Below are 459,127 nucleotides of genomic sequence, written 5' to 3' on the forward strand. Positions count from 1 at the left end.
CTCGTCGGCATTGAAAAAGCCGTGGTGCTGCCACGCGCGCACGTCGAAATCGGCGCCGATCAGCCCGTTCACGTGGCGCAGCATGTTCAGATTGAAGGCGGCCGTGACGCCCAGCGCGTCGTCATAGGCGGCGTCGAGGATGGCGTCGTCCTTGATCAGGTCGACGCCGATCAGCAGGCCGCCATCGCCATCCGCATTCGCGCGCAGGCGGCGCAGGAAGGCGGTCGCTTGCTCTGGAGCAAAATTGCCGATCGACGAACCGGGATAGAAGAACAGGCGCCGCGCCTCGCGCACGCTGTCGGGCAAGTCCAGGCGGCTGGAGAAATCCAGGCCCAGGCCCGTCATCTCGATGTGCGGAAAGCGCTGCTGCAGCCGGCTCAGCGATTCGCTGAGGAAATCGTAGGAAATATCCACGGCCACGTACTGGGCCGGATGCAGCAGCGGGAACAGGCTGGCGGCCTTGGCGCAATTGCCCGCGCCCAGGTCGATCAGGGTGCTGCCCGGCCCCACGGCATGCGCGATCTCGGCGCCGTGGCGGGCGAAGATGGCCGCTTCCGTGCGCGTCGGATAGTACTCGGGCAAGGCGCAGATGGCTTCGAACAGTTTCGAACCGAGCGCGTCGTACAGGTACTTGGGCGAGGTCCAGGCCTGGCGCGCCAGCAGGCCGCTGCTGATCTCGGCTATCGTGGCAGGAGTGGCGCTGGCCGCGGCGGCGTGGCTGGCGGGGCGGAAATCGGACTGCTGTTGCGCAAGTGGCATGGTCATGGGCTGGCGTCGTCAATGTTAGGTTCACTAGTTTCACGAAAGGCTTGCACGGTCGGCCACCGGGCGCGCCGCCCCTGCCGTAGTGCTTGGCGGGCGCCTTGCCGATGACTTTTTTCCATCATAACGGAATCCGCGCAAGCCAGCCGTGCGGCAGGTAACTTAGGGTCCATATCGGCGGCGTGCACGCAAAAGTGGTATTGCCAAGCAAAAAGCATAAGCCTGTCGTATACTACACATTGCCGGCCAAACAATCCGCGCCCCTTTGCAGTTCCCAGGCCCCCCTCTCCCCCGCGTGCCTCCCTTTACGATAGCCGTTAACACCATGCTCGAATTGCGCCATCTGTCGAAATCCTATGCCAATGCCCGTCCCGTGCTGGCCAATATTTCCTGCCGTTTCAAGGCGGGGGAATTCATCGCCATCATGGGCGACTCGGGCGTGGGCAAGTCGACCTTGCTGAACCTGATCGCCGGCCTCGATACGCCCGACGCGGGTGCCGAAGCGCACCCTATCCTGGTGGACGGCATTGCCATGTCCAGCCTCGATGACGCCGCCGCCACCCGGCTGCGTCGCGCCCGCATGGGCTTTATTTTCCAGGCTTTCCACGTCTTGCCGCACCTGACCCTGCTGCAAAACGTGGCCCTGCCGCTGCTGCTCAACGGACTGCCCCAGGAGCGTGCCGCCAGCATGCTCGAGGCGGTCGGCCTGGGCGGACGCGGCGGCGACTTCCCGCAGCAATTGTCCGGCGGCGAAATGCAGCGCGTGGCCATTGCCCGCGCGCTCGTGCACAAGCCGGCGCTGGTGCTGGCCGACGAGCCTACCGGCAACCTCGACCCGGACACGGCGCACAGCATCCTGCAATTGCTGCGCGCCGAAATCAAGGCCAACGGCAGTTGCGCGATCATGGTCACGCATTCGCTGGCCGCCGCCGAAATGGCGGACAGAACCATGATATTGACCAAAAGCGGACTACAAAATACAACAATCGTCAACCAAATTGATCAAACAATCAGTTAATTTAACTGACCATCTGTCACAAGTTTTGTTATCGTAGTATTATTGAAAACACTTGCCTGGTTATCAATGTTTTAACGCGAATGTTGTACTACGTCACCCAGACAGCCGTACTGCGATGACGAACTATAGCCGGGACCACCCAAAGTGGTCTCGTCCCTTGCATAACCTGAAGGAGGAGTAAATGAACGTTCGGCAAAAGAAGCTGGAAATGATTGAAGCGATGAACCGGGCGCGTGCGCTCGAACCATCGAGTTTTGTGCCCAACAAGCTGCTCGACACCCTGATCGAGAAGATGAACCTGAAAAATGATGCGGAACTGTGCCGTGTACTGGAAGTACAGCCTCCCATCATCAGCAAGATTCGTCACGGCAAACTGTCGGTCGGTGCAACGATTTTATTGCGCATGCATGAAAAATCGGACATCACCATCCGCGAACTGAAGGAACTGTCCGCCACGCCAGTCCATTGAGTTACCCGCTGTTGTAATGCCATGCCAGGCACCCAGGTTCCCGGCGCCATGAACTTTTGCCATACAATTCGCGTAGTTCGTTCACCGCACCGCATCCGGACACGATAGCGAAGAGACCCAGCCCAAACCATGCTGACCGTTTCTCTGCCTTCCAGCGCCCTCCCCGCTTCTCCCCTGCATTTCCACTCAAACTTGATCTGACACAACACGCATGGTCCGCGCAGGCATCAAGGTCAGCTTTTAACCAGCGATCCCAACCGCATGTCCAGCGATCCCCTTGCGCCGCCCGTGCTGCGCCTGACGCTCACGCGCGATCCCCTCGCCAGCGCCGGCGATTGCCCCGCCGCGCCCGGCTGGCATAGCCAGACCCACGTGCTGTCCGGCGCGCGCGGCATCGGCAGTTGCCGCATCGCCCTCGATATCGGCCCGGACGACGTCGTGCAACTGCTGCTGTGCGACGGCAGTTCGCTGCTCGCCGGCAGCCTGGACCTGCCACGCTACCTGGGGCCGGCCACGCTGGGGCGCGACGGCGCGCCCGCCAGCATCGAAGTGGGACTGGCCTTGCGCCCGCAGGCGGCGCGTCCGCCGCCCGGCGCCAGCCGCGACGGCCTGGGCGCCTGGATGCTGCGCGCCGTGCGCGTGTACCGCTGCGGCGGCGCCGCCATGACGGCGCTGGCGGCGGCGGGCGCCTTCCAGGACCGCCAGCTGGAACAACGCCTGGGCCTGTACCGCTGCGGCATCGAGGCGGGCAGCATGACGGCCGTCGCCAGCCTGACCGCCGGGCCGGAACCGCTGCTGCTGCTGTTGCACGGCACGGCTTCGTCGACTCAGCGCAGCTTTGCCGGCCTGTGGCGCAACGGCCTGGCGCCGCAACTGGCGGCGCAGTACGGCAACCGCATCTATGGCTATGAGCACCGCAGCCTCAGCGACAGCCCCATCGAGAACGCGCTGGCCCTCGTGCGCCAGTTGCCGCACGGCGCCGTGCTGCACCTGCTGAGCCATTCGCGCGGCGGCCTGGTGGGCGAATTGCTGGCGCGGGCGCAGCGCATCGACAGCCGCGGCGCCGTCGACCTGGCAGGCGACGGCCTGGAGCGGCTGAGCGAAAACACGGTGGGCGGCGAAGCGTTCAACAGCCACGATATCGACCACTTCACGGCGCAGGCGCGGCTGGGCGAACGCGGCGGCTACGACGGGGATGCGGCGCGCCTGCGCGACTTGAGCATGGAGCTGAAGACGCGCGCCATCCGCATCGCCCGCTTCGTGCGCGTGGCTTGCCCGGCGCGCGGCACCACCTTGATGTCGGGCCGCCTCGACCGCTGGGCCAGCGCGATGTTCAACCTGCTGCTCCACGGCGGCCTGCCCGACGGCGCCATGGCCTTCCTGCTGGCCGTGGTGCAGCAGCGCTGCGACGCGCGCATCCTGCCGGGCCTGGAAGCGATGATGCCCGACTCGCCCCTGGTGGCGCTGCTCAATGCGCCCGACGTGCGCGTGGCCAGCCCGCTGCATGTGCTGGCCGGCGCGTGCAGCGGCGATGGCCTGCTGGGCTGGCTGGGCGACTGCCTCGACGACCAGCTGTATGGCGGGCAGAACGACCTGGTGGTCAATTGCGCCTCGATGGCCGGCGGCGCCACGCGCAGCACGCCCGTGCGGCAACTGCTGCTGCGCGGGCCGCACGCGCACCACCTCAACTATTTCGAGCGCGCGCCGTCCGGCCTGGCCGCCGTGCAGGTGCTCACCGGCGACGAGACCGCCTACCTGCCGCTGCCCGGCATCGAGCACGGCCCCCTGGCGCGCGGCGGCGAAGTGCCGAAACGGCGCGCGCACGCGCCCATCGTGCTGCTGCTGCCCGACATCATGGGCAGCCACCTGCAAGTGGGCAGCAACCGCATCTGGTTCGACCCCGTCAACCTGGTCGAAGGGCGCATCGAACGCCTGGCCGTGGGCCAGCCGCACATCGTCAGCGCCGGCTGGGTCGAGTCCTGCTATGAACCGTTTGCCCGCTTTCTCGCGCAAAGCCAGGAAGTGCGGCCCTTTGCCTATGACTGGCGCTTGTCGCTGCAGCACTCCGGCAACGCCTTCCTGCCCGTGCTCGACGAGGCCATGCGCGACGCCGAGCAGCGCGGCCAGCCGCTGCGCATCGTTGCCCACGGCATGGGCGGGCTGGTGGCGCGCCTGGCCCTGAAAGACCGCTGGCAGCGCTTCGGCGCCCTGCCCGGCAGCCGCCTGCTGCAGGTGGGCACGGCCAACCGCGGCACGCAGGCGATGGTGCAAGTGCTGCTGGGGCGCGACCGGCTGGTGCAGATGCTTGCGTGCTGGATAGGCTGGAAGCACACGCGGCGCCAGTTTCTCGGCTTCGTGCGCGCCTTTCCCGGCGTGCTGGACATGCTGCCGTGGCCACAGCCGGGCGGCATCGATTATTTCGACGCCGGCGCGTGGGCGCAGCTGGCCGCCGGCGACGCGCAGGCGGGCCTGCCCGGCGGCTGGCAGGCGCCCGAGGCCCAGGCGCTGGCCGCGGCGCGCGCCACCGTGGCCCTGCTGGAAGCGGCACCGCCCGACGCCCGCCATTGCAGCTACCTGGCCGGCTGCGCCGACACGCCGGTGGCCCTGCGCCTGCGCGACGGCGGCATCGAGACAGCCTGGTCGCCGGACGGCGATGGCCGCACGGCCTGGCAAGGCGCGGTGCCGGACGGCGTGGCGGCCTGCTACCTGCCGGTGGCGCATGGCGACCTGCTGCTGCAAAAGGAGTACTACCCGGCCATCGCGCAACTGCTCGACAGCGGCCAAGGCACGGGCCTGCCGCGGCACCCGCCGCACGCGCCTGGCGGCGCACCGCCCCGCTTCCATCCGTACGCCCCCGACGCCACGCCGCTGTACCCGCAGCCGCAGGAACTGCTCGACGCCGCCCTCGGCGCCGCCGGCCCCGCCATCGCGCCGGAGAGCCTCGCGCCGCAGCTGAGCCTATCCATCATCCACGGCAGCATGGCCTCTGCCGACGCGCCCGTCATGAGCGGCTGCTACGCCGCCGAATCGCTGCGCGGCAGCATGAGTTTTCTCGACCGCCTGCTGGCGGGCAAGCTGCAGGAAATCCACGCGCTGGGACGCTTTCCGCAGCGCCCCGACTCCGCCCTGGTGGTGCTGCAGCCCGATGCGGCGCGCCGGCCCGGCGGCGCCATCGTCATCGGACTGGGCGCGCTGGGCGAGCTGACGCCGGGCGAACTGGCGCGCGCCTTTGCCGGCGGCCTGCTCGAATACGCGTGCGTCTGCCTGCAGGTGCGCGCCGCCGGCCATGCGGCCGTGCCGCCGATGGGCGAGCACGGCTTGCGCGTGGCCAGCCTGCTGTCCGGTTCCGGCTATGGCGGCTTGAGCATCGCCCTGTGCGCGCGGGCCCTGCTCGACGGCGCGCGCAGCGCCAACCGGCGCCTGGAAGACGCGGGCATGGCTTGCCGCATCGGCCATATCGCCATCTACGAACAGTCGGAGGCGCGCGCCATCGCCGCCGCCATGGCCATCGAGCAGATCATGGCCGAGGCGCGCTACCAGGGCAGCTTCACGTTCGAGCAGCGCATCCGCCACAGCCCCGGCGGCTACCGGCGCATCTTGCCCAGCCTGAGCGGCGACAATGGCTGGCGCCGCGTGCAGATCGTCGCCGCCGACCTGTCCGGCGCCCTGCGCTTCACCGTGCTGACGGACCGCGCCCACAACAGCGTCGACGAAGAGCCGAACCAGCGGCAAGCCGTCGATGGCCTGATCATGGACGCCACCGACAACACCACCGACCAGCCGGGCCTGTCGCGCGCGCTGTATGAACTGATGCTGCCCAATGGCCTGAAGGCGGCCATCCCCGAAATGCGCGGCCTGATCCTGGCCGTCGACCAGAGCGCCGCCATCTATCCGTGGGAGCTGATGCGCGACGAGGCGGGCAGCGAGGAAAGCCCGCTGTCGACGCGCATCGGCATGGTGCGCCAGCTGGCCAGCCTGCGCGAGCAGCCATCGGCCGTCAGCCCGCCCAGCAACAGCGTGCTGGTGATCGGCGACACCGATTCCGGCCTGCCCGAGCTGCCCGCCGCGCAGGCCGAGGCGCAGGACGTGGCGCGCATGTTCGGCGCGTACGGCTACCAGGTGCGCGAGCTGCTGCGCCCGCAGGCGCAGCGCGTGCTGGTGCACCTGTTCGACGAGCGCTATTTCGCCATCCACCTGGCCGGCCATGGCGAAGTGGCCGGCCCCGGCATCGCCCATACGGGCCTGGTGCTGGGGCCGAAGACGCGGCTGACGGCGGCGCAGGTGGGTAAATTGAAGCGCGTGCCGCAATTCGTCTTCATCAATTGCTGCCACCTGGGCGACATGCGCCCGGACGCCATCGCGCCGTGGTCGAAACTGGCCGCCAGCCTGGCCACGGCCTTCATTGAAATGGGTTCGCAGGCGGTGATCGCGGCCGGCTGGCGCATCGACGACCAGGCGGCCAGCATCTTCGCGCACAGCTTTTATCACGCCATGCTGAGCGGCGAATATTTCGGCGACGCCGTGCGCCTGGCGCGCGAGGCGGCGTACCTGCAGTTCCCGGCCTCAAACACCTGGGGCGCCTACCAGGCATATGGCGACGACCGCTACCGCTTCCCGAACACGCAGAGCCGGCCCTGGCAAGCGCCCGACTACCACTACCACGGCCACCTGCTGGCCGACCTGGAAACCCTGCACGCGCGCCTGGCGGGCGCCGATGCGGCGCGGCGCGCGGCCATCGAGGAAAAGCTGGGCAGCATCGAGGAAGCCGTGTGCGCCCGCTTCTTCGGCTGCGCCGACATCCGCGAAAACATGGCCGCCACGCGGGCCGGCCTCGGCGGCCTGGAGAACACCCTGCGCGCCATCGAACACTACCGGGCGGCGCACAGCGCGGCCGACGGCAAGGTGGGCTTGCGCGCGCTGGCGCACTGGGCGGAACTGGAAATACGCCAGGGCGCGGCCCTGTGCGGCCTCGATGCGGGCGCCGGCATCGAGGTGCCGGCCGTGCCTGATATGCCACAGGGCCGGCAGTTGCTGCAGGATGGAAAACAGCATATCGACCTGCTGGTGGCGCTGGCGCCCACGGCGCAGCGCCTGGCCCTGCTGGGCCGCTACTGGGCCTTGCAGGCGCGCCTGGCCTGCCGCGCTGGAAGCTCCGGCGCGCCGGCCCTGCGCGCCATGACGGACGCCTGCCTGGCCGCGCTGGAGGAAGCGCGGCGGCGCAGCGGCGTGGCCGACTGCGACCTGATTTTCCAGGTGCTAGCGGGCGCCCTGCTGTTGAAAGCCCATGGCGACAGCGGCGCCTGGCGCGCGCTCGATCCGCAGCTGGGCGACCTGCTGCACGACGCCATCGCCTATGCGCGCCAGCGCCACGCGGACGAACACCGCGCCATCGACGCCGGCGCCCCCGTGCGCGCCGCCCTGCTGGCGGCCCTGTGGCAGGCGCCGGACGGCCAGCCTTTCGACGCGGCCGCGCGCACCGCATTCCTGGCCCTGTACCACGACGCCGTGCGGCGCCACGGCAGCATCGGCGAACCCGAGGCGATCACGGCGCCGCTGCGCTTCCTGCTAGAACTGCTGCCGCCCGACGGCGCGGACACCGGCTTGCGCAGCGCCGTGCAGGCGCTGGCCAGCCAGCTGCAGTCCTCACTTCCCGCTCTTAGCCAGGCACCACGCCATAGTGGCGCGCATAGCGCTCGTCCAGATTCGCCAGCGGCATCATCATGAACATGTCGGCGCTTTCGAAATCAGGGTCCCACGCCGGTTCGCCGCAAATCCAGGCGCCCGAGCGCAGATAGCCCTTGATCAGCGGCGGCACCTGCGGCTTGTGCGCCGCTTCCACCTGGTGGATGGGGAAAGGCAGGTGCGGCGTGACGCGGTATTCGCTTGGGGCCATGTGCTTTTCGGCCAGCGCCTGGTACACGGCGACGGCGTTATGGCCGCCATCGGCCAGGCTGATGCTGGCGCAGCCGACCAGGTAGTCGCAGCGCTCGCGGCGCATGTACTCGGCCAGGCCGGACCACAGCAGCATGATCACGCTGCCGCCCCGGTATTTCGGGTGAATGCAGGCGCGGCCCGCTTCGACCATGCGTCCGCGCAGGTTCTTCAGGCGGCTCAGGTCGAACTCGTTTTCCGAATACAGGCGGCCGATCTTGGCTGCCTTTGCCGCGCTCAGCACGCGGTAGGTGCCCACCACTTTCAGGGTATCGGCGTCGCGCACGATCAGATGATCGCAGTGCGCATCGAATTCATCGCTGTCGAGGCCATCGGCGTTGGCCAGCGACGTCAAGCCCATGGTCTCGATAAACACCTTGTAACGCAAACGTTGGACTTCGCGCAATTCCGCAGCGGTCGTGGCCTGGCTCAGCACCAGTTGGACCGGCCGGGCCTTGGCTTCGTTTGATGCGACTATGTTCTGCATGGTTTCATCCCCTGTGATCAAGACGACTCCAGCGTACTTGTCTAATATGTCAGGAAAATGACAGCCGAATGTCATTTCCATGACGCAAGTCAATGTCATCCGGGGATCGTGCATAATTACCACACTCGCCCAGCCGAAAGAGCCCATGAAAGACCAGGACGCACCGCACATCACGCCCTACACCAGGCCGGCCGCCGGCTGGGACGCCTTGAAACACGTGGCCATCAGCCTGCGCCAGGAGCGCGTCGCGCCCGGCAACCTGAAGGCGCTGCTGGCGCAAAACCAGCCGGACGGCTTCGATTGCCCCGGCTGCGCCTGGCCCGACCGCGACCACGCTTCCACGTTTGCCTTTTGCGAAAACGGCGCCAAGGCCGTCGCCGCCGAAGCGACCAGCCGCCGCGCCGGCCCGGAACTGTTCGCCAGCCATACCGTCACGCAGCTGCTGGCACAGTCGGACTACGCGCTCGAGCAGCACGGCCGTTTGACGGAGCCGATGGTGTACGACGCCGCCAGCGACCGCTACGTACCGATCTCCTGGGATGACGCCTGCGCCCTCGTGGGGCGCCACCTGCGCGCCCTGGCCGACCCGAACCAGGCCGCGTTCTATACGTCGGGCCGCGCCAGCAACGAAGCGGCCTTCCTGTACCAGCTGATGGCGCGCCTGTACGGCACCAACAACTTCCCCGACTGCTCCAACATGTGCCACGAGGCGACCAGCCGCGGCTTGCCGGCCACCGTGGGCATCGGCAAGGGCACGGTGACCCTGGCCGACTTCGAGCTGGCCGACACCATCCTCATCTTCGGCCAGAATCCCGCCACCAACCACCCGCGCATGCTGGGCGAATTGCGCGACTGCGCGCGCCGCGGCGGCAGCATCGTTTCCATCAATCCCCTGCGCGAGCGGGGTTTGCAGCGCTTCATGGCCCCGCAAAGCGCGCTGGAAATGGCAACCCTGGGCAGCACGCGCCTGGCCGGCCTGTTCGTGCAGCCGACCCTGGGCGGCGACTTCGCCCTGATCAAGGCCGTCGCCAAGCGCGTCGTCGAACATGACGACGCAGCGCAGGCGGCGGGCGCGCCCGCCGTCATCGACCACGCCTTCATCCTGGAACACTGCAGCGGCTTCGAGGCGTTTTGCGACGACCTGCGCGCAGAAAGCTGGGAACTGCTGGAGCGGGAATCGGGCGTGGCGCGCGTGCAGATCGAGGCATTGACGGACATCTTCGTCAAGGGCCAGCGCATCATCGCCACCTGGGGCATGGGCTTGACGCAGCACAAGCACAGCGTGGCGGCCATCCGCATGCTGTCGAACCTGATGATGCTGCGCGGGCAGATCGGCAAGCCGGGCGCCGGCCTGTGCCCCGTGCGCGGCCACTCGAACGTGCAAGGCGACCGCACGGTGGGCATCGAGGAAAAGCCGGCCAGGGCCTTCCTCGACCGCCTGGGCCAGGTGTATGGATTCGAGCCGCCGCGCGCGCATGGCCACGACGTGGTGGCCACCATCGCAGCGATGCAGTGCGGCGAGGTAAAAGTGTTCATCGCGCTGGGCGGCAATTTCGCCGCCGCCACGCCGGACACGCCGCTGACCTTTGCCGCCCTGCGCCAGTGCGCGCTGACGGTCCAGGTGGCCACCAAGCTCAATCGCAGCCATCTCGTCATCGGCAAGGAAGCCTTGCTGCTGCCCACCCTGGGACGTACGGAAATCGACTTGCAGGGCGGCGTGGCGCAGGGCGTGACGGTGGAAGACTCGATGAGCATGGTGCATATCTCGTACGGCCGCAATGCGCCCGCTTCGCCGCAGCTGCGCTCGGAAGTGGCCATCGTGGCCGGCATGGCCGAAGCGACGGTGGGGAGCAGTCTGGTGGACTGGCGCGCCTATGCGGCCGACTATGCGCGCATCCGCGACGACATCGAAAAGGTGTTCGACGATTTCCACGACTACAACGCCAGGGTGGCGCAACCGGGCGGCTTTCACCTGACGGTGGCGTCGCGCGAGCGCGTGTGGAAGACGGCCAGCGGCAAGGCCAGCTTCCTCGTCGCCCCGCTGGACCTCGATACGCCGCTGCACCGCGCGAAACAGCGCCATGGCGAGCGCCTGATGATCCTGATGAGCACCCGCTCGCACGACCAGTACAACACCACCATCTACGGCATGGATGACCGCTACCGCGGCGTGTACGGCACGCGCAAGGTGGTCTTCGCCAACGAGGAAGATATCGCCATGCTGGGATTTGCCGATGGCGAGCTGGTGGACCTGATCGGCGCCTGGGACGATGGCGTGGCGCGCCGCGCCGACGGCTTCCGTCTCGTCGCCTACGACATCCCGCGCGGCTGCCTGGGCGCGTATTATCCGGAAACGAATGCGCTGGTGCCGCTGGCCAGCACGGCGGACGGCGCCGGCACGCCCACGTCGAAGTCCGTGCCAGTTTTGCTGGAGCGCAGCGGAAGCTACAAGGTGATACCGGGCGTGTAATCGACGTACGCATCCTGGCGGCAGAAACCCACCAGCTTCATGCCCGCCTGCGTGGCGATGGAAATGGCCAGCGAACTGGGGGCGGAAATCGTCGCCAGCAGCGGAATCTGCATGCGCGCCGCCTTGCGCGCCAGCTCGTAGCTGCCGCGGCTGGACAGGAAGACGAAGCCGCGCCGCATGTCCGCCCCGCTCAGTGCCAAATGGCCGATCAGTTTATCCAGGCCATTGTGGCGGCCGACATCCTCGAAGACGTGCACGATATCGCCATCGGGCGTGCACCACGCGGCCGCATGCACGCCGCCCGTTTCGCGCATCAGCGCCTGGTGCGCGCGCAAGCCGGCGGAGGCACGCGCCAGCGCGGCCGGCAGGTCGACATGGATCAGGGCCGGCGGCAGCGCCTGCGGCTGCAAGTCCAGCATCTCGATGCTGTCGATGCCGCACACGCCGCAGCCCGTGCGGCCCGTCAGCTGGCGCCGCCGGTCCTTCAGGCGCACGAAATCCTCCTGGGCGATGCTCAAAGCCACTTCGGCGGAGTCGGGACGCAGGAACACTTCGCAATCGAAGATGGCGCCGGCGGAAGCGACCACGCCTTCCGTCAGCGCGAAGCCGTAGGCAAACGCTTCCAGGTCGCGCGGGGTGGCCATCATGACGACGTGGGAAATGCCATTGAAGACCAGCGCGACGGGGACTTCCTCGGCGACGTGGTCGATGGCTGGGGTAGAGACGCCCGCCTGGTGGCGGACGATGGCGCGCTCGACGAAGCCGGCGCGTTCGATATCTGTATCTTCTGACATGGTAACCATGGGGGAACTATCACAGGCCCCATGGTAAACCAGAATGGACAGGCAGGGGCGGCCCCTGCCCGCGCCATCAATCCTTCTTCGGGCGGCCCGTTTTCAGCTGCGGCAGGCCAGCCAGCACGTTTTGCAGGGTCGCCAGGTCGATCTGGCTGATCAGCGCCACGCCGATGCGCAGCAATTCGCTTTTCTTGATCTCGAAACCGGCCTTCAGGCAGGCTTTCTTGACCTGGCCCAGGACTTCGTATTCCGCTTCCGGCATGGTGAAGCTGTCGCGCACCAGTTTCGGCTTGCGGGCTTTTTCCTTGACGGCGGCGACCTTGGCAACCGGCGCCTTTTTCGCTGGCGCAGGCTTGGCGGCCGCCTTGGCTACCGGTTTGACGGCGGCTTTCGCGGCCGGCTTGGCGACGGTTTTCACTGCAGGCTTGGCCGCCGGCTTGGCGACAGCTTTCACGGCTGGCTTGGCTGCCGGTTTGACGGCGGCTTTGACGACGGCTTTGGCCGCAGGCTTGGCAACGGCGGCCTTCGCTGCCGGCTTGGCGGCTGGCGCCTTGGCCGCCGCTGGTTTGGCTGCCGCCGGCTTGGCGACTGCCGGCTTGACGGCGGCTTTTGCCACAGGCTTGGCGGCTGGTTTAGCGGCGGGCTTGGCAGCCGGGGCGGCCTTGGCCGCTGCCGCATTGATCGAAGCGCTGGTAGGGAACATCGATACGGGCGCGCTGTCGGCTTTTTTCGCTGGGACGGTTTTGGTCATGGATTTTCCAATCTGGTAATTAATATAAACAATATATACTGTTTTTTGAAATCTTGCTTGCTGCACATCAAGTCATGCGCAAGGCATGACCTTCTAGGCGCTGGCGCGGATGGTGAAATCGACCCCGACCTCATCCCAGAATTCCTGCTCCTTCTCGATCCAGAACGACACGGTGGGATGGTGCGCCACCCAGCCGCGCTTGATATCGAGTTCGATGCGGTTCTTCATGCGCAGGCGCAGTTCGCTGAAATCGGCTTCGATGCGCGCATGCATGAGCAGGATCGACAGGCGCAGCGCCAGCACGGCCTTGGCAAAATCGGGGTCGGACAGCACTTCGCCGATCTTGCGCAAGTTGCCCTTCTGCGCCAGGATCAGCCGGCTCATGGTCTTCTGTTCGCGCGTGGTAAAACCGGGCAAATCCGCGTTCTCCACGATGTAGGAAGCGTGCTTGTGGTAGCCCGTCTGCGACACGGCCAGTCCCACTTCGTGCAGCAGGCTGCTCCAGCGCAGGGATTTCACCAGGGCGTCGGACGTGGGCTTGAGCTGCGCATACATGGCCAGCGCCTGCTCGGCAACCCGGCCGGCGCGCTGCTGGTCGATATGGAATTTCTCCATGCAGCCCTGCACCGACTGTTCGCGGCGGTCGCGCTTGGTCGAGCGCAGGTACAAATCCCACATCACGCCCATGCGCAGACCCGCCTCGATCGGCGTCATGACGGGAATCGCCAGTTCGCGGAACAGGCCGATCAAGATGGCCAGGCCGCCGACGATGGTGCTGGCGCGGTCGGGGCGCAAGCCGGGCATGTCGATGCGGCTGGTGTGGCCGAGTTCAATGAAACGGCGCGCCAGCGCATCGAGGCTGGCGCTCGTGAGCAGGCCGTCGCCCAGCTTGTTGCGGGCGATGATGTCGGCGATGGTGCGGATGGTGCCGGAAGAGCCGTAGGCCGTTTTCCAGTGCTGCGGACGGTACGGCGGCGCGGCATCCTCGAAATGGCTGCGCGCCGACAGGATGGCCGCCTCGAACGACGGCGCGTCGATGCGCCCGCCGATGAAGAACGACAGGCTTTGCTTGACCGTGCCCAGGCTGAACGACTCAACCCGTTCGATATCGTTGCCGCGCCCCAGTATCAGTTCGGTCGAGCCGCCGCCGATATCCATCACCAGCCGGCGTTCGCCGGGAATGGCCAGCGCATTGGCCACGCCCATGTAGATCAAGCGCCCCTCTTCCTCGCCCGAGATGATCTCGATCGGATGGCCGATGGCTTGTTCGGCCAGCGGCAGGAAGACGGCGCCGTTGCGCGCCACGCGCATGGCCGACGTGGCCACCACACGCACGGCATCGAGCTCGAAGCCGGCGAGAATGGCGCGAAAGCGCTGCAGGCAAGCCAGGGCGCCCTGCATGGCCGCCTCGGTCAGGTCGCCATTGGCGTCCAGGCCGGCGGCCAGACGTATCGGGTCGCGCACGCTCTTGACCACGCGGATCGTGTCGCCATCATGCTTGCCGACGTGTAAACGAAAACTGTTGGACCCCAGGTCCACCGCTGCATACATACTGGCCTCTTGTCTTGTCATTACTGTGCCGACTGAAAAAGTTGGCAAACTCAGTTGCTAAACTATATAAATCATTTAAACGATTTAAAAATCCTACCACACTACCCTCATCGTATGACAGCGGCGTGACAGGATTGTGACAAAACGGCGACCAGCCGCGGTGCTTATGGGACGATAGTGGTAAACAGATAGACCGCGAAAATCACCAGGTGCACCGTGCCCTGCATGACCGTGGTGCGGCCCGTGCCCAGCGACAGGGTGGCCACCATCAGCGACAGCAGCAGCAGCACCGTCGACTTGATGTCGAGTCCCAGGGTAATCGTCAGGCCCGTGGCCAGCGACACCACCACCACGGCGGGAATCGTCAGGCCGATGCTGGCCAGCGCGGAACCGAGCGCCAGGTTCAAGCTCGTTTGCAGGCGATTCGCGCGCGCGGCGCGCACGGCGGCCAGGCCTTCGGGCAGCAGCACGATGGCGGCGATGACGATGCCGACCAGGGTTTTCGGCGCGCCCATGGCGGCGATCGCCGTCTCCAGCGCGGGCGCCAGCGACTTGGCCAGCAGCACCACGGCGCCCAGGCACACCAGCAGCGCGCCGGCGCTGACCCAGGCGACGGTGGCCGTGGGCGGCGCCGCATGCACCTCTTCATCGCCAACGGCTTCCTTGGGCAGGAAGTAATCGCGGTGGCGCACCGTCTGCACCAGCACGAAGGTGCCGTACAGGACCAGGGAAATGACGGCGATGAAGATCAGCTGGCTGGAATTGTAGAAGGGACCGGCGGCGCTCGAGGTGTAGTTCGGCAGCACCAGGGTCAGAACGGCGATGGCCGCCAGCGTGGCCAGCGAGGCGCTCACGCCCAGCAGGCCGAAGGTCTGCTCCTTGTGGCGCCCGGCGCCCAGCAGCAGGCAGATGCCGACGATGCCGTTCAGGATGATCATGATGGCGGCAAACACGGTGTCGCGCGCCAGCCCTGTCGTTTCCGGTCCGCCGGCCAGCATCAGCGAGACGATCAGCGCCACCTCGATCAGGGTCACGGCCAGCGCCAGCACCAGCGTGCCGTACGGTTCGCCGATGCGGTGGGCCACCACTTCCGCGTGGTACACGGCGGCCAGCACGCTGCCGATCAGGCCCGCCACCAGCAGTATCTGGTAGGCGCCGCCGACATTGAAGGTGGAACCGAACAGGAACAGCCAGCCGGCAACGGGGGCGGCAAGCGGCCATACAGGCAGGGATTTGAGCATTTTCATTATGGGCCTGGCAAGAGTAAGAAAGAGGAACTGCGGTGCGGACGGCACAGGGCAGCCTGGCGTGCGCTCGATAGCATAACTTGCTTAGCTTAAATGAAAGTTAGGGAATGCACACGTTCGGGCAGCGGCGACCCGCGCCTTGCTCACCATTCGAGCGCCTTGCTGTGATGCACCTGCTTGCTACCAGTAACTATAGTCCCTTTGGTAACATGCCGTTGCAATTTTCTTGTGTTTTTGCTTCCGGCTGGCATCATAATGCCAGGTCCGCCCTCGCGGCACCGACCAAGGACAGACTATGATTTCCGTAAACAGCGCCGCCATGCGTGCGTTCATCCTCGCGGGCAGCTTGCTGAGCGCCGCCGCACACGCGGACACACCGCCAGCGCAGGTCGACGCGAACTGGGCAACCGCGCCCGCGCCCGCCGCACAGCCAAGGTGGCAAGACAGCCTGCCACCCGCGCCGCCCGTGGAACCACGCGAAGAAAAGATCCTGCCCAGGAGCGAATGGCTGACCGTCGAACCGATGAAGGCGCCTGACCATCGCTGCGATCCCGGCCTCGATGCCTTGTTCTTGCCCAAGGAATGCGGCAAGGAACCCAGCTGGCTCGGCTCGCGCAAGAAGTAAGCGGGCTTACACGTCCAGCGTACTGGCGCCTTGCGCCTCGACGACGCGATTGCGGCCCGCCTGCTTGGCCGCCTGCAGCGCCTCGTCGGCCCGCTTGAACAGGCTGACGGTGCTGTCTTCGGCACGGATGGTGGTTACGCCCAGGCTGGCCGTCAGTTGCAGCACGGCGCGCTCCGTCTTGACGGGCAGCACTTCGACGGCGGCGCGGATGCGCTCGGCCACCATCAGCGCATCGGCCAGGGTCGTGCGCGGCAGCTGGATGGCGAATTCGGCGCCGCCCAGGCGGCCCATCAGGTCGCTGTCGCGCAGCTGCTGGCGGCAGGTGTCGACGATGGTTTTCAGCACCGCGTCACCCACCGGATGACCGTAGCTGTCGTTGACTCTCTTAAAGTGGTCGATATTGAGCACCACCAGCGCCGTCGGCAAGCCGGGCCGGCGCGCCAGCGCCATCCACGGCGCCAGCGCCTGGTAAAAGCCGCGCCGGTTCGGCACGCCCGTGGCCGCGTCGAGCACTTCCAGGCGCGCCAGTTCGCCGCCCAGCTTTTCACGCGACAGCAGCAGATAGCCGAAAGCGTTCGTCAGCATCATCAGGTACAGGGCGCCGAAGCCGGCCAGCTGCATCAATTCCGCATCGAAACCGGGCACGGCGGCGGCCAGCACGCCGCGCGCGGCGATCAGCAGCGACAAAATACCCATGCTGACGACGAGGAAGCGGCGCAGCATGCTTGCCTCGCGCCATTTCAGGCACAAGGCCGCCACGCCGGCGAGGAAAAAGCCGGCCACGATCAGCGAACCGCCGGCGCTGCGCAGCAGCGGCGCCACGTCGAACAGATAGCAGGCGGCGAACAACGCCACCGACAGCCCCAGCGCCGGCAGCACGGTGCGGCGCCAGCCGCTGCGCCCGGCCGCCTGCCACAGTGCGCCCGCATCGAGCGCCATGCCGGCAAACAGCAGGCTATTGCCCAGCAAGATGGAGAGAAAATCGGGCAGCACGCCGCGGAAATACAGCAGGCACCAGGCCACGGCCTGGCATTGCTTGGCCACCGCCCAGGTGGACATGCTGAGCGACTTCTTGCGCTCATACTCGAAGAAGAACAGGGCCGCGCACAGGCTCAGGTTGCCGAGCGCCAGGGCCAGTACCAGGGTCTTGATATCCATGGGTTACGCCGTCGCCGCGCAGGCGCGGCAGGCCAGGTCAGATTTCGTGTTCGACATTGGTGCTGCCGTCGCCGATCTTGCTGGCCCACGCCTGCACGAAATACTGTTTTTCCACCTCGCTGGGCGCCTCGTGCCAGAAGACGATGAGGGTGCCCTTGTGGTCGTGGATTTGCGCCACTTTTTCAATAAAGCCGACGTTGGCGGCCTGGTCGGCCAGCGCCGCCGCGTAGCCGTACACGCGCGTCAAGCGCTCGATGCGGTCGGGCTCCGTAAAACTGTTCGTCGCCGTAATGATGGGGTGATCCAAAAACATGCTTGTCTCCATGGTGCCCGACTGCGCGGCCGTGCCGCCGCGCGCCAATATACGCATGCTCGGCGCGGATTAATCGGGTATGCTCACGGGAGCTTATCAGATTTCTCTGAATGCAACAAAGCATCTCCCCCAGTCCACTCAGCGAAGTCGTCCCATGCCGGAAAACAGAAGCACCACCCCGCTTGCCCCGCAGGTGCATACCTGTGGCGACCGGCGCCGCCTGGAATTCCAGCCCGGCATGATCCAGAGCGAAATGCTGCTGTCGCGCCCCGACCATCTGCTGCTGCGCTATGCGCGCGCCATGATGTGCTTTACCCTGTTCGTACCCCGTCCCCGCCACATCCTGATGGTGGGACTGGGCGGCGGTTCGCTGCTGAAATTCTGCCACCGCCACCTGCCCGACACCCGCATCACGGTGCTGGAACTGCGCGCCGACGTGATCGCCCTGCGCGAGCAATTCATGCTGCCGCCCGACGACGCGCGCCTGCGCGTCATCGAGACGGACGCCGTCAGCTATATCCGCCAGCATCCGGGCTGCGCCGACGTGCTGCTGCTCGACGGCTATGACGAAACGGGCTTGCCGCCGGCACTGGGCAGCGCGCGCTTCTATGCGGACTGCCTGCGCGCCCTGCTGCCCGGCGGTGTGCTGGTGGCCAACCTGTTCAGTTATGACGAACACTACCCCGCCATGCTGGCGCGCCTGATGCTCACCTTCCGCGGCGCCGTGTGCCACTTCGACGGCATCGCCGGCAATAACCGCATCGTCTTCGCCGCCAAACCCGGGCAAGGCGCCGACGGCCGCGCCGTGCGCGTGGTGCGCCTGGTGCGCTGGCGGCGGATAGCCGGCCTGGCGTTCCTGAACCGCTGGCTGCCGGCATGGCAGTTGTGGCGCTTGCGCCGCCAGTCAGGCGCGGGCAGCGACTGAAAGTCGTCTTCCCCGGTCATAGATATTGTTGCTTATTAGCAGTAATTTGGTGCAAAATCCGCATGATGGATGTGGTTTATGACAAACTACCGCCTGCGTGGGGCCGGCAGGCGCCGCCGAACCCAAGTGTCCATGAAGTGAGATAGGAAAAACCATGCTGCGTGGCCGCCTGCCATTGTCGATTTCCGCCGCGGCCGCGCTGACCTTTGCCTGCGGCGTCAGCGTGACGGCCGTGCTGTTTGCCGCCATCAGCCAGCTCGAATACGACAAGATGGGCCTGAGCCTGCAGCAGCGCGCCGGCGCCAGGGTGGCCGCCATCGAGCAGGGGCTCGACGACGCGGTCGAGGTGCTGACGACAACGAACCAGCTGTTTGCCGCCGTCGTGCCCGTCACCCGGGAACAGTTCCACGACTTCACCACACCGCTGCTGCAACGCCATCCGTTCATCCAGGCCTTCAATTTCCACCGCATCGTGCCGCATGCACAGCGCGCCGCCTTCGAGACGGAACTGCGGCGCATCGTGCCCGACTACGCCATGACGGAAATGCGCGACGGCGTCGTCGTGCCGGCGACGACGCGCGCCAGCTACCTGGTGGTCGACTATCTCGAACCCCTGCAGGGCAACCGCCCCGCCTTCGGCCTGAACGTCAGCCCGAGCGGCGTGCTGGCGCGCGCGCTGGAACAGGCGATCGTCAGCGGCCAGACCACCGCCACCGGCCTGCTGGCCCTGGCGCAAGGGCCGCAACGGGGCTTCGTCATCGTGCGCCCCGTCTATCGCCACGGCGTGCCCCTGCAAACGATACAGCAGCGGCGTGCGGCGCTGATCGGCGATACGGCCGTCATCGTGCGCGCCGGGGAACTGGTGCAGAAAATCCTCGCCGGCGCCGACCTGCTGGGCGACTCGCAGCTTGAACTCAGCGTCTACGCGGACGCCGGCGCCGACCCGCACCAATTGATCTTCCGGCATGGCCAGGCGCCTGCCGACGAACCGGGCGGCGCCTGGGAGTCGCTGCCCCGCTGGCTGCACTTTGCCTACCATAACCATTATGACCGGGCTTTCACTTCCGCCGGCCGGCCCTGGCATGTGCGCGTGGTGGTCCATCCGCGCCCCTTCCTGGCCGACCATCTGGGCTCCCTGTTTACCCTGATCACGGGTTTGCTGTTCAGCGTACTGACGGCCGCCTTCGTGCAGTCGCTGACGCAGCGCTCGCGCCGCGTGCAATTGCTGGTGGAGCAGCGCACGGCCGACCTGAAACGCAGCAATGAACTGCTCAGCGCCGACGTGCGGGCGCGCCAGCGCACGGAGCGCGCCTTGCAGGAAAGCGAAAAGCGCTTCCGCCGTCTGCTGGCCCTGTCCTCGGACTGGTACTGGGAACAGGACGCCAACTTCTGCTTCACCCACATCACCAGCGGTTTCACGGACAAGTCGAACATGCCGCTGGAACGCTTCATCGGCATGACGCGCTGGGACAACAACCCGGAAATGCGCAATTCGCGCTGGGGCAAGCAGCATATCGCCAACCTGGAAGCCCACCTGCCCTTTTCCAACCTCGAATATGCGATGCACGACCGCGATGGCCAGCTGCGCTGGTTCAGCATCAATGGCGAGCCGCTGTTCAACGAACTGGGCGACTTTCGCGGCTACCGGGGCACGGGGTCCGAAATCACGGAACGCAAGCTGGCCGAGCAGCAAATCCAGCACATCGCCCACCACGACGTGCTGACGGGCTTGCCCAACCGCGCCCTGCTGCGCGACCGCCTGGCGCAAGCGATGGCCCTGTCGCGCCGCAAGAACCGCGCATTATGGGTGCTGTTGATCGACCTGGACCGGTTCAAGTTCGTCAATGACAGCCTCGGTCACAAGGCGGGCGACCTGCTGCTGAAAACCATCGCCACGCGCTTGCAGTCCAGCCTGCGCGAAAGCGACACGGTGGCGCGCCTGTCCGGCGATGAATTCGTCGCCATCCTGTGCGAGCAGGCCGACGAAGTGCTCAGCGGCGCCATCGTGCAGCGCGTGATGGATGCCGTGGCGCAGCCGGTATTACTGGACGGCAAGGAATTCTTCGTCACCTGCAGCATCGGCGTGGCCGTCTACGACATGTCGCGCTACGACGCGCCCGGCGACGTTACCCTGAATGGCGAGACGCAGAACCTGATCGAGCAGGCCGACATCGCCATGTACTGCGCCAAGAAACAGGGCCGCAACAACATCAAGTTCTACACGACGGCCATGAACCAGGCCACCCTGGAGCGTCTGCGTATCGAGACGGCGCTGCGCAACGCCCTGGAACGCGAGCAGTTCGTGCTGCATTACCAGCCGCAGGTGGACCTGGCCAGCGGGCGCATCGTCGGCGTGGAAGCGCTGCTGCGCTGGCAGCATCCGGACCTGGGCATGGTGGCGCCGCAGCGCTTCATCGCGCTGGCCGAGGATACGGGCCTGATCGTGCCGATCGGCGCCTGGGTCATGCGCGAAGCGTGCGCGCAGGTGAAACGCTGGCATGCGGCGGGACTGGACACCTTGCGCCTGGCCGTGAACCTGTCGGCGCGCCAGTTCAACGAGCCGAACCTGGTCGCGTCGATCGCCGACGTGCTGCTGGAAACAGGCTTGCCGCCCGCCTGCCTGGAACTGGAACTGACGGAAAGCCTGTTCATGCACGACGTGGCGCTGGCCGTCAGCCAGCTGCACGACATGAAGGCGCTGGGGGTGCAGCTGTCGATCGACGACTTCGGCACCGGCTATTCCAGCTTCGCCTACCTGCGCACCTTCCCCATCGATGTGCTGAAGATCGACCGCAGTTTCGTCGGCGACGTGGCGCGCGACGCGGACGACGCGGCCATCGTCGTCTCCATCATCGCCCTGGCGCACAATTTGAAGCTGCGCGTGGTGGCCGAAGGCGTGGAAACGGCGGAGCAGCTCGATTACCTGCGCCGCCATGGCTGCGACGAGGCGCAGGGCTATTATTTCAGCCGGCCGCTGCCCGCCCATGAGGTGGAAGCCCTGCTGCGGGCGGAAGAATCGCACGTCATGCTGTAGGCGACGGCGGCACCCTTGCCCCGAGTTCGAGCTCGTCCCAGTCGTCGTCCAGGCCGGATTGCGCCAGCAGGGAAGCCACATCCGTGGCATGCGCCGGATCAATGTCCTGCTCCGGATGCGGCCACACGAAATCGCATTCCGTGCAGACGATCACCTGCTGGCCCGTCTGGCGGACCGTGGCGTGCACCAGGTCGCCATATTCGTCGCAGGTGGGGCATTGCATGCCATGTGCGCTCATGTCCGGGCCTTACAGTTTCTGTTGCAGGAATTCGAGGAAGCAGCTGATGCGCTGCGCCAGCTGCGTGTTGCGGTAGTAGACGGCGTGGATCTGCTGGCGGTAGCCCGTGTAAAACGGCTGCAGCACCCGCACCAGCCGGCCGGCCGCGATGTCGTCCTTCGTCATGAAGTCGGACAGGCAGACGATGCCCTGGTCGTGCAACGCCAGCTGGCGCAGGGTTTCGCCGCTGGACGCGGCCAGCGCCGGCACGATCTGCAGGCTGTTGCCCGCTTCGTGGCGCAGCGGCCAGTTATTCCCCAGCTCATATTGCGCAAAACCCAGCAACGCATGGCCGGACAGCGCTTCCGGCGTGGCGGGTTCGCCGTGGCGCGCCAGGTAGGCGGGCGTGGCCAGCACATGCAGCGGACTGGCGCTGAGCGGGCGCGCATGCAGGGTCGAATCGACCAGGGCGCCGATGCGGATGGCGATATCGGTGCGGTGCTCGAGCAGGTCGGCGATCTGGTCGTTGCTGGTCAGCTCCAGGCGGATGTCCGGGTACATGGCGCGAAATTCCGCCACGTGGGGCACAACGCAATGGAGCATGAAGGGCGAGGCGGCATCGACGGACAGCCGCCCGGCCGGCTTCTGGCGGCGGATGCGGATCGATTCCTCCACGTCTTCCATCGACGCGAGGATGGCGCGCGCCTTGTCCAGGAACAGCTGCCCCTCTTCCGTCAGCTCCATGCGCCGCGTGGTGCGCGTCAGCAGCGAGGTGGCCAGCTTGTCTTCCAGGCGCGACAGGGCGCGGCTGACGCCCGAAGTGGTTTGTCCCAGGTGCACGGCGGCCGCGCTCAGGGTGCCGCTGTCGATGACGGTGACGAAGATTTTCAGGTCGTCCGAATTGATATCCATTGTTGCCTTATTATTGCCGCATTGTTGCGCTATTTTCACATATCGCGCCATTATAATGGAATCATGGCAACAGTGATGGCAAGGGATAACGTCAGGCAACGTAGAACAAAATGGCGATAAAATGACAGCTACTGCCGGCCAGCACGAACAGGTGCCAGATGCCGTGGCCATGGCGCAGCTTGTGGTCGGTGGCATAGAAAGCGATGCCGCCCGTGTAGCACAGCCCGCCTGCCACCAGCCACAGGAAGCCGTTCCACTCGAGCGCCGCCAGCAGCGGCTTGATGCCGATGACGATCAGCCAGCCCATGGCCACGTAAATCACCAGCGACAGGATGCGCGCGCCTTTCGCGTACACGTATTCCTGCACGATGCCAAGCAAGGCCAGGCCCCAGACGACGCCGAACAGCGACCAGCCCCACGGCCCGCGCAGGGTCACCAGCATGAAGGGCGTGTAGGTGCCCGCGATGAGCAGGTAGATGGCGCAGTGGTCGAGCCGCTGCAGCATGGCCTTGGCCTTGCCGCGCACGCTGTGGTACAGGGTGGAAGTGAGGTAGAGCGTGAGCAGCATGGCCGCATACACGCTGCAGCTGACGATTTTCCAGGGATCGCCCGTGCGGGCCGCCGCGACGATCAGGATGACGCCGCCGATGGCCGCCAGCGCGGCGCCCACCGTATGGGAAATGCTGTTGAACCGTTCACCGTAATACATGCTTGACCGCCCGCCGCGTTAAAAACAGGCTCATCGTACACGCTTGGGGGAATGGCGGTGGTGCGCATGCACCGAACGTATTGATACGCAGCAAAGTTCAGGGGTCAGACACGACGGGGCTCGGCGTCCCCGTCTGACCCCAGTTCTTGCTTTGGGGCGTCAATCAATCAACTTCCGCCTTCTTGCGCGCAGGACGGCGCGCCGGCGTCTTGCGCGGCGCCTTGGCCGGCTTGTCTTCCGCCACGGCAGCCACTTCCACCGGCGCCGCTTCAACGACAGGCGCAGCTTCCACCACAGCTTCTGCCGCCTTCTTGGCCGGTTTCTTCGCCGCAGCCGCCTTGCGGGCCGGCGTGCGCGGCTTGGCCTTCGGCTTGGCTTCGGCGGCGGCTTCCACCGGCACTTCGGCTACCGGCTCAGGCGCAGGCGCAGGCGCAGGCGCAGGCACGGCTTCCGCCACCGGCGCCACCTCGACGGCGACAACTTCGGCGCGCGCTTCGCGGGCGCCATCGCCATTCTTGCGGCCACCGCGGCCATTGCGGCGCGAACCGCGCTTGGCGTTGCCCTCGTCTGCAACCACCTCGGCCACCGCTTCGGCGGCGGCTTCGGCCACTTCGTGCTGCACTTCCGGCTGCGGCGCCGGCGCATACTGCTCGATGACGACGGCTTCGGCGTCGGCCACCGGCACGAAGGCCTGTGGCGCGGACTCGCCGCGGCGTTGCTCGTTCTGCTTGCGGCCGCCACGGCCATTGCGGCGCGAATCGCGGCGGCTGCCGCCTTCGCGGTGATTGCCCTCTTCCGCCGCCACGCCGGTCTCGCCGCCGGCCTCGCTGGCTGTATCCGCGTTCACGGCGGCCGGCACGGCCACCAGGCCGCTGCTGCGGTAGACATAGGCGCCCGATTTTTCATCGCGGCCAAATTCCAGCAAGCCGCGCGTCTGCGCTTCTTCCAGCAGGTTGCCGAAGGTGCGGAAACCGTAGTAGGACTCGCTGAAGTCCGGCTTGCGGCGCTTGATCGCTTCCTTCAGCATCGAGGCCCAGATCTTGCCGCTGTCGCCGCGCTCGGACACCAGCGCGTCGAAGGTCTCGACAGCCATTTCGATCGCTTCCGTCTTGCGCGACTCGTATTTTTCCTTGCGGCGCACTTCCTCGTCCGGCGAGCGCTTGGCGGCAGGCGTGTCGCGCGCGTCGCGCTTGGCGGCCGTGCGGCGGCTTTCGCGCACCAGGTCATCGTAGAAAATGAATTCGTCGCAGTTGGCCACCAGCAGGTCCGACGTCGACTGCTTGACGCCCACGCCGATCACCTGCTTGGCGTTTTCGCGCAATTTCGACACGAGCGGCGAAAAATCGGAATCACCGCTGATGATGACGAAGGTGTTGACGTGGGCCTTGGTGTAGCACAGGTCCAGCGCATCGACCACCAGGCGGATGTCGGCCGAATTCTTGCCCGACTGGCGCACGTGGGGAATTTCGATCAGTTCGAAGTTCGCTTCATGCATGGTGCCCTTGAAACTTTTATAACGGTCCCAGTCGCAATATGCCTTCTTGACAACAATACTGCCCTTGAGCAGCAAGCGTTCCAGGATGGGCTTGATATCGAATTTTTCGTAATTTGCATCTCGCACGCCGAGCGCGACGTTCTCGAAGTCGCAAAACACGGCCATGCTGAGGTTTTCTGGGGATGACGCCATAAGGGTGAATTCTCGCTGATGATAAGGGCGGACGGGAAGCGCAACGCCTCCCTTTTCGCCTAGTATATTCGCCCATCCCCCGTTTCGGCGACAACTATCGTGCGCGGCGGCCTATTGCGCGCCGCCGGCGGCGCTTGCGCTGGCGCCGGCGAGCGGCCAAACGACGCTTTCATCGACCGAATACAGCTGGCACGGCAGGCTGCTGCGCCGCTGGCACGAGGCCAGCGCGCGCACATCGGGGCTTTCACCCTCCTCGGCCCAGCCCCAGGCGCCGCTGGCCGACAGGGCAAAGGCGCGCGGCGCGGTTTTCTCCAGGAAGACGCGGTAGGCGGCGCGCCCCTGCTCTTCCAGGTAGGGCACGGCGGCGATATCGTCCTGCAGCGCGAAATGCGTGGCGGGCGGAGACGGCGCATCGGCCACGCGGTAGACCTGCCGCACCGGCATGCCGATTTTCTGCAGGAAGCGCTCGGTGGCGGGCAACCACACGGCCACGCCGTCGCGGCTGCCCAGGGTCAGGTGCGCGTCGCGCTTGAACGGGCCATAGGCGAGCAATTGCGCCCGGCCGCCCGAACCGGTAAAGGAATTGAACAGCCGCCGCACCAGCGCCGGCGAAAAATACGAGTCATTCGCGCCATACAGCCACAGGCTGGGGATGTGGTTGTAGGCGCCCAGGGTGGCGAAGGACTTGGCCAGCGCCCCTTGCCAGTCGCAGCCCGGCATGTCGACGCGCAGGCCGCCGGAAAAATTGAGCACGCCCCGCACGCCGGGCAGCACCCGGGTGGCCAGCGCCAGCGCCGCCATGCCGCCATACGACTGGCCCGCGACGACGATGCGTTCCGGGTCGACCCAGCTCTGGCGGCGCGCATACGCGAGCGCGGCCAGCATGTCGCGCGCCTGGCCCTGGGCGTTGCCCAGCATGTCGCAGCCAAAATCGCGGTAGGCGCCCGTGGAACGCGCAAAGCCGGCGCGCATGGGCAGCATCACCGCATAGCCGCGGCGCACGAATTCGGTCGCCATATAGATGAAGCGCTCGCGCGCCTGCAGCCGGGCCGGGCCGGCCTGCTTGCCATGATTCATCAGCAGCAGGGGAAACGGGCCGGGACCGGCTGGACGGAACACCGTCGTTTCCAGCATCTCGCGCAAGCCATCGCCGGCCGGCACCATGATGACCTGCTCGTTCAGGCGCACATCGAGCGGCAACTGGGAGAGAGCAAGCTGGGCTTTCAGGGGCAGGCAAGGCAGGCTGAGCAGAAAACCCAGGAAAAGAGGACGAAACAGGTGAAAAATGGCGGACTCCGTGGATGACTTCCCTGCCAGTCTAGGCAGCGAAATGCCACAGAACAATATAAAAAAATTACGTGATGCACCTATTTTTTGCGGCAACCACCCGCGTGAAAAAATGTTGCCTTGCACCAACCACTTTTCCCGCTGGCGGGAGTAAACTGGGTGCATTCTGAAGGAGTTGCCATGTCCATATCCGCCCTCACCACCGGTACCTCGGGGCTGACCGCCAACCAGCGCGCGCTGGATGTGGCCGCCAACAATATCGCCAATGCGAATACCCAGGGCTTCCAGCCGCAGCAAGCCGAGTTCCAGGAAGCCAGCCCGGCCGGCACGGGCGTTACCCTGTCTGTCGAAGGACGCAAGCTGGCCGCCAGCGAAAGCGTCAGCGGCGCCAACGCGAATGCCGCCAAGGCGGCGGAAAGCCGGCCGAACGGCGTGGGCCTGGCGTCCGAGCTGACGGATAACCTCGTCTACAAGGCCGGTTTTAATTTATCGGCGAATGTCGTCAAGGCAGCCGACCAGGCTTTGGGCAGCCTGATCGACGTCAAGACCTGAGGCAGCAAACATCCACGGCAACTATCGACACGCTAGTCTGGTTTTTGCATTTCCAGCACCAAAGGCGCCATCGCCGGCGCAATCAGCGCCAGCAGCCGTTCGGCCGGAATGCCGTCGCGCGCCTGCACCGACAGGCCATGCAGCAAGGCCGCATAGTAGTCGCCCAAGGCCTGCACGTCCGCCTCCCCTTTTAATTCTCCCGCCAGCTGCGCCGCGCGCAGGCGTTCGATGACGGCTTGCGTGCGTGCGCGGCGGTGCTGCGCCAGCCAGTCGGCGATGCCCGCGTTTTCCGCGCTCGTATTCGTGGCGGCCGTGACCACCATGCAGCCTTGCGGCTGGCCGCTGCGCGTGTACAGCAGCACCGCTTCTTCCAGCATGCGCGCCACGGCGTCGCGCACATTCAGGCTGGCAGCCAGCGCATGCACGGCAAAGGCGCCCTCGCCCGTTTCATACAATTCCACGGCTTCGCGGAACAACTGCTCCTTCGAGCCGAACGCCGCATAGATGCGCGCCGAGGCGATGCCCAGCGCCGCCACCAGGTCAGCCATCGATACACCCTCGTAGCCGCGCGTCCAGAACGCGTCGCGCGCTTTTGCCAGCGCCAGCGCGCGGTCAAATTCCCTCGGTCTTCCTGCCATCTTGATCCTCTGCTTGCGAAGTGGCGGCCAGTATAACGCCTGGCGCCCACGGCGCGTTCCCGATTTATTTTGCATCACGGGCTTGACCGAAGGGAAAATTTCGCCTATTCTTTGTCGATCGACAAACAATAGGAGCCGATATGAAAACCATCCAAGGACCAAGCCTGCACCTGGCACAATTCGCCGCCGACACGGCGCCCTTCAACACCCTGCCCGCCATCGCCGAGTGGGCGGCCGGCATGGGCTTCAAGGCCCTGCAGATTCCCGCCTGGGATGCGCGCCTGTTCGACGTGGCGCAAGCGGCGCACAGCCAGCAATACTGCGACGACCTCGTTGCCATGCTGGCCAGCCATGGCCTCGTCATCAGCGAACTGACGACGCACATCCTCGGCCAGCTGGTGGCCGTGCACCCGGCCTACGACGCGCTGTGCGACAGCTTTGCGCCGGCCCACCTGCACGGCCAGCCGGCGGCGCGCACCGAGTGGGCCATCGAGCAAGTGAAACTGGCGGCCATGGCCTCGAAGCGCCTGGGCCTGACCGACATGGGCACGTTCTCCGGCTCGTTCGCCTGGCCCTACCTGTTCCCGTTCCCGCAGCGCCCGCCCGGCCTGATCGAGGCGGCCTTCGACGAACTGGCGCGCCGCTGGCTGCCCATCCTCGACGTGTGCGAAGAACAGGGCATCAACCTGTGCTACGAAATCCACCCGAGCGAAGACCTGCATGACGGCATCAGCTTCGAGATGTTCTACGAGCGCGTGGGCCGCCACCCGCGCTGCAAGATGCTGTTCGACCCCAGCCACTTCGTGCTGCAGCAGCTGAACTACCTGGAATTCATCGACATCTACAAGGACCATATCCGCATGTTCCATGTGAAGGATGCGGAGTTCAATCCGACGGGGCGGCAAGGCATCTACGGCGGCTACCAGTCGTGGGAAAACCGCGCCGGGCGCTTCCGTTCGCTGGGCGATGGCCAGGTCGACTTCAAGGCCATCTTCTCGAAGATGGCGCAAAACGACTACGCGGGCTGGGCCACGCTGGAATGGGAATGCTGCCTGAAGGACCAGGAAGTGGGCGCGCGCGAAGGCGTGGCCTTCATCAATGCCCACATCATTCCCGTGACCGACAAGATCTTCGACGACTTCGCCGGCGCCCCCGTCAGCGCGCAGCAGATCAATACCCTGCTCGGCATCGAGCACAACTAACAAGGAAACACCATGCATCAGAATCAAGACAGCTACACCCACGACTACGTCCGCATCGACGGCCAGCGCCTGCATTGCGTCATCGCCGGCGAAGGCAAACCCGTGCTGCTGATCCCCGGCTGGCCGCAAACCTGGTACGCCTGGCGCCATGTGATGGCGGCGCTGGCCGCCCAGGGCTACCAGGCGATCGCCATCGATCCGCCCGGCAGCGGCCACTCGGAACGCCCGGCCGGCGGCTACGACACGGGCGCCGTTGCCGCCACCCTTCACCGCGCCATGCTGGCTCTGGGCCATGCGCAGTACGATGTCGTCGGCCACGACATCGGCATGTGGGTCGGCTATGCGCTGGCCAGCGATTTCCCGCAGGCCGTGACGAAACTGGCGCTGACGGAAGCCGTCATTCCAGGCCTGGCGCCGGCGCCGCCGATTTTTGTCGCGCCGTCCGACAACATCTTCCTGTGGCACTTCATGTTCAACCAGGTGCTCGATTTGCCGGAGATGCTCACGGCCGGCAAGGAACGCGAATACATCCGCTTCATCCTGGACCGCTGGTCGTACCGCCGCGACAAGGTGGCCGTCGATGTGTATGCGGACGCCTATGCCACGCCGGGCGCCCTGCGCGCCGGTTTCGCCTACTACCGCGCCATTCCGGAAACCATCCGGCAAAACCTGGAGCGGGCGAAAAAGAGCCTGGCCATGCCCGTGCTGGCCATCGGCGCCGACCATGCGACGAATGACGCGCCCCTGCTGACCATGCAGGGCAAGGCCGATATTTTGCAGGGCGCCATCGTCGCCGAATGCGGCCACTTCATCATGGAAGAACAGCCGGAAGCGTTCATCGCCCACCTGCTGCCCTTCCTGGCCGGAGCACCCGCATGAGCCTCGACCCGCTGATCGCCGCCTGGCTGGACGAGGGCAAGGATGCGCCGCAGCCCGCCTCGCTGGCGGACTTGCGCGCCGCCACGGAAACGGGCTTGCGCCAGCTGCACGGACCATTGGAAGACGTCGCGTCGATCAAGGACTACGTGCTGCCCGGCGAGCATGCGCTGACCGTGCGCGCCTATGTGCCTGCCGGCGCGGACACGGGCCAGCCCTTGCCCGCCATCGTCTTTGCGCATGGGGGAGGATGGTGTCTGTGCTCGCTGGACCTGTACGACAATCCGTGCCGCGCGCTGGCCAACGCCACCGGCTGCGTGGTCTTTTCCGTCGACTACCGGCTGGCGCCTGAGCACAAGTTCCCCGTGCCGCTCGATGATTTTTATCGGGCGCTCTGCTGGGTCGCGGACCATGCCGAGGCGCTGGGCATCGACGTGAAACGGCTGGCCGTGGGCGGCGACAGCGCGGGCGGCAACCTGGCGGCGGCAGCGGCCCTGATGGCCCGCGACCAGGCCGGTCCCGCGCTGGCGCACCAGCTGCTGCTGTACCCGGCGCTCGATTTCGCCTTCGACACGCCATCCTACCAGCGCTATGCGGAAGGCCATTCGCTGACACGGGAAGCCATGCGCTTTTGCTGGTCGGCCTACCTGAACGAGCCGGCTGATGGCGCGCAGCCCTACGCGGCGCCCCTGCGGGCCACGTCGCTGAAGGACTTGCCGCCGGCGACCGTGCTGGTGTGCGAATACGACCCGCTGCATGACGAAGGCGAAGCCTATGCGCGGTATTTGCGCGACGACGGCGTGGCGGCGCAATGCGTGCAGCTCGACGGCATGATCCATGCGTCGATGCACATGCTGGGCTTGACGCCAGCGGCGCGCGGCCTGTTCGACGTGGCGGGCCAAGCCATGCGGCAAGCGCTGGCGGCATAAAAAAAACGCGCCGGGGATGGCTCCACGGCGCGTTTTTTCCATCAGCTGCGCGTCACTCCACCAGCTTGCGCACCTCGATGTGGTTCAACCACTTCACGTGGCGCGGACCCGTGCGGATATCCCTGGCCGAGATCAGGGCGATCTCGCCATCGCTCTCGTCAAGCGCCTTGCCGTTCTTCTCGTAGTAGACGATCACGCCCTCGCCGGCCGGCGCGTTATACAGCTCGCCCCAGGAAAACACCACCGCATAACCGTCGGTGGCCGTGGCGATGATGGCAAGTTTCTTGACATCGTTATGGCCCGGCGCATCGAGCGCCGCCTTGTCGAGGATATCGCGCAGGCGCACGCCCTTGTAACTGGTAATGGTCTCGGCCTTGTCGCCGTTATGGCGCGTGACGGCAAGCTCGCCGCCATTCGCCGGCGGCAGCTGGCGCAGGTCGGCCACTGTCAGGGTCAACGGCGTTGCCACCTTGCCCGTCACGGTCAGCACATGGCTCATATGCTCGCGCGCCGGCGCCGGGCCGGCCCATGCGGGCGCCGTCGCCAGCAGGGCGGCCGAAGCAAAACCAAGGAATATTTTCTTCAACATGCTGTGTCCTTTCATGGAACAATCAAAAAATCAGAACTGGTATTGCGCATTGGCCAGCCAGGTGCGCCCCGCGCTGGGGAAACCGTCGGCCAGCGCGTAGTTGCGGTCAGCCAGGTTGCTCACGCCCACTTCCAGGGGCAAGGCCGGCAAGGGCCGGTACACGGCCTTCAGGTTGACGGTGGCAAAGCCGCCCAGTTCCAGGGTGTTCGAGACCCAGCGCCCGCTATTCGCTTCCGCGATGGCCACCACGTCGAGCTGGCGCGCCGCGTGCAGCACGGCGTGCGCAGTCAGCTTGTGGCGCGGCACGTCCGTCAGGCGGATGGCGCGGTCGCTGACGTTCTTCATTTCCGTGTAGGTGTAGTTGCCGCCGAAGTCCAGCCACGCGCCGGCGCTGCCGCGCAAGCCCAGCTCCGCGCCGCTGATATGCGCCCTGCCCGCGTTGCGCATCTGCGCGCGCACGCCCGCCACATTCGCCACGCTCTGTATCTTGTCCTTCACGTCGCTATAGAACAGGGCGGCATCGAGCGCCAGCCCGCGCACGCTTGCCTGGTAGCCCACTTCATAATTGAGCGCCTCCTCGGCGCGCAGGGACGGGTTTTCAATATACGTGCCCAGGCGCTGCGAATAGCGGTCCTTCAGGGTCGGCAGGCGCGACTTGCGCGCCACCGTGGCGTACACCTTCGCCTCGGGACCCATTTTGTGGAACAGGCCCGCCTGCATGTCCGTGGCCGATTGATTCTCCGGCAAGGTATACGCGTTGCCGGCGCTGTAGACGGTATCCGGGCGCAGTGCATTGCGCGACACGCCCAGCGACAGTTCCGTCGCCGCATTGAGGGCGATGCTGTCTTCCGCGCCCAGGGTCCACAAGGCATCCTTGTACCAGGTGGTGCGCACGCCCTTGGCGTCGAGTTCCTGATGCTCGTCGGCCTTGTAGCTGGCGACAAAGCGCAGGCTGTGCGCGGCCAGGCGGAACGATTCGAGCTCCACCGCGCCACCGTTCGTGCGGTCGTTGTAGATGCTGCGCCCGCCGCTGACGCTGCCCTGGCCGCTGGTTTTCAGGGTCGCGTAGCTGCCGTTCGTGTACGAAGTGATTTCATTGTCATAGCTGTCGTGGTACAGGCGCAGTTTCAGGCGCTCGGCGTCGCCCAGGCGCGTCTGCGAGACGAAGTACACGCTTTCCTTGTTCCAGTACGGCCATTGCCAATAGCGCGCGCCGACGGGATTGGTCGATGGCGGCTGGCCCTTTTCGCCATGCTGCTTGTAGTAGCTCAGTGCATACTCGTCGCCTGCCTGCGCGCCATCGGGCGTGTAGCCCACCTTGAACGACAGTTTATGATCCTTGCGGTAGGAATTGTTGCGCATGCCGCCGTCTTCCGTGGCCGTGGGGCGGAAGTCCGACGACAGGGGAAAACCGTCGCTGTCGATATACGACACGCCCGCCTGCAGATACCACAGGCCCTGGTTCGTGCCCACGTTGGCCGACACCTGGCGCTCGCCGCCCGAGCCGAAGCCGACTGCAGTGTCGCCTTCCAGGCGCGCGGATGGCTTGCGCGACACCAGGTTGATGGCACCGCCCAAGGTATTGGCGCCATACGCCACGGAGCTGTAGCCCTTGGCCACCTGGATGGCGGCCAGGTCGCTGGTGGTGAAGCGGTTGAAATCGACATAACCGTCGTACGGCACGTAGACGGGAATGCCGTCGATGTACAGCGGTACCTGGCGCGCATCGAAGCCGCGGATGGCGACGGTTTTTTCATTGCGCGAATTGGTCGACAGCGACACGCCGGACAGCAGATTCAATGCGTCGCCCACATTGTCGCGGTTAAAGCGGCGCATCTCGGCGCGGCTCACTTGCGCGCCCACCTGCTGTTCCATTTGGCCTGCCTGCTCGCGCTGGCCGATCACCGTCACCGTGCCCAGCACGAACGGCGCCGCCTCGTCCTTGCCGGCGGTTTGCTGCGCCCGCGCCGTCTGTGCCATGTGCGCCAGCGCCAGCATCACGGCGCCTGCCAATACCTGTTTCAACATCGTTTCGATCTTTCCACTGTCGTTATATAGAGTCTCATATAGCGATACTCAAAAAAGCGGCCACGCATGCGGCGGCCGTCACCCAACAGCGCAATATACAGACGTATATAACGATGCTCAAGCGACAAGCGCCAAAACGCCTGCGCAGGTCAATTTTCCGAGAAAAATTCATGCAGCGCAGCATTTCGCTGTGCGAACGAATGTTTCACAAAATGGTTGACACGTCGATTTTGGCTAGGCAAACTGATTTCCAGGGAGCCTGAAAATGAATGCAAATATGACAAATATTCAGACCACAGCAGATCCGGAACTCATCGTCTTCAGCGATGACGAGGAAGGCAAGGACCGCCAGTTCGTCAACGCACTGGCGCGCGGGCTGGAAGTACTGCGCTGCTTTCGCCCCGGCGAAGTGTTCCTGTCGAATGCGGACATGGCCAGGCGCACGGGCATTCCGAAACCGACGATTTCGCGCCTGACCTATACCCTCACCAAACTCGGCTACCTGAATTATTCGGACAGCCTGGGCAAGTACCAGCTGGGTGCCGGCGTGCTGGCCCTCGGTTACCGCATGCTGTCGAACCTCGATGTGCGCAAGATGGCACGCCCGCTGATGGAAGAACTGGCCGAACATGCGCAGGCCTCCGTTTCGCTGGGCACGCGCGACCGCCTCAGCATGGTGTACGTGGAAACGTGCCGCAGCAGCGCCAACGTCACCCTGCGCCTCGACGTCGGCTCGCGCATCCCCCTGATGACGACGGCCATGGGCAAGGCCCTGCTGTGCATCCTGCCGCAGGCCGAACGCGACTACCTGATGGACCATGCGCGCGTGCACGAGACGGAACGCTGGCCGCGCATCAAGGCCGGCATCGAACAAGGCTTCAAGGATTACCAGGACCGGGGCTTTTGCATCTCGGCCGGCGAATGGCAGAACGACGTGCATGCCGTGGGCGTGCCCATGCTGGGTGCCGACGGCGAACAGGTGATGGCCTTCAATTGCGGCGGCCCCGCCTTCCTGCTGTCGCGCGAAAAACTCGAGTCCGACCTGGGACCGCGCCTGGTCGCCCTGGTCAAGACAGTGGAAAAAAACCTGGGCCGCGGTTAGACTGCGCGCCCCCTCTCAACATCGCCTCCGAGGACCCTGATGATACGCGACGAAGAAACCCTGAACATCCTGCTCGACAGCATCGCCCGTTTCGTGCGCGAAGTGCTGGTGCCGAACGAGGCGCTGGTAGCTGAAACGGACACCATCCCGCCCGCCATCGTGGCGCAGATGCGCGAACTGGGCCTGTTCGGCCTGTCGATCCCGGAAGCCTACGGCGGCCTGGAACTGAGCATGGAAGAAGAAGTCCGGGTCGCGTTTGAAATCGCCCGCACCTCGCCCGCCTTCCGCTCGCTGATCGGCACGAACAACGGCATCGGCTCGCAAGGCATCGTCATCGACGGTACGGAAGCACAGAAACAATACTATCTGCCCAAGCTGGCGGCCGGCGACATCATCGGCTCGTTCGCTTTGACGGAAGCGGGGTCAGGTTCCGACGCCGCGTCCCTGCGCACGACGGCCGTGCGCGACGGCGACTTTTATATCCTCAACGGCAGCAAGCGCTATATCACCAACGCGCCCGAAGCGAGCATTTTTACCGTCATGGCCCGCACGGACCCCGTCAAGCGGGGCGCATCGGCCATTTCCGCCTTCATCGTGGAAAAGGATACGCCCGGCCTCTCGCTGGGCAAGATCGATAAAAAGATGGGCCAGCAAGGCGCGCATACCTGCGACGTCATCTTTGAAAACTGCCGCGTGCCTGCCGCGAACATCATCGGCGGCAAGGAAGGCGTGGGTTTCAAGACGGCCATGAAGGTGCTCGACAAGGGCCGGCTGCATATCGCCGCCGTCTGCGTGGGCGCGGCCGAACGCATGCTGGCCGACGCCCTGGCGTATGCGATGGAGCGCCAGCAGTTCGGCCAGCCCATCGCCGAATTCCAGCTGATCCAGGCCATGCTGGCCGACAGCAAGGCGGAAATCTACGCGGCGCGCAGCATGGTGCTCGACGCGGCGCACCGCCGCGACAACAAGGAAGACATTTCGACGGAAGCGTCGTGCTGCAAGCTGTTCGCCTCCGAAATGTGCGGCCGCGTGGCCGACCGCTCCGTGCAGATCCACGGCGGCGCCGGCTATATCAGCGAATACGCGGCCGAGCGCTTCTACCGCGACGTGCGCCTGTTCCGCATCTATGAAGGCACGACGCAGATCCAGCAGATCGTCATCGCCCGCAACATGATCAAGGCAGCGCAAAAGTGAAGGAGGCCGCCATGGATATTCCCGCCCTGCTGGCCGGCTTGCCGGCGCGCCTGTCGGCCATCCCCGTCCACTGGGCGGCGCGCGCGCCGGACGCGCCCGCGCTGCATGAAGCTGGCCGCAGCTGGACCTATGCGCAGCTGCAGCACAGTGTAGAAAATGCCGCGCAGCTGCTGCGCCAGCTGGACGTGCGCGCCGGCGACCGCCTGATGGTGGTTGGAGAAAACGGCGCGCTGCAGGTGGCGCTGATCTTCGCGGCGGCCAGCATCGACGCGTGGATCGTCAACGTCAACGCGCGGCTGTCGGCGCGGGAAATCGACACCATCGCCACGCACAGTTCCGCGCGGCGCGTGCTGTTCCTGGCCGGCGCCTCGCCGGAAGCGGCCGCGCATGCTGCACGTCTGGGCGCGGCCAGCGCCACGGTCGACGGCATGGGCGAGCTGCTGGTCGGCGACTTGAACGAAGCTACTATCGTCGAAGACACGGTCCCCGGCAACGAACAGGTGGCCGCGCTGATCTACACGACGGGCACCACAGGGCAGTCGAAAGGCGTGATGCTCACGCACCGCAACCTGCTGTTCATCGCCGCCGTGTCCAGCACCCTGCGGGGATTGAGCAGCACCGACCGCGCCTACGGCGTGCTGCCGATTTCGCACGTGTACGGCCTGGCCTCGGTGGCCCTCGGCACCCTGTATGCGGGCGCCGCCCTGTACCTGGTGCCGCGCTTTTCCGTCGACGGTCTGCTCTCGGCCCTGAAGGACGACGGCTTGACCATCGTGCAGGGCGTGCCCGCCATGTACGCGAAACTGCTGCAAACCCTGGGCGGCGCCGATACCCCGCTGCCGACGAAGCTGCGCTTTGCGTATGCGGGCGGCTCGCCGCTGGCGCCATCGCTCAAGCACGACGTAGAAAAGCTGCTGGGCACCGCGCTGCACAATGGCTACGGCATGACGGAAAGCGCGCCCACCATCAGCCAGACGCGCCTGGAAGCGCCGCGCCGCGACGATTCCGTCGGCACGCCGATACCGGGCGTGGAAGTGCGCGTGGTGAGCATTGACGGCCTTGATGTGGCGCCGGGCGAGCCGGGCGAACTGTGGATACGCGGGCCGAACGTCATGGCCGGCTATTACCGCGAACCGGCCATGACGGCGGCCACCATGCGCGATGGCGGCTGGCTCAATACGGGCGACATGGCGCGCCAGGATCCCGACGGCGCCCTCTTCATCGTCGGCCGCACCAAGGAGCTGATCATCCGTTCCGGCTTCAATGTGTATCCGCTGGAAGTGGAAACGGCGCTGAACGCCCACCCGTCCGTGGTGCAGTCGGCCGTGGTGGGACGCACCGTGGCCGATGGCAACGAGGACGTCATCGCCTACGTGGAGCTGGACCCGCGCCAGCCCGCCAGCGTGGCACAATTGCAGGCCTGGCTGGCGCAGACCCTGTCGCCGTACAAATGCCCGTCCGCCATCATCGTCATGGACGCGCTGCCGGCCGCCGCCACGGGCAAGATTTTAAAGGGGCAGCTGCGGCAAATGGCGCAGAATGCACGATAAGTTGACCATGTATTACCAGAACCGACAATAAAACCAAGCCACATCACCGGAGGAGACACGATGAAACGCACCTACACACGCATCGCCATGGCAGCACTGGTTGCCAGCGCCTGGATGACGCAGGCCAGCGCCGACGAATTCCTGGTCGGCGCGGAAATCCCGCTGACGGGCAACCTGGCGCGCGTCGGCGCCGGCATGCAGGAAGGCATCATGGTCGCGGCCGAAGTCTTCAACAAGACCAACGGCAAGCACACCATCAAGATCATCACCGTCGACGACGAATCGGCACCCGCCAAGGCCATCGCCGCCGTGGAAAAGCTGGCCAGCCAGGGCGTGGTGGCCATCACGGGCGGCTATGGCTCGAACAATATATCGCCCGCCTCGGACACGGCGAACAAACTGGGCCTCGTCTACATCACCTCGGGCGGCGTGGACGACAGCCTGGTGTCCAGCGGGCGCAAGAATTTTTTCCGCATCAATAACACGGCCGGCTACGAAAAAGCCATGCTGGGACTGCTGCAAGACGTGGGCGCCAAGTCCGTCTCCATCGTGTACTCGACCAAGGACGCCACCACGGGCCTGGCGAAGGACGTGGAAAAAGCCCTGGCAGCCAAGGGCGTGAAAGTGACGACGCACTCGTTCGACCCGGCGATTACGGACTTCAAGCCCATCATCAACAAGATCAAGCTGCAGGACAAATCGGAAGTGGTGGCCATGGTCGGCTATGAAAACGACTACGTGGGCATCATCCGCGCCGCCCGCGTCCTGAAGCCGAAGATCAAGGCCATGGTGGGCGTGTGGTCGCTGGCCACGCCAAAAATGGCGGCCGACTTCCCCGACCTGATGCCGAACGTCTTCGGCACGGCCCTGCTGCCCTTCCCTACCGAATTCAAGACGGCCGACGGCAAGGCGTTCAGCGACGCCTACAAGCAGCTGTACAAGAAGGAACCGGACTACCTGGGCCAGTTCGGCTATGTGCAGTCGATGCTGCTGTTCGAAGCCATCGCGCGCGCGGCCGACAAGGGCACCATCAAGAAAGGCGGCGTGGCCGAGGAAATGCGCAAGACGGACCGCGAAACCCTGATCGGCCGGGTGCAGTTCGCCGCCAACGGCGACAACCAGAACTTCGTGCACCGCATGGCGCAGCACCAGGACAAGAAAGTGGTGATCGTCTGGCCGAAGGAACACGCCACGGGCAAGCTGGCCTATCCAGCCCTGCCCTGGTAGGCAGCCTCCCGCTGCGCACGCGCGCGTCCGCCCGGGCGCGCACCGATGAACGGCAGCCCTGGCGCATCCTCGCGATGCTCGTCGGCTGCCTGACGGGATGACGACATGACAGAATTAATCTTGCAAGCCCTGTATTCGGGCTTGCTGCAGGGCGGCTCCTACGCCCTGATCGCACTGGGACTGGCGCTGGTCTTCGGCACCATGAAAGTGATCAACCTGGCGCACGGCGAACTGGTGCTGCTGGCCGCCTACATCGCCTACAGCGTCGAATCGGGCCTGGGACTCGGTCCCATGTTCGCCATTCCCATCGCACTGGTGATCGTCAGCCTGACGTCCGTGGGCGTCTACCTGATCGTCAGCCGCATCAAAAAGGACCGCGAAATCAATTCGCTGATCCTTACCTACGGCATCGGCGTCATCCTCACCAATTTCATCCTGCTCGTGTGGAAGGCCGACATCCGCTCGACGTCGTCCAGCTGGCTGCAGGAAGGGTTTGAAATCGGCCCGTTTTTCAGCATGCGCAGCGAAGTGATTTTCTTTGGCGTCAGCCTGGTGCTGATGGCGGCGCTGTGGCGCTGGCTGTCCACCAGCTGGTATGGCCGCGCCGTGCGCGCCGTCTCCAGCAACCGCGACGCGGCCAAGCTGATGGGCATCGACCCGGGCCGCACGGAACTGGTGTCCTTCCTGGTCGCCGGTATCCTGGCCGCCTTCGCCGGCGTCGCCTTGTTCAGCTATGGCGTGATCCAGCCCGCCTACGGCGGCGCGCTGACGGTGAAAGCCTTCATCATCACGGTATTGGCCGGCATCGGTTCCATTCCCGGCGTGCTGCTGGCCGCAGTGCTGCTGGGCGTGGCCGAGGCGCTGACCGTCACCCTGGCCAGCTCCGCGCTGCAGGAATTGTCCGGCATGGTGCTGTTCCTGCTGGTGCTGTTCATCATGCCGAACGGCTTGTTCGGCGCACAACGGAGGCGCGGATGAAGCGCTCGACACTGATTTCCACGGCGGGCCTGCTGCTGGCCGCGTATATCGTCGTGCCGCTGGCCCTGGGCGCCAACCAGTATGTGATGAGCATGGTGGTGGCGGCCCTGATCATCGGCGGCGTGGCCATGTCCTGGGCCCTGCTGGGCAACTTGGGCGGCATGGTCAGCTTCGGCCACGCAGCCTTCTTCGGCGTAGGCGCGTATGTCTCCGCGCTGGCCACCGTAAAACTGGGCTTGCCCGTGTTTGCCGCCATGCTGCTCGGTGGCGCGGGCGCGGCCATCGCCGCCGTCATCATGCTGCCCGTGCTGCGCCTGCGCGGTCCGTATTTTGCGCTGGCCATCCTCGCCTACGCCCACATCTTCCGCATCCTGGCCACGGAATGGAGTTCCGTCACGGGCGGCGCCGGCGGCATCAACAATATCCCGGCCTTGCCTACCGTCTTCGGCTTCGACCTGGCCAGCAAGACAGGCGCCTACCTGGTGGTACTGACCTTGGTGGTGGCGTGCGCGTTTGCCTACAGCCGCATCCGCGCCAGCCACTACGGCATTGCCCTGCGCGCCATGCACGACAGCGAAGACGCCACGCGCGTCGTCGGCGTCAACAGCACCTTGCTGAAAGGCGCCATGCTGCTCGTGTCGGCCTTCATGGCGGGCCTGTTCGGCGCCTTCAACGCCCACTACATCAATTTCCTGGAACCGGACTACGCCTTCAACAGCCTGTGGGTGACCTTGCCCATCGTGGCGGCCATCTTCGGCGGCTACCGCACGATACTCGGCCCCGTGCTGGGCGCCGTGGTGGTCTACCTGGTCGACCAGCTGATTTTCAAATCGCTGATCCCCACGGGCCACCAGCTGGTGCTGGGCATGCTGCTGGTGGCGATGATCGTCTTCAGTCCGAACGGCTTGCTGCCGCTGCTGCGCAAACTCGTCAAAGCGAAGGAAAAAGCACATGCTTGAACTCGATAATGTGTCCGTGCGCTTCGGCGGCCTGACGGCCGTCGATTCCGTCACCCTGAAGGTGGGCAGCCACGACGTGATCGGCCTGGTGGGCGCGAACGGCGCCGGCAAGACCACCCTGTTCAACGCCATTTCCGGCCTGGTGCGCCCCACCAGCGGCGGCATCAGCTTCGAGGGGCGCGACATCATGGCCACGCCCATGTACCAGCGCGCGCGCCTGGGGCTGGGCCGCACCTTCCAGATCCCGCAGCCCATGCATGAATTGACGGTGCGCGAAAACCTCGTCGTGGCGCAGCGTTTCGGCACCGGCAAGGTAGATATGCGCAAGATCGATGAAATCCTCGACTTCACGAGCCTGGCGGACAAGGCACAGCGCGACGCGGCCAGCGAACTGGCGTTGACGGAATTGAAAGCGCTGGAAGTGGCCAAGGCGCTGGCGACGAACCCGAAACTGCTGCTGTTGGACGAAGTGCTGGCGGGCCTGGAAACGAATGGCAAGCGCCGTTTCATGGGCATGCTGAAGGATTTGCATGCCGCCTTTGGCGTGGGCATCGTCATGATCGAGCACGATATCGAAACCATCAGCAATCTGTGCCAGCGCGTGGCCGTGCTCAATTTCGGCCAGCTGATCGCCGACGGCACGCCCGATGCGGTCTTCCGCGACCCGGCTGTCATCGAAAGCTATACGGGAGCCGCGCATGCTTAACATAGAGAATCTGCGCGCCGGCTATGGCGCCATCAATGTGCTGTGGGATGTGTCGCTGTCCATCCAGAAGGGCAAGCTGACCACCATCATCGGCCCGAACGGGGCCGGCAAGACCACTCTGCTGCGCGCCATCATGGGCTTGCTGCCCGTGGGCGCGGGCAGCATCGCGCTCGATGGCACGCCCATCAACGGCACGCCGACGTGGAAGATGAGCGACGCGAGGGTCACGATGATACCCGAGGGGCGCATGACGTTCCGCGACATGAGCGTGGAAGAAAACCTGATCATGGGCGCGTTTCCGAAGGAGCACCGCAGCCACATGCCTGCGCGCCTGGCGGAAGCCTACGCCATGTTCCCGCGCCTGCACGAGCGCCGCAGGCAGCTGGCAGGGTCCCTGTCCGGCGGCGAGGCGCAGATGCTGGCCATGGCGCGGGGCTTGATGTCGGATCCATCGCTGCTGATCATCGACGAACCTTCGCTGGGCCTGGCGCCGCTGGTGGTCAACGAGCTGTTCGAGATCCTCGCGCGCCTGAACGACGGCAAGCGCACCATCATCCTCGTCGAGCAGAACACGGCGCGCGCCGTCGGCGTGGCCGATCACGTCTACCTGATGCAAAGCGGCAAGGTGGCGCTGTCGCAGGCCGCCTCAGAGGTCGACCTCGAGCACCTGCATGCGCTCTACTTTGCGCGCTAATCGGCGGCAAACACCAGCCCTGGCATCTTCGCCACGCAATCGAGGTTCAAGGGCGCGCGCGGGTCGCGCAGGAATGCCAGTGTCAGCTGTCCGCCGCAGCGGTTGAACATGGCGCCATGCGCCTGGCCCGGTATCTGCACGAAGCGCGCGTTGGGCATGCTGCGCAGCAGGCGCCGGCCCCAGGCTGGCGGCGTCACGGGATCGAATTCGCCGGCCAGGATCAGCACCGGCACGTCGCTTTTCACGGCATCGTTAGCCGACGCCGCAGCCGCTGCAACGCGCCAGGCGCCGCACATCCCGGGCGTCGCCGTGCGGTTATCCACGCCGCCCAGCCCCAGGGCCGGCGCCACTTGCGCGGCCATGCGGCCGGGCTGCTCGAACGGCATCTCCTCGCCGCACCAGATCGACAGGCGCAGTCCCCAGTTGAAACTGGAAGGAGCGCTGCGCAGCAATGGCAGCAAGCCTTGCGGACGGCCCTGCCCCGCTTCGCTGATCAGGCGAGGCAAGGCGGGGATCAGCGCGGGCTGCTGCAAGCCCTCGGCCAGGGCATTGACGATATCGCGCCGGCGCAGCACGCGCCCGGGCGCCGCGATGCCGTCGCGGTCCCCGCGCACAAGCAGCGCGTCCAAGCGTCCGCGCAAGTCCGGGTAGCGCACGTCGCACGCGGGTTCCGTCGCGCAACCGTCGAGGACCAGGTCGATGGCGCGCCGCAGCGGCGCGGCGGCCATTTCGTCATAGTTGACGTCAACCGGCAGCACGGAGTCGAGCACCACGCTGCGCACGCCCTCGGGATGCCGCGCCAGCACCGTCTGCGCCAGGCGGGTGCCGTAGGAGTAGCCGATCAGGTTCCACTGCGCGATGCCGAGCAGGCGGCGCAGGTCGTCGAGGTCGTCCGCCGATTCCGCCGACGTGTAGCCGTCCAGATCGATGCCGGAAGCCTCCAGTGCGGCGCGGCAGCGCGCAACGGCCTCGGTCTGCGCGGCCGGCGAGGCCTCCGCCGCCCGCAGCGCATTGAGCTCAGGACAGGCGAGCGAAGGCTGCGCATGCTTGTTGCCGCGTCCTTCCAGCAGTATCTGATCGCGTTCCAGCAGGAAGGGATTGCCTTTGCCGCTGCTGCGCCCGTCGATGCTGCTCAAGCCCGGCCCGCCCGGGAGATACACGACGGGATCGGCGGCGGGCGTGGCCGCGCCGCTACGGAAAATCATGACCGGCAAGGCGATGGCGCGGCTATCGGCCTTGCCCCGATGTTCGGGTACGGTCAGCATGCCGCACTCTATCTTTTCGCCGGGCAGCACCGGCACTGCGCAGGCGGACGGTGCAAAGGCCGGTTTGACGGGCAGTGTGTCCGGCGCGGCGGCGCAGGGCTGCGCCGCTGTTACCAAACACGCGGCGGCAAGCATGGAACGGCGAAATGGAAGCAAGGAACCTCCTCGGCAGCATGGGCATACGGCAGGATGGAGTGGTACATTGGCCACTCATTTAGTTGCCAGATTACCACGCAATCGCGGCCCTGACCGCAAGAATCTGCTACCGGGCCGGGGTGCAGTTCGACCGGCCTGCGGCCATCACTCGTCGTCCTCGTCGTCGTCGTCGGCCAGCTTGTCAAACACCTGCAGCTCGGCCTTGCTCAGTCCCGTCATCACGAAGGGATCATCGGCAGGAAAGCGGCCAGTATCGACCAGCATGCGCAGCTTGCTCAAGCGGTCGCCCAGCGCCAGCGCTTGCGCCTGCGGATCGGCGTGGTCATCGGCGCCGGCCTGCCCGATCGCGCGGGTCACGGACTCGGGAAACTCCCATAATTCGGCGATCCGTACCGACAAGATGCGCGCTTGCGCAAACACCTGGGCAATGAAGGCGTCCGATTGCGGGAAGGCATCGGGCGCGTGCATCTGGTCGATCAGGCGGAACGCCACCACCAGGCCCACATTGGCCATCAGCCCCGCCAGATAGGCGTCGAAGGCGTTGGCCTGCATTGCGGGCGCGACCAGGTTGGCCGCCAGCGCACATTTCTCGGACTGGCGCCAGATCAGCGGCGCCGTGCGTATGGTCAACCCGCCACTCTGCATGCTGACGATGGGGCGGAAGGCGACGCGGGCGAGCAGCATGCGCATGCCGTTTTGCCCGAGCAGCATGATGGCGCCTTCCATATTGTTGATCGACGGACTGGCGTTGTAGCGCGAATGGTAGCGGGGCCGGTTCGCTTCGCGGTAGACCTCGGCGACCAGCGGCACGTCCTGGGCCAGCTGGCGCGACAGCTCGGCCGCGCTCATGTTTTCATTTTGCAAGGTACGCATCAACTGCGGAATGATGGCGGGAATGCGCGGCACCAGCGCGGCGCCGGCGATCGGTTCACTGGCCAGGCGCGTCAACTCGTCCAGAATCTGCTGTTCGGCCTGCGCTGTCGCCTGCGCCGAACCCGCGGCCGCCAGCCAGCGGTAGTAGATGGCATCGATTTCGGCGATGGTCGCTGGCTGCCGTGTCATCTCGGGCGCCGCCGCTGCCGTGACTGGCGCAAGCTTGCTTTTTTCGCCGCCGTTCAGTAATTTTCCTATCCAACCCATTTTGCTTTTCCAGCCCTATATGCATCACTATCGCGACATCCGCTGCGCGATTTTACTTGATGACAGCCGTGCCGGTGCGATGGGCGTGGCCGCCTTGGTCCACCTGCCGCAAAGTGCTACAGTGGCGCTCTCGCAGTTTCCCCTCTTTGCAAGGTAAATCATGAGCAACATGCTGGCCCGCTACGTCACCACCCAGGCGTACAACAACGCCTGGAGCAACCACCGCCTGCTGAAAGCCTGCGGCGAGCTAAATCTGGCCGAATTCCAGGCGACGCGCGTCAGTTTTTTCCCCACCATCCAGTTCACCCTGAACCACATCCTCACATGCGACTGGTTTTATCTCGACGCGCTGGAGCGCGAGCTGCGCGGCGAGGCGCCGCATGCCGACTGCTATGCCTTCTTTGAACAGGACGAGCCTTTTACCGACTGCGCCACGCTGCAGGCGGCCCAGCATGCGTCCGACGCGCGCCTGATCGCCCACTGCCGCAGCCTGTGCGACGCCGACCTGGCGCGGCCCGTGACGATCCTGCGCGACACGCCGCAAGTGGATACGCGCCAGCGCATGCTCGCGCATTTGTTCCAGCACCAGATCCACCACCGGGGGCAAGTGCACGCCATGCTGGCCGGCACGCGCATCGCGCCGCCCCAGCTCGACGAATTCTATTGCGCCGGCGAAGCGGGCGAGCGGGTGCAGGATTTTGCGGAACTGGGGTGGACGGAAGCCAACGTGTGGGGGCCACGCTGAATGCAAACATGAGAAAACTTCTTAGATGCAATTGAAATAAGAGAAATCGCAGCTAACGATAGTGCTGGAGCAGCAAGTTGTTGATCGGAATACCGACTACAAGTCTTGAACAATGCTACGTATGCAATCCTCGATACCATTGTCGCGGGAAACTTCACTGTTGGGTTGCAGCGAAATATGACCTACTTTGGCGCGGATAGCAGCCACGAATCGTCAGTTGTCTTCGAATAGTCCGCCATACGCGGCATCTCCATTACAGCAAAATGGCTCATGCACAGATTGAAGTGAAATCTTTGAAGTGGCATACTCGTCCATCGGAAAGAAAGCGCCCCCAGGCTCACAATATATCGCGAAATCGCCTTGTTTCATACCGCAGTTTTCACAGTGGTTCATCCAATATGAGCTGTTGGTAGTTTTGCTGAAGTCCACGTAATAGTGACGTGTTATCGGTTTAAGACGAGCGATAACGGTAGGTGGAAGATCAGTAACGTAAAGAGCCATCGCCGAACTATCGTGCTCATACCATTCATCGACACCGTCCTCGTCCTGCTCTACCGTCTGATGCCCTGGTGGCAAAACAAATCCATATACTCGCGTCAACTCGTCGCACTTCCAGCAAACTGTCTCTGTTTGAGCGATACCATAACGCTGTGATCGAATATTAACGTCCGGTACCGTCGGCAGCCAACGACCAAAAGCACTGGAGTCCACACCGTCAGGCACAAACCAAACCTTCAGGGTAGCATCCCATCGAGCTCCAAGTTGCTTGGCTTCGTCTTTCTCAGAAAACGGTACGTTGAGATTAATACGTGCCATACGGTTCCTCCTCACCTTTTAATAGTCGTCAATAATAAAATTGATTGGCGTCACCACAACACTGACTTCGCACAACCGAATATCCTTGAATTATATAACGAGCCAGTGCCAGGTAAATTCCGCTTCCGAACAATTCTTGCTTTTTAAATGCATCAATTAACCGCGACAATATTCTCGGCCTCAAAAAACCAATGGATAAGAAACTCGGATTCCAGAGGCTGCTTATCGCAGATGCAAAATCTTCTTATTTTTAAAATTCATCATCCCAAACAATAATTTTTCAAATGCAAATTAGCTGTAGTTTGATGACCAAACCAAGTCTAACTTTTCTAATGAGGAAATGTATTTGAGGACGAAGTATGCTTTTGTTTGACGAATGTAGAAGCTTCATCTGATGGTTTACTAGCGGCCGGAATTATTCCCCGGCGTGGCAGCACACGCACAGCTTGTTACCATCGAGGTCGCGGAAGTAGGCGCCATAGTAATGGGCGTGGTAATGGGGCCGCAGGCCGGGCGGCCCTTCGCACACGGCGCCCAGCGCCAGCGCGGCCCGGTGGCAGCGGTCCACCTGCGCGCGGCTGGCCGCCAGCAAGGCCGTCGGCCATTGCCGGGAGCCGCCGGCAAGCCGTCGTGCGGCGCCGTCAGCACGAACAAGGGCCGCGGCGCATCCTGCGCCATCCAGCCCGCCCAGGGCTTGTCCCGGTCATGGAATTTTTCGATCAAGCCCAGCTCTCCCAGCAGGGCAGTGTAGAACGCGTAAGCGCGGGGAAAGTCGTTGGTGCTGAGACAGATATGGGACAGCATGCTGCTCCTTCATGAATTCATGCATGTGCGGCGAGATGCGCGAGCTGATTATAATGGCGCATCGCATTCCCACACGATCCCATGCCAGACCTCGACCGCCTTCAGTTGTTCGCCCCCTCCAGCGCCGACCTTTCCACCTTGCTGGCCTTCGAACTGGAAAACCGCGCGTACTTTGAAAGCTGGGTTACGGCGCGCGCGCCATCCTATTACCACCAGGAAGCCATCGCCGCCGCCATCGAGCAGGCGCAGCGCGAGCGCCAGCAGGATCTCGCCTACCAGTATCTGGCCAAACTGGACGGGGAAATCATCGGCCGGGTCAACCTGACGGCCGTCACGCGCCCCTATTTCAACAAGGCGACGCTCGGCTACCGCATCGGCGAACGGTTCGGCGGACGCGGCTATGCCACGCGCGTGGTGGCCCTGCTGCTGGAAGAGGCTTTCGGCACACTGGAACTGTGGCGCCTGGAAGCGACGGCGCGGCCGCAAAACCTGGGCTCGGTCGCCGTCATGCAGCGCAACGGCTTTCACCAGTATGGCCGTTCGGAAAAAGCCATGCGCTTCCAGGATGCCTGGTCGGACTTGCTGTACTTTGAACGGCGCAAGGAACACGCGGGCGCCTGAAAAACCGAACAACTGCTCTCTAAAACAGGCAGCCCTTACCTGATGTTGCAAAATAGGCAAATGTGGCGCGACGTCGGCCATGTCGCTTGCCAGCCTTTCGCGCACGCGGATGCACTCACACTCAGGGAACAACATGCGCAATACAGACAAGAAAGCCTACCTCGTCGGCGGCGGCATCGGCTCGCTGGCCGCGGCCGCCTTCATGATACGCGACGGCGGCATGCAAGGCAGCAACATCACCATTTTCGAAGCGTCGCCCGTGACCGGGGGCAGCCTCGACGGCGGCGGCAATGCCGAAGATGGCTATACCCTGCGCGGCGGGCGCATGCTGACCACCGACAATTACGAGTGCACCTGGGACTTGTTCAAGAGCATCCCCTCGCTCGAGCATGCGGGCCAGAGCGTCTACGACGAAACCGTCGCCTTCAACGAACTGCACCTTCCCCACTCGCGCGCGCGCCTGGTCGACCGCAACCGTTTCAAGGTCGACGTCAGCAGCATGGGCTTTTCCATGCAGGACAGGCTGGAATTGCTGAAGCTGACGGAAGCGGACGAAGACACGCTGGGCAGCGGCGCCATCACGGACTGGCTCTCGCCCGCATTCTTCGACACCCGGTTCTGGACCATGTGGGCCACCACGTTCGCCTTCCAGCCCTGGCACAGCGCCGTCGAGTTCAAGCACTACCTGCACCGCTTCATGCTGGAGTTTTCGCGCATCGAAACCCTGGCCGGCGTCAAGCGCACCGTCTACAACCAGTACGATTCGCTGGTGCGCCCGCTGGTCGCCTGGCTGCAGGCGCAAGGCGTGAACCTCATCATGGATTGCACGGTGACCGATATCGAGGTGCAAGAATCCGATGGCCGCCTGAGCGCCACCGCCATTGCCTGCCAGCGCCGCGGCCTGGCCGACGTGGTCCCCGTCGCCGCGGACGACCTGGTGTTTTTCCAGAATGCCTCGATGACGGATGCGTCCAGCTATGGCAGCATGCACCGCGCGCCCGCCAGGCGCACGAAGCACGACAGCCAAGGCTGGCGCCTGTGGGAAAAGCTGGCCGAGGGACGCCCGCAACTGGGCCGTCCCGCCGCTTTCAACAGCAGCATCCCCGAATCGTACTGGGCCTCGTACACGGTCACCCTGAAGGACGGCGCCTTCTTTGACAGGATGGAACGCTTCACGGGCAACAGCGCGGGCACAGGCGGCCTCGTCACCTTCAAGGACAGCAACTGGCTCATGTCCATCGTGCTGGCGCACCAGCCCCATTTCGCTGGCCAGCCCGCGGGCGTGCAAGTATTCTGGGGCTACGCGCTGCACCCTGACCGCATCGGCAACTTCGTCGCCAAGCCCATGTCCGACTGCAGCGGCGAGGATATCCTGCGCGAGCTGTGCGGCCACCTGAACTTCGACCTCGAGCTCATGGCCACGGCGAACTGCATTCCCTGCAGCATGCCGTACATCACCAGCATGTTCATGCCCCGCGCGAAGAGCGACCGTCCCCTGCCCGTGCCGGCCAACTCCGTCAACCTGGCCTTCGTCAGCCAGTTCGTGGAAATCGCCGACGATGTCGTCTTCACCGTGGAATACTCGGTGCGCGCGGCGCAGACGGCCGTCTACCAGCTGCTGGACGTGCAGCGCGCAGTGCCGGCCATCCACGCGCACGACAAGTCGCTGAAGGTCAAGCTGGACGCCGTCATCAAGGCGTTCAAATAGCCGTATTTTGCGGGCTCAACGCCGTTTTCAGGCTATCGGCCGCGACTTTGTGGCAGCGCAAGGTACCGTGATAATGGACTGATAACGTCAAGGTTCGGGAATCTTATCTATCTTGCAAAGTCCAACATGAAAGTGCGGCTACGCCTGTTCGAACATGTGCTGCTGGTGCTGGCATTGGCCGTCGCCATCTTTGCCGCCGCCATCGTGCTGGCACGCATGACGCAGTGGGCGGAAGCGCAGGAATTGCCCGTCTACCTCGTGCAGGGCATGCACCTGGTAGGCAAGGTGCTGTTTTTCCTGGATGGCTGCATCGTCATTGCCGTCAGCAGCATTCTGGCCGCCCGGCTGTTCCGCCTGCTCACCAAGGAGGATTTATGAACGACCTTCACTACCTGTTCACGCTCCGGCATCCGCGCCGCTTCTGGGGCAGCGCCATCGCCATCGCCGTGGCCTCGGCCACCCTGCTGGGTCCCTGGCTCGACAGCATTCCCTGGCTGGTGGCGATCCCCTTCGTGGCTGGCGGCTTGCTGGTGGCGCTCGGCGAGCTGTGGGACGAGATGCACGGCAAGCGCCGGCGCAACGGCGACGACGACGCGCATGCGCCGTGCCGGCATCCCTGAGACAGGGTGATGCGTGCACGCAACAATGGTCACGCCATCGGCCGCGCCTGCGTTGATTTAAGACTGGCTTCAGTCTCGCCGTGCATCGTGATATGGCGCCAGCAGCAATGGCGCTTCCCTTCACCCTCACGGGCACTGCCCAGCGAAAGAGCCGACATGAGCACATGGATGCGCGCCAACAAAGGTTTTTTGATGTTCCTTCTGCTGTTCGGCGTGTTCCGCACGGCCATGGCGGACTGGAATCCCATCCCGTCGGCGTCGATGCGCCCCAACCTGCTCGAAGGCGACGTGGTCTTCGTCAACCGCCTCGCCTTCAACCTGAAAGTGCCGCTCACCGATATCATGCTGCAGCGCCTGGGCGAACCGCAGCGGGGCGACATCGTCACCTTTTCCTCGCCGAAAGACGGTACGCGCCTGATCAAGCGCATCATCGCCCTGCCCGGCGACACGGTGGAAATGCGCAATGAACAGCTGGTCATCAATGGCCAGCCGGCGCAGTACACGGCGCTCGACACGGCGCCGGAAACCGTCGCCCACCTGGGGCAGCTGACGGCGCAGCGCATCCGCGAACGCAACCCGACCGAGCAGCACCGCATCCAGGTCTTGCCGCAAATGGCGGGCGCGGCGCGCAGCTTTGCTCCCGTGACGGTGCCGGCCGACCATTTCCTCATGCTGGGCGATAACCGCGACAACAGCGCCGACTCGCGTTACTTCGGCTTCGTGCCCCGTGAATTGCTGATCGGCAAGGCCGAGCGCATCCTCGTCTCGGCCAATATCCAGGAGCATTGGCAGCCTCGGCTGCAGCGTTTCGGCATGAAGCTGGAGTAAGCCGGCCCCTTGCAACGGCGCCGTGCTTTTCGGTTAGCATGGCGCATCATGCAAAATTTTTCCTCAGCCAGCCAGCCGCCAGCCAGTACCCACCACGCCCTCGATCAGCTGGCGCAGTTCCTGCGGCGCCATCCCGACGTGCTGCTGCTGACGGGCGCCGGCATCAGCACGGCGTCCGGCATACCCGATTACCGCGACACGCAAGGCGTGCGGCGTGGCAATGCGCCCGTGCAAGGCCCCGATTTTCGCCGCCAGGAAGCCGTGCGCCGCCGCTACTGGGCGCGCAGCATGGTGGGTTGGCCGACCCTGGCGCGCGCTACGCCGAATCCCGGCCACCTGGCCATCGCGCAACTGGCCCGGCGCGGGAGAATAGGCGGCCTGGTCACGCAAAACGTGGATGGACTGCATCAGCAAGCGGGCAGTCCGGCAGTCACGGAGTTGCACGGCAGCATACATGGCGTGGTCTGTCTCGATTGCCGGGCTCGCCACACGCGCCGCCTGATCCAGGATCAGCTCGAACACGACAATCCGCAGCTGCTGGGCGCCACGGCCACGCCGGCGCCCGATGGCGACGCCTTGCTGGAGCCGTCGCAGCTGGCCACCTTCCACCTGCCTGTCTGTCCCCGCTGCGGCGGCACCCTGCAGCCGGACGTGGTGTTTTTCGGCGATGGCGTACCCGCCGCCTGCGCGGCCGAAGCCGAGCGCAAAATGATGGAAGCTGGCGCCCTGCTGGTGGTGGGCTCGTCCGTCATGGTGTATTCCAGCTTTCGCCTGTGCCGCATGGCAGCCGAAACGGGCAAGCCCGTGGCCGCCATCAACCTGGGCAAGACGCGCGCCGACCATTTGCTGGCCTTCAAGACGGAAGCGCCGGCGCAAGATACCCTGCCGCTCATCGCGGCCATGCTGGATTGATGCGGTCCCTGCCGCTGCCACGCGGATCGGCACGCATGCTTGCCGGTGCCGGCATCGCCGTGCTGCTGCATGTGCTGCTGTGGCAAGTACTGCGTTCAAACAAGCTTCCGCCCCCCCCTTTGCTGCCGCAGCGCAGCATGCAAATGCTGTTTTTGGCCCCCGTAGCGCGGCCCGCGCGCCCCCTGCCGCCAGCCGTCTCAAAAAGCCAGGCGCGACCCCGGCATGCCGTGGCCATCACGCCAGCGCCAGCAGCAATGCCCGCGCCCGCTGCCGACGCCGCAGCATTGCCGCCGCCCGCTGCGCTCGATCTTGACGCCTTGAAACGCCAGACCAGGGAAGCGGCGCGCCAGGAGGGGCCATCCCTTGCCGGGCCAGCATTGACAACCAGCAACAAGACGGCGCAAGCCATCGCCAGCGCCGCGCGGCCCAAGTGCGACAACGATTACAAGCCGCGGCTGGGCAATGTGGAATTCACCGGCCTGGCCAAACTGCCCTTCCTGCTGAAAGGCGCGACGGGCGACAGCGGCTGCAAGTGGTGACGCGCCTCCGGCGCCCGCCCATGACAGCGCTCCCCCACTCTGGCTATACTGTGAGATTAACGAGGAGAATTCATGCTGGAACTGTTGAGTGAACACGCCTGTTTTGGCGGAGTACAACGCTTTTATCGCCACGACGCGCAAGCCATCGGCTTGCCCATGCGCTTCTCGGCCTTCATTCCCGATACGGCGCCAGGCAGCGTGGCCGCCACCAAACGCCCCGCCCTGTTTTACCTGGCGGGTCTGACTTGCACGGAAGAAACGTTCATGATCAAAGGCGGCGCGCAGCGCGTGGCCGCGGAAGAAGGCTTGATCCTGATCACCCCCGACACCAGCCCCCGTGGCGCGAACGTCGCGGGCGAGAGCGAATCCTGGGATTTCGGCGTGGGCGCCGGCTTTTACGTGGACGCCACCGAGGCGCCGTGGAGCAGCCACTACCGCATGTACAGCTACATCCTGGAATTGCGCGCCTTGCTGGAGCAGGAACTGGCCATCGATGCGCAACGCACGGGCATTTTCGGCCACTCGATGGGCGGCCACGGCGCGCTGGTGCTGGCCTTGCGCAACCCGGACCTGTTCCGCTCCGTTTCCGCCTTCGCCCCCATCGCCGCACCGAGCCAATGTCCGTGGGGCAAGAAAGCGTTCACGGGCTACCTGGGCAGCGACGAGGCCAGCTGGCAGCAATACGACGCCAGCGCGCTGATGCACGGCCTGCAGGGCCAGCCGCCACTGTTCCCCGAAGGCATCTTGATCGACCAGGGCCTGGCCGACAAGTTCCTTCCCGAGCAACTGTTCCCCGACGTCTTCGAAGCGGCATGCCGCGACGCTGGCCAGCCCCTGCAACTGCGCCGCCATGCCGGCTATGACCATGGCTATTACTTCATCGCCAGCTTCATGGAAGAGCACGTGCGCTTCCATGCGAAGAACTTGCGCGCCGCCTGAGCCGCTGCGCTACTGCGCCGTGCTGGTATGCCCGTTGAAGTGGCGCGTGTACCAGTCCGTGGCCAGCAAGGCCGCCTGGTGGCGCGTGTCGGGGCCGCCAGGGGCGGCGATCTGTTCCAATTGTTTGTCGCAGCGCAAGGTGGCGAACGCCATGCGGTTCAGGCCAGCCACGTCGGGGTCGCGCCCGCCCACGATCAGCAGCGACGGCACGCGCACGTTTTCCAGCGCCGCCTTGCCGGCCATTTCCACCTGGCCATCGCACACGGCCAGCGCGGCGATTTCCGCGCTGCGCCAGGCCGCCAGCTGCATCACGACGGCCGCGCTGGTGCCATAGCCATACAGGCCGCAGGGCAAGCGCCGCGTGGACGGGTCGAGCTGCAGCCAGCCCAGGGCTTTTTCCAGCTGGCGCGCCAGCAGCACGATATCGCTGCGCACGAAATACGCGTGGCCATTGCTGCCGCCGCCAGGCTCGACGCCGCCCTGGTCGAAGCGCAGCGTGGCGATGCCCGCTCGCAAAAAATCCTGGGAAGTGGCGTGGCTGGAAGCGCCCAGGTAGTCGCTGTCGGCGCCTGCACCGTGGGCAAACAGGACGATGCCCACCGGCCGTTCGGGCATTTCAAGCACGCCATCCATTTGAAGTTCATCGGCCGTAATGCTGACAAATTGTTCTTGCATGGTTGCCTCCGCAATCGAGCTGGGATCAAGCTAAAGCTGAAGTCAAGCTGTACGCTGATTTTACGCTGATCTTGCCGGGCCGGGGACAGCCTGCGTGCCCCGGGCGGCCAACTTCAGTGTAGCAGCCCGCGGCCATTCCTGCGCAGCCGTTCGCGCATCGTCACCGGCAAGGCAGGACTACACGGCGCCGTGCCGGTCCAGCCCTTTCAGCACGGCTTCCGGGCGGATCGGCAAATGCCGCACGCGCGACGCCACGGCGGCGAAGATGGCGTTGCCGATGGCCGGCGCCACGGCCGTCGTGGGCGGTTCGCCCATGCCCGTCCCCGTATGCGTGCTGGCAACGAATTCGATGTCGAGCTCGGGCACGTCGGCCATGCGCAGGGGCGTGTAGGTATTCAGGTTGGTATCCTTCACTTCGCCGTTCAGGAAAGCCGTGCCTTCATGCAAGGCCATGCTCACGCCCCACAGGGCGCCCCCTTCCGCCTGCGCCAGCGCGCCATCGGGGTCGACGATGCTGCCCGCATCGATCACCATGAACAATTTTTCGACTTTCACCATGCAAGTGCCGCGGTCCACCTTGACCCGGGCGACGCACGCCGTCCAGGTGGGCATGTCGCGTTCCTGGCCGAACGTGGCGGCGATGCCCAGGCCCGTGTCGGGCGGCATGGCCTTGCCCCAGCCCGCCTTGTCCGCCACGCGCTGCAGCACGTGGGCCAGGCGCGCGGCGCCGCCGACGGCGTTCGGCGCGCTGCCCGCATTGCGGCCCGACGCCTGCAGCAAGGACAGGCGGAACGCCAGCGGATCGACCTTGGCCGCCTGCGCCGCCTCGTCCATGAAACTTTCCACAGCCCAATTCGTCCAGCCGGGACCCACGGAGCGCAGCCAGCCGGGGCGGAAACTGCTGTTGGCCAGGTCGTTCGACACGGCCCGCACGCGCTGCGCACCCACCGAATACCAGTGGTCGGCGCCGGCGATGGCGAACGGGTCATACGGATGGCCCTGCGTATCCTTGGCCAGGAAGGCGGGGATCATGGCTTGCGTGGGCCAGCCGGCGCTGGCCTCGTGCACCATTGCCGACACCTTGCCCGCGTCGTCGAACGCCATGCGCACATGCTGCACGGACGGCGAACGGGGCGAATCGAAGCGGGCATCGTCGGCCCGCGTGCAAATCATCTTGACGGGCCGCCCCACGGCTTGCGCCGCCAAGGCGGCCGGCACGCAATAATCGCCATTCAGACGCCGCCCGAAGCCGCCGCCCAGCAGATAGGTATGCAGCATGACCTTGCTCTCCGGCACCTTCAGCGCCTGCGCCAGCACGGGCAGGATCAACGATTGCCACTGGTTGCCCGCATGAATGTGCCAGACGCCGTCGATTTCCTGCGCCAGGGCATTCACGGGTTCCAGCTGGAAATGCAGCACGGTGCTGGTCGTGTAGCGGCGCTCCAGTTGCAGGCTGGCATCCTTGAACGCTTGCTCCACGCCGTCGTCGTCGACCACGCGCGCGCCCAGGCTGGCATCGGCCAGCTGCTTGGTGGCGTAGTTGAGGATATCCTGCTCCGCCACGTGGGCCGCCGCGCCGGCCCGCCATTTCACTTGCACCAGCTCGGCCGCGCGCATGGCGGCCGCATACGTTTCGGCCACCACCATGACCCAGCCGGGCACAGTGCCGCTGGGATCTTGCAAGGCGAACGAACGCAGGTAGCCCTTGACCTTTTTCGCGGCCGCATCATCGATGGACACCACTTTCGCACCGTAGCGCGTGGGCGGGATCTTCGGGCGCGCATACAACATGCCCTCGACGTGCGCATCGATGCCGTACACGGCCGCGCCATTGATTTTCGCGGGAATGTCCAGCGCCTGCACGTGCTGGCCGATCAGGCTGCGCTGCTGCGGCGTTTTCAGCACGATCGCTTTCAATTGCTCCGGCGTGTACTGGCGCGCCAGCTTGCCACGGCGCACGATGTCGCCATAGCTGATCGACCGTCCCCGGCCATGCACGACGCCCAGCCTGGCGTGGCAGGCGGACACGGGCACGCGCAGCAGGCGCGCGCCCTCCTCGACCAGCGCCAGGCGCCCGGCCGCGCCGGCACGGCTGAGCGGGTCGAAATTCTGCCAGACGGACCAGCTGCCGCCCGTCACCATCAAGCCCCATTTCGGGTCCGTATCCACATAATGCAGGCGTACCTTGCTCCAGTCCGCTTCCAGTTCCTCGGCGACGATGCGCGCCAGGGCCGTACCGATATGCTGGCCCATTTCCGCCTTGGCGATATTGACGGTGATCATGCCATCGCGGCCGATCTGGAACCAGATGCTGGGGTCGAACACGGGCGCGGCCGGCTTGGCGGGCGGCACGCGTGCCACCTTGCTGTCGGCCAGGGAACTGTCGGCGCGCAGAAAGGCCAAAGTAAACCCCGTGCCGGCGGCGGCGATCAGGAAACCGCGCCGGCCCAGCGAGCTGGGACGGGCGGCAGAATTTTCTTTCGGCAACTTAAACACCGGGCGCCTCCTGCATGCCGGCCGCCAGCTTGATGGCCTTGCGGATGCGCACATACGCCATGCAGCGGCACAGGTTGCCGCTCATGACGGCATCGATATTCGCATCCGTCGGCTGCGGATAATCTTTCAACAAGGTGGCCGCCTGCATGATCTGGCCCGACTGGCAATAGCCGCACTGGGGCGCCTGCGTGGCCAGCCACGCCCGCTGCAAAGGATGCGTGCCATCGGGCGAGAGGCCTTCGATGGTGGTGATGGCGCAGCCGGCCACGGCGGCAATCGGCGTGATGCACGAACGCATGGCGCGGCCATCCACGTGCACGGTGCAGGCGCCGCACATGCCGATGCCACAGCCAAACTTCGTGCCCTTCAAGTTGACTTCATCGCGCAGCACCCACAGCAGGGGCGTCTCGGCGTCGGTCTCGGTGCCGAAGGGCTGGCCATTGACGGTAATGTTATACATAAGAAACTTTCAAGAGTTACTTGCCGGCGCGCGTGCGCGCCACGGCCGCTTCCAGGTTCGTCCAGGCCGGCTGGTGGCTGCGGCTGCGGCGCAGATAGGCGGCCAGCTGGGCCACGTCATTGTCCGTCAGCGAGGCGGCAAAGCCGGGCATCAGCACGCCGGGCATGGCCGCATCCTTGCTGATGCCGTGCAATATCACCTGGATCAGGTTGGCGGGATCGGGCGCACTGACGGCGCTGTTCAGGCTCAGTTCCGGACGCAGGGCCACGGGCCGGCCATCGCTGTTCGAGTGGCACGACGCGCAGGCGGCCACATACAGGCTGGCGCCACGGTCGTTGTCGACCAGGCTGACCCTCTGCGAGCGGGCGATGCCGGCCTTCACCACGGCATCCGTATCGACCTGGCGTTGCTCTGCCCCGGCCACGCCGGCAAAATATACGGACAGCGCGCGGATATCGCTATCGGGCGAGGCGCCCATGCCTTCGTGCACGACGGCCGACATGGGTCCTGCCGCCACGCCGTGCAGGGCCGTCGCGCCCGTGCGCAGGAAGGCGTACAGCTCGTCCTGCGTCCACGGCAAGGGGGCCGTGTTGGCGCTGGTCAAGGCCGGCGCATACCAGTGGTCGATGGCCGCGCCCAGGTAGGGCGAACCGGCCAGCTCAGCACCCAGCGCATTGCGCGGCGTGTGGCAGGCGGCGCAATGGGCCAGGCCTTCGGCCAGGTAGCGGCCCCGGTTCCAGTCCAGGCCTTGCGCAGGATCAAGCTGGAAAGGCGCTGGCTTGAAAAACAGCAACTTCCAGCCTGCCTGCAAGGGGCGCAGGTTCAGGGGAAACGGTACGCTGTTGGCGGGCGCTGCCGCATACACGGGCGGGCGCGTCATGAAATACGCGTACAAGGCCGTCAAGTCCGTATCCGAGACGAGGTTGAAATGCGTGTACGGGAAAACGGGGTATAAATGGGCGCCATCGCGGCCCACGCCTTCGCGCATGGCCCGCTGGAAGGCGGCCAGCGACCAGCGGCCGATGCCCGTTTGCCGGTCGGGCGTGATATTCGTCGCATAGATCGTGCCGAACGGCGTGGCCAGGCCGTGGCCGCCCGCGTAATCGGCGCCGTCCCTGGCCGTATGGCAGGCGGCGCAATTGCCCATGCCCGCCAGGATGCGGCCCCGCTCCACCACTTGCGGGGAAAATGCCGTGGCGGCAGGCGGATCGATGGGCGCCAGCGCGGGGCGCCAGTAATACAGATACGCGGCCAGGGCCGCCACGATGAGCAATGCCAGCGACAACAGCAGGCCGGTGAAGATTTTCTTGAGCAAAACAGGAACCAGTGAAAAGTAAAGGCCAGGGTGTAAGCAAGGCGCACGGGCCGCCGGCCAACGGCGGCGGCAACAGGGCCACGGTGACAATCTTACCGCGATTGTGACTTGTTGTATGTACGCAATGACACGCAGGCAACGCCGCAGGCGGGCTGCGCCTTATAATCAGCGTTTCAGCACGCCGCCGCTCCTTCATGCATACCGTTACCATCATCCTCATCCTCGTCCTGACCGTCGTCCTGTGCGGCTTTCTCGCCCGCTCGCGCTGGGTCAGGCTGCCCCTGCCCCTGATCCAGATCGCCGGCGGCACGGGATTGGCCTTGTTTGGCGTGCAAGTACCGCTCGACCCCGACATTTTCTTCCTGCTCTTCATCCCGCCGCTGCTGTTTCTCGACGGCTGGCGCATCCCCAAGGGCGCCTTCTTTTCCGACGCGCGCTCGATCCTGATGCTGGCCATCGGCCTGGTGCTGTTTACCGTGCTGGGCATGGGCTTTTTCATCGACTGGCTGATCCCCAGCGTGCCGCTGGCCGTCGCCTTCGCGCTGGGCGCCATCCTCTCGCCGACGGACCCCGTGGCCGTCTCGGCGATCGCCGCCGGCAACCCGATCCCGCCGCGCCTGATGCACATCCTCGAAGGCGAATCGCTGCTGAACGACGCTTCGGGCCTGGTCTGCTTCACGTTTGCCGTAGGCGCCATGATGACGGGCGGCTTTTCCATCGGCGCCGCCTCGCTGAGTTTCCTGCAGGAAGCGGGCGGCGGCATCGTCATCGGCCTGGCCATCTCGTGGGGCGTGGGCCTGGCGAATAAATGGCTGGTGAGCAAGGTGGGCGAAGAACCGGGCCTGCAAATCCTCATCAGCATACTGATCCCGTTCGCCGCCTACCTGGGCGCCGAGCAAATCCACGGTTCCGGCATCCTGGCCGCCGCCACGGCGGGCGTGTCCATGCATTATGCCGATCTGATCGGCCGCCCGCTGGCCGCCACGCGCACCCAGCGCAAGGCCGTGTGGGATACCGTGCAACTGGTCTTGAACGGCGTGATCTTCGTCATGCTGGGCGCGCAACTGCCCGCCACCGTGGCCGGCTTGCCGGCCGCCTCCGCCGAAATCGGCGCCGGCAGCGCCTGGAAGCTGCCCCTGTTCGTCATCGCCATCACGGTGGGGCTGACCTTCATGCGTTTCCTCTGGGTCTTCATTTCCATGAAACTGACCCTGTTCAAGCACCACAAGAAAATCGCGGGCGAACCGAAGGATGCGGCGCTGCTGGCGCGCCCCAGCCTGCGCCTGCTGCTGGTGGCGTCGTTCGCGGGCGTGCGCGGCGCGCTGACCCTGGCCGGCATCCTGACCCTGCCCCTGTTCTTGCCCGATGGCAATCGTTTCCCGGCGCGCGACCTCGTCATCTTCCTGGCCATGGGCGTGATCCTGCTGTCGCTGCTGCTGGCCAGCGTCACCCTGCCCCTGCTGACCAAGGGCCTGGTGTTCGCGCCGCCCGCGCGCCGTTCGACGGAAGAACGCAATGCCCGCGCCGCAGCCGCCGAAGCGGCCATCGCGCGGCTGGAAAAAGTGTGCGAAGGCATCGACAAGAATGACAAGCAGCAAGTCGTCACGGAAGCGGCCAACCGCCTGATCGAAGCCTACCGGCGCCGCCTCGCGTATGGCGAAAGCAGCAACGACGAAGCGATGCGCTTGCAGGAACTGGCCAAGGCCGAGCGCGCGCTGCGCCTGGAAGCGCTGAATGCGGAGCGCGATGAACTGTTCCGCCGCCGCATTTCGGGCGAACTGGACGACACCATCCATTTGCGCCTGCTGCGCGAAATCGACTTGCTGGAAGCGACACTGGAAGAATAGCAACACTCTGGCGTGCCACGGCAGTGTTGACAAGTAATTCTCATGGTAAAGAATGCAAGTTTTCACATTCGTGTTTATAATGCAAGGTTGTATGGCGTAGCGCCGTGATTTACTTTCAACAGGGACTTCCGTAGAGTCTGTGTTGCTGAGTAACAGTATAAGTAGCCACCCGACCCGAATAAAGACACCGACGCCGTGCCCTCCTCCCCCCGCCACCGGCAGCGCTCCGCGCCGCCAGCCCTGTTTGCTGTCGTGCTGCTGGCTTCGCTGCTCGCCGGCACCGCGCTGGCGCCGTGTGCGGCGTGGGCGCAAGCGGGCGCGGCGGCCGACGCCAGGCGTCCCGCCGAGGTGGCCCAGGTCCTGTTTGGCATCGTCAGCTATGTGCGCTGGCCCGTGGCGCGCCAGGAAGTGCGCGTCTGCATGGTCGGTGCGCCCCGTTACGGCGCGGCCATCGTCGACACGCCCGCCTCCAGCCTGGGCCAGCGCATCCGCGTGAAAATCCCGGCGCTGGCAAGCGCGGCCAGCGAATGCGACGTCGTCTACCTGGGCAGCCTGCCTGAGGGAGAGCGCGAGCACTTGCTGGCGCAGCTCATCGGCAAGCCGATTTTATCGGTCGCCGAACCCGGCACGTCGTGCACCGTGGGCACCATGTTCTGCCTGCGCCTGAACGAGGCGCAGATCGGCTTTGACGTCAACCTCGACGCCATCGCCCGCAGCGGCCTGCGCGTGCATCCGAACGCCTTGCAAATTGCACGTCGCAAGGGACCGCCGCCATGAGCGCCCGCATGAGCACCAAGCCTGCCCGCACGCCCCGCCCCACGCTCGACAGCGTGCTGCGGCGCGCCCACCTGAGCGTGTCGCTGATCGCCGTGCTGGCGGCCGGCCTGACCCTGACGGCCGTGGCGCTGCTGGCCCTGCGCGTGTATTCGGACCAGAACCTGCGCCTGGTGGCCCGCTCGATGAGCTACACGGTGGAAGGGGCCGTCGTCTTTGGCGATTCCCAGGCCGCCAGGGAAGCGCTGGCCTTGATCGGCGTCAATGAAGATATTGACCAGGCGCAGGTGAGCGACACGGCCGGCAAGGTGCTGGCCCGCTGGGAACGTGGGCAACATGGCACGCGCTACTACATCGAACGCGCGCTGACGGGCTGGATGCTGCCCGATTCGCTGACTTTCCCCATCACGCGCAATGAACAAGCCATCGGCAACATCACCCTGGTGCCGCACAGCCGCAGCCTGCTGCCCTTCCTGCTCAGCGGCCTGGCCTGCCTGCTCGCCTGCCTGGTGCTCAGCCTGGCCGTCGCCGTGCGCCTGTCGCGCCGCATGGAAACGGAAATCACGTCGCCCCTGCGCCACCTGGCGGAAACGGCCCACCGCGTGCGGCGCGACCGCTCGTTCGAACTGCGCGTGCCGCCAGCCAATATTGCCGAGTTGAACCAGATCAATGACGACTTCAACGCCCTGCTCGACGAACTGGAAGCATGGCAAAGCCATCTGCAAAAGGAAAACGCCTCGCTGTCGCACCGCGCCAACCACGACAGCCTGACGGGCCTGTCGAACCGCGCCTTCATGGAAGCGGAGCTGGAACGCGCCATCCTCGAAGCGCGGGTCGGCAATGGCAAGGTGGCCGTGCTGTTCCTCGACAGCGACCGCTTCAAATACATCAACGACACCTTCGGCCATGCCTCGGGCGACCGGGTGCTGGTGACGATCGCCGCGCGCATCAAGCAGCAATTGCGCGAGGGCGACCTGGTGGCGCGCCTGGGCGGCGACGAATTCGCCATCCTGCTCAAGCCGCTGCGCAACAGCAGCGACGCCATGCACATCGCCGACAACATCATCGCCGCCATGGCGCAAGCCATTGAACTGCCCACTGGTAACAGTATCGTCAGCTCGCTGACCATCGGCGTGGCCGTCTTCCCCGACCACGCCATCGACGCCGTCTCGCTGGTGGGCGCGGCGGATGAAGCCATGTACCGCGCCAAGCAGGCACAGCGCGGCACGCGCCAGGTGGCGCGCCTGCCGCAACCCCATATTCACCCCTGAACCAAGGAGCAACACCATGCAATTTCTCTACGCACAATTACGCCGCGGCGTCCTCGGTCTGTTCATGCTGGGCCTGCTGGCCGCCTGCCAGAGCACGCCAGAAATCAAACCGCTGTTCAACGCCGAGCAAGTCGCCACCTTGAAGGAGCAAGGCTTCAACCAGACCGACGAAGGCTGGGAACTGAGCTTTACCGACAAGCTGCTGTTCGAATTCGATGCCGCCAAGCTGACGGCACCGAGCCGCAACGCCATCCAGAAAATCAGCGCCGCCCTGCTGAAAGTGGGCATTACCCACATGCGCGTGGAAGGCCATACGGATAACGAAGGCACGGAAGCGTACAACAACAAGCTGTCGCTGGCGCGCGCCAACGTGGTGGCCGACGCCATGAGCGCATCGGGCATTCCGCGCGACAACATCACCGTCAAGGGCCTGGGCATGAGCAAACCGGTCGCCTCGAACGCCAGCAAGACGGGCAAGGCGGAAAACCGCCGCGTCACCGTCATCGTTTCGGCGCCTTGACCTTGCACCTGGACGTGCCCGCCGTGCGCTGGGTCGTGATGGGCGTGTCCGGCTGCGGCAAGAGCGCCGTCGGCAGCCTGCTGGCCGAGGCCCTGCACGTGCCCTACGTGGAAGGCGACGACGTGCATTCCCCGCAAAACGTGGCCAAGATGGCGGCCGGCATCCCGCTCGACGATGCCGACCGGGCCGGCTGGCTGGCCGCCCTGCGCGAACGCATCGCTGCGGCGCGCGCGCAAGACAGCGGCCTCGTCGTCTCTTGCTCGGCCCTGAAGCGCGCCTACCGCGACATGCTGCGCGCAGGCGATCCGGCCCTGCGCTTTGTCCACCTGGACGGCCCGCGCGCCGTGCTGGAAAGCCGCTTGCAGCGCCCGGGCCACTTCATGCCCGCCAGCCTGCTCGACAGCCAGCTGGCCACCCTGCAACCGCTGCAGGCGGAGGAGGCCGGCATCGTGCTCGATATCCGCCAGCCGCTGGCCGTGCTGCTCGAACAGATCCTGCAAACGCCCTGACTGGCGGCCGTGCGGCTGGACAGCCCGCGGCCCCCTGTGTAGACTGGCGCGCACTTTCATGAGGGATTTCTATGAGCACACCAACGACAAAACCAGCACCGGGCCCGGAATTCTGGGAACGCGCCGACCAGGTCATCGCCCTGGCCAATGAGCAATGCATGCACAGCGGCGGCAATGAAGTGGCCACCTCGCTGCTGTACGCGGCCGCCCGCTTCAACGCCTTCCTCGTCGCCAGCAAGAGCAACGACGTGGCCAAGATGCAGGCAGAGAAGGAAGGCGCCGTGGCCTTCTTCACGGAACAGTACAAGCGCATGCTGACCGACAACTTCAACGATTACATCACCAACTTCGACAAGTACACGCAACCGTCGTCGGCCCCCAAGGGCTGATGCCAACGGCCAGCCTGGACAGTCACCGCGTCCGCGCCAGCCACGCTGGCGAAGTGCTGGACGGCGTGGTGCGCTACGCACCGCTGCCATCGCTGTGGCTGACGGCCATGCTGGCCGGCGCCGTGACTGGCGCCCTGTTCTTCTTCAGCTGGACGGGCGTGGCGCTGTTTATCGTCAGTACGGCCATCGTCCTGCTGTTCGGCCACTCGCTGGGCAGCCACCGCAAGCTGATCCACGACAGCTTCGAATGCCCGCAATGGCTGGAATATGTACTCGTCTACCTGGGCGTGCTGGTGGGTCTGAGCGGCCCGCTGGGCCTGCTGCGCCAGCACGAGCTACGCGACTATGCCCAGCGCCTGCCCGATTGCCACCCGTATCTGCGGCACGGCGCCGGCTTCTGGCGCGATGCCTGGTGGCAACTCCACTGCTGCCTGGACCTCACCCACCCGCCCCACATCGCCATCGAGCCGCGCATCGCGCACGACCGCTTTTATCGTTTCCTGGAAAAAACCTGGATGCTGCAGCAATTGCCGTGGGCCATGCTGTTCTACGCCTGGGGCGGCTGGGGCTACGTCTGCTGGGGCGTCTGCGCGCGCGTCAGCGCCGGCGTGCTGGGCCACTGGCTGATCGGCTACTTCGCCCACAACCATGGGCAAATGCACTTCCATGTCGACGGCGCCGCCGTGCAAGGCCGGAATATCCGCCTGACCTCGCTGCTGACCATGGGCGAATGCTGGCACAACAACCATCACGCGTATCCGGGTTCAGCCAGGCTGGGCCTGCTGCCGGGCGAATGGGACCCGGGCTGGTGGATGCTGCTGCTGTTGCGGCGCCTGGGCCTCGTCTCCGGCCTGCGCCTGCCGCACGACCTGGCGCCGCGGCCGGAACTGCGCCAACGGCTGCCCGCCGATAGTTATTGACCAATCGTTCACCAATGCCTATAGTGGAAGCAGATACGGGACATCCCGCCCCGCCGCACGCATTGCTTACGTACCATGGCCAGACCGCGCAACTTCGACGAAACGACCGTCATCAGCCAGGCTGCCGCCGTCTTTGGCAGCCTGGGCTACAACGCCGCATCGATCGATGACCTGGTCAAGGCGACCGGTTTGCTGCGCGGCAGCCTGTACAAGGCATTCGGCTCCAAGCGCCATCTGTTCGAGCGCGTGCTGGCGCAGGCGCTGCAGCCTGGCTGGCCGGCGCGGGAAGAAGCGGTCGATTTGCTGATCATCGCCTTGAAGGAACTGGCGCCCTCCGACGCCGCCATCACGGTGCTGTGCCGCGCCGCCGTGCAGGACACGGGCGCCGGGACGGCCCGCCTGCTGGGCGAACGCCTGTTAAGCCATCTGGATCAATCACCAAAGGAGACACCATGCCTGTCCTCGAATTGAACGACGATGCACTGACCATCCGCCTGGCCCTGTGGGAAAAGCTGGCCTCCTTTCACGGCAACCTGCGTATTCCCCTGCAGCATGTGCGTGGCGCCACCGACGATGACGGCTTTCGCGGCACGGCCCTGGGCTTGCGCGCCCCGGGCACCAACCTGCCTGGCGTCATTTCGGCGGGCACCTACCACAAGGGTGGCGACCGCCAGTTTGTCTTCATGACGCGCGGCACGCAGCCACTGGTCATCGAATTGCAGGGCGAAAAGTGGGCGCGCCTGGTACTCGGCGTGCCTGACGCGCGCGCCATGGCGGCGCGCATCAATGCGCTGGCCACGGCGCCAGCCTGACGCATCAGCCCGGCTCGCCGGCCAGGTAATTGTTCTTCACGCGCACGTAGTGCTCGGCCGAATAGCGCAGGTAGGCGATCTCGGCCTCGGTCAGTGCGCGCACCTTGGCGGCGGGACGGCCCACGTACAAATGGCCGCTTTCCAGCACCTTGCCCGGCGACACCAGGCTGCCCGCGCCCAGCATCACGTGTTTGTCCACCACCACGTCATCCATGACGATGCTGCCCATGCCGATCAGGCACTCGTCGCCGATGGTGCAGCCGTGCAAGATCACGGAATGGCCGATGGTGACGTACTTGCCGATGGTCAACGGTGAACCGTCGGGCTTGGCCGCATTCCTGTGCGACACGTGGCCCATGGAAAAGTCCTGGATATTGCTGCCTTCGCCGATGACGATGCGGTTGACGTCGCCGCGCAGCACGCTGTTGCACCAGATGGAACAGTCGTCGCCGATCTGCACGTCGCCAATCACTTGCGCCGTGTCATGCAGGTAGACGCGCTCGCCCAGCACGGGACGGGTATTCAGGTAAGAGCTTACAGGCATTGTCTTCTCGTTTCTTTAACATTAAACAACAGATTTCACACCCAGCCGGCGGCCAGCGCAAAAATCGCCAGCCCATGCGCGAGGGATGCGCCGAGCAAGCCGGCACGGCAATATACCAGCCCCGCCACCACGCCTTCGATCACGGTGAACACGAGGATGGGCGCGCCCACCTGCGTGACGGTGGTGGCGAGAAAGGCGTGGCACAGGCCAAACAGCAGGCCCGACACCAGCGCCGCGCGCCAGGCCGGCAGCCAGGCGCGCAATTGCTGCTGCAGCAAGCCGCGAAACAGCAATTCCTCATAACAGTTGGCCGCCAGCGCAAAGCCCAGCAGCAAGGGCAGCGCGGATGGCGCAACGGGCGCCAGGGACGGCAAGCCGGACAGGGCTTTCAAGCCCGTCGCCAAGGCGATGATCACGCACGCGCCCGCCACGCCCAGCAACACGGACAGGACCGGCCGCATGCCCAGCCAGCGGATCTGGCGGCGCGCCTCGCTTTCCAGCCAGCAAGTACTCGCCACCAGGGCCAGCGACATGGCCCCCAGCGCCAGCAAGACCGGCGGCGGCGCCGTGAAACGCAAGCCGCCCGCCGCCACTTGCCAATAGCCATGCGCCGTCATCGCGTCGCGCGCCAGCACGAAAAACAGCATGTGCACGAGCACGCGCAGCAGCGGCACCGTCCGGGGAACGGCCAGCAGCAAGGCGGCGCAGACGAGGAAGGCGGGCGTGATCGCCAGCAGATACTGCGCCAGGGAAGTGATCTCGGGCATCGTTCAATCGTTCAGTGGTGCCAACGGGCACGGGCGCAGCAATTGTATGCGGCGGCCGGCAACATGGGCAAGCTGTCCGGCGATGCCGCCGTCATGCCGCCTTGCGCCAGCCATGCATCAGCCCATGCGCCGCCAGCCCGGCCGCCAGTCCCCACAGGGCGCCGCCCACGCCCAGCAGGGTCACGTTCGCGGCCGTGGCCAGGAAGGTGATCAGCGCCGTTTCGCGCATGCGCACGTCCGCCATCGCCTGCGCCAGGCTGTTGCCGATGGCGCCCAGCAAGGCCAGGCCCGCCAGCGCCGTGATGAAGGGGCGCGGCAAGACCATGAACAGGCTGGCCAGGGTGACGCCGAAGATGCCCACCAGAATGTACAGCACGCCGCACGCCAGGCCCGCGACATAGCGCTTCGACGGGTCCGCATGCGCATCCTTGCCCGTGCAGATGGCGGCCGTGATGGCGGCCACATTGAAGGCGTGCGCGCCGAATGGCGCCATGAGCAGCGAACCCAGGCCCGTCACCGTCAAAATGGGATTGGCGCTGACCTGGTAGCCGTCATTGCGCAACACCAGCATGCCGGGCATGTATTGCCCCGTCAGGGTGATCAGGAACAGGGGCAGCGCCACGCCCAGCAGAGACGCCACGGAAAAGCGCGGCATCTCGAACACGGGCGCGGCCAGGGCCAGTGCGATGCCTTGCGTATCGATGCGCCCCTGCGCCAGCAGCAGGGCCAGGCCGATCAGCATGATGCCCACCACGGCAAAGCGCGCCGTGAAACGGCGCAGCACGGCGTACGACAGCAGCAATACCACCACCAGCAGCGGATCGGCGCTGGCGCCGCCGAACGCGTTCACGCCGAATTGCAGCAGGATTCCGGCCAGCAAGCCGGCGGCGATGCCGCCCGGTATCAGGCGCACCAGGCGCTCGAAGGCGCCGGACATGCCCAGCAAGATGAAGGCGATGGCGGACACGATATAGGCGCCGATCACCTCGGCATATGGCGTATGCGGCATGACGGTGGCCAGGAAGGCCACGCCGGGCGTGGACCAGGCCGTGATGATGGGTGCGCGGTAACGGTAGCTGAGCCAGATACCCGTCACGCCCACGCCGATGCTCAGCGACCAGACCCAGGACGCCGTCTGCGCGGCGCTCAGCTGGGCCAGCTGGGCCGCCTGGAACACCAGCACGAAGGTGCCGCCATAGTTGACGAGGACGGAGATGAAGGCCGCCATGGCGGGGGACGCCAGGTCGCGCCAGCGCGCCCGTGTCGTGTTGTCGATCGACGCCGATGATGTGGAACTGGTCTGCATGCGTGTGCCCTTGCCTGAGGTTCAAAAGGGGCATCTTAACGGCCGCATGGACTGCTCAGGCAGGCCACTTTGCGCATGCATAGCAGACCACTTGAGCGCTCACCCCAGCGCGCGAGCCAGGCGGACGATGCCGCTGTCGATCTCGTGCGGCGTGAGCGCGGCAAAGCCCAGCAGCCAGCCGCCCCGCTCCGGCGGCCTCGCGTACAGCCGGCTCAGGCCCGGCAGCACGATGCCCGCCTGCGCCGCCAGGCGTATCGTTTCCAGCTCGTCCCTGCCCCCGTGCAGCAGACACGGCATCTGCAAGCCGCCCGGCGGCAGCTGCGCCGTCACCACGTGCGGCAAGTGCCGCTGCACGGCCTGCGCCATCGCATCGCGGCGCACGGCGTAGACCTTGCGCATGGCGCGCACATGGGCCGCGAAATGGCCATCGGCGATGAAACGGGCCAGCGTCAGCTGGTCCAGCTGCGGCGTATGCCCGTCGAGGATGCTGCGCGCATACGTCATCGGCTTGACCAGCGCGGGCGGCAGCACCATGTAGCCGAGGCGCAGCCCCGGATACAGCGATTTGGCAAAGGTGCCCAGGTAAATCGTGCGCTGCTGCGTATCGAGCCCCTGCACGCAAGCCGTCGGCAAGCCCGCGTAGTGAAACTGGCTGTCGTAATCATCCTCGATGATCCAGCCCTGGCGCTCGGCGGCCCAGGCAGTCAGGGTCAGGCGGCGCTCAAGCGCCAGGGTGGCGCCCGTCGGGTATTGATGCGACGGCGTGACGTAAATCGTGTTGGCCCCGCTGCGGTCCGCGCGCAGGTGCTCGATGGACAAGCCATGCGCATCGACAGGCACGGGCACGACCCGCAATTGCGCCATCTCAAACGCCTTGCGCGCGCCGAAATAGCCGGGGTCTTCCATCAGGATGGGGCCGTGCGCGTCGGCCAGCACTTGCGCGCACAGGTACAGGGCCTGGCGCGTGCTGCTCAGCACCAGCACCTGGTCCGCCGTGGCCCGCGCACCCCGCTCCAGGTTCACATAGTCGGCGATGGCCTGGCGCAAAGGCCCGGCCCCTTGCGGGTCGCCGTGCAGCAGCACGCCGGCACTGTGTTCGCCGGCGGCCTGGCGCCGCAAGCGCTCCCACACGTCGAGCGGAAAGGCCCGCGTTTCCGGCAAGCCCGTGGCGAAGGCCTTCACGCTCTGCTGGTCGGCCACGCCGCCGCTGGCGAAAATCTGCGCGCCGCGCGCGCTGAGGGCCGCCGGCAGCGCGGACAAGGGCGGCAACGCAGTCGCAGGCTTGCCCAGCAAGCTCGCGCCTATCGTCGGCGAGACAAAACTGCCCGATCCCGCCTGCCGCCGCACATAGCCATCGAGGCGCAGCTGCGCATACGCCATTTCCACCGTCTCGCGCGACACGCCCAGCGACTGCGCCAGCGCGCGCGTGGCCGGCAGGCGCAGGCCGGGCGCCAGTACGCCGTCGAGTATCAACTGGCGCAGCGCGCGCTGCACCCGCACGCGCAAGTCGAGCGCCGCCAGTTCAGGCGCGGCGATGCGGATTTTCAGGGTGTCGAGTTCGAACTGCGGCGTCATAGGGCCTTGACGCGGGCCGCATCCACGGCGGCCATGCTGCTGGCCAGCGAAAAGCCATGCTGCTGCAGCACCGCCACCAGCTGCTCGCCGGCGCAGCCCAAACGCAGGTTTTCCACCACCCAGTCATGCCAGGCAGCGCCGATCTCCGGCATGGGTTCTTCTTCCAGCGTGAGACCGAGTATGCAGCTGGCCAGCAAACCGTTGATGCGCTTCGTGTCGATCAGGTGCTGCACCACCGCATGGCCCGACTGGGGATACGGGTGCAGGGTGCAGCGGCCGAAGGCGGCCAGGCGCTGCGCGTGCATGGCGTCGAGGTTCACCGATTCGCTGGCACTGGCGCCCGCATTGGCGACGTCAGGCCGCGTGCCGAACACCAGGTGCAGCTGCGTATCGGCCGTCGCCCTGGCGCGGCACAGGGCGGCCAGGTCATAGTAGCCAGACGGCGGCGGGTCTTGCGCCAGCGACTCCATCACGGGCAGCCAGCGCAGCTCGTGGTACAGGCGCGCCTGCTGCACGTCCAGAAAAGACAAGGGTCCGAAGGCGACGATGTGCTGCGCCTCGAGCAGCAAGCCATACATGACGGCCGCGTACGCGCCCATGGACTGGCCGACGGTGCTGACCTGGCCGGGCGCGATGCGGCGCACCAGCTCGCGCAGGGCTTGCGCCGTTTCATCCACGTGATTGCCCAGCCCAGCGATGCGCCGGTGGTACCAGGCGTTGCCCGAATCGCGCACGAGGATCTTGTTCAGGTGCTGGCCGCTGGCCTGTTCCAGCTTGCGCAGGCGCCCGTAAAAATCGAAGGCGGGACGCGTTGTCCACGAGACAAAGCCAAAGGCGATCACCAGCGGCGCGCCGGGCACGATGCGGTCGACCAGCACGTCGTCGGCACTGGTGGCGACCAGTCGATTATCCAGCGCTTGCGCTTGCAGCATCGGCCCGGCTCCCGATCAAGGTTGAAACAGCAGAAAGCATGAGTGTAATGCCAGTACTGGCAAAATGAAAACATTCGCCGCTGCGGTACGCCAGCAGATACGGGAAAACTGCTAATCTTGCGGCTATACACCTTGATACTGGAGCTCGCCATGCTGCATCGCCTCACATACCTGTCCCTCGCCGCCGCCATCGCCATGGCCGGCGGCTGCGCCGCCACGTCCGACAGCGTCAAGCCGGACACCGGCCTGACGCCCAGCTACAGCCTGACGAATACCTACTGGAAGCTGACGGAACTCGATGGCGCCCCGGTGACGATGGCGCCGCAGCAGGAACGCGAAGTGCGCATCACCCTCACCGACGATGGCAAGGTCCATGGTTTCACGGGCTGCAACCAGGTCATGGGCGGCTACACGCTGGCCGGCACGGCCCTGCGCTTCACGCAGCTGGCCGGCACGCGCATGGCCTGCCCGCCGCCCCTGATGCAGCTGGAAAGCGCCGTGCTGGCCAACTTGAACAGCGTGACGGGTTACCGTTTCGATGGCGAGTACCTGATCCTGCTCAAGGATGGCGCGCCCGTGGCCAGGTTTGAATCGGTCTACCTGTGAAATAAAAATCGACTGCCGTTACAATGGCTTCCAGCCCATCATCCGGAAGGAAGCCATGTCCGCACTGCCCTCGCCGTCTTCATCCCCGACACCATCGGCCGCCGGCCGCTACCGGGCTTTTCTGTTCGACATGGACGGCACCGTCATCAATTCCATCGCCGCCGCCGAACGCATCTGGGGCACCTGGGCGCAGCGCCAGGGCCTCGACGTGGCAGCCTTCCTGCCCACGATCCACGGCGCGCGCTCGGTCGACACCATCGCCAAACTGCGCTTGCCCGGCGTCGACGCGCAGCGCGAATCGCAGGGCATCACGGACGCCGAAATCATCGATGTGGAAGGAATTATTGAAATCGCGGGCGCGCTGCGCTTTTTGCAATCGCTGCCGCCCGCGCAATGGGCCATCGTCACGTCGGCGCCGCGCGCGCTGGCCACGGCCCGCCTGAAGGCGGCCGGCATGCCGATACCGGCCATCATGGTGACGGCGGAAGACGTCAAGGCGGGCAAACCCCGGCCCGATTGCTATTTGCTGGCGGCGGAAAAACTGGGCGTGGCGCCCTCCGATTGCCTGGTGTTCGAAGATGCCTCCGTCGGTATCGAGGCGGGAGAAGCGGCTGGAGCAAAGGTCATCGTCGTCACCGCCACGCATGCGCACCCGCTGGCCACGCGCCACCCGGCCATCGACAATTATGAAGCCATCGTCGCGACGCTCGACAGCGACGGCTTCATCGTGCTGGCGCAGTTATCTGACCCTGCGGTTGCAGCACGCGCGACAAGATAGCCTGCTCCAGCGCGGCGAACGCCGCATGGCCGCGCTGGCGCGGGCGCGGCAAGTCCACCGGCACGTCCATGGTGACCTGTCCATCCTCGATCAGCAGCACCCGGTCGGCCAGGGCCACGGCTTCGGCCACGTCATGCGTCACCAGCACGGCCGTGAAACCGCGCGCCAGCCACAGCGACTCGATCAGCTGCTGCATCTCGATGCGCGTCAGGGCGTCGAGCGCGCCCAGAGGTTCGTCGAGCAGCAGCAGTTGCGGCTCGTGCACGAGCGCGCGCGCCAGCGCCACGCGCTGTTTCTGCCCGCCCGACAGCGCTGACGGCCAATCGTCCGCCCGCTCGGCTAGGCCCACCGTCCACAGCGAGGCGGCCGCCGCGCCGACGGAACGGGGCAGGCCCAGGGCCACGTTGTCGAGCACCGTCTTCCACGGCAGCAGCCGCGATTCCTGGAACATGATGCGGATATCGGGCGCGCCCACGCCGCTGCCGATGGCGATTTGGCCTTCATCGACGCTTTCCAGGCCCGCGATCGAGCGCAGCAAGGTGCTCTTGCCGCAGCCGCTGCGTCCCACGATGGCGACAAATTCGCCCGCTTCCAGCTGCAGGTCGACGTTTTTCAGGACCGGACGTTCGCCATAGGCCTTGCTCAATTGCGTCAAGGCCAGCGGCACGCCGCGGCGCGCCAGAGGGGCCTGCGGGGCGGCCCTGGCCTGCGGCGGCGCGCTGGCCGGGTCGTACTGCACGAAGTGCGACAGGAAATCCGTTTCGATCTGGATGGGGGCAAGCAGCATGGTGTCTTCTTTCGTCATTAGCGGTAAGCGGGGTTCCAGCGCAGGCAGTGGCGTTCCAGCCGGCGCGAGAACAAATCGGCCAGCTTGCCCAGCAAGGCATACAGCAGTATCCCCACCAGCACCACGTCCGTTTGCAGGAATTCGCGGGCGTTCATGGTCATGTAGCCGATGCCGGCCTGCGCCGAGATGGTTTCGGCGACGATCAGCAGCACCCACACGAGTCCCAGCGAAAAACGCACGCCGACCAGGATCGACGGCATGGCGGCCGGCAGGATCACGTCGCGGTACAGGGGCCAGCCCGACAGGCCATAGCTTTTCGCCATTTCGATCAGACCCTGGTCCGCCGAGCGGATGCCGTGGAAGGTGTTCAGGTAGACGGGAAAGAAGACGCCGACGGCCAGCAGGAACAGTTTCGCCGTCTCGTCGATGCCGAACCACAGGATCACCAGCGGGATCAGGGCCAGGGCCGGGATGTTGCGCACCATTTGCAGGGTCGTGTCGAGCAGGGTTTCCGCGTGGCGGAAGCTGCCCGTCAAGAGTCCCAGCAGCAAGCCCAGTCCCGCGCCGACGGTAAAACCGACCGTGGCGCGCCACAAGCTCGTTTTCAGGTGCAGCCACAATTCGCCCGACACGGCCAGGTGCCAGAAGGCTTTCGCCACGGCCCACGGCTCGGGCAAGATGCGGCTCGACAGCCAGCCCCACTGCGCCGCCAGTTGCCAGGCCAGCAGCAGCGCCACGGGCAAGGCCCACGGCGCCAGCGCATTGCGCCACGGCGTGCCGGGCAGACCTTTGACGGTGGCCGTCGCCATCTCAGGCCGCCTTTTTCTGCGGCGCGGCCGGCACGATATTGCTGGCCATGACTTCGCCGAACGGTCCCGTCAGTGACTGCTCACCCACAGCCTTGCCCTTGCCCAGCAACGGGAATACCAGTTCGGCGAAGCGGTACGACTCTTCCAGGTGCGGGTAGCCGGAGAAAATGAAGGTGTCGATGCCCAGGTCCGCGTATTCCTGCATGCGCGCCACCACCGTCGGGCCATCGCCCACCAAGGCCGTGCCCGCGCCGCCGCGCACCAGGCCCACGCCGGCCCACAGATTCGGCGACACTTCGAGCTTGTCGCGCCGCCCGCCATGCAGGGCCGCCATCCTTTGCTGGCCCACGGAATCCATCTTGCCGAACGCCGCCTGCGCCTTGGCAATGATGTCGTCGTCCAGGTGGCTGATCAGTTCATCGGCCGCGCGCCAGGCCGCCTCGTTGGTTTCGCGCACGATCACGTGCAGGCGGATGCCGAAGCGCACCGTGCGTCCCCGCTTGGCGGCGCGCGCGCGGATGTCCGCGATTTTCTCGGCAACCGCGGCAGGCGGCTCGCCCCACGTCAGGTACACGTCCATCTGCTCGGCCGCCAGTTCATGCGCGGGCTCCGACGAGCCGCCGAAGTACAGCGGCGGATATGGTTTCTGCACGGGCGGATACAGGGTTTTCGCGCCCTTCACCTGGATATGCTTGCCCTCGAAATCATAGCCGGCCGCGCCGCCCTCGCCCGCCAGGGTGGCGCGCCACACCTTGATGAATTCATCGGAGATTTCATAGCGCTTGGCATGGTCGGCAAACAGACCGTCCGCTTCCAGTTCTCCCTGGTCGCCGCCCGTGACGACGTTGATGAGCAGGCGCCCGTTCGACAGGCGGTCGAAGGTGGAGGCCATGCGCACGGCCAGGCCCGGCGTGGACAGGCCGGGGCGGATGGCCACGAGGAATTTCAGCTTTTGCGTCACGCTGATCAGGGACGAGGCCACCACCCACGCATCTTCGCAGGAGCGGCCCGTCGGCAGCAGCACGCCGTCGTAGCCCAGGGTATCGGCGGCCACGGCCACCTGGCGCAGGTAATCGGCATCGACGGGGCGCGCGCCCTGCGACGTGCCCAGGTAGCGGCTATCGCCGTGGGTAGGGATGAACCAGAAGACATTCAATGACATGGTGCGCTTTCCTTTGCTTGTTTATTTTGTGCTGGTGGCCAGCTGGCGCGCCGGCAGCAGCGCGTCCTTGACGACGATCGGTTTCGGTATCAGCTTCAGGCTGGAAAACGCATCGGCCACCCTTTGCTGCGACGCGATGACGTCGACCGACACGGGTTTGACGCCATACGCATAGCGCGAGGCGGCCAGCGCCACGACATCCTTGCCCAGCCCCGTCTGCGCCGACAAAATCGTCGCCACTTCTTCCGGGTTGTTGCGGCCCCAGTCATCGACCTTGGCCACTTCATCGAGCACGATGCGCAGGATTTCCGGGTTTTTCTCGGCATACGTGCGCGAGGCGAGATAGAACTGGTAGTTCGCCACCAGGCCCTTGCCATCGGCCAGCACGCGGGCGCCCAGCTGCTTTTCGGCGGCCGCCAGGAACGGATCCCAGATGGCCCAGGCATCCACGCTGCCTCGTTCGAAGGCGGCGCGCGCATCGGCCGGCGGCAGGAATACGGGCTGGATGTCGGCGTAGGCGACGCCGGCCTTTTCCAACGCCTTCAATAACAGGTAATGCACGTTCGAGCCCTTGTTCAGGGCGATTTTCTTGCCCTTCAAGTCAGCCAGCGTGCGCAGGCCGGAACCCTTGGGCACGACGATGGCTTCGCTGGCGGGCGACGCCGGCTCATTGCCGACGTACACCAGGTTGGCGCCGGCCGCCTGGGCAAAGATCGGCGGCGCCTCACCCACCGTGCCGAAATCGATGCTGCCCACGTTCAGGCCTTCCAGCAGCACGGGACCGGCCGGGAACTCCGTCCACTTCACACCCACGCCCTGCTCGGCCAGGCGTTTTTCCAGGGTGCCGCGCCCCTTGAGCAAGGTCAATGTGCCGTATTTCTGGTAGCCGATGCGCACCTCGCCCTTGGCTTGCACTTCCCCCTTGGCTTGCGCCTGCGCCGCGACCGGCATGCCGGCCGCCATCACGCCGGCGACGGCAGAAAACAGCAAACCCAGGGTGGTACGGCGCGAGAGTCGTTGTGCGTGGCGGTGTGTCATGGCAGTTCCTTGGTCGGTGAATAATCAGGCGGCTTGATACTGGGGCGCGTAAGGCTGGTCTTGCAGCGAACGCACGGGGACAGAAATATCGGCGGGCGCGGGCGGGCGCTGCCCCTGCAGCACGAACAGGCCGGTGGAGAGTTCCTCGATGCCCGCCTGCACGCGTTCGGCAATCGGCGCATCCAGGCTCAGGCCCCGTTCTTCGTGCCACGCCAGCTGCTGCGCATTCGCGTAGATGCTGGTGAAGACTTGCTTGGCGCCCAGCGCATGCAGCACGGGACGCAGCGCGTAGTCGAGCGCCAGGGTGTGGGCATGGCCGCCGCCCGTGGCCAGCGGCAGCACCAGCTTGCCGGCCAGGCCATCTTGCGGCAGCAGGTCGAGGAAGGCTTTCAGCAACCCTGTATACGACGCCTTGTAGATGGGCGTGGCAATCACGATGGCGTCGGCGTCGGCCACGGCGCGCACGGCGCGGGCAATCGCCGCATCGTCGTAGTCAGCCAGCAGCAAGGCGCGCGCCGGCAGGTCGCGTACATGCAGCTTGACGTAGCTGTGGCCCTGCAGCGCCAGCTGTTCGCCGATATGCAGCAGCAGGCGGCTGGAACTCGAGGGGAGTTGCGGGCTACCGCCCAATAACAAGATGCTCATGTGATGCCCGTCCCTGTAGGTTGTCGGATTGGAGTTGCTCGGATGCTTGCAGCCTATCGCCATCAGCAGTCCGGCAAAACGAATGCTTTCGCGCTTCGATATGCGTTTTTCGACTATTCGGGCCTGACGCCCCGCAAGCGGAGGCGCCGGCTTCCGCGCGGCTTTTTTCGCATATGCATGCGCGGTTTTCTTCGTGTACGGCGCACGCCTGGCGGTGCAATATCGGCGTCATCGTCTTTCTGGAATGTCACCCATGTCTAGCGTTTTTCTCCATGCCGCCCGTCCCCAGCCGCCTGTGCCGGACCCCCTGCAGGACGCCATCCGCATCGCAACAAAGCTGGCCGCGCGCCTGGCCGAAACGGCCAATGCCCGCGACCAGGCTGGCGGGCACGCGGCGCAGGAACGCGAATGGCTGCGCGAGTCGGGTCTGCTGACTTTGTCGATCCCCGTGGAATTCGGCGGCCAGGGCGCGTCCTGGCCCCTCGTGTACCAGGTAATCCGCATCCTGGCGCGGGCCGACAGCGCGCTGGCGCATGTCTTCGGCTTCCACCATTTGCAGTTGGCCGGCCTGCAGCTGTATGGCAGCGCGCAGCAGCAGCGCCGCCTGCTCACCTTGACCGTCGACGAGCGCCTGTTCTGGGGCAATGCCTTGAATCCCCTCGACAAACGGGTCACCGCGACCGACAGCGACGACGGTTTCACCCTTGACGGCATCAAGAGCTTTTCTTCCGGTTCCGTGGGCTCGGACTGGCTGACCGTCTCGGCCTGGCACGCGCCCACGCAGACGGCGCTGATCGCCGCCCTGCCCACGCGCCAGGATGGCGTGACCGTGCAGGCGGACTGGGACGCCTTCGGCCAACGCCAGACGGACAGCGGCAATGTGCATTTCCAGGCAGTGGCCCTGCCGCGCGAGCTGGTGCTGCAGGCGCCCGCGCAGGCCGCCACGCCGCAAGCCACCGTGCGCTCGCAGATCGCGCAGCTGATCATGGCCAACCTGTACCTTGGCATCGCCGAAGGCGCATTCGAGGCGGCGCGCCGCTACACGGACGAACAGGCGAAAGCCTGGTTTGCCTCGGGCGTGGCCAAGGCAACGGACGACCCCCTGGTACAGCACCGCTATGGCCAGCTGTGGCTCTTGCTGCGCCCCGCGCAGGTGCTGGCCGACGCGGCGGCGCAGGAACTGGAAAAAGTGTTCCGCAAGGGCGCGCTGGTGACGGCGCGCGAACGGGGCTTGCTGGCCGTCGCCGTGGCCGAAGCCAAGTGCCTGGCGCACCAGGCGGGACTGGAAATCAGCAGCCAGATGTTCGAACTGACGGGCGCCCGCTCCACCTCGGCCCAATACGGCTTCGACCGCTACTGGCGCAACGTGCGCGTGCATACCCTGCACGACCCCATCGACTACAAGCTGCGCGACCTGGGACGCTTTGCCTTGACCGGCACGGTGCCCGAACCAACCGCGTATTCCTGATTCACCCACCAAGGAGCCACCATGACCATCGCCCGCCGCAGCATCCTCCTCCTCAGCGCCCTGACCCTGGCCTTGACGGCCACCTTCGCCCACGCCAAGGACCCGAAGGACATCACCATCGGCACCAGCGCCGGGCCGTACGCAGACCAGATCAAGCTGGGCATCAAGCCCATCCTGGAAAAGCAGGGCTACAAGGTCAAGCTGGTGGAATTCAACGACTACATCCAGCCGAACTTCGCGCTGGCCGAGGGTTCGCTGGACGCCAACGTCTTCCAGCACATCGTCTACCTGAAGAAATTCGCGCTGGAACACAAACTGGCGCTGACGGACCTGATCACGATCCCCACGGCGCCGATCGCCATCTACAGCAAGAAGCACAAGACCCTGGACGACGTGAAGGAAGGCACGACGGTGGGCTTGCCGAACGATCCGACCAACCAGGCGCGCACGCTGGTGCTGCTCGACCAGCTGGGGTGGATCAAGCTGCGCCCCAGCTTCGACCCCGTGCGCGCGTCGGAAAAGGATATCGCCGTCAACACCAAGAAAATCAAGCTGCTGCCGCTGGAAGCGGCGCAACTGCCACGCTCGCTGGGCGACACCGATTACTCCTTCATCAACGGCAATTACGCGCTGGCGTCCGGGCTGAAGCTGACGGATGCGCTGGTGGCCGAGAAAATCTCGCCCAACTACATCAACCTGGTGGCCATCCGCACGGCGGACAAGGACAAGCAGTTTGCGAAAGACCTTGCGGCCGCCTACCGCTCGCGCGAATTCCTCGACATCACGAACAAGCACTTTGCCGGCTACTCGAAACCCGATTACCAGCAAGCCTTGCAGACGGCGGCCAAATAAGCCATGGCCAAGTCGATACGCTTCAACGCCTTCCAGATGAATACCGTCGGCCACCAGTCGCCGGGGCTGTGGACGCATGCGCGCGACCGCAGCCACCGCTATACCGATCCCGAACACTGGACCGAACTGGCGCAACTGCTGGAAGCGGGCCTGTTCGACGCGGTTTTCCTCGCCGACGTGCTGGGCGTGTATGACGTGTACCGGGGCAGCCTCGATGCGGCCCTGGAACACGGCGTGCAGGTGCCGCTGAACGACCCGCTGGCGCTCGTGCCCATCATGGCGCAGGCCACCACGCACCTTGGCTTTGGCGTCACCTGCGCCCTCACCTACGAGCACCCGTACACGTTCGCGCGCCGCATCTCCACCCTCGATCACCTGACGAAAGGGCGCATCGGCTGGAATATCGTCACCGGCTATCTCGATAGCGCGGCGCGCAACCTGGGCTTGAACCAGCAACTGGGGCACGACGAACGCTACGACCTGGCCGACGAATACCTGGACGTCGTCTACAAGCTGTGGGAAAAAAGCTGGGACGACGACGCCGTCGTCAACGACAAGGCGCGCGGCATCTATGCCGATCCGGCCCGCGTGCATCCGATCAACCATGCCGGGCGCCACTACCAGGTGCCCGGCATCCATTTGTGCGAGCCGTCGCCGCAGCGCACGCCGCTGCTGTTCCAGGCGGGCACCTCGCCGCGCGGCACGCGCTTCGCGGCGCGCCATGCGGAAGCCACCTTTGTCAGTGGCCCCAGCAAGACAGTCGTCAAGCGTTACGCGGACGACTTGCGCGCCGCCGTGCGGCAAAGCGGGCGCGATGGCGACGCATTGCTGATCTACGCGCAGGCGCTGGTCATCACGGGCGCCACGGAGGAAGAAGCGCGCGCCAAGCATGCCGATTACCTGCGCCACGTGAATATCGAGGCGGCCCTCGTCCTGCTGTCCGGCTGGACGGGCGTCGATTTCAGCCGCTACCCGCTTGACGCCACCATCGAGTACATCGATTCACCGGCCGGCCGCTCGGCGCTGGCCTCGTTCAGCCAGGCCGACCCGGACCGCCGCTGGACGGTGCGCGAAGCGGCCGAATACATCGGCCTGGGCGGACGCGGCCCAGTCATGGTCGGCGACGCGCGCCAGGTGGCAGACCAGCTGGAAAGCTGGCTCGATGAAACGGGCATCGACGGTTTCAATCTGGCCTTCGCCGTGGCCCACGACAGCATGGCCGACGTGGTGCAATACATCGTGCCGGAACTGCAGCGGCGCGGCCGCTACCGCACCCATTACGAGGAAGGCAGCTTGCGCCACAAGGTCTTCGGCCAGGGCCCGCGCCTGCCCGCCGATCACGCGGGCCGCCAGGTCAGCATCGCCCCCGCCGACGCCGCCCTGGCAGCGGCCTGACGCATCAGATTTCCCACTCAAGGACACCATGAAACGCAGAACCATCTTGCAACTGGCCGCCAGCGGCGCCACCATCGCCGCCTTGCCCGGCCTCGCCCGCGCAGCCACGCAAGCGCCCCTGAAGGAGCTGCGCCTCGACTACGCCTATTATTCGCCCACCAGCCTGGTGCTGCGCCGCTTCGGCTGGCTGGAAGACGCGTTCAAGCCGGACGGCACCAGCATCAAGTGGGTGCTCAGCGCGGGCAGCAACCGCGCACTCGAATACCTGAACGCCAACAGCATCGACATCGGTTCGAGCGCGGGCCTGGCCGCCCTGCTGGCGCGCGCCAATGGCAACCCTATCCGCGCGCCGTATATTTTTTCGCGTCCCGAATGGACGGCGCTGGTGGTGCGCAAGGATAGCCCCATCCGCAGTCTCGCCGACTTGAAGGGCAAGAAGGTGGCCGCCACCAAGGGCACCGACCCGTATCTGTTCTTGCTGCGCGCATTGAAGACGGCGGGCCTCAAGCGCGGCGACATCGAACACGTCAGCCTGCAGCATGCCGATGGCCGCGCGGCGCTGGAGCAGGGCAAGGTCGATGCCTGGGCCGGGCTCGATCCCCACATGGCCGCCAGCGAACTGGAAGCGGGGTCGCGCCTGATCTACCGCAACGTGGCCTTCAACACCTACGGCTTCCTGAACGTGCGCGAGGACTTCCTGGCCAGCCGCCCCGCCGAAGTGGGCAAGGTGATACAGGCCTACGAGCGGGCGCGCGCCTGGATACGCGCAAATCCGGCAGAGGCAGCGAAAATCCTGTCGGAAGAAGCCAAGGTCAGCCTGCCGGTGGCGCTGCTGCAGGTGAAACTGCGCAGTGACTTCAGCAATCCGCAGCCGTCGAGCGAACATGTGAAAGCCCTGCTGGTGGCCGCGCCCATCCTCGCCGAGGAAGCGCTGGTCAAACCCGGCGCCGACGTGAACCGCGCCATCGCGGACCTGGTCGACACGCGCTTCGCCGCCCCCTTCATCAACAAGGCGTAGGCGCTCATGGCCAGAGACACGCTCGCCGCGCCGGCACCGGCCCACGACACGGGCGTCCGGCCCAAACTCTTTCGCCCGCCCTTGCCACGCGCGGCGCTGGGCCTGCTGCTGCCCGTACTGGCGCTGCTGGCGGCGGAACTGGGCGTGCGCACGGGCGCCATCCCCGCCAACCTGCTGCCTGCGCCCAGCGACATCGGCGCCACCATCGCCGAACTGGCGCACCAGGGCCTGGCCGGCCATGCGCTGGCCAGCACCGCGCGCGTGGCCATCGGCTTTGCGGGCGGCGCACTGCTGGCCATCGTGCTCGGTGCGGCGGTGGGCTTGAACCGCACTGCGGAGGCGCTGCTCGATCCCACGTTCCAGGCCCTGCGCGCCATTCCCTCGCTGGCCTGGGTGCCCTTGCTGCTGCTGTGGCTAGGCATCGATGAAGCGCCTAAACTGGTCCTGATCGGCATCGGCGCCTTCTTCCCCGTGTACATGGGCGTGGCGTCGGGCATCCGCGACGTGGACCGCAAGCTGATCGACGCGGCCCGTTTATACCGTTTGAGCCGCCCCGCGCTGGCGCGGCGCGTGCTGCTGCCGGCCGCGCTGCCAGCCATCTTCACGGGTTTGCGCAACGGTTTGAGCCTGGCCTGGATGTTCATGGTGGCGGCAGAACTGATCGCCGCCAGCCAGGGCCTCGGCTACCTGCTCAGCGACGGGCGCGAAACAAGCCGCGCCGACATCGTGCTCGCGGCCATCGTGCTGCTGGCCGTGCTGGGCAAGGCCAGCGACAGCCTGATGCAGCGCCTGGAAACCCGCTTGCTCGCCTGGCGCGACAGCTATGCCACTTCCTGACGAAAGCCCCCACGCATGACTGCCCTACTCGACATTGCCATCCATGACAAAGCCTATGGCCTGCGGCGCGTGCTGCATAACCTGCAATTGCAGCTGCGCCAGGGCGAGATCGTCAGCCTGATCGGCGCCAGCGGCTGCGGCAAGAGCAGCCTGCTATCCATCGTGGCCGGTCTCGATACGGACTTTCGCGGCACCGTGCGCCTCGACGGCAAGCTGCTGGCGGGAGTGCATGCTGACATCGGCCTGATCTTCCAGGAACCGCGCCTGTTTCCCTGGCTGACAGTGGCGCAAAACATCGCCTTCGGCCTCGGTCCCAAAGGCGAAGACGATCCCAGGGTCGCGCAATTGCTGGAGGAAGTAGGCTTGCAGGGCCATGCGGACAGCCTGCCCAAGCAGTTGTCGGGCGGCCAGGCGCAACGCGCGGCGATTGCCCGCGGCCTGTTTGGCCAGCCCCGCATCCTGCTGCTGGACGAACCATTTTCCGCCGTCGATGCTTTTACGCGCATGAAGCTGCAAGACTTGCTGGCCGCCGTCACCGCGCGCCATGGCCTGAGCGTCCTGCTGGTGACGCACGATATCGATGAAGCGCTGTACCTGAGCGACCGCATCGTCATGCTCGACACGCGCGCCGGACCGCCACGCGCCCAATACGACGTGGCCGCGCCCCGGCCCCGCCTGCGCACACCAGCGGCGCAGGCGCAATTAAAAGAGGCCATCCTCGGCGAACTGCACGCCGCGCACGCGATCTGAGGCTTGCGCGGCGGCGCCAGTGACAAGTCTTGTCATTCATGTTAGCTTGCCATGTTGAAAACATACAGGCGGCGACGTGCACCTTCCTTCCCTTCCCATCCTCGCCATCCTGGCCCTCGGCCACCTCGCGGCGCACGCCGGCACGCAGGCTGACGCGCCAGCCGCGGTGCCGGCGGAGACCGGCCAGTCCATCCACATCAACAGCATCCGCAATCCGGAATTGAAATCGTACCGCGTGATGGCGGCCGGCCTCGATGCCTTCGATGAATACCATGCGCTGGCGCCCGGGGCGCGCGAAGTGCGCTTCAAACTGGTCGCGGGCAGCCGCGCGCCGGCGGACGCCATGCAGGACCTGGCCTTGCGCATCGCCGGCAACGAAACGTCGATTGCGCTGCCCCTGGCCGCCGACGGCAGTTTCACGCTGCCGCGCAGCGCGCAGGCCGACAGCGAGGACGCGGACCTGGTCACCAACAAGAAAAAGGGCAATTACCGCTGGCAGCCATCCATTCACAGCGACGGCGTGCCGGCCGGCATGCGCCGCCTGGGCGACCTGCGCCTGCAATGCCAGGTGACGATTGCCATCGCCAAGAAAGAGATACCGTTCTGGGTACGCACCCTGGTCGGCACCCTGCTGCGCACCACCGACTGGTGCTCCGCCGAGCAGCTCAAGTTGGGCACCCGCAGCGATGTGCCTCTCGCCAGCGCCACCCTGCTCGATGGCGAGCGCCGCATCGCCCTGAAGGTGGAAAAGGAAGGCCGCTCCTTCCTGTCGCCCATCGGCGACACCCGCTATGCGGACGATACCCTGATCGAACTGGTCTACCAGCAGGATGCCGCCGGCGCGCCGTCCGCCGCCCCTTAGGGTTTGCGTCCAGCCCCGTTCCATGTCAGCATATGCCACCCTGGCACCACGGATAAGGATCGCAATGCCCCCCACTCTTACGCGCGCGCTGACACTGGCGCTGCTGGCAGGCCATGGCTCCCTGGCATCGGCGCAGGCGCCAGTCACGCCGCCGACGCCTGGCTGCGAAGTCTGCGCCACCTGGAATGCAGACCAGGCGCCGTTCCGCATCTTCGGCAATACCTATTATGTGGGCGTCAAAGGCCTCAGTTCCGTGCTGGTGACGTCGCCGCAGGGCCACGTGCTGATCGACGGCGGCTTGCCGGAATCGGCGCCCAAGATCATCGCCAATATCGGCACGCTGGGTTTTCGCATCGAGGACGTCAAGCTGATCCTCAATTCGCACGGCCATATCGACCATGCGGGCGGCCTGGCCGAACTGCAGCGGCGCAGCAATGCGCTGGTGGCCGCCAGCCCGTCGGCGGCGCTGGACCTGGCGTCGGGCGAAGTGGGGCCGGACGACCCGCAATACCACGCGCTGCCCAAATACCCGCCCGTGAAGGACATGCGCCTGGCGCGCGACGGCGGCCAGTTCAACGTCGGTCCCGTCAACCTGACGGCGCACGCCACGCCTGGCCACACGCCCGGAGGCTTGAGCTGGACGTGGCAATCGTGCGACGGCCCCCGCTGCCTGAACATGGTCTACGCGGACAGCCTCAACGCCGTCTCGCGTCCCGGCTTCAAGTTCAGCGACAGCAGCGAGTATCCGAATGCGGTGGCGGACTTGCGCCGCAGCTTCGAGACCCTGGAAAAAATGCCTTGCGACGTGCTCATTTCCGCGCATCCGGAGGCTTCACAGTTGTGGGAGCGGCTGGAGGCGAGCGCCACGGCCGGCAGCGACGCCTTTGTCGACCCGCAAGCCTGCCGCGCCTATGTGGCGGCGGCGCGCACCGTGCTCGACTCCCGGCTGGAACAGGAAAAGCAGCAGTGAACTTGCCAATGCGCTTGTCAACCGTGCACGCTGGCGCAGCGCCGATCTGCTACGCTGGCGCCATTCATTTAAAGAAGGAACCGCCATGTTCAAACTCGCCAGCCTGATTCCCCTCGCCGCCATCGTCGCCATCACCGCCGGCTGCGCGCAAACGCCGGTGCGCAGCGACGCTGCCGCCGCTGCGCCAGGCGCCACCTCGCCCGCCAAGCCGGCACCGAAGCTGACGGGCACGCAGTGGAAGCTGAAGGAATTGAAGGGCAAGCAAGTGGTGCGCAAGGCGCCCGAGCAGCGCGAAGTGACCCTGCTGCTGGCTGAAGGCCGCGCCAGCGGCAACAGCGGCTGCAACCAGATGATGGGCGGCTACACCAGCGATGGCGTCAGCACCCTGAACTTTGGACAGCTGGCCGGCACCATGATGATGTGCCAGCCGCAGGACATGGAGCTGGAACGCCTGCTGCTGACCACCCTGGGCGAAGTCAATGGCTACCGCTACGCCGACCAGGAATTGCTGCTGCTGAAGGATGGCGTGCCCGTGGCGCGCTATGAAGCGCTGACGGTAAAGTAAGGTCATCACAAAGCCAGGAACCCTCTCCTGGCGCGAAGAGTGCCCGAAAAACGCTCAGGGCAAGGCGCAGCGCCGCCATGGACGTTTTCTCGGCCACGCTTCAATCGTTGCGCATCTGCGCCTGCGATACATTGCTTTCTGGCGGCACGCTCTGTGTCAGCCACACATTCCCCCCGATGGTCGATCCCGCGCCGATGGTGATGCGCCCCAATACGGTCGCGCCCGCGTAAATGACCACGTCGTCCTCAACGATGGGGTGACGCGGCGTGCCCTTGATCAGCGCACCGCTGGCATCGGCTGGAAAACGCTTGGCGCCCAGGGTGACTGCCTGGTACAGGCGCACGCGCTGGCCGATGATGGCCGTCTCGCCGATCACGACACCCGTGCCGTGGTCGATAAAGAAGGAGGCGCCGATATGCGCGCCCGGGTGGATGTCGATGCCCGTCAAGGTGTGCGCGATGTCGGCGATCAGGCGCGCCAGGAAGGGCGCACCGAGCGCATGCAGCCGGTGCGCCAGGCGGTGGTACAGGATGGCGATGGTGCCCGGATAGCACAGCATGATCTCGGCCACCGAGGTGGCGGCCGGGTCGCCCGCGTAGGCGGCCTGCACGTCCGACACCAGCAGCGCGCGGATATCGGGCAGGCTGGCGGCAAAGGCGCGCGTGATGTCGCGCGCCTGCTGCGCCAGGGCCGCATCGTCGCTGGCGCCATCGCCTTCATCGCCGGCCGGCACGGAAAAGAGCAAGCCGCGCCGCACCTGCTCGCTGAGGCGGTTCAGGGTGGTGTTGAGGGTGTCGCCGACAAAATAATCGATGCTTTCGTCCGTCAGGTTGGGCCGCCCGTAATGCGTGGGGAACAAGGCTGCCGACAGGCCGTTGACGATGGTGGTAAGGGCTTCGCGCGACGGCAGTTCGCGCACCCTGCCGTTATGGCGGATTTTGTGCTTGTCTTCGCGCGAGCTGCGCAAGGCCTGGATCACGGGCCCCAGGTTCCACTGGGCCGTGTCGTCGGCGGGCGCCGCGGGATAAATACTGTGCATGGCGTATCACTTCCAGAAAACGGCAAACAAGCCGGGTCGCCCCAGCTTAGCGGCGGCGGCAAGCGATGCAAACGAAGAATTTCAAGATTCCATATACGAAAAACACATATGGATGGCAAAAAGGCCGGCGCCAAACCTGATTCCGGTCACTAGCGTAAAATGACGGACTAACAAAAACACTGTTCAACATGACTAAATTATTAACATGGATTTTGGCGGGCCTGGCGATGGTCGGACCGCTTGCAATTGACACCTATCTGCCGTCTTTCCCCGCCATCGCGCATGATTTCAATGCCAGCCCCCTGCTGGTGCAGCAAACCCTGAGCTTTTTCCTGTTCACGTTCGCCTTCATGATGCTGTTTTACGGCACCCTGTCCGACTCGTTCGGCCGCCGTCCCGTCATTCTCGTCTCGCTGGTGCTGTATGTGATCGCTTCCGTGGGCGCCGCGCTGGCGCCGTCGCTGGGTTGGCTTCTGGCCTGGCGCGTGCTGCAGGGCCTGTCGGCGGGCGCCGGTTCCGTCATCGGCCGCGCCATCGTGCAAGACCGCTATTCGGGCGCCGCCGCGCAGAAAATCCTCTCGCACATCATGATGGTGTTCGCGCTGGCGCCGGCCATCGCGCCCGTGCTGGGCGGCTGGCTGCAAGTGGGCCTGGGCTGGCGCTGGATCTTCTGGTTCCTGACGGCCTTCGGCGTGCTGATGTTCGTCGTCGTCTGGCGCGCGCTGCCGGAAAGCTTGCCGAAGGAGCAGCGCCACGCCTTCCACCTGGGCGACATCGCCGTCAATTACTGGAAAGTGCTGTGCCACCGCCAGTTCCTGCTGCTGTCGACGGCCATCGGCGCGGCCTTTGGCGGCTTCGCCCTGTACATCGGTTCGGCCGCCTACTTCATCATCAACATCCTGCACCTGCCGGAGACGGCATTCGCCTGGCTGTTCATTCCCTTAATTAGCGGCATGGTGTTCGGTTCGGCCCTGTCGGCGAAAATCGCGCACCGCTACAGCCAGCGCCAGATGATCTGGACCGGCTTCATCCTGATGCTCATCGCCGCGCTGGTCAACATCGGCTACAACTACTTCTTTGCCGCCGAAGTGCCGTGGGCCGTGCTGCCATTGTTCTTCTACTCGTTCGCCCTGTCGATCGCCATGCCGCCGATGACCCTGATGGCCCTGAACCACTTCCCCAACAACAGCGGCCTGGCATCGTCGATGCAGTCGTTCATCCAGATGCTGCTGTTCGCACTGGTGTCGGGCCTGGTGGCGCCGCTGCTGTTCGACAGCGCCCTGAACCTGGCGTATGGCGTGATGGCGGGATTGTTGGTGAGTTTGCTGTGCTGGGTGTTTGCGCAGGGCGGGACGGCGGAAGCGGTCAAGCAGTAGCTTTTACAGCGGATTTTTCAGGTCGGAAGCACCTGAAAAACGTTCAGGACAAGGCGCCGTGCCGCAGGCAGTACGCCAGTACGGCTAGGCACGGCAACGCAGTCATGGACGTTTTCTCAGGCGCTCCTCAAGGCCAGGGGGCGGGCGTCACATCCACATACTGCGCGCCGCCCTGCTCCGGTTCCGCTTCATTTTGCTGCGCCGGCTGGTTCAGGGAACCGGCCGGCGAACGCAGGCTCAAGATTTCCTTGCGCGCCTCGACGAAGTCGGCGGAACTGAGCGGGTGTTCCTGGTCGGGCCAGTGGCTGACGGCCCATTCCTGCAAGGTTTCAAAGCGCCGCCACAGTTCCGCGATGAATTCGCGGCGCGCCTCCTCCAGCTGTTCCGGTGTCTTTTCAATTGCTTCGCTGATATTGACTTCCATGGCCGTTCCCTCGCTGACAAGTTGTCTTGCCAGACTACGCAGGGACCAGCCAGGCGTCTGTTCGCGAACGAACACAGAAACTATTCGGGCATCTTGCGAAAGCCCACGGCCAGGCGGTTCCAGGTATTGATGGAGCCGATGGCCAGGGTCACATTGACCATTTCCGCCGGCGTCAATTGTTCCGCCAGCGCCGCATACACGTCATCGGGCGCCTGGCTTTGCGGCAGCAGGGTCAGCGCTTCCGTCCAGGCCAGCACGGCCCGCTCGCGCGGCGTGAAGAACGGCGTTTCGCGCCAGACGGACACGGCATACAGGCGGCGCTCCGTTTCGCCCGCCTTGCGCGCGTCGCTCGTGTGCATGTCCACGCAAAAGGCGCAGCCATTGATTTGCGAGGCGCGCAGGCGGATCAGCTCGAGCAGCGAGTGTTCCACGCCCAGCCTGGCAATCGCCGCTTCCAGCGCGTACATGGCCTTGACGGCGTCCGGCGAAGCTTGTGTAAAATCGAGTCGTTGCTGTGTCATGATGCATTCCTTGAGGGAGTAGAGATGCACCATTGTAGTAGCCCAGGAACAGCACGCGGCAGGCCAATCCCCCCGAAAAACAGCAGACCACCAGCAGATACTCCATGGAATTACATATCCTGATCGACGGCACGCGCGACCTGGGCGGCCAGCTGTACCGCCAGCTCAGCGAGGCCATCCGCTCGGGCCGGCTGACGGATGGACAGCAATTGCCCCCCTCGCGCCTGCTGGCCAGCCAGCTGGGCCTGTCGCGCAAGACGGTGTCCGACGTGTATGACAAGCTCGGTTATGAAAAGCTGCTGGTCGGCAAAGTGGGCGTGGGCAGCTTCGTGCAGACGCCGCACGCGTCGCCGCAGCGCCGCCACGCCAGCACGCCCCTGGCCAGCGCGCAGCGCATCGCCCGCTGGGAAGCGACGCCCACGCCCTTGCGCCGCGCCAGCCAGGAAGAGCCGGCGCGCTACGCCTTCATCGGCGGGCGCGCCACGCCCGCGCACTTCCCGCAGGATGAATGGCGCGCCTGCATGCTGCACGCGCTGCGCCAGGGTGGCCAGGCACGCGGCCGCTATGGCCCGGTCGCCGGCTTGCCGGCCTTGCGCGCGGCGATCGCCGGCCATGCCGCTTTCAGCCGCGGCATCCATTGCACCGAGGAACAAGTGCTCGTCACCAGCGGCGCGCAGCAAGCCCTGCACCTGCTGGCGCTGACCTTGCTGGAAGCAGGCGACACGGTTGCCGTGGAAGAACCCGGCTACCCGGTGGCGCGCGCCGTGTTCGCCAGCCAGGGCGCCCGCGTGGTGGGCATCGACGTGGACGAGGATGGCCTCATCGTCGGACAAATCCCGGACGGCACGCGGCTGATCTATGTCACGCCCGCGCATCAATTTCCGCTGGGCATGCCGATGAGCATGGCGCGCCGCCATGCCTTGCTGGAGCGGGCGCAGCAGCTGGGCGCCATCATCATCGAGGACGACTACGACAGCGCCTTCCGTTACGAAGGCCGGCCCGAAGATTCCCTGCAAAGCATGGACCGCTACGGCGTCGTCGCGCATGTGGGCAGCTTTTCCAAGATCATGCTGCCAGAATTGCGGCTCGGCTATGTTGTGCTGCCGCAAGCTATCGTGGCCGCCGTGGAAACGGTGAAATACCTGAGCGATTGCCACACGGCCAGCCTGGGCCAGCATGCGCTGGCCAAGTTCATCGGCGACGGCCATCTGCTGCGCCATATCCGCCGCTGCCACGATATCTATGCGGGGCGGCGCGAGCGGCTGCAGCACTGGTTCAACGGCCCGCTGTCGCCGTGGTTCCGCCTGGTGCCCGCCAGCGCCGGCTTCCACGTGGCGGCCCTGGCCCAGGCGCCGCTCGACATCGCCGAATTGCTGCGCCGCGCGCGCCTGGCCGACATCAGCCTGTATGCGCTATCGGGCTTTTACCATGGCGTGGCACGCCACGCAGGCCTGTTCCTCGGCTATGGCGCCATCGACAAGCTCGATATCGACACGGCGCTGGCCCAGGTGCTGGCGATCCTGCAGGAGATCGCTCCCCTGCCCCTCAGCGCGGTTGCCAACGATAGTGTCCCGTGATGGGATAGCTGAATAGAATATTTTCCTCGCGCGCGCCTTCGCCGATGTTGTGGATGATGAGCGGCACGCCGCCCCACGACTGCTTGTCGCTGACGATGCCGATGTGCGTGAGGTTGCGCGGCAGGCGCCAGGTGACGATGTCGCCCGCGCGGTAAGCGTTCGCTTCCTTGCTTGGCGGTAAGCTGGTGCCGTGACGGGCAAAGTAGGTGCCCAGGTTCGGCACGCGGCGGTGGTCGATATTGCGGTCCGGCCCCTTCATCTGCCAGCGCCCCTGCTGCTGGTACACCTGCCACGCCTTGCGCATGTCTTCGTGCACCAGCACCTGCAAATCCTGCCCCAGCTGGCGGTAGGCGCGCACCACCACGTCCGTGCACACGCCCCGTTCCATCGGCACGTCGCCGCCCGGATAGGCGAGCCGTTCGTAGCGCGGGTCGTACTGCAGGGTCACGCCCACCTGCTTGCGGGCGGCGGCGACGAGGACTTGCGGGGTGGCAGGAATGGCCGAGGCCAGCATGGGCGCCAGGGCAAGCATCAGGATGGAGAGCAGTTTGATTGGCATCAACGTCAATGGTCGGATGAAAATGCCAACTTTACCGCAGCAGCAAGGAAAACGGCGTACGCTTAGACCCCGGCCAGTTGCGCCAGGTGGGCAGGAAAATCCACGGCCGGTCCCGCCGCATTGATGGTGTCGAAGTAATCATGCCAGCCCGTGGCGGCGATGCCGGCCAGCAAGGCGTCCAGTGCCGCCTCGTCCGGGAAGCGCCAGACGGCATAGAATTGCTGGGCAGCCCCATGCAGCTTGCCGCCATCGATGGCGCCCATGGCCAGCGCTTCGGCGCCCGTGCCGGACAAGGCCGCCATGCCGGCGCCCACCGTGCCGAAATACGCCTGGCGCGCGGCGGCGTCGAGGGCCAGCCAGGCGGGTTTCGGGCTGTACAGTTCCAACAGATAATGCATGGTTTCTCCTTCAGTGATCCATCGTCAGGCCAGCGAGCGTTGGGCGCGCTTGCAGATGCGTTGGGTGGCGGCATTGGCACTTTCCTGCAGCCATTGCGCGCACAGGCTGCGCACCCAATCGGGCTGGCTCTTGGCCGCATCGTTGAGCCAGTTGGCCACGGAATCCTGCACATAGACTGCCGGATCGGTGCGCAAGGCGTGCAACACGGGCAAGGCTAGCTGCGGCTGTTCTTTTAACCGGCCAATATGCGCGCACCACACGCCGCGCGGGCGCAGCGCTTCGCAGGCGAAACGGCGCAGGCGTTCCGACGGGTCAGCCGTCCACGGCGCCAGCAAGGCAATGGCCTCGTCAAGGCTCTCCGCCAGATGGGGCCGCAGCGCCAGCCAGGCCCATTCGCGCACGCCGAAATGCCCATCGTCGGCCAGCGGCCGCATGGCCGCCAGCCGTTGCGGCAAGGTCAAGCCGGTTTGGGCGGCGATGGCAAAGCAGACCCAGCCCCGTACCGTGTCGGAAGCATGGGCTTGCAGCAGCGCCAGGTCGGCGTTGGCTTCCAGCAGCAATTGCGCCGCCAGCGCCATGCGTTTGGTGATGCCGGCTGCTGCCTGCGCGCGCAGTTGATCCAGCCGAGCGGCGCCGATAGCGGGCACGGCCGCAGCCAGCAACTGGGCGAAATCGATGGCCAGCCCTTCCGTCAGGGTGGCGCTGGCCACGCTTCCGCCATTCAGCAGGGCCAGGCGCGCGGGAGCGATGTCGGCGACGCCGCGGCTCATGGCGCACCCTGCATTTCACCTCTATCCGTCTTGCGCCAGGCTTTTTCCAGCAGCGCACTCAGCAACTGCATTTCTTCCGGCGTGAAATCGGCAAACAGGCTGGCGATCCATTGCGCGTGCTCGTCGACCAGGGTCGCGGCGGCCATGTCACCCTTGGCGCTCAGGCGCACCAGCAGCTTGCGCCGGTCGACCTGGTCCGCGTGGCGCGCCAGGAAACCATCACGCTCCAGGCCGTCGAGCAAGCCCGTGATGGTGCCGCGCGTCACGCCGGCCCGCTCGGCCAGCTCGTGCGGCGACAGTCCGCCTGGCACGTCGCGCAGCAGGGACAACAGCACAAATTTTCCTTCCGACAAGCCATGCCGGCCCAGGCGCGCGGCGCAATCGCCATCGATGGCGGAGGCCAGGCCCAGCACTTCAAAGCACAGGCGCAAGCGCGCCGTGGACTGCGCCATGTCGAGACCGCTGGCGCGGCGCTGCACGTCGCCCAGCAAGGCCGTGTATTTCTGTTCGAGCTTTATCATATGGCGCAATATAATATGGCGCCATATTAAATGTCAAATGAAAAACCTCAATGGTTTTCCTGTGCGTTTAGAAACGCGCCTTGTCGCGCGCCCAGGCGATGATGGCTTGCGCATCGATGGCGCCCGGCTGGCGCGCCACTTCCACGCCTCTGCGGAACAGGGCCAGGGTGGGAATGCTGCGGATATTGAAACGGCTGCCCAGGTCCGGCGACGCTTCCGTATTCACCTTGACGACGCGAAATGCGGGTTCCAGGGTCTTGGCGGCTTGCACATAGAATGGCGCCATGCTGCGGCACGGACCGCACCACGGCGCCCAGAAGTCGACCAGCACGGGAATGTCGCTGCGTTCGATATGCTTGAGGAAGCGGGCGCTGGCCAGGTCCACGGGCTGGCCCGTAAATAAATCCTTCTGGCACTTGCCGCACGTGGGCTGTTCGATCAGGCGCGCCGCCGGCAAGCGGTTGACGGCGTCGCAATGGGGGCACACGATGTGCAGGGAGTCTGGCGTGGTCGAGGTCATGGCATTCCTGGAAAGAGTAGCGTACAGTTGCCGGACATTTTACGGCGTATCGTGCAGCGCCGTCGGCACGCTGGCGGCACTTATCCGCAGAGTCCACTATAGTGTGCTGAAACGTGTGATGAAACGGCGCGCGCATTGCCGGGCCGGCCTAGGAAAACAATGCCTGATGTCGCAGAAAACATGGAATTGAGCACCGAACTGACTGCCGCCCTGCGCTTGCAGCGCGCCGCCTGCCTGGCCCACCCCGTGCCGACCCTGGCCGAGCGCAAACGCGACCTGCACACCTTGCAACGCTTCATCCGCGACCATAAAGACGCGTTGTGCGCGGCGATCAGCGCCGACTACGGCAACCGTTCCCGGCACGAAACCTTGCTGGCGGAGATCTTTCCCGCCATCGATGGCATCGCCCATGCATTAAAACACTTGAAAAAATGGATGCGGCCGCAGTGCCGCGGCGTGGACTGGCGCAGCTTCCCTGGCGCCCGCAACCGCGTGATGCCGCAGCCGCTGGGCGTGGTGGGCGTCATCGTGCCGTGGAATTTTCCCGTGAACCTGAGCCTGGTGCCCTTGACCTACATCTTCGCCGCCGGCAACCGCGCCATGGTCAAGATGAGCGAAAACTCGCGCCACCTGGCGCGGCTGCTGATCGACACCATGCCCGCCTACTTTCCACCGGAAAAGCTACAGTTCTTTGACGAAACGGGCGGCGTGGGCATGGCTTTTTCGCAACTGCCGTTCGACCACCTGTTGTTTACGGGTTCCGGCCAGACGGGCCGCGCCGTCATGGCGGCCGCCGCGCGCAATCTGTGTCCCGTCACGCTGGAACTGGGCGGCAAGGCGCCGGCCATCGTCTGCGCCGATTTCGACGTGCGCACGGCAGCCGAGCGCATCCTGTTCGTCAAATTCCTGAACGCGGGGCAAATCTGCACCAGCGTCGACCACGCCTGGCTGCCCGAGGCCAGCATTCCTGCCTTCGTCGAACACGCACGCGCCATCGTGCCCACGCGCTACCCGCGGCTGGACACGCCCGACTACACTTCCATCATCGACGAGCCCGCCTTTGAACGCCTGCTGCTGGCGCTCGACGAAGCGCGCGCGCGGGGCGCGCAAGTGATTCCGCTGTTGCCGGGGACCGCCTACGACCGCGCCACGCGCAAGATCGCGCCGCACATCGTGCTCGGCGCGCCCGATGACAGCCTGCTGCTGACGCGGGAAATCTTCGGCCCCATCCTGCCGCTGCGCGGCTATGCCAGGCTGGACACCGTGATCGACAGCATCAACGCGGGGCCACGCCCGCTGGCCATCTATCCGTTCAGCAACAAAACAGACACGGTGCAGTTGCTGATCGACCGCGTGATGTCGGGCGGCGTGTCCGTCAACGACGCCCTGTATCACGTGGGCCAGCACGACCTGCCCTTCGGCGGCGTGGGCGAGTCCGGCATGGGCCACTACCACGGCGTCGAAGGCTTTCACACCTTCAGCAAGCTGCGGCCCGTGTTTTACCAGGCCCGCTACAGTGCATTGAAACTGCTGTGGCCGCCGTATGGCAAGCTGGCCAGCCGCGTGCTGGCCTTCCTGACCCGCTGATTACAGGAACAGCGAGGCGGCGATGGCCCACATGACGAGCGCAATGATGCCGTCGAGCACGCGCCAGGCCATGGGCTTGGCAAACACGGGCGCCAGGTAGCGGGCGCCAAAGCCCAGCAGGAAGAACCACAGGGCCGAAGCCATGATGGCGCCGCCGGCAAAGTAAAAGCGTCCCACGCCTTCATGCTGGCCGCCGATCGAGCCGAGCAGGATGACCGTGTCGAGGAAGGCGTGCGGGTTCAGCAGGCTGAACGCCAGCGCCGCGCCGATCACGGCCCAGTAGCCTTCCGGCGACTTGGCAGCCGACACCGTCAGGGCCGTTGGGCGCCAGGCGGACTTAGCGGCACGCAAGCCATACGCGATCAGGAAGGTGGCGCCGCCGGCCTTGGCCCACAGCAGGAAATTGGGGTTGTCTGCAATGAAGGTGCCCATGCCGGCCACGCCGGCCGTGATCAAGATCGCATCGCACACCAGGCAGACCAGGATGCAGGTGAGCACGTAGTGACGCTTCAAACCCTGTTTCAGCAAGAAGGCATTTTGCGTGCCGATGGCAACGATCAGGCTCGCCCCGAGCCCCATGCCTTTCAAGAAGATTGCGCTGTCCATATCGATTCCTTTATTGCTTTCCATCACGCGCACGGCCGCCCACGCTCTGCCGGCAACGGCAAAGTCATCAAAGGTAGGTGGAGGGTGTAGCGGTACCAGCAGGACCGCGCGGGAGAGTGGAGTTGTTACCCTATTTCAACAGTGTAAAGAAAAAGTAAATATAAGTATAATGAATGATTCTAACCATATATAAGAGAAACTTATGCGCGTCGTCGATTACCGTGGATTGGCCGCCCTCGACGCCGTGATCGGCCTGGGCAGCTTTGAAAAGGCCGCGCAGGCGCTGGCGATCAGCCAGCCGGCCGTGTCGCAGCGCATCCGCACCCTGGAAAACCTGGAAGGCACTTTATTGATCATCCGCAGCCACCCGCCCCTGCCCACGGAAGCGGGCCAGCGCCTGATCGCCCATTACCGGCAAGTCAAGTTGCTCGAAGCGGCGCTCGACGCCCAGCCCGGCCCCACCACGCATTTGCCGGAACTGGCCATCGCCGTCAACGCCGACAGCGCCGCCACCTGGATCCCGGAAGCGCTGGGACCGCTGCTGTCGCCGCCGTCCTGCCTGCTCGATATCCGCCTCGACGACCAGGACCACACCCTGAGCCAGTTGCGCGAAGGGCGCGTATTTGCCTGCGTCACCAGCGCCAACGACCTGGTGGCGGGCACCACGGCCACGCCGCTGGGCGGCATGCGCTACCTGTGCGTGGCCTCGCCCGCGTTCGCGCAGCAATGGTTTCCCCATGGTTTTACGGTGGAAGCCGTCAGCCAGGCGCCCGCCATCACGTTCGGCAGCAAGGATGCGCTGCACGAGCGCTACCTGCAACACCGCCTCGGCTACACGGGCCGCTATCCGCACCACGTGCTCGGTTCGGCGCGCGACTTCGTGCGCTTCATCGAAGCGGGCTATGCTTACGGCATGGTGCCCCTGCTGCAGGCGGAAACGGCGCTGGCCGCCGGCAGGCTGGTCGACGTGGCGGCCGGACAGGCGCTCGACGTGCCCCTGACCTGGCATGCCTGGGATATCCAGACCCCGCTCACGCGCACCCTGTCGGACGCCGTCATCGCCACGGCGCGCAAATGGCTGTTGCAGGATTGATTGACGCATGCCACATTTATCTATGCTATACAGCAACTTCCCCGTGTGCGCCCTGCCCTGCCTGGCCTACACTGCAAGCATCAACCCTCACCATCAGGAGCTGGCATGACGATCCTGCGCACCACCCTGCTCGGTTTGCTGGCGGCCATCCCGCTGGCTGCCGGCCTGGCCGCCTGCTCGCCCTTGATGGCCATCAATGCCTTCTCGTCCGGCAGCGCTTCGCACGTGACGCGCGGCCTGGCTTACGGCCCCCTGCCACGGCAAAAACTCGACGTGTACGCCCCCAAAATCCGCACGGGGCCCGTGCCCGTGGTGGTGTTCTTTTATGGCGGCAACTGGACGACGGGCGAGCGCGCCGACTATGCCTTCGTGGGCCATGCGCTGGCGGCGCGCGGCTATCTGGCCGTGATCGCCGACTACCGGCTGTATCCGGACGTGCACTATCCCGAAATCCTGCAGGATGCGGCCCGCGCCGTGGCCTGGGCCGCGATGGAATCGAGCCGCCACGGCGGCGACCCGACGCGCCTGTTCGTCATGGGCCATAGCGCCGGCGCCTACAATGCGGCGATGGTGGCGCTCGACGCCAGCCTGCTGGCGCGCCACGGCATGCACCCGCACGACTTGCGGGGCTGGATAGGCCTGGCCGGCCCCTATGATTTCTTGCCGATCGAAAACACCACCACCCGGCCCGTTTTCTTTTACCCGGACACGCCCGCCGCGTCGCAGCCCATCCACCACGTGACGGCCGCAGCCCCGCCCGCCCTGCTGATCGCCCCCCTGCCCGGACAGGATAAACTGGTCGATCCGCAACGCAACACGGGCGGCCTGGCCAAGGCCTTGCGTGCGCTGCCCCGGCCCGTGACGGAAACGTATTTCGACCGCGTGGGTCACGCCACCCTGGTCGCCACGCTGGCCGCGCCCTTGCGCAGGCTGGCGCCCACCCTGGACGCCGTCAGCGCCTTCATCGACGCCAACAGCGGGAGCGGGAACGGTAACGCGGTCTTGTCCGCCGTCTCGCCGAAGACAGCCGTGCCGGCAAGCATCACCGTGCCCACCCGCTCACCTGGCGCGGCCACGCCGGCCTCTGAACTGCACGCATACGACAAAACGCCCGCCCCGTGAAGGGCGGGCGCTCTGTCCAAACCAGGAGGCACGATGCTGCGTGCCGGCTGGCCGCAGCTCAAGGCTCGGCCCTCGCGAAGCGGTTCAGCCGCAAGCAGCCTCGTGCTTACTCTTTACGGCTGGCGCTGCTGCTCTTGCTTTGTGCGGAACCCGCTTGCGATACGCTGCCGCTGGCCGAGCCTTCGCTGCCGGCCGACTGCTGGCTGCCCTGGTGGCTGCCGCTTTGCAGGCTTTGGCCGTCACGGCTTTGCGCGCCCCGTTGCTGGTCGCGGCTGGCGCCGTTTTGCTGATAGGCCTGGAACGGTTCAGCGATGCGCTGCATGGCTTCCTGCTGCTTGCGCACGTTTTTCTCCGTTTCTTCCGACGCCGTGCGGGCCACTTCTTCGGCCAGCGCCTTGGCAGTACGGCTCGTTTCATTCACATGACGCTCTGCCACGTTGGCCAGTTCGACCTGCGTATCGGCTGCCAGGCGCGACACCTGTTGCTGGTACTTGCGCAGTTGCTCGGCGGCTGGCTGGCCCGCTGCGGCAGCCACCTGGAACACATCTTCAGCGCGCTCGACCGTCAGCAGGTTCTGGCTGGTGACCGCGGTTTCTTCCAGCAAGCCTTGCGCCAGTTGCATGTTCAGGTCGCTGAAGTGCTGCACCGACTGGAACAGCGACTTCGACAGTCCATTGAAAAAAGCCAGTTGCGCTTCCAGGTGGTTTTTGGCGGCGGGGGTAACACTACGGGAATATGGATACATGGAGTTCCTCATTAGATAGCGGTTGGGTGGACATAAACAGATGGCGACACCACCGGCTGTCGAACGGTGAGGCAGACGGCCGGGCTACGCCACGAAACGCGAAAAAACATATCCGATTGGTGGGACGATGCTTTGCAACGCGAGTCCCAAGGCTACGTGAGCACCGCAGTTGAGGGATGATCTGGATCAAAGGTGCGCTAGGCTGCGCAGAAAGTTTTGGCTGGACGGCTTGCCTTTGGCAAACGTCAGTGACGTGACGGGAAATCTGTGCCAGGCACGCTCAGCCTGGCAAGACGGGCTTGTAGCCACGGCTGCGCAGCGAGGCTTCCAGCCAGCGGTTGCCATACCAGCCACGCGCCAGCAGGTAACTGAGCTCCGCGGCGGCCATCAGCAGCATCATCGGGCCGATGCGCAGTTCGGTGGCCAGATGGCTGCCAAACCACAGGCAGGCATCCATGGCCAGCATGAGCAGCAACAGCCACCAGCGGCGCTTGGCGACGGCCCAGAACGAGCCCAGCAACAGGGCCGGCCAGGAAAAGCCCGCTTTCACGTAGGCATAGCGGCCGGCATCGTCGGCAAACAGGGTGGCGCTGTGCTTCATGCTGCTCTCTTCAGGTAATAACCGGCGTCAAGGCTCGGGATGGTGGCAGACGGCTTCGACATTGTGACCGTCCGGGCCCAGCACGAAGGCGCCGTAGTAATTCGGGTGATAGATTTCGCGGATACCGGGGGCGCCGTTATCCTTGCCGCCCGCTGCCAGTGCGGCCTGGTAAAAAGCATCCACCTGGGCGCGGTTGTCCGCCGCGAAGGCGAGATGCATGCCGGCATGCGGCGCGCCACCCACGCCGAACCAGAAATCGGGCTTGCCATCCTTGCCCAGGCCGACCCAGCCCTGCACTTCCATCACCACCGACACGCCCAGGGGCGCCAGGGCGGCCGAAAAGAAGGCCTTGCTGGCCTGTGCATCGCTGACATTCAAACCGATGTGATCAAGAATCATGCTGGTGCTCCCTGAAGGTAGTGGAATGGGGAATGCAGTATGCGCCAACATTGCTTTTTAGGCAAGCACAACTACAGACCCGGCACTGCGGTTCCAGGGAGCGCCACGCGCCTCGCCTAGCGCAGGTTGCCCGTATGGCCCAGCGAATAGCGGCCCGGCTGCGGCCACACGGTCAGGCCGTGCGGCTCCTGGCCAACTTTCACTTTGGAAACGTCGCCACTGTTCGTATCGATGCGGTACACCACGTCGTCGAAACGGCCGGACAGCCACAGGTACTTGCCATCGGCGCTCACATTGCCCATGTCGGGGCTGCCGCCGCCGGGGATCGCCCAGTTCGCCACCACTTTTTCCGTGGCGAAATCGATCACGCTGACGCTGCCCTTGCCCTTCGGCTTGCCATGGATGCGGTGCGTGCCGCGGTTGGCCACGTACAGTTTCTTGCCGTCACGGCTCGGGTACAGGCCGTGCGCGCCCACGCCCGTCTGGATGAAGCCGATTTCCTTCAGGGTGGCGCCATCGACGATGTGCACGCCGTCGGCGTCCATGTCGGCGATAAAGAATTTCTTGCCGTCCGGCGAGATGCGTATGTCTTGCGGCATGCCCTTCTTGACGCTGCAGATTTCATTCGCCGGACCGCCCACGGGGCCGGACTCGGCAAAGCGCTTGGCCGGCATCTGCAATTTCAAATAGCCGTCTACCTTGCGGCCCACCAGGTCGATCTTGGCGATGGTGCCGTCGAATTCGCAGGTGAACATGGCGTAGCGGCCGTCATTGGAAAAATCGGCATGGTTGATGCCGCCGCACTGGGGCGTGTCGATCGAATACTGCACGGCCATGGTCTTCGGATCGCGGAAATCGAGGCGGTGGCGCGCTTCGGCCACGACGATGGCCGACTTGCCGTCCGGCGTGTAATACATATTGTAGGGATCATCGACGGGCACTTCCTTGCCCGGCTTGCCCGTCAAGGGATCGATCGGCGTCAAGCTGCCCTTGTCCGTGCGCTCGGCATTGTTCGCCACCCACAGGGTGCGCAAGTCCCACGACGGCACCACGTGCTGCGGGCCGCTGCCGACCTTGAACTTGTCGACCACTTTCAGGCTGTCCTGGTCGATCACATACACGTCGTTCGAGCGCAGGTTGGGCACGTACACCCGGCGCAAGTGATCCTTGACGACGGGACTCATATTGCTGCTGGCGATGCTGCCATACACGTTTTTCGGATCGACCAGCGGCGGCATGCCCGGCAGCGGCGAATAGGTTGCGGCCGGTGCTGCAGCGGCCGGGGCCGGCGTACTGGCGCCGATGACCTGGCTGGCCACGCCCAGGCCGGCCAGTGCGGCAGCCAGGGCGGACAAGGTGACGATGGTGCGTCGTTGAGATTTTTTCATGTGATTTCGCGTCGTTTCGTTGCAAAAGCCGGAAGTTCAGCACTTCCAGCGGAATTATTTAGGTCGTTGCAGCAGCTGCCTGATGGCGGCCACCGAGGTGTCCACCTGCAGCTTGATGCCGATCTGACCCAGTTCAGCCGTGGCACGGGTCGCGTCGCCGCGCACGCCGTCCGCCACGCCAGGCTTGGGTCCGTGGGCCATGGCCTCGCTGCGCACCAGCGACGGGTCCGTCGCCAGCATCAGCGCCGCGTCCGCCAAACCGGCATGCAGGCCGATCTCGGCGCTGCTGTGGCCGCGCTTCTGCAGTTCGGCAATATAGGCCGATTGCGTGATGTCATAGTAATCGAGCAAGGCGTAAGCGCGCGCTTCCTTGCCGGCGGAAGCCTTGCCCCAGGCGCGGTTGAGCTTATTCGCCACGTTCTGCTCGTTCTTTTGATAGCCGCCATGGTCGCCGAGAAAAATGATGTCGCGGAAACCATGCTGGCGCAGGCTGGCGGCCGCCCCTTCCAGCACGGCTTCGAAGGCGGCCGGCGGTATCGAGATCGTGCCGGCAAAGCGCATATGGCCGGCCGGCGGCGAAATACTGCCTTCCGGCACGTAGGAAACGACGGGCGCGACGATGGTATTGCCCAGCTTTTGCGCAATCTGCCGCGCCAGCAGCCCGGCGCGCACATTGTGCTTGCCCAGCGCGATGTACGGCCCGCTCTGCTCGACGCCGCCAATCGGCACCAGCACGGTGGTCGCGCCATGGTCGATACGGCTGCGCAACTCCGTGCTGGTCAGTTCTTCCAGCATGACGCTGCCGCTGGCTGGCGTAGCCGCCATGACGGGCGCCGTGAGCAGCAGGCATGAAAACGTCAGGACGAACAGGGAAACGAGGGGCTTGCGTGAAAGGCGGAGCGTGGATGGCGCGCAAGGCGCCGTTCGCTGGGGGAACTGCAGAGTCATAAGCCAACATCTTTCCGAGGTCAAAGCGTGGTGCCGTGCCCGGCCTTGCCAGGCAAGCTGGCTGCCACGCAAGAATTGTATTCCATCATGACGGGAACGGCACGTTAATTTGCTGCAGTGCTTTGCAATGAATTGACGAGGGGAAACTATCTATCAGGCTGTTGTCGCGTCCGCCCTCCCCGCCTCGCCATCATGGAGCGTTTCGTTGCGCTTCTCGGCATAGGCCTTCAGCGACAGCATCGTCCTGGGAAGCCCGTCCCTGACTTGCCTGGCAACGCCTGGTCCGAACAGAAAGGCAAGCGCTCCCGTAAACCACACGCGGTGAACGACTTCCGATCCGCCATTGACGGCGGCAACCGTGTGTTCGAAGTGGATGCGGAACAGGGGGATGTGGCCCTCAACGGTGAACGAGCGGCCGGCAGTGCGCTCCGTGACCAGCAGCGGAATGCCCATGCCCTTGCTGGGAACGATCCTGCCATGCGTCCCCACCGCGAACGGCCCATTAAGCCGGGCTTGCTTTGTGTCCGGATCCCACAGGTGCCATCGGTCGACCTCGCTCCAAATCTGGTCGACGACCTTGGGCGGGACTGCAATGTGGATGCTTTCTTTGATTTGCATCAATTGGGAATCTCCCTATCATTGTGTAAAAGTAACTGGGTCTGCTATCCGGCGCCGCGCGGTGTCTGAATATTGGCCCGCGGATAGCATTCATCACGCAATATCGCCATGCCATTGCGTCAATTCAAAGATACTCCGCCAGCAAGAACAAATGCCGCAGCTTTTTCTTTGCCTCGACAAAAAATATACCTGCTGGAATTGCAGGATACACTGTTTTTTTATCATGCCAATAGAATTGGATTCTGGTTATACTGGCCGCAGATAAAGCCGGGCCATGATGACAGCCTTGTTTGGCGCCAGGATCAAGCGATGCTCCGAATGCGACCACAAGCTGCTGTTCGCCATGGCCACAAGCATATGAAATTTTGAGAAATGATGAACACAGCACATTGGCGGGTTCAGGAACTACAGCATCACTCAGCGGATATCGCCTGGCTGAATGCCGAGGATGCCCGCCGCGCCTATGAGATAGCAGGCCTTCACGACTCGAGGACGCATCTCGGCCTGAACGTTAACACCGTTGATTCGATCGAGCGGCTCGCATCCGGAGAGGATGCGGCCATCGCAAGCAAGTGGTTACGTGCCCGTGTGCTAGGAAACCAGCAGCTCATCGTCGTGTTTGGAGAAGACGAATGTTTCTTGTGCAGCAGTGTGTTCCTGGTCGAGAATTGGTCGGATATTTTTGTCCCTTCACGTGACGACGCGATGGTTTATTCGAAGGACACGCCGCTTATCCTGTTTTACTGCCACGAGAATGAATTCGAAGTGGGACAGCGAATTATCTTTGATTAACAACCGGGTCAGGCCAGGAGCGGAACTCAATAAGGATCAATTATCAGAAGGAGCGAGTGCTCGTGGGAATTGCTGTTTTAAGCCGGTTATCCATCTTGGGCGGTATTTTCTTGTGCCTTTCGCTGTCGTCCTTGACCAATGCCTCCGAACAACAAAGCGATATGGCATCGATAAAGCAGGAGCATTGCGAAGAAAGTAATAATCTTGAAAATACTTTCTGCATGAATCGAGAGCTTAAAGAATCCGACACGCGTTTAAACGTCATCTACAAGACATTGATGTACGCGCTTGCCAAGCCACATGGGCTGCAAAGCGCGCAACGTGCATGGCTTGTTTTCCGCGACGCGGAGTGCAAGTTCCAGAACAAGGCGATGCATGGTGGAAGTGCTTACCATTTTTCGATGGACTTATGTTTGATGCAACTGACTGAACAGCGCATATCGGCATTAGAAACCGTTAGGCCCTGTAATGGATGCGTAGAATTCAAGGATGCGTTTTATAAAACGGGATTCAACTTGCCAGAGCGCAAACGCACTCCTGCTTCGGGCAAGTTATGACACGGGGCCAAACTTGATCGCTTACTCCCGTCTTAACGCGCTTCGACTGCTATGTCCGCTTTGGACTGCAGACTCACACGCGTAAAAGGAAAGCATACTCCCAGACTGCTGCGGAACCAGGCGGCGCCCTGCCCCTTGCCCTCCGGACAACTGTACCGACGCTCGCCACAGCTACAGCACATCAACGCTCCCCCATGGAACAGCACCGTCACCAAAGAAAAACCCCGGCGTACCGGGGCAATTTCCAAGCTTAAGCGCGGGCGCTGCGGCCTGGCAGCGCCAGGCGCCGGCTGGCTGAGGCAGAAGCCGGGGCCGGCAAGCCGCCAGCCACTTTCAACGGTTTTGCCTGGGCGTCGCCGCGCAGGCGGAACACGGCCACCACGTCGACCAGCTCGACGGCGCGGTCTTGCAGCGAGGATGCGGCTGCGGCCGCCTCTTCCACCAGGGCCGCGTTCTGCTGGGTGACCTGGTCCATTTGCGAGATGGCCTGGTTCACTTGCTCGATGCCGGCGCTTTGCTCGTGGCTGGCGTTGGCGATGTCGCCCATGATGTCCGTCACGCGGCGGATGCTGGCGACGATTTCTTCCATCGTCGCGCCCGCCTGGTCGACCAGCGCGCTGCCCGTGTTGACCTTGTCGACGGAATCCTCGATCAAGCCCTTGATTTCCTTGGCGGCAGCCGCCGAGCGCTGTGCCAGGTTGCGCACTTCCGTGGCCACCACGGCGAAGCCGCGGCCCTGTTCGCCCGCGCGGGCCGCTTCGACGGCCGCATTCAACGCCAAAATGTTGGTTTGGAAGGCAATGCCGTCGATCACGCCGATAATGTCGGCGATCTTCTTCGCCGATTCGTTGATCGAGCCCATCGTGCCCACCACTTGCGCCACCACGGCGCCACCCTTGCGGGCCACGTCCGAAGCGGACACGGCCAGCGAGTTCGCCTGGCGCGCATTGTCCGTATTCTGGCGCACGGCCGAGGTCAGCTCTTCCAGGCTGGACGCAGTTTCTTCCAGGGAAGACGCCTGCTGCTCCGTGCGCACGGACAAGTCCGCGTTGCCGGCGGAAATCTGCGCGGCCGCCACGCTGACCGTATCGGCCGAGGTGCGCACGGTGGCGATCACGCCGACGATGCGCTCGAGGAATTTGTTGAAGGCGGTGGCCGTGCGGCCCACTTCATCCATGCGCTCGACGGGCATGGCGGCGGACAGGTCCAGCGAAGCGCTGACACGCTCCAGCGTGTGTTCGATATCGCCCAGGCCGCCGCTGATGGTGCGGTAGATATGCCAGGCCAGCGCGCCCGTCAGCAGCACGGCCACGCCCAGCACGGCCAGCATGGTGTTGAACGCCGTATCGTAGGCGGCCAGGCTTTCCGCCTTCACGTCATCGACCAGCTTGTTGTTGTAGGCGATATGGTCATCCATGCTTTTCTTGGCGGCCGCGGCCGTGATAGCCAGCGGCGTGCCGGCCAGCAAGGTGGCGCGCACGCCATCCATGTCGCCCGCGTAGGCGGCGGCAAAGAATGGCACCAGCGCGCGGCGGTAGGCTTCCATGGCGGCCTGGTCGGCATCGAGCATCTTGCTGTCCGTCGCATCGTACAGGCGCTCGGCGCGGTAGGTGGTGATGACCTTGTCGAAATTCGTGTTGGCATCGGCCACGGCCTTGTCCAGCGCCGTCTTGTCGGCCAAATTCGAGAACACGGACAGGCGGTAGCCGGCCAGGCGCGAATCGGCCAGGAAACCCTTGGCCGCATTCAAGCCCTGGATGCTGGGGATGATGCGGTTTTGCACCGTGTCAAAACGCTCCTGGGCGCGCTGCAGCTGGATGGCGCCGCCGGCGCCCAGCAATAGCAGGGCCAGCAAGGCGATGGTGAGAGTCAGAATTAATTGCTTGGTGATATTCATGGTGTTTCACAGTAAAAAGAGTGGCCTGGCAAGGCCAGGCAGGATAAATAGCTGCCGATCGGGTGGCCGGGGATCGGTGGCTAGGCCGCCAGCGGGGCAGCGTCAGGCGTGCGGCGCAGCAAGTCGCCATGCTGGCGGCAAAACGCCAGGCCCGCCTTGTGGCCCACGTCGAACAGCAGTTGCATGTTCGAACTGGACCAGTCCAGGGTGTCGGGCCAGTGCTGCTCCGGGATGCCGCCCATCAGGTCGAGCTTGAGCAAGCGCCGCTTGGGCTGGCCCGTGCGCGCGTCCGTGTTGTGCTCGAGCTCGAACAGGCGCAGCTCGCTCTTGGAAATCTTCACCAGCGGCGTGATGATGGAGCGCACCCAGGCGTCGTACAGGTTGCGCGGCTTGCGCAGCAAGCGCTCGTCACCGAGGATATCGAGGATGACCAGGGTGTCGGCGTCAGCATGTTCCCCCTTGCCTTCGATGAACGGGTCGAAATTGAGCGTGTCGAGCGCCGCGCCTTCGATGTAGTCGTCGCCCGCGATGGTCGTGGGCGCATACAGAAACGGGAACGACAACGCGGCGCGCACGTGGATGGCTTCGATTTCGTGCTTGCCCCAGATTTGCATGCGGTGTTCGCTGAGGTTGTAGGCATTGATGTAGAAATCGGGACGCATGCGGGCCACGCCCGAGAAATCCACGGCCTTTTCCAGGAAGGGCAAGTGCGCGCACAGGCCCAGGCTTTTCGCCGACAGGTCCGACGGCGACAGCGACGACACCATCAGCTTGCCCCAGTCCGACCAGGCCGTGGGCACGCCCGCAAACGTTTGCTGGAACGCCTGAAAAAAAGGATTGTTGGCCGGCGGCTGGAAGGCGTCGCGGAAAGTGCTCGCGTGCATGCCCGGCTTCTGGAACACCTTGTAGTTGATCGGGATCATCTTGTAAATGCTGTCGGCCACGCCCGTGTCGGCCCAGCTTTGCAAGGCCTGGCGCGGCGTCGCCTCGTGCGGCGTCGTGTAAAGCAAACCCATCAACACACCGGCGCCCGAGGCGGAAATGACGTCGAACTCGATGCCTTCGTCGAGGAAAGCGGCCAGGGCGCCGGCGATCAAGGTGGAATTTGGTGCGCCGCCACCAAGCAGCAGACCCGTTTTACGGGCCGGTTTCGCTGACGCGGCTGGCGCCAGATCCGGCGGTGTCGTAGTGACTGTCTTCATGCACACTCCCTGAACGGAACGGGGTTACCATCCCTTAATTGTTGGTTACTACACGCTTATGGCGCCTAATCCTGCACATGTTCCCGCAAGCGACCAGCCGATGCAATGTTGCAGAAACAGATATGAAATTAACATAAATAAATTCCTTATGGCAATTTCCATAACGAATGACCGGTATTCAGGAAGGGTATAAATTGATGCCGTGCGGCATTGCCTGATGCGGTGCAGCAAATATAAATTCCGCGGTGTTAGGAATAATCTCTTTGGGGTAGGAATATTCCCCAACCAGCCGCCGGCGCGGCGGCCAGGGGCATCACGGGAAGGATGCAGGGTCGGCAGGGGGCGCGGAAAAATGCAGGTGGGTACACAAATGGTCAACAAAGACGCGAATTTTGGGCGACAGGTGGCGGCTCGATGGCCACAGCACCCAGAACTTGCTTGAGTGCAGCAGGTAGTCGGCCAGCACGGCTTGCAATTCGCCGCGCGCGATGGCGTCGCGCACGATAAAGTCAGGCAGGTAAGCGAGGCCCACGCCCTGCGTGGCGGCGCCGATCAAGGCTTCGATATTGTTGCAGGTCAAGGCCGTCGGCAAGCGCAACTCGCCGCCGCTGTCGCCCCCGGCCCGCTGCAGCGCCCATTCCTGCAGTTTTCCCGTGGTGGGGAATTTATAGCGCACGCAAGCGTGCCCTTCCAGCGCGCGCGGCGTGGCCGGCACGCCATGGCGGGCGAAATACGCGGGCGAGCCCACGATGGTGAAGGCAAACGGCCCCAGCTCGCGCGCCATCAGCCGCGAATCCGTCAAGGTGCCGCTGCGCACGGCCACGTCGACGCCTTCGGCCACCACGTCGACCAGGCGGTCGTTGAAATCGAGGTCGAGCTCGATCTCCGGATACCGGCGCGTAAAGTCGGCCAGCAGGGGCAGGATGATGCGGTAGCCGATCACGGGCAGGCTGACCTTGAGCTTGCCGCGCGGCGCCTCGGCCAGGTGCGACAGTTCCGCCTCGGCATCACCGAGGTCGGCCAGGATGCGCTGGCAGCGTTCGAAAAACAGCGCACCCTCGTTGCTCAGGCTGATGCGCCGCGTGCTGCGGTTGAGCAGGCGCACGCCCAGCTTTTCTTCCAGCCGCGCCACGCTCTTGCCCACGGCCGAGGCCGACACCCCGAGCAGCCGCCCGGCCGCCACATAACTGGACGTTTCCGCCGCGCGCACGAAGGCGGCAATGCCGTTCAGATTATCCATGTCATCTCGCCATGTCGATTAGGGAATATTTGTCCGTTATGAGTGGATTTTCAGCCACTTTTTCATTGATTACGTCCATATTATCATCGGATTCCCTCTTTCTGGAATCATTCCCATGGATACCAATCAACGTATGAAGCCGGCCTCCCCGGCCCGGCGCGCCTTCGTGCTGGCGGCCGTCTGCCTGGCCGCGCTATGCATGCCGCTCAGTTTTACGGGGCCGGCCATCGCCATTCCCGCCATCGCCGCCGACCTGCACGGCACGCCGCTCGCGCTGGCGTGGATCACGAATGCCTTCATGCTCAGCTTTGGCGGCTGCCTGATGGTGGCCGGCGCGCTGGCCGACCGCTATGGCCGCAAGCGCGTGTTCTTGCTGGGCATGGGCGTGTTTTCCGCCGCCGCGCTGGCGCTCTCGGCCGCGCCCGGCATCCTGTGGCTCGACGTGCTGCGCGCCGTGCAGGGCCTGGGCTGCGCCATGGCCCTGTCGAGCGGACTGGCGGCCCTGGCGCAGGAATTCGACGGCCCCGCCCGCGCGCGCGCCTTCAGCCTGATCGGCACGGCCTTCGGCGTGGGCCTGTCCTTCGGTCCCTTCCTGGCCGGCACCTTGATCACGCACACGGGCTGGCGCGCCATTTTTGTCGCCACGGCCGCGGCCGGCCTGGCCGCCCTGCTGGCCGCCGCGCGCGCCATGCGCGAATCGCGCGACCCGCAAGCGCAGGGCGTCGACTGGCCCGGCGCCCTGACGTTTACGGGCGCATTGTCCCTGTTTACCTATGGCTTGCTGCAGGCGCCCGACAGTGGATGGAACAGCGCCGCCAGCCTGGGTTTGTTCAGTGCTGCGGCCTTGCTGCTGGCCCTCTTCATCCGCGTGGAGCGGCGCGCGGCGCGGCCCATGCTGGATTTATCCCTGTTCCGCCTGCCCGCCTTTGCCGGCGTGCAACTACTGGCCGCCGCGCCCGCGTTTTCCTTCGTCGTACTGCTGGTGCTGCTGCCGGCCCGCTTCATCGGCATCGAAGGCTACAGCGCGCTGGAAGCGGGACGCATGATGATTGCCCTGTCGGCGCCCATGCTGGTGCTGCCGATCCTGGCCGGCATGGCGGCGCAGCGCCTCGCCGCCGCCCACATCTGCGCCAGCGGCCTGCTGCTGGCGGCGGGCGGCTTGCTGTGGCTGTCCACCTACGCGCCGGGACAGGCGCCCGCTACCTTGCTGGGGCCGCTGCTGCTGATCGGCTGCGGCATCAGCCTGCCCTGGGGCTTGATGGATGGCCTGGCCATCAGCGTCGTGCCCGTCGAACGGGCCGGCATGGCGGCCGGCATCTTCAATACGACGCGCGTGGCGGGCGAAGGCCTGGCGCTGGCCATCGTCAGCGCGCTGCTGGGCACCTTCACCATGGCGGCGCTGGGCGGCGCCGGCCTTGCCGGCATCGGCGCGGAGCAGGCGGCGCTGGCGGCACCCTTCCTGGCGCTGGGCGAGCTGCGCCATGCGGACGCGTTGTTGCCGCAGGCCGGCGCCGCCGAACTGGCGCAAGCCTATGGCGCCGCCTTCCGCCACTTGCTGTATGTGCTGGCCAGCATCACCACGGCGTCGGCCCTGCTGATCCTCGCCTTCCTGCGCCATCCGGCGAATGCGGCCGACATCGCGCGGGACACGGCCGCCCTGCCCGCCTGCAAGACGCCAAACTAAGCGGCCCGGCTTTCCCACGACAACCATCCCCCTCCCCGCCATACCCGGCGGCGCCCACGCGCCGCCGCCCGCCTTTGATGCTTCTCCGCAACACCTCAAAAGTTTTCAAAGATAAAACTAGTTTACTCATCAAAGCGCTTTGAACTATACTCAAAGCGCTTTGAAACATAACTAAAGCGCTTTGGTTGTGCGAAGTTATGCGCACCGATCCCACACCTATAAAAACACTGGAGACGCAATGAACAAACATTTCTTGAAAACTTTGCCTGCCGCCGTGGCGTTGGCCTTGAGCGCTTCGGCCGCCCAGGCTGCCCTGCCGATCGATTTCGGCGGCTACATCCGCTCGGGCTTCGGCACCAGCAGCGAAGGCGGCAAGGAAGCGTGTTTCGGCCTGGCCGGCGCCTCGTCCAAGTATCGTCTGGGCAATGAGTGCGAAACCTACGGCGAGCTGAAATTCGGCGGCGAAGCCTTCAAGGCTGCCAACGGCACCACCTTCCGCATCAATACCCTGGTGGCGTTCTCCGTCAACCAGAACCAGGACTGGGAGCAATCGGACCCGTCGTGGCGCGAAATGAACGTCGTCGCCGACAAGATCGGCACGGGCGCCTTCGCCGAAGCGCGCGCCTGGGTCGGCAAGCGCTACTACGACCGCCAGGACGTGCACATCACCGATTACTACTTCTGGAATAACAGCGGCCCTGGTGCCGGCCTGGAAAACATCGACCTGGGCGCCGCCAAGCTGGCCTACGCCGTCGTGCGCACGGCCGATGACGGCGACAGCAAGCGCATGGGCCTGTCCCACGACCTGCGCTTCTCCGGCATCAAGGTCAACCCGGATGGCGAACTGACCCTGGGTCTGCAATTCAACCAGAAACGCAATGCGCAAGGCGCGGCCCCCATCGCCAGCGGCCACTTGCTGACCATCATGCATACGCAAGGCAATCTGCTGGGCGGCTTCAACAAGGTGGCATTGCAGTACGGCAAGGGCAGCGCCGCCAACACGGGCGGCTTCAGCCTGGGCGCCAACAAGGATGACAAGGTCGTGCGCCTGACGGAACAGATCATGATCCAGCCCAAAGGCGCCTGGTCGGGCATGGGCACCTTCGTCTACGAAGACAAGGAATCGGCAGGCGTGAGCAGCAAGTGGACGTCGATCGGCGCGCGTCCCGTCTACCACTTCACGGACAACTACAGCCTGGCCGTGGAACTGGGCCACGACATCGTCAAGCCGGAAGGCGGCGAAAGCCGCAACCTGACCAAGCTGACCTTCGCGCCGCAACTGTCGGCCGGCAACAGCTTCTGGTCCCGTCCCGTGCTGCGCGCTTTCTACACCTACGCCAAATGGAACAAGGCAGCCCAGTCGGCCGCCGCCGCGGAATCGGCGCTGTCGTCGACCGGCGTGTTCGGTGGCAAGACCAACGGCAGTTCCGTCGGTTTCCAAGTGGAAAGCTGGTGGTAATCGCAGGCCGCTAGAACGTTGGCAAGCGTCCCCGGACGCTTGCCGGTGGCAGCAACACCGCCCGCTTATCCAGGGGCAAGTAATATCCGGATCCACCATTTCGCCGCTGCACGCGATGGCCGGCAGCTTCAATGTAGTGATTCAGCAGTATCCTCTTTTAGCGCGGGCGCCCCTGGGTTTGCCCGCGTATTTTTTTGGGCGCTGCCGCCGCTTGTCATACCCCTGATCATTCCGGCATTTATCAGATAAACTACCCGTCATCGCACCGCATCGCTCCCGACCCACCCTGGATAGACCCCAACTGCAGCATCCATGAACCTCAAAAATCTCGCCAAAACGCTAGGAATATCCGAAACCACCGTCAGCCGCGCCTTGAATGGCTATCCGGAAGTGAGCGAACGCACGCGCGAGCGGGTGCTGGCCGCCGCGCAGGCGGCCGGCTACCGTCCCAACCCCATGGCGCGCAGCCTGGCTGTGGGACGCACGAATATCGTCGGCATCATCTACCCGCTGATGCCGAACGACCTGGCCGACCCCATGTTCATCGAAATCGTGGGCGGCATGTCGGAAGCGCTGGAAGCCCAGCAGATGGACATGATGATCGCACCCGCCTCGGCCGGCAACGAATTCCACACCTATGAACGCATGGTCAAGGGCCGCCGCATCGATGGCCTGATCGTCGGACGCACGAAACCGTTCGACGAGCGCATCGCCTACCTGGCGCAGCAGGGCATGCCGTTTGTCGCACATGGCCGCACCCAGCTGAACCAGCCGCACGCGTGGTTCGACTACGACAACGAGGCCGGCATGCGCCTGGCCGTCGAGCGCCTGGCGCAGCTGGGCCACCAGCGCATCGGCCTGATCAGCGCCACGCCGGACCTGAACTTCGTGCGCCAGCGCGTCGAGAGTTTCCAGCACGCCATGCAGGCGGGCGGCCTAGCCGTCGACCCGGACAACCTGGTCGACAACGCGCACGACCGCCGCGCCGGCTACCAGGCCATGCAGCGCCTGCTGGCCCGCTCGCCCCGCCCCACGGCCGTCATCGTCGACAACCACATGTCGGGCGTGGGCGCCGTGCGCGCCCTGCTCGACGCGGGCATCGCCATCGGCCGCGACATGTCGCTGATCGTCTGGGGCGTGATGGAAGATTCCCTGGCCGGCCACAACGTCACCACCGTCGTCCAGCCCGACCCGCGCGGCGCCGGCGCGAAGATGATCCACATGCTGCTGGCCCTGATGGATGGCACGCCCGTCACCGACTTGCAGGAACTGTGGCCGTGCGAACTGTTGCCGGGCGAGTCCGCCGGCCCCGTGCCGCACTAGACGTTTTCCGCTGTCCCCATGCCGCCGGCCGCCTGGCCGGCGCCACTGTCTCGCCTTCCTGAATCACCCTCATAAAAAAAACGTATGTCTGGCGCGTGTATCGCTTTACTTTTCAAAGCGCTTTGAACTATACTCATTTCATACCCAAAGCGCTTTGAATTTTAAAATAAGACGTTCGCCTACCAACCAGCAGCGCCGCCCTGATAGCCGAGGCTACAGGCAACTTTTAAGAAATCATTCATGCCGACCATCCAGAACAATCTCGCCCACCTGCCCGCCGACTGGTGGCGCAGCGCCGTCATCTACCAGGTTTATCCACGCAGCTTCCTCGACAGCAATGGCGACGGCATCGGCGACTTGCCTGGCATCACCTCCAAGCTCGATTACATCGCCGCCCTGGGCGCCGACATCGTATGGATTTCCCCCTTCTTCACGTCGCCGATGAAGGACTTCGGCTACGATGTGGCCGATTTCTGCGACGTCGACCCCATGTTTGGCACCCTGGCCGATTTCGACCGCCTGGTGGCGCGCGCCCATGAACTGGGCTTGAAAGTGATGATCGACCAGGTGCTGTCGCACTCGTCCGACAACCACCCGTGGTTCGTGGAAAGCCGCTCCAGCCGCGACAATGCCAAGGCCGACTGGTATGTGTGGGCCGACCAGAAACCGGATGGCACGGCGCCGAATAACTGGCTGTCCGTGTTCGGCGGTTCCGCCTGGCAATGGGAGCCGCGCCGCGGCCAGTATTACCTGCACGATTTCCTCGCCAGCCAGCCCGACCTGAATTTCCATAACCCGGCCGTGCAGCAGGCGCAGCTGGACAACCTGCGTTTCTGGCTGGAACGCGGCGTCGATGGCTTCCGCTTCGATTCCTGCAACTTCCCGTATCACGACCAATTGCTGCGCGACAATCCCCCCGCCGCCCAGCGCGATGCGAGCAGCGTGTCGGCCATCAACCCGTACGGCATGCAGGCGCACGTGTACGACAAGACGCAGCCGGAAAACATCGCTTATTTGCAGCGCGTGCGCGCCATACTTGACGAATATCAAGCCATTTCCATCGGCGAAGTGGGCGACGACAATGCGCTGGCCACCATGGCGGCCTACACGGGCGCCGACAAGCTGCACATGGCCTACAGTTTCAACTTGCTGACGGCGGAGTTTTCGGCCGCGCACATCCGCACCCAAGTCGAAGAGTTCGAAGCGCAAGTGGCCGACGGCTGGGCTTCCTGGTCCGTGGGCAACCACGACAGCGTGCGCGTCATGACGCGCTGGGGCGGCGAAAACCCGTCGCAATCGCTGGCCAAGGTGGTGCTGGCCGTGCAGGCGGCGCTGAAAGGCACGCCATGCCTGTACCAGGGCGACGAGCTGGCCCTGACGGAAGCGGACATTCCTTTCGAAGCGCTGCAAGACCCGTACGGCATCCCGTTCTGGCCCCAGTTCAAGGGCCGCGACGGCTGCCGCACGCCGATGCCATGGGTGGCCGAGGCGCCGCACGGCGGTTTCAGCACGGCAAAACCCTGGCTGCCCGTGCCGCCTGAACACCTGGCGCGCGCCGTTGATGTCGAAGAAAACGATGCCGCTTCACCATTGCAGTTTGCGCAAAACATCCTCGCCTGGCGCCGCACCCTGCCGCAATTGTTGCGCGGCGACATCGTCTTCTTCGATGCGCCGGAACCCGTGCTGGCCCTGCGCCGCGACTTGCCAGGCCAAGCGCCCGTGCTGGCCGCCTTCAACCTGGGCACGCAAGCCGTCACGTTTGCCTGGCCTGACGCGGCGTCCGCAACCGACCTGGCAGGTCACGGCTTGCCAGGCAGCAAGGATGGCCAACAGCTCACCCTGCCCCCGCATGGCGGCTGGTTCGGCACCCTGGCGTAAATCGCAGGCTTTGGCGCCATGCCGCCAATTACAATAACGAGCCCCGCGCATCAGCGGGGCCGAACAACAGAGTATCAGTGCTTGGCAAAATCGTAGCGAGCGGATGAAAGTTGTGGCTGAGAAGCGCAGCTGTGCGAATGCACGGTGAGCATCGCCAGCCGCAAGTTCGACGCGCAGTAGATTTGGCCAGGCACATTCAGTGAGATTGAGGACGACAGACATGGCTGGACTGAAGTTAACAGGCCTGAAGAAGGCATATGGCGACGTGCAAACCCTGCACGGCATCGACCTGGAGATCGCCGACGGCGAATTCATGGTCTTCGTGGGCCCGTCGGGTTGCGGCAAATCCACCTTGCTGCGCAGCATCTGCGGCCTGGAAGAAATCAGCGGCGGCGACCTGTATATTGGCAAGACCCGCATGAACGACGTGCCGCCCGCCAAGCGCGGCATCGCCATGGTATTCCAGAGCTACGCCCTGTACCCGCACATGAGCGTGGCGCAAAACATGGCCTTCGGCCTGAAACTGGCCGGCATGAACAAGGTGCAGATCGCCGACGCCGTGCAGCGCGCCGCGCAAATCCTGCGCATCGAACCTTTGCTGGAACGCAAGCCAAAAGACTTGTCGGGCGGCCAGCGCCAGCGCGTGGCCATCGGCCGCGCCATCGTTCGCAAGCCCGACGTCTTCCTGTTCGACGAACCGCTGTCCAACCTGGACGCCTCGCTGCGCGTGCAGATGCGCATCGAACTGGCGAATCTGCACCGCGAATTGCGCTCGACCATGATTTACGTCACGCATGACCAGGTCGAAGCGATGACCCTGGCCGACCGCATCGTCGTGCTCAACGCGGGCCGCATCGAGCAAGTGGGCGCCCCGCTGGAGCTGTACCACCACCCCGCCAACCTGTTCGTGGCCGGCTTCCTCGGTTCGCCCCGCATGAATTTCCTCAAAGGCAAGATCCACAGCTACGCGGACGGCGTGGCCACCATCGCCACCAACGCGGGCGGCATGCTGCAAGCCGTGTTGACGCAGCCGCTGACCAGCGGCACCCCCGTCACCGTCGGCGCGCGTCCCGAACACGTGCAGGCGTGTGCGCCCGGCGCCACCGCCGCCCTCACGGCCACCGTGCAAGCGGTGGAAAAACTGGGCGACATCAGCTATCTGTATGTGCAGGTACCGGGCGGCGACGAGCCGCTGGTGGTGCGCGCCGATGCGGAAACGGACTGGGCCATTGGCCAATCCGTGGCGCTGCAGGTGGCGCCCGCCCGCGTCCATGTGTTCGACGAGCATGGACAGACGCGTACCTGATTCCGGATTTAAGGGCCAGGCGCTACAGGCGCCGCCTGGCCTGGTTGCATCGTTTCAGCCTTGATATTCAACATAAACTTAGCATAAAAAAAGACACTGGAGATTGACATGTCGTTCACGCACCCGAAACGCAGCTTCATCAAAACCACCCTGATCGCCGCCGCCCTGGCCGGCATCGGCAACCTGGCCGCCGTCAGCATGGCGAACGCGGCCGAAGCAGGCACCCTCTTGATCTGGATCAATGGCGACAAGGGCTACAAGGGCCTGGCCAAGGTCGGCGAGGAATTCACCAAGAAGACGGGCATCAAGGTCGTCGTCGAGCACCCGGAAGATGCGCCAAACAAATTCCAGCAAGCGGCCGCCGCCGGCAAGGGCCCGGACATCTGGATCTGGCCGCATGACCGCATCGGCACCTGGATCGACGCCGGCTTGCTGCAACCATTGACGCCAAGCAAGGAAGCGCGCGCCGCCATCCTGCCGCTGGCCTGGAACGCCTTCACCGTGGGCGGCAAGACCTGGGGCTACCCGATCTCCATCGAAGCCGTCGCCCTCGTCTACAACAAGGACCTGGTGCCGACCCCGCCAAAAACCTTCGAAGAAATCGCCGCACTGGACAAAAAATTGTCCGCGCAAGGCAAGAAAGCCATCCTGTGGGATTACACGAATACCTATTTCACGTGGCCTTTGCTGGGCGCGGGCGGCGGCTTCCCGTTTGAAGTCAAGTCCGACGGCCGCTACGATGCGGCGAAAACGGGCGTGAACAATGCCGGTTCGCAAGCTGGCGTGAATGCGCTGATGACCCTGATCAACAGCGGCGCCATGCCGAAGGGCGCGGGCTATGCCGAGATGGAAGCCGGTTTCAACCAGGGCAAGATCGCCATGATGATCAACGGCCCATGGTCGTGGGACAATGCGCGCAAGTCGAAGATCAATTTCGGCGTGGCAACGATCCCTACCGTCGCCGGCAAGACGGCCACCCCATTCGTGGGCGTGCTGGGCGCGATGATTTCGAAAGCCAGCCCGAACAAGGATCTGGCGACGGAATTCCTGGAAAACCAGATGCTGCAGATCAATGGCCTGAAAACCATCAACGCCGACGTCCCGCTGGGCACGCCAGCCAACAAGGTGCTGTTCGCGGAATTGAAAGCCAATCCGAACATCCAGGCGACGATGGAAAGCGCGCAGGCGGGCCGCCCGATGCCGAACAACCCGGAAATGGGCCGCTTCTGGTCGTCGATGCAATCGGCGCTGGAAAACATCACGCAAGGCCGCCAGACGACCAAGGATGGCCTGGATGCGGCGGCGAAGCGGATTACGACGGCGAATTAATAAACGTTGGTTAGGCGAAATCTAATTTCGACCATCAGCAGAAATCTGGGGTCAGACCCGGCGGGTCTGACCCCGGCTCTCCGTTGCGTCCATCCCGACGCAAACAGCACCATTTTCACAGGTATCCCATCGTGCGCAAGTTTATCGGCCCTACGGTATTGACCATCAGCATGGCGCTGGGTCTGTATCTGCTCTTCATGTTGTACATTTCCGGCCAGACCATGCTGGCCGCCGTTTTCCTCGGCTTGCTGACCCTGACGACGTTTGTCTTCACGTCGCCGCGCGCCTATGCCTACCGCTATCTGTTTCCCGGCATTACGGCGGTCATCGTCTTCGTGCTGCTGCCGATGGTGTACACGGTGTCGATCGGCTTTACCAATTTCAGTTCGCGCAACCTGCTCACCTATGAGCGCGCCACGCAATACCTGCTGGACGAGACGCAGCGCGTGGAAAGCGCCGGCTATGCCATGACCGTGCATGCCGACAACAAGGAATACCGCTTGCGCCTGGAAAGCCCGGACACAGGCGAAGTGCTGCTGACGCAGCCGCTGGCCCTCAAGCGCGCCGTGCCCCTGAACGTGGAAGTGACGCCGCTCGACCCCGTGCAGGCGCCCGTGCTGGCCCCGCCGCTGCCCATCAAGGACATCATTGCCCTGCAAAAGGATCTGAAGTTGCTCACCTTGATCTTGCCGAACAGGATAGAGCTGCGCATGGTGGGCTTGCGCGAATTCGGCCCCGTCGCTCATGTCTACAAGCAGTTGCCGGACAAAACGCTCAAGAAAATCGCCACGGGCGAACTGGTCAAGCCGAACTTCAAGACGGGCTTTTATGAAATGCCGGACGGCACGAAGCTGGAACCGGGCTTCAAGGTCAACGTCGGTTTCGCCAATTTCGTGAAAATCTTCTCCGATGAAGCGTTCCGCGGCCCCTTCCTGCGCATTTTCGTGTGGACCATCGTTTTCGCCCTGATCAGCGTGGCCACCACGACGGGCCTGGGCATGGTACTGGCCGTGCTGCTGAACTGGGATGCGCTGCGCTTCCGCGGCCTGTACCGCACCCTGCTGTTCCTGCCGTACGCCGTGCCTGGCTTCATTTCCATCCTGGTCTTCAAAGGTTTGTTTAACAATAACTTCGGCGAAATCAACCTCGTGCTCGACGCCTTGTTCGGCATCAAGCCCGCCTGGTTCTCGGACACCACCCTGGCCAAGGCCATGATTTTGATCGTCAACACCTGGCTGGGCTACCCCTACATGATGGTGGTGTGCATGGGCTTGATCAAGGCGATCCCGTCGGACCTGTACGAAGCGTCGGCCCTGGCCGGCGCGGGACCGCTGACGAATTTCTTCAAAATAACGTTACCCCTGATCATCAAACCGCTGACGCCGCTGATGGTGGCCAGCCTGGGTTTCAACTTCAACAATTTCGTGCTGATCAGCTTGTTGACGGGCGGACGTCCCGATTTCCTCGACACGACGTTACCGGCCGGCACGACGGACTTGCTCGTGTCCTACACCTACCGCATCGCGTTCGAGGATTCCGGCCAGAACTTTGGCCTGGCCGCCGCCATCTCGACCCTGATCTTCTTCCTCGTGGCCGCGATTTCGCTGGTCAACATGCGCCTGACGCGCATGAACAAAGCATAAAGGACCGACCATGGCTATCGTTGTCGACCGTTCCAACCGCTGGCGCATCCTGGCGGCCCACGTCGCCGTGATCGCGCTGATCGCGCTGGTGATGTTTCCCTTCCTGATGATCTTGTCGATCTCATTGCGCCCTGGCAATTTCGCCTCGGGCAGTTTGATACCGCCCGAGATCAGCTTCGAGCACTGGCGCCTGGCACTGGGCATGTCTTACCAGGCGCCCAACGGCACCCTGGTCGAGCCGGACTTCCCCGTGCTGCTGTGGCTTTGGAATTCCATCAAGGTGGCCAGCATGAGCGCCACCGTCACCGTGCTGCTGTCGACCACCTGCGCGTACGCATTCGCGCGCATGCAGTTCCGCTTCAAGTCGCAAACCCTGTCGGCGCTGATGCTGCTGCAGATGTTCCCCGCCGTGCTGGCCCTGGTAGCCATCTACGCCATCTTCGACGTGCTGGGCAGCTACGTGCCGTGGCTGGGCATCGACCACCACGGCAGCCTGGTGCTGGCCTATACGGGCGGCATCGCCCTGCATATCTGGACCATCAAGGGCTACTATCAAACCATCCCCATCGAAATCGAGGAAGCGGCCAAGGTCGACGGCGCCACGCAATGGCAAGCGTTTGTCTATGTGCTGCTGCCGATGACGGTGCCCATCCTGATGGTGGTGTTTTTGTTGTCGTTCATCGGCGCCATCATCGAATACCCGATCGCTTCCGTGCTGCTGCATGAACAGAACAACCTGACCCTGGCCGTCGGCTCGAAACTGTTCCTGTACGAGCAAAAATACCTGTGGGGCGACTTCGCCGCGGCCGCCATTTTGTCCGGCTTGCCCATCACGGCCGTGTTCCTGCTGGCGCAAAAATGGATGATCTCCGGCCTGACGGCTGGCGGCGTGAAAGGCTGACCATGCGACGCTCCCTGACTACGCTGGCCGCCCTGTTACTCAGCGCTTCGGCGCAGGCAGGCAGCGTCAGCTTCGCTGACAACCCCATCGTCTACTTCGCCGTGACGGACCGTTTCGCCAACGGCAATCCCGGCAACGACCACAGTTATGGCCGCGCCGCCGACCCGCAAGGCGGCGACGTCGGCAGCTTTCACGGCGGCGACATCGCCGGCCTCACGCAGCAGCTCAAAGCTGGCTACTTCAAGGAACTGGGCGTCAACGCCCTGTGGATCACGGCGCCGTACGAGCAGATCCACGGCTGGGTGGTGGGCGGCAAGCAGCAATTCCAGCATTACGCCTACCACGGCTACTGGGCGCTCGACTACACGACCATGGATGCCAACATGGGCACGCGCGAGGAATTGCGCGAGATGATCGATATTGCCCACGCGCAAGGCATCCGCGTGCTGTTCGACGTGGTGCTGAACCACCCGGGTTACGCGGACTTGCGCACCCTGTTCGAATATAAAGTGCCCGTGCTGTGGCCGGGCCATGAAAAAGCCACCCTGCGCGACTATCATAGCTACATCGACTACAACAACTTTGATTTCGCACAATGGTGGGGTCCGGACTGGGTGCGCGCCGGCTTGCCAGGCTATCCCGACGGCGGCAAGGACGATTTCACCATGCAGCTGGCGTATCTGCCCGACTTCCGCACGGAAAGCGCGAAGGCCGTGGGCTTGCCGCCGATCCTGCAGCGTAAAAGCGATACGCGCGCCGTGGCCCTGCCCGATGCGACTGTCCGCACTTACCTTGTCCACTGGCTGGCCGACTGGGTGCGCGAATTCGGCGTCGACGGTTTCAGGGCCGACACCGTCAAGCACGTGGAGCCGGCCAGCTGGCTGGCCCTGCGGGCGGCGGCCACCGATGCCCTCAAGAATTGGAAAACCCGCCACCCGCAGCAAAAAATCGACGACGCACCGTTCTGGATGACGGGTGAAGCGTGGGGCCATGGCCCCGAGCGCAGCAGCTGGCATGACGCGGGCTTCGACTCGATGATCAATTTCGATTTCCAGAATCGCGCGGGCGGCGACTGGAAAAGCATCGATGGCGTGTACCGCCAGTACGCGACGTTGCTGGGCAAGCGCATGGGCAATGCACCCCGCTACGACATCCTGTCGTATATCTCGTCGCACGACACCAGCCTGTTCCCGCGCGACCGGCTGAAACATGGCTTGTCCGCCCTGCTGCTGGCGCCGGGCGGCGTGCAGCTGTTCTATGGCGATGAAAGCGCGCGCCAGCCTGGCGCGGCGCCCATCGGCGACGAACAGCAGGCCACACGCTCCGACATGAACTGGTCGTCGCTCGATGCGGCCACCCTGGCGCATGCGCGCAAGCTGGGCCAGTTCCGCCTGCGCCACCCTGCCCTGGCGCGCGGCGAACACCGCCTGATCGATGAAAAACCGTACGCGTTCGCCCGCGTGATGGATGGCGACGCCGTCATCGCCGTGCCGGAAGCACAAGGCGCGCTCGAACTGAAGGTGCACGGCGTCTTCGCCGATGGCACCCCGCTGCGCGACGCCTACACCAATCACACTTACACCGTCAAAGACGGCGCCGTCGCCGTGAATGCGGCCGGCACCGTCCTGTTAGAAAAGGCAGCACCATGAGCAGCTATGACATCTTAGTGGTCGGTGGCGCCGGCATCGACACCATCGTGCGCGTCCCCGACCTGCAATTGCCCGTCGCCGATTCGCTGCATGTGCCGCCCATCCGCGACTACGTGGCGCACACGGGCAATGGCGTGGCGCTCGGTTGCCATGCGCTGGGCCTGCGCTGCAAGTTCATCGACTTCATCGGCGACGACGCGCAAGGCGCGGCCATCCTGCAGCGCTACAAGGATGCCAGGCTCGATTTCTCGCACATCGTCGAGCCGTCCGGCACGCGGCGCAGCGTCAACCTGGTCGACCCGCAAGGACGCAGGCTGTCGCTGTACGACGGCCGCCACCCGGAAGACGTGCGCATGCCGACCGCGTTTTATCTTCCCTACCTGGGGCCGGCGCGCCACGCGCACTTTTCCATCATGGGCTGGGTGGCCGCGCTGTTTGATGATGCGCAAGCGTGCGGCACCACCGTGTCGACCGATCTGCACGACTGGGATGGCGTCACCCCGCACCACAAGGTGTTCGCCCTGCGCGCCGACCTGGTCTTCCTCAGCACGGCGGCGCTGGGCGAGCGCACGGAGTCCGTCATGCGCGCGATTGTCGCGGAAGGCCGCGCGCAGGCGGTGATCGCCATGGCGGGCGCGCACGGCGCCTACCTGCTGGAACGGGGCAGCGAGACCGTGCGTCACACTCCGGCGGCTGGCTTGAAGCTGCCCGTGGTGGACACGAATGGCGCAGGCGACTCGTTCGTGGCCGCCTTCCTGCACGCCTGGCTGGGCGGCGCGGGCCTGGACGAAGCCATGCGCCGCGGCGCCATCGGCGGCGCGTTTGCCTGCGCCCAGCATGGCACGCATGAACGGTTTATCGGCAAGGCAGAGCTGAATGACTTATATCAAGACGGCACTAGCTTATGACTTAAAATTCTATCAAGCGTGATAACTTGGTAACGGGCGCATGGCACAATGGCTGCGGATTTCACCATTGCAGACCATTCGAACCGGAGACCACATGAGAATCGAAACCCTGGCCGTGCACGCCGGCTACACCCCCGCCCCGACCACCAAGGCCGCCGCCGTCCCCATCTACCAGACGGTGGCCTACGCCTTCGACAATGCCCAGCATGGCGCCGACCTGTTCGACCTGAAGGTCGCCGGGAATATCTACACGCGCATCATGAACCCCACGCAGGACGTGCTGGAAAAGCGGGTCGCGGCGCTGGAAGGCGGCGTGGCGGCATTGGCCGTGGCGTCGGGCATGGCGGCCATCACCTACGCGATCCAGACCATCGCGGAAGCGGGCGACAATTTCATCTCCGCCAGCCAGCTGTATGGCGGCACCTACAACCTGTTTGCCCACACCCTGCCGCAAATCGGCATAGAAGTGCGCTTCGCCGACGCGCGCCAGCCCGAAACCTTCGCCGCGCTGATCGATGCGCGCACCAAGGCCATCTTCTGCGAATCGATCGGCAACCCGCTGGGCAACGTCACGGATGTGGCCAAGCTGGCCGAAATCGCGCACGCGCACGGCATCCCGCTGATCGTCGACAACACGGTGCCCAGCCCCTACCTGTTCCGCCCCATCGAGCATGGCGCCGACATCGTCGTCCACTCGCTGACCAAATACCTGGGCGGCCACGGCACCACCGTGGGCGGCGCCATCGTCGACAGCGGCAAATTCCCATGGGCCGAACACAAGGAGCGCTTCAAGCGCCTGAACGAGCCGGACGTGTCCTACCACGGCGTCGTCTACACGGAAGCGTTCGGCCCCGCCGCCTTCATCGGCCGCGCGCGCGTCGTCCCGCTGCGCAACATGGGCGCGGCCATTTCGCCACTCTCCGCCTTCCAGCTGATCCAGGGCATCGAGACCCTGGCCCTGCGCATGGACCGCATCTGCGACAACACGCTGGCCCTGGCCAAGCACTTGAAAAACCATCCGAAAGTCGCGTGGGTCAATTACGCGGGCCTGGAAGACCACCCGGACCACGCGCTGGTGAAAAAATACATGCACGGCCGCGCCTCGGGCATCCTGTCCTTCGGCCTGAAACTGGCCAGTGGAGAAGATCCGCGCGCGGCCGGCGCCCGCGTGCTCGACGCCCTGCAACTGTTCACGCGCCTGGTCAACATCGGCGACGCCAAGTCGCTGGCCACCCACCCGGCCTCCACCACGCACCGCCAGCTCAATCCCGAAGAACTGGCCAAGGCCGGCGTGTCCGAAGACATGCTGCGCCTGTCCGTGGGCATCGAGCATATCGACGACTTGCGCGAAGACCTGGAGCAGGCATTGAACGCGGCGTAAGCCTCTTTTCCACGCCGCCCGGAGGGGACTTCATGCCATAATCGGCGGCATGTCTTCCTCTCCTACTCCCCCTGAGCAGCCGACATCCGGCCATTTCCGCGCCGAATACGCGCGGCGCATGAATGCCGTGCTTGACCATATCGACCGCCACCTCGACACGCCGCTGGAGCTGGCGCAGCTGGCCGACGTCGCGCATTTTTCACGCTTCCACTTTCACCGCGTGTTCGCCGCCTGGATGGGCGAGACGCTGGGCGACTATGCGCGCCGCCGGCGCCTGGAAACGGCCGCCTTGCGGCTGGCCTGCCGCCCCGGCGAAGCGATACTGGACATCGCGCTGGCGACGGGCTTCGGCTCCGGCGAAGCGTTCGCGCGCGCCTTCAAGCTGAAATTCGGCTGCACGCCGACGGCCTGGCGCGCCGGCGTCGCCGCAAAAAACGCTGCCATGCTCGCAGCCATGCGCCTGCGCCGGCAAGATAGCAATCCGGATCAGGCCATGCGCAATCCCGGTCAGGAAAACGGGCCGAACTTCCAGCACCATGGGCACTCCAATCCACTTCATAGAGAGAGTCCCATGCAAGTCACCATCCTCGACCTGCCGCCCGCCACCGTGGCGTGCCAGCGCCATATCGGCCCCTACGGCCCCGCCATCGGCGCCTTCTGGCGCGACACCGTCGCGCCATGGATGCAGTCGCACGGCCTGGGCGACGCGACGTGCTACGGCATCGGCCATGACGATCCCAGCATCACGCCGCCGGACAAATGCCGCTACGACGCCTGCGTCGCCGTGCCCGATGCATTCCAGTCGGGCGGCCGGGCCAGCATCACCACCCTGCCGGGCGGGCGCTATGCGGTAGCGCAATTCAAGGGACCATCCAGCGCCATTGCCGAAACGTGGACGCGCATGACGCGCGAATGGCTGCCGGCCAGCGGCCTGCAGTGGGATGAGCGCCCGTGCTTCGAGCGCTTTTCCGCGGCCACGGCGCTGGATCCGGCCACCGGCGAATTCTCTTGCGACATCTGCATCCCCGTACGGCCGCTGTAGCTTCCTCTTTCGCGTGTATCAGCCCGCGATGCCATAGCGCGATGCCGGCTTGCCGCGCATCGCGCCTGCGAACAGGGCCAGGCGGGCTGCATCAAACTTCTCCCACAATGCCTGGTCTTCGACGGAAGGCAAGGTCACCAGTTCGCCCTGGTCCAGGCCCGCCAGCGCCGCATCGACACAGTCTTCGGCGCGCATGATGGTGGCCTGGTCCAGCTGCGCCAGCGGCACGCCGCTCAATTCCCAGATTTCCGTCGCCGTCGATGCGGGCAGCACCAGCTGCACCACGATGCCCGTGCCGGCCAGCTCCTGCTGCAAGCCGCGCGTGAAATTCATCACATAGCCCTTGGTGGCGCTGTAGATCGTGCTGACGGGCAAGATGTGGAAGGACAGCACGGAGCCGATATTGATGATGGTGCCGCTGTTGCGCTGCTTGAACCGCGGCAGCACGGCGTAGCTCAGCTCCGCCACGGCCGTCACGTTGACCTTGTCCATGGTGGCGATGCCCGCTTTCGGCGTATCGACGACGGGCGCCAGGGTCGACGCGCCCGCATTATTGACCAGCATGGTGATGGCCGGATTGCTGGCCAGTTCATCGGCCACGCGCTGCAGGTCGGCCGGTGCGGACAAGTCCGCCGCCATGGCACGCACGGACACGCCATACTTTTCCGCCAGCGACTTGGCCAGCACGTCCAGGCGTTCGACCCGGCGCGCCACCAGGATCAGATCGAAGCCTCGGCTGGCCAGGCGGTCCGCATATACGGCGCCCAGGCCCGACGACGCGCCAGTGACGAGGGCCGTGCCCGGTGTATTGACTGTACTCATGATGGTTCCTTTGCAATTGGTAAATTCGAATGAATGGCTTTCAGCAGGACGGATCAAACATGATATTCATCATGCTTTGGTGCGACACCAAACATGATGATCATCATGCTTAGTGTCGTAAGCATGACGTACGTAATGTATGATGTCAACAGAAATTATTTAATGATCGGGAGAACACCATGCGATACCCAGCGGCCGAAACGGCAGAAAAACACCAGCGCATCCTGCAGGAAGCGGCGCGGCTGTTCCGTGAACAGGGCTTTGACGGCGTCAGCGTGGGACAGATCATGAAGGCGACAGGACTCACGCATGGCCCCTTCTACAACCACTTTGCCTCGAAGGAAGCGCTGATGGCGGAAAGCACGCTGCACGGCTCGGAGCACTCGCGCGCGGCGCTCGATGCGGCAACCATCAGTCCGGAAGCCATGCGCCAGTATGTGCGCGATTATGTGAGTCCGGCCCACCGCGATGCGCCGGGCAACGGGTGCTTGCTGGCGGCGCTGGCCGGCGACGCGCGCAAGCAGCCGGCAGTGCTGCCCGCCTTCACCTTCCACCTGAAATCCATCATCGGCAAGCTGACCACGCATTTTCCGTGGCAGAAAAAACGCAACCCCCGGCAGGAAGCCATCGTCATGCTGTCGGCCATGGTGGGCGCCGTGGCGCTGGCGCGCGCCGTCGACGATGCCGCGTTTTCGGACGAGATACTGGCGGCGGTCAGCACGGCATGCGCGCCGCCAGCACTTGCGCCACCTGCCTGATCCTGTCGTCCACCGAACCTGACACATCGACAAAGGCGATCCCCCGCCGCGCCAGCTCCGCCTGATACCACGCATGCTGGCGCGCGCGGAAATCCTCGTCGCGGCGCGTGCCGTCCTGGATGAAGGGAAAATCAGGGGCGCACAGCAGCACCAGGTCGTAGCCGTGCTCGGCCAGCCGCGCCAGCTCCGGCTCGGCCTTGCCGAACATCTCGACGCAGTAGAAATACGTCGTCATGGGCGAGGTATCGCAAAACAGCCAGCGCCGCGCAGCCAGGCGCGCCTGCGCTTCGCGGTGCAGCTGTTCCCGGCCGATTTCCAGCAAATCGTCATAGTTCAATATCCCATCCTGGCTTTCCCACAGTTCGCGGCCATACTCAGCCACCCAGGCCGTCTCGAAATGCGCCGCCAGCGCCTGCGCCAAGGTCGTTTTTCCGCTCGATTCGCCGCCGAGCACGCACACGCGCGTGACAAGATCGGCGCGCACAATCGGCGACAGGAAGGCGCTGTGCGCATGCGGGTCTTGCCGCACCATGGTGCCGGACACGGGTACCAGGGTCCTCGCCTGATCCACGCTCACGTGCGCCACCGGCCCGCCGGCATAATGCCGTTCCAGCACCTGGGCAAAGCCGGGGCCATAGTCTTCGCTGGTGAACACGGCATCGACGGGCAACGCCAGCACCGTCCAGCACAGCCAGCCCATGAAGTGGCGATGCAGCTCGCCATCGTCGTCATTGTGCGGCAGATGGCGGGCAGGCACGCCGCGCGCAGCGCACAGGGCTGCCAGGCGCGCATCGTCCAGCACCACGATGTGCGCGTGCGGGAATTGCGCCCGCAGCCACCGTTCCCGGTGCGCCGGCTCATAGCCGGGAAATTCGGGCCTGGTGTAGCTGACCACCAGCAGTTCTTCGCAGGCGTCTTGCGCGCGCTTGATCAACAGTTCATGGCCCTGATGCAGCGGGCAAAATTTGCCGACCACGAGGCAGCGTTTATAAAGGTTCATGCCACTGCTTCCTGCAAATCCGAGGTGTATTGAATGATCTTGTCTTCCGCCAGCAAGGTCTCGACCGTGATGGCGCCGAAAAAAGGCGCGAGCAAGGCGCGCGCCCGGTCAGCCTGCGGCATGGCGTTCGGCGCCAGGCGCAGCGCGATGGCGCCGTCGCCATGCTGGTGCACGCCGAACAGGGCGATGGCCAGCGGTTTCAGGGCATGCGTAATGTCGATATTGTTGATCCATTCGCCATTGATCGTCCTGTAGCGCAGGGGACTGCGGCCGGCCAGGCCCACCAGCACGGGACCATGCGGGCCATGCGCCAGCGAGGCGTAATCACCCGTGCGGTAGCGAACCAGCGGCAGGCAAAAATTGAAGCCGCCCGTCACGGTGATTTCGCCGCGCGCGCCATCCGGCACGGGCTGGCCCGCGCTATCGAGGATTTCCACGTACAGCCGGTGCTGCAGCAGCACGTGGCCACCCGCCTGTTCATCGTAGACGGCCACGGGGCCCACTTCATTGAGCGAATAGATGTCGAGCACGGGGCAGCCGAACGCCGCTTCGAGGCGCGCGCGCATGCCGGGCAACAGCATCATCGACACGGACAGCAGCGCGGCCGGCTTGTGCGTCATGGACAGGGTCAGCAACTCGGCAAACGAGATGGGGTCGCCCGCAATCAGCTCGGGCGCCATGGCGTCCAGGTAGCGCGCGCGGTCGTCCGGGTCGCGCCAATCGTCCTCGTGCAGGTTGATCTTCGCCAGGCCGGATTCGTTCATCGCCGGCGTGACGGAGACATAGGTGAAGCAGCGGCGCTGATGCCCCAGCAGCATCACGCCCACCTGGCCCGCGCCATGGCGCAGGGTGACGCCGAAGCGGTGCAGCGCGCGCTTGTGGAAGGCCAGGTAGCGCCCCGCCACCAGCGGGTGCGAGGCGATCAGCAGCGGGTGGCCAGTCGTGCCTGTCGTCTGGAAGTTGATCATGCGTGCCAGATCCGCGTCGTCGGGCACGAAGGCGGCGATGTCGTGGGCCAGTTCGGCGCGGCTGATGGGCGCCACGTCAGCAAGACGCGCGGGCGGCGAACCGCAGGCGCGGTAATGCGGCACGGTGGCGTAGGTCGTCCTGAGAAAATCCGCCAGCCAGGGTGGCGGCGCGTCTTTGCTCCAGCCGATCTCCGCCTGCATGACTTCCTGCTCGTAGGCGCGCAAGGCCGCCACTTCCGCCGCCTGCAGCTTGTTGCCGCTGCGGTTGCGGTAGCTGGGCGCCGCCGGGTGGCTGCGCAGTTTTTCCAGCATGCGCGCGCCCTCCTGCGTCAGGGTGGGACAGTAGTCGCGGTCCGATTCCCATGCGCCGCCCGGCAAATTGACGTCCACGCTCATTCGCGCGACCACTTGTCGGCCGATTCCTCGGCCGCCTTCTTCGCCAGCGCCTCGCGGATTTCCCGCGCGCGCTGCTCGGCCAGGCGGCTCGCTTCAAGCAGGCGGCGCCGTTCCGTGCCGCTGATGGCGGACAATCTGTCCGTGGCCTGCGCCACGCTTTCGTCGCGGGGCCGGAACCCCAGGCGCGCCAGCACGATGCGCGCCAGTTCCTCGCGCCGCTCGGGGTCTTGCGTAAACTGGTGGGCCGGCGTGGCGGCGGCCAGTTCGCGCGCCGCCTCGCCCAGTACCTGCAGCAAGGCTGGCTGCGGCAACTGCTGCGCGGTGAACCACTCGTCGGCCAGCAGCCAGCACAGGATCATGGCCAGCGCCAGCCGGTTGCGGTCCGCCTTCACTTGCGCGCCGATGAACCCCTGCAAGGACGCGGCCGGCGCGCGCGCGCCATGCAGCAGCAAAACGTCGTTGACCAGCGCCGCCACCGCCACTGCCTGCGCATTGGCGACGCCGGCGATACGGGGCTCGGCGAGGAATTCGACGGACGTGTCGGCCAGGCGATGGGTTAATCTTTCGAGGTGGGGTCCGGGAATCTGCATGTCATGATTGTATATAGTGGCGCCGGCTGAACGCCCGCGCAAAGTCCAGCAAATCCTCGTAGCGCTCGACGGCGTGGATATCCCAGCCCTGTTCGCGGCGCGCGCGTTTCAAATCGTCATAGGTCTGCTGCAGCCACTTATGGGCCGCCGCGCCATCCCAGTCGCGCTCCAGGTTCAGGGCCATGGTGCCGCCCGCGCCGCCCTGCGCCAGCGCTTTCGCCGAGATATCCCAGCCGCTGTTGCCCAGTTCATCCTGGTCGAACATGGTGGTGATGCCGTCGTCGGAAATCATCAGGATGTGCGCGGGCCGTTCGCGCCTGATCGCATAGGTCTGGCGCAGGCGGTGGATGGGGAAACAGGTGCCGCCGCCAAAAAATTCCGTCAGCACGCCCAGGATCATGTCTTCATCGCGCACGAAGCCTGGCGTTTGCATCACCTCGTTCTTGCCGCTCCACAGGGTCACCTGCACCTTCGCGCCGGCGCGCAGGGCGGACAAGGCGATCACGGCGCCAGCCAGTGTCAGAAACGAAGTATGCGCCTGCGGGTTCGGCATGGAGCCGGAACTGTCCACGTACATGTCCAGGTCGACGGGCACGGCGTCGATGGCGCGCGCCGGTTCGCGGCCGTACACGCGGCACACGGTGGTCACGCCCGGCACGGGGCGCGGCGATTGCATCACCGATTGCAGCCAGTCGATGTCTTCCAGCGGGTCGCCGATTTCCCATGCTTCCAGCCCTTCCATCTGCGGTTCCTGCGACTCGGGCGCGGGGCGGCTGGGGAACGCCACCAAGTGCGGCAATGCCCGTTCGCGGTAATAGCGGATGGCGATTTCATGGTCGCTCAGGCTCACGCCCGACGCCTTTAAGATATCGCCCAGCTCGAACGGTTCGCGCAGTTGCCCGCCGCCCTGCCTGGCGGGCGCCGCGGTCACAGGTTCCTCGCCATCAAGGCCGGAAATGCGCTTGTCGTACACCGGGTGGATGGCGCCGTCCTCTTCGTCATCCTCGATCTGCTGCGCGCCGTACGTCTGGCAGCCGCGTGCCGCGTCGCGCGTGTCCTGCAGGTAGCGGCTAGGGTCAATGTCACCCAGGGCATCCGTATCTTCCACCAGGTAAGGCAGCAGCAAGGTGGCGAAGCGGCCCGCCGCCAGCATCCAGTCGTTCGCATACACGCGAATGAGGCGCGCCCCCAGCCAGGCATCCGTGTCCAGGCGCTCGTCAGCGTGGCCGCCGCCCAGCTCGCCCTTTTCCAACTGCCACAGGTTTTCATAGATACGCATGTACAGGGTCCATACGCCGCCGCTGCCCTTGCCGTCCGGTGCTGGCGCTTTCCCCTGTTGCAACTTGCGGTAGATGTCCGCCATGCGCAAGTTCGCCTGGCGCTGCAGGCGATCGTTGATGAACAGGTCCGTGTACAGGTTGGCCACCATGGGCGCGTGCTGTTCCAGCGTCGGCAAGGCTCGGCGCATGCGCGCCAGCAGGCGGAACTGGTCGCTGGCGCTGCCCGGCGCGAGGATATGGTGGCCGATTTCATGGGCGAGGATTTCCAGCGCATAGTCGTCCAGCCCCAGCTCCGTCACCAGCGGCAAGTCCACCACCACGCTCTGGTCGAGCAGCCGGATCATGGCGAAGCTGCCGGACAAGCCCTGCCTGCTGGCCTCGACGCGGCTGGCGCACAGGCTGGGGTCGCGCAGGCGCGTAAACTTGCTCCACACGGCCAGGGCCTCGGGCCAGGCGGCGCGCCAGCGGTCGATCAGGTCGGCATCGTTCTTCATGCGAGCGGCAGCAGGCGGATGGCGTGCGTCCACGGTGACGTGATGGCCAGCGTATGCGCATTCGCGGCGATGGCGATGTCGCCGGCCGGCAGGTCGAGCGCGATGCTGCGCGCGCCGATATGCACGGTCGCCCCCTCGAGGCGCACGGACGCCGGCACGCCGGTTTGCGCCAACTCAAACTCCTGCGCCGTGGCGCTGTGCAGCACGGCGCCATAGGCATCGGCCACCAGCAAATAATGGCGCTCGGCGCTGCGCACGACAAACCCGTCAAGCGTGGCGCGCACTTGCGGCGGCGTGGCGAAGTCGCCACCCAGGCCCGTGAAGGCGCCGAACTCCCTGCCTTCGGCATTGCCGCGCCACGGATTAGCCATGAGCTGCGCATGCACCTGCGGCCATTGCGCGCCCGGTTCGCCAAAGGCGGCCAGCGCCAGCGCATGCGGCAAGGTGTCGGCGGCGGCCAGCGCGCCCTGGCGGAAATGCGCGACGCCGGCGCGCCAGGCCAGCACCTGGCCCACGGCGCGCAGCTGTGCGACGCTGCCGACTTGCGGCGCCACGGCAGCCATCCCGGCCTGCCATTGCGCGGGCCGCGCGCCCGCCACGGAGGAAATGTGGATGGCGGCGTTGCTCAGCATGCCCAGCACGTCGACGGGGGCCGTCGCCAGCAGCGGCGCAAACGATGGCGCCAGTTCGCGCCAGACGGTATTCAGGAAGGGATTTTTCGCAGCCGGACCGGCCAGGCCATGGCCCACCAACTCCAGGGCCATGTCGTAGGCGGCCAAGGTAACGCCGCCCACGCGCTCGGTTGCTGCGGCGGCCACGGCCACCACCAGCGGATCGACGCCGTCGTGCAAGAAGGCGCCGAAGGCGGCCATGTCGAGCGCGGGAAAGCGCCGGCGCGCTTCCGCTGCGCGGCCATTGAACTGGGCGCGGCCACTGGCAAGGATAGTTGCGAAGGCAGGAGAAATCATTGTTCCTCCTCAATCGCTATGCGAAAAATGCAGCAGATAGCGCTCATCCCCTGATTCGAACGCGATCTCGTCCCAGTGGATCGCGTACCAGAAACCGGAGGGCGGCGTCATCGTCACGGCGTGCAGGGAAAAACCGCCCAGCGCGTCGTCGAGCGACGCCAGAAATGCGGCCACCAGTTGCGCGCGAAAGCGCCCGGGTGGCGCCGCCTGCATGTGCCGCGACGAGAAAAACCAGCGCTGGCACACCTGCTCCAGGTGCGCGCGCCCGCACGGCGCTGCATTGATTCGCCACAAGGCCGCCGGCAAGTCGCGTGCCGGAGCGATCACGTTCAAGGCATAATCCTCCACGCGCAGACCCAGCGCCGTGGCAAGGTCCGGCGCATCGGGCAGACGTGATAATTCGTAGCTCGCGCACAGGTCGCTGGCCTCGCTGTTCAACATGGCCAGCGCGTCGAGAAAACCGCGGCAATGGTCGATATTCAGTGCGTCGTTCATTGCGAACGCAACCAGCTACGGTAATTCGTATAGCGCTGGTGCAGGTACTTGAGCTTCAACAAATCATCATACAGGGGTCCGTACAGCTTTCTTCCTTTTGTACGCTCGCCGATCAGCTTTTCGATGCGGTTCAGGCGCGCCAGGGTCTCGCGCTCGCTCACGCCATCGAGGCCCAGGTCGAATTCGGCCGACAGCACGCCGACAGGGTCGTCGCGGTCCAGGTCCAGGCGGTTGAATTCATCGTTCGACAAATCGAACAGGCGGCGCAGCCAGCCCAGCCTGTCGCTGCGGTAGGCGGCGTTTTCCGGCAGCGCGAAAAATGGCGCATCCGGGTCCGGCTGCAGCTTGTTATGCAGGACGAATGGCAGCACCTGGCGCAAGTCTTCCAGCTCCACCTCGCCATTGCCGCGGAAATAAGCCATGGCCTTGGCGTAGATCAAGAGCGCCATCAGGGTGCGCACGGAGATCCCGTTGAGGGTCTGGCAGCCGAGGTCCTTCAGGCGGTCGCGCCCATTGTCGGCCGCCTGCGCGGCGCCCCGGTCGGCGCCGGCCAGGCGGGCCGTATCCTTGGTCATGTATTCGAACTGGCCACCGGCCGTCTCGAACAGCTCGAACTGGCTGGCGAAGAATTCCAGGCGACGGCGCACGGCTTCGGGCACGCCCACCTGGCGGATGGATTCGCCAATTTGATCCACCTCCGCTTCCGTAAAGATGATATCGGGCGGCACCAGTTCTTCTGGCCGCACGTTTTCCTCCACGCGCAGCAGCAGTTCATTCAGGAAGCGGGGGTTGAAGGCCAGCGCCTGCACCGTCACGTCGATCCGGTCGCGCAGCGCTTCGATCACCTGGTAGGTACCGCCGCCCTGGTCATCGTTGGCCGTCAGATACCAGGCCGCTTCCGGACATTCGTAAATATGGTTCAGCACTTCCGCGTAATTGTCGCCCATGACGGTGAGCAGCGCGCTTTGCGTGCGCGTGGGGATGCGGTTGTATTCATCGACGATTTTCACGCGCATGCCCAGCCAGGCGCGCCAGGCGATGCGGATCTCGTCCATGCTTTGCGCATTGACCAAGTCCGCCGGCAGCGGATTGCCCAGCAAGTCGGCTACCGTCATCTGCGGGTGGCCATGCTGCATGGCGCGCTTGACTTCCTTGACGGTGGAACCGGCCAGCACGCCCATCAGCAGGGCGCTGGCCGTCTTGCCCCGCCCCGGCCCGCCGACGAACAGGCATTTGCGGCGCGTGGCGAACGTCAGCAGGGGCAGCAAAATGAAGCTGGAGTAGCTTTGCGCCGATGGCAGATTCAGGGTGCGGCGGCTGTCGCCCACGGCATACGTCTGCGACGGGCCATCGTTGTACTCGATGTCGTAATGGGGACTGATGATGGCGTGGTTGACGATCCAAAAGTATGCCTGGCGCAGCTTTTCATCGAAAGGCCGGGCTTGCGCCTCGCCTTCCGCTCCCAGCGCGATGGGGCCCTGGTACAGGTCCGCCACGTCGAACTGCCGCGCGGCGGGCGCCGCCTTGGGTTTGGTGGGGGCCTGGGACAGGCGCTGGAACAGATTAAAAGCTGACATGATTGGCTAACGCCTGTCAAAACCTACTGCGCGTCGGTATTTACGGCCTGCGATGCTCACTGTACATTCGCACAGTTGCACTTCTCGGCCGCAACTCCCTTCCGCTCGCTACGGTTTTGTCAGGCGTTGTTATTTAATGTGGAAACGAAATTATTGCATATCGGCCCAGTTACGCCTTGTTCAAATCGACAACAGTCTCCTCCATCCCGCGCCAGCGCCACCAGCCAAGCGCCACGCAAGCGACCAGCAAGGCCAGCAGCCCCGCCACTTCATGGCGGATTTCATACAGCGAGGCACCCATTTGATTAAGCGCAACAAAGCCCTGGATACCGGCCGTCGATGGCAGCAGCCAGCGCAGCCATTGCAGCACGACGGGCATGGACGACACGGGCCAGGTCAGGCCCGCGAGGAACAGCACGGGCATCGAGGTGGCGATCATCAGCTGCGTGCCCCGCTCGCGCGTGCGGAACAGCATGCCCAGCAACATGCCGAAGGCCGCCTCACACAGCGAGAACAGCACCAGCAGCAAGAGCATGCCGCCAAAGTTGCCGCCACGGGGGTAATCCTGGAACCAGAAGACGAAACCGAAGAAATAGCAGCAGTTCAAAAACGCGACGCAGGCAAACGCCAGCAGCATGCCCATATACCCACCCGCCGTGCGCCTGCCCGCCACGGGAAAGGCCTTGCGCTGGTACCAGGTGCCGAACAGCATGGTCATGCCGATCAGCAAGGTCTGCTGCACGATCAAGGTCGCCACGCCCGGCACGACGTAGGCGCCATAGCCTTCCTTGACGTTAAACAGGGGCACGGCGTCGAAGGCGATGGGCGAGCGCTGCTGGTTGGCCTGGATGGTGGACGGCGTGCCCGCGCCCAAACGCTTGAGCTCAATACCGGCCGACACCGTGCCCACCACTTCGGCCAGCCCGTTCAGGGCCACCTTGTTCAGCATCAAGTACAAGCCATTGCCCGCCACTTGCGCGTGGGCGGCGCGGCCGGCCAGCACGTCCGTCTGCAAACCGTCGGGAATGATCAATACGCCCATGACCTGGTCGCGCCATAATAAATCTTGCGCGACGGGCAAGTCCGGCGTGACGGCGACCACGTGCAGCGACGGGTGGGCCATGGCGAAGCGCGTCAGCTGGCGCGACATGGCGCTGCGGTCCTGGTCGACGACCGCCACGGGCACGCGCTGGACGATTTCCGTCGAATACGGCAGCGGATAGAAGAAGGAATAGATGATGCCGCCGATAAACAGCAAGGTCAGCGCTCCCTTGTCCGTCAGCATGGCGCGCCAGGTGGCGACAAAGGCCGGCCAGATCATGTGCGTCCCCAGGCCGCAGGCGCATTCGCGCGGCGCGCCAGCAGGAATACGCCCACGGCGCCGCAGCCGATGGCGATGCCGGCCAGTATCAGCATTTCCTGCACGCCATAGCGCCATGGCGCGCCGGCCAGCCAGTATTTCGTTTGCAATTGCAAGTAATGCGTGAGCGGCAAGGCTTCCGCCCAGGCGCGCGCTGGCGCCGGCATGGCCATCAAGGGAAAAGCCTGGCCCGCAAACGCGAAAGCGGGCGCCGTGATGAAGGCCGCGCCCGACAGCGCCAAACGCAGGGACAGGGTGGCGGCGATCAGCAAGGTGGCCAGGCCGCAATACGCGAGCACCAGCAACAGCATGCTCAGCAGCAATGCCGGCAAGCTGCCCGCCACGGCCCAATCCCGCGCCAGGCTGAAGAACAGCAAGTACAGCAGCGCCAGCGCGCAGTAGGCGACGAGGGGAAACAGCAGCTTGGCGCCCACGGCGCGCAGCCAGCTGCCGTGGGCCGAGACCAGCCATTGCGGCACCGTACCGTCGCGCAACTCGCGTCCGATACTCGTGACGACGGCGACGACGATGAAAATCTGCAGCATGGCCGGCATCAGCGCCAACGTTAAAAATGCTTCATAGCTGATGTTTTCGTTATACAAACTGTTCAAGGTCGTGCGTATCGGTTCAAACTGGGCCGCCGCCTGCACGCCCGACATACCCTTTTTCACCCGCGCCGTCATCTCGATGCCGGCCGACAAGGTCGTGCTGACCGTGCGCACGTCGCGCAGCAAGGCGCCCGCGTGCGAGGAAAACTGCGCGTTGTACAGCCATTGCACGGTGGCTTGCCGGCCGCCCAGCAGTTTCTGCTCGAAATCGTTCGGGATCAGCAGATAGCCGAACGCCGTGCGCTCGCGCAAACGATGCAGGGCTTCGTCGCTGGACGCCACTTTCGCCGCCACCTGGATGCCGGGCGAAGCGTCGAGCCAGCGCGTGAGCTGGCGCGACAGGGTGGAATTGTCGTTATCGATGACGACGATGGGCAAGTCGCGCGCGATGCCGGCCGAAAACACCAGCCACAGCATGCCGCACAGCACGACAGGAATCCAGCTGAGCATGCCGAAGTCCCAGAAGTCGCCGCGCAGCCGCTGCCACTCGCGTGCCAGCGCCGCCGGCTGCTCTTTGTCAATCTCGCTCATCGGCTATCAGAGCGGTGGGAACACGACCGACATGCCCGGACGCAAGCCTTCGACCTTGATGGCGGGACGCAGGCGGATTTCAAACGTGCGCAGATCCGTGCCACCCGGACGGGCCGCGCGCCACGTGGCGAAGTCCGGCAGCACGGCGACCGAGCTGACCTTGAAGCTCAGTTGCTGTTTCAAGGCCGGCACGTTCGCCGTGTGCGTGCTGCCCATGGAAAACGCCGCCATCTCGTCTTCACGCACTTGCAGCACGGCCCAGGCGTCATCGAGGTTCACCAGGGTAATCACGGGAAAACCTTGCGGCGCCAATTCGCCCGGCTGGATCTGGATCTTGCTGACCTGGCCCGCCACCGGCGCGGCAATCTTCGTCTCGGCCAGCGCGATCTGCGCTTCCGTCAGCACGGCGCCCACCTGGCGCGCCTGGGCGGCGGCAGCCGTCTTGTCTTCGGGACGGGCGCCCTTTTGCGCCATATCAAACTGGGCGCGGGCCGCTTGGGCCAGCTGGTCGGCCGCGCGCCATTGCGCTTGCGCCTCATCACGTTTCTGCTGGGCAATCACGCCTTGCTCGAACATATTGTTGACGCGGGTATACGTGGTCTTGGCGATGCTGGCCCCCGTTTGCGCCCGCTCCCAGTTCGCTTTCGCAGCCGCAATTTCTTCCGGACGCGCTCCCGCTTGCGCCTTGTGCGCCACGGCTTCGGCCGCTTGCGTGGCGGCCGTCGCTTGCGCGATCTTCGCATCCACTTCCGGACTCGTCAGCTGGAACAGCAGCTCACCTTTCGGCACCGTCTGGCCCAGCTTGACGTACAGCTCGCCCACCCGGCCCGGCACTTTCGACGAGACATTGACTTCCTGCGCATCCATCTGTCCCTGCAAGGGCAGGCGCTGCGGCTGGAAGGCCTGGTACAAGCCCCAGCCCACGAAGGCCAGGACAATGACGGCGGCGACTATGGCCAAGGGTTTTTTGGAGGTGCTCATTATTATTTGTCCACAGGTAATTGGATATCGGCCGCGGCCGCCAGGCTGCCCAGGCGCTGCGTCTCGCCCGTCGCTTCCAGCAATTGCGCCAGCCCCATCACATAGTTATAGGCCGTCTGCGCGCGCTGGGTTTCCACCTTCGCCAGGTTCAGGCGCGCGTCGACCACTTCCAGCGACGTCACTTGCCCTTGCTGGAAAGCCACGGTTTGCAAGCGGATATTTTCTCGGGCCAGCTCCACCGACGAGGCCGTGGACAGGTACTGGATACGGGCGTTTTCCAGCGCGCGCCAATTCTTTTCGATCAGGGTGGGAATGTCGCGCTCGGCCTGGCGCGCCACCACTTCCACCCGCTCCTGGTCGAGCTTGGCGGCGGCGATCATCTTGCCCGTATTGATGCGGTGCACGAGGGGTACGGACACGACCAGGCCGACGGCCCAGTTCGAGCGCACGAGCTTTTCGTTGCCACGGTTCAAATTGTAGTTACCGATGGCAAACACGGTAGGCGCGTATTCCTTGCCATGCAGCTTCAAGGCTTGCTCGGCCTGCACGCGCTTGCTGTCGATCTTCTTCCAGTTCGCATTTTCGCGCATGCCCGTGCTGATGAACGATTGCAAGGTGCCGACCGGCAAGCTGTTGACGAACAGCGGCGTGCTGGGGCGCACTTGCGTATTGACGGCGAGCAAACGATCGAGCGCCACCTGGGCGATTTCCTCGTCGCTGCGCGCCTGCGCTTCGTCGCTGCGGGCGCTGTCCAGGGCCACGTCGGCGCGCAAGCGTTCTGCGCGAGAAATCAGGCCGCCCTTTTCCAGCTTGGCCGCGTCGCGCTGGTGCTGCGTCACGCCGGCCGTCACTTCGGCCCGCACGGCCACCACTCTCTTGGCCAGCAGCAACTGGAAATAGCGCTGCGCCACCAGGGTGGCCAGTTGCTCTTCCGCTTCCGTGCGCTCCGCCTGCGCGGCCAGGGTCAGGCTCGATGCGAGCCCCTTGACGGCGTCCAGGCGCCCGCCCGTGTAGATGGGCCACATGCCCAGCAAGCCGAACGAGGTTAGATCCGTCACCACTTCGCGGTTCAGGGAGTTGGGAATGTGCGGCGTGGGCAAGCCGGGAATCGGCGGCAGCACGGATTCGATGCCGCCCACCACGCCGGACAAGCCGCTCGTGTCGATGCTCAAATCCGTCGACAAACGGCCGCGAAACGCCGTCAAGTCCACGGAAGGGCCATCGATATTCGACAAGGCTTCCGCCTTCAGTGTTTTCGCGCGCACGTCGAGCGCGGCGCCCTGCACGGCGCCCGAAGCCTGGGCCGCCTGCTGCAGCGCTTCGTTGAATGTCAGCGGCGCGCCGGCCGGCAACTGCGCCAGGGCGGGCATGGCCGCGCCCAGCGCGCCCGCCAGCAATAATGATAAGTGTCCTTGCAATCTGCCCATGTAGCGTCCAGTCAATGAATGAGGGGAAAGCACGGGGTTGCCATGTTTATACTTTCACAATAGCAATTATATCTACGGATGTCTATTCCAGCCTGCACTATTGGTTACCGGAGCCGACACATAAAAACGGGCGCCTCTTGCGGGGCGCCCGTTGAGCTCAAGCAGCTACCCGGCGAATTACTTCTTCGCCTTCTTGCCGCCCTTCTCCTTTTCCTTTTCAAATACGGCAAAGAACTCGGACGCCATGTTGCGGATGGCGCGGCCGATGTTGGCGTAGTCGTATTCGTTCAGGTTGGCCAGCGACACGCGGCCGGACGGGTGCGTGGTGCCGAAGCCGCGGCCAGGCAACAGGATGACGCCCGTTTCCTCGGCCAGGCGGAACAGCGCTTCGTTCGGTTTGAGCTTTTTCAGCAGCCACTGCGAAAACTCCACGCCGTGCATCTGCGCGGCCAGCGATTCCATGTCCAGCAGGTGGTAGTAGCGCACGGAATTGGCGTCGTGCACCATCGGCAAGCCCAGTTCGCGGTACAGCGCTTCCTTGCGGCGCAGCACGATGCGTTTCATCGACTGCTTGTACTTTTGCTCTTCATCCATCAGCGAGAACAGGGAGAACAAGGTCATCTGCGCCTGCACGGGCGTGGACAGGCCGGCCGTATGGTTCAGCGCCACCGTGCGGCTGTCGGCTACCAGGCGGTCGATGAATTTCAGCTCGCGCGGCTCCGTCGTGATGGAGTGATAACGCGCATCGAGCTGCTTCTTGATGGTTTCCGGCAACTTGGCAATCTTGTCGTCGAGTACATTTTTCTCATGCGTGGCCACCACGCCCATGCGCCAGCCCGTCGCGCCGAAGTATTTCGAGAACGAATACACGAGGATGGTGTTGTACGGGCACATGGCGAACAGCGAGACGAAGTTGTCGGCAAACGTGCCGTACACGTCATCGGTCAGGATGATCAGGTCCGGGCGCTTCTTGATGATCTTGGCAATGTATTCCAGTGTGTCATCGTCGATCTTGACGGATGGCGGATTGCTGGGATTGACGAGGAAGAAGGCCTTGACTTTCGGGTCCAGCAGCTTGTCCAGCTCTTTCTTTGTGAATTGCCAATTGTTCGATTGAGGCGCATCAATATGCACGGTGTTCAGCTTGTAATCATTGAGCTGGGGAATCTCGATGTACGGCGTGAAGATCGGCATGCCCAGGGCAATCGTGTCGCCTTCCTGGATGATGTGGTTCGATTTCAGGCTGGCGAACAGATACGTCATGGCCGCCGTGCCCCCTTCGACGGCGTACATGTCGAAGTTGCCGACGAACGGATGGTCGCCGATCATTTCGCGGTGGATATACTGGCCGACGATTTTCTCGGACAGGCGCAGCATGCGGTCCGGCACGGGATAGTTGCAGCCGAGAATGGCTTCGCACATCTCATAGATGAAGTCGCCCGCGTCCAGGCCCAGCTGGTCGCGTACATACGACATGGCTGCCTCGATGAAATGCACGCCGGGGTTGCCTTCATGCTTGCGCACGAAGATTTCGAAGCGCGCCTCGATGCCGTCGCGCGTGGGGAAGCCGCCCACGTCATCCATGTACACATAGGAACGTTCCGCTTCCGTCATGGCAAACTGGCCGAACTGGAAGAAGCCGTGGCGCGGCGTGGTGGCCAGGAAATTCGGGTTGCCGCGGCCCGCATTGAGCATCAGACGGTTGCTTTGCTTGGCCGTCTGGATCAGCGCATCCTTCAATTCGAAGGGGCTCAACAGCGCGAGTTTGCTTGGGTTACTGAAATCCATTTCAACGACTCCTTATCAACTGACAATATGGGAAAAGCCCCGCACAGGCGGCTTAGGTCCTGCAAATACGCCCGACTCAGACGAAGGCCACAATCAGCGGCCCCAGCAAGGTCAGGAAAACGTTGGCCAGGGCATACGTGATGGCAAACGGTACGGTGGGAATCGAGTTTTGCGCCGCGTTCAGCACTTCGCCGAACGCGGGATTGGCGCTGCGCGAGCCGGACAAGGCGCCCGCGAAGATGGCGACGTTGTCATAACGCAAGATGTAGCGGCCGATCAGCATGGTCAAGATCATCGGCAGGATGGTCACCACCACGCCCACGCCGAACAGGGTCAGACCGTGTTCGCGCACGGTTTGCACGGCTTGCAGGCCGGACGTGAGGCCGACGACGGCAACGAAGCCGGCCAGGCCCAGGTCTTTCAGGATTTGCACGGCGCCGCTGGGCATGTAGCCAAACGTCTGGCGCTTGGCGCGGAACCAGCCGAATACCAGGCCCGACAGCAGCACGCCGCCGCCGCTGCCCAGGGTCAGCGGAATCGAGCCGATGCGCGCCACCAGCAAGCCCACGAGCAAACCGACGACGAGGCCAGCGCCCATGTAGACGAAGTCCGTCTTGGCGCTCGGCACGATCATGTAGCCCACTTCGGCCGCCACGCGCTTGACGTCCTGCTCGGCGCCGTAGATGGTCACCACGTCGCCCGTCTGCACGACGGTTTCCGCTTGCATGGGCAGAATCTTGCCCATGCGGCTCAGTTGCACGACAAAGATGCCGTGGCGCACGCCCGGCGCCGTCGCGCTGCGGATTTCGCCCACCGTCTTGTTGTGGTAAGCCTTGTTGGTCAGCACCATGTCGCGGCGCTGCATCACCAGTTCCATGCCTTCGACGGCCAGCAATTCCTTGCCCAGCTGGGAAGACACGCTGAGCATGGCTTCGCGCCGGCCCACCAGCAGCACGATATCGTCGGCCGCCAGCACCAGGTCCGGGCTGACGTCGATGATCTGACCATTGCGTTTCACGCGTTCGATGGTGATGGCCGTGCTCGGATGGGCGCTTTCGATGTCCGCCACGGAGCGCCCGGCGCCCGGACCCACGTCGTAGATGCGGCCGATGAGGTCGGGCGCGGCCGGCGTCTGGCCCGGCCCCAGCACTTGCACGCCTGCCTGCAGCGCCGTTTCCGCCTTGATCGCATCTTCGCGGATGGTGCGCCCCATAAGTTTCGGCAAGATATTGACGCAGACAATGATGGCGCCAAACGAGCCGAACACATACGTCACGGCATAGCCGACGGCCACGTTGCCCTGCAGGCGCGCCACTTCGTCGGCCGCCAGGCCCAGCTTGGTGATCGCGTCGCCGGCCGTGCCGATGATGGCCGACTGCGTCAAGCCGCCCGCCGCCACGCCCGCTGCCAGGCCCTTGTCCAGGCCAAACACCTTGGCCAGGATGACCACCGTCAGCAGCGCCGTCACGGCCAGCACGACGGCCAGGATGATTTCGCGCACGGACTGGCGCCCCAGCGAATTGAAGAATTGCGGCCCGCTTTCATAGCCGACGGCGTAGATGAACAGCGCGAACAGCACCGATTTCACGCCGGGATCGATGGCGACGCCCACCTGGCTGACGAGCACCGCCACCAGGAGTGAACCGGCGACCCCGCCCAGCTGAAACGAGCCGAACTTGATCTTGCCGATGTAGTAACCCACTGCCAGGGAGAGAAACAAGGCAATTTCAGGCGACTTCTTGAATAACTCGTGCAACCATTCCATGCGGACCGCCTTTCGTGTTGAAGGAATTCTTTACTGCGTTTGCCCTTGCTGGCTGCTCATGCGTGCACCGACCCGGCCAGGGCCACGATCAGCGGCCCCAGCAGGGGCAGCACCACGTTCGAGATGGCATACGTAATCGTGTAGCCCAGCAAGGGCGTGGAATTGCCGGCCGCATTCTGCACGGCCGACAGGGCCGGCGTGCTGCACTGCTGGCCGGCGATGGCACCCAGCAGCACGGGCGCTTCCAGCTTGAGGAAAAAGTGTCCCACCAGCAGCGACAGCGAGGCGGGGATGACGGCGATCAATATCCCCATCAGCGGCAAGGACAGGCCGTACTGGCGGATCAGATCGATCGCCTGCGGCCCCGACGCCAGGCCCACGCAGGCGATGAAGGTGGCCAGGCCGATATCCTTCATCATGTCGAGCGCGCTGGAGGGGATGCCCTGCATGCCCGGCTTGCGCGCCTGGTACCAGCCGAACACGAGGCCCGTCAGCAAGGCGCCGCCGCCCGTGCCCAGCGAAAACGGGATGCCGCCCAGCTTGGCGGAAAAGCCGCCGATATACACGCCCAGCACGATGCCGATGCTGGCGTAGACGATATTGCTGCGGTCGCCCGTGGGCACGCGCTTGCCGATGGCGGCCAGCGCCGTGTTCAGCTCGCGCCCTTCCGTCGTGCCGTACAGGCGCAGCACGTCGTCGCGCTGCAGGGCCAGGTCCGGCAAGGGCGGCATGCTGTGCTCGCCACGCACGACGGCCGCCACGTGCACGCCGGAGGGCAAGGCCAACTGGCGCAAGGGCTGGCCCACCAGCGCGGCTTGCTGCAGCACCACTTCGACGGCGGAGACGGCCATGTTCAAGCCCGTCGTATCGGCAAATTCCTCGCCCAGGATGGCTTCGGCCGCCACCAGCGCGGGACGGTGGCCGATCACCAGCACTTCGTCGTTATTGCGCAGGCGCAATGCCGGTTCCAAGGGCAAGACCTTGCCATGCCGGCGCACGCGCGTGATGCTGGCGCGGCCCGCAAAGATATGCTGCAAGGCGTCGAGGCGGCGTCCCGCGCCGCGGCTGATGCGGTAGGCGCGCCCCACCATCTCCGGCGTGGCCTGCACGCCGTCGCCGTCGGTCTGCGCGCCGCCCATCTTTTCCCACAATTTATCGGCTTCTTCGCGCAAATTGACACGCAGCAACAGCGGAAAGATCTGGCTGGTGACGATGACGATGGCGATCAGGCCAAAGATGTACGTGATCGAATACGCGGTGACGACGTTGGCCTGCAGCTCAGCGATGCGGGCGGCCGGCAGCGCCAGCTTCGAAATGGCGTCCGTAGCCGTGCCGACGACGGCCGACTCCGTCGCCGCGCCCGCCATCATGCCGGCCGCCGTGCCCTGGTCCAGGCCCAGGAAGCGCGTGGCCAGCAGCACCAGCGCCAGCACCACCACCACTTCGATCAGGCACAGCAGGCCCAGGCGCAAGCCCTTGGCATTCAGGTTGGCAAAGAACTGGGGACCGCCCGCATAGCCGAGGGCAAAGATGAACAGCATGAAGAAGACATTCTTGACGCTGGCGTCCAGGGTGATGCCCAGCTGGCCGATCAGCAGCGCGGCGATGAGGGTGCCGCACACGCCGCCCAGCTGGATGGGGCCGAAGCGTATCTGCCCTACCGCGTAACCGAGCGCCAGCGCCAGGAACAGGGCCAGTTCCGGCACCTGGTGCAATACGGACGTGATCGAATCGAGCATGGACAAACCTTCGAAAAGATAACGGATGGTGACAAGGGGACAGCGCGTTCGGCGGCTGGCGGCAGCTGGCTGTGGAACGGGCGCACGGCTCCCGCACGACACCTGCGGCAAGCGCTTGTGCTGGGAAAAAGTTGCAACGTGGAATTATGTTCGGCGAAAATTTAATAAGTGTCAACAGGTGTTCTGTTGAACTCGCTTTGCGCTTCATCAAACATCGGGCGCACGATTGAAGCCGCTGTTTGACATTGATCAATAAGATTATTAGTAATGTTTTGGACGATACCAAAGTGCCTTGCGCGCCAGCGGCGTCTCCTCCGGCAAGTCGGGATTGGCCAGCTCCAGCACGTGGCGCCGGGATAGCTGCAGGCCGTCCGCGAGACGGCCGAAATGGCGCTGGAACAGCTGCGCGAAACTGCCATCGGCAAGCATGCTTTCCAATCCCCGTTCAATGTGGCGTGCCAGTTCCGGCCGATGCTTGCCGACAAAGAAGTACAGCGCGGCCGGGTAGCGGATGACCAGGTGGGCGTCGAGCGCCAGCGGCAAGTGCGCATGGCTGGCCAGTTCGCTTTGCGCCTCGATTACAGAACGGGGAAAGTAATCGATGCGCCCTGCCGCCAGTTGCTGGAACAGGCCTTCGTAGGTACTCGAGGTATCGAGGCGCAAGCCATTCGCCTGCAGGATGGCGGAGTCGGGCCAGTCGCGCATCTGGCCGGCCGACAGCCGCGCCAGGGCGGCGATGCTGCGCACGCCGCGCAGCAGTTGCGGCTGGCGGGCCTGGATCAGGGCCACGCGCCAGCCGATCAGGCCGCGGTCGATGGGAATGCGCACTGGCAACAATTGCGTTTCGCGCGCGCGGCTCGTCATGGCCCAGACGACGTCGACACCGCCCGACGCAGTGGCGATTTCCTGCATCGCGCGCGTCTGCACCATGCGCAGTTCGGAGCGGCGCAAGGCATACGCCTGGCCCGACCTGGCCAGCGCCTGTTGCAGCAAGGCCGTCACATAACCTTGCTGCGGATCATCGAGCGCCTGGTGGCGCGGATACACGAGCGGCAGCGGCGGCGCGCCGGCGACCGCGCCCAATGGCCACAGGGCGGCAAGCTTGAGCAGGGGGCGGCGCTGCATGGCCCCTCCTTTCCAGCGCTGTCATAGCGTTCTTATCAGAATGACAGTATCGCGCAGCAGGGCACGCTTGTCGACTGGAATACGGCAACTGTGTACAAAACAACAGCACTTTCAAGGTGACCCGCAGGGCTGGGGATTAATCCAGATCAATAAAACCGCAAATACAAAATAAATCTTGCGTGCTGCTCTGGACGGCATGCGCATGGCTCGCCTACGCTGTTTTTTTATCTGAAAAACAAGAGGAACCCATGCAGACAGCACGCTTGAATATTATCGGAATGGATCATGAAGGCTGCGCCGACAGGCTGACGGGCGCGCTCGAAGCCGTCACGGGCGTGGCCACCGTGTGCGTCTCGCTGGCGCGCCACGGCGCCACGGTGCAGTTCGACGAGCGGCTGGCCACGCAGGAACGCCTGCTGGCCGCCGTCAATGACGCCGGCTTCATGGGCGAGGCGACGGATGAAGAACAGCTGGCTTCGTGCAGCGGCGCCTGCGGCCACTGCCGCCACTGAGCGCCACTGAGCGCCCGCCCTCCCTTTTTTCGCTCAGCCTTCGCGCGCGCCCCGGTCGCGCAGATGCGCCAGCACGCGGCGCGGTCCCAGCGCCTGCAGGTCGAATGGCGGCAACTCGATGGCATCGAGCGTATTCTTGAACAGCAAGCCCAGTTCCGTGTCGCCTTCCAGGCTCAGACGGCGGCTGAAGAACAGCGTGTCCGGATCCTCCTGGCGCCGCGCCAGCAGCATCAAATCATGCACGCTGGCGGCGATGCACAGGTCCGGCACGTCCGCATAGCGCTCCGCCACGAACACCGTGCCCTGCCACTCGAAGTCGAAGGCGATGCCCGCGTCCAGCAGCCGCAAGCGCAAGCTGCGCCCTTCCAGGCTGCGCCGCACGTCGTCGGGCAATTGCGGCGCCAGCAGGCGGTTCAAGCCCTGCACGAACAGCCAGGAGGCGGGATACGGGGGCAGTTTGGACAGCAATTCGGCCAGCGGTTCCGGCAGCCGGTACGACACTGCGGGCTTGCTCATGCCGGGACGGGCGGGGACCGGCGCCGGGACGGGCAATCTTTCCAGTTGATCTTGCATGGTGCTTCCTTTCGAGGCGTTCAATGGGCGGCGTGCTGTTCCATGCCGGGCTGGCCGTGCCAGTAGCCGTCGCAGGCGCCGGCCGGCTGGCAGGCCGCCAGCTGAGCCTGGGCGCCGATGCCGCTGACCTGGCCGCGGCGGGCGCGGTCGAAGATGGCGATGACCTGTTCCGTATGCATGGCCTGCGGGCTGATGCGCGCCACCGCCACGCCCATGTCGCGCATGGCGTCGAGTTCGCGCACCAGGTTGTAGACGAGCGCCGACTGCGTCTGCGTGCCATTCAGTACGAGGAAGGGCACTTCGTCGCGCGTGCGCAGCAGCAGGCCGTCCGGCTCTTCCAGGCAGCTGTAGCCGCAATCGTCCTTCGGCAGGTTGCGGTTGCGCGCCGTGAAGCAGCGCGCGGAAAACGCCAGCGGCATGCGCCCGTAGGCGAAGACTTCCGTCTCCAGCCCTTCCGGCTTCTGGCGCTGCATCTCGGCCAGCGCCGTCTGCCCCATTTCCAGCGGCATCACCCAGCGCCGCGCGCCCAGGCGCGCCAGCAATTGCAGGCTGGGGCCATTGAACAGGTTCAAATGGGGACCGGCGACGAAGGACGTGCCCTTTTCCATGCAGTGCACGGCGCCCATGTCGTTGGCCTCGACCGAATAGCGGCCATTGCCCGTGATGCGGCGCAAGGTCGCCAGTTCCGCGCCCGCCTCGATCAGCGCCTGCGTCGACAGCACCACTTCCTTGCCGGCGGCGGCCAGCATGTCCGCGATATCGAGCCAGTCGGCCAGGCGCACCTCATGCCGGCGCGAGCAGACGGTTTCGCCCAGGTAGACGATATCGACGGCGGTGCCGGCGATCTGCTGGTAAAACTCGAAGACGGTGGCGCGCGGCCAGTAGTACAGCAAAGGGCCCAGTGAAAGCTTCAGCATGTTCATCCTCTATTTCCAAGATCTGTGGTAAGCGCCCAAGGTGTGCTGCTGGCCTTCGGCCAGCTTGTCCATGGCCGCCATCCAGCCCGGCTTGACGGCATAGCGCGCATTGCCTTCGCGGCAGGCGTCGATCGCTTCGCGCCACACGCGCGTGACCTGCGCCACGTAGGCGGGACTACGCTGGCGCCCTTCGATCTTCACGGCGCGCACGCCCATGGCGATCAACTGCGGCAGCAGCGCCAGGGTATTCAGGCTGGCCGGCTCCTCGATGGCGTAATACTCTTCGTCATTGACTTCGAAACGCCCCTTGCACAGGGTGGGATAGCTGGCGTTCTCGCCGGGCGCATAGCGGTCGATCAGCACGCCGTTCAGGCGCGACTCGAGGCCGTTTGGCGTTTCCAGCCAGCGCACGGATTTCGCCGGCGAGCACACGCCATGGGTATTCGGCGCCTCGCCCGTCGCATACGACGACAGCGCGCAGCGTCCCTCGACCATCACGCACAGGCTGCCGAAGCCGAACACCTCGATCTCGACTTCCGTCTTGGCGATCAGTTGCTCCACCTGCGCCATCGACAGCACGCGCGGCAGCACGGCGCGGGCGATGCCGAAGTGTTCATGGTAAAAATTGATGGCTTCGTAGTTGGTGGCCGAGCCCTGGACGGACAGGTGCAGGCGCAGCTGCGGGTGGTGCTGGGCCGCATACGCCATCAAGCCCGGATCGGCCACGATCATGGCGTCGATGCCGGCATCGGCGGCGCGGTCGATGGCGCTGCGCCACACGGCCCAGTTGTGCGGCTGCGGATAGGTGTTCAGCGCCAGCAGCACCTTGCGCCCATATTGATGGGCGTAGCGCACGCCCTCGGCGATGGCCTTCTCGTCGAAATTGAGGCCGGCGAAATTGCGCGCATTGGTGGCGTCGCGAAAGCCCAGGTACACGGTGTCGGCGCCATTGTCGACGGCCGCTTTCAAGGCTGGCAGGCTGCCGGCGGGACAGACCAGTTCCAGCGGTCCGGCCACGCGGGTGGCGGTGGTTGATTCAAGCATCATGGTGTTCACAGTCCTGTATCGGCTCAGGGTGCAGACTATAGCCCCGCCCAGGCTGCCCAGTCCTTGACGCAGGTGAAGGAATGCATGCATGGCTGGTGCGCGTTCAACTTGCTTGACCTGGCTGTAAAATGCCCTCCTTTTCTCCCTCTTCGATTGCCCGCCATGCCCCGCAAACCGCTGCTGATCTTCCTGCTCACCCTGTTCCTCACCGTGCTGCAGGTGCAGTGGGCCTCCCCCACGGAAGGCTACGACGCCGAGGCGCTCTCCGTGCTGTCGCCCGAAGTACTGGGCGCGTATCCGGGCGTGCTGCTGCTGTTCCTGCAAGCCGTCTTCGCGCGCCGCGCCATGCCCGTGACGCGCCAGGCCGCCATCTGCACGGGACTGCTGGCCGTCTACTGGCTGCTGGCCAATTACGTCACGTTCGACGCGCGCGTGGCCAGCTGGAGCACCTTCTCGACGCGGGAAATCTGGGCGCACGTGCTGCCCGCCTCCATCCTCAGCATCGCCGTCTGCGGCGCCGCCTACTTCGCCGCGAGCGCCTTCATCCTGCGCCAGGGCCGCCTGAAAAAGTAAACGAGGGCGCTTTTTTCACCTGCATCAAGGATTCGTCACGCCACTGCACGCACCCTTTGACGCCACTATATTTAGTGATTAATCTCCATAAAAACACCGCATGTTGTGTTTATTGGAGGTTTCATGACGACGAATGCAGTTTCCCCCACACGCGGCCAGGTCGATGTCGCCGCGTCCATCAATGAATACCTGGACCGGCGCGACTGGCGTGTCAACGCCAACGCCAACCAGGGTTACTCGCTGGGCGGCCTGATACTCAATGTGTCGGGCAAGGTCATCGCCAACTACTGGCTGGACCAGGTCTATCCGCCGGAAGTGGGCGCGGCGCACCGCGAAGCGGCGCTGCACATCCACGACCTCGACATGCTGGCCGGCTATTGCGCCGGCTGGTCGCTGCGCACCCTGCTGCACGAAGGCTTGAATGGCGTGCCGGGCAAGATCGAGTCCGGTCCGCCGAAACACATGTCGAGCGCCATCGGCCAGATCGTCAATTTTCTCGGCACGCTGCAAAACGAGTGGGCCGGCGCGCAGGCGTTCAGCTCCTTCGACACCTATATGGCGCCCTACATCCGCAAGGACAGCCTGCGCTACGAAGACGTGCGCCAGTACATGCAGGAACTGATCTTCAACCTCAACGTGCCATCGCGCTGGGGTACGCAGACGCCGTTCACCAACCTCACCTTCGACTGGGTTTGCCCGGACGACCTGCGCGAGCAGATTCCCGTCATCGCCGGCCAGGAGATGGACTTCAGCTATGGCGAGCTGCAGGCGGAAATGGACATGATCAACCGCGCCTACATCGAGATCATGATGGCGGGCGACGCCAAGGGCCGCGTCTTCACCTTCCCCATCCCCACCTATAACATCACCGAGGATTTCGACTGGCATAGCGAGAATGCCGAATGCCTGTTCGAAATGACGGCCCGCTACGGCCTGCCCTACTTCCAGAATTTCATCAATTCGGAACTCAAGCCGAACATGATCCGCTCCATGTGCTGCCGATTGCAGCTGGACTTGCGCGAATTGCTGAAACGGGGCAATGGCCTGTTCGGCTCCGCCGAGCAGACGGGCTCCCTGGGCGTGGTGACGATCAATTGCGCGCGCCTGGGCCACCTGTGGCGCGGCGACGAACCAGCCTTGATGGCAGACCTGGACCGCCTGCTGGAACTGGGCAAGACCAGCCTGGAAATCAAGCGCCGCACCATCGAGGAATTGATGCAGCAAGGCCTGTTCCCGTACACGAAACGCTATCTGGGCACCCTGCGCAACCACTTTTCCACCTTGGGCGTGAACGGCATCAACGAGATGATCCGCAATTTCAGCGGCGACGCCTGGGACATCACGACGCCAGAAGGCCACGCGCTGGCCGTGCGCCTGCTCGACCACGTGCGCGCCCGCATGGTGGCCTTCCAGGAAGAGACGGGCCATATGTACAACCTGGAAGCGACGCCGGCCGAAGGCACGACCTACCGCTTCGCCCGCGAAGACCGCAAGCGCTTTCCCGCCATCCTGCAGGCAGGCACCGCCGACAACCCGTATTACACGAATTCGTCGCAACTGCCCGTCGGCCACACGGACGACCCGTTCGAGGCGCTGGAATTACAGGATGTGCTGCAGCGCAAATACACGGGCGGCACGGTGCTGCACCTGTACATGACGGAAGCGCTGTCCGACGCCAACGCCTGCCGCGAGCTGGTAAAACGCGCGCTGAGCCGCTTTTCGCTGCCCTACATCACCGTCACGCCCACATTTTCCATCTGCCCGCGCCACGGCTACCTGGCCGGCAAGCATGAATTCTGTCCCACCTGCGATGCGGAGCTCATTGCCCGCAAGCAAGCCCAACCTGCTCCATCACTTAAGGAAACGCCATGAATGCACGTCCCGACTTCACTCCCGCCATCACCCTGCTCGATACGGAACGCCAGCGCTGCGAAATCTGGACCCGCGTGATGGGCTACCACCGCCCCGTCGCCTCGTTCAACATCGGCAAGCAGGGCGAATTCCACGAACGCCAGTATTTTACGGAAGCGAGCGCCCGGGTCGGCCAGCCCGCCTGCCATGGCGGCTGAATTGAAGGTGGGCGGCCTGACGCCCTTTTCCGCCACCGACTATCCCGGCAAGCTGGCGGCCGTGGTGTTCGTGCAGGGCTGTCCCTGGCGTTGCGGCTATTGCCACAATCCGCACCTGCAGGCGCGCACGCCGGAAGGCGCCATGCCGTGGCAGGACGTCCTGACCTGGCTGCGCCGCAGAACGGGCCTGGTCGACGCCGTCGTCTTCAGCGGCGGCGAAGCGTGCATGGATCCGGCGCTGGGCCGCGCCATGCAGGACGTCAGGGAACTGGGTTTCGGCATCGGCCTGCACACGGCCTGCATCTATCCGCAGCGCCTGCAGGAAGTGCTGCCCCTGGTCGACTGGGTGGGCTTCGACATCAAGGCGCCGTTTGCCGACTATCGACATGTGACCCGCGTGGCCGGCAGCGGCAACCCGGCGCGCGCCTGCCTGGATGCCATCCTCGCCAGCGGCGTCGCCTACGAATGCCGCACCACCACCCATCCGGACCTGCTGCCGGACGACCAGCTGCTGGCCCTGGCCTCCACTCTGGCCGCCAAAGGCGTCGATAACTACGTGCTGCAGCAGTTCCGCGCCGAAGGCTGCGCGGATGCGGCGCTGTCCGGGCGCCCCCTGCACGGCTATCCGGCGGCGCGCACGGTGGCGCAAATCGGCGCCATGTTTCCCCGTTTTACATTCCGTAATCATGGCAGTTGAGCCGACAAGCACATTATTTCGGAAAGCCCCGCAAAATTCCCCGTTCTGCAACGCTGAAATGTCTTGCGTGCTGTAATGTATCAACTGTGCTGCGCACCACGCGCAGCCCGTCAGATTCCTCACACCGCATTACAGATAAGCGTCATCCATGAACGATTTCACCGCAGCCAGCCCAGGCACCCCTTCCACCCATGCCGACATCCTGTACGGCCCGCCGCGACCGGATTTGCTGCGCGAGGAAGTGCTGGCCGACCTGCTGGAAGCGACGGCCCGCCGCTGCCCGCAGCAAATCGCCCTGATCGATGGCGCGCGCCGCATCACGTATGCGCAACTCGATGCCCAGGCGGGCCTGGCCGCGTCGCGCCTGGTGGCTGCCGGCGTCAAGCCGGGCGACATCGTGGGCCTGTGGCTGCCACGCGGCGCCCATTTGCTGTTGATGCAGGCGGCCATCGCCAAGGCGGGCGCCGCCTGGCTGCCCGTCGATGAAGACACGCCCGTCGAGCGCCTGCAAGTGTGCCTTGATGACGCCCATGGCGCGGGCGTCGTCAGCTGCGCGCTATTCGCGCCGCGCCTGGCGGACGCCGGTGTCCAGCGTCCCGTGTGGACGGCGGAAAGCCTGCTGGTCCCCGCCACGCCGGGCGAAGTGCTGCCGGCGCGGGCAACCGTGCTGCCCGACCACCCGGCGTACGTGATCTACACGTCCGGTTCCACGGGCAAACCGAAGGGTATCCTGATCAATCAACGCAGCATCTGCCACTTCCTGCGCAGCGAAAACGCCGTGCTGGAAGTGACGCAGGACGACACCGTCTACCAGGGCTTTTCCGTCGCCTTCGACATGTCGTTCGAGGAAATCTGGATCGCCTACCTGGTGGGCGCCACCCTGTGGCTGGGCCCCAAGGATATCTCGGGCGACCCGGAAGCCTTGCCGCGCGCGCTGGCCGCCAACCAGGTCACCGTGCTGCACGCGGTGCCGACCTTGCTGGCCCTGTTCGCCGAGGACGTGCCGAGCCTGCGCCTGATCAACCTGGGCGGCGAGATGTGCCCCGAGTCCCTGGTCGAGCGCTGGTCGCGTCCGGGCCGCGCCATGTTCAACACCTATGGTCCCACGGAGGCAACCGTCTCGTGCAGCCTGGCGCGATTGCGGCCCGGCGAACCCGTCACCATCGGCACGCCGCTGCCCAACTATGGTTTGCTGGTGCTGCAAGTGGCCGAGCCGGGAGAAAACCGTCCCCTGGCCCTGCTGCCTCGCGGCGAGACGGGAGAATTGTGCATCATCGGCCCCGGCCTGGCCGAAGGTTACCTGGGCCGGCCCGACCTGACGGTGGAAAAATTCCTGCCCAATCCCTGGGCGACCAGCGACGATGACGCGCGCCTGTACCGCACGGGCGACCTGGCGCGCATCGATGCGGACGGCCAGGTGCTGTGCCTGGGCCGCGCCGACGACCAGGTGAAGATACGCGGCTTCCGCGTGGAGCTGGGCGAGATCGAAGCCGTGCTGGCGCAGCAGGCCGGCGTGGGCACGGTGGCCGTGTTGCTGCGCAAGGACGACGGCATCGACCAGCTGGTGGCGTATATCGTCGGCAGCGACGAGGCGCCCGAGGACGCCCTGACGGCAAAAACCCTGCGCACTGCGCTGAACCTGCACCTGCCGCCCTACATGGTGCCTGGCCGTTTTGAATTGCTGCCGCTGATGCCGCGCCTCACTTCGGGCAAGATCGACAGGAAGGCCCTGAAGGCCATGCCCCTGTCCGCGCCACCGGCCGGCGAGGCGGGTGAATCGGACGTGCCGGAAACGCCGGCCGAAGCGGCCCTGTTCGCGGCGCTGGCCAAGCTGTTCCCCGGCCAGGCGATCTTGCGCCAGCTGGACTTCTTCAGCGACCTTGGCGGCCACTCCTTCCTGGCCGCGCGCCTGGCGTCCGCCCTGCGCGCCGATCCGGCCTACGCCCACATGACGGTGCGCGACATTTACCAGAACCGGCAGATCGGCAAGATCGCCGCCGTCCTGAACGAGGCGCCCGCGCTGGCCACGCCGGAAGCGGATTGGACGCCGCCATCCACCCTGAAGCGCTGGATCTGCGGCGCGGCCCAGGCGGCCGCCGTGCCGGGCCTCGTCACCCTGCGCATGGCGCAATGGATGGCGCCCTTCTTCACCTACCACTTCTTCACGGGCGACACGGGCGACACCGTGCCGCGCGCCATCGCCGCCTCGATCGGCGTGTTTTTGCTCGCGACCCTGGCCGAATTTGCCATCGCGATCGCCGGCAAGTGGCTGATCGCCGGGCGTTTGAAGCCGGGCAGCTATCCGCTGTGGGGCGTCACGTATTACCGCTGGTGGCTGGCCGACCGCCTGGTCGAATCGGCGCCCGCCTACCTGCTCAGCGGCTCGTCGCTGAACAGCTGGTGGCTGCGGGCGCTGGGTGCCAAGGTGGGCAAGGAAGTCGTGATCGGCTCGATGACCCTGCGCGCGCCCGACCTGCTGTCCATCGGCGACAACGTCAGCGTGGGCAATGCCGTCAACTTTGAAAACGCCCGCGTGGAACGGGGCCGTTTGCTGCTGGGCCGGATCAGCATCGGCGACGATGCCTGCATCAGCTCTTATGCTATCCTGGAAGGCAATACCAGCGTGGGCGCGTTTGGCCACCTGGAGGGACAATCGGCGCTGGCCGATGGCGCGGCGGTACCCGCCAGCAGGGTCTGGACTGGCTCGCCCGCGCGCGATATCGGCCCGTTTGACATGGCCAGCCAGCCGCCGCGCCCCGCCGTCTCGCGCCTGCGCCTGCCGGGCGAAACCCTGTTCTTCTGCTTCGGCATGGTCCTCATCGCCGTACTGTTCTTCATGCCCGTCTTCCCCAGCTTCGTGCTGATCGACTGGTTCGACGAGCGCGAAATGATGCCGTGGCTGCAGGGACGCGACGTGACGACCCAGCTGGCCCGCTACTTCCTGCTGGCCTTCCCCGCCAGCGCCGTGCTGATCGTGCTCACGGCCCTGCTGTCGGCCGCCATCCGCTGGGGCGCGCTGCCCCGTTTGAAGCCGGGCAGCTCGCCCGTCCACAGCAATATCTATTGCGCCAAGTGGCTGGTCAGCCATATCCAGGAATCGAGCCTGAACGTCCTGCACGGCATTTACGCCACCGTCTACGCGCCCTACTGGTACCGCCTGCTGGGCGCCAAGGTGGGCAAGGGCGCGGAGATTTCCACGGCGCTGGGCGTGGTGCCCGACATGCTGACCCTGGGCGACGACACCTTCATCGCCGATGCCGTCATGCTGGGCGACGAGCAGATCGACGGCGGCTGGATGACCATGCGCCCCACCGTCATCTCGCACCGCAGCTTCGTCGGCAACGGCAGCTATATCCCGGATGGCACCGTGCTGCCCGAACACGTGCTGATCGGCGTGCACACGCATGCGCCGCGCAATGAGCAGATGCACAGCGGCGACACCTGGCTGGGCTCCCCGCCCATGCACCTGCCCGCGCGTGAACAGGTCAGCGGCTTTGCCGAGCACCTGACGTTCAAGCCATCGCTGTTGCGCCGCCTGGGCCGCAGCCTGATCGAAGCCTTCCGCATCGTCGCGCCGCACGCGGTGGTGATCGCCGTCGGCTATACCCTGGTGCTGGACGTGATGCCGATCGCGGGCGCCGGGCGCTGGGGCGAAGTGGTCAGCGACCTGGCGATCGCCGGCATTGCCTACGGCATCGGCAATTTTTTGGTGGTGGTGCTGTTCAAGTGGCTGCTGCTGGGACGCTACCGCAAACACGCGGCGCCCATGTGGACGCCGTTCGTGTGGATTTCCGAAGGCGTGACGAATCTGTACGAAGGCATCGCCGTGCCCAACTTCATGCGCTACCTGCGCGGCACGCCGTGGCTGCCTCTCGCCTTCCGCCTGTTCGGCTGCAAGATCGGCCGCGGCGTCTACATGGACACGACGGACATCACGGAATTCGACTGCGTGCACATCGGCGACTACAGCGAATTGAACGCCCTCACCTGCCCGCAAACGCATCTGTTCGAAGACCGCGTGATGAAGATCGACCACGTGGAAATCGGCCAGCGCGTCTACATGGGCCCGCGCAGCTCCGTGCTGTACAGCGCCAAGGTGGGCGACAATGCGCGCCTGGGGCCGTTGACCCTGGTAATGAAGGGTGAGCACATCCCCGCCGGCAGCAACTGGGCGGGCTGCCCGGCCGCGCCGCTGCGCAGCTGATCGCAGTCGATGAATCGTACGGTGCTCTTCTCAAGAGACGGCGTGCTGGTGATCAGCATCGGCGCCGTGCTGCCGCGCGCCGATGCCCGCTTGCGCATCCGCGCCGCCGTGCGCGAGGCGCTAGCCCAGTGGCTGAAGCTGGACATCGAGGCGATTTCGGTGGAGTCGACGCCTGGCCAGGCCCCGCGCCTGCTGCTGGCCGGCCGCCCTGCGGGTTTGTCATTGACCCATGACGAGGGCATCTCGCTGGCCGCCGTCCATCTGCACGGCCCAGTCGGCCTTGACGTGATGCGGGTGCAGGCTATTGCCGACTGGTGCAATCTGGCGCGCGATTACCTGGGGCCGCAGGTGACACAGGAGCTGGCTTCATTGCCCGATGCTCAACGCCCATTGGCCCTGGCGCAAGCGTGGACGGCGCGCGAGGCGGCGCTCAAGTGCGCGGGTTTGCCGCTGGCGGAATGGGACGGAGCTGCGCCAGCTTGCCGCCCGCAAGCTTTGAGCTTGGCGGCTCCATACGTGGCGACCCTGGCATACTAGTCTTCCTTGCCCTCGGCCGCCCCGCCGATCTGGACGAAAATCAGTTTTACGATAATACTGACGAGCAGTCCCAGCACCCCGATCAATTCCAGCATGGCCATTCCTTTGCAGTGACAGCAGACCAGGCCACTGTAACGCGAACCCCGGGGCCAGGCTAATATCAAATCAGGCAGTCTCCGATCTCGAAAAGGCATACGATTGATTTCCATCAGACAGTTCCGCTATTTTGTCGAAGTCGTCGATGCGGGCAGCTACTCGCGCGCGGCGGAAAAATTATATATCGCGCAATCGGCCCTGAGCCGGCAAATCAAGGAGCTGGAGGGCGAGGTGCAGACGCTGCTGCTGACGCGCGACGCGCGCCATATCGAACTGACGCCTGCGGGACAGGTCTTTTATGAGCGGGCCAAACGCATCCTCGAAGATATCGACGAAACCGTGCGCCAGACCCGCCACGTGGGGCAAGGGGCGCAAGGCATCATCCGCCTGCTGCATTCGAGTTCCGTCACCCTCACACCCGCCATCGGCGCCGTACTGAACCGCCTGCTGGCGCAGTTCCCCGGCGTTTCGCTGGATATTTCCAAGGGATCGTCGGAAAACCAGGCGGCAGACATCGAGGAAGGCCGCGCCGACCTGGGCCTCGTGCGCCTGCCCACCTTGCGCAAGCATGCCAACATCGTCGTACGCGAACTGTACGCGGAAAAGCTGGTGGTGGCCGTGTCAGCGATGTCGCCATTGGCCGCGCTGGAACGCACGACGATCGCCGCCCTGCGCGACGAAGCCTTCGTCTCGATCCCGCACAAGGACCGGGGAGGCCTCAGCTACCTGGTGGCGGGCCTGTGCCTGGCGCAGGGATTCTTCCCGAAGGCGGCGCGCGCCCTGTCGCGCAAGACTTCACAGCTAAACCTGATCGAAGCGAACATGGGCATCGCCATCGTCCCGGACAGCATGCGCCTGGTGGCGCCGCCCGGCGTGCGTTTTATCGCCCTGCCGGACGAGGAATCGCATTCCATCGTGGGATTGATCTCGCCGCGCGCGGCCGGCGGCATGGTGGCCGCGTTTACCGAGGCATTCGTGCGCGAGATGGCCAAGCTGCCGGCCGATTAACCTTCCGCGTACAGCACCGCATCCGCGTCACGCACGGCCGCCATCAGCAAGGCCAGCTTCATGACGTCGAGCTGGCCATCCGTGCGCACGCGCGAGCACAGGTCGATGCCGTAGGGGCGCACCTGGCGCAGCGCCTCCATCACGTTGGTGGCGTCCAGCCCGCCGGCCAGGAAGACGGGACGGGGGCTGGCGCGCACGAAGCGCGCGCTGATGCTCCAGTCATGCGTGCGGCCCGTGCCGCCCAGTTCAGGCACGGCAGCGCCGGGACGGCCGGAGTCGAGCAAAAACGCATGGACGTGGGGCGCATAGGCGGGAATCAGCGCCAAAGCCTCGGGCCCCTCCACGTGGATCACCTGCACGCGCCGCACGTGCGGCAGCAAGCGCGCCAGTTCGGCCACCTCGCCCGGGTCGATATGCCCGACGATCTGCACGGTGGACGGCTGCGTGGCGCGCACGTGTTCTGCGATGGCTGGCGCCGTCGTCTCGGACGTCAGCAGGAACGTGGCCACGGGCGGCGGCGTCCAGGCGGCGATTTGCGCGATGCGCGCATCGGGAATCGGGCCAGGGCCGGACGGCATGGCCGCCACCAGGCCCAGCGCGTCGGCGCCGGCGGCAATGGCCAGTTGCGCTTCGTCGATGGAAGCGATACAGCAAATCTTGATGCGGGTTCTCATGGCCTAGCGTGTTCAATCGGGATGATCAACATTACAACACAGGGCGGCGCGCGCGCCAATACACGCGGTCAAGCCCGCGCGCGATTGTGTGCCAGAATGGGGCCTGCCCACTTCCCGAGGAATCCATGGCCGACTACAAGAACCCGAGCTACGTGGCCCGCTCCATGCACCCGCGTTTCGATGAACTGACGTCACCGGGCGACGCCGTGCCGTATTCGGGCATCTACCGCTGCGACGGCTGCGCGCACGAAATCGTCTCGACGGAAGGCCACGTCATGCCGCCGCAAAACCACCACCAGCACAACAGCGAGCAGGGGCCGATCCGCTGGCGCCTGATCGTCAGCCCGCGCTGATTGACAGGCGCCAGGTGGCGGACGATACTTGATTTATCCGGGATCGCCATTGGAAGCCGCGTATGCGCATCGTCGACTTTGAAATCCGCAAGGAGTGTCCGCCGCAGTTGTGCGACTGCGAACGCGAGCGCCTGCTCGACGATCCGCAGGCAGACGTTTCCATCCTGCGCCTGAACCTGACGGAAGAAAAGCGCCTGCTCGCGCATATCGAGGGCATCGCCACCCATGCGCAGTTGCGGAAGCTGCAGCAGCGCTTGCGCGACAACCTGGGCGTGGAATTGCAGATTACACCGGGCAGCGGCGAAGTGCGCACTGTGCGCGGCTTCCATATCCGCCTGCTGGAGCAGCCCGGCCTGTGCCGCAAGACGCGCGCCGCCATTCCGGCCGCCGTGCGCCGCTGCCTGGCCGCGCATCCCGAAATCGCCTTTGCAATCCTGAATGAAAACGACTTGCTGGGTGGTGTCTAGACGCCGGCGCGGATGGAAATGACCCTGCCCTTCGCTTCGCGCGCCCGCAACTGTCCGCAGCCGCCCTCCACGTCCTGCCCGGCCGAATCGCGCAATTTGGTCAGCACGCCGCGCGCGTGCAGGGCGGCGGAGATCGCCCGTGCCTTTTCCCAGCTGGGGCGCTGGAACGGCAAGTCGGCTATGGTGTTATACGGGATCATGTTCAGCACCGCATATTTCCCCTTCAAGAGTTCAACGATGCCATCCATCTCGTCCTCGCCATCGTTGACGCCTTCCATCAGGGTCCACTGGTACTGCACCGGGTAACCGGTCAGGCGCGCATACGACTCGCCGAAGTCCACCAGTTCCTGCGGGGTGAGCCTGGGCGCGCGCGGCAGCAGCTGCTCGCGCAGCTCTCGCTTCGTCGTATGCAGGGACAGGGCCAGCGCCGGCTTGACGCGACCTTGCGGCAGGCGCTCGAAGGCGCGCGGGTCGCCCACGGTGGAAAACACGAGGTTCTTGTGGCCGATATTGCCCTCGGTGCCCAGCAGGTCGATCGCTTCCATCACGTTGTTCAGGTTATGCGCCGGTTCGCCCATGCCCATGAAGACGACTTTTTTCACGGGGCGCAAGGTACGAGCCAGCACCACCTGCGCGACAATTTCTCCACTGGTCACCTGCCGGATCAAGCCGTCGCGGCCCGTCATGCAGAACTGGCAGCCGACGGCGCAACCGACCTGGCTGGACACGCACAAGCCATCGCGCGGCAGCAGCACGCTCTCCACCGTCTGGCCATCGTGCAACCCCACCAGCAGGCGCGCGGAACCGTCGGCGCCCGGGTGGGTGCTGAGCAATTTCAGCATGCCCTGCAATTCCAGGTCGAGCGCGGGCAAGGCCTCACGCACGGGCAGCGGCAAAAAATCCTCGGCGCGGCGCCGGCCCTGATCGTGCGGCTGTGCCTGTATCCAGTCGCGCAGCACGCGCTGTTCGTGCAGGGGCTTGGCGCCCAGGGCGCGCAGGCGCTGGCGGAGATGATCGATTTGCATGGATTCTGAATAAAAAACGGCGCGCCGGCAGGAATGCGAGGCGCGCCGCGAATGGCAAGGAAAAGGCTTAGACCTTTTTCACGAACTCGGTTTTCAGGCTCATGGAACCGAAGCCGTCGATCTTGCAATCGATATCGTGGTCGCTGTCGACCAGGCGGATGTTCTTGACCTTGGTGCCCATCTTGACGACACCGCCGCCGCCCTTCAATTTCAAGTCCTTGATGACGCTGACCGTGTCGCCGTCCTGCAGGATATTGCCGGCCGAATCGCGGTACACCTTGGCGCCCTCTTCCGCCGCTTCTGCAGCCGTGGCCGACCATTCATGCGCGCATTCAGGGCAGATCAACTGGCTGCCGTCTTCATACGTGAATTCGGATTGGCATTGCGGGCATGGTGGTAATGTGCTCATTTTCTTCTCTGTCTGGTGAACAGCGCGTGCTGTAAAAGCCGACATTATACTGCCTACGCCCCGCATCAGCTTGCTTTTTTCGCCATCATTATCAATGGCGGCGAATAATCTCGATGGTGCTGTGGACAATTTCTTCGTGGATGCCGATGCGCGCGCGCAGTTCGGCCGCCGTCAGGCTGGCGTCGCGGCTGACGACGGACAGGGCGCATGAATACAGCTGCTTGCCGACCCGCCACACGTGCAGGTCGACGACGCGCGGCGTATCGCCGGCGCTTTCCACTTCCACGGCTTCCCGGATTTCATCCACCACGGGGTGGTCCATCTCGCGGTCCAGCAAGACCTTTCCCGTCTCCTGCATCAGCTTTTTCGCCCACAGGGCCACCAGCACGGCGCCCGCGATGCCCATCACGGGATCGAGCCAGCTCCAGCTGTAAGCCCACGCGCCGGCCAGCGCAAGGATGGCCAGGACGGATGTGGCGGCATCGGCCAGCACGTGGATGTACGCGGCCTTCATGTTCAAGTCTTCGCCGTGGCCATGGTGCTCATGGTGACCGTGATGGTCATGATGCCCGTGTTCGTGGCCATGGTCGTGGTGCCCGCCGAGGATCAGCGCGCACACGAGGTTGACAGCCAGGCCGAAAGCCGCCACCGCCATCGCCTGCGGATAGTGTATGGGCTGCGGCGAAAACAGGCGCTCGACGGAAGCGGCCACCATCAGCACGGCCACGCCCAGCAGCAGGATGGCGCTCGTGTAGCCGGCCAGCACTTCGATCTTCCACGTGCCGAAGGCAAAGCGCGGGTCGCGCGCATAGCGGCGCGCGGCCGCATACGCAAACGCGGCCAGGCCGATGGCCAGCGCGTGCGAACTCATATGCCAGCCGTCGGCCAGCAAGGCCATGGAGTTGTACCACCAGCCGGCGACGATTTCCAGCACCATGGTGGCCAGGGTGATCCACATGACGATGCGCGCGCGGCGTTCCGCCTTGTCGCTGGCGGCGCCAAACACGTGTTCATGCTGCCAGGCGGACAGGTCTTCCTTGATGGATGGCGTTTGCATGACGTGCTCCTTATTTGAGGTAGGTGCGCAGGATGCCCGCGATATCGTCGGCGCCCCTGGCCCGCTCGTCGCCGGAGATATCGGGACTGGCCACGTGCTCGCGCAGGTGTTCTTCGATAACTTCGGCCATCAGGCCATTCACGGCGCCGCGCACGGCCGCGATCAGCTGCAGCACTTCGCCGCAGTCGCGCCCCTCTTCCAGGCCCCGCTCCAGGCCTTCCACCTGTCCCTTGATGCGTTTGATCCTGTTCAGCAGCTTGGTCTTGTTGTGCGCCGTGTGTCCCATGGTTCCACTCCGATAAATACTATAGGGGGGTATACTATCAGAAAGCGCGCCGCGTGCGGCAAGGCGTAAAAAAAGCCGCGCATCCTCGCGGATGGGCGGCTCATTCAGGCTGGAACAGGCGCTATGGCGCCGGGGCGATCTTGCGCAGCTTGCTGGCCAGCGAAGCGTCGGACAATTCGCCCAGGTGCGTATCGACCATGCGCCCCTGCGCGTCATAGAACAGGGTGGTGGGCAGGGCCGAGGAACCGGCCGCCTTGCCCAGCGCCGCCTCGCTGTCGAGCAGCACATTGCGCAGGGTCACGCCGCTCCTGTCCAGGAAAGCGCTGGCCGCAGCCGCATCCTCGCGCTGGTTCGCATACACGAAGACGATATCGGTGCGCGCCTGCTGCGCGGCGGCCAGCACGGGCATCTCGCGCCGGCATGGCGGGCACCAGCTGGCCCACAGATTGACCACCAGCGGCTTGCCGCCGGCCAGCGCCGCCAGGGTCACCGGCGCGCCGTCGAGCGCCTGCAGCACCACGGCCGGCAAGGCCGCCGGCTTGTCGTAGGCCAGCGAGATCCCCGCGCTCAGCACGCCCCATGCCAGCGCACCCGACGCCACGCTGATGGCGAGAGGCCGGCGCATGGCCGCCATGGCGGGACGCCGGCAGCGCCACGCGGCGATGGCCAGCGCGGCGGCGATGCCGGCCGGCGCCATAAAGCCGCCATCGCGGATGTTGAGGATGGACCAGGGCGCCGCCAAGGGGGAGCTGAAATACTGTTCGTGCCAGCGCAAGACGAATGCCAGCCGCGCCGCCAGCAGGCCGGCCATCAGCATGTCGGAAACGAGGGGACCGGCGTCCGGCAGTTGGCGATAACGCCGTAGCGACCACGCCGCGCCGTAGGCGACGCACAGGGAAACGATCAGCAGGACCAGGCCCGTAGGCAGGGCCAGGGGGCCGATTTGCAGGGACAGCATGGGCGCTCTCTATAACGTCGAATGGACGGCCATTCTGCCCGATGCGGATTAAGCGGGGGTTAAGAAGCGGCCAATGCTTCCTTGCGCACGAAATGCATGGCTTGCGGCTGGTCCACCAGCACGCACTGCTTGCCCGTGCGCTTGCAGTGGTCGTGCACGCGCCAGTAGGCGTCGTGGCTGACGCAGCCCGTCTGGCAAATCACCAGGTCGGCCGCCACCAGGCCCGCCTCCAGCGCCGCCGCATCGTCGGCGCCATCGTCGCCACCGGCATGGTGCAGGAAGCGCCCGCCGGCCTGCTCGATGGCTTGCTGCGCCACGTTGGCGCCACCCGCGTCCTGGCCAAGCTCCAGGCTTGAATAGTTGCTTACATATAGCACGGCTTTTTCGCGCACGTCGGCCTGCAAGGCAGGCACGGGCACGGCGGAAGGCGCGGGCAGCCACTGCAGGCGCAGCAATTCGCGCATCAGGTCCTGCACCCGTTCACCGAGCCACTCGACCCGGCGGGCCAGCCGGGCGCGCGTCGGCAAGCCCGGCACGCTGGCCGCCAGTTCGGCCAGCTCGTCGCGCGCCAGCGCCAGCCGGGTATCGCGGATCACAACCTGCGCCCGCGCGCGCATCAATTCCGACTCCAGCTGCGCGATGCGGGCCGCCTGCGCAGCCAGTTGCGCACTGCAGCGCGCCTGCGCGCGGCCATATTCCCCCATCAGCACGCGATGCTCGTGCGCGATCATGTCTTCGTTGCCATACACACTGCCCATCATGCCCTCCTTCACCGACCGTGGCGCCATGGCGCCAGCCCATCGCACCCCTATGGATTCGAATTATAAATGAGAATCATTATTATTTGTCTATGCGCGTGCGCGCAGTAGGGGTATGCGGTAGCCGCCAGCGTCACACAGCCGGCGGACAAGACAGCAGGCGCTGCCATACGTCGTCCTGCACCTGCCCCACATGCCGCAAGCCGTCGGGGCCACGATAGATCCCCAGCGTGTTCGGCCACGCCACATCGATGAACAGCAGCCGCGCCGGATCGATCAGCAGGGACTGGCCCACATAATTGCCCTTGATCTCGCCCTTGTTCACGATCAGCAGGCGCGCGCCACCGGCCAGCGCCCGCTCTTCCAGCGCCACGCCGCTGCGCTCGGCCACATCGCGCAGCCAGCGTTCGCGCCAGCGCGCCTGCTCCCCGAACTGCCCCGTTGGCGGCCGGTCCAGCTTGACGACGGCTGCCACGGGACCGTCAATGCCCGCCTGCAGCGAAAAGCCCATGCGTTCCTGCAGTTCGACCGTGTAAGCCTCGCCCTTGACGTCGATCTGGTAGCGCCCAGTCCCGTCCTGTACCCGCAGCTCGGCCTGGTGATAGGCGGGTTGGACGCAACTGGCGTACTGATGGACGAGCACATCGAGAAACGGTGGTTCGACGGGGGATGCCGTCGCCATGGGGGGCGACAGGCTGGCACACAGCACGGCGGCAGCCGCGTATTTCATTGTATTCATTCTTGCTCCGGTTCACGGGGGACGGCTGCCGAAAAACAGGCACGGCACGCCACATTATTGCTTTTAAGTAATATTTCGCAGTATTTTTTGCAATGGTGGAATTGGCAAGAGCCGCACTCTAGCAGAAGGGGCAAAAACGGCCCGCACGGCCCGCGCACGACCCGGCCTGCCGCACGATTCAATTGAATCGCGCTTGTTAAATCACTATTTCTAAGGTGTAATCTTATAAGCAAGTCATTGAATTAATTGCAAGTACGCTCATTTCTCCACACGGAGTTCCAATCAATGTCCGAACCGGTCCAAGCAAGCGCGTCGCCGTCACCTGCTACGTCACCCGTCGCCAACGGCTTCAGCCAGGCCACGCGCCTGCTGAAGCTGAACACACCCCTGGGCCCGGACAAGCTGCTGGCCGAATGCGTGCGCGGCGAGGAAGGCCTGGGACTGGGCTATGTCTTCAATATCGCCGCCCTGTCGCTCGACGCAGCCATTCCCCTCAAGTCGCTGATCGGCCAGCCCATCCTGCTGGAATTGCGCACGGCCGCCGGCACCGAGGACTGGCGCCCGTTCCACGGCCACATCACCGCCGTCGAACTGGCGGGCGCGAATGGCGGCTTTGCCCGCTACAACCTGACCATGCAGCCGTGGACGGCCTTCCTGGCGCACGGCCGCGACAGCCGCGTCTTCCAGGACCTGGCGGTACCGGACATCCTCGAAGTCGTCTTCGCCCGCTACCAGGGCCAGGGCATGCTGGCGCCCGCCTGGCGCTTCGACCTGCTCGACCGCGCGGCCTATCCGAAACGCAGCATCTGCAGCCAGTATCAGGAAAGCGACTGGGCCTTTGCGGAACGGCTGATGAGCGAGGAAGGGCTGTTTTATTATGCGGAACACACGGGCGATGCGGGCAGCGCCAGCCTGGGCAGCCATACCCTCGTCATCGCCGACCACAACGGCAGCTTCAAGCCCAACGCCCAGGCCAGCATCGCCTACAGCCAGCCAGGCGCCGTCATGCCGCAAGACACGATGGACCGCTGGCGCATGCAGCTGCGCCAGCAAACCAACGGCATCGAACTGTCGAGCTGGGATTACCGCGCGCTGGGCCAGCGCCCCATCAGCGCCGCTGGCGCCAGGGACGGGACGATGGCGCTGGTCAGCCACGACGCTCCCGGCGCCTATGCCTACCCGTCGCGCGAGCACGGACAACGGCTTGCCGAGCGCCAGTTGCAGGCGCTGACGGCGGCCAGGGAAGTGTTTACCGGCGCCGGCACCGTGCGCACCCTGGCGCCCGGCACCACGTTCACCCTGAGCGGCCAGGCGCAAACGGACGCGGCGGGCGATGGCGACGCGGCGACCTTCCTCGTCACCCGCACGGTGCACTTGATGCATAACAACCTCGATGCGGAGCTGGGCGGCGGACTGCTGCAGCGCTTCGGCAAGGGCTTGCTCGACGCGCTGATCGGCGACGAAGCGGCCGGCAGCCTGCATGCCGTCGGCGACACCATCGGCGAACGCCCGCCCTACCGCAACCGCATCGACGCCATCCGCAGCAAGATCCCCTACCGCAGCAGCTATGCCGACCAGCATGGGCAACTGCTGCATCCGCGCCCCAGCATCATGGGCCAGCAGACCGCCATCGTCGTCGGCCCTGCCGGCGTCCAGCTGCATACGGACCGTGACCACCGCATCAAGGTGCAATTCCACTGGCAGCGGGGAGCGCAAAGCCATAGCCGCCTGGCGCATCCGGCCGCCGACGGCCACACGGGCGCCCCCGGCGACGATAGCGCCGGCACCTGGGTCAGGGTCGCCACGCCGCTGGCCCCCGTCGCCGGCGCCAACTGGGGCAGCAACGCCCTGCCCCGCGTGGGCCAGGAAGTGCTCGTCGATTTCCTGGAAGGCAATATCGACCGCCCCGTCGTCATCGGCACGCTGTACAACGGCCGCGGCCAGGCCGACGCGCAAAACAACCAGGTCAGCCAGGGCACGGGCGCGGCGACGGGCAACGCGCCGGCCTGGTTTCCCGGCCAGGCCGGCGCCCATGCCCACCCGGCGGCCTTGTCCGGCATCAAGACGCAAGCCATGCAGGCAAGCCAGGGCGGCGGCGGCGCCTACAGCCAGCTGGTGTTCGACGACAGCCCGGGCCAGGGCCGCGTCGCCTTGCAGCGCCACGCCGGCCCTCACCAGGGAACGGCCGAACTGAACCTGGGCCATTTGCGCCACCAGAGCGACAACCAGCGGCTGGCGCCGTCCGGCTTTGGCGCCGAGCTGAAAACAGAACACAGCGCCGCCCTGCGCGCGGGAGCGGGCATGCTGCTGTCGGCGCATGGCCGCGATGCCGGCGGCAGCCAGATGGATGCGCAGGAAGCGCTGGAACAGCTCAGGCAAAGCTTGCAACTGCAGACCTCGCTGGCCGAGCAGGCGCAAAAACATTTCGCGCTCGAAATGCCCAGCCCGGCCACAGCCGGTGCGGCCGCGCCAGCTTCCGCTGCCACGCAGGACCAGGCGGAGACGCCTGCGCCAGCCGCCCAGCTCCCCGCCCTCGCCCAGATGCAGCACAGCATCGATGTCCTGGGCGCGACGGCCGAGGGCGCCGCCGCTGCGGGCCAGGGCCAGCAGGCGGCGGGCGGCGAAGGCCAGGCCAGTGCGTATGGCGACCCGCAGCTGCAATTATCCAGTCCGTCCGGCATCGCCGCCACCACGCCGGCCAACGCCGTGCTGGTCGCCGGCGGCAATGGCAGTCTGGCGGCGGGCGCGGATCTCAACTTTGCCGCGCAGGGCAACAGCCTGTACGCGCTGGGCAAAGGCATCAGCCTGTTCACCTATGGCAAGACCAGCAGCAAGGATAAGCCCAACCAGGAAACCGGCATCCGCCTGCATGCGGCCAGCGGCAAGGTCAGCAGTCAAAGCCAGTCCGATGCGACACGGCTGACGGCCGACAAGGCCATCACCGTCAGCAGCACCGCCAAGAGCGTCACGGCGGCGGCCAAGCAGCACATCCTGATGACGGCCCAGGGCGCGTACATCCGCCTCGAAGGTGGCAACATCATGCTGCATGGCCCGGGCAAGATCGATTTCAACGCCAGCATGAAGGAATTGACGGGGGCGGCGAGCAGCCAGCCCACCTTGCCGGCGATGCCGAATGCGGCCGACCTGGGCCGGACAGTCGAACTGAACCTGCATTATGGCGATCTCGAACCTGTCATTAACTCCCCCTACAAAATCACGTTCGCCAATGGTACTTCACTCAGTGGATTGCTCAACGACAAGGGCCATGCCCGCCTCGAAAACATTCCTCCCGGCGCATATCACATTGAATATGGCGAGGACCAGCGCGACTGGGTAGCGCCGCCATTGGTAGCGGAACCCCGTCTGCAGCAAGCGAGGCAGCAGCTGAAACAGGCTTCCGCATTGCTGGAAGCGGCCAGGAAAAGCAGTAAACCGGATCCCCAACCATGAGCCAGAACTTTGTCGATGAGATTGTAGAGTTTTTCAAGGACCTGATCCTGGGCGACTTCGAGGATGACCAGGGCAAGGCCGCCATGATCGTCGGCGGCGCCATTTCCCTGATCCCCGTGGTTGACCAAGTGATGGATGTGCGCGATGTCTCGGGCATGATCTACCGGGTCGGCAGGAAAGGCGTGTCGCGCGCGACCCGCGATGACTGGGTCGACATGGCGCTGGCGGCGTTCGGCTGCATTCCGGAAGTCGGCAGCCTGTTCAAGACCATCATCAAGCCTTTGCGCAAGTACCGCAAGGAGGTTGGCGCGGCGGCCGCTGGCGGCAATGTCATGATCGAAGCCATGCTGGGCAAGAGCAAGGGCGCCGCGATCAAATTCCTGAAAACCTTCCAGTGGGCGCAAAACACCCAGCTGGCAATCAGCACGGCCATGAGCGCGCTGGACAACTGCGTGCAATTGCTCGGCTACCTGTCGACCAGCCATTGGTGGCTGCCGTCGGACTTGCAGCATTTGGCACGCGACATGAAGCCGCAAGTCGAAGCGGTGCGCGGCCCTCTCAAGGCCGGCATTGCGCAAGGCGCCAAGGCGTTGCAGGACTTGATCGAGGACATGCTGGGCGAAGACGCGTTATGGGCGGCAAAAAAAATCGCCGTCGCCGCCGGCACCGGCGCCAATACGGCAGCCAGGCACAATCACAAGCCCGGCAACACACATCCGCACAGCGCCCACGCCCAGTTCAAGTCGCCCACAATCAGCACCGATAAAAAAACCAAGGGCGTGGATACCAAAGCAAAAACCAAAGAACGGGACTCGCCGGGCAAGGGCAAGGAACACAAACCCGTGGACGACTCGCACCGCCAGAGCAGCGACGGCGGCACTGCACCGGTGAAGAATACGTCGCGGCCGATTCGCGAATTGCTGTCCAAAGTGCCATTCGGGCCAAAGGGACTCATCGGCGAGCATATGGCAGATTATTATCATATGGAACACGTGCTTAAAAAAGCCACCGCCTGGCCGCACGGTAACGTCAATGGAAAATGGCGCTTTGACTACCCGCGCGTTGTCGGTCCCGATAACGCACACAAACGCCCGACAGAGCTTGTACCCGAAGACTTAAAAAAAATGCTACAAAATGGTGTGGATACCATCTGGCAGACAAATAGCGACACTTTCCATTTCATCGAAGCAAAATTCAGTAGCAGTGCCTACACACTGTTCCAGCGGCTGCAAAAGGAAGTGGAACGTGGCAATATCCCACACCCCCCGGCATCCCTCAACGACAGAGAGCTGATGTTATGGACTTTGCTCGGTGAACGTATAAAGGGCACGCAGATGGGGAAAAAATGGCTTACCAACAGCACCAAAAACGGTGCCATGCAATCCGTTGAAAATTTAAAAAATCGCTGGACATATCTAATACTGGGAAGCACCGCACTCTCTAATCCGTTCGTGACGGCGGCACACCCGCATGGCAAGCTCAAGTTAGCAGCAGCACCTGGAGTTGTCGACCATCTTGCAGCGACATTGGAATTACTCGCGTCAGGTGATCATTACAATATAAAAATACATGACAAACACAAAGAAACTCATGGAATAAGCGACACATTCAACTATATAGAAATTGATCGCATAGACAAAGGACGTAGAAGCCTCGAAAAAGCAACGTCTAAAAAACCAGTCGATCAACAAGAACAGCAAGAGAACAAGAATAAATCAAGCAAAGCAGTTTCAGGAAAGAGAAAGCGGAGAAAATAACAATGAAGAACCCAGAATTCCATGAACGCCGTCGCCAACAATTCCTTTATGAGGAGCTTTACACTAAAACTCGAGAAAATCAACTTTCACTAATTAAAGGTCAACTTGCCAACAAAAAAGTGGCCGAATCAACACAAAGTCAAACTGTCATTTACCAGTTTTTGTATTTGGAAGCGCTATGGATCTGGATACTCGACTATACGGCAGGTGAGCCGATCGATGCACTGGCGCCGCGCATTGCAGGCATCGTGGATAAATTTGAAGAATGGAATGAAGTCGATCAACTTTATCAACAGGAAGCGGCGCTTGACTTTCCAGAATACGGGCCATACGAATACGAGGGAGCGCCACAATTTTCCATCCTTTCCGATTATGAAGACACGCTTCAACTACTCAGCATCGCCATCCTGCTACGCGATCAGCGTTCGGTGCGACGCATCATCCACGTACTGCGCAGCCACCGTGGCCACGATGGGCTGTTCGAGCAATTAATTGGCGCATATGTCGAGGACAGTCAAGACCTCGATACCTGCATTATCAGCAAACCCTACGACACCCTGTTGCAAGTATTCTATGAGGAAGATGAGAAAGCTAGCTTAGTCCTGCTGCAAAAATACCTGAAACAGTGGTACCCAGCTATGAGAAATCATCCGCGCTGGTACGATGAGCATCTCAACATCAACGAGGAAGGCTATGCCGCCTATTACGGCTACTGGGCATTCGAAGCAGGGGCGACCGTCTTTATACTCGACCTGGACGACAGCCAGATCGACCATCTGGTCTACCCCAAAGACCTGGTCGATTATGCACGACAGTTATGGGAAGTAGGCCGCTTTACCAGTCAGGAAACAGAACCACTGATGCGCAAGGGACGCGTCGAGGGCGGCCAGCCCTGCCCTCAAACTGGCTTCTGGGAAACCCCAGCAAAATTACACAGCCGCAGCCACTTCGCGCAAGGCCAAATAATGCCTGTTTTTGACGATGCGGCATACGGTGAAACCATCTGGTATTGGAGTGAAGAACAATAGCCAAATTCCATCTCGCACAGCCAGCGACTGGCCCAGCGCAGGAGGCTTTGGAATTGCACGCCTACGCCGCCGAGGCCTGCCCGCAGACCGGACAGTGGCAAGCGCTGGACATTCCGCCGCAAACCCGGCGATTTGAACAAGGCGAGATCATGCGCAATCTGGATTGCGCCTATGGCTTGACGGTGTGGCGCTTCCTGAACGCATAAAAAACAGCGACGGTACTGATGTTCGAAACCATCGAGCTGATGCTCGACTGAAAAAGGCAATCATGCATTGCGGTTTCAGCATGCGCGTACCTTCTTTGACACGAATACAATTTACCCAAGAAAAAAGCAAGTAGCCATGGAAGATTTACCCTTTCATCACCGACGCAGACAGCAATTTCTCCATGAAGAACTTTACAATAGAACACGGGAAAATCAACTTCTTCTCATTGAAGTAGGACATGATAATGAAAATGTAGCCAGTACAACGCAAAGTGAAAATTCGATTTATCAGTTCTTGCATCTTGAACTATTTTGGCTCTGGATGTTGGACTACACCGCAGGCGTCCCCATCCATGAACTTGCCTCGCGCCTTGCCGTTATTATCGACGCATTTGAAAAATGGAATGATGTATATCAATCGTTTCAACAGGATGCTGCACTTGAATTTCCAGAATTTGGACCTTACGAATATGTCGGCGCCCCGCAATTTTCCAATCTTTTTGAATACGAAAATACCCTTCAACTAATTAGCATTGCCATTTTACTGCGCGACCAGAAATCGATCATGCGCATCATTAATGTGCTACGCAGTCACCGAGGTCAAGATGGCTTATTCGAACAATTAATTGGCGGATATGTCGAAGAAGAAATAAATATAGACAGTTGCTTTCTTGGAAAACCCTATGACACGCTGCTGCAGGTATTTTATGAAGAAGAGGAAAGTGCGACGCTCAATCTTGTGAAAAAGTATTTGAAATTATGGTACCCAGCCATGAACGATCATCCACGCTGGTATGACGAACACTTGCATATCAACGAGGAAGGTTATTCCGGTTATTATGGTTACTGGGCATTCGAAGCAGGCGCAACAGTCTATCTACTCGATCTCGATGACAGCGGTATCAATCACTTGGTCTATCCAAAAGACCTTGTGGACTACGGGCGAAAATTACGCGAAGAAAACCGTTACACCAGCTTGTATACGAAACAGCAGCACAATGTCCGCCGTGTTGAAGGGGGAAATCCGTGTCCCCAAAGTGGTTTCTGGGAAACCTCAGCAAGGTTACACAGCCGCAGCCACTTCGCGCAAGGCCAGGTGATGCCTGTTTTTGACGATGCGGCATACGGCGAAACAATCTGGCATTGGAGTGAAGGACAATAGTCAATATTTCATCTCACACAGCCAAGTATGTTAGGCATTTACGTTGAAAGTAATGTCCGACAACATCTTGAAGAAATCTGCACCAAACAAGAAAAATGGTACTTCACCATGAAAAATAACGTCTTTCACGAACGGCGTCGGCAACAATTTCTTTATGAAGAACTTTATAAAAAAACACGGATAAATCAACTTTCCTTGATCCGCGGAGGAGAAGAAAACAAAAAGGATGCATATTCGATAGGCGAAAGCTCCTCCGTTCATCATTTCCTGTATCTGGAATTACTCTGGATATGGATGCTTGACTACACGGCTGGCATAGCCCTCGATCAACTGGCGCCTCGAATCGCCGATATCGTGGACAAATTTGAAGAGTGGAACGAAGTGGATCAAAAGTATCAACAGGAGTGTGCACTGAAGCTGCCTGAATATGGTCCATATAAATATTCGGGGGCGCCCGATTTCTCGACACTTTCCGACTATGAAGACACACTGCAACTGCTGAGCATTGCCATCTTGCTACGCGATCAGCGTTCGGTCCAACGCATCATCCACGTACTACGTAGCCATCGCGGTCAAGATGGCCTGTTCGAGCAATTGATCAGTGCTTATGTCGACAACGTCGTCGAGCGCGATACCTGCGTGCTTGGCGCTCCTTATGACACCTTGCTAGGTGTCTTTTATGAAGAAGGTGAGACTGCCACACTCAGCTTGCTCAAGCAATATTTACAACAGTGGTATCCGGCAATGAAGGATCATCCACGCTGGCACGACGAGCACCTTAGAATCAGCGAAGAGGGCTATGCCGGCTATTATGGCTATTGGGCATTTGAAGCCGGAGCTGCAGTCTTTATTCTCGATCTGGACGACAGCGCTATCGATCATCTGGTCTACCCTAAAGACTTGGTCAATTATGGCCGCAAGTTACGCGCGGAACACCGTTACACAAGCATGGATACTGACTTAATAAATAAGGCCGGTCGTGTTAAGGGTGGTCACCCCTGCCCCCAAACTGGCTTCTGGGAAGCCCCAACAAGGTTACACAGCCGTAGCCACTTCGCGCAAGGCCAAGTGATGCCTGTTTTTGACGATGCGGCATACGGTGAAACCATCTGGCATTGGAGTGAAGAACAATAGCCAAATTCCATCTCGCACAGTCAGCGGCTGGTCCAGTGCAGGGGCCTTTGGAATTGCGCGCTGAAGCCGGCTAGGTCTGCCCGCAGGCCGGCCAGTGGCAAGCGCTGGACGTTCCTCCGTCAACCCGGCGATTTGAACAGGGCGAGATCATGAGCAATCTGGATTCTGCCTATGGCTTGACGGTGTGGCGTTTTATGAAGGCGTAAAGAAACAATGCAGTGAGAGGAGAAAAGATGAGCACAACGGAACGTTTTTTTACTGCCGAAGATGTAGAGGGAATGGTTGCTGACCTCAAAGAATGGCCAAACATGTCCTGTGACGATGGTAATCAAGATCTGGGGGTGTCTCCTTTCATAACATTTTACTTCTTGTATGATACTAAACGCCATCTTGACATATCCAATCTCATGATTGATATCCATGAAGAATTTTATAAAATCACAGGAAATCCATATATTATCGCAACGCATCCGAGTTCTGAGAGACCGCACCCTTACGGATCGAAACGTTTACCTGACCTGCGTGAGTTTGCAAGAAAAACAAAAAAAGAAGACTATTTCATTTTCAATTTTACCGATCAGAAAAAACATAACTCGTCGCCTTCCACTGCTGGATATTTCTGGAAAATGCGGGATCATATGAACGATAATTCAGAACCGTCAAACAGGGATTACTCATTCATTCAATTCTACTATCGCTGGTCATGGTGGAAGGATAACAAGAATGCATGGCGGCGGTTTGTTCTGGAAACCATGGAAAAACTGAAACCTGATCAGGTTTATAGCGGCTTTTCGATGGCCAATCCGATTGCTTTCGGCACCCGCTCGGCAGTGACCGTGTGGGAACGCTCTCTGGCACCTCGATTTTTTGGTTTGGACATTGATTATCCTTTTTCCATGAGCGGCTCGCTGGCAGACGGCATTCGCCCGCCAACCTGGGGCTTCCTGCTGTCGGATATGTGGCGCGAAAAATTGGATCTCAGCCGCGACCAGATAAAACTCAGCCTGCAACATCCGCACATCCGGATCGACGAGCTCGGCGCAGGCCTATGGATCGAACTGGGCGAGGAACCGGCCCTCTACCCGGTGGAGGACGGCGTGCCGGAATTGCCGGCGCTGCTCAACAAACTGCTCAAGCCGATCCGCAACGACCACATGGCGCTGCTGGGCTTTGGCCAATGGGACGGCGACCCTAACGAACGCTTCAATGACGCCGACTCGCTACGCTGGATGCGGCGCTTCGACGCCGACAGCGACTGGCCCAGCGCCGAGTTGCGCCAGCGAGAAGCAAAAACGACGGACAAACAATGATGGCCGCCCCGTTCGATATGCGGCGCCGGCAGAAATTTCTCTACGAAGATCTTTATCATAAAACGCGGGAAAATCTGCTCGCATTAATTGAAGTCCGACTTGCAAATAAAAAAATAGTGGAATCAACGCTGGAAAACTCTGTGGTACATCAGTTTCTGTATTTGGAAGCGTTCTGGATCTGGATGCTGGATTACACAGCGGGTGAACCGATCGATGCACTGGCGCCGCGTATCGCCGGCATCGTGGATAAGTTTGAAGAGTGGAATGAGGTCGATCAATTCCGTCAACAGGAAACGGCGCTTGAGTTTCCGGATTATGGGCCGTACGAATACAAGGGAGCACCAGACTTTTCCACGCTTGCAAATTATGAGAACACGCTACAACTACTCAGTATTGCACTATTACTGCGCGATCAACATTCGGCCTTGCGCATCATCCACGTGCTACGCAGCCACCGTGGCCAGGATGGATTATTTGAGCAATTGATTGGCGCATATGTCGAGGATAAGCAAGATCTTGATTCGTGTATTCTCGAAAAGCCCTATGGTACTTTGCTTCAGGTTTTCTATGAAAATAAGGAGAGAGAGACACTCAAACTGGTCCAGAAATACCTGAAACAGTGGTATCCAGCCATGAAAGATCATCCCCGCTGGTACGACGGGCATCTGAGAATCAGGGACGAAGGATACGCTCCCTATTACGGTTACTGGGCCTTTGAAGCCGGAGCGACCGTCTTTATGCTCGACCTGGACGACAGCCAGATCGACCATCTCGTCTACCCCAAGGACCTGGTCGATTATGCGCGCCAGCTGCGGAAAGAAGGCCGCCACAGCAGCGTGGAGATGAAACCATCGGCCGAACGAGAAGGCGGCGAATAAAATGAAAAATCCACCATTCGATGATCGCCGCCGCCAGCAATTCATTTACCAGGAACTGTATGAAAAAACCCTGGAAAATTCGCTTGCCCTGATACAAGTCCAACAAAAAAATAAGGAATCGGCTGAATCCGCGGCAGATCTCAGTCTGGCTTACAATTTTCTGTATCTTGAAAATTTCTGGATTTGGCTACTCGATTACACTGCGGGCATGCCCATAGAGGACCTCGCACCACGCCTGTCTGGCATCGTGGACAAGTTTGCGGAGTGGAATGAAGTCGATCAAGTACATCAGAAAGAAATATTATCGAAACATCCTGAATATGGCCTATATAGATATCGGGCAGCACCAAATTTTGGCGACCTTGCCGATTATGAAGATACGCTGCAATTACTGAGTATCGCCATATTATTGCGTGACCAGCGTTCGGTCAGTCGCATCATACGCATACTTAGCAGCCACCGTGGACAGGATGGCTTGTTCGAGGAACTGATTAGCGCCTATGTGGAGGATGCGATCATGATCGACACTTGCGTACTGGGCAAACCGTACGATGTCTTGCTGCAGACAGTGTATGAAGATGATGAAAATTCGGCACGAAATTTACTCAAGAAGTATTTAAAACAATGGTACCCGGCGATGAAGGACCATCCTCGCTGGTACAACGGCCATCTCAGAATCAGCGATGAAGGCTACGCTCCATATTATGGTTATTGGGCATTTGAAGCAGCTGCAATGGTTTTTGTTTTTGACCTCGATGACAGCGGTATCGATCATTTCGCCTATCCGACAGATCTCGTTGCGTATGGACGCACACTACGCGAGGAAAACCGTTATACCAGCATAGATATGAGTGCGGCGGGCGATGTCGGGCATGTCGAAGGCAAACAGCCCTGCCGTGACACGGACTTTCGGGAGTAAGAATGCAGACTCTGGACGAACACATTTTTTTGGCCAGGCGCAGGGAACCGCTGCTGTCCTACGCGATTTACCTTGAAAGCAAAGACAGCCACGACGAGTGCTTCGATATGGTGGAGGCAGGCTTGCAACAGCCTGCCGAAGTACTGCAAAATATCCCGCCAGAAAATTTCATGACGGCCACGCGCCAGCGGGCCTGGGATGGCATAGACCTGCTCAGCCTGGCCTACAGCGCCGGCCATACGATAGCCGATCTGCGCGCGCTGTATCCCACGATACTCAAATACTGGGAAGAGTTTGCCAACTATGACAGGGCTTTTGACGTGCAGGCCTGCGCTGCGGAACAGGGATTTCCCCACTTCGCCCTGCCCGGTGATGGCTACGAGCAGGTCAACCGCATGATCTGCCTTGGCATTCTCCTGGGTTGGGGCAATTTGCTGCCCCGCCTGGCGCCAGTCATCGATTTCAACAACCACGAAAAAGATGGGCTGGTCGAACGCCTGCTGGCATTTTCCATCGATAACAGGGATACCGCCTGGCCGGAATGTACCCGCCACTTGCCCTACGTCAAGACGCTCAAGATATTCGCGGCAGCAAAAAACCAGCGCCCGGCGCTGATGAAGGATTACCTGAGGCAATGGTATGACGCCAGCCGCCGCGAACCCTACTATGACAGCCACGCGCGCGACACCTCCTTTTCAGGCTACTGGTCATGGGAAGCGGCGGCCATCACTTGCCTGCTCGATATCGACGACAGCAGCTACCGCGATGCCAAATTCTATCCCGCCGACCTGGTGGCATTCCACCGTCAGCCAGCCTGTATGCGATCGGAGCCGGCATGAGCCACAAACCGGCCGTGATCGCAGCCTGCCTCCTCTGCGCCATGCCCGCGCAGTCGCACGCCACCGACGCCCCCTTCCCTGGGATTTATTCCGTCATCGATCCCGTCACGGGCATGACGCAGGATGTGCTGAAAATCGAACCGTTCATCAACGGCGAATTCAACGTCTTTCCCCGCTTCGCAGGGGAACGGGCGTGGGCTGGCGTGCTCTCTGGAAAGGTGATGGGCGCCAGGGACCGCTATCTGGAGGAAGCACTATTTCCGCAGGACAGCAAGGTACGCACCCTGGCCATCGCAGACATCGGCTACCTCTACCGCACGCCCGGCGACAGCTATTCGCGCGACGGCCGTTCGGATACCGGCTACCTGAGTCATATCTTTGACATCGGCATCAAGTCCATGCAGCGCCGGCCGCTGCTGGCAGGCCATGCCGAACGCGGCGAGCGCGGCCAGCACGATTACCGGCCCGGGGCCGATGAAACGAAGATAGCGGTCAGCACCCTGAACTACAGCGCCCGTCCCATCCAGGTCGGCGTCAGCGATGCCGGCAATCCCGCCAATGCCGTCGATACCGATCCCCTGAACCCTTACATGAGCAGCGCCGCCCATTGCTGTTTCTACCTGCCGGCCACGCCGCACAAGCCGGTACAGCTGACCATCGAGTACCGCTGGTTGCCTGACGGCAAGCCGGAAACGCGCACGCTGCCGTTGCCTGCCGGCAATGCCACCGAGGAGCTGCTGGTCGTCGTGCAAGCCGATGGCAAGCTGGCGCTGGAATTTCGCGCCCCGCACGAATCGCAGTCGATGACGGCGGATGGCAGCGTCAAGGCCGGCAACGGCAGGCTGTATCCTGCCCTGCCCGCTGCCGAGCGCAAGGCCGTGCTGGCCGCGGAACTGGCGCGTCAGCAACGTTCTCTCAAAGATATCAGCAAGAAACTGAAAAACCTGCCCCCGACGACACCGTTGCAGCTCACGCAGCGGGTGGCGGAACTGGTCGAAGAGCGGCAGGCCGCCGTGACGTATCTGGAAGCGTTTTCCGCATGCAAAGCGGCCGTGCGCGAGTGCGACAAGCAAGCCAGGGCGGCGGCCCGCACCAGATAGCGGTTAGGCCCGTTTCTGCTAGGCTATCGCCGTGTCGCCACCTGTCGACGCTTCTTTCGGCACCAGCATCGCCTCTTTTACGCCGCCCGAGGCCGGTTTTGACCCCTCATATCGCCAATACAGATATTTCTTACCTCGTTTTCCCATGAAATACTGCCGGTTTCGGGACCAGCGACTGGCTTCAACAAAGCCGATACTGGCGTCACTCATCTGATTCTTGAATCCCGCAACAGAATCATGCACATAGCGATCGAAGAATTTGTCAAATAAAGTCCGCTCGGCCACCGACAGCGACTTTCGGAGCTTGCCTTTCCAGGCATCGTAGATCGCGTCCTCCAGCGGTTCCGTGGAACTGCGAAAAAATCCTGTTTTCTTTTCTGCAATATTCTGAACGTCGCGTTCCCATTCGCTGTCCGTCGTGGTCATGTACTTGTCAGGAGTGGCATACATGACGGACTGCCCCTTTGCGATGATGGCTTCGCGTTCTTTGCGCGCCGCGCGCTGGCGTTCCGTGCGTCCCCAGCGCCAATGATAGTAATTGTTCATGTGGCTGATGACTTGCGTCTCGAGCCGCTTGTCCGCGCTGACGTGCTTCATGTAAGCGTCGAAGCATGCCTCCAATTCGCTGCTGATGTTAAACAGCGAGCCATAATCCTGTAGAACCTCTTCGGGTGACTTGAACGGCACCCCGGCGGCATATGCCGACAGATACATATTGCACAGCGGAATGCGCGCCAGTTCGTTTGACCGTCCCTCCTGATTCATGTCGTCATAACCGCCGCCCACGTCGGAGTGTGCCCCGGGATAAAGGGTTTCCCGACAGTTCGAGTCAGTGGCCTGGTCGATTCGGATAGAGTCTGATGGAAATTTCTCGCGCACTTCATGCGCTGCAACATAATGCTCGCAAAAGCGCACATACGGTGGAATACGCAGATCGGAGGCCCATTCCGCATGGCCGCCCTCGTCTGCCAGATACATCACGCCGCCCCAGACAGGTCCCAGGTGATATTTGAGATTCGACTCAAGGCGGCTACCGCCAAACCCCACCGAGGCCACGGTATCAAAAATACCGAGGAAGTAAATCACCAGACGCGGCTGAATAAATCCGCCACTTTTGATCCAAATCAATCCATCTCCCTGCTGATAACACTGTCCAGCCAACTGACGCACAAAGGCCCGCGCCTGGGCCGCCCCCCGACTGAAACCAAACACGGCAACATTGATTTGATTTACATGCGGCATGTGCTTGTCCACCCGCACCTTCAACTCCTTCAGCATCCAGCTGATCCGGGCCTGCCCTTTTGCAGCCGATGCCATGCCGAGTGCCCCATCGATTCCATCACCGCTGTCTTGAATCTCCGGAAACGGCGTGCCGACTCCTGGCGTATATATCGCGTAAGTCTTGTTTTTTTCGTCTTCGGCCGTATGCGCAAACTTTCCCAGTTTCGCAATATTGCTGTACTTTACATTCGACGAAGCCAGCGAACCATTTCCATCTTTTTTGAAATTATTTCCAGTTCCATCAAAAAAACAACTGATCCAGACGGGCTTTCGGCAATCTGACTCCTTCGCACATTTTTCCAATTCCTTGCGATAAATTCCTCGGGCAAGTCTTTCACTCTTCGTGACGTCGCTAAGCCGGCGTATCGTTGGTTTACTCATGGTCTATTCCCTATGCGGTGTGCGAGGTATGCCATAAAAAGGATTCTCGATTTCCTGCTTGCAGAACTGGCCTTGGGGAAGGCGCGTGGCATGCAGTTTCACTTGCTCGGCAGCAAGTGGCGCCTGCGTCTTGAAGGTTCCCAGATGTGCCTGGACTGTTCCATCGGCAAGAAAGTGCAAGAGCACGGTGGTTGGGCGATCTGGCCCTTTGGCGGGCAGAATGTCCACAGTGGCCTGACACCAGCGGCTTCCGGGAGAACTCTGCCTGGAAGTGCGTTCGTCATAGTCAACACTCGATTTTCCATTGTGATAGGCAGTATCGAACACCACGCTCCAGACCACCCGCACTCTCAGCGGTTTATCCACGGGAGTGTCCCAGATAAAACAGCAATTTCCGCTACTGAAACGGACTTTTTCACCATTGTCCATTTCCGCCTCGCTGGCATCGCGAAAAAAAATGGAACCGCCGCTGGGAGCTTCATCGATCTTGAATGGCATTGAAATACCCTTGAAGGTGATGGAGTAAATATCGTACGGCGTGTAGTTATATGAGGTGGTAGTGAAGGTTTTCTCGCTTAATTCCTGTTGCAAGCGATTTTCCTTTTCCTTGGAATTGCAAGCGGCCAAAAAAACCAGGCACAATACGATAGAGGTCAGTTTTTTCATGTCGGGATCGCATTCATATGCTGGAAGCGGAAATTTCTTCGAGTGCAGCCCATTGCTGGGGAGTCCAGGCCAATATCCGGTCGCTGAATGACTGCGCCGTTCCCGTGGCCTGCAAAGCGATGGCGGCGAGCGAGGACAGATGAAAATCGGCGCCCAGCATGAGCGACAACATGCAGTAGCTTTTCAAGTCTGTGGCCGAACTGAGTCCATATGCCTGCGCCCTGCCCAGCTGTTGAAAGAAAAAGTCATAGCGCTGATCCGGAGGTAAACCATCTAACGCCTGCGGATCATCGCTCTCCATTTGCTTCATCAGCATGTACGGCGCTGCTCTATTCATCAGCTCGACATATTGATGTTGTGTCAAAAGCATTCGTTCGCTTCCAAGGGACGCAGACTCCTCATCCTTCTCGCCAGGTACAATTTGTGGCTTCCCACGCACGTCCATGTACAACCAGCCCGTGATTTCTGCGAGTGCAGCCTTGCGCTGCGCCGTTTCCAGCACGTCCAGCCAGTGCGGCAGGATAAGCGGATCGTAGTAGCGCATGATCCACTCCGTACCGTCATCGTGCTCCACCTCGGTCAGCCACGTCAGCCGTTCCAGCAATTGGGGCTGGGGCCGGTCAGAAACAATCAGCGACATGAAATGGGCGCTGCCGGCAGTGCAAAGCAATTGGGCGAGCAAGGGACATTGCTCCCGCTTAATATGCCGCAACAATATCGGGCCGGCGTACAGGGCGTCTGGCTCGGCCAATTCACCTAACAAGGAATACAACTCGACGCTGTGATCGCTTGGCAAGCGGATACGGGCCAAACCATCAAACTTGGCGCCATCAATCAAGCTGTACAGGGTCACGCCCTGGTCGGCAGGATGGCTATCGAGCAGCGCAAGCAGCTGCAAGCCGCAGGCGGGGGCCCCGCCATCGTCGTCGCGCATGCTTACTCCCCCTTCGCGGCAAAGGGCGAGCCGCTCCTGGCCGCATTTAACAGACATTCCTTGCAAATACTGCGAGGCATGACCGGCAGCGGGTAGCTTGCACGGGATGGCCCCGTAAAACTCTTCTTGCCGGCATGCACCGTGATCTTGCCGGGACACTGCACGGTGATGTTGCCGCCCTCGATCGTGATGTTCGCCCCGCCCGCCGTCGACAGGCGGATGCTTTTCGCCGCCGCCCAGTCGATGTGCGCGGCGGCGCTGACGATGTTGACTTCCTCGCGCGCCTGCACGTTGAGCACGTCGGCCTGCGCCTGCAGGTCGATGGCTTGCTTGGCGGCAATCAATTGCAGGCCCATATTGTTCTCGCCCGCCTTGACCACGCCGGCCAGGGCGCCGATGGCCTGGCCGCTGTGCACGCGCAACTGGCCGCCGCCGACGAACTGGGTGTCCAGGCCGCTCATCAAGGAGGTGGTTTCGCCGTTCGCCAGCTGGATATCCTGGCCCGCCAGCACGCCCAGGCCGGCGCGGGCGGCGATGGCGATGATGGCGTCGCTGCTGTGCGGCAACTTGTCATCGCCGGGGCTGGTCGGCTTGCCCGCCGCGTCGCGCCTGGCGGCGGCCTTATCGTCCTGGCTCAGCATGCCGGAGACGCTGGTCAAAAACGCCGGCAGGGGCGACGCCTTTTCGTCGAGCACGCTGGCATTCGCCTTGGCCGGCCCCAGGTGGCTGGCATACGCGACCGTCTTGTGCGTGACGGCGGCGGCGCTGAAGGTTGCACCCAGCTTGGCCGCCTGCTTGAGCAAGACCATGCCCGGCGCATTGTCGCCGGCCGGATCGCGCGCCTGCGCGTCGTGATTGACGAGGTAGCTGGAAATCAGGAGCCCGGCGCCGGCCCGCACGGCGCCGTAAGCGTCGGTGCGCAGCTCGGCGCCCGTGCCGCGCAGGCTGCCCCGGTAATTGTCGGCCGCATGGATCAGGTGACCAAGATTGAGTTCGCTTGCCGCATGGCTGCTCTTGAGCTGGATGCGCCCCTGCTGGTCGGTATCGTCGAACAGCAACTGGTTGTAGCCGGCGGCGCCGAATTCCTTGCTGCGGATACCCCATTGCGCCGCGCCGTTGCGGTGGCCGGCGCTGCCGCCGGCCGCGCCATGCCAGACCGGGCTGTTGCCGCCGGCCACGTTGCCCTGCGCCGACGGCGCATGGTCGCGCGCCGGCTCGAATACGCTGGCATCGGACGGTTGCTCTGCCAGCCCGCCCGGCGAGGGCGCGACGCCGCCCTCGCCCTGCCCGTTGTACAGGGCGCCGACGATGATGGGGCGGTCGATATCGTTTTCCAGGAATTGCACCAGCACTTCCTGGCCGATGCGCGGCAGGAACTGGCTACCCATGCCGCCGCCGGCCGAGCGCTGCGCCACGCGTACCCAGCAGGTGGCGCCGCCCTCCTGCTGCCAGTGGAAACGGATGCGCACCCGGCCCAGCTTGTCGCAATGGATCTCGCTGGCGCCGCCGTCGGCACCAACCACGATGGCGCTCTGGCTGCCGCGGGCCGTCGGTGCCGGATGGTGGCGCGCGTCGCCGCCCTCTGGTGCCGGGCGCCATGGCGTATCGGCCGCGATCGCCTCAATATGGTTGGCATAGCCACTCTCGACCGCCTGAGCGATCACTTGCTGGACATGCGCGATATCGCGCGGCGCCAGCGCCTGGCCAGCCAGGCCTTCCTGCAGCAATTCGGGTATGGGGCCGAACAGTTCAGCCAGGCCCTGCCTGGCGGGCGCCGGCAAATTATTCACGCCCACGCTGTACACGCGCAACACGACCAGCACCGGCGCGTCGGCGCCGTCCTGCTGCAACGGTCCCTGCGTCAGGGTAAAGCGCGTACCGGCACGCAAGGTGCGCACGGTCGAACGCGCCTGCCAGCGTTCGCCACGCGCTTCGAGCGCCTGCATCCGCAGCAAGGCATAGCGTTCGGCCTGGGCCGCATTGGCATAGAAATACTGGCCTGGCGTGTCATAGCTTTCCAGCACGGGCGCGTTTTTCCCGCCCGGCGCCAAGCGCGTCGGCACGCTGGCGCTGACGGCTTTCTTGGCCTTGTAATCATAGCTGAGCACGGTCGCCACCGCCGTGCGCAAGGCGCGTGCCCGACTGAGCGCCTGGATGGCGTCGGCCTGCTCCATGGCCCGCGCGCCATGAAAACGGATGCCGCCTTGCGCGCTGCTGGCGTCTTCCGGCACCGCGCTCAAGGCGCTGCTGTCGGCGAACAGTACCAGGCAATGGCCGCCCTCGTGTTCTTCGAAACGCCAGGCCAGGCCTTCTTCGCCCAGCAGGCGCGTGACGAAGGCCAGGTCCGACTCGCGGTACTGGCAGCAATAGCTGCGCGGCGGCACCTCGGCCATGAACGGCCCCGTGTCGCCGCTCCAGCGCCAGTCGGCTTGCGGCGCGTAAGCCTGAAACACGCTGTCGACGATTTCGATGACGCTCTTGTCTTGCCAGACGCGGCTGTTGCGTACCTGGCTCAACATCCATAGCCACGGCGTCAGGCGCAGCCGGAAACGGGCCAGTCCGCCATCGCTGCCCAGCATCGCCGCTTCGCTGACATAGCCGCTGAAGACGGCGCGGCTGCCGTCGGCCAGGCTGACGTGCAGCGCGGCCCGCTTGCCCAGCAGGGGCGCCAGCGCCACATTCGCCTGCGTGGACAGCACGATGACGTCGCGCACGCCCACGGCCTGCAACTGCTCGTCGGCGACAAACGCTTCCACCAGCCACTGCGCCGTCCCGCCGTCGCCGCCGTCCAGCGACAGCTCATACAATCGCGTCACGCTGCTGAAACCCGCGAGGGAAGCGTTGACCTGAGCGGCGCTGGCGGCGCTCATTTCTCTCCTTTTGCGGCAGCTTGCCCGGCCTTGCATTGCGCATTCTCGGCATGGCCCTGGCAGGCGCGCGCGCGGCAAGCCACAGCGGCGTCGCGCTTGAGCGCCGCGCATTGCTGCAACTGGGTCCGCAGATTGGGAACGGTTTTCTTCGGCGCCGGCGCGGCCTGCGCGTGGGCCAGCAGGGCCGACAGCAGCGCGATATCGCTGTCTTCCGCGCGACGGGCGGGCGTGGCAGCAGGCCCTTTCGCCGGCGGTTTTTTGGCTGCCGGACGGGGCGCCTTGGCCACCTGTTTCGTGACGGGTTTCGAGGCGGCGGCTGGGGGCGACGGCGTTTCCAGCGCCTTGCTCAGGACATCGCCGGGGTGCGCAGCACTCGCGTTCCGGGCAGCGGCAGTGGCGGCTGTGGCGGCAGCGCCGGCATCGAGCATCTCGCTCAGGCTCTGCTGCGGTGCGGCGGCGCCGGGCGGCGCCTCGTCACGGATGCTGGCGACGACCGGAGGCGCTTCCACGGCGGCGGGCGCGGCGGTGGCGACGGGCGGGGAAACCGGCGCCGCCGGCGCATCGTCGTCGCCAACCCGTTCGCCGCGCTGCCCCAGCCAGACGCCCGCTGCCAATAACAGCAGCAGCGCGCCCACGCCTCCGCGCAGGGCCAGGGTGCCGCGCCTGACCTTCGCGGACGCGCCGGCGTCGCCACCCTCGAGCGTGCTCAGGATGCGGTTACGGTCGGCCTCCGCCTGCTGCGCCTGCGTCAACAGGCTGGGCCGGGCCGGGAGCCGGGGGCTATCGTCATGAGTTCGCAAAATGTGCGCTCCTGTAATATTTGCAAGACTTTACGCTATTCAACAAAATCATGACGCGTGCCATAAAATCAACAGTGCGCACCCTCCGCACAATTGAAAAAAGCCGCCCTTAATTATCAGTTTTGTAAGATATACTTCCAGGCAATATCCATCGCAGCCCTGTTTTTCCCGATGGACAGCACCGTTCCCCGCAGCCAAACATTTCTTGATTGAGGTTAGCGTGTTCCTACTCGCGGTAGCGCTGTATTTCATCCTGGCATGCCTGATCAGCTGGCTGATCCTGTTCCCGGCCGGGCGCGATTTCGTGCTGCACGCCGTCGATGGCGCGGAGCAGCGCCTCGCCGCCTGCCTGCAGCGCGTGGCCAGGCGCCGGCAGATGGGCATGGCCAGCCTGGGACAGCGCAGCAGCGCGCTGTGGACCCGCACTGCCGACTTGCTGCGCCGTCATTACCTGCTGTGTCTCGCGGGCGTGGCCGCGCTCAGCCTGCCGACCCTGCTGGCCCTGATGGCCGACAGCAAATCCATGCTGGGCGCCTACGATGTATCGACGCGGGAAATGAATATGCAGGTCGCCAGCCTGCTGCAGGGCGAGCAGCTGGTGCCGCCCGTCGACCTGCCGCCGCTCGTGTTTGCCACGGAAGAAGTGCGCCAGGAACGCCCGCTGCTGGTATCGGCCAGCCGCAACTGGACCTTGCTGAATGTGGAATACGCCCAGCGCTTGCTGCTGGTCTTCAAGATCATGAAGGAAAAACATGGCTACGAGATGGCGCTGCTGGAAGGCTACCGCAGTCCCGAGCGGCAAGACATGTTGGCGGGCATGGGTCCCAACGTCAGCAACGCGGCCGCCTTTCAAAGCTGGCACCAGTACGGCCTGGCGGCCGACTGCGCCTTCCTGCGCAATGGCAAGCTGGTCATTTCCGAGAAGGACCCGTGGGCCATGCGCGGCTACCAGCTGTATGGCGAAGTGGCCGAATCGGTCGGCATGACCTGGGGCGGACGCTGGAAAATGATGGATTTCGGGCATACCGAACTGCGCCTGCCCGGCGTAATGAAAAAACATTGAGGGAGCGCGTATGGCGGGTCCGGTAATCAGATTGGGCGACAAGACATCGCATGGCGGCACCGTGCTGGAAGCATCGGCGGTGAGCGACAGCGGCGGCATCGGCATGGCGCGGGTCGGCGACAAGGTCGCCTGTCCCCTGCCCGGCCATGGCGTCTGCCCCATCGTCAGCGGCGACTCCAGCTTCATCGTCGATGGCAAGCCCGTGGCGCGCCACGGCGACAAGACCAGCTGCGGGGCGCTGCTGATCGCCAGCCAGCAAGCCACCATCGACCAGGCATGACGGCCCTGCCCATACGCGGAGGAGCCCGCTGATGCGCCCCTGGTTGCGACGCGGCCTGCTGACCGTGTCCGTCTTTGCGCTGAGCTGGACGGGCGCCATCGCCTATTGGCGCGACAGCACGCGCATGCCGACGCCGGGCGAACTGGCCGGCGCCATGCTGGCGCTACCGCTGGCCCTGCTATTGATGCTTTGGCTGGGTAAAAAACTGCTGGCCAGGCTGCTGGCCGGGCCAGCCCTGACGGCGCCGGGTCTGGCCGCGCCACTCGAGGCCGAGGCGGCGACACCTCCCGCGGCACCGCTGCCGCTGCATATCGTGGCGGCCACCCTGCGCATGCCGGGCGGCGCCACGCCGTCAGAATTGCTGGCCGCCATGCGCTCCCGCCAGGCGCGCCCTGCACTCGATGGCCAGCTGCTCGATGAAGACGGCTATCCCCTGCTGTGCGGCAGGGTGGACGGCATCGACGAAGAAGAGCAGCAGCAAGTGCTGGCCGCCTGGCTGCGCGAGCATCCGCAGGCCGGCCTCGCCAGCGAACCGTTTCCCTTCAATCCGGAAGACGTGCGCGCGCTGGCCCTGGGCGCCGAAGTGCTGGCCGAACTGGTGGACGAAGCCCTGCAGCATGCGCTGTCCGCAGGCGCACAGGCCTCGCCAGCCAGCGCGCCGCCCGTGCTGCGGCTGCACCTGCTGATGCCGGCCTCGTGGAGCGCCGCCCAGCGCCAGGCCGGCAACGCCTGGCTGCGCCACCTGGCGCGCGAGCAGGGCTGGCCAGCGCAGACATTGCCGCCGCCAACCGAAGCCGCCAACCGGCCACCCGCGCCGTTTGCCCTGTTGAACCAGCTTGCCGGGCACGCCGCGCCACCGCAGCCGCCCGGCCTGTCCATCGTGCTGGCCTGCGATTCGCACCTGGGCGAGCTGCGCGTGCATGTCCTGGCGAGCCAGGGCCAGCTGTTCAGCGCCAGCCAGGCGAACGGACAGATTCCCGGCGAAGGCGCGGCCGGCCTGCTGCTGGCCATTCCTGGCGCGACGGCGTCACCGGACGAGCCCGCACCTGTCCTGCTGCACCGCGCCGCCACGGGCGAACTGCCGCAAAGCGCCAGCCAGCGCGGCCCGGCCGACAAGAGCATGCTGGCGGAACTGAGCCGGCAGGCGCTGGCGGCAGCCGGCGACGATGCGGCGGCCGGCATCGCGCTAGTCAGCGCCGATACCGACCAGCGCGCCAACCGCATGCTCGAACTGATGCAGTGCGCCGGCGCCATCTTGCCCCAGCTGGACCTGGGCGAGCAGGTGCTGGGCGTCGGCACCGCATGCGGCCAGTGCGGCGCCGTCACGACGCTGGCCGCACTGGCCATGGCGCGGCAGGCGGCGGCCGACGACGGCGCACACGTTTTATGTCTCAGCAACCTCGATCCACTGCAGCGCGGCGCCCTCGTCATTGGTCCGCGCGCGAACAACAGTCACGGCACCACCTGATACAGCGACGTCCCATTCACACACCTTAACGGTTTGCACACTATAAAACTATGATGCAACGATTCTGGCACTCCCTGACTTCACGCACCAGCCTGCTCATCCTCGGCATCGCGGCCGCCATCCTGCTGCTGTTCGCCTGCGCCGTCATTTTCGACTGGCCGGCCATGCGGCTGCTGCCCTTGCTGGCCGCGGCGGCGCTGCTGGGCGCCATCGTGTGGTGGCTGCGCCGCCGCCGGCGCCGGCGCGAGGGCGCCAGCTTCAACAGCATGCTGGAGCAGCAGGCGGCGGGCACCGCGCCCAAGGCAGGTCCGGTGCAGCGCGAGGAAACCGAAGCCATCCGCAAGCGCATGCTGGAAGCGATCAATACCATCAAGACATCGCGGCTGGGCCAGCTGTCGGGCGATGCCGCGCTGTATGAATTGCCGTGGTACATGATCATCGGCAACCCCGCCGCCGGCAAGAGCACGGCGATCGCCAATTCCGGCCTGCAGTTTCCTTTTGTCGACAGCAAGATCGTGCAAGGCATGGGCGGCACCCGCAACTGCGACTGGTTTTTCACCACCGACGGCATCCTGCTCGACACGGCCGGGCGCTACGCCATCAACGATGAAGACCGCGCCGAATGGTTCGGCTTTCTCGGCCTGCTGAAAAAGCACCGCAAGCGCGCGCCGATCAACGGCATCATCATCGCCGTCAGCATTGCCGAGCTGACCGGCAGCAAGCCCGAATTCGCCATCGAACTGGCCAAGAACCTGCGCCAGCGCGTGCAGGAACTGACGGAGAAGCTGGAAGTCCATGCGCCCGTGTACGTGGTCTTCACCAAGGCCGACCTGATCACCGGCTTCAGCGAATTTTTCCAGGATGCCGAACGCGCCGAACGCGACAAGGTCTGGGGCGCCACCCTGCCCTACAGCGTCAACAGCTCGAAGCAGGATGTGCTGGAACAGTTCGACCAGCGCTTCGATGAGCTGTACGATGGCTTGAAGGACCTCAGCCTGGCCAATATGTCGCTGCTGGGACGCGAGCGCATGCCGCCCGGCGTGTTCACCTTCCCGCTGGAATTCAGTTCCGTGAAGGGGCCGCTGCGCGCCTTCATCGCCACCCTGTTCGAGGAAAATCCCTTCCAGTTCAAGCCCGTCTTCCGCGGTTTCTATTTCACCAGCGCGCTGCAGGAAGGCGCCTCCGTCTCCGCCTCGTCGGAGCGGGTGGCGCAGCGCTTCGACCTCAAGCCGCAGCAGCAGGAACACAAGACGGTCCAGGCCCAGGACCAGCACGGCTATTTCCTGCTGAACCTGTTTCGCAAGGTGATCTTCGCCGACAGGGAACTGGTGGCGCAATACGCCAGCCCGCGCAAGACGCGCTTGCGCTATGCCACGTTTTTCACCGCCATCGCGCTGGCCGGCCTGGCGCTGGGCGGCTGGAGCTGGTCCTACCTGGCCAACCGCCAGCTGGCGGCCAACGTGCAGGCCGACCTGGAACAAGCCATCAAGGTGCAGGACCAGCGCCTGGACCTGCAGTCGCGCTTCCAGGCCCTGGAAATCATGCAGGACCGCATCGAGCAGCTGGAAGCGTACCGCAGCAAGCGGCCGCTGGCGCTCAGCCTGGGCCTGTACCAGGGGGATTTGCTGGAGCGCAAACTGCGCGAGGAGTATTTTTCCGGCCTCAAGGAAGTCATGCTCGCGCCGGTGGCGCAATCGCTGGAGTCCTTCCTCGCGGAAGTGAACGCGGGCGCCGACCGGCTGCAGCCGCTGACGCCGGCGCCGGCCGGCACGGCGGCCGCTGCCACAGTCGGCACGGCAGCCGTTATGGCGGTCGGTACGACAGGCCAGCCCTTCAAGGATGCCGCGCCGACGAATGTGGAGGATGCCTACAACGCCCTGAAAACCTACTTGATGCTGGGCGACAAGTCACGCGCCGAAGCCGGCCACCTGAACGACCAGCTGACCCGCTACTGGCGCGGCTGGCTCGACGCCAACCGGGGCAACATGCCGCGCGAACAGATGATCCGCAGCGCCGAGCGCCTGATCTCGTTCTACCTGACGCAGATCGACGACCCGTCCTGGCCGCAGATCGAGAACAAGCTGGCCCTGGCCGACCAGTCGCGCGACAGCCTGCGCCGCGTGGTGCGCAGCATGCCGGCGCGCGACCGCGTGTATGCGGACGTGAAGGCGCGCGCCGCCACGCGCTTCCCGTCGATGACGGTGGCGCGCATCGTTGGCGAGCAGGACAAGGAACTGGTACTGGGCAGCTACGCCATCCCCGGCACCTTCACGCGCGACGCGTGGGAAAAATACATCCAGCAGGCGTTCCAGGAAGCGGCCAACCGCGAATTGCAAAGCGCCGACTGGGTATTGAAAACGGCGTCGAAGGATGACCTGACCCTGGAAGGCAGCCCGGAACAGATCCAGAAGGCGCTGGTGGAACTGTACAAGACCGATTACGCGCGGGAGTGGCAGAAATTCATCCAGGGCGTCAGCATCCGCGAATTGAACGGTTTCGACAATGCGGCGCAGGCGATGAACCGCCTCGGCGATCCGCAAGCCTCGCCCCTCAACAAACTGATCGAGACGGTGTACCAGGAAACCTCGTGGGACAACCCCTCCTTGCTGGGCCAGGGCTTGCAGCGCGCCCAGCGCGGGGCGATGGACTGGTTCCGCGAAACGGTGCTGCGCCAGAAGCCTGCCGCCGCGGCGGCGGCGGGCCAGGCCGGCGGCGCCATGCCGATGGGGCCCGTCGGCCGCGAATTTTCCGGCGTGGCGCGCCTGGTGGTGGCGCGCGACAAGGAAGCCTCGCCCATGCGCGGCTACCTGGCGGCCCTGTCGAAGCTGCGCGTGCGCTTCAACCAGATCAAGAACCAGGGCGACACGGGCCCCGGCGCCAAGCAGCTGATGCAGCAGACGCTCGATGGCAGCGGCTCGGAGCTGGCCGACGCGCTGAAATACGTGGACGAGCAGATGCTGACCGGCATGAGCGACCAGCAAAAGCAGGCCATCCGCCCGCTGCTGGTGCGCCCGCTGATGCAGACCTTCGCCGTCATCGTCAAGCCCACCGAGACGGAAATCAACAAGGTATGGCTGGCGCAGGTGCTCGAACCGTTCCAGAAAACCCTGGCGCCGAAATATCCGTTCGCGCCCGACTCGCGCATCGAGGCGAGCAATGCCGACATCGGCCAGGTATTCGGCCCGGAAGGCGCCATCGCCAAGTTCTTCAACACCACCATCGGCCCGCTGGTCGTGCGGCGCGGCGACGCCATCAGCGCCAGGACCTGGGCCGCGATGGGCATCACCCTGGCGCCGCCGGTGGTGGCCAGCCTGCCCGGCTGGGTCGCCCCGCTCAGCGCCAACGGTGTGGCCACGGCGGCCGGCGCCGCCGAAGCGCAGACGCGCTTCGACCTGCAGGCTTTGAGCGCGCCCGGCGCCACCGAATATACGATCGAGATCGATGGCCAGGCGCTGCGCTGGCGCGGCCAGCCGCAGCCCTGGGTGCACATGGTCTGGCCCAACCCGCAGGGCGTGCCCGGTTCGCGCATCAGCGCCATCACGCCGGAAGGGCGCACCGTGGTACTGCTGAACGAACCGGGTCATTTCGGCCTGAAGAAGATGATCGACTCGGCCAGGCGCACGCGCAAGGAGGGCGGCGTATTCGAACTGAGCTGGGAGAACGGCGGCGTCACCGTGATGGCCAACCTGAAGATCGTGGCCGCGACCGCGCCGGCCGCCACCTCCGCCGGCAACCAGGGTTTCCGCGGTCTGAAACTGCCGGAATCGGTCGTCATCGGGGCGCCGGAAACGGCCACCGCCATCGCCGGGAACACGCCATGAGCCGCCCTACCGTTACCCAGATCGGCTATTTCGGCAAGATCCCCAGCCGCGGCGACTTCATCAAGCACGGCGACAACCCGGCCCTGCTGAAGATGCTCGATGAGTGGCTGGCCAACGCCATGGAACTGATGACGGCCGATGCGCGCTGGAAGCTGACCTACGACGCGCTGCCGCCGCTGCATTTCGCCTTCATCGGCCCGCGCCGCGGCCGCGCCATCGCCGGGCATATCGCCGCCAGCAGCGATGCCTCGTCGCGCCGCTTTCCCTTCCTGATGATGGGCGCCATGGAAGTGGCGCAGCCAGCCGGCTTCGTGCCGACCAGTCCGCTTGTGCTGTCGCGCCTGTGGAACCGCCTCGATGCCCTGAGCGCCGAGATGTGCGGCGCGGCCGCCGGCGCCGCGCTGCCGGCAGCCGCCGCAGGCGCCAGCATCGAACTGGACTTGCGCGGCAGCGCCTACGATGCGGCCTTCGACGATTTCCTCGGCTTGCAGACTGTGGGCGCGCTCGACGCCCTGCTGGCGCCCACGGGTTTTGGCGGTTCCGTGCGCCAGGTGCTGCTGGCCCTGGGCATGCTGCTGCAACCCGTCATGGCCAGCAGTTCCAGCCGGCTGGAAAAAAGCCTGGAACTGCCGCTGCCGGCCGACCCGCTGTACCGCAATCTGGTGGCGGCCTTCTGGATGCACCTGATCGCCCCCTTCCTGGCGCGCGCCGACTTCGAACTGGCGCTGTTCATCACCCGCATCCGCGGCCGCCATGCGCTGGTGCTGGGCTTTTGCGGCGCCTCGGCGCAGACCCTGCACGCCATCATGGAACCGCAGGCGGCGCTGGAACACCACATCGGTTTCGACGACCTGGCCTGGGTCGAGGAACACGCCAACAGCGACTACGCCATCAAGAAAGCCTCGAGCTACCTCGCGCAGCCCAACCTGTCACTCAAATCGGCGCACGACACGTTTCGTGCCGCCTTCATCGGGACCTGATCATGCGCCACCTCCGCCTTGCCATCCTTCTCAGCCTGGTATTCGCCCCGGCCGGCGCCAGCGCGCAAAGCGCCGCCGTGCCGGCGGCCGCTGTCTCGGCGCCCGCCGCCGCCACGCCGCAACCGGGCCAGGTCCTGGCCAGCGGCACGGTGCCGGACGAAGCGGCCAAGGCGGCGGTGCTGGTGCGCCTGCGCGAATTGTATGGCGCCGACAAGGTGGTCGACCAGATCGCCGTCGGCCAGGTCGCGCAGCCGGCCAACTGGAACGCCTATGTGCAAAAACTGCTGACGGCGGATCTCAAACAGATCCGCCGCGGCCAGCTGAAGATCGAAGGCAGCGTGGTCAGCGTGCGCGGCGAAGTGGCCAACGAAGCGCAGCGGCAAAAGATCGCCAGCGACTTCGCCACCAGCCTCAATCCCACGTACACCGTCAACAACGGCTTGCGCGTGTCCGCCTCCGACCAGAACATCCTCGACGGCACGCTGGCCAACCGTACCATCGAATTCGAGAGCGGCAAGACCACGCTGACGCCGTCTGGCCGCGCCATCCTCGACGAAATGAGCGCGGCGCTGCACAAGCTGGCGGGCCGCAAGGTGGACATCATCGGCCACACCGACAACCTGGGACTGCGCGCCAGCAACCAGAACCTGAGCCAGGCGCGCGCCGAGGCGGTCAAGACCTACCTGGCCGGCAAGGGCATCGACGGCGACCTGCTCAGCGCTTCCGGACAGGGCCCGGACCGTCCCATCGCCAGCAATGACAGCGCCGATGGCCGCGCGCGCAACCGCCGCATCGAATTTCGCATGGTCCAGTAAGACCGCCACGCCTCCCGCAAGTCATCCGCCCCACTGCCGAGAACACACATGATTTCAGCCGACCAGCTCCTGCTTCCCATCAGCGCCGAACAGCCATGCGGCGTCGACCTGTCCTTCTCCACCGACTTCGACGCCATCGGCCAGGCGCGCAAGTTCGACGACCCCACGCTCGACCAGGGCGAGTGGGTCACCGACCTGAAGGAAGCCGACTGGGCCTTCGTACTGCAGCGTTGCGCCACCCTGCTGGGCGAAAAGAGCAAGGACTTGCGGCTCGCCGCCTGGCTGGCCGAAGCTTGCGCCAGGCAAGACCATTTGCGCGGCCTGGGCGAAGGCTATCGCCTGCTGGCCGGCCTGCTGCGCCAGTACTGGGACCTGGGCCTGTACCCGCAGCCCGATGGCGACGACCACGAGCAGCGCATCGGCAACCTGAGCTGGATCCTGGCGCGCACACCGTCCCTCGTGCGCGCGATGGCGCTGACGGACAAGCAGTCGGGCGGCTGGTCGACGGTCGACTTCGAGACGGCGCGCAAGCGGGCCGCCAGCAACCAGGACGGCGTCAACGGCACCAAGCTGGTGGACATGGAGGCGGCGCGGCGCGGCACGTCGGCGCAGTTCCGCGCCGCCTTTGCCGCCGACGCCCAGTTCTGCCTGGACGCGCTGGCCGAGCTGGAACAGGCGGCCGACACCCGCCTGGGCAGGGATAGCCCGGGCTTTTCCATGGCGCGCGAGGCCCTGCAGGCGATACAGCTTGCCCTACCTGCCACCACCACGGCCCTTCCTGCCTCCAGCGTCGCCGCCGCGCCGATGCCGGCTGGCGGCCAGGCGGCGGTGGCTGCCATGCCGGCGCTGCTGCCGGCGGCGCCCGGCGAGCTGCAAAGCCGCGCCCAGGCGCTGGCGCAGCTGCGCCAGGTGGCGCAGTACTTCCGCCAGACGGAACCGCACAGCCCCGTCTCCTACTTCGCCGACAAGGCCGCCAACGCCGGCGAGCAGAACCTGCACGAATGGCTGCGCGGCGTGGTCAAGGACGGCGCCTCGCTGGCCCACATCGAGGAACTGCTGGGCATCGCGCCCGGCAACGGCCACTGAGCCGGCTAGACGCCTATTTGATCGTGTACCGGAACTGCCCCTGCTTGCCGGCGCTGGCCTTGATGCGGCTGATGCCCTGCCCTTCCGCCATGCGCGCCAGCACGGCTTCGGCGATTTCCGGCAGCAGGCTGCCATTGAGGATATTGTCGACATTGCGCGCGCCCGAATCGACTTCGGTGCAGCGCGCCAGCACCGCCTCGACCAGCGCCTCGTCGTAGAGGAACTCGGCCTGGTGATTGGCGGCGATGCGGGCCGCGATGCGGCCCAGCTTCAGGCCGATGATACGGGCCAGCACATCGTCGCCGAGCGGATAATAGGGAATCACCTTCAGGCGCCCAAGGAACGCGGGCTTGAAAACCTTCAGCAGCTGCGGGCGGATGGCCAGCTCCAGCTGCTCCGGCGTCGGCAACTGCTCTTGCGGCAGGTTCAGGCACGCCTGCATCATGGCGGCCGACGCCACGTTCGAGGTCAGTATGATGATGGTGTTCTTGAAATCGATCTCGCGTCCCTCGGCATCGTCCATCACGCCCTTGTCGAAGACCTGGAAGAACAGCTCCATGACATCGGGATGCGCCTTTTCCACCTCGTCGAGCAGCAGCACGCTGTAGGGATTGCGGCGCACCGCCTCGGTCAGCACGCCGCCTTCGCCATAGCCGACATAGCCGGGCGGCGAACCCTTCAGACCCGACACGCTGTGAGCTTCCTGGTATTCGCTCATATTGATGGAGATGAGCTTGCGTTCGCCGCCGTACAGCACGTCGGCCAGCGCCAGCGCCGTTTCCGTCTTGCCGATGCCGGACGGGCCGACGAACAGGAACACGCCCTTCGGCTTGTCCGGGTCGTCCAGGTTGGCGCGCGCCGTGCGCACGCGCTGCGCCACCGCCTCGATCGCGTGGGGCTGGCCCAGCACGCGCTCCTGCAGCAAGTCCTTCAGCCGCAGCACCGTCTTGAGTTCATCCTTGACCATCTTGCCCAACGGGATGCCGGTCCAGCCGGCGACGATTTCCGCCACCACGTGGCCGTCGACCTGTACCGGCACCAGCGGCGTCTCGCCCTGCAGCGACGCCAGTTCGGCCTGCAGCGCCAGCAGCTCGCGCCCCTGGCCCGCGTCGGCCGGCTTGCCCTCCTCAAGTTGCCGGCGGATCGCCCGGATCTGTTCCGACAGCGCCTTTTCGCCATCCCAGCGCGCGGCCAGCTGCGCATGTTCCTGCGTGGCGGCGCCGCGTTCGGCGTCGAGTTGCTGCAGCCGCGCGCCATGGCGTGCGCCGCCGCTCTCCTCGCGCGTCAGGGCCGAGGCTTCCGCATCGATGCGCTCGCGCCGGCGCGCCACGCTGTCGAGCAGGGCCGGCGTGGCGCTCTGTCCCAGCGCCACCCTGGCGCAGGCCGTATCGAGCACGCTGATGGCCTTGTCCGGCAGCTGGCGGCCCGCGATGTAGCGGTGCGACAGGCGCACGGCTTCGGTGATCGCCTCGTCGAAGATGCGCACCTTGAAATGCCGTTCCATCAGCGGCGCCATGCCGCGCAACATGGCGCACGCCAGCTCTTCGCTCGGTTCCTCGATCTTGACGACCTGGAAGCGGCGCGCCAGCGCGGCATCCTTTTCAAAGTACTTTTTGTATTCGCCCCAGGTGGTGGCGGCGATGGTGCGCAGCTCGCCGCGCGCCAGTGCCGGTTTCAGCAAGTTGGCCGCGTCGTTCTGGCCGGCGCTGCCGCCGGCGCCGATCATCGTGTGCGCCTCGTCGATGAAGAGGATGATGGCATGCGCGCTCTTGCCCACTTCGGCGATGACGTTTTTCAGGCGGTTCTCGAATTCGCCCTTGACGCTGGCGCCCGCCTGCAGCAGGCCCATGTCCAGCGTGTGGATTTCCACGCCCTGCAGGATGTCGGGCACGTCGCCCTGCACGATGCGCAGCGCCAGGCCCTCCACCACGGCCGTCTTGCCGACCCCGGCCTCGCCCGTCAGGATGGGGTTGTTCTGGCGCCGCCGCATCAGGATATCGATCGCCTGGCGGATTTCCATGTCGCGCCCGATCACGGGATCGACCTTGCCGGCGCGCGCGCGCGCCGTCAGGTTGACGGTGAACTGGTCCAGCGCCGGCGTTTTCGACGCCGCCGCGCCGGCCAATTCGCCCACGGGATCGCCGCCGGCGTCGCCCGCGTCCTCCTGCCCTGCGGCCGCCTCGCCGGCTTCCTGCGAACCCTCGGTCAGCTTGTCGAGCCCGTGCTTGATCTCGTCGAGCTTGAATTCGTGGAACAGCGCCGAGCCCCGGTAGGCCAGTTGCGCCAGTTCCGGCTCGGTCAGCAGCGCCTGCAGCAGGTGACCGCTGCGGATGCTCACCTGCCGCCCGGCCCGCAAATCGAGCGAAGCGATCAGCCAGGCATGCTCGAACAGCTTCGGCAGGCGCACGGAAAACACGGGCGTGCGCGCATTGCCCGTCTGCAGGCGCGCCACTTCGGCGCGCAAATCCGCTTCCAGCATGCTCACGCTGACGCCGCTCCTGCGGGCAATCAGCACGAAATCGCTGCGCGGCTGCTCCAGCAAGGCGAGAAAGACATGCTCCAGGTCGACTTCATACTGCCCCAGGCCGACGCACAGACTGGCCGCGCGCGTGGCGGCCGTGCGGCAGGTGTCGTTCAACTTGCTGATCAGGGTTTTCAGGTTGATGCTCATGGGGCGGCGGTCCTTGTCGGATGATGGTTGGCGAAATCGGTAGAGTGGCGCGCTCAAGCCGGCGCATGCAGTTCATAGCGGACATCGGCGCGATCGCATGCCTCGCCGCCGGTGATCAGGAAACTGTCCCAGCCCAGCCGCCCGCCGCTGCGCGGCACTGCCAGCGCCATGCCCTGCACGTCGGCGGCGCGCAGCACCAGCTGCACTTCGTATTCCAGGCACAGGCCGGTGAACATGGCGAGCATTTTCTCGAGCGCGAGAGCGGCCGCGCCGCCGGGCAAGAAAGCGTCGAAGTGGCGGCGGGCCAGGGGGCCGATGGTCAGACGCAGGCGCAAGTCGCGCTGCCAGACGCGCGCACCGACCATGGCGGTGGCGCCCAGCACGGCGTTGCTGCCACCCAGCGTACTTTGCTGCTCGCGCGGCACGTCGTACCAGCAGCCGACAAACTGGCTGACGGCGACGCGCTGCCCGAAATACTCGGACAGCACCTGGCCGATCATCACAGCCGACGGCGGCCGGTGGCGCATGGCGGCGGCAAAGTAGCCCACCGATTCGTCGAGCACGCCCGTGCCGTCCGCCGCCAGGCGCTGGCGCAGCGAGGCGTTGCCCAGCCCTGCCAGCGACAGCAGCAGCGGCAGGAACTGATCCTTGCCGTCGAGCTGATATTTGAGCTCCAGCCGGTACTTGCGCCAGGCCTCATAGAACAGGGCCAGGGCGCGGTTCGAGAACGTGTCGAGGAAGGCGCGCGGCCCCTCGTCCTTTTCATACAGCTGGTGCGTGGCGATGCGTTCCGTATAGTGCAGCGGCAGCGCGCCGGCCACGCCGAGAAAGCCCATGAAGGCCGGCGTGACGCGCACGTATTTCAGCTGCGCGCTGCGCAGCGCCGCGCCCAGGGCGTTGGCGTCCGTTGCCAGTTCGCGCGGTTCGGGCGCCAGCGCTTCGATCTGGCTGGGGGCGAAGTCGAGCGAGACGGAATTCTGGAAGCGCAGGAAACTGGCCACCGCATCGTCGTGCGGCAAGCCATTGCGCCTGAGCCAAAGCTCCAGCATGCGTACCGCCTGGAAGTACTGGAAGCGGCAAGGCTGGGCAAACAGGCGCTCGATTACACTAGGCTCGAATCGCCGCTGCGTGGTTTGCATCGCCACAGCTCCTCTCCTGATTTTTTTGCCAGCACCACCAGCTGCGTGAAGCTGTTCGCATGCACATACAAGCCCAGGAAGCACTCGATCACATGCGCAAAGGCGTGGATGCCGCTGCCGACGAAGGCCTCTTCATCTATCGTCAGCCGCACTTCGACGCCGCGCACCAGGCAAGCGAAGGGATTGCCTGGCAGCCAGGCATTGGCGGCCTGGTGGGCGATGGCCGTGATGCCGCGGATTTGCCGCTGCGACGTGGCCGAGCGCGGCAAGTCGTACAGGGCCAGCATTTCCTGGAACGCTTCCAGGCCGCTGCCGGCCAGCGACAGGTGATTCAGCGACAGATGCGAAATCAAACGCCAGTGGGCGCCCCTGCCCCGTTCGAAACGGTGCGACTCGCTGGGTTTGCGCAGCAGGCTGATGCTGCGCACGCTGGAGCCGCCCTCGAGGAACAGGTCGCCGCCGTGCAAGCCGTAGGTCAGCTGCGCCGGCAAGTCGCGGTTGGTGCAGCTCAGCTCCAGGCTGAGCGTGTCCGTTTCCACCGCGGCCGGATCGAAATCGATGTCGACGATCGAGATCTGCATCTCGTAGCCGGGACTCTTGCTGGCGATGATCTCGTCGCGCCGCATGACCCAGTAGTGGCCATCCCTGGCCGGGGTCTCGCCATGGCGCAGCGAATAGAATGGGCGGAATTCCACCACGGATTCGCCCTGCGGCGTCTGCCGCACCAGCTTGACCGAGTCGATGGCCTGCACCTCGAACGCATACGCGCGGCGCGCATCGGCCAGCACGGGGTAGCTGGCGGCCGTGTGCGTGAGGCGGATGGGCTCGCCGCGCTGGCGGAACAGGTTGACCACCGGCGTACAGCCCAGCAGCAGGTTGTGCGTGTTCATCGTCCCCAGCAGGCGTGCCGTGTTCGAATCGGTGCGCAAGCCGCTCAGCGCCAGGTGCAAGGTGATGCGACGGCTGCCGGACGGCAGCGCGGCGCACAGCGCGCCCAGGTCGATGTCGAAGAAATTGAATTTTTCGGGAAAGCAGAAATACTCGGTCAGCAGCCGGTAGGCCGGATGCGAGCGGGCGGAAAACGGGATCAGTGCATCGTCCTCGGCAAAGCCGGCGCTGCGCACGGGAATGCCGTCGAGCGCGACCCAGCTGCCGCTGCCGTCCGCCTCGGCATAGGCCTTCACGGTGCGCATGAACAGGGCGTCGCGCAGCGCCGCGCAAAACGAGGGCTGGCCATCGATGAACACGCGCAGCGACGCCAGTCCCAGCTGGCCCAGCGACAGCTGCGCGGCGCTTGACTCGATGGTGATGCGCACGCCCGAGGTGGCATTCGCCGGCAGCAGCACCTGTTCCGGCGCCTCGATGATGGCGGAAAAAGCCGCATGCGTAAGCGCCAGCGGCGCCACCGTCACGGGATAGGCGGTACGGAAGGTGCAGGCCACGCCTTTCACGGGGCGCGTCGTCAGCTCCGTGCCGCGGGCGATTTCCGCAGGCGCCGTCAGCTGCGCCGCCGCGGCGCCGTAATCCATGCGCGCGATCGAGCACGAGGGAAACGGCCGCAGGTAATGCGGATACAGCACTTCGAACAGCGCTTCGGTAAATTCGGGATAATCGTCGTCGATGCGCTTCGAGATGCGCGAATTGAGCAGCGCGAACGACTGGATCATGCGCTCGATGTGCGGGTCTTCGCACACCTCGCCGCCCATCAGCAGGCGGCCGGCGATCTTCGGGTAGCGCTCGGAAAACTCGCGCGAATAACGGCGCAGGAAACCCAGTTCGCGCTCGTAATAGGGCAGCAATTCATCCAAGGTCAGGCTCCCGTGGACGCGGCGCGGCGCCCCTTGCTGATCGTGTAATGCAGGCTGGAAGGCTGCAGGATGGCGTCGAAGCTGACCGGTTCGTGCGCCGCATGCACCACCAGCAGCGCGCTGATGGCGAAATTGAGGCGGTTGATCGAGCCTTCCTCGATTTCCAGCGATGCGCGCACCTGGCGCAAGCGCGGCTCGTGGCGGGCGATGGCCTTTTCCAGGCACTGGCAGATATAGGCGCGGTCGTCCGTGCTCGACAGGCTAAGCCCGGCGAAATCGTTCAAGCCGTACGTGATGATCGACTTGCCGCACTCGGGAAAGGGTTTGAGCAGCGCCTCGGGAAGCACGGCGCGCGTGTTGAGCAGCGCTTCGAGGTCGCGCGCCACGGTGTCTTTCAAATCCTCGAGCGAGAGGCGCGAGACGGTGCCGCTGGAGGCGCCGTGCACGGGCGTATCCATCAGGCGGTCGAACAGGCCCGGCGTAAAACCTTTCATGAGCTTCCCGTTTCATGGGTGGCGTGGACGCCGCTGCCGGCGGCCAGGAAAGCCAGCGGCGGCAGCGCGCCACTGGCGTACGCGGTCAGATGCGGTCAGGCTGTCTTGTTGGCCGACAGGTCCCAGCCGCCGGAGGTGTTGCCGCCCGAACCGCCACCCACTTTTTGCTGCGTATACTTCCACTTGACCTTCGAATACTTGAGTGCCAGGTCTTCGCCGAGAATGTCGCCCGCGGCCACCGATGGCGCCACGCTGCTGATCATCACATTCTCCAGTTCGATCTCGAAGTACTTGATGCGCTCGCCCTGGCCATCGGCGCGCAGGAACTCGAGCTTGGCTTTCGGGATGGTCTTACCAGAAGAGCAAGTTTGCAGCAGCAAGGGGCTGGCGAGATCGGCCATCTTGGCGATGACGATATCCTTGTGCTCGGTACGTTCGGCGGTATGGCCGCCGCCCGTCGAGGCGGTCGCCGATTTGGGTTGCAACACCTGCCACTGGACCGACTTGCATTCGATCCAATCTTTGTGGCTGTTATCCGTGGATTCGCCTTTGATGCCATCAATTTGCAAGTATACGTCGATTGCCATGTTATTCCTTTCAAGGGTGTGAAGAAAAATACATTACGATTTGGTCGACTGCGGAAGCTCCGCGACCAAACGGAGTGAAACGGACAATTCATCGAGCTGGAAATGCGGACGCAGGAAGGACACGGCGCGGTACACGCCTGGCCGGCCCGGCACTTCCGCCACCTGCACCGAGGCTTCGCGCAGCGGAAACTGGGCCTTCTGTTCCTGGCTGGCGTTATCGTCGAGCAACACGTACTGCGTCAGCCAGCGGTTGAGGAAATCTTCCACGTTGGAAGCGGCGGCAAAGCTGCCGATCTTGTCGCGCATCATGGCCTTCATGTAGTGGGCGATGCGCGACACGGCAAAGATGTATTGCAGCTGCGCCGACAGCACGGCGTTCGCGTTGGCGGCGTCCGTATTGTATTTTTTCGCCTTCTGCGCCGACTGGGCGCCGAAAAACGCGGCATAGTCCGTGTTCTTGCAGTGCACGAGGGAGATGAAGCCCAGGTCGCTCAATTCCTTTTCGCGTCGGTCCGTGATGGCGATCTCGGTCGGGCATTTCAGCGCCACCTCGCCCTCGTCCGTCTTGAAGGTATGCGTCGGCAAGTCTTCCACCAGGCCGCCCCCCTCCACGCCGCGGATCGCCGCGCACCAGCCGTAATCCTCGAAGGCGGCCGTCAGCTTGGTGCCGAACGCGTAGGCGGCGTTGCACCACAGGTATTTCTGGTGGTCGGTGCCGTCGACGTCCTCGACGAAATTGAAGCCGTCGACCGTGGCGCCATCGAGCGGATTGAACGGCAGCCGGCCCAGGAAGCGGGGCAAGGTCAGGCCCACGTAGCGCGAATCTTCCGATTCGCGCAAGGATTTCCACTTCGCATACTCGACCGTATCGAAGACCTTGGCCAGGTCGCGCGGCTTGCCCAGGTCGCTGTAGCTTTCCAGGCCAAACAGTTCCGGCGACGCGGACGAGATGAACGGTGCGTGCGCGGCGGCGGCCACGTGCGACATCTGCTCGATGAAATACATGTCTTCCGGCTGGCGGCTGAATTCGAAGTCGCCCAGCAAGGTACCGAACGGCGCGCCGCCAAAGGTGCCGAATTCCTCTTCGTAGACCTTCTTGAACATGGTCGACTGGTCGAACTCCAGCGCGCTCTGGAAATCCTTGACCAGCTCGCGCTTGGTCGCGTTCATCATCTTGATTTTCAGATTCGTGCCGGTAGCCGTGTTCTTCACCAGGTAGTGCAGGCCCGTCCAGCTGCTTTCCAGCTTCTGGAATTCGGGCGCGTGCATGATGGCGCTGAGCTGCGCGGAAATGAGCTGGTCCAGTTCGGCCACGCGGGCATCGATGGTGGCGGCCAGGTTGTTCGATACCACCACCGTGCCATCCATGACCTGGCTGACCAGTTCGGAAATCAGATCCTTGGCGCGGGCGTGTTCGACGCTGGACTTGGCCACCTTGCTCTGCTCGACGATCTGGTCGAGCAAGTCGATTTCGGCGGCGCCGGCAGCGCTCAATGCGGGGGTCAGTTGTGCGGACATATCAATCTTTCCTGACGTGGGAATGTTGTTCCAGCTGGGCCAGTTTTTCCGTGCTGTTGAGCACGTCATTCAGGATGTCTTCCAGTTTGTCGTTGCCGGCCAGCTTGTTGCGCAGGTCGGCCAGCTTGGTGCGCGCCTCGAGCAGCTTGCGCAGCGGCTCGACCTGCTCGACCACCGCTTCCGGGCGGAAATCGGCGATCGCGCGAAATTTCAGCTCGACGCCGAACTGGCCGCCAGCGGCGCCCAGTTCATTCGGCACGCGGAAGGTGGCGCGCGGCTCGATGCCCTTCATCACTTCATCGAAATTGTCGCGGTCGATATCGACGAACTTGCGGTCCTTCAGGCGCTTCTGCTCGAGTTCGGAATTGCCGCCGAAATCGCCCACCACGCCCACCACGAAGGGCAGCTCCTTGTTTTCGATGGCGTCGCCGATCTCGACGTCATAGGTCATCTGCACGCGTGGCGGGCGTACCTTTTGCAAGCGCTTCTGCACACTATCTTTTTTCGACATGACATCCCCTTCCCAAATATTGGCGGCATCGGCGATGCGCCTGTTGAACTGCGGCGTACCTGTGCCTGGCTGGCTACTTCAGGGCATTGAATGGATTGGCGCTGCCCTCATCGGCAGTGCGCTTGCTTGGCTGCTTGCGCGACGCGCGCACGGGCGGCTTGTCCGGCGGCGGCACCAGCACGGTTTCGCCCAGGCTCTCGCGCAGCAGCTTGGCCAGGTCCTGCGATTCCGCGCGCAGCGGACCGGACAGGTTGTTCTGGCGGCTCAGGTCGGCCAGCGCCCGCGTCGACAGGCGCAGTCCGCTGATCGCGATCACGCTGTTGGCCAGCTTGTCGGCAGGATCGCGCACCAGCACTTCCTGGGCATTGAGGATGGCTTCACCATACTGGCCCGCATCGTAGCGGCTTTGCGCCATGCGCACCCAAGGCTGCTTGTCGGCGGGCGCCGCGGCGGCCGCCTCCTGCCACAGCGCCAGCGCCGCCGCCTTGTTGCCCGTGTCCACCGCCTGCGTGGCCTTGGCCATCAGTTCTTCCAGCGTCGGCGCCACGACGGGCGGCGGCTTGGCCACCGGCGCCGTACTGCAGGCGCTGAGGGTAAAAGCACAGGCGATAACTGCAAGCGTGCATAGCGAAACCGGGCGTGTCATGTTGAGCTTTCCTTCAAAAAAGAAGACGGTTTTGGCGATTGAAAAGTTGCTTTTTATAGTTGCTAATTGTTTATTTTTCGGAGCGTAGCATGATTTCAAAATTCACTGCGTTCGATAGAAAATACGCGAAATCTCACACTACTCACGCTAAAAACGTACCGTACGCACCATTCTTCAAGATAATGTTAAGGTTCTTGCAGTTGCGAAAAAAGCACCAAGTTGCGCGATGCGAAGCATGATTTTCAGTCGCTGCCGCGCGCCTCACTGTGTCTGGCATAGAGGGCAATTCATGAGCATGGCAAACAAATTATTATGGGGCGAAGGGCTGTTCCTGCGGCCCCAGCATTTCCAGCAGCAAGACCAGTACCACGAACAGCGCCTGCACGAGAGCGTCAAGGCGCTGCACCCGTACGCGTGGGGCGTGAACCAGTTGCAGATCGACCGCGATGCGCTGGCGAACAACAGCTTGCGCCTGCTGGAACTGTCGCTGGTCTTCCAGGACGGCGAAATCTACAACGCCGCCGGAAGCGATGACCTGCCCGACGCACTCGACCTGGGCAACTTGCCGTCGTCGCTGCAATCGGTGACCTTCCACGCCGCCTTGCCGGCTTTCAAGCCATTCGGCGGCAACTTCGCCGCCAGCGGCCAGCCCAACAACGCGGCGCGCTACGCCCAGGCCAATCTCAGCACGCCGGACCTGTACACCCAGGCCGCGCAGGCCGAACTGACCTACCTGAAAAAAACCCTGCGCCTGGTCGCCGATGCCGAACCGCGCGATTCCTACGTCAGCTTCCCCCTGCTGCGCCTGCGGCGCCTGTCGACGGGCGGCTTCGAGCAGGATCCCGCCTTCGTGCCCCCCAGCCTGTCCATCCGCAGCGCGCCCCTGCTGTTCCTGCAGCTGCGCCGCCTGATCGACGCGCTGCAGGCCAAGGTCAACGCGCTGTATGGGCATCACCGCGAGCCGAGCAAGAGCGTGATCGAATTTCGCTCCGGCGACATGTCCTCGTTCTGGCTGCTGCATACGGCCAGCGCGGCCTACGCCTCGCTCAGCCATTACTTCCATCATCCGGCGCTGCATCCGGAGCGCCTGTACGAACAGCTGCTGGCCCTGGCCGGCGGCTTGATGACCTTTTCACGCAGCCATGCGCTGGCCGACCTGCCGCCGTACCGGCATGCCGATCCCGGACCCTCGTTCGCCCAGCTGCACGCCATGATCCGCGAATTGCTCGACACCGTGATCTCGTCGAAATACTTCGCCATCGCGCTGACGGAAACCAAGCCGTCCTACCATCACGGCAAGCTGGACTCGGAAAAGATCGATGCCAAGACGGCGTTCTACCTGGGCGTGTCCGCCGACATGGCCGGCGTGGAACTGGTCGACGTGGTGCCGCTGCGCTTCAAGGTGGGCGCGCCGGACGACGTGGAAAAATTCGTCCTGTCCGCCCTGCCCGGGGTGCGCCTGCAGCATGCCCCGCAGGTGCCGGCCGCCGTGCCGGTACGTCCCGACATGTTTTACTTCACCATCGAGGCCAAGGGCCAGATGTACGAACGCATGCTGCAGGCGCAGTCGCTGCTGGTGTATGTCCCTTCCGGCATGCGTGAACTGAAACTCGAACTTGTCGCCGTCACTTCCTGAGGTCCAACGATGCACTCCAGCGCTCCCCCTTCCCTGATGTCCGGCAGCCAGGCCGCCTATGCCGCCAGCATGGCTGCCGGTCCCGGCACCGAACACACCTTGATGGACTTGATGTACGACGGTTTTTACGCCCTGTTCATGCTGAAGAACGGCAGCGGACCGCAAGACAATGCCGATTTCATCAGCAAGATGACGCACTTCCTCGATGAGTTCAGCCGCGGCGCGAAAAAACAGGGTGCGTCGGCGGACGACATCGACGCCGCCAAATATGCGTTCTGCGCGGCCGTCGATGAAATCATCCTGCGTTCGCCCTACAGCATCCGCGACGAATGGGCGCGGCGGCCGTTGCAGCTGGTGCTGTTCGGCGACCAGCTGGCCGGCGAAAACTTCTTCATCCGTCTCGAAGCGCTGCGCGCGCGCGGCAGCGCGCACCTGCAGGCGCTCGAGGTCTTCCACATGTGCCTGCTGCTGGGTTTCCAGGGCCGCTACATCCTCGAAGGCCCGGAAAAACTCAATTACCTGACGGCGCGCCTGGGCGACGAAATCGCCCAGATGAAGGGAAAGAAAACCGGCTTCGCCCCGCATGCGGAGCGGCCCGACCAGATCATCCACAAGCTGCGCAACAACGTGCCGCCATGGGTGCTGTGCTCGGTGTTCGCCCTGATCTGCGCACTGGGCTACCTGGGCCTGCGCACCATGCTGGCTAAACAGACGCAAGCGCAGATCATTGCCTACAACGACATCGTCAAGCTGGCGCCGCGCGTGGCTAACCTGAGCATTACCCTGCCGTGATGGGCGACGCACAACAAACCCCCGCGGCAACGGGCCAGTTCGGCACGGGCCTGAGCCAGCACGCACGGCTCATCACCCTGGCCACGGCCCAGCAATCCGGGCAGCCGGAATCGCTGATGGCGGAACAGTTCGAGGGCCGCGAGGCCGTCAATGAACTGTTCCGCTTCGAGGTCGACGCCCTGAGCACCGCGGCCAGCCTGGACCTGGCCTCCTTCATCGGCGAAGAAATGACGCTGTGCCTGCTGCAGCCCGACGGCAGCCAGCGCGCCTGGCACGGCATCTGCACCGATTGCGCCTGGCTGGGCGCCGACGGCGGCGTGGCGCGCTACCGGCTGCGCCTCGAGCCGGCCCTGGCCCTGCTGCAACTGCGTCGCGACAGTTACATTTTCCAGGACAAGAATGCGCGCGACATCGTCACCGAGCTGCTGGCCGACTACTCGCAGTTGCGCTTCGCATTCGACGTCAGCCAGACGCTGGCCACGCGCGCCATCTGCACCCAGTACCGCGAAAGCGACTTCGATTTCTTCGCGCGCCTGCTCGCTGCCGAAGGCCTGAGCTGGCGCTTCGAGCACGACCAGCCCGGCGGCGCGCAGGACAGCGGCGATGGCCAGGCGCAGGCCAGGCACAAACTGGTGATCTTCGACAGCAAGGCCACCGCGCCGCAGACGCCGGGCGGCGCCGACATGCGCTTTCACGGCGTGCGCGCCACCGATACCGACGACGCCATCGACCGCTTCGGCGCGCGCCGCCAGGTGCAGTCGAACGCCGTCAGCATCAGCAGCTGGGACCCGGCGCAGGTGACGGCGCCCGCCGCCGAGCAAGTCTCCAGCCTGGAGGCCGGGCAATTGCCGCAGCTGGCCGTGTATGACGGCGCCGGCGAGCGCCTGCACGCCGACCGCGCAGCGGCCGGGCCGCACAGCGAGCGCATGCTGCAAGCCCTGGAACTGGACAACAAGCAGTTCGACGGCGCCGGCGCCGTGCGCCGCCTGGCCGCCGGCCACGCCATGCGCCTGCTGCAGCACGAGCAGCATGCCGATGGCGCCAACGCCTTCACCGTGCTGTGGGCCGAGCACCAGGCGCGCAACAATACGGGACCGGCCGGCGCCAGCCTGGGCGGCATGCTGTCGAAGCTGGCCAGGACGGCCGGCCTGGGCGGCGTGGCCGACTGGATCGCCGGCCAGATCGAGCCGGGCACCTACCGCAACCGCTTCGGCTGCGTACGCACCAGCGTGGCCATCGTGCCGCGCGCCACCGCCGCGCGTGCACCGGCCGTGGCACTGGGTCCGCAGACGGCACTGGTGGTGGGCCTGGCCGACAGCGTGGCCACCACGGGCCGCGACCACCAGGTGCGCATCCAGTTTGCCTGGCAGCGCGGCAGCGCCGCCAATCCCGGCGGCCTGGCGCACAACACCGACCAGCAGGGCAACGCGCCCGGCAACGAGGCGTCCGGCGCCTGGGTGCGCGTGGCCGAAGCGCTGGCCGGCCCGAACTGGGGCTCGCAATTCACGCCGCGCCTTGGCACCGAAGTGCTGGTCGACTTCATCGAAGGCGACATGGACCGCCCGCTGGTCGTCGCCCAGCTCTACACGGGCAGCGACACGCCGCCGTATGCGGCCGGCGAGGATTCGGGCATCAACCACGCGGGCGCCCTGTCGGGCATGCACAGCCACAATTTCGACGGTGCCGGCTACAACCAGTGGGTGCTGGACGATACCCAGGGCCAGCTGCGCACCCGGCTAGCTTCGAGCAGCGCCGCCACCGAGCTCAATCTGGGTTACCTGGTGCAGCAAGGCGCCAGTTCGGCGCAACGGGGCAGCTACCGCGGCAGCGGCTTTGAGTTGCGCACCGATGCCTGGGCCATGCTGCGCGCCGGCGAAGGCGTGCTGCTCTCGACCACGGCGCGCGCGCGCCAGGGCGCCGGCGTGGCGTCGAGCCAGCTCGACACCAGGGAGGCGCTGGCCCTGCTGCGCGGCGCCTGTGAACTGAGCAAGGCGGTGGCGACATCGGCAAGCCAGCAAAAAGCCCTCGTCAGCAAGGATGCGAACCAAGCGCAGCTGGACATGGCGAAGCAGATCGACCCGCAGCAGGATGGCAAGTACCAGGCCAGCGTCGGCGGCCAGGAAGCCAGCAAGGCGGGCAGCGGCACGCGCGCGCCCGATACGGCGCAGCCCGTGGAACGCTACGCCCAGCCGCTCGTGCTGATGGAGTCGCCCAGCAGCATCAACTGGGCCACGCCCGCGTCGACCGTGCTGTTCGCGGGCCAGCAGCTGCACTGGACGGCGCAGGCCGACCTGCACATGACGGCCGGCCAGACGGTCGCCTCGGTGGCGGCCAACGCGGCCACGCTGTTCAGCCAGGAAGGCGGCATCAAGGCCGTCGCTGGCAACGGCCCCGTCTCGCTCGAAGCGCATACCGACCAGCTGGAAATCCTCGCCGATCAAGCTGTCACGGTGATCTCCGTGAGCGACAGCATCGACATCAAGGCCAACCAGAAAATCGTCCTGCAGGCGGGACAATCCTCGATCACGCTCGAAGGCGGCGACATCACCTTCCGCTGCCCCGGCCATTTTACGGTCAAGGGCGGGCAGCATGTCTTCAACGGCGGCGCCAGCGCCGCAGCCGGCCTGCCGCCGTTGCCGGACAGCCGCTTGAAACTGTTCGACGAAGGCTTCGTGCTGAAAGACCGCGACACGGGCGAACTGATGGCGCGCCAGCCGTATCGCGTCAAGCGCGCCGACGGCAGCATCGAAACGGGCATGACGGACGCCAGGGGCCTGACCCACATCGTGGCGGCTGCCGCCGTCGAGGCGCTGGTGATCGAACTGCTCAAGTCGCCGGGCCAGTCGCCCGAGACGGAGAACGGCCCTGACCAGGCTCCTGCGCCCAGCTCGGACACGCGCGCCAAGTCGCCCGCGCCCGGCACGACGGCCAAGGCGCCGGCCGCACCCGAGCCGAAATTCAAGGCAACGGGTACGTCCAGCACCAGCCCCGTCGACAACAAGCAGCGCAAGGAAGTGCTGATCAAGCGCCCCGCCTGCTGGATCGCCGACTATGAAAAGGAGATTAGCGTCTCCAGCGTGCCGCGCTACAACAACACCTTCGGCGCCACTGGCGCGCCGCATAACTATTTCGACACCGTGCGCTACAAGATCTACGTGCCCGTCAAGTCGAATACCGGCATCATCGCCGAATTGCGCGTCAAGGTGATCACGGTGCTCGAGCCGGCCGACCAGGCGCTGGAAGACCGCGAGAAGGGCACCCCGCAGGCCGCCACGCGGGCCAAGCAGCGCGCCGCCGTCATCAAGTACGTCAAGGGCATCGCCACCACGGGGCTGGAAAGCCACTGGAACAATAAATTCCAGATGAAAATCAGCGATCCGGAATGCGGCACGCGCACCCTGCCCATCATCTACCGCGTCGTTTATGTGGAGAGCAACGAGCATTACGTCATGCAGATCCACAAACGCTACGACCGCGAAAGCGTGACGGGGACCATCATCGACGTGTCCGCCTCGACCGATGGCCAGACACACGCCCATGAATTCGGTCACTGCTATGGCCTGCCGGATGAATACTCGTATGTGGAAGGAGACGACGAGACCGTCAAATACAAGAAGCCGGACGGCAGCTGGGATGCGCCCGTGCCTTCGCTCTCGGACGATGAGGAACCGGAACCGGCCGCTGCCAACATCATGAACTCGGCCGGCTCCATCGTCATCCGTGACCGGCATGCCTGGCAGATCGCCATCGAAGTGCAGGACTTGCTACGAACGAAAATAGGACGGCAGATCAAATGCGATATCATCCTGAACGGCTCCTAATCGCACTGCTCGCAGTGTCCCTACAACTCCCAGGAAACGCCATGCCGAACGACATCCTCTCCATCAGCGCCCACTGCATCGATAATCCAGCCTGCATTTTCACGGGCAGCGACATGCGCATCGAGGTGGTCATCAAGAATATCGGCAATGGGGAAGTCGGCTATCCGCTCCAGTACATGCAAGCGCGGGGGCCCAATATGCGCCTGATCGACAACGCGAGCGAACAAAGCCAGGTATTGAAGACGGGCCTGGCCAATCACGCGCTCAAGCGCGCCTTCACCCCCATCGCGCCGGGCCAGTCGATTGCGCTGCAAAGCGTCATCAAGCACACCGAGCTGCGCATGTTCCGTACAGAATTCGTCGACGTGACGGCAGAAATCGGCGTCTCGGCCGGCATCCAGACGGCGGGCAGCGAGGAAGCGCTGCCGTTCAAGGGCGGCGCCAGCCTGAAGATCATCGGCAGGGATACGCTCGAACGCGAAGCGCAGCGCCGTTAATCCGCTAGAGCACCCGCATCCGCATGCAGCTGGCGCCAGAACGGCGCGGCGGGCCAGCGCTGCTCCCAACCGTAGTACTGCTGGCGCTGCGCCAGGTAATCGGCGTAGCGCTGCGCCACCGTCTGCGCCACCGCGTCCAGGGCGGCGTGGCCGGCGATGGCGCCAGCGGCCGCCATGCCATTGGCCAGCGCCTTGACGATGCCTTGCGAGGTGACGGGATCGTAGGCCGAGGCGGCGTCGCCGATGGCCAGCCAGCCGTCGCCATACAGTTGCTCGAGGCAGTAGGACGGCGCGGGAAAACTCTGCACGCCGCCTGCCAGCGGCACGGCGCCGCGGGCCAGCGCTGCCGTATTGGGCGCGGCCGCCAGCCCTTCCAGCCAGTGCGCGGCATGCTGCAGGCGCCGCGCCTTGACGGTGGCCGCGTCGCTGTAGAACGCCAGCAGCATGGTGGCGTCGGGCAGATGGGCGCCATACCACCAGCCGTGTTCGACCGCTTCCAGGTGCGTCAGGCCGGAACGGGGGCCGGCGGGCGCGGCGAAGCGCATGGCCAGGCAGACCAGCGGCAGCGTCTCGACCTTGCGGCTGCCGCGCTGGCGCGCGAAGACGGCGCGCGTGCCGCTGGCGTCGACCACCACATCGGCATGGATGCTGGCCGGTCGCGGGTGCGCCGGATCGCCCAGCACCAATTCCAGGGCAAAGCCGCCGCCTTGCGCCGGGGCCGACGCGGCCAGGCTGGCGCGCAGCAGCACTTCCGCCCCGCGCAAGCGCGCCTGGCGCGCCAGGAAGCGATTGAAACGGGAACGCTCCAGGTGCCAGCCATGGCCCAGCGGATGCAGCAGCGCGTCGTTGTAGCCGCGCTTGTCGCTGCCCCACCAGGAACAGCTGCCATGGCAAGGCGCGTGCGCCTCGGCGAAAAAATCCTGCGCAATGCCCAGCGCGTGGAATAGGCGGTTGGCTTCGGGCGGAATGCTTTCGCCGATGCGAAATTGAGCGTAGTCGCCCGCCTCGATCACGAGCACGTCGTGCACGCCATGCTGCGCCAGCGCCAGCGCGCAGGCGCAGCCCGCCGGGCCGCCGCCGATGATGGCGACCCGGTAGCGCTGCCGCGATGGCCCTGCCGCACCGGGACTGTCTGCGGCCGCCATCAGGGCTTCGGTTTCGGCTGCGGCTTCGGCCGGTACACCTTGTCGATGGCCGTGTTGCGCCAATACTCGACCAGGTTGCTTTCATCGCTGTCGAACAGGCTTTCGACTTCCAGGTAGTAATCCTTGCAGATGGCCTTTTCGCCCGCCTTGCGCGCAATCGCCGTGCTTTGCACGACCACGCCGATGCGGTGCCAGTTCAGCAGGAACTGCGCGCGGTCCTGGTAGCGGCCCACATGCATGGCGGGCCGGTCGATTTCCGCATTTTCCGGGGTGGTCGACGGCACCCCATCGGCCCGCGTGCCCTTGCCGCGCACGGAATAGCGCGGCGTCGCCAATTCGCCGCCATTGGCGACGACGTCGTCATACGTGTACACGGCCACGGGCCGCTGCGCCGGCCAGGAGGAATACAGCAAGGTATTGTAGCCATTGCCATTGAGCGCCGTGGCCGCATCGATCGCCTGCTGGTTATTGAACACCGTGCCGCCGGGATTCGGATCGGGCAAATGCGTGGCGCACGAGTTGTAATCGGTATGCCACGGCAAGGCCATGAACTTCGACACGTCGCCGGGCTGCAGCTCGCCGCCGCGCAGCGGCATGTAGCCCGCGCCGAGGAAAGGCTGGTCCCTGACGGCGGCCGCGTAGTCGAGATGCTGGGCATTGAGGCGGAACGGGCCGCCGGCATCATGGCGCCGCCACGCCTGCCGGTACAGGCCGGGGTCGCGCACGATAAAACCCATCTCGATGCCGGGGCTGTAGCGGCCACCCAGGCAGTTGAACAGGACCGTACGGTCGAGCGCTTCGCCCGCGCCCAGCAGGAAATCACCGCTGTCGGCCACATACTGGCCATGTGCCCACTGCTCCATGAAAAAATACTGGGCCCGGGTCAGGGTCAGCAGGCTGCTGCCCGCATCGCCCAGCGACAGCGGCATTTGCGGCTTCAGCGACGGCGCGCCCGTCTGGTCGGGATGGCGGATGAAATTCATGATCGGGTAGGTCAGGCCTTCCGCCTTCATCTTGCCCAGCAAGTCGTGCTCCTTGATCGCCCTGGCCGGCAAGCTGGTCGTCCAGCGCTGCAGCGACGCCGCGCGCAGGATGGGCTGGACATCGGTGCGGAAATTGCTCCGGTAGCTCGCCTGGTAGCGGCCGTCCGCATGGACGGCGGGCCGCAGCGCCATCTTTTCCAGCCAGGTGCAATACAGGTCGTCCCACAGCGATACGACGTTCGCCGTTTGCGGCGCGTACGACGGGTCGCTCGAGATCACCCAGGCGCCGCCCTCGACGCTGCGCGCCGTGCCGTCGGCAAAGAGCAGCATGGCCGTGACGGGACCATCGGCCACGTCATCGAACCAGTTGTCGTTGTTGACATTGTCGTGCAGGACGGCGGCGGCCGAATAATTGCCTTGCGCGTCGAAGCCGCAGGCCTTGCCATAGCCGCCCAGCACCAGCAATCGTCCATTCTTTTCCGTCGTGATGGCGCCCAGCGAGGCGATGATGGCGCCAGGGCCTTGCGCCGGCGCGCCAGGCTGCCCGCCACGCGGGAACGACACGGGATAGTCGGGCAGGCTGCGCACAGCGCCGCTGGCCGCATCCGCGCACGACGGCGGCGTCGAGGTGTCGAACTGCTGCACGCCCTGGCGCGAAGCCTGCACGGTGCGCGGTCCGGGATCGATGACCAGCAGCTTCAGGCGCAGCGGGTCGGCCGGCGTGCCGAAGTGCGGCGAGCCTGGCGTGCCGAAGGCCGGATTGCGCAGGGCTGGCGCGCGCTGCTTGTCGAACGGCGCCACGCCTTCCCCGCCCTCCCAGCTATTGGCTTTCTTGTTGGCCAGGTGCACGGTCCAGACGATGTCCTTGACGATCTTGCCATCGACCATGCTGCCGATGGCCACTTCGGCCGCCGCGCCCCGCCGGCCCAGCGGGTAGCTTTCCACGCCGTCCGCCGCGTCGAACGCATACTGGTAAATCCGGAAGCGGGCCGCCTGCCGCTTGAGCTTTCCGCCGGCGTCGCGCAACTCGGTGCTGGCGATGGTCGTGTCTTCCGTGCCGGGCCGGATCGGCAAGCCTCCCGTGCCATCCTGGCCATCGAGCGGCATGCCGGCCAGGCTTTCCGGGCCCAGATAGTATTCTTCGCTGTTGCCGACGCGGGCGATGCCGATGGCCGGGTGAATTCTCAAACCTGTGTATGCCATGCTGAACTCCTGATCATCAAGGGTGTCTGTGCCGGTTGGCCTGAGAGTCACGGCTGCATGCCGTCCCTCACCCACTGGTCGAAGATATCGATGCCTTCCTGCGCCATCGGCCCGTCGGGCGGCATCGGGTGCGGCGCGGACATGACATACTCGCCTTCCCGCCCTCCCGGCGCGCGCAGGCGGTGCCCGGCCTCCACCCGCCATTTTGCGTTGCGACTGTCATAGTCGTAACCGTGGATGGCCACCTGGATTTGCCAGGCAAACGCCTTCACGCTCGCATAGTCATTCAGGTACAGCCGCTGCACGCCCGTCGACTCGGGGTTCGACAGCTTGATCTTGTTCATGTCGGCCACGTAGCGGGAAAACAGGCCCTGCACGTCGCGCTTGAAGCTGGTCCGTTCGCTCATGGCTTGCTCTCCTCATACGTGGGTTCGGCAGGTTTGCGGCGGTCGACGACCTGGATCACGGGCGTGGAAAAATCGCCTTGCCGTATCAGGCCGCGGCCCTTGTCATTCGTGGTGATGGCCGCCGTGATGCGCCAGGCCTGCCTGCGCTTCTTGGGGACCAGGCTGTCGACGATGCCGGTGATATCCGTTTCGATGACATATTTATCATGCTGGTGGGCGCCGGACAAGGCCCAGTGGCTGGTGCTGGTGACCAGGTAGCGGTCGCGGAACGCCTTGTCGCCGATGCGCGCAGTCACCTTGGAGGGATACAGGTAGATATCGGCCTGAAAACTGTAGTCCTCGTCCGCATGCGCGCGGTCCAGCACCATGTTCGCCCGCTTGTCGCCGGCCACCCGCCGCGCCGGGATCGTGTAGGCGCTGGTCACGGTGAGGTCGGGCCTGGCGACCGCGCCATCGGCCGCATCGTCGCTGAGCAGGGCGGCGAACAGGCTTTTCTGGTTGTCGCCGAATACAAACCCCGCCTGCTGGTGCCGGTCGATCAAGGCCTGGATATCCTTCTTGCGGGCAAATTCGCCGCCATAGCGCGGCTGGAAGCCATAGCCTTGCCGGAGGGTGTCGAAGTACAGCACCGCCTGGCCCATGTTGGCCGTGTAGTCGCCCGAATCGCTGCGCTGGGCATCGCCGCTGCCGGCGCTCCAGCCGACGGGCCGTGGCAAGCTCGCATCCTGTTCGCTGCGCATGAACGCCGTGCGCCCGCTGCCGCGTATGCCGGCGTCGCCATGCTCGTCCAGCCACTTCTCGAAACTGTAATCGAGGAAGTTATGGAAGGCATAGAACAGCGGGTCGAGGCCGGCCGTGACGTTGTCGCCCATATTGCCGCCCATGTAGGTGGCGTGCATGTGATTGTGGATCTTCGTCTCCAGGTTGCCGCCGCCCAGGCTGCCGTATTCGTCGCCGCCAAAATCGGCCCAATCCATGTAGTAGATCTGGTAGGCCAGCAAGTTGGGCGAAGCCGTGGCCAGCGAGCTATCGAGCCCCTCCCTCTTGCGCGTGGCATCGTACAGCGGCGAATCGACATCCTCGAAGGCTTTCGGATAGCGCACGCCGGAAGGCTTGCGGGTGAAGTTCCAGTACGGCAACGCGACGTTGCGCGTGCTGGGGCCCCGTTCGCCGTTCGGGTCGGCCGCCTGCAGCGCTTGCTCGTAAAAGTACAGCTGCGCCCGGTGCCATTGCAAAAAGGTGTTCTTCTGGTGCTCGCACTCGCCCGGGAATTCCTCGTGGGCATTGTCCTCGGTCGCCACCTTGTCGATGAAATAAGCAATGTCGCAGCTGTTGCGCGTCGGGTCGCCCAGCAACTGCTTCAGCCTGTCGCCGGGCAAGGCCGCCTGGCGGTCATTGAAGACGTCGACGGAGGTACAGTTATGCACCCAGGCTTGCCACAGGAAGCCGCGCCGGTCATACACGTTTTCCTGGCTCTTGCGTTTCATCTCGCTCACCGCATGCTTGAAGGCGTCGAGCTCGGCCGGGGTCAGTTCATCGATATTCTTGCGGTAGCGCACGACGCGCGCGCCACCCGGCTCCGCCTGGGCCTGCAATTCCGGGCGGCAAGATACGCCAGCCTGCGCCTGTACCGCGGTGCAGACACCCGCGCACAGCAAGCCGGCCAGGAGGGGAAGGATGGAAGTTTTCATGCGTAACATGGGCAGTTGCTCCAAAGACAGGTTGGGAAAGGCGGACGCGCGCCGGACGCGCTGCCGCCAGGAACGGTCAGTGTCCGTGTCCGCCCGCGTCGCCGCCGCCCTTGCCATCCGGCAGTACCACCTTGACGTTTTGCATCATGCCCTGGTCTTCATGTTCGAGGATGTGGCAATGCAGCACGTATTCGCCGATGTAGCGCTGGTAACGCGTGGCGATCTCGATCTTGTGCTTTTCGATCACCAGCAAGGTGTCTTTCCACGTGCCGATCAGGTCCTTGTATTGCGCATCGACCGCGCCGCCGTCGGTGCGGCTAATGCCGATGATCTGGAAGGGGTTGACGTGGATATGGAAGGGGTGGCTGCCATTCTTCGAAGCGAGCTCCCAGATCTGCTCGGTGCCCAGCACCAGCGTGTGGTCGACGCGGTGCGGGTCATAGACATACTTCAGCTCGGGTATCGGCGAGTCTTCCGGCTTGCCTTCCACCATGAAGCGGGCCTTGCCGCCCAACTTGGCAATATTGAAGGTCACATACTCCTTCTTCTTGCCGCGCATCGCGTCCTTTGCCGCCGCGCTGAAGCCCGCATGCGGGACGAACTTGCCGAGCTTGAGACCATTCTCCAGGTCGCCAAGGATCGTGCTCTTGACGCTATCGGGCAACTGGGCGCCGGGCAGGCTCTGGACGGCATTGCGCAACTCGGCCAGCAGGAAATCGCGCGGCGACTCGCCCGACCTGACGCGTGCGGATGCCTTGGCGTTGGTCCTGGCGGCGATCACGCCGATCAGGCGCGTGTTGTTGACGTCATGCATCGTCGTCATGTTGTTGACGTTGGTTTCCGCATATACGCAATAGGCGCCGGCTTTCGGCAGCGAGAACAGGATATCGCTGCGGTAGCCCGGCTGCAGGTAGTTCAAGGTCTTGGGGATGATCCTGTCGTGCGTCAAGCCGTCGCTGGCCACCTCGAACTGCGTGACGTCCTCGCCATCGCATAGCTCCATCACGTCCTTGTCCTGGTTGGCCACGCTGAGCGCCTTGAACAGCTTTTGCGGATCGTTCGCGCGGCGGATGCGCAGCACCACGGTTGCCTGGAAACCCGTGTCGATCATGCGCCAGCGGTACAGGCGCTGCGTCTTCATCTTCAGCACCGGCTGCACCTTGCCGTTGACGGAGGTATAGCGGCCCGACTTCAGCCAGGCATTCGGATCGTTGACCTGACCGAAATCCTCCAGCACGCCTACCCCGTCCGTGGCGCACGGCGTCGTCGGCGTCAGGCTGTTGCTGGGGCAGTCATAGGGAATTTGCTGCAGCAGCATCACCTCGCCGGCGCTGCCGCTGCCATCGTCGGGCTGGAATGGCTTCAGTATCACATCGAGGTCGCCATTCGCCGTGGCGCTCGGATAACGGTCGCCTTCGACCACCAGCGCGCCGGCCATGCCGCTGGCGACCTGCATCGCCGTCGCGCCATGCTGGTGCGGGTGATACCAGAACGTGCCGGCCGGATGGTCGATGGGAATATTGTATTCGTACTCGAAATCCACGCCAGGCTTGATCGATATCAACACGTTGTCGCTATTGCCCGAGGGCGAGACCCACAGACCATGCGAGTGCAGATTGGTATCGTTGAAGCAGCCAAGCGGACGCGCTGCATTGATATCGCTCGTCGCGCACTGCTCGTCCGGCAGCGCCGGCAACTGGTTATGCAGCTTGAAGCGCACGGTTTGCCCCGGCGCCATCACCACGGTGGGCGCCATGAAGGTGGCCGCATTCTCGTCGCGTCCATCGAGCGCCAGGCCGTCCGTCTGCTGGTAGGAACGCAGGCGCACCTTGTCATGCTTGGCCGTGGTCGGGTTATAGATGCTGCCGTTGGCATAGCGGATGTACAGGTCGTACGCTTTCTCGTACTCGTCGCGCTTGCTCGCCGCGCGCGTGGCGGGCCTGGCGCGCGCCTTCAGCTTCGGCGGCTCCTGCAGCAGGCGCAGCTCGAGTTTGGGCACGGACTGCAGGCTCAGGTCGACATTCAGATTGACCGTGCTTTCCGCGGCGAAGGCGGCACTGCAAGCGAACGGCATGGCGGCCAGGCACAGCGACACGTACCTGCGGGGAAGGCGGTGGGACATGACAACTCCTCGATTGGACTGGACAATGGAAACATGGCTGGGCATGCGTATTTTTATTAATAACATTGCCATTATCCATAATGACAAAGAGTCAATACTCACACTAAGTCACTTGTTGTATTTATTGCTGAGGTAACTGGGGCCGACGGGCGAGCTGGCTGCTGGAGCCTGAGATGGGGGGACGGCGTTGGCCGCTGCGCGGCCAACGGCCCGCGCGGAGCGCGGTGATTGGGCGATTCGGAGAGGGCTGGGCCGGCACGGCCCAGCCCTTCGAATTCCACCGTTCCGTCCAGACAAATAAAAAAGCCTCCCGCAGGGGAGGCTTTTTTATTTGATTCTGGCGGAGACGGTGGGATTCGAACCCACGATACAGGTATAAGCCGTATGCATCCTTAGCAGGGATGTGCCTTCGGCCACTCGGCCACGTCTCCTAGCTGATTACTCAACTATGTCTCTGTAGCTAACTGCGCTGCAGCGACGAACGTCATAATATCGATTGCCCCCCCTTTGGTCAAGGGCGTGGGGCAATATTTTTGGATATTTAAGCTTTTTCCAGCTCGAACGCTTTATGCAGCGCGCGCACGGCCAGTTCCATGTACTTTTCATCGATCAGCACGGAGATCTTGATCTCGGAAGTGGAGATCATCATGATGTTGATGCCCTCTTCCGACAAGGTGCGGAACATTTGCGATGCGACGCCGACATGGCTGCGCATGCCCACGCCGACGACGGACAGTTTCGACACTTTCGCGTCGCCCGTGATGCTGGCCGCGCCCAGCGATTCGCGGTTCGCTTCCAGCACGGCCAGCGCGCGCGTGTATTCGCCGCGCGAGACGGTGAAGGTGAAGTCCGTTTTACCGTCTACCGACTGATTCTGTATGATCATGTCGACTTCGATGTTCGCGTCCGCCACCGGTCCCAGGATGTGGTACGCCACGCCTGGACGGTCGGGCACGCCGAGCACGGTGATTTTGGCTTCATCGCGGTTGAAGGCGATGCCGGAGATGACTGCTTGTTCCATGTTTGTATCTTCCTCAAACGAAATCAGGGTGCCTGAATTGGCTTCTATTTCCAGCGGCAACATCGGGTCGGTCAGCGACGACAGCACGCGCGTGGGAACGCGGTAGTTGCCGGCAAATTCCACCGAGCGCGTCTGCAGCACTTTGGAACCCAGCGAAGCCAGTTCCAGCATCTCTTCAAAGGTGATGGTCTTCAGGCGGCGCGCCTCGGAGACCACGCGCGGGTCGGTCGTGTAGACGCCGTCGACGTCCGTGAAGATCAGGCATTCGGCCGCCTGCATGGCGGCGGCGATCGCCACGGCCGAGGTGTCCGAACCGCCGCGGCCCAGGGTCGCGATGTTGTCGTGTTCGTCGACGCCCTGGAAACCGGTAATGATGACAATCTTGCCCGCATCGAGGTCGCGTTTGACTTTTTCGTCATCGATCGACTGGATGCGTGCCTTGGTAAAGGCGGAATCGGTCTTGATCGCGACTTGCCAGCCAGCATAGGATACGGCTTGTTTGCCGATCGCCAGCAGTGCCATCGACAATAGGCCGACGGACACTTGTTCGCCTGTCGAGGCGATCATGTCAAGTTCACGGGGATCGGGTTGATCCATGATTTCCTTGGCCAGTCCAATCAGGCGGTTGGTTTCGCCCGACATGGCGGATGGCACCACCACGATTTGATGCCCGGCGTCGTGCCACTTGGCAACGCGCTTGGCGACATTCTTGATACGGTCAGTCGAGCCCATCGACGTACCGCCATATTTGTGGACGATTAAAGCCATAAGAGTGAAGTTTCCGCTCAAGAAGAATAAAAAAGGAGGGCTTTACTCTACATGCCGCAATGCAAAATAACAAGCTAAAAAGCGCATTAGCTCATACCGATTGCGTATATGGAAATAACCAATCCATGCAGTCCAGCTGGCTTGAGCAGCCGCTTGGCAGCCACCCCGGGAGTGGCCGTGGCGGCTGCCCTTACGCTCAGCAGGAGACCCAGCGCAAGGCCACGCGGGGACGATCCAGCAGGCTCAGGCAATGGCAATCGAGGCCAATCCCCGCCGCGAACAGCAATTGTTGCGCCGCACAGACAAGGGGCAGGCGTTCGCGCTCCCAGGCGGGCACATCAAACGCCTGGTAATGGTATTTCAAGCTCTTGGTGGGACGGTTCAAGGCCAGCTTCAGGCGCTCGCCGCCCTGGCGGAAATCGATCGTCAAGGTTTGAGATTGCAACCAGGCAATATCGATGCCCTGCCCGCCCTCGTCCACCGCATCGAAATGCAGCACGCCGCCATACGCGGGAAAGGCCAGGCTCGCCTCGCCTTTCCATGCAAACTCCTGGCCGGCTTTTTCCAGGCCGGGAATGCCCGCGTCGTCACGCTCGCGCATGCCGGCCAGGTCATCGAGCTTCGGCGTCAGATATAAACGGTCGCGGTGGCGCCGCACGTGGCATTCGGGATGCGTGACCAGCAATTGCGCATCGGGCCGCGCCTCCAGCAGCTGCGCCAGCATTTCCGCCAGCCACGCCGTCGACGGCATGCGCAAGCCGCGCGTGCCGAACCAGTGGCGCAGCAGGTTGTAGCAGCGGTCCGCGCTCAGCGCGCGCAATTTCGCCAGTTCGATGCAGTCGCCGTCGAGGCAGGCGGCCAGGTCCTGCGTCGCCAGTTCCGTCAACAGGCGCTGCGCCGATTGCGCGTGCTGGGCGCTGCGGGCGAAGCGCTCCTGGAAACCGGGAAACGCCTGCGCCAGCACGGGCATCACCTGGTGCCGCAATGCATTGCGGGCAAAGCGGGGATCGTCGTTCGACTCATCGTGGATATGCGCGATCGCATGTTTCGCCACGTACGCCTCCAGTTGCCGGCGCGACACGGGCAGCAGCGGACGCGCCATCACCAGGTCCGGGTTGCCCAGCAGCTCGGGCGCGCTGTTGGCGCCATCCATGCCGGACAAGCCCGCCGTGCCGGAGCCGCGCAGCAATTGCAGCAACACCGTTTCAGCCTGGTCATCCTGGTGGTGCGCCGTCAGCAGCAGGCGCACGCCGTGCGCGGCGCACAGCTCGCCCAGGGCCGCGTAACGGCGCTTTCGGGCCGCCTCTTCCGTGCCCGTCTTCGCATTCTTTTCCAGCGTGACCTTGCGTGCCTCGAAGGCGATGCCCATGCCGGCGCACAACTGCGCGCAGTGCGCCAGCCACGCATCCGCGTTCGGGCTGAGGCCATGGTGCACGTGGAACGCGTGCAGGGCCACGCCGTGCTCTTGCGCCCAGGCATGCGCCAGATGCAGCAGGGCCGAGGAATCGAGGCCGCCGCTGAGGGCGATGCCGACCGCTTCGCCGGCTTGCGGTCCGCAGGTTGCCAGCGCGCTGGCGAAGATGTCGGCGACGGTGGCGTTTTGTTGCTTTTTCATAAGACTCCTGGAATGCAAAGAGGGACAGGTGGCCAAACGAGTGATATCGCTTGGCTGCCTGTCCCTGGTGTTCTTGCTGCCGGCCTGCGCCGGCGATGGTTTACTCGCTCGGCGTGGTTTCCTTGAACTTGCCGTAGCTCAGCAGTTTTTCATGGCGCGCGGCCAGCAAGTCCTTGGTTTTCATGCCGTGGAACTGGCGCAGGGTGTCGGCCAGTGCGCGTTTCAGCAAGGTCGCCATCTGTTTCGGATCGCGATGGGCGCCGCCCAGCGGTTCGTTGATGATCTTGTCGATCAGGCCCATGGCTTTCAGGCGGTGCGCCGTCAGACCCAGCGCTTCGGCCGCGTCGGAGGCGCGCTCGGCGCTCTTCCACAGGATCGAGGCGCAGCCTTCCGGCGAGATCACGGCATAGGTCGAGTATTGCAGCATCAGCACGGCATCGCCCACGGCGATGGCCAGCGCGCCGCCGGAACCGCCTTCACCGATGATGGTGGCGATCAGCGGCACCTTGAGTTCCGCCATCACGTACAGGTTGTGACCGATGGCTTCCGACTGGCCGCGCTCTTCCGCGTCGATGCCGGGGAAGGCGCCTGGCGTGTCGACGAAGGTAAAGATAGGCAAGTTGAACTTTTCAGCCACTTTCATCAGGCGCATGGCCTTGCGGTAGCCTTCCGGCTTCGGCATGCCGAAATTGCGCATGGCGCGCTCTTTCGTGTCGCGGCCCTTTTGATGGCCGATGACCATGCACGGCTGGCCGTTGAAGCGGGCCAGGCCGCCGACGACGGACAAATCGTCCGCGTAGCTGCGGTCGCCATGCAATTCGTGGAAATCGGTAAAGATTTCATTCACGTAATCCATGGTGTAGGGGCGCTGCGGGTGGCGCGCGATCTGCGCCACTTGCCAAGGGGTCAGCTTGGCGTAGATATCCTTGGTCAGTTGCTGGCTCTTCTTGGCCAGGCGGTCGATCTCTTCCGAGATGTCGACGGCCGAATCGTCTTGCACGAAGCGCAACTCTTCGATCTTGGAATCGAGTTCCGCGATCGGCTGTTCAAAATTGAGGAAAGTCGTTTTAGTCATTGTACCTCCAGGTTTTACCGGCCACGGCGCCAGGGCGCGCGGCGTCATCTATGTTTATTTTACCGTACCGGCTGGTGCGCCGGGGGCTGTATCGGATGCGGCAGGGGCGGCTGCAGGGTCGAGACTGCGCCACAAATACCACGTCGCCACGGTGCGCCACGGTTCCCAATTGGCGGAAACTTCGCGCGCATCGCTGCGGGAAACTGGTTCGCCGGAGAAATAATTGACGCTGATGCCCTGGATCAAACCGGGGTCGTCGAGCGGCAAGACATTCGGCCGGAGCAGATTAAATATCAGAAACATCTCGGCTGTCCAGCGGCCGATGCCGCGGATTTGCACCAGTTCGGCGATGACGGCTTCGTCATCCATCTGGTCCCACTGGCTCGCGTGCACGCGCTTGGCCTTGAAATGGTCGGCCAGGTCGAGGATGTATTCGGTCTTGCGTTTGGACAAACCGCAGGCGGACAACTGCTCGGCGCCTGCCTTCAATACTTGCGAAGGCGTGCATTTCGGGCAAGCCAGCAGCAGCTTTTTCCAGGCAGCATCCGCCGCCTTGGGCGTGATCTGCTGTCCCACCAGCGAACGGGCCAGGGTGGTAAACGGGTCGCTATGACCGACCAGGTGCAGGTCGCCAAATTGCGGGATGAGCTTTTTCATGATGCGGTCGCGCTTCATCAGCTCGATCTTCGCCTCTTCCCAGTAATGCGGCACCTGGATCACCTGCGCCGCCACCGGGGCTTCCCCGTTTTCCCTGGACGTTGGCATCATGCGCGGCGCCAGTTGGTCGAGCCGTCAGGCTTGTCTTCAAGAATGATGCCCGCAGCCAACAATTCGGCGCGGATCTTGTCGGACTGGGCAAAGTCGCGCGCCTTTTTCGCCGTGCTGCGCGCCGCGATGGCCGCTTCGATGCCGGCCGCCTCATCCTGGCCGCCGTCAGCGGCGCCGACGGTTGCTTGCAGGAATTGCTGCGGCGTGCGCTCGAGCAAGCCGAACACGCCAGCCAGCCCCTTCAATTGACGGGCCAGGGCGGGCGACTTGCTCTTGTTGACTTCCGTTGCCAGGTCGAACAGGGCGGCCACGGCCAGCGGCGTGTTGAAATCGTCATCCATCGCTTCGCGCACGCGCACGGCATGGGCTTCGCTCCAGTCGATGGCGCCCTCTTCCACCGCCACGTCGGCCAGCGCCGTGTACAAACGGGTCAGGGACAGGCGCGCGTCGTCGAGGTGCACGTCCGAGTAATTCAGGGGGCTGCGGTAGTGCGCGCGCAAGATGAAGAAGCGGATCACTTCGGCATCGAACTTTTGCAGCACTTCGCGGATGGTGAAGAAGTTGCCCAGCGATTTGGACATTTTTTCATTGTCCAGGCGCACGAAACCGTTATGTATCCAGTAATTGACGCTGGTATGGCCGAACGCGCCTTCGGATTGGGCGATCTCGTTTTCGTGGTGCGGGAATTGCAAGTCCGCGCCGCCGCCATGGATGTCGAATTGTTCACCGAGCAAGGCGCACGACATGGCCGAGCACTCGATATGCCAGCCCGGGCGGCCCTTGCCCCACTTCGAATCCCATTTGACTTCTTCCGGCTCCGACTCTTTCGACGACTTCCACAGCACGAAGTCGAGCGGATCGCGCTTGCCCGTGTTGACGTCGACGCGCTCTCCCGCGCGCAGGTCGTCGAGCGACTTGCCCGACAGCTTGCCGTAGTGGGGGAAATTGCGCACGGCATAGTTCACGTCGCCATCCGCGCCCTGGTAAGCCAAATCCTTGGCTTCCAGCTGTTCGATCAGGCGCAGCATCTGCGGCACGTATTCGGTGGCGCGCGGCGTGTGGTCGGGCGTCAAAATACCCAGCGCGGCCGTGTCTTCATCCATGTACTGGGTGAAACGCGTCGTCAGCTGGGAAATCGTCTCGCCGTTTTCCACGGCGCGGCGGATGATCTTGTCGTCGATGTCCGTAATGTTGCGCACATAGGTGACGTCGAAGCCGGACGCCTTCAGCCAGCGGTAAATGACGTCGAACGCCATCATCATGCGCGCATGGCCGATATGGCAATAATCGTAGATGGTCATGCCGCACACGTACATGCGAACCTTGCCCGCTTCCATCGGGACGAATACCTGCTTCTCGCGAGCCAGGGTGTTGTAAATCTTTAGATTGCTCATCGTGCTTTGCAAGTGGAGCGGTCGCCAGCCTGGCAAAACGACAGACAGGCGCGGACACCGGGGGTGCCGCGCCACAGAACTGCCGTGTGCGCCGAAGACTGTACGACCCGCTATATTGTTGTTCTTGTTTGTTAGAATTAGGGCGTTAGCGGTCAAGTATAACATTGATAAAAACCATACTGGCCCGATATGAATCAGGTTTTTACGATGTTCAACCGAATTTTCACTTCTTTACAATTAAAGCAAGTTTAAAGAAAAATAACGATCAAGGACGCCTTCATGCAAGAAATCAAATCGAAACGCCTGTCTTTCCTGGCCCGCTTTTGCACCCTGTTTGCCGGCCTGACCCTGGGCAGTGCCGTCGTGGCAGCCGCTCCGGCGACCGCCGTCGACCCAACGCCGCACGTGGCCCTGAAAACCAGCATGGGCGAGATCGTGCTGGAACTGGACCAGGAAAAAGCACCGAAAAGCGTGGCCAATTTCCTGCAGTACGTCAACAGCGGTTACTACAAGGGCACCGTATTTCACCGCGTCATCGATGGCTTCATGATACAGGGCGGCGGCTTCGACAAGAACATGAAGCAGAAACCGACGAAAGCGCCGATCAAGAACGAAGCGCAAAACGGCTTGCAGAACGTGACCTACAGCATCGCCATGGCGCGCACGGGCGACCCGCATTCGGCCACCGCGCAATTCTTTATCAACGTCAACGACAACGGCCCGCTCGACTACCCTGGCCGCGACGGTTTCGGCTACACGGTGTTCGGCAAAGTCGTCAGCGGCATGGACGTGGTCGACAAGATCAAGGCCGTACCCGTGGCGGACAAGGGCCCGCACCAGAACGTGCCCGTCACCCCCGTGGTGATCGAATCGGCGACTTTACTCAAGACAGCGCCCGCAAAACTGTAAAATAGCGTTTTTGCGGTGCCCGCCTGCCTGGCGCCGCTGAATCAATTATTCATCCAATTTATTAAGGATCATCATGACCTCCGTCATCATCACCACCAATCTGGGCAAGATCACCGCTGAACTGGACGCCGAGAAAGCGCCGAAAACGGTTGCCAACTTCCTGGCCTACATGCAAGCCGGTCACTACGACAACACGATTTTCCACCGCGTCATCGACGGCTTCATGATCCAGGGCGGCGGTTTCGAGCCAGGCATGAAACAGAAGCCAGCCGACACCACCGTGGAAAACGAAGCCAAGAACGGCCTGAAAAACGATACGTACACGCTGGCCATGGCCCGCACGTCGGATCCGCACTCGGCATCGGCCCAGTTCTTCATCAACATCAAGAACAACAGCTTCCTCGACTACCCAGGCCAGGACGGCTGGGGCTACGCCGTGTTCGGTAAAGTCACCGACGGCAAGGAAGTCGTCGACGCCATCCGCGCCGTGAAAACCTCGCGCGCCGGCATGTTCGCCGATGTGCCAGTCACCGACGTCATCATCGAAAAAGTCGAAGCAGTTTAATTCGGCCACTGCACCATGACTAACAGGCATTGCAGCGTTTGCGCCTCTCCATGTACATCACTTTTTGGGAGCGTTGAACGATGACAATGCCTGCCGCACTCTTTATTTCCGACCTGCATCTGCAGAGCTCGCACCCGCGCACCAGCGCGGCGTTTCTTTCTTTCCTGGAACACCATGCGCAATATGCGCAAGCGCTGTATCTATTAGGCGACCTGTTCGAATACTGGGCTGGCGACGATGACCTGGAAGACCCGTTCAATGCGCGCATGACGGCCGCCATCCGCGCCGTCAGCGATGCGGGCGTGCACGTCTACTGGATCGCCGGCAACCGCGACTTTCTTGTCGGCTCCGGCTTTGCCGCCGCCGCCGGCGCCACCCTGCTCAGCGAACCGCACGTGGCCACGCTTGCCGGCCGGCGCATCGTCTTGCTGCATGGCGACGCCGAATGCACGAAAGACGTCCAATACATGGAGTTTCGCGCCATGGTGCGCCAGCCTGCCTGGCAAAAACAGTTCCTGTCCATGCCGCTGGCGCAGCGCAAGGCGATCATCGACGGCTTGCGCAAAAGCAGCCGCGAGCACAATGGCGAAAAAACCATGGACATCATGGATGTCACGCCCGATGCCGTAGCACAAGTATTTGCCGAACACGCGAGCACCGTCATGATCCACGGCCATACGCACCGCCCCGCCCTGCATAAAGTTGACGAAACCTTGCGCTATGTCTTGCCCGACTGGGAATGCGACGTGACGCCGCCACAACAGCCGCGCGGCGGCTGGATCGCCATCGATGCGCACGGCAACATCACGCGCCATGACTTGAACGGCGACATCATCGACTAGGCAGTCGCCTACCGCCGCACGGGCGTTTTTCCGATAGCCGAACCCGCCTGACCTTGCTGTAATCGCAGCATGCATACTCATTACGTCGGCACGGCCGGCTGGAGCCTGTCCAGCGCCGCCGCCAGCCGCTTCCCCCTCGATGGCAGCCACCTGCAGCGCTATGCCCAGGTCTTGCCCTGCGCGGAAATCAACAGCTCTTTCTACCGCTCGCACCAGAGCGCCACTTACGCGCGTTGGGCCGCCAGCACACCCGAGCACTTCCGCTTCAGCGTGAAATTGCCGCGCAGCATCACGCACGAACGGCGCTTGCGCAACTGTGCGGCCGAACTGGATCGCTTTGCGGGAGAAGTCACGCAACTGGGAAATAAATTGGGCTGCGTGCTGGTGCAGCTGCCGCCCAGCCTGCATTTCGAGGCGGACGTGGCCGCGCAGTTTTTTCAGGCGCTGCGCCAGCGCTTCGGCGGCATGCTCGCTTGCGAGGCGCGCCACCCAGGCTGGTTCGCGGCCGAGGCCACCGAACTGTTGACCACGCAGCGCATCACGCGCGTGCGCGCCGATCCACCCGCCGGCCAGCCGGGGCCGCACGTGCCGACGACGGAAGTGGCCTACCTGCGCCTGCACGGCAGCCCGAAAATATACTATTCCGACTACCCGGCCGACTATCTGGCGGCGCTGGCCGCTGAATTGCACGCACAACCGCAGGCGGACAGCTGGTGCATCTTCGACAACACGGCGTCCGGGGCCGCCCTGTTCAATGCGCTGGAATTGCAGGCGCGGCTGAGGGATGCGCCAGCCGCGCAATTGCGTCCCTAAGGCAAGGGTGTCTGGATCACGGCCTGCGCGGTAAAACCATACAGCACGCCATTGCCAATGGTGAAGGTGCTCAGTACGGGAGAACCCCAGCCTAGTTGCGGCGTGGAAATTACACCGGCGGTGTCAATTCTGCGTAGCGCGTCCTGGCTCCCCGTGTACAGATTGTCGTTGGCATCTATTGCCAATGGAAAATAGTCACTAGCCATCAGACTTCCGGTTCCCGGCGGACCATCCTTTCCATCGCTCCGCAAGGAAGTGCCGGCAAAATGGCTGACATCCCCATTCTGTGCCACCTTGAAGATCACATGATGCTGGACATCTTCAAAGTAGAGCGCTCCGCGGCGGTCGACGGCCAGACTGGCGGCTGAAATATAGTCGCGCGTGCCGGTCTTTCCATTCAGTGCCTTCATGGCATTCTCGTACGGCATAAACAGGGCAAACTCGCCGCCCGGAGGGAGCCGGTAGATACCATTGCCAGCATTGTGCACCCAATAAATATTGTTTTGCTGGTCGATCGCCAGCGCGAAGCGCGTGCCATGCGAAGTTGGCAAATAATCAATACTAGATACCTCGCCCTGCTTGTTAATCTTGCGCAACACGAGCCGAGGCTGCCCATGGAACTGGTCAGCAAAATACAGGTTGCCTTCCTTGTCGAACGCCATGGCCACCGGCCCCTCCAGGGTCGCGGTGCCACGCCCGCCATCGACCCCGCCGTCTTTTCCCGCAATACCCGCAAAGATACTGACCTGACCATCGGGCGTCACGCGACGGATGACCTTGTTGACATCATCGGCCAGGTAGACATTCCCCGGGCTATCGGCCACGACGGCTCTCGCGTAGCCCAACGTCAAGCGGGTGGCAGCACCACTACCATCGACGAGGCCGATATGTCCCGGCAAGGCCGGCAGGGTCGACAGCTTTCCATCCTGATCCAGCCTGCGCAGCATATGCCGGCCCAGGTCATATACGACCATGGCACCGGAAGGCTCCAGCACCATTTCAGTGAGCTGTTTGAAGCCTGGTGCCTGACCGTTCGCATCAGGCATGGCAGCACCGAGCAAGGTCGTCACCTTGCCGTCTGCCTGCACTTTCCGGATGCTGCCGCCGTCGGCCAGCAATAACTCGTCATCGCGGTTGAACTGCATGCCGCGAATGCGGAAAAAGCTGGCAGCGCCACCGATACCGTCGACAGAAGAATTCTGCGAGCGGTTCCCCGCCACCTTGACCGCCATGCCATTCTGGATGCGGAATAGATAAGAACCCGTGGCATCCGCAAAATAAACGCTGCCAGCGGAATCAAGCGCAAGTCGGCCCACTCTTTGAAAGTCGCTGCTGACTTCAGGCATGGGAGCAAATGTCCACGCCAGGGTGCTGACCATGCCGTTCGCAGCGACGCGGCGTATGGCGTTTTTATGCATATCGACCAGCAGCACATCGCCATTCACATCGATGGCCAGACTGCCAGGCAAGCCAAAGCGGGCTTGCTCTTTCTGCCCATCTACATACGCAGACGCTGGCTCAAGATCATCAACCTCACAACTGCTGCGCCGCTGGCCAGCAACCGTACTAACCACACCGGCCGGCGTGATCTTGCGCAGCACGGCGTGACAGTAGTCACTCACATAGAGATTCGCCTGGCGATCAATTGCCAGACGGGAACCCTCGATGAAGGAAAACGTGGCGCTCGACACCGGGCCGTCATCCACGCCGCGCTTGCCCATCACGCCCGCATATACGCTCAAGCTGCCGTCAATTCCCATTTTATGGATGACCTGATTGCCCGCATCGGCGATATAGTAGTTACCAGCGGCATCGCGGACCATCCCTGCCATCTTTTGGATTTTCTCCTGCACCCCTGCCAGCACGACCGGCAGGCAACGCACGGCCAGGGTATTGACATCCGCGTTGCCCATGGTCGCCGCGCCTTGCGCGATGCTGCAGCCCAGCCCCTCGGAGGCGCTGTCGACCTTGCCTTCATAACTGGCGCCCGCCGCCAGCTTGCCGGCAAAACTGAACGCACCGTTGGCCGTAACGGTTACTTTATCCGCGCCGTTTGCCAGCACGACGCTGGCGCCTGGCAGCAAGCCGCTGACCGTGCCTCCCAGCAGGTATCGTGGCGTTTCGACAGGTGCTACGGGCATGGCCGTGCCACTGCTGGAACCGCCGCCGCAAGCGCTCAGTCCGGCCAGCAGGGCGATGCCACAGCTGGCGCGTCTGAACAGGTTTTGCAACTCGTCATATCGATTGATCATTGCTGCTTTCATGGTAAGTGGCGACGATATTCGCCAGAAGCTATCAAATAATTTTTTCAAACACGCAACATTATAGTTTCCACATGGTTAGAAATCATCGAACTGTTGACATTTGCATTTTCACTGTTATAGTTCACTACAACACCAACCCAATACATCACGGAGCTTCGATGCCTACAGCACTTTTTACGCGCCGCGCCGCCCCGCCCTTGTCGGAGCGCATCCCATGAGCGCGGAATGGAACGACAATAGCCCCATCTACCGCCAGCTCAAGGCCAGGGTGGTGGGCATGATGCTCGATGGCGTGCTGCAGTCCGGCGACGCCTTGCCGTCGGTGCGCCAAGTGGCGGCCGATTATCAATTGAATCCCATCACGGTCTCGCGCGCCTACCAGGAACTGGTCGACGATGCCCTGGTGGAAAAACGCAGAGGACTCGGTATGTATGTCTTGGAAGGCGCCCGCGACAAATTGCTGGCCAGCGAACGCGAACGCTTCCTGCGCGAAGAATGGCCAGCCTTGCTGGAACACATCACCCGCCTGGGCCTTGATCTCGATCAACTGCTGCAAGCGAGCCGCGACGGCGGCGCACACGGAGAGAACGCATGAATGCATTGAACAAGGACAGCGTCATCAGCGCGCGCGGCCTGCGCAAGCAGTATGGCAAGCAGGTGGCCATCGACAACATCAGCTTCGATATCGCGCCGGGGCGCATCGTCGGCTTGATCGGGCCTAACGGTTCCGGCAAGACCACCACCCTGAAAGCCATCCTGGGCCTGACGGGCTTCGATGGCGACTTGTCCGTGCTGGGGCGCGATCCCCGCGTGCAGCGCGACGCGCTGATGGACGACGTGTGCTTCATCGCCGACGTGGCCATCCTGCCGGGCTGGCTGCGCGTAGCCGACGCCATCGATTTCGTTGCCGGCGTGCATCCACGTTTCGACCGCAGCAAGGCCGAACGCTACCTGGCCCACACCAAGCTGGCGCCGAAGATGAAGGTCAAGGCCATGTCGAAGGGCATGGTGGTGCAGCTGCACCTGGCGCTGGTGATGGCCATCGACGCCAAACTGCTGGTGCTCGACGAGCCGACCCTGGGCCTGGATATCCTGTACCGCAAGCAGTTCTACCAGAACTTGCTGGAAGACTACTTCGATGAAAACAAGACCATCGTCATCACCACGCACCAGATCGAGGAAGTGGAACACATCCTCAGCGACCTGATGTTCATTCGCGACGGCAAGATCGTGCTGGCCTCGAGCATGGAAGAGGTGGGCGAGCGCTATATCGAGGTGATGGTGGGCCCGCAGCACGTCAATCCGGCACGCGCCCTGCAGCCGATCAGCGAACGCAGCGTGTTCGGCAAGTCCGTGATGCTGTTCGATGGCGTCGCCCGCACCCAGCTGGCTGCCCTCGGCGAAGTACGCACGCCCAGCCTGGCTGACCTGTTTGTCGCGACCATGAAAGGATCGTACCAATGAGCATTTCCCCTGTAAACAAGATGCAATGGCTGCTCCGGCGCGAGTTGTGGGAACACAAGGGCATGCTGGTGTGGACGCCTGCCCTGATCGGCGTCGTCATGACGGTGCTGGGCGCCCTGATGGCGGCCGCGACCGTCGCAAAGACCAAAATGCACACGGCGCTCATCGTCAATGGCGAGGAAATTTCCTGGAGCACCGTCTTCAATACGCGCACCTTTGGCCCGCGCCGCACGGAAATCATCGACGCCGTCGCCAACAACTATACGTACGCGGCCGCACCGCTGTTCCTGGCGCTGGGCTTCCTCGTATTTTTCTATTGCCTCAGCGCCCTGCATGACGACCGCCGCGACCGCAGCGTGCTGTTCTGGAAATCGCTGCCCATCTCGGATGCGCAGACGGTGCTGTCGAAAGCGGCCATCGCCCTGCTGGTCGCGCCGCTGATCGTGGCCGCTGCCGCCAGCCTGACGTCGCTGGCCCTGATCCTGATCCTCAGCGGCGTGCTGGCGGCCAACGGCATCCACGTGTTTGCCGAACTGCTGGGCTCTTCCGGCCTGTACCTGGGACCGCTGCGCGTGTTTGGCTTGCTGCCCGTGTATTGCCTGTGGGCCTTGCCGACTGTCGGCTGGCTGCTGATGGTATCGAGCTGGGCCAAGTCGAAAGTCTTCCTGTGGGCCGTCGGCGTGCCATTGCTGCTGCTCATCCTGACAGTCTGGGCCGGCAAGCTGACGCAGACGGAAAGCGATGTCAGCTGGGTACAGATGAATGTCATCGGACGCGCCCTGCTGGGCACCCTCCCCGGCAGCTGGTATCTGTTCGAACCGGAACTGCTGCCGCGCATGCACGCCCTGGCAGAGGGGGGATCACACATGACACGCATCGATGTGTTCAGCAATTCCTGGTCCAGCCTCGCCTTGCCGGCCGTCTGGCTCGGCGCGGCGGCAGGCGCGGCACTGATTTACGCCGCCATCCGCCTGCGCAGCTGGCGCGAGGAAGGCTGACAGCGCACTAGCTCTTCCCCGTCAAAAACGCCCCGCCCGTCGGGGCGTTTTCTATTTCTGCGCTGGCAAAACATCTGAAAATAATAACTACCTTTCTGATAGTGATTATTAAAAAATTCCCTCCCTGAATAACGACTATTCATTCGATAGCATCAGTTCGATATAAAAATTACAAATAATTATTTCTATCGCATTTTATTACCAATCAAATTTGATAATCACCATACAAAAAAGCAACAACTAGCAATTCGATAGCGATAGGGTTTTTTCGATGAAAGGCGCAGAAACACTGCAACCGGGTAGCGGATTCAGCCTAAAAGTCCCATTCCGTGACAATCCGTGATTATTCACTTGCGCAAAGCTTGACAGAATAGAGTCATGAAAAATGATAAAAATTGAATTGAAAGTTTCAAAATTGAAACTACCATCAGAGTGAGAGCTGGTGCGGCCTGCATGCAAATACCGCTATCTTTCTAGGTGTATCGGCTGGCAAGCCAGTTATCGGAAAAACAGGATGCAAGAAAATAACGCCATGCAAAACAAATGCAAAAATGGCATTTTAAATATTTCAGGGCCGACGTTCCATTACGCCAGCGTTTTTTTGCCAGTTATGTTTTACTTTCACCATCTGCATCGGCAATACCCAATTTCAACCACGGCCCAAGCCACGCCGGAGTAAGCAAGGAAACGAAACACATTATTGATTTTTTAATATCTTAAAAAATTGAACGAACATATAACCTTCTTCCGGAGATTTTCAAATGGCCACCACCCAAAATCCAGCACAAGTTCCCGTCAATGCCGAAGGCGCTGGCGTCAAGGTCGCTACGCCCGCTAAAAAAGCGGTCAATCCGAAAAACGGCGACCGCAAGCAATATGACGAAGACGAGCTGATAAAAGGGGCCGATGCCAGCTCGACCATGCCGCCTGAAAATGTCGTGGAAGTCACGGGAAGCGCCGATAGTGGCAATGCCGCTGCCCTGGGCACGGCCGCAGCGGTGGCGGCAGCCGCCTTGGCAGCCGGTGGCGGCGGTGCGGCCGCAGGCCAGGCCGGCAATGGCAGTGCCGATCCCGGCACGTCGCAAAGCGACAACAACGGCGGCGCCGCGGGCGCGGCAGGCACCGGCGCGGGCGCGGGCGCCGCCGGCATCCCCAGCGGCAGCGTCGTGGATGTCGCAGGAGCATCAGCTGGAGCGGGTGCAGGCGCCGGCGCCGGCGCTGCAGGCGGCCTGGGCGGACTTGGCGTGCTGGGCGCGCTCGGCGGCCTTGGCCTGGTAGCCGCCGCAGCAGGCGGTGGCGGAGGCGGTGCCGCGGCTGGCGGTTCTGGCACCGGTGGCACGGGCACTGGCGGCACGGGCACGGGAGGAACCGGTGGCACGGGAGGAACGGGCGGCACCGGCGGTACGGGCGGCTCGACCGGCGGTAGCACGGGAAATCAATCCACGACCACGACCATTACCGACGCGGCCGTGCTGGCTGCAGCAGCAGCGGTCGCGGCGGCCAGCAATGCCCTGGCCGATGATGCCGCCGCCGCGGCAGCCGCCGCCACGGCAGCAGCTGCGCTGGCAGCGGCGAATGCGGCCACGCTCGCCGACCAGCAGGCTGCCGCCGCTGCAGCTGCAGCGGCAGCAGCCTTGCTCGCAGCCAATAACGCCACCAGCGACGATGTGCTGGCCGCCAGCACGGCAGCCGCCGTGCCCGGTGCGCAAGCCGCTGCCACGGCTGCCACGACCGACGACAACGCGGCCGCGGCTGCTGCCGCGACCGCCGCCATTTCGCTGGCCGCCACCACGTCGGCACAAAATGCCGATGCGGCTGCCGTCACGGCCGCCGCCAACGCCGCCGCCGCGCACGCCGCTGCCGATGCGGCACAGACGCAAGCGGACCAGACCAACGCCCCCGCACTGCAATTGATCGCCGATGCGGCCGATGTCGTCTCCACCGCCGCCAATACCCAGGCAGCGCTGACCGATGCGGCGGCGCTGGGCGTCATCTCGGCCAATGATGCCGCCGCCGCCGCTGCCGCCACGGCGCTGGCCAATGCCACGGACGCCGCCGCGCTGGACCTGGCGGCCACGGCCGCCGCTAATGCCGCCGTCACGGCCGGCATACAGGCCAGCCTGACGGACGCCGCCGCCCTGACAGTCATCTCCGATGCCGATGCGGCCACCGCCGCCGCGGCCGCCAGCGTGGCCGCCGCCACCGATGCCGTCGCCCTGACCGCCGCCTCGAATGCGGCCGCTACCGCGGCAGCGAATGCGGCAATCAACGCCAATGCCAGCGACGCCGCGGCACTGGGCATCGCCGCCACGGCGGCAGCGAATGCCGCTACGTCGGCCAGCACGCAAGCAGGACTCACCGACGCCGTGACGCTGACCATGGCAGCGGACGCCGCCGCCGGCGCAGCCGCCTGGGATGCCTCGATCGCCAACGCCACCGATGCGGTGGCCCTGCAGGCCGCCGCCGATGCGGCCGCCACGAACGCCGCAAATGCGCAGACACAAGCGAACATGACGGACGCGCCCACCCTGGGGCTGATCGCCGATGCCGCCACCCTGGCGTCAGATGCGGCGCAGGCGCAGGCCGACCTGACCGACGCGGCAGCGCTGGCCCTGATTTCCAGCGCCGATGCCGCCGCAGCGGCGACAGCAGCCACCCTGGCCGGCAACACGGATGCCGCCGCGCTCGACATCGCTGCCGCCGCTGCCGCCACTGCCGCCGCCAACGCCGTGGTGACAGCCAACCTGAGCGACGCAGCCGCCCTGCAGATCACGGCCGATGCCGCCGCCAACACCGCGACCGCCGCCGCCACGCAAGCGGCGCTGACCGATGCGGCCGCGCTGCAAATCGTCTCAGATAATGACGCTGCCGCCGCGCTGGCGGCGCAAACTACCGCTGACCAGACGGACGCTGCCGCCCTGGCCGCTGCCGATGCGGCGGCGGCCAGCGATGCCGCGAATGCCCAGGCAGTGGCCGGTCAGACCGATGTAGTTGCTCTGCAGCAAGCTGCCGACCAGGCGGACGCGGATGCGGCGGCCGCCCATTCGCAAGCGAGCCTGCTGGACGTCAACGTCGCCCTGAATGCCTTCAACCTGGCCAACCTCGCCGCCCTGGCCGCCAACGTCACGGCCGGGCAGACCAGCGTCGTCGACCTGACGGCGACCGTCAATGCCTTGCAGCTCGACGCCGATGGCGCCGATGCCGATGCCAGCCTGACGGACGCCCTCTTCCTCGCCGGCATCTCCGCCGCCGATGCGCTAGCGGCGGCCGGCCTGCAGGCCACCGCCGAACTGACGAATGCCGATGCGCTCATCACCGCCGCTGCCGCTGCCGTCTCGGCGGCGGAAACAGCCGCCCTGCTGGGCGGGATCGACATCTCGGCCGTCAGCGCCGCGGCGGCGGCCCAAGCTGCCGCCACGGCAGCAGCGGCCACCGCCGCGCTGACCGATGCCGGCGCACTGGGCCTTGTCTCCACCGCCGATGCCGCCGCCGAACTTGCCGCCCAGGCCGCCGTCAGCACACTGACGGCCGCCAATACGCTGGCGCAAAACGCCCTGACCGCGGCACAGCTCGTGGCCGGCCAGACCGATGCCGCGGCCCTGGCCGTGGCGTCGTCGACCGCCGATGCGGCCGCCGCCGCAGCCGTCACGACGGCGGGCCAGACGGACGCCATCGCGCTGAGCCTCATTTCCAACGCCGATGGCCTGGCTGCCGCCTCGGCCGCCAGCCTGGCGGCGCTGACGGATGCCACGGCGCTGGGCGTGATCTCGACCACCGATGCCACCTTGGCCGCCACCCTGCTGACAACGGCCAACTTGACGGACGCTGCCGCCCTGGGCCTGGCCGCCGCCGCGGCGGCCGCCGCCGCCAATACGGCGACGAATGTTGCCAACCTGACCGATGCGGTGGCACTGGGCACGCTCTCGGCCGCCGCCACCACGGCCGCCAATACGGCCGCCGCCACCGCCTCGTTGACGGACGCCACAGCCCTGGGCCTCGTCGCCACGGCCGATGCGGCGCTCGCCGCCACGGCGCAGACGACAGCCAACCTCACCGATGCCGTGGCGCTGGGCCTCGTCTCGACGGCCGCCAACACGGCCGCCAGCCTGGCTGCCACGACAGCCAACCTGACGGACGCCGTTGCCCTGGGCACCGTCTCGGCGGCCGCCACGGCTGCCGCCAACACGGCTGCCGCCACCGCCGCGCTGACCGATGCCGTGGCCCTGGGGTTGACGGCCACCGTCGATGCGGCCGCCGCCACCGCCGCGCAAACAACGGCCAGCCTGACGGACGCCGTCGCCCTGGGCCTGGTGGCGACCGTGAATGCCACGGCCGCCGCGACCGCCGCCACCGTCGCCGGCCTGACCGACGCCGTCGTGCTGGGCACCCAGCATACGCTCGACGTCACGGCCGCCACCGTGGCCGCCACCAAGGCGGCGCTGACGGACGCGGCCGCGCTGACCACCATCGCCAACAACGATGCCGCGAGCGCCGCTGCGGCTGCCGCCTATTCGGCCGCCCATCCACTCGACCTGGTGGCCGCGCTGGCCGCCACCGTGGCCGCCACCACGGCCGGCCTGTCGCACACGGCGGCGCTGGCGGCGCAAGCCGACGATGCGGCTGCCGCCTCGACGGCCGCCACGGCTGCCGCCTCGCTGGTCACGCTGAACAATGCGATTGCCGCCGACAATGCCGCCACCGCCGCCGCCACGCTGGCCCTGACCTCGCAGGCCGCCGCCACGGCGGCGCAGCTGGACGACACTCTCGCGGCGACCGCCGCTGGCGTGGCCGCCACCTCGCTGGCAGCGGCGCAGGCAGCGCAAGCGGCCGATGCCGCCGCCGCCGCGACGGCAGCGACGGCAGCCAATGCCCTCGCCGCCCTGAATGCGGCCCTGGCCGCCGACGCGAATGCGGCAGCTACCGCCGCGGCTGCCGTCACGGCCAATGCAGCCACGGCCGCCGCCGTTGCCGACGATCTGGCCGCCGCCACGGCCGCCACCGTCGCCAATGCCTCGCAAGCGGCCGCGCAAGCGGCACAGCTGGCCGACAATGCGGCCGCCAGCGCCGCCACCATCGCCGCCAATGCATTGACCGCGCTGAACCAGGCACTGGCTGACGATGCGGCCGCCGCTGCCGCCGTCCTCAACTCCACCAACGCCACGGCCGCCGCTGCGGCCGCTACCGCCGCCGATACGGCCGCCGCCGCTGCCGCCGCCGTCGCCGCCATCTCGGCCGCCGCCACGCAGCATGCGCAGGCGGACGATGCCGCAGCAGCAGCCGCCGCCCTCACGGCGGCCATCTCGCTGGCCGCCACACAGGCCGCGCAGGCGGCCGACCTGGCCGTCGGCACGACGGCGGCGGCGGCAGCAGCCGCACTGGCCGCCCTGAACCAGGCCCTGAACGACGACAGCGTCGCCGCAGCAGCGGCCACGGCGGCCAACAATGCGCAAGCGGCCCTGAATGCGGCCACGACGGCGCTCAACGCGGCAATCCTGACGGCCAGCGCCTCGCTCGCCGCCACCAATGCCGCCCTGGGCGCCGACGCCACGGCGGCAAGCACGGCAGCCGCCGCAGCGGCCGCGCAAGTCATTGCCGACGCCGCGCTGCAGGCCGACGCCGGCCTGGCCGCCCTCGCCACGGCGGCCAACAATGCACTGGCCGCAGCCAGCGCCGCGCTGGCCGCCGACGATGCGGCCGCCAGTGCCGCGCACACGGCGGCCCTGTCGGCAGCCGCCACGCTGGCGGCGCAATTGGCCGACACGGCCGCCCTCAATGCCCATGCGGCGCTCAACGCGGCCATCGCCAACCTGAACGCGGCGGTAACGGCCGATACCAACGCCCTGGACGCCGACAATGACAAGACGCTCAAGCTGAACCTCCTCATCTCCGCTCAAAATGCGTCCGATGCGGCAGCCCAGGCCGACGCGAATGCGGCAGCCGCCCATGCGGCGCTGGCGTCGGCCCAGGCCGACGATGCAGCGGCCGTCACGGCCGCCAACAATGCGGCAGCCGCGCATGCGGCGGCCGTCGCGGCGCAGAACGCCGATGCCGTCGCGGCAGCGGCGGCGGCGCAGGCAGCCATCTCGCTGGCCGCCACGCTCAATGCCCAGGCGGATGACGCCACGGCAGCAGCGGCCGCCACGGCAGCAGCGAATGCGCAACTGGCATTGAACGCGGCCCTCGCCGCTGACGCCAACGTCGCCGCCACCGCAGCTGCAGCCGCCGCCGCCCAGTTGGCGGCGCAAAACGCGCACGACGCCGATGCCGCCGCCGCGGCAGCCGCCGTCGCGGCCGCCATTACCCTGGCAGCCACACAAGCGGCACAGGCCGATGACGCGGCGGCCGCCCTGGCCGCGGCCAACGCCGCCAACGCCCAGGCAGCGCACAACGCCGCCGTCGCCGACGACCAGGCCGCAGCGGACGCCGCAGCCGCCGCCTCCCTCGCACAAGCAGCAGCGACTGCCGCAGCCGCCGCCGATACTGCCGCCACCGCCAGCGCCGCGGCGGCAGCAGCGGCACTGCTCGCCGCCCAGGCAGCACAAGCCGACGACACGGCCGCCAACCAGGCTGCGGCAAATGCCGCCGCCGCCACCGCCGCGCACACGGCAGCCATCGCCGCCGATGCCCTCGCCATCAGCACGGCGGCAACGGCAGCCACCGCCCTGGCCGCCGCCACCGCGGCGCAGAACGACGATGACGCCGCGGCAGCCGCAGCAGCCCAGGCCGCCATTTCGCTGGCCATCACGCAGCAGGCACAGGCCGACGATGCGGCAGCGGCAGCGGCCACCGTCAACGCCAACAATGCGGCCGCAGCCGCGCTGGCCGCCCATGCCGCCGATGCGGCCGCGCCGCTGGCCCAGGCCCAGGCCGCCGCCTCGCTGCTGGCCTTCCAGGCCGCGCAAGCGGACGATGTCGCCGCCGCCAACGCGGCGGCAGCAGCGGCCCAGGCACATGCCAATGCCAATGCGGCCTACACGGACGATGCGGCAGCGGCCCAGGCCAACGCCGACGCGCAGGCAGCCGATGCGGCCCTGGTGCAAGCGAACGCCCTGGCCGCGCAGACGGACGCCAGCGCCCTGGCCGTGGTGTCGGCGGCGGACGCCGCCCACGCCGCCGCCGTGCAAGCGCTGGCCGACCAGACCGATGCCGTGGCGCTCACCCAGGCCGCCGATGCGGCTGCGGCAGCCGCCCTGGCTGCGGCGCAGACGGCCAACCTGACGGACGCCACCGCCCTGCACCTGGCTGCCGATGCGGCCGCCGCCGCCGCCCTGCAGGCGCAGGCGCAGGCGGACCTGACGGATGCAAACTCGCTGACGGTGTCGGCAAATGCCGCGGCCGCAGCGGCAGCGGCAGCCCAGGCGCACGCCGACCTGACGGATGCGAGCCAGCTGTTCGTGCTGAGCCAAAACGCCCTGCACAACCCGCTGACGGTGAGCGACTTCAGCACCGGCCTGCCGGCCGCCGGCGGCGACGTGATCGACATGTCGGCCATCGCCCACCTGACGGCAGCGGTGGCGGTGGGCGTCAACCTGAGCACGGACTTTGGCAACGACAACCTGTTCATCTTCGATGGCACGTCCGTGTCGATCGGCGCGGCAGCCAGCGCCATCGCGGCCGACAACAGCGTCCTGTCGGGCCAGGGCTACATCGTCATCGCCGATGCGCAGAACAGCGGCGCCGTGACGGTGTACCACTCGAGTGACCTGAGCAACGCCAACGCCATCGACACGGCGCTGGTGCTGCTGAGCGGGGTGAACATCACGCAGCTGACGGCGGCCAACTTCATCGTCTGAAGCAGGGCACCCACGCCAGGCACGGCAGCGGGAGCGCACAGCGGCGCGCTCCCGCCCCACCTTGAAATGCGTCAGGCCTCGGGCCGGAAAAATACGGGATGAGATCAAGCGGTTCCCCAGCATTGTCCTCACTGCCACGCATCGCGGCCCTGCTGATGGCCGCGGCCATGGCATCCATGGCATCTTTCGCCCATGCCCAGGGCGCCACCGCCTGGAGCTTCGACCAGGTCTTGCAGCAGGCGCTGCAAAGCCATCCCGCCGTGCAGGGCAGGCGCTCGGCGCAGGCGGCCGCGCGGGCCGACCTCGATGGCGCGCAATGGCAGCGCTTTCCCAGCCTGTCGGCGGAAGTCCCCACCGGTTCGCAGGAAACGGGCGGCGTGGTGCGCATCGAGCAACCGCTGTGGAGCGGCGGGCGCATCGACGCCGGCATCGATGCCGCCAGCAGCCGGGTCGACGCGGCCGGTGCCGCCATCGAGGAAGAACGCCTGACCCTGTCCCTGCGCGTGATCGCCGCCTACACCGAGGCGTTGCGCCAGACGGCGCGCGTGCGTTCGGCCGAGGCGGGCCTGGCCGAGCACCAGCGCCTGCTGGACATGATCAAGCGCCGCGTGGTGCAGTCGGTCAGCTCGCAGACGGACCAGCGTCTGGCCGAGTCGCGCGCCTACCAGGCGGCCAACGACGTGTCGAATGCGCGCCAGGCGCTGGACAACGCGCTGGCGCAGCTGTCGCAGCTGGCGGGCAAGCCCGTGCGCCTCGTCAGCACCACCGGCATCGGCGTGGGCGAACCGCTGCCCGACGCCAGCCTGGAACGGGTCATGCGCCAGGCCATCGACTATTCCCCCACCCTGCACCGCCTCGATTTCGAGGCGCAGGCCGCCGATTCCGAAATCACCATGCAGCGCTCGGCCTACATGCCGAAAGTCGTGCTGCGCATGGAAAAGCCGACGGGCGGCATCAATGCCGACAACCGCACGCGCGCCATGCTGGTGCTGCAGGCGCAGCCGGGCGCCGGCCTGTCGGCCAAGGCGGGCGTGGATGCCGCCGTGGCCCGCCGCGAAGGCGCGCGCGCCGCGCACGACGTGGCCGAACGCGAGGTGCGCGAGCGTTTCACGCTGGACTGGAACGAGGCCGAGGCGAGCCGCCAGCGCCTGGGCAACGCGGGCGAGGCCAGCACCACCTCGACGCAGGTATTCGAATCGTATGCGCGCCAGTACGTGATCGGCCGCAAGAGCTGGAACGACGTGCTCAACGCCGTACGCGAAGCGACCCAGGCACAGTTTTCGCTGGAAGACACGCGCGCGCAGGCGATCGCCGCCAGCCTGCGCCTGGCCGCGCAAACGGGCACCCTGGCCGGGCGCACGGCGCCGGCCGCGTCGGTGCGCGCCGATTGACCGCCACAGAACACGAACAGGAGACAGCGTGGATACCTCCATCAAACATGGCTTGCTGACACTCATCGAGCGGGCCGCCCGCCTGACGGGACAGCACGTGCCCGCCGCCCGCCTGGCCGACCTGCAGCGCCAGCTCGATGACGTCGACGACAACGGCGCCCCCGGCACGGTGTTGACCGCCATCTGGCAGGCGGCCGGGCTGGAAGGTGCGGCGCGCCCGCTGCACGAGCCGACGCCGGGCGAGCTGCCGTTCGCCGTCTACAGCGCCAGCACGGGCTGGGGCTTGCTGCAGTCGCGCGGTGCCGACGGCGCCTGGCGTGGCGAAGGCATCGACGGGCGCGCCCTGCAACTGGCCTCGCTGGCCGGCCTGGCTTGCGTGGGGCTGCCGCGCCGCAGCGAAAAAAGCGGCGCCCGGCCCGGCGCCCTGGCCCTGGTGCGCAACGCCCTGTGGCTGAAGAAAAGCGTGTTTGTCGACGCCGTGCTGGCCACGGCGCTGGTGACCCTGCTGACCATGGCCACCTCGCTGTTTTCCATGCAGGTGTACGACCGCGTGATCCCGAACCAGAGCTTCAGCACCCTGTGGGTACTGGTGGTGGGCGTGGCCCTGTCGATCGGCCTGGAATTCATCCTCAAGCAGGTGCGCAGCCGCATCGTCGACCACTCGTGCAATGACGTCGACCATGAACTGTCCGAGTGGTTTTTCCAGCGCATGCTGGGCATCCGCATGGAGGCGCGCCCCGCTTCCGTCGGCACCCTGGCGGCGCAGGTGAAAGGCTTTGAGATGGTGCGCGGCGTGCTCACGTCGACATCGCTGTTCGTGCTGACGGACGTGCCCTTCGCCGTGATTTTTCTCGCCATGATCACCATCATCGGCGGCTGGCTGGTGGTGGTGCCGCTGGTGGCCCTGCCGCTGGCCCTCGCGTGCGGGCTGATGTTCCAGCGCGCCATCGAAAGCCATACGCGCAAGAACCTCAACGCCAGCAACCGCAAGGCCGGCTTGCTGGTGGAAGCCGTCGACGGCGTCGAAACGCTCAAGGGCAGCAGCGCCGAATGGATGATGCAGGCGCGCTGGGCCGAACTGGTGGCCGAGAGCAGCCACGCGGAGCAGAATATCCGCGACTATGCGGCCCTGTCGCAGAACATCACGGCCGCCTTCCAGCAGCTGACCAATGTGGCGCTGATCTCCATGGGCGCCTGGTTCGTGGCCGAAAACCAGATGACCATGGGCGCTCTGATGGCCTGCACCATCATCAGCAACCGCGCCCTGATGCCCATCGTGCAGCTGCCCGCCGTGATGGTGCAATGGGCGCATGCGCGCGCTTCGATCGACGGCCTGGAACAGGTCATCAGCCTGCCCAACGAAGCCGACAATGCGCAGTTCGCGCTGACGCCGCGCAGCCTCGACACGGGCTTGCGCTTCGAACGCATCCGCTTTACGTATGGCGGCGCGCAAAAGGTGGCGCTGGAAGTGGAAAACCTCGCCATCCGCCCCGGCGAGCGCGTCGGCCTGGTGGGCGCCATCGGCTCGGGCAAGAGCACCCTGCTGAAACTGGCCTCGGGCCTGTACCTGCCGGCCGAGGGGAAAGCCTACCTGGGCGACGTCGACATGGCCCTGCTGGCGCCGGCCGTGGTGCGCGAAATGGTCGGCTACCTGCCGCAGGAAACGCGGCTGTTCAGCGGCACCCTGCGCGACAACCTGTTATTGGGACTGGCCGACCCGGGCGAGGAAGCGATCCTGGCCGCCGCCAGACGCACGGGCCTGATCGAGCTGATACTGGGCCAGCCACGGGGACTGGCGCTGGGCATCACCGAAGGCGGACGGGGCGTGTCGGGCGGCCAGCGCCAGTTGATCGCCGTCACGCGCCTGCTGCTGGCCAAGCCGCGCATCTGGCTGCTCGACGAGCCGACGGGCGCCATGGATGCGAAGACGGAAGCGCGCATCGTCGGGCTATTGGGCGAACTGGCGGCCGAAGGCGTGACCATGGTCGCCACCACGCACAAGAACGCCCTCCTGCCCCTGCTCGACCGCCTGGTGGTGCTGCAGGCGGGACGGGTGCTGCTGGACGGCCCGCGCGATGCCGTGCTGGCCAAGCTGTCGGGCAAACCGCAAGCCGTTCCCGCTTCCGCGCCCGCGCCGGTGGTCCAGGCAGCGGCAGCGCAAGGAGCCGTCGCATGAAACTGGCCAGGGTCGAAACGAGGGAAGAAGCGAAACGGGGCCGGGTGCTGATCTGGAGCTGCACGGCGGCGCTGGCGGGCGTCATCGCCTGGGCTTCGTGGGCGGAGCTGGATCAGGTCACGCGCGCCAACGGCCAGGTGATCGCCAGCTCGCGCAACCAGATCATCCAGGTGGCCGATGGCGGCGTGCTGGCCGAGTTGCGCGTGCATGAAGGCAGCGTCGTGAAAAAGGGCGAATTGCTGGCCCGTTTCGACCGCACGCGGGCCGAGACGAGCTACCTGGAAAGCACGGCCAAGGCGGCGGGGCTGAAGGCGGCCGTGGCGCGCCTGCAGGCGGAAGTGTTTGGCGGCGCGCCGAAGTTCCCGCCCGAACTGCAGGCGTTTCCGGAATTTCGCGCCAACCAGCTGGCCCTGTTCAGCAAGCGCCAGGGCGCCGTGCAGGCGGAAGTGGGCTCGCTGGAAAGCGCCATGAAACTGATCAAGGAAGAGCTGGAAATGAATCTGCCGCTGCTGGAAACGGGAGACGTCAGCCGCGCAGAAGTGCTGAAACTGCGGCGGCAAGTGGTCGACATCCAGGCGCAGATCACCAACCGCCGCAACAAATACCTGCAAGACAGCCAGACGGACCTGGTGAAAGCCCAGGAAGACCTGGCCGGCGTGCTGCAAACGGTGACCCAGCGCAAGGAGCAGCTGGGTTCGACGGACATTTACGCGCCCACCGACGGCATCGTGCGCAACGTGCGCCTCACTACCCTGGGCGGCATAGCCAAGCCGGGCGAGGAAATCCTGCAGATCGTGCCCACGGACGATGACCTGATCATCGAAGCGAAAGTCAAACCGGCCGACATCGCCTTCATCAAGCCCGGCCTGCCCACGGCCGTGAAACTGGACGCCTATGACTACGGCATCTACGGCCGCCTGCGCGGCACCGTCAGCTACATCAGCGCGGACACTTTAAGCGAAGACAACAAGGGCAACGAGCAGCCGTACTACCGCGTGCAGATCAAGACCAGCGGGCGCAACCTGATGGGCAAGAATGGCGAGCCGATCCTGATCCAGCCCGGCATGACGGCCACCGTGGAAATCAACACGGGCCGCAAGACGGTCTTGCGCTACCTGACGAAACCGATCACCAAGACGTTCTCGGAGTCGATGGGAGAGCGGTGACGCAGCGGGCTGCGTCACCGGCAGGCTTCAAACGGCCGGTTTCAATCGACCGATGACGCTGGCCACCTTGGCCGTGATCATGTCGACCGCGGGGCCATTGGCGCCGTGCGGCAAAATGACGTCGGCATTGCGCTTGGTCGGTTCGATGAATTGCTTGTGCATCGGGCGCACGGTTTCCAGGTATTGCTCGATGACGCTTTCCACCGAACGGCCACGTTCCGTGATATCGCGTTGCATGCGGCGGATGAAGCGCACGTCGGAGGCCGTGTCGACGAAGATCTTCAGCGACATCATGTTGCGCAAGTCTTCGTCATACAGGGCAAACAGGCCCTCGATGACGATCACCGGCGCCGGCTTGACCAGGATGGTCCTGTCGGAGCGGTTGTGCAGCGTGAAGTCGTACTCGGGCATCTCGATCGATTCGCCATTGCGCAAGGCCTGGATGTGCTGCACCAGCAATGGCCACTCGAACGCCTGCGGATGGTCGTAATTCTGCTGCCGGCGCACTTCAGGGGAGAGGTGGGTCTGGTCGCAGTAGTAGTCGTCCTGCATCACGACCGAGACCATGTCGGCGCCGAACGACGCCAGCACTTGCTGGGATACGGTGGACTTGCCACTGCCGCTTCCGCCAGCGACACCAATAACAAACGGTTGGAAGGAAATAGTATTCATGCCGAATGATACCGGAAACATGAGCGGTCCGACAGGGAGCGGCTGCAACGCCGGACCTGTCACGCGCCATGCATCAGTCGCGCATACAGCTCGGCCACCCGCTCTGCCGTGATGCCGTCGCGCTGTTCCACGGCCAGCGGGTGATCCGTCGGTTCCAGCTCGATGGCCGGACGTATGCCATCGTCGCGCAGGTGCACGCGGGTTTTCAGGTTCAGGGTGTCCGGATACACGGGAAGCTGCGTGCTGAGCCAGCCGAAGAAAGGGCCGATGTGCGCCCGTTTGGCATCGTTGAAGCAGGCGTCCCAGGCGTCGAAGCTGTCGCCGCTCAGCGATACCCACACGCCCCAGCTGAACGGCTCGTCAAAGCCATGCACGGGGATGTCGATGGTGGCGCGCACGAAGCAGTGCGCTTCGTCGACGATGCAGGCGTCGCTGTCGAGCTGGCAGCGTGCTTCGCGTTCGGCGGGCGCCATCTGCTCGTACAGCCACGGCGCATCGGCGCCAAAGCTGGGCATGCCCGTGTGGGTCTCGCCGCAGGAGCGACACAGGAAGGAAAAAGTCATGTGGTAAGGACGCTTATTCGAATTGTTTGCGGTGTTGCATGCAAAAAGTTACTTGGGGAAACTGTGCGCTTGGCATTCGGGCAAGATGATATTCTAAACAAGCCCAAGATGCACGGACGGGACGACTGGCCCCACCGTCATTGCATGCCTGGCCTCTTTCAGTATCGATAGACTATTTACCTGGAATGAACAATGAACGAAGAAAAATTTTGGCAGCTGATAGAGCAGATCGACCGTGAAGCCCTGGAAGACGGCGACGCCGATGCCGCGGTGGAACCATTGACCGAAGCGCTCGCCGAGTTGCCGGTCAAGGACATCAAGGGCTTCGAAGAGTGCCTGGCGCAGGCACTGTACCAGCTCGATGGCAAGGTGTTTGCGGACCATGCCGGTAACTCAGGAAAGTCGGATGACGGTTTCCTGTATGCGCGCTGTTTCGTCGTCGGCTCGGGCAAGGCCATGTATGACAGCGTGCTGGCAGACCCCACGCTGATGCCAGATCAAACGGACGCGTGGCTGGAAGAACTGTTGAGCGTCGCTCCCGAGGCTTGGTCCGAGAAGACAGGGCGTGACACCGATGACTGGGATTTTACCACCAGCGTCGACTATGAAACCGGAAGCAATTCCGCCGCCTGGCCTGGCTAAGGCGGCAATGGACGCCATCGCCGCAAGCAAGGCGCATATACGGCTGGCCGAAACCGATGCCGGGCAATGGGAGGCGCACATGGCGGCAGCTGAAGCCGTGTTGCGCAGCGCCTTGCAAGCGGCCCGGCAAGACACGGCCCTGATCACTTGCTTGGGCGCCGTGCTGTGCGACCAGGGCAAGTACAGGGACGCCGTCAACGTACTGGAAACGGCGCTCAAGCTGGGCTCGACAGACAGCCATACCCATTACAACCTGGGGGTGGCCCTGGCGGGACTGGCAAAACCGCGCAAGGCCATGGCGCAATTTGGCAAGGCGCAGGGCCTTGCCGCGTCCAGCCTGACCTGGACCGCCTATTTCGACCCGCAAGCCCAATAGGCGCGTGCCCGGAAAATTATTCGAATTGCTTGCGGAACGCCTCGAACTGCGCCGCCAGGCCATCGAAGTCGCTGCGCAATTGCAGCACTTCCTGTTCCAGCAGGGCTACCCTGCTGCCCTGCTGCGGCGCGCTGACGGCTCCCGCAAAACCTGCCGCCGTCTCGCTCTGCGCCAGCGCCTCTTCGCCGCCCAGCAGATGGCCGTAGCGCGGTTCCTTGGCGCCGGGGGCGACGGCCAGCTTGGCCACCAGCGGCGGATATTTGTCGATCAGGAACTGCAGGCCGGATTCCACTTCCGCCACCGACTTGAATTCATGCACGCGGCCGCTGCGGCTGCGGATCTCGCCCGCCGTCTGCAAGCCGCGCAGCATCAAGATCGTCAGGATGGCCAGCTTGTCCTGTTCCAGCGACCACTTGATGCGCATGCGGTGTTCGTATTTGGCGACCCGCGCGCCGGCCTGCGTGATGCCGTTGACGAACTTGCGCTGCATCAAACGCTGCAGCACGTCGTACACGGTTTCCTCGGAAAGCGCCATGACGGGGTCGCGGCTCGACAGCTGGTTGCAGCCGTTGGTCAGCGCATTGAGCGACAGCGGATAGCTGTCCGGCGTCAGTGCTTCCTTTTCAGCCAGCACGGCCAGCACGCGGATCTCGAAGGGGTCGAGCAGATTGGGATTGTCGCTACTCTTTTCTGCTGCGTTTGCGTCTGTAGTCATGCCTGTATCCTTAATCAACCAGCTTGTTCATTTGCTCGGAATCGAATTTATCACACTCGGGCACGCCCTGGCAGCAGATGCCCGCCGCCTTCAGGGTAGCGAGGATGGTTTCGATGCGCTGTTCCTGTGCCACGGCATGCGTGATCAAGCCTTGCAGGGCTTTCGACAGCGGATCGTCGCCGTTGGGCGTGACGCCATACGCGGCGAACAAATGGGCCGTGCTGCCCTCGCGCAGGGCGCTGACATCCTTTTGCACGATGTGCGCGGGGTTGCCGACGGCCGTGGCGCCGGACGGCACGGGTTTCAGCAGCACGGCGTTCGAACCCACCTTGGCGTACTCGCCCACCGTGAAGCTGCCCAGCACTTGCGCGCCGGCGCCGACGATGACGCCCCGTTCCAGGGTCGGATGGCGTTTGCTGCCGCTGTGCAGCGAGGTGCCGCCCAAAGTCACTCCCTGGTAGATGGTGCAGTCGTCGCCGACGACGGCCGTCTCGCCGATCACCACGCCGAAACCATGGTCGATGAAGACGCGCCGGCCGATGACCGCGCCCGGATGGATCTCGATGCCCGTGATGATGCGCGCGATATACGAAATGAAGCGCCCTACCCACTTCAGGTGCCGCGTCCAGCACCAGTGCGCCCAGCCGTGCATGACGATGGCGTGCAAGCCCGGATAACAGGTCAGCACCTCCCAGCCATTGCGGGCGGCGGGGTCACGTTCAATGATGCTGTTGATATCTTCGCGCAGGTGGTGGAACATAATGACAATGAATAAGGTGGAACGCAAATGGTAGCGTATTCGGCGGCGTGCTGCCGGGGAGGCAGATAAACAACCGCCGCCTCAAGGGCGGCGGCATATAAAGAAGCGCTACAAAACGTTCAGGGCAAGGCGCATTGCCGAAGACAGTACGCAAGTACGGCGAGGCAATGCAACGCCGCCCTGGACGTTTTTTAGCCTTCTTTCGCGATCCGCTGGCGGCGGGCTTCGTACAGACAGACGCCGGAAGCGACCGACACGTTCAAGCTCTCGACGGAGCCGAACATCGGAATGCTGACGAGGATATCGCAGGTGTCGCGCGTCAAACGGCGCATGCCTTCGCCTTCGGAACCCATGACGAGGGCCGTCGGGCCCGTGAAATCGGCTTCGTACAAGCCTTTTTCGCCGTCGTCCGAGGTACCGATCAGCCAGATGCCGCGTTCCTTGAGTTCACGCATGGTGCGCGCCAGATTCGTCACGGTGATGTACGGGACGGTTTCGGCGGCGCCGCTGGCGACCTTGGCGGCCGTGGCGTTGAGGCCCACGGCGCGGTCCTTCGGCACGATGACGGCATGTGCGCCAACGCCGTCGGCCACGCGCAGGCAGGCGCCCAGGTTGTGCGGGTCGGTGATGCCGTCGAGAATCAACAGCAGCGGCGGGCCGTCGATGGCGTCCAGCAACTCATCAAGATTGCGCGCCAGCGACAGTTGCGAGGCAAACGCGATCACGCCCTGGTGGCGGCGCGTGCCGACGATCTTGTCCAGACGCGACGAGTCGACAGGCATGACGCGCACGTTGGCAGCCTTGGCGGCGGCGATCATGTCCTTCATGCGGCCGTCGACGCGGCTGGCATCGACAAAAATTTCTTCCACGGACGACGCTTCATGACGCAGACGCGAGGTGACGGCGTGGAAGCCGAAAATCATTTTATTCTTCATTATTTATCGTTTCTTCTTGCTTGTTTTTGATACAGATACAGTTTTTGCTGCTCGTGGTGCCGCCGCAGCGGGTGCCGCGGCTGGTTTCTTGCTGCGTTTCGGCGCGGCGGCCTTGGGCGCTGCCGCCTTCGGGGCTGCCTTGGCTGCAGGCTTGGCTTGCGCCTTGGCGCCGTTGGCACGGCCGCCGGAACCATTGCCGGGTTTGCCACCGTTGTTGACGCTGGTTTTGATCTCATGGCGCTGCTCGGTCGCTGGACCGGGCTTGACCATCGATTTCTTTTCGCCCTTGCGCTTGCCGCTGCCGTTCGGCTTGGCTGGCGCTTCTTCGCCCGCCAGTTCCGCATCGGTGACCAGACGCAGGTCGATCTTGCGCGTTTCCAGGTCGACACGCGCCACTTGCACCGTCAGACGGTCGGTCAATTGATAACGCTTGCCCGTGCGCTCGCCGCGCAATTCATGGCGCGCATCGTCGTACTGGAAGTAATCGGTGCCCAGCTCGGTGACGTGCACCAGGCCTTCGACAAACAGGGTATCGAGCTGTACGAACACGCCAAACGTCGTCACGCCCGTGATGGTGCCGGTAAACTCTTCGCCCAGCTTGTCCTGCATGAAGTAGCACTTCAGCCAGGCTTCCACGTCGCGCGACGCTTCGTCGGCGCGGCGCTCGTTGGCCGAGCAATGCACGCCCAGCGCGTCCCAGATGGTCAGGTCCGTCTTCTTCGGCTTGCCGTCGGCCTTGTCCTTCGCCTGCTGCTTGCGCGTGGCGTTCGACACATTCGTGTTCAGCACGGTCTTTTCGGACAGCTTCGGCTCGTATTTCTTGCCTTGCAGAATGGCCTTGATGGCGCGGTGCGTCAGCAAGTCGGGATAGCGGCGGATCGGGCTGGTGAAGTGGGCATACGCCTCGTAGGCCAGACCGAAGTGGCCGATATTGTCCGGGCTGTAGACGGCTTGCTGCATCGAGCGCAGCAGCATCGTTTGCAGCAGGGCCGCGTCGGGACGCGCCTTGATCTGCTGCATCAGGGTCTGGTAATCGGATGCCGATGGCGTGTCGCCGCCCGTCAGGTTCAGGCCCACTTGCTTGAGGAAGGTGCGCACTTGCGTGAGCTTTTCCTTGGTCGGGCTGGCATGGATGCGGTAGGTGCCTGGATGCTTGTTGCGCAGCAACAAATCGGCCGCGCAAACGTTGGCCGCCAGCATGCACTCTTCGATGATCTTGTGCGCTTCGTTGCGCGTGCGGGGGATGATCTTTTCGATCTTGCCGGCGCTATTGCAGACGATATACGTTTCCGTCGTCTCGAAATCGATGGCGCCCCGCTCCGTGCGTGCTTTCAGCAAGGCGCGGTAGACGGCTTCCAGGTTTTGCAGGTGCGGCAGGATGTCCGCGCGGCGCGCCGCTTCGGGTCCCTTGGTGTTGCCCAGCACGGCAGCGACTTCGTCGTAGGTCAGGCGCGCGGCCGAATGGATGACGGCCGGATAGAACTGGTACGCCTTCAGCTCGCCCTTGTCGCTGACGACGGCGTCGCAGACGAGGGTCAAACGGTCGACGGCCGGGTTCAGCGAGCACAGGCCATTCGACAGCTTTTCCGGCAGCATCGGGATGACGCGGCGCGGGAAGTAGACGGACGTGCTGCGCTCCAACGCGTCGATATCGAGCGCGTCGTTCGGTTTCACGTAATGGCTGACGTCGGCAATCGCCACGATCAGGCGGAAGCAGTTGGCGCGGCCGATCTTGACGGGTTCGCAATACACGGCATCGTCGAAATCGCGCGCGTCTTCGCCATCGATGGTTACCAAAGGCACGTCGCGCAGGTCGACACGGTCTTTCAGGTCGGCGGCGCGCACTTCGAAGGGCAGCTTTTCAGCTTGCTTCAAGGCGGCGGCGGAAAAGACGTGCGGCACGTTGAATTTACGTACGGCAATCTCGATTTCCATGCCGGGATCGTCGAGCGCACCGAGCACTTCGACGATCTTGCCGACCGGCTGCTTGAAGCGCATCGGTTGCTCGGTCAGCTCGACGCTGACGATCTGGCCCGCTTTCGCCTTGCCCACCGAACCGGTAACCAAAATGTCCTGGCCGATGCGCTGGTCTTCCGGCGCCACGACCCAGGTACCGTTTTCCTGGATCAGGCGGCCGATGACGTGGGTGTTGGCGCGGTAGGTGACTTCGACGATCGTGCCTTCCGGACGGCCGCGGCGGTCCGTGCCGACGATGCGGGCCATGACCTTGTCGCCATGCAGTACTTTCTGCATTTCTTTCTCAGGCAGGAACAGGTCGGCGCTGGCGTCGTCGGGAATGACAAAGCCGAAGCCGTCGCGGTGGCTGGTGACGCGACCGGCGACAAGCGCGCTCTGGTCGGCCAGGCTGAAAACACCGCTGGCGTCAGACTTGAGCTGGCCGTCGCGCTCCATCGCCTTCAGGCGACGGACCAGGACATCCATGGAATCGGCATGCACTTGCAGCGTTTTCCCGAGAGACTGCGGGTCGAGAGGCGCGCTGACGCTGCGGAATATGCCGAGAATGTCCTCCCGGCTGGGGATGGTGTGGGTATTTTGGCTCAAAAGTATTTCTATAGTTGTTATTGACAGTGATCAAACGGAAGACAAAGACCGATGACATCACCGTCAATATTGACACGGTGATGTCCGGTAGTGTACCGGAGGACGCCTTGGTTTGCCTAACGGACAGCGTAGCGGAAACCGAACAAGTGCCCCGCCGATGAAAAAAAGGAGAAAAGCTGCGCAATGCATTTGACTTCGGCAAATATTGCTCTATAATCTCGGTCTCTTGCAGCGACAAACCTTAACGGGGATGCAGTTGCAGGAAAGCGGTACAGGGTTGATGTGCAGTATGGAGCGAAAGCTCATCTGGCGCAAAACTCTTCAAGTCGCTATAATAGCAGAATTGTTGTGAAGTTATTTTTCAACAAGTACTCGAGCAGTAAAATGTAGTAAGTCACAGCAGCATCAGTGCCCACGTGGCGGAATTGGTAGACGCGCATGGTTCAGGTCCATGTGCCTTCGGGTGTAGGGGTTCGAGTCCCTTCGTGGGCACCATTACCTAATTCGCAAAAAAGCCGCAAACTTTCACGAGTTTGCGGCTTTTTTCATTTCCGAAACGAAAATCCCCCTCCCCGCAATCGCCACGCACCTGCCAGGCGATGACATTCACTCCCCGCACTCCAGCGAACGCCATGCGTCATCAAAAACGCTGAAAAAATAGGCAGATTCAGCCTTTTCTCATAGGGAAAAGCCCTTTTCAGGCGAAAAAACATGTTTCTTGCAGAAAAGTGCAAAATGTTGATTGACCGAATGCGCGCCAGCCCTTATGATTTTGTCCTCGCTGCAGAACATGCAGCGACAAGCAGCAAGCAGTAACAATGCCCACGTGGCGGAATTGGTAGACGCGCATGGTTCAGGTCCATGTGCCTTCGGGTGTAGGGGTTCGAGTCCCTTCGTGGGCACCACCAGCAACAAGTTGTTCATTGTTGTGATCCGCAGTAAAGTAGTCGATAGCAGTAAAAGCAGCACAATGCCCACGTGGCGGAATTGGTAGACGCGCATGGTTCAGGTCCATGTGCCTTCGGGTGTAGGGGTTCGAGTCCCTTCGTGGGCACCACCAGCAACGAGTCGTTTTCGTTGTAGTCCGCAGTACAGTAGTGAGATATAGCAGTAGCAGCATCAGTGCCCACGTGGCGGAATTGGTAGACGCGCATGGTTCAGGTCCATGTGCCTTCGGGTGTAGGGGTTCGAGTCCCTTCGTGGGCACCATTACCTAATTCGCAAAAAAGCCGCAAACTTTCACGAGTTTGCGGCTTTTTTCATTCCAGAATGATTTTAGAATGCCGCATCCCTGCGGCACCCTCCCCTTATTTGGCCAGCGCCGCCTTCACGGCGTCATGCAGGCTCGTCGTCGGACGGCCAATCAGCGCGCTCAATTGCTTGCCATGGTCTTCCAGGCCGCCCTTGGCCGCGCCCGCATCGGAATCGGCCAGCAAGTCGGCAAAGCCTTCCGGCACGCCCACGCCCACCAGCGCCGCCTTGAAGTCCGCCTGCGGCATATCCTTGTACGCGATCGCCTTGCCCGACTGGCGCGCCACTTCGGCCGCATATTCCGCCAGGGTAAAGCCCTGGTCGCCCGCCAGTTCATAGATGGCTTGCGGCTGGGCCGCCGTCAGCACGGCAGCGGCGGCTGCCGCGTAGTCGAGACGCGCGGCGGACGAAAAACGCCCGTTTTGCGCCGCGCCCAGCACGACGCCATGCTCGAGCACGGGCGCCAGGTGTTCCGTATGGTTTTCCAGGTACCAGCCGTTGCGCAGGAAAGTGTATGGCAGGCCGGATGCGCGGATGGCCGCTTCCGTGACGACGTGCTCGGCGGCCAGGCCCAGCGGAGACGTGTCGGCGCGCAAGACGCTGGTATAGGCCAGCAGGGCCACGCCGGCGCGCTTGGCCGCATCGATGACGTTCTGGTGCTGCTGCGCGCGCTGGCCCACTTCGCTCGACGAGATCAGCAGGATTTTCGTTGCACCCTTGAACGCCGCATCGAGGCTGGCGCCATCGTTGTAATCGGCCTGGCGCACTTGCACGTCCAGTGCCGCCAGGCTGGCGGCTTTGGCCGGGTTGCGCACGGCGGCGATGATGTTGGCTGCAGGGACGGATTTGAGCAGGCTGGCAATGACGTGCTGGCCCAGGTTGCCTGTGGCGCCGGTGATGACGATCATGATTTCTCCTTGGTACGTGGGTGGTAAAACCCTATAATAGGACTATTACTTACCAATTGTAAGTACGTACCTTTTGGTAAGTACTCTTGGATACCAAACTTCGAAGGCCAACTATCATGTCCACAGACACTCCCGGCGCCAGCCTGCGCGCCGCCCTCGCCCGCCAAAACCAGGGCGCGCACCTGCTGGCGGCCGCCTGCCCGTCGCGCGCCGTGCTCAGCCACCTGACCAGCCGCTGGGCCGTGCTGGTGCTGGTACTGCTGCTGAGCGGCACGCGGCGCTTCAGCGAACTGCGCCGCGAAGTGGGCGGCGTCAGCGAAAAAATGCTGGCGCAAACCCTGGAAGCGCTGGCGGGCGACGGCTTCGTGCTGCGCCAGGCCTACCTGGTGATCCCGCCCAAGGTGGAATACAGCCTCACGCCGCTGGGACGCGAGGCGGCCGAACGCCTGGCCGTGCTGGTCGACTGGATCGAGGATAATTACCCGCGCATCGAACAGGCACGCGCCGACCTGGAAGCGGCACCAGCAGCGCTAAATGCGGCTTGAACAGGTTGCTTTTGGTCATCAAGAATTATCGTTTACTCCTACTTGCCTTGATGTAATACTAGGCCCATGAAACGCGTAAGGGCGCGACACCATGAACCAGTTGATTTCTTCCATCACTGACCGGGCCAATGTGCTGTTGGTCAGCAATTCGCCGAACGATGTGCGCGAACTGCTGTATGTGCTGGACCGGCACAACCTGGGCACGGGGCTGGCGGGCGATATCGACGAAGGCGTGGAACTGGCGGCCGGCGGCACGGACCTGATCCTGCTCGACGCGGCCCTGGCGGGCACGAATATCGGCGCCACTTGCATGCGTCTGCGCAATGCGGGCGGACGCCACGGCGTGCCCCTGCTGCTGATGTCGGCCACCCCCAGCGCCGAAGAGCAAGGCCGCAGCGTGGGTGCCGGCGCTTCCGACTACATCAAGATGCCCTTCAATGCGCGCGACGTGGCGGAAAAAATCCTCATGGAACTGGCGCTGCACAAGGCCGAGGCGCCCGCGCCGCGCGCCGCCACGCCGCCGCGCCCCCTGCATCCGCAAACGCTGGAAGTCAATTACCACTCCATCCTGGCCGGTTCGCCCGACGCCGTGCTGCTGTTCGATATCGACAACCGCCTGCTGATCGACGCCAACCACCTGGCCGAAGAATTGTTCGGCATGCCGCTGGCCGAGCTGTTGCAAGGCGGCATGGAGCCGCTGTTCCCCAGGCACCAGAGCGATGGCCGCGCCTCGCCGCAACTGCTGGAAGAAAAGATCCGCGATACCTTGCAAGGCAAGATCGTCGTCTTCCGCGCCAGCTGCTGCCACCGCGACAGCCACCCGATCGCCTGCGAAATCCGCCTGATGCGCCTGTCCGTGCCCGGCCGCCAGCTGGTGCATGCACGCATCATCGACTTGACCGAACGCAACCTCGCCGAAGCAATGCGCTCGGGCCAGAGCGCCCTGCTGGAAATGGTCGCCAAGGGCGCGCCGCTGATCCCCACCCTGAACCACTTGCTGCTGCTGATCGAAGGCCAGTCGCGCGGCGTACTGTGCTCCATCATGCTGCTCGACGACGACGGCATCCACATGCATAGCGCGGCCGGCCCCAGCCTGCCGGCCGAATACATGGCCCTGCTCGAAGGCGTGGCCATCGGCCCCGGCGTGGGTTCCTGCGGCACGGCCATGTTCCTGCGCGAACCGGTGGTCGTCACCGACATCATGCGCGATCCGCTGTGGGCGCCCTACCGCGAACTGGCGGCGCCATTCGGCTTGCGCGCCTGCTGGTCGCGCCCCATCTTCGGCCAGGATGGCACTGTGCTCGGTTCCTTCGCCATGTACTACCGCGAAGTGCGCCAGCCCGATGCGCGCGACCTGGAGCTGATCGACACGGCCACCGACCTGGCCGGCATCGCGATTGGCCGCATGCGCCACGAACGCGAGCTGCAGCGCCACCGCGCCCACCTGGAAGAGCTGGTGGCCGAACGCACGGCCGCCTTGACGCAGGCCAAGGAACACTCGGAGCAAATGAACCTCGAATTGGCCGCCGCGCTGGAAAACCTGTCCATCACGCAAGAAGAACTGGTGCGCCGCGACAAGCTGGCCGCGCTGGGTGCGCTGGTGGCCGGCATCGCGCACGAACTCAATACGCCGATCGGCAACGGCCTGGTGGTGGCCACCACTATGGCCGAGCGCACGCGCGAAATCCAGGCCAGCTTCCTCGACGGCTTGCGCCGCTCCGAACTGGGCGCCTACCTGACCCAGGCCAGCGAGGCGGACGCCATCATGCTGCGCAACCTGCAGCGCGCCGCCGACCTGGTGTCGAGCTTCAAGCAGATCGCCGTCGACCGCGCCAGCTCGCAGCGCCGCCACTTCCTGCTGCGCCAGTTCATCGCCGAACTGATGCTGCCCATGTCGACGCCGCTCAAGGCCGCCGGCCTGAGCCTGACGCAGGACGTGCCCGAAGGCCTGGCCATGGACAGCTATCCGGGTCCGCTGGGCCAGGTCCTGAGCAACCTGCTGGAAAACTGCCTGCGCCACGCCTTCGAGGGCCGCAGCGGCGGCACCATCGCCATCGCCGCGCGCGGCAGCGACGACGGGCAGACGATCACCCTGTCCATCGCCGACACGGGCGTGGGCATCGCCGCCGATGACCTCGTGCATGTCTACGACCCCTTCTTCACGACCAAGCTCGGTTCCGGCGGGTCGGGCCTGGGCCTGCACGTGGCGCACAACATCGTCACGGGCGTGCTGGGCGGCCATATCCATGTTGCCAGCAGCACCGGCGACGGCAGCGGCACCACCTTCACCCTGCAGCTGCCCGCCGCCGCGCCGCAAGCGCCCGCCCCCTGACGGGCAGGCGCGCTACAATGCCAGCAAGCATTTCTTTCGGAGCACCCATGAAATACCTTATCGCCACTGCCCTGCTGGCAGTTTGCGCTGGCGCAATGGCCGGACCTGCCCCCTGGTACAAATGGCGCAGCAAGATCGACGGCACCCTGTCGTGCGCCCAATCGACCCTGGGATTTGGCTGGGAACTGGCCTCGGGACCGTACAAAGATAGCCGTTGCGAAAAACCGGCGCTTGTTAAATAATGGGGCCATGACCACACGGGGCACCGGCTTGAGAGCAAGCGATGGCAATGCGGCGTCGAAAGAGTATGGAACGATAAGAACGTATCTATTCAAACCGAGGAGACCACATGTTTACGAATCCCGAACAATTCGCAACGGCCACCAAGGCCCTGTTTGAATTCCAGCTGATGACCTTCAACACCCTCACCTCCAAGGCCGTGCAAGGCGTGGAACAGGTCTTGGCGCTGAACATGGCCACCGCCAAGTCCGGCATCGAGGATGGCCTGGCCGCCAGCAAGGAAATCAGCCAGGCCAAGGATCCGAAGGCCGCCATGGCCGCCGCCGCTGCCCAGCTGCAACCGGGCGTGGCCGGCGCGAAAGCGTATAAACAGCAACTCGACGACATCATCAAGGAAATCCACACGGAATTCACGACGGCCGCCGAAGCCCATGTAGCCGAAGCGAAAAGCAATTTGAGCGCCCTGATCTACGACGTGACGAAAAACGTGCCGCCAGGCTCGGAAAACGCCGTCGCCATCGTCAAGGCCGCCATCGACAACGCCTTCCTCGGCTACGAACAAGTGACCAAGGCCACGAAACAGGCCGTGAAAACAGTGGAAGAGCAGATCGCCAAGGCCAGCGCGCAAGTGGCGCAAGCCACGGAAAAGGCGACGGGCGGCGCCACCGCCGCGGCTGAAAAGGCAACGCCTGCCGCCAAGCCGAAGGCTGCCAAGAAGTAATTTGACAAGAAGTCCGTTCGCAGCTATCGGGGCCTGATTCCTCAGGTCCCGATAGGTATGATCCGGTACACGCAGCGCCTCCCCCCTTCCAGCAGATATTCGCTGCGTTCCACCGTGCAATCGCCCCCCAATACCCGCTGAAAGATGGCCAGCTCGGCGCGGCAGAAATTCTGGCACGCCTTGGCGGCCGCACAGATCGGGCAATGGTTTTCCACCAGCAAGACACTGCCATCGTCCTGCGGTTCCGCATGGGCCATATAACCTTCGCCGTCGCGCGCCCGCGCCAGGCTGTCCACCCGTTGCGCCAGATCAAGCCCAGGGTCGATCAGCTTGCCGTAGGCGGCTTCGCTGCTGCGCTCGCGCGCGCCGATCAGTCTATCCAGCCCCTCGTCGCCGAACAGGGTTTTCACTTGCGCGATCAATTCCAGGGTCAGGTCGGCATGGCGGTCGGGAAAGCGCGCGTGACCCGCTGGCGTCAGCTGCCAGCGCCGCGACGGGCGCCCCACCTTGTCGGCCACGTCCCCGCAAGCCACCAGGCCCTTGTCCTGCGCCGCTTCCAGCTGGCGCCGCGCGCCCATGGAGGTGATATCGAGCAAGGCCGCCAGCTGCTGCGCCGTCTGCGGCCCGCGCATCTTCAGCAAGAACAGCGTCTGCTCGGACGTATTCATGCCACGGCCTCGGCATCGACGGCGCCGGCCAGCTGGCGGCGCCAGGCGGCCATGCGCCACGCGGCCCAGGCGGCAGAACAGGCGCCCGCGACGAGGATCAGGCGCGTATCGATCAGGGTCAGCACGGAGCCGCTGAGGGCGACGACGATGTTGGCGATGCAAAAGGTGGTAGCCAGCAAGCCCATCACGGCGCCCTGCCCGTGCGCGCTGAAGCGCTCGGCGCACCAGCCCTGGATCACCGTGTTGTACAGCGCATTCGGAATGCCGAACAGCACGATGGCGGCGATGCCCACCCAGATATTGCCCAGCGCCAAGATTCCCACGGCCAGCGCCACGCCGCAGGCATACCAGCTGGCGCGCAGCAGCGGTGCATGGCGGCTGGGACCGCCCGCCAGCAGCGAGGTGATGGTCATCGTGCCGCACAGGCCGACATTCACCCAGGCAATCTCTTGCGCATGGTAATTGGCCGTCTCGACCAGCCACAGCGGATAGAACTCGTAAAAGCTGGCCACGCCGCAAGTCAGCGCCAGTTGCACGATGAACAGGGTGCGCAGCTCGTCATGGCGCAGCAAATTGAGCGAATGGCGGTCGCGCGCCACTTGCCACCACGACGTCGTCAATAACGAGGGCGTTTCGCGCGGCAAGCCCGCGGCCACCAGCACGGCAACGAGCATCAGGGCGGCGGCGGCGATCCAGAACGGCACCGTCACGCCCCAATGCAGGGTGGCGCCCGCCAGGATCGGCCCCACCAGCCAGCCCAGGTAAAACGCGCCATTCAGCCAGGACATGGCGCGCAGGCGCAGCGGTCCCGTCAGCTGGTCGGCCAGCATGGCGCGGGCCACGGCGCCGTTACCTTCCAGCAAACCGGTGATGAAACGGGCGACGATGAACAGGGGATAGGACTGGATCACCAGCGCCCAGGCCGTGAAGGCGTGGCCGATGGCGGCGCCCACGGCCGTGCGCATCAGCAAGGGACGGCGGCCATAGCGGTCGGACAGCGGCCCCAGCAAGGCCGAGCCGATCAGCAAGCCCAGCGGGTTGATGGTCAGCGCCAGGCCGAACAGCAGTTTCGATGGCAAGCCGAGGAAATTGTTGAAGGCATTCGGCGCCTCGGCCGCGAACAGGGGCGGCAGGATCGGGTACGGCAGGGAGGCGCCGATGGTCGACAGCAGCGCCAGCAAACAGGCGGCGGAAATCAGGATGATGTTTTTCATGCGGGCTCGATGGAAATGGTCTGGCCAGACTACGTGAGCACGCCATATAAGTAAACTAAAATGTTTATTAATTATGCGCATCATTGTCGCCATGGGGCCAGCCGTGCGCGCCATCGCCTCGGCTATCATTGCCGCATGACTCACGTTGAACAGGACAAACATGACACTGGCAGAAATTGAACAGCAACACGGCTTCACTTATCCTGCGCTGTACCGGCAGCTGGACCGCGACGGCATGCTGGCCGTGGGCGAATACGGCCCCGACTGGTACAAGCTGGTCTATCCCACCTTGACCGAGCGGCCCACCCTGCTGCTGCATGCGGACGATTTCGAGTTGCTGAGCGTCAAAGCCGCAGCGGCAGCCATGGAAGAACTGGCCGATCCCGACGATTACCGGCAGATCGATCCCGCCTTCCGCTTCATCCCGTTCGCGCAAACGGGCGCGGGCGACCACTACTGCTTTTTCGCGTCTGGCCAGCAAGACGGCGACATGCCCGTCGTGCTGCTGTGGCATGACCAGGATGAAGCCCAATACCTGGCAAAGAACCTGCAGGAGTTCCTGTTTCACATGTTATTGAACAGCATGGCCGACCAGGATACGTACAACGACGTCAGCGACGGGGAATTCAAGGAACAACTGGCAAACACCCTGGGCACGCATGCGCGCTACCTGACGGCGCGCCAGGCCGAAGTGCTGCAAGCGTTGCTGGCCAGGGACATCATCGATTACGACGTGCTGTTGCCGAAGGGACGCAAGGAAGCGCACCGGGGCTTGCTGAGCGATATCGAACTGGCCGGCCTGCGCGTGGAGCTGATTCCCTACGAAAAGTTCGACAGCTGTTTTGCCTACAGCACGGCTGGCTGAACATAAAATCGCTGGGCAAGCGGCGGCTGAAGGTTTAAACTGTATATAAACACAGTAAAACCGATCACCTTGCCCTATTGCACCCATGTTGAGAGTCCTGGAAAATCCCCTGTACTATCTGGATAATTTCCAGGACGTGCTGAGCTGGATCAGCGCGCGTTACGCCGATCTGCTGAGTGTTGAGGAAACGCAGTTCATCGCCGCATTCGGCGCACTGCCGCAGCCGTCGCGCGCCCTGTTCGTGCGCCTCGTCATGCGCAAGGGTTGCTTGTTTCGCGCAAGCAAGCTCAATTACCCGGAAATCGGCGACACGCGCGCGGCCGCCCTGCCCTTGCTGGCCACCGGCTGGGTGGTGGCCGATCCCGCCATTTCTCTAGACGAGCTGTTCGAGCTGCTGCTGAAAGCGGAAATCGCCCAGGCCTTCGACCTCGCCGCGCCCCTGAAGGCGGCGCGCAAGGCGGAACAATTGGACACCTTGCGCGAACAGCATGTGAATGAGAAGCCGTTTTCCGCCTGGCACCCCGCTTCCGGCGACGTGCTGTACCGCCTCGGCCTGCAAGCCCTGTGCGACCGTTTGCGCCTGATTTACTTTGGCAACTATCACCAGGACTGGTCGGAATTCGTGCTGTCCGACCTGGGCGTGTACCAGTATGAAAAAGTGGAATTCTCGCCCGCTTCGCGCGGTTTTCGCACGCGCCAGGATATCGAGCACTATGAAGTGCTGCACCAGTGCCGCGAACGCTACAACGACAGCGCGCCAGCCGCCGAGGTGCTGCAGGAACTGGCTGCGCTGCCATTACCCGAGGACAATACCTGGCTGGCCAGCCGCCGCGACAAGCTGCGCTTCCAGATCGCCCAGCACCTGGAGAAATGCCAGGACTGGCCGGCCGCCTACCGCGCCTATGCCGATTGCCGCTATCCGGGCGCGCGTGGCCGCGCCATCCGCGTCCTGGAAAAAGATGAACAGCCGCAAGCGGCCTACGAACGCCTGCTGATCGCCCTGGCCGCGCCGGAAAGCGAAGCGGAACAGCAATTGCTGCTGCGCATGGCCCCCCGTTTGCGGCGCAAGCTGGGCCATGCGAAGCAGGCGGCCAACGCAGCAGCAGCCGTGGAGCGCATCGACCTGCGGCTGCCCTGCCCTGAACAGGCGTGCTACGTGGAAGGAGTGGTGCAGCAACACCTGATGCAGGACGGCGCGCCCGTGTACTACGTGGAAAACACCCTGATCAACTCGCTGTTCGGCCTGCTTTGCTGGCCCGCCATCTTCAAGGCCATGCCGGGCGCCTTCTTCCACCCATTTCACCGTGGCCCGGCCGACTTGCACAGCGCCGATTTTTACCAGCGCCGCAGCCTGGACTTTGCCGCCTGCCTGGAGCAACTGGACGACGGCAGCTACCACGCCGCCATCCGCGCCACGCTTGCCGCCAAGCACGGTATCGTCTCGCCCTTCGTCAGCTGGGACGTGCTGGACGACGGCTTGCTGGACCTGGCACTGACCTGCATCCCGGCCATCCACCTGAAGAAGGCGTTCGAGCGTATCTTGCTCGACATCAAAAGCAACCGCAGCGGCTTTCCCGATTTAATCCAGTTCTGGCCGGCCGAACGGCGCTACCGCATGATCGAAGTCAAGGGTCCGGGCGACCGCCTGCAAGACAACCAGCTGCGCTGGATCGCGTATTGCGCCGAACACGCCATGCCCGTCAGCGTGTGCTACCTGCAGTGGGAGGCGGCCGCATGAGCGTCAGGAAGTACACGATCGCCGTACGCGCCCTGTGCGAATTCACGGCCAAGGCAGGCGACCTGGACTTGCGCTTCACCCCGTCTCCCACGGCGCAGGAAGGCATGGCCGGGCACGCCACAGTCACTGGCCGGCGCGACGACGATTACCAGCGCGAAATCAGCCTGTCCGGCGACTTCGGCCCCCTGCACGTGCGGGGCCGCGCCGACGGCTACGACCCGGCGCGGCGCCAGCTGGAAGAAATCAAGACTTACCGGGGCGAACTGGACACGATGCCCGCCAACCACCGCCAGTTGCACTGGGCGCAGGCGCGCATCTATGGCCATTTGCTGTGCCAGCAGCTGAACCTGCCCATGCTGCGCGTGGCGCTCGTGTATTTCGACATCGCCAGCCAGAAGGAAACGCTCATGCACGAAGAGTGCACGGCCGAGGCGTTGCGCCTTTTCTTCGAACAGCATTGCGCCCTCTTCCTCGACTGGGCCGAGCAGGAACTGGCGCACCGCGCCAGCCGCGATGCACAGCTGACCAGCATGGCGTTTCCCCATGCCGACTTCCGCCCGGGGCAGCGCCAGCTGGCCGAAGCCATGTACAAGGCCAGCAGCCGTGGCTGCGGCTTGCTGGCGCAGGCGCCGACGGGCATCGGCAAGACGGTGGGCAGCCTGTTTCCCATGCTCAAGGCGACGGCCGCGCATGGCCTGGATAAACTGTTTTTCCTCGCCGCCAAGGTGCCGGGACGCCAGATGGCGCTCGACGCCTGCGCCATCCTCAAGGATAACGCGCCCCTGCTGCCCCTGCGCGTGCTGGAACTGAGCGCAAAGAGCAGCGCCTGCGAACATCCTGACAAAGCCTGTCATGGCCAGTCGTGTCCGCTGGCCAAGGGTTTTTACGACCGCTTGCCGCTGGCGCGCGAGGTGGCGCTCGCCAGCGGTTTGATCCTGGACAAGGAAGCCGTGCGCGCCATCGCCTTGCAGCAAGGTATTTGCCCGTATTACCTGGGCATGGAGCTGGCCCGCTGGAGCGACGTCGTCATCGGCGACTACAATTATTACTTCGACCTCAGCGCGATGCTGTACAGCATGACCCTGGCCCACGACTGGAAAGTCAATGTGCTGGTCGACGAAGCGCACAATATGGTGTCGCGCGCGCGCAGCATGTATTCGGCCGAACTGGCGCAGATCGACCTGAAAATGCTGCGCAAGTTCGCACCGGAGGGCTTGAAAAAGCCGCTGGACCGCCTCTCGCGCCAGTGGACGGCCTTGTTGAAAGAACAAGATGCCGATTACCACGTGCATGCGGCGTTGCCCGACAAATTCTTTGGCGCCCTGCAAGGGGTGGCCACGGCCATCGGCGACTACATGGCAGAACACGCGGCGGCGCTGGACGAGGACTTGCAGCGCTTTTATTTCGACGTGCTGCTGATCAACCGCCTGGCAGAGAGTTTTGGCGAGCATTCGCTGTTCGACGTCAGCAAGACGGACACGGGGACCACCGTGTGCATCCGCAACATCGTGCCCGCCCCATTCCTCAAGGAACGCTTCGCGGCCAGCCACAGCACGGCCCTGTTTTCCGCCACCCTGAGTCCGTGGAATTACTACAGCGACACCCTCGGCATGCCGGAAAACACGGCCTGGGTCGACGTGGAATCGCCTTTCCAGGCGGAGCAATTGTCCGTGCGCGTGGCCGACAGCATTTCCACGCGCTACCAGCACCGCGCCGCCTCGCTGCTGCCCATCGCCCAGCTGATGGCGAAGCAATACGCGGAAACGCCGGGCAATTACCTGGCCTTCTTCAGCAGCTTCGACTACATGGAAAAGACGGCCCACTTGTTCGCCCAGCATTACCCGGACGTGCCTCTCTGGCAACAGCCGCGCCGCATGGACGACGCTGCCCGCGCACAATTCCTGGGCCGTTTCGGCCTGGACACGCGCGGCATCGGCTTTGCCGTGCTCGGCGGCGCGTTTGGAGAAGGCATCGACTTGCCCGGCGCGCGCCTGATCGGCGCCTTCATCGCCACCCTGGGTTTGCCGCAGATCAATCCCGTCAACGAACAGATCCGACGGCGCATGGGCGACATCTTCGGCGCCGGCTACGACTACACGTATCTGTATCCGGGCATGCAAAAGGTGGTGCAGGCGGCAGGCAGGGTCATCCGCACGCAATCGGACAAGGGCGTCGTCTACCTGATCGACGACCGTTTTTCCCGCCCGGAAATCCGCCAGCTCTTGCCCACGTGGTGGGATGTGCAACTGGCCGGTGAATAATCTCTTCAGGTATTGCCAGCCCGCTTGCGCGACACGCCGGCTTTCCGTTTTCCTGGAGGGATCGCAGACGCAGGAAGTCCGCTGTCATCGACATCGGCATCAACTTCCTGGCTGCGCAGAAAATTCTGCAGTTCGATACGAACGCCGTTTTGCGCAACGACCGACAGTTCCAATGTCATGCCCAGCGATTGCAGAAACCGGCGCAAGGTCGATACATAGGTATCGCTACGCTTTTCCAGTTGCGAAACGGCATGCTGTTGAATCCCGAGTTCCCTGGCAACCTCCGCCTGGGTCTTGCCCACGGCCTTGCGGAAATCCGTCAGCGTGGCGGCGTGCGCTATCATTTCTTGCATCTTTTCCTGGGACAAAGCCGCAATTTTTGCCTGCCGCTCGGCCGGCAAACTGTGGATGATGTCGTTCAGATTTCTTCCCATGGCAAACTCCTGTTCCTAAAATCACCTGCTGCCTTTGTCCTGCCTTGCTTTCGCAGCATCCAGTTTTTTGAGGTGTTGCTCGTAGCGTGCATTGGCCTTGGATAACAAATCCCTGTAAAACCTGGCCTCATCGACACCTTGCTTGGCTGCCGCAACCAGAATGACCGCCTCTCGCCTTGTATCGAAAGCAAAGACCGCGCGCCACACCTCTGCCCCGTTGTTGGCCTTGAAACGCAGCTCTTTCATGTTCGGGTGTTCAGGGTTCTTCAACGTACCGACATGAGGCCGTCCGGCAGCCGGGCCCAGCTTCGACAGCGCATCGGCACTCGCCAGTAATTCATCCTGGACATCTATCGGCAAAGCATCGAATTCCGCGTCGAAATCATCGTGAAACGAGACCGGCCATGTCCTCGGCGCGTTCACAATCACCTCCAGATGATATCATGCTTAAATGATTAAGTATCTCCGCCACAGAACATGCTAGCCCACCAGTAACCTCAGCTTCTGATACCCCGCCTTGCTCACGGGTATCCTCGTATCGTCGCGCAGGATGGCCACGTGGCTGTCTTTCGTTGCCGCCTCGATGCGGCGGATGCCGTCGATATTGAGCAGGTATGACCGGTGCACGCGCAGGAACTTGGCGGGGTCGAGCTGGGTTTCCAGCTCCGCCAAGGTCTGGCTTTTCAGGTAGGACTTGCCCTCGGAGCGGATGCTGATGTAGTCATCTTGCGCCTCGATGTAATCGATGCACGCGCTGGCGATGACGTGGACCTTGGCGCCGTCGCGTATCAGCACGCGGTCCAGTGGCGCTGCGCGCGTGGCCGCTTCGCGCGCCACCGTCAGCACCGTCTCGGGCGTGCTGCGGCTGGCGCGCGCATGGGCAAGCGCCTGGTCGAAGCGCTGTTCGCTGAACGGTTTGAGCAGGTAATCCAGCGCATGGCATTCGAAGGCCTTCAAGGCGTACTGGTCATAGGCCGTGACAAAGATCAAGCGCGTCTTTGCGCCGATCAGTTCCGCCACTTCAAAACCGTCCAGGCGTGGCATCTGGATGTCGAGAAACACCAGTTCCGGTTCCAGCTCCGCGATGGCCTTGACGGCCTCGAAGCCGTTGGCGCACTCGGCCACGATGTCGATATCGTCGTGGCGCGCCAGATATTCGCGCAACACGCTGCGCGCCAGCAGCTCATCGTCAACGATGGCGACCCGCATTCTTGCCTGCATCATGCTTCCTCCGTGTCGCCGGTCTGCGCCGGCATGGAAATCATCACTTCGAACTGGCCGTCGCGCCGGCCCCAGTGCACGCTGGCTTCGTGGCCATACGCGCCGGCCAGGCGCTGGCGCACATTTTCCAGGCCCACGCCATTGCCGCGGGCAGGCCCTTGATCTGCATCAACCGGATTGCGCACGGTGATCTGCAGCAGGCTGCCTGCGCGCCGGGCCTCGATGGCGATCAGGCCGCCCTCCGTCAAGCCGCAGATACCATGCTTGACGGCATTTTCCACCAGCGGCTGTATCAGCATGGGCGGCAGCAGACACGCCAGCGCGGCAGTGTCGATGCTTTCCGCCACTTGCAGGCGTTCGCCAAAACGTACGTGCTCGATGGCAAGAAAATGGCGGATCAGCACCAGTTCCTGTTCCACGGTGATGTGCTTGTGCGCTTCCAGGCTCAGGCTCTGGCGAAAGAAACTGGCCAGTTGCACCGTCATCTGGCGCGCGCCCGCCACATCGATAGACGTCAAGGCGCTGATGGAGTTCAAGCTGTTGAACAGGAAATGCGGATCGATTTGCGTGCGCAGCATGCGCAATTGCGCTTCCTGCGCCGTCAGCTGCGCTTCCAGCCCCCGCTGCTCGGCCATCCTGGCGCGCACGAATTCCAGCAACAGATAATGCACTGCGGCAGCGAGGCAATACAGCAGCACGCCCAGGCCGAAGAACAGGGCCAGCAGCGATTGCGTCAGGTTCACGCCCAGCCAGCGCAGCTCCAGCAACAGGCTGACGCTATTCAGAAATTGCAGCAGGGTGGCCCACAACAAGCCCGCGAACAGGGCCGCCACGCCCACCACGCCGGCGATGGCGAGCGGATGGCGGGCATGCAAGGGGTAGGCGCGGCACAGGTAAAACGCGGAAAACCCCGAGCCGATCGCATACACGAGCGTGGCAGGCACCACCAGCACGACGGCATTGAGCCAGGGCGCGTGCGCCACCCTGGCCAGAATAAAGGCCAGGGCCAGACCCAGCGCGATGCAGACCAGGAACACCACCACGGCGCTGCGCCGCTTCGACAAGGGCCCCGACATGCGCGCCTAGTTGCGGATTTCCAGGCCGCCCATGATGGCGTAGCCCGTCACATACAGGCGCTTGTTCTGGTTCGGCGGCACGATGGTCTTTTCTTCGAAGCCGCCGAGGATGGGCGTGCCCTGCAGCACGACGCTCCAGTCGGGCGGAATCTTGATGGTGACGCCGCCGCACAGAGCAAATACGTTGAGCACGGCTTCGCCTTCGATCGACGCCTGGCGCAAGTCGATTTCGCAGCCGGCCATGATGACATTGATATCGCCGCCCTTGAAGCGCTGCGACGACACGCGCCGCACGTAGCCGCCGAGGATGGCCGTCACTTCGATGATGCTGTCATCGTCCGCCTGCCCGCCGGCGCCGGGCGCCGCAGTGGCATCGGCGGCATTCTTGTCCAGCGACACGGCGCCATTCCTGGCCTGGCCGAACGAGTCGGGCGCAGCGCTTCCATCCTGCTGCGCGGCAAAGCGCCGGCGGCGCTGGCGCTGCTGCGCGCCGGGCAGGGACTTCGACACCACGGCCACGCCCAGACCGATGATCAGCAGGGGCCACAGCAAGTCCCAGTTCATGTAGAAGATGCCCATGTGCTTGAGGGTCCAGGCCACGCCCAGCAGCACCAGCATGCCGCCCAATAAATAACCGTTCGCGCTGCGGCTTTGCGACAGTTTCAGCAGGCCAAACACGATCAGCGCCGTGGGCCAGAAACGGAAGGTGTAGCGCACATCGATGAAACCGAGGTTATCGAGCAGGAACAACAGTCCCAGGCCGATGACGATGACGCCCAGCACGATCTGCGATGGCGAGTGCAGCGGCGGTTTATTTTTCATGCTCGGACTCCCGGTAGGCAATAAAATGTTTGTTCAACAGCGGCTCCAGCACAAGGCCCACGCCCCAGGCGATCAGCAAGGCGGGCCAGCTGTTATAAAAACTCAAGTTCCACAGTTCTTCATACGATACATACCACCAGGCGGCGAAGAAGATCAGCCACAGACCGCTCAATACCTGCTTGGCGGACACTGGCGTGAGCAGCTTGTTCAAGCCGAAAACGACCAGTATCACCGGCCAATAATGCCATAGTGAATAGTAATCGTGGAGATAGATCATATCGAGCCGGTCCAGCAGGATGATGGCGCCGGTGGCGATCAGCAGCACGCCCCACAGCAGCTGGGTACGGCGGCAATAAGCTGGTTCAGGTTTCACGGTCACCCCTTGAAGTTGGTTGATCGTAAAGATACGCGGATTTCGGACGGGGGAAAACACCGCTTCGGCGAATGGCGGAAAGACAGCGGTGAATGGCGCAGCGACGGAAACAACGGGCAAAAAAAAGACCGGCTAGAGCCGGCCTTGAAGGGGTTCGCAGTCCACACCGCGACCTGGAGTTGCAGTGCACCGCCGCACGGCGCACGCGCGCCGGCGACGGAAATCTGGTGCCGATCCTTGAGGCGACCGGCTGACCTGCTGGAAGATCGAACATGCCGCCAACTTCACGGCAGTGCGTCTCAACCAAGCAAAGCCATCATACTCCCGATCGCCACAAAGCACCGTTCGCTAGCGCACACTGATGAGGTTTTGCTGAGCTGCATCAAACGCCGATGGCATGCGGCGGGTGCAGCATGTCATTGGCTATCCATGCCAGCACGGACGGTCCCTGCGGCTGCCAGCCCAGCAGCTTGCGCGCCCGCTCGCCGCGCACGCGGCTGTTGGAACCGAGGCCGTAGGAAGCCATCTCGTAGCCCCATTCGGCTATCGCCTCGGGCAGCGGCCAATCCTGCGCGGGCCCCAGGTCCAGTGCCTTGGCGATGGCGGCCGTCATGTCGCGGAAGGCCGCTTCGCCCGATTCGACAAAGTAAAACGTGCCGGCAGGCGACTTTTCCAGGGCCAGCAAATACAGGCTGACGACGTCGTCGATATGCACGTTCGACCAGATGTTGCGGCCCGGTCCCACGTGGCGCACGATGCCGCTCTTGCGTGCCTGCTTGAGCAGACGGGGCAGTTGCACGCTGTCGCGCGGCAAGGCGCCATGGCCGTAGATCAGGGTGTTGCACAGCACACTGGCGCGCACGCCCTTGCCTGCGCTGGCCAGCACCAGGTCGTCGATGGCGACGCGGGCCGCCTTGTCGGCCGTGGGCGCCGGCAACTTGTCTTCATAATAGATCTGCTGCGTGCCCTCGCCGCCCGAGGCGTCGCCCACGATGGACGAACCGCTGGTATGGAGGAAAGGCTTGTTGCTGCCAGTCAGAGCGTCGAGGATCGCCTCGACGGCGCCCCGGTGGTCGCTGCTGGCCGCGTTGATGACGGCGTCCGCCGCCCTCGCCTGCTCGATGAGCAATGCGCGGTCATTCAACTCGCCCTGCACGCCCAACACGCCGATCTTGGCCAGTTCGGCCACCTGTTCCGGTTTGCGCACGAGGCCCGTGACCTGATGGCCGGCGCGCACGAGGCCCGCCGCGATGGAACTACCGATGAAACCTGCTGCGCCTGTCAAAAACACTTTCATGCCGTGGACGCCAAACAAAACCTACTGCGCGTCGCGCTTTGCGGCCTGCGATGCTCACCGTGCTCTAGCACGGTTGCGCTTCTTAGCCACAAATCATCGCCGCTCGCTACGGTTTTGTTAGGCGTCGTTCCTCCTTTGTAAGTTCAGATCGATTGTGATCAGTCCGACAAAGTATGCGCCGTTTCCGCCTTCGCAAAAAGTAGACATTCAGCAAAAGATCTATGACTTGGGCGCAACAATCTTCTGTTTGAGCTGCAGGGCGGCGATGTAGCGGCTCTGGTAAGCAGGGTCTTGCGGCGTCAGCAAGGTGAGCCTGTCGCGCGCGCGGGTGGCGGCCACATAGAAACGGTTTTCCTCTTCCAGCGGGTCGGTCTTGCTGCGCGGAAATTCGTCGACGGCCAGGTAAGGCAAAATCACGTGGTGGTATTCGAGGCCCTTGATCTGGTCGATGCAGGCGATGACGAGTTTGGCCTTGCCGGTCGAAACCGTCACGGCTTCTTCCATCTCGCCCAGCCAGCCGGCAAAGCCGCCCAGCGCCACGCCCGCTTCGCGGCACACGGCAATGAAGCCGTGCAGGGAACGGGCCACCACTCTGGCCTGCGCCGGATCGACATAGATGCGGCGCGCCGTCTGTTCCAACTGCATCAAGTCAAAGATGTGCTGCAGGGCGTCGCCCGCCAGGGCGTCGGGAGGCAGCGCGCGCAGGTAATCGACGGCGGCCAGGGTCAGCGCCGCCTTGTCCTGGTTCTGCGACTTGGCCAGCTGGTTCGTCAAGAAACCTTCCAGCAAGTCGGGATAGTTGGCCACGTCGGCCTTGGCTTGCTGCAATTCCGTGCGCGTAAACGGGATTTCCGCGAAGGCTACGAGGGCTTCGAGGATTTCGCCGCGGCGCGGGCCGCTCTTGATCGCGTGCAAATCCTTGCGGGCGATGGCGACCATGCCGCGCAGCATCAGCACCTCTAGGCTCAGCAGATAGCTATTCATGTCCACCAGGCCATACGCGATGCCGCTCTGGAATAGCGCCGTTTCCACGCGGATCGCCTGGTCGCGGTCGCGCAGCAAGATGGCCGTCGTGCCCGCATGCGCGTGTTCGAGCGCGGCGATCAGCTGGGCGCTGCACGCTTGCGGCTGCGCATGGTCGTACTCGAGCAGCTCGATGTGGGTGGCGCGCGACAGGGCCGAGACGCTGGCCTTGTTTTTCAGCACACCCACGGCGTGCGCCAGCTGCGGGCCATAGCGGTAGGAGGCCGTCAGCGGCAAGCGCTGCAAAGCGGGAAACTCTTGCTCAAAGCGCTGGCGCAAGAAGCGGTGGTCGGCGCCCGACCACGTGTAGATGACCTGGTCCTTGTCGCCGGCGCCGCAGAAAAACGCGTTGCCGCGGCGTATCAGCATGGTCAGCAGCCGGAACGACGCTTCGTTCAAATCGTGCAATTCATCGGCGACGATGATCTGGAAGGCGGGCAATTGCTGGCGCAGCGGCTCGTCGCCGTCGAGCATGCGCACGAGGTCGTAGGTGGCGTCGAACGGCGCGCGGAACTGGATGTCGCCCGTGTCGGCGCCGCGCAAGCCTTCGTATTCGCGCAGCCACAGATAGTGCGTGCGCGACATGCCCAGCAGCTCCAGATTGTCGTCCAGGGAATTGCTCTCGAAGTCGGGATTCTGAAAATCCAGGCGCGCCTTGGTGCGCAATTGCAGTTTCAAAAACTCGGCAATCGCCCCGTTGGTCGTATTGATTTCCAGCGGATAACGGTGAGCATACTTTTCCGACACGACTTCCAGTGCTTCCCAGGCAACCGGGCGCAACTCTTCATCGCTGCGCATGGCTGCCACCTGCATGTTTTCCAGCTGCAACAGCACCCTGGCGGCAAAGGCGTCGAAAGTGTCGACGGTCAGCCGCTTGACGACGCCCAGCGGCACGCCCACTTCCAGCAGGCGCTGGCGCAGGGCCACGCGCGCCGCCTCGGTGAATACTAGGGCCAGCATGCGTTCGGGCGCGCGGCCCCGGTGCAGCGCCTCGGCCAGGCGCAGGGCCAGGGTCGTCGTCTTGGCCGCGCCGGCATTGGCGTCGATCAGCACCACTTTCTTTTGCGCCGTCTGGATGGCGACCTGTTCCGGCGTGGGCGTGATGCGTTTGGGAATGAACTGCGGGGCGTTATCTGTACTCAAAAGTATTCCTGAAATGGTTACTACTCTTTGCGTGCTTACCAGGCGCAGGTGCGCAGGCCGGCAAAGACGTCGCCCCGCTCGGGCGCGTGGAAGGCGCGCATGCGGGCCGAATGCAGGCGCGGCGGCGTGGCGAAGGCGGCGCCGCGCAGCACCTGGTGCTGCATGAAATACGGCGCGGAATACTCGCGCCAGGCATCCACCGCAAAGCCCGGATACGGCTCGAACGGCGTCGCCGTCCACTCCCACACCTGGCCCCAGTGAAAGCGCGGATGGCCGGACAGCGCAGCATACTCCCATTCCGCCTCGGTCGCCAGGCGGCGCCCCGCCCAGGCGCAGTACGCCTGCGCTTCAAACAGGTTGATGTGGCGCACGGCTTCGTTCGGCGGCAAGGTCGTGCGCTGGCCGAAACGCATGGTGCGCCACTGTGTCGCTTCGCGCAGCCAGTACAGGGGCGACGAGCGCTCCTGCTGCATCAGCCAGGCGCTGCCGGCAGCGCTCCAGAACTGGCGGTTCTGGTAGCCGCCGTCCGCGACAAAATCGGCATACTGGGCGTTGGATACGGCGCAGGCATCGATGGAAAACGGCGCCACGTAGCAACTGTAGGGCGGCGATTCATTGTCGAAGGTAAAACCGGTCCCGCGCGGCGAGCCCAGTTCGATGGTGCCCCCAGGAAACGCGATCTCGCCCGCGCCCGGCGGCAAGGCCGGGCTGGCCGACAGGGACTCCGGTGCTTCCAGGCCCAGCCATTGCAAACCTGCCAGCATTTCTTCGCCGCACAAGTCTTCATGCGCCAGAGCCAGCCGGTACGGCGCCAGGGCGCTGTCGACATTGGCTTCGCGCGAGAGTTTGTCCAGCACCCGGTCGAGTACTTCGCGGCAATACGTCTTCACGGCGCCCGGACTGGGCAGTTCCAGCTTCCAGCGCGCGCGGTGCTCCACCATGTTGGCGTCGAACAAGTCGTCGCCACGCGTCAGCAGGGAGTTATAAATGGCGTCGGCCGGGTGGCTGGTAGCGGCTTCGCGCAGGATGAACCACTCGGCAAACCAGGCGATCTGCGCGAGTTGCCACAAGGGCGGCGTGAGCCGCGAGTGGCGCGGCATGCCGGCCACCACGTCCAGGCCGGCAGTAACATAACAGTCGAACAGGGAAAGCGTATCCTGGCGCGCGGCCTGCAGCGACTGGGCCAGTTGCTGCGCGCCGGCGTGGCGAAAAGAGGCGTTGATTAAAGTCATGGCCTGATTGTAACGACTTATGCCAACCTTGCACTAGTCGCGCAGGAAACATGGGGGAGGCCATGCCCCCCGGCCTACTTGACCAGCAGCTCGCCCTGCAGCGGCGTGACGACCGATTTTGGCATGCTGACAATAAAACTGCTGCCCTTGTCGGCCACGGACTGGATGGCCAAGGTCCCGCCATGGCGCAGCAGCACGTGCTTGACGATGGCCAGGCCCAGGCCCGTGCCCTGGGTTTCGCGCGAACGGCTCTTGTCGACGCGGTAGAAACGTTCCGTCAGGCGCGAAATATGTTCCTGGCTGATGCCGATGCCCGTATCTTGCGCGATGAATTGCGGACCGGCCGGGCCATCCTGCCAGCGCAGCGTGATGGTGCCGCCGGCCGGCGTGTAGCGCACGGCGTTCGACGCCAGGTTGCCGAACGCGCTATACAGCTCGTCGTAGCTGCCCAGCACGTCAGGACCGTTGCACTCCATGGTCACTTCGTGCTTGCCGGCAGACAAACCCTTGGCGTCGCGCAAGACTTGCTGCATGAGCTTTTTGACGTCCACGGGCTCGGGGCGCAGCGGATAGTCGACCGATTCCAGGCGCGACAGGGTCAGCATGTCCTCGATCAGATGCTGCATGCGGTGGCCCTGCTCCGTCATCAGCTTGAGGTGGGCGGCGCGCGTGGCGGCGTCCAGGTCCAGCTCGGCGGAGGCGATTTCCAGGAAGCCCACGATGACCGTCAGCGGCGTGCGCAGCTCGTGCGAGGCGTTGGCGATGAAGTCGCGGCGCATCATTTCGATGCGTTCCGTCTCCGTCACATCGTGCGTGACGAGAATCTGGCGGCGGTTTTCAAATGGAATGATCTGCACGATCAGCTTGCGGTTGCGGAAGGTGATCGTCAGCGGCTGGTCATAGCGGCCCAGGATGATGTAATCCATGAACTCGGGGCTGCGGATCAGGTTCGTCACGCGCATGCCCTTGTCGCGCTCGTGCGTGAGACCCAGATGCTTCTCGGCGGCAGGATTGCACCATTCGAGGAACAGCACGTCATCCATGATGACGACGCCGTCGGGCAGCAGGTGCATGGCCTGGCGGAAACGCGCCAGCCATTCCGTCAGCTCGGCCTGGTTTTTCTCGTCGTCGCGGCGCATGCGGTACAGGCGCGCGAAAATGCTGGTCCAGGCGCCCCAGCCGTCGGGCAGCTTGGCGCTTTGCGGATTGTCCAGCCAGTTACTCAGCTGGAACAGATACGACAGCTGCACGAACACCATCATGGCCATCAGCACGAAGGCGATGCCCAGCGCATACGTGGCGCCAAACAGATACCAGACAACGGCCACGCCCAGCAGCGCCAGCACCATGCGCAGGGCGGCCGGTACCCAGAACAGCAATTTCGGATTCATAGAGTCAAACTTTACTTTTCAGACAACATGTAGCCGACGCTGCGCACCGTCTTGATCAGGCTTTCCGCCTCTTTCAAGGCTTTGCGCAAGCGCAATACGTGGACATCGACCGTGCGCTCTTCGATCACCACATGGTCGCCCCACACCTTGTCGAGCAGCTGGCTGCGCGAAAACACGCGTTCCGGATGGGCCAGCAGGAATTTCAGCAGCTTGTATTCGGCGTGGCCGATATCGATCTTCTGTTCATCCATCATCACGGTGCAGCTGACGGGGTCCAGGGCCACGTTGCCGGCGCGCATGGGCGCCTGCGCGTGTTCCGGACTCTTGCGTCGCAGCAAGGCCTTGGCGCGGGCCAGCAGCTCGCGCGGCGAGAACGGCTTGGTGACGTAATCGTCGGCCCCGCTGTTCAAGCCGGCCAGCTTGTCTTCTTCCATGCTCTTGGCGGTGAGCATGATGACGGGGATGGCGGCGAAATTGCGGTCGGCGCGGATGCGCGACAGCAATCGCAAGCCCGTCTGGTCCGGCAGCATCCAGTCCAGCAGGATCAGGTGCGGCGTGCGGTGCTGGATGAATTCCCAGGCATCGGCGACGTTTTGTACAGAACAGCAATTCCAGCCGGATTCGCGCAGCGAATAGGTCACCAGTTCAACGATGGCCGGCTCATCTTCAACAATCAATACCGTGGTTTTATCAGATGCCATAAAGCTTACTCAGGGAGCTCCTCGGAAATGGCGGGAGCAGCCACCTTGGTGTGGCGGATGTCCTTGCCTTCAACCACGTAAATCACGTATTCGGCGATGTTTTTCGCATGGTCGCCGATCCGTTCGATGGCCTTGGCCACCCACAGGGTATCGAGCGCCGCCGAAATCGTGCGCGGGTCTTCCATCATAAAGGTTATCAAGTTGCGCATGATAGACCGAAACTCATGGTCGATGATGGCATCTTGTGCAATTAATTGTAAGGCCTGCTTGCCATCGTTGCGCGCGAATGCGTCCAGCGCATCGTGCAGCATGTCGGTGGCCGTGTTGGCAATGCCGCGCACCATCTCGTAGTGGTTGACGACGCCATTGCCGCGCTTGTGCAGATTCTTCGCCACGCGGGCGATTTTCGTCGCCTCGTCGCCTACGCGCTCGAGGTCGGTAATCACCTTGATGGTGGCCATGATGGTGCGCAAGTCGTTGGCGGCCGGCTGGCGGCGCACGATCAGATGGCTGCAGGCGTCGTCCAGCGACACTTCCAGCTGGTTGACGACGTCGTCTTCGCGCATCACGCGGTCGGCGCGTTCCGGATTGCCGATGCGGAAGCACGTCATCGCGTCGAGGAACTGGGTTTCAACGATGCCGCCCATCAGGAGCACTTTCGAGCGGATCGCTTCGAGTTCGTTGTCGTATTGCTTGGATGAATGTTCGCCTATCATGCTGTCTCTCCGTATTCAGTTGTTGTGTATGCGCGGGGCGGATCAGCCGAAGCGGCCCGTGATGTAATCCTGCGTTTCCTTGCGGGCCGGATTCATGAAGATCTGGTCCGTTTCGCCGAATTCCACCAGCTCGCCCAGATACATATAGGCCGTGTAGTCGGAGCAGCGCGCCGCCTGCTGCATATTGTGCGTCACGATGGCGATCGTGTAATCCTGTTTCAATTCGCTGATCAGCTCTTCCACTTTCGAGGTCGAGATCGGGTCCAGCGCCGAGGTCGGCTCGTCGAGCAGCAAGACGTCCGGCTTGACGGCCACGCCGCGCGCGATGCACAAACGCTGCTGCTGGCCGCCCGACAGCGACAGGCCGCTCTTGCTCAGCTTATCCTTGACTTCGCCCCACAGCGCGGCCTTTTTCAGGGCCCACTCGACGCGCTCGTCCATCTCGCCCTTCGACAAGTCTTCATACAGGCGCACGCCGAAGGCGATGTTGTCGTACACGGACATGGGGAACGGCGTCGGCTTCTGGAACACCATGCCGACCTTGGCGCGCAGCATGTTGACGTCCTGGTCGGCGTCGAGCACGTTGCGGCCGCGGTACAGGATCGAGCCTTCCGCGCGCTGACCCGGGTACAAGTCGTACATGCGGTTCAGGGTGCGCAGCAGGGTTGATTTACCGCAACCGGACGGGCCGATGAAAGCGGTAACCTTCTTTTCGTGGATGTCCAGGTTGACGTTATGCAAGCTTTGCGTTTTGCCGTAAAAAAAGTTCAGGCCCGAAATTTCGATGGTTTTTTTCTTTGGTGCCAGGTCTTGTGCTGGATTCATTTGCGTATTCATATGGGTTCGCTTCGCTCGGTATCTGTTTAATTAGGGACTTTTTGGCTGAACACGGTGCGCGACAGGATATTCAAGGCCAGCACGCTGAAGGTGATCAGCAGTGCGCCGCCCCAGGCCAGCGAGCGCCAGTTGTCGTACGGGCTCATCGCAAACGATGCGATGACGGACGGCAAGTTGGCCATCGGCGCATTCATGTTGAAGCTTTGGAACTGGTTATTCAGGGCCGTGAACAGCAGCGGTGCCGTTTCGCCGGCGATGCGGGCCAATGCCAGCAGTACGCCGGTGATGACGCCCGCCTTGACGGCGCGCAAGCGCACCAGGGTGGCGACCTTCCAGCGCGGCGCGCCCAGGGCAAACGCGGCTTCCAGCAGGCTGTTCGGTACCAGACGCAGCATATTGTCCGTCGTGCGCACCACCACCGGCACGGCGATCAGCGACAGGGCGATGGCGCCCGCGTAGCCGGAGAAGTGTTTCACGTGGGCCACGTACAGCGCATACACGAACAGGCCGATGACGATCGATGGCGCCGACAGCATGATGTCCGTGACAAAGCGCGTCACTTGCGCCAGCTTGTTTTCTTCGCCGTATTCGGCCAGGTAGATGCCGGCCAGGATGCCGATCGGGGTGCTGACGACGGTGGCCAGGCCCACCATCAGGGCGCTGCCGACGATGGCATTGATCAGACCGCCGCCTTCGCTGCCGGGAGCAGGCGTCGTTTGCGTGAACAGGTCGACGGACAAGGCGCCGAAACCCTTGATCACCAGCGTGAACAGGATCCACACGAGCACGGCCAGGCCCAGGGCCATGGCGGCCACCGACAGGGCGATGCCGACGCGGTGCATCAGCAGGCGCTTGCGGTAGACGGGGTTCATGGCCGGCTTGGCCGGAACGTCGAGAGTGCTTACTTGGCTCATTTCGTGCCTTCCTTGCGGGACATGCCAGCCAGCATCAGCTTGGCGGCGGATAAGACGATAAAGGTGATGACAAACAGGATCAGTGCCAGCGAGAACAGCGAGGACACGTGCAGCGCCGATTGCGCTTCGCCGAATTCGTTCGCCAGCAGCGAGGTGATGCTGTTACCGGCGGCAAACAACGACCACGACAGCTTGTTCGCGTTACCGATGACGAAGGTGACGGCCATGGTCTCGCCCAGCGCGCGGCCCAGGCCCAGCATGACGCCGCCGACGACGCCGGTCTTGGTGTAAGGCAAGACAATCTTGCGCACCACTTCCCAGCGCGTGCAGCCCAGGCCGTATGCGGATTCCTTCAGCACGGCAGGCACGATCTCGAACACGTCGCGCATCACGGAAGCGATGAAGGGGATGATCATGATGGCCAGCACCAGGCCGGCCGTCAGCAAGCCGATGCCCATCATGGGGCCGCTGAACAGCTGGCCGATGACGGGGACGTTGCCCAGGGTGGCTTTCAGCAAAGGCTGGACGTGGTCGGCGAACAGGGGCGCGAAGACGAACAGGCCCCAGATGCCGTAGATGATCGATGGCACGCCGGCCAGCAGCTCGACAGCCGTGCCCAGCGGGCGACGCAGCCAGGCCGGGCAAATTTCCGTGAGGAACAGGGCGATGCCGAAGCTGACGGGAAAGGCGATCAGCAAGGCGATGACGGACGTCACCAGGGTGCCGATGATGGGGATCAGGGCGCCGTACTGGTCATTGACAGGATCCCATTCCGCGGACACGATGAAATGCAGGCCGAAGGTCTGGAAGGCCGGTATCGATTCCATGATCAGCGAAATGATGATGCCGACCAGGACGATCAGCACCGACAGGGCGAACAGCATCGTCACCTTGTGGAACAGAAAATCCTGGATGCGCTGCTTGCGCATGGTGGAAAGCATTTGCGCGTGACTGATGGAATCGGTCATGGTGCCGCCTGGCATGGGGATCGTGGAGGAGGTAGATTGTGCGCTCATATTGTGCCAGATGTGGGTGGTACTGCCGGTATTGCTGTTTTAATACGCCTGTCAAAACCTACTGCGCGTCGGGATTTACGGCCTGCGATGCTCACTGTACCTTCGTACAGTTGCGCTTCTCGACCGCAACTCCCTTCCGCTCGCTACGGTTTTGTCAGGCGTCGTTGCTTTTATTCTTTTAGTTACTCTTTTAGCCAGGACCGTCTGCAAGGGCTTGCGGGCGGTCCTGGCTAACTCCCTGCCCCGCTGCCGTGCTGCTGGCGGGGGCAAGGATGGGTACTTAGTCAGGCATGCAGACTATCGGATCAGTAGATCGACTTGCCCGATGCGTCTTTCAGGTTGGCTTTCCACGACTCTTGCACCAGTTTCACGACCGATGCCGGCATTGGCACGTAGTCCAGTTCGACGGCAGCTGGGCCGCCGTTTTTGTAGGCCCAGTCGAAGAATTTCAGGACTTCCTTGGCCTTGGCTGCATCAGCCTGGACTTTGTGCATCAGGATGAACGACACGCCGGTGATCGGCCAGCTGTTCTTGCCAGCTTGGTCGGTCAGAACCACGCCGAAGCCTGGGGTTTGCGTCCAAGGTGCGGAAGCGGCTGCTGCCTTGAAGTTTTCGTCGTCAGGTTGCAGGTAGTTGCCATCCTTGTTTTGCAGCTGGGTGTGCGACATCTTGTTTTTCTTGGCGTAAGCCCACTCGACGTAGCCGATCGAACCCTTGATACGCTGCACGTTGGCGGCGACGCCTTCGTTACCCTTGCCGCCCACGCCCACGGCCCATTTCACAGCCGAGCCAGCACCGATTTTCGATTTGAATTCCGGGTTGGTTTTCGACAGGAAGTCGGTGAACAGGAAGGACGTGCCCGAACCGTCGGCGCGGTGTACCACGGTGATTTCCGTGTCCGGCAGCTTGACGCCACTGTTCAGCGCGGCGATTTCAGGAGCGCTCCACTTGGTGATCTTGCCCAGGTAGATGTCGCCAACGACTTTACCCGTCATTTTCAGCTGGCCTGGGGTCACGCCGTCCAGGTTGACGATGGTGACCACGCCGCCCATGATGGCCGGGAACTGCATCAGGCCCGCTTCTTCCAGCTCTTCTGCCTTCAAAGGCATGTCCGAGGCGCCGAATTCAACAGTCTTGGCCTTGATTTGCTTGATGCCGGCGCCGGAACCGACGGACTGGTAGTTCAGGCCGTTGCCGGTGTTGGCTTTGTACGTCTCAGCCCATTTGGCGTAGATAGGGTACGGGAAGGTTGCGCCAGCACCTGTCATATCTGCCGCCATGACGGAAGCGGAAGAAAATGCCATCGCTGCCGAAGCACCCACGACGATAAATTTGAACATTTGCTTCATTTGCATATCAAGTCCTCAGGGTTGTTAGGGCTCAAAGTCCCGGTTGAATGCTGCGCAGTCTAGCAAGCGAATATGACAGCTTTATGACATGGGTAAAAAATCCTGAAATAATTGCCTACGCCCCGAGAATACCCCTTTTCGGCATGAAAAATGACAGGGCGGGCGACGCTTTATGACAGCTTATGTCACGCTTACGTCATATTTCATGATTACACTCACAGCGCGTCATACATGATGAAATACGGCTAGAATTAACTATCTGCAAAGACAAAAGAATATGAAACCTGAACTGCACACGGAAGTGACCAAATCGGGCATCCTGCTTGACCGCGAGCTGTCGCAACTGACTTTCAACCGGCGCGTGATGGCCCAGGCGGAAGACCCGAACATTCCGCTGCTCGAGCGCCTGCGCTACCTGTGCATCGTCAGCAGTAATATGGATGAGTTCTTCGAGGTGCGCGTGGCCAGCCTGCTGGCGGCCGGCAGCATCGGCGGTTCGCTGGCCGGCCACCCTGCCCTGGCGGCCAACCTGGAGCGCATCGGCAAGGAGTGCCATGCGCTGGTGGAACGCCAGTACGAGATATTAAATAACGACGTCTTGCCGGCCCTGCGCGAAGCGGGCGTGCATCTGCTGCGCGACAGCGACCGCAACGAGGCGCAGCGCGCGTGGGTGAAGGAATATTTCGACCGCGAAGTGCGTCCCCTGCTGACGCCGATCGGCCTCGACCCGGCCCACCCGTTCCCGCAGGTCGTCAACAAGAGTCTCAATTTCATCGTCTCGCTGAGCGGCAAGGATGCGTTCGGCCGCGGCACGGCGATCGCCATCGTCAAGGCGCCCCGTGTCTTGCCACGCGTCATCAAGCTGCCGGACGAGATTTCAGGCGACGGCGTATCCTTCTGTTTATTATCCTCCGTCATCCATGCACATATCTCGGACTTGTTCGCCGGACGCGAAGTGATTGCCTATTCGCAATTCCGGGTCACGCGCGACAGCGACCTGTGGGTCGACGAGGATGAAGTCAAGAATTTGCGCCAGGCACTGAAGGGCGAGCTGGTGGGTCGCCAGTTCGGCACCTCCGTGCGCCTGGAAGTGGCGCGCAATTGCCCGCCAGAATTGTCGCAGTTCCTGCTCGACCAGTTTAATCTGGATCAAAGCCGTTTGTACCGCGTCAACGGCCCCGTGAACCTGGTGCGCCTGTCGGAAATGATCGACCACGTCAAGCAGCCCGAGCTGCGCTTTCCGCCGTTTTTCCCCGGTCTGGCGCATAAAGCCATCGGCAACGACATCTTTGCCGCCCTGACCAAGCACGACATCCTGCTGCACCACCCCTACCAGTCGTTCCAGACGGTCATCGACTTCATCCGCAGCGCCGCCTACGATCCGTCCGTCGTCGCCATCAAGCAGACGATTTACCGCACGGGCATGAACTCGGACCTGATGGAGTCGCTCATTACGGCGGCGAAGATGGGCAAGGAAGTGACCGTCATCGTGGAATTGATGGCGCGTTTCGACGAAGAAGCCAATATCAACTGGGCCGACAAGCTCGAGCAAGCCGGCGCGCAAGTCGTGTACGGCGTCGTGGGACTGAAAACCCATGCCAAGGTGGCACTCGTCATCCGCCGCGAAGAAGGCTCCCTGCGCTTCTACGCCCACTTGGGTACCGGCAACTACCATCCCACGACAACCAAGCTGTACACGGACTTCGGCTTGCTGACGGCCAACCAGGACCTGGCCGTGGAAGTCAATGAAGTCTTCATCCACCTGACCAGCCTGACCAAGCCGCACAACCTGAACCATTTGTGGCTGGCCCCGTTCGGCCTGCAAAGCGAGATCATCAAGGCCATCCGCAACGAGGCGAAGATCGCCCGTTCGGGCCGGCGCGGGCGCATCATCGTGAAAGTCAACGCGCTGGTGGATGAATCCGTGATCCGCGCCCTGTATGCGGCCTCGACCGATGGCGTGAAGATCGACCTGATCGTGCGCGGCGCCTGCACCCTGAAGCCGGGCGTGCCTGGCCTGTCGGAAAACATCAAGGTGCGCTCCGTGATCGGCCGTTTCCTCGAACACAGCCGCATTTACTACTTCCGCAACGACCTGGCGCACGATGTCTACCTGGCCAGCGCCGACTGGATGAGCCGCAACCTGTTCCGCAGGGTGGAAGTGGCCTTCCCCGTGCTGGACCGGGCGCTGAAGCGACGCGTGATCGCCGAGGGCCTGAATCCGTATTTGAAGGATAATACCAATGCATGGGAACTGGAGCCGACGGGCCATTACGCGCGCCGCAAGCCGCGCGGCAAGCAAACGCCGTTCAGTGCCCAGCAGTATTTGATGCACTCACTGGGCACGCCGGGCGCGGAGGTCGGCGAATAGGCAATTCTACACAGAGGAGCACAGCATGGATCTCATCTTGTGGCGACACGCAGAAGCCGAGCCGGGCGTCCCCGACCTCGAACGCGCCCTGACCGTCAAAGGCCAGAAACAGGCGCGCCGCATGGGGGAATGGCTGGCCTCGCAACTACCGGAAAATTGCCGTATCCTCGTCAGCCCCGCCCTGCGCACCCTGCAAACGGCGGAAGCGCTGGGGCGCAAGTTCAAGCTGATGCCGGAACTGGCGCCCGGCGCCGAGGCGGAGGATATCCTGAAGGCGGCCAACTGGCCCGGCGGCAAGGAAACCGTGCTCATCGTCGGCCACCAGCCCACCCTGGGCCAGGCCGCCGCCCTGCTATTGACGGGAGAAGAGCAGGAATGGGAACTGCGCAAGGCCAGCGCGTGGTGGTTCTCCCAGCGCGAACCAGGCGACCCGATCAGTGTTTATCTGAAAGCCGTGATGGCGCATGACCTGGTGGTGAAATAAAGGTGCTCGAGCAGGGAACTGCGCAAGGCCAGCGCAAGGATGGACGGGTTCTCGCAGCGCGCACCAGGCGCCCCCATCAGTGTATATCTGAAGGCCGTGATGGCCCATGATCTGGTGGTGAAATAGAGAAAATGCGCAAAAAGTGCGCTGGGACAAATACTAGCAGGAATTACAACTCGGCAGCCTTGTAAAGCGCTGCCGATCTGCTAGAGTTTAATTGCATCAACTACGTGTTGGAGCGCTGCTCTGGCACATTGAGCAACCCAGCGGACAGCCGTCCAACGGCGGCTGAAAGACCATGTTAACCTTCGTCGTTTTTCTCTTCATCGCCATCTTCGCCGCCATCATCGGCTTCGTCGCCTTTGAACTGATCGAAGAAATGCGCGGCAGTCACCACAAGCTGATGGATCGCTACCACGAGTAGTGTTCGCCTCGGCAATATCGCATGGCGCCAGCGACGGCCTACAGGCCCGTCCCTCGCGCCATCCTTGTATCTCCCCACAAAACTTACTGCGCGTCGCGATTTGCAATCTGCGATGCTCACTGTGCTAAAGCACAGTGAGCATCGCAGATTGCAACTCCCTTCCGCTCGCTACAGTTTTGTAGGGAGCTAGTACTTTACACTCCCGTCTTGAACTTCGTATAGATACGCGTCATCAAGCGGCGGATATCGGCCGTGGTCGCTTCCGGTGCGGCCATGCGCTGCTTGTCGGCGTCCGACAGGAAGATGGCCTTGTTTTCACCGATGTCCTTGCGCACATATTTGATGCTGGCCGGATTCGGATTCGCGTAAAACACCTTGTTGCTCAGGCTGGCATGCACTTGCGGGCGCAAAATATAGTTGATGAACAGGTGCGCGTTGCTCGGATGGGGCGCGTCGGCGGGGATGGCCATGGTGTCGAACATCAGGGCGGCCGTCTTCGGCACCAGCACCTGGATCACATTGCCGTTTTTTGCGTCGATGGCGCGCTGGCGCGCGATATTGATGTCGCCCGACCAGCCCAGCGCGACGCAGACGGAACCGTTGGCCATGTCGTTGATGTAGCCGGATGAGCTGAACAGGGTCACGTAGGGACGGATCGCCTGCAGCACCTTGCCCGCTTCCTGGTAATCGGCGGCCGCTTTCGAGTACGCGGGCTTGCCCAGGTATTGCAACGCGGCCGGCAGCACTTCCGACGGCGAGTCGAGGAAGGACACGCCGCACGATTTCAGCTTCGCCGCGTATTTCGGGTCGAAGATCAGGTCCCAGGCGTTGTCAGGCATGGGCATGCCGCCCAGCGCGGCCTTGACCTTGTTGACGTTGATGCCCACCGTCGTGTAGCCCCACAGCCAGTCGACCAGGTAATCGTTGTTCGGGTCGATCTTCGACAGCTTGGCCTGCAGGTTCTGGTCCAGGTTGCCCAAATTCGTCAGCTTGCTCTTGTCGAGCTTGCGCAACAGGCCCGCATCGATCTGCAGGCGCGCCCACTGGGCCGTGGGCACGACGATGTCGTAGCCGGACTTGCCCGCCACCAGTTTCGCATTGAGGATTTCGTTATTGTCGAAAACGTCGTAGCGTACCTTGATGCCCGTTTCCTTCTCAAAATTCTTGATCGTATCGTCGCCGATATAGTCTGACCAGTTATAGATGTTCAGGACCTTTTCTTCCTGAGCCTGAGCTTGGCCAGGCAAGGCCAGTACGGCCGCCGCCAAGGCCAATCCCACTCCAATGCGCCGCCCTGCTTGCCATGTGTTTGCCATCGTACCGCCTCCGGAATTAGTCAGAAAATAGTGCCGATCATAACAAGAAGGGCGGCATCAGGTCTAGCCTGATACCGCCCTGCTTTCACTGCCGGGGTCAGACCCCAAGCAACATTACACCTTGTCCAGCCCCACTTGCGCCCCCGTAAATACGAGGTTGCCGTTCTGGGCGTCGATGCGGATTTCGTCTTTCGGGCCGAACTTGCCTTCCAGAATCAGCTTCGACAGCGGATTTTCGATCTGCTGCTGGATCGCCCGCTTCAGCGGACGGGCGCCATACACCGGGTCGTAGCCCGCTTCGGCGATTTGCTGCAAGGCCGCGTCCGTCAAGCTCAGCGCCATGTCCATGCGCGCCAGGCGTTCTTCGAGGATCTTCAGCTGGATCTTCGCGATCGCGCCGATGTTTTTCTCGTCGAGGCCGTGGAACACGACGATTTCATCGATACGGTTGACGAACTCGGGACGGAAGTGCGAACGCACCTCGGCCATCACGGCCAGCTTCACGACACCGGGATCATCGCTTTCCATGGCCTGGATTTTATGCGAACCCAGATTCGAGGTCATGATGATGACGGTATTCTTGAAGTCCACCGTGCGGCCCTGGCCATCCGTCATGCGTCCATCGTCGAGCACTTGCAGCAGCACGTTGAAGACGTCGGCATGCGCCTTTTCCACTTCGTCGAGCAGGATCACGCTGTACGGCTTGCGGCGCACGGCTTCCGTCAGGTAGCCGCCCTCGTCGTAGCCCACGTAGCCCGGCGGCGCGCCGATCAGACGGGCCACGGAATGCTTCTCCATGAACTCGCTCATGTCGATGCGGATCATCGATTCTTCCGTATCGAACAGGAAGGTGGCCAGCGCCTTGCTCAGCTCGGTCTTGCCGACACCCGTCGGTCCCAGGAACATGAAGGAACCATATGGACGGTTCGGGTCGGAGAGGCCGGCGCGCGAGCGGCGGATGGCGTCAGCCACGGCCGTGATCGCTTCATCCTGGCCCACGACGCGCTCGTGCAGCTTCTCTTCGATATGCAGCAGCTTGTCGCGCTCGCCCTGCATCATGCGCGACACGGGTATGCCCGTCGCGCGCGACACCACTTCGGCGATTTCCTCGGCGCCCACTTCCGTGCGCAGCAGTTTCGGCTGGTCAGGGTCGAGTTTCGGGATGCCGCTGTCAGCCTGCTTGAGCTGGGCTTCCAGCTGCGGCAGCTTGCCGTATTGCAATTCCGACACTTTCTGCCAGTTGCTCTCGCGCGTGGCCTGCTCCATCTGCAGCTTGACGTGCTCGATCTCTTCCTTGATGTGCGTGCTGCCCTGCACCACGGCTTTTTCCGCCTTCAGGATTTCCTCGAAGTCATTGTATTCGCGCTGCAGCTTGACGATCTCTTCCTCGATCAAGGCCAGGCGGCGCAACGACGCTTCGTCCTTTTCCTTCTTGACGGCTTCGCGCTCGATCTTGAGCTGGATCAAACGCCGTTCCAGCTTGTCCATCACTTCCGGCTTCGAATCGATCTCGATCTTGATCTTTGCCGCCGCTTCATCGATCAGGTCGATCGCCTTGTCGGGCAAAAAGCGGTCCGTGATGTAGCGGTGCGACAGCTCGGCGGCGGCAATGATGGCCGCGTCCGTGATTTCCACCTTGTGGTGCAGCGCATATTTATCCTGCAGGCCGCGCAGGATGGCGATCGTCGCTTCCACGGTCGGTTCGTCGACGAGCACTTTCTGGAAGCGGCGTTCCAGCGCGGCATCCTTCTCGATGTACTTGCGGTACTCGTCGAGGGTGGTCGCGCCCACGCAATGCAGTTCGCCGCGCGCCAGCGCCGGTTTCAGCATATTGCCGGCATCCATCGCGCCCTCGGCCTTGCCCGCGCCCACCATGGTGTGCATTTCATCGATGAAGACGATGGTTTGCCCTTCATCCATGGCCAGTTCCTTCAGCACGGATTTCAGGCGCTCCTCGAATTCGCCGCGGAATTTCGCGCCAGCCAGCAAGGCGGCCATGTCCAGCGACAGTACGCGCTTGCCTTTCAGCGATTCCGGCACTTCGCCGTTGACGATGCGCTGCGCCAGGCCTTCGACGATGGCCGTCTTGCCCACGCCCGGTTCGCCGATCAGCACGGGGTTGTTCTTGCTGCGGCGCTGCAGGATCTGGATGGTGCGGCGGATTTCATCGTCGCGGCCGATCACAGGGTCGAGCTTGCCCTTGCGCGCCCGCTCCGTCAGGTCCAGCGTGTATTTTTTCAAGGCTTCGCGCTGGCCTTCGGCTTCTTGCGAATCGACCTTGTTGCCGCCGCGCACAGCCTCGATGGCCGCTTCCAGGGCCTTGCGGGTCAGGCCGTTTTCGCGCGCCAGCTTGCCGCAGTCGGATTTGTCGTCCGTCATCGCCAGCAAGACCATTTCGCTGGACACGAACTGGTCGCCAGCCTTTTGCGATTCCTTGTCGGCCAGGTTCAAGAGGGCCACGAATTCGCGGCTGACCTGCACGTCGCCGCCCGTGCCCGACACCTTCGGCAAGCGTTCGATGGACGCGCCCAGGGCCTTGGACAGGCCGCCCACGTTGACGCCGGCCCGCTGCAAGAGCGAACGGGCGCCGCCGTCGTCCTGGTTCAACAGGGCCGTCAGCAGGTGGACTGGTTCGATATAGGGATTGTCGTTGCCCACGGCCAAGCTTTGCGCATCGGCCAGGGCTTCCTGTAATTTGGTAGTGAGTTTGTCTTGTCGCATGAAAAGCGCTCCCGGTTAATTAGTTGTTAACCAAATTGGGGTGAGGCAGTACTTTTCAAGCATACACAAAGCAGAAAACCGCTGCATTTGGGCAAATGCTAGCGTGCGCGGCAGATACGATTCAAATGGTGCTTGCTTTTGTCGTCCACTTGTCCAGCGCCGTCTCGTCGCTGTCGCGCGCATCGACCCAGCGCGCGCCTTCCGGCGTATCTTCCTTCTTCCAGAACGGCGCTTCCGTCTTCAGGTAGTCGATGATGAACTCGCAAGCGGCGAACGCCTCGCCCCGGTGGGCGGACGAGACCGCCACCAGCACGATCTGCTCCTGCGGCAACAGCGGGCCCACGCGGTGGATCACCAGCGCGCCCGACAGGGGCCAGCGCGCGCGCGCCTGCTCGACGATCGCTTCGATGGACTTTTCCGTCATGCCCGGATAATGCTCGAGCTCCATGGCGGCCACGTCCAGCCCCTCGTTCATGTCGCGCACCGTGCCGACAAAGCCGACGACGGCGCCCACCTTGGGGTTGCCTGCACGCAATTGTGCGATTTCTTGACTCAAGTCAAAATCAGCTTGCTGGACGCGGACGCTGGTACTCATTTGGCATGCCCTCCGATACGGCGCAGCAAGGTTTCGATGCGGCTGGCCGTGCGCGTATCGGTAGCGGCGGCAATCGCGCACAGCTGCATCAGCTGCGACACTTGCGTGAGCGGCTTCTGGCCCGATTTCAGCGACGATTGCAGCACTTCCACCTGCATTTTCAGGCGGTCGCGGGCAAATTCGGCGCCGCTGTCGACACCGGCGACGATTTCCAGGCGCAAGACCTCTTCGAGCAAGCGGGCCTCGTTGGCCTGCAATTGCTGCACGTAGGCGGCAGCGCCCTCGCCCAGCGCGGCCTGGGCGGCAGCAAAGCGCTGCAGCAGGCTGCGTTCGTATTGCGTGTCGAGCGGCGGCAAGGCGCTCCAGCGCTCGCTCCACGCTGGAGCGTCGGCATCGGCGCCGCCCTCGGCCAGCGACGCTTCCAGCGATTGCACCAGGCGCAGCTTGTCGCGCAAGGCGTTGGCCTGGGCCGCGCCGGCCCGTTCGGCGATGGCGTCCGCTTGCGCCTGCACGCCGGCGACGGCCGCGTGGTAGCGCTGCTCGATCTTCGCTTCGCTGGCGCGCGGCACGGGGCCCGTGGCGTTCCAGGCGGCGCGCGTGTCGCGCAGCAAGTGATGGATGAAGGCCGTGCGGGACTTGTCGTCGCCTTCGGGCACGACGGCCGTTTCCAGCGCGGCGCACAGCGCTTCGCGCACATGCAGGTGTTCGCGGCGCTCGTGGTCGGCCGCGTGGGCCGTTTCCTTGCGCTTGGCGAAGATATCGTCGCAGGCGGCGCGGAAGCGCTGCCACAGCGCCTGTTCCGCGCGGCGTTCCAGCGGCAGGGCTTTCGCCAGTTCCTGCCATTTATCCTGCAAGGCTTTCAGCATGTCGACCGTGTTGCGCTCCGATGGCTTGAGCAAGCCCACTTCGACGATCAATTGCTCGCGCCGCGCCGTCTCGATCTGGCGCTGCGTGTCCAGCGGCTTCGACAGGGCGTCCAGCGCGGCGCCGAATTCCGTATCCAGGCGTTTCTTTTCCTTGCGGTCGATGGTGCCCAGGCGCGTCCAGGCCTGGCGCAGGCGCTGCGAAGCGGAGGCGACTTGTTTCCAGTCGGTACTTTCTTCGGCCGCCAGGGCCGCCGTTTCCGCGATCAATTCCTGGGCCTTGGCCGCATTGCCGTGGCGCTCTTCGGCCAATTGCTTGAAATGCTGGGCCGCCGGCGCATACGCGAGGCTGCAGGCGGCGTCGAAACGTTCCCACAGGGATTTCGGCGCCGGGCCGGACAAGGTATCGAGCGACTTCCAGCGCTCGCGCAGGCTGCCCACTTTCTTGGCCAGCTCGGCCATTGGAAGTTCCTGTGCCGGCAATTCCTCGCCCGCCTTGACCAATTCCTCGCGCGACACGTTGCCGCCCCAGCGCGCCCAGTCGGCCAGGCGCTTGAATTCTCCGCGCACATGGGCCAGGCGGTCCGCTTGCGCAGGCGTCAAACGGCCGTGCTTGCTATCGCGCAAGGTCTTGTCATGCTCGGAAGCCACGTGCAGCAAGCCATCCTGCAGGGCCGCCTCCATGGCGTCGAGCACCTTGAAGAACTGTTCCGTCGCTTCTTTCGACACGGGTGCGTGTTCCACGCGCGGCTTGCGCGGCGCCGGGTCCGCATGGGCTGGTGCGGCCTCTGGCGTTGCCGCCTGCACGGGCGCCGGCGCGCTGGCCAGCACGGCCGCAAATTGCTGCTGCAAGCTGTCGGACAAGGGCGACTCGGGCAGGCGCGGCAGGGCTTGCCATGCGCGCTTCAGGGTATCCACGTCGAGCGTGGCGGCGTCCTGCGCCTGCCATTCGGCCAGCGCGGCCTGGCGCGCGTCGAACACAGCCTGGTGTTGCTGCAGGGCTTGCAAGGCGGACTGCGCCTGCTCGCGCGCCTGGATGAAATCGCTTTCCAGGTGTTTCGGCAAGGAGCCGCGCTCGGGCGATTGCGCATGCTGCGCATGTTCCCCGTCCAGGCGGGCCAGCGCCTGCGCCAGCTCGCCGGCGGACTGGCCATTGCTGGCCAGCGCGCGCGCAGCGGCGACGGCGTCGATCACGGCGCGCTGCAGCACCACTTGCGCTTCCAGGCGGGCGGCCAGGGCGGCGCGCGCGGCGGCAAAGGCGGTCGCCAGCTCCGGCGTGGCCTTGATGACTTGCCATTGGCGGTCCAGTTCGGCTACCTGGTTGGGGCTGAGCTTTTCATCATTCAACAGGCGCTGGGCCGTGTCGATGCTGGCCTGGGCGCGTTGCGTCTCGGCAGCCTGATGACGGATCAGGTCGATACGGCCCTGCATCAGCTTGGCCACGCGGCGGTCCGTGTTGCGCATGGCGTGGTGGACTTTTTCCAGCAGGGGCAAGGCGTGGACGTGTTCGGCCGCGATCAGACGGGCATCGGCAAATTCGCTGGACACGATGAATTCAAAGGCGGCAGCCTCGTCGCCAGCCACGGCATGGGCACGCGCCACCTGTTCGGCGCGGCGCGATGCGCTCTGCGCCGAGGCGGCGGCCTGTTCTGCCACGACAGGGTCGGGGACGGCAGTCTTGCTGGCAGAACGCTTGAAGAGAAATTCGAACATGACGGGTTTCGCGTGGATCAAAACCACCATCATAACAAAGCCCGGGGTATTGCATCGGACAGGACTGAACAAGTTATCAAATGAATAAAGCGAATCTTTTCCCAATCTTTCCCCTGGATTTTCGCCCTATGACGGTGCGCCGGCCGCCCTCGCGAAAACGCCTCCGGCAGACACCGCCTGGCGGGGTGTGCGCTCGCTACCCGTTCAAGCCTGCGCACGCAGCGGCTGTGCCGGCGCGGGCGGCGCGGACGCGGCGCCATCCGCCAGCGTTTCAGCGCCGCCGGCTGCAGGCAAGGGCGCCGGCAAAGGCGCTGGCAAAACAAAGGGCAGCACTTGCGCCTTGCCACGGCGCGCTTCCTGCGCACGCGCATCGTGGGCGAGGAACTGGTAGGCGATGGCAAACCACGCTTCGCCGACGATGACCTTGCGCGCCAGCGCGAACAGCTCGCGCTCTTCCTTTTCCAGGCGCTGCAGCAAGGCCGCGCAAAAGGCGTCGATGGCGGCGCACAGCTGCTCGGCTTGTAATTCGGAATGGTCGATGGCGGCACCCGCGCGCTGCTGCACGACATTGATGCTTTCCAGCGCCGCGTGGTTCAAGCCGTTCAACTCGTCCAGCAAGCCGTCCACATGGGGCGCGGCCTGGCGGATGGCGGGAATCAGGTACATCTCCACCTTGCGCCAATAGCTCCCCTGGTACAGCCGGTTCAGCCAGTCGCCCGTGTACTGCAGTTGCGCCAAACTGAGCCTGCTTTGCTGGCGCAGTTGCACCTGCATGTATTTCTGAAAAGCCAACAAGCTCATGCGGATGCTGGCCTGCTCCACCGACAGGGAAACCAATATATATGTTGCAGTAAGCATGCACTCACTCCCGAAAATGCGCCGGATATGTCATCCTGGAAGTGAAAGTGTAAAGACTACCGACAGGGGCCGGTTTGATCCTGCACAAACCCGCGGCTGGCCAGCCGCGCTTTCTTTTACGGCGCGCGCAGGCCGATATGCAGGTTGACGACGCCCGGCTCTTCCGACGGCGTGACTTCGCCGCCAAAGCTTTTCACCAGCCGCTGCATGCCCTTGTTGCGCGCCATCGCCTCGCCCACCAGCGCTTCCGTGCCCCGGCTGCGGAAATAGTCGACCAGCTTCTCGAACAGGATGTGTCCCAGTCCCTTGCCTTTCAGGGCCGAGCGCACGGCGATGGCGAAATCGGCGTGGATATTGTCCGGATCGGCCACGGCGCGCACCACGCCCAGGGTTTCCGGCTTGCCGTCCGGGCCCGTGTGCGTGGCGATGAAGGCCATGGCGCGGTCGTAATCGATCTGCGTCAGGCGCGCCAGCTGCGACACGGGCAGCTCGCGCATGGACGTGAAGAAGCGCAGGCGCACGTCGTCCGGGTCCAGCGCGTGGAACAGGTCCATGTGCTGCGGCGCGTCCTCGGGGCGGATGGGGCGCAGCAGGATGGACTGGTCCATCCACGTCACCTGCTCTTCCAGCTCCTGCGGATACGGGCGGATGGCCAGGCGGTCGCGCTTCTGGCCCGGCTGCAGGCGGATGCGCGCGTCGAGGGCGATCACGCCATCCGCATCGGCCACCAGGGGATTGATGTCAAGTTCGGCCAGCTCGCCGATGTCGGCCACCAGTTCGGCCACCTGGATCAGGGTGTAGCAGATGGCGTCGATGTCGGCCGGCGGCTGGTTGCGGTAGCCGGCCAGCAGCTTCGACACGCGCGTGCGCGCCAGCATGTCGCGCGCCAGCACCATGTTCAGCGGCGGCAGGCCGATGGCGTGATCGGCCGTCACTTCCACGGCGATGCCGCCCTGCCCTACCAATATCACGGGGCCGAAGGCGGCGTCCGTCGTCACGCCGACGATCAATTCATGCGACTGCGGCCGGCGCGCCATCTGCTGCACGGTAAAACCGTCGATCAGCGCGTCGGGACGCATGCGGCGCACGCGCTTGAGCATGGCGGCGGCGGCCGTGCGCAGGATGTCGGGCGTATCGAGGTCGAGCGCCACGCCGCCCACGTCGGATTTGTGGGCGATGTCGGGCGAGTGGATTTTCAACGCGACGGGATAGCCGATGTCGGCCGCCACGGCCAGCGCCTCTTCCACGTCGGCCGCCATGCGCGTGGTGGCGACGGGAATGCCGTAGGCGGCCAGGATTTCCTTCGAGCGGCATTCACCGAGCACCGTCTGGCCGGCCGCCAGCGCGGCGGCGACGATTTCGCGCACCCTGGCGCGGCGCGGCGTGGCCGACATGGGCAGCTGCGCCGGCACCTGCATCAGGGTTTCCTGGTTGCGCCGGTACTGCACGATCTGCATGAAGCCATGTACGGCCTTTTCCGGCGTGTCGTAGGTGGGAATGCCGGCCCGGTTGAAGACCTGGCGCGCGGGCGCCACGGTGGTGCCGCCCAGCAGGCACGACAGCACCGTGCGCGAGGTGGCCTTGATCAGCGGCGTGACGGCTTCGGCGATGTCGATCGACGAGACCATGGCCGTGGGCGCGTGCAGCAGCAGCAAGGCGTCCGCCTGCGGCTCGTCGAGCAGCGGCTTGATGGCGTCGGCATAGCGCTGCACGGCCGCGTCGCCGGGCAAGCCCACGGGGTTGTCGTGCGACCAGCCCCGTGGCAAGGCTTTTTCCAGCGCGATGACGGTATCGGGTGAGAGTTCGGCCAGCTTGCCGCCGCTGCTCACCAGCGCATCGGTGGCCATCACGCCCAGGCCGCCGCCATTGCACAGGATCGCCAGGCGCTCGCCGCGCTGCGAACGGATATGCGTGAGGGTTTCCACGGCGTCGAACAATTCCTCAGCCGAATACACGCGCAGCATGCCGGCGCGGCGGATGGCCGCGTCGTACACGGCGTCGGAACCGGCCAGCGCGCCCGTGTGCCAGGCCGCCATGGCCGCGCCTTCCGCCTCGCGCCCCGCTTTCAAGACGATGACGGGCTTGCTGCGCGCGGCCGCCCGCGCCGCCGACATGAATTTGCGCGCCGCCTGGATGTCTTCCATGTACAGCAGGATGGCGGCCGTGTCGACGTCGCCGGCCAGGTAGTCGAGCAAGTCGCCGAAATCGATATCGTAGCTGGCGCCCAGCGAAATGAACTTGGAAAAGCCCACGCCATGCGCGTTGGCCCAGTCGAGCACGCCCGACACCAGCGCGCCCGACTGCGACACGAAGGCGATCTTGCCGCTCGTCGCGCCCACGTGGGCGAAGCTGGCGTTCAAGCCCAGTTTCGGCACCAGCAAGCCCATGCTGTTGGGGCCGAGGATGCGCAGCAGGTGCGGCTTGGCCGCCTTCAGCATGGCCAGGCGCAGCGACTGCTCGCGCACGGGGTCGAGGCCGGACGTCATGACGATGGCCGCGCGCGTGCCCAGCGCACCCAGTTCGCGGATCAGGGCCGTGATGGTGGCGGGCGGCGTGCAGATGATGGCCAGGTCTGGCGCTTTCGGCAGCTGCGCCAGCTTGCGGTAGCATTTCAGGCCCATCAGCTCGTCGTACTTGGGATTGACGGGCCAAATGTCTCCCTGGTAGCCGCCACCGAGCAGGTTGTACAGGGCGATGGCGCCCAGCTTGCGTTCGCGCGCCGTGGCGCCGATCAGGGCCACCGAGGCCGGCTTGAACAGCTTGTCGAGATTACGGATACTCATGTTCTGGCCTCATGGATTGCCGGAGCGGGATTGCCGGAGCGACTACGCGCCAGTGTAAGGGATGCGTTGCCAAAAAAATTTGACCTTGCGCTGCATTTCACGAAAAATCCGCGCGCCCCTACCAGCGCGAGCGGTGGCTTTCCGTCACCCCGGCCAGCTGCGCCACGATGCGCTTGGGAGAGTCCGCGCTGGTGCGCACCCAGCCGCTGAAGGTGCCGATGGGCTGGATGTAGCGGCTGGCGGCGATCCACAGATTCTTATCCTCGCGGCGCGCGCCTTCCGGCTTGAAGTGCAGGTCCAGCAAATCGTCGTCCGTCCACACATGCCACGGCGCCAGCGGGTTGTCGGGATTGAAGTCGAAATGCGCGCGGCCCAGCGGATACAGCTGGCCATCGAGCCACAGCGCGTTTTCATGCGCGCCGAAATAGCCGGCCTGCAGGTTGAAACCCAGGTCCAGGCTGTGCGCCGAGGCCCAGCGCCATTCCGTTTCGCGCGCCAGCAAGCCATTCGAATAATCGAAGCTGGCCACGCCGTCGTCCAAGCTGTAGCCCATGGCGCCGCAACGCACGCTGCCCCACAAGGGCAAGCCGCCCGACTTTTGCGTCGCATGCACGCTGCCGCCCTCACCCACGGGCCCCACGGCCAGCAAGGTGGGCGCCACGGGCGGGCCGAATTCCGCGTCGATGCCGAAATGGCCGCAATCGAGCCGCAAACGGTAGCGCTGCTGGGGCTGGGCCTCGATGGAGATCACTTGCGAGAGGAAGCGGAAACGGCTGCTGGCGCCCGCATGCGGCGCCACCGTGGCGCTCAAGCCCGGCACGCCATCCTGCGAAAAACTGGCCACGATCTTGCCTTTGTGGCGGTCGAAGGCATAGGCGAAGGCCGTGCTGGTCCAGCCCAGGTCGACGATGGCCACGCCGCAGAACAGCGTGGGCGTGGACAGGGCCACATAATGCCAGCGCTTGTGGTGGAACAGGCGCCAGAGGGCGCCGCGCGCGTGGGGTGGCGCCAGAGCGGCCCAGTCAAAGGCGTTCAATTGGCCCGTGTAGCGGCCAAAGCAGGGGACGCCATCGGCGTCGAGCAGCTGGGGAGGAGCCGGCGGCAGCATCATGCGGCCCGCCTTGCGACAGCGCCGCCGTCGAGCAGGGCCTGGGCCAGCAGCGCGCCGAAGGCTGCCGGCTGCGTCTGCGCAATATCAATATCCGGGCAGGCATGCCAGAGCGCCAGGCGCTGCACGGCGCCGACCACGTCCTGCGCCAGGCGGGTACTGAGGCGCACGCCGTCTTCCAGCGCCAGCGACTTGATCTCGAAGCGCCCCTGCGCGCGGTGCGCCTTGGCGTCCAGGCGCCCCACCAGCGCGCCGCGGCGCAAGATCGGCAAGGTGAAATAGCCATAGCGGCGCTTTTCGGCCGGCGTGTAGCATTCGAGCCGGTAGTCGAAGCCGAACAATTCCAGGGCGCGGCGCCGGTCCCAGACGACGGGATCGAACGGCGAGAGTATCGTCGTCAGGGTGGGCGCCAGCTTGCCGGCCGCCGCGTCGCGCAACAAGTCCCCATGCTCGGCATGCACGTACACGGCATCACTCCAGCCATCGACCGTGCAGCGCAGCAGCGCGCCCTCGTCCACCAGCGCCTGCAGATCGCTCGCCAGGCTGGCACGCGATTGCTTCGTGCGGAAGTAGTCGCTGATCCAGCTGGCCCGCGCCAGCCCCAGCGCCTTCACGCTGGCCAGCAGCAAACGGCGGCGCACCTGCTCCTCGGACGGCAGCAAGCCGTCGTGCCAGCCCGGCAGCACCCGTTCGGCCAGGTCGTAATAGCGCTGGAAATTGTGGCGTTTGGCGATCATCAGCACGCCCGACGTAAACAGCACTTCGAGCGAGCGCTTTTCCGGCTTCCAGCTCCACCAGCCGCCCGCCTGGCCATCCGTGCGCTCGAAGTCGGCCGAACGCGCGGCGCCGTTGGCGCGGATATGTTCCAGCACCGAAGCGACGGCCTCGCCCTGCTCGGCCATCCATTTGACGGAGTATTTCCAGCCCATGGCGGCCGGATCCAGCATGCGGTGGCGGTACAGGCCATAGTCTTCGATGGGCACGAAGCAAGCCTCGTGCGCCCAGTACTCGAACAGCGCGCCCTCGGCCAGCAGCTGCTCCAGCCACGGCTGCGGATAGTCGCCCAGACGGCTCCACAGCACCAGGTAGGGGCTGCGCGCCACCACGTGGATGGTGTCGATCTGCAGCACGCCCATCTGCCGCACGGCGGCCAGCACGTCCGCCTTCACGGCTTTCTTGCGCCGCGCCTGCAGCAAGCCTTGCGCGGCCAGGTGCAGCGCGCGCGCGGCGGCCAGCGATAAAGCGGGGGGATCGAAAAGAATGGGCTGGTGTGGGCTGTGCATAACAGAAAGATACCGCATTCTGCACACGCCTTGTGCGTTTTATCGCTATCGGATCGCGCCCGCTACGTTGCGGGAAACACGACCGTCACCGCCAGCCCCCGGCCCTGCAGTCCGGCGCCGAGGATGATCTGCGCGCCATGGCGCTCGGCGATGCGACGCACGATGGACAGGCCCAGCCCGCTGCCGGGAACCTGGCTGCCGCCCAGGCGCACAAAACGCTCGAACACGCGCGCGTGCCATTGCTCGGCGATGCCCGGCCCCGTATCGGCCACGCGCAGGTAGCTGCGCCCCGCCTCCACGCCGCAGCGGATCTCGATGGCGCCCGGCGCCGGGGTATAGCGCAGCGCATTGTCGACCAGGTTACGCAGCAATACCTGCAGGCTGTCCGCATGCAGGGCGCAAGGCGCCGGCGCCACGTTGACCGCCAGCGACAACTGGTACGGCGCGGCCAGCGCCTGCCACTGCGTCCCCTGCGCTGCCAGCAGCTGCGCCAGGTCGCCCGGCGCCAGCGCCGTCTCTGCCTGCGACTGCGGATCGAGCTGCGCCAGCGCCAGCAACTGGTTGACGAGGCGCGTGGCGCGCTCCACGCTGGCGCCCAGGGCAGCGATGAATTCCTCGCGTTCGTCCGCGCTGCGGGCCCGCTGCAGCACTTGCAGATTGGTCTTGATGGCGGCCAGCGGCGTACGCAGCTCGTGCGCCGCATCGGCCGTGAAGCGCTGTTCGTTGTCGCGGCTGTGCCTCACCCTGCCGAACAGGCGGTTGATTTCCAGCAGCAGCGGATGCAGCTCCGAGGGCGCGCCGTGCACATGCACGTCCGTCAGTTCGTCGGGCGTGCGCGCCGACACTTCGTCGGCGGACGCCTGCAGCACGCGAAACACGCGGTGGATGCTCCACCAGATGGCGATGGTGGCCAGCGCCACGAGTAGCAGGCCGAACAGCGCGATGCGGTAAAAGAAGCCGCGGCTGATGTCGTCGCGGTGGCTGGTCGGTTCGGCCACCAGCAGCTGCAGGCTGCGCTGCGGATCCCACAGCGAAAACAGACGCCAGCGCTGGCCGCCGATGCTGGTCCACGACAGGCCGTCCGGCGCGCTGCGCGACAGGGCGATGTCGGACGCCGCGTCGTTGCGGTACAGGACGCGCTGCTGCGCGTCGCGCACCTTGAACAGCAAATACTGGTGGGGATTCGGATGGCCGCGCAGCGGCAGGTCGATGGGCTCCGTCAAGCCATGCTCGCGCGCATCCTTTTCCACCAGCGACAGCAGCAAATGGCCCGTCTCGATCAGCGACTGGTCGAACAATTCCTGGCTTTCGCGGCGCGCTTCCACGTAGACGATGGCGGCGCTGCCCACCCACAGGGCCAGGGTCAGGCCCAGCAGCACGGCCAGCAGGGTGCGCCGCAGCGACCAGCTTTTCACGCCGCCGCCAGCCGTTAAGAATCTCTTAAGAACTTCTGCGCAAGATCCGGAGCGAAATATTTTTTGGGAAGCCATGCCTGCAATTGTAAATGATTCTTATTGCTTTCATGATTCCCATTACCTAAACAATACAGACCAATAATTCATTCACCCTCAGGAGTTTGCATGTCCAACAACCCCCGCCGCGCGCGCCTGCCGCGTCCCACCACCCTGGCCCTGGCCTTGGCCGCCCTGTCCTGCCTGCCGGCCCACGCCCAGACGGGCACGCCGGCCAGCATGCCGGAAGTGGTGGTTTCCGCCTCCGGTTTCGAGCAGGATATCAAGCAGGCGCCCGCCTCGATCACCGTGCTGACGCGTGAAGAACTGTCGAAGGAACGCTTCGGCAACCTGACGCAGGCGCTGGAAAGCGTGGAAGGCATCGACGTGGGCGCGGCGGGCGACAAGACGGGCGGCATGAACATCAGCATCCGCGGCATGCCCAGCGACTACACCCTGGTACTGATCGACGGACGCCGCCAGAACGCGGCCGGCAATGTCACGCCAAACGGCTTCGGCGGCACGCAGACGAGCTTCATGCCGCCGCTGGCCGCCATCGAGCGCATCGAGATCATCCGCGGCCCCATGTCGACCCTGTACGGCTCGGACGCCATGGGCGGCGTGATCAACATCATCACGCGCAAGGTGGGCAAGCAGTGGATGGGTTCCATCTCGGCCGACTACACCTTGCAGGAAGAGTCCGATTTCGGCGACGTGAAAAGCGGCCGCTTCTACCTGAGCGGCCCCATTGCCACCGACCTGCTGGGCCTATCCCTGCGCGGCAGCAAGCAGCGCCGCGATGCAGCCAACATCCGCTACAACGACGCGGCCGGTGCGGAAAATGTGCCGAACATGGGCGCCAATCCCGTGCGCGCGGACATCGAGAACTTTGGCGCGCGCCTGGCGTTCACACCCAACCGTTTCCATACCGTCATCCTCGACGCGGATGCGGGCCGCCAGACCTACGACAATTCGAAGAAGCAACTGGGCACCTTGGGCTTGCAGGGCGGCTACGGTCCCGAGCAGAAATACAACCGCGACCAGTGGACGCTGTCGCACACGGGCCGCTTCGGCTTCGGCACCCTGGACAGCAGCTACATGGTGAACAAGACGGAAACCCTGGGCCGCACGATTCCGCCAGGCACGCCCGGCGCCGTCGCCGGCAGCGCGCGCACCCTGGAAGTGGAAAGCCAGGTGTTCGACACCAAATTGGTCATGCCGTTGGGCAAACACATGGCCACCGTCGGCGCGCAATGGTGGAAAGCGGAAATGACGGATGGCGTGGCGCCAAAGAAATTCGAATTCACGCAAAAAGCCCTGTTCGTGGAAGACGAATGGCAGGTGCTGGAGAATGTCGCGCTGACCTTCGGCGCCCGCTATGACGATCACAGCATCTTCGGCGGCCAGACCAGCCCCCGTGCGTATGCCGTGTGGAACGCGACGCCAAGCTGGACCGTCAAGGGCGGCGTCAGCAAGGGCTACAAGACGCCGCGCGTGGAACAATTGTCCCCAGGAATCAACGGTTTCGGCGGCCAGGGCACGATCCCCCTCGTCGGCAGCCCGAACCTGAAGCCGGAAACGAGCACGACGACGGAAATCGGCGCGTATTTCGACAACCTGGCGGGCTGGACCGCCAGCGGCTCCCTGTTCAACAATCAATTCAAGGACAAGATCACGACGGGCACGGGCCTCGTCAACTGCGATTACCGTCCGTCGCCAAACCGTCCCGGCTGCGTCAGCTTCGGCAACTGGCCCAACGTCGATGCGTTTGGCCAGTCGGTCAACGTGGATGAGGCCGTCACGCGCGGCGTCGAGCTGAATACGCGCTTCCCGCTGGGCAAGACCTTGTCGGCCAGCGCCAACTACACGTACACGGAAAGCGAACAGAAGAGTGGCAGCAACGCGGGCAAGCCCCTGAGCGACACGCCCAAGCACGCCGTCAACGCGCGCCTGAGCTGGGATATCTCGCGCGAATGGAACGGCTGGCTGCGCGCCGAGTACCGCAGCGAACGCTTCCGCGATCCGGGCACCTCGGCTTCCACGCGCGCCGCCAAGGCCGCGCTGGGCGACTACAAGGGCTACACCATGTTGCACCTGGGCAGCAGCTACCAGCTGAACAAGCGCGTCACCCTGAACGCGGCCGTGTACAACCTGCTCAACAAGGACTTCGTCGACTACCAGCCTTACCGCGCACCGACGCTGACCTACGCCAACCGCTATGTCAACAGCCTGGACGGCCGCCGTCTGTGGCTGTCGGCCACCGTCGATTTCTGATGCGCTAATCCATCCGCATCATCGATGCCAACGGGCTGCCTCAGGGTAGCCCGTTTTTTCATCAGGCCGCTTGCGCTTTATCAATGCAATAACCGATCGCATGCACGGTGCGTATCAAGTCCCGTCCCAGCTTCTTGCGCAGGTGGTGGATATGCACTTGCACGGCATTGCTTTCCACTTCATCGCCCCAGCTGTACAGGTTTTTCTCCAGCTGTTCCCGGCTCAGCACCCGGCCGCCGTGTTCCAGCAGCAATTGCAGGATGCGAAACTCCTTCATCGTGAGCATCACGGGCAATCCCCCTTGCGTTACCTGCCGGTCCGCGATATCGAGCACCAGGTCGCCGTGCACGAGGTGCTCGCGCAGGCGGCCCGCGGCGCGCCGGCAGGCGCTGCGGATGCGCGCGGCCAGCTCGTCGAGGTCGAACGGTTTCACGATGAAGTCGTCGGCGCCCGCGTCGAGCCCGGCGATGCGCTCGCCCACCTGGTCGCGCGCCGTGACGACCAGCACGGCGCCGCTGTAGCCATTGTCGCGCAGCACGCCCAGCGCCTGCATGCCATCCTGTCCCGGCAAGCCCAGGTCCAGCAAAATGCAGCCATAGTCGTGCAGGCGCACGGCCGTGTGCGCGTGTTCGGCGCTCGTGACCCAGTCGACGGCATGGCCGGCCTGTTCCAGGCCGATCTGCGTGGCGCGGCCCAGCTGCGGGTCGTCTTCGGTCAGCAAGATGCGCATGGGGTGGGAGGCGGACGGGCCGCTCAGTCCTTTTTCTTGATCAGGCCAGCCAGCGCAGCGAACGGATTGTGCGTGGCGGGCGCCACCTCGGCCGACAGCAGGCCGGCGCCACGATCCGCTTCCAGGTAGCGCGAGTGCTCATTGTCGTGGCAATACAGGCACAGCAGTTCCCAGTTGCTGCCATCGGGCGGATTGTTGTCGTGGTTGTGGTCGCGGTGGTGCACCGTCAGCTGCTGCACGTTGGCGCGCGTAAATTCGCGCATGCAGCGGCCGCAGACCCACGGGTACATCTTCAGCGAACGCTCGCGGTAGCCGCTCTCGCGCTGGTCGGCGGCGCGGCGCGCTTCAGCCACGATCTTGTCCAGTCTTGCCGCGTCGGGCTTTTTACTCTGCATGACAACTTTCGATATGGGAGGAAGAAGCATCCATTTTAATGAGGATGGGGGCGCAATTGTACTTTTTCTGCCACGGCGCCAGCCCGTGTCGCCGCCGGCGTGCTTTTTTTAGCGTGCGCGGCACCACGGCTACTTGATTTAAAGCAAAATAAGGCCAGCGACAGACCGCGAACAGACGATGGCAGCGGCGGCAACACGCTGACGCGCAAGGCGGCCGATTTCGGCTATCATGCGCGCCACGCCGCCCCTCCCCTTTTCCATGAATATAGCCTGCAAGCGCCCGTGATAGCGATAACAAGACCCCTGCAACGCCTTGCCCGCCGCCTGTACCGTCTCAGCCTGGTGCCCCTGTTCGCGCTCATCCTGCTGCTGGCGCTGTGGGCGGCCGTCTTTTACCAGGTGGGCCAGGAGCGGGCCAGCGCCGTGCGCGACGCCGTGGCCGTCAGCCAGTCGCTGGCGCGCACCCTGGCCGACCATACCAGTTTCACCCTGCGCCAGACGGATCACGCCACGCAATTGTTCAAGCTCAAATACGAGGAAACGGACGGCGGCCTGCGCCTGAATGAATTCACGCGCCGCCAGGGCTTGCTCGACAGCGTGCTGCCGTCGAAGCTGGCATTGCCGATCGCCCTCGTCGATGCGCACGGCAATGTGCTCGACAGCGCCAACGCCTACCTGCCGGAAAACCTGGCCGGCCAGGCATTTTTCAGGGCGCTGGCCGCGAATGCGTCCGACACGGCCCTGGTCGACACGCCCATGCTCGACGCGGGCGGCAAGCACTGGACCATCCGCCTGGCGCGCCGCCTGAACGATGCGCAAGGCCGCTTTGCCGGCGCCATCGTCATCCTCGTCGACCCCACGTATTTTGTCGACGACTACGACCGCCTGAACCTCGATGAACAGGGCGCGCTGATGCTGGTGGCGCGCGACAGCGGCCTGACGGCGGGGCGCATCGGCGAGCAACTGATCCTCAGCGACCGCATCGACTTCCGCATGCCGGGACCGCCGCAGCACGCCGCCGAAGAACTGCTGATCGAGCCGCCCGTCGACGCGACATCCCGCGTCTACAGCTACCACGAGCTGCCGCGCTACCCGCTGCTGGCCGTGGTGGGCGTGAGCCGCGCCGTCGCCCTGACGCGCTTCGAACACCGCCGCCTGATATATGTCGGCGCGCTGCTCGCCGCCAGCGTGCTCATTGCCGGCTTTACGACCCTGCTGATGCGCCAGAGCGCGCGCCTGCGCCGCAGCATCCGCCAGGCCACGGAAACGCAAGCCTTGCTGCGCGCGGCGCACCAGGGCAGCCTCGATGCCGTGCTGCTGCTGAAAGCCTGGCGCGCCGCGCCGGGCAAGCCGGTGGAAGACTTCACCTTTGCCGACATCAACGAACGCGCCGCCGACATGCTGGGCAAGCCGCGCTCCGAACTGCTGGGCCAGCGCGTGCTGCCGCTGATACCGCTGCTGCGCGGCGAGCGTTTCTTCAAGCGCTTCGTGCTGGTGATGGAAACGGGCCAGCCGCTGGAAGATGAATTCGAACTGCCGCTGGCCTCGGGCGGCACGCGCTGGCTGCGCCACCAGGTGGTGCCGATCGCCGACGGCGTGGCCGTCACCTCGCGCGACATCAGCGCGCGCAAGCACGACGAACTGGCGCTGCAGGACAACCGCAGCTTCCTGCAGTCGCTGATCGACCATTTGCCCGTGCTGGTCTACGTAAAAAGCGCGCGCCCGGAAAATTTCGGCCAGATGGAAGTGTGGAACAAGGCGGCCGAGGACATCACCGGCCACCTGGCCGCCGACGTCATCGGCAAGACCGATTGCCAGGCCTTCCCGCCCGACTTCGGCCTGCACGACGCCGAGGACGACCGCGCCATCCTGGCCGAGCGGGGCGTCATCGACCATACGGAAAAGCCGTTGCGCCTTTTCGATGGCAGCCTGCGCTACCTGCGCGCCGTCTCCGTGCCCGTGTTCGACGAGCGCCAGCAGATCGAACATATCCTGTGCATCGCCGAGGATATCTCGCAGCGCCGCCAGCAGGAACTGGAACTGCGCCAGAAACAGGCCGAACTGGCCGCCGTCAACGACGCTTCGCCGCTCGGCCTGGTGCGCCTGGACCGCCAGCGCCGCTGCACCTACGTCAACCGCACCTTCGAATCGATCACGGGCTTGCCGCGCGCGGCCGCCCTGGGCGCCGGCTGGACCAGCGCCCTGCACCCGGACGACTATCCGCTGATGCACGTGGCGCTGGAACAGCTCACGCGCAGCCATGCGCCGTTCCAGTCCACCCTGCGCTGCCTGCACCGCGACGGCAGGCTGGTATGGGTTTCCGTCAAAATTGCCCCCATCCTCATCGACGGCCGGATCGAAGGCTACGTGGGCAGCCTGGACGACATCACCATCCTGCGCGAATCGGAAGTGGCGCTGCTGGAAAGCGAAGCGCGCCTGCGCACCATCGCCGACACCCTGCCGGCCATGATCGCCTACATCGACGCCGACCAGGTCTACCGCTTCCTGAACATCGCCTATGAGCGCGAATTCGGCCTGACGGGCCGGCAAGCGCTGGGCAAGAGCGTGCGCGACACGGTGGGCGAGGCGCGCTACCGCACGGTGGCGCCGTACATCGAAAGAGTGCTGGCGGGCGAAACCCTGAGCTTCGAGGAAGAAGACGACAAGGAAGGCATCGAGCGCTGCCTGGAAGTGATCTACATCCCGCAGATCGGCGAAGACAAGCTGCAGGTGGTGGGCTTTCACGTGATGCGCCAGGATATCACCGTGCAAAAGCGCGAAAAACAGCGCCTGCTGAAACTGGCCCAGGTCGATGCGCTGACGGGTTTGTCGAACCGCGCCGGATTCCAGCAAAAACTCAGCGACGCCATGCACGCGAGCCGCCAGCATCAGCACCTGATGGCCGTCATGTACATGGATATCGACCGTTTCAAGCCCGTCAACGACACGCACGGCCACGGCACCGGCGACGCGCTGCTGCGCGCCTTCGCCCAGCGCCTGACGCAAACCATGCGCGTCACCGACATCGTCGCCCGCCTGGGCGGCGATGAATTCACCATCATCATGGAACAGATCACCCGGCCCGAAGACGCGGCCGTGCTGGCGGAAAAAATCGTCGCCGCCATGCAGCAGCCGTTCGAACTCGATGGCATCACCGTGCGCATTTCCGCCAGCATCGGCCTGGCTTTCTACCGCGATGAAGACATCCCCCCTGCCGTGCTGCTGCAGCGGGCCGACGTGCTGCTGTACAAGGCCAAGCAGGATGGCCGGAATACCTATCGCGCCGGGATGCTGACGACTTGATTTAGCCGCTGGCGCATGGCGCGGGTCTGCCCCCTATCATTCCTGCTATATTGGCGCCTGTCTTCCCTACCCTTGGCCCACCATGCGCCTGCTGCACACTTCCGACTGGCATCTGGGCCAGACCCTGCACAATTACGAGCGGGGCTACGAGCACCAGCGCTTCCTCGACTGGCTGCTCGACACGCTCGTGACCGAAAAGGTCGACGTGCTGCTTGTCGCCGGCGACGTGTTCGACAACGCCAACCCGTCGGCCGCCTCGCAAAAGCAGCTGTACGTCTTCCTGCAGCAGGCGCGCGCGCGCCTGCCCGCGCTGCAGCTGGTCGTCGTCGCCGGCAACCACGATTCGGCGGGACGGCTGGAAGCGCCCGGCCCCCTGCTGGCCGCGCATGGCACGCACGTGATCGGCCATCTGCTGCGCGACGACGATGGCCAGATCGACCTGGAGCGCCTGCTGCTGCCTTTGACGGGCGCCGATGGGCAAGTGCAGGCCTGGTGCCTGGCCGTGCCCTTCCTGCGTCCCGGCGACGTGCCGAAACTGCCGGCCGGCGATACCCAGGACGCCTACCTGGGCGGCATCGCCCTGCTGTACCGCCAGCTGGCGGACCTGGCGCTGGCGCGTCGCCAGCCAGGCCAAGCCATCGTAGCCATGGGCCACTGCCACATGGTGGGCGGCGAAATGTCGAACGATTCCGAGCGCCGCATCGTCATCGGCGGCACGGAAATGCTGCCCTCGGGGATTTTCGATACGGCCATCGCCTATGCGGCGCTGGGCCATCTGCACAAGGCGCAGGCCGTGGGCGGCCAGGAGCATATCCGCTATTGCGGCAGCCCGATTCCCCTGTCGTTCGCCGAAGTCAATTATCGCCATCAGGTGCTGTGTCTCGACATCGACGGCGAACAGTTGAAGGACGTGCGCACCATCGAGGTGCCGCGCGCCGTGCCCCTCTTGCGCGTGCCCGCCACGCCGGCGCCGATCGACGAGGTGCTGGCGCAGCTGGCCGCCCTCGACGTGCCCGCCGCAGCACCGGAAGCGCAGCCCTTCCTGGAAGTGCGCGTGCGCCTCGATGCGCCGGAACCGGGCCTGCGCACGCGCATCGAAACGGCGCTCGACGGCAAGCACGTGCGCCTGGCGAAGATCGAAACGTCGAGCGCCGCGCGCAGCAGCGCGCCCGACAACATGACGCTGGACCAATTGAGCCAGCTGCAGCCCGACGACATCTTCCGCCGCCTGTACCTGCAAAAATACGGCCGGCCCGCGCCGCCCGAACAACTGTCGGCCCTGGCCGAACTGCTGCTGCCCGGCGCCTGACGGTACCTGAAGAACCATGAAAATACTGAAAATCAGCGGCAAGAACCTGGCCTCGCTGGCCGGCGAATTTGAAGTCGACTTCCAGCAGGAACCGCTGGCGTCCGCCGGCCTGTTCGCCATCAGCGGCCCCACGGGCGCGGGCAAGAGCACCCTGCTCGACGCCCTGTGCCTGGCCCTGTACGACGCCACGCCGCGCCTGCTGAAGGTGCTGGGCCGGGGCAGCGCCCTGCCCGACGTGGGCAAGGAAACCGTCAACGCCCAGGATACGCGCACCCTGCTGCGCCGTGGCACGCCGGACGGTTACGCGCAAGTGGACTTCGTCGGCAACGACGGTGCCAGCTATCGCGCGCGCTGGAGCGTGCGCCGCTCGCGCACCCGGGCCGAAGGGGCGCTGCAGGCGACCGCCATGAGCTTGCACCAGCTGCCAGCGCTGCAGCCCATTGGCGGCACCAAGACGGAAGTCAAGGAAGAGATCGAAAAGCGTATCGGCCTGTCGTTCGACCAGTTTACGCGCGCCGTGCTGCTGGCGCAGAACGAGTTTTCCACCTTCCTCAAGACGGAAGACAATGAACGGGGAGAATTGCTGGAAACCCTGACGGGCAGCAGCATCTATACCGACATTTCCATGCGCGCCTTCGAGCGGGCGAAAAAGGAAAAACAGATCCTCGAACGCCTGGGCGAAAAGCTGGCCGACCAGCGGCCCCTGTCGCCGGAAGAGCGGGCCGAGACCGAAGCGCTGTGCGGCGCGGCCGACACCGCCCTGCAAACCATCGACTTGCGCAAGGCGGTGCTGGAACTGCAGCAGCGCTGGCACCAGGAGACGCACAAGCTGCAAAGCCAGATAGCAGCGGCGCAAGAGACGCTCGATGGCGCGGATGCCGAACGCACCGCGGCCGAAGCGCGCCGCACGGCGCTGGCGCAGTGGGAATTGCTGCAGCCGGCGCGTCCCCTCATCGACGACGTGGCGCGCCTGGCGAACGACATCGCCGGCACCGGTGCCGCGCTGGAAGCGTCGCGCGCGCAGACGGCGCAAGCCGTGACCAGCGAAACGCAGCTGACCGCCAGCGTGCAACTGGCGACGGCGGCCTTGCAAGCCAGGGAAACGGCGCAGCGCGACGCGGCGCCCCGGCTCGATCAAGCCAAGGCGCTCGATGCCGGCATTGCGGCACACTTGCCTGCCCACCGCCAGGCGCAGGATGGCGCACTGGCGGCCGACCAGGCCAACGAAACGGCGCGCGCCACCTTGCACGAGCTGCAGCAGCACCAGCACGCCATGCAGGCGGAGCAGGAAACGGGCCGCCTGTGGCTGGCGTCGCACCAGCACTGGCAAGCGCTGGCCGCGTCATGGCAATTGTCGGACCAGTTGTTCGCCCAGGCCGGCCAGGCGGCCGCGCAAGCCGATGCTGCCGACGCCAGGGCGGCCGACGCGGCGCAGCTGGTGCGCGCGGCAGGCGCCGCGGGCCAGGAGGCACAGGCCGCGTTGACGGCGGCCGCCGCCACGCTCGCCGCGCACGATGCGCAGCGGCGCGAGGCGCAGTGCGCCGTGCAAGCCATCGATGGACAGCTGCTGCAGCAACAGCGCGGCCAGCTGGAAGACCATGCGCGCCAGTTGAATGCGGCGGAAAAGACGTGGACGGAACTGGCGCGCAAGCAGCAGGAGCTGGCGCACGGACAAGCGAGGGCGGCGCAACTGGCGCAAGCCGCGCAAACGGAAACGACGGCCCTGGCGGCACAGGCGGCACAAACGGCGCTGCTGGAAGCGGGCCTGGCGCAGGCGGAAAAATCCTTGAAAAGGGCGGAAGCGGCATGCGCGGCCAGCGTGGAGCAACTGCGCGCCACCTTGCAGGACGAGCAGCCCTGCCCCGTCTGCGGCGCGCTGGAACACCCGTACACCCACGCCGACGACGCCCTGCAGGCGATGCTGGCCAGCTTGCAGGATGAGGTACTGGCTTGCCGCGCGCAGGCGCGCAGCAATCTGGAACGGCTGACCACGCACAAGGCGGCGCTGGCCGCGACCGCGCGAGAACAGGCGCAGACGGATGCGGAACTGGCCATCCTGCCGCCCGCCATCGATAGCTTGAACGCGCAATGGCAGCCGCATGCGGACACCCTGCAACTGCCGCCGGCAAACCAGCGCGCGGACTGGTTCGCGCAGCAGCTGACGGCCAATGTAGCAGCCCTGCAAGCGCTGGCGCAGCAGGAGGCGGCGCTGCGCCAGGCCGGCGCGCGGCGTGAGCAGGCGCAGGCGGCGCACGAACTGGCCGGCGCCGAACACGCGCGCTGCACAAGCGCCGTCGCCGAAACACAGACGCGTCTGGCGCAATTGCAGGCACAGCAGGCGGCCAGTCTGGACAAGGCGGAAACGTCGCGCGGCGCGCTTGACGGCTTGCTGGCGCAGCTCGATGCCGCGTTTGCCGACGTGGAAGGCGCCGAAGGCTGGAAAGACAGCTGGCGCGCCGGCCCCGCCGCCTTCCGCGCGGCGCGCGAAACGGAAAGCCGGCAATGGCTGAAACAGCAGGCGGACCAGGACCAGCGCGGCCACGCGCTGGCGACCCTGGCCGCGCAGCTGGAAGCGGCGCAGCTGGCCGCAGGCAAGGCACGGCAAGCGGCGCAGGAATCCCACGCCGCCTTTGCCGCCGCCGACAAACAGCGCACGGCACTGCAAGCGGAGCGCAACGCGCTGTGGCAGGGCCAGAGCGTGGCCGAGGTGGAACGCAGCCTGGCGGCGGCCATCGCGCAGGCCAAAGACCAGCTGGCGCAGCAGCAGGCGGCAGCCCACGCGGCCAGCGCGCAGCGCACGCGCCTCGACGAAGCGTGCGCGCAGTTGTCGCAGCGCCTGGCCGCCCTGCGCGAACAGGAACACGGCGCCACCGTCGCCCTGCACGACTGGCTGCAGCAATTCCGGCAGCGTCACTCCGGCCACGCGCCCGCCACGCTCGACGAGCTGCGCGCGCGCCTGGCCATCTCCATGGACGCCATGCGCGCCGAGCGCGACGCCCTGCAAGTGATCGCCGACCGCCACACGGCGGCCGTTTCCGTGCTGGCAGAGCGCCGGCAGCAACTGGCCGCGCACGCGCAGCAGCCGCCGGAAGCGCTGGAAATGGACGAGGCCGTGTTGCAGGCGGCGCTCGACGCGCTGGGCGCCGAACGCCAGGCGGCCAACCAGGAAGCGACGCGACTGCGCCTGGCCATCGCGCAGGACGACGCCAGGCGCCACAGCGCGCAAGCAATGCTGGCGCAGATCGAGGCGCAAGCCGTGATCGAGCGGCGCTGGGCCAGCCTGAATGAATTGATCGGCTCGGCCGACGGCAAGAAATTCCGCAACTACGCGCAGCAATTCACGCTGGAAGTGCTGCTCGGCTATGCCAACGCGCACCTGAACCACCTGGCGCGCCGCTACCAGCTCGAACGCATCGACAACCCGAACAACCCGTCGCTGGGCCTGATGGTGCGCGACCAGGACATGGGCGGCGAACTGCGCTCCGTGCATTCGCTGTCGGGCGGCGAATCGTTCCTCGTCTCGCTGGCGCTGGCGCTGGGCCTGGCCTCGCTATCCTCGAACCGGGTGCGCGTGGAATCGCTGTTCATCGACGAGGGCTTCGGCAGCCTGGACACGGAAACCCTGCGCGTGGCCATGGATGCGCTCGACGGCTTGCAAGCGATGGGCCGCAAGGTGGGCGTCATCTCGCACGTGCAGGAAATGACGGAGCGCATCGCCACCCGCATCCTCGTGCAGCCTGGGTCCGGCGGCAAGAGCGTGGTGACGGTGCGCTGAGTCACTAGCGGCTGGCCGGCTCCCGGCACAGTCTGAGCATATCCCAGCCCAGTTCGCGGCGGATCTGCTCGGGGTCGGGCGGGGGCCGGCGCTGTTCCAGCTCCGCTTTCAGCCACTTCCTGACCAGCTCCTTGGCGGGCTGTACAGGCTTTTCCTTGTCATGCTTGTCCATGGTGCTACCTCTTCAATGGCGGTCAGACGACCTCCTATATACGTTCAACGTCATGGCGCGGATTCAGTTGACGTGCGCGTGGCGCAGATGCAACAACGTGTAACGATGGCCGGAGTGCGTTAAAATCGCCGCCTTCGCGTAGACGAACTCTACGCCCCGCAACAGTTCAAGGAACCCCATGAAAGCCGCCCGCAGCCTCACCTTCAAGTGCGTAAAATGTCACAAATCCATGCAGGTCTACCTGCAAAAAGTCTCCGCCTGCTCGCATATCCAGCCGTACCAGGGCATTTGCGCATGCGGCGAACTCAAGCGTCACGCCACGGGCCAGGCCGATGCCGTCAAGTCCTATCTGGAGTCGGCAGACGGTAGCTGGTCGCACCACCACTGATGGTTAAAGAATGGGGCGATATTGTCGTTAATTCGACTATCCTCCCCATTTGAACCGACCATGTCCCAGCTCCCCGCCCTTGCCAGCCGTCAACCCGCCTCGAATACGCTGGCTGGCCAGCAGCCGTCCCGCACGGGCAGCAGCGCCACGGGCCTGGCCGCTTCGCCCCTGATGCAGCGCACGGCGCAAGACGTGGTGGCGCTGTCGAAAAATGGCCTTGACCTGTCGGCCAAGGGATTGTCGCAACGGACCGATGCGCTGGGCAACGCCACCGTCGACGTGGCGCAGGATTTCCTCTCCACCATGACGCGCCAGCTGTTCGGCGACGGCGCCACGGTCGCCTTCGATTCCGTCGACCTGCAGGCCGGTTCCAGCTTCAGCAGTGGCAGCGCCAGCGTCTCGGGCGCCAACGGCAGCAGCCGCGCGGCCGCCTTCAGCCTCGATGAAAACGCGCATTTCATCGGCAAGGGCAAGATCACGACGGCCGATGGCCAGACCTTCGACTTCGAAGTGGAAGTGCAATATCAATCGAACATCAGCGCGGGCGTCCTTGAGCAAACGCAAGAAACAGACGAAGAAGCCGGCGAAGAAGCCAGCTCCGCCGACGACGCCAGCCCGCCCGCCAGGGAGTTGCCCGCCACGCACTTCGGCGGCGATCTGCATGACCTGTTCAAGCTGCTGGGCCAGCAATTGCAAAGCAATCTCTATCAGGGCACGTCCGATGGCGCCAGCGCCAGCGGCAAGGATGGCGACCTGGCGGGCAGCCTGAGCTTGCGTTTGCTCAAGCTGGTGCAGCCGGAGCATGCCACCGAGACCGCCAAAGTCGGCAGGCAAGCCGTGGCAACCACGCCGGAGGAGCAGGCGCGCGCCCGCGCGCTGGCCCTCGCCTATGGCACGGACACCGCTAGCAGCACGGCCGGCAACGTATAATGGAAGACGGCCTGCGCAGGCGACCATGCCGCGCGCCCCCTTCTATCGATTGAATCCCATGTCCGACACATCTTCACCTACCGTCCACCCGCACATCCACTGGAGCGAAAACGGCGCCGAGCATTCGGCCCGCTGGCGCTCGGAAAGCGGCATGCCGCCGCCCAAGCGCGTCGTCATCGCCGACGACCGCACGACGGCCGACCAGGCTTACCGCCTGGCCTGCGAAGGCACGGCCATGCTGTGGCGCGGCGACTTCCAGAACGCGCGCCAGTTGCTGCAAGCGCTGGCGCGGCGCACCGACCACAAGAACGACAAGCCAAGCAAGAAAGCCAAGGCCGCCAAGCTGGCGAAACCCGAACCGACTGCCACGGAAGCCTTCCACTTGCACCGCCAGGCCCAGTCGCAGCGCGCCCGCACTCTGGCCATGCTGCTGCTGCCTTTCGACGCCGACTACACGATTCCGCTGCGCCGCGCGCCGGACGTGAAACTGGCTTGCAATGAAGCGTATGGCCGCGGCGAAGAGCCGTTCGTCGCCTCCTTGCGCGAGCTGCTGGGCCTGATCGGCGCGCACGAATGGCGCCGCACGGGCGTGGAACTGCCGGCCCTGGGCCAGCGCATCCATCCGCATTACGGCGTGTTCGCGCCCATCCGCGGCGAGTACGTGGGCCTGGTGGCGGAAGCGCCGCTGCCCGCGCGCGCCAAGCTGGCCTTCGATATCGGCACGGGCACGGGCGTGCTGGCCGCCGTGCTGGCGCAGCGCGGCATCGAACGCATCGTCGCCACCGACCAGGACCCGCGCGCCCTGTCCTGCGCACGCGAGAACCTGGCCCGCCTCGATTTGCAGGGCAAGGTCGACGTCGTGCAGGCCGACCTGTTCCCCGCCGGCCGCGCGCCACTCGTCGTGTGCAATCCGCCCTGGCTGCCGGCCCGCCCAAGTTCGCCGATCGAATATGCCGTCTACGATCCGGACAGCCGCATGCTGCGCGGTTTCCTCGCCGGCCTGGCCGACCACCTGGAGCCAAGCGGCGAAGGCTGGCTGATTTTGTCCGACCTGGCCGAGCACCTGGGCTTGCGCCCGCGCGCGCAATTGCTCGAATGGATAGCGCAAGCGGGCTTGAAAGTCGTCGACCGCCTGGACGTGAAACCCACGCACCCGCGCGCACAGGATGCGACGGACAGCCTGCACGCGGCCCGCTCGCGGGAAGTCACGTCGCTGTGGCGCCTGGCGGCGGCATAATCGAGGGTCTGAAACCCGGCCATTGCGCATTGCAGCAAACCCCGCTATAATTCGCCTGCGGGGTGGAGCAGTCTGGCAGCTCGTCGGGCTCATAACCCGAAGGTCACAGGTTCAAATCCTGTCCCCGCAACCAATACATAAAAACCGCTGATTCCTGCAAGGGATTCAGCGGTTTTTTCATTCCAGGCCTGGCCCGCTCACGCGGCGACGCTGGCCCTGATCTGCCTGGCCGCCGCATGCAGGCTGGCCGCCACCCGCTCCAGCTTGTCGGCTCCCGCCGTTTCGGCCAGCGCGGCAAAGGCGCTGATATGAAACGTGGCCACCATCGCCGGCGACACTTCCAGTTCCAGCGCGGCCTTGCTCAATTCCGTCGACGCTTCGAGGTAAGGCTCGCTGCCCGCCTCGAACGCCTGCTTCGTTTCCAGTAATTCCTGGCCGCCTTCCGCCTTGGCCAGGCACGCATCGACCTTTTGCTGGAAGGCCGGCAAGGTATCGCGCACGGGGCCGGCGTCCGGCGCCGCTTCGGGTTCCGGCTCCGCAGGTGCAGGCGCGGCTGCGGCCGGCTTGTCCGCCGGCGGCATGTCGCGCAGGGTCAGCCAGCGCTCGACGGCGAGGAAATCGGCAAACGGCTCGGCCACCTTGGGATTCATCAGCCAGACCTCGCCCGTGCGCCAGTCGATCCGGGCGCCGCGCTCATTTCTCGCCAACAGAATATCCTTGCCGCCATCGGCATTCGACACCCGGCCGATATCGAGCCAGTTCATCAGTTCCGCCTGGCGCGACATCGCGTTGACCCGGTGGAAAAAGGCCAACCATAAGAATCGGGCGACCAGGAGAACCAGGGCACCGCCAACCATCCACATCATTTTTCGCTCCGCACCACATCGACAGCCCGCATTTTCTCACATGAAAGCTTGCGCCAAGGAAACTTTTACATCTGCCGTGCGCGGGCGCAAATCCACCGCCGCACACGACTTGGACGCGCAGTCGCATTTCAGCAACGCCGCGTTTTCCCGATTGCCTGGCGGGCGCCGCTACGCTATTATGAGAACAATTCTCATTTAGATTAAGCCACCCCGTACGCATGCTGTCCGCTCCTTCCCCGCCGACCGATTTCCAGTCTCTGTATGCCGAGCACCATTCCTGGCTGCTGCATTGGCTGAAGCGCCGCCTGCACGATGCGGGGCTGGCGGGCGACCTGGCGCAGGATACCTTCCTGAAGATCTTCGTTGCGCGCAGCAGTGCCGGGATCGCGCAGCCGCGCCCTTTCCTGTCCACCATCGCCAAACGCCTGCTGGCCAACCACTGCCGGCGCGAAGCGCTCGAACGGGCCTACCTCGACGCCCTGCTGCACCAGCCGCAAGCCTGCACGCCGTCGCCGGAAGCGATGTCCCTCCTGCTCGAATCGCTGCAACTGGTCGACCGCGCGCTGGACCAGCTTTCCGCCAAGGCCAGGGCCGCCTTCCTGCTGGCCCACCTGGACGGCATGACCTATGCCGAGATCGCCGCCGAACTGGATACCACCACGCATTCCATCAAAAAATACCTGAGCAAGGCCAACCTGCTGTGCTTTTTTGCCGTGCCCGATTTTGCCGCGCCCTGAGATGCGCGGCGCCACCGTCTACGCCCAGGGCCAGCCCATCGACCTGGCCATCGCCATGCAGGCGGCCGAATGGCTGGCCACCCTGATGAGCGGTGCCACCACGCCGGCGGAAAAAACGGCCTGGCAGCAGTGGCGCCAGGCGCATCCCGACCACGAACGCGCGTGGAAACACATCGAAAGCGTCAGCGGCGGCTTGCGGGAACTCGATGCGCAGGCCAGCCGCAAGGCGCTGCTGCAACGTCCCACCGCGCTCCCGGTCTCGCGGCGCAGCAGCCTGCGGTTACTGGCGTGGGCATCGACCATCGGCCTCACGGGCTGGTTCGGCGCGCGCTCGGAATACGCGCCCGACTTTGCCCGCGCCGCGCTGGCCGACCTGTCCACCGGCGTGGGCGAACGCCGCGAGCTGACCCTGCCCGACGGTAGCCGTCTGCACCTGAACAGCGGCAGCGCCGTCAACATCCGCTACACGGGCACGCAGCGCCTGCTGCAACTGGTGCAGGGCGAAGTCTTCATCGCCACCGCCCGCGAAACGGGCAGGCCCTACCGGCCCTTCCTCGTCGAAACGGCGCATGGCCAGGCGCAGGCGCTGGGCACGCGCTACTCGGTGCGCCAGGCCGAAGGCAGCACCATGGTCGCCGTCGAGGAAGGCGCCGTGCGGCTGATGCCGCGCCATGGCGACGCCAGGCAGGTGATCCGCGCGGGCCAGGGCGGCGGCATGACGGCGCAAGGCGTCTTGCCCGCGCACGCCGTCTCGCCCGACATCTGGTCCTGGCGCCAGGGCTTGCTGCTGGCCGACGCCATGCCGCTGCGCGACTTCCTGCATGAACTGAGCCGCTACCGCCACGGCTTGCTGGGCTGCGACGACGCCGTCGCCGGCCTGCGCATTTCCGGCGTCTTCCCGCTGGCCGACCTGGACGCCGTGCTGCTGTCGCTGCCCGACTCCCTGCCGGTAGACGTGCGCCTGCGCACGCGCTACTGGGTGCAGGTGGAAGCGCGCCAGCAGCGCTGACCATTTATTTTGAGGCCGACGCAAAAAAAGGTACCCGCTTTCGATTCTCGCGTGACCTGTGTAGGCAACGTTCTTTTTGACGACTACACCACAAGGTAACCATGTCTCTTGCCATTCATTCCAAGCCGCGCATCAAGCGCATGGCGTATGCCATCCAACTCGTCTTCATCGGTTCGGCCCTGCTGCTGAACGCCCAGGCGCCAGCCCTGGCGCAGGAAAACGCGGCAGCGCCAGCGGCCAGCCAGAACATCCAGGATTTCCAGGTGCCGGCCGGCGACCTGGCGGCAGCGCTGCGCCAGGTCGCCAGCCAGTCCAGGGTCATCCTCAGTTTTACGCCGGAACAGACGCGCGGCAAGACATCCGCAGGCTTGAGCGGCCGCCACGACGTGCTGGCCGCCCTGAACGGCGTGCTGCGCGGCACGGGCCTGAAGGCCGAGCGCAGCGCCAACGGCAGCTTTGTCCTGCGTCCGGCCGATGCGGCGGCGGGTGGCGAAGCGCTGTCGATGATGCCGGAAGTGTCCGTCAAGGCGCAGCAGGATGCCACCGAAGGCTCGGGCGCGTATGTCTCTACCCTGCCGATCGCCACGGCCACGCCGCTGGGCCTGTCGATCCGGGAAACGCCGCAGTCGGTCAGCGTCATCACGCAGCAGCGCATGCAGGACCAGGGCTTGAGCACCATCGCGCAAGTGATGGCGCAAACGCCGGGCATCACACTGTATTCGCTGGGCAGCGAACGCACGGGCTTTACTTCGCGCGGCTATTCGATCACCAATTACCAGCTCGATGGCGTCAGCACGCACTCGGAAACCATGGGCCTCAATGCGATACCGTCGCAAAGCCTGGCCGACATGGCGCTGTACGACCGCATCGAAGTGCTGCGCGGCGCCTCGGGCCTGATGACGGGCGCGGGCGACGCCTCGGGCGCCATCAACATGGTGCGCAAGAAGCCGACGGCGCAATTCCAGGCGTCCGTCGAGGGCGAGCTGGGTTCCCACGATGAGCGGCGCGCCATGGCCGACGTTGCCGGCCCGCTCAACGACGCGGGCACGGTGCGCGGCCGCCTAGTGACGGTGTACGAGGAAGGCGACAGCATCGTCGACGGCTACAGCCGCGACAAGAAAGTGGTCTACGGCGTGCTCGAGGCGGACCTGTCCGCCGACACGAAACTGACGGCCGGCGTCACGCACCAGCGCAAGCGCTCGAACGGATCCCTGTCCTACCTGGGCTTTCCCCTGTTCTACAGCAATGGCAGCATGACGAACCTGCCCCGCTCCTTCAGCCCGGCGGCCACGTCGAATCGCTTCGACACCAATTCGACCGACGTCTTCGCCACGGTGGAACACGCGCTGGCGAACGACTGGAAACTGAAAATCTCGGCCAACCGCGTGCAATCGTCGCAGGAAGAGCGCTCCGTCTACCTGAACGTCAGCGGAAGCTTGCCCAACCAGGCCACGGGCGATGGCCTGCGCCTGAACGCCGACTACCGCGACTACCAGCTCCAGGTCAACAGCGTGGACGTCAACGTGCGCGGACCGTTCAGCGCATTCGGCCGCCAGCACGAACTGGTGCTGGGCATGGACTACAGCGAATTTCAAAGCACGACGGATGCCCGTTTCGACAATAGCATCGAGCGCACGCCTGTCAACCTGTACCGCTGGAATCGCACGGCGACGCCCGTGTTTGGCGGCACCTATGGCACCAACGACAGCACGCGCCGCCAGGCCAGCGTGTATGCCGCCACGCGCCTCCATCTCTCCGAGCGCCTGAAATTGATCGCCGGGGCAAAAGTGCTGCGCTACGACGAAAATTACATCTCGGACACGCCTGCCGAGTCCTATTACAACGCGGCGCCAGCCTCGGAAAGCCGCGTCGTCACGCCGTATGGCGGCCTGGTGTTCGACATCGACAGCACGCACAGCGCCTACGCCAGCTACTCCACCATCTATCAGCCGCAAGCATCGCAAGACCGCTATGGCAAGCTGCTGGCGCCACGCGAAGGCAAGACCCTGGAAGCAGGCGTCAAGAGCGGCTGGTTCGATGGCCGCCTGAACACGGCCGCCGCGCTGTACCAGATCCGCCAGGACAACCTGGCCGAGTCGGATCCAGGTTACTACGTGCCTGGCACAAAGATTTCCGCCAACCGCGCCATCAAGGGTGCCAAAACCCAGGGCGTGGATCTGGAAGCGACGGGCGCCCTGACGCCGGACTGGAACATCTCGGCCTCGTGGTCGTACAGCCAGACGGAAGACAATACGGGCAAGACCATCCTGGCCACCTTCCCGCGCCACCTGGTGAAACTGTGGACCACTTACCGCCTGCCCGGCGAATTCAAGCGCCTGACGGTGGGCGGCGGCATGAACTGGCAAAGCCGCGTGTATTCCGACATCGATGCGTGGCAGGTCGAGCGCACCCTGCATTGGGAACAGAAGGCGTACTCGGTGGCCAGCCTGATGGCGCGCTACGACGTCAGCGACAAGCTGTCGGCCACCGTCAACGTGGCCAACCTGTTCGACAAGCAGTACACGGCTTCCGTGTCGGACTGGTGGTTGTCGGGCATGCATGGTCCGGCGCGCAAGGTGGCGTTGACCGTGCGCTACCAGTTCTGATGCGCTGAAGGGGGGCGAATATTTCACACTATCGAGGGGCCGGTGATACAATTTTCCGCTTCACGGGCACAGACCATGGCCCGTGCCACCCAAGGAGAATGTGTGAAGGACCTCGCCCCCGCCCTGCCAGCCGATCCGGCCGACCAACCCGCCAATCCCTCGCGCCGGCGCATTTTCCAGGCCGCTTCCGCAGTCGGCCTGGCCGCCAGCCTGCCCGCGCTGGCCGACGCCGCGCCAGCCAGGAAGACCATCGCCAAGGGTTCGCTCGACGCGAAACTCAAGGCGCACGTCAAGAACGTGGTCGTGATCTACCTGGAAAACCGCAGTTTCAACAACCTGTTCGCCAACTTCCCAGGCACCAGCGCGCCCCTGTCCGCCGTCACGGCGGAACAGGCGCAACAGCTGGACCGCGACGGCAAGCCGCTGGCCACCCTGCCGAAGATCTGGGGCGGCCTGGTGCCGAACCAGCAGAATATCGGCGGCATCGATTACCTGATCAAGGAAGACCAGATTTCCGGCCTGCCCAACGCGCCCTACAAATTGAGCGACGCGGCCGGCAAGCCCCTGCCCGAGAGCATCATCACGCGCGACCTCGTGCACCGTTTCTATAACAATCAGATGCAGATCAACGGCGGCAAGAACGACGGCTTTGCCGCGTGGGCCGACAGCGGCGGCCTGGTGATGGGCCATTACGGCGAAACGTCGAAAAACCTGAACCTGTGGCAGATCGCCGAACAGTACACCTTGTGCGACAACTTCTTCATGGCGGCCTTCGGCGGCTCCTACATGAACCACCAGTTCCTCGTCACGGGCCGCGCCAACGAATATTTCAATGCTTCCGAGACGGCGGCGAAGAAAAAGATCGCCGTGCTGTCCGACGGCCCGCAAGGCGTGCGCCTGGCCATCTCGCCCGACTGCCCCGCCTCCGCGCTGGACGGCAAGCCGAAATACGTCAACGACGGCGCCCTCACTCCGGACGGCTATGCCGTCAACACCATGGCGCCGCCATATCAACCGAGCTACATCCGCCCGGCCTTCGACGGCGACCCGCTGCACGCCGACCCGGCCGACGCGAATACGCTGCCGCCGCAAACCTATGACACCATCGGCGACCTGCTGTCGCGCAAGGGCGTCAGCTGGGCGTGGTATGGCGGCGGCTGGCAAGCGGCGCTCGACCACAAGGGCGGCGGCAGCAAGCCGAACTTCCAGTTCCACCACCAGCCGCTGAACTATTTCAAGCAGTTCGCTCCCGGCACGGCCGCGCGCGCCGAGCACCTGCGCGACGGCGGCACGGGCGACAGCCCGATTTCGAACAAATTCCTCGCCGCGGCCGTGGCGGGCAAGCTGCCGGCCGTGACCTTCTACAAGCCGCAGGGCAACCTGAACCTGCATGCCGGTTATTCGGACATCGAATCGGGCGACCAGCACGTGGCCAACGTCATCCAGCATCTGAAGGAATCGCCGCAGTGGAAAGACATGATCGTGGTGATCACGTTCGATGAAAACGGCGGCTGGTGGGACCACGTGGCGCCGCCCAAGGGCGACCGCTGGGGGCCGGGCACGCGCATTCCCGCCATCGTCGTCTCGCCGTACGCGAAGAAAGGCGCCGTCGACCACAGTTTTTATGACACGACGTCGATCCTGCGCCTGATCACGCGCCTGCACGACTTGCCGCTGCTCGAAGGCTTGAAGGTGCGCAATGACGCGTTCGCGTCACGCGGCGCGCTGCCGCCGGGCGACCTGACAGGTACGCTGAGCTTCCGCTAAGCCCCACACAGTGCGGCACGCCTGTGATACACTGCGTGCCGCACTTAAATCCGCAGGACAAGTTTTCCTGCAGGTTATCCCAACAATGAGCCCGACTCCAGTAGCCGGGCTTTTGTTTTGTGGATGAAGTTAAAGCGTATAGACATAGGCGGGCAGCACCTTGCCCGCCCCCTGGCCATCGCAAGCCAGGGACAGAGGTTAGCAAATGAGAGATAAAAAAGACAACGCCACCATCGACTTGCCCGGCTTCGGCCCGCCGCCAGCGCCCGAGGCGCCAGAGCCGGCGCCGGAACCGCAGCGCCGCACGCGCGCGCGCAAGGTGGCCTTGAAGCAGGTGCAGCTCGAATTGCTGGAGCCGACCGATGCCACGGGCCTGCCCGTATGGACGCGCGACGCCGGCCTCGATCTGACCGGCTTGCCCATCTGGGCGCCCGACAATTAACACCCCATGCCGGCGGCCGTTTGCCGCCGGCTTCCACACCACCATCCGCACAAGGGCGTAGAACGCCTGTAGACTGTGCCCATCCACCCGCTTTTTACCGGCTCCGCCCCTATGAACACCACCACCGACACTACCACTTCCTTTGCCAGCCTGCCGCTGACGCCCGCCTTCCTGGCCAACCTGGACTCGCTCGGCTACCACGAGATGACCACCATCCAGGCGCAAAGCCTGCCGGCGGTGCTCGATGGCCGCGACCTGATCGCCCAGGCGAAAACGGGCAGCGGCAAGACGGCCGCCTTCGGCATCGGCATCCTGCACAAGCTCAATCCGGCCTGGTTTGCCGTGCAAGGCCTGGTGCTGTGCCCCACGCGCGAACTGGCCGACCAGGTGGCCAATGAATTGCGCCGCCTGGCCCGCGCGGCCGGCAACATCAAGATCCTGACCCTGACGGGCGGCGCGCCGATGCGCCCGCAAATCGCTTCGCTGGAACACGGCGCCCACATCGTCGTCGGCACGCCGGGCCGCCTGCGCGACCACCTGGGCCGCGGCACCATCAACCTGAATCACGTGCAGACGCTGGTGCTCGATGAAGCGGACCGCATGACGGACATGGGCTTTTACGAGGAAATCGCCGGCATCGTCAGCGCCTGCCCGGCGCGCCGCCAGACCCTGCTGTTCTCGGCCACGTATCCGGAAGACATCCGGCGCGCCACGGCATCGTTCCTCGTCAATCCGCTGGAAGTGACGGTCGAGGCGCAGCACGACAACGACAAGATCGAGCAGCGCTTCTATGAAATCGGCTTCGACGAGCGCAATGGCGCCGTCGGCAAGCTGTTGAAACACTTCAAGCCGGAATCGACCCTGGCCTTCTGCAATACCAAGGTGCATTGCCGCGAACTGGCCGAGGAACTGCGCCAGCAGGGCTTTTCCGCGCTGGCCCTGTACGGCGAGCTGGAACAGCGCGAGCGCGACGAAATCCTCGTGCTGTTCGCCAACCGCAGCTGCTCCGTGCTGGTGGCCACCGACGTCGCCGCGCGCGGCCTCGATATTTCCGACCTGGGCGCCGTGATCAACGTCGACGTCTCGAAGGACACGGAAGTGCACATCCACCGCATCGGCCGCACTGGCCGCGGCAGCAAGAAGGGCCTGGCCCTGTCGCTGTGCGCGCCGAACGAGAAAAAATGGGTCAAGCTGATCGAGCAGTACCAGAACAGCGCCGCCGAATGGCACGACCTGAAGGAACTGGCGGAAGATGACGGGATGGAGGCGCTGCCGGCGCCGATGGTCACCCTGTGCATCATGGGCGGCAAGAAGGACAAGCTGCGCCCGGGCGACCTGCTGGGCGCGCTGACGGGCGACGCGGGCCTCACCAAGGAGCAAGTGGGCAAGATCAACGTGTTCGAGTTCATGACCTACGTGGCGCTCGACCGCAAGGTGGCCGAAGCGGCCTTCAAGCGCCTGAACGCAGGCAATACGCTGGGCCGCGACTTCGGCAACATCAAGGGCCGCAGCTTCAAGATGCGCTTTATCGAGGCGTAAGCCGCTGTAATGCCCGCAGGGCCGCCATGGCCCTGCGTCCCGGATAACCGTCCCACACGGGATATTGATGGCGGTAGTAGCAGTTCCAGTAGCTGACGGCGCGCCGCTGCAGCGTATCCACATACGCGGGGTTCTCCCGCAGGTAGCGCGCCAGCGCCTGCGCATTCCAGGCCGGCAGCGCCGCCCCGATTCTCTCGACGATCTCCAGCACATATTCACCGCACAGGTGCACGACGAAAGGCACTGTCCACGCCCGCTCCTGCAGCAACAGCTGCCTTACACACGCTTCGCGCAGATGGCCATCGTGGTGGCGCGTGCCCAGGCACAGGGCGATCACGCCCGCGTCGCCGGGCAGCTGCGTACAGGCCAGCAATCGCTGGCGATCGTAATACGTGCGCGTCGGGATCAGCAAGGCCTCTCCATCCTGGCATACGGCAAATGGCGGGTGTGCCTGGGTACTCCCCAGCGCGGGCAGCAGCTGCGCCACAGTGCCGGCCAATGCCGCCGGGAAGGCGCCTGCTTCAAGCATCGCGCTCCTCCTGGCACACCTTGCGCACGCCCAGCGCAGGTTTATCCACCTTTTCAAAGATCACATTCGAATACCATGCGGCCGGATCGCCTTCGGTGGGCTTGCCCAGCGAAATATAGTAAGCGCCGTCGGTGAACAGGGCCGTGGTTTCCTTGCCGGGCGTCGCACCTTGCAGGAAGGCCGGCCAGGCCGCCTTGTCGACTTGATTAAAACGCGCGGCCAGCAGCACCAGCAGGCGCGCGTGCGAGGCCGGCGCATACGGGAACAGATACAGGTACTCGACCAGTTCGCCGCCGTCCGCCAGGCGCGTGACGGCGGCCGTCGCCGCCTCCACTTCACCGCCAAAACTGCACAGCACTCCGCCGCTGTAGGCGAAATCGATGACGGTCGCAGGCGCACACGCCTGCCGTTCGCGGTCGACGCCGACGGGCGGCAACGCGCGCACTTGCGCCAGCAGCGCCTCGCTCGATGTAGCCAGCGCGGGGAAACCGGGGCAGGCGCTAGCCGCCTGGACGGAGTTCGACAAGGCAAGGCAACAACTCAATAGCAGCAAACGACGCTTCACGGCATCTCCAGTTTCATCAGGCGGCCATTATGCAGGACATTTTCACAAAGGCCGCGCCTGTTGCCCCTGCGGCGTATCGTCGATCTCATAGCCGGCCGCGCGCGCCAGTGCGCGCAAACGGTCCGCCTCGGCCCACTGGCGCTCCAGGCGGGCGGCAGCCCGTTCCGCCATCCACGCCTGCACCTGCTGCGGCACTTCCACCTGCGCCGGCTGCCAGGCCAGCAGATCGAGCCCCAGGACCGTATCGAAGCGGGCCATCGTGGCCTTTTTCACGCCATCGGGCAGCCCGCTTTTCAGCAGCTCCCAGACCACGGCCAGCGCGCGCGGATAGTTCAAGTCGTCGTTGACGCAGGCCGCAAAACGCGCCAGCCACGCAGGGTCGGCCTCGCCATCCGCCTGGCCCAGGCCGTGCACGGCCACGCGCAAGCGCGCCAGGCCGCTGGCAGCAGCGCGCAAGGCGTCGTCCGTGAAATTGAGGCTGCTGCGGTAATGGGCGCCCAGGCACAGGTAGCGGTAAGCCAGCGGATCGACGCCCTGCTCCACCAGGCTGTGCAAACGTAAAAAGTCACCCGACGACTTCGACATCTTCGCATCCTGCGTTTTCAGGAAGGCACCATGCAGCCAGAAGTTGGCCAGGCGCGTGCCATGGCGCGCTTCCGTCTGCGCGATCTCGTTGCTGTGGTGGACGGCCACGTGGTCTTCGCCGCCGCAATGGATGTCGAAATACGCGCCCAGGTGTTTTTCCGCCATGGCCGAGCATTCGATATGCCAACCAGGGAAACCCAGGCCCCACGGACTGTCCCATTCCATCTGGCGCTGGCCCGGCACGCCGCTGAACTTCCACAGCGCGAAGTCGCAGATATCGCGCTTCTCGCCCAGGTCTACCCTCTTCCCTGCCTGCAGGCCGTCGCGATTCAGGCGTGCCAGTTTCCCATAGCTGTCCTGGCGCGTCGTATCGAAATAGATGCCGTCGTCCGTGCGGTAGGTATAGCCCTTCGCTTCCAGGTCGCTGATGAAATCGATCTGCTCGGCGATGTGGTCCGTGGCGCGGCACCAGACGGTGGGCGGCAGGATATTCAACTGGCGCAGATCACCCTCGAACGCGCGGGTGAATTCGGCGGCGATATCCCAGGCGGACTTGCCGCTGCGGGCGCTGCGGGCCTCGATCTTGTCGTCGCCGCTGTCTGCATCCGACGTCAGATGGCCCACATCCGTGATGTTCATCACGTGGCGCACCTGCAAACCGTTGAATTCGAGCGCACGGCGCAAGCCGTCGACAAACAGATAGGTGCGCAGGTTGCCGATGTGCGCATAATCGTAGACGGTGGGACCGCAGGCGTACAGGCCCGCCTGGCCCGGGGCGAGAGGGTCGAAGGGGCGCAGGCTGCGGCTATACGTATCGTACAAATGAAGTGTCATGCGGGACTTTCATGCGCGTTGCGGAAAAAGAAAATGGCCACAGGTTTTTCAACACTGTGGCCATCGGAATGAGGAGTAAAAATTTAACGGCGCCGGGCCGCATCCTCACGAAGCCAGGTACACGGACACAGCGCAGCGGCGGCGCGGCGGTATGCAAGGACTGGAGGGAAGATGGAAGAAATCATGATGAGAATATCGCATGCACGCGGGCGGGCCGTCAAGCCCTCCCGCAATGCGCGCTTATTTTTTCGCCTGCTCGATATGCGGCAGCAGCACCGTCAGGATGCCCAGCAGCGGCAGGTAGGAGCAGATTTTATACACATAGGCGATGCCCGACACGTCGGCCAGGTGGCCCATGGCGGCCGCCGCGATGCCGGACACGCCGAACATCAGGCCAAAGAATATCCCCGCGATCATGCCCACCTTGCCCGGCACCAGCTCTTGCGCAAACACAACGATGGCGGAAAACGCGGAAGAAATGACGAAACCGATGATCACCGTCAATACAGCCGTCCAGAACAGGTCGACATACGGCAGCAGCAGGGTAAATGGCGCGGCGCCCAGGATGGAAATCCAGATCACGCGCTTGCGGCCGATGCGGTCGCCGATGGGACCGCCCATGAAGGTGCCGGCCGCCACGGCGGCGAGGAAGAGGAACAGGTACAGTTGCGCCGCGCCGATCGACAGGTGGAACTTGTCGATCAAATAAAACGTGTAATAGCTCGACAGGCTGGCCATGTAGATGTATTTCGAGAACACCAGCAAGGCCAGCACGCCCAGGGCACCCATCACCTTGTTGCGCGACAAGTTCGGTCCATGGCCGCCCGCCTTCGGCTTGAAGCTGGCCAAGTGGCCGCTATACCAGTGGCTGACCTTGTACAGCACGCCGATGGCCAGCACGGCAAGCAAGCTGAACCATGCGATATTGCCCTGCCCGCGATTCACGATGACGGCGGCCGCCAGCAGCGGACCCAGCGCGGAACCGACATTGCCGCCCACCTGGAACAGCGACTGGGCAAAGCCGTAGCGTCCGCCCGACGCCATGCGGGCCACGCGCGACGCTTCCGGGTGGAAAGTCGACGAACCGACGCCGATCAGGCCCGACGCGATCAACAGGGTCGGGAAGGTCGAGACGATGGACAGCATCAGCACGCCGGCCAGGGTAAAGCACATGCCGACAGGCAACAGGAACGGCAGCGGACGGCGGTCCGTGTACAAGCCGATCCAGGGCTGCAGCAACGATGCCGTGCACTGGAACGTCAGGGTTATAAGGCCGACCTGGGTAAAGCTGAGTGAAAACTCGGCTTTCAGCATCGGATAAATCGACGGCAGTAATGCCTGGATCAAGTCATTGAGCAAATGCACGAAGGCGACGGCGCCCAGGATGTGCATGGCCAGACCGGATTGTTGTTGGGAACTAGGAAGCGAGGGCGCCGCCGGCACGGGCGTAGCCAATGCTGGGGCAGGTGTGGTTGTGTGCATGTCTCATCCGCAATAATCGGGCACGGCGGGCGGCCCGGCAAAGAAGCCAGTATAGTATGGTCACTGAACTGATAACTTCCAATAATCGTCGCCCAAGTGACAACCAAGAGACAAGCCCGCGCCCCACATGTACACCCAGCAACCCGCCCAGACCCATCCCGATGGCGTGCCGTTCAGCCGCAGCACCAGCTCGCACGACTACCAGCACGTGCCGCGCCCCGTGACGGCCATGTCCAGGCAATATGCGGCGGGCGACTATACGGCGCCGCACAGCCACGTGCGGGCGCAGCTGCTGTATGCGACGGAAGGCGTGATGCGCGTCTCCACCGAGCACGGCGTGTGGATATTGCCGCCGCGGCGCGCCCTGCTGATCCCCGTGGGCGTGGTGCATGAAGTCCACATCTTGAGCGAACTGAGCATGCGCACCGTGTACATCGATGCGCAGGTGGCCGCCCCGTATGGCGCCGATTGCAAGGTGCTGGAAGTGAGCCGGCTGTTGCGCGAGCTGATCCTGGCCTTGCTGGCCGAACCGATCGAATATGCGCTGGCGGGCCGCGGCGACTGGCTGGCGCATTTGATCCTGTCGGAGCTGACGGCGGCCGATACCGTGCCCATCGCCATCCCCTGGCCGCGCGACCGCCGCCTGGTGGCCGTCTGTTCGGCCATCATGAGCGCGCCCGGCAGCCGGCGCAGCATCGAGGACTGGGCGCAGGATGCGGGCGCCAGCGCGCGCACCCTGATCCGCTTATTCCCGAAGGAAACGGGCTTGCACTACCGCCAATGGCTGCAGCAAGTCCACCTGGCCGAGGCCTTCTGCCGCCTGGACCGGGGCGAAGGCGTGGCGGCCATCGCCTATGCGCTGGGCTACGCCAGCCCCAGCGCCTTCAGCGCCATGTTCCGCCGCATCCTGGGCCGCACGCCGCAGCATTACCTGAGCGAGTGGCGCGCCGCCGACTAAATGAAAAAGCAGCCCGCGGGCTGCTTTTTTTACATGTTCAAGCTGATTCTTTTTCGCCGGCAATCAAGCGGTAGGCCAGTGCGCCCAGCAAGGCGCCGATGATGGGTGCCAGCCAGAACAGCCACAGCTGGCTGGTGGCCCAGTCGCCCACGTACAGGGCCACGCCCGTGCTGCGGGCCGGGTTGACGGAGGTATTCGTGACGGGAATGCTGATCAGGTGGATCAGGGTCAGCGCCAGGCCGATCGGCAGCGGGGCGAAGCCGGCCGGCGCGCGCTTGTCGGTGGCGCCCAGGATGACGATCAGGAAGAACATCGTCAGCACGATTTCAATGACCAGCGCCGACAGCATCGAATAGCCGCCCGGCGAATGGGCGCCGAAGCCGTTCGAGGCAAAGCCCTTGCTGACATCGAAACCGGCCTGGCCGCTGGCGATCACGTACAGCACGCCGCCGGCCACGATGGCGCCCAGCACTTGCGCAATGATGTATGGCAACAGTTGATTGGCGGGGAAGCGGCCGCCGGCCCACAGGCCGATCGAGACGGCAGGATTCAGGTGGCAGCCCGAGATGTGGCCGATGGCGTAAGCCATGGTCAGCACCGTCAGGCCAAAGGCCAGCGCTACGCCGGCAAAGCCGATGCCAAGGCCGGGAAAGGCGGCGGCCAGCACGGCGCTGCCGCAACCGCCGAAGACCAGCCAGAACGTGCCGAGAAATTCGGCGCCATATTGTTTCATGATGTATTCCTTTAAAGTGACGAGAAAACGTGCCAGGGACGACCAATCGGACCGCTCACCACCTTTGCCCCGCCAGATAGCGACGGCAAAGCACAGCGCCAGCAACGCACCGCTGCGTAAGCTGCAGAGCGCGCATAATGACATGATGTCATTATCAATGCAACATTATTACGTACAACAATGTCAATAGTTCTCTTGACACCTAAAGGTTGTTTTGATAATTCTCACGCCGCAGGACGGCGCATGTACTTGTGTGGCGCCTCCAGTGGCGCAAAACCAAAGCTTGCATACAGGCCATGCGCGTCATCGGTGCCCAGCATCCAGACGACATCGCGCACACGCGCATCGCCGAGCGCGGCGGCCACGATCTGCTTGCCATAGCCGCGCCCCTGGTATTGCGGCAGCACAAACACGTCGCGCAGGTAGGCAAAATCCGTGTAATCGGTGATGACCCGGGCGAACGCCACTTGCTGGCCATCAACATAACCGCCGAAACACAGCGCGTTGGCGATGCCCTTGCGCACCGTTTCCAGCGCCACGCCGCGCTTCCAGTACGACTGCTCACTCAGGTAGCGGTGGATCATGGCCACGTCCAGCTCGCCGCGTTCGCTGGAAATGCGCAGTGGCGCGTGCATCAGTTCTTGAACAACATGTCGGCTTCGGCGATGCTGGGTTCGCCGAAGTAGACGGTGCGCGAGCCGCCCTTGCCATCGCTGCCGATATACACGCCCGTCATGCTGCGCTCGGCCGGGTCGTACAGGATGGAGTAGCGGTGGCCGCAATTGTGCGGTTCGCAGACACTGCTCAGCAGACGCGCCTTGCCGTCGATCTCGACAGGCTTGAGCGGGCTCGCCACACCATTCGGCACCCAGCGCTGCCGCTTCAGGCCAGCCTTCTTCAGGCCGATATTGAAGGCCTTGCGAAAGGCGTAGTCCGCCTTGTAGACGTCGGGGAAGTACGGGCAGGTGTGGCCGCCGTCGCAGCTTTGCGCCTGCTCGATCAGCGACAGTTGCGGCGTACGCGCGTGCGCCGGCAGGGTGGCCAGCGCCACGGCGGCGCCCAGGAACAGGGGCAGGAACAAACGTGCGGACATGCAATCTCCTAAAAGCATTCAATAATGCGGGCAGCATAGCAGAATGGCATGCTTGCGCGCCCGCCTCAGGGAGAACAGCGGATACCGACGACCCCGTTGACCTTGCCTTCCGCCCATCCCGTCTCGCGCCAGCGGTACACGCCGGGCGCGACGATGATCAACTGCCACTCCACCAGCTTGCCAGCGGCATTGAGGCGGGTTTCATTGTCATAGCGCAAAGTCAGGCTGCGCTCCGTTTCCGCCACCACCGTCGCGGCAAAGCGGTTGGTTTCCCCCAGCTTGCTTTTCCACGTCCGGTCGCTGAAGATCGCCAGCCGCTGATGATCGTCAGACAGCTGCATGCGCGTAAAGTGCCGCGCTTCTTCGCAAACACTGTTCGTATTGACGCTGTCGGACCAGCTGCCAGACAATTGCGCGGCATCAAAAGGAGTCGGAATGGCCGTCACGGCCGCAGTCAGCAGCAAGGTTGCAAGCATAGTTTATCGAAAGAAAACGAAAAAAATCATCATGGCAGGCGCAACGCCAGGGTAATGCTCGACGGCAACGCGGGCGTACGCCGGTGCAAAGTCGCCTGCTCATAGGCATACGCCATCGCGATGAGTTGCATGTCGCCGTGCGCAGGGCCGATGAAGGACAAGCCGACCGGCAAGCCCCCGGCCACGCCGGCCGGCACCGTAATGTGCGGCAAGGCCGACGGCGCCTGCGCCACGCCATGGCAGGTGGGCCCCACCAGCGCATCGAGGCTGTGCGAGCCCAGCAGCGCTTCGATGCCGCCAGGCCCGGTCGCGGGCGGCATCTCGATCAATTCCGCGCCCTGCTCGCGCAACGCCAGCAGCGCCTGCCCGATCACGGCATCGGTCCCGGCGCACAGGCCGAACAGGCTGCGCGCCACGCCGATGCGGCGCCCATGCAAGCCGGCGGCATCCAACACCACGCCATCGGCCAGGCGTTCGCCGCTCAGGGCCGCGAGCAGCCAGGCCGCCTCGCGCACGCTGGGCGCCATCGGTCCGGCCGTGGCCGGCTCGCCGCCCTGCCCCTCGGCAGTCCTGCCCGTGGGCTTGATGGCGACCAGGCCGCAGTTTGAAGCCGGCGCGACGATGGAACCGTCCGCCGCGCTGTCGACGGCGAGAATGGTCAGCCCGGCCCAGCTGGCACTGGCATGCGGCACGCTGACGGCGGCCCATTGGCGCAAATTGCTTTTGCCGATGATGACGGCGCCGGCTGCGCGCAAACGCGCCGCCACAAAGGAATCGCAGCTGGCATGCGTGGCCAGGGGCGCCTGCGTGCGCGTCTTCATGCGGTCGCCCGTGGCGATATTGTCGCGCAAGACGACGGGAATGCCGTGCAAGGGGCCGCGCACCTTGTGCACCTGCCGTTCGCGGTCCATTTCCAGGGCGATTTTCAGCGCATCGGGGTTGATTTCAATGCCGGGATAGGCGCGCGCGCCGATGCTGCACAGGGAACGGATGCGCCCCAGGTACTGCGACGTCAGCGCATGGGAACTGAGTTTGCCCGCCTGCATCATCTGTTGTTGCGGCAACACGCCCGCATCGAGCAGATGGGCCATGGGACTGGCGGGCGCCGTGGCACGGGCCAATACGGGACGCGCCACGCCCCGAGACGCGCCACTGCGTAACATCTGACTGCGCTGCATGCTATCTCCAGGAAACTTCAATGTTTCTACCGCAATAATGTTGTAGCCATAGCATAGCAGTCCTTGCAACACAATTGTTGTTGAAGGGAATTATTTTTTAAGCAAAAAAAAACGCCGCCCGAAGGCAGCGTTTCTTGGTGATCCAGCACTGAGGCAAACCAGACCGGCATCTGCCGGGCCATGCGCGCGGCGCAGTGCAAGAATCTATCAGTTGCGTACGACACGCTTGTATTCGTTGGTACGGGTGTCGATTTCGATGACGTCGTCCTGTGCCACGAACAGCGGCACTTGCACGGTGTGGCGGTGTGCGTCGATGGCGTTTTCGATCTTGGCTTCTTTCAGGACGTTGCCCGAAGTATTGCCCTTGACCGCTGGCTCCGAGTACACCACTTGACGGGCGATGGTCGTAGGCAGTTCAACGGAGATAGCTTTGCCGTCGTAGAAAATGGCTTCGCATTCCATGCCATCTTTCAGGTAGTTCAGCGCTTCGCCCAGGTTTTCTTCTTCGATTTCGTACTGGTTGTACTCGGTGTCCATGAACACGAACAGCGGGTCGGCGAAGTACGAATACGTCACTGGCTTTTTATCCAGAACAACAACGTCAAACTTGTCGTCGCCGCGGAACACGTTTTCCATCGGGGTGTTCGTCAGAAGATTTTTCATCTTCCATTTGTAGGTGAAGCCCGTGCGGCTCGAACCGTTGACATCAGAACGCAACACGATCATTGGCTTGCTGTCGACCATGATGATATTGCCAACACGAATTTCTTTTGCGGGTTTCATAGGAATGTACGTAAAAAGTGGGTTGCATGAAGACCATCTGCCGCCTGTGCGCCATCGGCGCCGCAAGCTTGCGTTTGATCGGTTAAAAATACGTTAGAAATAACCGGGCATTTTACCTTAATTTTTGGCAAGCGCCTATCTCGTCGCGCCAGCGAACGCCAGCAGGTTACTTGCCAGATCGCCATTGGCCTGCATCTGCCGCTGCCAGGCCTGCGCGCGCGCCCGGATGCGCGGCAGGTCGGCTTGCAAAGCGGGCCACAGCTGCGCCCACGGCAAGGCGTCCGCGCTGGCGCCATTCCAGGCCAACGCCGCCTGCACCAGACTGTCGATGGCGCCGTCCGCATCGGCCGCATAGCGCTGCAGGAAGGCGCGCAATTTCACGTGATGCAAGTTTTCATCCTGCAGATAGATATGCCAGAGAAACGGCTGGCCAGCCCATTGGGCGCGCACGAAGGAATCCTCGCCGCGCACGAAATTGACGTCGCACGCCCACAGCAGGCGGTCGTAATCGTCCTGCGGCACGAAAGGCAACACCCGCACGGTGAGCGCGCCGCGCGTGCGCGCCGCACCGGCCAGCGCCGCATCGTCGCCGATAAACGTCTGAACGGCATCGAACGCGACGCCTTCCGGCACCAGGCACGTCACGGGTTCGCTGCCCGCCTGCCAGGCCGCAAACAGTTCGGCGACCGGGGCGGACGGGTAGCAGAACAGCGACACCTTCAGGGCGGACATTTCCGCCGCCGTCACGCCGAATTGCCCGAGGAATGCCGCCATGGCGCCCGCATCGGCCTGGAATGCCAGCCTTTTCTCGTCCAGCGCCGCTTCGCGCAACAGGCCGCCCGTCTTGTTCGTAAAGCCGGGAAAGAAGAAATGCTTGATCATGCCGTGGCGCGGCGACGTCAGCGCGTGGCAACCCTCGACCCACTCTTCCGCCGTCAAGCCTTCCAGGTTCAGCCACACGGGATGCGGCGCGCATTGCGCCATGGCGGCGATATAGCCGGGAGGAATGTCGCAGGCAAAGAATTCGATGACGATGTCGGCGACGTCGGCCGGCGCGAATGCGCCCTCCTGGTCGCGCCAGTGGCGCACCGTGACGCCGCCGGTCTGCTGCACTGGCGCCGCCACGTCGATTTCCGGACAGATGCGCCGAAAACTCGGCAAATCATCGACCCATAGGGTGACGGCCACGCCATGCTCGCTGCTCAACTGCCGCGCCAGGCGCCAGCAAATGCCGATATCGCCGTAGTTGTCGACGACTTTGCAGAAGATGGCCAACGTTGGCGCGCGATCGGTAGCTAATGGCATATTCAAAGGGGAAGAGAAAAATGTGGCATGGCAGCCCATAACAAAAAAGCCGCACTGTTACCAGGCGGCTTTTTTGTTGGCTGATTCAGCCGGTCTGGCGTCCCCAAGGGGATTCGAACCCCTGTACTCACCGTGAAAGGGTGATGTCCTAGGCCTCTAGACGATGGGGACAGAAAATCTGTCCTGAATGCACTATTCCGCATCCCGACCTGTTACTGCTTGCGAATCTGGCGTCCCCAAGGGGATTCGAACCCCTGTACTCACCGTGAAAGGGTGATGTCCTAGGCCTCTAGACGATGGGGACAGAAATCTGTCCTGAATGCACTAATTGCATCCTGACCCGGTACTGCAGCAATATTGCAGAAACAAAAAAAGCCTGACTTGTCAGGCCCATTCAGCACTGCACTCTTACTTTACAACTAAATCCTGGCGTCCCCAAGGGGATTCGAACCCCTGTACTCACCGTGAAAGGGTGATGTCCTAGGCCTCTAGACGATGGGGACCTGTGCTGGCTTTACTCTCAGCGGACTCTTCGTTGAAGGCTTTGCTTAGCCCCTCAAAAAAGCGTGCGCGAAGTTTAACACGAAGCGATTCACGAAATCAACTGCCGGCCTTCTTTTTTCCACCTTATTTGTATCAACGCTCCCTATGGGGACAGGATGATGGCAGGAAGATATGGAAGCGGCGGCACGCCAGGCACGCAGGGAAAACCGCGCCAACCGTCTGGCGCGGCAAAAGCATTCCTTAACGCAAGATATCGCCCGTACTGGCGATGCGCACGTCATGCATCTGGCCCAGATACGCCTCCAGGTAGCCCTTGTGGGATGCGCCGACGATGACCAGCACGCGCATGCCCGGGCGCGCCGCCATGATTTCGCGGATATTCGACGCCATGCGCAAGTTGCGCACCTCCCAGGAGGCCACGTAGTTGCGGCCATAACGCTGCGGCGACGGCTCCTCCAGCGCCGCGCCAAAGTCGCCGCGGAAGGCCAGGTCCGCCTCTGCGCGTCCGTTATAGGCGCGGTAGATCGCCAGCACACCGGCGGGCGTATTCCATTGCTCCTCAAACCCGGCATGGATGCGCTTGCGCTCGGCCGAAGAGGAATTATTCCAGGCCGCCCTGATCGCCTTGGCATACGCCTTTTCATCGTCGACAGGCATATCGGACGTGTGGTCATCCATGGCATGCACCCGCTCGTGCCCGCCCTTCGCCGCCAGCACGGCAGCAATCTGATAACTCTCGTTGCGCTGCCCCAGCAGGGAATTGAGGTTCGCGGCCAGGGGCTCGCTCACGCCGTCACCGGCGCGCCGCTCATCCGCAGGCAGGCGCAGCCATTGCACCAGCGCCGATGCACGCTCGCCACCGGCCAGGAACAGGGAAGCCAATGCGCGCCGCTGGGCGGCGGACGGCGCCGCCGGCCAGGCGGCCAGCAAACGCTCGGCCTGCGCCGTGGCCGCCACCACATCGAGCCCCGTGGCGGCCCGCGCGGCGGAAGTGTCATAGCAATACGCTTTCACCGTATCGTCATAGCGCTGCGGATAGGCGCGCAAGTAAGCGCATTGCAAGCCGGAAAGCGCCTCGATCGCGATCGCATCCGGCCGCCAGCCCGCCAGGCGCTCGTTGAGCAAGCTCAATTGAGACGGATCAAACGATGTTGGCAATTGCGCCAAATGGGGCGAACCGAGCACCAGCACGTCATTGAACGGCCCCTTTTGCAACTTCAGCGCACCAGGATCGAATTTCGCCGCAGGCGGCGCCTCCGCGTGCGCGGGAACGTGCATAACGGCAGCAAGAAAAAAACTGGCAAATACGCGGTGCATCCTGTCTCCTCAGTGTAATGGTCCATTTTTTATCCGCGGGCATGATGAAATCAAGCCGCCTGCCAAATGTAACCACTCCGCAAATCACTGTCAGTTATATCCATGCAACCAATAGGCACAAAAAAAGCCGCCCGAGGCGACTTTGAATATCTTGTGACTTATATGCTATTAAGGGAGGTTGACGGAAAATGCTTCGGAAATAAAAAAAGCCGCTCAAGGCGACTTTGATTTATTCACTTCCATTTACCACCTGCTTCTGCGCTGTTGGTGGAGGTAAGCGGGATCGAACCGCTGACCTCTTGCATGCCATGCAAGCGCTCTCCCAGCTGAGCTATACCCCCCCGGGCGCAGAAACACTGCTACTTCTTTACAACAACACCAGACTGAACTGGCGTCCCCAAGGGGATTCGAACCCCTGTACTCACCGTGAAAGGGTGATGTCCTAGGCCTCTAGACGATGGGGACCTCGGTACTACAGTTTTACCACCTTACTTCTGCGCTGTTGGTGGAGGTAAGCGGGATCGAACCGCTGACCTCTTGCATGCCATGCAAGCGCTCTCCCAGCTGAGCTATACCCCCCGGGCGCAGAAATAATAAAAGCCGCACTTGGCGACTTTGTTCCACTACTTGCTTTCCATCCAGATTCCGCTTTTTACGGGCCTGAACTTACAACAATCAGTACAAACAACTGCCACTACTATACCACAACTACCTGGCGTCCCCAAGGGGATTCGAACCCCTGTACTCACCGTGAAAGGGTGATGTCCTAGGCCTCTAGACGATGGGGACCGCGGAACTTCCAAACAACTACTGCACCACTTCAACGACTAACAAAACCTGACTGCGATTTTGCTGCTGGTGGAGGTAAGCGGGATCGAACCGCTGACCTCTTGCATGCCATGCAAGCGCTCTCCCAGCTGAGCTATACCCCCGTTGGTGCAGAAACAAGAGTATAGCAAAGAAGTTTCACTCTGCAAATACCCTTTTTCGTCTATGAGCAACTTTTCATAGGGGCGGTTTCCGCACCGCATTTACACGCTCAATTCGGCGCGACAATTACAGCCACTTTGCCAAGCGCGCCAGCACGGTGTCGCGGCCGAAAATCACCACCACCTGGTCGATGGCCGGCGTCTGCAGCTGGCCCGTCAAGATCAAACGCAAAGGCATGGCCAGCAGCGGCATCTTGATGGTGTTCGCGGCCAGCACTTCCTTGATCATGGCGGCGACGGCTTCCTTGCTCCACTCCACCGTGGCGATACGCTCGGCAAACTGCGCCAGCACGGGCTTGATGGCATCCGTGATGTGCTGCGCGGCCAGTTCCGCTTCCGGCTGCGGTTCGCGGAAGAACAGCATCGAGGCGGCAGCCAGCTCATTGACGGTGTTGGCGCGCTCTTTCATCATGCCCAGCACTTGCGCCAGGTCCGGCGCGCCTTCGAAGACGGCGCCGGCGGCGACCATTTGCGGATGCGCCAGGTCGGCCAGGCGCGTATTGTCGGCCTGCTTGATATAGTGGTTGTTCAGCCAGGCCAGTTTTTCATTATTGAACTGGGCCGCCGATTTCGACAGGTGGTTCAGGTTGAACCACTCGCAGAATTGCTCGGTCGAGAACACTTCATCGTCGCCATGACTCCAGCCCAGGCGCGCCAGGTAGTTCAGCATCGCTTCCGGCAGGAAGCCCTGCGCCGGGTAATCCATCACGCTGACGGCGCCATGGCGCTTCGACAGCTTCTCGCCATCCGCGCCCAGGATCATCGGCAAGTGGCCGTACAGCGGCAACGGTGCGCCGATGGCGCGCAGGATGTTGATCTGGCGCGGAGTGTTGTTGACATGGTCGTCGCCGCGGATCACGTGGGTGATCTGCATGTCCCAGTCATCGACGGCCACGCAGAAGTTGTACGTCGGCGTGCCGTCCGGGCGGGCGATCACCAGGTCGTCCAGCTCGCGGTTGGAAATCGTGATCGTGCCCTTGACCACATCGTCCCACGTCACGTCGCCGTCGAGCGGGTTCTTGAAACGCACGACGGGCTTGCGGTCGGCCGGCACGGCCGGCAGGGTCTTGCCAGACTCCGGACGCCAGGTGCCGTCGTAGCGCGGCTTTTCACCGGCGGCGCGCATGCGCTCGCGCATCGCTTCGACTTCTTCCGGCGACGAGTAGCAGTGATATGCCGTGCCTTCGACCAGCATCTGCGCCACCACTTCGCGGTAGCGGTCCATGCGCTGCATCTGGTAGAACGGGCCTTCATCGTGGTCCAGGCCCAGCCACTTCATGCCTTCGATGATGGCTTGCACGGCTTCCGGCGTGGAACGCTCCACGTCCGTGTCTTCGATGCGCAGCACGAAGGTGCCGCCGAAGTGGCGGGCATACGCCCAGCTGTACAAAGCGGTGCGGGCGCCGCCCAGGTGCAGATAGCCGGTCGGGCTGGGAGCGAAACGGGTGCGGACAGGAGTAGCGGTTGTGGTCATCGAAGTAATCAGGCTTGAATAAGTAAAACGCCATTTTACTCTGTTGACCGCCGCCGCTCCACAAGCACCGTCACAGCTGCAGCAAGCGCCTTTTCACCTCCGCCGCCTGCGCATGCAACGCCTGCTCGAACAGGGCGACGAGTTGCGACAGGGGCCGGTGCAGGGGCTTGACCAGATTCACCGTAAATGGCAGGGAAACGCCGAAGCGGCGGATCTGCAAGCCCTGCCCCGCATAATCGAGGGCCGTGAGCGGATTGACGATGGCCAAGCCCACGCCTTCGCGCACCATCGCGCACACGGAGGCAGCGCTGTGCGTGTCGAGCGCCATGCGCCGCTCCACGCCCGCCTGCGCGAAGATGGCGTCGATCTGCTGGCGGTAGGGGTCGACGGCGGCCAGGCTGATGAAAGGCTGGCCCGCGAAGTCCGCCGGCTGCAGCACGGCCTTGCCGGCGAGCGCATGGCCGTCGGGCAGCACGCACACTTCATCGACGGACATCAAGGTATCGAGCGCCGTGCCCGGCGGCGCATTGCCCACTTCCGTCAGGCCGATATCGTGGCGCTGCGCCGACAGCCACTCTTCCAGCAGCGGCGACTCCTGCGGCGTGATGCTGATGCTCACCTTGGGAAAATCGGCGACGAAACGCTTGCACGCCTGCGGCAGCAGCGACTGGGAAAACACGGGCAGACAGGCGATCGACAGCTGCCCCTGGTCGAACTGGCGCAAGGCCGCCGCCGTGCTGACGATGCGCTCCAGGCCGAAATACGCGCGCTGCACTTCCTCGAACAGCTGCAGCGCCTGGGCCGTGGGACGCAGCCGCCCCCGCTCGCGCTCGAACAGGGTCAGGCCCGTCAAGTGTTCCAAGCGCGCCAGCTCGCGGCTGACGGTGGGCTGCGACGTATGCAGCATGGCGGCGGCGGCCGTCACGCTGCCCGTCGTCATGATGGCGCGGAAGACCTCGATATGGCGCAGGGAGATAGTCATGGTCATATCATAAATGAATAAGGTAACCCCAAATAGATATTTTATAGTCGAAGCACAATCGGCCATCATGCGCTATCTCCTCATTCCACCGAAAGCACACGATGAAGCCCGTCACCGACCAGACCCTCGCCCAACTCGCCCAGGAACACGGCACGCCCCTGTGGGTGTATGACGCGGCCACCATCCGCGCGCGCATCGCGCAGCTGGCGCAGTTCGACACGGTGCGCTTCGCGCAAAAGGCCAATTCGAACATCCACCTGCTCACCCTGATGCGCGAAGCGGGCGTGCACGTGGACGCCGTCTCGCTGGGCGAGATCGAGCGCGCGCTGCAGGCAGGCTTTGCGCCGGCGCAAACGAATGGCGCCGCCGGCGTGGTCTTTACCTGCGACCTGTTCGACCGCGCCACCCTGGCGCGCGTGGCGGCGGCGAAGATCGAAGTCAATTGCGGCTCCGTCGACATGCTGCGCCAGCTGGGCCCAGTGTCGGCCGGCCACCGCGTCTGGCTGCGCATCAATCCGGGCTACGGCCATGGCCACAGCAACAAGACCAATACGGGCGGCGAAAACAGCAAGCATGGCATCTGGCACGAAGAGCTGCCGGAGGCACTGGCCGTCATCCGCGCACATGGTTTGCACCTGGTGGGCCTGCACATGCACATCGGCTCGGGCGTCGACTACAGCCACCTGGAAACCGTCTGCGGCACCATGGTCGACCTGGTGAAAAACATGGGCCACGACATCGAAGCCATTTCCACGGGCGGCGGCCTGTCCGTACCCTATCGCGAAGGCGAGCAGCCGGTCGACACGGACCACTACTTCCAGCTATGGGATGCGGCGCGCAAGCAGATCGAGGCGCACCTGGGCCATCGCGTGCACCTGGAAATCGAACCGGGCCGCTTCCTCGTGGCCGACGCGGGCTTGCTGGTGGCCGAAGTGCGCGCCACCAAGCAAATGGGCGGCAACCACTTCACCTTGCTCGATACGGGTTTCAATGAACTGATGCGCCCTGCCATGTACGGCAGCTACCATGAAATGTCGGTCATCGCGCATGACGGCCGCGCACTGGACATGCAGCGCGCTACCGTCGTCGGCGGCCCCCTGTGCGAATCGGGCGACGTCTTCACCCAGCGCGACAGCGGCGTGGTCGAAACACGCCTCCTGCCGGCCGCGCAGGTGGGCGATTACGTCGTCTTCGAAGGCGCGGGCGCGTATGGCGCGTCGATGTCGTCGAACTACAACAGCCGTCCCCATGCGGCCGAATTCCTGGTCGACGGAGAACAATCCCGCCTGATCCGCCGCCGCCAGACGGTGGCCGAACTGATCGCGCTGGAACAGTTGTAACACCTCGCCCCGTGCGGGCATGCGCATCTGCTAACATCGGGGCAACCCGATGAAAGCCCGCCATGCCCGCCCAAGCACTTCCCTTCCGCAGCGCCACCCGGCTACTGCCACTGCTGCTGTCCGCCGTCCTCGCCGGCTGCGTCTCGCTGCCTTCGCTGGAAGGCCGCGTGGCATCCAGCGTCATCGCCGACACAAAGCACACCCAACTGGCCACGGCCATTGCGCCCATGGTGGCGCAGCATCCCGGCGTGTCCGGCATTTACCCGCTCGCCGATGGACGCGACGCCTTTGCCGCGCGCGCCCTGCTGGCCGCCGCCGCCCAGCGCAGCCTGGACGTGCAGTACTACATCTGGCACAAGGACATCACGGGCACCCTGCTGTTCGACGCCCTGCGCCAGGCGGCCGAGCGGGGCGTGCGCGTGCGCCTGCTGCTCGACGATAACAACACGGCGGGCCTGGACCAGACCCTGGCGATGCTGGGCAAACAGCACAACCTGGAAATCCGCCTGTTCAATCCCTTCGTGCCCCGCGCGCCGCGCGCGCTGGCCTTTGCCACCGATTTTTCCCGCCTCAACCGGCGCATGCACAACAAATCGTTTACGGCCGATAACCAGGCCACCATCGTCGGCGGGCGCAATGTGGGCGACGAATATTTTGGCGCGGCCGGCGACGTGCTGTTTGCCGACCTGGACGTGCTGGCCGTCGGCCCCGTCGTCGACGACGTTTCGCGCGATTTCGACCGCTACTGGAACAGCGCCTCGGCCTACCCGGCCAGCCTGCTGCTGACCAGCCCTGTCGAGGGCGACGCGGCCACCATCGCCGCCGAAGCGGACCGCATCGACGACACCAAGGCGGCCGAGGAATACGTGCAGGCGCTGCGCACCTCGCCCTTCGTCAGACAAATGATGGAGCGCACCCTGCCCTTCGAATGGGCCAGGACGCGCATGGTCAGCGACGACCCGGCCAAAGTGCTGGACAAGGCCAGGCCAGGCACGGGCGTGGCGGACAACCTGAAAAACCTGCTGGGCGTGCCGGAAAAGGAAGTGGACCTGGTGTCGCCATATTTCGTGCCCGGCAAAGCCGGCACCCAGGCCTTCGCCGACCTGACAAGAAAAGGCGTCGGCGTGCGCATCCTGACGAATGCGCTGGAAGCGACCGACGTGGCGGCCGTGCATGCCGGCTATGCGAAGTGGAGAAAACCGCTGCTGGAAGCTGGTGTGCTGCTGTACGAGTCGCGCCGCTCGTGGGAAGCCGGCGATGCGCGCGCACAGCCGGGCCGCTTCGGCAGCTCCGCATCGAGCCTGCATGCGAAGACCTTTGCCGTCGACGACCGGCGCATCTTTGTCGGCTCGTTCAACTTCGACCCGCGCTCGATCGAATTGAACACGGAAATGGGCCTCGTCATCGACAGCCCCGCGCTGGCCAGCCAGCTGGGGCAAGCCATGCGCACCACCATCCCGCAGCGCGCCTACCAGGTACTCCTGGGCGACGACGGCGCGCTGTACTGGATCGCCCGCGACGCCAGCGGCGCCACCACGCGCTACGACACGGAGCCGGGCACCAGCGTGTGGAAGCGTCTGGGGGTGGCGATTCTGTCGGTGCTGCCGATAGACTGGCTGTTGTAAACGGTCTAGCGCACCGCTTCCATCAAAATCCTCCCCTCCGACGCCGACGGCTGGCGTATGCGCAGCAGGTGCGCCAGGGTCGGCGCGATATCGACCACTTCCGCATACTGGCCATAGGCGCCCGGCTTGATCCAGCGGGGGCCGAACACCATCAGCGGCACGTTGGTGTCATACGTGTAAGGCGTGCCGTGCGAAGTGCCGCCCGCGCCCTTGCCGAAGTACCAGGCCGGCTTTGTCACGACCATCAGGTCGCCCGACAGCTGGCGGTTCCAGGCGCGGCGCATCAGGGTGTCCATGCGCGTGGCGACGGCTCCCGTTTCCATCTGCGTGCGCGTATAGACTTGCGCCAGACCGTCCTGCTGCAGCAGGAAGCGGGCCGCCGCGTCTTCCAGGGCGGCGCGATTGACGCCGCCCTTCTCCGCCAGCGCGTAATCGAGGTAGATATTCGGCAGCGACGACGTCGTCACCAGCTTGTCGATGCCCAGGTTAGTCGCCAGGTGCTGGTTCAAGGCATCGACCAGTTTGGCGCCATCGATGCGTTTGGCCGAGAAGCCGCGCGTTTCGGCAAATTCCGGCACGTTGGCAAAACCATGGTCGGCCGTCAGCACCACCAGCACGTTGTCCATGCCGACTTTTTTATCGAGGTCGGCAAAGAAGCCGGCCAGCATGCGGTCCAGGCGCTGCAGGTGGTCGTGCGACATCTTGCTTTCCGGGCCGTAGGCGTGATTCACATAATCGTGCGCGGACAGGCTCACGCCCAGGATATCGGGCACGCCGGCCGGGTTGTGGCCCAGGTTTTCGCCATCGATGGCAGCGCGAGCGAATTCCAGGGTCAGTTCATCGAGGAAGGGACCGGCCTTCAAGCGGCTGTAGTACTCGCCATCGAGCTTGCCGCTGTCGCTGTAATAGGCGAACGGGAAGGTGTTGCGCGTACCCGGCTTGGCCGGCACCAGATCATCGCGGGCATCGCGCGCATAGGCGGAATCGGCCAGCAGCGGCGTCCAGCTCTTGCCATAATAACGGTCTTGCGGTTTGGCGGCCTGGTAGCGCTGCACCCATTGCGGATGCTGCTGCATATAATAGGTGCTGCTGGCGAAATTGCCCGTCTTTTCCATGTACATATACGCCGTACCCGTTTTCCCGGCCAGCAGGATGGCGCCCCGGTCCTTGCCCGACACCGTGACGACCTTCGCCTTGTCGCCCGTGGAATAGCGCAACTCGTCGCCCAGGGTGCTCACGCGCAGCTTGGTCGGCGCCGTGCCGTCGTCGGGCTGCGTGTCTTCGCCGATGTAATGGAAATTGCCATCCTCGGTGCAGTACACGGATTTTTTCGTGACGGGATCGATCCAGTTATTGCCGATCACGCCATGCTGGTAAGGATAGGCGCCCGACAGCACGGCCGAGTGGCCGATGGCCGTGACCGTGATGCCATGCGCCTGATGCGCATCGCTGAACCACGCGCCCTGCTCCAGCAGGCGGCGGAAACCGCCCTGGCCGAACTGGTCGCGGTAGCGCGTCACCTGCTCTTGCGGCAAGCCGTCCACTACCAGCACCACCACCAGCTTCGGCTGCGCCGCACCGGCAGAAACAGCAGGAACGGCCTTGGCCGCATGCACCTGGCCCGCCGCCACGCCAGCCGCCAGCAGCAGCGCCTGCGCCAGTTGCCGGGAAAGGGAGAAATGTTTCGTCATATCCGCTCATCAAAAGTTAGGCCACCGGCCAGCATACGCCGACTATATGACACAATAATGACAAGAGGCAACAATATGAAAAAGGCCAGGCTCCATCGCTGGAACCCGGCCTTTACTGAAACGGATGAATTTGCCTGGCTTATTTGCCTGGCTTACTTGACCGTCACCTTGATGCTTTTGCTCAACTCCGGCCCATACGACTGGTGCGCGCCGTTGGCGAACTGCATCGTCAGGGTGTACTGGCCCGGCGGCAAGGTGACATCCGTTTCCGTCTGTCCTTTGCCGAAGTGCAAATGTTTATCGTCCATGGGTATCATCTCGCCCGCCTTCATCGGCCCCATATTGATGAGCAGATGATGGTGGCCCGTCTTGGCCGTCATGTCGCCGGCCGGCTTGACGTCCATGCCGCTGACGGCAAATTTCACTTTGAACGGGCTGCTCACTGTCGCGCCATCGACGGGCTCGACGAACGAAACGGATTGCGCAAACGCGCTGGCGGCCAACAGGCTGCCGGCGATCACGGCTGCGGCTTGGCGCAGGAATACGGTGGTCAATTGCATGATGTCTCCTCTTGTTTAATAACAACACGGACTGCATGAAACCATATTCCTGCTGACAATGGCGCGTGGCAGCGCCAAGCCCAACGTTTAATCGTTCTTGATGACGATCGACGGGAACTTGCTCGTCATATCCTTCGCCTTTTCCGCCACCTTGATCGCGATGGTGCGGGCGATCTGCTTGTAGATGACGGCGACGGGGCCTTCCGGCTCGGCCACGACGGTCGGCGTGCCGGAATCCGTCTGCTGGCGGATCGCCATGGTCAGCGGCAAGGCGCCGAGGAATTCCACGCCGAAGTCCGCGCACATCTTCGCGCCGCCGCCGGCGCCGAAGATTTCTTCCGCATGGCCGCAGTTCGAGCAAATGTGCGTGCTCATGTTTTCCACCACGCCAAGGATAGGAATGCCGACTTTCTCGAACATTTTCAAGCCCTTGCGCGCGTCCAGCAGCGCGATGTCCTGCGGCGTCGTGACGATGACGGCGCCCGTGACGGGCACTTTCTGCGACAGCGTCAACTGGATGTCGCCCGTGCCTGGCGGCATGTCGACGATCAGGTAATCGAGGTCGCGCCAGTTGGTCTGGTCCAGCAATTGCTGCAAGGCTTGCGTGACCATCGGGCCGCGCCACACCATCGGTTCGTCCGGATCGATCATGAAGCCGATCGACGACACTTGCAGGCCGTGATTTTCCATCGGTTCCATGCTCTTGCCATCGAGGGTCTTCGGCTGGCCGCTGATGCCCAGCATCATCGGCTGCGACGGGCCATAGATATCGGCGTCCAGCATGCCGACGGTGGCGCCTTCGGCCGCCAGGGCCAGGGCCAGGTTGACGGCCGTGGTCGATTTGCCAACGCCGCCCTTGCCGGAAGCGACGGCGATGATGTTTTTCACGTTGCTCATCGGCTTCAAGCCGCGCTGCACCGTGTGCGAAATGATTTTCGACGACACGCCCACGCTGACGTTGCCCACGCCCGGCAGCACGCGCAGGGCGGCCAGCACGGATTTGCGGATCAGGTCGATCTGACTTTTGGCGGGGTAACCCAGTTCGATGTCGAGCGAAATGTCATCGCCATCGACCTTCAGATTCTTGACGGTTTTGCTGGAAACGAAATCTTTATGTGTATTTGGATCAATAACCTGGGCCAACGCGGCCTTGACGTCTTCTACTGTGATGCTCATGTAAATCTCCGTGTGTACTACATATGTGCAATACGCGCAGTCTAGCGCAAATTTGCATGGCGCGATGGCGGCAAAAGCATCACTTGCCAGCGCTGCATCTGCTCATATTGCCTTTCCGCTGTTAAAATGACCTATTATCCATCCCAAAAGTGCATCAATCATGACTCGCAAGCTGTTCGTCACCACTGCCCTGCCTTACGCAAACGCCGCTTTTCACATTGGCCACATCATGGAATACATCCAGGCCGATATCTGGGTCCGGTTCCAGCGAATGCAACGCGATGGCGCAGCCGGCCGTGAAGTGCACTTTGTGGGCGCCGACGATACGCATGGCACGCCCATTATGATCGCCGCCGAAAAGGAAGGCATTACGCCGCAGCAATTCGTCGCCAACATCGCGGCCGGCCGCGCCCAGTACCTCGATGGCTTCCATATCGCCTTCGACAACTGGTATTCGACCGATTCGCCGGAAAACGTTGATCTGTCGCAATCGATCTACCGCAAGCTGCGCGATACGGGCCTGATCGTCACGAAAACCGTCGACCGCTTCTTCGATCCGGTCAAGGGCATGTTCCTGGCCGACCGCAACATCAAGGGCGAATGCCCGAAATGCGGCGCCAAGAACCAGTACGGCGACAATTGCGAAGTGTGCGGCGCGGCTTACCAGCCGACCGACCTGGTCAACCCGTTCTCGGTCTTCACCAACGCGACGCCCGTGATGAAGCCGTCGGAACAGTATTTCTTCAAGCTGTCCGACCCGCGCTGCTTCGAATTCCTCAAGGATTGGCTCAACACGCCAGGCCGCTTGCAGCCTGAAATGGTCAACAAGGTCAGCGAATGGCTGGGCGAAGCGGGCGAAAAGCTGGCCGACTGGGATATCTCGCGCGATGCGCCCTATTTCGGCATCCCGATTCCCGATGCGCCGGGCAAGTTCTTCTATGTGTGGATGGACGCGCCGGTCGGCTACCTGGCCAGCCTGAAAAACTATTGCGACAAGAAAGGCCTCGATTTCGACGCCCTGCTGAACGATCCTGCCACGGAACAAATCCACTTCATCGGCAAGGACATCGTTTCCTTCCATTTGCTGTTCTGGCCCGCCATGCTGAAATTCGCCGGCCACCCGGTGATCGACAAACTGAAAGTCAATGTGCACGGCTTCCTGACAGTCAACAATGAAAAGATGTCGAAGTCGCGCGGCACGGGCATCTCGCCGCTGCGCTACCTGGACCTGGGCATGAACCCGGAATGGCTGCGCTACTACATCGCCTTCAAGCTGAACTCGAAAGTGGAAGACCTGGACTTCAACGGCGACGACTTCGTGGCCCGCGTGAACAGCGACCTGATCGGCAAATACGTGAACATCGCCAGCCGTTGTGCCGGCTTCATCGCCAAGCGTTTCGACGGCAAACTGGCATCGACGCTGTCGGAAGGCGCGCAAAGCTGGATCAACCGCGCGCTGACGGTGGACGCCAACGGCGTCATCGTCGAGCGCCAGGCCAGCATCGCCGCGCACTTCGAGAACCGCGAATTCGGCAAGGCCTTGCGCGAGATCATGGAAATCGCCGACATCACCAACCAGTACGTCGATGAAAACAAGCCGTGGATCCTCGCCAAGGATGCGGACAAGACAGCCGAACTGCACGACGTGTGCACGACGGCCCTGATCCTGTTCCGCCAGTTGACGATCCTGCTGTCGCCGGTCTTGCCGGGCGTGGCCAAGAACGTGGCCTCGTTCCTCAACGACGAGCAATTCACCTGGGCCGATACGCAAGTGTTCGGCGACGCCGTCTCGAACAGCATGCTGGGCCGTACCATCGGCGCCTACAGCCACTTGATGACGCGCATGGATGCAAAGATGATCGAAGCGCTGTTTGACGCACCGCAAGCTGCCGCCATCGCGGCGCCGGCTGGCGATGCCGCGAACGACGCCGCAGCGGTCGCTGAAACACCGGCCTCCGCCATCGAGGAACTGGCGCCTGAGATCAAGATCGACGACTTCCTCAAGGTCGACCTGCGCATCGCGAAAATCGTCAACTGCGAACTGGTCGACGGCTCCGACAAGCTGCTGCGCCTGACCCTGGACGCGGGCGAAGGCCGCTTGCGCAATGTCTTCTCCGGCATCCGTTCGGCCTACCAGCCGGAAGAGCTGGTCGGCAAGCTGACGGTGCTGGTGGCCAACCTGGCGCCGCGCAAGATGAAGTTCGGCATTTCCGAAGGCATGGTCATGGCCGCATCAAGCGCCGACGAGAAGGCGAATCCGGGCATCTACATCCTGAACCCTTGGCCAGGCGCCGAACCTGGCATGCGCATCCGCTAAGCCCGCACAAGGACCGATGATGAATATCGTGGTGCGCGAAGCAACGAATGCCGATGCACAACTGATGGCCGAGCTGACCCGCGCTGCGTGGGCCGGCAAGGTGGCGGCCTCGTCCAGTGGACACCACGAGACGGCGCAGCAGGTGGAAGAGCAATTGCGCCACGGCGGCGGTTTTCTGTTGCTGATCGACGACATTCCAGCCGGCTCGCTGCGCTGGATGCCGCTCGACAGCGATCCCGCCATCTGGAAGATTTCACGCATGGGCGTGCTGCCCGCCTACCGGGGCAGCCACGTTTCGCAACATTTGCTGGAAGCCATCATTCATCACGGCCTGTCGTGCCAGGCGGAGGAATTGCGCCTGGCCGTGCGGCGCGACCAGCGCAAGCTGATCGATTTTTATGCGGCCTTCGAATTCGACCTGGCCGAAGAACTGGAATATTCGCACGCCAACCCCGCCGAACCGGCGCCGATGGTGATGCGGCGTTTGTTGCGTTATTGATTTTTAGCAATTTCGCCCCGGACTTGCCGATACAACAACCCGCCAGGCGGCACGGCGCGGTAAAATACGGCCGGCTGACCTTACCTATAAGACACTCAGAAGAGAATATGAAACTGCCTGCAAAACACAACAACTACGTATCCGACCACACCTTGTTCATCGCTGAACTGAAGGCCAAGAATCCTGGCATGGAAGCGGGCCAGCAAGCGGGCCGCGCCCTGCTGTGGGACAAGCCGGCCGTCAGCATCGATGAGCAGGAGCGCCAGCTGGCGTCGGCCGTCAAGCAACAGGCTTACGTTTACCAGAACAAGAACTAAGATCTGGAACCGGCACGATGTTGCCTGAAGAGTCTGCAGTCACGCCGGAAGCCGACGCTTCCGGTGCTGGCGCAGTCATCGAGTCGCCCGAACCCGCCGCTGGCGGCGACGGCAGCGGCGACCCTGCAGCATCCGCCACGGCAGTAACGGACGCGGCGCCCGCCGCCGACCCGCTGGGCATCGCCCGCCTGTATGGCGAGCCGATGATGCGCATGCCGACGGATTTGTACATTCCGCCGGACGCGCTGGAAATCTTCCTCGAAGCCTTCGAAGGCCCGCTCGACTTGCTGCTCTACCTGATCCGCAAGCAAAATTTCAATATTCTCGATATCCCGATGGCGCAGGTGACCCTGCAATATCTGAAATATGTCGACCAGATCCGCGTGCGCAACCTGGAACTGGCGGCCGAGTATTTGTTGATGGCGGCCATGTTGATCGAGATCAAGTCGCGCATGCTCTTGCCTTCGCGCAAGAGCGACGTCGAGGAAGATGGCGGCGATCCCCGTGCCGAACTGGTGCGCCGCCTGCTCGAGTACGAACAGATCAAGCTGGCCGCCTACGACCTGAACGCCATTCCCCAGTTCGAACGCGATTTCGTGCGCACGCAGATTTTCATCGAGCAAAGCCTGACGCCCACCTGGCCCGACGTGGAACCGGTGGACTTGCAGCAGGCGTGGCTCGACGTGCTGAAACGCGCCAAACTGACCCAGCATCACCGCATCAGCCGCCAGGAACTGTCCGTGCGCGAGCACATGTCGAGCATCCTGCGCCACTTGCAATCGTCGCGCTTCGTCGAATTCAGCGAGCTGTTCGACATTGCCGGCGGCGTGCCCGTGGTGGTGGTCAACTTCGTGGCCCTGCTGGAACTGGCCAAGGAAACCCTGATCGAAATCACACAGGCAGAACCGTTTGCCCCCATCTACGTCCGGCTGGCCTATTCGCCCGCCTGACTCCTTCCCTTTGTCACTGACCACCGTACAACGGGGTTTTAGCGAAAGCAATCCATGAAAATTATTTCCGACATCGAAGAATTGCGCGACCAGCTCAGCGGACAGCTGCGCACGGCGTTCGTCCCCACCATGGGCAACCTGCACGAAGGCCATCTGTCGCTGATGCGCCTGGCGCGCAAGCATGGCGACCCCGTCGTCGCCTCGATCTTCGTGAACCGCCTGCAATTCGGCCCGAACGAAGACTTCGAGAAATATCCGCGCACCATGGCGGCCGACATCGCCAAGCTGGAAAAGGAAGGCGTGTACGTGCTGTTCGCGCCGACGGAAAAGGAACTGTACCCGGAGCCGCAGGAATACCGCGTGCGCCCGCCCGATGACCTGGGCAATACCCTGGAAGGCGAATTCCGTCCCGGCTTCTTCGAAGGCGTGTGCACGGTCGTCACCAAGCTGTTTTCGTGCGTGGGTCCGCGCGTGGCCGTGTTCGGCAAGAAGGATTACCAGCAGTTGATGATCATCCGCAACATGGCGCGCCAGTTCGCGCTGCCGACGGAAATCATCGCCGCCGAGACCTACCGTGCAGACGATGGCTTGGCCTTGTCCTCGCGCAATATGTACCTGTCGGAAAGCGAACGCGCGGAAGCGCCGGAACTGTTCAAGGGCCTCAATTGCGTCGCCGAGGAAGTGCGCAAGGGTAACCTTGCCGTCGGCGAACTGGAACAGGCGGCCATGCAGCTGCTGGACGGCCGCGGCTGGAAATCGGACTACATCGCCGTGCGCAAGCGTGCCAACCTGCAGGCGCCGAACGCCACCGAACTGGCCGCCGGCGAACCGCTGGTGGTGCTGGCCGCCGCCAAGCTGGGCCAGACCCGTTTGATCGACAACCTGGAAATTTAAGCGCCATCTCCAAGCGTCACCTCGACGGGGCCATTCGGTCCCGTTTCTGTTTCTGTTTCTTTTCCTTACTTCTCCATCCCTACCAGCCTGAGTTCGGCAAACAGCGGCCTGTTGCTGCCGCGTGCCGCTTGCAACATGTCATAGCTGGCCGCATCGAGCACGATTTCTTCTCCCGCCCACAGCTTGCGCTGGTTCGCAGGCAGCCTCAGGCTGCGCAGGATGGCCCGCGCCTGGGCCGGATCGGCTGCCAGCAGGCGGATGGCGTGCGCATGGCGCTGCGTACCCGTGAGTATCGGCAAGCCGCCCTGCGGGCCATGCTGGCTCAGGCTGACGTAGTCATGGCCGCCCACGCGGTGCAAATAGGCATGCCGGCCATCGGCTTCGGCTACCGGCTGCGCGGCAGGCTCCTGCATCTCGACCGACGCGACGGGCGCAACGGCCGTTTGTTCCAGGCTCACGCCGCAGGCCGTTAACAGGGCCGTGCCCAGGGCGAAAAATAATACGGGTGCTCGGCGCATCGTGCGCTCCTTCTTGTCGGGGGCGGGGACAAAGGGGAAATACTGCAGCGATCATGGGCCAAATTATTTGACGTGTAAAGTTAACTTTGGGAAATATTTCATTCCTTTGCGCAATTATCTGCAGGCAGCGGGATCTTATCCGTCCGTACCCCGCATGCCTGGGACAATTGTTAATGCAATTTGCACACTGAAATCATCAAACCCATCTTTATCCATCAATCAATAAAGATGACAATGGCTGCACTGGTTCGCAGCGACAACATGCGGGCCTCCCACCACGACAGGAGAACACCCATGAACGCAGCAGCTATACCGGCCAAGGTCGCCATCGTCACGGGCGCTTCGCGCGGCATCGGCGCAGCCATCGCCCGCCGCCTGGCGCGCGACGGCATGCAGGTCGTCGTCAATTACGCCAGCGGCGACATGGCAGCGGAGCAGCTGGTGGCGGCCATCGTGGCCGACGGTGGCGCCGCCATCGCCGTCAAGGCCAACGTCGCCGACGCGGGCGAGGTGCAAGCGCTGTTCGATGCGGCCGAGGCGGCCTACGGCGGCGTCGACGTGCTGGTCAACAATGCCGGCATCATGCCGCCCGCGCTGCCGGCCCTGGCCGACACGGACGACGCCACCTTCGACAGCCTGTTCGCCATCAACGTCAAGGGCAGCTTCAACACCATGCGCCAGGCGGCGACACGCTTGCGCCACGGCGGCAGCGTCGTCAATTTCTCCACCAGCGTGATCGGCCTGGCCCTGCCCGGCTATGCCGTCTACGGCGCCACCAAGGCGGCCATCGAGACGATGACGGCTATCTTTGCCAAGGAATTGCGCGGCAAGAACATCACCGTCAACGCCGTCGCCCCCGGTCCCACGGCCACGGCGCTGTTCTTGAACGGCAAGACGGACGAAACGATACAGCGCATGGGCAAGATGGCGCCATTGGAACGCCTGGGCACGCCGGACGACATCGCCGCCGCCGTGGCCTTTTTGGCAGGGCCGGATGGCCGCTGGGTGAATGGCCAGACCCTGCGCGCGAATGGCGGGCTGGTCTGAGTTTTTTGCGGACGAAAAAAAAACGCTGCCAATTCGCATTGGCAGCGTTTTTCTTGATCGGTATCAAGCCGTGATCAGGCGCCGGCTTTTTCCAGCTTCTCGAAAATCTTGTTCAGCTTTTCATCGAGGGTCGCGGCCGTGAACGGCTTGACGACATAACCGCTGGCGCCAGCCTGGGCGGCGGCGATGATGTTTTCTTTTTTTGCTTCGGCGGTGACCATCAGCACGGGCAGCTTGGCCAGTGCGGGATCGGCACGGATATGCTGCAGCATCGTCAGGCCATCCATGTTTGGCATGTTCCAGTCCGACACGACGAAATCATACGATTCCGCGCGCAGCTTGGCCAGGCCCATCACGCCGTCTTCCGCCTCATCGACGTTGGCATAACCCAGTTCCTTCAACAGATTCCGGACAATGCGGCGCATCGTCGAAAAATCGTCAACGACTAAAAATTTCATCTTTGGATCAGCCATGAATAACTCCGTTGTTTCTGTAGCGGTTTGTTAATAATATCGACATGAATGCCGACATTATGGTCGACACTACGGCAGCAAGTTGTAGGATAGCATTTTCGTTGCTTTTAGGCGAACAAACTTGCCTCAGATCATATAAAACGTGGCTTACACGCGCAAAGCACGCATGCCATGCGCAGCCAGGTGTCCCAGCACCATGCCAGGCAGCGCCGTCAGAGCGCCGACCTCATGCGTAGCACCGACGGCGATCGCCTCGCGCGGCATGCCGAACACCACGCAACTGGCTTCATCCTGCGCAAAATTATACGCTCCTGCAGCCTTCATCTCCAACATGCCTTGTGCGCCATCCTTGCCCATGCCGGTAAGGATCACGCCGACGGCATTTTTACCGGCCGATTGCGCGGCCGAACGGAACAGCACGTCGACGGACGGGCGGTGGCGGTTTACCGGCTCACCCTGGTCGATCTTGGTCATGTAGTTGGCGCCGCTGCGCGTCAGGGTCAGGTGCGAATGGCCGGGCGCGATGTAGGCGTGGCCGGGCAGTACCCGTTCGCCGCCTGCCGCTTCCTGCACCGATATCTTGCACAGCGAATCGAGACGGCGCGCAAACGAGCGCGTAAAGCCTTCCGGCATGTGCTGCGTGATCAGGATGCCGGGACAATCGGACGGCATCTGCATGAGGAATTCGCGGATGGCTTCCGTGCCGCCCGTGGAGGCGCCGACGATGATCAGCTTTTCGCTCGACGTCAACGGGCTGCGCAGCGCAGGCAGCGGCGCGGCCACCTTGTCGCTGGCCGACGGCAGGGTGCGCGCGCGGATGCGCGCCTTCGAGGCGGCGCGGATCTTGTCGGCGATCATGTCCGTGTACTCGCGCATGCCGCTCTGGATGGAAATCTTCGGCTTGGTGACGAAATCGACGGCGCCCAGTTCCAGCGCGCGCATGGTGATTTCCGAACCGCGCTCGGTCAGCGACGACACCATCAATACCGGCATCGGGCGCAAGCGCATCAGTTTTTCCAGGAAGTCGAGGCCATCCATCTTCGGCATCTCGACGTCGAGGGTCAGCACGTCGGGGTTGGTCTGCTTGATCATCTCGCGCGCCACCAGCGGATCGGGCGCAGCGCCCACCACTTCCATGTCGGGCTGGCTGTTCACGATTTCCGTCATCACGCTGCGGATCAAGGCCGAATCATCCACGATCAATACTTTGATCTTCATAGTTATCCTTCCAGGCCTTGCGGCCCTTCTTCTTTATTAAATTAGTACACCGGACAAAATCGCCGCAGGCCGCACGGCGCGACGCGCAGCAGGTTTGGTCTGGTGTTTGTCAGAACAGCTCAACTTCGCCGCCCACCGGCGCGACTTTGAGACGGCTTGCGTAATCGAGTTCGCGGCGCACCAGCGTATCGTTATGCGTCTGCATCAGCTTTTTCACCAGCACCTTGCCGCTGCGGGGGAAAAAATACACCTTGCGCGGGTGGATGTCATTGAGGTCTTCCGCCACCACGCGCATCTTTTCCGCCTTCAGGTAATTGATGACAAAAGCCGCATTGCGTTCACCCACGTTGATCGCCGTGAAGCCGCGCAGCACGGCGCCGCCGCCGAACACTTTCGCTTCCATGTTCTCGCGCCGCGCGCCCGCCTTCAGCAAATCGTTGATCAGGATCTCCATGGCGTAGGTACCGTAGCGCATCGACGCGGAAATCGGGCTATTCGGATCGCTGCCGCCGTCGGGCAGCATGAAGTGGTTCATGCCGCCCAGGCCCGTGACGCGGTCGCGGATGCAGGCCGAGACGCAGGAGCCGAGCACGGTGACGATCAGCATGTCCTTGTTGGTAAAGTAATACTCACCAGGCAAGATCTTGGCGGCGTCACAATTGAACGTCCTGTCGTAATAGACGTTAGTGGCGAATTGCTCTTTGGATTCCAGGCTCATATTTCACTCTCATGTACGATGCGACGATGCCTTGGGCGCGGTGCCCCGAGGCTGATCGAGCTCATAGACTGTTTTACCGCGCAGCTTCAATGAATCCGACACGTACAGAAAATTCTCCGAATGGCCCGCAAACAGCAGGGCATCCGGCTTCATCAACGGCACAAAGCGCGACAGGATCTTGCGCTGCGTCGCCTTGTCAAAGTAAATCATCACGTTACGGCAAAAGATGACGTCGAACTGGCCCGTCACCGGCCAGCTGTCAGCCAGCAGGTTGAGCGGCTTGAAGGTGATCATCTGGCGCAGTTCCGGGCGCACCCGCACCTGCCCCTCGCGATCGCCCTTGCCGCGCAAGAAAAAGCGCCGCGCACGATCGGCCGGCATCTTGTCGAGCCGGTCCAGGTTGTAGACGCCATTGGCGGCCGTGGCCAGCACGTTCGTGTCGATGTCCGTGGCGATGATGGTGACGGGCGGCGTGAGCGTATTAAATGCCTCGCACACCGTCATGGCGATCGAATACGGCTCCTCGCCGGTGGAACTGGCCGAACACCAGATGGTGATCGGCCCGCTCAGTTTTTTCACATGCTCGGCCAGCAGCGGAAAGTGATGCGCCTCGCGGAAGAACGACGTCAGGTTGGTCGTCAGCGCATTCGTGAACGCTTCCCACTCATCGCCCATGCGGCCCGCTTCCAGGTCGTCCAGGTAGCGGACGAACGAGGAGATGCCGGTCGCGCGCAGGCGTCGCGCCAGGCGACTGTAGACCATCTCCTGCTTGCTGTCGGCCAGCGCGATGCCGGCCCGCTTGTAAATCATGGCGCGGACCCGTTCGAAGTCCTTGCCAGTGAAATCAAATTCCTTGACCGAATCCGTTTTAGTTTGCGGCATTTTGTTTTTACCTCTCTATGACTACTCTGACCAATGCCTTTGCAAGTATAACTAGCGGGACCGGGTTGGCGTCAGAACTCTTCCCAATCGTCGCCGCTGGCCGCCGCCAGCTTTTTCGCGGGCGGTGGCGTGCCGGCTTGCGCCGTCTTTGCCAACCGCCGTGTATTTGCCGCCACACTCGGTGCCGGCCGTGCAGCCATCTTGACTACTGGCGCGGGTGCGGGCACGGCCGCCTGCGCCCCGCTCTCGCCATCGAGCTTGAAGATGCTGACGGCGTCGGCCAGTTTCTGCGCCTGGTCCTGCATGCTTTCGGCCGCCGCCGCCGCTTCCTCGACCAGCGCCGCGTTCTGCTGCGTCATCTGGTCCATCTGCGCGATGGCCTGGTTCACTTCCTCGATGCCATGGCTCTGCTCCTGCGTTGCCGCCGTGATCTCGCCCATGATGTCGGCCACCTGCCGGATCGACGTGACGATCAGGCCCATGGTCTGCCCCGCCTCGTCCACCAGGCGGCTGCCGGCATCGACCTTGTCGACCGAGTCGCCGATCAGGCCCTTGATCTCTTTCGCCGCACCAGCCGAACGCTGCGCCAGGTTGCGCACTTCCGACGCCACCACCGCAAAGCCACGTCCCTGCTCGCCTGCGCGCGCCGCTTCAACGGCAGCATTCAAGGCCAGGATATTCGTCTGGAACGCGATGCCGTCGATGACGCCGATAATATCGACGATCTTGCGCGAACTGTCCTTGATGGAACCCATGGTATCGACCACTTGCGCCACCACCTTGCCGCCCTGCTCCGCCACCGACGACGCCGACACGGCCAACTGGTTGGCCTGGCGCGCGTTGTCCGCGTTCTGCTTCACGGTCGACGTCAGTTCTTCCATCGACGATGCCGTCTCTTCGAGCGAACTGGCCTGCGTTTCCGTGCGCGCCGACAGGTCCGCATTGCCGCTGGCGATCTCGCGCGACGCCACGGTAATCGTATCCGTTCCCTGACGCACGTCGCTGACCGTCTGCACCAGGCTCGCGTTCATGTCCTTGAGCGCCTGCTGCAAGGCGCTCGTTTCATCCTTGCCTTCGACCACCACGCGCGCCGTCAGCTCGCCGGCAGCCACCTTCTGCGCCACGGCCAGGGCGCCGGACAACGGCACCGTGATCGAACGCGTGATGAAGATGGCGCACCAGGCGCCGATCGCCACCGCCGCGCCGCCCAGGATGAACAACACCGTCATCAGGCGCGCATCGGCCGCCAGCGAGTCGTCCATGAAGCTTTGCTGCGCCACGTGCTGCAGGTCGAGCAGCTTGTTGATGTCGGCCAGGGTCGTCTTGTTCAAGGGATCGATGCGGGTGGCAATCACCTTCGCCGCGCCCTCGCTGTTAAACGCCAGTACCTGCCCCATCGCTTCCTTGAAGGCGGCATCGACTTCGCCGTCAACCTTGGCGATATTGGCCAGCAGCGCCTTCTCGCCCTCGGACAGCCCCAGGCTGGCCAGCTTGCCGCGCGCGCCGTCGTACAGCTTGCGCTGCTCGCGCACCTTGCCCTCTTCCACCTGCATCAGCCCCACATCGCCCTGCAGGCCGATATTGCGCATGGCGATACCGGTTTCCAGCATCGCGCTTTTCATCAGCGACGCCTGCGTATTCTTTTCGCTTGCCAGCTCGAGGCCCGTGAGCAACTGGGCCTTGTTACGGTAATTCAGTGCATTCGCCGAAACGATCACTACCACCAGGATGGCGAGGATGCTGCCAAAACCTATCCCCAGCCGGGTGCCTATCTTGAAATCGCGCAAACTCATTACAGTCTCCAATATTTATGTGAACGGCGCCCGTTCAACCGGACGGCACCGTGTTGTGGCCTGGTCTCTGACGGACCTTGCAGCCTGCCGGCGCGCCTCTAGTCGCACCGGTACATGCATATCTGTAGTGATTCTTTGCGTGCCAAAACGGCGGCGCACCAGGCGCCGCCTTGCTGCCATGCTGCCGCTTACGCCGCCAGCTTGTCGATCAGGCCCATCTCGCTGCTCGACATCAGCTTGTCGATGTCGACCAGGATCAGCATGCGCTCGTCGATGGTACCCAGGCCGATCATGTAGTCGGTCGAGAAGGCGGTACCCATTTCCGGCGCCGGCTTGACCTGCTCCGGCGTCAGGGTGGTGACGTCGGAAACGCTGTCGACCACCATGCCGACGATGCGACCGCCGATGTTCAGGATGATCACCACCGTGAACTGGTCGTACACGGGCGTGCCCAGGTTGAACTTGATGCGCATGTCGACCACGGGGATGATGATGCCGCGCAGGTTGATCACACCCTTGATGAATTCAGGCGCGTTGGCGATGCGGGTAACCGCTTCATAGCCGCGGATTTCCTGAACCTTCAGGATATCGATGCCGTACTCTTCGGAGCCCAGGGTGAAGGCCAGGAATTCACGGCCGGCGATGTCCTTGCCGTCGCCCGCATTGCTTCCGGATGTTTGTTGAGTATCTGACATGGTGCGTTTTCCTATCTTTATCTATCGGTATTACGAAAAAATGGACTCGTCGGCCAGCTGGCGAGAGGAACGGATCAGGGCGGCGACATCGAGAATCAGCGACACGCCGCCATCGCCCAGGATGGTGGCGCCGGAAATGCCCACCACCTTGCGGTAATTCGATTCGAGGTTTTTCACCACGACCTGCTGCTGTCCCACCAGGTCGTCGACGAACAGGGCCGCCTTGCGCCCTTCCGTCTCGAGGATCACGCAGATGCCTTCCGAGGGACTGGTAAAGCGCGGCGCGATGTCGAACATCTGGTACAGCGGGATCAAGGGCAGGTATTCGCCGCGCACTTTCACCACCTGGCCCTTGCCACTGATGTCCTTGATATCCTCAACGGCCGGTTGCAGCGATTCGATGACAAAGCCCAGAGGCAAAATATACACTTCGTCGCCGACGCGGATCGACATGCCGTCCAGGATGGCCAGGGTCAGCGGCAGCGAGATGGAAATCGTCGTGCCGAAACCCTTCGCCGAACGGATGTCGACGACGCCGCCCATGGCGCTGATATTGCGTTTGACGACATCCATGCCCACGCCGCGGCCCGACACGTCGGTGACCGCTTCGGCGGTGGAAAAGCCGGGCGCAAAAATCAGCTGCCACACGTCGGCGTCGCTCATCGTCTCGGACACGTCCAGGCCCTGCTGCACGGCCTTGGCCAGGATGCGCTCGCGGTTCAGCCCAGCGCCATCATCGGATACTTCGATGATGATGTTGCCGCCCTGATGGCTAGCCGAGAGGAACAAGCGGCCCGCTTCCGTCTTGCCGGCGGCCACGCGAGCGGCCGGCATTTCCACGCCATGGTCGATACTGTTGCGCACCAGGTGCGTGAGCGGATCGACGATGCGCTCGATGAGGCCCTTGTCCAGTTCCGTGGCGGCGCCATTGGTGATGAAGTCGACCTTCTTGCCCAGTTTCGTCGCCAGGTCGCGCACCATGCGCGGGAAGCGCGAAAAGACGAAATCCATCGGCATCATGCGGATCGACATCACCGCTTCCTGCAAGTCGCGCGTATTGCGCGTCAGGTGGCTGACGCTGTCGAGCAGTTTTTCATGCAGCATCGGGTCGAGCGCGCTGGCGCGCTGCTCGATCATCGCCTGCGTGATCACCAGTTCGCCCACCAGGTTGATCAACTGGTCGACTTTTTCGATCGAGACGCGGATCGACGACGACTCGGCGCCGGCCTTGTCGCCCTCTTTCTTGGCCGGTTTCTTTTCCTGCTCCGCTTCGGCCACAGCGCTGGCCACGACCGGCGTGGCCGCGGCGCCGGCGTTGCCCGCCTTGGCCGCGTCGGCGCGAATCTGTTCGAGCGGCTGGAAGAAACCGTAGCCCTGTTCGGCCTCGCTCTGCACGCCTGCGGCGGCGCGGATGTCCTCGAGCGGCTGGAAGAAGCCGTAACCGGGATCGGCCGCGCCCTGCGCGCCTGGCAGCGGGTCGAAGAAGCCGTAGCCCTGGGCTTTTTCCTGCGCCGCGCGGGCCGCTTCGGCTTCGCCTGGCGCCAGTGGCGGCGCCTGCGTGATCACCATGTCGTCCGGATTGAGCACGAAAGAGCAGATGGCCAGGATATCGTCCAGGCTTTCATGCGTCGTCACTTCCAGCACCTTGCGCGCGTCGGGCAGGCTTGATACCACGACGTCGCCCAGCAAGCCCAGTTCGGCCGCCAGCGCATCGACTTCGCGCGGCTCCATGGTCGGCAGCTCCAGCCGGATGCGATGGCCGCCGGCATGGCTGACGGCGGCCTTTTCCGCCGTATGGAAGGCCGGCGCGACGGGCGTGAGGGCGGCCACGGGCACGTCCTGCGAGAACGACTGCAGCATCATGCGCACATTGGCCACGGCATCCTGATCGACGGCGCTGCCCAGACGGTGGCCGTCGAGCTGCATCTTGAGGATATCCTTGGCCGCCAAAAAGGCGTCGACGTGTTCCGCCGTCAGGGCCATCTGGCCCTGACGGATGCGGTCGAGCAGCGACTCGAGGATGTGCGTCACCTCGCTCATGTCGGAGAGGCCGAACGTCGATGCGCCGCCCTTGATCGAATGGGCGGTGCGGAAAATGGCATTCAGGTCTTCGGCGTCGGGCGCCGCAATATCAACGGCCAGCAGCAGCCGTTCTTTTTCAGCCAGCAGTTCTTCGGCCTCATCGAAAAAGACCTGAAAAAACTGGCTAATATCGATGGTCATAGGGTGACTCCGTCAATTGCATCGTTGTGCTGCGCGGCTGGCATCAGCCGATCACCTTCTTGACCACTTCGATCAGGCGTTGCGGATCGAACGGCTTGACCAGCCAGCCATTGGCGCCGGCGGCACGTCCCTTCGATTTCATCTCGTCCGACGACTCCGTCGTCAGCATCAGGATGGGTACCTTCTGGTAGGTCGGCAGTTCGCGCAGCAGCTTGATCAGCTCCAGGCCATCCATGCGCGGCATGTTCTGGTCCGTCAATACCAGGTCCACGGTTTGCAGCTTGGCTTTTTCCAGTCCATCCTGGCCGTCGACGGCCTCCACCACCTGGTAACCGGCGGCTTTCAGGCTGAACGCCACCATCTGGCGCAATGAGCTGGAATCGTCCACTGCAAGTATCGTTTTGGCCATCTTTGCTCCCACTTATTCCGGGCATCCTGCCCGAGTATTTGATTAATCAATCCATGCAACCACAAGCGTTCCGCACTGGCATGCTAGAACAGCTCGATGTCGCCACTTTCCAAATGCTGTTGACTGACAGCCTTGCGCAGCACGCTGCGCAACTCCAGGCTTTGAATCGCCAGCGCCATGCTGACCCGCCCCAGCAAGGCGACAATTTCTTCATTGTCGCTCTCCGGCAACATCTCCGCGCCATGCGAGCCCAGGGTTCCGAGGAACTCGCGCAAGCCCGTCACGCGCTTCAAGGTGCGCTCGATCAGCTGGCTGGTCATGTCCTGGAACTGCAGGCTGGTGATGGCGGCATTCACGTAGCCCCCCACCTCATCCTGCAACGCCAGCAGTTTTTCCCGCTGCTGCTCGGCCGGAATACCGCCGTCGAGCAGCAAGGCGATGGTATCTTGCTGCGCAGCAACAGCTGCGTGTATCGCCATGAAATTGAAGGACAGCTTCTCGATCGCCTCTTCCAGCAAGATGCCGGTCTGCACCAGGTCGGTTTCCACCTCCGTCAAGTGCTTGCGGCCATGGTCCGACACGCCAGACAGCAGGCGCTTTACATGCGAGCCAAGTATTTTCTTTCTTGTCATAAAGGTCTCATTGTTTCAATACACCACGCGTCGACAGCCTTGCGTGTTATTTTTTCGCCGCTACCGGGCTGGGGGCTGGCGCCGCCGCGGGCGGCGCACCGGCCGCCAGCCCAGAAGCGACAGCGGCGGCAGCGGCATCGGTCACCGGCAGCTCGATCGCCGAGCCATCGCGCAGGACATTTTCTTCCGTGCGTTTGTTCATGACGATGATGCTGATGCGCCGGTTGATCGGATTGAAGGGGTCGAGCTTGTCCAGGTGGGCGGCCGAGCCCAGTCCCACCACGCGCAATACTTTCTCTTCCTTCATGCCGCCAATCACCAGTTCGCGCCGCGACGCGTTCGCGCGGTCGGCCGACAATTCCCAGTTGCTGTAGCCGGCATCGCTCATGTAGGGCGTCGAATCCGTATGGCCAGACAGGCCGATGCGGTTCGGCACTTCATTGAGCACGGAGCCGATGGCGTGCAGGATTTCCTTGGTGTACGGTTGCAGATTCGCATTAGCGAGCGCAAACATCGGACGGTTCTGCTCGTCGACGATCTGGATGCGCAAGCCTTCGCTGGTGATGTCGAGCAGCAACTGGTTCTTGTATTTTTTCAGCAGGGGATTGGCGTCGATGGTCGCTTCGATGCGCGCCTTGAGCGCCTGCAGGCGCTTGCCTTCCTCGCGTTCGAGCGCGGCCTTGGCGGAATTGAGGTCGAACGACTTGCGCTGCTGCTCTTCCTGCGCCTTGCGCACTTGCCCATCCTGGCGCGACAAGTCCTGGCCGCCGCCCTGGATCACGGAATTGCTTTCGCCGCTGCCGGAACCGCCCGCCATGGCCACTTTCAAGGGGGTCTTGAAGAATTCGGAAATGCCGTTCAAGTCGCCCTTCGAGGTGGAGCCCAGCAGCCACATCAGCAGGAAGAAGGCCATCATGGCCGTGACAAAGTCGGCGTAGGCGATTTTCCACGCCCCGCCATGGTGTCCGCCAGCCGTCTTCTTGATACGCTTGACGATAATCGGGCGCATGCCTTCATCGGCCATGGCGTCCCCCTTCCGTGTGCTGCAAATGACTCATGGTGTCCAGGCGTATATTCACTGCTTACTTCGTTTTCGATTTCTTGATGTGGTCTTCCAGCTCATTGAACGTCGGGCGCTCGGTCGAGAACAGCACCTTGCGGCCGAACTCCACGGCCAGCGCCGGCGCATAGCCGTTCAGGCTGGCCAGCAGAGTCACTTTCACGCACTGGAACATCTTGCTCGACTCTTCCAGCTTCTGCTCCAGCAGGCTGGCCAGCGGTCCGACGAAACCATACGCCAGCAAGATGCCGAGGAAAGTGCCGACCAGCGCGTGCGCGATCAGCATGCCCAGCTCGGCCGGCGGGATGCCCACCGATTCCATCGTGTGCACCACGCCCATCACGGCGGCGACGATACCGAAGGCGGGCAAGCCGTCGCCCACCTTGGCGATCACGTGGGCCGGCACGGCGCCTTCGTGATGGTGCGTTTCGATTTCATTGTCCATCAGATTTTCGATCTGGAACGCATCCATATTGCCCGACACCATCAGGCGCAGGTAATCGGTCATGAATTCGACGATGTGGTGGTCGGCCAGCACGGCCGGATACTTGGAAAACAGCGGGCTTTCCTCTGGCTTGTCGATATCGCCTTCGATCGACATCAAGCCTTCCTTGCGCACTTTGCTGAGCACTTCGAACAGCAGCGACATCAGTTCCATGTACAGTTCTTTGGTATAGCGCGACCCCTTGAACAGGCTGGGCAAGGCGGCGATCGTCGCCTTGATGGCCTTGTTATTGTTACCAACAAGGAAGGCGCCCAGGGCGGCGCCGCCGATCATCAGCAGCTCCAGCGGCTGGAACAGCGCCGCCAGATGGCCGCCGGCCAACGCGAAGCCGCCAAAGACCGAGGCGCAGACGATGATGTATCCGATTATGACTAACAAGTGCCCTGACTCCCAATAATGGCCGGGACTGTATGCCCGGCATGTTCAAACCTGTTCCTGTCTTCTGGCGGCTGCGCCGCCGGCAAAGACAGCGGCAAAAAAAACAACCGGAAGTTAATTGAAATGCGCTGCTTTTCAATGCAATTCCGAGAAAATGCCGTGTGGAACTACAATAACGTGAGATTGCCCTACGGGCAAGCAAATAACGCAGACAATTGCTTAAAAGCACCATATGTAAAGTAAAGGGCCACCCTCTGTGGCGGCGATGGTCTTATCGGGCTCGCGTGCCGCAATCTGGAATTCGTAACTAAGAAGCATGCTACCGGGCAACATTTCCCTTTCCGCCTTGCGCCACAGGGCCGCCATCGCCGCTGGCGACAGGTAGGCAAAGACGGCGTCGTAGCGGCCGAAATCGAGCGCCTCGTAATCGCCGCGCAGGAAGCGCGCGCGGCTGCCCGCCAGCCCTGCGCGCAAGCGGCTTGCCAGCCACGGCAGCGGCGCCAGCTCGATGCCGGAAAACTGCCCGTCGGGCCGGCGCCGCGCCAGGTCCAGCACCAGTCCACCCAGGCCGCTGCCGATATCGACCAGGCGCACGCCGGGACGGTCCGCGATCAGCTCGGCCACCGCCTGCCACACCTTCGGCCCCGACGGATAAAACGGCACTTGCGTGCGAAACGTCGACCAGTACAAACTCAGCAGGAAGACAAAGGCCGCCAGGAACACGGCCGGCGGCAAATCGAGCAGGCTGGCCGCCAGCAAGGCAGGCGCAAACAGCAGGCCGATGGCGCACCACCAGCGCGCCAGTCCCGCGCGCCACGTGATAAGAGCCGCCAGCACGCCCTGCACCAACGCCACGGCCGGCAACGACATGGCCACGCCGGCACGCGCCAGACCATATACCAATAGCAACATCAAGGGAAAGGCCAGCACCTGGATCAGGATGGCCTTGAGCGCGGGCGCGCGCAGGATTTGTTGCAGCATGGGACAGTCAAAGGAGGAAAACGCCAGTGTAAGCGAAAGCACCATGAAAAAACCGGAGTCCGGTCTGGCGACCGCTCCGGTTTTCACTGAGGCAATTATTCGGGCAGCTATTGAAGCAGCATCAGGCGGCGACGCCTGGCGGTGCGACAGCGGCCGCTTCATCGCGCGCCTTCTTGGTCTTGCCGGCACGCGAAGGCATGTGGCACAGGCCGCACACATAATCGGCGTTCAGGTCGAGGCAGTTGACGACAAACTTGCCGCCGCACTTGCCGCAGGGCGCCATGTCCAGCATCTTGCTGCTGAAAAAGCGCACCAGGGTCCAGGCCCGCGTCAGCGACAGCAGGGGCTCTTCCCCCGCTTCGGGCGGCATCTGCTCCAGATACAGCTTATATGCCTTCATCACGGCTTCGATGCCGGTGGCGCCGGCGTGGTCGACGAGGAATTTGTGGATATTGATGAACAGCGAGGAATGGATATTCGGTTGCCAGGTGATGAACCAGTCGGTGGAAAACGGCAGCATGCCCTTGGGCGGCGAGACGCCCTTCAATTCCTTGTACAGATTCAGCAGGCGTTCGCGCGACAGCGAGACTTCCGTCTCCAGCAGTTGCAAACGGGCGCCCAGCTGTATCAATTCGATGGCCAGCTGGATTTCCTGCGCTTCCGATACGACACTTTTCTTGGCCATGCTGTGTACTCCACTACTGACTGATACTGACTGATAAGGTCGGAAACCTTAAGCGATTTCTTCGACGCCCTGGCCGGCCATCAGGATGGCAGCATGGGACTGGGCCAGCGAGCGGTCTTTATTGTAGTTCGTCAACATGCCCAGGATGGCGCTGTCGTCGAAGCGGAAGCGGGCCAGCATCATGTTGCCACCTGCCAGTTTCAGGATCTGCGCATTGCTCATGCCCTCGATCAGTTCGGCGATTTCGGCGGCAATGCCCAAACGGAAGATGGCCGTTACTTTGTCCGCACGAATCATTTGCTGGGCCAGCATCAGGTAGCTCAGGTTAGCGTCGCGAATCTCAGCCATCATATCGTTAGCAGTCATTTCCATCTCCTCAATCCGTTGAATTCAGCTGGCGTTGTGTGTTGCCAGTGAGATACATTCTGCAGGAGCAACATTAAACGCAACAGAGGCAAAGCGCTGTATTTTTGGTCGGGGAATAGCGGATGGGATCGTAGGTGTTTGTCTGACAAACACTGCTCGATCATGGTCGCGCGCCAGCAACGGCGCGGATGTGGGAGGTTGGCTCTGTGCCGGATTTGCCCGACTTTTGGCCTGTAAAAAATATCACTTTTTTACAACAACTTGATAAGAATCAAGCCTATCTACTGAGATAACGGCTGCCTTGGCAGGAACTTTAGGGCTTTTTTGAAAAATATTTAAAAAAGCCGGATTCTTTTTCCGTCGGTTTGACGCCGTTCATGTAATCGTTGACGGCGGCGCCTGGCAAAACTTTAGGGCTATTTGAAAATATTTTTAAAAATCGTGATTTTTTTCGTTGACGCCCCACAAGCAGGCATTTTTTCGCCGCCTGTCCATGCCAGGAAACACGTTTTGCGACGGGGATTTGCTACACTGCCACTTCCGCGTGATACTTTAAGCCTCAAGCAATATCATGCCATCCAGACAAGTATCAATATGAAAGCCACCATGATTTCTCGACATGACTGCAGCGCGCGCGACCTCGACGATCCCCTGGCGCCCCTGCGCCAGCAATTCGACTTGCCGCAAGGCGTGATTTACCTCGATGGCAATTCCCTGGGCGCGCGGCCGAAAGCGGCCCTGGCCCGCGCCCAGCACGTCATCACGGCCGAATGGGGCACGGACCTGATCCGCAGCTGGAATACGGCCGGCTGGTTCGACCTGCCCAAGCGCCTGGGCGACCGCCTGGCCCCGCTGCTGGGCGCGCACACGGGCGAAGTGGTGATCACCGACACCACCTCCGTCAACCTGTTCAAGGCGCTGGCCGCCGCCCTGCAGATGCAGGCCGGCGATCCGGCACAGGCCGCGCGACGCATCATCGTCAGCGAACGCAGCAACTTCCCCACCGACCTGTACATGGCGCAAGGCCTGTCCGCCTGGCTCGACCGCGGCTACCAGCTGCGCCTGGTCGACAGCCCCGACGAACTGGCGCAAGCCATCGATGCCGATTGCGCCGTCGCCATGCTCACGCACGTGAACTACCGCACCGGCTACCAGCACGACATGGCCGCCATCAGCAGCCATTGCCACGCGCAAGGCGCGCTGGCGCTGTGGGACCTGGCCCATTCGGCAGGCGCCGTGCCGCTGGACCTGAATGGCGCCGGCGCCGACCTGGCCGTCGGCTGCACCTATAAATACCTGAACGGCGGCCCAGGCTCGCCCGCCTTCATCTGGGTGCCGGAAAAACACCAGGCGCGCTTCCGCCAGCCTTTGTCCGGCTGGTGGGGCCACGCCACGCCGTTCGCCATGGATCCGGGCTTCGCGCCCGCCGACGGTATTGCCCGCGCCCTGTGCGGCACGCAACCGATACTCTCGCTGGCCCTGGTCGAATGCGGCCTAGATATCTTTGCGCAAACGAGCATGGAAGCCGTCCGCCACAAATCGCTTGCCCTGACCGATTTGTTCATCGCGCTGGTGGAGCAGCGCTGCGCCAGCCATCCGCTGGGCCTCGTCACGCCGCGCGAACACGCGCGGCGCGGCAGCCAGGTCAGCTTCACGCACCCGCACGGCTATGCCGTGATGCAGGCGCTGATCGCGCGCGGCGTGATCGGCGACTACCGCGAACCGGCCATCATGCGCTTCGGCTTCACGCCCCTGTATACGAGCTTTGCCGACGTATGGGATGCCGTGGACATCCTGCGCGACATCCTCGACACACGAGCCTACGACATCGCCGCCAAGCGCGATGCGGTCACCTGAACCATCCCATGAGCGACGACAAGACTATGAACAAGGAAAACACCAGCGGCTGCCCCATGCATGCCGGCGCCCAGGACGCGCAGTGGCATGGCGCACAGATGGATTTCAGCGAATCGATGAGCTACGGTAACTACCTGGCGCTGGACCGCATCCTCACGGCCCAGCATCCGCTGTCGCCGAACCACAACGAAATGCTGTTCATCGTGCAGCACCAGACGAGCGAATTGTGGATGAAGCTGATGCTGCACGAAATGCACGCCGTGCGCGCCAACCTGCAAAGCGGCGATTTGGCGCCGGCCTTCAAGATGCTGGCCCGCGTGGCGCGCATCATGGATCAATTGGTGCATGCCTGGGACGTGCTGGCCACCATGACGCCGCCCGAATATACGGCCATCCGCCCCTACCTGGGCGCCTCGTCCGGCTTCCAGTCCTTCCAGTACCGCGAAATCGAATTCATCCTAGGGAACAAGAACGCCGCCCTGCTCAACGTGCATACGACGGCGCCGGAAAACTACAAAGTACTCGACGCCGCCCTGCGCGCGCCATCCGTCTACGATGAGTCGATCAAGCTGCTGGCGCGCAGCGGCTTGCCCATCTCCGCCGAGCGGCTGAACGCCGACTGGACCCTGCCGACCGCCTCCGACGCGTCGGTCAAGGCGGCGTGGCTGGAAGTCTACCGCGACCCGTCGAAACACTGGGCCCTGTATGAACTGGCCGAAAAGCTGGTCGACCTGGAAACGGCCTTCCGCTTCTGGCGCTTCCGCCATGTGACGACGGTGGAGCGCATCATCGGCTTCAAGACGGGCACGGGCGGCACGGCGGGCGTGAGCTATTTGCGCAAGATGCTCGACGTGGTATTGTTCCCGGAGTTATTCGCCTTGCGTACCGAACTTTAAGGAGCATCGATGTCGCCTCTCGTCCTGACCCTGGCCGGCCTGTGGAATTCCGGGCCGCAGCACTGGCAAACCCATTGGGAAGCGCGCCACCCGCAATGGTCGCGCGTGCCGCACCGGGAATGGCAGACGCCGGACAAGGACGAATGGGTGGCGGAACTCGATCGCGCCATCGCCGCCTGCGAGCGCCCGCCCGTGCTGGCGGCGCACAGCCTGGCCTGCGCGCTGGTGGCCCACTGGGCAGCCAGCGGCTCGCCGCACAGGATCGCCGGCGCCTTCCTCGTCGCCCCCAGCGATGTGGAAGCGCCCTCCTACCCATCCGGCACCACGGGCTTTGCGCCGATGCCGCTGCAAGCCTTGCCGTTCCCCAGCCTGGTGGTCGCCAGCGGCGATGATCCCTACGTCAGCTTCGCGCGCGCATGCGCGTTTGCCGCGGCCTGGGGCAGCGATTTCACCCTGATCGGCGACGCCGGTCATATCAACGGCGACGCTGGCTACGGCCCGTGGCCGGACGGCGAGCAGCTGCTGCTGGACTTCTGCGCCGCGCACCAGCCCTGACCCGCAGGACACGCACCTGCGCACGATAGGCGCATATTTGCCCACAAGTAAGAACGCAGGCAGAATCGTGGCCTTTCCATTGCGGCGCCCCGGCGCCAGCCACACGATGAAACGTCTGCTTCTGCCCTTGCTCCTTTGCTCCGCGCTGGCCCACGGCGCGCCCTTTTATGAAGGCAAGAGCCTCGCCCATCCCGCCATCAGCGCATCCCAGGACAGCGGCTTCGATATCGCCTTCCTCAAGGAAAAGGATGGCGTCAACGGCTATTACTGCGAGTGCAAGAGCGGCAGCGCGAAACCGATTTTGCTCGACCAGTTCGGCAATGCCGTCATCCGTTCCGTCTTCTACGCCTCGCTGGACCAGGAAACGGACGACAGCGTGCAAACCATGCTGGTGCTGTTCCGCCAGGGCGACAAGAACGGCTTGCGCGCCTACCGCTACCACCGCAGTTCCGGCAAATACCGGCGCCTCGATGGCTTGCAGCCGGCCCTGAACCGCATCGCGGCGCAAAGCGCCAGTCCCAACGCGGGACTGGTCAAGGCCGCGCTGGCGAAACTGGCGCCGATGGACTACAGCGTCGCCCGGGGCAAGAGCGGCAATGCGGACTTCGACGCCATCGACCATACGCAAGGCACCATCGTCGGCTACTACAGCGATGACGGCAAGCCCGTGGCCGCTGGCGGCAAGGACGCCATCACCTACAAGAAAACATTCCTGAAAAAAGGTGACCACTACCTGACGGCCAGCTACACCCTGTACAGCGACGCGGGCGCGGGCATCCTGCCCAACTACCGCCTGTGGCAAGTGACGTGGGAAACGGCGCCGCGGCAGTTCACGGGCAGCGCAGACGGCCCGTCCGTCATTTACAGCCTGGCCTGGGACGATGGCTCGGTGGTCGAACGGGGGCAGTACGTGAAGGGCAAGCGCCAGGGACTGTGGGTACGCGAAGGCATGCACGAAGGCAGCGAAAAGGGACATTTCATCAACGGCCTGCAGGAAGGCCTGTGGCGCTTCGATTATCCAAGGCAGAGCGAGAGCGGCATGTACCGGTCCGGCAAGCGCGAAGGCCGCTGGACGGTCGTCAACTATGCCGATGCAGAGGAAGTGACGGGCTTCGACACCTACACGGGCGGCCAGCTCAATGGCCCGCACGAGCGCAGCATGGGCGGCAAGCTGCAAACGCGCGGCAACTACGTCAACGGCGCGCGCCATGGCGCGTGGATCACGGAAGACGGCGACGGCAGCTTCATCGACGGCTTGCGCGACGGGCCGTGGAAACTCAGGCTCAAGGACAAGGTCACGCAAAGTGTCACTTTTGTGCAGGGCAAAAAACAGGGCGAGGCGGTCGACACGGATGCGCAAGGCGCGCTGCGCGTGCGCGACCACTACCAGGCCGGCGTGCTCGATGGCAGCCGCACGCGCTATCTTGGCCCGGCGGGCAAGGAATACGTGGTCTACACGGCCACCTACCGCAACGGCCAGCTCGATGGGCGCGAACAGGCGTTCGACGACAGCGGCAAGATCCTGCGCCTCGACACCTTGTGGGACAACGGCAAGAAGCAGGGGCTGGACGCGCGCTACTACCCGAACGGCAAGCCGGAACGCCTGGCCGTCATCGACCAGGGCCGCCTGCTCACGCACCTGCGCGAGTACTATGAGGACGGCCAGCTGTTCAACGACATCCACCGCTGCACCTTCCAGGAGTACGGCAGCACGCGCGACGACGTGTGCGAGTACCACCACATGTACTACCCGGACGGCAAGCCGCAGTCTTACTACGCCTTCCAGTACGGCCAGCGCCAGGAAGGATACGAGAACTACCCGAACGGCAAGCGCAAGGACGAACTGCTGGTCGACCGCGCCGCCGACACATCCGTCTTCAACGTGTATTACGAAAGCGGCCAGCTCAAATGCACGGAGCCGCGCAGCGGCCACAGCACGCGCACGGTGAATGGCCAAACCATGAACAGCTACGCGTCGGCCGACCGCGACGGCGACTATATCTGCTACCACCCGAACGGCAAGGTGGCCAGCATCTACACCTTCCGCAAGCGCGTGCTCGTCGATTGCGGCAAGCGCTACGATGACACGGGCAAGCAGACGTTCCCGGGCCCGGAAGGCTGTCCGCCCCCCAGGCAGGTAACCTACCCCATAGGATTGTGACGATGACGCAAGCAGAACGGCCGCAGTGCATCCAGAACCCCGAAAGCATCGACGCCGTGGCGATCCGCGCCGCCATTGCCGCTGGCAAGCAGGTGCTGGTGCAGTTCAATACCCTGGCCGAACCGGGGCCGCTGCTGGCCGATCTCGACGCCCTGGCCGCCACCTGCGGCACGGCGCTGACCATCCGCATCTACGGCTACGACCCTAGGGTGTTCGATGCCAGCATCCTGCGCGCGCTGCCGCATGTGGCCAGCCTGTCCATCGATTATCACCGGCAAGCCATCCATCTGGAAGCACTGGGCGAGCTGCGGCATCTCAAGCGCCTGAGCCTGGGCGTGTACGAGCTGGCGCAAGCCGACATCCTGCAGCTGGAGAGTTTGCGCGGGCTCGAATACCTGCATCTGGGCGAGTCGGCCAAAAACAATATCGACCTGGCACCCCTGCGCCACTATACGCACCTGGCCAGCCTGGTCCTCGAAGGCCACCACCAGCGCATCGACACCCTGGCCGGCCTGCCGGCGCTGCACGAGCTGTCGCTGTACCGCATCAAGAACAAGGTGCCGCTGGATTTCATCTCGGAGATGGGCCGCCTGGACAGGCTGCTGTTGCAGCTGGGCGGCCGCGAATCGCTCACCCACATCGAGGCGCCGCTGCTGAAGAAACTGGAAGTGATACGCGTGCGCGGCCTGGAAACGCTGGGCGACATCGGCCGCTTCCCGTTGCTGCAGGCGCTATGGGTGGAAGACCAGATCAAGCTGCGGCAGATCGCGCTGGGGGCCAATCCCGTGCTCGAACGCCTGAACCTGCACACCTGCAAGACGCTCGACAGCCTGCCCGGCCTCGCCACCTTGCCCGCCCTGCGCCAGTTGTCGGCATCCGAGACCATGCTCGACATCGACGCATTGCTGGCGCATGGCTTGCCCGCGTCCCTGACGCATGCGCGCCTGCGCACCGGCAGGAAAACACGCGACGACGCCATCGCCGCGCAACTGGTACAACTGGGCTACGAACCGGCGCGCCCTGGCTGAAATCAGCGGCCGGCCGCCAGCTTGCGCTGCCACAGCGCCACGTCAATCATCACGCCATCCGCGCCCGTGTTGCGGATGTAGACGCGGTAGCTGCCCTGTCCCATGTCGCCATCGAGGTAGGCCGTGCGCTCGTTGCGCTGCAGCCTGGCGCCCTTGGCCAGCTGGCGGTAGCGCTCCACCACCGTGTCGAAACTGGCATAGCTGCGCAGCGCCACTTCCAGGTCGCGCGGCGGGCGGCCTTCGGCATGGTCCAGCACATTGTTCTGTTTCTTGCCCTTCAGCGTGAGCGGATAGGCAAACACGCCCGCGCCGGCCGACGTCAGCACCGTGGACTTATCGAGCAGCAGCGGCAGCAGCGCCGGCGGATAGGCGGGCGGCAGCTGGGCGCGGTTCCAGCCCGGCAGGGCCGGCTGCGCCAGCACATATTCGACGCTGGCGATCTTTTGCCCATCGGCGCCCGCTTCCTTGTCGCCCGCGATCAGCGCCAGCATGGGCGGCAATTGCCGGGCCCAGGCCAGCAAGGGCGCCGCTTCGCCGACCAGCATGCCCTTGCGGTGGAACACCGTCAACACCGCGCTCGGATCGGGATTGCAGACTTTCGCCAGCGGCTGGCCCTCGAGGTGGCAATGCCCGTTGACGAGGCCAAAAGCGATGATGGCGCCGCGCTTGTCGAGCAGCATGGCACCCCGTTCGCGGCCCTGCTTGCGGTCATTCATCGACGCCAGTAACTGGCGGCCGTCGGCCAGCACGGTGCGCGTGGCGTCGCGCTTTTCGCTGATCGCTTCGAGCGCCTGCGCCAGCAGCAATTCATCGTCTTCCGTGTAACTGCCGCGCGCGTAACCGAAGAAGTCGAACAGGGCGGCCCGCACCTGCGCATCGTCGCTCAGGCGCGGCAAGGGGCCGCCGGCCAGCAGCGAAGACAGGCTTTTCCCGGCCGGCGCGGAGGGCGCCGCCGTGGCGCGGGCGGGCTGGGAAAGGACGCAGGCCGCTGCCAGCAAAGCGCCGCCCAGAGTACGGTAATTCGAAAAAATGATATGCATGATTCTGTCTGTCGGGGATTTGGCCGCAATTACGGCCACGCAGGGCGCGCTGGCGATTCTAGCATGGCGCCAGCGCCCATGCCGTGCGGCTGGCGGACGGCGCATATGCCGGCGCGGCTGCTATGATGGCCGCAATGAAGACACCAACCCACGCCTCGCCCCTGCTTGTCCTCCTGCCCGGCATGGATGGCACGGCCCGGCTATTCGACCGCTTTGACGCCGCCCTGCGCGCGCAGGCCGCCCTCGATACCCTGGCCATCGCCTATCCGGCCGCGCCACTCGATTACGCGGCGCTGGAAGCGTTCGTGCGCGAACGCTTGCCGCAGGACCGCCCTTTCGTCGTGCTGGCCGAATCGTTTTCCGGGCCGCTGGGGGCTACTCTGCGCGCCGATCCGCCGCCCGGCATGCGCGCCCTGATCCTGTGCTGTTCATTCGTGCGCAATCCGCGCCCGATGCTGGCGCCACTGCGCCACCTGCTCGGCCTTGTGCCCTTTGGCGCCATGCCCGGCTTCGCCCTGCGCCAGGCGCTGCTGGCGCCCTGCTCCACGCCGCAACTGCAGGCGGAACTGGCAGCGGCGCTGGCACAAGTGCCTCCCAGCGTGCTGCGCCAGCGCCTGCGCGCCGTGCTGGGAACCGACGCCTCGCGCAGCTTCGCGCGCGGCAGCCTGCCCGTGCTGTATCTGCGCGCCCAGCACGACCGCCTGGTGCCGCCGGCGAACGCATTGCATATACTGCGCCTGGCACCCGGAGCGCAACTGGCCGACATCGCCGCGCCGCACATGCTGCTGCAGGCGGCGCCGGAAGCGGCCGCCGTCGCCGTCGCCGCCTTTGTCAACGCCCTGTCAGCCGCGCAGGTATCCGCTTAAACGCGCGCCGGCCAGCACGGCCAGCCAGCTCAAACCGCCCGCCAGCACGCTGAAGTAAATCGCCCGCAGCGGATGCTGGGGCAACAGATACGCGAGCACGGCCGCGCCCAGCAAGGCGCACAGCAGCGGCTTCACCCTGCCGGGCGGCAGCAGCGCCAGCACCAGGTTGGTGCCCGCATATACGTAAAACACCAGCAGCAGCGCCAGGCCGCCTGCCACGCCGCGCGAACCGAGGCTGCCGAACAGCTGCGTGTACAGGTAAAACCCCAGCCAGCTCAAGGCAATAAACAGCAGACAGCCCAGCGCGTGGGCGCCCAGGCCCGCCATCAGGCGAATTTTCACGGTTGCTTAAGTACAGGAATGAAGCGGTGGCCGCAGGCATGGCACATGAAGGTACGCGCATATTTGTCCTGCAAGGCGGCGGCCTCCTTGTCCCAATTGGCGACGAAGGTCGTTTGCGACAAGGCGATGGAGACGACGCCCCCTGCCACGAAGATCCAGAACAGGCCATTCGCGCCGGCCTGGTAAAAGACGACGGCGGCGATGACAAAAATGATCACGCCCAACACGATCAGCCCTGCCTTCTGGTGGGTCTGCATCGTCGGCCCGGCGGCCTAGCGCGACAGCAAGGTCTGGCTGCGCGTATGCGCATGGCCGTGGATGAAATCACCATCGATCCTGCCCGACATATGGGTAGAGGTGCCGGAAATGCCGGAGGCATGCACCATGGAGAGGCGTTGAATGTTGGAACTGTCACATGCCGGGCAATGCGCCATTGCTTTTTCCATAAAATAAAATAATCGCGCACTGTAGCATAAAAAAAGCCGGCCCTTTCACGAGGAAAGGGCCGGCTTGATGACATTTGCAGTTAAGCGATTACTTCGCCGAATTGAGCAGCAACTCGTTGAGGCGTTTCACAAAACTGGCCGGATCGGCCAGCGAACCGCCTTCAGCCAGCATGGCCTGGTCGAACAGGATGTTGGCCCAGTCGCCGAACTTGCCGCCTTCCGCATCTTCATACTTCAAGCGCGTCACCAGCGGGTGGTTCGGGTTGATTTCCAAAATCGGCTTCGATTCCGGCGCGCTCTGGCCAGCAGCTTTGAGCATGCGCAGCAGGTTGCCCGACAATTCGTTTTCATCGGCCACCAGGCAGGCTGGCGAATCGGTCAGGCGGAACGTCACGCGCACGTCCTTGGCCTTGTCGGCCAGCACGGCCTTCATCTTGCCCACCAGGTCGGCGTACGAGGTTTCCGTTTCTTCGTGCTCTTTCTTTTCCGCTTCATCTTCCAGCGCGCCCAGGTCCAGGCCACCTTTTGCCACGGAGACCAGTTCCTTGCCTTCGAAGTCCTGGATAAACGACAGCATCCATTCATCGACACGGTCCGTCAGCAGCAGCACTTCGACGCCCTTCTTGCGGAAGATTTCCAGGTGCGGGCTGTTCTTGGCGGCGGCGTAATTGTCGGCCGTGACGTAATAAATCTTGTCCTGGCCTTCCTTCATGCGCGCCACGTAGTCGGCGAACGAAGTGATTTGCTCGTCGCTGTCGTTGGCCGTCGAGGCAAAGCGCAGCAGCTTGGCCAGGCGCTCCTTGTTGGCCGCGTCTTCGCCGATACCTTCCTTCAGCACCTGGCCGAATTCCTTCCAGAAGACGGCGTACTTGTCCTTCTTGTCCTGCTCGTCCGCGTTCGCCAGTTCTTCCAGCATGCCCAGCACGCGCTTGGTCGAGCCTTCGCGGATCACTTTCACGTCACGCGATTCCTGCAGGATTTCGCGCGATACGTTCAGCGGCAGGTCGGCCGAGTCGATCACCCCGCGCACGAAGCGCAGGTAGGTCGGCATCAGCTGCTCGGCATCGTCCATGATGAAGACGCGCTTGACGTACAGCTTGATGCCGCCGCGCTTGTTGCGGTCCCACATGTCGAACGGCGCCTTAGCCGGGATGTACAGCAGCTGCGTGTACTCGCTGCGGCCTTCCACGCGGTTGTGCGTGTGCGTGAGCGGCGACTGGAAGTCGTGCGACACGTGCTTGTAGAATTCGTCGTACTGTTCCGGCGTGATGTCGGCCTTGTTGCGGGCCCACAGGGCGCTGGCCTGGTTGACGGTTTCGAATTCGTCTTTCAGGACAGTTTCTTTTTTCTCGTCGTCCCACTCTTCCTTCTGCATCACGATCGGCAGCGAGATATGGTCCGAATATTTGCGGATGATGGACTTGATCTTCCAGCTCGACAGCAATTCGTCTTCGCCTTCGCGCAGGTGCAGGATGATGTCCGTGCCGCGGCCCGTTTTTTCGATGGTCTCGATGCTGTAATCGCCTTCACCGGCCGATTCCCAGCGCACGCCCTCGGAGGCGTCCACGCCGGCGCGGCGCGTTTCGACGGTGATCTTGTCGGCGACGATGAAGCCCGAATAGAAGCCCACGCCGAACTGGCCGATCAGGGCCGCGTCCTGCTGCTGGTCGCCTGACAGCTTGCCGAAGAATTCCTTGGTACCCGACTTGGCGATGGTGCCCAGGTGCGAGATCGCCTCGTCGCGGGTCATGCCGATGCCGTTGTCGGAAATGGTGATGGTGCGCGCATCCTTGTCGAAGCTGACCTTGATCTTCAATTCGTGATCGTTGCCGTACAAGGCGTCGTTATCGATCGCTTCAAAGCGTAACTTGTCGGCCGCGTCGGACGCGTTCGAAATCAATTCGCGCAGGAAGATTTCCTTGTTCGAGTACAGGGAATGGATCATCAGGTGCAGCATTTGCTTCACTTCGGTCTGAAAACCCAGGGTTTGCTTTTCGGAGACAGCCATTTTTACCTCATAGTCTTGTGGATGGGACGGATTCTACGGAGTTGGGGATGGTACAAGCGATTTCAAGAGCCCCATCCGAATGTCCTGCAATGTCCAGTTTACCCCAGTGCGCGGTCGAAAAACGCCCAGATGCGCTCGTCCTGCACCGTGGCCAGGTTCAGGCGCATGCGGGTCGACGGCAGCTGGCGCGGCGAAAACAGGCTGCCCGGCGCCAGCACCAGGCCCTCGGCCAGCGCCTTTTCGGCCAATACATTCGTGTCGCAGCCCGCATCGGCCCACACGAACATGCCCGCCGAAGCCGGGTCGAAGCGCAAGCCCGCCTGCTCGACCTTGCGGTACGTGCCCTCGCGCACCTTGTCGAGCCGCGCGCGCAGGCGCTCCGCATGCTTGCGGTACAGCCCCTGCGAGAGGATTTTATACACCACGCGCTCGCCGATGTCGCTGGTGGTGAGCGTTGCCAGCATCTTACGGTCGGCCAGGCGCTGCGCCCGCTCCTGTGAGGCGGCGATGAAGCCCACGCGCAGGTTCGCCGCCAGGCCCTTGGAAAAGCCGCCCAGGTAAATTACGCGGCGCAGCTGGTCCAGCGTAGCCAGGCGGGTGGCCGGCTGCACCGCGCCACCCGGGTGCATGTCGCAATAAATGTCATCCTCGACGATGAGGAAATCGTGCTGTTCGGCCAGGCGCAGCACCTGGAAAGCCTTGGCCGCCGACAGCGACGTCGAACTGGGATTGTGCAGCACCGAATTGATCACGTACAGCCTGGGACGGTGCAGCGCCGCCAGCTCGGCCAGCACGGCGATATCGGGGCCGTCGGCCAGGCGCGGGATGCCGATGACATTCATGCCCATGGCGGCAAAAGCGCCGAACATCAGCCAATACGCGGGATCGTCGACGAAAATCGTTTCACCGGGACGGGCAAACTCGCGCGCCACCAGGTCCAGCGCCTGCATCACGCCCACCGTGGTGACGATCTGCTCGGGCGGACAGGCGATTTCCACCCCCGCCAGCTTCAGCTGCAACTGCTGGCGCAACGGCAGGAAACCCTGCGGCGCACCGTAGCCCAGCAGCAAACTGCCGGGCTGGCGGCTGACGTCGCGCAAGGCGCGCGCCACCAGGTCGCCATCGAGCCACTCGGCAGGCAGCATGCCGGAGCCTGGCGCGGGGATGGCCGGCGTCTGGCGGAACATGTTACGGATCAGCCACACCACGTCCATCGGTTGCGCCACCGCATCCTGCGCGCCAGCGGGCGGCAAGGGGGTGTTCAACGGCGAGCGCTCGCACACGAAAAAGCCGGCGCCGCGCCGCGATTCCAGGTAGCCGCGCGCCACCAGCTTGTCGTAGCTGGCCACCACCGTGGCGCACGACACGCTCAGGCTGGCGGCGCACTGGCGGATCGACGGCATGCGCGCGCCGCCGCGCAGCAGCTTGTCGTCGATGCGCGCCGCCAGCGAGCGCACGATCTGGTCGATCAGGGTTTCGCCCGAGACGCGCGACAGCAAAGGGAGTGCATTGCTCATATGACCATCACAGTATGTGAAATTATGCGTGGAAGTGTATTTGTACTGTATTGCTATTGCACCCTAGGATAGCAGTATCGGGCAGTTTAATCCATGCCAATACCTTGTCACGCCAGCCTCGGGAATCCCATGTCTTCGCACACCAGCACCATCGTTTCCAACCATCCACCTCACCTCGGCGCCGACCGCACCGGCCTGTTGCTGGGCTTGATCGCCGTCGCCCTCTTCAGCCTGACCCTGCCTTTTACGCGGCTGGCGGTGGCCGAACTCGACCCCACCTTCGTCGCCCTGGGCCGCGCCTTGGTGGCCGCCGTCCTGGCCGGACTGTGGCTATGGCAGCAGCGCGCGCCTATGCCGCGCCGCGAACAATGGCTGCCGCTGGCGCTCGTGTCGCTGGGCTGCGTATTGGGCTTCCCCTGGCTGACGTCGATCGCCATGCGCAGCCTGCCCGCCTCGCACGGCGCCGTGCTGGTGGGCATCCTGCCGCTGGCCACCGCCGTGTTTGCCGTATTGCGCGGCAAGGAGCGCCCATCGCCGGGCTTCTGGCTGATGGCCCTGCTCGGCACGGCGCTGGTGGTGGCCTTCGCGCTGCGCCAGGGCGGCGGCAGCTTCCACCTGGCCGACTGGCTGATCTTTGCCGCCGTGCTGCTGGCCGCACTCGGCTATGCCGAAGGCGGGCGCCTGGCGCAAGCCATGCCGGGCCAGCATGTGATTTCCTGGGCGCTGCTGCTGGCCGTGCCATTTGTCTTGCCCGTGGTGCTGTGGAACGCCTGGCCGCAGCGCGCGCTGATGGCGCAGGCCAGCAGCGCGGCCTGGCTGGGCTTTGCCTATATTTCCGTGTTTTCCATGTTTATCGGTTTCTTTTTCTGGTACCGGGGCATGGCGCTGGGCGGCGTGGCACGCGTGGGACAGACGCAGTTGCTGCAGCCTTTCCTCACCCTGCTGGGCGCGGCGCTGCTGCTGCACGAACCCCTGACGGGTGAAAGCCTGCTGTTTGCGGGCGCCGTGATCGCCGTGGTGGGGATCGGGCGCAAGCTGAAGTAACGCTCCTTGACGCCCATTTGCAACGCCGTTGCGCGTGCGGATGGGCAGAGCGGCGTGCAAGCCGTACAATACCGCAGCACCATGGCGACGCCTATCCGGCGCCGCTTGCGCACGCACCGCCACAAGCGGGCCAACAAATCCAGCCGGCGCAGCTCGGCATCTTCTGTGAGACTCGTATGAAAATTGAAAATCCGAATCCGATCCAATGGCGCTTTGCCGAACGCGCGGAACAGCTGCAAAGCTCGTTCATCCGCGAAATCCTGAAGATCACGCAGCGTCCCGAGATCATCTCGTTTGCCGGCGGCCTGCCCTCGCCCGCCACCTTCCCCGTGGAAGAAATGAAAACCGCCTTCGACAAGGTCCTGTCGAACAATGGCAAGGTCGCCCTGCAATACGGCCCGACCGACGGCTACCTGCCGCTGCGCCAGTGGATCGCCGATTCCCTGTCCGCCAACGGCAGCACCATCATGCCGGAACAAGTGCTGATGACGTCCGGCTCGCAGCAGGCGCTGGACTTGCTGGGCAAGGTCCTGATCGACGAAGGCAGCAAGGTATTGGTGGAAACCCCCAGCTACCTGGGCGCCCTGCAGGCGTTTTCCGTCTACCGTCCCGAATTCGTTTCCGTCGATACCGATGACGAAGGCCTGGTGCCGTCGTCGATCAACCCCGTCGCCGACGGTGCGCGCCTGCTGTACGCGCTGCCGAACTTCCAGAACCCGACGGGCCGCAGCCTGTCCGTGGCGCGCCGCGTGGAACTGGTGGAAACCTGCGCCCGCCACGGCCTGCCGCTGATCGAGGACGATCCGTACGGCGCCCTGAGCTACAGCGGCGAGCCGTATCCGAAGATGATCAACATGAATCCGGATGGCGTGATCTACATGGGCTCGTTCTCGAAAGTGCTCACGCCCGGCATCCGCCTCGGCTACGTGGTGGCGCCGATGCCGCTGGTGCGCCGCCTGGAACTGGCCAAGCAGGCGGCCGACCTGCACACGTCGCAGCTGACGCAGATGGTCGTGCATGAAGTGATCAAGGATGGTTTCCTGGACCGGCATATCCCCAGCATCCGCAGCCTGTACGGCAACCAGTGCCAGGCCATGCTGTCGGCGCTGGAAGAACACTTCCCGGCCGGTGTCACGTGGACCAAGCCTGAAGGCGGCATGTTCATCTGGGTTACCCTGCCGAAGCACATCGATGCGATGAAACTGCTCGATGAAGCCATCGCCAACAAGGTCGCCTTCGTGCCGGGCGCGCCGTTCTACGCCAACACGCCGGAAACGCACACCCTGCGCCTGTCGTTCGTGACGGTACCGCCGGAACGCATCCGTGTAGGCATCGCCATCCTCGGCAAACTGATCGCCGCAAAAATGTAATTGCACTCCCCACGCCCCGCCTGCCGCGGGGCGTGTCCCAGCTGTCCCAACTCCAGGGGGCACGCGTCTTTTTCGCCCAAAAACCGCCTTCACGATAGCAATTGCGTGTATTTATTTCCAAAAATAGCATAAAAATAATATTTTACGACCTCGCACAACGTCGATTTTTTTACCCAAAAAATTGGCAAGGCGGTATGATTTGACCGCTGTCGCAGATTTGAACCCGGTCAGCATCACCGAAAGTGCAGCAATCGCTGGCATCGCAAAGTACATCGAGAAGGCCGGAAGCAATGAGTCCAGGCAGTGTGGAGCATTCCCAGCGGCGCGAGGCCGCCATTTTGATTGTCGACGATGCGCCGGCCAACCTTGAGCTGCTGCGCAAACTGATGAGCGAGCAAGGCTATCAAACCTATGTCGCCACGTCCGGCGAACGGGCGCTGGCGATCGCCCAGCGCGCCCACCCCGACCTGATCCTGCTCGACGTGCTGATGCCGGACATGGACGGCATCGAAACGTGCCGCCGCCTCAAGCAGCACCCGCTGACGCAGGGCATCCCCGTCATCTTCATGAGTGCCAAGACGGAAACGGAAGACGTGGTGGCCGGCTTCGACTGCGGCGCCGTCGATTACATCAGCAAGCCGCTGCGCATGGCCGAAGTGCGCGCGCGCGTGCGCGCCCAGCTGCAAATCCGCAGCAACAATGAAACCCAGCAGGAACAGGCCGAGCGCCTGCGCACCATCGTCAACAACATGGCCGAGGGCTTGCTGATCATCGAAGCCGATGGCCGCATCCAGTACACCAATCCGGCCTGCGATCAGTACCTGGGCTACCGCGAAAACGAACTGGCCGGGCGCTCCATCGGCGAGTTGCTCAGCCCCCTGGTGACGCAGGAATACCTCGATTACTTCGCCATGCACGCGGCCAATCCGGAAAAAGCGCACAACCATGGCACGCGCGAAGTGGCGATCCGCCACCGCAACGGCGAGGCGCTGAGCATGGACCTGACCCTGACGCCCATGTATCTGCGCCAGCCCCTGTATATCGGCCTGCTGCACGACATCACGCACCACAAGCAGTCGGAAGACGCCTTGCAACGCGCCGCCTATCTCGACCCGCTGACGCAGATCGCCAACCGCCGGCATTTCGACAGCTTCCTGGAAAAGGAATGGCAGCGCGCCGTGCGCGGCGGCGGCGTCCTGTCGCTGGTGGTGCTCGACGTCGACCACTTCAAGCTGTACAACGATAGCCTGGGCCATCCGGCCGGCGACACCTGCCTGCAGCAAGTGGCGCAAGCCATCGCCTCGCACGCCGCACGCCCCGGCGACCTGGCTGCCCGCTACGGCGGCGAGGAATTCGTCCTGCTGTTCGCCGACACGGATGCCGAAGGCGCCCTGCACCTGGCCGCAGCCATCCGCGCGCACATCGAGGCGCTGCAGCTGCCGCACCCGCGATCGATCACCTCGCCGTGGATCACCGTCAGCATCGGCGTGGCGACCATCCGCCCGCACCAGCTGGACGACCGCGAAGCGCTGTTCGTCGCCGCCGACCGCGCCCTGTACGTGGCCAAGGAAGGGGGCCGCAACCAGGTGCGCGTCACGCAATCGGGCAGCGCGGCCTGGGAAACGGTGAAAGCGCTCGTCCTGCGCTAGCCGGTCACTTTTCAGGATAGCCGGTGATGTCGGCGATTTCGCGGTACAAAGGCTGCAGCCGCGCATACATCTTGCGGTACACGCGCCGGTACAGTTTTTCATAGACCTTGCTGTGCCCGGGATCCGGCTGGAATACCTTGCCCTTGCGCGTCATGGCTTGCACGGCGGCGGGAAAGTCCGCATGCCAGCCCAGGCCCACGCTAGCGGCGATGGCCGCGCCCAGGCCCGAACTTTCATACACGTGGGCGCGCGCGGCGGGCAAGCCGAAGATGTCGGCCGTCAGCTGCATGGCCGCATCGCTTTGCGAACCGCCGCCCGCGATGCGCAGCTCCGTGATGGCAATGCCGCTGCGCTGCTCGATGCGCTCCTTGCCTTCGCGCAGCGCATACGCGAGTCCTTCGAGGATGGCGCGGTAGATGTGCGCGCGCGTGTGCACGTCGCCAAAGCCGATCATGGCGCCCTTCGCTTCCGGCCCCGGCACCTTGATGCCGGGACTCCAGTACGGCTGCAGCATCAGGCCCATGGAGCCGGGCGGCACGGCCTCGACCAGGCGGTCGAACAGCGCTTCGGCGGACAAGCCCGCGCCGTCTTCGGCGGCCGCCGCCCGTTCGCGGTCGCCGAACTGCTCCTTGAACCAGTTGACCATCCAGTAGCCGCGGAATATCTGCACTTCCGTGCTGTAGGCGCCCGGCATGGCGGCCGGATACGGCGGAATGAAGCGCGTCACTTCCACATACTTGCGGTTGGTCGTGTTGATGGTGGCCGTGGTGCCGTAGCTGAGGCACGCCACGTGCGGTTCGACGCAGCCGGCGCCCAGCACCTCGCACGCCTTGTCGGCGGCGGCCGCCAGCAAGGGCGTGCCTTCCAGGATGCCCGTCGCCGCGGCGGCGGATGCCGTGATGGCCCCCATGCGCGTGCCCGGCGTTACCAGCTCGGGCAGCATGGCGCGTCGAATCGCCAGCGCCTGCCATTTCCAGTCGAAGCGCCCGGCCCAGGCGTGGCGCTTGTAGTCGAAGGGAATATACGCCACTTGCGAGCCCGTCGAATCGATATACTTTCCGCAGAGCCGGTGGTTCAGAAAACCCGACAGCAGCAGGAATTTGTGCGTGCGGCGCCAGATGTCGGGCTGGTGCGCGCTGATCCAGTTGATCTCGGCCTCGCGGCGGAAGTAGCGTATCGTGCCGTCGAGGCGCGTGGCGCGGAAGGCGGCGCGCCACCACGGCGCCAGCCGGGGAATGTCGCGCGTGCTGCGCTGGTCCAGCCAGGTGATCGCGGGCCGCAACGGTGCGCCATGTTCATCCACGTTGACCACCGTGCCGCGCTGCGTGGTGACGGCCACGCCGGCCACCGAGGATTTGGCTATGTCCGTGCCGCGCCACAGCTGCTGGCACGCTTCGCATACGGCTTGCCAGTAGCCGTCGGCGTCATGCTCGGCCCAGCCGGGGTGGTCGGAGTAATACGCTTCCAGGAAGACTTGCGCCTTGGCCGCCAGCTTGCCGTCCCGGTCGAACAGCAGCGCGCGCACGCTTTGCGTGCCATTGTCGATGGAGAGGATATACGGGCCATCGCCCGCTGCGGAGGTCATGGCTCAGCCCACGCTGGCCAGCGCAGCGCGCAGCGCCTGCAGCAGCGCCTGCGGATCCTTGTCCGGCTGCGCGCTGAACACGGGCGTGTCCCAGTCCTGTCCCCGCACGGCCACCACGCGCAAGCGTCCCTGCGCATTCCAGGCCGGATACCAGCCCACGTCGACGATGTCGCCATTCGCGCACGTGATTTGCAGCAGGTCTTCGCCCAGGTCGTCGACGAGGACGTCCACGCTCTGGCGCAAGTCCAGCGGCGACAGGCTGTCGTAGGTGATGCGGGCGTCGCCCAGCGCCAGGGGCTGGCCAAACAGGGTAGTTTCGATGATGCTCTCCTCTTTTATATTTTTATCGCTGCTTTTATCATTGCTTCATTCGCCTTGCGGCACGCTGTAATGGCGGCGCCACAGGGCCAGGTAGCGCTGCTGTTCTTCCTCCCAGCGCGCATCGTCCCAGCCCAGTTCCTGCTGGCAGATGGCGCGCAGGCGCGGCATGATAGCAAGCGCGCCGCCGGCCAGCTGCAAACCGAGGCGCGTGCGCCGCAGCAGCAAGTCGTCCAGGTGCTGCACGTCCTCGTTGCGCGCGCCCCAGCGCAGCTGCGCCCATAAAGTCTGCGTGCCGGGAACCGGCGCCAGTTCGCCCTCCTGCGCCGCATCGCACAGCGCCTGTGCGGCCGCGCCATGACGCCCCAGCAGGCGTGCGCGCTGCTCGCCATCGAGCGCCAAGGCCTTGCCCGACAAGGGCGGCGACGGGTCAAAGATCGGCAAGGGGCGCAAATCCGCCTGCCAGCCCGGCAGCAGCGGCGCGGCGCGGCGCAATGCGTCCAGGGCGATCACGCGAAACGTCGTCAATTTTCCGCCCGCCACCGTCAGCAAGCCGTTTTCCAGCCATAGCGCATGTTCGCGCGCTTCCTTCGACGGGTCAAGCTGGCCGCTGTCGATCACGGGGCGCACGCCGGCAAACGTGGCCAGCACATCGTCTTCGCCCAGCGCCAGCTGCGGGAACTGCCAACGCAGCGCCGCCAGCAGGTAATCGAGTTCGGCGCGCGTGATGGCCGGCTCCAGGTCCAGGCTGGCGCCATGGTCGACATCGGTGGTGCCCACCAGGGTCACGCCCTCCCAGGGATACGCAAACACGGGGCGGCCATCGCGCGGGTGCATCAGGCTGACGGCTTGCGCCAGCGGCAGGCGCCAGGCCGGCAGCAGCAGATGGCTGCCGCGCAGGGGCCGCAGTTTCGGCTGTTCTCCCACCTGGCCGCGCAAGCCGTCGGCCCAGGCGCCCGTGGCGCTGATCACCAGGCGCGCGCGCACTGTGAGTGCCCTGCCATCGACCGCATCGTTCAAGGTGGCGCCGGCGACCTTGCCGTCGTCGCGCAGCAGCGATGCCACGCCCAGGTAATTGACGGCCACGCCGCCATGGCGGCGCGCCTCCTGCAGCACGCGCAGCACCAGGCGCGCATCGTCCGTCTTGGCGTCCTGGTACAGCATGCCGCCCCGCAGGCCATCGCGGTTGACATGCGGCGCCAGCATGGCGAAATCCGCCGCATCGACATAGCGGCGCGCGCGCCGGCCCGCCATCACGTCATAGATGGCCAGGCCCAGCATGAACTGGCGCCGGCCCGGCTTCCGGCCCGTGTAATCTCCAAAGGCAAAGCCCTGCGGCTCGACCAGCCCCGCCGCATCCGTCAGCAAGGCTTGCCGCTCATGCACCGATTCGCGCGTCAGCGCGAACTGTCCCTGCTTCAGGTAGCGCAAGCCGCCGTGTACCAGCTTCGAGGAGCGGCTCGACGTGCCCCAGGCGAAATCGCGCTGCTCCACCAGCAGCGCCGTCAAGCCGCGCCGCGCCGCTTCCAGCAGGATGCCGGCGCCCGTGATGCCGCCGCCGACGATCAAGATATCCCACTCGCGCGCCAGCAGCGCGGGCAGCCCGTCGCGGCGCCTGGCCCCGTTCACAAGCCGCCTCCCGCTTCGGGCAGCAGTTTACCGGGATTCATCATGCCCTGCGGGTCGAACTGGCGCAGCAGCGCGCGCATGGCCGCGATGCCCAGCTCTCCCTTTTCCGCCGCCAGCCATGGCGCGTGATCCGTGCCCACGCCATGCTGGTGGCTGATGGTGCCGCCGTTGGCGACGATGGCGGCGCTGGCCGCATCCTTCAGATTGCGCCAGCGCGCCATGTTTTCCTCGAAGGTGGGCGCCAGCCGGTACACATATGTGGTGTAGACGCTGGCGCCCTGCGCGTACACGTGCGACAGGTGCGTGTACGCATGCACCTGCTCGCCGTGCCGCGCCAGCGCTTTGGTGCCCGCCTGCTCCAGCGCCGCCATCATGGGCGCCACGCGCGGCCAGTCGACGGCCGTTTCCACCGTGTCGATGACATAGCCGTGTTCCCACGCGCCGTTGCGCAGGTAAACGTTGCGAAAGCGCCCCTGCTTCCATTTGTCGCCCATGTGCCGCCCCACGTGCACGCCCCTGTGCCGCCGCGCCAGCGCCAGGGCGCCGCGCAGGGCCGCGCGCGCCGGCCCGGCTTCGCCGCTGACGCCCAGCATCAGCATGCACTTGCCTTCGCCGCAGCCGCGCAGCGACAGATAGCGCTCCAGCAAGCCCACCAGCTTCTTGTGCCCGGCCAGGGTCAGCATGGTCTGCGTTTCGAGCGCATTCGACAGGCGCAGCATGCACAGGGGCAGGCGCGACTGGGCCAGCGCCCGCACGGCCGCTTGCGCCTGACCCCAGTCGGCGAAAAACACGGCGTGGAACGCTTCATAAGGGGGCAGCGGCGAGACGCGCACCGTCGCCTGCGTCACGATGCCCAGCCGGCCCTCGGAGCCGAGCACCATTTCGCGCAGGTCGATGCCGGCCGCCGAAGCTGGAAAGGTGGGAATGCTCAAGGTACCGGCCGGCGTTTCCACTTCGCCGCCCGCGAACAATTGCTCGATGCGGCCATAGCGCAGCGATTGCTGGCCCGACGAGCGCGTGGCGATCCAGCCGCCCAGGGTCGAATACTCGAACGATTGCGGATAGTGGCCCAGGGTGTAGCCATGCGCGCGCAACTGCGCTTCCAGGTCGGGACCATACACGCCCGCGCCGAACGTGGCCAGCTGCGCTTCCCGGTCCAGGTGGCCCAGCGCGCACAGGCGCACGAGGCTGAGCGCCAGCACGGGGCGCGGCCCCGCCGCCACCGTCAAATGCCCGGCCACGCTGGTGCCGCCGCCGTGGGGAATCACGGCCACGCACGCCTGGCGCGCATACGCGAGCAACTGGCGCACCTGCAGCGCGCTGTCGGGAAAGGCCACGCCATCGGGCACGGCGCCGATGCGGCCATGGCGCAATTTGAACCAGTCGGGCAGGCTTTGGCCGAGCGCATGGCGCACGCGCGTGGCAGGCTGGGTGTCGATCAGCGGATGCGGCGCCAGACGCGAAGCGGGCACTTGCGCGCAGGCGTCGTCGAAGGTGGCGTCGACGATGGCGCTGCCCGGCCCCAGGCGCTCGCCCAGGAAGGCCAGCGCGTCCTCGCTCAGCGCATACGTGATGCTCTCGTCTCCCCAGCCATTCCAGCGTTGCATCGACATCCCCTGTGTTCGGCCAGTTGCGCGCCACGGCGGCTTGCTATACTGTTCTTGCCTGTTCAACAGCATATGCCGCCACAAGCCAAGGGTATTGGTTTTTCATGACAATCGCATTGTTCCATCATGACAAGCACTGAAGGCCGGGTCGCCGGCGCCTATCTGCAGCCGCTGCTGGAAGCGGCCGGCGCGCACGGCATCCCCGTTGCCGCCCTGGCGCAGGCGGCCGGCGTGGCGCCGCACAGCCTGGAAGCGTCCGCAGCCAGCCTGGCCGCGTGCGACTACGTGCGCCTGCTCGATGCGGGCGCGCAACTGGCGGGCGATGCGCATTTCGGCCTGCACGTGGGCCAGCGCGTGCGCATGGGCACCTACAGCGCCTACGGTTTGATATTGCTCAGTTGCAGCAACGTGGGCCAGGCGCTGGAACAGACGGCCCGCTATGAACGGCTGGCGCACGACCTGGGCCGCTCGACCCTGCAGCGCGATGGCGCCGTCGCGCATTACCGCTGGGCAAGCAACTACCCGACTGCCAGCCGGCACCTGGTCGACAGCGTCTTTGCCGGCATCCGCGTGTGCGGCGACTGGCTGGCGGGCATGCCGCTGCCGCCGGCCCGGCTGGCATTCACGCATGATGGCGGCGGCGACCTGCTGCGCCACGCGGCGCACCGCGACGAATATGTGCGCGTGCTGGGCAGCCTGCCCGCCTTCAACGCCCCTGCCAACACGGCCACCTTCGACGCGCAATTGCTGGACTGGCCCGTGCCGAACGCCGACGTCAGCCTGTACCCCGTGCTGTGCCAGCATGCGGAACAACTGCTGGCGCAGCGCCAGGCCGAAACCGACACTGGCGGCGCCATCGACGCGCAAGTCCACGCGGCCATCGTCGCGGGCTTGCGCCACGGGTCGGCGCGGCTGGCCACCGTTGCCGCCACCTTGGCCGTCACGCCGCGCACCCTGCAGCGCAAGCTGGCCGACGCGGGCACCAGCTTCCAGGCCCTGCTGGACCAGGCCAGGTACGGGCTGGCGCGCGATTATCTGCGCGCGCCGGATTTGTCGCTGGTCGACATCGCCTTCCTGCTCGGCTACCAGGAGCAAAGCGCGTTCAATCATGCGTTCCGCACTTGGGCAGGCACCAATCCCGGCGCCTGGCGCTTGCAGGAAATGCAAGAGAGGCAACTTGACCGGCAGCAAGCCCCATAGGCGTGCGCGGGGCATGCGCGGCGCGTTTTCTGGCTATACTGGCATAGTCAGGTTTTCCACGATCACTCCAACCCGCAATGCAAAGGATTAATATGCAACTCAAAGACAAAGTCGCACTGATTACCGGCGCCGCCAGTGGTATCGGCAAGGAAATGGCTATTGAATACGCGAAACAAGGCGCCAAGGTCGTCATCGCCGACCTGGCCCTGGAAGCGGCCAGCAAGACGGCCGAGGAAATCAAGCAGTCGGGCGGCCAGGCGTTTGCCGTCGCCATGGATGTCTCCAGCGAAGAACAAGTGGACAAGGGCGTGGCCGATGCCGCCGCCCACTTCGGCGGCATCGATATCCTGATCAGCAATGCGGGCATCCAGATCATCAGCCCCGTCGTCGACTACCCGTTCGAGCAATGGAAAAAGATGCTGGCCATTCACATGGACGGCGCCTTCCTCACCACGCGCGCCTGCATGCGCGAAATGATCAAGGCGGGCCGCGGCGGCGCCATCATCTACATGGGTTCCGTGCACTCGCACGAAGGCTCGCCGTTCAAGAGCGCCTACGTTGCCGCCAAGCACGGCTTGCTGGGCCTGGCCAAGGTGGTGGCCAAGGAAGGCGCCAAGGATGGCATCCGCGCCAACGTCATCTGCCCCGGCTTCGTGCGCACACCGCTGGTCGACAAGCAAATCCCCGAACAGGCGGCCCAGCTGAACATCAGCGAAGAAGACGTGATCAAGAAAGTCATGCTGAAAGACACCATCGACGGCGAATTCACCACCACGCAAGACGTGGCGCAAACGGCCGTCTTCCTGGCCGCCTTCCCGTCGAACGCCCTGAGCGGCCAGTCGATCGTTGTCAGCCACGGCTGGCACATGCAATAACAGTGACGCCCGCCCACATCGGCTGCGCGGCGCCCTGTGCGGCCTGCGATGCTCGCTGTGCTCCAGCACAGCTGCGCGTCTCGGCCACACATCGCTGCCGCTCGCGATGATGTGGACGGGTGCTTTTGCATCAGCGTATTCCCCCGGTATCTACCCCGAAAGTTCCCAATTGCAAGACAACACTTACCGCCACCCGCGCGCGGGCTGGCCGGGGCGCCTGTTTGCCGCGCTCGCCAATTCCACGCGCTTTGCCAACCTACGCCAGGCGATCATATCCCGCCTGCCCTTCCTGACCCTGCACAGCGACGTGCGCGACGTCGTCTACGTGAGCTGGCTGGTCGACGCCGCTGCCGCGCAGCAACTGCTGCCCCCCGGCGCGACCCTGTGGCAGCGCGACGGCAAGACGCCATTTACCGTGCTGACCTACCGTCACGGGCACTTCGGTCCGGCCCTGCTCGGCCCCTTGCGCCGGATGCTACCGTCTCCATTGCAAAGCAACTGGCGTGTATATCTGGACCACACGCCCGCGGGCGCGCCGGCAGTGCCCTGCGTGTACTTTCTGAAAAACATCATGGACAGCTTGCCGCATGCGCTGGGCACGCGGCTGTTCAGCGACATCCTGCCGACCCACCTGGCCGCCGGCATGACGCTGGAAGTCACGGCCACGCAAGCGCGCTGCAGCGTTACAAGCGGCGCCGGCAGCGCGCCATCGCTGGACGTGCAGGCGGACATCGTGACCGACCATGCCCTCGATGCCGGCTGGCAAGCGCTGTTCGGCAACTGGCGCGACGCCGTCGCCTTCCTCGCCTGCCAGGATGCGGCCATCGCGCACGTGCCGCGCAACGGCAAGCTGGTCTTCGGCGAAATCGACTTGCCCGTTGATCTGGATCAAGTACAAGCGCTGACGGCCTTGCGCGCCGACTGCGGCTTGCTGGCGCAATTGCAGCCCGTCTCCCAGCCGTTTGCCTTTCTCGTGCCCAAGGTTCCCTTCAAGGCGTTGTCAGAGCACCTGCTGTAGCACGCCGGCGCTCCCCCGTGCGCGGGGGCGTGGCGGAGCCTGCCTGGCCGCCGCGCCGCCGTTCCAGCTTGAACAAGGCCATCGCCTGCTCCAGCTGCAAGGTCTGGTCTTGCAGCGACGCCGAGGCGGCCGCCGATTCCTCCACCAGCGCCGCGTTCTGCTGCGTCACTTCATCCATCTGCGTGACGGCCATGTTGACCTGGCCGATGCCGTGGCTTTGCTCGCGCGAAGCGGAGGCGATCTCTTCCATGATGCCGTGCACGCCCTGAACGGCGCCCAGCATTTCGGCGCTGCTGGCGCCCGCCTGCTGCGCCAGCTTCGCGCCCGCCTGCACCTGCGCCAACGACGCCGTGATCAATTGCTTGATTTCCGTGGCCGCCGCCGCGCTGCGATGAGCCAGGCTGCGCACTTCGCCCGCCACGACGGCAAAGCCCCGCCCCTGGTCGCCGGCGCGCGCCGCTTCCACGGCCGCGTTCAGGGCCAGGATATTCGTCTGGAAGGCGATGCCTTCGATAATGCCCGTAATGTCGCCGATCTTCTTCGATGAAGCGTCAATATCGGCCATCATGCTCACCATCTGGCCGACGATCTCGCCGCCGCGCCCGGCCAGGCCGTGGACCTTGCCCGCCATGTCGCTGGCCTGCACGGCGTTGCCGCTGTTTTGCTGCACCGTGGCCGCCAGCTGCTCCATGCTCGACGCCGTCTGCTGCAGGGCCGACGCCTGCGCTTCCGTGCGGCCCGACAAGTCCATATTGCCGGCGGCGATTTCCTGGCTGGCCATGCTGATACGCAAGAAATTGCCGCGCACGTCGCCGACGATGGAATGCAAGTTTACGCGCAGCTGGCGCAGGGAGCGCAGCAGTTGCCCCATCTCGTCGCGCCTCGTGGTGTCGAGCTCGCCCGTCAGGTCGCCGCCCGCCATCACGTCGCAAGCCTGGCGCGCCTGCTGCAACGGTTGCAGCACGGCGCGGTGCAGGCTGTGCCAGAAATACAGGGTCGCGCCCAAGGCTACCACGGACAGGCCCGTCAGCCAGCCGGCCGCGCCGGCCGGCAGCAGGCCCGCATTCCACGCCAGTTGCAGCAGCAATACCAGGCTCAGCAAGCCCAGATTCCAGCCGATGCGCTTGCCCAGCGGCAAGTCACGCAGGCGCGCGAACCTGGCCAGCCAATCCGTCCGCACGGCCGCGCCCTGGCTGATGACGATGCCGTCGGCCTGCCCCGCCTTGATGCGCGCGTACAGGGCCGAGGCCTGCGCCACCTGCTGACGCGTGGGCTTGGTGCGCACGGACATGTAGCCGACGGCCACGCCGTCTTCCACCACCGGCGTCACGTTCGCCAGCACCCAGTAGTAATCGCCATTCTTGCAGCGGTTTTTCACCATGCCGCTCCACGAACGCCCCGAACGGATGGTGGCCCAGAAATCGGCGAACGCTTCGACCGGCATGTCCGGATGGCGCAGGATGTTCTGCGGCGCGCCGATCAATTCTTCCGCGCTGTAACCGCTGACGGCGATGAAATACGGGTTGGCATAGGTGATATTGCCTTGCAAGTCGGTAGTCGAGACGATGGTCTCGGTATCGCTCAGGTTGATTTCGGTATCGCTGACGGGAAGATTGAGTCGCATGGTCACATCCTCAAAGGTAGCCCGTGCAGGCACGGGGAAGCGGGCAAATGCAAGGCGGCAGGAAGCCGGCGGCAGTCTGCACCGATACATTAATTTTAATATCTAATTATTAATTTAAATCGGCAATTTTCACTGGCGAAATTGCCTTGCGAATCTGCAAATATTGCAGGCGGCAGCGTGGCCGCAGGGGAATGGCGGGAACGGCGCCGGAACAGCGTGACTGTCCCGGCGGCAAACAACGCGGCGGCTTAGCGCGGCACGTAGCGCCAGTTGGCGTTTTCCAGCATGAAGGTCAGTTCCGTCTTGATGCCTTCCGGACGGCTCGGCACGCTCAATTCCGTATCGCACACCAGATAGCCCGTCTTGCGCTTGACCTCGCACTCGTTGATGGCCTTGACCTGCATGGTGCTCTGCGCTTCCTGCATCTGCACATCCTTGGCCGCTTCCGTATTGCGCGCCACTTCTTCCTTGGCCCAGGCGCGTATCATCGCTTGCGCCTCGGCCGGCGACGGTCCCGCGAACTTGGCATCCTTGCGCTCGACGCCCACCCAGGTACCGTTCTCGTTGCGCAACGGCAGCACCATGAAAGCATCGCGCATGCCCGCGCTCATGGCGACCAGGCACACCACTTCGCCCGGCACTTCCTGCGAATCCTGGCAGCCGGTCAAGCTGGTGACCTTGACGGCGATCGGTACCGTCACAGTCGATTGCATTTTGGCCCGGGTCTTGGCCACGCCCACCTGCACGGCGGCGTGGATTTGTTCGAGCGTCGGCATGGTGGCCGCCTGGGCCGGCAAGGTGGCAAACAGGGCGGCGGCGGTCAGGGCGAGGGATGTCAGGCGCATGGGTATCGAGAGTAGTGATCAAAGGCCGGCAGTCTAGCACTTTACATAAAGACAGCTGTTTCTATTGAGAATGATCGTCGCCATCGGGCGCGAGAAAGGCGCCGCCCCCGTCCGCCTGTCCGCGCAGGCGCAAGCCGATGGCGCGCAGCATCTCGACCAGCTCCCGCAAGCGCAAGCCCTCGTCCGTCAGCCGGTATTCCACTTTCACGGGCACTTCCGCATAGACCGTACGCGTCAGCAAGCCCGCCTCTTCCAGCGCGCGCAAGTCCAGGGTCAGCATGCGCTGCGAGATATTCGGCACGGCGCGGCGGATTTCGCTGAAGCGCTTCGGCCCCGCCATCAGATAGCTGAGCAGCACGATACGCCAGCGCCCGCCCAGCAATCGCATGGCTTCTTCCACGGCGCAGCCGGAGACATTGTCTTTCATGGTTGCCTTCCCACCTGGTATAAAAAATGTACCTATACCACATTATTCTGTCTTCTTCCAAATAGTAACCATCGCGATTAGACTGCCCTTCTTTCCTCTCACCGGAGCTCCAGCATGGAAACCACCCTGATCTACAGCGTGCCGTTCGGCTGCTCGTTCGCCGCCATCGCCGCCCTCGAATGGAGCGGCCTGCCGTACCAACTTGCCCGCGTGGAAGCGCGCGACCCGGCCAGCAAGCAGCATCCCGCCTTTCTCTCCATCAATCCCCTGGGCCAGACGCCCGCCCTGCTCACGCACGCGGGCGCGCCGCTGCTGGAAAGCATGGCGATCCTGCTGCACATCGCCGCGCGCGCGCCGCACACAGGCCTGGGCTTTGCGCAGGGCACGCCGCAATACGACCGCCTGAACAGCGTGCTCTCCTTTTTGCACACGACCTTCCACGCGGCCTTCATGCCCGCCTTCCAGGCGTCGCGCGCGCCGGAAACCGACGCGCGCGCGGCCGTCTGGCGCGAGATGGCCGTCGAGAAGGTCAACAAAAGCCTGGCGCACCTGGAGCGCCTGCTCGCCGGCCGCACCTGGCTCGCTTCCGATACCGCCCCCACCATCGCCGACGCCTACCTGGCCGCCACGGCGCGCTGGGCCGAACCGCTGCAGCTGGCGCGCCTGGCCGATTATCCGCACGTGGCGCGCGTGCTGGCGGCGCTGGAACAGGACCCCGGCATCCGCTTTGCCCACGCCATCGAGGACGGCTTGCCGGCCGCCAGCCAGGGCGGCTTCCTGGGCCACGTGGCGCTCGACCAACTGGCACTGCCGGCCGGCTAACCGGCGGTCAACTCCCGCAGCAGGCGCGTCTTTATTGCTATGATGTCGGGCTGCCGGCGGTACAGCCGGCCACGTCAATACCATATCGATAACGTCGTCATAAGAATCGGGAGTTTGAATGAGTTTACGTCTGCTGCTCTTGGGAGCATTCAGTGCCGCCATGGCCACCACCGCCGCCGTGCCGGCGCTGGCCGCGCCGCGCGGTTTCACCGTGGAAGACATGGTGGCCATGGAACGTGTGGGCAGCCCCGTGCTGTCGCCGGACGCCACGCGCGTCGTCTACACGGTGCGCACCACCAACCTGGACAAAAACCGCGGCAACACGCAGCTGTGGATGATCGACCTGCGCGCGCCGAACGCGGCGCCGCGCCAGCTCACGCGCGGCGATGCCAGCGCCAGCGACCCGCAATGGTCGCCGAACGGCGACGCCATCTACTTCCTGTCCGGCCGTTCCGGCTCCTCGCAAGTGTGGCAGCTGCCCCTGAACGGCGGCGAAGCGGCCAAGGTCACCGACCTGGCGCTGGACGTCGACACCTACCGCTTGTCGCCGCAGGGCGACCGCCTGGCCTTCAGCATGGGCGTCTTCCTCGATTGCGCGGACCTCGCCTGCACCAAGAAGCGCCTGGATGAAAAAGCCAAGAACAAGGCGACCGGCATGGTCTACGACCAGATGTTCGTGCGCCACTGGGATACCTGGGCCGACGGCCGCCGCAACGCGCTGTACTCGGCGCCGATCGACGCCACGGGCAAGGTCAGCGCCGCGCCCGTGAGCCTGAGCGGCACCCTGGACGGCGACGCGCCATCGAAACCGTTCGGCGACAATGGCGAATACCACTTCAGCCCGGACGGCAAGACGGTGGCCTTCTCCGTGCGCGTGGCCGGCCGCACGGAATCGTGGTCGACCAACTTCGACGTCTACACGATTCCTGCCGCTGGCGGCCAGGCGCCACGCAATCTCACGGCCGACAACCCGGCCTGGGATGCCAAAGCCACCTGGTCGCCCGATGGCCGCACCCTGGCCTATGTCGCCATGACCAAGCCTGGCTTCGAAGCGGACCGTTTTCACCTGGTGCTGATGGATGTCGCCACCGGCAAGAAGCGCACCCTGGCCGATGACTGGGACCGTTCCGTGGCCGACTTCCGCTGGACGCCTGACAGCAAGGCTTTCCTCGTCGCCGCCGATGACGTGGGCCAGCACCGCTTGTTCCACATCGACGCGGCCAGCGGCAAGGTCGCCGCGCTGACGGGCAAGGGCGCCGTGGGCGACTTCGACGTGCGCGGCAATACCATCGTGCTGGCGCAAGCCAATCTGGCCTCGGGCGCGCAGCTGTACACGCGCAAGCTCGACGCGAAGTCGGAAAACGCGCCGATGGTGCAGCTGACGAAGCAGAATGCGGCGGCCCTGGCCGACGTGCGTTTCGGCGAATATGAACAGTTCTCGTTTGCGGGCGCGAATGGCGAAACCGTCTACGGCCACGTCATGAAGCCGTGGAATGCCAAGGCCGGCGAAAAGTATCCGGTCGCCTTTTTGGTGCACGGCGGCCCGCAAGGCAGCTTTGGCAATAGCTGGAGCTACCGCTGGAACCCGCAAGTGTATGCGGGCGCCGGCTATGCCACCGTCTTCATCGACTTCCACGGTTCCACCGGCTATGGCCAGAAATTCACGGATTCCATCAGCGGCGACTGGGGCGGCAAGCCGCTGGTCGACTTGCAGAAGGGCCTGGAAGCGGCCACCAAGAAGTTCCCGTGGCTGGACCGCGAACGCAGCTGCGCGCTGGGCGCGTCCTACGGCGGCTACATGATGAACTGGATCGCCGGTAACTGGCCGGACGGCTTCAAGTGCCTGGTCAACCACGACGGCGTGTTCGACAACCGCGGCATGGCTTACGCGACGGAAGAACTGTGGTTCACCGAGTGGGAAAACGGCGGCCCGTACTACGACGCGCCGGCCAAGCACGAGCAGTTCAACCCCGTCAACTTCGTGAAGAACTGGAAGACGCCGATGCTGGTGGTACAGGGCGACCTGGATTTCCGCATCCCTACCGCGCAAGGCCTGGGCACCTTCACGGCGCTGCAGCGCCAGGGCATCCCGAGCAAGCTGCTGGTCTTCCCGGACGAAAACCACTGGGTGCTGAAACCGGCCAATTCGCTGCTGTGGCATCACACGGTGCTCGATTGGCTCAACACCTACACTAAAAAGTAAGCCTGTTCCAGCGTAAAAAAGCCGCACAGTTCGCACTGTGCGGCTTTTTTTCATCCATCAATTAAGCCAAATCAATACGCCATCAATACGTATTGAGCGCCTTGGCGAACTTCACGATCCACAAGCGGCTAGGACGCTCGCGGTCGTCGCCGCGCGCCACGCGGATGGTGTTGGCCGCGTTGCAGCCGGCGGCGCTGCTCGTGACGATGGCGCCGTTGGCATCGACCGTGCACTTCGTGACGTCGGCGCCATCGACTTCCACGCCATTCGCGTCAAAGATCTTCGTCTTCAGGCCGAAGTCATTGTCGTTGGCCAGCGCGATGGTGGAGTCGTCGATCAGGGTCAGGCCTTCCGCCTTTTCCGCCGCCCAGCCGATGGCGTTCAAGTCCAGCAGCAGGGTTTTCTTCAGCGGCGTGACGGCGGCCCAGTCGGCGCCGTTGACGCCAGCGCCGCCCATGCTGCTCTTCTCCAGGTCGGACGTCGTCGCGTTGAAGGCGGCGGCGGAAATGTCCGTGGCGCCCTTCAATTCGACCAGCATCAGTTTATTGAAGACCTTGCCCGACGGCGCGGCGCCCTGCTCGATGACGAGGAATTTTCCGCCGCCCAGCGCCACCATGTCGCCCAGCTTGGCGTTGCCCGTGCGGCCATCCTGGTAGTCGGCCGCATTCAAGGGATACGCATACATCTTGCCGCTGGTGCCCGTCACCGGGTCGAATTCGATCCAGCGCGTGAAGCGGGCGAAGCGCTCCACCTGCTCCGCCTTCTTCGTCACCGAATACATGGCCGTGCCGTCGCTCAAGGGGCTTTGCAGGAAGGCGTACAGCTTGTCGTTGCTCGCATCGAGGGTCATGCCTTCCATGCCGCGGTTGGCACGGCGCTTGGCGAACAGCGCCGGCAAGCCCTTGCCCGGCTCGTACTTGGCCTGGATGACGCCCGTGGCCGCATCGATCTTGATGATGAACGGGCCGTACTCGTCCGATACCCACAGCGCATTGCGCTTCGCATCGACGACGATGGCTTCCGAATCGAGGCCGCCCGCGTTGAAGACGGCCTTGCCGGCGGCGTCGAACTTCATCGCATCCATGACGGGAATCTCGGCCGAATTGCCGACCGCGCCCACGGGCACGGGCAAGCCCGAGCTGTTGACGGCGGCCGACACCTTGATCGGCGTGCTCGACGCCAGCACGGCGCCGTTCTTGCCCACCGTGATCACGCCGAACGACGGAGTAAAACTGGGCGACGGGAATATCTTGCTGCCGATGGTGCCCTTGCCCGAGGGATCGGGCACCAGCGGGCCGTCGCCGTTCGGGCCGCGGTCCGTCAAGCCATAGAATTCCAGGTCGCCGGCCGCATTCTTGCCCTTGTAGGCCAGGCCCGAGCCGTACGACGGCAGGAAGCCGTTCGGGAACTCGCCCTTGATCTTCGCGTTCGCGCCTTCGTACGGCACGTAGAATTTATCGGCCGCCTGGATCTGGTAGCGCGTCACGGTCACTTTCACTTCGCCCACCGGATTGGCTTGCGTCAGCGCTTCATTGACGGGCGCGCCCGCTTTCGAGGCCAGGGTGTCTTCGAAATGCTCGCGCACGAGAGCGCGGCGCTCCGCATCGACCGTGCGGCCGGCGAACTTCGCGCCCACCGTTGCCAGATGCGCGGCCAGGGCCGTGTTGAAAGCTGCCGGGGCGGCGGCGAAGTCCAGGGTCTTGCCGGCCAGCGCAGCCTTCACTTCAGCCGTCAGCCTGATGCCGTTCGACGGATCGCTGTCATCATCCAGCAATTGCAGCGCCAGCAGGCGGTTGACGACCTTGTCGTCCGCCACGTTGGTGCTGGCGGCCAGCGCCAGCGGCGTGACGACGGCGCCGCACGGCGCCGAGCCCAGGGCCAGGCCGCCCACGCTGAAGGCCACCGTCTCGCCCGGATTGCAAACGAATTCGCCCTTGGCATTGGTGCTGGCCTTGGCCGCGCTGCCAGCCACGTAATCGAGCCCTTCCACCGCGCCGTCGAGGAACACGCCCGTCTGCGCCACGGGCTTGGAAGGCTCCGCCGGCGGATTGTCGCTGCCGCCGCAGGCGGCCAGGGCCAGGCCGGCGGCGATGGCCAACAGGGTCAGTTTCGGGGTCGACGTTACGGCAGTATTCATGCATTCCTCGGCTAAGGTGGGTGGAGTAGCCGTGGAGCATAACCAGTCAAAGTGACAAGGCAATGACAGCGGCTAGGCCTGTGGCATATCCGCCACGGGCCCGCCGATGCCGCCAAAACGGCCATCGGCCTGGCGCCGGAATTGCTTCGGCGTGACGCCCTTCACCTGCAGGAAACGGCGGTTGAAATTGGCCACGTTCTGGAAGCCCACGTCGTAGCAGACGTTCGACACATACTGGTCCGTATCCATCAGCAGCTGGCAAGCCTTGTTGATGCGCAGCCGGCTGATGAAATCCGTAAAACTGTTGCCCGTCGCCTTGCGGAAAAAGCGCGAGAATTTACTCAGCGACATGCCCACCTGCTCGGCCAGCATTTCCGCCGAAATCGGCTCGCGGTAATTGTCCGTGATGTAATTGAGGACGGAATTGACCTTGGCCAAGGTGGCATCGTCGTCGTACGAACGCAGGGAGGCGCTCGACAGCAAGCGGTAATTGGCCGTGCGCGCCAGTTTGCTCATCAGTTGCACGAATTCGGCGAAGCGCTCGGCGCCATGCGTGACGCGGATGCGCGCCAGGTGCAGCTCCGCTTCCGCGCCCATGTCGAAAAACTCCACCCCGTAGCTGGAGCGTTCCAGCAACGGCAACAGCTCGCGCAATTCGGGAATGACGCGCGCGGCGCCCGCCAGCGGCGCGTGGGCGAATTGCACGATCATGTCGCGCAGGGCCACGCCGCCTTCCGGCATCACGTTGGAAATCCAGTTGTGCGGCAGGCGCGGGCCCGTCAGCACCAGGTGGCCGGGCGAAAACTCGCCGATATAGTCGCCCACGAACAATCGCCCGCTGGTGGCGACGATCAGGTGCAGCTCGTACTCTTCATGGCAGTGCCAGCGCACGCGCGAGCTGGGATAGCCGTGTTCCAGGTAATTGATGATGCCGTCATAGCTTTCGCGTTCCAGTTCGGGCGCCTTGCGCTCGCTGTCCTTCTGCCACAGGTGTTCCATGCTCGTCTCTCCCAGGCTGTCCCCGCCTGTGCCATCCAATGTACCTCAAAAAGCCTCACTCGCCAAAACGGCCCAGCGCCTGCTGGCGAAACTCCTTCGGCGTCATGCCCTTCAATTCCAGGAAGCGCCGGTTGAAATTGGCCACGTTGTTGAATCCCGCCTCGTAGCAGATGTTGCTGACATAGCGCTCCGTTTCCATCAGCAGCTGGCACGCCTTGTTGATGCGCAGGCGGTTGACGAAGTCCGTGAAGCTGTTGCCCGTGGCGTGGCGAAAGAAGCGCGAAAACGTCCGCTCGGGCATGTCCACCTGCTCGGCCAGCTGTTTCAGCGAGAATTGGCTGCTGTAATTGTGCACGATGAAGTTGATGGCGGAACTGATGCGCGCCAGGGCCACGTCGTCGTCGCTCGACTGCATGGGCACCGTCGACAGCAGCTGGTAGTCGCTGGTCTGCGCCAGTTCGCCCAGCAGGCTCAAAAATTCGATCAGGCGCGGCAAGCCGCTGCTGTCGCGGATGCGCTGGAAGCGCCGCAGCGACTGTTCGCTGACGCCAAAGAATTCCACGCCGTGCAGGGCGCGCTGCAGCAGCGGGAAAATATCCTTCAACTCGGGCATGGCGGCGGCCATCGACGCCAGCGGCGCGTGCGAAAACTGGATCACCATGTCGCGCAAGGCCACGCCTTCCGGCGGCGTGCCGAGCGAGACCCAGTTGTGCGGCACGCGCGGCCCCGTCAGCACCAGGTGGCCGGGTGCGAACTGGCCGATGTAGTCGCCGACAAACACCTTGCCGCTGCTCTCGACGATCAGGTGCAGCTCATACTCGTCGTGGTAATGCCAGCGCACCAGCGAATTCGGAAAGCCGTGCTCCAGGTAGCGGATGAAGCCGAAACTGCCTTTCGGCTCGAAGCCGGGCGTGGCGTCGCGCTGCTGTTCCAGCTCCATCTGCGGTTGCGGATATTCGGCCTTGCGTTGCATGGCGCGCCCTCCCCCGTCAGGCGACGATCTGTTCCAGCGCCACGCGCGCGCCCAGCCCATACAGGCTGGCCAGCGACTGCCCCACCGCCTGCGTGAAGGCGGGTGTGTCGCTCAACTCGCCGAATAGCTCGCGCAGCGACAGCAAGGCCTTCGCGTCCGCCCCGCCCTGCAGCGCCAGCGCGCGCAGGCGCGCCGCATACGGATCGTTCAAGGGCATCTCGCGCCCCTGCTCGTCGTGGCCTTCCAGGTAGCGGAACCAGCACGCCACGGTAAACGCCAGCAGCGTGATGGCGCCGCCCCGGGCCAGCGCTTCGCGCACGGACGGCAGCACGAATTTCGGGATGCGCGCAGAACCTTCCGTGCCGATGCGCGCCAGCTGGTCGCGCACGGCCGGATTCGAGAAGCGCTCGATCAGCGTATCTTTGTAGCTGTCCAGGTCTATGCCTTCCACTTCGCCGAGCAAGGGCGTGACCTCGTCATCCATCATGCGGCGCACGAGCGCGCGAATGCCAGGGTCACCCATCGCTTCATGCGCAAACGTGTAACCGAGCTGCATGCCAATGTAGCACAGGGCTTGGTGGCTGGCATTGAGCAAGCGCAGCTTCATCTTTTCATATGGCAGCACGTCGTGCGTCATCTGCGCGCCCACCTGTTCCCAGGCGGGACGGCCCTGCGGGAATTCGTCTTCGATGACCCACTGGCGGAACGGCTCGCACACGACGGGCCAGGCGTCGACGATGCCGAAGGTTTCGCGCACGAGCGCCCGGTGTTCATCCGTGGTGGCCGGCGTGATGCGGTCGACCATGCTGTTGGGGAAGCTGCCATGCGTGGCCAGCCAGCGCGCCAGCTCCACGTCGCGCAGGGCGACAAAGGCCAGCAGCATCTTGCGCGTCACGTCGCCATTGTTTTGCAGGTTATCGCAGGACATGATGGTAAACGGTGCCAGGCCACGCTGGTGGCGCAGGGCCAGCGCCGCGGCCAGGTAGCCGAACGAGCAGCGCGGCGCCTCCGGGTGCGCCAGTTCGTACGCAATGTCGGCATGACCTGCGTCAAACTCGCCCGTGCCCTGGTTCACGTAATAACCGCCTTCCGTGATGGTCAGCGCGACGATGCGCGTGCCAGGGTCGGCCAGCTTATCCAGCACGGCTTGCGGCTCGTCGGGCGCATACAGGTATTCGGCGATGCTGCCGATGATGCGCGCGCTATCGCCGGCCGCGCTGCGCTCGACCACCGTGTACAAGCCATCCTGCGCCTGCATGGCGTCGCGCATGGCCGCGTCATGCGCCAGCAAGCCCACGCCGCAATAGCCCCACTGTGCATGCTCCTGGCCTTGGAGCGCCAGCAAGTCGTCGAGGTACACGGCCTGGTGGGCGCGAAAAAAACCGCCCACGCCGATATGCACGATGCTGGGCACGAGCGCGCCGCGCGCATACGCTGGCACGGCCACGGTCCCTGGCAGCGTTGCCAGGTTTGCCTGGTTCAAGGCGATGGCGTCCATTACAGCGCTCCTTTCGCCGCCGCGTAGGTCTTGCCGGCGCGGTCGAAATAATGCACGAAGCCCGGCTCGAACGTCAGGTGCGTCTGCTGGCCCGGCTGCAGGCTGCTGCGCTCCGCGCCGCGCGACACCACCTGCACATTGTTCGGCAAGCGCACATAGGTGAGGGTTTCCACGCCCAGCGACTCGACCAGGTCGACGGTGACAGGCACGCTGCCCGGCTGCGCCGCACCCAGGTGCACGTGCTCGGGGCGGATGCCGACAAAGCCGTCGGCCTGCGCCGCGCTGCCCGCCTGCGCCAGCAGCTGCGGCGCCGCGTCGGCCGGCACCACGTTCATGCTGGGCGTGCCGATGAATTGCGCGACGAAGCGGTTGGCGGGACGGTCATACAGTTCCAGGGGCGAGCCATGCTGCTCGATCTGCCCGTCGCGCAGCACCACCACGCGGTCGGCCAGGGTCATCGCCTCGACCTGGTCGTGCGTGACGTAGATGGTGGTGGCGCCCAGCTCGCGGTGCAGCTTGGCGATCTCGATGCGCGTCTGCACGCGCAGGGCCGCATCGAGGTTCGACAGCGGTTCATCGAACAAGAACACTTTCGGGTCGCGCACGATGGCGCGGCCGATGGCCACGCGCTGGCGCTGGCCGCCCGACAATTCTTTGGGCGTGCGCTCCAGGTACTTCCCCAGGTCGAGGATGGCGGCCGCCTTGTCGACTTTTTCGCGGATGATGGCCGAATCGACGCCGGCCAGCTTCAGCGCGAACGACATGTTCTGGAACACCGTCATGTGCGGGTACAGCGCATACGACTGGAACACCATCGCCAGGTCGCGCTTGGACGATGGCAGCGCCGTGATGTCGCGCCCGTCGAGCGACAGCTTGCCGCCATCGATCGGTTCGAGGCCCGCGATCAGGCGCAGCAGGGTTGATTTACCGCAACCCGACGGCCCCACGAAGACGACGAATTCGCCCTGCCGGATCTCCAGGTCGATGCCCTTGATGGCGCGGTGCTCGCCAAAGAATTTCTCGATATTGCTCAGTTGAAGGTAAGCCATGATAGTCTCATTTCTGATGTGTTTTCGATGCTTTCAGAAACCGTAGCGAGCGGTTCAAGTTCGGTTTGAGTAGCGGAGCTGTGCGGATGCACAGTGAGCAACGGAGAGCCGAAATTGGGCCGCGCAGTAGGTTTATGGAGGCATCATTTATTTGACTGCGCCAAAGGTCATACCCTGGACCAGTTGTTTCTGGCAGAACCAGCCCAGCGCCATGATGGGCGCGATGGCCATCAGGGAAGCGGCCGACAATTTCGCCCAGAACAAGCCTTCCGGGCTCGAATATGAAGCGATGAGCCAGGCCAGGGTGCCCGCGTTGGACGCGCCCAGGTTCAGCGACCAGAACGATTCATTCCACGACCACACCATGCACACGAGGGCCGTGGAAGCGATGCCGCCCACGGACAGGGGCAGCACGACGTGGCGGAATTCGTCCCACACGGTGGCGCCATCCATGCGCGACGCTTCCAGGATTTCGCGCGGCAACTCCTTCATGCTCGTGTACAGCAGCCAGATCATGATGGGCAAATTCATCAGCATGAACATAATGGTCAGGCCGATGCGCGTGTCGAGCAGGCCGAAGTACTGGTAGCAGATATAGATCGGCATCAAGGCGCCCACGCCGGGCATGTAACGCGAGCTGAGCATGAACTTCAGCAAGCCGATGGTGCCGCCCGTGGGAAAGAAGGCCATCGAATACGCGGCCGGGATGGCAATCAGGAGGCCGATGGCCGTCGACAGCACGCTGGTAAACAGAGAATTCCACGCGTAGCCGAAGTAATTGTCGCGCGCCAGCACTTCGCGGAAGCTGTCGAGTGTCGGCGTGAAAAACAGCAGCGGCGGCGTGGAAATGGCTTGCCCTTCCGTCTTGAAGGCCATCAGGCCCAGCCAGAAGATGGGGAAGAACAGCAGCAGCGCGCACAGCCAGGCGGCGGCCGTGCGGCCATATAAGTTAAGTTTGCTATGCATCAAGGTCTCCTTATTTCGACAGATTCTTGCCGATGACGCGCATCAGGAAGAAGGCGGCGATGTTGGCGATGAGCACGGCGAACAGGGCGCCGGCCGAGGCCGCTCCCACGTCATAGGACAGCAGTGCCTGCTGGTAAATCATGAAAGTGATGGTGGTCGTGTCGAAGCCGGGACCGCCGCCCGTGGTGGTAAAGATTTCCGCAAAGATCGACAGCAAGAAGATCATTTCGATCATCAGCACCACCGAGACGGCGCGTCCCAGGTGGGGAATGTAGAGGTAACGCAACTGCTGCAGATACGTGGCGCCATCCATGCGCGCCGCTTCCAGCTGTTCCCGGTCCATCGATTGCAGCGCCGTCATGAAGATCAGGCAGGCAAACGGCAGCCATTGCCACGAAACCATCATGATGATGGAAAACAGGGGGTGGGCCGACAGCCAGTCGACAGGCGTGGCGCCAAAGAATAGGCTGATCTGCGCAAACAGGCCGTAGATCGGGTTGAGCAGCATGTTCTTCCACATCAGGGCATTCACGGCCGGCATGACAAGAAACGGCGAAATCAAGAGCACGCGCACGACGGCGCGCCCCGGAAACGCTTCATTGATCAGCAAGCCCAGCGCCGTGCCCAGCACCACCGTGATCAGCATGACGGAAAACAGCAGGGTAAACGTGTTCTGCAAGGCCGGCAGGAACGAGGCATCCGTAAAGAAAAAGTGGAAATTGGCCAGGCCATGGAAAGGATGGCCGCTGGGATCGAGCATCGAATAACGCACGAACGCGTAATACAGGGTGATCAGCAGCGGGATCACGGAAATGACGGAGACGGCGACCACGGCCGGCGTCAGCAAAGTCCGGGGGATAATGCGTTTCATAGGATTCTCTTGGGACGTGAGGTGAGTGATCTAGCGCAATAGCAAGGCCAGTCACATCACCTGTGTTACAAACCAAACAGCACAGCAAAGATGCCTGACAAAACCGTAGCGAGCGGCAGTGATTTGTGGCCGAGAAGCGCAACCGTACTCTGGTACGGTGAGCATCGCCGGCCGCAAAGCGCGACGCGCAGTAGGTTTGGTCAGGCTATCTCCTTATTTGTAGTACCCGCCTTTGCGCATCTCGCGTTCAGCCGTCTGCTGCGACAATTCCAGGGCCTGGTCCACCGTCACCTTGCCCAGCAGCGCTGCCGCCATCTGCTGGCCGGCCGCCACGCCGATCACCTGGAATTCGGGAATCGACGCAAATTGCACGCCCACGTACGGCGACGGCGGCAAGGTGCTTTGCACGGCGCGCGTGGTGGCCAGGGCCTTGCCTTCGGCGGCGGCAAATTTCGCCACTTTCTGGAATTCGGGGCTCGCATACGTCGACTTGCGCGTGCCCGTCGGCACGTTGGCCCAGCTCGTTTCCTTGGCAACCAGTTTCACGTAGTCGGGCGAGGTGGCCCAGTTGATGAAGCGCTGCGCCTCGTTCGGGTGCTTCGAGCTGGACGGGATGGCGAGCGACCAGATCCACAGCCAGTTGGCGCCCCGCTCCGTCACTCCCACGGGCGACTGGGCGAACGCCACCTTGTCGGCCACCTTGCTTTGCTTGGGGTCGGTGATGAAGGAGGCGGCGATGGTCGCGTCGATCCAGATGCCGCACTTGCCCTGGTTAAACAGCGCCAGGTTTTCATTGAAGCTGTTGGCAGCCGCGCCCGGCGGGCCGTATTTCTTCATCAGGTCGACATACATGTTCACCGCGTCTTTCCACGGCTTGCTGGTAAATTGCGGCTTCCATTGCATATCGAACAACTGGCCGCCATAGGAATTGGCCATGGTGGTGATCAGCGCCATGTTGTCGCCCCAACCCGGCTTGCCGCGCAGGCAGATGCCGTACACGCCGTTGGCCGGATCGTGCAGCTTGGCCGCCACGTCGCGCAACTGGTTCCAGGAAGGACGGTCCTCGATCGTCACGCCGGCTTTTTTCACCAGGTCGCTGCGGTACATGATCATCGAGCTTTCGCCATAGAACGGCGACGCGTACAGCTTGCCGTCGCCGGAGAGGCCTTCGCGTATGGCGGGCAGCAAGTCGTCGATATCGTATTTGGCGTCCGGTTTGATGGGGATCAACCAGTTTTTCTTGCCCCAGATGGGCGTTTCATACAGGCCGATGGTCATCACGTCGAACTGGCCGCCCTTGGTGGCGATATCGGTGGTCATGCGCTGGCGCAAGACGCCCTCTTCCAGGGTCACCCATTTGAGCTTGATGTCGGGATTGGCTTGCTCGAAGAACTTGCTGAGCTTTTGCATTTCGATCATGTGGCCATTGTTGACGGTGGCGATGACGAGGTCGGTTGCGGCGAAGGCGGACGAACTGAGGAAGCCGGCGCACAGCGCGGCAATGGCGGAACGTTTCATTGTGTGTCTCCAGTGTTTTTTGTCGTTGGCAATGCTCAGGTACTTAGCACCACGACCACAATGTAGCACCAGACTTTGATACTTTCTGATACTCCAAAACCGCAATTCGATACTCCTTTGCAAGCCGACTATGCGCAAGAGTATCGACATTGGATAAAAACAACACTTTGAAAGAAAGTATCGTCACTTGTTCGTTTTGTATCAGGGTGGTTAAAAAAGCGCTGCTAGACTTGGTTTTCGGCATTAGACCGTGTGCGGTGACAGCCTTCCGGGGCGCCACCGCTACCACCTACATTTTTCTGGAGACCGCATGAACCGCACTGCATTGAAAACCTTGCCTGCCCTGCTCCTCGCCATCGCCAGCGCTTCCGCCATGGCCGACCCCATGTACCCATCCGACTCCGAAGGCTTCCACGGCTACCTGCGCGCAGGCGCCGGCAGCAATACGTCGGGCGACGGCGGTTCGCAAGGCTGCTTCGGCCTGGGTGGCAATACCATGAAATACCGTCTGGGCAATGAGTGCGACGCCTACACGGAATTCGGCTACACCAAGTCCGTCGCCAAGTCCGGCGGCGTGAACTACCTGGCCACCATCTGGGTCAACGCTTATGCGCCAAACTCGGATTTCGGCGACAACAAGCTGGGCATCGTCAAGGCCTACGTCGAAGCGCAGGGACTCGATTTCCTGAACGGCGGCACGGCCTGGATCGGTAAACGCTTCTACTACCGTCCTGACATCCACATGCTGGACTTGCAATACATCAATATGAACGGCACGGGCGCCGGCCTGGACCGCATTCCCGCTGGCCCGGGTAAATTCTCGTATGCTTTCTTCAAGGACAACGACGTCAAGGTCGCGTTACCGAACGGCGGCGTCAACACCAAATCGGCCGTGCGCCAGAACTTCATCTACGGCGAGATTCCCGTCAATGAAAACGGCACGCTGGACCTGGCCGCGACCTACATCATCGGCGAAGGCAAGGATGACGTCATCACTGGCAAGCGCAATAACGGCTGGCAGCTGTCGGCCTTCCACCGTCAAGGTAAAGTGTTTGGTGGTGGCAATACCTTCGGCGTGCAGTACGGCGTCGGTCCCGGCACGGGCAAGGGCGCGCAGTTCGGCGCTTCGGGCGACACCAATTTCGGTTCGGACGTGAAACGCACGCGTATCTTCAATGACATGGCGATCCAGCCGATGGCCAACTTCGGCATGGAATTCGTCGCCCTGTGGCAAAAAGACGAGTCGAACGCCAAGGGTTCGTCGACCTGGACCTCGGTTGGTGTGCGCCCCGTGTACGCATTCACCGACAACTTCAAGCTGGTGGGCGAACTGGGCACGGACCGCGTGACGCAAGCGGGCGGCCTGCCGGCCAAGCGCCTGACCAAGCTGACCATCGCGCCGACGATCTCGGCCGGTCCTGGCCTGTGGTCGCGTCCCGAACTGCGCGCTTTCGTGACCTACGGCAAATGGAACGATGCGGCCACCGCCTCGGTCAACGCGTCGAACAACGGCGGTCCGATCTACAACAACAATACCAGCGGCACCTCGTACGGCTTCCAGGTGGAAACCTGGTTTTAAGCCAGCTTAGCTAACGCCAGAAACTAAAAAGGGCGGAACCGCGGTTCCGCCCTTCTCTGTTTACATTACCGGATTCAACTTACGGCAAGGCCACCGGCAATTCCGGATACTCTTGCGTCAGCGCATACTTGGTGCCGCCCACGGTGACCGTGTAGTTGGCCGGTCCCGAGATCGGCAAGCGGTAATTCAAGGTCAGCGCCACGGAGCCGCCCGGCGCCAGCGATTGCCAGGCGGGAATCGCAAAGCGGGCCCGGTTGTAGTTCTTCGTGAAGCCGCCGATATTGTTCGGCCCCGTGTAGCCGGCATTGATCACCGTCAAGCCGAAGCCGGACTGGTCGCTCATGTCCGACGGCGCCGAGACGGGATAATCGAACTCCACCACGGTGCCGCCCGGCAAGGTCGACGCCGTGTTGTTCTTCACCGTCATCACCGGATTGATGGGGAAGTTGTTGTCGCCCAGCTTCCAGCCGCCCAGGGTGATGCTGACATTGGCCGCCGTGCCCGGCATGGCGATTTCAGCGCGTTTGTTGCCATACGCGCCAGCCGTGCGGAAAGCCTGGTACAGCACGTCCGTCAGGGTGGTACCCATGAAATACTCGCCCTTGCCACCGTTGCGCGTGGCATCCCAGGCATAGTCGCCCGCCATTTCCCAGATCATCACGCCACCGATATTGTTGTTGACGATGTACTGGGCCTTGGCCGCGATCGATTGCGTGGTTTCCGTGGAAATGAATACTTTCTTGGTCGCATTCCACAGCCACGGCGCCACCATGGTGCTGCTGTAATACGGCACATAGGTGCCCACCAGCGCCTTGTCCGTGACTTTATAGGCATCCAGGTAGCTCGGCACGATACCGTTCTGCAAGTTCAACGCATGCCAGATGGGGTTGCCGCCGCCTGGCGTCGGTTTGCCCTGCGAATCCAGGTCGTACCACACGTTGTCGATGCCGGTGGCGCCCGTGCCGCACGTCTTGGTGCCGGCGCAGGTGACCGTGGAACTGATCAACGGCGTCGTGCCCCACAAGCCATTCGTGCCACCCGTCACATCCTTCCAGCCCCGCGTGTAGAACGGCACGCCGATATTGATGCGCCCCGCCTGCATGGCGCCACGGTAATAGCGGTAGGCCCAGTCCGTGTTCAGGTAGCCGATGTTCTGGAACTGGTAGGCGTTACCGGCGCGCAACTCACCGTCGTTGCCATCGTCAAACAGCGCCGCGTTCGGTCCCACGTACTGGTTCCACGCGCCGTGCAAGTCATACGACATCAGGCTGGCGTAATCGAGATATTTCAATCCCGACATGTTTTCCTCGCCCCGCAAGACCCAGCCCGAGGCGGAGCCGGCGATGGTCAGCAGGTAATATTTATTGTCCTGCACGGCCGCTTCGTCGAGCTTCTGGCGCAGCACCTTCAGCAGCACGTTGTAGCTCGTCATCAAGCCGGCCAGGCGCGGCTTCGAGACGGCGAAGTCGTTCGGATTGCCTGCTTCATTGTTGGTGGTCGGATGTTCGTAATCGACATCGACGCCATCGAAGAAGTTGTATTGGCGCACGAAGGCCACCATGGAATCGGCCAGGGTGTTGATGCCGGCCGTGTTGATGCTGCCGTCCGCGTTCGTCGTGGCCGTGTAGAAGCCGCCGCTGCCGGCCCAGCCGCCCACGGAAATCATCAGTTTCACGCCCGGATACTTCTTCTTGTATTGCGACAGCAAGTTGAAGTGGCCCTTGTACGGCAGCGACGGGTCCATGGCGGCGGCAGGCACGGTCGGCCACGTGAGGCCCGTATCGGGATTGGCCGCACCGCTGCCGATGGCGATTTTTGACGTGGCCGGATCGACGGAGGCAAACGCATAGTTCAAGTGGGTAATCTTGTCCCACGGCAAATTGTTCACCAGGTAAGTCGGGCTGCCATCGGCGCCCGTGCGCCAGCTGGCGAAATAGCCGACGATGCGCCGGTTCAAGCCATTGCCCAGTACTTCGCGGCCATTCGCGTCGTACACCTTGCAATACGGCACATTCGGCACGGCCGAAATCAAGCCGTCCGGACGGCAAGCCGTGGGCGTTGGCGTCGGCGTTGGGGTCGGCGTTGGTGTTGGCGTCGGGGTCGGTGTCGGTGTCGGCGTTGGGGTCGGTGTTGGCGTCGGTGTTGGCGTTGGCGTTGGCGTTGGCGTCGGGGTTGGCGTCGGGGTATCCGTCACGGCCCATGGGCCCCACTGGTCGGTGGCGCTGGGGACATTGCCCTGCGTCCACCACTTGGCCTTGTAGGTGACGCCCTGGTACAGCACGCACTGGCCGCCCGTGTAGACGGTGGCGGCATCCCATACGGCGCACGCTTCCGCGGCGGCCAGCAAGGTGTTGGGCGTGGCGGTCGTGCCTTCCTGGCCGCCGCCGCAAGCGACGAGCACGCCGCTGAGCAGGGCCATCAATAATGCATTCGATTTCATGTTGTATTGGTCTCCGTTATGGTTGTACAGGTTGTACGTTGTGAGCTGTTGCAGGCCCCTGAAGGGGCTCTTGTCAACTGTTATCCCTGGCCGGCTATTCCTGCATTTACTGCTACTGCAACTTCACATTCCAGTTGGCTTCCACGCATTTCACGTAGTTTCCGGCCAGCAAGGCGCTGTACGGGGTTTGGTAACTGACCAGCTGGCATTGGTTCTCGCCTCCCGCGCTCCAGTTTTTCTCCCAATAGATGTTGTAGGAAGCGGAACTGGCCGGGGTGAAGCGCTGCATGTTGGCGCAAGACAATTGTTCGCCGGAATAATCCCAGCCCATGTCGGCGGCAAACTGCTTGTAGTAATCGATGCGGTTTTGCGCGGCCTGCTTTTCCGTGCCCTGCCCGCATTCGGCGTTGATGATCATGATGGTGGTGGCGAAGTTATTGCCCGCGCCAGCCGTCGTATCGGCCGCGTTCGGCACCCACGTGCCATCGAGCACATGCAGCATCGACGGTTTCGGCGGTTGCGGATAGACAAAGAAGAACGTGGCCGACGCCAGGTTCAGCCACGTCGAGGCCACCAGGTCCGGATTTTTCAGCAGCACGGATTGATCGCCGTCATGCATGGCTTGCGAAAACGGCCCATAGTTGTAGTTGTACGACAGCTGCTTGGCGCCACGGCCGAAATACTTCTTGAAGCTGCCGTCGGCGTTCTTGCCGCAGGTCCACACCTTGTTGAAGACAGGGTCGGCGCACTCGATGTTGTAGCCGCAGCCGGCGCCCGTCTCGTCGCAGCCCAGTTCGCGCAAATACTTCAAGCCCTGGCGCCATTGCGGCAGCGGGCTGCTGGCGTTGTGGTCGCCCGTTTCCTGCCCGAAGTGGGCGAACATGGTCGCCAGGCTGTGGCGGCAGATGGCGTCCGCATTGCGCCCGTCGCTGTAGTCGTCGCACACGGCCGGGAACTTGGCCACCGCTTGCAGAAAGCGCTGGTACGTATAGCTGGCGTCGCGCGCGGCAAAATAGTAATCCCACTTCGCCGCCGGCAGCAGGCGCTCGACGCGCTTGACGTTGAGCGGATTGCTGGCCAGCCCCGGCTGCACGGCTTCGACGGCCGCATTGCCCAGGGTACGGATCGAGGCCTTGACCTTGCGGAAGAAATCGTTATTCGTCAGCGCCGCCTCGTTGGCCTCGGCCTGGGCCTTGGTGGGAATGCCGGGCGTAGGCGTGGGTGTCGGCGTGGGAGTGGGTGTTGGAGTGGGCGTCGGCGTCGGGGTGGGAGTCGGTGTCGGGGTGGTGGTATCGAGGCTCCACGGTCCCCACTGGTCGTTGTTCGGCGCCGTGCCCTGCACCCACCATTTGGCCCGGTACACCTTGCCCTCGTACACGGCGCACTGACCCGCCGTGTAGACGGCAGCGGCGCTCCAGGCCGCGCAACTGTCGCTGGCGGCCGTGGCGGCCAGCAGGGTCGATGGGGGTTCGGTGGTGGAATTGCCGCCGCAAGCGAGCAGCGCGCTGCCCAGCAAGCCAGCCATCAAAGGCGAGGCCAGCCGGCTAATTTGCCGTGTCTTCACAATGTCTCCTGAACGTTATACGAAAACTATCGAAGTAGCTTTTATGTTGTACGTAAAGAAAGCACAGCGAAGCGTCGGCTTTCTGCACAGAGAATGCGACGCTAAAAATTGGTAGTCAAGTGGTTTTATATAACGGTGTTTTTTACAATACCAGTGCATGCAATCGCCGCGTTGGCAAGCGAGGTAGCGGCGAATAGGGGACGTAAAAAAAAGCCCGCTGCATGATGGCAGCGGGCAATACCGCGCAGGACGGGTGGCGGCAAGTGGTATTAAGGGTCGCCGCGCGTCCGGGACGAACTTATCTGTTCAGCACGTACTTCGCCAAGGCCGCCGCATCCGCTTCGCTGAGCTGGCTGAACGGCGGCATGGGCACGGGGCCCCATTTGCCCGCGCCGCCACTGCGGATGTTGGCCGCCACGGCGGCAATGCCGTCCTTGCCCTTGTACCTGGCGGCCACTTCCGCAAAGCCGGGGCCGACCACTTTCTGGTCGAGGGCGTGGCATGCCATGCAGCCGTTCGCCGCCAACAAGGTTTTGACATCCTTGCCGCCGGTAGCCGGGACGGCGGCTGCGACGGGTTTGGCGACGGCGGCGGCAGGCACGGCGGCGCCCCGCTCCGCGCCATAGGTTTTCACCAGATAATCGACCATGGCCGGCACGTCCGCGTCGTCAAACTGGGCGCCGAACGGCTTTTTCATCTTCTTGACGGTCGCTTCCCAGTAGGCGCGCGGCGAGGCGGGCGGCTGGGTCGATGCGTACTGGGCCGCGTGGCACGTCATGCAATTGCGCTGCACCAGCTGGTAGCCGGGCAATTCGCTGGGTTTGTAGGTCGCCGTTTCCGGCGGCAAGTGGATGTCCAGCGCGCACGCGCCGCCCGCCGCCGACAGTGCCAGCGCGGCAAGTAATCTCTTCATATGGTTCTCCTCAGACTGCCTGGATGCGCGTGGTTTCCACCACGTTGCGCATATAACCCATGGGATTCCACAGGGCTTTCATGGGCTGGCTCTGGCCGATGCGGTTGACGGCGCGCACCATCAGCACATGCTTGCCCTTGCGCGGCACCTTCATGACCATCGTCCACTCGCGGAACGAAAAGCGCCCCAGGTCCTTGCCCAGCCTGGCCTCCTGCCAGCTCTGGCCGCCATCCACCGAGACGGTCACCTCGCTGATGCCGTGGCCGCTGTCAAACGCGATGCCGCGCAGGGCCAGGTCGCGTCCCGCCTTCACTTGCGCGCCATCTTGCACGCTGGTAATGAAGGAGCGCACGTTGAGGCGGCTGATCGGCGTCGTCTTGCCCACGGGCGCGCCCGGTTCGATGAAGCCGGAACCATTGTCGGGAATGCGGTAGCCCGTGCTCATCCAGAAGCCATCGAAGGGCTTGTCCAGCACCGTGATGTCGCTCAAGTGCTTGACCCAGTAAGTGCCGTAATAGCCAGGCACGATCAGGCGCAGCGGGTAGCCGTTCAGGAAAGGAATGTCCTCGCCATTCATGGCCCAGGCCAGCATGACGTCACCGGCCATGATGTGCTCGACGGACAAGGCCTTTTGAAAGTCGGGACCGTCGCCCACGGGCGGCGTTTCCAGGCCATTGAAGGCCACTTGCACGGCATTGGCCGCGATGCCGGCCTTTTCCAGCACGGTTTTCAGGGGGATGCCCGTCCAGCGGGCATTGCCCATGGCGCCATTGCCCAGCTGCCCGCCATTCGCACGGGGGGCAAAAAAGCCGCGGCTGTTGCCAGAACATTGCGTCACGGCCACCACATCGACGGGCTCGGCCAGCTGCTTCAGTTCCGCCAGCGACAGTTCCAAGGGCGTCTTGACGAGGCCGGCGATGCGCAGCCGGTAGCTGTCGCCGTCTATGCTGGTGGGCAAGCCGCTCCAGTGATAACGCACGAAAAACGCATCGTTGGGCGTGATCGCGCCTTCATTGAACACGCCGAACGGCGTTTCCAGCTGCGGCGGACGGCTGGTCAGCAGGATCAGCGGGCGCTTTTGCGGGAAGGCCACCAGCTCGCGCTCGCCGTTTTCAAACGGCAAGGTGACGGAAGCGGCCAAGGCTGACCCAGGCCCCGCCACTGCGGCGGCGCCCAGGGCGGCCGTCGTGCGCAGGAAGCGGCGCCGGCCTGCGGGCAACAAGGTCGTGTCAGACATGTTTGAGCTCCACCTTGGTGTCGGCGGGGGCGCCGCCGTTGCGGTCGTCGTTGACGAGTTTCTTGATGTAGTACATGACGCTCATGATGACCACGCTCAACAGGCCGAACCAGAACGACACGCGCTGCTCCGTATCGGACGACACGCTCATGGCGCCCAGGATCACCAGCATGGCGATGATGGTGAAATACGTCAGGTAGGGGAATAGCCACATGCGCACCTTGATGCGTTCCGGGCATTCGCGCTCCAGGCGGCGGCGCAAGCGCAATTGAGATATCGCAATGAGCAGGTAGACGAACAGGATCAGGATACCGTAAGAGTTGACGATGAAGGGGAATACGAGGTCGGCCGACACATACGAGACGGCAATGGCAAAGTAGGCGAACAGGGTGCTGAACAGGATGGCGCGGATCGGCACGCCGTTCTTGCTCAGCTTGACCAGGCCAGTCGGCGCATCGCCGCGGCGCGTCAGCGCAAAGATCATGCGCGACGAGGCGTATAGGCTGGAATTCAAGGCCGACAGTACGGCCGTCAGGATGATGGCGTTCATGATGTGCGCCGCATACGGGATGTTCATGACGGTCAGGGCGCTGACGAAAGGCGTGGCGATGGCCGGCGAATCCCAGGGCACGATGCAGACGACGACAAACATGGAGCCCACATAGAACATCAGCACGCGCGTGATGACGGAATTGGTGGCGCGGGCGATGGCCTTGGCCGGGTCCGACGTTTCGGCGGCGGCGATGGTGACGATTTCGGCGCCCGAATAAAAGGCCGTGGCGGCGACGGCGCCGCTGAGCACGGGGCCCCAGCCATGCGGCATGAAGCCGCCGTTGCTGGTCAAAAAGCCCAGGGTCGGGATGCTGTTAGGCAAGCTTCCCGTGATGAACAAGGCGCCGACAAACAGGAAGACGACGATGGCGACCACCTTGATCGAGGCGAACCAGAACTCGAATTCGCCAAACGCCTTCACGGAGAACAGGTTCAGGATGGTCATCGACACGAGCAGCACCAGGCTGATCGACCACGACGGCACGTCGGGCAGCCAGAAGTTGACCAATTTCGCACCAGCAATGGCTTCCAGGGCCACGACGACGACCCAGAAATACCAGTACATCCAGCCGCTCATGAAGCCGAGAAATTTCGACACTTTCGGTTTGTCGTCGAAAGCCAGGCGCGCATATTCGTAAAAGGAGCCGACCACGGGCAGGGACGAGGCCAACTCGCCCAGCATGCGCATGATCAGGACGACGAGGCCGCCCGTGAGCAGGAAGGAAAGGATGGCGGCCGGGCCGGCGGCCTTGGCGATGACGCCGCTGCCGACAAAGAGGCCGGCGCCGATCACGCCGCCGATGGCGATCATGCTCATGTGGCGTTGCTTGAGCGAGTGCTGCAAGCCGGTACTGTTATGCGATTCGCTAATCATGTTTTGTCTCCTGAAAATCTCTGAAGCTCGGTGCGCCCTGCCTGCTGCGGCTTGTTCTTGCCGCGCGGCTTTGTTTTATTTAGGCAACACCGTCAAGCAGCATCGATACATCGTGTGAATCAGTCTGGTTGGCCGCATTCCATAAGTCAATCTGGAAATGCAGCGGCCCGGCGCGGCGCCCGAGGGGCAAGCGCGCTGGAGGGTAAGTACGGCTTATTGCGGATTAAAAAAAGGGAGCGGCGGCAACACTTGTGGCGTGCGCGCCACTCCCGGGAACGTCTTACACCTTGCCCTTCCATGGCACGAGGGTACGTTCGAGGTAACGCATCATCAAATCAAACAGGAAAGCGAAGAAGCCGATCACGATAATGCCCATGATCACCACGTCGCTGGCCAGGAACTCGGAAGCGCTGAGCACCATGTAGCCGAGGCCGCGCGTGGCCGCCACCATTTCGCCCGCCACCAAGGTGGTCCAGCCCACGCCGATGCCGATGCGCATGCCGGTGAGGATTTCCGGTATCGCCGCGCGCAAAATCACGTGCACGATCACCTGGAAACGGGTGGCGCCCATCGAGTAAGCCGCATGGATTTGTTCCAGTGAAACAGAGCTGACGCCCGCGCGGGCCGCGATCGCCATCGGCGCGAAGATGGCCAGGAAGATCAGGTAGACCTTCGAGAATTCGCCGATGCCGAACCAGATGATGACCAGTGGCAAGTAAGCAAGCGGCGGCAATGGACGGTAGAACTCGATCAAGGGATCGAAAATGCCCCGCGCCACGCGGTTGACGCCCATCATCACGCCGACGGGAATGGCAAACAGGCAAGCCAGGCCAAAGGCACCGAACACGCGCACCAGGCTGGCAATCGTGTGTTCCCACAGGGTGGCACCGCCGAAACCGGTGGTGGCCGCCATGATGAATTTTTCATACACGGCTTGCGGAGAAGGTAAAAACAAGGGTTTCACCATGCCGCTGGCCGTCACGCCAAACCACAGCAGGAGCACGGCGATGACGGTGACGGTGGCGATGCGGCTGGAATTGCCCTGCCCCGGCGCGCCGAACGCTTCGCCGGGCATGGCGCAGCGGGGGGCGAACAGGCGGCCGAAGAAGCCGGCGCGCTTGGCGGTGGTGGGAGGAAATCCCACGACGGATGGGCTATGCATGGGACACCTCCAGCTCTTTATTGACAGCGCGTTCGTCGCCATAAATGATGTTGAGCACCGTTTCGCGCATCTTGATGAAGTCCGGGCTCGATTTCACGGCACGCGCATCGCGGCACTCGAGGAAGCGCTTGTTGAAATCGAGTTCATACGTGTGCGTGATGCGGCCCGGACGGGGCGACATGACGATCAGCCGGTTCGCCAGGAACAGCGCCTCGTCGACGCTGTGGGTAATGAAGAAGAACATGGTGCTGGACTTGGCCCAGATATCGAGCAGCAACTCCTGGATGGTTTCGCGGGTCAGCGCGTCGAGCGCCGCCATCGGTTCATCCATCAACAGCATGGCGGGATTGCTGGTCAGGGCGCGGGCGATGCCCACCCTTTGCTGCATGCCGCCCGACAATTGATAAATCATATTGTCGTGAAAGTCCTTCAAGCCGACGAGCGCCAGGTTTTTCGCCGCCTGTTCGCGCCGCACGGCTTTCGGCACGCCTTGCAGCTTCAAGCCGAATTCCACGTTTTCCATCACGTTCAGCCACGGCAGCAAGGCATGTTTCTGGAATACGACGCCACGGTCGGCGCCCGGCCCTTCCACTTTATTGTCGCCGAGCATGATCTCGCCCTTGGACGGGGCGATGAAGCCCGCCATCAGGCTCAGCAAGGTGGTCTTGCCGCAGCCCGAGGCGCCCAGCGCGACGACGAAGTCGCCGCTATTGATGGTCAGGTTGATATTATTTAAGGCATGTACGCGTTCACCGGCCGTCTTGCCCGGATAAATCACGCTGACATCCTTGACGTAGAGATTTTCCATCGTGTGCCCCGCATAGGTGTAGTCACTTCAGTTCAACGCATTCTGTTCAGTCAGCGCGCCCGCAGGCGCGCCATTGCACAACGTTTACTTCAGCAGGCCCGCGGCCTGTGCATACTTGGGTGTCACATATTTGGCGTAATCGGTAGCCAGGGTGTCGATCTTGCCTTCGCCCTTCAAAAATTGCGCCGTGGCCAACAAAGCTTGCGCCACGCCGCCCTTCGCGCCGCCGCCGAGCCAGGCCGGCGACGCCTGCTCCTGCAGCGATGGATAGGCGTACAGGGCCACGGAAGCGGCCACGTCCTTGGCGGCCGCGCCCGAATGCTTGACGTTGGCTTTCACTTGCGGAGAATCGATGGTCCACGCCTTGGGATTGGCGCGGTAGTCGGCGTCGGCGGCGGCCATCACCTTGACGAACTTGGCCATGAAGTCCGCGTTCGCTTCGCCCCAGGCGCGCTCGACGGCCATGCCGTCAAACGTGGCCTTGCCCTTCTTGCTCAGTTCGCCGGACGTGACAAGGACCTTGCCGTTTTGCTTGAGTTTGCTCAAGGCCGGATCCCACACGAAGGCCGCGTCGATGTCGCCCCGCTCCCAGGCGGCGGCGATCTGGTTCGGCTGCATGTTCAGCAATTTCACTTCCGTGGGCTTGATGCCCCACGTTTCCAGCGCGAACATGGTGTGGAAGTGTGTGGTGGACACGAAAGGCACGGCGATCTTCTTGCCGCGCAAGTCCGTGGGCTTGCTGATGCCGGCGCCATTGCGGGCCACCATCGCTTCGGCTTCATTGATGTCGTCGATGATCCAGAACAGCTGCAAGTCGACGCCGCGGCTGACGGCCGCCGTCAACGGGCTGGAGCCGATGACGCCGATCTGCACGTCGCCGGAAGCCATGCCGGTAGCCACCTTGGCGCCCGAATCGAACTTGCGCCAGTTGATCTTATAGCCGGTGGTTTTTTCCACTTCGCCGCTGGCGATGGCCACCAGGAAGGGACCGTTGATTTCCTGGTAGGCAATCGTCACTTCCTTGCCTTGCGCGAAGACGGTGCCGCTGGAGGCGGCAACGACACCCAGCACCAGGGTGCCGAGGACGGCGCGGCGCATCGTTGAAAATACCGTGTTTTTGCTCGTGTATGTGTTCATGTCTCACTCCAAGTTATTGTTATGTGTGAACGTGCGGGCAATCTCATCCCTTGCGGGAGGCGCCGTTGGTTGCTCTATGTCAACTCATACGGCGGCTTAGTACGGCTACTGCTATTACTATTTAAAACACTTCATCCTTCAAGTGATACCAGCGGTACAGGAAGCGCTGGCCCAGGCGGCGGAACGGGGCGAACGCTTGCGATTCGACCAGTTCCATCATGTTCGGGTACGGCAGTTTCGAATTAAAGATCGGCAAGCCCGTGTCGCTGGCCTTGCCCGCGATGCGCTCGGCCATGCGCCGGCCCGCCTGCGCCGAGTACATGACGCCGTTGCCGCCGTAACCGAGCGAATAGAAGATCGATTGCTTCGGGTCCGGTTGCACGATGCGCGGCATCATGTCGTGGCTGACGTCGACCCAGCCCCACCACGAATAATCGATGCCGATCCCCGTCAGCGCGGGGAACTTGCGGTGCAGATCGTTGATCAAAAACTGTTTGTATTTGTCGTCCGGCGCGTCAGCACCCGTGATGGCGCTGCGGCTGCCGATCTGCACGCGGTTGTCCGGCATCAAGCGGTAGTAGTGGCGCAAGATGCGCGTATCCGTGATCACCTGATGGGTGCGGAAGTTGCACGCCTCGATTTCCGCCGGGGTCAACGGGCGCGTGACGAGCGAGTTCGACAGAATCGGCAGCAAGCGGTTCTTCACTTGCGGATGCAGGTGGGGCGAGGTGTAGCCGCCCGTGGCCACGGCCACGGAACGGGCACGCACCACGCCGCCCGGCGTTTGCAGATAGTGCACGCCATTGCGCGTTTCCCAGCCCATCACGGGGCTGGACGGATGCACCTTGGCGCCCAGCGCGCGCGCCTTGCGCAGGTAGCCGAACGCCAGCTTGCCCGCGTGGATACCGATGCCTTCCGGCTCGTGCAGCGCGCCGGCCGCTTCCTTGTCGTCGACGTACTCGCGCTTGACGGTGTCGGCGTCGAGGATGCGGGCGTCGTACTTGAAGATCTCGCGCATGACCTTGGCTTCTTTTTCCAGCGCGGGCATGGCTTTCGCCTTGTGGGCGATGTACAGGTGGCCGCCCGGCTGCGGGTCGCAATCGATGTCGGCCGTGATCTTCTTGAACGTTTCCATCGCGTCGCACACTTCCGCGTGCAGTTTCAGGGCCGTGTCCAGGCCATAACGGTCTATCCACTGCGAGCGCTTCAGGCGGCCCGTCGTGCATTGCGCCTGGCCGCCGTTGCGCGTGCTGCAGCCCCAGCTGACCCGGTTCGCTTCCAGCACGGTGGCCTTGATGCCGTGTTCCTGGGCCAAAAAGATGGCGCAGGACAAGCCGGTAAAACCCGAGCCGATGATGGCCACGTCGACGTCGATGTCATGCGTGATGGGGCCGTCGTCGGCGGGCGGCTCGCCGGCCGTGCCTATCCAGTAGGTGGGCGCGTAGGCATTGCCATGGCCGGGGCGCTGGGCCACCAGCGGATCGAAGGCGGGGTCGTAGGGCGTACGGGCGGCGGTGCTGTTGTTGCCCATTACGCCAGGCGGGGTGTCGACAGGTTTGTTCATGGTCATTCCTGGTGAACGTGCTGGCTCAGACTGTGACGACGGGTGGGCGATCCTTGCGGAAAGCATTCTTGACTGCGATCTTGCCGTCGCGGAAAGTGAAGATATCGACCATGCGCGCTTCGATGCGCGTGCCGTCCGCCTTGGTGCCGGCAAAGGTCGACTCCGTCACACCGCGTTCGCCGCTGACGAAATGCACGGGGTTGAGCCAGGCGGCGTCGGGGAAGGTTTGCCAGGCCAGCTCGAAGCCGGCGCGCACGGCGTCGCGGCCGATGAAGCTCTTGCCCAGCAGTTCCGGACCGGCGACGGCGTGGAATTCGCAATCGTCGGCCATGGCGGCCATCAGGGCCTCGATATCGTGGCGGTTCCAGGCATCGCCGAACGCTTGCAGGAAGTCCGTGGTGACGGCGTCAGTGTGCGGTACAGGGTGGTTCATGGTTGTCTCCGTAAATCGTTTTTGATACGCTACGTTCCGTTTTTTGTCTTTTATTGAATTTAAGCCTTAAGCATGGCCTTGTCAAATCAAATAATTCAAAAAACGGGACGCCTTGTATTCTTTAATGAAATTATGATGTTTTCGTGACAATCTGTGAGAATTTGGTCACAGCCCATTCCCACAGGCTGGCTCACTTAATTAAACATAGTCCTTGTACTTGTCCAGATGGCGGATCGGTTTGCTCAGCGCATCGCGGCGGAACGGGTCGCCCAGCTCGCGCGTGCACATGATTTCGATGATGGTGGTCTTGCCTTCATTCATCTGCATGTCGATGGCCTTTTTCAGGGCCGGGCCCACGTCTTCCAGCTTGTCGACCGTGATGCCTTCGGCACCCATGGCCCGCGCGATTTCCGCGAAGCTCTGGTTGTCGAGTTCCCCGGCGACGAAGCGGCGGTTGTAGAAATCCACCTGGTTTTTCTTTTCCGCGCCCCACTGGCGGTTGTGGAACACCACGGCCGTCACGGGAATGTTGTGGCGCACGCACGTCATCGTTTCCATCAAGCTCATGCCCCAGGCGCCGTCGCCCGCATACGACACGGCCGGACGGTGCGGTGCCGCCACTTTCGCGCCGATGATGGTCGGAAACGCGTAGCCGCAGTTGCCAAAGCTCATCGCCGCAAAGAAGCTGCGCGGCTTTTCAAAGCGCAGATAGCTGTTGGCCACCGAGTTGATGTTGCCGATGTCGGTCGACACCATCACGTCTTCCGGCATGGCTTTTTCCAGCTCGCGCAGCACCTGGCGCGGGTGCAGGTAATTGCCTGGCTCTTTCTTCTGCTCTTCGATCATGTCCAGGCTGTACGCATCCTTTTCATGGGTCCAGTTCGTCAATTCCTCTTCCCACGCAGCCTTTTCCGCTTGCACGGTGGCATAGCGTGCGTCGCGCGTGGCGTCGCAATCGAGCGTCTTGCCGTCCAGCCGGGCAATAATCGCTTTCGCGGCCGCCTTGGCGTCGCCGCAGATGCCCACCGAAATCTTTTTCACCAAACCGAGCATCTTGTTGTCCGCGTCGATCTGGATGATCTTGGCGTTCTTCGGCCAGTAATCCATGCCGTGCTGCGGCAGGGTGCCGAACGGTCCCAGGCGCGAACCGAGGGCCACGACAACGTCGGCCTGGGCGATCAGTTTCATCGCCGCTTTCGAACCCTGGTAGCCGAGCGGGCCGCACCACAGCGGATGGCTGGCGGGAAACGAGTCGTTATGCAGATAGCTGTTGACGACGGGTGCGCCGAGGCGTTCGGCCAGGGCCTTGCACTCTTCGATGGCTTCGCCCATGACGACGCCGCCGCCGGAAATAATCACGGGGAACTTGGCCTTGGCCAGGAGCTCCGCCGCATCGTTGAGGCTTTGTTCGCCGCCGGCGCCACGGTCCAGGCGGTTCGGTTTCGGGATTTCCGCCTTGATTTCGCCATAAAAATAGTCGCGCGGGATGTTCAATTGCGTCGGGCCCATTTCCGACATGGCGCGGTCGAAGCAGCGGCCCGTGAATTCCGCCATGCGGGCGGGATTCGTCACGTGGCCTTGATATTTCGTAAATTCCTCGAACATCGGCAACTGGTTCGCTTCCTGGAAGCCGCCCAGGCCCATGCTCATCGTGCCCGTCTCCGGCGTGATGATCACGACGGGCGTGTGCGCCCAGTAGGCGGCGGCGATGGCGGTCACGCAATTGCTGATGCCGGGGCCGTTCTGGCCGATGACGACGCCGTGGCGGCCGGAGACGCGCGCATAGCCGTCGGCCATGTGGCCGGCGCCCTGCTCGTGCACGACGGGGATCAGGCGGATGCCAGCGGGCGCGAAGATATCCATCGGGTCCATGAAGGCCGAGCCCATGATGCCGAACATGTCGGTCACGCCATTGGCGGCCAGGGTTTCCACGAACGCTTCGGACGGCGTCATCTTTTGCGGGCCTACAGGTATCGCTGCGGCGGCGGCTTTTTGCTCGGTCATGTCATTCATGGGTGTCTCCTGGTCTGTGGTGATGAAGTGCAGCGAATTATCAATTAATTTATCAAAAATCGGTATATTTTGTTCCGAAATTTGATATACAATTCAATTTAAGCGTTCGGCAATCAAAAGTCAAACAGATTTTCAAGGAAACGGTACAATTTGAGTTCGAAAATGAAATAAGCTGACGTCACACTCAGAGCTACCCAACCGAGGCCACCATGGACATGATTTCATCCCCAAAACTTGAGCCGGAAAAACTGGAAGGCGACACGCCCACGATGCGTTTGTTTGCCTTGCTGGAAGTGATTGCCGAAAAAGACCAGTTGCTGTCGCTGCAAGCGCTGGTGGAAGAAACGGGCTTGCCGAAGCCCACCCTGCACCGCATGCTGCAACAGTTGGAAAGCGTGGGCGTGCTGCAGCGCGAAAGCGATGGCCGCCACTACAGCACGGGCGTGCGCCTGCGCCGCCTCGCATCGAACCTACTGATTAACAACACTTTCCATGGCGCCCGCCGCATGGTCTTGCGCCAGCTGGTCGAGGAAGTGGGCGAAAGCTGCAACCTGACGGCCTTCAGCGGCAGCGAAGTCGTGTACCTGGACCGGGTGGAAACGGCGGCCCCGCTGCGCTTCTACCTGCATCCCGGTTCACGGGTGCCGGCCCACTGCTCGTCCAGCGGCAAGCTGTTCCTGGCGCAAATGACGCCCGTGCAACGGCGCCGCCTGCTGGGCCACATGGAATTGACGCGCTTTACGGACAAGACGGAAACGGACCCCGTCAAGCTGGAACGCGAACTGGAACTGGTGCGCCGCAACGGCTATGCGCTGGACGACGAGGAATTCCTGCCCGGCCTGCTGTGCGTGGCCGTGCTGGTGCCGAACCCGAACGGCCGCTCGAACCTGGCCGTGGCCATCCAGGCGCCCATCATCCGTTTGACGCACGACAAGGCTTTACATTTCTTGCCAGCATTGCAACGCGCCGCGCAAGCCCTGGCCGCCATCGAATCGGAAACCATGCCGACGACGGGCGGGGACGACGACGCATTGCAGACAGGTAATTCATAACCCCGTAGCGCCCCCGCTGCGGTTTCACAGGAGAACAAGGTGCCAGATTCACGCCAACATCCCCCCGCCGCAGCGGCGCAAACCTTGCAGTCCGTGCGCAGCCTGTTCCACATCGACAGCGACCTGCACGTGCCCGTCTTCACGGAGCGCGATCCGCACGTGCCCGACATCGATCCCGCCTACCGCTTCAACAAGGATGTGACCCTGGCGATCCTGGCCGGCTTCAGCCACAACCGCCGCGTGATGGTGCAGGGCTTGCACGGCACGGGCAAGTCCACGCACATCGAGCAGGTGGCGGCGCGCCTGAACTGGCCTTGCGTACGCGTCAACCTCGACGGCCACATCAGCCGCCTGGACCTGGTCGGCAAGGACGCCATCGTGCTGCGCGAACAGCAGCAAGTGACGGAATTCCAGGAAGGCATCGTGCCCTGGTCGCTGCAGCGCCCCGTGGCCCTGATCTTCGACGAGTACGACGCGGGCCGTCCCGACGTGATGTTCGTCATCCAGCGCATCCTCGAGCGCGACGGCAAGTTCACCCTGCTCGACCAGAACCGGGTCATCACGCCGCATCCCCACTTCCGCCTGTTCGCCACGTCGAATACGGTGGGACTCGGCAACCTGAACGGCATGTACCACGGCACGCAAGTGCTGAATCACGCGCAGATCGACCGCTGGAACATCGTTGCCACCCTGAACTATTTGCCGCAGGCGGAAGAAGCGGCAATCGTGCTGGCCAGGGTCCCTTCCATGAACGACGAGGCGGGCCGCCAGCTGGCAGCCGCCATGGTGGCCGTGGCCAGCCTGACGCGCCACGGTTATGCGGCGGGCGACCTGGCGTGCCTGATGTCGCCGCGCACGGTGATTACCTGGGCGGAAAATTGCCAGATATTCCGCGACCCGGCGCTGGCCTTCCGCCTGTCCTTCCTCAACAAATGCGATGAGGCCGAGCGCCCCATGGTGGCCGAATATTACCAGCGCTGTTTCAATGAGGAATTGCTGGCGAGCCAGGCATGAGCACGGAAACGACCGCGCCTGCGCCCTACACGCGCGAGCAGCAGGAAACGGATGAACTGTGCGCGGGCGCCATCCGCGCGCTGAGCGGCGTTGCCTCCATCCGCTACCGGGGCCGGCGCCTGCACGACGGCCACCGCCCCCTGCCCATCCACTCCGCCCATCTGCAGCCCGATGCCGCGCTGCAGGATTTGCCCTCGCTGCGAGGCGCGGCCGACAGCGTGGCCCTGCGCCTGCTGCACACGGACGCCGCCTTGCACAAGGCCCTGTGCCCTTTGGCACCCGTGGCGCGCCTCGTCTTCGAATTGCTGGAACAGCTCAGGGTGGAAACGCTTGCGCCAGATCAACATGCGGGCGTGGCGCACAACCTGCGCCACCGTTTCACGGCCTGGTCGCATGCGTTCTACGATTCCGGCCTGGCCGAAGGCGCGTCGGGCTTGCTGTTGTACACGGTGTTCCAGATGTGCTGGTCGCGCCTGACAGCCAGGCCCGTGCTGGAAAAGACGGAAGATTTCATCGAGGCCACGCGCTGGTCCGTGTCTGCGCAACTGAGCGACGACCTGGCGGGCTTGCGCCGCCACCGAACGGACCAGGCGGCCTTTGCGCGCCACGCTCTGGCCATCGCCCACGCCGTCGACGCCATGCTGCAAGAGGCACAGGCGGCGCGCGAAGGCGAGCAGGACGACGCGGGCGACGCCAGGGCGCAGGCGGCCTTCAAGCTGCTGCTCGATTTCGACAGCGACAACGACCACCTGCCCGATGCCGCCCCGCTGGGCGAGAGCCGTACCTTCAGCGATGGCAAGGGCGCCTACAGGGCGTACTCCACGGCATATGACCGCGAAGAAAAAGCGGGCGAACTGGTGCGCCGCGCCCTGCTGCTCGAATACCGCGAACGCATGGATGCGCGCATCGCCAGCCTGGGCATCAACACGGCCCGCCTGGCGCGGCGTTTCACGCAACTGCTGGCCGTGCCGCAACGCGACGGCTGGTCGTTCGGCGAGGAAGAGGGTTATATCGATGGCCGGCGCCTGGCTCAGCTGATCAGTTCGCCGTCCGAACGCCGGCTGTTCCGCAAGGAACAATTCCTGCCCCAGGCCGATTGCCTCGTCACCTTCCTCGTCGATTGTTCCGGCTCCATGAAGACGCATGCGGAATCCGTGGCCGTGCTGCTCGACATTCTGCTGCGCGCGCTGGACCAGGCAGGCATCGCCACGGAGTTGCTGGGCTTTACGACGGGCGCCTGGAACGGGGGGCGTGTCAAGCGCGACTGGATGCGCGCCCGCTCGCCCGCCCAGCCGGGCCGCTTGAACGAACTGGTGCACATGGTCTTCAAGGATGGCGACACGAGCTGGCGCCGCGCGCGGCCCGACATCGCGGCCCTGCTGAAAGCGGACCTGTACCGCGAAGGCGTCGATGGCGAAGCCGTGGACTGGGCGTGCAGCCGCATGCTGGCGCGCCCGGAACGGCGGCGCATCCTGCTCGTCGTGTCCGACGGTTGCCCGATGGATACAGCCACGAATCTGGCCAACGACGAGTTTTATCTGGCGCAACATTTAAAGCAAGTGGTGGCGCGCCGCGAAGCGCAGGGCGCGGTGGAAATCTGCGGGCTGGGACTGGGCCTGGACCTGGGCGCCTACTACAGCCGCAGCCTGGCCACCACCCTGCCCGCCTCGCTGAACAATGAGCTGTTCAGCGAGATCGCGCAGTTGCTCGGTGGATGCAAACGCCAATCACTCAAGTAACTTCGTACCGCACGGCATGCGCTTCCATGGGCAGCGGGATTTCCCAGTTCCACAGCATCGATTGCAACTTCTTGTTGCTGAGCGACGTGTCGCGCTGGCCGTTGCGCCGCAGTAGCTCCTTGCGCGGCTGCTCCAGGTACACGAGTTCCACCTGCGCATGGTATTTGTACAGCAGGTTGAGCGTCTTTTCGCGCATCAGCTTGGACAAATGCGTGGCGTTCCACACGAACGGCTCGCCCTTGCGCAACAACTCGCGCGCCCGCTCTTCCGCATAGTCGCCCACCTGCCCTTCGTTCTTGCCGTGCTTCAAGCCCAAGGCCGTCCGCGCATCGTCGAAGGAGACGACGGGCAGGCGCGGATGGTGCTTGTCCACCCACGTATTCTTGCCGGACGCGGGCAAGCCCGACATGACGATCACGTGCGAGCCCGGCTCCTGGAACAGGGAATAATCGGGATGCGCCTCGGCGCCGCGAAAGTATTTCACGCGCGTGTGATCGTCGACAAACACCCGGCGCTGGCCATAGCAGCCCTCCTCGCGCGCCAGTTCGCGGAACAGCTCGATGGCATCTAAAATGCGCTGCGGATCGGGACAGATCCTGCCGCGGATATCGGCCTCGGCCAGCATGGCCAGCAAATGGATATCGACTTGCCACGACAGTTCGCGCACGGTAAATTCCGGCGTCACGCCGCGCCGCGAGGTTTCCAGCGCGAAGAACGGCACTTGATGTACGTTAATCAGGCGGCAGATTTCCTCGCGCACGGCAAACGGCACATCCACGTCCCACAGGGCGATGCGCGCATCGAGGGCGCCCTTGCGCGAGTGGCCGGGCTGGCCGATGGCGCCCGTGACGGGGTCGATCACGGTGGTGCTGCACTTGGCCACGTCGTGCAGCAAGGCGGCCAGGAACACGATTTCCTGCTGCGCCCGCGTCGCTTGCTGGTAGTCGGGCATGGCCAGCAGGGATTCCACCACCATCATCGTATGCGTCCACACGTCGCCTTCCGCGTGGTACACGGGGTTTTGCGGCGTCGTCTTCGCCAATTCCAGCTGCGGGAAGGCGGCCAGGCAGGCGTTGAAATCGGGCGACCGGCCCGCTGGCGGCACCAGTTGTTGTAACTGTTTCCAGTTCATCTAGTACTCCTTGAAAATGTTGCCAGTTCGTCCAGCGACTGGCAGGTGTGCAAGCCCAGGCTCTCCCACGTGACGAGCGGCTGCGGCGCGTACAGGTCGACGCCCTCGGCCAGCAGATTCGGGATCAATGGACGCGTGCTGTGGTGCGAGCCGCTGTCGAGGATGGTTTGCGTAAAGTCATGCCGCACCAGCTTGTAGCGGGCCAGTACTTGCTCGTCGTCTTCCACTTTCAGGTACAAGCCTTCCGCGTGGTCGGACTTGTCCGTCTGCTTCCAGCACAGGTCCAGCGGCAGCCGTTCGCGCGCCACCACGCCTTCGAAAGCGTCGCGCCACAGGCGAGACTTGGCCAGCGAATGGCGCAGCAGCAGCCACAGCTGCTTGGGCGAAGTCGGCATCAATCCCGCGTACAGCACGGGGACGGACAGCACGGGCGAGCCGGCCAGCATGGCGTGGCGGCGCGCCGTCGACAAAAACATCTGCGTGCGGCGGCAATACACGTCGAACTCGTTGAAGTAATGGGGCAAGCGGTCGTAAAACACGGAATGCTTGCTGTAAGACCATTCGCCAAACAGCACAAATTGATCTTCCAGCAGGTGCAGCAAAGTGTGTTCGTGCGCATGCGCCCACGGTTTCAACAGGTTGAACTGGCGTTCGCTGCCGCCGCCCGCCAGGTAGTGGCCGCGCGACTGCAGCAGCACCTCGCCCGCGTCGCTGAACGACACGGCGGAGTTGGCGCCATCGATTTTTTCCTCGATGACGACGTACTGTCCGGCCAGCTTTTTCAGGGGCATCTGGTCGGAACCGTCATCGCCATCCTGCAGGCGCGAGCCTTCCAGGTGCGGCGTGCGCGGGTATTTGAATAAGGGCAAAGATTGTAAAAACATAGCGTCCCACGCCGCGTTCACCGGGGCGTGTCCATACAGGGTCAGGGGTGCTGACGACGTGTTCGGGCGTGGACGATCAGGACGGTGGTCCTGGATACGTGTGCGGAGGAAGCAAAAACAGTGCCGCAGCAATCGGGGGCGTCAACGCGCCGAACGATGCTGCAGAGAGCATTTCGTCAGCGTTAGCAGGTGATGGCGAAGAAGCGAGGCACTTTTGGCTCCAATAAGGAAGAGGTTCGAGAAAGAACCGCGAATATAAAGGCTGTTTGATTATTTTGCAAGTGGCGCTGCGTATCGTGCGCCCTCTTGTGCGCACTGTCGGGGCCGGCGGCTTTGCAATCCGCACAAAGTTTGCTAAGCTGGCGGCACTTCCTGTCGCTGCTGCGTGGAAAACAAACATGGCCCTTGCAAAATGGCCGTGCATTCGTTATTTCCGGAGCAGAATCGTGTTTCCCCTATCCAGATTACAAAAAGCCCTGCGCCGCCAGGGCATCGCTGTCGCCTATGCCGACGGCATTTATACACTCAGCAATCCGCACGCCCAGGCGTCCGTGCTGCTGCCCCACAACTTTCCCCTCGAGGAAAAAGCCGTGCGCCAGCTGATGGAGTTTGCCGCCGTCGCCGTGCCCGGCCAGGATGGCCATGTGTGCAAGGCCTGCGCCACGCCCGACTTCCACCCGGGCAGCATCGCGCCCGTGGGCAGCATCGTCGCCACCAGCCCCGACATGGTGATCCCCGCCATCCCCGGCACGGACATCGCCTGCGGCATGCGTCTGATCACGACGGGCCTGAGCCTGGCGCAGTTCGAGGCGCGCAAGCCGCAGCTGCTCGCCAAGCTCAAACATGTACTGCTGGAAGACGGCCGCAACGTGCCGCTGCGCTCGAAAGCGTTTGCCGCCCTGTTCGACGTGGGGCCGGAAGCGTTCATCGACAGCCTGCACAATGATGGCTTGTGGCCACGGGTCGACAAGCAGCGCCTGCTGCGCGAGCTCGACGATTGCATCGCCTTGCGCGAACTGGGCGGCGGCTTGCGCCATGCGCCCGAAGCGCTGGTGGGCACGCGCGAAGTGATACGCGACCCCAGCCTGGGCACCACGGGATCGGGCAACCACTTCGTGGAAATCCAGGTGGTCGATGCCGTCATGGACCGCCATGCCGCGTACCGGCACGGACTGGTGCCCGGCGAAGTGGTCGTCATGATCCACAGCGGCAGCCGCGACGTGGGCTTTTTTGTCGGCAGCCGCTGGATGGACCGCGCCAAAGAGGCGTGGCCGGCAGGCGTGCGCCACCCGAAGTCCGGCCTGTACGGCTTGACGGGCGAACTGGCCGGCGAGTACATGGACGCCATGGGCGTGGCGGCGCGCTATGCCTGGGTCAACCGCATGGTATTGGCCGAGCTTGTGCGCGACAGCCTGGCGCAGGTGTTTGCGCAGGATCAATCCCGCCTGGTGGTGGACGTGCCGCACAACGTCATCCTGCGCGAGCACGGCATGAACATCCACCGCAAGGGCGCCACGCCCGCGCGCGAAGGCGACCTGGCGCTGATCCCCGGTTCCATGGGCGATTATTCCTATGTGGCAACGGGCATGGGCAATCCCGACTGGCTGTGGTCGTGCTCGCACGGCGCGGGACGCAGCATCCGCCGCCAGGCCATGCGCGCCATGCGGCCCACGGTGGGCGGCGACGAAATGGCGTTCCAGTGCGTGACTCTGCGCGAAGAGCGCCGCGTCGAAGAAGCGCCGATGGCGTATAAAAAGATCGGTCCCGTCATCGCCGCGCAGGAGGAAGCGGGCTTGCTGCAATCGGTGGCGCGCCTGAAACCCTTATTGACGTTCAAGGCCTGAGCAATTGCGGCACGGCCGCCGCCATCAGCGAAATGCCGATGGCGGTCAGCACGGCAAACGCGATGCGGCGCATGCCGCGCTGGGCGATCGGCGGCGGATAGCGCTTGCCGGCCATCGTGGCCAGCACGCCCACGGGCAAGGCCAGCGTGCACAGCAGCAAGACTTTCGCATCGAGCTGCCCCTGGCTGCCCGCCATCAGCGAGCGCCCGCCCGCGCTGATGGCGAACAGGAAGATCAGGCTGTAGCGGATGGTGGTCAGACTCATTTCCTGGCGATAAAACTGGTACACGAGCGGCGGTCCCGCCAGCGAAAACAGGCCCGAAAACAGGCCGCCGCACACGCCGCTGATGAAGAAGCTGCGCTTGTCGGCCGCGCCCGGTCCCGGCGGCGCCTGCAGCAGGATGCTGACACCGCCATACACGATGGCCGCGCCCAGCAAGAGTCTCAGGATGGGCGCATACGCCTGGTCCAGGTATCCCAATAGCAAGACACCGGCCGCCATGGCCGGCAGCAAGCCGATGCTGGCGGCGCGGATGGCGCGCCAGTCCAGGTGGTGCAAGGCGCCCGGCAAGGCCACGAGACAATTGGCCAGGGACAACAAACTGACGAGGGCCGCCAGCGCGGGCACGGACGCCAGGCCCAGGCCGCTGGCCACGCCCATGACGATCATGCCCAGTCCGAAACCCGTGACGGTCTGGAAATACGTGCCCGCCGCCACCACGCCCAGCAGCGCCAGCACGGGCAGGCTGAACAACTCAGCGCCCACCCTGGGCCTGCACGGACGTGACGGCAATCACGTTATACACGTCGTCGGCGCAGCAACCGCGCGACAGATCGTTGGCCGGTTTGTTCAAGCCTTGCAGCAGCGGGCCGATGGCGACGGCGCCGCCCATGCGTTCGGCCAATTTATAGCCGATATTGCCCGCGTCCAGGTTGGGGAACACCAGCACGTTCGCGCGGCCGTTGACGACGGAATCCTTGACTTTTCTTTGCGAAATCTCGGCCACGATGGCCGCATCGAGCTGCACGTCGCCATCGATGGCCAGCAGCGGACGCTGGGCCTTGACCCGGTCCGTGGCCGCATGCACCTTGTCGACGGCCGCGTGGTGGGCGCTGCCGCTGGTGGAAAACGACAGCATGGCCACGCGCGGCTCTTCCATCAGCAAGGCTTGCGCGCTGTCGGCGGCGGCCATGGCGATGTCGGCCAATTCCTCCGCCTTCGGGTCGACGACGAGGGCGCAGTCGGAAAAGATGAAACCGCCCTTCAGGCTGTGGAACGGTTCGCACAGCATCATCAGGAAAAAGCTCGACACGAGCTTGAAGGCCGGGTCGACGCCAATGATCTGGATGGCGCTGCGCACCACATCGGCCGTCGTGTGCACGGCCCCCGCCACGCAACCGTCCGCGTCGCCCAGGCGCACCATCAGGTTGGCGTAGCACAAGGGATCTTGCACGGCGATCCTCGCCTGCTCCACCGTCATGCCCTTGGCTTGACGCAGCACAAACAATTGCTGGGCATAGTGTTCCGACTCGTCGGACGTTTCCGGGTCGACCAGGCGCACGGCATCCAGGTCCAGCGCCTGTTCGCGCGCCAGGGCCAGGATGGCGGCCGGCTTGCCGACGATGGTGATGTGCGCCAGGCCGTCGCTGGCCGCCCGCGCGGCCGCCTGCAGCACGCGCACGTCGCCGCCCTCGCACAAGACGATGTTTTTCGGCACGGCGCGGGCTTGCGCGATGATGCGGTGCAGGGCTTTCATGGCGACTCCAATTCGGTAAAAAAATGCCGGAACCACGCAAGCATGAAGCATGAGACATGAAACATGATTCCGGCACATAAAACCCGGCGCGATTGCCGGGGTCATACAAGGATCGGGCAGACTGATTACACGTAGTCTTTGTACTTGTCCAGATGGCGGATCGGTTTGCTCAGCGCATCGCGGCGGAACGGGTCGCCCAGCTCGCGCGTGCACATGATTTCGATGATGGTGGTCTTGCCTTCATTCATCTGCATGTCGATCGCCTTTTTCAGGGCCGGGCCCACGTCTTCCAGCTTGTCGACCGTGATGCCTTCGGCGCCCATGGCCCGCGCAATTTCCGCAAAGCTCTGGTTGTCCAGCTCGCCTGCCACGAAGCGGCGGTTGTAGAAATCCACCTGGTTTTTCTTTTCCGCGCCCCACTGGCGGTTGTGGAACACCACGGCGGTGACGGGAATGTTGTGGCGCACGCAGGTCATCGTTTCCATCAAGCTCATGCCCCAGGCGCCGTCGCCCGCATACGACACGGCCGGACGGTGCGGTGCGGCCACCTTGGCTCCGATGATGGTCGGAAACGCATAACCGCAATTGCCAAAGCTCATCGCCGCAAAGAAGCTGCGCGGCTTTTCGAAGCGCAGGTAGCTGTTGGCCACCGAGTTGATGTTGCCGATGTCGGTCGACACCATCACGTCTTCCGGCATGGCTTTTTCCAGCTCGCGCAAGACCTGACGCGGGTGCAGATAGTTGCCTGGCTCTTTCTTTTGTTCTTCGATCATGTCCAGGCTGTACGCATCTTTCTCATGCGTCCAGTTCGTCAATTCCTCTTCCCACGCAGCCTTTTCCGCTTGCACGGTGGCATAGCGTGCGTCGCGCGTGGCGTCGCAATCGAGCTTCTTGCCATCCAGGCGGGCAATAATCGCCTTGGCTGCCGCCTTGGCGTCGCCGCAGATGCCCACCGAAATCTTTTTCACGAGGCCCAGCATCTTGTTGTCCGCGTCGATCTGGATGATCTTGGCGTTTTTCGGCCAGTAATCCATGCCGTGCTGCGGCAAGGTGCCGAACGGTCCCAGGCGCGAACCGAGGGCCACGACGACGTCGGCCTGGGCGATCAGTTTCATCGCCGCTTTCGAACCCTGGTAGCCGAGCGGGCCGCACCACAGCGGATGGCTGGCGGGGAAGGAGTCATTGTGCAGATAGCTGTTGACGACGGGCGCGCCCAGGCGCTCGGCCAGGGCCTTGCACTCTTCTATGGCTTCGCCCATGACGACGCCGCCGCCCGAGATGATGACGGGGAACTTGGCCTTGGCCAGCAATTCCGCCGCATCGTTGAGGCTTTGCTCGCCGCCGGCGCCACGGTCCAGGCGGTTCGGTTTCGGGATTTCCGCCTTGATTTCGCCATAGAAATAGTCACGCGGGATATTCAGCTGGGTCGGCCCCATTTCCGACATGGCGCGGTCGAAGCAGCGGCCCGTGAATTCCGCCATGCGGGCGGGATTCGTCACGTGACCTTGATATTTCGTAAATTCCTCGAACATCGGCAACTGGTTCGCTTCCTGGAAGCCGCCCAGGCCCATGCTCATGGTGCCCGTCTCGGGAGTAATGATGACCACCGGCGTGTGCGCCCAGTAGGCGGCGGCGATGGCGGTGACGCAATTGCTGATGCCGGGGCCGTTCTGGCCGATGACCACGCCATGGCGGCCCGAGACGCGGGCATAGCCGTCGGCCATGTGGCCGGCGCCCTGCTCGTGCACGACGGGAATCAATCGGATGCCGGCGGGGGCGAAGATATCCATCGGGTCCATGAAGGCCGAGCCCATGATGCCGAACATGTCGGTCACGCCATTGGCGGCCAGGGTTTCCACGAACGCTTCGGAAGGCGTCATCTTTTGCGGGCCTACAGGTATCGCTGCGGCGGCGGCTTTTTGGTCGGACAAATCGGTCATGGCTCAGTCTCCTTACGGTTTTATGAAAAATCGGTATATTTTGTTCCGATATTTGAAATACGTGTTCAATTTAACGGTTGCGAAATGCGCTGTCAATGAAATTTCATGAAAAATCGGACTGTTTCATTCCTGAATCCGGAATCCGTGACTTTGCCCCACTCCTGAAACAACAATGGCGGCTTATCCGCAACAGACAAGCCGCCATCCCTCGCTGCGCCGTCGCGCTTAGAACTTCAGGCGCATGCCGGCCGTGAAGGCGCTCGAGTTATGTCCAGGCAAGGGCACGCTGCCGCCGCTCGATGCATCGCCGACGAAGTTGGTGCCCGCGCCATCGTTGCTGATGCGGCCGTACGAGGTGTACAGATTCGTGCGCTTGGACAAGGCATACGTGTAGCCGATGGCCAACTGGCGCCCGCCGCGGCGTGCATTCGTGCGGTCATCCTTGCGGATGTACGATGCCATCACGCTGCCGGCCGCACCCACGGGGGCCGATGCGCCCAGCATGTAGTTGCGGAAATCCGTGCCCGCATCGTCCTTGTCCGTCTCATACGCGGCGTGCAGCTTGGCGGGGCCGAAGTCGTAGGTGCCGCCCAGCAAGGTGACTTTCGCCGTGTTCAGCGGCGTATCCTTGCGGTTGTCGTGGGCCAGGGTCAGCACCAGCGGGCCATTGGCGTAGTCGATGGAAAAGTCGATGGTGCGGCCCAGCGTGTTGCTGTCCGGCTTTTCGCCCAGGCCGACCATGACGGCGGCCGACAAGCCGTTCACCTTCGGCGTCTCGTACATGATGGAATTTTTCGTGCGCAGGCTGGCCACGCTCATCAGGTTGATCGAGGCGCCCGTCATGCCCGTCTCGAACGGGTCGATATTGTCCAGCGCAGTGAACAGCGGGTTGTGCTGCAAGCCCAGGTTCACGGCGCCGAAGCCGCCCGACAGGCCCACGTAAGCCTTGCGTCCGAACAAGGCGCCCTGGCGGTTGGCGCCCGTATCCACGTCGAGGCCATTTTCCAGCAAGAAGTTGGCCTTTAAATTATTGCCCAGGTCTTCCGTGCCCTTGAAGCCGATGCGGCTGCCCGACTGCACGCCGGTGGCCAGTTTGGTGACGGAACCGTCCGCGCCGCCGTGTTCGGACGTCAGGCCCGCGTCGAGCAAGCCGTACACGGTGACGGACGACTGGGCGCTGGCGTTGCCGGCAAGGAAGGAAGCCAGGATGGCTGCCGCTACGAGTGTGTGTTTCATGTCATCTCCAGGTATTGTGGTTTTTATGGGTACTTCAACAAGAATCAACAACGGTGCTGCAAATGCTGCAAATGCGGCCGCTCAGGCGATCAGCCCGGCCATCGGCGACGAGGGCGAAGCGCTCATGGCGTTCGCTCTCCGGGGCATGCGTCCGGCCAGGTAAGCCTCGCGCCCGCCCTGCACTGCCAGTTTCATGGCGCGCGCCATGCGTATCGGTTCGCGCGCCGCCGCGATGGCGGTATTCATCAAAATGCCGTCGCAACCGAGTTCCATGGCGATGGCCGCGTCCGACGCCGTGCCCACGCCCGCATCGACCAGCACGGGCACGCGGGCTTGCTCGATGATCAGCGACAAATTCCACGGATTCAAAATGCCCATGCCCGAGCCGATCAGGGAGGCCAGCGGCATGACGGCGATGCAGCCGAGGTCTTCCAGCATGCGCGCCTGGATGGGGTCGTCGCTGCAATACACCATCACCTGGAAGCCGTCGCGCACCAGCTCCCCGGCCGCCTTCAAGGTTTCCGGCATGTTCGGGAACAAGGTCTTTTCATCGCCCAGCACTTCCAGCTTGCACAGCGGGTGGCCGCCCAGCAACTCGCGCGCCAGCTGCAAGGTGTAGACGGCGTCGCGCGCGTTGTAGCAGCCGCCCGTGTTGGGCAGAATCGTGTATTTCGATGGCGGGATGAAGTCGAGCAAGTTCGGCTCGCCCTTTTCCTGGCCGATGTTGACCCGGCGTATCGTCACCGTGACGATGTCGGCGCCGCTCTCCTCGATGGCCAGGCGCGTTTCCTCGAAATCCTTGTACTTGCCCGTGCCCACCAGCAGGCGCGACTGGTAGGTGGTGCCGGCCAGGGTCAGGCCGTTTTGTGCGGGGGTGGCGTCGTCTCTCATCGTGGTGCTCTCCTAAGTTGAACCAAAGCGGTCTCTTGCCGGGGCGGCTCGCCGCAAAACGCAAAATCGACTTCCGGCCGGCGTCCCGACACGAGGTCGGCCAACGCCCTGCCCGCGCCGCAGCCCATGGTCCAGCCCAGGGTGCCGTGGCCCGTGTTGAGGAACAGCTGGCGGTAGCGCGTGGCGCCGATGTAGGGCACGTTCGACGGCGTCAGGGGGCGCAAGCCGGCCCAGTAGACGGGATCGCTGTAATCGCAGGCATGGGGAAACAGCGCCTGCACGCGGCGCGTGATGGCGGCGCAGCGCACGGGGTTCAGCTCTCGCGTGTAGCCGTTCAGCTCGCACGTGCCCGCCACGCGCAGGCGCTCGCCCAGGCGCGAAAACACCAATTTGTGGCCGTCGTCCGTCAGCGAGACGGTCGGTGCGGCGGACGGGTCAAGGATGGGATAGGTGGCGGAATAACCTTTGCCCGGATACAGCATCAAGCGTATGCCCAGCGGCTGCAGCAAGGGCGCGGAAAAGCTGCCCATGGCCACCACCACGGCGTCCGCGTATTCCAGGCGGTGGCGCCCGTGCGCATCGATGCATTCCACGCCCGCGATGCGTTCGCCATCGGCCAGCAGGCGCGTCACGGTGGTGCCGTACTGGAAATCCACGCCGGCCGCCGCGGCGCGCGCGGCCAGTGCCGTGGTAAACAGATGCACGTCGCCCGACTCGTCGCTGGCCGTGAAATCGCCGCCGACGATGTGCCGGCGGGCGTAGGCCAGGGCCGGCTCCAGCCGTATCACTTCATCGGCGCTGACGGTGTTGCGCGGGCAGCCCAGGTCGCGCAACAGCGCGGCGCCCGCTTGCGATTTGTCAAACTCCTGCTGGTCCGTATAAAAATGCAGGATGCCCCGCTCCAGGTGGTCATACGCGATGCCCGTCTCGCGCCGCAAGGCTTGCAAACTCTGCCGGCTGTACTCGGCCAGGGCGACGATCTGGCGCATATTGCGCGCCACCCGCGACGGCAAACATTCGCGCAGGTAGTGCAAGGCCCACTGCCATTGCAGCGCATCCAGGCGAGGGCGGAACAGCAGCGGCGCATCGTCCTTGCCCAGCCAGCGCACGACCTTGCGCAGGGTGGCGGGATTGGCCCACGGCTCCGCATGCGAGACGGAAATCTGCCCGCCGTTGGCAAAACTGGTTTCCTGCGCCGCGCCCGCTTGGCGCTCGAGCACGCGCACGTCGTGACCCGCCTGGCGCAAATACCAGGCCGATGCCGTGCCGACCACGCCGGCGCCGAGGACGAGGATCTTCATGGCGGGCCCGGTTCGCTCAGCGCGTCAGCAGGACGGCGATGGCGACGAAGGCGGCAATCCACACCGTTTCCATCACCAGCATGATCACGGGACGCCAGCCCAGCGAGGCCAGCGACTGGAACGACGTTTTCACGCCCAGCGCGGCGATGGCGATGACGAGACAGGCGCGCGAGGCATTGTTGATCCAGCCATTCACTTCCTGCGGAATCAGGCCCAGGCTGTTCGTGATGACGAGCCAGACAAAGCCGATCAGGAAGAAGGGTACGAGCGGCGGCGCATCGACTTCGCTCTTGCCATCCTTGCGCTTGAACATGATCGACAGGCCCAGCACGACGGGCACGAGGCACGCGACGCGCGTCAGTTTCACGAAGGTGGCCACGTCGCCCGTGTGGTTGCTGACCAGGTAGCCGGCGCCCACCACTTGCGCTACATCATGGATGGTGCCGCCGATGAATACGCCCGCCTCCGTCGGGTCAAAGCCCAGCAGCTTGACCAGCAGCGGGTAGACGATCATGGCCAGGGTCGACAGCGACGTCACGCCCACCACCGTCAGCAGCGTGAACTTTTCGTTTTCCTTGGTTTGCGGCAGCACGGCCGAGATGGCCAGCGCGGCCGAGGCGCCGCAGATGGCGACGGAACCACCGGACAGGATGCCTTCCGTGATGGGACGCTTCAGCCACCTGGCCAGCATATAGCCGAAACCCAGGGTGGCCACCAGGCCGCCGACGACGATCAATAAGGGCGTCACGCCCACGGAAGCGATCTGGTTGAAGGTGATGCGCGCGCCCAGCAGGGCCACGCCCGTGCGCAGCAGCACCTTGCTGCAAAACTCGATGCCGGGCTTGCAGGTGGGGTCGGAGGCGAGGAAGTGGAAGGCCAGGCCGAAGAACAGCGCGTACAGCAACTGGGGGCCGCCGTAATTGCTGGAAATAAAGGTGGCCGACAGGGCGATCACCAGCGCGATGGCCACGCCGGGCCAGCTGCGCAGCACGGCCCGGGGGCGCCAGATGGCGACGGCGGAAGACAGGTAGGGAATGTTCTTGTCGACAACGCGTGTTATCGCTGAGGAGTTGGTTTTCATGCGGGTCCGCTCATAATGTTTTAAAAATTGGGACATTTCATCTCGTTTTTTAATAATACACGATGAGCTAGCGAAGTCCATGCTTTTCCATGAAAATCGAAACCGGATGTTCCGGAAACTGACGTTTTAAGGTTGATGCTGGCGTAAACGACAAGCGGCGCGGCCCTTTGCAGGGACGCGCCGCTCTTTAACTATGAGCCTGAGGGCTTACTTTTTGTTCAGGCGGGTAATCAGGCTGGATGTATCGTAGCGGTTGCCGCCCGCCTGCTGCACTTCGCCATAGAACTGGTCCGTCAAGGTCGTCACGGGCAAGTCGCTGCCGTTGCGCTTGGCTTCGGCGAGGCAGATGCCCAGATCCTTGCGCATCAGGTCGACGGCGAAGCCGAAGTCGAATTTGCGTTCGATCATGGTCTTGCCCCGGTTTTCCAGCTGCCACGACTGCGCCGCGCCCTTGGAAATCACGTCGACGACGAGGGCCGCGTCCAGGCCCGCGTTTTCCGCAAAGGCGATGCCTTCGCTCAAGGCTTGCACGAGGCCCGCGATGCAGATCTGGTTGACCATTTTTGTGAGCTGGCCGGAACCGGAAGCACCCATGTAGGTGACGGCGCGCGAGAACAGCGCGATGACGGGCTCGGCCCTTGCATACGCTTCCGCATCGCCGCCCACCATCACGGTCAGCTTGCCGTTTTCCGCGCCCGCCTGGCCACCGGACACGGGCGCATCGAGGAAGAACACGCCCCGCTCTTTCGCCGCCGCGTGGATGGTACGCGCCGCTTCGGCCGAGGCCGTTGTATGGTCGATCAGGATGCTGCCCGGCGCCATGGCGGACAGCAAGCCGCCCTCTTCCAGGATGACTTGATACAGATCATTATCGTTGCCGATGCACGTAAACACGAACTCGGCGCCTGCAGCGGCGGCGGCCGGCGTGGCGGCGCTGCTGCCCTTGTGCTGTTCCAGCCAGGCGGCCGCGCGGGCCGGATTGCGGTTGTACACGGTGACGTCGTGCCCGCCCGCCGCCAGGTGACCTGCCATGGGAAAACCCATGACGCCCAAACCGATGAATGCCACTTTTGCCATATTGTCCGTCCTGTCGATGAATGAATCCGATTATTGTTGCACAAACAGTCGCCGCCGGCAGCATCAAGGCGCGGGGGCGCGCCGATAATACAGGTCGAACTCTTCCTCGCCATCGGGCACGAAGCCGTGACGCACATAGAAGCGGTTCGCCTCGCTGCCGCGCAAGGCGCCCACGCGCACGCTCTGGCGGGCCGCATCGGCCTCGGCAAACACGCGCGCCAGCACGGCCGCGCCCATGCCTTGCCGCTGGTAGCCGGGCGCCAGGTAGAGGTGGTCGAGCAACAGATAGTCCGCTTGCGGCCGCAACACATAGAAGCCGGCCAGCGTGTCGTCATGGCGCAACTGCCAGGTACGGGCTGGATCAAAAGTGGCCAGGAAACGATCGCGCGCCCGCTGCGGATCATAGCGGCCGATGCGCTCCAGGCTTGCGCGCATGGCAGCCACGCGCAGGCTGGCCAGCGCCTCGCCATCGGCCAGGCTGGCAGGCAAGAAGGTCAGCATGGCGTCACAGCAGGTCGCGCAGCGCCGCCACCAGGGCTGCGCATTCGGCTGGGTTGCCGATGCTGATGCGCAAATACTGGCTGATGCGCGGCGCGTTGAAATGGCGCACGATCACGGAGCGGGCGCGCAAGCCGGCGGCCAGTTGCGCCGCGTCATGCTGCGGGTGGCGGGCAAAGACGAAATTGGCCACCGAGGGCAGCACCTCGAAGCCCAGCGCCGCCAAGTCCGCCGTCAGCTGTTCGCGGCTGGCGATCACGGCCTGGCGCGTCTGCTGGAAATACGCTTCGTCGTGCAGCGACGCGACCGCACCGGCCAGCGCCAGCCGGTCCAGCGGATACGAGTTGAAACTGTTCTTCACTCTTTCCAGCGCCTCGATCAGGTCAGGATGCCCGAAGGCACTGCCCACGCGCAAGCCGGCCAAGGAGCGCGACTTCGAGAATGTCTGCACCACCAGCAAGTTCGGATAACGCTCGACCAGGGCCACGGCACTCTCGCCGCCGAAATCCACATACGCTTCATCGACCACCACGACGGCGTCGGGATGCTCGCGCAGCATGGTTTCCACGCCGGCCAGCGGCAAGTCCACGCCTGTCGGCGCGTTGGGATTGGGGAAGATGATGGCGCCGCACGGCCCCTGGTAGTCTTCCGGACGGATGCGCATGGACTCGTCGAGCGCTACCGTGCGGTAATCGATGCCGTACAGCTTGCAATACACGGGATAGAAGCTGTAGCTGATGTCCGGGAACAGCAGCGGCGCATCGTGCTTGAGCAAGGCCATGAAGGCCAGCGCCAGCACTTCGTCGGAACCGTTGCCGACGAACACTTGCGCGCTGCTCAAGCCGTGGTAAGTGGCCAGGGTTTGCTTCAGTTCGCTGGCGGAAGGGTCCGGATACAGGCGCAGCGTGTCGTTGGCGGCGTCGCGCAGCGCGGCCAGCACCTGCGGTGACGGGCCGTACGGGTTTTCGTTGGTGTTGAGTTTGACCAGGCCGGGCAGTTTCGGTTGCTCGCCCGGGATGTAGGGGGTCAGCTCGCTGACGATGGTGCTCCAGAATCGGCTCATTGGTTTTATTGGTGGGGGCAGGATGGGGGTACGGTAGATTACCATAGGGTGAGCGGGGTCAAGGCGGACACCATCGGCGAGGAGTAGCGTGGGCGATATCGGCCCCAACGTGAAGAGGACGCAGCATGAACAGCATGCACAAGCTGAGCGATACGCAGGTGCGGCATGGCGCGCTGACGCCACAGTCACGCCAGCGCAAGATCGATGCGTGGCTGCAGGTCGCAGCCAGTCTCAGCGAGCAGATCACCGTGGAATTGCAGACTGCCACGGAGCAGCTACAAGGCGAAGGAATGGCCGACTTGCAGCGCGTGACGGCGCTGGCGCAACGCTTGGCAAGCAATAGCAAAGCCATGCGCGATACCCTCGGGACACTGTTTGACAGCGGTGAAAAAAGCGAGGAGCATGCAGTGACAAGCACGGAGGATTGCGCCATGGACGAGCAAGTCAACGCACTGGCAAAAGACATGGCCAGTGTGAAACTGGACGTAAAGGATGTAAAGGTCGATGTGGCTGACATCAAGGTGGATGTGGCTGGTCTGAAAACGGATGTCACTGGCCTCAAGGTGGATGTTGCTGGTCTGAAAACGGATGTCGCTGCTCTCAAGACCGATGTCGGCGTTCTCAAGACGGATGTCAGTGGCTTGAAACTGGACCTCGCTGTGATGCGCTCCAATTATGCGACCAAGTCAGATGTGGCTGAGGCGAAGTCGACTGTCATCCTGTCGTGCGTGGGGACGATCATTGCCATGTCGGGCGTCGCGTTTGCGGTGGCCAAGCTCGTGCACTAGCTTGCGGTAGTGGGGACGCTGGCTTTCAAAGTCTGAATGGAGGAAAAAACGCCTTGCGCTGCGCGCTTTGGGCGGTTTTTTCTACCTGGGTTTGATGCGCTGGTGGCTGGCATTTGTTGTGGGCATAAAAAAAGCTCCCTTGCGGGAGCTTCTCTTATGTATTCTGGCGGAGAGGGTGGGATTCGAACCCACGGTACGATTTAACGTACGCTTGATTTCGAGTCAAGTACATTCGACCACTCTGCCACCTCTCCGTTTACTGCGGTCTATTCGTTCAAACTGACGTGCCTGTTTGAACGAGGCGCTATTTTAGCATGGGGATTGTTGGGTTGGGTAGGGGTTTTATTGGCGATTTGCAACTGAGGGCTGGTAGCCAAACCAAAAAACTGATCGGGCGATTCGGGGAGCCTCGTACAAGGCGCGGCTCGCCTTTGTAGACGCCACCTTGGCGCACGCGTGAAAACCAATTTGACGATTCGGGGAGCCTCGCGCGAATACGCGCTCGTCTTCGAATCCCACGCGCAAGGCGCGCAGGCGCCTTGCTCCTCTTCGCCGCCACAAATAAAAAAAGCTCCCTTGCGGGAGCTTTCTCTATTTGTTCTGGCGGAGAGGGTGGGATTCGAACCCACGGTACGATTTAACGTACGCTTGATTTCGAGTCAAGTACATTCGACCACTCTGCCACCTCTCCATTTGCTGCGGTCTTTCCCGCATTGCTGCGAGAAGGCAAGATTATAGCAGCCGCTTGGAAAAATGGAAGGACTATTTTGCGCCTTCCATTCACCGGGCTGCGTGAACCTTTCAGGCCTTCAGGTGCGTCAGGCCACCCATGTACGGGCGCAGCACGGCCGGGATCTCGACGCTGCCGTCCGCTTGCTGGTAGTTTTCCAGCACGGCCACCAGGGTGCGGCCCACCGCCAGACCGGAGCCGTTCAGGGTGTGCGCCAGTTCCGGCTTGCCGGCCGCGTTGCGGAAACGCGCCTGCATGCGGCGGGCCTGGAAGGCTTCGCAATTCGACAGGGACGAAATCTCGCGGTAGGTGTTTTGCGCCGGCAGCCATACTTCCAGGTCGAAGGTCTTGGTGGCGCCGAAACCCATGTCGCCCGTGCACAGCGACATCACGCGGTATGGCAGGCCCAGGCGTTGCAAGATGGCTTCCGCATGGCCGACCATTTCTTCCAGCACCTGGTACGACGTGTCCGGATGCACTACTTGCACCATTTCCACCTTGTCGAACTGGTGCTGGCGAATCATGCCGCGCGTGTCGCGGCCGTAGCTGCCCGCTTCCGAGCGGAAGCATGGCGTGTGGGCCGTCATTTTCAGGGGCAGTTGATCGAGCGCCAGGATTTCATCGCGCGCGATGTTGGTCAGCGACACTTCCGACGTGGGGATCAGGTAGAAGGTCTCGCCCTCGCCTTCCGCGCCGCCTTTTTTCACCGAGAACAGATCGGCTTCGAATTTCGGCAACTGGCCCGTGCCGCGCAAGGAATCGGCGTTGACCATGTACGGCGTATAGCATTCCGTGTAGCCGTGCTCGTCCACGTGGGTGTTGAGCATGAATTGCGCCAGTGCGCGGTGCAGGCGGGCGATGCCGCCCTTCATGACGGAGAAGCGCGAACCGGTCAGCTTGGTAGCCACTTCGAAGTCGAGGCCCAGCGGGCCGCCCACGTCGACGTGATCCTTGACCTCGAAATCGAAGGTGCGTGGCGTGCCGACCTTGCGCACTTCCACGTTGCCCGACTCGTCCGTGCCCAGGGGCGACGATTCATGCGGCAAGTTCGGCACGGCCATGATGAAATCGCTCAGCTTGGCTTGCACCAGGGTCAGGGCCGCTTCATCGGCTTTCAGCTCATCGCCCAGGCCAGCCACTTGCGCCATCACGGCCGAGGTGTCTTCCCCCTTGCCTTTCAACATGCCGATTTGCTTGGACAGCGCATTGCGCTTGCCCTGCAGCTCTTCGGTGCGCGTCTGGATCGCCTTGCGTTCGGCTTCGAGGGCGGTAAAGCCTGCCACGTCGAGCTGGAATTTGCGCGTCGCCAGGCGTTCTGCGACGGTGGCGATGTCTTTACGGAGAAGTTGGATATCTATCATGGGTGGATGGCGGTGCCGATGTATCGAAAGCACTCATTGTACCAAGACCCAGTTCACTTCGATGAGTTTTGCGCAAGGTCAACCATCGTCATGGCGGCCTGGCCGGGCACTCGCGCCCGCTTTACATTTTCTGCCTGGCTTATTGCTTAAATGAACGCGGCTTTTTCGGCAGCGGTCAGGCGGCGGGCGCTGACGGTAACGACAGGCATGTCTGCGGCCTGGGCGATCACGCTGCTGCTGGCGCTCACTTCCAGGGTATTCGCGCCGGCGGTGGCGAAGCTGGCGCCGATGGCGATGATGGCGGCGGCGACAAAGGTGATTTCCATGTTTTTCAGTGCGTTCATGATGTGACTCCTGGTTGGTTTGTTTCGTTGACTGCTGCTGGTATGGTGGTACTTTAGCCAACAGCCGCAAACAACGCCACCGGCTTGCGACCAGCGGCGAAAAACAGGGAGCGAACGGTGAAAATGGGGGACTGAAGGGAAAACAAGGGAATGAACAATGCCTGACAAAACCGTAGCGAGCGGCAGTGATTTGTGGCTAAGAAGCGCAACCGTGCTAGAGCACGGTGAGCATCGCAGGCCGCAAAGCGCGCCGCGCAACAGGTTTTGACAGGCGTTCTACAAGGCGTCCTTGACCAGACGCCCTAAGCGACCGATAGCCTGCTCGATGCGCGGCGTCCACGCATTGCCGCAATTGAGGCGCAGATAATTGCCGAACTTGCCCGAGGCCGAGAACAGCTGGCCCGGCATATACGCTACGCCGTCCGCGATCGCCTGGCCATGCAGGGCCAGCGCATCGACTTGCGGCGGCATCTGCACCCACAGCACGAAACCGCCCTGCGGCTCGGACAGCATGCAGTCCGCCGGAAAGCTGGCCGCCACGGCGTCGGACATGCGGGCGATGCGCTGCACCAGGGTGCGCCGCATCTTGCGCAGCTGCTGATCGTAGCTGCTGCCTTCCAGAAAGTCTGCCAGCACGGCCTGGAAGAAATGGCTGGTGGCGCCGCTCGACACGGTTTTCAGCAGCGCCACTTCCTGCGCGAAACGCCCGGCCAGCACGTAGCCCACGCGCGACGCGGGCGTAATCGCCTTGGAAAACGAGGAGCACAATAAAACGTTGCCGCTCGTGTCGTAAGCCTTCACGGGCCACGGACGCTGCGGCGCAAAGCACAGGTCGCCATATACGTCGTCTTCCACCAGCGGAATATTGAATTCCGACAGCAGCCCCGCCAGCCGCTTCTTGTTTGCTTCCGGCATGACGCAGCCCAAAGGATTATTTGCGTTCGGCACGAACAGGCACGCTTGCACGAGGCCGGCGCGCAAGGCCAGTTCCAGCGCGTCGAGCGACGGCCCCGTCTTCGGGTCGGTGGGAATTTCCAGCGCCTTCATGCCCAGGCTTTCGATCATTTGCAGCAGCACGAAATACGTGGCCGACTCGATGGCGATGGTGTCGCCCGGCTTGGCGACGGCGCGCAGGCACAGGCTGATCGCTTCCGTGCAGGAATTCGTCACGACGATCTCGTGCGGATCGAGCTTGCCCCAGTCCAGCGCGCGGCGCGCCACCTGGCGCAGGAAATTGCCTTCGCTGATGTCGTAGCAGCTGACTTTACTCAGCAGGACGGGATCGCGCCGCGCCACCGCGCTGATGGTGCGCTGCATGCGCTTGATCGGCAGGATCTCGTCGGGCGGCCAGGCCGTGCCCAGCTGCACGATATTCGCCGTCTCGTTGTCCTTCAGCACGCGCATCAACAGATTGTTGATGCCGACAAAGGCCGGCTCCTTCAGGTGCTGGGCGTCGGCGCTGCAGGGCCGGCGTGGCGCCCGGTGGCGCACGAAATAGCCGGACTGGGGCCGCGCATCGACTTGCCCCCGGTCTTCCATCAGGCGCAAGGCTTGCATCACGGTACTGATGGAAATGCGCTTTTGCTGCGCCAGGTGGCGTATCGACGGCAGGCGGTCGCCGGGCGCGAACACGCGCGAGTCGATCAGCGCACCCAGCTCGTTGGCCAGGTGCTCGTACAGATTCAAATGCGCGCTCATGTTCATCCCTTCAGTATGCGGCCGCCGCGCGGGGCCGGCACAGATACAGTTGCCCGCTTTTTTGATAAGCACAGTCTACGGCGAAGTGTACTGTATTCATCACAATTTCGTTTTCCTGCATCTGTCATGGTTCACGGCAAGGGCATAAGCTGTTCCTGTCAGCACAACAGGAGCGACGCCATGCATACCGACCACGAATTACGCAGCGAACGGCCCTTGCGCCTGGAAAAAGCGCACGCCAAGGTCATCGAATGCCTGTCCGGCACGGCGTGGATCACGGCCTACGCCCAGTTCGAGGATTGCGTGCTGCGCAGCGGCGAACGCTACACGATACCGAATGACGGCCTGGTGCTGGTCGAAGCCGTGGGTAGCGGACACATCCGCGTGCATGGCACTGCCGCACCGCGCCCCGCCCTGCTGCGCTGGCTGAACCTGGCACTGCCTCACACCTTGAATATTAGGAATACATGACTCAAGCACCACCACTGCGCGTCCTCGTCACGGGCGCCGCCGGCGTTATCGGCACCGTTTTCTGGAAGAGCCGGCACGGGGAATTTTCCCTGCGCCTGGCCGACCTGCACACAGGCAAGCTGGCCGAAGCGCCCTGCCCGTTCATTCAGCTCGACGTGAGCGACTACGCCGCCTGCCTGGCCGCCTGCGCCAACATCGACGTGGTGCTTCACCTGGCCGGCGTGCCGCACGCCAGCGCCGATTTCGATGCGCAACTGTTGCAGCCGAACATCATCGGCACGCACAACATCTTCCGCGCGGCGCAGGCGCAAGGCGTGAAAAGAGTCGTGTTCGCCAGCAGCGCGCAAGCCATCGAAGGCTATCCGCTCGACGTACAGGTGCATGAGCACATGCCGGCGCGCCCGGCGAACATGTATGGCGCCAGCAAGGCCTTCGGCGAAGGCGTGGCCTCCGCATTCGCCCACCAGCATGGCATGACGACGATCGCCGTGCGCATCGCCAACGTGGCCCACTTTGCGCCAGGTCAACAGCACAGCGCGCGCGACATCGCCGCCTTCATCAGCGAGCGCGACGTGGTGCAATTGCTGGCCCGCTGCGTGGCGGCGGACGTGCCGGCCGGCTATCACGTCGTGCACGGCGTGTCGGACAACCGTTACAAGCGGCTGTCGATCGCGGCGACGCGCCAGCTGGTGGGCTACGCGCCGCAGGACGACGGTTTCACTTTGCTGGGCCTGTAAGCCTCAGCCCTTGCCGGCTGGTTTTCCTGCTTTTCTGTCCAGCTCACGCAGCCAGGCCAGCTTGTCGGCAATCTTGCTTTCCAGGCCGCGGGGCACGGGCTGGTACCAGCCCGGTTCCGCCATGCCGTCCGGAAAATACGTTTCACCGGCCGCATACGCATCAGGTTCATCGTGCGCGTAGCGGTAGGCATGGCCGTAGCCGAGCTCCTTCATCAGCTTCGTCGGCGCATTGCGCAAGTGCACGGGCACTTCCTTCGATTTGTCTTTCTTGACGAACGCCATGGCGGTATTAAAAGCGTTGTAGCCGGCATTGCTTTTCGCGGCAATCGCCAGGTAAATCACGGCCTGGCCCAGCGCCAGCTCGCCTTCGGGCGAACCGAGCCGTTCATACGTTTCCGCCGCGTCATTGACCATCGTCAAGGCGCGAGGGTCGGCCAGGCCGATGTCTTCCCAGGCCATGCGCACGATGCGCCGCGACAAATAACGGGGGTCGGCGCCGCCGTCGATCATGCGGCAAAACCAGTACAGGGCCGCGTCCGGGTTGGAACCGCGCACGGATTTATGCAGAGCGGAAATCTGGTCATAGAAATTATCGCCGCCCTTGTCGAAGCGGCGCGAATTCAAGGTCAGCGCATTGTCGACGAAGGCCGCGTCGATTTTGGTCGTGCCCGTCGAGCTGGCGGCCGTCTCGGCCTGCTCCAGCAAATTCAAGAAGCGGCGCGCATCGCCGTCCGCGTAGCCGATCAGGGTATCGGCCGCCGCCTCGTCGAAGGTCAGGTGCGTCAGCGCCGTGCTTTGCGCCTTGGCCAGCAACTGCTTCATCTCGTCTTCGTTGAGCGATTTCAACACATACACTTGCGCGCGCGACAGCAGCGCCGAATTGACTTCGAAGCTGGGGTTTTCCGTCGTCGCGCCGATGAACGTCACGAGGCCCGATTCCACGAAGGGCAGCAAGGCGTCCTGCTGCGATTTATTAAACCTGTGTATCTCGTCGACGAACAACAAGGTGTGCTTGCCGAACTGGTCCAGGCTGTGGCGGGCCTGGTCCATGGCTGCGCGGATATCTTTCACGCCAGCAAATACGGCCGACAGGGCGATGAATTCGCTGTCGAAGGCATTCGCCATCAGGCGCGCCAGGGTGGTCTTGCCCACGCCGGGCGGCCCCCATAAAATCATCGAATGGGCCTTGCCCGCCTCGAACGCGAGGCGCAGCGGCTTGCCCACGCCCAGCAGGTGCGTCTGGCCGATGACTTCGTTCAGGGTGGCTGGCCGCAAGGCTTCGGCCAGCGGCTGGCGCAGTGCGGTGGAAAAGAGATCCGCCATAATGAGTTACCTAATAAGAATGCAAAAGCCCCGCATTGCTGCGAGGCCGGCTCATCCGCAAGGCGCGACAGTCTTAATTATTAATGACGTCGGCGCCCTTGGGCATGACAAATTTAAAGTGATTGGCCGAAAGCGCCGGATTCTTCTGGAAGTTCTTGAACGCCAGCACCGAGGTCTGGCCGAACGAATCGCGCAATTCCATCGCTTCCGGCACGCCGTTGCGCAGGCCGATGGTGATTTCGTCGAACGTCGTGTCCTTGGCTTTCGGCGTCGCTTTCAGCCATTCCAGGCCATCGCGCGTGCCCGCTTCGGCCAGGGTGAAATTCTTTTCCAGGTCGTTGCTGCCGAACAAGATGGCCGCCGGCGAGGAACCGAGCGCGTCGCCCAGTTTCTTGACCGTCACTTGGCTCAAGTCCTTGTCGTAGATATACAGCTTGTCGCCGTCCGCTTGCAGCAACTGCTCGTACGGCTTCAGGTAGGTCCAGATGAACTTGCCAGGGCGGGCGAACTCGAACGTGCCGCTGGCCGGCGTCGACACTTTCGCCTTGCCGCTGGCGTCCGCCTTCTTGACTTGGCGCTGCACGAACTCGCCCTTGGCCGACTTGGTGCCGGCCGCAAAGCTCTTGAATTGCTCGAGCGCGCTGGCCGAGGCGCTGGCCGCGAACAGCAGGCTGCAGGCAACGCTGGCCGCGCCGATCATCATTTTTGTTGCGAAAGTATTGCTTTTCATTCTTTACCCTTGTTCGGCACTTGCCGCCGGCACCAGGATTTCCCGGTTGCCATTGGATTGCATGGTTGATACCACCCCGCTCTGCTCCATCTGCTCGAGCAGACGGGCGGCGCGGTTGTAGCCGATGCGCAAATGGCGCTGCACCAGCGAAATCGAGGCGCGGCGGTTTTTCAGCACCACCGCCACCGCCTGGTCGTACAGGGCATCGGCCTCGCCGCCGCCCTCGCCCGGCGCGCCGCCTTCGGCGCCGTCGCCTTCCAGGGTGCCGCCTTCGAGGATGCCCTCGATGTAATTAGGTTCGCCCTGCAGCTTCAAATGGCTGACAACGCGGTGGACTTCTTCATCGGACACGAACGCGCCGTGCACGCGCATCGGCAAGCCGGTGCCGGGCGGCATGTACAGCATGTCACCCATGCCCAGCAGGGTTTCCGCGCCCATCTGATCCAGAATGGTGCGCGAGTCGATCTTCGACGATACCTGGAAGGCGATACGCGTGGGAATGTTGGCCTTGATCAAACCCGTGATCACGTCTACAGATGGGCGCTGCGTGGCCAGAATCAAGTGCAAGCCGGCGGCGCGCGCCTTTTGCGCGATACGCGCGATCAATTCCTCGACTTTTTTGCCCACCACCATCATCAAATCGGCCAGCTCGTCGATGATGATGACGATGGTCGGCAGTTTTTCCAGCGGCTCCGGCGCATCCGGCGTCAGGCTGAACGGATTCGGGATGTGTTCTTCGCGCTTTTTCGCGTCGGCAATCTTCGCGTTGTAGCCGGCCAGGTTACGCACGCCCATCTTGCTCATCAGCTTGTAGCGGCGTTCCATCTCGTTCACGGCCCAGTTCAGCGCATGGCCGGCCTGGCGCATATCCGTCACGACGGGCGCCAGCAAGTGCGGGATGCCTTCGTAGACGGACATTTCCAGCATCTTCGGATCGATCAAGATCAGGCGCACGTCGAGCGGGTCGGATTTGTACAGCAGCGACAGTATCGTCGCATTGATGCCGACCGACTTACCGGAACCGGTGGTACCGGCCACCAGCAAGTGCGGCATTTTCGCCAAATCGGCCACGACGGGCTTGCCGGCGATATCCTTGCCCAGCGCAATCGTCAGGCTGGACACACCATCGTTGTAGACCTTGGAGCCGAGGATTTCCGTCAGGCGCACGATCTGGCGCTTGCTGTTCGGCAATTCCAAGGCCATGTAATTCTTGCCGGGAATGGTTTCCACGACCCGGATCGACGTCAGCGACAGCGAACGGGCCAGGTCGCGCGCCAGGCCGACGATCTGGCTGCCTTTGACGCCCGTGGCCGGCTCGATTTCATAGCGCGTGACCACGGGGCCGGGGTAAGCGGCCACTACCTTGGCATCCACGCCAAAGTCCGAGAGTTTCTTTTCGATCAGGCGGCTCGTGAATTCCAAGGTTTCCACGGAAACCGTTTCCACCACGGGTGGCGCCTCGTCGAGCAGCGACAGCGGCGGCAGCTTGCCATCGCCCAGGTTCTCGAACAGATGGGCCTGGCGTTCCTTTTCCACGCGCTCGGATTTCACGACGGTGACCACTTGCGGCTCGATCTTCACGGGCGGCGCGGCCACGTGCTTTTCCACATGCTTGGCCCGTTCGATGACCACCACTTCGTCGCGGCGCACGGCGGCCACTTCGCCCTGGCGGCGGTCTTCGCGGTCCTGGTAGCGCAGCACAAACCAGTTGAAAGCGTCTTCGATGGCGCCGCCGATGCGCTCGGCCACTTGCAGCCAGGACACATGGAAGAACAGGCTGAAACCGAGGCCAAACAGCAGCAACAGCAATAAAGTGGCGCCCGTGAAACCGAAGGCCTCCTTGCTTGCGTGCCCCACCAGCTGGCCCAGCACGCCGCCCGGCTCGCGCGGCAGCTGCACGTGCAGGCTTTTCGCCATGCGCAGGTATTCGAGGCCCATGCTGCCGATCAGCATGATGGAGAAGCCGACGATGCGGATCAGCATCTCGACATGGTGCTCGCGCTCCACTTCTTCCTCTTCCAGCAGGAAGCGCTTACTCAGGCGGCGATAGCCATGCCACACCGTGCGCAGCAGCCACACGCACCACCACCAGGCGGAAAAGCCGAAGATATACAGCAACAGGTCGGAAAAGGTGGCGCCGAGCTTGCCGCCCAGGTTGGCGACCTTGTCGACGTTGGTGGCATGCGACCAGCCAGGGTCGAGCTTGTTGAAGCTGGCCAGGATCAGCACGAAGTACAGGGCGAACGCGGCCAGCGCGAACCAGCGCGCCTCGGACAACAGCCGCACCAGCCGGTTGGGCAGGGGCCGGCGTTCGACCGGTTTTCGGGTGTAGCTATTTTGATTGGCCTGGGCTGGTTTAGTCATTCTGGGAAGCGCTGCAAGGTGAAAAATGTTTCTGAAAGGGAATTTCCCATAATAAGGAAGTATTCTAAGCCATATATGCCCCGGACGGCCCCACGATTCGTCGCTACAGGCGGCTTGGTCTATAATCGTGGATTGCTTGCGCAAGCGCAATACGCCCTTGTTCTTCGCGCGTATGCCCCCAATTCGGATAGACCCCACTCATAGAGAAGCCTCATTATGACCACTACCAAACACGCCCGCGTTTTGATCCTCGGCTCCGGCCCAGCCGGCTACAGCGCCGCCGTCTACGCCGCCCGCGCCAACCTGAACCCGATGCTGGTCACCGGCGTGGAACAAGGCGGCCAGCTGATGACCACCACCGACGTGGAAAACTGGCCAGGCGACCCGATGGGCGTGCAAGGTCCGGACCTGATGCAGCGCCTGCTGCAGCACGCCGAGCGTTTCAATACGGAAATCGTGTTTGACCACATCCACACCACTTTCCTGAATGAAAAGCCGATCCGCCTGAAGGGCGACAGCCACGAATACACGTGCGACACCCTGATCATCGCCACGGGCGCATCCGCGCAATACCTGGGCCTGCCATCGGAAGCGGAATTCATGGGCAAGGGCGTGTCCGCCTGCGCCACCTGCGATGGCTTCTTCTACCGCAACCAGGAAGTGGCCGTCGTCGGCGGCGGCAACACGGCCGTCGAAGAAGCGCTGTACCTGTCGAACATCGCCAATAAAGTCACCCTGATCCACCGCCGTGACAAGTTCCGCGCGGAAGCGATTTTGATCGACCGCCTGAACGCCAAGGTTGCCGAAGGCAAGATTGTGTTGAAATATAACCACACTCTGGACGAAGTGACGGGCAACGAAGGCGGCGTGACGGGCCTGAACATCAAGTCGACCATCGACGGCAAGGTTGAAGCGCTGAGCGTGCATGGCGTGTTCATCGCCATCGGCCACAAGCCGAACACGGGCATCTTCGAAGGCCAGCTGGAAATGCACAACGGCTACATCAAGACAAAAACTGGCCTGGAAGGCATGGCCACCGCCACCAGCGCGCCGGGCGTGTTTGCCGCCGGCGACGTGCAAGACCACATCTACCGCCAGGCCATCACCAGCGCCGGCACGGGTTGCATGGCAGCACTGGACGCCCAGCGCTACCTGGAAGGCCAGGAGTAAGCGTCGCATGGCGTCGATGAAAGACTTTGCCGACCTGAAAGCGGTCAGCAAGCAGCTCAAGGAGCAGGCGGATGCGCGCGCGCAAGCTGCGGCGGAGCGCGTCCAGCAAGCCAAGGTGCAGGCCGTGGAGAGCAATCTGTTCAAGGCCAGCATCGGCGGCGTCAAGCGCCTGCCCGAGTCGGACCGCTACGTGCCCAGCCTGCCCAAGGCGGGCGCCATGGCGGCCCAGCAGCCGGCCCGCAAGCTGTCGCCGGAAGAGGACGATGCGGCCGTGCTGCGCGAATCGCTGTCGGACTTGTTCGAAGTCGACCATTACCTGGAAAACGATCCGGCCCTGAACTACGCCCGCCCCGGCGTGGGACCGGACGTCGTGAAAAAGATGCGCAAGGGCCACTGGCCCGTGCAGGATGAGCTTGACTTGCACGGCTTGCGCCGCGACGAGGCGCGCGACGGCATCGGCGCCTTCCTGAACCAGGCCACGCGGCGCAAGCTGCGCTGCGTGCGCGTGATCCACGGCAAGGGTTTTGGCTCGAAAGGCCAGGAACCGGTCTTGAAATCGATGGTGCACAGCTGGCTCGTGCAAAAGGATGAAGTTGTGGCCTTTTGCCAGGCGCGCCGCTCCGAAGGGGGCGATGGCGCGCTGGTGGTATTGCTTTCTTCCGCACTGCAGCCCATCCGCTAGGTTTGACAGCAAGCAATTACAATTCAGTCACCAGTTCCGCACTGCACACGGCCCCGTTTGTCACCATTCGGGGCCGTGTCATGTTAACCTGTGACAATTATTTCCTGCTCAAGCGCTCCACCCATGATGCCACCCCAATTGCCGCCTGGCTCGCTGATCAAGATCATTGAGGTCATCGCCATCCTGGTGGGCGCGTTTTCCGGCTTCATCGAAGCGCGCCGCAAGCGCATGGACCTGGTCGGCGTGTTCGTCGTGGCCTTCATCACGGCATTCGGCGGCGGCACCCTGCGCGACATCCTGCTCGACAAGCGGCCCCTGTTCTGGGTCTCGCACCAGGAATACGCAATTTTGATCTTCGTGCTGGCCCTGACGGCCGCGCCCCTGATCCAGCATTTGCGCCAGATCGTCTCGGAACGCCTGATCGTCATCGCCGACGCCATCGGCCTGGGCATGTTCGCCATCGCGGGCGTGGCTGAAGCCATGCGCGCCGGCATGCCGATTTTTATTGCCTCGATGATGGGGGTGATTACGGGGATTTTCGGCGGCGTGATGCGCGACATCGTCTGTAACGAAGTGCCGATGGTGTTTCGCGACGGCAAACCGTATGCGATCTGCGCGTTTTTCGGCTGCTGGGCTTATTTATTGCAGATGCACTTCGGCGCCGAGCACGACTTTGCGCTGTGGACCAGCGCCAGCGGCATCACGATTCTGCGCCTGATATGCTGGAAATTCGACATGCGCTTGGGGCGCTGAACGGTGCTGATGCGTAATCCATAATATTATTGACAACTCATGTCGGATTACGCGCTGGCGCTAATCCGACCTACGGTCTGCTGAAGAACATCTACATAGCGCCTGCCAGAAGCGTAGCGAGCGGCAGCGATTTGTGGCTAAGAAGCGCAACCGTGCTGAAGCACGGTGAGCATCGCAGGCCGCAAAGCACGACGCGCAGTAGCTTATGGCTGGTGCTAGACGGCGTCTGGACCCGTTTCGCCCGTACGGATGCGGATGACCTGCTCCACGTCGCGCACGAAGATCTTGCCATCGCCAATCTTGCCCGTGCGGGCCGCCTTGATGATGGCGTCGACCACCAGTTCCGACACGCTGTCGTCCACCACCACTTCGACTTTGACTTTCGGCAAGAAGTCGACCACATACTCGGCGCCACGGTACAGCTCGGTATGGCCTTTCTGGCGGCCAAAGCCCTTCACTTCCGTCACGGTCAAGCCCGTCACGTTCACATCGGCCAGGGCCTCGCGTACTTCGTCGAGCTTGAATGGTTTGATGATGGCGGTAATCTGTTTCATGGCTACTCCTTAAAATTGTTGGATTGTGGACAGATGGCTGCTTATTCGTAAAACTTCGACGTAATGGGGTAACGCCAGTCGCGGCCGAAGCCACGGTGCGTGACGCGGATGCCCACCGGCGACTGGCGCCGCTTGTATTCATTGATCTTGATCAGGCGCGTGATTTTCGCCACATCGGCCGGCGGGTAGCCAGCCTCGATAATGTCGGCGATCGGCCGATTTTCTTCCATGTACAGCTGCATGATGCCGTCGAGTATTTCATACGGCGGCAAGGAATCCTGGTCCAGCTGGTCGGCACGCAGTTCGGCCGACGGTCCGCGCGTCAGGATGCGCTCGGGAATCACGTCCGACACGCTGTTGCGGTACGCGCACAGGCGGTAGACGAGGGTCTTGGCGATATCCTTGATCACGGCAAAGCCGCCCGCCATGTCGCCGTACAGGGTGCAATAGCCGACGGCCATCTCGCTCTTGTTGCCCGTCGTCAAGACGATGCTGCCATGCTTGTTCGACAGGGCCATCAGCAAGGTGCCGCGGATGCGCGCCTGGATATTCTCTTCCGTCGCGTCTTCCGCCAGTCCCGCGAACTCCTCGGCCAGGGTGGCGCGGAAGGCGTCGAAAGTTTGCTTGATCGGAATTTCATCGTAGCGCACATTGAGGCGTTTTACCATGTCGCGCGAGTCGATCCACGAGATATCGGCCGTAAATTGCGACGGCATCATGACGGCGCGCACCTTGTCGGCGCCCAGCGCATCGACGGCGATGGCCAGGGTCAGCGCGGAATCGACGCCGCCCGACATGCCGATCAGCACGCCAGGGAAGCCGTTCTTGCCTATGTAGTCGCGCACGCCCAGCACCAGCGCCTGATACACCTGCGCCTCGGTGGTCAACGGTGCGGCCAGCGGCTGCGGCACGGGGGTGGCGCCGTCGAAGTCGACGACCTGCAAGTCTTCCCCGAAATGGCGCAGCTGGGCGCAGATCGTGCCGGCCGCATCCATGACAAACGAGTCGCCGTCGAAAATCAGCTCATCCTGGCCACCGACCAGGTTGGCGTACACGAGGGCCATGCCTTGCGCGCTGACGTTCTTGCGCATGGTGTCATAGCGCAGATGCTGCTTGTTCATGTGGTAGGGCGAGCCGTTCGGCACCAGCAGCACTTGCGCGCCGGCCGCGCGGGCGCGCATGGGCGCATGCTCGAACCACGTGTCTTCGCAGATATTGATGCCGAAACGCACGCCCTTCACGCCAAACACGAAAGCCTGGTCCGATGACGTAAAGTAACGTTTTTCATCGAACACGGTCGTATTCGGCAAGTCGTGCTTGCGGTAGGTACCCAGCACTTCGCCGTTCAGCAACACGGAGGCGGCATTGTGGCGCACGCCCTTCTCGTCTTGCAGGGGCAAGCCCACCACCACGTGCAAATCCTTGAACTGGGCCAGGTCGGCAGCCAGTCCCGCAAACGCTTCCTGCGTTTTTGCGTAGAATGCATTGCGCAGCAACAGGTCCTCGGGTGGATAGCCGACCAGCGACAGTTCCGGCGTGAGCACGATATCGGCGCCCGCCTCGAACGCGCGGCGGGAAAGGTCGAAGATCTTGGCACGGTTGCCGGCCAGATCGCCGACCGTACTATTCATTTGAGCAATTGCGACTTTGACTGTCATGATGATGATGGATATTTCGTTCTATTAAACAAGACAGGGGCGCGCAGGCCGATGGCGGCGCCCCGAGAGTGATGAATGCACACTACAACAATGAATTATCGCACGGCTATCGTCACTACCCTGGCTGAAATTGGCGAAGCGGCCTGGTCTGAACTGCTGGCAAGCCAGGCGGACGCCACTCCCTTCCTTTCCTACGCCTTTTTGCACGCGCTGCACGAGTCCGGCTGCGCCAGCGCGGACACGGGCTGGCAGCCGAATTACCTGGTGCTGTGGCAAGGCGAGGTGCTGGCCGCCGCCCTGCCCCTGTACCTGAAGATGCACTCGTATGGCGAATACGTGTTCGACTGGGCCTGGGCCGATGCATATCAGCAACATGGTCTCGAATATTACCCGAAACTGCTGTCCGCGATACCGTTTACGCCCGTCAGCGGCACGCGCTTGCTGGCCCGCGATGGCCAGGCGCGCGCGGCCCTGCTGGCCTTCCTGCAGGCGCAGCAGCAAGCCAGCGAGGTATCGTCCTGCCACATCCTGTTCCCGCCGGAAAGCGAAGCGCGCCAGCTGGAGGAAGCCGGCTACCTGATGCGTAGTGGCGTGCAGTTTCACTGGCTCAATCCGGGCTACACGGATTTCGAGCAATTCCTCGCCACTCTGGAACACAAGAAGCGCAAGAATATCCGCGCCGAGCGGCGCAAGGTGCGCGAAGCGGGCGTCACCCTGCGCCAGGTGCGCGGCGTGGACGCTCTTAATGCCGACTGGAAGCTGTTCCACCGCTGCTACAGCAATACCTATGCGGAACACCGCTCCTCGCCTTACCTGAGCCTGGACTTCTTCCGGCGCATCGGTGCCAGCATGCCGGAAAACATACTCCTGGTGATCGCCGAGCGCGAAGGCAGGGCCATTGCCGCCTCGCTGGTGATCCACACGGGCGACACCCTGTATGGCCGCTACTGGGGCGCGCTCGAGCACGTGCCCTGCCTGCATTTCGAGACGGCGTATTACCAGCCGCTGGAGTTTTGCATCGCCAACGGCATCGCCACCTTCGAAGGGGGCGCCCAGGGCGAGCACAAGATGGCGCGCGGCTTCCTGCCGCAAAAGACCTGGTCCGCCCACTGGCTGGCGCACCCGGCCTTTGCGGACGCCGTGCAGCGCTTCCTCGAGCGCGAACGGGGCGGCATCGATGCCTACCTCGATGAATTGAACGAGCACAGCCCGTTTCGCGCATAAAAAAACGCTCCCGGCCATCGCAGGCGGGGAGCGCTTTTCTTACCGGGTGTTCTTAGGCTTTGGCGGCGTCGGTCTTGAAGGCGGCAACGCCGTTCAGGATTTCTTCCTTGGCCACTTCAGGACCATACCAGCCGTCGATCTTGACCCATTTGCCTTTTTCCAGATCCTTGTAGTGCTCAAAGAAATGCTGGATCTGGCGCAAGCGCAGTTCGTTCAGGTCTTCCGGCTTTTGCCAGTGGCTGTAGATCGACAGGACCTTGTCGACTGGCACGGCCAGCACTTTCGCGTCTTCGCCCGACTCGTCGGTCATTTTCAGCACGCCGATAGGACGGCAGCGCACGACCACGCCCGGGATCAGCGGGAACGGGGTGATGACCAGCACGTCGACCGGGTCGCCGTCCGGCGACAGGGTGTTCGGCACGTAGCCGTAGTTGCACGGGTAATGCATGGCGGTACCCATGAAGCGATCGACGAAAATCGCGCCGCTTTCCTTGTCGACTTCGTACTTGATCGGATCGGCATTCATCGGGATTTCGATGACGACGTTGAAATCGTTCGGCAGATCGCGGCCGGAAGAGACGTTATTCAAACTCATGGGGTTCCTCATTAGCGGATTGTGTTTTAACCGCGCAATTATAGCGAAGTACAGGCAGCTTGTGCGATGCAGCAGCGGCCCGCCGGCGTTTTGCGCGTCCAGCCAGCAACAGTGGCGTGCATGGCCCGCCGGCGCGCGCAGCCGGCCATCGAGAGAATAAACAAACCATCGGCAATAATAAGTACAAACACCTAAGCAATACTACCGACGCCTTGAATTAATGCCGATGGAATATCTGCGTATTTTCATTTGAATATCGCCACACGCCAGGCATGGTTATTATAATCCGCATTGCATTTTTTACAGCCACTTATAACAACAGTTTTATTCTCATTCATTCCGCGGCGCCCCTGCATTATTGCGCAACACCCCGCCCTCTACCCTCCAGGCGGCCTGCCAGCCCCGCAACACCGTTATCCAGCATAATATTTGTTCTTATTTGAAGTGTTTATTTGATTCAAATAAGAGCCCCGCCAAAAAATGGCGCTACCGGAAGACAATCATCAATTCTGATAAACTGTCACATTCTGGTGATTCCAAACTTTGTATATTCTGCAATCGACGCCTTCCCTGAATTCAATATGGCGCATCACGCGCCACCGATAAATCCTTGCAAAAAGGAATATGATGATTCCCTCTTTCCGGCCCGGTCCTTTATTAAAGGTCACCGGCGTTATTTTCATTCTGTTTGGCCTCGCCCTGCTGGGCGGCGGCATCTGGCTGGCCACGCTCGGCGGCTCCTGGTACTACTTGCTGGCCGGTATAGGCATGCTGATCGCCGGCGCGCTGGTATTCCAGGGCAAGCGCAGCGCGCAACCGTGCATGGCGCTGCTGCTGCTCGCCACCCTCATCTGGTCCCTCATTGAAGTGAAATTCGACTGGTGGCAATTGCTGCCGCGCCTGGACATCTGGTTTGCCGCCGCCGTCTGGCTGCTGCTGCCCTTCGTCAGCCGCCGCCTGGCCCCACCCGCCGACGCAGCGAAACAGCCGCAAGCGGGCAAGACGGCCCTCTCCGCCGCCGTGGCCCTGACCGTCATCGCCGGCGTCATCGCCCTGTTCCAGGATTACCATGACCTGCATGGCGACGTGCCGGCCGAAAACATGGCCGCCACGGCCTCCGGCGATTTCGCGCCCGGCGTCGAGCACAACGACTGGTCCGCGTATGGCCGCTCCGGCTATGGCGACCGCTATGCCCCGGCCGCACAGATTACGCCCGCGAATATTTCCGGCCTGAAAGAAGCCTGGACCTACCACACGGGCGACTTCAAGGGTCCCAACGACCCGGGCGAGATCGCCAACGAAGTCACGCCGCTGAAGGTCAATGACATGCTGTACCTGTGCACGCCGCACAATATCGTCATCGCCCTGAACCCGGACACGGGCAAGGAAATCTGGCGCCACGATCCAAAGATCAACCGCGACGCGGCCAGCTACCAGCACATGATCTGCCGTGGCGTCGCCTACTGGGACGTGAACGCGGGCCGGGCGAAGAACAATCCGGCTCCCGAAGCTGCCGGCATGGAATGCCCGCGCCGCATCCTGGCGCCGACCATGGACGGCACCATGATCGCCGTCAACGCCGATACGGGCGAGTCGTGCAAGAGCTTTGGCAACAACGGCGTCGTCAACCTGTATAAAAACATGGCCATGATCAAGCGCGGTTTCCTGATGCCAACGTCGCCGCCGGCTGTCTCGCAGAAAATGGCCGTGATCGCCGCCAGCGTGACGGACAACCATTCGACGGAAGAACCATCGGGCGTGATCCGCGGCTACGATCCCGTCACCGGCAAGCTGATGTGGAACTGGGACCCGGCCACGCCGGAAGATACGGCGCCTTTCCCTGAAGGCAAGAACTACACCAACAACTCGCCCAACTCGTGGGGCGTGGCCAGCATCGATGAAAAGCTGGGCATGGTTTACATTCCGATGGGCAATGAAACCCCCGATACCTGGGGCGGCAACCGCAACAAGAATGGCGAGAAATTCAACAGCGCCATCGTCGCGCTGGACCTGGCGACGGGGAAAGTACGCTGGGTCTACCAGACCGTGCACCACGATATCTGGGACATGGACATCGGCGGCCAGCCGAGCCTGGTCGACATCGACACGCCGAAAGGTAAAGTGCCCTCTGTTGTTGCCACGACGAAACGCGGCGACATCTACGTGATCGACCGCCGCGACGGCAGCCTGGTCGTGCCGGCGCCGGAAAAACCAGTGCCAACGAGCAATCCTGCCGCCGGCGACACCCTGTCGCCCACGCAGCCGTTCTCGGCCCTGACCTTCTTGCCAGAGCGCAATATCAGCGAAGCGGACATGTGGGGCACCACGCCGTTCGACCAGCTCGCTTGCCGCATCATCTTCAAGGAACGCCGCTATGAAGGCCCGTTCACGCCGCAAACGGCCGGCAAGGGCGCCGTCATCTCGCCGGGCCCGCTGGGCATCTTCGAATGGGGCGGCGCGGCCATCGACCCCGTGCGCCAGTTGTTGATCGTCAACCCTGACTACATGGGCTTCCTGGAAAAACTCGTGCCGCGCGCGGAAACGACGGCCAAGGGCGGCACGGGCGGCGAAATGGGCTTGCAGCCGCAGACGGGCGTGCCGTTCGCCGTGGAAATCAAGGCCTTCCTGTCGCCGCTGGGCTTCCCATGCCAGGCACCGCCATGGGGCTATGTGGCCGCCGTCGACCTGCGTACCATGAAGAAAGTGTGGATGCACAAGAACGGCACCACGCGCGACAGCGGTCCCGTGCCGATTCCCTTGCCGCTGGGCGTGCCCAGCCTGGGCGGCATGGTCACCACGGGCGGCGGCGTGACCTTCCTCAGCAGCACGCTCGACTACTACATCCGCGGCTACGACGTCAGCAACGGCAAAGTGATCTGGAAAGCCCGCCTGCCAGCCGGCGGCCAGGCTACGCCGATGAGCTATGTGTCGAACAAGTCGGGACGCCAGTTCGTCGTCGTCATGGCCGGCGGCCACGGTTCGCTGGGCACGAAGATGAGCGACACCCTGGTCGCGTATGCCTTGCCGGAAGGCACTGCGGTAACGAAGAAGTAAGTTAGTCAGGTAGCAGCGCACTCCGCCATGGGGTGCGCACAAAGAAAAAGCCGTTCAGTCTGCACTGAACGGCTTTTTTACGTCTGGACAATTGGCTTACAAAACGGCTTACAGGATAGTAGCCAGTGCACACTGCCGGTAATGCGCGGCAGCCTGTTCCGTCTGCTGCAGGGCGTCGTGCATCTGCGCCAGCTTCAGGTGGGCGTCGCGCACCATCTGCGGCTCGTTGGCATCCGACAAGGCCTGCTCCAGGTGACGCTGGGCCTTGCCCCACAGTTTTTGCTTCAGGCACAAGGTACCCAGGGTCAGCGCCAGTTCCGCATCCAGCGGACGCTGCTTCATCCATTGCTCGCAATGCTCGATCTGCAGCAGCAGGGCCGGCGTGCCGCTTGGCGCCGCCGCTTCGCGGTAGGCGCGCACGACGCGCTCGTCCCAGTCGGCGGCCAGCGATTCTTCGCACACGAGGCGCGCTTCATCGTGCAGGCCGCGCGCATTCAGGGCCGTGGCGGCGCGGCAGGCGATATACGGCTTGACCCGGTCGGCGCTTGGCACGGTGGACCACACGCGCATCAGCGACTCGGCGTC

The 459,127-nt window shown here is 63.8% G+C and carries 399 protein-coding genes, 16 tRNA genes and 1 pseudogene (2 of these 416 only partly in view); 179 read left to right on the top strand and 237 right to left on the bottom strand.

The window, feature by feature from the left end:
• On the bottom strand, positions 1-765 hold the 5' portion of the coding sequence (gene egtD, locus OX460_RS13540; RefSeq protein WP_251351217.1) for an L-histidine N(alpha)-methyltransferase. The gene continues 228 nt to the left of window position 1, outside the view; 765 of the gene's 993 nt are visible here — the first part of the coding sequence; it begins with the start codon at positions 763-765; the stop codon falls past the left edge of the window.
• A gap of 322 nt (positions 766-1,087) precedes the next feature.
• On the opposite strand from egtD, the gene OX460_RS13545 reads away from it, so the two are divergent.
• The 3 genes from OX460_RS13545 (at position 1,088) to OX460_RS13555 (ending at position 7,973) form a co-directional block, all read left to right on the top strand.
• Positions 1,088-1,780 carry an ABC transporter ATP-binding protein gene (locus OX460_RS13545; RefSeq protein ID WP_034757401.1) on the top strand — a complete coding sequence of 231 codons (693 nt, stop codon included), beginning with the start codon at positions 1,088-1,090 and terminating at the stop codon, positions 1,778-1,780.
• A gap of 181 nt (positions 1,781-1,961) precedes the next feature.
• Positions 1,962-2,249: a hypothetical protein gene (locus OX460_RS13550; protein ID WP_034786045.1), complete on the top strand. Its 288-nt coding sequence runs from the start codon at positions 1,962-1,964 to the stop codon at positions 2,247-2,249.
• A 261-nt stretch (positions 2,250-2,510) separates the two neighbouring features.
• Positions 2,511-7,973: a CHAT domain-containing protein gene (locus OX460_RS13555; RefSeq protein WP_289898965.1), complete on the top strand. Its 5,463-nt coding sequence runs from the start codon at positions 2,511-2,513 to the stop codon at positions 7,971-7,973.
• Here the strand turns inward: OX460_RS13555 and OX460_RS13560 are convergent.
• Positions 7,906-8,667 (bottom strand): GNAT family N-acyltransferase, encoded by a 762-nt coding sequence (locus tag OX460_RS13560; RefSeq protein ID WP_099664512.1) that lies wholly within the window; start codon positions 8,665-8,667, stop codon positions 7,906-7,908. The genes OX460_RS13555 and OX460_RS13560 overlap by 68 nt on opposite strands.
• A 145-nt stretch (positions 8,668-8,812) precedes the next feature.
• Here OX460_RS13560 and OX460_RS13565 point away from each other — a divergent pair, with 145 nt between their 5' ends.
• A complete protein-coding gene (locus OX460_RS13565) occupies positions 8,813-11,137 on the top strand; it encodes an FdhF/YdeP family oxidoreductase (protein WP_289898966.1) in 2,325 nt (774 codons plus the stop codon).
• Here the strand turns inward: OX460_RS13565 and fdhD are convergent.
• The 4 genes from fdhD to OX460_RS13585 form a co-directional block, all read right to left on the bottom strand.
• On the bottom strand, positions 11,113-11,940 hold the full coding sequence (fdhD, locus tag OX460_RS13570; RefSeq protein ID WP_251351215.1) for a formate dehydrogenase accessory sulfurtransferase FdhD: 828 nt from the start codon (positions 11,938-11,940) through the stop codon (positions 11,113-11,115). The genes OX460_RS13565 and fdhD overlap by 25 nt on opposite strands.
• 67 nt (positions 11,941-12,007) lie before the next feature.
• On the bottom strand, positions 12,008-12,685 hold the full coding sequence (locus OX460_RS13575) for a hypothetical protein (RefSeq protein ID WP_251351214.1): 678 nt from the start codon (positions 12,683-12,685) through the stop codon (positions 12,008-12,010).
• A 93-nt stretch (positions 12,686-12,778) separates the two neighbouring features.
• Positions 12,779-14,236, bottom strand: coding sequence for a Ppx/GppA phosphatase family protein (locus OX460_RS13580; RefSeq protein WP_251351278.1), 1,458 nt, complete (start codon positions 14,234-14,236; stop codon positions 12,779-12,781).
• 164 nt (positions 14,237-14,400) lie between these two features.
• Positions 14,401-15,483: an ionic transporter y4hA gene (locus OX460_RS13585; RefSeq protein ID WP_070259032.1), complete on the bottom strand. Its 1,083-nt coding sequence runs from the start codon at positions 15,481-15,483 to the stop codon at positions 14,401-14,403.
• A 295-nt stretch (positions 15,484-15,778) separates the two neighbouring features.
• Here OX460_RS13585 and OX460_RS13590 point away from each other — a divergent pair, with 295 nt between their 5' ends.
• A complete protein-coding gene (locus OX460_RS13590) occupies positions 15,779-16,108 on the top strand; it encodes a hypothetical protein (protein ID WP_289898967.1) in 330 nt (109 codons plus the stop codon).
• Positions 16,109-16,114: 6 nt separating this feature from the next.
• Here OX460_RS13590 and OX460_RS13595 read toward each other — a convergent pair whose 3' ends face one another.
• Together OX460_RS13595 and OX460_RS13600 are read right to left on the bottom strand one after the other, a co-directional pair.
• Positions 16,115-17,266 carry a GGDEF domain-containing protein gene (locus OX460_RS13595; RefSeq protein ID WP_289898968.1) on the bottom strand — a complete coding sequence of 384 codons (1,152 nt, stop codon included), beginning with the start codon at positions 17,264-17,266 and terminating at the stop codon, positions 16,115-16,117.
• A 37-nt stretch (positions 17,267-17,303) separates the two neighbouring features.
• Entirely contained in the window at positions 17,304-17,579 is a 276-nt protein-coding gene (locus OX460_RS13600; protein ID WP_034757372.1) for a hypothetical protein, read from the bottom strand.
• A 154-nt stretch (positions 17,580-17,733) separates the two neighbouring features.
• On the opposite strand from OX460_RS13600, the gene OX460_RS13605 reads away from it, so the two are divergent.
• Both OX460_RS13605 and OX460_RS13610 read left to right on the top strand, forming a co-directional pair.
• Positions 17,734-18,504 carry a transferase spermidine synthase gene (locus OX460_RS13605; protein ID WP_289898969.1) on the top strand — a complete coding sequence of 257 codons (771 nt, stop codon included), beginning with the start codon at positions 17,734-17,736 and terminating at the stop codon, positions 18,502-18,504.
• Positions 18,505-18,658: 154 nt separating this feature from the next.
• A complete protein-coding gene (locus OX460_RS13610; protein WP_289898970.1) occupies positions 18,659-21,538 on the top strand; it encodes an EAL domain-containing protein in 2,880 nt (959 codons plus the stop codon).
• Here the strand turns inward: OX460_RS13610 and OX460_RS13615 are convergent.
• From OX460_RS13615 to OX460_RS13635, 5 genes are all read right to left on the bottom strand, one after another.
• Entirely contained in the window at positions 21,528-21,776 is a 249-nt protein-coding gene (locus tag OX460_RS13615) for a hypothetical protein (protein ID WP_251351209.1), read from the bottom strand. The genes OX460_RS13610 and OX460_RS13615 overlap by 11 nt on opposite strands.
• A gap of 9 nt (positions 21,777-21,785) precedes the next feature.
• A complete protein-coding gene (locus OX460_RS13620) occupies positions 21,786-22,667 on the bottom strand; it encodes a LysR family transcriptional regulator (RefSeq protein ID WP_099664521.1) in 882 nt (293 codons plus the stop codon).
• Positions 22,668-22,758: 91 nt separating this feature from the next.
• Positions 22,759-23,376, bottom strand: coding sequence for a hemolysin III family protein (locus OX460_RS13625; RefSeq protein ID WP_289898971.1), 618 nt, complete (start codon positions 23,374-23,376; stop codon positions 22,759-22,761).
• 163 nt (positions 23,377-23,539) lie between these two features.
• Complete coding sequence (locus tag OX460_RS13630; RefSeq protein WP_289898972.1) at positions 23,540-25,063, bottom strand: NYN domain-containing protein; 1,524 nt, start codon at positions 25,061-25,063, stop codon at positions 23,540-23,542.
• A 111-nt stretch (positions 25,064-25,174) separates the two neighbouring features.
• Positions 25,175-26,251 (bottom strand): CocE/NonD family hydrolase, encoded by a 1,077-nt coding sequence (locus tag OX460_RS13635; RefSeq protein ID WP_289898973.1) that lies wholly within the window; start codon positions 26,249-26,251, stop codon positions 25,175-25,177.
• Between the two features lie 279 nt (positions 26,252-26,530).
• On the opposite strand from OX460_RS13635, the gene OX460_RS13640 reads away from it, so the two are divergent.
• On the top strand, positions 26,531-26,902 hold the full coding sequence (locus OX460_RS13640) for a flagellar basal body protein (RefSeq protein ID WP_289898974.1): 372 nt from the start codon (positions 26,531-26,533) through the stop codon (positions 26,900-26,902).
• A 32-nt stretch (positions 26,903-26,934) separates the two neighbouring features.
• Here the strand turns inward: OX460_RS13640 and OX460_RS13645 are convergent, their stop codons facing one another.
• Positions 26,935-27,540: a TetR/AcrR family transcriptional regulator gene (locus OX460_RS13645; protein ID WP_092610589.1), complete on the bottom strand. Its 606-nt coding sequence runs from the start codon at positions 27,538-27,540 to the stop codon at positions 26,935-26,937.
• A gap of 140 nt (positions 27,541-27,680) precedes the next feature.
• On the opposite strand from OX460_RS13645, the gene OX460_RS13650 reads away from it, so the two are divergent.
• The 3 genes from OX460_RS13650 to OX460_RS13660 are packed head-to-tail and all read left to right on the top strand — an operon-like array spanning position 27,681 to position 30,547.
• Positions 27,681-28,742: a sugar phosphate isomerase/epimerase gene (locus OX460_RS13650; RefSeq protein ID WP_070259049.1), complete on the top strand. Its 1,062-nt coding sequence runs from the start codon at positions 27,681-27,683 to the stop codon at positions 28,740-28,742.
• A gap of 12 nt (positions 28,743-28,754) precedes the next feature.
• On the top strand, positions 28,755-29,621 hold the full coding sequence (locus tag OX460_RS13655) for an alpha/beta hydrolase (protein WP_070259051.1): 867 nt from the start codon (positions 28,755-28,757) through the stop codon (positions 29,619-29,621).
• On the top strand, positions 29,618-30,547 hold the full coding sequence (locus tag OX460_RS13660; RefSeq protein ID WP_289898975.1) for an alpha/beta hydrolase: 930 nt from the start codon (positions 29,618-29,620) through the stop codon (positions 30,545-30,547). The genes OX460_RS13655 and OX460_RS13660 overlap by 4 nt, the downstream gene beginning before the upstream one ends.
• Positions 30,548-30,599: 52 nt before the next feature.
• Here the strand turns inward: OX460_RS13660 and OX460_RS13665 are convergent, their stop codons facing one another.
• Both OX460_RS13665 and OX460_RS13670 read right to left on the bottom strand, forming a co-directional pair.
• Positions 30,600-31,136, bottom strand: coding sequence for a molybdopterin-dependent oxidoreductase (locus OX460_RS13665; RefSeq protein ID WP_289898976.1), 537 nt, complete (start codon positions 31,134-31,136; stop codon positions 30,600-30,602).
• Positions 31,137-31,166: 30 nt separating this feature from the next.
• Positions 31,167-33,164 carry a TonB-dependent receptor gene (locus tag OX460_RS13670; RefSeq protein WP_289898977.1) on the bottom strand — a complete coding sequence of 666 codons (1,998 nt, stop codon included), beginning with the start codon at positions 33,162-33,164 and terminating at the stop codon, positions 31,167-31,169.
• Between the two features lie 277 nt (positions 33,165-33,441).
• Here OX460_RS13670 and OX460_RS13675 point away from each other — a divergent pair, with 277 nt between their 5' ends.
• From OX460_RS13675 to OX460_RS13710, 8 genes are all read left to right on the top strand, one after another.
• Positions 33,442-34,266 (top strand): IclR family transcriptional regulator, encoded by an 825-nt coding sequence (locus OX460_RS13675; RefSeq protein WP_211547423.1) that lies wholly within the window; start codon positions 33,442-33,444, stop codon positions 34,264-34,266.
• Between the two features lie 39 nt (positions 34,267-34,305).
• Complete coding sequence (locus OX460_RS13680) at positions 34,306-35,460, top strand: acyl-CoA dehydrogenase family protein (RefSeq protein ID WP_289898978.1); 1,155 nt, start codon at positions 34,306-34,308, stop codon at positions 35,458-35,460.
• 11 nt (positions 35,461-35,471) lie between these two features.
• Positions 35,472-37,010 (top strand): AMP-binding protein, encoded by a 1,539-nt coding sequence (locus OX460_RS13685; RefSeq protein WP_289898979.1) that lies wholly within the window; start codon positions 35,472-35,474, stop codon positions 37,008-37,010.
• 60 nt (positions 37,011-37,070) lie between these two features.
• Positions 37,071-38,237, top strand: a complete 1,167-nt coding sequence (locus OX460_RS13690; RefSeq protein ID WP_099664533.1) for an ABC transporter substrate-binding protein — start codon at positions 37,071-37,073, stop codon at positions 38,235-38,237.
• Between the two features lie 105 nt (positions 38,238-38,342).
• Positions 38,343-39,215 (top strand): branched-chain amino acid ABC transporter permease, encoded by an 873-nt coding sequence (locus OX460_RS13695; protein WP_035817692.1) that lies wholly within the window; start codon positions 38,343-38,345, stop codon positions 39,213-39,215.
• Positions 39,212-40,174 (top strand): branched-chain amino acid ABC transporter permease, encoded by a 963-nt coding sequence (locus OX460_RS13700; protein ID WP_289898980.1) that lies wholly within the window; start codon positions 39,212-39,214, stop codon positions 40,172-40,174. Before OX460_RS13695 ends, OX460_RS13700 begins: the two co-directional genes overlap by 4 nt.
• Positions 40,167-40,880: an ABC transporter ATP-binding protein gene (locus OX460_RS13705; RefSeq protein WP_289898981.1), complete on the top strand. Its 714-nt coding sequence runs from the start codon at positions 40,167-40,169 to the stop codon at positions 40,878-40,880. The genes OX460_RS13700 and OX460_RS13705 overlap by 8 nt, the downstream gene beginning before the upstream one ends.
• A complete protein-coding gene (locus tag OX460_RS13710) occupies positions 40,873-41,574 on the top strand; it encodes an ABC transporter ATP-binding protein (protein ID WP_289898982.1) in 702 nt (233 codons plus the stop codon). Before OX460_RS13705 ends, OX460_RS13710 begins: the two co-directional genes overlap by 8 nt.
• Here the strand turns inward: OX460_RS13710 and OX460_RS13715 are convergent.
• Entirely contained in the window at positions 41,571-42,839 is a 1,269-nt protein-coding gene (locus tag OX460_RS13715; RefSeq protein ID WP_289898983.1) for an alpha/beta hydrolase, read from the bottom strand. The genes OX460_RS13710 and OX460_RS13715 overlap by 4 nt on opposite strands.
• 300 nt (positions 42,840-43,139) lie before the next feature.
• Positions 43,140-44,057, bottom strand: coding sequence for an HDOD domain-containing protein (locus tag OX460_RS13720; RefSeq protein WP_289898984.1), 918 nt, complete (start codon positions 44,055-44,057; stop codon positions 43,140-43,142).
• A 34-nt stretch (positions 44,058-44,091) separates the two neighbouring features.
• On the opposite strand from OX460_RS13720, the gene OX460_RS13725 reads away from it, so the two are divergent.
• Positions 44,092-44,292: a hypothetical protein gene (locus OX460_RS13725; protein WP_289898985.1), complete on the top strand. Its 201-nt coding sequence runs from the start codon at positions 44,092-44,094 to the stop codon at positions 44,290-44,292.
• A 3-nt stretch (positions 44,293-44,295) separates the two neighbouring features.
• Positions 44,296-44,880, top strand: coding sequence for a DinB family protein (locus tag OX460_RS13730; protein WP_289898986.1), 585 nt, complete (start codon positions 44,296-44,298; stop codon positions 44,878-44,880).
• A gap of 213 nt (positions 44,881-45,093) precedes the next feature.
• Here the strand turns inward: OX460_RS13730 and OX460_RS13735 are convergent, their stop codons facing one another.
• Positions 45,094-45,696, bottom strand: a complete 603-nt coding sequence (locus OX460_RS13735) for a DUF5710 domain-containing protein (RefSeq protein WP_289898987.1) — start codon at positions 45,694-45,696, stop codon at positions 45,094-45,096.
• 415 nt (positions 45,697-46,111) lie between these two features.
• Positions 46,112-46,500 (bottom strand): annotated as a pseudogene (locus tag OX460_RS13740) (VOC family protein).
• 81 nt (positions 46,501-46,581) lie between these two features.
• Here OX460_RS13740 and OX460_RS13745 point away from each other — a divergent pair.
• The 8 genes from OX460_RS13745 (at position 46,582) to fghA (ending at position 52,667) form a co-directional block, all read left to right on the top strand.
• A complete protein-coding gene (locus OX460_RS13745; RefSeq protein WP_289898988.1) occupies positions 46,582-47,121 on the top strand; it encodes a GNAT family protein in 540 nt (179 codons plus the stop codon).
• Positions 47,122-47,230: 109 nt separating this feature from the next.
• On the top strand, positions 47,231-48,829 hold the full coding sequence (locus OX460_RS13750) for an oleate hydratase (protein ID WP_289898989.1): 1,599 nt from the start codon (positions 47,231-47,233) through the stop codon (positions 48,827-48,829).
• 126 nt (positions 48,830-48,955) lie between these two features.
• Positions 48,956-49,207, top strand: a complete 252-nt coding sequence (locus tag OX460_RS13755; protein ID WP_099664541.1) for a hypothetical protein — start codon at positions 48,956-48,958, stop codon at positions 49,205-49,207.
• A complete protein-coding gene (locus tag OX460_RS13760; RefSeq protein ID WP_289898990.1) occupies positions 49,204-49,449 on the top strand; it encodes a hypothetical protein in 246 nt (81 codons plus the stop codon). The genes OX460_RS13755 and OX460_RS13760 overlap by 4 nt, the downstream gene beginning before the upstream one ends.
• Positions 49,450-49,605: 156 nt before the next feature.
• Entirely contained in the window at positions 49,606-50,277 is a 672-nt protein-coding gene (gene lepB / locus OX460_RS13765; RefSeq protein WP_289898991.1) for a signal peptidase I, read from the top strand.
• 48 nt (positions 50,278-50,325) lie between these two features.
• On the top strand, positions 50,326-51,189 hold the full coding sequence (locus OX460_RS13770) for an NAD-dependent protein deacetylase (RefSeq protein ID WP_289898992.1): 864 nt from the start codon (positions 50,326-50,328) through the stop codon (positions 51,187-51,189).
• A gap of 35 nt (positions 51,190-51,224) precedes the next feature.
• Positions 51,225-51,728 (top strand): hypothetical protein, encoded by a 504-nt coding sequence (locus OX460_RS13775; protein WP_289898993.1) that lies wholly within the window; start codon positions 51,225-51,227, stop codon positions 51,726-51,728.
• A gap of 72 nt (positions 51,729-51,800) precedes the next feature.
• A complete protein-coding gene (fghA, locus tag OX460_RS13780; protein WP_285817200.1) occupies positions 51,801-52,667 on the top strand; it encodes an S-formylglutathione hydrolase in 867 nt (288 codons plus the stop codon).
• Between the two features lie 9 nt (positions 52,668-52,676).
• Here the strand turns inward: fghA and OX460_RS13785 are convergent, their stop codons facing one another.
• The 4 genes from OX460_RS13785 to OX460_RS13800 form a co-directional block, all read right to left on the bottom strand.
• Entirely contained in the window at positions 52,677-53,342 is a 666-nt protein-coding gene (locus tag OX460_RS13785; RefSeq protein WP_077402643.1) for a hypothetical protein, read from the bottom strand.
• A 177-nt stretch (positions 53,343-53,519) separates the two neighbouring features.
• Positions 53,520-55,838, bottom strand: a complete 2,319-nt coding sequence (locus tag OX460_RS13790; protein WP_289898994.1) for a molybdopterin cofactor-binding domain-containing protein — start codon at positions 55,836-55,838, stop codon at positions 53,520-53,522.
• Positions 55,831-56,298 (bottom strand): (2Fe-2S)-binding protein, encoded by a 468-nt coding sequence (locus OX460_RS13795; RefSeq protein ID WP_034782880.1) that lies wholly within the window; start codon positions 56,296-56,298, stop codon positions 55,831-55,833. The genes OX460_RS13790 and OX460_RS13795 overlap by 8 nt, the downstream gene beginning before the upstream one ends.
• 16 nt (positions 56,299-56,314) lie before the next feature.
• Entirely contained in the window at positions 56,315-57,613 is a 1,299-nt protein-coding gene (locus tag OX460_RS13800) for a cytochrome c (RefSeq protein ID WP_289898995.1), read from the bottom strand.
• A 194-nt stretch (positions 57,614-57,807) separates the two neighbouring features.
• Between OX460_RS13800 and OX460_RS13805 the strand changes: the two genes are divergently transcribed.
• The 9 genes from OX460_RS13805 to OX460_RS13845 all read left to right on the top strand — a co-directional run bounded on the left by OX460_RS13805 (position 57,808) and on the right by OX460_RS13845 (position 64,655).
• Positions 57,808-59,460, top strand: a complete 1,653-nt coding sequence (locus tag OX460_RS13805; protein ID WP_077402630.1) for a Na+/H+ antiporter — start codon at positions 57,808-57,810, stop codon at positions 59,458-59,460.
• Between the two features lie 195 nt (positions 59,461-59,655).
• On the top strand, positions 59,656-60,237 hold the full coding sequence (locus OX460_RS13810) for a YfiR family protein (RefSeq protein ID WP_289898996.1): 582 nt from the start codon (positions 59,656-59,658) through the stop codon (positions 60,235-60,237).
• 8 nt (positions 60,238-60,245) lie between these two features.
• Positions 60,246-61,505 carry a diguanylate cyclase gene (locus OX460_RS13815; RefSeq protein WP_289898997.1) on the top strand — a complete coding sequence of 420 codons (1,260 nt, stop codon included), beginning with the start codon at positions 60,246-60,248 and terminating at the stop codon, positions 61,503-61,505.
• Positions 61,506-61,521: 16 nt separating this feature from the next.
• Positions 61,522-62,025, top strand: coding sequence for an OmpA family protein (locus OX460_RS13820; RefSeq protein WP_289898998.1), 504 nt, complete (start codon positions 61,522-61,524; stop codon positions 62,023-62,025).
• Between the two features lie 38 nt (positions 62,026-62,063).
• The gene (locus tag OX460_RS13825) at positions 62,064-62,534 is read left to right on the top strand and encodes a gluconokinase (RefSeq protein ID WP_289899357.1); all 471 of its coding nucleotides are present in this window, start codon (positions 62,064-62,066) and stop codon (positions 62,532-62,534) included.
• 71 nt (positions 62,535-62,605) lie between these two features.
• Positions 62,606-62,923, top strand: coding sequence for a DUF3144 domain-containing protein (locus tag OX460_RS13830; RefSeq protein WP_092712778.1), 318 nt, complete (start codon positions 62,606-62,608; stop codon positions 62,921-62,923).
• The gene (locus tag OX460_RS13835; RefSeq protein ID WP_289898999.1) at positions 62,923-63,843 is read left to right on the top strand and encodes a fatty acid desaturase; all 921 of its coding nucleotides are present in this window, start codon (positions 62,923-62,925) and stop codon (positions 63,841-63,843) included. The genes OX460_RS13830 and OX460_RS13835 overlap by 1 nt, the downstream gene beginning before the upstream one ends.
• A gap of 75 nt (positions 63,844-63,918) precedes the next feature.
• Positions 63,919-64,314 (top strand): helix-turn-helix domain-containing protein, encoded by a 396-nt coding sequence (locus OX460_RS13840; protein WP_289899000.1) that lies wholly within the window; start codon positions 63,919-63,921, stop codon positions 64,312-64,314.
• Positions 64,296-64,655, top strand: a complete 360-nt coding sequence (locus OX460_RS13845; protein ID WP_099664554.1) for a hypothetical protein — start codon at positions 64,296-64,298, stop codon at positions 64,653-64,655. The genes OX460_RS13840 and OX460_RS13845 overlap by 19 nt, the downstream gene beginning before the upstream one ends.
• 4 nt (positions 64,656-64,659) lie before the next feature.
• Here the strand turns inward: OX460_RS13845 and OX460_RS13850 are convergent, their stop codons facing one another.
• From OX460_RS13850 to OX460_RS13870, 5 genes are all read right to left on the bottom strand, one after another.
• On the bottom strand, positions 64,660-65,199 hold the full coding sequence (locus tag OX460_RS13850; RefSeq protein ID WP_289899001.1) for a gamma carbonic anhydrase family protein: 540 nt from the start codon (positions 65,197-65,199) through the stop codon (positions 64,660-64,662).
• A gap of 35 nt (positions 65,200-65,234) precedes the next feature.
• Positions 65,235-65,966 carry a CPBP family intramembrane glutamic endopeptidase gene (locus OX460_RS13855; protein ID WP_289899002.1) on the bottom strand — a complete coding sequence of 244 codons (732 nt, stop codon included), beginning with the start codon at positions 65,964-65,966 and terminating at the stop codon, positions 65,235-65,237.
• A gap of 91 nt (positions 65,967-66,057) precedes the next feature.
• Positions 66,058-67,194 (bottom strand): benzoate/H(+) symporter BenE family transporter, encoded by a 1,137-nt coding sequence (locus OX460_RS13860; RefSeq protein WP_289899358.1) that lies wholly within the window; start codon positions 67,192-67,194, stop codon positions 66,058-66,060.
• Positions 67,195-67,371: 177 nt separating this feature from the next.
• Positions 67,372-68,847, bottom strand: coding sequence for a PLP-dependent aminotransferase family protein (locus OX460_RS13865; protein ID WP_289899003.1), 1,476 nt, complete (start codon positions 68,845-68,847; stop codon positions 67,372-67,374).
• Entirely contained in the window at positions 68,844-69,779 is a 936-nt protein-coding gene (locus OX460_RS13870; protein WP_289899004.1) for a hypothetical protein, read from the bottom strand. Before OX460_RS13870 ends, OX460_RS13865 begins: the two co-directional genes overlap by 4 nt.
• Positions 69,780-69,929: 150 nt before the next feature.
• On the opposite strand from OX460_RS13870, the gene OX460_RS13875 reads away from it, so the two are divergent.
• Together OX460_RS13875 and OX460_RS13880 are read left to right on the top strand one after the other, a co-directional pair.
• Positions 69,930-70,385, top strand: coding sequence for an META domain-containing protein (locus tag OX460_RS13875; protein WP_289899005.1), 456 nt, complete (start codon positions 69,930-69,932; stop codon positions 70,383-70,385).
• A 55-nt stretch (positions 70,386-70,440) separates the two neighbouring features.
• Positions 70,441-71,163, top strand: a complete 723-nt coding sequence (locus tag OX460_RS13880) for an HAD-IA family hydrolase (protein WP_289899006.1) — start codon at positions 70,441-70,443, stop codon at positions 71,161-71,163.
• Here OX460_RS13880 and OX460_RS13885 read toward each other — a convergent pair.
• The 5 genes from OX460_RS13885 to ssuE are packed head-to-tail and all read right to left on the bottom strand — an operon-like array spanning position 71,108 to position 75,604.
• Positions 71,108-71,950 carry an ATP-binding cassette domain-containing protein gene (locus tag OX460_RS13885; protein WP_289899007.1) on the bottom strand — a complete coding sequence of 281 codons (843 nt, stop codon included), beginning with the start codon at positions 71,948-71,950 and terminating at the stop codon, positions 71,108-71,110. The genes OX460_RS13880 and OX460_RS13885 overlap by 56 nt on opposite strands.
• A 17-nt stretch (positions 71,951-71,967) precedes the next feature.
• The gene (gene ssuC, locus OX460_RS13890; RefSeq protein WP_077402582.1) at positions 71,968-72,759 is read right to left on the bottom strand and encodes an aliphatic sulfonate ABC transporter permease SsuC; all 792 of its coding nucleotides are present in this window, start codon (positions 72,757-72,759) and stop codon (positions 71,968-71,970) included.
• Position 72,760: 1 nt separating this feature from the next.
• Complete coding sequence (gene ssuD, locus OX460_RS13895) at positions 72,761-73,921, bottom strand: FMNH2-dependent alkanesulfonate monooxygenase (RefSeq protein WP_289899008.1); 1,161 nt, start codon at positions 73,919-73,921, stop codon at positions 72,761-72,763.
• A 21-nt stretch (positions 73,922-73,942) separates the two neighbouring features.
• Entirely contained in the window at positions 73,943-74,959 is a 1,017-nt protein-coding gene (locus OX460_RS13900) for a sulfonate ABC transporter substrate-binding protein (protein ID WP_289899009.1), read from the bottom strand.
• 24 nt (positions 74,960-74,983) lie between these two features.
• Positions 74,984-75,604: an NADPH-dependent FMN reductase gene (ssuE, locus tag OX460_RS13905; protein ID WP_289899010.1), complete on the bottom strand. Its 621-nt coding sequence runs from the start codon at positions 75,602-75,604 to the stop codon at positions 74,984-74,986.
• A 253-nt stretch (positions 75,605-75,857) separates the two neighbouring features.
• Between ssuE and OX460_RS13910 the strand changes: the two genes are divergently transcribed.
• The 9 genes from OX460_RS13910 (at position 75,858) to OX460_RS13950 (ending at position 84,321) form a co-directional block, all read left to right on the top strand.
• The gene (locus OX460_RS13910; RefSeq protein WP_289899011.1) at positions 75,858-77,072 is read left to right on the top strand and encodes an acyl-CoA dehydrogenase family protein; all 1,215 of its coding nucleotides are present in this window, start codon (positions 75,858-75,860) and stop codon (positions 77,070-77,072) included.
• A gap of 21 nt (positions 77,073-77,093) precedes the next feature.
• Entirely contained in the window at positions 77,094-77,924 is an 831-nt protein-coding gene (locus tag OX460_RS13915) for a MetQ/NlpA family ABC transporter substrate-binding protein (protein ID WP_289899012.1), read from the top strand.
• Between the two features lie 3 nt (positions 77,925-77,927).
• On the top strand, positions 77,928-79,319 hold the full coding sequence (locus OX460_RS13920; RefSeq protein WP_289899013.1) for an LLM class flavin-dependent oxidoreductase: 1,392 nt from the start codon (positions 77,928-77,930) through the stop codon (positions 79,317-79,319).
• 28 nt (positions 79,320-79,347) lie between these two features.
• Complete coding sequence (locus tag OX460_RS13925; protein WP_251351161.1) at positions 79,348-80,337, top strand: aliphatic sulfonate ABC transporter substrate-binding protein; 990 nt, start codon at positions 79,348-79,350, stop codon at positions 80,335-80,337.
• Positions 80,338-80,343: 6 nt separating this feature from the next.
• Positions 80,344-81,174: an ABC transporter permease gene (locus OX460_RS13930; protein ID WP_251351160.1), complete on the top strand. Its 831-nt coding sequence runs from the start codon at positions 80,344-80,346 to the stop codon at positions 81,172-81,174.
• Between the two features lie 15 nt (positions 81,175-81,189).
• The gene (locus OX460_RS13935; protein ID WP_289899014.1) at positions 81,190-81,924 is read left to right on the top strand and encodes an ABC transporter ATP-binding protein; all 735 of its coding nucleotides are present in this window, start codon (positions 81,190-81,192) and stop codon (positions 81,922-81,924) included.
• A 76-nt stretch (positions 81,925-82,000) separates the two neighbouring features.
• Positions 82,001-82,786, top strand: a complete 786-nt coding sequence (locus OX460_RS13940; protein WP_289899015.1) for a hypothetical protein — start codon at positions 82,001-82,003, stop codon at positions 82,784-82,786.
• 64 nt (positions 82,787-82,850) lie between these two features.
• On the top strand, positions 82,851-83,756 hold the full coding sequence (gene bla / locus OX460_RS13945) for a subclass B3 metallo-beta-lactamase (protein WP_289899016.1): 906 nt from the start codon (positions 82,851-82,853) through the stop codon (positions 83,754-83,756).
• Between the two features lie 85 nt (positions 83,757-83,841).
• Positions 83,842-84,321, top strand: coding sequence for an META domain-containing protein (locus tag OX460_RS13950; protein WP_180278578.1), 480 nt, complete (start codon positions 83,842-83,844; stop codon positions 84,319-84,321).
• 100 nt (positions 84,322-84,421) lie between these two features.
• Here OX460_RS13950 and epsC read toward each other — a convergent pair whose 3' ends face one another.
• The gene (epsC, locus tag OX460_RS13955) at positions 84,422-85,360 is read right to left on the bottom strand and encodes a serine O-acetyltransferase EpsC (protein ID WP_077402556.1); all 939 of its coding nucleotides are present in this window, start codon (positions 85,358-85,360) and stop codon (positions 84,422-84,424) included.
• 188 nt (positions 85,361-85,548) lie between these two features.
• Here epsC and OX460_RS13960 point away from each other — a divergent pair, with 188 nt between their 5' ends.
• Positions 85,549-86,736, top strand: coding sequence for a multidrug effflux MFS transporter (locus OX460_RS13960; RefSeq protein ID WP_289899017.1), 1,188 nt, complete (start codon positions 85,549-85,551; stop codon positions 86,734-86,736).
• A 127-nt stretch (positions 86,737-86,863) separates the two neighbouring features.
• On the opposite strand, the gene OX460_RS13965 is transcribed toward OX460_RS13960, so the two are convergent.
• Positions 86,864-87,160: a hypothetical protein gene (locus OX460_RS13965; RefSeq protein WP_289899018.1), complete on the bottom strand. Its 297-nt coding sequence runs from the start codon at positions 87,158-87,160 to the stop codon at positions 86,864-86,866.
• 80 nt (positions 87,161-87,240) lie between these two features.
• Entirely contained in the window at positions 87,241-87,681 is a 441-nt protein-coding gene (locus tag OX460_RS13970) for a carboxymuconolactone decarboxylase family protein (RefSeq protein ID WP_035817618.1), read from the bottom strand.
• Positions 87,682-87,785: 104 nt separating this feature from the next.
• On the opposite strand from OX460_RS13970, the gene OX460_RS13975 reads away from it, so the two are divergent.
• A complete protein-coding gene (locus OX460_RS13975; protein ID WP_289899019.1) occupies positions 87,786-89,258 on the top strand; it encodes a PLP-dependent aminotransferase family protein in 1,473 nt (490 codons plus the stop codon).
• On the opposite strand, the gene OX460_RS13980 is transcribed toward OX460_RS13975, so the two are convergent.
• The 5 genes from OX460_RS13980 to trxC form a co-directional block, all read right to left on the bottom strand.
• Positions 89,227-89,817, bottom strand: a complete 591-nt coding sequence (locus OX460_RS13980) for a DUF1287 domain-containing protein (protein WP_289899020.1) — start codon at positions 89,815-89,817, stop codon at positions 89,227-89,229. The two genes, OX460_RS13975 and OX460_RS13980, sit on opposite strands and share 32 nt — an antisense overlap.
• Before the next feature lie 62 nt (positions 89,818-89,879).
• The gene (locus OX460_RS13985) at positions 89,880-90,215 is read right to left on the bottom strand and encodes a DUF6616 family protein (protein ID WP_251351150.1); all 336 of its coding nucleotides are present in this window, start codon (positions 90,213-90,215) and stop codon (positions 89,880-89,882) included.
• Between the two features lie 24 nt (positions 90,216-90,239).
• Entirely contained in the window at positions 90,240-90,986 is a 747-nt protein-coding gene (locus OX460_RS13990) for a HEAT repeat domain-containing protein (protein WP_289899021.1), read from the bottom strand.
• Positions 90,983-91,504: a MarR family transcriptional regulator gene (locus OX460_RS13995; protein ID WP_289899359.1), complete on the bottom strand. Its 522-nt coding sequence runs from the start codon at positions 91,502-91,504 to the stop codon at positions 90,983-90,985. Before OX460_RS13995 ends, OX460_RS13990 begins: the two co-directional genes overlap by 4 nt.
• A 70-nt stretch (positions 91,505-91,574) precedes the next feature.
• On the bottom strand, positions 91,575-92,027 hold the full coding sequence (gene trxC, locus OX460_RS14000; protein WP_099664582.1) for a thioredoxin TrxC: 453 nt from the start codon (positions 92,025-92,027) through the stop codon (positions 91,575-91,577).
• A gap of 159 nt (positions 92,028-92,186) precedes the next feature.
• Between trxC and OX460_RS14005 the strand changes: the two genes are divergently transcribed.
• Positions 92,187-93,614 carry a coniferyl aldehyde dehydrogenase gene (locus tag OX460_RS14005; RefSeq protein WP_289899022.1) on the top strand — a complete coding sequence of 476 codons (1,428 nt, stop codon included), beginning with the start codon at positions 92,187-92,189 and terminating at the stop codon, positions 93,612-93,614.
• Here OX460_RS14005 and OX460_RS14010 read toward each other — a convergent pair whose 3' ends face one another.
• Complete coding sequence (locus OX460_RS14010; RefSeq protein ID WP_034785705.1) at positions 93,615-94,220, bottom strand: LysE/ArgO family amino acid transporter; 606 nt, start codon at positions 94,218-94,220, stop codon at positions 93,615-93,617.
• A gap of 202 nt (positions 94,221-94,422) precedes the next feature.
• Here OX460_RS14010 and OX460_RS14015 point away from each other — a divergent pair, with 202 nt between their 5' ends.
• Both OX460_RS14015 and OX460_RS14020 read left to right on the top strand, forming a co-directional pair.
• On the top strand, positions 94,423-95,313 hold the full coding sequence (locus OX460_RS14015) for a LysR family transcriptional regulator ArgP (protein ID WP_034785706.1): 891 nt from the start codon (positions 94,423-94,425) through the stop codon (positions 95,311-95,313).
• A 105-nt stretch (positions 95,314-95,418) separates the two neighbouring features.
• Complete coding sequence (locus OX460_RS14020) at positions 95,419-96,435, top strand: alpha/beta hydrolase (RefSeq protein WP_289899023.1); 1,017 nt, start codon at positions 95,419-95,421, stop codon at positions 96,433-96,435.
• A gap of 106 nt (positions 96,436-96,541) precedes the next feature.
• Here the strand turns inward: OX460_RS14020 and OX460_RS14025 are convergent, their stop codons facing one another.
• The 6 genes from OX460_RS14025 to OX460_RS14050 all read right to left on the bottom strand — a co-directional run bounded on the left by OX460_RS14025 (position 96,542) and on the right by OX460_RS14050 (position 101,134).
• Entirely contained in the window at positions 96,542-97,180 is a 639-nt protein-coding gene (locus tag OX460_RS14025) for a phasin family protein (RefSeq protein ID WP_099664585.1), read from the bottom strand.
• A gap of 280 nt (positions 97,181-97,460) precedes the next feature.
• Positions 97,461-97,781 carry a hypothetical protein gene (locus OX460_RS14030; RefSeq protein ID WP_289899024.1) on the bottom strand — a complete coding sequence of 107 codons (321 nt, stop codon included), beginning with the start codon at positions 97,779-97,781 and terminating at the stop codon, positions 97,461-97,463.
• Positions 97,782-97,808: 27 nt separating this feature from the next.
• Positions 97,809-98,180, bottom strand: coding sequence for a VOC family protein (locus OX460_RS14035; protein ID WP_099664587.1), 372 nt, complete (start codon positions 98,178-98,180; stop codon positions 97,809-97,811).
• Between the two features lie 116 nt (positions 98,181-98,296).
• Positions 98,297-99,568 (bottom strand): YncE family protein, encoded by a 1,272-nt coding sequence (locus OX460_RS14040; RefSeq protein ID WP_289899025.1) that lies wholly within the window; start codon positions 99,566-99,568, stop codon positions 98,297-98,299.
• 54 nt (positions 99,569-99,622) lie between these two features.
• A complete protein-coding gene (locus OX460_RS14045) occupies positions 99,623-100,393 on the bottom strand; it encodes a creatininase family protein (protein ID WP_289899026.1) in 771 nt (256 codons plus the stop codon).
• A gap of 276 nt (positions 100,394-100,669) precedes the next feature.
• Positions 100,670-101,134 (bottom strand): SRPBCC family protein, encoded by a 465-nt coding sequence (locus OX460_RS14050; RefSeq protein WP_251351143.1) that lies wholly within the window; start codon positions 101,132-101,134, stop codon positions 100,670-100,672.
• 108 nt (positions 101,135-101,242) lie between these two features.
• On the opposite strand from OX460_RS14050, the gene OX460_RS14055 reads away from it, so the two are divergent.
• From OX460_RS14055 to OX460_RS14065, 3 genes are all read left to right on the top strand, one after another.
• The gene (locus OX460_RS14055; RefSeq protein WP_289899027.1) at positions 101,243-101,503 is read left to right on the top strand and encodes a hypothetical protein; all 261 of its coding nucleotides are present in this window, start codon (positions 101,243-101,245) and stop codon (positions 101,501-101,503) included.
• Positions 101,504-101,506: 3 nt separating this feature from the next.
• Positions 101,507-101,926 (top strand): hypothetical protein, encoded by a 420-nt coding sequence (locus OX460_RS14060; RefSeq protein WP_099664591.1) that lies wholly within the window; start codon positions 101,507-101,509, stop codon positions 101,924-101,926.
• Positions 101,927-101,988: 62 nt separating this feature from the next.
• Positions 101,989-102,483, top strand: a complete 495-nt coding sequence (locus OX460_RS14065) for a lysozyme inhibitor LprI family protein (protein WP_289899028.1) — start codon at positions 101,989-101,991, stop codon at positions 102,481-102,483.
• Between the two features lie 250 nt (positions 102,484-102,733).
• Here the strand turns inward: OX460_RS14065 and OX460_RS14070 are convergent, their stop codons facing one another.
• From OX460_RS14070 to OX460_RS14080, 3 genes are all read right to left on the bottom strand, one after another.
• A complete protein-coding gene (locus OX460_RS14070) occupies positions 102,734-104,380 on the bottom strand; it encodes a methyl-accepting chemotaxis protein (RefSeq protein WP_099664592.1) in 1,647 nt (548 codons plus the stop codon).
• An 80-nt stretch (positions 104,381-104,460) separates the two neighbouring features.
• Entirely contained in the window at positions 104,461-105,582 is a 1,122-nt protein-coding gene (locus OX460_RS14075) for a patatin-like phospholipase family protein (protein ID WP_289899029.1), read from the bottom strand.
• Between the two features lie 313 nt (positions 105,583-105,895).
• Positions 105,896-106,822: a LysR family transcriptional regulator gene (locus OX460_RS14080; RefSeq protein WP_289899030.1), complete on the bottom strand. Its 927-nt coding sequence runs from the start codon at positions 106,820-106,822 to the stop codon at positions 105,896-105,898.
• 115 nt (positions 106,823-106,937) lie between these two features.
• On the opposite strand from OX460_RS14080, the gene OX460_RS14085 reads away from it, so the two are divergent.
• From OX460_RS14085 to OX460_RS14140, 12 genes are all read left to right on the top strand, one after another.
• On the top strand, positions 106,938-108,506 hold the full coding sequence (locus OX460_RS14085) for an MFS transporter (RefSeq protein ID WP_289899031.1): 1,569 nt from the start codon (positions 106,938-106,940) through the stop codon (positions 108,504-108,506).
• A gap of 238 nt (positions 108,507-108,744) precedes the next feature.
• Positions 108,745-109,965: a carbohydrate porin gene (locus OX460_RS14090; protein ID WP_099664596.1), complete on the top strand. Its 1,221-nt coding sequence runs from the start codon at positions 108,745-108,747 to the stop codon at positions 109,963-109,965.
• A 312-nt stretch (positions 109,966-110,277) separates the two neighbouring features.
• Positions 110,278-111,288 carry a substrate-binding domain-containing protein gene (locus tag OX460_RS14095; protein WP_289899032.1) on the top strand — a complete coding sequence of 337 codons (1,011 nt, stop codon included), beginning with the start codon at positions 110,278-110,280 and terminating at the stop codon, positions 111,286-111,288.
• A gap of 240 nt (positions 111,289-111,528) precedes the next feature.
• Positions 111,529-113,166, top strand: a complete 1,638-nt coding sequence (locus tag OX460_RS14100; RefSeq protein WP_289899033.1) for an alpha-glucosidase — start codon at positions 111,529-111,531, stop codon at positions 113,164-113,166.
• A 220-nt stretch (positions 113,167-113,386) separates the two neighbouring features.
• Positions 113,387-114,472 (top strand): sn-glycerol-3-phosphate ABC transporter ATP-binding protein UgpC, encoded by a 1,086-nt coding sequence (gene ugpC / locus OX460_RS14105; RefSeq protein ID WP_289899034.1) that lies wholly within the window; start codon positions 113,387-113,389, stop codon positions 114,470-114,472.
• Between the two features lie 108 nt (positions 114,473-114,580).
• Positions 114,581-115,801 carry a maltose/maltodextrin ABC transporter substrate-binding protein MalE gene (gene malE / locus OX460_RS14110; RefSeq protein WP_077402478.1) on the top strand — a complete coding sequence of 407 codons (1,221 nt, stop codon included), beginning with the start codon at positions 114,581-114,583 and terminating at the stop codon, positions 115,799-115,801.
• A 131-nt stretch (positions 115,802-115,932) separates the two neighbouring features.
• Positions 115,933-117,444: a maltose ABC transporter permease MalF gene (gene malF / locus OX460_RS14115; RefSeq protein ID WP_289899035.1), complete on the top strand. Its 1,512-nt coding sequence runs from the start codon at positions 115,933-115,935 to the stop codon at positions 117,442-117,444.
• Between the two features lie 10 nt (positions 117,445-117,454).
• Positions 117,455-118,345 carry a maltose ABC transporter permease MalG gene (malG, locus tag OX460_RS14120; RefSeq protein WP_077402472.1) on the top strand — a complete coding sequence of 297 codons (891 nt, stop codon included), beginning with the start codon at positions 117,455-117,457 and terminating at the stop codon, positions 118,343-118,345.
• Positions 118,346-118,347: 2 nt separating this feature from the next.
• Positions 118,348-119,994 carry an alpha-amylase family glycosyl hydrolase gene (locus tag OX460_RS14125; RefSeq protein WP_289899036.1) on the top strand — a complete coding sequence of 549 codons (1,647 nt, stop codon included), beginning with the start codon at positions 118,348-118,350 and terminating at the stop codon, positions 119,992-119,994.
• Positions 119,991-120,902 (top strand): PfkB family carbohydrate kinase, encoded by a 912-nt coding sequence (locus OX460_RS14130; protein ID WP_289899037.1) that lies wholly within the window; start codon positions 119,991-119,993, stop codon positions 120,900-120,902. Before OX460_RS14125 ends, OX460_RS14130 begins: the two co-directional genes overlap by 4 nt.
• A gap of 94 nt (positions 120,903-120,996) precedes the next feature.
• Entirely contained in the window at positions 120,997-122,283 is a 1,287-nt protein-coding gene (locus tag OX460_RS14135; RefSeq protein WP_289899038.1) for an aminotransferase class I/II-fold pyridoxal phosphate-dependent enzyme, read from the top strand.
• Positions 122,284-122,332: 49 nt separating this feature from the next.
• Complete coding sequence (locus tag OX460_RS14140; RefSeq protein WP_289899039.1) at positions 122,333-123,325, top strand: GyrI-like domain-containing protein; 993 nt, start codon at positions 122,333-122,335, stop codon at positions 123,323-123,325.
• Between the two features lie 18 nt (positions 123,326-123,343).
• Here OX460_RS14140 and OX460_RS14145 read toward each other — a convergent pair whose 3' ends face one another.
• Positions 123,344-124,147, bottom strand: coding sequence for an SDR family oxidoreductase (locus OX460_RS14145; protein WP_289899040.1), 804 nt, complete (start codon positions 124,145-124,147; stop codon positions 123,344-123,346).
• A gap of 179 nt (positions 124,148-124,326) precedes the next feature.
• Between OX460_RS14145 and OX460_RS14150 the strand changes: the two genes are divergently transcribed.
• Entirely contained in the window at positions 124,327-124,905 is a 579-nt protein-coding gene (locus OX460_RS14150) for a TetR/AcrR family transcriptional regulator (protein ID WP_289899041.1), read from the top strand.
• Here OX460_RS14150 and OX460_RS14155 read toward each other — a convergent pair.
• The 15 genes from OX460_RS14155 to OX460_RS14225 form a co-directional block, all read right to left on the bottom strand.
• Positions 124,862-125,905 (bottom strand): AAA family ATPase, encoded by a 1,044-nt coding sequence (locus OX460_RS14155; RefSeq protein ID WP_289899042.1) that lies wholly within the window; start codon positions 125,903-125,905, stop codon positions 124,862-124,864. The genes OX460_RS14150 and OX460_RS14155 overlap by 44 nt on opposite strands.
• Positions 125,902-127,269, bottom strand: coding sequence for a capsule biosynthesis protein CapK (locus OX460_RS14160; protein WP_289899043.1), 1,368 nt, complete (start codon positions 127,267-127,269; stop codon positions 125,902-125,904). Before OX460_RS14160 ends, OX460_RS14155 begins: the two co-directional genes overlap by 4 nt.
• A complete protein-coding gene (locus tag OX460_RS14165; RefSeq protein WP_289899044.1) occupies positions 127,266-127,859 on the bottom strand; it encodes a hypothetical protein in 594 nt (197 codons plus the stop codon). The genes OX460_RS14160 and OX460_RS14165 overlap by 4 nt, the downstream gene beginning before the upstream one ends.
• Position 127,860: 1 nt before the next feature.
• Complete coding sequence (locus OX460_RS14170) at positions 127,861-129,633, bottom strand: VWA domain-containing protein (protein ID WP_289899045.1); 1,773 nt, start codon at positions 129,631-129,633, stop codon at positions 127,861-127,863.
• Positions 129,630-130,601, bottom strand: coding sequence for a hypothetical protein (locus OX460_RS14175; RefSeq protein WP_099664611.1), 972 nt, complete (start codon positions 130,599-130,601; stop codon positions 129,630-129,632). Before OX460_RS14175 ends, OX460_RS14170 begins: the two co-directional genes overlap by 4 nt.
• A 9-nt stretch (positions 130,602-130,610) precedes the next feature.
• Complete coding sequence (locus tag OX460_RS14180) at positions 130,611-131,096, bottom strand: hypothetical protein (protein WP_289899046.1); 486 nt, start codon at positions 131,094-131,096, stop codon at positions 130,611-130,613.
• Complete coding sequence (locus OX460_RS14185) at positions 131,093-132,673, bottom strand: AAA family ATPase (protein ID WP_251351121.1); 1,581 nt, start codon at positions 132,671-132,673, stop codon at positions 131,093-131,095. The genes OX460_RS14180 and OX460_RS14185 overlap by 4 nt, the downstream gene beginning before the upstream one ends.
• A gap of 169 nt (positions 132,674-132,842) precedes the next feature.
• Positions 132,843-133,994: an ABC transporter permease gene (locus tag OX460_RS14190; RefSeq protein ID WP_289899047.1), complete on the bottom strand. Its 1,152-nt coding sequence runs from the start codon at positions 133,992-133,994 to the stop codon at positions 132,843-132,845.
• Positions 133,991-135,172, bottom strand: coding sequence for an ABC transporter permease (locus OX460_RS14195; protein WP_289899048.1), 1,182 nt, complete (start codon positions 135,170-135,172; stop codon positions 133,991-133,993). The genes OX460_RS14190 and OX460_RS14195 overlap by 4 nt, the downstream gene beginning before the upstream one ends.
• A gap of 6 nt (positions 135,173-135,178) precedes the next feature.
• Positions 135,179-136,153 carry an HlyD family secretion protein gene (locus OX460_RS14200; RefSeq protein WP_289899049.1) on the bottom strand — a complete coding sequence of 325 codons (975 nt, stop codon included), beginning with the start codon at positions 136,151-136,153 and terminating at the stop codon, positions 135,179-135,181.
• A 2-nt stretch (positions 136,154-136,155) separates the two neighbouring features.
• Positions 136,156-137,580 (bottom strand): TolC family protein, encoded by a 1,425-nt coding sequence (locus tag OX460_RS14205; protein WP_289899050.1) that lies wholly within the window; start codon positions 137,578-137,580, stop codon positions 136,156-136,158.
• Positions 137,581-137,757: 177 nt separating this feature from the next.
• Entirely contained in the window at positions 137,758-139,368 is a 1,611-nt protein-coding gene (locus tag OX460_RS14210) for a bifunctional aspartate transaminase/aspartate 4-decarboxylase (RefSeq protein WP_099664621.1), read from the bottom strand.
• Positions 139,369-139,444: 76 nt separating this feature from the next.
• Complete coding sequence (gene aspT / locus OX460_RS14215) at positions 139,445-141,133, bottom strand: aspartate-alanine antiporter (RefSeq protein ID WP_099664622.1); 1,689 nt, start codon at positions 141,131-141,133, stop codon at positions 139,445-139,447.
• 56 nt (positions 141,134-141,189) lie between these two features.
• Positions 141,190-142,872 (bottom strand): aspartate-alanine antiporter, encoded by a 1,683-nt coding sequence (gene aspT / locus OX460_RS14220; RefSeq protein ID WP_289899051.1) that lies wholly within the window; start codon positions 142,870-142,872, stop codon positions 141,190-141,192.
• Positions 142,873-143,133: 261 nt separating this feature from the next.
• Positions 143,134-143,997: a transporter substrate-binding domain-containing protein gene (locus tag OX460_RS14225; RefSeq protein ID WP_289899052.1), complete on the bottom strand. Its 864-nt coding sequence runs from the start codon at positions 143,995-143,997 to the stop codon at positions 143,134-143,136.
• A 248-nt stretch (positions 143,998-144,245) separates the two neighbouring features.
• On the opposite strand from OX460_RS14225, the gene OX460_RS14230 reads away from it, so the two are divergent.
• Positions 144,246-144,509, top strand: coding sequence for a heavy-metal-associated domain-containing protein (locus tag OX460_RS14230; RefSeq protein ID WP_077402408.1), 264 nt, complete (start codon positions 144,246-144,248; stop codon positions 144,507-144,509).
• A 33-nt stretch (positions 144,510-144,542) separates the two neighbouring features.
• Here OX460_RS14230 and OX460_RS14235 read toward each other — a convergent pair whose 3' ends face one another.
• The 3 genes from OX460_RS14235 to OX460_RS14245 are packed head-to-tail and all read right to left on the bottom strand — an operon-like array spanning position 144,543 to position 147,043.
• On the bottom strand, positions 144,543-145,082 hold the full coding sequence (locus OX460_RS14235; RefSeq protein WP_289899053.1) for an SCP2 sterol-binding domain-containing protein: 540 nt from the start codon (positions 145,080-145,082) through the stop codon (positions 144,543-144,545).
• A gap of 20 nt (positions 145,083-145,102) precedes the next feature.
• Entirely contained in the window at positions 145,103-145,999 is an 897-nt protein-coding gene (locus OX460_RS14240) for a U32 family peptidase (protein WP_099668143.1), read from the bottom strand.
• 9 nt (positions 146,000-146,008) lie between these two features.
• A complete protein-coding gene (locus tag OX460_RS14245) occupies positions 146,009-147,043 on the bottom strand; it encodes a peptidase U32 family protein (protein ID WP_251351972.1) in 1,035 nt (344 codons plus the stop codon).
• Between the two features lie 165 nt (positions 147,044-147,208).
• Here OX460_RS14245 and OX460_RS14250 point away from each other — a divergent pair, with 165 nt between their 5' ends.
• The 7 genes from OX460_RS14250 (at position 147,209) to OX460_RS14280 (ending at position 156,230) form a co-directional block, all read left to right on the top strand.
• A complete protein-coding gene (locus tag OX460_RS14250; RefSeq protein WP_251351946.1) occupies positions 147,209-147,619 on the top strand; it encodes a hypothetical protein in 411 nt (136 codons plus the stop codon).
• 123 nt (positions 147,620-147,742) lie between these two features.
• A complete protein-coding gene (locus OX460_RS14255; protein ID WP_251351947.1) occupies positions 147,743-149,491 on the top strand; it encodes a ribonucleoside triphosphate reductase in 1,749 nt (582 codons plus the stop codon).
• The gene (gene nrdD / locus OX460_RS14260) at positions 149,488-149,688 is read left to right on the top strand and encodes an anaerobic ribonucleoside-triphosphate reductase (protein WP_092712624.1); all 201 of its coding nucleotides are present in this window, start codon (positions 149,488-149,490) and stop codon (positions 149,686-149,688) included. Before OX460_RS14255 ends, nrdD begins: the two co-directional genes overlap by 4 nt.
• On the top strand, positions 149,678-150,385 hold the full coding sequence (locus OX460_RS14265) for an anaerobic ribonucleoside-triphosphate reductase activating protein (RefSeq protein ID WP_251351948.1): 708 nt from the start codon (positions 149,678-149,680) through the stop codon (positions 150,383-150,385). The genes nrdD and OX460_RS14265 overlap by 11 nt, the downstream gene beginning before the upstream one ends.
• 148 nt (positions 150,386-150,533) lie before the next feature.
• Positions 150,534-154,589, top strand: a complete 4,056-nt coding sequence (locus OX460_RS14270) for a Pls/PosA family non-ribosomal peptide synthetase (RefSeq protein ID WP_289899054.1) — start codon at positions 150,534-150,536, stop codon at positions 154,587-154,589.
• A 21-nt stretch (positions 154,590-154,610) separates the two neighbouring features.
• Positions 154,611-155,126, top strand: a complete 516-nt coding sequence (locus OX460_RS14275) for a 4'-phosphopantetheinyl transferase superfamily protein (RefSeq protein WP_251351950.1) — start codon at positions 154,611-154,613, stop codon at positions 155,124-155,126.
• Between the two features lie 198 nt (positions 155,127-155,324).
• Complete coding sequence (locus OX460_RS14280; protein WP_251351951.1) at positions 155,325-156,230, top strand: LysR family transcriptional regulator; 906 nt, start codon at positions 155,325-155,327, stop codon at positions 156,228-156,230.
• Here the strand turns inward: OX460_RS14280 and OX460_RS14285 are convergent.
• On the bottom strand, positions 156,227-156,904 hold the full coding sequence (locus tag OX460_RS14285) for a phosphoribosylanthranilate isomerase (RefSeq protein WP_251351952.1): 678 nt from the start codon (positions 156,902-156,904) through the stop codon (positions 156,227-156,229). The two genes, OX460_RS14280 and OX460_RS14285, sit on opposite strands and share 4 nt — an antisense overlap.
• 125 nt (positions 156,905-157,029) lie before the next feature.
• On the opposite strand from OX460_RS14285, the gene OX460_RS14290 reads away from it, so the two are divergent.
• Positions 157,030-157,257, top strand: a complete 228-nt coding sequence (locus OX460_RS14290; RefSeq protein WP_099664633.1) for a protein L — start codon at positions 157,030-157,032, stop codon at positions 157,255-157,257.
• A 62-nt stretch (positions 157,258-157,319) separates the two neighbouring features.
• Complete coding sequence (locus OX460_RS14295) at positions 157,320-157,724, top strand: hypothetical protein (protein WP_251351953.1); 405 nt, start codon at positions 157,320-157,322, stop codon at positions 157,722-157,724.
• Here the strand turns inward: OX460_RS14295 and OX460_RS14300 are convergent.
• The 7 genes from OX460_RS14300 to OX460_RS14330 all read right to left on the bottom strand — a co-directional run bounded on the left by OX460_RS14300 (position 157,721) and on the right by OX460_RS14330 (position 162,956).
• Entirely contained in the window at positions 157,721-158,749 is a 1,029-nt protein-coding gene (locus OX460_RS14300) for an RNA methyltransferase (RefSeq protein WP_251351954.1), read from the bottom strand. The genes OX460_RS14295 and OX460_RS14300 overlap by 4 nt on opposite strands.
• Before the next feature lie 67 nt (positions 158,750-158,816).
• On the bottom strand, positions 158,817-159,158 hold the full coding sequence (locus OX460_RS14305; protein ID WP_077402365.1) for a zinc ribbon domain-containing protein YjdM: 342 nt from the start codon (positions 159,156-159,158) through the stop codon (positions 158,817-158,819).
• 91 nt (positions 159,159-159,249) lie between these two features.
• A complete protein-coding gene (gene dmeF / locus OX460_RS14310) occupies positions 159,250-160,215 on the bottom strand; it encodes a CDF family Co(II)/Ni(II) efflux transporter DmeF (RefSeq protein WP_251351955.1) in 966 nt (321 codons plus the stop codon).
• Positions 160,216-160,225: 10 nt separating this feature from the next.
• Positions 160,226-160,501, bottom strand: coding sequence for a metal/formaldehyde-sensitive transcriptional repressor (locus tag OX460_RS14315; RefSeq protein WP_099664637.1), 276 nt, complete (start codon positions 160,499-160,501; stop codon positions 160,226-160,228).
• A 121-nt stretch (positions 160,502-160,622) separates the two neighbouring features.
• Positions 160,623-161,459, bottom strand: a complete 837-nt coding sequence (locus OX460_RS14320; protein WP_289899055.1) for a TlpA disulfide reductase family protein — start codon at positions 161,457-161,459, stop codon at positions 160,623-160,625.
• A 59-nt stretch (positions 161,460-161,518) separates the two neighbouring features.
• Positions 161,519-162,220: a DUF2325 domain-containing protein gene (locus tag OX460_RS14325; protein WP_289899056.1), complete on the bottom strand. Its 702-nt coding sequence runs from the start codon at positions 162,218-162,220 to the stop codon at positions 161,519-161,521.
• Between the two features lie 130 nt (positions 162,221-162,350).
• The gene (locus OX460_RS14330) at positions 162,351-162,956 is read right to left on the bottom strand and encodes a hypothetical protein (RefSeq protein ID WP_251351958.1); all 606 of its coding nucleotides are present in this window, start codon (positions 162,954-162,956) and stop codon (positions 162,351-162,353) included.
• Between the two features lie 285 nt (positions 162,957-163,241).
• Here OX460_RS14330 and tssI (OX460_RS14335) point away from each other — a divergent pair, with 285 nt between their 5' ends.
• From tssI (OX460_RS14335) to OX460_RS14385, 11 genes are all read left to right on the top strand, one after another.
• Complete coding sequence (tssI, locus tag OX460_RS14335; protein WP_289899057.1) at positions 163,242-166,406, top strand: type VI secretion system Vgr family protein; 3,165 nt, start codon at positions 163,242-163,244, stop codon at positions 166,404-166,406.
• Positions 166,403-168,163, top strand: a complete 1,761-nt coding sequence (locus tag OX460_RS14340) for a hypothetical protein (RefSeq protein WP_289899058.1) — start codon at positions 166,403-166,405, stop codon at positions 168,161-168,163. Before tssI (OX460_RS14335) ends, OX460_RS14340 begins: the two co-directional genes overlap by 4 nt.
• A 2-nt stretch (positions 168,164-168,165) precedes the next feature.
• Complete coding sequence (locus tag OX460_RS14345; protein WP_099664642.1) at positions 168,166-169,191, top strand: PoNe immunity protein domain-containing protein; 1,026 nt, start codon at positions 168,166-168,168, stop codon at positions 169,189-169,191.
• 47 nt (positions 169,192-169,238) lie between these two features.
• The gene (locus OX460_RS14350) at positions 169,239-169,397 is read left to right on the top strand and encodes a hypothetical protein (RefSeq protein WP_180278582.1); all 159 of its coding nucleotides are present in this window, start codon (positions 169,239-169,241) and stop codon (positions 169,395-169,397) included.
• Between the two features lie 136 nt (positions 169,398-169,533).
• A complete protein-coding gene (locus OX460_RS14355) occupies positions 169,534-170,559 on the top strand; it encodes a PoNe immunity protein domain-containing protein (protein WP_289899059.1) in 1,026 nt (341 codons plus the stop codon).
• Positions 170,560-170,586: 27 nt separating this feature from the next.
• Positions 170,587-171,693 carry a PoNe immunity protein domain-containing protein gene (locus OX460_RS14360; protein WP_289899060.1) on the top strand — a complete coding sequence of 369 codons (1,107 nt, stop codon included), beginning with the start codon at positions 170,587-170,589 and terminating at the stop codon, positions 171,691-171,693.
• Between the two features lie 233 nt (positions 171,694-171,926).
• Positions 171,927-173,003, top strand: a complete 1,077-nt coding sequence (locus OX460_RS14365) for a type VI immunity family protein (protein ID WP_289899061.1) — start codon at positions 171,927-171,929, stop codon at positions 173,001-173,003.
• Positions 173,000-173,881 carry a PoNe immunity protein domain-containing protein gene (locus tag OX460_RS14370; protein WP_289899062.1) on the top strand — a complete coding sequence of 294 codons (882 nt, stop codon included), beginning with the start codon at positions 173,000-173,002 and terminating at the stop codon, positions 173,879-173,881. The genes OX460_RS14365 and OX460_RS14370 overlap by 4 nt, the downstream gene beginning before the upstream one ends.
• A 1-nt stretch (position 173,882) precedes the next feature.
• Positions 173,883-174,800, top strand: a complete 918-nt coding sequence (locus OX460_RS14375; protein WP_289899063.1) for a PoNe immunity protein domain-containing protein — start codon at positions 173,883-173,885, stop codon at positions 174,798-174,800.
• Between the two features lie 2 nt (positions 174,801-174,802).
• On the top strand, positions 174,803-175,639 hold the full coding sequence (locus OX460_RS14380) for a PoNe immunity protein domain-containing protein (RefSeq protein WP_289899064.1): 837 nt from the start codon (positions 174,803-174,805) through the stop codon (positions 175,637-175,639).
• Positions 175,636-176,739, top strand: a complete 1,104-nt coding sequence (locus OX460_RS14385) for a hypothetical protein (protein ID WP_289899065.1) — start codon at positions 175,636-175,638, stop codon at positions 176,737-176,739. The genes OX460_RS14380 and OX460_RS14385 overlap by 4 nt, the downstream gene beginning before the upstream one ends.
• An 18-nt stretch (positions 176,740-176,757) precedes the next feature.
• Here OX460_RS14385 and OX460_RS14390 read toward each other — a convergent pair whose 3' ends face one another.
• The 5 genes from OX460_RS14390 to OX460_RS14410 are packed head-to-tail and all read right to left on the bottom strand — an operon-like array spanning position 176,758 to position 183,671.
• The gene (locus tag OX460_RS14390) at positions 176,758-178,401 is read right to left on the bottom strand and encodes a DUF2235 domain-containing protein (protein ID WP_289899066.1); all 1,644 of its coding nucleotides are present in this window, start codon (positions 178,399-178,401) and stop codon (positions 176,758-176,760) included.
• Positions 178,402-178,404: 3 nt separating this feature from the next.
• Positions 178,405-179,067 (bottom strand): hypothetical protein, encoded by a 663-nt coding sequence (locus OX460_RS14395; RefSeq protein ID WP_289899067.1) that lies wholly within the window; start codon positions 179,065-179,067, stop codon positions 178,405-178,407.
• Between the two features lie 13 nt (positions 179,068-179,080).
• Positions 179,081-180,001 (bottom strand): DUF4123 domain-containing protein, encoded by a 921-nt coding sequence (locus OX460_RS14400; protein WP_289899068.1) that lies wholly within the window; start codon positions 179,999-180,001, stop codon positions 179,081-179,083.
• Between the two features lie 2 nt (positions 180,002-180,003).
• Positions 180,004-182,871: a type VI secretion system Vgr family protein gene (locus OX460_RS14405; protein ID WP_289899069.1), complete on the bottom strand. Its 2,868-nt coding sequence runs from the start codon at positions 182,869-182,871 to the stop codon at positions 180,004-180,006.
• Positions 182,868-183,671 (bottom strand): hypothetical protein, encoded by an 804-nt coding sequence (locus OX460_RS14410; RefSeq protein WP_289899070.1) that lies wholly within the window; start codon positions 183,669-183,671, stop codon positions 182,868-182,870. The genes OX460_RS14405 and OX460_RS14410 overlap by 4 nt, the downstream gene beginning before the upstream one ends.
• A gap of 220 nt (positions 183,672-183,891) precedes the next feature.
• Here OX460_RS14410 and OX460_RS14415 point away from each other — a divergent pair, with 220 nt between their 5' ends.
• Genes OX460_RS14415 through tssA form a run of 7 tightly spaced genes read left to right on the top strand, consistent with a single transcriptional unit; the run spans position 183,892 to position 193,184 of the window.
• On the top strand, positions 183,892-184,734 hold the full coding sequence (locus tag OX460_RS14415; protein ID WP_289899071.1) for a M15 family metallopeptidase: 843 nt from the start codon (positions 183,892-183,894) through the stop codon (positions 184,732-184,734).
• Between the two features lie 10 nt (positions 184,735-184,744).
• Positions 184,745-185,014, top strand: coding sequence for a PAAR domain-containing protein (locus OX460_RS14420; RefSeq protein ID WP_077402302.1), 270 nt, complete (start codon positions 184,745-184,747; stop codon positions 185,012-185,014).
• Between the two features lie 31 nt (positions 185,015-185,045).
• Complete coding sequence (locus OX460_RS14425) at positions 185,046-186,482, top strand: hypothetical protein (RefSeq protein WP_289899072.1); 1,437 nt, start codon at positions 185,046-185,048, stop codon at positions 186,480-186,482.
• Positions 186,483-186,535: 53 nt separating this feature from the next.
• Positions 186,536-190,303, top strand: a complete 3,768-nt coding sequence (gene tssM / locus OX460_RS14430; protein ID WP_289899360.1) for a type VI secretion system membrane subunit TssM — start codon at positions 186,536-186,538, stop codon at positions 190,301-190,303.
• Positions 190,300-191,283 carry a type VI secretion system-associated protein TagF gene (tagF, locus tag OX460_RS14435; RefSeq protein WP_289899073.1) on the top strand — a complete coding sequence of 328 codons (984 nt, stop codon included), beginning with the start codon at positions 190,300-190,302 and terminating at the stop codon, positions 191,281-191,283. The genes tssM and tagF overlap by 4 nt, the downstream gene beginning before the upstream one ends.
• Positions 191,284-191,285: 2 nt before the next feature.
• Positions 191,286-192,098 carry an OmpA family protein gene (locus OX460_RS14440; RefSeq protein ID WP_289899074.1) on the top strand — a complete coding sequence of 271 codons (813 nt, stop codon included), beginning with the start codon at positions 191,286-191,288 and terminating at the stop codon, positions 192,096-192,098.
• 48 nt (positions 192,099-192,146) lie between these two features.
• On the top strand, positions 192,147-193,184 hold the full coding sequence (gene tssA / locus OX460_RS14445; RefSeq protein ID WP_289899075.1) for a type VI secretion system protein TssA: 1,038 nt from the start codon (positions 192,147-192,149) through the stop codon (positions 193,182-193,184).
• A 13-nt stretch (positions 193,185-193,197) separates the two neighbouring features.
• Here the strand turns inward: tssA and tssH are convergent, their stop codons facing one another.
• From tssH to OX460_RS14485, 8 genes are all read right to left on the bottom strand, one after another.
• The gene (gene tssH, locus OX460_RS14450; RefSeq protein WP_289899076.1) at positions 193,198-195,855 is read right to left on the bottom strand and encodes a type VI secretion system ATPase TssH; all 2,658 of its coding nucleotides are present in this window, start codon (positions 195,853-195,855) and stop codon (positions 193,198-193,200) included.
• A 53-nt stretch (positions 195,856-195,908) separates the two neighbouring features.
• Positions 195,909-196,994 (bottom strand): type VI secretion system baseplate subunit TssG, encoded by a 1,086-nt coding sequence (tssG, locus tag OX460_RS14455; RefSeq protein WP_289899077.1) that lies wholly within the window; start codon positions 196,992-196,994, stop codon positions 195,909-195,911.
• Positions 196,958-198,802 (bottom strand): type VI secretion system baseplate subunit TssF, encoded by a 1,845-nt coding sequence (tssF, locus tag OX460_RS14460; RefSeq protein ID WP_251351917.1) that lies wholly within the window; start codon positions 198,800-198,802, stop codon positions 196,958-196,960. The genes tssG and tssF overlap by 37 nt, the downstream gene beginning before the upstream one ends.
• Before the next feature lie 2 nt (positions 198,803-198,804).
• Complete coding sequence (gene tssE, locus OX460_RS14465) at positions 198,805-199,296, bottom strand: type VI secretion system baseplate subunit TssE (RefSeq protein ID WP_035817453.1); 492 nt, start codon at positions 199,294-199,296, stop codon at positions 198,805-198,807.
• A gap of 95 nt (positions 199,297-199,391) precedes the next feature.
• On the bottom strand, positions 199,392-199,883 hold the full coding sequence (locus OX460_RS14470) for a type VI secretion system tube protein Hcp (protein ID WP_035817450.1): 492 nt from the start codon (positions 199,881-199,883) through the stop codon (positions 199,392-199,394).
• A gap of 33 nt (positions 199,884-199,916) precedes the next feature.
• Positions 199,917-201,401, bottom strand: a complete 1,485-nt coding sequence (gene tssC, locus OX460_RS14475; RefSeq protein WP_099664664.1) for a type VI secretion system contractile sheath large subunit — start codon at positions 201,399-201,401, stop codon at positions 199,917-199,919.
• Between the two features lies 1 nt (position 201,402).
• Complete coding sequence (tssB, locus tag OX460_RS14480; protein ID WP_077402277.1) at positions 201,403-201,912, bottom strand: type VI secretion system contractile sheath small subunit; 510 nt, start codon at positions 201,910-201,912, stop codon at positions 201,403-201,405.
• Positions 201,913-201,985: 73 nt separating this feature from the next.
• Complete coding sequence (locus OX460_RS14485; RefSeq protein WP_257218664.1) at positions 201,986-202,558, bottom strand: hypothetical protein; 573 nt, start codon at positions 202,556-202,558, stop codon at positions 201,986-201,988.
• A gap of 289 nt (positions 202,559-202,847) precedes the next feature.
• On the opposite strand from OX460_RS14485, the gene tssK reads away from it, so the two are divergent.
• From tssK to OX460_RS14505, 4 genes are read left to right on the top strand one after another with little or no spacing between them, the layout of a single operon-like run.
• Positions 202,848-204,194, top strand: a complete 1,347-nt coding sequence (gene tssK, locus OX460_RS14490) for a type VI secretion system baseplate subunit TssK (RefSeq protein ID WP_099664665.1) — start codon at positions 202,848-202,850, stop codon at positions 204,192-204,194.
• A 9-nt stretch (positions 204,195-204,203) separates the two neighbouring features.
• Positions 204,204-204,986, top strand: a complete 783-nt coding sequence (icmH, locus tag OX460_RS14495) for a type IVB secretion system protein IcmH/DotU (protein WP_289899078.1) — start codon at positions 204,204-204,206, stop codon at positions 204,984-204,986.
• Positions 204,986-208,807, top strand: coding sequence for a type VI secretion system tip protein TssI/VgrG (gene tssI, locus OX460_RS14500; RefSeq protein ID WP_289899079.1), 3,822 nt, complete (start codon positions 204,986-204,988; stop codon positions 208,805-208,807). The genes icmH and tssI (OX460_RS14500) overlap by 1 nt, the downstream gene beginning before the upstream one ends.
• 41 nt (positions 208,808-208,848) lie before the next feature.
• The gene (locus OX460_RS14505; RefSeq protein WP_099664668.1) at positions 208,849-209,304 is read left to right on the top strand and encodes a hypothetical protein; all 456 of its coding nucleotides are present in this window, start codon (positions 208,849-208,851) and stop codon (positions 209,302-209,304) included.
• Here OX460_RS14505 and OX460_RS14510 read toward each other — a convergent pair.
• The 11 genes from OX460_RS14510 to cysS (OX460_RS14560) form a co-directional block, all read right to left on the bottom strand.
• On the bottom strand, positions 209,301-210,449 hold the full coding sequence (locus OX460_RS14510; protein WP_289899080.1) for an FAD-dependent oxidoreductase: 1,149 nt from the start codon (positions 210,447-210,449) through the stop codon (positions 209,301-209,303). The genes OX460_RS14505 and OX460_RS14510 overlap by 4 nt on opposite strands.
• A complete protein-coding gene (locus OX460_RS14515) occupies positions 210,449-212,635 on the bottom strand; it encodes a LodA/GoxA family CTQ-dependent oxidase (protein WP_289899081.1) in 2,187 nt (728 codons plus the stop codon). Before OX460_RS14515 ends, OX460_RS14510 begins: the two co-directional genes overlap by 1 nt.
• A 47-nt stretch (positions 212,636-212,682) precedes the next feature.
• Entirely contained in the window at positions 212,683-213,042 is a 360-nt protein-coding gene (locus OX460_RS14520) for a hypothetical protein (RefSeq protein ID WP_289899082.1), read from the bottom strand.
• The gene (locus OX460_RS14525; RefSeq protein ID WP_289899083.1) at positions 213,039-214,742 is read right to left on the bottom strand and encodes a tyrosinase family protein; all 1,704 of its coding nucleotides are present in this window, start codon (positions 214,740-214,742) and stop codon (positions 213,039-213,041) included. Before OX460_RS14525 ends, OX460_RS14520 begins: the two co-directional genes overlap by 4 nt.
• A gap of 67 nt (positions 214,743-214,809) precedes the next feature.
• Positions 214,810-216,855 (bottom strand): multicopper oxidase family protein, encoded by a 2,046-nt coding sequence (locus tag OX460_RS14530; protein WP_289899084.1) that lies wholly within the window; start codon positions 216,853-216,855, stop codon positions 214,810-214,812.
• 338 nt (positions 216,856-217,193) lie between these two features.
• Positions 217,194-217,286, bottom strand: a tRNA-Ser gene (locus tag OX460_RS14535).
• 110 nt (positions 217,287-217,396) lie between these two features.
• On the bottom strand, positions 217,397-218,644 hold the full coding sequence (locus OX460_RS14540; RefSeq protein ID WP_099664679.1) for an aspartate kinase: 1,248 nt from the start codon (positions 218,642-218,644) through the stop codon (positions 217,397-217,399).
• 196 nt (positions 218,645-218,840) lie between these two features.
• A complete protein-coding gene (tilS, locus tag OX460_RS14545; protein ID WP_289899085.1) occupies positions 218,841-220,259 on the bottom strand; it encodes a tRNA lysidine(34) synthetase TilS in 1,419 nt (472 codons plus the stop codon).
• Between the two features lie 100 nt (positions 220,260-220,359).
• Positions 220,360-221,334: an acetyl-CoA carboxylase carboxyltransferase subunit alpha gene (locus OX460_RS14550; RefSeq protein WP_034756951.1), complete on the bottom strand. Its 975-nt coding sequence runs from the start codon at positions 221,332-221,334 to the stop codon at positions 220,360-220,362.
• 54 nt (positions 221,335-221,388) lie between these two features.
• Positions 221,389-222,099, bottom strand: a complete 711-nt coding sequence (locus tag OX460_RS14555; RefSeq protein ID WP_077409058.1) for a DNA-3-methyladenine glycosylase — start codon at positions 222,097-222,099, stop codon at positions 221,389-221,391.
• Complete coding sequence (gene cysS / locus OX460_RS14560; protein ID WP_289899086.1) at positions 222,099-223,496, bottom strand: cysteine--tRNA ligase; 1,398 nt, start codon at positions 223,494-223,496, stop codon at positions 222,099-222,101. The genes OX460_RS14555 and cysS (OX460_RS14560) overlap by 1 nt, the downstream gene beginning before the upstream one ends.
• 279 nt (positions 223,497-223,775) lie before the next feature.
• Here cysS (OX460_RS14560) and OX460_RS14565 point away from each other — a divergent pair, with 279 nt between their 5' ends.
• The 4 genes from OX460_RS14565 (at position 223,776) to OX460_RS14580 (ending at position 226,625) form a co-directional block, all read left to right on the top strand.
• The gene (locus OX460_RS14565; RefSeq protein ID WP_099664682.1) at positions 223,776-224,405 is read left to right on the top strand and encodes a peptidylprolyl isomerase; all 630 of its coding nucleotides are present in this window, start codon (positions 223,776-223,778) and stop codon (positions 224,403-224,405) included.
• A gap of 73 nt (positions 224,406-224,478) precedes the next feature.
• Positions 224,479-224,970 carry a peptidylprolyl isomerase gene (locus OX460_RS14570; RefSeq protein WP_070221314.1) on the top strand — a complete coding sequence of 164 codons (492 nt, stop codon included), beginning with the start codon at positions 224,479-224,481 and terminating at the stop codon, positions 224,968-224,970.
• Positions 224,971-225,056: 86 nt separating this feature from the next.
• Positions 225,057-225,812, top strand: coding sequence for a UDP-2,3-diacylglucosamine diphosphatase (locus OX460_RS14575; RefSeq protein ID WP_289899087.1), 756 nt, complete (start codon positions 225,057-225,059; stop codon positions 225,810-225,812).
• A gap of 69 nt (positions 225,813-225,881) precedes the next feature.
• Positions 225,882-226,625, top strand: a complete 744-nt coding sequence (locus OX460_RS14580) for a DUF72 domain-containing protein (RefSeq protein ID WP_289899088.1) — start codon at positions 225,882-225,884, stop codon at positions 226,623-226,625.
• Here the strand turns inward: OX460_RS14580 and OX460_RS14585 are convergent.
• Complete coding sequence (locus OX460_RS14585) at positions 226,622-228,889, bottom strand: hypothetical protein (RefSeq protein ID WP_289899089.1); 2,268 nt, start codon at positions 228,887-228,889, stop codon at positions 226,622-226,624. The two genes, OX460_RS14580 and OX460_RS14585, sit on opposite strands and share 4 nt — an antisense overlap.
• Positions 228,890-229,103: 214 nt before the next feature.
• Between OX460_RS14585 and OX460_RS14590 the strand changes: the two genes are divergently transcribed.
• The 7 genes from OX460_RS14590 to OX460_RS14620 all read left to right on the top strand — a co-directional run bounded on the left by OX460_RS14590 (position 229,104) and on the right by OX460_RS14620 (position 243,877).
• Positions 229,104-229,484: a GntR family transcriptional regulator gene (locus OX460_RS14590; RefSeq protein ID WP_077402228.1), complete on the top strand. Its 381-nt coding sequence runs from the start codon at positions 229,104-229,106 to the stop codon at positions 229,482-229,484.
• Positions 229,481-230,353: an ABC transporter ATP-binding protein gene (locus OX460_RS14595; RefSeq protein WP_251351930.1), complete on the top strand. Its 873-nt coding sequence runs from the start codon at positions 229,481-229,483 to the stop codon at positions 230,351-230,353. Before OX460_RS14590 ends, OX460_RS14595 begins: the two co-directional genes overlap by 4 nt.
• A complete protein-coding gene (locus OX460_RS14600; protein ID WP_289899090.1) occupies positions 230,350-231,351 on the top strand; it encodes a hypothetical protein in 1,002 nt (333 codons plus the stop codon). The genes OX460_RS14595 and OX460_RS14600 overlap by 4 nt, the downstream gene beginning before the upstream one ends.
• 761 nt (positions 231,352-232,112) lie before the next feature.
• Positions 232,113-239,144 (top strand): hypothetical protein, encoded by a 7,032-nt coding sequence (locus tag OX460_RS14605; protein ID WP_289899091.1) that lies wholly within the window; start codon positions 232,113-232,115, stop codon positions 239,142-239,144.
• A gap of 176 nt (positions 239,145-239,320) precedes the next feature.
• Entirely contained in the window at positions 239,321-240,535 is a 1,215-nt protein-coding gene (locus tag OX460_RS14610; RefSeq protein WP_289899092.1) for a TolC family protein, read from the top strand.
• Between the two features lie 28 nt (positions 240,536-240,563).
• Positions 240,564-242,711 carry an ATP-binding cassette domain-containing protein gene (locus OX460_RS14615; protein ID WP_289899093.1) on the top strand — a complete coding sequence of 716 codons (2,148 nt, stop codon included), beginning with the start codon at positions 240,564-240,566 and terminating at the stop codon, positions 242,709-242,711.
• On the top strand, positions 242,708-243,877 hold the full coding sequence (locus tag OX460_RS14620) for an HlyD family type I secretion periplasmic adaptor subunit (RefSeq protein ID WP_289899094.1): 1,170 nt from the start codon (positions 242,708-242,710) through the stop codon (positions 243,875-243,877). The genes OX460_RS14615 and OX460_RS14620 overlap by 4 nt, the downstream gene beginning before the upstream one ends.
• A 27-nt stretch (positions 243,878-243,904) precedes the next feature.
• On the opposite strand, the gene udk is transcribed toward OX460_RS14620, so the two are convergent.
• Together udk and OX460_RS14630 are read right to left on the bottom strand one after the other, a co-directional pair.
• Complete coding sequence (udk, locus tag OX460_RS14625; RefSeq protein ID WP_099668153.1) at positions 243,905-244,549, bottom strand: uridine kinase; 645 nt, start codon at positions 244,547-244,549, stop codon at positions 243,905-243,907.
• Between the two features lie 59 nt (positions 244,550-244,608).
• The gene (locus OX460_RS14630) at positions 244,609-245,112 is read right to left on the bottom strand and encodes a DUF2199 domain-containing protein (RefSeq protein WP_289899095.1); all 504 of its coding nucleotides are present in this window, start codon (positions 245,110-245,112) and stop codon (positions 244,609-244,611) included.
• A 192-nt stretch (positions 245,113-245,304) separates the two neighbouring features.
• Between OX460_RS14630 and OX460_RS14635 the strand changes: the two genes are divergently transcribed.
• Positions 245,305-245,754, top strand: a complete 450-nt coding sequence (locus tag OX460_RS14635) for a DUF4240 domain-containing protein (protein WP_289899096.1) — start codon at positions 245,305-245,307, stop codon at positions 245,752-245,754.
• A 7-nt stretch (positions 245,755-245,761) separates the two neighbouring features.
• Positions 245,762-246,130 carry a tetratricopeptide repeat protein gene (locus OX460_RS14640; protein ID WP_289899097.1) on the top strand — a complete coding sequence of 123 codons (369 nt, stop codon included), beginning with the start codon at positions 245,762-245,764 and terminating at the stop codon, positions 246,128-246,130.
• A 16-nt stretch (positions 246,131-246,146) separates the two neighbouring features.
• On the opposite strand, the gene OX460_RS14645 is transcribed toward OX460_RS14640, so the two are convergent.
• The 4 genes from OX460_RS14645 to rnr all read right to left on the bottom strand — a co-directional run bounded on the left by OX460_RS14645 (position 246,147) and on the right by rnr (position 251,102).
• Positions 246,147-246,845: a YceH family protein gene (locus OX460_RS14645; RefSeq protein ID WP_289899098.1), complete on the bottom strand. Its 699-nt coding sequence runs from the start codon at positions 246,843-246,845 to the stop codon at positions 246,147-246,149.
• 10 nt (positions 246,846-246,855) lie between these two features.
• Complete coding sequence (cysE, locus tag OX460_RS14650) at positions 246,856-247,605, bottom strand: serine O-acetyltransferase (protein ID WP_099387234.1); 750 nt, start codon at positions 247,603-247,605, stop codon at positions 246,856-246,858.
• Between the two features lie 191 nt (positions 247,606-247,796).
• Positions 247,797-248,540, bottom strand: coding sequence for a 23S rRNA (guanosine(2251)-2'-O)-methyltransferase RlmB (gene rlmB, locus OX460_RS14655; RefSeq protein WP_034784003.1), 744 nt, complete (start codon positions 248,538-248,540; stop codon positions 247,797-247,799).
• A gap of 3 nt (positions 248,541-248,543) precedes the next feature.
• The gene (gene rnr, locus OX460_RS14660) at positions 248,544-251,102 is read right to left on the bottom strand and encodes a ribonuclease R (protein WP_099664694.1); all 2,559 of its coding nucleotides are present in this window, start codon (positions 251,100-251,102) and stop codon (positions 248,544-248,546) included.
• A gap of 410 nt (positions 251,103-251,512) precedes the next feature.
• On the opposite strand from rnr, the gene OX460_RS14665 reads away from it, so the two are divergent.
• The 4 genes from OX460_RS14665 to OX460_RS14680 all read left to right on the top strand — a co-directional run bounded on the left by OX460_RS14665 (position 251,513) and on the right by OX460_RS14680 (position 252,311).
• Positions 251,513-251,597 (top strand) — tRNA-Leu (locus OX460_RS14665).
• A 325-nt stretch (positions 251,598-251,922) separates the two neighbouring features.
• Positions 251,923-252,007: transfer RNA gene (locus OX460_RS14670), tRNA-Leu, on the top strand.
• Positions 252,008-252,074: 67 nt separating this feature from the next.
• A tRNA-Leu gene (locus OX460_RS14675) sits at positions 252,075-252,159 on the top strand.
• 67 nt (positions 252,160-252,226) lie between these two features.
• Positions 252,227-252,311 (top strand) — tRNA-Leu (locus OX460_RS14680).
• Positions 252,312-252,409: 98 nt separating this feature from the next.
• Here OX460_RS14680 and OX460_RS14685 read toward each other — a convergent pair.
• Entirely contained in the window at positions 252,410-253,261 is an 852-nt protein-coding gene (locus tag OX460_RS14685; protein WP_289899099.1) for an SDR family oxidoreductase, read from the bottom strand.
• A 116-nt stretch (positions 253,262-253,377) separates the two neighbouring features.
• Between OX460_RS14685 and OX460_RS14690 the strand changes: the two genes are divergently transcribed.
• The 4 genes from OX460_RS14690 (at position 253,378) to phaP (ending at position 257,099) form a co-directional block, all read left to right on the top strand.
• A complete protein-coding gene (locus OX460_RS14690; protein WP_099664696.1) occupies positions 253,378-253,806 on the top strand; it encodes a helix-turn-helix domain-containing protein in 429 nt (142 codons plus the stop codon).
• Between the two features lie 91 nt (positions 253,807-253,897).
• Complete coding sequence (locus OX460_RS14695) at positions 253,898-256,138, top strand: ATP-binding protein (RefSeq protein ID WP_289899100.1); 2,241 nt, start codon at positions 253,898-253,900, stop codon at positions 256,136-256,138.
• 47 nt (positions 256,139-256,185) lie between these two features.
• Positions 256,186-256,380, top strand: a complete 195-nt coding sequence (locus OX460_RS14700; RefSeq protein WP_099664698.1) for a hypothetical protein — start codon at positions 256,186-256,188, stop codon at positions 256,378-256,380.
• A gap of 107 nt (positions 256,381-256,487) precedes the next feature.
• A complete protein-coding gene (phaP, locus tag OX460_RS14705; protein ID WP_289899101.1) occupies positions 256,488-257,099 on the top strand; it encodes a TIGR01841 family phasin in 612 nt (203 codons plus the stop codon).
• Between the two features lie 41 nt (positions 257,100-257,140).
• Here the strand turns inward: phaP and OX460_RS14710 are convergent, their stop codons facing one another.
• Together OX460_RS14710 and OX460_RS14715 are read right to left on the bottom strand one after the other, a co-directional pair.
• On the bottom strand, positions 257,141-257,767 hold the full coding sequence (locus OX460_RS14710; protein WP_289899102.1) for a metalloregulator ArsR/SmtB family transcription factor: 627 nt from the start codon (positions 257,765-257,767) through the stop codon (positions 257,141-257,143).
• Entirely contained in the window at positions 257,764-258,981 is a 1,218-nt protein-coding gene (locus OX460_RS14715; protein ID WP_289899103.1) for an MFS transporter, read from the bottom strand. The genes OX460_RS14710 and OX460_RS14715 overlap by 4 nt, the downstream gene beginning before the upstream one ends.
• A 160-nt stretch (positions 258,982-259,141) precedes the next feature.
• On the opposite strand from OX460_RS14715, the gene OX460_RS14720 reads away from it, so the two are divergent.
• The 3 genes from OX460_RS14720 to OX460_RS14730 all read left to right on the top strand — a co-directional run bounded on the left by OX460_RS14720 (position 259,142) and on the right by OX460_RS14730 (position 263,845).
• Positions 259,142-259,846 (top strand): SMI1/KNR4 family protein, encoded by a 705-nt coding sequence (locus tag OX460_RS14720; RefSeq protein ID WP_289899104.1) that lies wholly within the window; start codon positions 259,142-259,144, stop codon positions 259,844-259,846.
• Positions 259,847-259,931: 85 nt separating this feature from the next.
• Positions 259,932-261,584 carry a VRR-NUC domain-containing protein gene (locus tag OX460_RS14725; RefSeq protein ID WP_289899105.1) on the top strand — a complete coding sequence of 551 codons (1,653 nt, stop codon included), beginning with the start codon at positions 259,932-259,934 and terminating at the stop codon, positions 261,582-261,584.
• The gene (locus OX460_RS14730) at positions 261,581-263,845 is read left to right on the top strand and encodes an ATP-dependent DNA helicase (RefSeq protein ID WP_289899106.1); all 2,265 of its coding nucleotides are present in this window, start codon (positions 261,581-261,583) and stop codon (positions 263,843-263,845) included. Before OX460_RS14725 ends, OX460_RS14730 begins: the two co-directional genes overlap by 4 nt.
• Before the next feature lie 5 nt (positions 263,846-263,850).
• Here the strand turns inward: OX460_RS14730 and OX460_RS14735 are convergent, their stop codons facing one another.
• The 16 genes from OX460_RS14735 to pstS all read right to left on the bottom strand — a co-directional run bounded on the left by OX460_RS14735 (position 263,851) and on the right by pstS (position 279,396).
• Complete coding sequence (locus tag OX460_RS14735) at positions 263,851-264,279, bottom strand: XRE family transcriptional regulator (protein ID WP_289899107.1); 429 nt, start codon at positions 264,277-264,279, stop codon at positions 263,851-263,853.
• A 21-nt stretch (positions 264,280-264,300) separates the two neighbouring features.
• The gene (locus OX460_RS14740; protein WP_251351795.1) at positions 264,301-264,702 is read right to left on the bottom strand and encodes a type II toxin-antitoxin system RelE/ParE family toxin; all 402 of its coding nucleotides are present in this window, start codon (positions 264,700-264,702) and stop codon (positions 264,301-264,303) included.
• Positions 264,703-264,759: 57 nt separating this feature from the next.
• On the bottom strand, positions 264,760-265,488 hold the full coding sequence (locus OX460_RS14745) for a response regulator (RefSeq protein ID WP_289899361.1): 729 nt from the start codon (positions 265,486-265,488) through the stop codon (positions 264,760-264,762).
• 11 nt (positions 265,489-265,499) lie between these two features.
• The gene (locus OX460_RS14750) at positions 265,500-266,576 is read right to left on the bottom strand and encodes a histidine kinase (RefSeq protein WP_289899108.1); all 1,077 of its coding nucleotides are present in this window, start codon (positions 266,574-266,576) and stop codon (positions 265,500-265,502) included.
• A 6-nt stretch (positions 266,577-266,582) separates the two neighbouring features.
• Positions 266,583-267,398, bottom strand: coding sequence for a DUF5668 domain-containing protein (locus tag OX460_RS14755; RefSeq protein ID WP_289899109.1), 816 nt, complete (start codon positions 267,396-267,398; stop codon positions 266,583-266,585).
• The gene (locus tag OX460_RS14760) at positions 267,388-267,771 is read right to left on the bottom strand and encodes a DUF5668 domain-containing protein (protein WP_099668154.1); all 384 of its coding nucleotides are present in this window, start codon (positions 267,769-267,771) and stop codon (positions 267,388-267,390) included. The genes OX460_RS14755 and OX460_RS14760 overlap by 11 nt, the downstream gene beginning before the upstream one ends.
• A gap of 382 nt (positions 267,772-268,153) precedes the next feature.
• Positions 268,154-269,068 (bottom strand): NAD-dependent epimerase/dehydratase family protein, encoded by a 915-nt coding sequence (locus OX460_RS14765; RefSeq protein WP_289899110.1) that lies wholly within the window; start codon positions 269,066-269,068, stop codon positions 268,154-268,156.
• Positions 269,069-269,287: 219 nt separating this feature from the next.
• The gene (locus OX460_RS14770; protein WP_289899111.1) at positions 269,288-271,234 is read right to left on the bottom strand and encodes an ATP-dependent helicase; all 1,947 of its coding nucleotides are present in this window, start codon (positions 271,232-271,234) and stop codon (positions 269,288-269,290) included.
• Positions 271,235-271,269: 35 nt separating this feature from the next.
• Positions 271,270-272,466: a selenoneine synthase SenA gene (gene senA, locus OX460_RS14775; RefSeq protein WP_289899112.1), complete on the bottom strand. Its 1,197-nt coding sequence runs from the start codon at positions 272,464-272,466 to the stop codon at positions 271,270-271,272.
• Between the two features lie 74 nt (positions 272,467-272,540).
• A complete protein-coding gene (gene phoR, locus OX460_RS14780; RefSeq protein WP_289899113.1) occupies positions 272,541-273,857 on the bottom strand; it encodes a phosphate regulon sensor histidine kinase PhoR in 1,317 nt (438 codons plus the stop codon).
• A gap of 11 nt (positions 273,858-273,868) precedes the next feature.
• Positions 273,869-274,558: a response regulator gene (locus OX460_RS14785; RefSeq protein WP_034755074.1), complete on the bottom strand. Its 690-nt coding sequence runs from the start codon at positions 274,556-274,558 to the stop codon at positions 273,869-273,871.
• Between the two features lie 5 nt (positions 274,559-274,563).
• Positions 274,564-275,274, bottom strand: a complete 711-nt coding sequence (phoU, locus tag OX460_RS14790; RefSeq protein WP_034778131.1) for a phosphate signaling complex protein PhoU — start codon at positions 275,272-275,274, stop codon at positions 274,564-274,566.
• Positions 275,275-275,316: 42 nt separating this feature from the next.
• Positions 275,317-276,111, bottom strand: a complete 795-nt coding sequence (gene pstB / locus OX460_RS14795; protein WP_029496304.1) for a phosphate ABC transporter ATP-binding protein PstB — start codon at positions 276,109-276,111, stop codon at positions 275,317-275,319.
• Positions 276,112-276,137: 26 nt separating this feature from the next.
• A complete protein-coding gene (pstA, locus tag OX460_RS14800) occupies positions 276,138-277,025 on the bottom strand; it encodes a phosphate ABC transporter permease PstA (protein WP_077402151.1) in 888 nt (295 codons plus the stop codon).
• Complete coding sequence (gene pstC, locus OX460_RS14805) at positions 277,022-277,993, bottom strand: phosphate ABC transporter permease subunit PstC (protein WP_099664709.1); 972 nt, start codon at positions 277,991-277,993, stop codon at positions 277,022-277,024. The genes pstA and pstC overlap by 4 nt, the downstream gene beginning before the upstream one ends.
• 353 nt (positions 277,994-278,346) lie before the next feature.
• Entirely contained in the window at positions 278,347-279,396 is a 1,050-nt protein-coding gene (pstS, locus tag OX460_RS14810) for a phosphate ABC transporter substrate-binding protein PstS (protein WP_289899114.1), read from the bottom strand.
• A gap of 271 nt (positions 279,397-279,667) precedes the next feature.
• On the opposite strand from pstS, the gene ppk1 reads away from it, so the two are divergent.
• From ppk1 to OX460_RS14825, 3 genes are all read left to right on the top strand, one after another.
• Positions 279,668-281,761 carry a polyphosphate kinase 1 gene (gene ppk1, locus OX460_RS14815; RefSeq protein WP_099664711.1) on the top strand — a complete coding sequence of 698 codons (2,094 nt, stop codon included), beginning with the start codon at positions 279,668-279,670 and terminating at the stop codon, positions 281,759-281,761.
• Positions 281,762-281,786: 25 nt separating this feature from the next.
• Positions 281,787-282,245, top strand: a complete 459-nt coding sequence (gene sixA, locus OX460_RS14820) for a phosphohistidine phosphatase SixA (RefSeq protein WP_070254143.1) — start codon at positions 281,787-281,789, stop codon at positions 282,243-282,245.
• A 298-nt stretch (positions 282,246-282,543) separates the two neighbouring features.
• The gene (locus OX460_RS14825) at positions 282,544-282,669 is read left to right on the top strand and encodes a hypothetical protein (protein WP_257218666.1); all 126 of its coding nucleotides are present in this window, start codon (positions 282,544-282,546) and stop codon (positions 282,667-282,669) included.
• A gap of 194 nt (positions 282,670-282,863) precedes the next feature.
• Here OX460_RS14825 and OX460_RS14830 read toward each other — a convergent pair whose 3' ends face one another.
• From OX460_RS14830 to OX460_RS14870, 9 genes are all read right to left on the bottom strand, one after another.
• On the bottom strand, positions 282,864-283,985 hold the full coding sequence (locus OX460_RS14830; RefSeq protein ID WP_077402136.1) for a polyamine ABC transporter substrate-binding protein: 1,122 nt from the start codon (positions 283,983-283,985) through the stop codon (positions 282,864-282,866).
• Positions 283,986-284,099: 114 nt separating this feature from the next.
• Entirely contained in the window at positions 284,100-286,706 is a 2,607-nt protein-coding gene (clpB, locus tag OX460_RS14835; RefSeq protein ID WP_099664713.1) for an ATP-dependent chaperone ClpB, read from the bottom strand.
• Between the two features lie 121 nt (positions 286,707-286,827).
• Positions 286,828-287,301 carry a molybdopterin synthase catalytic subunit MoaE gene (gene moaE / locus OX460_RS14840; RefSeq protein ID WP_289899115.1) on the bottom strand — a complete coding sequence of 158 codons (474 nt, stop codon included), beginning with the start codon at positions 287,299-287,301 and terminating at the stop codon, positions 286,828-286,830.
• Positions 287,298-289,910 carry a DUF349 domain-containing protein gene (locus tag OX460_RS14845; protein WP_289899116.1) on the bottom strand — a complete coding sequence of 871 codons (2,613 nt, stop codon included), beginning with the start codon at positions 289,908-289,910 and terminating at the stop codon, positions 287,298-287,300. The genes moaE and OX460_RS14845 overlap by 4 nt, the downstream gene beginning before the upstream one ends.
• Before the next feature lie 171 nt (positions 289,911-290,081).
• Entirely contained in the window at positions 290,082-290,735 is a 654-nt protein-coding gene (locus OX460_RS14850) for a hypothetical protein (protein ID WP_289899117.1), read from the bottom strand.
• Positions 290,736-290,851: 116 nt separating this feature from the next.
• Positions 290,852-293,518: a bifunctional acetate--CoA ligase family protein/GNAT family N-acetyltransferase gene (locus OX460_RS14855; protein ID WP_289899118.1), complete on the bottom strand. Its 2,667-nt coding sequence runs from the start codon at positions 293,516-293,518 to the stop codon at positions 290,852-290,854.
• Positions 293,519-293,636: 118 nt separating this feature from the next.
• Positions 293,637-294,629 (bottom strand): DUF2804 domain-containing protein, encoded by a 993-nt coding sequence (locus OX460_RS14860; protein WP_099664716.1) that lies wholly within the window; start codon positions 294,627-294,629, stop codon positions 293,637-293,639.
• Complete coding sequence (locus OX460_RS14865; RefSeq protein WP_289899119.1) at positions 294,626-295,909, bottom strand: crosslink repair DNA glycosylase YcaQ family protein; 1,284 nt, start codon at positions 295,907-295,909, stop codon at positions 294,626-294,628. The genes OX460_RS14860 and OX460_RS14865 overlap by 4 nt, the downstream gene beginning before the upstream one ends.
• Before the next feature lie 62 nt (positions 295,910-295,971).
• Positions 295,972-297,324: an ATP-binding protein gene (locus OX460_RS14870; RefSeq protein ID WP_289899120.1), complete on the bottom strand. Its 1,353-nt coding sequence runs from the start codon at positions 297,322-297,324 to the stop codon at positions 295,972-295,974.
• Positions 297,325-297,489: 165 nt separating this feature from the next.
• Between OX460_RS14870 and OX460_RS14875 the strand changes: the two genes are divergently transcribed.
• Positions 297,490-299,634, top strand: coding sequence for a TonB-dependent receptor (locus tag OX460_RS14875; protein ID WP_289899121.1), 2,145 nt, complete (start codon positions 297,490-297,492; stop codon positions 299,632-299,634).
• A 61-nt stretch (positions 299,635-299,695) separates the two neighbouring features.
• On the opposite strand, the gene OX460_RS14880 is transcribed toward OX460_RS14875, so the two are convergent.
• Together OX460_RS14880 and OX460_RS14885 are read right to left on the bottom strand one after the other, a co-directional pair.
• Entirely contained in the window at positions 299,696-300,364 is a 669-nt protein-coding gene (locus OX460_RS14880) for a response regulator (protein WP_099664720.1), read from the bottom strand.
• Positions 300,365-300,387: 23 nt separating this feature from the next.
• Complete coding sequence (locus OX460_RS14885; protein ID WP_034755042.1) at positions 300,388-300,759, bottom strand: YajD family HNH nuclease; 372 nt, start codon at positions 300,757-300,759, stop codon at positions 300,388-300,390.
• Between the two features lie 282 nt (positions 300,760-301,041).
• Here OX460_RS14885 and OX460_RS14890 point away from each other — a divergent pair, with 282 nt between their 5' ends.
• The 3 genes from OX460_RS14890 to OX460_RS14900 all read left to right on the top strand — a co-directional run bounded on the left by OX460_RS14890 (position 301,042) and on the right by OX460_RS14900 (position 309,146).
• Positions 301,042-304,062 (top strand): PAS domain-containing protein, encoded by a 3,021-nt coding sequence (locus tag OX460_RS14890; RefSeq protein WP_289899122.1) that lies wholly within the window; start codon positions 301,042-301,044, stop codon positions 304,060-304,062.
• Positions 304,063-304,144: 82 nt separating this feature from the next.
• Entirely contained in the window at positions 304,145-305,371 is a 1,227-nt protein-coding gene (locus tag OX460_RS14895) for an exonuclease SbcCD subunit D C-terminal domain-containing protein (protein ID WP_289899123.1), read from the top strand.
• Positions 305,372-305,387: 16 nt separating this feature from the next.
• On the top strand, positions 305,388-309,146 hold the full coding sequence (locus OX460_RS14900) for an AAA family ATPase (RefSeq protein ID WP_289899124.1): 3,759 nt from the start codon (positions 305,388-305,390) through the stop codon (positions 309,144-309,146).
• A 4-nt stretch (positions 309,147-309,150) separates the two neighbouring features.
• Here the strand turns inward: OX460_RS14900 and OX460_RS14905 are convergent, their stop codons facing one another.
• Positions 309,151-309,318 (bottom strand): hypothetical protein, encoded by a 168-nt coding sequence (locus OX460_RS14905; RefSeq protein WP_162835746.1) that lies wholly within the window; start codon positions 309,316-309,318, stop codon positions 309,151-309,153.
• A gap of 178 nt (positions 309,319-309,496) precedes the next feature.
• Between OX460_RS14905 and OX460_RS14910 the strand changes: the two genes are divergently transcribed.
• The 4 genes from OX460_RS14910 (at position 309,497) to OX460_RS14925 (ending at position 312,006) form a co-directional block, all read left to right on the top strand.
• On the top strand, positions 309,497-309,706 hold the full coding sequence (locus OX460_RS14910; RefSeq protein WP_034755039.1) for a hypothetical protein: 210 nt from the start codon (positions 309,497-309,499) through the stop codon (positions 309,704-309,706).
• 60 nt (positions 309,707-309,766) lie between these two features.
• Complete coding sequence (locus tag OX460_RS14915) at positions 309,767-310,636, top strand: hypothetical protein (RefSeq protein ID WP_289899125.1); 870 nt, start codon at positions 309,767-309,769, stop codon at positions 310,634-310,636.
• Positions 310,637-310,694: 58 nt separating this feature from the next.
• The gene (locus OX460_RS14920) at positions 310,695-311,873 is read left to right on the top strand and encodes a class I SAM-dependent methyltransferase (RefSeq protein WP_251351815.1); all 1,179 of its coding nucleotides are present in this window, start codon (positions 310,695-310,697) and stop codon (positions 311,871-311,873) included.
• A gap of 56 nt (positions 311,874-311,929) precedes the next feature.
• Positions 311,930-312,006, top strand: a tRNA-Met gene (locus OX460_RS14925).
• Positions 312,007-312,070: 64 nt separating this feature from the next.
• Here the strand turns inward: OX460_RS14925 and OX460_RS14930 are convergent.
• Complete coding sequence (locus OX460_RS14930) at positions 312,071-312,685, bottom strand: hypothetical protein (protein WP_251351816.1); 615 nt, start codon at positions 312,683-312,685, stop codon at positions 312,071-312,073.
• Positions 312,686-312,957: 272 nt separating this feature from the next.
• Between OX460_RS14930 and OX460_RS14935 the strand changes: the two genes are divergently transcribed.
• From OX460_RS14935 to dbpA, 6 genes are all read left to right on the top strand, one after another.
• Positions 312,958-313,476 carry a sigma-70 family RNA polymerase sigma factor gene (locus tag OX460_RS14935; protein ID WP_289899126.1) on the top strand — a complete coding sequence of 173 codons (519 nt, stop codon included), beginning with the start codon at positions 312,958-312,960 and terminating at the stop codon, positions 313,474-313,476.
• A gap of 1 nt (position 313,477) precedes the next feature.
• Positions 313,478-314,485 carry a FecR domain-containing protein gene (locus OX460_RS14940; RefSeq protein WP_289899127.1) on the top strand — a complete coding sequence of 336 codons (1,008 nt, stop codon included), beginning with the start codon at positions 313,478-313,480 and terminating at the stop codon, positions 314,483-314,485.
• Between the two features lie 101 nt (positions 314,486-314,586).
• Positions 314,587-317,091 (top strand): TonB-dependent receptor, encoded by a 2,505-nt coding sequence (locus tag OX460_RS14945; RefSeq protein ID WP_289899128.1) that lies wholly within the window; start codon positions 314,587-314,589, stop codon positions 317,089-317,091.
• Positions 317,092-317,166: 75 nt separating this feature from the next.
• Positions 317,167-318,858: an acid phosphatase gene (locus tag OX460_RS14950; protein ID WP_289899129.1), complete on the top strand. Its 1,692-nt coding sequence runs from the start codon at positions 317,167-317,169 to the stop codon at positions 318,856-318,858.
• 205 nt (positions 318,859-319,063) lie between these two features.
• Complete coding sequence (locus OX460_RS14955; protein WP_251351821.1) at positions 319,064-319,300, top strand: hypothetical protein; 237 nt, start codon at positions 319,064-319,066, stop codon at positions 319,298-319,300.
• Positions 319,301-319,411: 111 nt separating this feature from the next.
• Positions 319,412-320,839: an ATP-dependent RNA helicase DbpA gene (gene dbpA / locus OX460_RS14960; protein WP_092610179.1), complete on the top strand. Its 1,428-nt coding sequence runs from the start codon at positions 319,412-319,414 to the stop codon at positions 320,837-320,839.
• Here dbpA and OX460_RS14965 read toward each other — a convergent pair.
• From OX460_RS14965 to OX460_RS14980, 4 genes are all read right to left on the bottom strand, one after another.
• Positions 320,826-321,368 carry a hypothetical protein gene (locus OX460_RS14965; protein ID WP_289899130.1) on the bottom strand — a complete coding sequence of 181 codons (543 nt, stop codon included), beginning with the start codon at positions 321,366-321,368 and terminating at the stop codon, positions 320,826-320,828. The two genes, dbpA and OX460_RS14965, sit on opposite strands and share 14 nt — an antisense overlap.
• Positions 321,361-321,933 carry a hypothetical protein gene (locus OX460_RS14970; RefSeq protein ID WP_289899131.1) on the bottom strand — a complete coding sequence of 191 codons (573 nt, stop codon included), beginning with the start codon at positions 321,931-321,933 and terminating at the stop codon, positions 321,361-321,363. The genes OX460_RS14965 and OX460_RS14970 overlap by 8 nt, the downstream gene beginning before the upstream one ends.
• Positions 321,934-321,975: 42 nt before the next feature.
• Complete coding sequence (gene cysS / locus OX460_RS14975) at positions 321,976-323,352, bottom strand: cysteine--tRNA ligase (protein WP_289899132.1); 1,377 nt, start codon at positions 323,350-323,352, stop codon at positions 321,976-321,978.
• Positions 323,353-323,592: 240 nt separating this feature from the next.
• Positions 323,593-324,744 carry an MFS transporter gene (locus tag OX460_RS14980; RefSeq protein WP_218965341.1) on the bottom strand — a complete coding sequence of 384 codons (1,152 nt, stop codon included), beginning with the start codon at positions 324,742-324,744 and terminating at the stop codon, positions 323,593-323,595.
• Positions 324,745-324,961: 217 nt separating this feature from the next.
• On the opposite strand from OX460_RS14980, the gene OX460_RS14985 reads away from it, so the two are divergent.
• On the top strand, positions 324,962-325,792 hold the full coding sequence (locus tag OX460_RS14985) for a helix-turn-helix transcriptional regulator (RefSeq protein ID WP_099664735.1): 831 nt from the start codon (positions 324,962-324,964) through the stop codon (positions 325,790-325,792).
• A 37-nt stretch (positions 325,793-325,829) separates the two neighbouring features.
• On the opposite strand, the gene aqpZ is transcribed toward OX460_RS14985, so the two are convergent.
• The 18 genes from aqpZ to OX460_RS15075 form a co-directional block, all read right to left on the bottom strand.
• Positions 325,830-326,525, bottom strand: coding sequence for an aquaporin Z (aqpZ, locus tag OX460_RS14990; protein ID WP_289899133.1), 696 nt, complete (start codon positions 326,523-326,525; stop codon positions 325,830-325,832).
• A 224-nt stretch (positions 326,526-326,749) separates the two neighbouring features.
• Positions 326,750-327,160: a GNAT family N-acetyltransferase gene (locus tag OX460_RS14995; protein WP_099664737.1), complete on the bottom strand. Its 411-nt coding sequence runs from the start codon at positions 327,158-327,160 to the stop codon at positions 326,750-326,752.
• Entirely contained in the window at positions 327,160-327,618 is a 459-nt protein-coding gene (locus tag OX460_RS15000; RefSeq protein ID WP_180278591.1) for an Ivy family c-type lysozyme inhibitor, read from the bottom strand. Before OX460_RS15000 ends, OX460_RS14995 begins: the two co-directional genes overlap by 1 nt.
• Before the next feature lie 65 nt (positions 327,619-327,683).
• The gene (locus OX460_RS15005; RefSeq protein ID WP_251351828.1) at positions 327,684-328,094 is read right to left on the bottom strand and encodes a hypothetical protein; all 411 of its coding nucleotides are present in this window, start codon (positions 328,092-328,094) and stop codon (positions 327,684-327,686) included.
• A 29-nt stretch (positions 328,095-328,123) separates the two neighbouring features.
• The gene (locus tag OX460_RS15010; protein WP_289899134.1) at positions 328,124-329,272 is read right to left on the bottom strand and encodes an amidase family protein; all 1,149 of its coding nucleotides are present in this window, start codon (positions 329,270-329,272) and stop codon (positions 328,124-328,126) included.
• Positions 329,273-329,479: 207 nt separating this feature from the next.
• On the bottom strand, positions 329,480-330,055 hold the full coding sequence (locus OX460_RS15015) for an elongation factor P (protein WP_034758247.1): 576 nt from the start codon (positions 330,053-330,055) through the stop codon (positions 329,480-329,482).
• A 135-nt stretch (positions 330,056-330,190) separates the two neighbouring features.
• Positions 330,191-331,360, bottom strand: a complete 1,170-nt coding sequence (earP, locus tag OX460_RS15020) for an elongation factor P maturation arginine rhamnosyltransferase EarP (RefSeq protein ID WP_289899135.1) — start codon at positions 331,358-331,360, stop codon at positions 330,191-330,193.
• Between the two features lie 95 nt (positions 331,361-331,455).
• Positions 331,456-331,531, bottom strand: a tRNA-Glu gene (locus OX460_RS15025).
• A 57-nt stretch (positions 331,532-331,588) separates the two neighbouring features.
• A tRNA-Glu gene (locus OX460_RS15030) sits at positions 331,589-331,664 on the bottom strand.
• A 123-nt stretch (positions 331,665-331,787) separates the two neighbouring features.
• Positions 331,788-331,863 (bottom strand) — tRNA-Glu (locus OX460_RS15035).
• Between the two features lie 241 nt (positions 331,864-332,104).
• On the bottom strand, positions 332,105-333,142 hold the full coding sequence (locus tag OX460_RS15040; protein WP_289899136.1) for a DUF5694 domain-containing protein: 1,038 nt from the start codon (positions 333,140-333,142) through the stop codon (positions 332,105-332,107).
• Between the two features lie 304 nt (positions 333,143-333,446).
• Positions 333,447-333,522 (bottom strand) — tRNA-Ala (locus tag OX460_RS15045).
• A gap of 48 nt (positions 333,523-333,570) precedes the next feature.
• Positions 333,571-333,646: transfer RNA gene (locus OX460_RS15050), tRNA-Glu, on the bottom strand.
• Between the two features lie 38 nt (positions 333,647-333,684).
• A tRNA-Ala gene (locus OX460_RS15055) sits at positions 333,685-333,760 on the bottom strand.
• Positions 333,761-333,894: 134 nt separating this feature from the next.
• A tRNA-Glu gene (locus OX460_RS15060) sits at positions 333,895-333,970 on the bottom strand.
• A gap of 67 nt (positions 333,971-334,037) precedes the next feature.
• Positions 334,038-334,113: transfer RNA gene (locus tag OX460_RS15065), tRNA-Ala, on the bottom strand.
• A gap of 124 nt (positions 334,114-334,237) precedes the next feature.
• The gene (gltX, locus tag OX460_RS15070) at positions 334,238-335,644 is read right to left on the bottom strand and encodes a glutamate--tRNA ligase (protein WP_289899137.1); all 1,407 of its coding nucleotides are present in this window, start codon (positions 335,642-335,644) and stop codon (positions 334,238-334,240) included.
• A 70-nt stretch (positions 335,645-335,714) separates the two neighbouring features.
• Positions 335,715-336,626 (bottom strand): LysR family transcriptional regulator, encoded by a 912-nt coding sequence (locus tag OX460_RS15075; RefSeq protein WP_099668160.1) that lies wholly within the window; start codon positions 336,624-336,626, stop codon positions 335,715-335,717.
• A 101-nt stretch (positions 336,627-336,727) separates the two neighbouring features.
• Here OX460_RS15075 and lysA point away from each other — a divergent pair, with 101 nt between their 5' ends.
• Both lysA and OX460_RS15085 read left to right on the top strand, forming a co-directional pair.
• Positions 336,728-337,966 (top strand): diaminopimelate decarboxylase, encoded by a 1,239-nt coding sequence (gene lysA / locus OX460_RS15080; RefSeq protein WP_289899138.1) that lies wholly within the window; start codon positions 336,728-336,730, stop codon positions 337,964-337,966.
• A 62-nt stretch (positions 337,967-338,028) separates the two neighbouring features.
• Positions 338,029-339,591: a phospholipase D family protein gene (locus OX460_RS15085; protein WP_289899139.1), complete on the top strand. Its 1,563-nt coding sequence runs from the start codon at positions 338,029-338,031 to the stop codon at positions 339,589-339,591.
• Positions 339,592-339,596: 5 nt separating this feature from the next.
• Here OX460_RS15085 and OX460_RS15090 read toward each other — a convergent pair whose 3' ends face one another.
• The 3 genes from OX460_RS15090 to apbC all read right to left on the bottom strand — a co-directional run bounded on the left by OX460_RS15090 (position 339,597) and on the right by apbC (position 343,018).
• The gene (locus tag OX460_RS15090) at positions 339,597-341,282 is read right to left on the bottom strand and encodes an alkaline phosphatase family protein (protein WP_289899140.1); all 1,686 of its coding nucleotides are present in this window, start codon (positions 341,280-341,282) and stop codon (positions 339,597-339,599) included.
• Positions 341,283-341,434: 152 nt separating this feature from the next.
• Positions 341,435-341,842: a DUF4399 domain-containing protein gene (locus OX460_RS15095; protein ID WP_152257152.1), complete on the bottom strand. Its 408-nt coding sequence runs from the start codon at positions 341,840-341,842 to the stop codon at positions 341,435-341,437.
• Between the two features lie 87 nt (positions 341,843-341,929).
• Positions 341,930-343,018: an iron-sulfur cluster carrier protein ApbC gene (apbC, locus tag OX460_RS15100; RefSeq protein ID WP_034758315.1), complete on the bottom strand. Its 1,089-nt coding sequence runs from the start codon at positions 343,016-343,018 to the stop codon at positions 341,930-341,932.
• 160 nt (positions 343,019-343,178) lie between these two features.
• Between apbC and metG the strand changes: the two genes are divergently transcribed.
• The 5 genes from metG (at position 343,179) to panC (ending at position 347,995) form a co-directional block, all read left to right on the top strand.
• Complete coding sequence (gene metG / locus OX460_RS15105) at positions 343,179-345,335, top strand: methionine--tRNA ligase (protein ID WP_099664746.1); 2,157 nt, start codon at positions 343,179-343,181, stop codon at positions 345,333-345,335.
• A 19-nt stretch (positions 345,336-345,354) separates the two neighbouring features.
• Positions 345,355-345,834 (top strand): GNAT family N-acetyltransferase, encoded by a 480-nt coding sequence (locus OX460_RS15110; protein ID WP_034778216.1) that lies wholly within the window; start codon positions 345,355-345,357, stop codon positions 345,832-345,834.
• Between the two features lie 107 nt (positions 345,835-345,941).
• The gene (locus tag OX460_RS15115; protein WP_034778041.1) at positions 345,942-346,151 is read left to right on the top strand and encodes a DUF3460 family protein; all 210 of its coding nucleotides are present in this window, start codon (positions 345,942-345,944) and stop codon (positions 346,149-346,151) included.
• Between the two features lie 17 nt (positions 346,152-346,168).
• A complete protein-coding gene (locus OX460_RS15120) occupies positions 346,169-347,101 on the top strand; it encodes a ScpA family protein (RefSeq protein ID WP_077402012.1) in 933 nt (310 codons plus the stop codon).
• Between the two features lie 54 nt (positions 347,102-347,155).
• On the top strand, positions 347,156-347,995 hold the full coding sequence (gene panC / locus OX460_RS15125) for a pantoate--beta-alanine ligase (RefSeq protein ID WP_289899141.1): 840 nt from the start codon (positions 347,156-347,158) through the stop codon (positions 347,993-347,995).
• 65 nt (positions 347,996-348,060) lie between these two features.
• Here panC and OX460_RS15130 read toward each other — a convergent pair whose 3' ends face one another.
• Positions 348,061-348,513 (bottom strand): hypothetical protein, encoded by a 453-nt coding sequence (locus OX460_RS15130; protein WP_289899142.1) that lies wholly within the window; start codon positions 348,511-348,513, stop codon positions 348,061-348,063.
• A 294-nt stretch (positions 348,514-348,807) separates the two neighbouring features.
• On the opposite strand from OX460_RS15130, the gene OX460_RS15135 reads away from it, so the two are divergent.
• Entirely contained in the window at positions 348,808-349,560 is a 753-nt protein-coding gene (locus tag OX460_RS15135) for an SDR family oxidoreductase (RefSeq protein ID WP_289899143.1), read from the top strand.
• Positions 349,561-349,634: 74 nt separating this feature from the next.
• Here the strand turns inward: OX460_RS15135 and cheY are convergent, their stop codons facing one another.
• The 14 genes from cheY to flhD form a co-directional block, all read right to left on the bottom strand.
• Entirely contained in the window at positions 349,635-350,033 is a 399-nt protein-coding gene (gene cheY, locus OX460_RS15140) for a chemotaxis response regulator CheY (protein WP_010396677.1), read from the bottom strand.
• A gap of 147 nt (positions 350,034-350,180) precedes the next feature.
• Positions 350,181-351,251, bottom strand: coding sequence for a chemotaxis response regulator protein-glutamate methylesterase (locus tag OX460_RS15145; protein WP_034778028.1), 1,071 nt, complete (start codon positions 351,249-351,251; stop codon positions 350,181-350,183).
• Positions 351,252-351,360: 109 nt separating this feature from the next.
• The gene (gene cheD / locus OX460_RS15150) at positions 351,361-351,969 is read right to left on the bottom strand and encodes a chemoreceptor glutamine deamidase CheD (RefSeq protein WP_034758343.1); all 609 of its coding nucleotides are present in this window, start codon (positions 351,967-351,969) and stop codon (positions 351,361-351,363) included.
• 9 nt (positions 351,970-351,978) lie between these two features.
• Complete coding sequence (locus OX460_RS15155) at positions 351,979-352,851, bottom strand: CheR family methyltransferase (protein WP_251351875.1); 873 nt, start codon at positions 352,849-352,851, stop codon at positions 351,979-351,981.
• A 71-nt stretch (positions 352,852-352,922) separates the two neighbouring features.
• On the bottom strand, positions 352,923-354,644 hold the full coding sequence (locus tag OX460_RS15160) for a methyl-accepting chemotaxis protein (RefSeq protein ID WP_289899144.1): 1,722 nt from the start codon (positions 354,642-354,644) through the stop codon (positions 352,923-352,925).
• 188 nt (positions 354,645-354,832) lie between these two features.
• Positions 354,833-355,339 (bottom strand): chemotaxis protein CheW, encoded by a 507-nt coding sequence (locus OX460_RS15165; RefSeq protein WP_034758356.1) that lies wholly within the window; start codon positions 355,337-355,339, stop codon positions 354,833-354,835.
• A gap of 30 nt (positions 355,340-355,369) precedes the next feature.
• A complete protein-coding gene (gene cheA, locus OX460_RS15170) occupies positions 355,370-357,562 on the bottom strand; it encodes a chemotaxis protein CheA (RefSeq protein WP_289899145.1) in 2,193 nt (730 codons plus the stop codon).
• A 43-nt stretch (positions 357,563-357,605) separates the two neighbouring features.
• Positions 357,606-357,971 (bottom strand): response regulator, encoded by a 366-nt coding sequence (locus tag OX460_RS15175; protein WP_034758362.1) that lies wholly within the window; start codon positions 357,969-357,971, stop codon positions 357,606-357,608.
• Positions 357,972-358,054: 83 nt separating this feature from the next.
• Positions 358,055-358,603 carry a chemotaxis protein gene (locus OX460_RS15180; protein WP_077401991.1) on the bottom strand — a complete coding sequence of 183 codons (549 nt, stop codon included), beginning with the start codon at positions 358,601-358,603 and terminating at the stop codon, positions 358,055-358,057.
• A 46-nt stretch (positions 358,604-358,649) separates the two neighbouring features.
• Positions 358,650-359,627, bottom strand: a complete 978-nt coding sequence (gene motB / locus OX460_RS15185) for a flagellar motor protein MotB (RefSeq protein WP_077401988.1) — start codon at positions 359,625-359,627, stop codon at positions 358,650-358,652.
• 58 nt (positions 359,628-359,685) lie between these two features.
• Positions 359,686-360,546, bottom strand: a complete 861-nt coding sequence (gene motA / locus OX460_RS15190) for a flagellar motor stator protein MotA (protein WP_077401985.1) — start codon at positions 360,544-360,546, stop codon at positions 359,686-359,688.
• A 219-nt stretch (positions 360,547-360,765) separates the two neighbouring features.
• Entirely contained in the window at positions 360,766-361,527 is a 762-nt protein-coding gene (locus tag OX460_RS15195; protein WP_099664753.1) for a class I SAM-dependent methyltransferase, read from the bottom strand.
• Positions 361,528-361,648: 121 nt separating this feature from the next.
• The gene (flhC, locus tag OX460_RS15200) at positions 361,649-362,212 is read right to left on the bottom strand and encodes a flagellar transcriptional regulator FlhC (RefSeq protein WP_099664754.1); all 564 of its coding nucleotides are present in this window, start codon (positions 362,210-362,212) and stop codon (positions 361,649-361,651) included.
• A gap of 48 nt (positions 362,213-362,260) precedes the next feature.
• Positions 362,261-362,578 carry a flagellar transcriptional regulator FlhD gene (gene flhD / locus OX460_RS15205; protein ID WP_034758381.1) on the bottom strand — a complete coding sequence of 106 codons (318 nt, stop codon included), beginning with the start codon at positions 362,576-362,578 and terminating at the stop codon, positions 362,261-362,263.
• A 606-nt stretch (positions 362,579-363,184) separates the two neighbouring features.
• On the opposite strand from flhD, the gene kynU reads away from it, so the two are divergent.
• The 5 genes from kynU to OX460_RS15230 all read left to right on the top strand — a co-directional run bounded on the left by kynU (position 363,185) and on the right by OX460_RS15230 (position 369,075).
• The gene (kynU, locus tag OX460_RS15210) at positions 363,185-364,435 is read left to right on the top strand and encodes a kynureninase (protein ID WP_289899146.1); all 1,251 of its coding nucleotides are present in this window, start codon (positions 363,185-363,187) and stop codon (positions 364,433-364,435) included.
• 26 nt (positions 364,436-364,461) lie between these two features.
• Positions 364,462-365,331, top strand: a complete 870-nt coding sequence (gene kynA / locus OX460_RS15215) for a tryptophan 2,3-dioxygenase (protein ID WP_251351905.1) — start codon at positions 364,462-364,464, stop codon at positions 365,329-365,331.
• Positions 365,332-365,340: 9 nt separating this feature from the next.
• The gene (locus OX460_RS15220; protein WP_289899147.1) at positions 365,341-365,886 is read left to right on the top strand and encodes an alpha/beta hydrolase; all 546 of its coding nucleotides are present in this window, start codon (positions 365,341-365,343) and stop codon (positions 365,884-365,886) included.
• Positions 365,887-365,992: 106 nt separating this feature from the next.
• Positions 365,993-368,047 (top strand): hypothetical protein, encoded by a 2,055-nt coding sequence (locus OX460_RS15225; protein ID WP_289899148.1) that lies wholly within the window; start codon positions 365,993-365,995, stop codon positions 368,045-368,047.
• A gap of 2 nt (positions 368,048-368,049) precedes the next feature.
• Positions 368,050-369,075, top strand: a complete 1,026-nt coding sequence (locus tag OX460_RS15230) for a hypothetical protein (protein ID WP_289899149.1) — start codon at positions 368,050-368,052, stop codon at positions 369,073-369,075.
• Positions 369,076-369,077: 2 nt separating this feature from the next.
• On the opposite strand, the gene OX460_RS15235 is transcribed toward OX460_RS15230, so the two are convergent.
• Positions 369,078-370,115, bottom strand: coding sequence for a hypothetical protein (locus tag OX460_RS15235; RefSeq protein WP_099664760.1), 1,038 nt, complete (start codon positions 370,113-370,115; stop codon positions 369,078-369,080).
• Between the two features lie 134 nt (positions 370,116-370,249).
• Here OX460_RS15235 and OX460_RS15240 point away from each other — a divergent pair, with 134 nt between their 5' ends.
• Positions 370,250-370,981, top strand: coding sequence for an alpha/beta hydrolase (locus OX460_RS15240; protein ID WP_289899150.1), 732 nt, complete (start codon positions 370,250-370,252; stop codon positions 370,979-370,981).
• On the opposite strand, the gene OX460_RS15245 is transcribed toward OX460_RS15240, so the two are convergent.
• The 4 genes from OX460_RS15245 to OX460_RS15260 all read right to left on the bottom strand — a co-directional run bounded on the left by OX460_RS15245 (position 370,958) and on the right by OX460_RS15260 (position 375,294).
• Positions 370,958-371,323 (bottom strand): hypothetical protein, encoded by a 366-nt coding sequence (locus OX460_RS15245; RefSeq protein ID WP_289899151.1) that lies wholly within the window; start codon positions 371,321-371,323, stop codon positions 370,958-370,960. The genes OX460_RS15240 and OX460_RS15245 overlap by 24 nt on opposite strands.
• Positions 371,320-371,580, bottom strand: coding sequence for a hypothetical protein (locus OX460_RS15250; protein WP_289899152.1), 261 nt, complete (start codon positions 371,578-371,580; stop codon positions 371,320-371,322). The genes OX460_RS15245 and OX460_RS15250 overlap by 4 nt, the downstream gene beginning before the upstream one ends.
• A gap of 277 nt (positions 371,581-371,857) precedes the next feature.
• Positions 371,858-373,777, bottom strand: coding sequence for a molecular chaperone HtpG (gene htpG / locus OX460_RS15255; RefSeq protein WP_289899153.1), 1,920 nt, complete (start codon positions 373,775-373,777; stop codon positions 371,858-371,860).
• A gap of 98 nt (positions 373,778-373,875) precedes the next feature.
• Positions 373,876-375,294 carry a PLP-dependent aminotransferase family protein gene (locus OX460_RS15260; RefSeq protein ID WP_289899154.1) on the bottom strand — a complete coding sequence of 473 codons (1,419 nt, stop codon included), beginning with the start codon at positions 375,292-375,294 and terminating at the stop codon, positions 373,876-373,878.
• A 129-nt stretch (positions 375,295-375,423) separates the two neighbouring features.
• Here OX460_RS15260 and OX460_RS15265 point away from each other — a divergent pair, with 129 nt between their 5' ends.
• The 3 genes from OX460_RS15265 (at position 375,424) to OX460_RS15275 (ending at position 379,357) form a co-directional block, all read left to right on the top strand.
• The gene (locus OX460_RS15265; RefSeq protein ID WP_289899155.1) at positions 375,424-376,338 is read left to right on the top strand and encodes a DMT family transporter; all 915 of its coding nucleotides are present in this window, start codon (positions 375,424-375,426) and stop codon (positions 376,336-376,338) included.
• A 176-nt stretch (positions 376,339-376,514) separates the two neighbouring features.
• Positions 376,515-377,708 (top strand): PLP-dependent aminotransferase family protein, encoded by a 1,194-nt coding sequence (locus OX460_RS15270; protein ID WP_289899156.1) that lies wholly within the window; start codon positions 376,515-376,517, stop codon positions 377,706-377,708.
• Positions 377,709-377,998: 290 nt separating this feature from the next.
• Positions 377,999-379,357, top strand: coding sequence for a diguanylate cyclase (locus OX460_RS15275; RefSeq protein WP_289899157.1), 1,359 nt, complete (start codon positions 377,999-378,001; stop codon positions 379,355-379,357).
• 4 nt (positions 379,358-379,361) lie between these two features.
• Here the strand turns inward: OX460_RS15275 and OX460_RS15280 are convergent, their stop codons facing one another.
• The 4 genes from OX460_RS15280 to OX460_RS15295 form a co-directional block, all read right to left on the bottom strand.
• Complete coding sequence (locus OX460_RS15280) at positions 379,362-380,942, bottom strand: FGGY-family carbohydrate kinase (RefSeq protein WP_289899158.1); 1,581 nt, start codon at positions 380,940-380,942, stop codon at positions 379,362-379,364.
• Positions 380,943-380,945: 3 nt separating this feature from the next.
• Positions 380,946-381,173: a hypothetical protein gene (locus OX460_RS15285; protein ID WP_289899159.1), complete on the bottom strand. Its 228-nt coding sequence runs from the start codon at positions 381,171-381,173 to the stop codon at positions 380,946-380,948.
• Positions 381,174-381,308: 135 nt separating this feature from the next.
• A complete protein-coding gene (locus OX460_RS15290) occupies positions 381,309-382,889 on the bottom strand; it encodes a glycerol-3-phosphate dehydrogenase/oxidase (protein WP_289899160.1) in 1,581 nt (526 codons plus the stop codon).
• On the bottom strand, positions 382,886-384,496 hold the full coding sequence (locus tag OX460_RS15295; RefSeq protein ID WP_289899161.1) for an FAD-binding oxidoreductase: 1,611 nt from the start codon (positions 384,494-384,496) through the stop codon (positions 382,886-382,888). Before OX460_RS15295 ends, OX460_RS15290 begins: the two co-directional genes overlap by 4 nt.
• Positions 384,497-384,622: 126 nt before the next feature.
• Between OX460_RS15295 and OX460_RS15300 the strand changes: the two genes are divergently transcribed.
• From OX460_RS15300 to OX460_RS15310, 3 genes are all read left to right on the top strand, one after another.
• On the top strand, positions 384,623-385,696 hold the full coding sequence (locus tag OX460_RS15300) for an AraC family transcriptional regulator (RefSeq protein ID WP_289899162.1): 1,074 nt from the start codon (positions 384,623-384,625) through the stop codon (positions 385,694-385,696).
• A gap of 92 nt (positions 385,697-385,788) precedes the next feature.
• A complete protein-coding gene (locus OX460_RS15305) occupies positions 385,789-386,571 on the top strand; it encodes a 3-hydroxybutyrate dehydrogenase (protein WP_070257772.1) in 783 nt (260 codons plus the stop codon).
• Positions 386,572-386,740: 169 nt separating this feature from the next.
• Complete coding sequence (locus tag OX460_RS15310) at positions 386,741-387,589, top strand: DUF2071 domain-containing protein (RefSeq protein WP_289899163.1); 849 nt, start codon at positions 386,741-386,743, stop codon at positions 387,587-387,589.
• On the opposite strand, the gene OX460_RS15315 is transcribed toward OX460_RS15310, so the two are convergent.
• The 3 genes from OX460_RS15315 to OX460_RS15325 all read right to left on the bottom strand — a co-directional run bounded on the left by OX460_RS15315 (position 387,561) and on the right by OX460_RS15325 (position 390,485).
• Positions 387,561-389,213, bottom strand: coding sequence for a PAS domain-containing methyl-accepting chemotaxis protein (locus OX460_RS15315; protein WP_251351895.1), 1,653 nt, complete (start codon positions 389,211-389,213; stop codon positions 387,561-387,563). The two genes, OX460_RS15310 and OX460_RS15315, sit on opposite strands and share 29 nt — an antisense overlap.
• 248 nt (positions 389,214-389,461) lie before the next feature.
• Positions 389,462-390,058 (bottom strand): hypothetical protein, encoded by a 597-nt coding sequence (locus OX460_RS15320; RefSeq protein WP_289899164.1) that lies wholly within the window; start codon positions 390,056-390,058, stop codon positions 389,462-389,464.
• 61 nt (positions 390,059-390,119) lie between these two features.
• Positions 390,120-390,485 carry a helix-turn-helix domain-containing protein gene (locus tag OX460_RS15325; RefSeq protein ID WP_289899165.1) on the bottom strand — a complete coding sequence of 122 codons (366 nt, stop codon included), beginning with the start codon at positions 390,483-390,485 and terminating at the stop codon, positions 390,120-390,122.
• A gap of 114 nt (positions 390,486-390,599) precedes the next feature.
• On the opposite strand from OX460_RS15325, the gene OX460_RS15330 reads away from it, so the two are divergent.
• A complete protein-coding gene (locus OX460_RS15330) occupies positions 390,600-391,307 on the top strand; it encodes a glutathione S-transferase family protein (RefSeq protein ID WP_289899166.1) in 708 nt (235 codons plus the stop codon).
• A 160-nt stretch (positions 391,308-391,467) separates the two neighbouring features.
• The gene (locus OX460_RS15335) at positions 391,468-393,510 is read left to right on the top strand and encodes a S9 family peptidase (protein ID WP_289899362.1); all 2,043 of its coding nucleotides are present in this window, start codon (positions 391,468-391,470) and stop codon (positions 393,508-393,510) included.
• A gap of 82 nt (positions 393,511-393,592) precedes the next feature.
• On the opposite strand, the gene OX460_RS15340 is transcribed toward OX460_RS15335, so the two are convergent.
• From OX460_RS15340 to OX460_RS15375, 8 genes are all read right to left on the bottom strand, one after another.
• Positions 393,593-395,647 (bottom strand): esterase-like activity of phytase family protein, encoded by a 2,055-nt coding sequence (locus OX460_RS15340; protein ID WP_289899167.1) that lies wholly within the window; start codon positions 395,645-395,647, stop codon positions 393,593-393,595.
• 72 nt (positions 395,648-395,719) lie between these two features.
• A complete protein-coding gene (locus OX460_RS15345; RefSeq protein WP_289899168.1) occupies positions 395,720-396,646 on the bottom strand; it encodes an AraC family transcriptional regulator in 927 nt (308 codons plus the stop codon).
• A gap of 55 nt (positions 396,647-396,701) precedes the next feature.
• Entirely contained in the window at positions 396,702-397,619 is a 918-nt protein-coding gene (locus OX460_RS15350) for an AraC family transcriptional regulator (RefSeq protein WP_289899169.1), read from the bottom strand.
• Between the two features lie 16 nt (positions 397,620-397,635).
• A complete protein-coding gene (locus OX460_RS15355) occupies positions 397,636-399,117 on the bottom strand; it encodes a mannitol dehydrogenase family protein (RefSeq protein WP_289899170.1) in 1,482 nt (493 codons plus the stop codon).
• Entirely contained in the window at positions 399,117-400,166 is a 1,050-nt protein-coding gene (locus OX460_RS15360; protein ID WP_289899171.1) for an ABC transporter ATP-binding protein, read from the bottom strand. Before OX460_RS15360 ends, OX460_RS15355 begins: the two co-directional genes overlap by 1 nt.
• Before the next feature lie 147 nt (positions 400,167-400,313).
• On the bottom strand, positions 400,314-401,132 hold the full coding sequence (locus tag OX460_RS15365) for a carbohydrate ABC transporter permease (protein WP_289899172.1): 819 nt from the start codon (positions 401,130-401,132) through the stop codon (positions 400,314-400,316).
• Positions 401,133-401,142: 10 nt separating this feature from the next.
• Complete coding sequence (locus OX460_RS15370; protein WP_099664783.1) at positions 401,143-402,003, bottom strand: sugar ABC transporter permease; 861 nt, start codon at positions 402,001-402,003, stop codon at positions 401,143-401,145.
• A gap of 213 nt (positions 402,004-402,216) precedes the next feature.
• Positions 402,217-403,521, bottom strand: a complete 1,305-nt coding sequence (locus OX460_RS15375) for a sugar ABC transporter substrate-binding protein (protein ID WP_099664784.1) — start codon at positions 403,519-403,521, stop codon at positions 402,217-402,219.
• A gap of 310 nt (positions 403,522-403,831) precedes the next feature.
• Here OX460_RS15375 and OX460_RS15380 point away from each other — a divergent pair, with 310 nt between their 5' ends.
• A complete protein-coding gene (locus OX460_RS15380; protein WP_289899173.1) occupies positions 403,832-405,100 on the top strand; it encodes a carbohydrate porin in 1,269 nt (422 codons plus the stop codon).
• 79 nt (positions 405,101-405,179) lie between these two features.
• On the opposite strand, the gene OX460_RS15385 is transcribed toward OX460_RS15380, so the two are convergent.
• From OX460_RS15385 to xsc (OX460_RS15435), 11 genes are all read right to left on the bottom strand, one after another.
• A complete protein-coding gene (locus OX460_RS15385) occupies positions 405,180-407,540 on the bottom strand; it encodes a glycosyl hydrolase family 18 protein (RefSeq protein ID WP_289899174.1) in 2,361 nt (786 codons plus the stop codon).
• Between the two features lie 112 nt (positions 407,541-407,652).
• On the bottom strand, positions 407,653-409,104 hold the full coding sequence (locus OX460_RS15390) for a glycoside hydrolase family 19 protein (RefSeq protein WP_289899175.1): 1,452 nt from the start codon (positions 409,102-409,104) through the stop codon (positions 407,653-407,655).
• Positions 409,105-409,402: 298 nt separating this feature from the next.
• Positions 409,403-410,017 carry a c-type cytochrome gene (locus tag OX460_RS15395; RefSeq protein WP_289899176.1) on the bottom strand — a complete coding sequence of 205 codons (615 nt, stop codon included), beginning with the start codon at positions 410,015-410,017 and terminating at the stop codon, positions 409,403-409,405.
• A gap of 10 nt (positions 410,018-410,027) precedes the next feature.
• Positions 410,028-411,254: a molybdopterin-dependent oxidoreductase gene (locus tag OX460_RS15400; RefSeq protein ID WP_289899177.1), complete on the bottom strand. Its 1,227-nt coding sequence runs from the start codon at positions 411,252-411,254 to the stop codon at positions 410,028-410,030.
• Complete coding sequence (locus OX460_RS15405; protein WP_251352007.1) at positions 411,247-412,680, bottom strand: amino acid permease; 1,434 nt, start codon at positions 412,678-412,680, stop codon at positions 411,247-411,249. The genes OX460_RS15400 and OX460_RS15405 overlap by 8 nt, the downstream gene beginning before the upstream one ends.
• A 280-nt stretch (positions 412,681-412,960) precedes the next feature.
• Complete coding sequence (locus tag OX460_RS15410) at positions 412,961-413,755, bottom strand: ABC transporter permease subunit (protein ID WP_289899363.1); 795 nt, start codon at positions 413,753-413,755, stop codon at positions 412,961-412,963.
• A gap of 79 nt (positions 413,756-413,834) precedes the next feature.
• A complete protein-coding gene (locus OX460_RS15415; RefSeq protein WP_070219220.1) occupies positions 413,835-414,650 on the bottom strand; it encodes a taurine ABC transporter ATP-binding protein in 816 nt (271 codons plus the stop codon).
• An 84-nt stretch (positions 414,651-414,734) separates the two neighbouring features.
• Complete coding sequence (gene tauA / locus OX460_RS15420) at positions 414,735-415,787, bottom strand: taurine ABC transporter substrate-binding protein (protein ID WP_289899178.1); 1,053 nt, start codon at positions 415,785-415,787, stop codon at positions 414,735-414,737.
• Between the two features lie 121 nt (positions 415,788-415,908).
• The gene (locus OX460_RS15425; protein ID WP_289899364.1) at positions 415,909-417,318 is read right to left on the bottom strand and encodes an FAD-dependent oxidoreductase; all 1,410 of its coding nucleotides are present in this window, start codon (positions 417,316-417,318) and stop codon (positions 415,909-415,911) included.
• A 58-nt stretch (positions 417,319-417,376) separates the two neighbouring features.
• On the bottom strand, positions 417,377-417,784 hold the full coding sequence (locus tag OX460_RS15430) for a nuclear transport factor 2 family protein (RefSeq protein WP_034788413.1): 408 nt from the start codon (positions 417,782-417,784) through the stop codon (positions 417,377-417,379).
• A 198-nt stretch (positions 417,785-417,982) separates the two neighbouring features.
• On the bottom strand, positions 417,983-419,797 hold the full coding sequence (xsc, locus tag OX460_RS15435; protein WP_289899179.1) for a sulfoacetaldehyde acetyltransferase: 1,815 nt from the start codon (positions 419,795-419,797) through the stop codon (positions 417,983-417,985).
• Positions 419,798-420,006: 209 nt separating this feature from the next.
• Between xsc (OX460_RS15435) and OX460_RS15440 the strand changes: the two genes are divergently transcribed.
• The 3 genes from OX460_RS15440 to OX460_RS15450 are packed head-to-tail and all read left to right on the top strand — an operon-like array spanning position 420,007 to position 423,602.
• On the top strand, positions 420,007-420,849 hold the full coding sequence (locus OX460_RS15440; protein ID WP_070223846.1) for an IclR family transcriptional regulator: 843 nt from the start codon (positions 420,007-420,009) through the stop codon (positions 420,847-420,849).
• 39 nt (positions 420,850-420,888) lie between these two features.
• Positions 420,889-421,863 (top strand): AAA family ATPase, encoded by a 975-nt coding sequence (locus OX460_RS15445; protein ID WP_289899180.1) that lies wholly within the window; start codon positions 420,889-420,891, stop codon positions 421,861-421,863.
• Positions 421,860-423,602, top strand: a complete 1,743-nt coding sequence (locus OX460_RS15450; protein ID WP_289899181.1) for a cobalt chelatase — start codon at positions 421,860-421,862, stop codon at positions 423,600-423,602. Before OX460_RS15445 ends, OX460_RS15450 begins: the two co-directional genes overlap by 4 nt.
• On the opposite strand, the gene OX460_RS15455 is transcribed toward OX460_RS15450, so the two are convergent.
• Both OX460_RS15455 and OX460_RS15460 read right to left on the bottom strand, forming a co-directional pair.
• Positions 423,595-424,734 (bottom strand): AAA family ATPase, encoded by a 1,140-nt coding sequence (locus OX460_RS15455; RefSeq protein WP_289899182.1) that lies wholly within the window; start codon positions 424,732-424,734, stop codon positions 423,595-423,597. The two genes, OX460_RS15450 and OX460_RS15455, sit on opposite strands and share 8 nt — an antisense overlap.
• A complete protein-coding gene (locus tag OX460_RS15460) occupies positions 424,731-425,618 on the bottom strand; it encodes an RNA ligase family protein (RefSeq protein ID WP_289899183.1) in 888 nt (295 codons plus the stop codon). The genes OX460_RS15455 and OX460_RS15460 overlap by 4 nt, the downstream gene beginning before the upstream one ends.
• 446 nt (positions 425,619-426,064) lie before the next feature.
• Between OX460_RS15460 and OX460_RS15465 the strand changes: the two genes are divergently transcribed.
• Positions 426,065-427,462, top strand: a complete 1,398-nt coding sequence (locus OX460_RS15465; protein ID WP_289899184.1) for an RtcB family protein — start codon at positions 426,065-426,067, stop codon at positions 427,460-427,462.
• On the opposite strand, the gene OX460_RS15470 is transcribed toward OX460_RS15465, so the two are convergent.
• The 10 genes from OX460_RS15470 to hisC all read right to left on the bottom strand — a co-directional run bounded on the left by OX460_RS15470 (position 427,452) and on the right by hisC (position 438,306).
• Entirely contained in the window at positions 427,452-428,216 is a 765-nt protein-coding gene (locus OX460_RS15470; protein ID WP_289899185.1) for a sulfite exporter TauE/SafE family protein, read from the bottom strand. The genes OX460_RS15465 and OX460_RS15470 overlap by 11 nt on opposite strands.
• 1 nt (position 428,217) lies before the next feature.
• On the bottom strand, positions 428,218-429,219 hold the full coding sequence (gene pta, locus OX460_RS15475) for a phosphate acetyltransferase (RefSeq protein ID WP_099664801.1): 1,002 nt from the start codon (positions 429,217-429,219) through the stop codon (positions 428,218-428,220).
• Positions 429,220-429,344: 125 nt separating this feature from the next.
• Positions 429,345-431,159, bottom strand: coding sequence for a sulfoacetaldehyde acetyltransferase (xsc, locus tag OX460_RS15480; protein ID WP_289899186.1), 1,815 nt, complete (start codon positions 431,157-431,159; stop codon positions 429,345-429,347).
• A gap of 225 nt (positions 431,160-431,384) precedes the next feature.
• A complete protein-coding gene (locus OX460_RS15485) occupies positions 431,385-432,395 on the bottom strand; it encodes a porin (protein ID WP_289899187.1) in 1,011 nt (336 codons plus the stop codon).
• An 81-nt stretch (positions 432,396-432,476) separates the two neighbouring features.
• The gene (locus OX460_RS15490) at positions 432,477-433,286 is read right to left on the bottom strand and encodes a thiazole synthase (RefSeq protein WP_289899188.1); all 810 of its coding nucleotides are present in this window, start codon (positions 433,284-433,286) and stop codon (positions 432,477-432,479) included.
• Positions 433,283-434,587: a D-amino acid dehydrogenase gene (locus OX460_RS15495; RefSeq protein WP_289899189.1), complete on the bottom strand. Its 1,305-nt coding sequence runs from the start codon at positions 434,585-434,587 to the stop codon at positions 433,283-433,285. The genes OX460_RS15490 and OX460_RS15495 overlap by 4 nt, the downstream gene beginning before the upstream one ends.
• Positions 434,588-434,603: 16 nt before the next feature.
• Complete coding sequence (locus OX460_RS15500) at positions 434,604-435,668, bottom strand: YeiH family protein (protein WP_251352042.1); 1,065 nt, start codon at positions 435,666-435,668, stop codon at positions 434,604-434,606.
• A gap of 207 nt (positions 435,669-435,875) precedes the next feature.
• Positions 435,876-436,745, bottom strand: a complete 870-nt coding sequence (locus tag OX460_RS15505) for an NAD(P)-dependent oxidoreductase (RefSeq protein WP_289899190.1) — start codon at positions 436,743-436,745, stop codon at positions 435,876-435,878.
• Between the two features lie 63 nt (positions 436,746-436,808).
• A complete protein-coding gene (locus OX460_RS15510) occupies positions 436,809-437,246 on the bottom strand; it encodes a GNAT family N-acetyltransferase (RefSeq protein WP_251352051.1) in 438 nt (145 codons plus the stop codon).
• 4 nt (positions 437,247-437,250) lie between these two features.
• Complete coding sequence (hisC, locus tag OX460_RS15515) at positions 437,251-438,306, bottom strand: histidinol-phosphate transaminase (RefSeq protein WP_289899191.1); 1,056 nt, start codon at positions 438,304-438,306, stop codon at positions 437,251-437,253.
• 125 nt (positions 438,307-438,431) lie between these two features.
• Between hisC and OX460_RS15520 the strand changes: the two genes are divergently transcribed.
• The gene (locus OX460_RS15520) at positions 438,432-439,094 is read left to right on the top strand and encodes a hypothetical protein (protein ID WP_289899192.1); all 663 of its coding nucleotides are present in this window, start codon (positions 438,432-438,434) and stop codon (positions 439,092-439,094) included.
• Between the two features lie 164 nt (positions 439,095-439,258).
• On the opposite strand, the gene OX460_RS15525 is transcribed toward OX460_RS15520, so the two are convergent.
• From OX460_RS15525 to OX460_RS15545, 5 genes are all read right to left on the bottom strand, one after another.
• A tRNA-Ser gene (locus OX460_RS15525) sits at positions 439,259-439,348 on the bottom strand.
• 347 nt (positions 439,349-439,695) lie between these two features.
• Positions 439,696-439,785, bottom strand: a tRNA-Ser gene (locus OX460_RS15530).
• A gap of 110 nt (positions 439,786-439,895) precedes the next feature.
• The gene (serS, locus tag OX460_RS15535; protein ID WP_251351832.1) at positions 439,896-441,185 is read right to left on the bottom strand and encodes a serine--tRNA ligase; all 1,290 of its coding nucleotides are present in this window, start codon (positions 441,183-441,185) and stop codon (positions 439,896-439,898) included.
• Positions 441,186-441,331: 146 nt separating this feature from the next.
• Positions 441,332-441,529, bottom strand: coding sequence for a hypothetical protein (locus OX460_RS15540; protein WP_099664811.1), 198 nt, complete (start codon positions 441,527-441,529; stop codon positions 441,332-441,334).
• Positions 441,530-441,805: 276 nt separating this feature from the next.
• Complete coding sequence (locus OX460_RS15545) at positions 441,806-443,227, bottom strand: PLP-dependent aminotransferase family protein (RefSeq protein WP_251351833.1); 1,422 nt, start codon at positions 443,225-443,227, stop codon at positions 441,806-441,808.
• A gap of 180 nt (positions 443,228-443,407) precedes the next feature.
• Here OX460_RS15545 and OX460_RS15550 point away from each other — a divergent pair, with 180 nt between their 5' ends.
• Both OX460_RS15550 and OX460_RS15555 read left to right on the top strand, forming a co-directional pair.
• Positions 443,408-443,698 (top strand): DUF2917 domain-containing protein, encoded by a 291-nt coding sequence (locus tag OX460_RS15550; RefSeq protein ID WP_180278594.1) that lies wholly within the window; start codon positions 443,408-443,410, stop codon positions 443,696-443,698.
• Complete coding sequence (locus tag OX460_RS15555) at positions 443,695-444,435, top strand: NAD(P)-dependent oxidoreductase (RefSeq protein ID WP_289899193.1); 741 nt, start codon at positions 443,695-443,697, stop codon at positions 444,433-444,435. Before OX460_RS15550 ends, OX460_RS15555 begins: the two co-directional genes overlap by 4 nt.
• 3 nt (positions 444,436-444,438) lie before the next feature.
• Here the strand turns inward: OX460_RS15555 and OX460_RS15560 are convergent, their stop codons facing one another.
• The 3 genes from OX460_RS15560 to OX460_RS15570 form a co-directional block, all read right to left on the bottom strand.
• The gene (locus OX460_RS15560) at positions 444,439-445,758 is read right to left on the bottom strand and encodes a replication-associated recombination protein A (protein WP_289899194.1); all 1,320 of its coding nucleotides are present in this window, start codon (positions 445,756-445,758) and stop codon (positions 444,439-444,441) included.
• A gap of 73 nt (positions 445,759-445,831) precedes the next feature.
• Positions 445,832-446,488, bottom strand: a complete 657-nt coding sequence (gene lolA / locus OX460_RS15565) for an outer membrane lipoprotein chaperone LolA (RefSeq protein WP_133992709.1) — start codon at positions 446,486-446,488, stop codon at positions 445,832-445,834.
• A gap of 3 nt (positions 446,489-446,491) precedes the next feature.
• Positions 446,492-448,852: a DNA translocase FtsK gene (locus OX460_RS15570; RefSeq protein ID WP_289899195.1), complete on the bottom strand. Its 2,361-nt coding sequence runs from the start codon at positions 448,850-448,852 to the stop codon at positions 446,492-446,494.
• 216 nt (positions 448,853-449,068) lie between these two features.
• Between OX460_RS15570 and trxB the strand changes: the two genes are divergently transcribed.
• The 3 genes from trxB to OX460_RS15585 all read left to right on the top strand — a co-directional run bounded on the left by trxB (position 449,069) and on the right by OX460_RS15585 (position 451,457).
• Positions 449,069-450,022: a thioredoxin-disulfide reductase gene (gene trxB / locus OX460_RS15575; protein ID WP_034786153.1), complete on the top strand. Its 954-nt coding sequence runs from the start codon at positions 449,069-449,071 to the stop codon at positions 450,020-450,022.
• Between the two features lie 7 nt (positions 450,023-450,029).
• Positions 450,030-450,704, top strand: a complete 675-nt coding sequence (locus OX460_RS15580) for a Smr/MutS family protein (protein WP_289899196.1) — start codon at positions 450,030-450,032, stop codon at positions 450,702-450,704.
• Between the two features lie 123 nt (positions 450,705-450,827).
• The gene (locus tag OX460_RS15585; RefSeq protein ID WP_034786156.1) at positions 450,828-451,457 is read left to right on the top strand and encodes a trimeric intracellular cation channel family protein; all 630 of its coding nucleotides are present in this window, start codon (positions 450,828-450,830) and stop codon (positions 451,455-451,457) included.
• A 215-nt stretch (positions 451,458-451,672) separates the two neighbouring features.
• On the opposite strand, the gene OX460_RS15590 is transcribed toward OX460_RS15585, so the two are convergent.
• Together OX460_RS15590 and OX460_RS15595 are read right to left on the bottom strand one after the other, a co-directional pair.
• Positions 451,673-452,011: a P-II family nitrogen regulator gene (locus tag OX460_RS15590; RefSeq protein WP_034758685.1), complete on the bottom strand. Its 339-nt coding sequence runs from the start codon at positions 452,009-452,011 to the stop codon at positions 451,673-451,675.
• Positions 452,012-452,052: 41 nt separating this feature from the next.
• Positions 452,053-453,669: an NAD+ synthase gene (locus tag OX460_RS15595; protein ID WP_289899197.1), complete on the bottom strand. Its 1,617-nt coding sequence runs from the start codon at positions 453,667-453,669 to the stop codon at positions 452,053-452,055.
• A gap of 90 nt (positions 453,670-453,759) precedes the next feature.
• Between OX460_RS15595 and OX460_RS15600 the strand changes: the two genes are divergently transcribed.
• Positions 453,760-454,893 carry a GNAT family N-acetyltransferase gene (locus OX460_RS15600; protein WP_289899365.1) on the top strand — a complete coding sequence of 378 codons (1,134 nt, stop codon included), beginning with the start codon at positions 453,760-453,762 and terminating at the stop codon, positions 454,891-454,893.
• 52 nt (positions 454,894-454,945) lie between these two features.
• Here the strand turns inward: OX460_RS15600 and ppa are convergent, their stop codons facing one another.
• Positions 454,946-455,488 (bottom strand): inorganic diphosphatase, encoded by a 543-nt coding sequence (ppa, locus tag OX460_RS15605; protein ID WP_034786159.1) that lies wholly within the window; start codon positions 455,486-455,488, stop codon positions 454,946-454,948.
• Positions 455,489-456,112: 624 nt separating this feature from the next.
• On the opposite strand from ppa, the gene OX460_RS15610 reads away from it, so the two are divergent.
• Positions 456,113-458,542 (top strand): membrane-bound PQQ-dependent dehydrogenase, glucose/quinate/shikimate family, encoded by a 2,430-nt coding sequence (locus OX460_RS15610; protein WP_251351839.1) that lies wholly within the window; start codon positions 456,113-456,115, stop codon positions 458,540-458,542.
• Positions 458,543-458,650: 108 nt separating this feature from the next.
• Here the strand turns inward: OX460_RS15610 and OX460_RS15615 are convergent, their stop codons facing one another.
• Positions 458,651-459,127: the 3' portion of a heme biosynthesis protein HemY gene (locus tag OX460_RS15615; RefSeq protein WP_289899198.1), read on the bottom strand. Its footprint extends 720 nt past the window's final position; only the last 477 of its 1,197 coding nucleotides appear in the window; the start codon falls outside the window, past its right edge; it ends in the stop codon at positions 458,651-458,653.

The organism is Janthinobacterium sp. SUN033 (assembly GCF_030397595.1).
Taxonomy (GTDB): domain Bacteria; phylum Pseudomonadota; class Gammaproteobacteria; order Burkholderiales; family Burkholderiaceae_D; genus Janthinobacterium; species Janthinobacterium kumbetense.

What these genes read in the sequence shown, in the direction of transcription:
- OX460_RS15330 (WP_289899166.1), top strand. Translation starts at nt 390,600, where the DNA reads ATGGAAACCACCCTGATCTACAGCGTGCCGTTCGGCTGCTCGTTCGCC.
- OX460_RS14015 (WP_034785706.1), top strand. Translation starts at nt 94,423, where the DNA reads ATGCGCGTCGTCGATTACCGTGGATTGGCCGCCCTCGACGCCGTGATC.
- OX460_RS14285 (WP_251351952.1), bottom strand. Translation starts at nt 156,904, where the DNA reads ATGAGAACCCGCATCAAGATTTGCTGTATCGCTTCCATCGACGAAGCG.
- OX460_RS13840 (WP_289899000.1), top strand. Translation starts at nt 63,919, where the DNA reads ATGGCCAGACCGCGCAACTTCGACGAAACGACCGTCATCAGCCAGGCT.
- OX460_RS15120 (WP_077402012.1), top strand. Translation starts at nt 346,169, where the DNA reads ATGTTGCCTGAAGAGTCTGCAGTCACGCCGGAAGCCGACGCTTCCGGT.
- OX460_RS14190 (WP_289899047.1), bottom strand. Translation starts at nt 133,994, where the DNA reads ATGATCTGGCCGGCCTTTGTCGCCACCTGGCGCGCCATGCTGACGGAC.
- ugpC (WP_289899034.1), top strand. Translation starts at nt 113,387, where the DNA reads ATGGCTGGACTGAAGTTAACAGGCCTGAAGAAGGCATATGGCGACGTG.
- OX460_RS13985 (WP_251351150.1), bottom strand. Translation starts at nt 90,215, where the DNA reads ATGCATTATCTGTTGGAACTGTACAGCCCGAAACCCGCCTGGCTGGCC.
- tssK (WP_099664665.1), top strand. Translation starts at nt 202,848, where the DNA reads ATGAGCATGGCAAACAAATTATTATGGGGCGAAGGGCTGTTCCTGCGG.
- tssB (WP_077402277.1), bottom strand. Translation starts at nt 201,912, where the DNA reads ATGTCGAAAAAAGATAGTGTGCAGAAGCGCTTGCAAAAGGTACGCCCG.
- OX460_RS14825 (WP_257218666.1), top strand. Translation starts at nt 282,544, where the DNA reads ATGTTAACCTTCGTCGTTTTTCTCTTCATCGCCATCTTCGCCGCCATC.
- cysE (WP_099387234.1), bottom strand. Translation starts at nt 247,605, where the DNA reads ATGTTCCACCACCTGCGCGAAGATATCAACAGCATCATTGAACGTGAC.
- OX460_RS15355 (WP_289899170.1), bottom strand. Translation starts at nt 399,117, where the DNA reads ATGGACGCCATCGCCTTGAACCAGGCAAACCTGGCAACGCTGCCAGGG.
- tssM (WP_289899360.1), top strand. Translation starts at nt 186,536, where the DNA reads ATGCAACGATTCTGGCACTCCCTGACTTCACGCACCAGCCTGCTCATC.
- lepB (WP_289898991.1), top strand. Translation starts at nt 49,606, where the DNA reads ATGAGCACATGGATGCGCGCCAACAAAGGTTTTTTGATGTTCCTTCTG.
- trxB (WP_034786153.1), top strand. Translation starts at nt 449,069, where the DNA reads ATGACCACTACCAAACACGCCCGCGTTTTGATCCTCGGCTCCGGCCCA.
- OX460_RS14090 (WP_099664596.1), top strand. Translation starts at nt 108,745, where the DNA reads ATGAACAAACATTTCTTGAAAACTTTGCCTGCCGCCGTGGCGTTGGCC.
- OX460_RS14910 (WP_034755039.1), top strand. Translation starts at nt 309,497, where the DNA reads ATGAAAGCCGCCCGCAGCCTCACCTTCAAGTGCGTAAAATGTCACAAA.
- OX460_RS14695 (WP_289899100.1), top strand. Translation starts at nt 253,898, where the DNA reads ATGAACCAGTTGATTTCTTCCATCACTGACCGGGCCAATGTGCTGTTG.
- OX460_RS15345 (WP_289899168.1), bottom strand. Translation starts at nt 396,646, where the DNA reads ATGGAACACCTGTGGCAGAAGGACAGCGAGCGCAAGGCGCCCGAACTG.
- OX460_RS15570 (WP_289899195.1), bottom strand. Translation starts at nt 448,852, where the DNA reads ATGACTAAACCAGCCCAGGCCAATCAAAATAGCTACACCCGAAAACCG.
- OX460_RS13615 (WP_251351209.1), bottom strand. Translation starts at nt 21,776, where the DNA reads ATGAGCGCACATGGCATGCAATGCCCCACCTGCGACGAATATGGCGAC.
- serS (WP_251351832.1), bottom strand. Translation starts at nt 441,185, where the DNA reads ATGATAGATATCCAACTTCTCCGTAAAGACATCGCCACCGTCGCAGAA.
- tssE (WP_035817453.1), bottom strand. Translation starts at nt 199,296, where the DNA reads ATGAAAGGTTTTACGCCGGGCCTGTTCGACCGCCTGATGGATACGCCC.
- flhD (WP_034758381.1), bottom strand. Translation starts at nt 362,578, where the DNA reads ATGACTGCTAACGATATGATGGCTGAGATTCGCGACGCTAACCTGAGC.
- OX460_RS15580 (WP_289899196.1), top strand. Translation starts at nt 450,030, where the DNA reads ATGGCGTCGATGAAAGACTTTGCCGACCTGAAAGCGGTCAGCAAGCAG.
- OX460_RS15505 (WP_289899190.1), bottom strand. Translation starts at nt 436,745, where the DNA reads ATGGCAAAAGTGGCATTCATCGGTTTGGGCGTCATGGGTTTTCCCATG.
- OX460_RS15540 (WP_099664811.1), bottom strand. Translation starts at nt 441,529, where the DNA reads ATGAACGCACTGAAAAACATGGAAATCACCTTTGTCGCCGCCGCCATC.
- OX460_RS14995 (WP_099664737.1), bottom strand. Translation starts at nt 327,160, where the DNA reads ATGCACGCGCCACTGCGCATTTCCAGCGAACGCGGCGAGCTGGACGTG.
- OX460_RS14330 (WP_251351958.1), bottom strand. Translation starts at nt 162,956, where the DNA reads ATGAATACAATGAAATACGCGGCTGCCGCCGTGCTGTGTGCCAGCCTG.
- pstA (WP_077402151.1), bottom strand. Translation starts at nt 277,025, where the DNA reads ATGAGCCAAGTAAGCACTCTCGACGTTCCGGCCAAGCCGGCCATGAAC.
- OX460_RS13620 (WP_099664521.1), bottom strand. Translation starts at nt 22,667, where the DNA reads ATGGATATCAATTCGGACGACCTGAAAATCTTCGTCACCGTCATCGAC.
- OX460_RS14030 (WP_289899024.1), bottom strand. Translation starts at nt 97,781, where the DNA reads ATGAAGCACAGCGCCACCCTGTTTGCCGACGATGCCGGCCGCTATGCC.
- OX460_RS15165 (WP_034758356.1), bottom strand. Translation starts at nt 355,339, where the DNA reads ATGTCAGATACTCAACAAACATCCGGAAGCAATGCGGGCGACGGCAAG.
- OX460_RS13560 (WP_099664512.1), bottom strand. Translation starts at nt 8,667, where the DNA reads ATGCAGAACATAGTCGCATCAAACGAAGCCAAGGCCCGGCCGGTCCAA.
- OX460_RS13700 (WP_289898980.1), top strand. Translation starts at nt 39,212, where the DNA reads ATGAAGCGCTCGACACTGATTTCCACGGCGGGCCTGCTGCTGGCCGCG.
- OX460_RS13855 (WP_289899002.1), bottom strand. Translation starts at nt 65,966, where the DNA reads ATGCCCGAGATCACTTCCCTGGCGCAGTATCTGCTGGCGATCACGCCC.
- OX460_RS14580 (WP_289899088.1), top strand. Translation starts at nt 225,882, where the DNA reads ATGCATACTCATTACGTCGGCACGGCCGGCTGGAGCCTGTCCAGCGCC.
- OX460_RS14685 (WP_289899099.1), bottom strand. Translation starts at nt 253,261, where the DNA reads ATGATCGTCATCACCGGCGCCACAGGCAACCTGGGCCAGCACGTCATT.
- cysS (WP_289899086.1), bottom strand. Translation starts at nt 223,496, where the DNA reads ATGAGCAATCTAAAGATTTACAACACCCTGGCTCGCGAGAAGCAGGTA.
- OX460_RS15010 (WP_289899134.1), bottom strand. Translation starts at nt 329,272, where the DNA reads ATGCAGCGCAGTCAGATGTTACGCAGTGGCGCGTCTCGGGGCGTGGCG.
- OX460_RS15365 (WP_289899172.1), bottom strand. Translation starts at nt 401,132, where the DNA reads ATGCATAGCAAACTTAACTTATATGGCCGCACGGCCGCCGCCTGGCTG.
- OX460_RS14525 (WP_289899083.1), bottom strand. Translation starts at nt 214,742, where the DNA reads ATGTTACGCATGAAAACTTCCATCCTTCCCCTCCTGGCCGGCTTGCTG.
- OX460_RS13835 (WP_289898999.1), top strand. Translation starts at nt 62,923, where the DNA reads ATGCCAACGGCCAGCCTGGACAGTCACCGCGTCCGCGCCAGCCACGCT.
- aspT (WP_289899051.1), bottom strand. Translation starts at nt 142,872, where the DNA reads ATGCTCGATTCGATCACGTCCGTATTGCACCAGGTGCCGGAACTGGCC.
- OX460_RS15315 (WP_251351895.1), bottom strand. Translation starts at nt 389,213, where the DNA reads ATGCGACTCAATCTTCCCGTCAGCGATACCGAAATCAACCTGAGCGAT.
- OX460_RS15375 (WP_099664784.1), bottom strand. Translation starts at nt 403,521, where the DNA reads ATGAAACGTTCCGCCATTGCCGCGCTGTGCGCCGGCTTCCTCAGTTCG.
- OX460_RS13920 (WP_289899013.1), top strand. Translation starts at nt 77,928, where the DNA reads ATGGCCAAGTCGATACGCTTCAACGCCTTCCAGATGAATACCGTCGGC.
- xsc (WP_289899186.1), bottom strand. Translation starts at nt 431,159, where the DNA reads ATGACCGATTTGTCCGACCAAAAAGCCGCCGCCGCAGCGATACCTGTA.
- OX460_RS14750 (WP_289899108.1), bottom strand. Translation starts at nt 266,576, where the DNA reads ATGTCGGGGCCCTTGTCGAAGCGGCGCAGCGCCGTGGTGGTGTTCCTG.
- OX460_RS13565 (WP_289898966.1), top strand. Translation starts at nt 8,813, where the DNA reads ATGAAAGACCAGGACGCACCGCACATCACGCCCTACACCAGGCCGGCC.
- OX460_RS15490 (WP_289899188.1), bottom strand. Translation starts at nt 433,286, where the DNA reads ATGAGAGACGACGCCACCCCCGCACAAAACGGCCTGACCCTGGCCGGC.
- OX460_RS13960 (WP_289899017.1), top strand. Translation starts at nt 85,549, where the DNA reads ATGACTAAATTATTAACATGGATTTTGGCGGGCCTGGCGATGGTCGGA.
- OX460_RS14590 (WP_077402228.1), top strand. Translation starts at nt 229,104, where the DNA reads ATGAGCGCGGAATGGAACGACAATAGCCCCATCTACCGCCAGCTCAAG.
- OX460_RS14865 (WP_289899119.1), bottom strand. Translation starts at nt 295,909, where the DNA reads ATGCACAGCCCACACCAGCCCATTCTTTTCGATCCCCCCGCTTTATCG.
- OX460_RS13795 (WP_034782880.1), bottom strand. Translation starts at nt 56,298, where the DNA reads ATGTATAACATTACCGTCAATGGCCAGCCCTTCGGCACCGAGACCGAC.
- OX460_RS14950 (WP_289899129.1), top strand. Translation starts at nt 317,167, where the DNA reads ATGGCCCGTGCCACCCAAGGAGAATGTGTGAAGGACCTCGCCCCCGCC.
- OX460_RS14785 (WP_034755074.1), bottom strand. Translation starts at nt 274,558, where the DNA reads ATGGCATCTGATAAAACCACGGTATTGATTGTTGAAGATGAGCCGGCC.
- OX460_RS14735 (WP_289899107.1), bottom strand. Translation starts at nt 264,279, where the DNA reads ATGGGAAGAAATCTGAACGACATCATCCACAGTTTGCCGGCCGAGCGG.
- OX460_RS13815 (WP_289898997.1), top strand. Translation starts at nt 60,246, where the DNA reads ATGAGCACCAAGCCTGCCCGCACGCCCCGCCCCACGCTCGACAGCGTG.
- OX460_RS15590 (WP_034758685.1), bottom strand. Translation starts at nt 452,011, where the DNA reads ATGAAACAGATTACCGCCATCATCAAACCATTCAAGCTCGACGAAGTA.
- phoU (WP_034778131.1), bottom strand. Translation starts at nt 275,274, where the DNA reads ATGATAGGCGAACATTCATCCAAGCAATACGACAACGAACTCGAAGCG.
- OX460_RS14130 (WP_289899037.1), top strand. Translation starts at nt 119,991, where the DNA reads ATGAGCAGCTATGACATCTTAGTGGTCGGTGGCGCCGGCATCGACACC.
- OX460_RS13675 (WP_211547423.1), top strand. Translation starts at nt 33,442, where the DNA reads ATGACAAATATTCAGACCACAGCAGATCCGGAACTCATCGTCTTCAGC.
- OX460_RS14610 (WP_289899092.1), top strand. Translation starts at nt 239,321, where the DNA reads ATGGCATCTTTCGCCCATGCCCAGGGCGCCACCGCCTGGAGCTTCGAC.
- OX460_RS15005 (WP_251351828.1), bottom strand. Translation starts at nt 328,094, where the DNA reads ATGCTTGCAACCTTGCTGCTGACTGCGGCCGTGACGGCCATTCCGACT.
- OX460_RS13830 (WP_092712778.1), top strand. Translation starts at nt 62,606, where the DNA reads ATGAGCACACCAACGACAAAACCAGCACCGGGCCCGGAATTCTGGGAA.
- pstS (WP_289899114.1), bottom strand. Translation starts at nt 279,396, where the DNA reads ATGCAAATGAAGCAAATGTTCAAATTTATCGTCGTGGGTGCTTCGGCA.
- OX460_RS14620 (WP_289899094.1), top strand. Translation starts at nt 242,708, where the DNA reads ATGAAACTGGCCAGGGTCGAAACGAGGGAAGAAGCGAAACGGGGCCGG.
- ssuE (WP_289899010.1), bottom strand. Translation starts at nt 75,604, where the DNA reads ATGAGCATCTTGTTATTGGGCGGTAGCCCGCAACTCCCCTCGAGTTCC.
- OX460_RS14145 (WP_289899040.1), bottom strand. Translation starts at nt 124,147, where the DNA reads ATGAGTACAGTCAATACACCGGGCACGGCCCTCGTCACTGGCGCGTCG.
- OX460_RS15400 (WP_289899177.1), bottom strand. Translation starts at nt 411,254, where the DNA reads ATGTCTGACACGACCTTGTTGCCCGCAGGCCGGCGCCGCTTCCTGCGC.
- OX460_RS15485 (WP_289899187.1), bottom strand. Translation starts at nt 432,395, where the DNA reads ATGAAACACACACTCGTAGCGGCAGCCATCCTGGCTTCCTTCCTTGCC.
- OX460_RS15520 (WP_289899192.1), top strand. Translation starts at nt 438,432, where the DNA reads ATGAACAGCATGCACAAGCTGAGCGATACGCAGGTGCGGCATGGCGCG.
- OX460_RS14555 (WP_077409058.1), bottom strand. Translation starts at nt 222,099, where the DNA reads ATGCCAACGTCCAGGGAAAACGGGGAAGCCCCGGTGGCGGCGCAGGTG.
- OX460_RS15110 (WP_034778216.1), top strand. Translation starts at nt 345,355, where the DNA reads ATGAATATCGTGGTGCGCGAAGCAACGAATGCCGATGCACAACTGATG.
- OX460_RS13590 (WP_289898967.1), top strand. Translation starts at nt 15,779, where the DNA reads ATGATTTCCGTAAACAGCGCCGCCATGCGTGCGTTCATCCTCGCGGGC.
- OX460_RS15430 (WP_034788413.1), bottom strand. Translation starts at nt 417,784, where the DNA reads ATGAACCACCCTGTACCGCACACTGACGCCGTCACCACGGACTTCCTG.
- pstC (WP_099664709.1), bottom strand. Translation starts at nt 277,993, where the DNA reads ATGACCGATTCCATCAGTCACGCGCAAATGCTTTCCACCATGCGCAAG.
- OX460_RS14425 (WP_289899072.1), top strand. Translation starts at nt 185,046, where the DNA reads ATGCGCCCCTGGTTGCGACGCGGCCTGCTGACCGTGTCCGTCTTTGCG.
- OX460_RS13715 (WP_289898983.1), bottom strand. Translation starts at nt 42,839, where the DNA reads ATGCTGACCGTACCCGAACATCGGGGCAAGGCCGATAGCCGCGCCATC.
- OX460_RS14520 (WP_289899082.1), bottom strand. Translation starts at nt 213,042, where the DNA reads ATGAGCGAACGGACCAGCTTCAAGCGCGACGTGCAGGGCCTGTTTTCC.
- OX460_RS14160 (WP_289899043.1), bottom strand. Translation starts at nt 127,269, where the DNA reads ATGAGCGTGGACGTCAATTTGCCGGGCGGCGCATGGGAATCGGACCGC.
- OX460_RS13770 (WP_289898992.1), top strand. Translation starts at nt 50,326, where the DNA reads ATGCAAAATTTTTCCTCAGCCAGCCAGCCGCCAGCCAGTACCCACCAC.
- flhC (WP_099664754.1), bottom strand. Translation starts at nt 362,212, where the DNA reads ATGGCCAAGAAAAGTGTCGTATCGGAAGCGCAGGAAATCCAGCTGGCC.
- OX460_RS15555 (WP_289899193.1), top strand. Translation starts at nt 443,695, where the DNA reads ATGACTCAAGCACCACCACTGCGCGTCCTCGTCACGGGCGCCGCCGGC.
- OX460_RS14315 (WP_099664637.1), bottom strand. Translation starts at nt 160,501, where the DNA reads ATGGGACACACGGCGCACAACAAGACCAAGCTGCTGAACAGGATCAAA.
- udk (WP_099668153.1), bottom strand. Translation starts at nt 244,549, where the DNA reads ATGAATACTATTTCCTTCCAACCGTTTGTTATTGGTGTCGCTGGCGGA.
- OX460_RS15090 (WP_289899140.1), bottom strand. Translation starts at nt 341,282, where the DNA reads ATGACGAAACATTTCTCCCTTTCCCGGCAACTGGCGCAGGCGCTGCTG.
- OX460_RS14585 (WP_289899089.1), bottom strand. Translation starts at nt 228,889, where the DNA reads ATGAAAGCAGCAATGATCAATCGATATGACGAGTTGCAAAACCTGTTC.
- OX460_RS14640 (WP_289899097.1), top strand. Translation starts at nt 245,762, where the DNA reads ATGGACGCCATCGCCGCAAGCAAGGCGCATATACGGCTGGCCGAAACC.
- OX460_RS14170 (WP_289899045.1), bottom strand. Translation starts at nt 129,633, where the DNA reads ATGAAGAACGATGCCGACCTGATCGACCGCTGGCGCGCCGCCTGGCCC.
- OX460_RS14755 (WP_289899109.1), bottom strand. Translation starts at nt 267,398, where the DNA reads ATGAAAAATAAACCGCCGCTGCACTCGCCATCGCAGATCGTGCTGGGC.
- kynU (WP_289899146.1), top strand. Translation starts at nt 363,185, where the DNA reads ATGATTTCTCGACATGACTGCAGCGCGCGCGACCTCGACGATCCCCTG.
- OX460_RS13875 (WP_289899005.1), top strand. Translation starts at nt 69,930, where the DNA reads ATGCTGCATCGCCTCACATACCTGTCCCTCGCCGCCGCCATCGCCATG.
- OX460_RS14355 (WP_289899059.1), top strand. Translation starts at nt 169,534, where the DNA reads ATGGAAGATTTACCCTTTCATCACCGACGCAGACAGCAATTTCTCCAT.
- OX460_RS15235 (WP_099664760.1), bottom strand. Translation starts at nt 370,115, where the DNA reads ATGCATATCATTTTTTCGAATTACCGTACTCTGGGCGGCGCTTTGCTG.
- OX460_RS14945 (WP_289899128.1), top strand. Translation starts at nt 314,587, where the DNA reads ATGTCTCTTGCCATTCATTCCAAGCCGCGCATCAAGCGCATGGCGTAT.
- OX460_RS14085 (WP_289899031.1), top strand. Translation starts at nt 106,938, where the DNA reads ATGGATACCAATCAACGTATGAAGCCGGCCTCCCCGGCCCGGCGCGCC.
- OX460_RS15595 (WP_289899197.1), bottom strand. Translation starts at nt 453,669, where the DNA reads ATGACAGTCAAAGTCGCAATTGCTCAAATGAATAGTACGGTCGGCGAT.
- pta (WP_099664801.1), bottom strand. Translation starts at nt 429,219, where the DNA reads ATGAAAGCCCTGCACCGCATCATCGCGCAAGCCCGCGCCGTGCCGAAA.
- OX460_RS13975 (WP_289899019.1), top strand. Translation starts at nt 87,786, where the DNA reads ATGGAATTACATATCCTGATCGACGGCACGCGCGACCTGGGCGGCCAG.
- OX460_RS14730 (WP_289899106.1), top strand. Translation starts at nt 261,581, where the DNA reads ATGAGCGTCAGGAAGTACACGATCGCCGTACGCGCCCTGTGCGAATTC.
- OX460_RS15160 (WP_289899144.1), bottom strand. Translation starts at nt 354,644, where the DNA reads ATGAGTTTGCGCGATTTCAAGATAGGCACCCGGCTGGGGATAGGTTTT.
- OX460_RS13655 (WP_070259051.1), top strand. Translation starts at nt 28,755, where the DNA reads ATGCATCAGAATCAAGACAGCTACACCCACGACTACGTCCGCATCGAC.
- OX460_RS14905 (WP_162835746.1), bottom strand. Translation starts at nt 309,318, where the DNA reads ATGGACAAGCATGACAAGGAAAAGCCTGTACAGCCCGCCAAGGAGCTG.
- lolA (WP_133992709.1), bottom strand. Translation starts at nt 446,488, where the DNA reads ATGAAAAGCAATACTTTCGCAACAAAAATGATGATCGGCGCGGCCAGC.
- OX460_RS14390 (WP_289899066.1), bottom strand. Translation starts at nt 178,401, where the DNA reads ATGAGTAAACCAACGATACGCCGGCTTAGCGACGTCACGAAGAGTGAA.
- OX460_RS15270 (WP_289899156.1), top strand. Translation starts at nt 376,515, where the DNA reads ATGAAAATTGAAAATCCGAATCCGATCCAATGGCGCTTTGCCGAACGC.
- OX460_RS14255 (WP_251351947.1), top strand. Translation starts at nt 147,743, where the DNA reads ATGACGACGAATGCAGTTTCCCCCACACGCGGCCAGGTCGATGTCGCC.
- OX460_RS13685 (WP_289898979.1), top strand. Translation starts at nt 35,472, where the DNA reads ATGGATATTCCCGCCCTGCTGGCCGGCTTGCCGGCGCGCCTGTCGGCC.
- OX460_RS13595 (WP_289898968.1), bottom strand. Translation starts at nt 17,266, where the DNA reads ATGGATATCAAGACCCTGGTACTGGCCCTGGCGCTCGGCAACCTGAGC.
- OX460_RS13705 (WP_289898981.1), top strand. Translation starts at nt 40,167, where the DNA reads ATGCTTGAACTCGATAATGTGTCCGTGCGCTTCGGCGGCCTGACGGCC.
- OX460_RS15085 (WP_289899139.1), top strand. Translation starts at nt 338,029, where the DNA reads ATGCCCGCCCAAGCACTTCCCTTCCGCAGCGCCACCCGGCTACTGCCA.
- OX460_RS14025 (WP_099664585.1), bottom strand. Translation starts at nt 97,180, where the DNA reads ATGTATCCATATTCCCGTAGTGTTACCCCCGCCGCCAAAAACCACCTG.
- OX460_RS14240 (WP_099668143.1), bottom strand. Translation starts at nt 145,999, where the DNA reads ATGCTGAAGCTTTCACTGGGCCCTTTGCTGTACTACTGGCCGCGCGCC.
- OX460_RS14530 (WP_289899084.1), bottom strand. Translation starts at nt 216,855, where the DNA reads ATGTCCCACCGCCTTCCCCGCAGGTACGTGTCGCTGTGCCTGGCCGCC.
- OX460_RS13625 (WP_289898971.1), bottom strand. Translation starts at nt 23,376, where the DNA reads ATGTATTACGGTGAACGGTTCAACAGCATTTCCCATACGGTGGGCGCC.
- OX460_RS13915 (WP_289899012.1), top strand. Translation starts at nt 77,094, where the DNA reads ATGACCATCGCCCGCCGCAGCATCCTCCTCCTCAGCGCCCTGACCCTG.
- OX460_RS15225 (WP_289899148.1), top strand. Translation starts at nt 365,993, where the DNA reads ATGAAACGTCTGCTTCTGCCCTTGCTCCTTTGCTCCGCGCTGGCCCAC.
- OX460_RS14510 (WP_289899080.1), bottom strand. Translation starts at nt 210,449, where the DNA reads ATGGCGGCCGCAGACAGTCCCGGTGCGGCAGGGCCATCGCGGCAGCGC.
- ppk1 (WP_099664711.1), top strand. Translation starts at nt 279,668, where the DNA reads ATGAAACCTGAACTGCACACGGAAGTGACCAAATCGGGCATCCTGCTT.
- OX460_RS13710 (WP_289898982.1), top strand. Translation starts at nt 40,873, where the DNA reads ATGCTTAACATAGAGAATCTGCGCGCCGGCTATGGCGCCATCAATGTG.
- OX460_RS15350 (WP_289899169.1), bottom strand. Translation starts at nt 397,619, where the DNA reads ATGCAACGCAAGGCCGAATATCCGCAACCGCAGATGGAGCTGGAACAG.
- OX460_RS15040 (WP_289899136.1), bottom strand. Translation starts at nt 333,142, where the DNA reads ATGCACGTTCCCGCGCACGCGGAGGCGCCGCCTGCGGCGAAATTCGAT.
- OX460_RS14250 (WP_251351946.1), top strand. Translation starts at nt 147,209, where the DNA reads ATGCCCCGCAAACCGCTGCTGATCTTCCTGCTCACCCTGTTCCTCACC.
- OX460_RS13605 (WP_289898969.1), top strand. Translation starts at nt 17,734, where the DNA reads ATGCCGGAAAACAGAAGCACCACCCCGCTTGCCCCGCAGGTGCATACC.
- OX460_RS14470 (WP_035817450.1), bottom strand. Translation starts at nt 199,883, where the DNA reads ATGGCAATCGACGTATACTTGCAAATTGATGGCATCAAAGGCGAATCC.
- OX460_RS13610 (WP_289898970.1), top strand. Translation starts at nt 18,659, where the DNA reads ATGCTGCGTGGCCGCCTGCCATTGTCGATTTCCGCCGCGGCCGCGCTG.
- OX460_RS15335 (WP_289899362.1), top strand. Translation starts at nt 391,468, where the DNA reads ATGGCCACCACCGCCGCCGTGCCGGCGCTGGCCGCGCCGCGCGGTTTC.
- OX460_RS15250 (WP_289899152.1), bottom strand. Translation starts at nt 371,580, where the DNA reads ATGCAGACCCACCAGAAGGCAGGGCTGATCGTGTTGGGCGTGATCATT.
- OX460_RS15000 (WP_180278591.1), bottom strand. Translation starts at nt 327,618, where the DNA reads ATGTCCGCACGTTTGTTCCTGCCCCTGTTCCTGGGCGCCGCCGTGGCG.
- OX460_RS14485 (WP_257218664.1), bottom strand. Translation starts at nt 202,558, where the DNA reads ATGACACGCCCGGTTTCGCTATGCACGCTTGCAGTTATCGCCTGTGCT.
- OX460_RS14200 (WP_289899049.1), bottom strand. Translation starts at nt 136,153, where the DNA reads ATGAGCACCTCCAAAAAACCCTTGGCCATAGTCGCCGCCGTCATTGTC.
- dbpA (WP_092610179.1), top strand. Translation starts at nt 319,412, where the DNA reads ATGAACACCACCACCGACACTACCACTTCCTTTGCCAGCCTGCCGCTG.
- OX460_RS15585 (WP_034786156.1), top strand. Translation starts at nt 450,828, where the DNA reads ATGATGCCACCCCAATTGCCGCCTGGCTCGCTGATCAAGATCATTGAG.
- OX460_RS13555 (WP_289898965.1), top strand. Translation starts at nt 2,511, where the DNA reads ATGTCCAGCGATCCCCTTGCGCCGCCCGTGCTGCGCCTGACGCTCACG.
- OX460_RS13640 (WP_289898974.1), top strand. Translation starts at nt 26,531, where the DNA reads ATGTCCATATCCGCCCTCACCACCGGTACCTCGGGGCTGACCGCCAAC.
- OX460_RS15015 (WP_034758247.1), bottom strand. Translation starts at nt 330,055, where the DNA reads ATGAAACCCGCAAAAGAAATTCGTGTTGGCAATATCATCATGGTCGAC.
- tssC (WP_099664664.1), bottom strand. Translation starts at nt 201,401, where the DNA reads ATGTCCGCACAACTGACCCCCGCATTGAGCGCTGCCGGCGCCGCCGAA.
- OX460_RS15180 (WP_077401991.1), bottom strand. Translation starts at nt 358,603, where the DNA reads ATGACAAGAAAGAAAATACTTGGCTCGCATGTAAAGCGCCTGCTGTCT.
- OX460_RS14375 (WP_289899063.1), top strand. Translation starts at nt 173,883, where the DNA reads ATGAAAAATCCACCATTCGATGATCGCCGCCGCCAGCAATTCATTTAC.
- senA (WP_289899112.1), bottom strand. Translation starts at nt 272,466, where the DNA reads ATGACTTTAATCAACGCCTCTTTTCGCCACGCCGGCGCGCAGCAACTG.
- OX460_RS13785 (WP_077402643.1), bottom strand. Translation starts at nt 53,342, where the DNA reads ATGCAAGAACAATTTGTCAGCATTACGGCCGATGAACTTCAAATGGAT.
- OX460_RS15425 (WP_289899364.1), bottom strand. Translation starts at nt 417,318, where the DNA reads ATGGGCAACAACAGCACCGCCGCCCGTACGCCCTACGACCCCGCCTTC.
- OX460_RS14265 (WP_251351948.1), top strand. Translation starts at nt 149,678, where the DNA reads ATGGCGGCTGAATTGAAGGTGGGCGGCCTGACGCCCTTTTCCGCCACC.
- OX460_RS14745 (WP_289899361.1), bottom strand. Translation starts at nt 265,488, where the DNA reads ATGCGGGTCGCCATCGTTGACGATGAGCTGCTGGCGCGCAGCGTGTTG.
- OX460_RS15385 (WP_289899174.1), bottom strand. Translation starts at nt 407,540, where the DNA reads ATGAAATCGAATGCATTATTGATGGCCCTGCTCAGCGGCGTGCTCGTC.
- OX460_RS15295 (WP_289899161.1), bottom strand. Translation starts at nt 384,496, where the DNA reads ATGCAACGCTGGAATGGCTGGGGAGACGAGAGCATCACGTATGCGCTG.
- OX460_RS14630 (WP_289899095.1), bottom strand. Translation starts at nt 245,112, where the DNA reads ATGACTTTTTCCTTCCTGTGTCGCTCCTGCGGCGAGACCCACACGGGC.
- OX460_RS14720 (WP_289899104.1), top strand. Translation starts at nt 259,142, where the DNA reads ATGACACTGGCAGAAATTGAACAGCAACACGGCTTCACTTATCCTGCG.
- OX460_RS13755 (WP_099664541.1), top strand. Translation starts at nt 48,956, where the DNA reads ATGAAAGTGCGGCTACGCCTGTTCGAACATGTGCTGCTGGTGCTGGCA.
- OX460_RS13630 (WP_289898972.1), bottom strand. Translation starts at nt 25,063, where the DNA reads ATGGCGTCATCCCCAGAAAACCTCAGCATGGCCGTGTTTTGCGACTTC.
- OX460_RS15230 (WP_289899149.1), top strand. Translation starts at nt 368,050, where the DNA reads ATGACGCAAGCAGAACGGCCGCAGTGCATCCAGAACCCCGAAAGCATC.
- OX460_RS13695 (WP_035817692.1), top strand. Translation starts at nt 38,343, where the DNA reads ATGACAGAATTAATCTTGCAAGCCCTGTATTCGGGCTTGCTGCAGGGC.
- OX460_RS14570 (WP_070221314.1), top strand. Translation starts at nt 224,479, where the DNA reads ATGACCTCCGTCATCATCACCACCAATCTGGGCAAGATCACCGCTGAA.
- OX460_RS13585 (WP_070259032.1), bottom strand. Translation starts at nt 15,483, where the DNA reads ATGAAAATGCTCAAATCCCTGCCTGTATGGCCGCTTGCCGCCCCCGTT.
- OX460_RS14070 (WP_099664592.1), bottom strand. Translation starts at nt 104,380, where the DNA reads ATGAATATCACCAAGCAATTAATTCTGACTCTCACCATCGCCTTGCTG.
- tssH (WP_289899076.1), bottom strand. Translation starts at nt 195,855, where the DNA reads ATGAGCATCAACCTGAAAACCCTGATCAGCAAGTTGAACGACACCTGC.
- OX460_RS14300 (WP_251351954.1), bottom strand. Translation starts at nt 158,749, where the DNA reads ATGCAAATCGATCATCTCCGCCAGCGCCTGCGCGCCCTGGGCGCCAAG.
- OX460_RS14635 (WP_289899096.1), top strand. Translation starts at nt 245,305, where the DNA reads ATGAACGAAGAAAAATTTTGGCAGCTGATAGAGCAGATCGACCGTGAA.
- malG (WP_077402472.1), top strand. Translation starts at nt 117,455, where the DNA reads ATGGCTATCGTTGTCGACCGTTCCAACCGCTGGCGCATCCTGGCGGCC.
- OX460_RS15550 (WP_180278594.1), top strand. Translation starts at nt 443,408, where the DNA reads ATGCATACCGACCACGAATTACGCAGCGAACGGCCCTTGCGCCTGGAA.
- OX460_RS14690 (WP_099664696.1), top strand. Translation starts at nt 253,378, where the DNA reads ATGTCCACAGACACTCCCGGCGCCAGCCTGCGCGCCGCCCTCGCCCGC.
- OX460_RS14125 (WP_289899036.1), top strand. Translation starts at nt 118,348, where the DNA reads ATGCGACGCTCCCTGACTACGCTGGCCGCCCTGTTACTCAGCGCTTCG.
- panC (WP_289899141.1), top strand. Translation starts at nt 347,156, where the DNA reads ATGAAAATTATTTCCGACATCGAAGAATTGCGCGACCAGCTCAGCGGA.
- OX460_RS13580 (WP_251351278.1), bottom strand. Translation starts at nt 14,236, where the DNA reads ATGTATGCAGCGGTGGACCTGGGGTCCAACAGTTTTCGTTTACACGTC.
- OX460_RS13680 (WP_289898978.1), top strand. Translation starts at nt 34,306, where the DNA reads ATGATACGCGACGAAGAAACCCTGAACATCCTGCTCGACAGCATCGCC.
- OX460_RS14965 (WP_289899130.1), bottom strand. Translation starts at nt 321,368, where the DNA reads ATGCTTGAAGCAGGCGCCTTCCCGGCGGCATTGGCCGGCACTGTGGCG.
- OX460_RS13575 (WP_251351214.1), bottom strand. Translation starts at nt 12,685, where the DNA reads ATGACCAAAACCGTCCCAGCGAAAAAAGCCGACAGCGCGCCCGTATCG.
- OX460_RS14295 (WP_251351953.1), top strand. Translation starts at nt 157,320, where the DNA reads ATGCGCATCGTCGACTTTGAAATCCGCAAGGAGTGTCCGCCGCAGTTG.
- OX460_RS15275 (WP_289899157.1), top strand. Translation starts at nt 377,999, where the DNA reads ATGAGTCCAGGCAGTGTGGAGCATTCCCAGCGGCGCGAGGCCGCCATT.
- OX460_RS14505 (WP_099664668.1), top strand. Translation starts at nt 208,849, where the DNA reads ATGCCGAACGACATCCTCTCCATCAGCGCCCACTGCATCGATAATCCA.
- OX460_RS15600 (WP_289899365.1), top strand. Translation starts at nt 453,760, where the DNA reads ATGAATTATCGCACGGCTATCGTCACTACCCTGGCTGAAATTGGCGAA.
- OX460_RS15560 (WP_289899194.1), bottom strand. Translation starts at nt 445,758, where the DNA reads ATGGCGGATCTCTTTTCCACCGCACTGCGCCAGCCGCTGGCCGAAGCC.
- OX460_RS15265 (WP_289899155.1), top strand. Translation starts at nt 375,424, where the DNA reads ATGTCTTCGCACACCAGCACCATCGTTTCCAACCATCCACCTCACCTC.
- clpB (WP_099664713.1), bottom strand. Translation starts at nt 286,706, where the DNA reads ATGCGACAAGACAAACTCACTACCAAATTACAGGAAGCCCTGGCCGAT.
- OX460_RS14420 (WP_077402302.1), top strand. Translation starts at nt 184,745, where the DNA reads ATGGCGGGTCCGGTAATCAGATTGGGCGACAAGACATCGCATGGCGGC.
- OX460_RS13990 (WP_289899021.1), bottom strand. Translation starts at nt 90,986, where the DNA reads ATGAGCCGCGGCGTCGCCGACATCGCTCCCGCGCGCCTGGCCCTGCTG.
- lysA (WP_289899138.1), top strand. Translation starts at nt 336,728, where the DNA reads ATGAAGCCCGTCACCGACCAGACCCTCGCCCAACTCGCCCAGGAACAC.
- OX460_RS14575 (WP_289899087.1), top strand. Translation starts at nt 225,057, where the DNA reads ATGCCTGCCGCACTCTTTATTTCCGACCTGCATCTGCAGAGCTCGCAC.
- OX460_RS14875 (WP_289899121.1), top strand. Translation starts at nt 297,490, where the DNA reads ATGTCCAACAACCCCCGCCGCGCGCGCCTGCCGCGTCCCACCACCCTG.
- OX460_RS13650 (WP_070259049.1), top strand. Translation starts at nt 27,681, where the DNA reads ATGAAAACCATCCAAGGACCAAGCCTGCACCTGGCACAATTCGCCGCC.
- ssuD (WP_289899008.1), bottom strand. Translation starts at nt 73,921, where the DNA reads ATGTCATTGAATGTCTTCTGGTTCATCCCTACCCACGGCGATAGCCGC.
- OX460_RS13880 (WP_289899006.1), top strand. Translation starts at nt 70,441, where the DNA reads ATGTCCGCACTGCCCTCGCCGTCTTCATCCCCGACACCATCGGCCGCC.
- OX460_RS15360 (WP_289899171.1), bottom strand. Translation starts at nt 400,166, where the DNA reads ATGGCTTACCTTCAACTGAGCAATATCGAGAAATTCTTTGGCGAGCAC.
- tagF (WP_289899073.1), top strand. Translation starts at nt 190,300, where the DNA reads ATGAGCCGCCCTACCGTTACCCAGATCGGCTATTTCGGCAAGATCCCC.
- OX460_RS14600 (WP_289899090.1), top strand. Translation starts at nt 230,350, where the DNA reads ATGAGCATTTCCCCTGTAAACAAGATGCAATGGCTGCTCCGGCGCGAG.
- trxC (WP_099664582.1), bottom strand. Translation starts at nt 92,027, where the DNA reads ATGACCTCGACCACGCCAGACTCCCTGCACATCGTGTGCCCCCATTGC.
- OX460_RS14205 (WP_289899050.1), bottom strand. Translation starts at nt 137,580, where the DNA reads ATGGGCAGATTGCAAGGACACTTATCATTATTGCTGGCGGGCGCGCTG.
- OX460_RS15135 (WP_289899143.1), top strand. Translation starts at nt 348,808, where the DNA reads ATGAACGCAGCAGCTATACCGGCCAAGGTCGCCATCGTCACGGGCGCT.
- tssI (WP_289899057.1), top strand. Translation starts at nt 163,242, where the DNA reads ATGTCCGAACCGGTCCAAGCAAGCGCGTCGCCGTCACCTGCTACGTCA.
- sixA (WP_070254143.1), top strand. Translation starts at nt 281,787, where the DNA reads ATGGATCTCATCTTGTGGCGACACGCAGAAGCCGAGCCGGGCGTCCCC.
- OX460_RS15325 (WP_289899165.1), bottom strand. Translation starts at nt 390,485, where the DNA reads ATGAAAGACAATGTCTCCGGCTGCGCCGTGGAAGAAGCCATGCGATTG.
- OX460_RS13845 (WP_099664554.1), top strand. Translation starts at nt 64,296, where the DNA reads ATGCCTGTCCTCGAATTGAACGACGATGCACTGACCATCCGCCTGGCC.
- phoR (WP_289899113.1), bottom strand. Translation starts at nt 273,857, where the DNA reads ATGAATCCGAAATTGCTGTTCTGGGTACCGGCCGCCCTGCGCATGGTG.
- OX460_RS14860 (WP_099664716.1), bottom strand. Translation starts at nt 294,629, where the DNA reads ATGATGCTGCCGCCGGCTCCTCCCCAGCTGCTCGACGCCGATGGCGTC.
- hisC (WP_289899191.1), bottom strand. Translation starts at nt 438,306, where the DNA reads ATGAGCCGATTCTGGAGCACCATCGTCAGCGAGCTGACCCCCTACATC.
- OX460_RS13720 (WP_289898984.1), bottom strand. Translation starts at nt 44,057, where the DNA reads ATGACACGGCAGCCAGCGACCATCGCCGAAATCGATGCCATCTACTAC.
- OX460_RS14400 (WP_289899068.1), bottom strand. Translation starts at nt 180,001, where the DNA reads ATGCGCGACGACGATGGCGGGGCCCCCGCCTGCGGCTTGCAGCTGCTT.
- cheD (WP_034758343.1), bottom strand. Translation starts at nt 351,969, where the DNA reads ATGAGCCTGGAATCCAAAGAGCAATTCGCCACTAACGTCTATTACGAC.
- OX460_RS15545 (WP_251351833.1), bottom strand. Translation starts at nt 443,227, where the DNA reads ATGAGCGCGCATTTGAATCTGTACGAGCACCTGGCCAACGAGCTGGGT.
- OX460_RS14345 (WP_099664642.1), top strand. Translation starts at nt 168,166, where the DNA reads ATGAAGAACCCAGAATTCCATGAACGCCGTCGCCAACAATTCCTTTAT.
- OX460_RS14305 (WP_077402365.1), bottom strand. Translation starts at nt 159,158, where the DNA reads ATGAGCACATTACCACCATGCCCGCAATGCCAATCCGAATTCACGTAT.
- OX460_RS15395 (WP_289899176.1), bottom strand. Translation starts at nt 410,017, where the DNA reads ATGAAGAGATTACTTGCCGCGCTGGCACTGTCGGCGGCGGGCGGCGCG.
- aspT (WP_099664622.1), bottom strand. Translation starts at nt 141,133, where the DNA reads ATGGAATGGTTGCACGAGTTATTCAAGAAGTCGCCTGAAATTGCCTTG.
- OX460_RS14700 (WP_099664698.1), top strand. Translation starts at nt 256,186, where the DNA reads ATGAAATACCTTATCGCCACTGCCCTGCTGGCAGTTTGCGCTGGCGCA.
- OX460_RS13825 (WP_289899357.1), top strand. Translation starts at nt 62,064, where the DNA reads ATGGGCGTGTCCGGCTGCGGCAAGAGCGCCGTCGGCAGCCTGCTGGCC.
- OX460_RS15320 (WP_289899164.1), bottom strand. Translation starts at nt 390,058, where the DNA reads ATGCGCCTGACATCCCTCGCCCTGACCGCCGCCGCCCTGTTTGCCACC.
- OX460_RS13865 (WP_289899003.1), bottom strand. Translation starts at nt 68,847, where the DNA reads ATGACGCCGCAGTTCGAACTCGACACCCTGAAAATCCGCATCGCCGCG.
- OX460_RS13850 (WP_289899001.1), bottom strand. Translation starts at nt 65,199, where the DNA reads ATGCCTGTAAGCTCTTACCTGAATACCCGTCCCGTGCTGGGCGAGCGC.
- OX460_RS14405 (WP_289899069.1), bottom strand. Translation starts at nt 182,871, where the DNA reads ATGAGCGCCGCCAGCGCCGCTCAGGTCAACGCTTCCCTCGCGGGTTTC.
- OX460_RS14325 (WP_289899056.1), bottom strand. Translation starts at nt 162,220, where the DNA reads ATGATGGGCAGTGTGTATGGCAACGAAGACATGATCGCGCACGAGCAT.
- OX460_RS14165 (WP_289899044.1), bottom strand. Translation starts at nt 127,859, where the DNA reads ATGCAGATTCCCGGACCCCACCTCGAAAGATTAACCCATCGCCTGGCC.
- phaP (WP_289899101.1), top strand. Translation starts at nt 256,488, where the DNA reads ATGTTTACGAATCCCGAACAATTCGCAACGGCCACCAAGGCCCTGTTT.
- OX460_RS15260 (WP_289899154.1), bottom strand. Translation starts at nt 375,294, where the DNA reads ATGAGCAATGCACTCCCTTTGCTGTCGCGCGTCTCGGGCGAAACCCTG.
- bla (WP_289899016.1), top strand. Translation starts at nt 82,851, where the DNA reads ATGCCCCCCACTCTTACGCGCGCGCTGACACTGGCGCTGCTGGCAGGC.
- OX460_RS14010 (WP_034785705.1), bottom strand. Translation starts at nt 94,220, where the DNA reads ATGGACAGCGCAATCTTCTTGAAAGGCATGGGGCTCGGGGCGAGCCTG.
- OX460_RS13545 (WP_034757401.1), top strand. Translation starts at nt 1,088, where the DNA reads ATGCTCGAATTGCGCCATCTGTCGAAATCCTATGCCAATGCCCGTCCC.
- OX460_RS14940 (WP_289899127.1), top strand. Translation starts at nt 313,478, where the DNA reads ATGCGCGGCGCCACCGTCTACGCCCAGGGCCAGCCCATCGACCTGGCC.
- OX460_RS14175 (WP_099664611.1), bottom strand. Translation starts at nt 130,601, where the DNA reads ATGATTTCTCCTGCCTTCGCAACTATCCTTGCCAGTGGCCGCGCCCAG.
- tilS (WP_289899085.1), bottom strand. Translation starts at nt 220,259, where the DNA reads ATGAAAAAGCAACAAAACGCCACCGTCGCCGACATCTTCGCCAGCGCG.
- tssA (WP_289899075.1), top strand. Translation starts at nt 192,147, where the DNA reads ATGATTTCAGCCGACCAGCTCCTGCTTCCCATCAGCGCCGAACAGCCA.
- OX460_RS14595 (WP_251351930.1), top strand. Translation starts at nt 229,481, where the DNA reads ATGAATGCATTGAACAAGGACAGCGTCATCAGCGCGCGCGGCCTGCGC.
- OX460_RS14935 (WP_289899126.1), top strand. Translation starts at nt 312,958, where the DNA reads ATGCTGTCCGCTCCTTCCCCGCCGACCGATTTCCAGTCTCTGTATGCC.
- OX460_RS14605 (WP_289899091.1), top strand. Translation starts at nt 232,113, where the DNA reads ATGGCCACCACCCAAAATCCAGCACAAGTTCCCGTCAATGCCGAAGGC.
- OX460_RS15240 (WP_289899150.1), top strand. Translation starts at nt 370,250, where the DNA reads ATGAAGACACCAACCCACGCCTCGCCCCTGCTTGTCCTCCTGCCCGGC.
- OX460_RS14290 (WP_099664633.1), top strand. Translation starts at nt 157,030, where the DNA reads ATGGCCGACTACAAGAACCCGAGCTACGTGGCCCGCTCCATGCACCCG.
- metG (WP_099664746.1), top strand. Translation starts at nt 343,179, where the DNA reads ATGACTCGCAAGCTGTTCGTCACCACTGCCCTGCCTTACGCAAACGCC.
- htpG (WP_289899153.1), bottom strand. Translation starts at nt 373,777, where the DNA reads ATGGCTGTCTCCGAAAAGCAAACCCTGGGTTTTCAGACCGAAGTGAAG.
- OX460_RS14060 (WP_099664591.1), top strand. Translation starts at nt 101,507, where the DNA reads ATGATGAACACAGCACATTGGCGGGTTCAGGAACTACAGCATCACTCA.
- OX460_RS14540 (WP_099664679.1), bottom strand. Translation starts at nt 218,644, where the DNA reads ATGGCTTTAATCGTCCACAAATATGGCGGTACGTCGATGGGCTCGACT.
- OX460_RS13735 (WP_289898987.1), bottom strand. Translation starts at nt 45,696, where the DNA reads ATGGCACGTATTAATCTCAACGTACCGTTTTCTGAGAAAGACGAAGCC.
- OX460_RS14180 (WP_289899046.1), bottom strand. Translation starts at nt 131,096, where the DNA reads ATGAACGACGCACTGAATATCGACCATTGCCGCGGTTTTCTCGACGCG.
- OX460_RS14385 (WP_289899065.1), top strand. Translation starts at nt 175,636, where the DNA reads ATGAGCCACAAACCGGCCGTGATCGCAGCCTGCCTCCTCTGCGCCATG.
- OX460_RS14370 (WP_289899062.1), top strand. Translation starts at nt 173,000, where the DNA reads ATGATGGCCGCCCCGTTCGATATGCGGCGCCGGCAGAAATTTCTCTAC.
- OX460_RS13730 (WP_289898986.1), top strand. Translation starts at nt 44,296, where the DNA reads ATGAGCAACATGCTGGCCCGCTACGTCACCACCCAGGCGTACAACAAC.
- OX460_RS13550 (WP_034786045.1), top strand. Translation starts at nt 1,962, where the DNA reads ATGAACGTTCGGCAAAAGAAGCTGGAAATGATTGAAGCGATGAACCGG.
- rlmB (WP_034784003.1), bottom strand. Translation starts at nt 248,540, where the DNA reads ATGAAGAATAAAATGATTTTCGGCTTCCACGCCGTCACCTCGCGTCTG.
- OX460_RS13665 (WP_289898976.1), bottom strand. Translation starts at nt 31,136, where the DNA reads ATGTTGAAGAAAATATTCCTTGGTTTTGCTTCGGCCGCCCTGCTGGCG.
- OX460_RS15130 (WP_289899142.1), bottom strand. Translation starts at nt 348,513, where the DNA reads ATGCGCCGAGCACCCGTATTATTTTTCGCCCTGGGCACGGCCCTGTTA.
- OX460_RS14045 (WP_289899026.1), bottom strand. Translation starts at nt 100,393, where the DNA reads ATGGCGGCTACGCCAGCCAGCGGCAGCGTCATGCTGGAAGAACTGACC.
- OX460_RS14235 (WP_289899053.1), bottom strand. Translation starts at nt 145,082, where the DNA reads ATGCAAGATCAACTGGAAAGATTGCCCGTCCCGGCGCCGGTCCCCGCC.
- OX460_RS14245 (WP_251351972.1), bottom strand. Translation starts at nt 147,043, where the DNA reads ATGCTTGAATCAACCACCGCCACCCGCGTGGCCGGACCGCTGGAACTG.
- dmeF (WP_251351955.1), bottom strand. Translation starts at nt 160,215, where the DNA reads ATGCAAACGCCATCCATCAAGGAAGACCTGTCCGCCTGGCAGCATGAA.
- OX460_RS13900 (WP_289899009.1), bottom strand. Translation starts at nt 74,959, where the DNA reads ATGACACACCGCCACGCACAACGACTCTCGCGCCGTACCACCCTGGGT.
- OX460_RS14515 (WP_289899081.1), bottom strand. Translation starts at nt 212,635, where the DNA reads ATGGCATACACAGGTTTGAGAATTCACCCGGCCATCGGCATCGCCCGC.
- OX460_RS14080 (WP_289899030.1), bottom strand. Translation starts at nt 106,822, where the DNA reads ATGGATAATCTGAACGGCATTGCCGCCTTCGTGCGCGCGGCGGAAACG.
- OX460_RS14645 (WP_289899098.1), bottom strand. Translation starts at nt 246,845, where the DNA reads ATGACTACAGACGCAAACGCAGCAGAAAAGAGTAGCGACAATCCCAAT.
- OX460_RS13645 (WP_092610589.1), bottom strand. Translation starts at nt 27,540, where the DNA reads ATGGCAGGAAGACCGAGGGAATTTGACCGCGCGCTGGCGCTGGCAAAA.
- OX460_RS14715 (WP_289899103.1), bottom strand. Translation starts at nt 258,981, where the DNA reads ATGAAAAACATCATCCTGATTTCCGCCGCCTGTTTGCTGGCGCTGCTG.
- OX460_RS15145 (WP_034778028.1), bottom strand. Translation starts at nt 351,251, where the DNA reads ATGAAGATCAAAGTATTGATCGTGGATGATTCGGCCTTGATCCGCAGC.
- OX460_RS14550 (WP_034756951.1), bottom strand. Translation starts at nt 221,334, where the DNA reads ATGACTAAAACGACTTTCCTCAATTTTGAACAGCCGATCGCGGAACTC.
- OX460_RS15370 (WP_099664783.1), bottom strand. Translation starts at nt 402,003, where the DNA reads ATGAAACGCATTATCCCCCGGACTTTGCTGACGCCGGCCGTGGTCGCC.
- earP (WP_289899135.1), bottom strand. Translation starts at nt 331,360, where the DNA reads ATGCCATTAGCTACCGATCGCGCGCCAACGTTGGCCATCTTCTGCAAA.
- gltX (WP_289899137.1), bottom strand. Translation starts at nt 335,644, where the DNA reads ATGACCACAACCGCTACTCCTGTCCGCACCCGTTTCGCTCCCAGCCCG.
- OX460_RS14155 (WP_289899042.1), bottom strand. Translation starts at nt 125,905, where the DNA reads ATGAACCTTTATAAACGCTGCCTCGTGGTCGGCAAATTTTGCCCGCTG.
- OX460_RS14710 (WP_289899102.1), bottom strand. Translation starts at nt 257,767, where the DNA reads ATGAATACGTCCGAGCAGACGCTGTTCTTGCTGAAGATGCGCGGGCCG.
- nrdD (WP_092712624.1), top strand. Translation starts at nt 149,488, where the DNA reads ATGAATGCACGTCCCGACTTCACTCCCGCCATCACCCTGCTCGATACG.
- moaE (WP_289899115.1), bottom strand. Translation starts at nt 287,301, where the DNA reads ATGAGTACCAGCGTCCGCGTCCAGCAAGCTGATTTTGACTTGAGTCAA.
- OX460_RS15095 (WP_152257152.1), bottom strand. Translation starts at nt 341,842, where the DNA reads ATGCAATTGACCACCGTATTCCTGCGCCAAGCCGCAGCCGTGATCGCC.
- OX460_RS15075 (WP_099668160.1), bottom strand. Translation starts at nt 336,626, where the DNA reads ATGACTATCTCCCTGCGCCATATCGAGGTCTTCCGCGCCATCATGACG.
- motB (WP_077401988.1), bottom strand. Translation starts at nt 359,627, where the DNA reads ATGGCCGATGAAGGCATGCGCCCGATTATCGTCAAGCGTATCAAGAAG.
- OX460_RS15300 (WP_289899162.1), top strand. Translation starts at nt 384,623, where the DNA reads ATGACAAGCACTGAAGGCCGGGTCGCCGGCGCCTATCTGCAGCCGCTG.
- OX460_RS13660 (WP_289898975.1), top strand. Translation starts at nt 29,618, where the DNA reads ATGAGCCTCGACCCGCTGATCGCCGCCTGGCTGGACGAGGGCAAGGAT.
- malE (WP_077402478.1), top strand. Translation starts at nt 114,581, where the DNA reads ATGTCGTTCACGCACCCGAAACGCAGCTTCATCAAAACCACCCTGATC.
- OX460_RS14035 (WP_099664587.1), bottom strand. Translation starts at nt 98,180, where the DNA reads ATGATTCTTGATCACATCGGTTTGAATGTCAGCGATGCACAGGCCAGC.
- OX460_RS14360 (WP_289899060.1), top strand. Translation starts at nt 170,587, where the DNA reads ATGTTAGGCATTTACGTTGAAAGTAATGTCCGACAACATCTTGAAGAA.
- apbC (WP_034758315.1), bottom strand. Translation starts at nt 343,018, where the DNA reads ATGAGCATCACAGTAGAAGACGTCAAGGCCGCGTTGGCCCAGGTTATT.
- OX460_RS14135 (WP_289899038.1), top strand. Translation starts at nt 120,997, where the DNA reads ATGAGAATCGAAACCCTGGCCGTGCACGCCGGCTACACCCCCGCCCCG.
- OX460_RS14040 (WP_289899025.1), bottom strand. Translation starts at nt 99,568, where the DNA reads ATGAAAAAATCTCAACGACGCACCATCGTCACCTTGTCCGCCCTGGCT.
- OX460_RS15415 (WP_070219220.1), bottom strand. Translation starts at nt 414,650, where the DNA reads ATGGAAAATCTCTACGTCAAGGATGTCAGCGTGATTTATCCGGGCAAG.
- OX460_RS15405 (WP_251352007.1), bottom strand. Translation starts at nt 412,680, where the DNA reads ATGATTAGCGAATCGCATAACAGTACCGGCTTGCAGCACTCGCTCAAG.
- OX460_RS15155 (WP_251351875.1), bottom strand. Translation starts at nt 352,851, where the DNA reads ATGCCGCAAACTAAAACGGATTCGGTCAAGGAATTTGATTTCACTGGC.
- OX460_RS15340 (WP_289899167.1), bottom strand. Translation starts at nt 395,647, where the DNA reads ATGAATACTGCCGTAACGTCGACCCCGAAACTGACCCTGTTGGCCATC.
- fdhD (WP_251351215.1), bottom strand. Translation starts at nt 11,940, where the DNA reads ATGGTTACCATGTCAGAAGATACAGATATCGAACGCGCCGGCTTCGTC.
- OX460_RS14380 (WP_289899064.1), top strand. Translation starts at nt 174,803, where the DNA reads ATGCAGACTCTGGACGAACACATTTTTTTGGCCAGGCGCAGGGAACCG.
- tssG (WP_289899077.1), bottom strand. Translation starts at nt 196,994, where the DNA reads ATGCAAACCACGCAGCGGCGATTCGAGCCTAGTGTAATCGAGCGCCTG.
- OX460_RS14915 (WP_289899125.1), top strand. Translation starts at nt 309,767, where the DNA reads ATGTCCCAGCTCCCCGCCCTTGCCAGCCGTCAACCCGCCTCGAATACG.
- OX460_RS15510 (WP_251352051.1), bottom strand. Translation starts at nt 437,246, where the DNA reads ATGCTGACCTTCTTGCCTGCCAGCCTGGCCGATGGCGAGGCGCTGGCC.
- OX460_RS14565 (WP_099664682.1), top strand. Translation starts at nt 223,776, where the DNA reads ATGCAAGAAATCAAATCGAAACGCCTGTCTTTCCTGGCCCGCTTTTGC.
- OX460_RS15610 (WP_251351839.1), top strand. Translation starts at nt 456,113, where the DNA reads ATGATGATTCCCTCTTTCCGGCCCGGTCCTTTATTAAAGGTCACCGGC.
- OX460_RS14725 (WP_289899105.1), top strand. Translation starts at nt 259,932, where the DNA reads ATGTTGAGAGTCCTGGAAAATCCCCTGTACTATCTGGATAATTTCCAG.
- icmH (WP_289899078.1), top strand. Translation starts at nt 204,204, where the DNA reads ATGCACTCCAGCGCTCCCCCTTCCCTGATGTCCGGCAGCCAGGCCGCC.
- OX460_RS14855 (WP_289899118.1), bottom strand. Translation starts at nt 293,518, where the DNA reads ATGAGTATCCGTAATCTCGACAAGCTGTTCAAGCCGGCCTCGGTGGCC.
- OX460_RS15195 (WP_099664753.1), bottom strand. Translation starts at nt 361,527, where the DNA reads ATGCTGCAACAAATCCTGCGCGCGCCCGCGCTCAAGGCCATCCTGATC.
- OX460_RS14055 (WP_289899027.1), top strand. Translation starts at nt 101,243, where the DNA reads ATGCCATTGCGTCAATTCAAAGATACTCCGCCAGCAAGAACAAATGCC.
- OX460_RS14395 (WP_289899067.1), bottom strand. Translation starts at nt 179,067, where the DNA reads ATGAAAAAACTGACCTCTATCGTATTGTGCCTGGTTTTTTTGGCCGCT.
- OX460_RS13860 (WP_289899358.1), bottom strand. Translation starts at nt 67,194, where the DNA reads ATGGCGGCCTTCATCTCCGTCCTCGTCAACTATGGCGGCACCTTCGTG.
- OX460_RS14100 (WP_289899033.1), top strand. Translation starts at nt 111,529, where the DNA reads ATGCCGACCATCCAGAACAATCTCGCCCACCTGCCCGCCGACTGGTGG.
- OX460_RS13885 (WP_289899007.1), bottom strand. Translation starts at nt 71,950, where the DNA reads ATGCTGCTTGCCCCCATCCAGATCGAAACGGATTTCCTGTCGCACTTC.
- OX460_RS15460 (WP_289899183.1), bottom strand. Translation starts at nt 425,618, where the DNA reads ATGTTTTTACAATCTTTGCCCTTATTCAAATACCCGCGCACGCCGCAC.
- OX460_RS15305 (WP_070257772.1), top strand. Translation starts at nt 385,789, where the DNA reads ATGCAACTCAAAGACAAAGTCGCACTGATTACCGGCGCCGCCAGTGGT.
- kynA (WP_251351905.1), top strand. Translation starts at nt 364,462, where the DNA reads ATGAACAAGGAAAACACCAGCGGCTGCCCCATGCATGCCGGCGCCCAG.
- xsc (WP_289899179.1), bottom strand. Translation starts at nt 419,797, where the DNA reads ATGAATGACATGACCGAGCAAAAAGCCGCCGCCGCAGCGATACCTGTA.
- OX460_RS13930 (WP_251351160.1), top strand. Translation starts at nt 80,344, where the DNA reads ATGGCCAGAGACACGCTCGCCGCGCCGGCACCGGCCCACGACACGGGC.
- OX460_RS15495 (WP_289899189.1), bottom strand. Translation starts at nt 434,587, where the DNA reads ATGAAGATCCTCGTCCTCGGCGCCGGCGTGGTCGGCACGGCATCGGCC.
- cheA (WP_289899145.1), bottom strand. Translation starts at nt 357,562, where the DNA reads ATGACCATCGATATTAGCCAGTTTTTTCAGGTCTTTTTCGATGAGGCC.
- OX460_RS13925 (WP_251351161.1), top strand. Translation starts at nt 79,348, where the DNA reads ATGAAACGCAGAACCATCTTGCAACTGGCCGCCAGCGGCGCCACCATC.
- OX460_RS14230 (WP_077402408.1), top strand. Translation starts at nt 144,246, where the DNA reads ATGCAGACAGCACGCTTGAATATTATCGGAATGGATCATGAAGGCTGC.
- OX460_RS14885 (WP_034755042.1), bottom strand. Translation starts at nt 300,759, where the DNA reads ATGCAGAGTAAAAAGCCCGACGCGGCAAGACTGGACAAGATCGTGGCT.
- OX460_RS15410 (WP_289899363.1), bottom strand. Translation starts at nt 413,755, where the DNA reads ATGCCCGGCGAAGCGTTCGGCGCGCCGGGGCAGGGCAATTCCAGCCGC.
- epsC (WP_077402556.1), bottom strand. Translation starts at nt 85,360, where the DNA reads ATGCACAGTATTTATCCCGCGGCGCCCGCCGACGACACGGCCCAGTGG.
- OX460_RS14095 (WP_289899032.1), top strand. Translation starts at nt 110,278, where the DNA reads ATGAACCTCAAAAATCTCGCCAAAACGCTAGGAATATCCGAAACCACC.
- OX460_RS15115 (WP_034778041.1), top strand. Translation starts at nt 345,942, where the DNA reads ATGAAACTGCCTGCAAAACACAACAACTACGTATCCGACCACACCTTG.
- OX460_RS13980 (WP_289899020.1), bottom strand. Translation starts at nt 89,817, where the DNA reads ATGCCAATCAAACTGCTCTCCATCCTGATGCTTGCCCTGGCGCCCATG.
- OX460_RS14210 (WP_099664621.1), bottom strand. Translation starts at nt 139,368, where the DNA reads ATGGATTTCAGTAACCCAAGCAAACTCGCGCTGTTGAGCCCCTTCGAA.
- OX460_RS14850 (WP_289899117.1), bottom strand. Translation starts at nt 290,735, where the DNA reads ATGCTTACTGCAACATATATATTGGTTTCCCTGTCGGTGGAGCAGGCC.
- OX460_RS13965 (WP_289899018.1), bottom strand. Translation starts at nt 87,160, where the DNA reads ATGGAAGTCAATATCAGCGAAGCAATTGAAAAGACACCGGAACAGCTG.
- OX460_RS14020 (WP_289899023.1), top strand. Translation starts at nt 95,419, where the DNA reads ATGACGATCCTGCGCACCACCCTGCTCGGTTTGCTGGCGGCCATCCCG.
- pstB (WP_029496304.1), bottom strand. Translation starts at nt 276,111, where the DNA reads ATGAATACGCAAATGAATCCAGCACAAGACCTGGCACCAAAGAAAAAA.
- OX460_RS13600 (WP_034757372.1), bottom strand. Translation starts at nt 17,579, where the DNA reads ATGTTTTTGGATCACCCCATCATTACGGCGACGAACAGTTTTACGGAG.
- OX460_RS14340 (WP_289899058.1), top strand. Translation starts at nt 166,403, where the DNA reads ATGAGCCAGAACTTTGTCGATGAGATTGTAGAGTTTTTCAAGGACCTG.
- OX460_RS15440 (WP_070223846.1), top strand. Translation starts at nt 420,007, where the DNA reads ATGGACATGATTTCATCCCCAAAACTTGAGCCGGAAAAACTGGAAGGC.
- OX460_RS14980 (WP_218965341.1), bottom strand. Translation starts at nt 324,744, where the DNA reads ATGCACATCCTGGGCGCCGTCGCCTTCGTGCATTTGCTCAATGACTTG.
- OX460_RS14920 (WP_251351815.1), top strand. Translation starts at nt 310,695, where the DNA reads ATGTCCGACACATCTTCACCTACCGTCCACCCGCACATCCACTGGAGC.
- OX460_RS13775 (WP_289898993.1), top strand. Translation starts at nt 51,225, where the DNA reads ATGCTTGCCGGTGCCGGCATCGCCGTGCTGCTGCATGTGCTGCTGTGG.
- OX460_RS13820 (WP_289898998.1), top strand. Translation starts at nt 61,522, where the DNA reads ATGCAATTTCTCTACGCACAATTACGCCGCGGCGTCCTCGGTCTGTTC.
- fghA (WP_285817200.1), top strand. Translation starts at nt 51,801, where the DNA reads ATGCTGGAACTGTTGAGTGAACACGCCTGTTTTGGCGGAGTACAACGC.
- tssI (WP_289899079.1), top strand. Translation starts at nt 204,986, where the DNA reads ATGGGCGACGCACAACAAACCCCCGCGGCAACGGGCCAGTTCGGCACG.
- OX460_RS14440 (WP_289899074.1), top strand. Translation starts at nt 191,286, where the DNA reads ATGCGCCACCTCCGCCTTGCCATCCTTCTCAGCCTGGTATTCGCCCCG.
- OX460_RS14195 (WP_289899048.1), bottom strand. Translation starts at nt 135,172, where the DNA reads ATGAGCGAGATTGACAAAGAGCAGCCGGCGGCGCTGGCACGCGAGTGG.
- OX460_RS14845 (WP_289899116.1), bottom strand. Translation starts at nt 289,910, where the DNA reads ATGATGGTGGTTTTGATCCACGCGAAACCCGTCATGTTCGAATTTCTC.
- OX460_RS13745 (WP_289898988.1), top strand. Translation starts at nt 46,582, where the DNA reads ATGCCAGACCTCGACCGCCTTCAGTTGTTCGCCCCCTCCAGCGCCGAC.
- aqpZ (WP_289899133.1), bottom strand. Translation starts at nt 326,525, where the DNA reads ATGAAACAATATGGCGCCGAATTTCTCGGCACGTTCTGGCTGGTCTTC.
- OX460_RS15380 (WP_289899173.1), top strand. Translation starts at nt 403,832, where the DNA reads ATGAACCGCACTGCATTGAAAACCTTGCCTGCCCTGCTCCTCGCCATC.
- OX460_RS14830 (WP_077402136.1), bottom strand. Translation starts at nt 283,985, where the DNA reads ATGGCAAACACATGGCAAGCAGGGCGGCGCATTGGAGTGGGATTGGCC.
- OX460_RS13950 (WP_180278578.1), top strand. Translation starts at nt 83,842, where the DNA reads ATGTTCAAACTCGCCAGCCTGATTCCCCTCGCCGCCATCGTCGCCATC.
- OX460_RS15175 (WP_034758362.1), bottom strand. Translation starts at nt 357,971, where the DNA reads ATGGCCAAAACGATACTTGCAGTGGACGATTCCAGCTCATTGCGCCAG.
- cheY (WP_010396677.1), bottom strand. Translation starts at nt 350,033, where the DNA reads ATGGCTGATCCAAAGATGAAATTTTTAGTCGTTGACGATTTTTCGACG.
- OX460_RS14900 (WP_289899124.1), top strand. Translation starts at nt 305,388, where the DNA reads ATGAAAATACTGAAAATCAGCGGCAAGAACCTGGCCTCGCTGGCCGGC.
- OX460_RS14140 (WP_289899039.1), top strand. Translation starts at nt 122,333, where the DNA reads ATGTCTTCCTCTCCTACTCCCCCTGAGCAGCCGACATCCGGCCATTTC.
- OX460_RS14050 (WP_251351143.1), bottom strand. Translation starts at nt 101,134, where the DNA reads ATGCAAATCAAAGAAAGCATCCACATTGCAGTCCCGCCCAAGGTCGTC.
- OX460_RS15500 (WP_251352042.1), bottom strand. Translation starts at nt 435,668, where the DNA reads ATGAAAACCAACTCCTCAGCGATAACACGCGTTGTCGACAAGAACATT.
- OX460_RS14955 (WP_251351821.1), top strand. Translation starts at nt 319,064, where the DNA reads ATGAGAGATAAAAAAGACAACGCCACCATCGACTTGCCCGGCTTCGGC.
- OX460_RS15455 (WP_289899182.1), bottom strand. Translation starts at nt 424,734, where the DNA reads ATGAACTGGAAACAGTTACAACAACTGGTGCCGCCAGCGGGCCGGTCG.
- OX460_RS13910 (WP_289899011.1), top strand. Translation starts at nt 75,858, where the DNA reads ATGTCTAGCGTTTTTCTCCATGCCGCCCGTCCCCAGCCGCCTGTGCCG.
- OX460_RS15220 (WP_289899147.1), top strand. Translation starts at nt 365,341, where the DNA reads ATGTCGCCTCTCGTCCTGACCCTGGCCGGCCTGTGGAATTCCGGGCCG.
- OX460_RS14765 (WP_289899110.1), bottom strand. Translation starts at nt 269,068, where the DNA reads ATGAAAGTGTTTTTGACAGGCGCAGCAGGTTTCATCGGTAGTTCCATC.
- OX460_RS14005 (WP_289899022.1), top strand. Translation starts at nt 92,187, where the DNA reads ATGCCTGATGTCGCAGAAAACATGGAATTGAGCACCGAACTGACTGCC.
- OX460_RS14880 (WP_099664720.1), bottom strand. Translation starts at nt 300,364, where the DNA reads ATGCGCATCTTGCTGACCGAAGACGACCCGCAGCTGGGCCGCGCCACG.
- OX460_RS14365 (WP_289899061.1), top strand. Translation starts at nt 171,927, where the DNA reads ATGAGCACAACGGAACGTTTTTTTACTGCCGAAGATGTAGAGGGAATG.
- OX460_RS14895 (WP_289899123.1), top strand. Translation starts at nt 304,145, where the DNA reads ATGCGCCTGCTGCACACTTCCGACTGGCATCTGGGCCAGACCCTGCAC.
- OX460_RS13935 (WP_289899014.1), top strand. Translation starts at nt 81,190, where the DNA reads ATGACTGCCCTACTCGACATTGCCATCCATGACAAAGCCTATGGCCTG.
- ssuC (WP_077402582.1), bottom strand. Translation starts at nt 72,759, where the DNA reads ATGGCGACGGCCACCGTCAAAGGTCTGCCCGGCACGCCGTGGCGCAAT.
- OX460_RS13870 (WP_289899004.1), bottom strand. Translation starts at nt 69,779, where the DNA reads ATGCTGCAAGCGCAAGCGCTGGATAATCGACTGGTCGCCACCAGTGCC.
- OX460_RS14225 (WP_289899052.1), bottom strand. Translation starts at nt 143,997, where the DNA reads ATGCAGCGCCGCCCCCTGCTCAAGCTTGCCGCCCTGTGGCCATTGGGC.
- OX460_RS13760 (WP_289898990.1), top strand. Translation starts at nt 49,204, where the DNA reads ATGAACGACCTTCACTACCTGTTCACGCTCCGGCATCCGCGCCGCTTC.
- ppa (WP_034786159.1), bottom strand. Translation starts at nt 455,488, where the DNA reads ATGAGTTTGAATAACGTCTCTTCCGGCCGCGATCTGCCGAACGATTTC.
- OX460_RS15450 (WP_289899181.1), top strand. Translation starts at nt 421,860, where the DNA reads ATGAGCACGGAAACGACCGCGCCTGCGCCCTACACGCGCGAGCAGCAG.
- OX460_RS13690 (WP_099664533.1), top strand. Translation starts at nt 37,071, where the DNA reads ATGAAACGCACCTACACACGCATCGCCATGGCAGCACTGGTTGCCAGC.
- OX460_RS14150 (WP_289899041.1), top strand. Translation starts at nt 124,327, where the DNA reads ATGCGATACCCAGCGGCCGAAACGGCAGAAAAACACCAGCGCATCCTG.
- OX460_RS13750 (WP_289898989.1), top strand. Translation starts at nt 47,231, where the DNA reads ATGCACTCACACTCAGGGAACAACATGCGCAATACAGACAAGAAAGCC.
- OX460_RS15280 (WP_289899158.1), bottom strand. Translation starts at nt 380,942, where the DNA reads ATGACCTCCGCAGCGGGCGATGGCCCGTATATCCTCTCCATCGACAAT.
- OX460_RS14185 (WP_251351121.1), bottom strand. Translation starts at nt 132,673, where the DNA reads ATGTCAGCTTTTAATCTGTTCCAGCGCCTGTCCCAGGCCCCCACCAAA.
- OX460_RS14075 (WP_289899029.1), bottom strand. Translation starts at nt 105,582, where the DNA reads ATGAAGACAGTCACTACGACACCGCCGGATCTGGCGCCAGCCGCGTCA.
- OX460_RS13805 (WP_077402630.1), top strand. Translation starts at nt 57,808, where the DNA reads ATGCATACCGTTACCATCATCCTCATCCTCGTCCTGACCGTCGTCCTG.
- OX460_RS13970 (WP_035817618.1), bottom strand. Translation starts at nt 87,681, where the DNA reads ATGACACAGCAACGACTCGATTTTACACAAGCTTCGCCGGACGCCGTC.
- tauA (WP_289899178.1), bottom strand. Translation starts at nt 415,787, where the DNA reads ATGAACACATACACGAGCAAAAACACGGTATTTTCAACGATGCGCCGC.
- OX460_RS14985 (WP_099664735.1), top strand. Translation starts at nt 324,962, where the DNA reads ATGTACACCCAGCAACCCGCCCAGACCCATCCCGATGGCGTGCCGTTC.
- OX460_RS13670 (WP_289898977.1), bottom strand. Translation starts at nt 33,164, where the DNA reads ATGTTGAAACAGGTATTGGCAGGCGCCGTGATGCTGGCGCTGGCGCAC.
- OX460_RS14270 (WP_289899054.1), top strand. Translation starts at nt 150,534, where the DNA reads ATGAACGATTTCACCGCAGCCAGCCCAGGCACCCCTTCCACCCATGCC.
- cysS (WP_289899132.1), bottom strand. Translation starts at nt 323,352, where the DNA reads ATGACACTTCATTTGTACGATACGTATAGCCGCAGCCTGCGCCCCTTC.
- OX460_RS14320 (WP_289899055.1), bottom strand. Translation starts at nt 161,459, where the DNA reads ATGCTGTCCCTGCAAATCGGCCCCCTGGCCCTGCCTACGGGCCTGGTC.